The organism is Deinococcus sp. AJ005 (genome assembly GCF_009017495.1).
In the GTDB taxonomy this organism is placed as follows: domain Bacteria; phylum Deinococcota; class Deinococci; order Deinococcales; family Deinococcaceae; genus Deinococcus.
The window spans coordinates 656,204-1,105,061 of record NZ_CP044990.1; the positions used below are offsets into that span (position 1 = coordinate 656,204).

The following is a 448,858-nucleotide window of genomic DNA, read 5'->3' on the forward strand; positions in this document are numbered from 1 at the left end:
CAGCGCCGCGCCCCTGGATCGGCGCTGCGTTCGGCGATCTGCGCGGCCAGTTTCACGTCGCCGCCCATCGCGCGGGTCAGCAGGTCCTGCGCCCGCTTGCGCCAGCGCCGCGCCTGCACGGTGTCCACCACAAAGGCCAGCCGGGAGAATTCAGCCAGACTCAGAGTGGCCTCCGGCCCAGCGCCAAAGTCGCGGGCGGGTGAGGTCAGATCATGTTCGGCGGCCAGCGCGTTCCAGTCGGCAGGGGTCAGCCCCAGTTGCGTCAGGGCAGAGGAAGCGAGGAGGAATCCGTCGGCGCTGATGGGCAGCCGGACGGTGCCGAATTCGAGGGTCAGCGGGGCGTTTTGCATACATAGATTATAGCATAAATTATGTAATAAGCATAATTACAGAGGATGGCTTAGAGGGGCTGGAAGGGGCGTTCCAGGATGTGCCAGACCCCTTCTTCCCCTCTTCTTCGCAGCTTCGCAAGTCCGGCCCCCGGAGGGAGGCGACGGGATGTCCGCGCGGCCCGTTTGGCTGTGCCTCCTGGTGTCCTCTGAGGAAACAGACTGGGAATTCGATCATGCAGTTCACCGCCCCTTCTCCGTAAGCGCGACTAGACTGAACGCACAACGCCATTCCCCCAACACCGAGCTTCTCCACGCTCCAAACACCCACTTCTGGAGGTTTGCCCCATGTCCGAACCCGATCAGGTCACGCCCATTGCCCCTTCCGCCGAGCGCTTTCCCGTCCCCCAGAGCGTCCTGGCCCGCCTGCGTTCCGACCCGCAGGCAGACATCGATGCGGCGGCGGCGGACCCGGACGCCTTCTGGCTGGCGCAGGCGCGCAAGCTGGAATGGACCCGAGAACCCACCCAGGGCCTCAGCGGGCAGGCCCCGAATTTCCAGTGGTTTGCCGACGGTGAGACCAACGTGACCCTCAGCGCGCTGGACCGCCACGCGCGCGGCGAGGCGCGGACCCGCGCGGCGTTCATCTGGCTCTCGGAAACGGGTGAGGAACAGGTGCTGACTTACGGCATGCTGCATGAGCGGGTGGAACGCGCCGCCGCCGGACTGCGGGCGCTGGGCGTGGGCCTGGGCGAGCGGGTGGTGATCTACATGCCGCTGACCCCGGAAGGCTGCATTGCCATGCTGGCCTGCGCGCGGCTGGGGGCGGTGCATTCGGTGGTCTACGCGGGCCTGGGCGTGGGCGCGCTGCGGGACCGCATCACTGACGCGGGCGCGCGGGTGGTGATCACGGCGGATGTGGGGTATCGGCGCGGCAAACTGGTGGACCTGTACTCGGTGGCGGCCGAGGCCGTGGCCGATCTGCCGCAGGTGCAGCATCTGGTGTTGTGGGAGCGCATCAAGACCTTCTCGCGCGAACATGACCCGCGCACGGTGGCCTGGGAAAGCCTGTTCACGCATGGGCGGGCCGCCGCCGTACCCGTGGGGGCCGAGCATCCGCTGTACATCCTCTACACCTCCGGCAGCACGGGCAAGCCCAAGGGCGTGGTCCACACGCACGGGGGCTACGTCGTGGGCACCGCCTACCATCTGGGGGCGCTGTTCGATGTCACCGAGAGCGACGTGTTCTTCTGCACCAGCGACATCGGCTGGATCGTGGGCCACGGCTATATCGTCTACGGCCCGCTGGTAGCCGGGGCCACCGTGCTGTTCCGCGAGGGTGCGCCGGATTTCCCGGATCCCGGTATCCTGTGGCGCAGCGTCGAGAAATATGGCGTGGACGTGCTGTTCACCGCGCCCACCACCCTGCGCCTGTTCATGAAGCTGGGGGCCGAGGTGCTAGAACCCTATGACCTGAGCCGCCTGCGCGTGATCGCCTGCGCGGGCGAGGCGCTGAACCCGCAGGCGTGGCGCTGGGCGCAGCAGCATCTGGGCGGGGGACTGGGGGAAGGCGCGCACGCCATCGTCATCGATCACTGGTGGCAGACCGAACTGGGTGCGCCCACGCTGGGCAGCCACCCGCGCTGGGACGCGCGCCCCGGCTTTGTGGGCCGCCCCCTGGCCGGGGTGGTGGCCGACGTGGTGGACGAGGCAGGCAACAGCTTGCCCGACAACGTGCAGGGCCAGTTGGTCATCCGCCGCCCCTTTCCGTCCATGATGCGCGGCATCCACGGCAACCCGGAAAAGTACGCCCAGGTCTGGAGCGAGAACCCGGCGGGCTACCTGTCCGGCGATCTGGCCCTGCGGGACGCGGACGGCTGCTTCTCGATCCTGGGCCGCGCCGACGACGTGCTGAGCGTGGCCGGGCACCGCATTGGCAGCTCGGACGTGGAGGACGCCCTGGTCTCTCACCCTGCCGTGGCCGAGGCTGCCGTGATCGGCATTCCCGACGAGCTGAAGGGCCAGAGCATCGTCGCCTACGTGATCCTGCTGGCCTCCCACAGCGCACAGGCAGACAGCCCTGGCCTGCGCGCCAGCATCGGTGAGCATGTGCGGCGCGAACTGGGGCCGATTGCCACGCTGGGCCGGGTGGAAATCGTCGCCGCCCTGCCCAAGACCCGCAGCGGTAAGATCATGCGCCGCGTGCTACGTGCCCAGGCGCTGGGCGAAGACCCCGGCGACCTGACCACGTTGGAGGGCTAGCGGGAGCGTCCCCGGAGGTCTGGAGACGTGACGGGATGTCCCTCGATCTCGCTCTTTCTGTTTGTGAGCGGAGCTGCGCGGCGGCGGGGAGGGCAGGCTGTCAACAAAACTGGGCTTTGGACAGCTTCACACCACCCTCGCAGCCATAGTCGCCGTGTCACCGTCAAAGTCGGGCGAAGCCGTCTCCGCCTCCGCCGTATGAATCCGGTCCCGGCCCGCAGCCTTGGCCCCATACAGCGCGTTGTCCACCCGCGCCACCAGCCGGGTCAGGTCGTCGCCCGCGTGGCAGGCACTGACGCCGAAGCTGGCGGTCAGCAGGCCGACCTGCGGGTGGGGCGAGGCCAGCAGCCGTTGCCGCAGCGCCTCGGCCCGGCAGGTGGCCCCGGCCCCGGTTGCACCAGGGAGGATCAGCATGAATTCCTCGCCACCCCAGCGCCCCGGCGTTTCACCGTCCTGCGCTTCCTGCCGTAGCAGCCCGGCGATATGTGTCAGTGCGCTGTCTCCGGCCAGATGGCCGTGCGTATCGTTGACCAGCTTGAAATGATCGATGTCCAGCATGATCACGCTGCCGCCCTGACCGGGGACTGTCCTCTTACCAGGGACTGTCATGTCTGGAAAAGCCGCGTCCGGGTGGGCCGGGTCCAGCAGCAGTTCGAGCTGCTGGTACAGGCGGCGGCGGTTGGGCAGGCCGGTCAGGGCATCGGTCCAGGCCTCGTGTTCCAGCCGCAACTGCTTTTGGGCCAGCGCGATGAAGCTGTTCTTGTACCATGCCAGCGCGTGTAGCAGCATCAGCACCGTGCCGGTGGATAGAAAGAGCTGGAGGTCGAAGAAGGACAGCTTCAGATCGCCCTGCACCGCGCGCAGCAGCACCAGCGCCAGGGCAGCGCCGAACATGCCCAGATTCAGCAGCCCGGCGCTGCGGGTGCCGAACACCAGATACCTGAAGACCGCGTTGGTGATCAGCATCAGGAACATGTTGAGGCTGACCTGCCCTCCCACCACGCCGTAATACGCCTGAAACAGCACGAACAGCGCATTGAAGGCGATGGTGATCTTCAGCGCACCTTCCAGCGACTTGCCGCTGACGATCCGGTAGCCGGCCCACAGGCACACCAGCGCCATGACCGCGTACACCCCCAGCATGGGCACTCTGGGATCGGCACTGGACGCCTCCAGTCCCCACAGGATCAGCAGGACGGGCACACCGCAGATCAGCGCGGTCAGGGCCAGACCCTGATGCAGGGTGTGCCTGAGTTCCGCGCCAGGTTCATGGGTGACGTCGCCTGTTTCCCCGGCCGCCATGCTCACCCCGGTCCTCGGGCGCGGGCGCCGGACGCGCGCCGAATCTGAAAGTCTGGAGAACGCGGGGAACCGCATGACCTGAGCTTACGTGAGTCTGGCCCACAGTTCTGTCACAAAACCCTTTCACGCTGCCGGATTTACCTCAATTATGCAAACTCTGATTGGAAGTTGTTGAAAACACCTGGAAATCCGAGCGGGAGTCGCAGAGCTGCGACGCAGAGGAAGAGCGTCCTCATGGGCACCTGTTCATGACGAGAGCGAGCAGGAGAAAAACGGGTTCCGGACGTGGAGTGGAAGAATCGGCGCTGTTCCGATTCCTGCACGGAACAAACGGAACCCGTACCAGTCTGCGCTCATGGGTAGCGTCCCAACCGCTCCACCAGCAGGGCAAAAAAGCCGTCTGCGTCCACTCCGGTCACCACCTCCACATTCTTCGGTTGCCCGGTCACGTTCCACATGTCGGCCACCGTGCGGCCCGCGCTGGGGCCAGCGGTCAGGTCCATCTCGACGTGCATGGGCCGGGAGGTAAACAGTTCCGGGCGCAGCAGCCACGCCACGGTCATCGGATCGTGCAGCGCGCCGCCGTCCCAGCCGTAGCGCTCGCGGTGGTGTTCGGCAAAGAATTCCAGCAGCACCGCCGCGAATTCGCCCACCCGCGTGCCCAGCGTCCGGAAGGCTGCCACGCGGGCCGGGTGCGCGATGGCCTGATGCGTGACGTTCAGGCCGAACATCGTCAGCGGCACGCCGGACGTGAACACGATCTGCGCTGCGTGGGGATCGGCCAGCGCATTGAATTCGGCGGCGGGGGTCCAGTTGCCGGTGTCGGTGCTGCCGCCCATCCAGACCACCCCCTTGACCAGGGGCACGATGTCCGGCGCGAGGCGAAAGGCCAGCGCCAGATTGGTCAGCGGCCCGGTGGGCACCAGCGTGACCTCGCCGGGGCGGGCGCGCACGGTGTCGATAATGAACTGAGCGGCGTGCCCGGCCTCCGCCCCGCGCGTCGGCGTGGGCAAATCGGGGCCGTCCATGCCGCTGTCTCCGTGTACCGACTCGGCGCTGATGCGCCCCCGGACCAGCGGGCGGTCTGCTCCGGCAAAAATGGGCACGTCCTTACCGCTCAGTTCGCGCACGATCAGGGCGTTGCGGGTGGTGTGGTCCAGGCCCACGTTGCCGAACACGGTGGTCAGGCCCAGCACCTGAAACTCTGGACTGATCAGCGCCAGCAGGAAGTTGATGGCGTCGTCGTGGCCGGGATCGCCGTCCAGGATGATGGGCTGGGCAGGGGTGGGCGTGACAGGCATGGGGGGCATTGTGTCATTTGCTGATTTACACAGGGTTAACCACCCCCGGCTGGGTTAACTCATCGTAAGCTGCGCGCCATCTGTCCCACCCCGAAGTGGCTAAAATACGGTCATGAAGGGCCTGAAAGAATTTGTCGACTGGCTCCGGGAAATCCTGGGGGGCGCGCCTCAACCCCAGCCAGTCCCCATCCCTGTTCGCGTGCGCGACCGCTGACAGCACCCTCTCCACCCACCAACCTCCACACCTGCCTGTTCCGGCGGGTGTTTTTTGTGCCATCGGTGCTGGCGCGCCGGGGCGGTCCAAAAGCTACACACACTCCGGTCATCCGGGCTTTGGCCGCGCTACCATGCTGAGCGTGCCGCAGCGCGCCGAACAGGCAATGGAAGAACATGGAATGGGGGAACTCCGGGCGCTGGTGACAGGTCGCCCGGTCCCGGAAGTGCAGGGCATCGAGCGGGCCTACGTCTTCTCACGGGACGCCCACGCCGGGGTCAACCGCAAGAGCGGCGAGCCGTACATCACGCATCCGGTGGCGGTGGCGGTCATTCTGGCGCGGCTGGGCATGGACAGTGACAGCATCATGGCCGGGCTGCTGCACGACACGGTGGAAGACGTGGACGGCGTGACTTTCGAGCAGATCGAGACCCTGTTCGGGCGCGACGTGGCCCGCATCGTGGAGGGCGAGACCAAGGTCAGCAAGCTGAGCAAGCAGGGATCGCAGTCGGCAACTGTTAGTGACGCCGGGCGAGATTTGCAAGCCGAGAACCTGCGCCAGATGCTGATCGCCATGACCGACGACATCCGTATCATCGTGGTCAAGTTGGCGGACCGGCTGCACAACATGCGCACGCTGGCCTCCATGCGGCCCGACAAGCAGCAGCGCATCGCCCGTGAAACGATGGATATCTTTGCCCCGCTGGCGCACCGCCTGGGCATCGGGCAGATCAAGTGGGAGCTGGAAGACCTGAGCTTCCGCTACCTGTACCCCGACGACTTCGCCTACCTGCAAAGCCGCCTGCAAAGCCGCCAGGACGAGCGCGACGCGCTGATCGGCGAGGCGGTCACGCAACTGGACGAGGCGCTGGCCGACGATCTGGAACTGCCCGAATGGGTGGCCGACATCGACATCTCCGGGCGCAGCAAGCACCTGTGGAGCGTTCACTGCAAGATGCAGCGCGAGGGCAAGGGCCTGGAGCAGATTTTCGATCTGCTGGCGATCCGCGTGATCGTGACCCCGCGTGACCTGATCGTGCCCGAGGGCACCGACGACAAGCGCCGTGAGAAGGCCGAGGCCACCCGCGAAAAGCGCATCTGCTACCACACGGTGTCCATCGTGCACAGCATGTGGACCCCGCTGCCGGGCCGCTTCAAGGACTACATCGCCGTGCCCAAGCCCAACGGCTACCAGTCGCTGCACACCACCGTGATCAGCCAGAGCGGCCAGCCCATAGAGGTGCAGATCCGTTCGCGCCGCATGCACGAGGTGGCCGAGTTCGGCGTGGCGGCCCACTGGATGTACAAGCAGGGATCGCAACTGGCGCAGAAGGACCGCGAGAACTGGATCTCCCAGCTCCGCGAATTGCAGGACGAGATCAACGACGCCAGCGATTACATGGACGCGGTCAAGTCCGACATCCTGGGCCAGCGGGTGCGGGTGTTCACGCCGCGCGGGCTGGCGGTCAGCCTGCCGTCGGGCAGCACGACCATCGATTTCGCGTACCACATCCACAGCCGCATCGGCGAGACCACCGTGGGCGCGCGGGTCAACGGCAGCATCGTGCCGCTGGCGCACCGCCTGGGCAACGGCGACATGGTGGAGATCGTGACCAGCAAGAACGGCCACCCCAGCAAGGACTGGCTCAATTTTGCCGTGACCCGCAGCGCCCGCGCCAAGATCAGGCACCATTTCCGGCAACTGGAACGCGACGATGCCCGGCAACGCGGCCACGACATGCTGGAGCGCCATCTGCGCAAACGCCAGCTCCCGGTGCGTCAACTGATGCGGACCAAACTGCTCGAGGACGCCGCCCAGAAGCTGCTCAGCACCCGCAACCCGGATGACTTGTATTTCGCCATCAGCGCGGGCAAGCTGACGCCCTCGGCGGTGGGCCGGGTCCTGTCGCCCAGTCTGGCCAGCGAGCAGGGCACAGCTCCCACCAAACGCGGTCCCAAGCCCCGCGCGCCCGAGACCGGCGGCGTGTACGTGGAGGGCTTTACCACCGCCACCAAGCTCAGCAACTGCTGTTCCCCGATCCGGGGCGATCAGATCATGGGTTACCTGACGCGCGGACGCGGCGTCAGCATCCACCGCATCGACTGCCCCAACATGATCCGGCTGCTGAAAGTCGAACCCGAACGCTGCGTGGCCGCGAGCTGGGATGTGGGCATGCCGGGCCTGACCCTGGTGGACCTGGACGTGGTGGCCCCGGACCGTCACGGCCTGCTGGCCGACGTGCTGGGCGCGCTGAGCGCCGAGAAACGCAGCCCGCTGAAGGTGGAGGCCAACGTGGACCTGGACAACGTGGCGCACATTCTGCTGCGGCTGGGCGTGCGCGGCAACACGGACCTGGAGCAGGTGCGCGCCGCGATTGCCAGGGTGGCGGGCGTGAGCGACATCGTGCGGCTGGGCCGCAACGCCGCGCGCGGGCGCAAGAGCAGCGGGGCCAGCGCGTGAGCGGCGCGCGGGTGCTGGATATTCCCCTGGCGGCGGCGTCCGCCTCGCCACTGTTCCGCAGCGTGACGTGGGGTGTGCCTGCGCTCATCCTCGCCGTGGCGCTGATTCCCGATAGGGAAAACACACCGTTTTTGCGGGTTCTGATGACCACACTGGCGCTGTGTCTCTTTGCCCTGTTCCAGCTCGCCCGGCGCCGTCTGGCCTACACCCTGACCCCCGACGCCGTGGTGATTCAACGCGTGCTGAATCAGACCCGGTTGCCCTATGCCGGTCTGAGCGCCCGCCGGACCTCTGGCGTGCTGGGCTTCCGCACTTTCGGGACCGGGATGCCGGGGTATCTGACGGGGCACTTCACGCTGTCGGACGATGGGCAGGGGGTCAGTCGCGTGCTGGCCGCCGCTTCCGCCAGCCAGGGTGGCGTGCTGCTGCATTCCGCCGACGCCGACTACTTCCTGACCCCTGTCGATCCAGCCGCCTTTCTGGCCGAGCTGGCACGGCGCGGGGTAGGGTTGGCCGCATGACCCTCACGCTTCTGCCGGACCTGGGCGATCTGCTGAGGCTGCACCCGCAGTACAACGCCGGGACCGTGGTGGAAATCATCCGGCATCTGGGCGCATCGGAAGTGCTGTGGGCCAGCGATACGGACCCCGATCACCCGTTGCGCGACGCGTTGCCCGCTGCCCGACTACGGATTCAGGACGGCTTCACGGCGGACTGGGCGTGGGCCGACGCCGAACACGGCCAGCTCCAGGGCTTCCTGAGCCAGTACCCGCAGGGCCGCGAACGCCTGCGTGGGGCGGCGGGGGCCGAGCGTGAGTTCGCCGCGCTGGTGACGGTGCCGATGCTTCCGGCGCAGGTGGTGGGCGCGGAGGTGCTGGACGCTGCCCGCGCCTACCACGCGGCCACCCGCGCCGCGCTGGACGAGGGGCCGGGAACGCACTGGCGCGAGAAACGCCTGACGGAACTGGCGGCGAAACTGGCCGGGCAGACGGGCGTCGTGATCGTTCCGCTGGATGATGTGCCGGGGCTGCTGGACCTGCTGCCGGATTCACGCGTGCCAGACCTGACGGGCTTTGCCCCCGGCGAAACGAGCCGCCTGCGTGCCCTGGCAGACCGCGCGTGGCAACTGCGCGAGGACGACGATCTGAACGCGCTGCTGGCCGCGCTGGACCGCGAAACCGGGGACCGCGTCACGCCGGGAGCCGAACTGTCCGCTGCCGCCGCTGGAATCTATCTGGCGGTGGGCGATCTGGTGGCCGCCCGCGAGTTGCTGGAGCGCGCCGCCCACGCCCTGACCGACGATCTGCCCCGCAGCCTGACCGGCCTGACGCTGGCCCGACTTGGGCAGGTGCGCGACGCCCAGGGAGACCGTGAACTGGCCACGCGCACCTACCGCGCCGTGCTGGCCCTGAACCACGCTCCTGCCATCGCCATCGCCACAGCGGAGGCAGGGTTAAAAGAGCCGTTCAACCTGAATCTGGAAGGGTAATACAAACTCCGATTGAATCGTTTGCAAAACGCTTCAATCCAAGCGGATGCGAGAAAGAGAAGGACGGGTTCCGGGCGTGGAGTTAACAAACTAGAGCTTTTCCGATTTGTTAACGAAACAGCCGGAATCCCTACAGGGCGCAGGCCCGCCACACCTCAAAAATCGCGCCCCACCCTCACCCGACTGGGCAAGTGGTGGTGCGCGGTGAGGCGATTATGCGGCGGGCTGTTCGGTTGCGGTTTCCTCGGTCTCGGCGGCGCGGCGGCCCCGGCCTGGACGTTCAGCGGGGGCTGAGGCTTCCGGCTGAGGGGCCTGGGCAGGTGCAGGAGGATGCACAGGGGCTGCCGCCGGAGCCGCGCCGATGCGGGCCAGCGTGTCGCCGAAGGCTTTCAGCGCGTCGCCGCCCTCCAGTTCGGCCACCGCGCGGGCGTTCAGCGCGCCCAGCTCCTCGCGGGTCACGGCGTATTCGGGGGCGTCATGGCCCTTCAGCGCCTGCAAGACGCGGTAGGCGGTGGCGGCCTCGATCCTGGCCCCCTTGCCGGTGGTCACCCCGGCGTCGCTGAGCATCTCCGCGCCGATCAGGGTGATGGTCTCGCCGCTGATCAGGGTCACGCGGTCACCGCGCTCCTCCATGTGGGCCGCCAGTTGCAGCAGCCCGCGCAGGTCCAGCATCTGGTGGAAGAGGTCGAGGTGGGCCAGCATCGCCCCTGCTTTCTTGAGGGTATCCATAGGCCCATTATTATGTTTTAAGCGTAAATGTCAAGTGGTATTTATAAGGCGCTGGGTGAAAAGGCATCGGAATTCCCTGCCAGACAATAAAAAGGGGAGAGGCGGACATGCCTCCCCCTTCAAGGTTCGCGGATTAGCGCTGGGCCTGGCTGCGTCCGATCAGCGTGACCTTGACCATCAGCGGCTTGTTGCCCCGGAGGACCGTCAGGGTAATGGTGTCGCCGGGCCGGTACGTCCGCACGGCATACTGAAATTCATCGAAATTGATGATGCGCTTGCCGTTCACCTCGGTCACGATGTCGCCGGAAACGCGCTGGTCCTTGTCGTTGAGTTTCAGCGGCTGAAGGCCCGCCTTCTCTGCGGGGCTGCCCGGATTGACGCCAGTGAAGAACGCGCCCGGCGTGTCCCCCAGTTTAAGCAGCGCGCTGGCGCGCTTGAAGTCCGTGGCGTCGATGGTCAGCAGCGCGGTGTACGGCCCGTTCAGGCTGATGCCGATGATCGGCGCGTCCAGCTTTTTCCCGGCGCGAAGCTCGGCCAGCCTGGCATCGCTGGCCGTGACTGGCACCGCGAACGAGGCCGGTCCCTTCTCGCGGCTGACGCTGATGTAACTGACGATCCCGGTCAATTCGCCCCTGACGTTCAGGATCGGGCCGCCGCTGTCGCCGGGGATCAGCGGGGCGCTCATCTGGAGGGTGCCGGGCGGGAAGGTGGCGCCGCCGGGTCCAGCGTCGGCCTCCAGACCAGTCAGACGACCTGTTTTGGGTTGCAGGAAGGTGCCGCCGCCGTTGCCCACCGCCAGCACCGCGTCGCCCACGCCGGGGCGGGCGCTGGACAGCGGCACGAACGGCGTGGCCCCGGGCACCGAGACCCGCAGCAGTGCCAGATCGTCCTGATCGTCGTAGCCCACTACCTCTACTGCGTAACGCTTCTTGTCCACCGTCTGCGCGCTCAGCTTGCTGGCCCCTTCCACCACATGGTAGGCGGTCAGGGCCAGCCCATCCGCCGAGATCAGCACGGCAGAACCGATCCCGTCGGGTTCGTCGCAGGCTCCCGGCACCGTGTTGTCGCACTGCTCGATCCGCAGCGTGGCAGGCCGGACCTTGGAGAACAACGTCTTGAGGGTCTGTTTCTCGGCGTCCGTCAGCGGTTTGGGGGCGTTGATGGCGCTGGTCTGGGCAGGCTTCTGGGTCTGGAGGTTCTGGGTCTGGGCGAACTTCTGGGCGGTCAGGGGCAGGTCCTGCGCCTGACCGCCAGAGAGGGCCAGCCCACCCAGCAGCAGGCCCGACAGCAGCAGGCGGCGAAGGTTGGAGTCCCGGCCCCGGACATCCCGGCGCGGGAGACGGTCAGTCTCGGCGGTCATGGTTCATTGTGCGTGCGCCAGGGCGGTGGGTCTGTGTTGGGACTTTCCATCTGGTCTCATCTGCCCCCCAGAACGTCTGATCGCTTGCCATCAGCATGATTTAAAAGGCGGCGGGCAGGTGCTTTCTGACCCTGCCGCCCAGTCTCAGCCCTGCCCGCGCCCTTCCGCCTCGGCTGGCGCTGGGTCCGGGGCGAACAGGGCAGGGGAGGGGGACAGTCCCAGGCGTCGCTCGATCAGCGCGCCCAGCCGGGCCAGGATGCCGGGGCCGCTCCAGCCGGTCACGCAGGCGGCGGCCAGCAGCAGGGCTGGGGCCGGATCGGGGCGCAGCGTCACGGTCATCAGGGCCACCACCGTCAGCGCGGCGATTCCGGCGGCCACGGCCAGTGCCGCCACGGTGCGGGCACGCGGCGTCTGATCCTGCCCCAGCAGCCGCGCCAGTTGCGTGATGCCCCCGGCCACGAAGGCCGCCCCCAGCAGCGGGGCCAGGGTCAACAGGGAGGGGGGAATGGGAGAGCTGTCGGACATGATGACCTCCGGTGGCACGGCTGGTGGTGCTGCGGCTGAAGACGAACACGGACGCCTGATTCTGCTGGAGGCGTATCCAGGTCCGGAGTGTAATATGTCTGCGGACATATATCAAGTGGGATGGATTCCAGTTGCAGGTCCACGGGTCATTAGACTCGGTGCATGACTGGCGAACCGTCTTTGCGTGAGCTGCCTTCACTTGATCTGCCCCCACTTGAACTGGCTGCCTGGCTGGGTGCGCGGCGTGCGGCGCTGAATTTGCAGCAGGGGCAGGTCAGCGCCCGCACGCTGGACCACGGCGGGCAGGCCGGGCGCGTGACCCAGCCGTACCTGAGCCGTCTGGAACGCGGCACCCGTCCGCTGGAAGCGCTCACCCCCGCGCGTCAGGACGCCCTGCGCCGCGCGCTGGAGATCCCGGCGGGCGAGTGGGTGGCCCGCACCGGGCTGCCGCTGCTCCAGGCGGCCCCGGGCGACGACGCTCTGGAGGTGCTGGAACTGGTACGTGTGCCGGTGCGCGCCCTCGCCAGCGCCGGGCTGCCCGTGACTGAAGACCACGCCAGTGTCATTGACCATGAACTGGTGCCCGTGCGTGATCACCGCCCCGGCATGCTGGTGCTGGAGGTGGGCGGCGAGTCCATGACCACCGCTGCCGGGGGCGGCATTCGCCCGGGTGACCGCATCTACGTCGATCCTGGCGATCTGGACCTGCGCGAGGGACTGGTCTACGTGCTGCACATCTCGGGGCTGGGGCTGACCGTCAAGCGGCTCAGACGGTATGGGGGCGCGCTGTGGCTGACCAGTGACAACCCCGATCACCCGCCCGTGAAGCCGGAGGAGGTCACGGTGGTGGGCCGGGTGTACTTTCACCAGCCGCGCGGCGTGCGGTTGTAGGGGGCGTGCGGTTGCAGGGACTGGGCGCTAGAGTTTTACCCGTGTCCGAGTCGCCCCTGACCACCGTTTTCGTCTATGGCACCCTGATGCCCGGCGAGCGCAACGCCCACATCGCCACTCAGGGTGGCAGCTTCCGCACCCGCCCCGCCAGTCTGAAGGGTTACCGCCTGCTGCACCTGTGGCCGGAGGCGTATCCCGCTGTGGTTCCGGGGGATGGGGGAGACGTCGTGCGCGGATTCGCCCTGACCTATGCCCCTGCCGACTGGCCGCTGGCCCTGCCCTTTCTGGACGAGCTGGAGGGCATTGATGAGACGCCCCCCCTCTACACCCGCCAGCAGGTAGTGCTGACGCTGGATGGTGGACAAGAGGTGCCTGCCTGGGTCTACCTCTACGCCGTGGCCGAGCGCCTGAACCGCCCTGGCGTCCTCCCCGTGCCGGGCGGTGACTGGACCGCTATCCCGGACCGCACCCGCAGCAGCGAGAGTGACCGCTGAAGATCGAGATCAGGAAAGCCCCCTTCAAAACAGGAACCTGAAAACAGCGCCCATCACCCCTACCGAAACGGCAACCGAAGGCCGTCGGGCGCGAAGCGGACGGGCCGCATTCGGCATGACAGAGCAGGGCATTACACCCGGATATCGCCGCCCTCCCCCGCCGCCAATACCCATAAACTCGTGCCCCGTGCAACGCTGGCTCCCCCTGCCCCCTGGGGGAGGGGGCTGCCCTGGGGGAGGGGGCTGGGGGGTGGGGCTGCCCGAAAGCCACTGCAACTCGAAATCGCCCCGCAACCAGCCCATGCGGAGAAGCGGGCCACTGATGAAAACACGCTTCACCTCAAAGCCCAGGCCACAGAAAACCGCCGCCCCATCTTCCGGGCGGCGGCTTTCGTAAATGCGGAACTTTAGCGGACGATGCGCTGGCCACGGCGAATCTTGAGCTGATCCGTCAGGGCGATGTACTCGTCATAGTTGGTGCGCTCCAGGTACTTCAGCAGGCGGCGGCGCTGGCCGTTCATGAGCTGGAGGCCGCGCTGGCCGTGCTTGTCCTTCTTGTTCTCGGCCAGGTGCGCGCCCAGGTTGTTGATGCGGGCGCTCAGCAGGGCCACCTGAACGGCGGTGCTGCCGGTGTCTTTGTCGCTCTTGGCGTGGGCCTGGATGGTGGCTTTCTTGTCGATCATGGGTGTTGCCTCTCTTTTCTTTGTTGAAGTCTCGCGCGCAGCAGCCCCAGCAAAATCCGGCTTCACTCTTCAGAAGTCGGGCTGGACCGCTCGCGGCGGCAAAGCGGACGATACCATAACCGGACGGTCTCTGGGTTGACATCGGCACAGGCCACCCCTAAGATTGCGTTGCCTCGTTTCATCTGCGCTCGGGTGGCGGAATTGGTAGACGCGCACGCTTGAGGTGCGTGTAGCTTAGCTGTGTGGGTTCAAGTCCCATCCCGAGCACCAACATTTTCAAAGGTCAGCGCCGGATTCTCCTTGAGGGTCCGGCGCTGGCCTTTGTACTGTGAGGTGGTTTTGCCGTCCAGCAGCAGGCACAGGTGATGCTCTGTCAGGGCGTGGCCTTCGTCGTCCTGCACAGCGTCGGGCTGCGTGCCCCAGACTTGAAAGCCGTAGCGTTCGTACAGGCAGCGCGCGGCGGTCTGGGTTTCAGTCACGGAGAGATGGATGGAGGTCACGCCGTCCCAGCCCCGCGCGTGTGCCAGTCCCGCCCGCATCAGCGCGTCCGCGCAGCCCTGACCGCGTGCTGCTGGCGAAACGGACACGCCGAAGATGTTGGCCCGGTGTTTCAGCCGGGGCCGTTCCTCGCGTCCCAGACTCAGTAGACCCACCAGTTCGTTGCCCACGAACGCGCCGAAAGTCACGAACGTCGGCTGTGGCGTGAGTTGCGCGGTGATGGATTCCAAAGTTCGGCTCTCGAACTCGGCAGCCGTGGTGATAAAGGCGTTCGGGTCACTGCGGAGGGCGGCCAGCCTCACCTCGCGGTAGACGGCGGCGTCCGCCCCGGTCAGCAGGCGGATATGCGGCTCAGACACCAACGCCCGCCCCCAGGCTCACGACGTCGGTGGGGGTGGACCGCTCCCCAGCCGCCGTCCGGTCCCGCCAGTTCAGCACATGGCCATCGGCGCGCACATTGCGGATCAGGGCCAGATCGAGGTCATGGATCAGCCAGCCACTTTCATTCCAGCCGCGCTCGGCCACGATGCCGTCCTCGGGCAGGCCGTCGTCGGCGGGGGCATAGATGGCGGCGCGGCCCACGGCGTCCTCCAGGGCGTAGGACCACGGGGCGTCGGCGATCAGCGGGGCATGGACGGCGTAGCACTGGCCCTCCAGGGCGCGGGCCATGCTCCCCACCCGCACGCGGGTAAATCCGGCGCGGCTGCCCGTGAAGGACGGCACCAGGAGCAGTTCTGCGCCGCCCTCGGCCATCTGCCTGGCGGGGGCGGGGAATTCGCTGTCGTAGCAGGTGGCGACGCCGAAGCGCAGGGCCTCGCCGCCCCGCAGTTCCAGCGCGAAGACACGCACTCCCTCGCCGGGGGAAATCTGCCATTCCTCGGCCTCGAAACGGGTCATCAGCAGTTTGTCCTGCCACGCATGGCTGCCGTCCGGCGCGAAGACGTGGGCGCGGTTGACGAAGCCGCCAGCGTGTTCAGTTGGAAAGCTGCCTGCCACGATGCACACGCCGTACTGCCGCGCCAGCCGGGCGTGCAGGGCCAGGAAACCGGGCAGAAACGCCTGAAGCGCGGGCCGCATGCCCAGCACGTCATGGTGCAGTTCTGGTGGGAGCAATGCCACCAGTTCCAGCGCGGCGTATTCGGGAAAGACCAGCAGCTCTGCGCCCGCGTCCGCCGCCCCCGCCACCCAGCCGCCGATTTTTGCCTCGTAAGCCGCCCAGTCCGGCAGAAAGTCCACCCCGTAAGCCGCCGCCGCCACCCGCACCACTGTCATGGGCAGAGTTTAACCGCAGGCCGTCTCCGGGTCCGCGACGCACCTTCAATGCACGCTGTCCCACTCCTCGACAAAGTCTTCGAGCAGGTACTCCAGCTCTTCAGCCGCTGCGTCAGCGCTCTGGCCCGCTTCAATGGAGCCGAAATAGGAGTCGCGCCAGAGGGTCACGTCGGTGTACGGGCCGTCCTTGTCCAGCCAGCCTTCCAGCGCAGCGCTAAAGACCGTGCCCGACTTGGTGGTGGAGAAGGTGAAGTACAGGTTGAGCTGGGTTTTGCCGCCCACGCCATTTTCCGTTCTGCAATTGTCGGCCACGCTGATACCCGCGTCGTCCAGCACGCTGACCATATTGCCCAGCAGCTCGTCCAGGACCTCGGTATTCTCCTCGTCCTGATCCTCGAAGTCTCCAGTGATGCAGACCGTCTTGAAGGGTTTCAGGTTCGCGGCCTGATGGTTGGCCAGCGCCCCCCCGGAGACGGCGAGATACAGCGCGGCAGCGACGAGCAGTGGTCTTTTCATACCAGCCTCCACAAGGATCAGGACGTGTTCTGGTTCTCATCTTAGGCTTAAACTGGTCTGCCGCTATCCCCCGCTGGGGGCGGGCGCTACCTTGAAGCCGAGAATGGATGCCCCCACCACGCCCAGCCCCGGCCTGCCTGATCCCGTGCTGCCCGGCACCCACCGCGAACACGTCTGGTCGGCCCTGATGCGGGCGCGGGCCTGCGCCTACCCGCTGCCGCCGCACGGCCACCACCCCAACTTCACGCGGGCGCGGCAGGCGGGCCGACACCTGCTGGCCCATCCGCAGGTGTCGGGGCTGCACACGTTGATTGTCGGTCCGGACCGCGTGCTGGCCCCGCTGCGAAAGCTGGCGCTGGAGGCGGGTATCACCCTGTACGTGCCCCATCAGAAGAAGCCAGCCCAGCGGGGTCAGGTCTGGTACTGGCGGCTGAGTGACCCGGCGGGCGCACGCCTGAGCGCCATGCCGAAGGTGGGCGAGCCGGTGCTGTACGTGCCGGGTAAATCCGGGCTGGAAGACGCGCAGGCCGCCGTTCTGGGCAGCGTCGCCGTGGGGAGCGACGGCGCGCGGCTGGGCAAGGGCTTCGGCTGGGGGGCGCGTGGCCTGGGCCTGGGCCTCCCCGAACTGACCCTGGCCCACCCGCTGATGCTGAGTGGGGCGCTGCCCTGTGCCGCCGACTCGCGCGTGGCCCTGATCGGTACGCTGGACGGGGTGCTGGAGCCTTCAACCCTTTAGGTTTTCAGACCTCCTGACGGGAACCTCTCTGTCCCTGGCCCCGTACACTGCACCATGACCAAGTCGAGCAACAACAAGACCCTCGTTCCGGCGCTCATTACGGTGGCCGGGGTGGGGCTGGCCGCCGGGGCCGCGTATCTGGCCCGCCAGCGCAAGGGAGAAGTCAAGGAATTCGTGGTGTCGCGCGTGCTGGAAGCTCCCGCCGGACGCAGCAGTTACACCGATCTGGGCCAGGGTCTGGAGCGCGGCGGCATCGCGCTGGCCGGACGCGCCGCGCGGGCCGCCGACACCCCGGCGAACCGCGAGGTGCTGTCTCACATCATCGGCATTGAGTGCTGGGGCCAGAACCGCCTGCGGATGGCGCTGGGGCAGCGTTTACACGAGTCCGACAGTTACCACGCCTACCGCCCCGCGCAGGACGTGACGCTGGGCGAACTGCGAAATCTGCTGTCCCAGACCCGCTCCGGCACCGTCGATCTGGCGCGGCAACTCCACGCGAATCCGCCGGAAGACGGCGCAACCGTGAACCACAACGGCCTGGGACCCCTGACCGCCAAGGCGTGGCTGCGCTACCTGACCCAGCACGCGGACCTGGAAAGCCGCAGACTGCGCGGCGAGAAGGACACGGCCCGCCCGCAGGACGAGGTCATGCCGGAAGCCGCGCCGTCCTGAAACGGGAACAGCCGGGCAAAACACCGTTCTGACCGCATGGGCAAGACAGCGGGCCAGAGGCGGAAAATAGCCTCCGGGACGCCGGTCTACCTGCTTTGTCCTGGGTGGTGTTTTTCAATCCGCCGATTCTTCCGCCGGATGGAGCGTCTGTTGAAGGTTGAATCTGGTTGCCCGGCCACGCAGAAAACTGTAAGACTCCGCCCTCTAATCTGAGACTCAGATGATGGTGTCCAAGTGAGTGTTCTCAATTCCATACTGACGGCCATCGTGAAAGACCGGGCCAGCGACATTCATCTGCGTGCAGGCAGTGCCCCGGCGGGACGGGTCAACGGCCTGATCAAACGCTATGGCGAGGGCCGCCTGACCCCCGAACACGTCGCCGATTTTGCCCGCGAGATGATGCCGGGGACCATGTGGGAGCAGTTCGAGGCCCGCCGCGAGGCCGATTTCGCTTACGGGATCGCTGGGTTGGCCCGTTTCCGGGTCAATGCCTATTACCAGCGCGGCACGGTGGGCCTGATCATGCGCGTGATCGAGGACAAGGCCATTCCCACCTTCGAGCAACTGGGGCTGCCGCAGGGCACCTTCACCGAACTGACGCAGCACGAGCGCGGTCTGGTACTGGTGACCGGTCCCACCGGGTCGGGCAAGACCACCACGCTGGCCAGCATGATCGATTACATCAATACCCACCAACCGGTCAACATCGTGACCCTGGAAGACCCCATCGAGGTGCTGCACCGGGACCGCGCGGCCATGATCAGCCAGCGCGAACTGGGGATGGACACCCTGAGCTTCTCGGCAGGGCTGCGCGCCAGCATGCGCCAGGACCCCGACGTGATCCTGATCGGCGAGATGCGCGACAAAGAAACGGTGGAGGCAGCCCTGAGCGCCGCGCAGACCGGGCATCTGGTTTTCAGCACGCTGCACACCCAGGATGCCGTTCGCACGGTCAACCGCATCATCGATTTCTTTGCCCCGCATGAGCGCCTTCAGGTGCGTCACAGCCTCTCGGAGAGCATCGTGGGCATCGTCAGCCAGCGCCTGTTGCCGCGCCAGGGCGGGGGCCGGGTGCTGGGCATGGAAATTTTGCTGGGCACGCCCACCGTCCGCGAGTGCATTAAAGACCCTGAACGCACCGAGGAAATCAAGCAGGCCCTGCTGGAAGGCGGCGCACGCGGCATGCAGACCTTCGATCAGCATCTCGCCGTTCTGGTGCAGGACAACCACATGACCGTCGAGGACGCGATGGCCTCAGCCACCAGCCCGCATGAGCTGAAGATTCTGCTGATGCAGCATCAGTACGCGTAGGGAGGCTGACGGGAATCGTCAAACCGTTTGAACAGGGAATTCAGATGGGTTTGACACCCCTCCCCTAAACTGCTCCCATGATCATCAAGTACGGCGGCAACGCCATGAAAAACCCCCAACTGCGCCGGGCGGTGGCCGCCGAGATCGCGGCCCTGCGCGCCCAATCCCTGCCGGTGGTGGTTCACGGCGGCGGTCCCTTTATCGAGCGGGAGCTGAGTGCGCGCGGCCTGAGCAGCACCTTCAAAGGTGGGCTGCGCGTCACGCCCCCCGAACTGATGGACGTGGTGGAAATGGCGCTGTGTGCGCTGAACAAGCGTCTGAGTCAGGAGGTGGGGCAGGCGGTGGGGCTGATGGGCCGCGACAGCGAATTGCTGCGGGCCGAGGTTCTCGATCCCGAGTTGGGCCGGGTGGGGCGCGTGATGGGGGTGAATGCCGATCTCCTGCGAACCCTGCTGGGCGCTGGAATCACCCCGGTGCTGGGCTGCGTCGCTGTAGGTCCAGACGGCGAGGCCCTGAACATCAACGCCGATACGGCAGCCGGGGCGGTGGCCGGGGCACTGGGCCAGGGCGTCGTTTTTTTGACCGATGTGGATGGCGTTTACCGCGCCTATCCCGATCCTGCCAGTCTGGCCCCGCACCTGACCCGTGCCGAAGTCGAGGCAGGCGTGGCGGCAGGCTGGATCGCCGGGGGCATGATTCCCAAGGTCCGTGCCGCGCTGGACGCCCTGGAACGCGGCGCACCGTTCGCCACCATTGCCAGCGGGATGACGGCGGGGGTGCTGGCCGCCGCAGTGCGGGGTGAGGCGGGCACGCGCATCACCCCCTGACACTGATTGCGGTTGAAGTCCTCAGTTCAACTCGACTGAAAGGAGAAGCAAAAAATACGGGTTGCGTGGTCTGGAAGAACATACGGCGCTTTCCTGGATGTTCTGGAATTTAACGTAATCCGTATGAGCTGTCCCGATGGGGCAGGCTCTAACGGACCACGCTGAAAATCAGGGTGTCGCGTAGCCTGCCCGGTTCGTTCGCCGCCACCGCGTTGTTTCTGAGGGTGGCGTCCAGGGTGTATTCCAGCTTGCGGGGAATGCGGGCGCTGCGTTCGTTGGCGCTGTCGCAGCGGATCTCGATTCGGCGCAGGCCCAGCGTCTTCAGGCCGAAGGTGGTGAGTGCCCCGGCCACCTCCTGCGCGTAACCCAGGCCAGTGTGGGCGCTTGAAATCCAGTAGCCGATCTCGCCCTTCGGCACGCGCCAGTCCAGGGCGTGAAAACCGCTGCTGCCGATCAACTCCGTGCCCGCCGCGTTCCAGACCAGCAGGCGAAGTTCCTCGCGGGTGGCGTAGCGCTCGGCGGCCCCGCGCAGATTCTCGGCAGTCTCAGCCAGATCAGCCGGGTCCTGCGCCCAGACCATCCATTTCTGGAGTTCGGGCAGTGAGACCTGAACTGCCGCATGGAGCGCCGCCGCGTCCTCTGGCCGGGGATCGCGCAGCAACAGCCGGGGCGTGCGGAGTTCGCTGGGGATGTGTGGGCTGGAGGTCTGTGGCGCGGTCATGGAATGAACTCCTCCACGATGGCCAGCCGCTCCCGCAGGGTCGCTTCATCTGCGGCCACGAGGTTGACATGCCCCAGCTTGCGCCCCGCCCGCCACGCCTTGTGGTACAGATGCCGCCGCGTGCCGGGCAGCGCATCGATGCCCGCCCAGTCTGGCCCCAGACTCTGCCCATCTGGACCCTCCACCCCGATGATATTGACCATCGCGCAGGGGTGCAGGGGTCGCCAGTCGGCCAGCGGCAGCCCCAGCACGGCGCGCACCTGCGCTTCAAACTGGCTGACGCCGCCGCCGTCCTGGGTCAGGTGGCCGCTGTTGTGGACGCGTGGGGCCACCTCGTTGACCAGCAGTTCGCCGCTGGGGAGCTGAAAGAATTCCAGCGTCATCAGCCCTTCCAGCGCCCACGCCTGCGCCACCCGCCCGGCGATCTCGCGGGCCTGGGCCTCATGCGCGTCACCCTCCAGAAACAGGCTGGTCCGCAGAATGCCGTCTCTGTGGACATTCTGGGTCAGTGGTCCGAAGGCCAGCGCACCGTCCGGGCCGCGCGCCACCGCCAGACTGACCTCGCGCCCGAATTGCACCAGTCCTTCAAGCACGCAGGGAACGCGCCCCAGTTCGTCCCACGCTGACTGCAATCCCGCCGTATCCGATACGCGTGCCTGCCCCTTGCCGTCGTAGCCCAGCTCGGAGGTCTTGAGGATGCCCTGCCCGCCGACCCGCTCCAGTGCGCCGTCCAGATCGGTTCCGGTCTCGATGACCACGAACGGTGCAGTCCGCGCCCCCGCCTCCTGGAGCGCCTCTTTTTCACGGGCGCGGTGCTTGCTGCGCTCCAGCAGCCCCCGGCCCGGACGCACGGGCACGCGGCCTTCCAGCGCGGTCAACGCCTCCACCGGGACGTTCTCAAATTCCAGCGTCACGGCGTCGCACCCGGCCAGCGCGTCCAGCCCTGCCGCGTCGGTGTACGGCGCGTGCAGGTGGGTGGCGCACAGGCGTGCTGGGGCGTGCGTGTCCGGCTCCAGCACGGTTATGCGCACGCCCAGCGGCAGGGCGGCCAGCGCCAGCATCTGCGCCAGTTGCCCGCCGCCGAGGATGCCCAGATGTGGAGAGTCGGCGCTCATTCCGCGCCTGCTTCGGGGTGGCCTTCAAAAAAAGGATCGTCCAGCACGGCCTGCGTCTGCTGCGCCCGGAAGGTATCTAGTCGATTCCGAACTTCTTCATCGGTGGTGGCGAGGATGGCGGCGGCGAACAGCGCGGCATTTTTTGCCCCTGCCGTCCCGATGGCGAAGGTGGCGACGGACACACCGCCGGGCATCTGCACGATGCTCAGTAGGCTGTCGTTGCCGCTCAGGGCGCGCGATTGGACCGGAACGCCCAGCACTGGCACGCGCGTAAAGGCCGCCAGCATTCCTGGCAGGTGTGCCGCCCCGCCCGCTCCGGCGATGATGCAGCTCAGGTTCAATCTCTCCGCCCGCGCCGCATAACTGGACAGCAGGTCCGGCGTGCGGTGGGCCGACAGCACCCGGACCTCGTAGGGAATCTGGAACTGGACCAGAACCTCCAGCGCTGCCTCCATCGTGGGAAAATCGCTGCGGCTGCCCATCACCACGCCCACGCGCGGCGTCATTTCAGTTGCGGACGGTGCCTGCCTCGGGAACGATGTCTGGCTCACGCCCCGCATGCTACCCGGACGCGCTGGCCTGTGCGTTCAGGCCAGTGCGCTACTTTGGGGCCTGTGACCCGGCTGCCCGACACTGCTTTCCCTGGTACTGCTCTGCCCGATACTGTTCTGCCCGATTACGGCTGGCTGTTCTCGCGCACGCGCGCTGGCCGGGCACGGGGGCCGGGGGGCGCACGGACGCTACTGGACGCGCTCGGTTCGCCCGACACCCGCTTCCAGTCCATCCGCGTGATCGGTACCAACGGCAAGGGCAGCACCTGCGCCATGCTGGAGGCGGGACTGCTGGCCGCCGGGCTGCGCGTGGGCCGCTTCACCAGCCCGCACCTGCACGCCTACGAGGAACGCATCCGCGTGAACGGTGTCAACCTGGCCCCTGACCGAACACGCGACTTTATCGAGTGGGCCAAAATCCATGCCTCGGACGCCGCCTTCTTCGATCTGACCCTGGCGCTGGCCTGTCAGGTCTTTGCCGAAGATGGGATAGAGGTGGCCGTGATGGAAGCGGGCGTGGGCGGCAGGAGCGACGCCACCCAGACGCTGGGCAATGTCGTGGCGGTGGCGCTGACCAATGCGGACCTCGATCACACGGGGGTGCTGGGGTCCACCGTGGCCGAGATCGCCCGTGACAAGGCGGGGGCGGCCCTCCCTGGCGTTCCTTTGCTGACCACGGCTGTTGGCGAGGCACTGGACGTGGTGCGGGAGGTGGCGGGCGAGATCGGCGCACCGCTGCTGACCCCCCGGACCCATTCTGAACTCTTTGTCCTGCCCCACGCGCCCTGGCTGGAAGGCGCGCATCAGCACCTCAACGCGGCCCTGGCCGCCGCTACCCTGCGGACGCTGGGCCACGGCGACGGCATAGAGGCGGCGCTGAACGCCCGGCATCCCGTGCGCCTGGAACGCCTGAGCGTGGACGGCAAAACTGTGTTGTTGGACGGCGCACACAACCCACACGCCACCCGCGCCCTGGCCAGGGCCGTGCCCCATGCCGACGTCCTGCTGTTCGGCAATCTGGCCCGCAAGGACACCCCGGCCACGCTTGCGCCGTTGCTGCCGCTGACGGAGGTGCGGGTCTTCACGGCCACGGGCGATCTGGCCACGCCACCGCAGGAACTGGCTGATCGTTTTGGCGGCGCTGCCCTGCCTGATCCTGCCGAGGCGCTGGCTCACGCGCTGGCGCTGACCCCGGTGGGTGGCACGTTGCTGGTGGCGGGCAGCCTGTATCTGGCGGCGGACGTGCGGGGGCGGCTTGACAGGCTCTGAGTTGACAGGCTCTGAGTTGACAGGCGCTGAGAACTTGCTATACTCCGCTCTGCTCTGGATCGTTAGCTCAATTGGTAGAGCAGCTGACTCTTAATCAGCGGGTTGTAGGTTCGATTCCTACACGATCCACCACCAGAAAGCCTCGCCCAGTGCGGGGTTTTTTCAGTTCCCTGTTTTTGCGCCGACTGGCGGGCCATTGGAGAGTGTTTTGGCGGGCCGCCGGCTTCTCTGAAGGCCAGAAAACTCTGAAAATGCCTTCTGTGAAATCCGAGCGGACGCGAGGAGAAAAGAAGTCGGGTTCTGCGTATGGATTAAATCTTGGGCGCTTTCCCGAGGGTTTAAGGAATGAAGTGGAATCCGTATCAGTCTCGCAGCCCATTCGGCATCCGCTGGACGCACCTGTGCGTGGTTCGCGACGCTATTTCTGGGGCGTCATCTTCACCGTGGAGAGTGGCGCGGCGTGGAGTGGTAGATCGCTCTGCCGCTACCCTCACCCCCCTGAAGTGTGAAAACTGGGAAAAAGCTCATCCCAAACAGTCTTCTGTGCGGTTAAGATGAACCGGAGGTAAACAGGTTTGAATCACGCGTCTATCCGGGCTGCCCTGGCAGCGGCACTGGTGATGGGACTGGGACTGAGCGCCCTTTCCCTGACCCCAGTGAACATGACTTCACTTCCTGGCCCGGCCCTGGACTACAGCGGTCCCGTGGTCATCCGCAAGGGGGGCACGTACCGGGGCAACTGGCAGAGCCTGAACCCTAAAATTCCTGTGATCACCATCGCCACGCGCGAGCCGGTCATCATCGAGGATTCTTATTTGCGGGGGCGCGGGGACCTGATTCGCGGCTTCAACGTCGATCTGACCGTGCGAAACACCCACGGCTACGGCCTGAACCCCCAGGCGGATGGAGCCTATCCGGGGCGCTTCCTGGCCGTCGAATTCATCTCTAACCTGCGGGCCGAGAACAATTACCTGCAAGGCACTTCCGGGATGTACATCAACACCTTTCAGGGGGACGCGGCCAGGGGTCAGACCATCAAGATCCTGCGCAACAAGGTGCAGGATGTCGATGGCCGCTACGTGGACGGCACGGGACGCCCGACGGGCAGCCGATACAACGTGCAGGCGGTCCAGCTCAATCACGTCGTTGGCGTGCCCAACATCGAAATTGCCTGGAACGCGATGGTCAACCAGCCCGGCAAGAGTGCGCCCGAGGAAAACATCAATCTGTACGAGAGCAGTGGCACGGCCAGCAGCCCCATTCGGATTCACAACAATTATATCCACGGGGCCTACGCCGTCGATCCGCTGAAAGACAAGGCCTATTCCGGCGGCGGCATCATGCTGGGCGATGGCAGCGAGAAGGACCTGTCGGTGGTGGGCGGTTACATTGAGGTCTACCGCAACCAGATCATCAACACGTCCAATCAGGGCGTGGCCATCGCGGGCGGACACGATCAGCACGTCTGGCAGAACCGAATCCTGTCCACGGGCCGCCTGCCGGGCGGCGAGATCATTCCCACCGCGAATGTCGGCATCTACATGTGGGACATCCAGGGCGGCGCACGCCAGTCCCCACCCACCTTCTTCGGCAATTCCGTTCAGGACAACCTGATCGGCTGGACGCGCTTTCATGGCGACGGCAAGAGCTGGTACAACAACCTCTGGACCCCCAGTTGCACCAGCGCCACGCGCAGCGTCTGCCGCAACAACCGGGCCAGCGCCGTCGATGGGGACACCGAACGCGCGGAGCTGGCGCTGTGGCAGGGTAAATTGCGCGCCGCAAAGATGCTGGTCGGCCCCCAGAAACCGCTGCTCGGCCTGAAAAACTAATCGGGTAGGCAGAGGGTCGCGGCGATAGTCATTTATCTACACAACACATTCGCACAAACCCACTTTACTTTTCACAGTAGACGGGTAAAGTGTCGGGCGTGACTTGGCTCAAACCAGTAGACATTGCAGGGGACGCCCAGGCTGCGTACACCACCTTTCTGGGCGATCTGGACGCCCGCCTGAGCGATCCTGGCTGTGACCGATACGCCCTGGCGCGCGAGGTGCTGTCGCAGGCCATGTACGGGCGCAGTTACGCCGACCTGCTCAGCGACGCCCCGCTGGCCGCCCTGAACCTGGATGCCCGCAACGTGACCTTCGAGGCCGAGTCTTACCTGGCCACCGACACCGAGAAGTTCGCGGTGGTCAAGCCGCTGCTGTGGCTCTGGAAAAATCTGGACCTGACCCCCGTGGGTCAGAATCCGGTGATCGCCATTCCGCTGCGGCGCATCCTGGCTGGGCGCATCTTCAAACGGGTGGGCCGCGACTTCAAATGCTGGCAGAACGTGGAATTCAGCGTGGGCTACAACATGGAGGTCGGCAACGACGTGGTGGTCCACCGCCATGTGCTGCTGGACGACATCGGCGGCATCGAACTGCACGACAACGCCAGCATCAGCGATTACGTCAATATCTACAGCCACACCCACAGCGTGCTGGACGGCCCGGACGTGACCCTGCGCCGTACCGTGATCGGGCGCGGCGCGCGCATCACCTATCACAGTACGGTGCTGGCCGGAAGCGTGGTCAGCGACGACGCCCTGCTGGCCACCCACGCCCTGCTGCGCGGCGACATCGAGCCGCACGGCATCGCGATGGGCCTGCCCGCCCGCACCACCCGGTTGAAGTTGCGGGAATCCGGCGAGATCGGTAGCGCTGGCGTGGATTCCCGCAGCTACCCCCGCACGCCGGACCGCAAGGCCAATCCGCAGTTTCCTGAGCCTACCCCCGTCCAGACCCGCAGACTGGACGAGGACGGCACGGAGGCTCAACCCCTGGCGAAGTTGGTCGTCGGCGAACGCTGAAGCGACAGAGTCTGCTCAGGTTTCCGCAGTCTGATCGTCCACCAGCGCTTCTGCCGCCGCACCCTTGACCGCTTCCATGCCTGCTTTTGCGCTGTCCTCGCTGGCGTAGTTCTGGCTGCCGCCAATTACCTGACCATTGCCTGCCTTGAGGTTAAACCGCTTGCCGCTGGCGGTCATCTCGTACATCTTGTCGTTGGCGGCGTTCTTCTTGACCGAGGCGATGCCATTTGTGGCCGCCGCCCTGGTGGTGTAGCGCTCGCTGGTCAGCACGGTCTGGCCGTTGCCAGACACCAGATTGAACATGAACTGATCGCCGGACATCTTCAACACGAATTTCGCTGCCATAGGGATTCCTCCAGGGGGGTGAATTGTCGGTCTGTTTACTGTACATCAGGTCATGATCAGCAGCAGGGTCTGCTCTGGGGATAGGGTAAAAGCATGAGAAAGGCGGGGCTGGCTCTGGGCGTCTTGACGGTGTGCAGTTTGCTGGGCGAGTCGGGGCTGGGTCTCTCTGGTCCAGCGGTTCAACCGCCGCCCGCTGGTCTGTACGGCTGGGACTGGCAGATCGGCGCGCAGACGGCGGCCCAGGTCCGCGTTCCGTCGGGCCTCAAACTGATCGATCTGGACGGCTTCGAGACCACGGCGGCGCAGGTGGCCCAGCTTAGAAAACAGGGCCTGTACGTGGTGTGCTACATCAACGCCGGAAGTTACGAGCCGTACCGCCCGGATTCTGCGCGCTATCCGGCCCGGCTGAAACTGGGCGTGGACCCCAACTGGCAGGACGAGGCGTTCGTGGATGTGCGCGACGTCTTCCGGCCAAAGTCCGTCCTGGCCGATGTTCTGCGCGAAAGGCTGCAGATGTGCCGCAAAAAAGGCTTCCAGGCCATTGAGCCGGACAACCTCCAGAACGACGAGAACGTGCCGGGGGGCGTGATCTCTCTTCAGGATCAGGTGGATTTCTCCGGCTGGCTGGCCGACGAGGCGCACGCGCTGGGGCTGGCGATCTTCCAGAAAAACGGCCCCGATAAGGTGCTGCTGAAAGACCGAACCGGGCGGCGGCTGGCCGACAAGTTCGACGGCATCCTGAACGAGAGCTGCCACGAATTTGACGAGTGTGCGCCGCTGGCCGAGTATGTCCAGCGCGGTAAGCCTGCCCTGAACGTGGAGTATAAGCAGAAGTTGCTGAACTGCGCCGAGGCCAAGCAACTGGGTATTAACTCCATGTTCAAGGACCTGTATCTGCGTGGTGGGCGCGAGACCACTTACCGGCGCGTGGCCTGTCCAGTGAAGTAGCCCTAAAGATTCAGCCCCAGCATCAGCTCCAGATTCTGTACCGCCGCGCCGCTGGCCCCCTTGCCCAGATTGTCCAGCCGCGCCGCCAGCACCACGCGCTGTCCATCTACCGAGGCCCCATTCGCTGCCCCATTTTTTGAGCTGTAGACGAACAGTTCCAGAGCGTTGCTGCCGTTCAGGGACTGCGGATCGATGACGGCGGGATTCTCAGCTTCAGAAAAGACGCGCACAAATTTTTGCCCGGCGTAGTGGGCCGCCAGTGCGTCCCGAAGCGCATCTGCCGTCACACCCAATTCGCCCAGATGCAGCGGAATATTCACGGTCATGCCCTGCGCCCAGCCGCCCACATGCGGCGTGAAGATGGGCGTGCGCGACAACCCGCCGTAGTGCATGATCTCGGGCACATGCTTGTGGTCCAGCGTCAGGCCGTAGCTGATGAAATCGCCGCGCATGGGGTGGGCCTCGCCTTTCTCGTGGGCGTCCACCAGCGCGCGTCCGCCGCCGCTGTAGCCGCTGTAGCCCTGGATGGTCAGGGGAAAATCGCCGGGAAGCAGGCCCGCCGCCGTCAATGGGGCCAGCAGCGCAATCGCCCCGGTGCTGTAGCAGCCCGGATTGGACACCAGCCGCGCCGTGCGGATGTGCTCCGGCTGAGTGGTGTTCAATTCGGGAAAGCCGAAGACCCAGGCCGGATCGGTACGGTGGGCGGTGCTGGCGTCCAGCAGTCGTGCAGCCGGATTGGTGGTCAAGGTCAGCGCCTCGCGCGCCGCGTCGTCGTGCAGGCACAGAACGCTCAGGTCTGCCGCGTTCAGCAACTCGGCCCGCGCCCCCGCGTCCTTGCGCCGTGCCGGGTCAATGCTCAGCAACTCGATATCGATTCTGTTCTGGAGGCGGGTGCGGATTTGCAGGCCCGTGGTTCCGGCCTCGCCGTCGATGAATATTTTGGGTTTAGCCATCTTGAGTCTTCTCCTTTCGTCCCGCCTGCCACTCCCGCGCCAGCAGCCCGTACAGCGCGTCGTCCGTCCATGCTTCCCGGTGCCAGTAGCTTTCCAGCGCTGTGCCCTCGTGGCGAAAGCCTGCGCGGTTCAGCAGCGCGGCGGCGGGGGCGTTGCGCGGGTCGATGTGGGCGTAAACACGGTGCAGGGCGTGTGGGCCGAACAGTTGCGCCAGCAATAGCCCCAGCCCCTCGGACGCCAGCCCGCGTCCCTGGGCGTGGCGGGCCAGCGTGAAGCCGATCTCGGCCTGTGCGCCGTTATCAGGGATGGCCCGATTGACCGCGAAATCTCCAAGCAGTTCCCCGCTACTGGCATCCACCAGGGCCAGTTGCGTCCAGCCCGGTTGTTCTGGCGTGCGCGTGTACATTTCCTCGATCAATGCCTCAGTCTGGGCCAGCGTGTAGGGCAAAGCCCAGCCCTGGAAACACGCGATTTCTGGATCATTGCGGTAGGCCGTGAAGGCGGGGGCGTCCTCGGGGCGCAGGTGGCGGAGAACGACGCGGTGGGGGGTCATGGATAGCACCGCCGCACCAGTTCGGCTAGATCGCTCTTGGCCGGTTCTCCCGCAGCAATGCGGGCCAGCAGTTCGGCAGGCGTCAACCACCATGCCTCGCTGAAATCGGCGGGGTTGAAGTCAGGCGCGCTATCAGTCCTGATTTCGTAGACGCGCATGAAGGCGCTCAGTCCGGTTTCAAATGGGGAGAGAACGGCAATTTCTCGCCAGTCCAGTGCGTCCACATCCAGACTCAGTTCTTCCAGCGTCTCGCGCTTAAAGGCGCTGAGATAGTCCTCGCCGCGTTCCACATGGCCGCCCACGCTCATATCCAGACAGTTCGGAAACATCCGTTTGGAGGCGGTGCGGCGTGGAATCCACAATTCGCCGCGCGAGTTGGTCAGAAAGGCGTTGATAACGCGCACGGGCTGACGCTTGGCCCAGGCATTTTCCCGCGTGATCTGGCCGATGACCTGATCGTGACGGTTGACCAGATCGAGCCATTCATCCTGTTCACTCATCAGGGTCTTGCGCAGGAGTTGGAGGGTGATGCGGCCCTGCTCGTCTGTAACGAAACAGCACACGTCGTCCTCCGCGATTCCCAGCGCTTGCACCGCCTCCGCCGGAAGCGTGATGGCCCCTTCAGCGTCCACTGTGACGATTCCCGCTTGCATGTTCACACCCTAGCGTCGAACGCTCACCACCGTGGTTTCATGTCGCCCATCAGGTGGTACAGCAGCGCCTTTTGCGCGTGCAGGCGGTTCTCGGCCTGATCGAAGACGCGGCTCTTGGGGTGTTCGGTGGCTTCCGGCACGGTTTCCTCGCCGTAATGGGCGGGGAGGCAGTGCAGGAAAATGCCGTCTGGGGCCAGGGTATCCAGCATGCCCGGCGTGACCTGATATCCCTGGAAGGCGCGGCGGCGGATGTCGGCCTCGGCTTCCATGCCCATGCTGATCCATACGTCGGTGTACAGCACGTCCGCGCCCTCAATGGCGGCCAGATCGTGCGTCAGGGTAATGCGGGTGCCCTGCTGCACAGCGTCCATCAGCACGCCCGCGTTGGGTTCGTAGCCCACCGGGGTCACGATGGTCACGTCGCTGCCGGTCAGGATGCCCATGTGGATGTGGCTGTTGGCGAGGTTGTTGCCATCCCCGATATAGACCACCCGTTTGCCACGCAAGTCGGTGCCGAATTCTTCCTCGATGGTCTGGTAGTCGGCCAGCAGTTGCGCGGGGTGCAGCATGTCGCTCAGGCCGTTGATGACCGGAATGGCGGCGTGATCGGCCAGCTCGTGCAAGGTTTGCTGAAGGTAGACCCGGCCCATCACGCCGTCCACCCAGCGTTCCAGGTTGCGCGCCACGTCGGACACACGTTCGCGGGTGCCCAGGCCGATCTCGGTGTTGCTGAGGGTAATGGCGTGGCCGCCCAGTTGGTACATGCCCACGTCGAAGGTGGTGCGGGTCCGCAGGCTGGACTTCTCGAACACCAGCGCCAGACTCAGGCCCGACAGTGGTTTGACGCCGCGCCACTCGCCGCGCTTCATAGAGTGGGCGGTGTCCATCACGGCGCGCAGTTCAGAGGCCGACATGTCCAGATTGCTCAGGAAGTCGCGCCCTGCCATCACCGGAGTGGGCAGGGTCTCCGGGGTCAGCAGCGTGTTTTTATTCACCTGTGATACAGATGGTGCTTTCGTCTTCTCAGGCTTCAGTGCCTTTTTTGCGGACTTGGTGGCCTTCGTCATAGGCAAGGAGTATACGCAGAGAACGTTTAATCATGCATCCAGCGAAGGGGGACGGCCTTTTCCGGCGCGGCGTTACACTTTTGCCCACATGACCGCTTCTGCCCCCGTGCCCGCAACCCAGCCTTTGGGGACGCGCGGCCTGCTGCTGGCGCTGCTGATCACGTTGATCTGGGGCCTGAATTTCGTGGTGATCAAGTGGTCCGTGGACGACGCCCCGCCGCTGCTGGTGGCCGCCCTGCGTTTCGCGGTGGCGGCGGTTCCGGCGGTGTTTTTCGTCAGGCCTCCCGCCGTCCCCGCCCGAATTTTGTGGGGCTACGGGGTGGCGGTGGGGGTGGTGCAGTTCGGGCTGCTGTATCTGGCGATTGCGCTGGGCCTGAACGCCGGGCTGGCCTCGTTGCTGATGCAGATTCAGGCGTTCTTTACGGCGCTGCTGGCCGCCGCCTTTCTGGGCGAACGTATTCAGCCGTGGCAGGCGGCGGGCATCACGCTGGCCTTTGGGGGCATGGCGGTGATTGGGCTTCTGTCGGGCGGGGAGGTCAGCCTTCTGGGGTTGGGGCTGACGCTGGTGGCCGCGCTGGGCTGGGCGGTCAGCAACCTGCTGGTGCGGGCCTCGGGCGGCGCGAACGTCTTCTCGCTGGTGATCTGGAGCAGCCTGATCGCCCCGGTTCCGCTGACCGTCATGTCGGGCGTGGTCAGCGGCTGGGATGCGGTGGCCCGCGCGCTGTTTCACGGCGGCTGGGAGCTGTGGGCCGCCGTGCTGTATATGGGGCTGGCCAACACCGTGCTGGGCTTCGGCGTGTGGTCCCTGCTGATCCAGCGCCACGGGGCCGGGCGTGTCGCGCCGCTGTCACTATTGGTCCCCGTGTTCGGGTTGATTTCCAGCGCCATCGTCTACCACGAGGTCTTTCCGCCCGGCAAGGTGGTGGGCGCGGCGCTGATCGCCGTGGGGCTGCTGCTGCATGTGTTTGGGCGGCGGGTGTGGCCGGTCAATCGGGCAAAGTCCGCCGCGCCACATCCTTGAAGGCCAGCGTCAGCGTGGTCAGCAGCAGAACGGGCCAGACCAGTTGTTCGGGCGTGTCCAGCCACGTCCAGCGGAAAAAGCTGATCAGTTGCCCCAGATCGGCGTTCAGCGGCAGCGCCAGCAGATCTGGCGTGCGGTCATAGCTGTCTGTAAAGCCCACGCTCAGCATGGGTTGATCGTGAAAGCCCAGCGCGCCCAGTTCCATCAGCCACACGAAGACGCTGCTTAACACGGTGGCGAGGATGGCGGGCAGGCCGGGGCGCAGGTGCGGCCACAGGTGCCGGGTCAGGATATGGGCTGAAGTGCCGCCCAGTGCCAGAGCGCCCTCCACAAACGGCTCGCGCAGCACCGCCCCGGCGCGCACCGCCACCAGCCGCGCCGTCAGTAGGGCCACACCCAGCGCCAGCACCAGCCGGAAGGAGTCGCGGCCCAGCAGTAGGACCAGCGCCAGCAGCACCATCGCCTCGCCGGGCAGGGTGATGCGGGGCCGCCACGCCAGCCACAGCCCCAGTGCCAGCCCCGGCAGCAGCCCCAGCGCCAGCACGCTCAGCGACACCAGCAGCGAACGCGCCAGCCCGCGCTGAAACAGGCACACGCTGTCGCGGCCCGCGCGGTCTGTGCCCAGCGGGGCCAGGCGGCTGCCCACCCGCAGCGGCGGAATCAGCAGCTCCGGCGTGGCGTTGGCACTCGTGACTGGTCCCCGAATGATCGGACGCAACGGGCATTCGGTGCGCGGGGCCAGCAGCGCCAGCAGCAGCAGGGGAAGCAGCAGCCACCTCATCCGCCCGTTTCCTTATCGGCCCCAGCGCGCGGGCGCGGATCCAGGTGGGCAGCCAGCGCGCGGCCCACAGCGGCAAACAGCAGTGCCAGACCCAGCAACGCGGCCAGTGACGCCGAGAGCGTCTGTGCCTGAAAGGGCTGACCGTCCGCGCCCGCGAAGGTGCCCTGCAAGGCCACATAGACCTCATTGCCCACGCCGGGGAATTGCAGCAGCCCCTCGATCACCGCCAGCGACAGGGCCAGCCCCAGCACGTCCCCGGCCAGCCCCGCCGCGCGCCCAGGCAGGGCCACGCGGGCGGCCCGGCGCAACACGGCGCGCTCGCTCAGGCCCATTGCGCGGGCCACGCGGCTGTGATCGGCGGCCAGCGCTTCTCCGGTGGCGTGCTGTGTGGCAAGTGCGGCGCGAGTGGCGGCGGGCAGGGCCAGCGAGGCGACGATCAGCGTCAGCATCAGCGGGGACCACGCGGTCAGCGGAAAATCCCAGCCGCGCGGCAAGGTCACGGCCAGCCCCGCGCCCACCCCGGCCACCAGCAGCAGAAAGGGTGGAAGGCCCTCTAATACCCACAGCACGGGCCGCGCAAAACGTCCCAGCAGGGCCGCCAGCACCCATGCCAGCAATAACCCGCCCAGCAGATAGGTGCCGCTCAGCAGTGCCAGAGGCAGCACCGTTGCCAGTACGTCCGGCCTGAAAATGCCCAGCAGTTGCGCCGGGTACTCCGCCATGCGCTGCGGCAGAGGAATCTGCCGTTGCATACCCAGCAGCAGCGCGGCGTGCAGCAGCAGGAATGAGGCCAGGACGCCCAGATGACCACCCCGCCGATCCGTTCGCACAGCGCCCAGTCTAAGCCGCTCGGCTACCCTGTCTCCATGTCCCCCTGCTCCCCTCAACTGTTCGACAGCCACCTGCATACGCCGCTGTGCGGCCACGCCACGGGCACGCCCCGCGAATACGCGCAGGCCGCCCTGGACGCGGGTTTAGCGGGCCTGTGCTTCACCGATCACTGCCCGATGCCCGCGTGGTATGACGCGCCGTGGCGGATGCGCCTGGATCAGTTGCAGGAATACGTGGATGAGGTCCGCGCCGTGCAGGCTGACTTCGCCGGACGCCTGGACGTGCGGCTGGGCTTGGAGGCCGATTTTCACCCCGGCACCGAGCGTTTCGTGGAAGGGCTACTGAGCGCGCACGACTGGGATTACGTGATCGGCAGCGTGCATTACATCGGCGCGTGGGGCTTCGACAACCCGGAATTTGTGGCCGAATACGAGGCGCGTGATCTGGCGGGTCTGTATGGCGATTACTACGCGCTGATAGAAGGCGCGGCCCGCTCCGGCCTGTTCGACAGCATCGGTCATCTGGACTTGCCCAAGAAATTCGGCCACCGTGACCTCGGCGGCGCGGCGGTGTTGCGGGCGCTGGAGGCAATTGCGGAGGCAGGACTGGCCCTCGATTTCAACACGGCAGGCTGGCGCAAGCCCGTGGCCGAGGCGTATCCCTCGCCGGACTTGGTGGGTGAGGCTGTCAAGCGCGGTATCCCCTTTGTGCTGGGCAGCGACGCGCACCAGCCAGGGGAAGTGGGCTACCGGTTTGGGGATGCGGCGGCGTTGATTGCAGGGGTGGGCGGACAGGTTGTGACGTATGCGGGGCGGAAACGCTTGGTGTAAACGGCTCTCGCCCCTCCCCGGTCAAGTCATAAAGGGGTCTGCCCCAAACCTTCTGATCTCGCTCAGGCCGTCGCCTGCGCCTCCGTTTGCCCCGCCAGAAGCAGCCAGGTACTCAGCACCGAATCCGGATTCAGGCTCACCGAGTCGATGCCCTGATCCATCAACCACTGGGCCAGCGCCGGGTGATCGCTCGGCCCCTGTCCACAGATGCCGATGTACTTGCCCGCTTTTTTGGCGGCGGAAATCGCCTGCGCCATCAGCGCCAGCACCGCCGGGTCCTGCTCGTCGAACAGGTCAGCTACCAGTCCCGAGTCGCGGTCCAGTGCCAGCGTCAGTTGGGTCAGGTCATTGCTGCCAATGGAAAAGCCGTCGAACAGTTCCAGAAACTGTTCGGCCAGAATCGCGTTGCTGGGAATCTCGCACATCATGATGATCTTCAAGTCGTTCACGCCGCGTTTCAGGCCGTTCTTCTCCAGAATCTCCAGCACGGTTCTCGCCTCGCCCACCGTGCGGACGAAGGGAATCATGATCTGCACATTGGTTAGGCCCATGTCGTCGCGCACGGCCCGCATGGCGTCGCACTCCAGCGCGAAGGCGGCGGCGAAGTCGGGGCTGCGGTAGCGGCTGGCCCCCCGGAAGCCGATCATCGGGTTTTCCTCGTGCGGCTCGTAGGCCGCGCCGCCGATCAGGTGGGCGTACTCGTTGCTCTTGAAGTCGCTCAGGCGCACGATCACGGGCTTGGGGGCAAAGGCGGCGGCAATGTTGGCCACCCCTTCCATCAGCTTGTCGCGGAAGAAATCGCGCGGCGAGGCGTAGCCCTGGATGCGCTCGTCAATGGCGGCCTTCACGTCCTCCGGCACGTCCGGGTAGTCCAGCAGGGCGCGCGGGTGGACGCCGATCACGTTGGAGCAGATGAATTCCACGCGGGCCAGCCCCACGCCCTCGTTGGGCAGCGCGGCAAACGAGAAGGCGCGGTCCGGCGAGGCCACGTTCATCATGATCTTCATGGGCACGTCGGGCATGGCGTCCAGCTCAATGCGGTGAACCTTGAAGTCGCGTTTGCCCTCGTACACGTAGCCGGTGTCGCCCTCGGCGCAGGACACCGTGACGGTCTGCCCGCTTTTCAGCTCGCGCGTGGCGTTGCCGCTGCCCACCACGGCGGGAATACCCAGCTCGCGGGCAATGATCGCCGCGTGGCAGGTGCGCCCGCCCCGGTTGGTGACGATGGCGCTGGCGCGTTTCATCACCGGTTCCCAGTCGGGGTCCGTCATGTCGGCCACCAGCACATCGCCGTCCTGCACGGAACCCATCTGCGAGATGTCGCTGACCACGCGCACGGTGCCGCTGCCGATGCGGTTGCCCACGGCGCGGCCTTCCACCAGCACGGTGCCCGCGCCGCCACTCATCTCGAAGCGCTCCAGCGTGCGTCCGCTGCGGCTCTGCACGGTTTCGGGGCGGGCCTGGAGAATGTAGATCAGGCCGTCGCGCCCGTCCTTGCCCCATTCGATGTCCATCGGACGCCCGTAGTGGTCCTCAATGGCAACGCATTGCCGCGCCAGTTCGGTCAGATCGGCGTCGTTCAGGCAGAAGCTTTGCGCCTCCTCTGCGGATACATCCACGCTGTCCACCCCGCCGCCGTCCGCGTAGATCATCTTGCGGGCCTTGCTGCCCAGGGTGCGGCGCAGCACGGCCTGTTTGCCTGCTTTCAAGGCGGGCTTGTACACGAAGAACTCGTCGGGGTTGATTGCGCCCTGCACGACCAGTTCGCCCAGGCCATACGCGGCGGTGACCAGCACGGCGTCGCGGTAACCGCTCTCGGTGTCGAGGGTGAAGGCCACCCCGGACACGCCCAGATCGGTGCGGACCATGCGCTGAATCCCGGCGGACAGCGCCACTTCCGCGTGTGCAAAATTCTGGTGAACCCGGTAACTGATGGCGCGGTCATTGTAGAGAGAGGCGAAGACGAGGCGGATGTGGTGAAGCACGCTGTCTATTCCACGCACGTTCAGGAAGGTTTCCTGCTGCCCGGCAAAGCTGGCCTCGGGCAGGTCCTCGGCGGTGGCGCTGGAGCGCACGGCCACGTCGGGATCGGTGACACCGGACTCGTGGGCCATACCCTCGTAGTCGGCGCGAATCGCGTCTTCCAACTGTTTTGGTAGGGCTGCGCCCTCCACCCAGCCGCGAATTTCCTTGCCCGCAGCCGCCAGAGCCACCACGTCGTTCACGTCCAGCGCGCTCAGGCGAGCGTTGATCTTTTCCTCGATCCTGTTCTCAGTCAGAAACAACCGGAAGGCGTCGGCGGTGGTGGCAAAGCCTCCTGGCACGCGTACTCCGGCCCCGGCCAGCCCATGAATCATCTCGCCGATGGAGGCGTTCTTGCCGCCCACGGTGTCCACGTCGGTCATCCTTAGTGTCTGGAACGCGCTGGTCATCTGCATGTGTTTCTCCGTTGCTGTGGGATAGAAAGAGCGAAAAACATCTGGGTTAGTGTTGGATACCCCCACAGTTTAACGGGTTTGGGCGGGCGTAGAGTGTGTCGGGGGCAGGGACACCCCCATTGCCCCACAGCCAACGGGCCGATCTGTCACCCTGGAGGCATGACCTCGGACCCACCGCCCGCCCGTCCGGTCCTGATCGTCAGCGACCACACTGGCCTGACCGCCGACAACATTGCCCGCGCGCTGCTGGCGCATTTTCCGGGGCAGCCGCTGCGCTATATCGCCCGGCCCTTCACGGCGGATGTGGCGGCGGCGCGGGCGGTGGCGCAGGAAGTGGCGGCCCTGAGCGCGGCGGGTGAGCGCCCGATCCTCTTTACCACCGTGACCCAGCCCGAAGTCCTGGCCGAGTTGCAGGCCGCCCCTGCCCGCCTGTTCGATCTGCTAACCCCCGGTATCAACGATCTGGAGGTAGAGCTGGCGCAGACGGCGGCGCGCACGGTGGGCAACTACCACGACATGCACGACTCGGGCGCGTACCTGGGCCGCATGGAGGCGCTGGATTTTGCCCTGGCCACTGACGACGGTATCGGTGACCGGCAGTACGGGCTGGCCGACGTGATCCTGGTGGGCGTCAGCCGGGTGGGTAAGACCCCCACCAGCCTGTTTCTGGCGTTGCAGCATGGCATTCGCGCCAGCAATTACCCGCTGGCCGAGGACGATTTCGAGCGCGAGACTCTGCCCGTTCCGCTGGAAAAGCACCGCGACAAGCTGTATGGCCTGACCATCGATCCGCGCCGCCTGCACGCCATTCGCACCCAGCGCAAGGCGGGCAGCCGCTACGCCAGCCCCGAGCAGTGCGAATTCGAGGTCCGCCGTGCTGAACGCCTGTTCCAGCGCGTGGGCCTGCCGGTGCGCGACACCACCAGCACCAGCGTGGAGGAAATTGCGGCGGGGATTCTGAGCGCCTTGAGGCGACGCTGAAGCCGCGCTGAGCGGAGGGCTACCCCGCCAGATGGCCTATGTTCCCTGGCCTCCGCCGCGCCGTAAATTGAACTCAGATGACCTCTGCACCCCAACCCGCCCCCGACGGCTGGCGCACCTTCGTGTGGCTGTGGAGTTCTCAGGCCCTGAGCGTGCTGGGATCGGCGGTGGCGGGCTTCGCTTTCAACATCTACCTGACGGTCACGCGTTTTCCGCTGGCCGAGCAGAAGCCGCAACTGGCGCTGGCGCTGTCGGCCACGGCGCTGGCCTGGGGACTGGCCGCCACCCTCAGCGCGCCGCTGGCCGGAACGTGGACGGACCGCCATGACCGCCGCCGCATCATGCTGGCCGCAGACCTGCTGGGCGCGCTGCTCACTTTCAGCATTCTGGGCCTGCTGCTGCTGCCCGCCGCGCCGCTGTGGGCGCTGGTTCTCGTCTCCGGCCTGATGGGATTGGTAGGAACCTTCCACGGTTCGGCCTTCGACGCCAGTTACACCACGCTGGTGCCCAAGGATCGCCTGCCGCGCGCCAACGGCATGATGCAGACCATCTGGAGTCTGGCCGGGCTGGTGGGTCCGGCGGTGGCCGCGTTGCTGATCGGCGTACCCGCGCTGCTGCGAAAGTCTGACGCCTTGCCCGGTTGGCTCTCGGGCCTACAAAACGGCGTGCCCTTCGCCTACGCTGTGGACGGCCTGAGCTTCGTGCTGGCCGCGCTGATCCTCTCGCGCCTGCATGTTCCGTCCCCGAAAGAGGTCACGGACCGCAGCCAGCCGCGTTCCTTCAAGGAGGACATGGCCTTCGGCTGGAAGTTCATCGGCAGCCGAAAGCCGCTGCTGGCATTGCTTCTTACGTTCGCCGTCGCCAACCTGTGCGGCAGCGGACTGGGCGTGCTGGAGCCGCTGATCGTCAAGTTCGGGCTGGCCGCCGACTGGCAGAGTCGGGGCAGCACCCTGACCGCCGCGCTGGCCACCCTGACCATCACCCAGAGTGTGGGCGGTGTGCTGGGCGGCGTCCTGATCAGCGTCTGGGGCGGCCTGAAAACGCAGCGGGTGTTGGGCGTCCTGCTGCCGATGATCGTGTCTGGGCTGGCGCTGGCGGCTTTCGGCTTCAGCTCCACGGTGCTGGGGGCCAGTGCGGCGCTCTTTGTCCTGGGCCTGACCTATCCGGCCATGAACGCGCATTCGCAGAGCATCTGGCAGTCGCAGGTGCCGCCCGCCATGCAGGGGCGCGTGTTCAGCGTGCGCCGCCTGATCGCGCAGTTCACCTCGCCCCTCAGCACCGCGCTGGCCGGACTGCTGGCCGCGCGCTATGCGGGGGGCCACGTTGCCATCGTCGCGGGCCTGTTGCTGGCCGGGGTGACGGCGGCGCAACTGTTCAATCCGGTGATCCGGCGGGTGGAGGACGGCCCGAAAGTGGTGACGGAGACGGCGCAGGAAGGTGGATTCGGCGGTTGAGGGCAGCCGGGCGGGTGACCTGTCCTCAACCCCACCCTCTGAACCCTTTCACACCATCTCAGCCGCTACACTATGGGGCGTGCTGGCTGTTCGTCTGTTTGTCATGGGGCTGGGATTGTTGCTGGGGTGGCTGGCTGGGCAGGCGCTGGCCTCGGCGCAGCCCACGGACCTCAACCGGGTCAATACCCTCAGTCTGATGCTGGCGGGCAGCCTGATCGCGCTGCTGTTCGCCCCGCGCGCCGAGAAACTGCTGACTGGCAGTGTGGGCCGCTTCTCGCGCTGGTATGCGGGTCTGTCGCCGCGCACAGTGGCGGCGGCAACCTTCGGCCTGATCGTGGCCCTGCTCCTCAGCGTCCTCTTAAGCAGCCTGTTTCAGAGCCTGCCCTTTTTCAACTGGTTCTGGAACCTGCTGGTCACGGTGATTCTGGCCGTGTTCTTCGTCAATTTTGCGGTGGGCCATGCGGAGGCGTTTGGGATGCTGGCCTTTCCACAGGTGCGCCGCCGCAGTGGCAGCAAGCTGCTGGACAGCAATGTAATCATCGATGGGCGCATTCTGGAACTGGTGCGTGCTGGGTTTCTGGACGGCGAACTGGTGGTGCCGGGTTTCATCCTGCGCGAACTGCAACTGCTCTCGGACAGCGGCGACGCCCAGAAGCGCACGCGCGGCAAGCGCGGTCTGGGGCTGCTGGAAGAACTGCGTGAGCTGAAGCCCATCCGCATCGAGGACTGGGACGACGCGGCCCTGAAGAGCGTGGACGACAAGCTGATCCGGCTGGCCCGCGAAACCGGTGGCCAGATCGTGACCAACGACGGCAATCTGGGCAAGATCGCCAAGCTGCACGGCGTCACGGTCCTGAGCATCAACGAGGCGGCGGTGGCCCTCAAGCCGCAGGTACAGGCAGGCGATCTGCTGGCCGTGACCATCACCAAGGGCGGCCAGCAGTCCGGCCAGGGCGTCGGCTACCTGGAAGACGGCACGATGGTGGTGGTGGAGGACGGCCTGAAATTCCGGGGCAAGCAGACCCGCGTGCAGGTGGTGAACAATGTGCAGACCAACGTGGGCCGCATGATCTTCGCCAAGCTGGAGCGGGAAGAGGTGGTGTAGGCGCTGCGCGCCGTCAAACAGTCCAAAAGTCTAAAATTCAAACCGTCCAACTGCCAAAAGAAGGCCCACAGTTCTTTAGCAGTTAGACGGTTTGACCCTTTGACAGCTCTCTACATATCCATCCGCTGCACGCTGCTTCCCGCCACGCTCTTGGTCACCAGCAGGCGGCTGGGCAACCGCTCGGACAGGCTTTCGACATGGGTGACGATGCCCACCATGCGGCCCTGGGTGCGGAGGCTTTCCAGGGCGTTTGCCACCGCTTCCAGCGCCTGTGGGTCCAGCGTGCCGAAGCCCTCGTCCAGAAACAGTGCGCCCAGAATCTTGTTCCCGGCCAGATAGTCGCTCAGGGCAATCGCCAGCGACAGGGAGGCCAGGAATGTCTCGCCCCCGGAGAGGGTCTTGACGCCGCGTGCCTCGCCCGCATTCCACAGGTCCTGCACCATGTACTCGCCTTTTTCCAGGGCCAGACGGTAGCGCCCATCGCTGATCTCGTGCAGCAGCAGGCCCGCGCGGGTCAGCAGTTGGGCCTCGACTTCGGCCAGCAGGAATTGCTGGAATTCATTGGCCTTCAGCGAGTTGGTCAGCGTCTGCCAGGTGTCCAGGCTGCGGGCGGCGTCGGCGGCCTGGGCCTCGATCTCGGCCTTGCGCTTCAGGCGTTCGCGTCCGGCCCGTTCCTGCTCGGCCAGACTCCCGGCGCGCTCGCGGGTGGCAGACAGGGCGGCGTCGGTGGCGGTCAGGTCACGGCCCACCTGTGACAGCTCTGCCGGATCGAAGGGGGCAGCTCCCAACTGGCGTTCCAGTTCGGCCAAGCTCTCGGCCAGTTGCGCCCGCTGGGCAGCCTGGGTGCGGGCAGCCTCCTCCAGCGCGGCGATGTCGTTTTCAGGTAATGCGGCGGCTCTGGCCTGTGCAGCGTCCATGCCCAGACTGGAAAGGGCAGAATCCAGTGCTGCCTGGGCCTCCGTGGCGTCCGCCTCCCGGCCCGCCGAGGCATTTTGCGCCGCCGCCAGCGTGGCATTGGCCGCCGCCAGATCGCCCGCTGCACGGGACAGGGCCGCCCCTGCCTCCTGTACACGCTTGCGGATAGCGATCACGTCGTTGAGGAGTTGACGACGTTTCCCGGCGGGGTCCGTGCCTGCCGCGCGCACCCGTCCCGCCAGTCCAGCCAGCAGGCGCAGGGCTTCCGTCTGAGGATCGCCCGTGACCAGCGCCTCAGCCGCGCGCAGATCGGCCTCGCGCTGTCCGGTGGCCTCCTGCCAGTTGCGGTTCTCGGCCTCCTTGTCGGCCAGCCATGTCTCGCGGGCCTTCAGGGCGGCGCGCAGATCGCTGAAGCGGGTGCGGCGCTCATCCAGCGTGGCGCTCAATACCTTCACACGGTCCTGCGCCGCGCCCAGATCGGCATGTGGGGCGTCGGGCAGTTCGCGCACTTCCTGCAAACACAGCGGGCAGTCCTCGCCCACATGCAGGTGCGTGCGGTAGGAGGCCAGCCCGGAGGTGAGGCGGGCTTCCTCCAGCGCCTTTTGCGCGGCTTCCAGATCGGCCTTGGCCGTCTGACCGTCGCGTTTGACGCGTTCCAGCTCTGCCTTTTCCTGCGCTTGTGCCGTTTCCTCGGCCTTGAAGCGGGTCAGCGCTGAATTCAGGCCCAGTCGCTCGGCCTCGATCTTGACGCGCTCCTGCCGGTTCTTCTCGGCCTTTTCGGCCCCGGCGCGGGCCACCAGAAAGGCGTCCTCATCCCACTCCAGCGGCTGTGCGTGGGTGGTCTGGGGCGTGCCGCCGGAACGCTTGAGGCGGGCGGCGTCGGCCTCGGCCTCACGCAGTTTGTCGGCGCGGGCTTCCAGATCGGGGATACCTGCCTCGGCCTCCTGCGCGGAGTCCAGATTGGTCTGGGCGGCCTCGGCGGCGCGGCTGGCCTGGGTGGCGGCCCCCTGCGCTCCGGCCAGCGCGCGGGCCTCACGTTCGGCGGCAATCCGGGCACGTTCGGCGGCGTCCAGCAGCGGCAGCACTCCGGCCACCCGGCGGGCCTGCACTGCTTGCACGGCCCCGGCCTGCACCCCGGCGGCGCGGGCGTCCAGCGCGACCAGACGGCGACTGGTGTCCTCGCGTGCCTTCCAGACCTTCTCGGTCTCGCGCAACCGGGCCTGACTGTTCTGCAAGGCTTCACGGCGGTCATGCAGCGTCTCGGCATCGGCATCGGTGCGTTCGCGTTCGGCGCGCAGATTTGCCACGGCCTCGGCTGTCACGTCCGCGTATTCGTTCTCCAGCACGCTGTTCAGGCTGCCCGCGCGGTGCTTCAGCTCTTTGGCCTTGTCAGAGGCGACGCGCTGCATGGCGGCGACGTGTTCCAGCCCGGTCAGCTCGCCCAGAATGGCCTGCCGCTCTTTGCCTGTGCCGTGCAGCAGGCGGGCAAACTCGCCCTGCGGCAGCATCACGCTGCGTGTGAAGTTCTTGAAGGTCAGGCCCAGCACCGTCTGAATGCGCTCGTTGACCCCCTTGACGCCGCCGTCGCTGAGATTGGCCCAGCGCCCGTCTGCATCCTTGCGCTCGAAACGCACCTCGTTCTCGGCCTGCTTGCGGCCCTTGGTGCGCGAGGCACGGTACGTCACGCCGCCGGTCTCGAAGGTCAGGCCCACGCTCATGCCGCGTTCGCCCTGCGAGATCAGTGCGTCCAGCCCGGAGCCGCCCAGTCGCTCGGTGTAGCCGTACAACGCAAAGGTCATGGCGTCCAGCAGGCTGGATTTCCCGCTGCCCGTCGGCCCCACCAGCGCGAACAGTTCCAGATCGCCAAAGTCCAGCTCGGTGAACTGGCGGAAGGCGGTGAAGCCCTGGACTTCAAGACGGATGGGTTTCATGGGCGGCCCTGCGGGGGTCTGAGGGTCTGAAGGTTTAAGAGTCCGAATGCGGTGGAGTTGGATTGGGCGAGTTCGCTGCTGACCTGCTCCCTCACCCCAGCCCTCTCCCGCAGGGGGAGAGAGAGAAAAGCCCGTTCTGAGCAACTTTTGATGGGCAGATGGCCGTCGAAAGTCAAGTCGCCCCACGTTTTAGCGGTTAGACAGTTAGACCGCTCGACCTTTAGACCACGAGCAACGCGAGTCACGCCACTTCCTCCGCCCGCGCCGCCTCGTCCGCTTCCTTGAAGGCGGCGCGCAGATCGTCGGGCAATTCGCCGCGCCGCTCACGGTAATACTGCTCGTAGAGCTGGGTCAGGCTCAGGCCCTCGCGTTTCAATTCGGGCAGGGCGAGGTCTTCCTGATTGGCCTCCAGGTCCACCGCCAGGGTGTTGGGGGCCAGCTTCAGCACGCGGTCTTTCAGGCCGGGCAGGGCGGTTCCGGCGGGGGCGCGCACCACCACTTTTAACAGGCCGTTAAAGTCGCCCAAGGCTTTAATGCGCGCCTCCACGTTGTCCAGGTCAGCGCGAATGGTTTTCAGCTCGCGTCCACTTGCCAGCGGCAGGGCGTGAACGCGGGCGGGGCGTCCAGCCTCCACCTCCACTAAGTTGACCTGCTTTTTCTCGCCGCCCTCGCCAAAATCGAGCTGGATGATGCTACCGGGATAGCACGCCAGTGGGGCCTCCGAGATCTGCTGAGGCTTGTGAATGTGGCCCAGCGCCACGTACTGCGCGCCCGCAGGCAGTTGCAGGCCCGACAGGGTGTACTGGTTGGTCAGGTCAAATTGCAGCGTGCGCTCGGAGCCGCTGGGCACCGCGCCGTCCATCGTGGCGTGGGCCATCAGCATGTTCACGCTGTCCGCGCGGAAGCCTTCGCCCAGGCGGCGCAGAAAGAAGCCCATGCCCTCGCGGTATTTCTGCCGCCACGCCCCCGTGTCGCCGCCCATCAGGTCGGCGGCCTTCACCAGCCTCCGCTCAGACAGGTACGGCAGCGCGCCCACGGTCAGGGTCTCGCCGCCCTTCGTTTCAATACTTCGCACCATGTCCAGCGGGTTGGCCGTGGGCTGCGCCACCGCCTGAATGCCCACCCAGCCCAGCAGCCCGGTCACCGATTCCAGCCGCGCGGAGCTGTCGTGGTTGCCAGCGATGACGATACCCGGAATCCCGGCGTCACGTAGGCGCAGAAAGAAGTCGAACACGGCGGCCTCGGCGTCTGCCGAGGGGTTGCCGGTGTCGAACAGATCACCGGAGACCAGCACGGCGTCGGCCTTCTCGCTGCGGGCCAGTGCGGCAATTTCGGTCAACGCCTCGTGGATTTCGGGGGTGCGGTCATAACCACGCAGGTTGCGGCCCGCATGGAAATCAGCGGTGTGAAGTACGCGCATTGCAGAAAAATCTATCACGAGTAGGGTGGATTGCCCCAGCCCATTTCGCAGCCAGGAAGCAGTTGAAGTACACACCCAGATCATCTTCAGGATCGTGCAGCGCGTTGAACTCCTGGCTTGCCTGAACACCGTCATCACGCTGGACGAGATTTACGACGGCGTGCTGCCGTTGCAGTCCCAACCCCCACCCGGGCGCTAGACTAAATCCGTGACTGCTTTTTCGCCCCCTACCGAAGCCTTCCGCGTGACGGGCGGGGTCAACCGTGTGCGTTACCGCGCCGAGTCGGGCTTTACCGTCATGACCGCCCGCATCGTCAACGACGAGGGCGAGGACCCCGACGCCACCGTGATCGGCATGATGCCCCCGCTGGATGCCGGGGACACCTTCAGCGCCGACGTGCTGATGGAGGAACACCGCGAATACGGTTACCAGTACCGCGTGCTGAACATGGTGTTGGAAGCCGCGCCCGCTGACCTGACAGAGGCTGGGGTGGCCGCCTATCTGGAGGCCCGCGTGGGTGGCGTGGGCAAGGTGCTTGCCAAGAGAATTGCCGGGATGTTCGGCCCCGCCACCTTCGACGTGCTGGAGAACGATCCGAATAGGCTGTTACAGGTGCCGGGCGTCACGGCGTCCACGCTGCACAAGATGGTCAGCAGTTGGTCCCAGCAGGGGCTGGAGCGGCGGTTGCTGGCGGGTTTGCAGGGTCTGGGCCTGAGCATTTCGCAGGCACAGCGGGCCGTCAAACACTTCGGGGAGGCGGCGCTGGAACGCCTGACCGCCGATCTCTTCGCGTTGACCGAGGTGGAGGGCATCGGTTTTCTGACCGCCGACAAGCTGTGGGCCGCGCAGGGCGGCTTGCAGGACGATCCGCGCCGCTTGACCGCCGCCGCCGTGTATGCCCTCCAGCAAGCGGCGCAGCAGGGGGGGCACTCCTTCCTGCAGCGTCACCGGGCCGAGCGCGGCGTGGCGCATTACACCCGCGTTTCGGCGGCCCAGGCAAAACTGGCGGTGGAGACGGCGGTGGAACTGGGCCGTCTGTCGGACGATGAAGCTCCGCTGTTTGCCGAGGAAATGAACTCGGAGCACCGCAACGAGAGCCGCATTTACCTCCCGCCCACGTTACGCGCCGAGAAGAAGCTGGCCTCCCTGATCCGCACGCTGCTGGCGACGCCGCCGGGTGGGGATGAATGGACCGTGCCAGCAGGCGCGGCGCAGGATTTATCGGATGAACAGGCGCAGGTGCTGGAGCTGCTGGCCGAACACCGTCTGGTGGTGTTGACGGGCGGCCCCGGCACCGGCAAAAGCACGGCGACCCGCGCCGTGGCCGATCTGGCTGAGGGGATGGGTCTGGAAGTCGGCCTGTGCGCCCCCACCGGCAAGGCGGCGCGGCGGCTGGGCGAGGTCACCGGGCGCAGTGCCAGCACCATTCACCGTCTGCTGGGCTTCGGCCCCGCTGGCTTCCGGCACAACCATCTGGAACCCGCGCCCTATGACCTGCTGATCGTGGATGAGGTCAGCATGTGCGGCGACGGCCTGATGCTCTCGCTGCTCTCGGCAGTGGGCGCGGGCGCGCGGGTGCTGCTGGTGGGCGACACCGATCAGTTGCCCCCGGTGGACGCGGGATTGCCCCTGCTCGCGCTGACGCAGACCGCGCCCACCGTGCGGCTGGAAACGGTCTACCGTCAGGCCGCTCAGAACCCGATCATCCGCGCCGCCCATGATCTGCTGCACGGCTCCGCGCCGACATGGGGCGATCCCCGTTTGAATCTGACCGAGGCTGATCCAGACGGCGGGGCGCGGCGGGTGGCGCTGCTGGTGCGCGATCTGGGCGGGCCGACGCAGGTGCAGGTGCTGACGCCCATGCGCCGGGGACCGCTGGGCATGGAACACCTGAATTATCATCTCCAGGGCCTGTTCAATCCGGGTGAGGGCGGCATCAAAATCGCGGACGGCGAGGCTCGGGCCGGGGACATCGTGGTGCAGACCAAGAACGACTACACCAATGAAGTCTTCAACGGCACGCTGGGAACCGTGCTGAAGGCCGAGAACAACCGCCTGACGGTGGATTTCGACAACAACATCGTGGAACTGGCGGGCGCAGAACTGTTCAACGTGCAGCTGGGCTACGCGCTGACCGTTCACCGCGCGCAGGGCAGCGAGTGGCACAGCGTCCTGACCGTGCTGCACGAGGCGCACATGCCCATGCTGTCGCGCAATCTGGCCTACACCGCCCTGACCCGCGCCCGCGAGCGTTTCTTTGCCGTCGGCTCGGCCTCGGCGTGGCAGAAGGCGGCAGGGCGGCAGCGCGAAACGCGGAATACGGCGCTGCTGGAGCGGGTACGGGCGCGCTGATCTCCTTGCGGCCCTTGCATTAAGACTGACAGAGTTCTGACTTCCCCCAATCTGGGGTGAAGTTTTCGGCATTTTTCCTTCATACTGACTTCATGTCCATTACGCCCCGTTCCCCCGCCCGAACCACCGAGGGAGCCACGTTGATCGTGTCGTTGCTGTTCGTGATGCTGCTGCTGGCGGTGATCATGTCGGTCACGGCGCAGGTCACGCTGTCGTCGCGGCGCTCCAGCGTGGACCAGCAGGCGCTGCTGAGCGCGCGCTACGCCGCCGAATCCGGCGTGGCACGGGTGCAGGCGCGGCTGAAGGTGATGAAGGCTTTGCTGGACGACGCCACCATCCCGGCGATCACCCGGAATTCGGTGGTCGAGAGCCAGATCGCCGCGCTGTGCGGGCTGGCGGTTCTGCCGCCTCAGCCGCTGCCTACGCCGGCCAATCCGGTTTCCACCGTCTGCACGTTTCCGGCGGACGGCCTGCGGGATGCGGGCGGAGGGCGGGTTACTCTGCTCACCAACGCAGTCAAGGCCGCCGACTTTGCCAAAGAGGGTTTCAGGGCCACTGGTGATCAGGCGCGCGCAAAGTTCTGGGGAGAGATGTTTTCCGGCACGGCAGGCATGCAGTACGCCGGTCCAGCAGGCCAGAACGGCAGCTACGGCGTTCAGTTTGGCCTGGTGCCCACCCGGCTGGACCGTCAGCAGGGCCAGTACCGACTGTACTTTGAAGTTCCCTCGGCGCAGTCGCAGGGCGTGACCGGGTCCACCACCCAGCGGCTCAGCGCCCGCGCCACCAATGGCGGCAAGGGGGAATATTACCTGCTGATCAGCCGCGAGCCGTTCGCCAAGTTCGGCCTGTTCACCAACCGCCAGTTCCAGAGTCCACAGGCGGAGGCCGACGATACGCTGATCACCTTCACTGAACGCACGCTGTTCAGCGGCCCCGTGCATACCAATGGACGCTTCACGTTCTACAAGACGCCCACTTTCTGGGGCGAGGTCACCTCGGCAGGTTGCCCGCCGGGACCGGGGCTGATCGGTGAGGTGGCGGGAAAGCTGAATTGCTTGGTCCCCGCCGAGCCGGGCGCGCGCTTTGGCATCGCGCCGTCGCAATTCCTGACCCCGTCGCAGATGGCTGGACGAGGTCCCCCCGATAACCTTTCCACAGCAGATGCCCCCAGGGTCGGCGAGACTCAGCCGCAGTTCAAGTCGTCGGTCAAATGGGACGCCGACTTTATTCCGCTGCCCACCAACTCCCAGAACCAGCGGGCCGCCGCCCTGGGCTATGACCTCGATCCGCTGAGTGGCCAGGCCATCCCACTGCCCACTGCTGGGCTGGCCCTTAGCGGCGACGTGGATCAAATGCGGCTCTGGCGCGATGAGATCGGCGGGCAGGAGCGGCAGCGCATCAGTTACACGCAAAACGGCGCAACGGTCGAACTGTCGTATGGCCAGGACGGCACCCTGTTCATTGAGAACAATGGGGCGTGGGTTCCTGCCGGACGTGATGCCGCCGGAACTGTTGGGCCTGCGGGCGGCCCCTTCGCCACGGTCAAGCCCTTCAACGGCGTGATCTCGGTGGACGGCGGCAAGATTGCCAACCTTAACGGCGGTCCCAATGTGGCCCAGAGCGGCCCGGCGGGGGCCAGCATCGCCAGTTTCGCCGGGGTCACGGTGGCGGCCACCGGGGACGTGAACATCACCAGCAGCCTCAAATACACCGTGCCGCCTTGCGGCGGTGAGAATACCGAGACCGCCGCCGCGCGCTGTGACCAGCAAAACGCCCAGAACATCCTTGGCATCTACTCCAGTGGCAAGAAAGAAGGGAACGTGGTGACTCCGGGCAACATCAACCTGATCAGCCCCAAAAGCTGCCCGGACGGCATCGGCAACTGCCCCAATATCGGCGTCAACCCGCAAATTCATGCGGTCCTGATGGCCAGCCAGGGAGCGGTGCAGGTCCAGGGTTACAACCAGGGTTCAGCCGATAACTCACTGGGCAAGGTCAACCTGATCGGCGGGATCATTGAGGACTATTACGGCGCGTTCGGCCAGACCGATGGCCACGGCTATGGCCGCAATTTCGTCTACGATCAGCGGACCTACGACGGGTTCAGCCCCCCGTCCTTTCCCACGCAGAAAGACTGGACCGTGGTGCTGCGGCTCAAGGCGACTGATCAGGACCTCCAGAAGAACACTGGCCTGGGCATCCGCCTTCAGGGCGACGCCGTGAGTGCGGGCAAGTGAGGCCAGTGATGCGGACGCGCACTGGGCACTCTCAGGCCGGATTTACCCTGCTAGAACTGCTGGTGGTCATCGCTATTCTGGGCATCATCGCGGGGGCATTCAGCCTGTACCTGATCCGCAGCCTGCGCCAGAGCGAACTGCGCGACGCGGCCTATCAACTGGTAGGTGACCTGCGCCGAGCGCGAACTGGGGCGCAGAAATCGGGGGTGATCAACGCTGTGGCGATCACCTCCAATACCTCCGAGTATTTTTTGATTGTGGCGGGAGGGACTGGTCAGGTCCGCACGTTGCCGCACGGTGTCAAGGTTGCTCCAGTGGACACCACAATCATCCTGAACTATCAACCGCCCTTCGGCACCCTGGACACCACGGGCGTCTCGTGGAGGCTCACCAGTCCTTCCAATCCCAACCTGAATCTGTGGGTCAAGGCCATCGGCATTACGGGGAAGGTGATGGTCAGTGCAACGCAGAACTGAGTCTGGTGTGGCGGCGGGCCTGACCATCATTGAGGTGCTGGTCAGCATCGCCCTGCTGAGCGTGATCGTGCTAGTGGTTCTGACCCCCCTGACTGGCTTTTTTGGCCTGACCCGCAAAAGCAACCAGCAGGTCAGCGCCACCCAGGCGGCCCAGCGCGCGATGGAAGCCCTGCGCGGCGACTGGCTGAGTCAGAGCAATTACGATAAGAATTGCCTGACGAATCCGGCGGTTCTGGATGGTCTGAAGATCGAGATTACAGCTCTGGATGTAGATAACCAGCCCACGGGCACCCTGGGGAGACCTGGCACCTGTGGGGCGGTCATCAGTCAGCCACCGCTCAAGCGTGTGCGGATTACTCAGGTGGACCCTCAGAACAGCAATAAGCTGCTGGCCGAGCTGATTGTGGAAGTGGACCGCCGATGAAGCGCCGCGCTACAACACAGGGCCTGACCCTGATCGAACTGCTGGTGGCCATCGCGCTGGGGCTGCTTGTTCTGCTGGCCGCCACCAACCTGCTGATTTCCTCGTCCCGCAGTGCCACCGACGTGCAGGGCCGCAGCGAACTGCTGGAGGAAAGCCAGATCGCCCAGAACTACATGGCCGCGCAGATTCGGGAAGCAGTCTACGTGTTTCCAGCAGGGACGACGATCACGCTGGGAGCGACGGGATATACCTTCAAGAATCCAGTCACGAGCAATGGAACCTGGGTGGTCGGCCAAGCCGATGCGCCGATTGTGGCGTTTGTTCGCCCGCCTCAACTGCTGCCCGCAGGCGCAAACACCTGCGCCAGCGATGTCAAATACTGTTACCAGTTCTTTGCGTATTACCCGGTGCGGCGGAGCGTCTGGACTGGCTCAGGTGGGGCGACTTCCCTGAACAATCCAGGTATTGACACCAGCAACACAGACCGCTGGGTCTTGGTGGAATATCGCAGCAATTATGCCTCGGCACCCGCACTCTCCAGCCTGAATGTTTCAGGCTACAGTGCAGCCAGCGGAAGTTCGGGCCGCCTCCTCCTCGATTACGTCCAACCCCAAGCCCTGGCTCTCGCGAATACCCCACCCCTGTTCGAGGTCATCACACCGCCTGCGGGGACGCTTCAGGCCCCTGGCAACACCTCTGTCACCATCAATCTGGCCGTGTCGCGGCAGACGCGCGGGCGGGCGGTCACGGTGCCGCCGCGCAACGCCACAACCACTGGGCCGCAGAGCGTGACGCCGCTGGTGGTCACGCCGCGCAACGTGGGCAATCTGTCGCCCTGAATACCCAGGCTGGCGCGTGATACCATGAAATCCCGGAGGCCAAGCGCCCCGGTTTTTCTTTTTTGGCCCCGCTACAGAATGTGTACAGACCGCGTTCGGGGGGCAAAGCGCTTGGAGATTTGGGCATGAAATATATCTTTGTCACGGGCGGCGTGGTTAGCTCTCTAGGAAAAGGCGTGGCAAGTGCCAGCCTGGGCGCACTCTTGCGGGCGCGCGGGTACCGGGTCACAGCGGTCAAGATCGATCCGTACATCAACATCGACGCGGGCACCATGCGCCCCTACGAACACGGCGAGGTCTTCGTGACCGCTTCCGGCGCGGAAACTGATCTGGACATCGGCAACTACGAGCGCTTTTTAGATCTGGATATTCCGCCGGGTAGCAACATCACCACCGGACAGGTTTACCAGGAGGTCATCCGCAAGGAGCGCGCCGGGGATTATCTGTCGCAGACCGTGCAGGTCATCCCGCATATCACCGACGAGATTAAGAGGCGCATTAAAGTGGCCGGGGAGAACGCGGGCGCGGAGATCGTGCTGATTGAGGTGGGCGGTACGGTGGGCGACATAGAATCGTTACCCTTCCTGGAGGCCATCCGGCAGTTCCGTTTCGACGAGGGTGACGAGAACGTGCTGTACCTGCACCTGACCCTGGTGCCGTACCTGGGCACGTCCAATGAATTCAAGACCAAGCCCACGCAGCACAGCGTCGCCACCCTGCGCTCGGTGGGCATCAGCCCCGACATCGTGATGGTCCGCAGCAAGGAAAAACTGCCCAGCGAGATCACGCGCAAGATTGCGCTGTTTACCTCGGTGCGTGAGAACCGCGTCTTTAGCAGCTTCGACGTGTCGCACGTCTACGAGGTGCCGCTGGCGCTGGAGGAACAGGGGCTGGGCAAGGCGGTGGAGGATTTGCTGAAGCTGGAGCGGGTGCATCCCAATCTGGGCGTGTGGTCGAATGCCGTGCGGACCATCAAGCAGCCCACACGCGCCGTGACCATTGCGCTGGCAGGCAAGTACACGGCGATGCCCGACGCCTACCTGAGTCTGCTGGAATCGCTGACGCACGCTGGAATCGCCAACGACGCCCGCGTGAACATCAAGTGGATCAACGCCGAGGAGTTAGATAATTCCAGTGAGGAAGAGGGCGGCCTGGAAGCGCAACTGGGTGACGTGGACGGCATTCTGGTTCCCGGCGGCTTCGGCATCCGGGGCATCGAGGGCAAGATTCACGCCGCGCAGTACGCGCGCACGAACGGGGTGCCGTACCTGGGTATCTGCCTGGGCATGCAGATCGCCGTGATCGAGTACGTCCGCAACGTGGCCGGACTCCAGGGGGCCAACAGCACCGAGTTCGACGGGTATGCCCCGCACAAGGTCATCGACCTGATGCCCGAACAGGTGGAGATCGCTGGGCTGGGGGGCACCATGCGGCTGGGCGACTGGCCGATGGATCTGAAAGCTGGCACGAAGATTGCCAGTCTTTACGGCATCCCGGACGGCGGCACGGTGCGCGAACGCCACCGCCACCGCTTCGAGGTTAATCCCGCCTACACGCAGCGGTTGCAGGACGCGGGCCTGACCATCAGTGGCGTGACGCCGGGGGTGGCGGGCCGGGGCGCGGGGCTGGTAGAAAGCATCGAGATTCCGGGGCATCCGTTCTTCGTGGCCTTGCAGGCCCACCCCGAATTCAAGAGCCGTCCCATGCGCCCCAGCCCACCATTCGCGGGATTCGTGGCGGCGGCGCTGGAACGGCAGGATGCCGAACGGTCTGGCCGCCCGAGCGCAGAGTCGGAAAGTCAGCCGATGCCCAGCGCCTGAAGCGCCGCATCCACCTGCGCTTCCAGTTCTGGCAGGCCCGCGTCATTCTCGATCACAAAGTCAGCCTTTTGCCGCTTCTCAGCGGCGGGGGTCTGGCGGGCGTCTCTGGTCAGCACCTCCTCACGCGAGAACTGGCTGCGCTCCATCACGCGCGCCACGCGCAGATCCAGCGGGGCGTCCACCACCAGCACGGCGTCCATGCTGGCTTCCAGACCGCCCTCGAACAGTAGCGGCACGTCTTGCACGGTCCACCGTGCGCCGTCCGCCACAGCCTGCTGTTCCAGCACAGTCATGCGGGCGCGCACGCGGGGGTGGACAATCGCGTTCAACTCGGCCAGCCGGGCCGGATCGGCAAAGGCGACGGCGGACAGGGCCGGGCGGTCCAGCACACCGCCCCTGACCGTGCCGGGAAAGGCGGCCTCGATCCGCTCTAGCGTTTCGGGTTCCTCCGTGGCCAGCCGGGCCTGGGCGTCGGCGTCCAGCACGGTCAGGCCGCGTGCGCGCAGCAGCGCCGCCACGGTGCTTTTGCCCGCGCCGATGCTACCCGTCAGGCCCAGACGGCGGGGTGGGGGAGGGGGGGAGGCTGAATCGGTCATGGCCGTGACTATATGACTGTGGCTGAGACGAGGTGATCCCACGGGGGAGGGGGGAGCAGGCGGCCCATCAGCCCCGCGTCAAATGGATGGCGGACACTGCGGCCAGATGAAGTCCCCGCGCGTTCTACACCGCCTTTCTGCTGCTTTCCCTGTTGCTCCCCTGGCTCCAGGCACTCTCACTGGCACTTCACCCCCGCGCGCCCGGCACTCCCGTATCATGCCGGGCGTGTCCCATGACGATCAGGACGTGGTTTCGGATGGCCAGGAGGGATCGGCACAGTATGATCTGTGGAACTTACCTCACCACCACCAACCCACGGAGGTTTTTCAAGTGAATCGACGCAAGAGTATTTCTGGCCCGCTGTTCCTGGCCGCTGCACTTCTGGCCGCACCGGGCCACGCGCTGGCCCAGAACCAGACGGCGCAGCCACCCACCCCGGTCCAGACACCGCCCGCGCAGACCACGCCTGTCACGCCTGCACCTGTGGTGCCCTCGCCAACGACACCCGCCCCAGTTACGCCCGCTCCTGCCCCCACCACGCCAGCGCGCACCATTCCGGCGGCCAATTACGTGGCGCAGGGCGTGTTCAATTACGAGCAGGGCAAGTATGACGAGGCGTATGTGGCCTTCCGCGCCGCTTCCGAGCTGGACCCCAAAAATGTGGACGCCCTGCTGGGGCTGGGGCGTTCTCAGGTCAAGCTGCGTCTGTTTGGCCCGGCGCTGGACACGCTCAAGAACGCACTGGAGCTGGACGCGGTCAACCTGAATGCCTACATCTATCTGTCGCAGGCGTACGTGCAGCAGTACATCGGCTCGGGTGATCCGCAGGCTTTCGTGGGCAATCTGCCCGAGGCGCTGAAGGTACTGGACAGCGCCGAAACCATTGCCAGAGCGCAGACGGGCAAGCCGGGCGAGGTCAGCCTCAGCCGGATCTACAACGACCGGGGCTACGTGTACAAATTGCAGGGCGACGTGGGCAAGGCCATCGAGGCCTTCAAGCAGGCCAACACGCTGAACCCCGACAACAGCGTGCTGCTGTTTAACCTGGGGGACATGTACTACGCCACCGGGGACCTCAAGGCGGCGCTGGACTACCTGCAACAGGCGGTCATCGCCGATCCGCGCGATCCCTACAACCGCGCGTACTATGCCAAACTGCTGGCCCTGAACGGCGACGCGGGCGCGGCCAAGTCCGAGGCCGCCCAGGCTGCCCGTCTGGCCCCCACCAACGCCTACGCGGTGGGGCAGTACGGCGTGGTCAGCTATCTGGCTGGAGACCGCGCCACCGCCAAGACCCAGCTCACCCAGGCCGTGACCCTGGACCCGCTGCGTAACCCCGAGTTCTACTACTATCTGGGTCGCCTGAGCCTGGATGTCGGCGATCTTAAGGGTGCGCGCGACTCGTTGACCCGCGCCGCCACGCTGGGCAGCCGCACCCCCGAATACCTGTATTACCTGGGTCTCAGTTACGAGCGCGGCGCGGGCGCGGTGGCCCCGGACCGCCTGAAGGCCCGCGACAACTATGAGCGCGCCCTGCAACTCAGCCCGGCTTACAAGGCCGCGCAGGACGGTCTGGCCCGCGTGCGCTAGAGCGTCAGTCTTAAAGGGGGAGCCAGTGCCGTGTGCATGTGGCTCCCTTCTTCTGGCACGGGATGGGCCTCTGGCATGGGCTGGAGCATGTTGTTTGCTATCATTGCGTTCCACATTCCCCCTTCATCTTTTTCGCTGTCATCTCCTGGCAAGGTCAGCCGTCCTAGCCTGTGGAGAGTTCAAGATTCATTCCCCGGACCCTTCAAAAGGAGCTTTCTGATGCAGAACATCCTCTCCTCTCCCCGTTTCCTGGGCGGCCTGCTGCTGACCTGTACCCTGCTTCTGACGGCCTGCGGCGGTGGAGGAACGCCTGCCCCGGACAAGCAGGGCGGTCAGGGCGGGGGACCGGACCCCAGCCCCGCAGAGGCCCAGATGCTCCAGGCCGTGAACACGGCCCGCGCCACCGCGCGCAAATGCCAGGGCAAGGATTTTGCGGCGGCTCCTGCCCTGGCCTGGAATGGCCTGCTGGGCAAGGCTGCCCGCGCCCACGCGCAGGACATGGCGGCCCGCAACTACTTTGACCATGTTTCACCGGATGGCAGGACCATGCAGATGCGTGTCGAGGCCGCCGGTTACACCGACTGGAAGAATCTGGGCGAGAACATCGCGGCGGGCTTCAGCGACATCCAGGTCCCGGAGGCGATGACCGCCTGGCTGGCCAGTAAGACAGGCCACTGCGAAACCCTGATGGACCCAGCTCTTAAGGAAGTGGGCTTCGGTTACGCCCCCAGCACGGGTGGCGAGTACAGCGCCTACTGGGTGCAGGATTTCGGCACGCGCTGAGCGTCAGCGAGATTTCCCGTCAACTCAGCCCCGCGCTGCCCGCTGCCGCGCCACGAACGCCAGAAACTCTGCCTGCCCCAGCGTGTTGATAATCTGATCTGGCCGCAGCCCCGCCTTGCGCGCCACCGCCACGCCGAAACGGGTATCCGACAGGCCGCCGGGAACGTGGGCGTCGGTGTTGATGGCGAAGGTCAGGCGCTGACGCCAGCGCAGGGCGTCGCGCCAGTCCAGATCCAGACGGGCGGCGTTGGCGTTGATTTCCACCACCGTCCCGTTGGCCTCGCAGGCGGCCAGCACGGCTTCCAGGTCTAGCGCGTAGCCGGGGCGGCGCAGCAGCAGGCGGCCTGTGGGGTGGCCCAGAATGGTAATGAGTGGATGTGAGGCGGCCCGCACCAGCCGTTCGGTCTGCCTCGCCGGGTCCAGCGTGAACAGGCTATGGACGCTGGCGACGACGTAATCCAGTTCCAGCAGCACGTCATCCGGGTAGTCCAGCGAGCCGTCGTCCAGAATGTCGACCTCGGCCCCGGCCAGCACGGGCAGCCCCTTGGCCTGCAAAGCCCGGATTTCGGCGATGTAGGCGTGCAGACGCTCGATGCTCAGGCCGTTGGCGTAGTGCGCGGCGCGTGAATGGTCCCCGGTTCCCAGAAAGGCATGACCCAGCTTCACCGTCGCTTCCACCATGTCGCGCACCGTCGCCGCGCCGTCGGACCAGACCGAGTGGGTGTGCAGCATGCCGCGCAGATCGCCCACCGTGACCAGTTGCTCCGGCGGCGGCAGCGTCTGCCAGACCCCGTCGTGTTCCGGTTCGCGGTATTCGGCGGGGCGCAGCGGCAAGCCCAGGGTGTCGGTCACGTCCTGTTCCGTCGGCGTGGAAATCAGGGTGCCACCTTTCTTCAACCCACGTCCGCTGAGATCGAAGCCCTTCGCCTTCGCGTCTGCCCGCAGTTCCTCGCGGTACTTCGCCGGTCCGCCCATCATCAGATCGAGCGCGCCGCGTGCCCCGGCTGGCGCGTAGGCGATTTCCACTGGTACGCCGTCCACCCGGCCCGCCAGTACCGGCTTTTTTTCCACCGGGACCAGGTCTTCCACCACGCCCGCCAGCCGCGCCGACACCTCCTCAGCCGTGCCCGTCACCGTCACGCGGGCCACCCGCACGGTGTCCAGGCCGCGCCGCGCGTCGCCGGAGATATGTCCGTCCAGATCGTTCAGCCGCGCCGCCAGCGCCCCTGAAATGTCCAGCCCAGTGCTAAGGCTCTGGCGTTCCTGAGAGGCCAAAGCGAAATCCACTGCCTCCAGAATGGTGGTCGCGCTTTTTGCCCCGAACCCCTTGGTCCCCGCCACGCCGCCGCTCTGTGCGCCCTCGCGCAGTCGTTCCAGCGAGTCGAATCCGGCGTCCCACAGGGCGCGAATCTTCTTTGGCCCCAGCCCTCGCACCCGGAACAATCCCAGCACACTGGGGGGAATCTGGCTGGCGGCGTCCTCCAGCGGGCCGAAGGTGCCGGTCTGCATGTACGCGCCCAGCTCGGCGGCGATGTTCTTGCCCACCTTGGGAATGCCCGTAAAATCCTTTGCCGCCAGCTCGGACGCCTCGGCCTCCAGCCCCTCCAGACTGCGGGCCGCGCTGCGGTACGCCTGCGCACGGAAGGCTTCCTCGCCCAGTAAATCCAGCAGGTCGGCGGTGGAATTCAGGGCGTGGACAAGGGATTTGCGGGTCAGGTCAGCCACAGGGGCAGTTTAGTGCAGCCCGCCTTCCTTTTTCTCTGCCGCTTCCAGAGTGACGTTCATTCTGGGCAAAATACAGCTATGCCCCTGACGCTGCCCCAGTTGCGAAAAACAGTTGCCGAGATGGACGCCCCCGAATTACGCGGCCTGATCGAGGCGCTGTTCAAGGCCAACATCACCAACAAACGCCTGCTGACGGCCCTGCTGGAAGGCGACAGCAGCGACCTGCTCGCCAAGCTGGATAGCGAATTGCTCAAGGCCTTCCGGGACGAGGGCCGAATGCCCACCATGAAAGTCGGCGGAGCAAAAAAAGCCCTTGCTGCGTATGTGAAAGTCGCTTCGCCCATGCAGGCGCTGGACGCGGAACTGCGCTACGTGGAGGCCGGGATTCGCTGCCTGAACGCCTACGGCGACTGGCCGGAAAACAATTACAGCAGCATGGAAAAGGTCTTCGCATCTGCACTGAAGCGGGCGCGCACGCTGGACACAGACGCGGTGCCGCACAAACGCCTCGCCGCATTGGTTAAGGATGGCGACGGCTTTGGCTACGGCTTTTCTGATCAACTCCAGTGGCTCTACGACGAGTTTATGGAAGAGTTAGAAGAAGATTGAAAAAGGCGGGAAGCACAAGCCTCCCGCCCCTCTTTCAGCTTATTTGGTTCAGTCCGCGAACCGCTTCAGCACGTCCCGGCTGATCACCAGACGCTGAACCTCATCCGTGCCCTCGCCAATGCGGGTCAGGCGGTTGTCGCGCCAGAAGCGTTCTACGGGGTATTCCTTGACGTAGCCGTAGCCGCCCAGCATCTGAATGGCCTCGTCGCAGGCTTCCACGCCCACGGTGGTGGCAAACAGCTTGGCGCGGGCCACGGGCGTGGTGAAGTTTTCGCCCGCGTCCTTCAGATCGGCGGCCTTGCGAATCAGCAGGCGGGCGGCTTCCAACTTGGTGTCCATGTTCGCCAGGCGGAAGGAAATGTCCTGGTTGTACGCAATCGGCTTGCCGAACTGTTCGCGCCCCAGCGTGTACTTGGCAGCGAACTCGAAGGCGGCGCGGCCCAGACCCAGGCCCATCGCGGCGATGCCCACGCGCCCGCCGTCCAGCACCTTCATCACGTCCTTGAAGGCGTTGCCGCGCTCGCCCAGCAGGGCGTCGGCGGGCAGGTGAATGTCCTCGAAAATCAGTTGGGCGGTGTCGCTGCTTCGGAGGCCCAGCTTGTCTTCCTTGCGTCCAATGCTGAAGCCCTGAACCTCATCCCGGTTGAACACGAAGGCGCTGATGCCGTCGTTCTTGCCCTTGCCCTCGCGGGCGGCGTCGGTGCGGGCCAGGATGACGTAGGTGCCGCCCACGCTGCCCTGCGTGATGAAGTTCTTGGAGCCGTTCAGTATCCACGAGCCGTCCGTCTGCTCTACCGCCTTGGTCTGAAGCCCGCCGCTGTCGCTGCCGCTGCCCGGCTCGGTCAGTCCCCATGCGCCCAGCTTCTTGGCGCCGGCGAGGTCCGGCAGGAACTTCTGCTTTTGCTCCTCAGTCCCACCGATCAGGATGTGGCCCTGACACAGCGAATTGTGGCTGGCAACGGTCAGGCACAGCGAACCGTCCACCGCCGCGATTTCCTCGATGATCATGGCGAAGGTGGCGGTGTCCAGCGCCGAGCCGCCGTATTCCTCGGGCGTCTGCGCGCCCATGATGCCCATCTCGCCCAGTTCCTTGACGATCTGCATGGGGAATTCGCTGGTCTGGTCCCGCTCGGCAGCCCCCGGCTCCACTTTGTTCTTGAGGAAGGACTTCAGAGCGCTCACGATGGTGCGCTGATCGTCGTTCATGGGCTGGACGTTGGGGCTGATGGCGGCGGTGGTGCGTTCAAGGGTGCTGGTCATGGGTGGTACCTCCGGTTGCGGTTGACGGGTTTAAATGCTGGTTGCTGTTATTAAGCTTTGAACACTGATTTCCCTCATACCTGAAACACGCCCACCCGCAATTCGTCCTGATGCGGATTGCCTGCACAGGCGTCCAGCGCGCGGATCAGGCGGTCACGGGTGTCGTTGGGCGGAATGATCTCGTCCACCCACAGGCGGGCGGCGGCGTAACGGGGATCGAGTTCGGTGTCGTACTTGGACTTGACCTCGTCGTAGAGGCGTTTCAGTTCCTCGTCATCTGGTTCATGTCCAGCGCGTTTGAGGGCCGCGAGTTGGATGTCCATCAGCGTCTTGGCCGCCGCGTTGCCGCTCATGACAGCGTATTTGGCGCTGGGCCACGCGAAGATAAAACGTGGGCCGAAGGCCTTGCCGTTCATGGCGTAATTGCCCGCGCCAAAGCTGCCGCCCGTGATGATCGTGATCTTGGGAACCACGCTGTTGCTCACGGCGTTCACCAGCTTCGCGCCCCGGCGGATAATGCCTTCCTGCTCGGAGTCGCGGCCCACCATGAAGCCGGTCACATCGGACAGGAAGACGAGGGGAACCCCGGCCTGATTGGCGTCCAGAATGAAGCGAGCAGCCTTGTCGGCAGAGTCGCCGTAGATCACGCCTCCAACCTCAATCCGTGTCCGCAAACCCGGCTCGCCGCCCGATTTGAGCTTCTTCTTGATCACGGTGCGCTGGTTGGCGACAAAGGCCACCGGGTAGCCGCCCACCCGCGAGAAGCCGCAGACGATGGTTTCGCCGTATTCCGGCTTGAATTCATGGAACTCGCCGCCGTCGGTGATGGAAGTGATCAGATCGCGCACGTCGTAGGTCTTGCCGCTCTCAAAGCCGACAATCTCGCTCAGGTCACGCCCTGAAGCTTCCCGCACTTCCGCGCGGCGTCTGGCCCACGGTGCAACGTCGCCCTGTGCGTACAAGTCGGCCAGTGCCCGCACCCGCCGCAGCGCCGCGTCGTCGTCCGGCTCCTTATAATCCACGGTTCCGGCAATGGCGGCGTGCATGTCGGCTCCGCCCAGTTCCTCGGAGTCCACCACCTGACCAATCGCAGCGCGCACGAGGGCAGGTCCGGCCAGATACAGGCCCGAACCCTCGGTCATGATCAGGGTGTCGCACATCACCGGCAGGTACGCGCCCCCGGCCACGCAGTTACCCATGATGGCGGCGATCTGCGGAATGCCGCGCGCGCTCATGCGGGCGTTCAGGTAAAAGACGCGTCCGAAGTCATCCTGATCGGGGAAAATCTCGTCCTGCATGGGCAGGTAGACGCCCGCACTGTCCACCAGATAAATCAGCGGCAGGTGGTTTTCCAGCGCGATGGTCTGCGCCCGGATCACCTTCTTGGCCGTGATGGGAAAGAATGCGCCCGCCTTGACGGTGGCGTCGTTGGCAATGACCATCCACGGGCGGCCTGCCACGGTGCCAATGCCGGTGACCACGCCGCCGCTGGGGCAACCGCCGACATCGGTGTACATCTCCCAACCGGCGAAGGTCATCAGCTCGTCGAAGGGGGTGTTGTCGTCGGTCAGGCGGGCGATGCGTTCGCGGGCGGTCAGACGGTTCTTGTCGTGCTGGCGGGCCTGTGCCTTTGCGCCGCCGCCCGCGTGGACCTTGCTCTGATCGGCTTCGAGACGTGTCAGCGCATCAGCCCAGGCGGTATTGGCCGGGCTGGAGCTGGCGGCAGACTGCGCCGGGGCGCTGGTGTCGGTATCGGTCATCTGTGCCGGACAGTCTAACAAACGCTCGTTAGGTTGTGGGGCAAGGATGGGCACAGTCCGGGGAGTGGAGACACGTTGAGGGCGGAGCTGCCGCGCTACGCTGGGGGAGCGGAAGCCATGCATGAGCAAAGCTGAAGAGAGGAGCTACGAGGACACGCGCATATTCGTCACTCTTAAGGAAGTCAAGCGGGAACCGCGTCCAGAACAGACCGACGAGGAAATTCTGGCGTGGATGACCCACGAGATTCAGACAGATAAGCGCACCCTGGACCTGCTGGCTGAACTTTAACGGTGGCCTTTTCGGAGGGATATTTTCACCATCATCGTGGCTGGGACTTTCCAACCCCCAGCTTTATCCATGCCGCGCACGACCGCATCCAGGCGTGTTTGAGAGTGCGGCTTGAAAAGCTGTAGACAGCGCTTTCGGTGAAGATGCTTACCTCACCTTCTTCTCCAAAGCGGCGGCGATTGGCTCCACGCTGGCCCATAACCACGGGTTCAGCGACGGTAAGAAGCGCACGGCGCTGGAAGTGACGTTGCTGACATTGAAGCGTAACGCTCTTCACCCCAATCCCTCGGAATGTGAGGCGGCAACGACAATGGTTTTGACGGTGATGAGACTGCTGTCCATTGACGGTCTGCGAATCGTAGTGATGCTGTGGTGCGGCATTGATCCCATCAATGCCGAAGTCTAAAAAATCCGTGCCGACAAAAAAAGCATCTGCCTCCAGAGCTGTCGTATGGAGGCAGAGATTCACCTGTAATCGAATGATGTGGATCTATGTTTATGGTTACAAGTGACACACTGATATAAGTGAAATTGTTTTCAGACCAGGAAATCAGTTGTCGTCGCGCGTCCAGGTGATCAGATATAACATGCGGCCCCGGTCATCTTCGATCTCGACATGGTCATCTGAGATTTCGGCCACCGTATACCTGTAGCCCTCCTGAGAGGCCGCGCGGATGGCACGGTAGGTTTCAAAGCATCCGACGTTTTCCATGCCATTTGCGGTGGGTCTCAGGAGGGTGTAGGACATGTGCATAAGGTAAGAGGTTGGTTAATACAAAACACTGACAACTTGCTGAACGCGTCTGGGAGCACAAATATTTGGTGAATGTCTGATGACGCCGCCGCCAGCCTAACGGGCGTTTGGCCCGGCTTCCGCTTGTTAAACTGGAGCATGACTGTGACTGACGCGCCCGTTCCTGCCCAAGGCGAAATGACTCAGAGCGGGATGACCAGTGGTATGGGGTTTGCTCTGAATGACGATAGCCGCATGATCCTGCAACACGTCCGTGATTTCTGCCGCGCCGAGATCGCCCCTCTCGCCGCCGAGTATGACCGCAGCGGCGAGTTCCCGCACCAGCAGTTGCGCGGGCTGGCTGAGATGGGCCTGCTGGGGGCCACCGTGCCGGAAGCGTGGGGCGGCGCGGCCCTGGACAGTGTGACCTACGCCCTGTGTCTGGAAGAGATCTGCGCGGCGGATGCCAGTGTGGGCGTGATCGTCAGCGTGCAGAACGGCCTGCCCGAGCAGATGATCTTCAAGTACGGCACCGATGCCCAGCGCGAGAAGTACCTCAGACCTCTCGCCAGCGGAGAGAAGATCGGTGCGTTCTGCCTGACGGAAGCCAGCGCGGGCAGCGACGCCGCAAGCCTGCGCCTCAAGGCCACCCGTGACGGAGACGACTGGGTGCTGGACGGTGCAAAAGCCTGGATCACCAGCGGCGGTCAGGCTGAAACATATCTGGTGATGGCCCGCACAGGCGGCCCCGGCGCACGCGGCGTGAGTTGCTTTATCGTTGAGAAGGACATGGACGGCCTGAGCTTCGGCAAGCCCGAGGAAAAGCTGGGCATGCACGCTGCCCACACCACCACCGTCACCTTCGACGGCGTGCGCGTGCCGCACGAGAACATGGTGGGTGAGGAGGGCCAGGGGCTGATCGTGGCCCTCGCCAGTCTGGACGCCGGGCGGATCGGGATTGCCATGCAGGCCATCGGGATTGCCCGCGCGGCGCTGGAACATGCCAGCAAATATGCCAATGAGCGCGAGCAGTTTGGCAAGAAGCTGCGCGAGTTTGAGGGTGTGTCCTTCAAGATCGCCCGCATGGCTGCCCGCATCGAGAGTGCGCGGCTGGTGGCCCTAAAAGCCGCTTGGCTCAAGGATCAGGGCCAGCCCTACGGCAAGGAGGCCAGCATGGCCAAACTGCTGGCCTCTGAGGCGGCGGTGGACTGTGCGCGGGACGCCATCCAGATCTTTGGCGGCAACGGCTACAGCCGCGATTACCCGGTGGAACGCCTGTACCGCGACGCCAAGGTCACCGAGATCTATGAGGGTACCTCTGAAATTCAGCAATTGGTGATCAGCCGGGCCATCTTCGCGGAGCTGGAGGGCTGATGCTGGTGGCGCTGGCACTGGGGTTTACCCTCCAGACCGCGCAGGGTCAGCCATGGTCCCTGGCCGGGGTGCTGGGCAAGGAACGCATCCTGATCGTCAGCAATCCGCCCGCCGCCTATCTGGCCGAGGCGCGGCGGCAGGACGCTGAATTGCAGGTGCGGGACCTGCGCGTGGTGGCGCTGCTGCCCCCAGGTGACGCCCGCCTGAACGGCCCGCAGACGCTCATGCTGACCCTGCTGGCCGATCCGGGTGGCCAGCAGGGCGCGCAGTATGGCCCCGCCGCACTGATTGGCAAGGATACGGGCATCAAAGCGCGCTACCAGACCTTTCCGGCCCTGAATACGGTGGCCGCGCTGGTGGATACCATGCCCATGCGGCGGCAGGAGCAGCGGGTGCGGGGGCGCTAGCAGCGTAGAAGTGCAATCTAAGTAGATGCAGGGCGTTTCGCAGGTTTGAACTGGCTGTCTTTTTGTACTCCGTTTAGAGATTTCGGACCAGAAGAACAGAGTTGCGCCCTCCTGCTGAACCGCTTTCTACTAAGCTTGATGGTATGACATCCCTCCGTTCTCCGGCCCGTCGTTCCCGCCTGCCCGCGCTGGGTGTGGGTGCCCTGCTGGTCGTCGGCGCGCTGGCTGGAGCCACGGCGTACACCAGCAGCCAGACCGCCCAGACCCAGCAGACCCTGGCCCAGACGCTTGAGGCGCAACTGGAGGCCACGGGCTATGCCAAAGTCAAATCTTCCACCTATCAGCGCGGCTTGCTGAACAGCACCCAGACCATGAACGTGACGCTGGGCAAGGGAATGGAGGACGTGGCCCTGATCGTGATCAATCACATTCAGCACGGGCCATTTCCGGGTTTCCAGGCGGTGGGCAATGCCATCGTCGATACCGAGGTCCGCTTTGCTGACCCGGCGCTTCAAGCCAAGGTCGAGAAGGCGTTCGGGAACCAGAAACCCACCATCCGCACCGTCGTGGGGCTGGGCGGTGGCACCTCCACCCACCTCGACATTCCGGCTGGCACGCTGCTTGAGGAGGGCGACGTGGGAAGTTCCACGTTGAGCTGGCAGGCCATGACTGGCGACATCGAGAACGGTGGCCTGAAGTCCAGCACGCAGTTGAGCTGGCCCGAATTCAAACTCGCCTCGGAGGACGGGGTGCTGACCATCAGCGGCATGGCCCTGAACGGCAACGCCGTCAAGCAGAACGCGGACGATCCGCTGGGCGTGGGCGAGCAGATTCTGACCCTGGCGTCCGCGACTTACGGCGGTACGCCTGGTGGGGCGCAGGATGGGTTGGACCTCAAAGACCTCAAGGTCAGCAGCGTCAGCACCCTGAGCGACGGTTTTTACAGTGGCGGCGTTCAGTACAACATCGGGCAGCTTGGCTTCTCAGGGCTGGGAAGCGGGACACAGAACCTGAAGAACGTGCAGCTCCATCTGAGCCTGGGCCATCTGAGCCAGGAACCGCTGGCCCGTATGGTGACCACCCTGCAAACCCTGGGCCAGCAACTCCAGGACGATCCCGACGCGGCGGACCTGACCGAGGCGCAGAAAAAGGCCCTGACCGAGGACGCACTGGCCCTGCTGCGGGCCGGGCCGATTTTTGCCATTGATCGCCTGAGCCTCACGCAGACGGGCGGCGACATCGTGCTGACGGGCAAGGCTGAACTGCCTGGAGCCAGTGAACTGGACGCCGAAACCGCCCAGATGCTGGCGTCCAGCCCCGCGATGGCGCTGGGCATGGTCAGGGTGCAGGCGCAACTCAAGGCCGCCGAGCCTGCGCTGCGCGAGTTGCTGGGTGAGCTGTCCCCCGCCGCCGCCGCCGGGCTTGAGTCTCTGATCGAGGTGGGCTATCTGAAACGTCAGGGCAACAATCTGGTCAGCAATCTGGCTTTCGGCGGGGGCGAGGCCACGATTAACGGTCAGGCGCTGGGTGGCGGATTCTAGAGGCAAAGAGCCGCCTCCACATGTCTTGCTGGCGCAGCGGTTTGCCCGACGTATGGCGCGTGGCTGCCCGGTCCTGCCACAACTCCATGCATGCTGTCAGATCATCGGTGCGATGGGGGAGCAGAGTGGAGCAACGTCAAATCCCTTCAAAGAAGTCGCTGTCGATTTTCTTGACCAGATAGGTGCTGCGGGTAATCACGCCGACGCCGTACTGGATCATCAACTCGGCCAGGGTGTCGCCGCCGATCAGGATGATGTTGCCGATTTGCCGGGCCGTATCCGTGGCGCTTGAGCTGAAGCCTGCGGTGGTGATCAATACGCCCTTGGACGCCTTGTGATAGGTCAGGCTGCCGGAGAAGTTCCGCACTTCCTGGCTGCCCACGTTGTTGGTCCACTGTTTGGCCTGAACATAGACCTTGTCCAGTCCCAGTGGGTCTTGCTTGACCACGCCGTCAATCCCGTTGTCGCCACTGCGCCCCAGCGCTTGCCCGGCGTCGCGCACGCTGCCGCCGTAGCCCATCGCCACCAGCAGTTGCACCACCAGAATCTCAAATTGCTGCGGTGTCAGGGCGCGCACCTGGGTGAGTAGTTCGTCGGCCAGGGCGGCGCTGAGTTCGGCATACAGGGTGTCCAGTTGTTCATCCGGCGAAATGTCGGTGTGCTGAATGTCGGCAGCATTTGATTGGGGCTGGGCGGTTGGCCCACTGCGGCGGGTTTCTTTGAATGCCTGAAACTCCGGGTAAACCTTGAGATCGTTCTGTGTGATTCGGCCCGGCACGCGGCCCAGAAGTTCGCGCCCTCGCGCTGTGAGCCTCACCGTCCCGCGAACCACCGTTTCCACCACCTGCGCTTTTGCGAGGTAGGTTTTTGCCCAGCCGACCCGATTGGCAAAAGTGGCCTGTCTGCCGCTGGGAAGCATTTCCTGAAGATCAACTTCGGTGAGCTGAAATTGCTCCGCGAGTGCTGCCGATACTTCCTGCATTGAATGGGTCTGACCGTCTTGCAGGCTCTCCAGCAAGGGGCGCATCAATGTCTGGTAATCGGTAACGGTCATAGCCAACTTTAGCCGAACAAAAAGAGCCGCCTACCCCAACGGGAGACGGCTCAATTCTGAACTTTCCTCAATCAGTCCGTGTAAGCCCCCACCGCCGCGCTGCTCACCAGCTTGGCGTACTTCGCCAGCACGCCGCGCTTATAGCGGGGTTCCGGCTGCACCCACGCGCCCCGGCGGCGCTCAATCTCGGCGTCATCCACATGCAGCGTCAACTCGCAGGTTTCGGCGTTCAGCTCAATCGTGTCGCCCTCGTGAATCAGGGCAATCGGGCCGCCCACGTAGGCTTCGGGGGCGACATGGCCCACCACCAGTCCAAAGGTGCCACCCGAGAAACGCCCGTCGGTGATCAGGCCCACGCTGTCGCCCAGGCCCTTGCCGATGATGGCGGAAGTAGGGGAGAGCATCTCGCGCATGCCGGGACCGCCCTTTGGCCCCTCATAGCGGATCACCAGCACGTCGCCGGGGTTGATCTGATCGGCCATGATCGCGTGCATCGATTCTTCCTCGGACTCGAAGACGCGCGCCGGACCCGTGATCTTGATACTTTTCAGGCCACTGATCTTGGCGACACTGCCTTCTGGGGCCAGGTTGCCGCGCAGGATGGCGAGGTGGCCCTGCGTGTACAGCGGCTCGGCGTAGGGGCGGATCACGTCTTGTCCGGCATTGGGGGTGTCGCTTTCATCAGCCAGATTCTCGGCAATCGTTTTTCCCGTCACGGTCAGGCAGTCGCCATGCAGCAGGCCCTCTTTGAGCAGCATCTTCATCACGCGCGGAATGCCGCCGACCTCGTGCAGATCGGTGGCGACATATTTGCCACTGGGTTTCAGGTCACAGAAGACAGGGGTACGTTCGCGGATACGCTCGAAATCGGCCAGCGTCAGGTCGATGTCGCAGGCGTGGGCAATCGCCATCAGGTGCAGCACGGCGTTGGTGCTGCCGCCCACGGCCATGATCACGGTAATAGCGTTCTCGAAAGCCTGCTTGGTCAGGATGTCCAGCGGGCGAATATCGTTTTCGATCAGCTTCAGCAGGGCGCGGGCGCTGTCGGCGCTGGAGGTGGCCTTCTCGGCGTCCACCGCGCTCATGGTGCTGGAGAACGGCAGGCTCATGCCCATCGCTTCAAAGGCGCTGCTCATGGTGTTGGCGGTATACATGCCGCCGCACGAGCCGTTGCCGGGGCAGGCTTTCTTCTCGATCTGCGTGAACTCCTCACGGCTGATCTTGCCTGCACCGAAGGCACCCACGGCCTCGAACACGCTGACAATCGTGAGGTCCTGGCCGTTGTAATGGCCGGGCTTGATGGTGCCGCCGTACACGAAGATGGCCGGGATGTTCAGCCGCGCGATGCCGATCATGGCCCCTGGCATGTTCTTGTCGCAGCCGCCCACCACGATTACGCCGTCGTGCGACTGCCCACGAGAGACGGTTTCGATGCTGTCGGCGATCACCTCCCGGCTGACCAGACTGCACTTCATGCCCTCGGTGCCCATGCTGATGCCGTCCGACACGGTGATGGTGCCGTAGACCTGGGGCATGCCGCCGCCCTCCGTAATGGCGTCGGTGATATGCCCGGCCAGTTCGCCCAGCCCGTTGTTGCACGGCGTGATGTTGCTCTGCGCGTGCGCCACACCGATGATCGGCTTCTCGAAATCGCCGTCGGTAAAGCCCACCGCCCGCAGCATGGCCCGGTTGGGGGCGCGCTCGTCGCCCTGCGTGACATGGTGAGAGTTCCAGTTGAGCTTGGCCTTCTTGGCGGTGTCGGTCATACCCACAGGGTAGCGCTGCCGTCAGGTCAACACGCTGGGAGGCTCAGACAGGGAAGTGGAGTGGTCTGTTGAATGGCGAGAGCAAAAGCAACCCCTCAGTCTGCTTCGCAGCCAGCTCCCCTTGAGAGGAGCCGAGAAACGCGACTGGCCGGGCAATGCCGCGACTCTTGCCTCCCTTCTAAGGGGAGGTGGCCCGAAGGGCCGGACTCGTAGAGCTGCGAAGCAGAGGGGTCAAGCGGGCATGGCAACCCCAGAACCGCCTGCACACACCTCTCCAGCCCTACTCCTGACTGGTAATAAACGGCAGGTTGCGGTCATATTGCGACCTGTCCAGACCATAGCCGTACACGAAGGCGTCGGGGATGGTGAAGCCCAGGTATTCCACCGGAACCTCCACCTTGCGGCGGCTGGGTTTGCTCAGCAGGGCGGCGATCTTGATGGTGGCGGGGCCACGTCCTTCCAGATAGTGCAGCAGGTAATTCATGGTGATGCCGGTGTCCACGATGTCTTCTACCAGAATGACGTGGCGGTCACTGATCGGGAATTGCAAGTCCTTGACCAGCCGGACCTCGCCGCTGCTCTGCTTGGCGTTGCCGTAGCTGCTGGCCTGCAAGAAGTCCATGGTGCAGGGCATGTCCAGCGCGCGGACCAGATCGGCGTGGAACATGAACGCGCCGTTCAGGACGCAGATCAGGTGCGGTTCGCGGCCCGCGTAGTCCTGGCGGATGCGGGCGGCCAGCTCGGTGACGCGGGCCTGAATCTGCTCACTCGTGATCTGCACCGGGCCGGGGCCAGGAGCGAGGCTGGAAGGGGAGGGGGAGCCGGAAGCAGCACTCATATGGGCGTCAGGCTAACACGCGCCCGGCCCCGTGGGCGGCCCGCTCCCCGTATACTCCAGCGCGTGAATGGCCTGCCACTTCTTGATCTGAGCCGCGTGCCCGGCGTTCTTGGCCGCATCGTGCAGGAGCGGGCCGGGGACTACCGGGAGGCCAGCCCGGACCTCGGCTCCACGCGCCCCGCCGCCCGCCGTTTTGAAGCGGCTCTGAGCGTCTCAGGGTTGGCGTTGATTGCCGAGGTCAAACGCGCCAGCCCCAGCCAGGGCGCGATTGCTCCACTTGACCCAGCAGAAGCGGCGCGGGCCTACGAGACAGGCGGCGCGGCGGCCATCAGCGTCCTGACCGAACCCCGCCATTTCGACGGCAATCCACAGGCGCTGCACGATGTTATTGGCGCGGTGGGGTTGCCCGTGCTGCGAAAGGATTTCGTGGTCCACCCCGCCATGCTGCGCGAGGCCGCCGAGTGGAATGCCTCGGCGGCGCTGCTGATGGTCAGCGTGCTGGGCAAGGCCACGGGCGCGTACCTGGAGATGACCCACCACCTGGGTCTGGACGCGCTGGTGGAAGTCCACGACGAGGCCGAGCTGGAAGTGGCAATGCAGGCCGGGGCGCGCATCATCGGCGTGAACAACCGCGATCTGAAGACGCTGGCAATCGATCTGGCTGTCAGCCCGCGCCTGATCCGGCTGGCCCGGCAGCGCGGCTTTGCGGGCGTGCTGGTGGCGGAAAGCGGTTACCGCACCCCGCAGGAGATCGCGCAGGTTCGTGGACTGGCCGACGCCGTGCTGGTGGGCAGCAGTCTGGCGGGCAGCGGTGATCTGGAGACGGCGGCCCGTCAGCTCATGGCGCCCTGACCCGGTTGCCGACTTTCTTTACTTCAGGCATGTGCCCGTGAGGCTGTAGCCGTTGCTCCCGAAAAAAGTGGCCCACGGGGTACACTTCTCATCAGATCATGTCCAGCCCCGATACCCAGATTGTCTTTGTGGTCTCCGCCGACCGTGCCCGCGCCTCGCAGCTTGCGCCATTGCTGAAGCGGGCTTCGGTGGTGCATGTCGCCGACGCCGAAACGTTGCTGCGCGAGGCCCATGTCCAGCCGCCCGCCGTGGCGCTGCTGTACACCGATCTGCCGGGCGTGCCGCTGTCGCAGGTGCTGCCGATGCTGCGCCAGCGCGCCGAACTGGCGGGAACCCAGTGGCTGGCGGTGGGCACCCGTGGCCTGGGCGCGCTGCTGTCTGCCGGGGCCGACGCTTTAATCAGCGACAGCACCGCCCCGGACGCGCTGGCCTTACAGGTGGGCAACATGCTGGCCCGTGCGCGGCAGCATCACGATCTGCATGGCCGGGTGGCCGCCCTGCAACGCCGCAGCGACGACTGGGAACACGAGGAAAAAGTGCGGGACCAGTTGATCCACATGCTGGTGCATGACCTGAAAAACCCGATTGCCGCCGTGATGGGCCTGCTGGAAATCGTGCAGGACGATGCCCGCGTGCCCGATGACTCGCGCGAACTGCTGAAGGTGGCCCGCGACGAGACCCAGCACCTGCTGCATCTGGCGGTCAACATGCTCGATATCCGCAAGATTCAGGCGGGCAAGATGAATCTGCGCCGCGAGTTGATGTTCTCGCCGATGTTCCAGGAGGTCATGGCCCTGGCCTGCGGAGACGTGGGCAGCGGCCTGCGTGACCGCGTGATGCGTACAGACGTAGAAAGCAACCTCAGTCCGGCCAGCGCCGACCCGGAAATCCTGCGCCGGGTCATGGCCAACCTGATCAGCAATGCCATGAAGCACACCACGGGTGGGGGCCACATCGCCATCACAGTGCGTTCGGTCAAGGACGCTGTACAGATCGGCGTGCAGGACGACGGTGAAGGCATTCCCGCTGATGACATTCCCAACCTGTTCGCCGCCTTCGAGCAGTCGCGCCTGACCCTGCACGGACGCTTCGACACTGGCATGGGTCTGGCCTTCTGCAAACTGGCCGTCGAGGAACACGGCGGCCATATCGGTGTGCAGTCTGAGCGCGGCCACGGGGCGACTTTCACCTTCTCGCTGCCCCTGGCTCACGACGCCGATGACGACGATTTCGTGGAATTGTTGAACTGAGCGTCTGACGGTCTCGACTTCCTGCCTTTGTGCTGCCTTGCCCCTTTCGCAACTGTAGGCGGCGCTTCCCCATGCCAGACAAGCCCGCAGCAGTCCGGTTCCGTGTTAGTTAACAGGAACGGGCAGACATCCTCAGTTCAACCCCGGTCCTGCGCCCCAGATAGACCTGCTGGTTTTTGTCTGCTCGGGTTCATGCCGTTTTCTCTTTACCGTTTTCTCTTTACCCTGGCAAGACAGAATCCAGCGGCCACAGAGACGGCCAGGAACTGCGCCCGGCAAGCGTAAACGTGGTAAAACAGAGGGGTAACATAACCCAACGTTTCATTCGTCCACCTCTCTTTTTTTGATGCTACTCGTGCCGTTTTTCACGAGTAGTTCAGGATACGAAGAGAGCCAAGGTGGAAAAGGAGCATCGTTATCGAATACCTCAACTTCGTGATCATGTTGCTGGTGGCTGTGGGCATTGGCGTGCTGGCCGTCATTGTCAGCGCCATCCTGGGGCCAAAGAAAAGTACCCGCGCCAAGCTGATGCCCTATGAATCGGGCAACGATCCCGAGGGCGGCGTCGGCACCGGCCAGCGTTTCCCGGTGCATTTCTATCTGGTGGCGATGCTGTTTATCGTCTTCGACATCGAAACGGCCTTCTTCTACCCGCTGGCCGTGGCCTACCAGAAACTGATTCCCTTCGCCTTCTTCGAGGCCCTGACCTTTGTACTGCTGCTGCTGGTGGGCTACGTGTACGTGCTGAAAAAGCGGGTGCTGGAATGGGCCTGATGAACCAGAGGGCTTCATCTGTTCTCTCTCGCCCCACGCTGAATGTTCACCGCTATGAGATGGAGGTTTCCCCATGCCCCTGAAAGAACTGATTGACCGCGACTGGCAGGAACTAGAATCCGAAGGCATTCTGTTTTCCAGCCTGGAAAAACTGGTGGCCTGGGGCCGCAGCAACAGCCTGTGGCCCGCCACCTTCGGGCTGGCCTGCTGCGCCATTGAAATGATGAGCAGCACCAACGGGCGCAACGACATGGCCCGCTTCGGCTCGGAAGTGTTCCGCGCTTCGCCCCGGCAGGCCGACGTGATGATCGTGGCCGGACGCCTGAGCAAGAAGATGGCCCCGATCATGCGCCGCGTGTATGACCAGATGCCCGATCCCAAATGGGTGATCAGCATGGGCGCGTGCGCCAGCAGTGGCGGCATGTTCAACAACTACGCCATCGTGCAGAACGTGGACAGCGTGGTGCCAGTGGACATCTTCGTGCCGGGATGCCCGCCCCGCCCCGAAGCGCTGATCTACGCCGTGATGCAGCTCCAGAAAAAGGTGCGCGGCGAGGCTTTTGACCAGTTGGGCCACCAATTGCCGATGGTGGACGCGTGGACCCGGTGACGGGCAGAGACGACGAAAAGAAGGTCACGCCAGAGGCTGAGCGCCTGACCGGGCGCGGTGGAGGAATGCAGTCTTCCCAGTCTCAGGCCCAGGCCAAACCGCCCTCTACCGTTGTTCGCGCTGACCCACCCGCCATCATCGTCACGCCGAGTCCAGCCCCGCCTGTAGAGGTGGAAGTCACGGCCAGCGGTGCGGCAGTGGGCCGGACACCTCCACCTGCGCCCGCGCAGCCCGCAGACCCGCGCGACGTGACCGGACTGATCGCCGAACTCGGCTTGACCGAGGACGATACTGCCGAACCCACCGCCCTCGTTCCGTCCGAACGGTTGCGCGAGGTGGCCGAGTCTCTCAAGGAACGCGGCTTTATGCTGATGGACACCGTGGGCCTGGATTACCTGACCTACACCCAGCCCCGGCCCAAGCGGTTTGCTGTGCTGCACAATATCTATCACCCCTATGACCACCGCCGCCTGTTTCTGCGGGTGTGGCTGGACGACGGTGAGGTGCTGGACAGCCTGTACCCGGTCTGGAAGGCCGCCAACTACCTGGAGCGCGAGGTCTATGACCTGATGGGCGTGGACTTCATCGGGCATCCCGATATGCGTAAGGTGCTGACGCCGGACGATCTGGAAGGTCACCCTCTGCGAAAAGACTTTCCGCTGGGCGAGACCCCCACGCTGTTCCGCGACGGGCGTTTCCTTGATCCTGCCGCCTTCCGCGCGGGGGTGACCGGGCAGCAGTCGGGCCTGACGGGCTACCGGGGCGAACTGCGGCGCGGGCGCGGGGAAGACCGTCTGCCGCCCATGATGCCGGAGGGGGGACCGAAGTGATGTTTGAGCTTCTGCTTTCTGCCTCTTGCTGCCGTCAAGGAGGTTTTGCATGACCCTTAAAGACAAGGACCGCGCCACCGTCAAGGAGCGCGAAACGCTGCGTGACTTGCGGCAGGACCCCGCTTCCGGCACGCTGCCGCGCCGCCAGATGGAACCGGACCATCAGGAATCCACCATTGACGAGCGGCTGCACGGGCGCACCGGGGCGCTGCTGCACACCGAGATGATGTCGCTGAACGTGGGGCCGCAGCATCCCAGCACGCACGGTGTGTTGCGCCTCGTGGTGGACATGGACGGCGAGTACGTGGTGAAGGTCACGCCGCACATGGGTTATCTGCATACCGGGTTTGAAAAGACCTTTGAGAACCGCACCTACCAGCAGGGTGTGACCTACGCCCCGCGCACCGACTACCTGCACAGCTTCAGCCACGAGCTGTCCTACGTCCTGAGCGTGGAAAAACTGCTTCAGGCCGAGGTTCCCGAGCGCGCCACCACCATCCGCGTGATCCTGCATGAGCTGGGACGCATCCACAGTCATCTGGTGTTCGTGGGCACGGGGCTGCTGGACCTGGGTGCACTGACGCCGTTCTTCTACGCCTTCCGCGAGAAGGAGAGCTGTCAGGACCTGTTTGAAGCGGTCTGCGGCTACCGCATGAACCAGGGCTACTTCCGCGTGGGCGGCCTGTACCGCGATATTCCCGATGGCTGGCCCGCGATGGTTTCGCGCTTTCTGGTCCAGATGGAAAAAGGCGTGCAGGAGTACACCACGCTGTTTGCCAACAACCCGATCTTTCAGGACCGGGCGCGTGGGGTGGGCATCATTCCGCCCGACGTGGCGCTGGATCTGGGTCTGACTGGGCCAAACCTGCGGGCCTCCGGTGTGCCGCTGGACAACCGCAAGGACAACCCGTACTGCGGCTACGAAACCTACGATTTCAACGTCGTGACCAGCACTGACGGCGACAGCCTGGCCCGTTTCAACATGCGCCTGTGGGAGTTCGGAGAGAGCATCAAAATCATCCGGCAGGCGCTGGAGCGCTTGCGGCCCGGCCCAGTCAAGGACCCCAACCGCAAGATTTCTCTGCCGCCCCGCCAGGAGCTGGAAACCAGCATGGAAGCGGTCATCCACCACTTCAAACTGGTCACCGAGGGCTTTCACCCGCCCATCGGTGAGGTCTACGTGCCCACCGAATCGGCGCGTGGCGAAGTGGGGTATTACATCGTCAGCGACGGCGGTTCCATGCCGTACCGCGTCAAGATTCGCGCCCCCAGTTTCGTGAACCTGCAAGCCCTGGAATACGCCTGCGTGGGCGCGCAGTTCGCGGATTTGATTACCATTCTGGCGACGATTGACCCGGTGCTGGGGGACGTGGATCGGTGAGCGATTCAATTTTAAATAATGATCGCCGAGTTCGTTGGGAATACGCGCGATACGTGAGCATGATTGGAAATGAAAATATTTTAAATCACTGTACGTTATATCTCCCGGAATCCACTGTAAGTTCTGAATCCATGAGCGGCTTAATTGTAGAGATCGGAGGAAGGCGTCCGAATAAAAATGAAGCGGGACTTGACATCTTTTTGAACGACATGGGAAGTAGCGGGTGGGAAATGATAAGTGTGTCTGAAACATATGAAGTGGTGGAGAAGACCCATTCTATGGCGATTTATTTCAAGAGGCCCGTACAATGAGTTACTTCGCCGATAAACAACCCCTCGTGGCCGATATTTTCAGCCGCTATCCCGATTCGCCGCAGGGCCGCCGCTCGGCGCTGATGCCCCTGATCCGTGAAGTGCAGGACGCCGAGGGCTTCGTGAACGGGACGCATTTGGACGAGATCGCGGCCCTGTGCGGCACCACCGCCACCGAGGTCCGCAGCGTCATGAGCTTCTATTCCACGTACCACACGCTGCCTACGGGTAAGTACCACCTTCAGGTGTGCAGCACGGTGATGTGTTCGCTGGCCGGGTCCGACGAGCTGTGGGACCATCTGGTAGACACATTGGACGTGCAGCCGGGCGAGGTATCCCCCGATGGCCGGTTCAGCTTGCAAAAGGTGGAATGCCTCGGCTCGTGCGGCACCGCGCCGCTAATGCAGATCAATGACGACGGCTACTACGAGAGCGTGACGCCCAGCAAATGTGCCCGCATTCTGGACTCCCTGCGCGCCGATCTTCAGCCGCTGCCTGACAACCCGGTGCCCGTGACCGTCAACGCTGAGGGACGGCAGACACTAGCAAACGGCGAAGTCGTCGGGGCTAGCATCACCGGCCTGAGCCAGCTCCCGCCCATTTTCCCAGGAGGTGAAGCATGACCGCCGTTGCTCCAAATCCTCCCAAGCCGATTACAAGTGGTAAGGACCCGCGTTTCGCGCCCACCCTGTACGCCCATGTCGGGCAGCCGGACAGTTGGACGCTGGGCTATTACCGCCGCAATGGTGGCTATGAAGCGGTGAAACGCGCTTTTGGCATGGGTGCGGACGCCGTGATTGACGAGGTCAAGAAATCCGGCCTGCGCGGACGCGGCGGCGCGGGTTTTGCCACCGGCCTGAAGTGGTCTTTCATGCCCCTGAACGACGGCAAACCGCACTACATCATCTGCAACGCGGACGAGTCGGAGCCGGGCAGCTTCAAGGACCGCTACCTGCTCTCGGAAGACCCGCACCAACTGATTGAGGGCATGATCATCGCGGGCTATGCCATGCGCGCCAGCGTGGGCTACATCTACATCCGGGGCGAGTACGTCCACGCCGCCGAGCGCATCAACGCCGCGATTGAAGAGGCGCGGGACGCTGGACTACTGGGCCAGAACGTCATGAACAGTGGCTTTGACTTCCAGCTCCACCTTCACCGGGGCGCGGGCGCGTACATCTGCGGCGAGGAAACCGCGCTGATGAACAGCCTGGAAGGGCTGCGGGCCAATCCCCGCCTCAAGCCGCCGTTTCCCGCCGCCGCTGGTCTGTACGGGCTGCCCACCACCATCAACAACGTGGAGACCTTCTGCGCGGCCACCCAGATCCTCAAGTTCGGCGCGGAGTGGCACGCGGGCATGGGCACGGAGAAGAGCAAGGGCATGAAGCTGTTTCAGGTGTCCGGTCCGGTGGCGCGGCCCGGCGTGTACGAGTTGCCACTGGGCACCACCTTCCGCGAGCTGATCTACGACTGGGCGGGCGGCCCGCTGGAGGAAATGAAAGCCATCATCCCCGGCGGCTCCAGTTGCCCGATGCTGCGCTGGGACGACAAGACGCTGGACACGCCGATGGATTACGAGAGTATCGCGGGTGCGGGTTCCATGCTTGGTACGGGCGGCGTTACGGTCATCCCCAAGGCCGACTGCATCGTGAACGCCACCTGGAACATGGTGCGCTTTTACGGCCACGAGTCCTGTGGCAAATGCACGCCCTGTCGCGAGGGGATTTCAAGCTGGATGACCCGCATGTACGAGAAGCTGGTGCGCGGCCACGGCCAGCCCGGCGACGTGCAACTGATCCTGGATATGTCCGAGAACATCGGGGGCCGCAGCTTCTGTGCGCTGGCCGACGCCTGCCTGGGGCCGGTGCTGAGCAGCATTGAACTGTTCCGCGAGGAGTACGACTCGCTGGCTCAGTTTCAGACGCCGACTTATCCGGCGCGGAATCGGTGGAAGGACGTATGACAGCAGGAGCTGTGGATCAGGCCGCTGAATTCTGGCCTCTCATGGATTCCGCGCGGCTTGAAGCAGGTGGCAACCTTGCCCGTCAAACCGAACTTCTTGAACGGCAACTCGCAGAATTGTCGCCCGCACAGATTGAGGCTTTCCAACACTTGCTGGACGTTGAAATGGATAAGGCCAATACCTGGGAGGTCTGGGCGGCGGCGTACATCATCAACGGCGGCGCTTCCGATGATGGGTTTGACTATTTCCGGGGCTGGCTGGTGATGCAGGGCGAAGAGGTATTTAACGCTGTTTTAGCCAATATTGAATCGCTCGCCACCTACGAGGGCGCTCGCTTTGAGGAAGCCGAGTGGGAAGACGTCCTCTACCTTCCCGCCCGCGTCTTTGAGCAAAAGACTGGCCGTCATCTCGGCATCTCGCAACTGTCCAGTGAAACCCGTGGAGACGCCTGGGATGAAGACGAACTTGCAGAAAAATATCCCCGACTCTGGGCTGCCCACGAGTCGGCATGATGGGAGGTTCCTCTTGAAAGTCCAAGTAGACGGCATAGAAATTGAACTTGCCGCCGGAACGTCTGCCATTGACGCGGTGTTTGAGGCGGGCGGGGACGTGCCGTATTTCTGCGCCCACAAGTACCTGAGTCCGGTGGGCGCGTGCCGCATGTGCCTGGTGGAAACGGGTTCGCCGCGCAAGGAAAAAGACGGCTCGTTCGTGCTGGACGACGCCACGGGTCAGCCCAAAATCTTCTGGTTCCCCAAGCCGATGGCCTCCTGCACCATGCAGGCCACCGAGGGCATGCACATCAAGACCGCCCGCAGCAGCGAAGTCGTCGCCAAGGCGCAGGCCGGGATGATGGAATTCACCCTGCTCAATCACCCGCTGGACTGCCCCACCTGTGACAAGGGTGGCGCGTGCGAATTGCAGGACCGGGCCTTTGAGTACGGTTACGGCGCGTCCCGTTTCGGCTTTGACCGCCGCCATGCCGATAAGCACTATCCATTGTCTGATTTCGTGATTCTGGATCAGGAACGCTGCATTCACTGCAAACGCTGCGTGCGTTACTTTGAAGAAGTACCAGGGCAGGAAGTACTGGACTTCATAGAGCGCGGCGGACACACCTTTATTGACACCGAGGAAGGCGGGCTGCCCACTGGATTCCAGGGCAACATCACCGACATCTGCCCGGTGGGGGCGCTGTTGGACAACGTGGCCCGCTTCCGGGGGCGCAACTGGGAGTATGACCACACGCCTACCACCTGCACCCTCTGCCCAGTGGGCTGCTCTATTACTGTGGACGCCCGCAATGGCCGTCTGGAACGCATCGTGGCCCGCGAGAACCGTGAGGTCAATGAGGCGTGGATCTGCGACGCGGGCCGTTTCGGTCATGCCTTCGCCTCCGAGCGACGGCTGACCGTGCCGCTGGTGCGGGTGGACGGCGAATTGCAGGAGGCGAGCTGGGACGTGGCCATTGCCGCCATCCGCGCGGGCATGGCCCATCACAGCGTTGCCGATCTAGCCCTGTACCTGAACGCCGATAGCACCCTGGAAGAAGGCGTGGCGCTGGAAGCGCTGGCCGACGCCGTGGGCAGCGTGCATGTGGATCACTGGCCCCGCTACGAGGTGTCGCTGGACGCCATGCCAAACGGTGCGGCCACCCTGAGCGACGTGGCCACCGCCGACGCCGTGGTGGTCATCGGCGCTGATCTGGGCGAGGAAGCCCCGATTCTGGAACTCCGCATTCTGGAAATGCTGCGTGGCGGCATCCTCCCGCCGGAGTACGCGCACGGGACGGCGATTGCCGACTTACGGCTGGTGGAACGCCCGGCCCGCAAGCCGGAAAAGCTGGCCGTTATTGGGAAGGAGTCGCGGTTGTGGGCGCACGCTGGAATCCGTGCGTCCTCCAACGGACACAACGCGCTGGAACGCCTGAGCCGCCCGGATACCACTGAGCTTCAGGCGGCATTGAAGCTGCTCACCGACAGCGAAAAGGCGATCATCGTGCTGGGGGCGGACGTGCTGAACGGCGCTTCCGGCTCGTTCGCAGCGCAGTTATCCGAACTGGCAACGCGCACGGGTGCGAAGATCATGGCGATTCCTGCCGGGGCCAACAGCAAGGGCTTGGCGGCACTGAATCTAGTTCCGCGAGAAGGTGGCCTGCCGTTTGCCCGCGTGGCCGACGCTCCCGCCGTCTTTATCAGCCGCCTTGATCCAGGGGTGCGGGCGCGTGGACTGACCATCGTTCACGACTCGCACCTGACCGCCACTGCAAGGCTGGCGGACGTGGTGTTGCCCGCCGTGACCAATTACGAGAAGCGCGGCACCACCGTCAACCTGGAAGGCCGCCTGCTGGAGCTGGAACAGGCTGCCCTCAGCTCGGGCGAGGCCGCCGATCTGATCCGCACCCTGACCGCCGTGTCCGAGGCGCTGGGCGTGCGCGCCCCGGTGCGCGGCTTGAAGTCGGCGCGGGAACTGGCGGCGCAGAAGCTGGGGATCAAGCTGGGCGAGTTGCCAGAGCGCGGCGTCATTCACGCTTTCCGCACCTCGCACGTCGCCCCCACCGAACAGACGCACGTTCCGAAGCTGTGGACCGAACGTATGCAGCCCTCCATCCAGACCCTGATTCCCGCCAACCTCCAGCCGCTCCCGATGCTGGGCGCGGCCCCCGTGGGAGGGGATGACTGATGCCCGACTGGCTGATCGCCGCCCTGATTACCCTGCTCAAAGCCGTGCTGGTGGCCCTGGCGCTGCTGACGGCTTTCGCTTACATGACCCTGGTGGAACGCCGCCTGCTGGCCCGCATGCAGATTCGCTGGGGGCCGAACCGTGTGGGGCCGATGGGCCTGCTGCAACCGCTGGCCGACGCTATTAAAAGCATCTTCAAGGAAGACCTTCAGGTCACGATGGCCGACAAGCTGGTCTACACCCTCGCGCCGATTCTGGCGATTGGCATGGCGCTGACCGCGTTTGGGGGCATTCCTGCTGGCCCTGCCGGAAGTCTGTTCGGCGCTGATCCCTGGGTCTACAACCTGGACGCCGGAATCCTGGCGCTGCTGGCCCTGACCTCTATGGGTGTGTACGGCATCTTCCTGGGCGGCTGGGCGTCGGGCAGCAAATACCCGATTCTGGGCGGCCTGCGTTCCAGCGCCCAGATGATCAGCTACGAGCTGGGCATGGGCCTGAGCGTGCTGGGAACGCTGATGCTGATCGGCAGCACCAACTTCCGCGTGATCGTGGAGTGGCAGGCCCTCCAGGGCTGGACGATTCTGTTTCAGGTCTTCGCCTTTGCCCTGTTCCTGGTCAGCTCCTTTGCCGAGGTCAACCGCACCCCCTTTGACCTGCCCGAAGCCGAGCAGGAAATCGTGGCGGGCTACCTGACCGAGTACACCGCCATTAAGTGGGCGCTGTTCCAGATGGCCGAGTACGTCAACATGATGACCGCCTCTGCGCTGATGGCGACGCTGTTTTTCGGCGGCTACCGGGGGCCGGTGTTCCTGGACGGCCTGATTCCCGGCATCAGCAGTTGGCCGATCATCTGGCTGGTGGTCAAGATCGGGTTCTTCCTGTTCCTGTTCATCTGGGTGCGGGCCACGCTGCCCCGTCTGCGCTATGACCAACTGATGCGCTTCGGCTGGAAGCTGCTGCTGCCGCTGGCGCTGGGCAACACCATGCTGGTGGCCTTTTACCTGGCGTTCCTGCGGCCCTCCGGCCTGGGCCTGTGGTTCCTGGGCCTGCTGAGTCTCGCTGCGCTGCTGGGCCTGTTCGTCATGGGGGACCGCGTGCGGGGACTGTGGAGTGCGCCCGCCGTGCCCAAGGTGCCAGTCAAGACGACGCGGCCCGTGGGAGGCGATTGAGGTGGATGGCCTTGTGAGCGCACCCTTCATTTCTCAATCTCTCTTGATCTCGGCACATTCACCCACCGAAGGAGTTTCATATGGGCGTTCTTGACATTGCCAAGGGCATGGGCCTGACACTGGGCAAGCTGTTCCAGAAGCCCGTGACTGTCAGTTATCCCGAAGAGCGGGCCACCCTGCAACCGCGTTTCCGGGGGCGGCACATCCTGACCCGGCACCCCGGCACCGGCCTGGAAAAGTGCATCGGCTGCTCGCTGTGCGCCGCCGCCTGCCCGGCCTACGCCATCTACGTGGAAGCCGCCGAGAACGATCCGGCCTCACCGCACAGCCCCGGCGAGCGCTACGCCAAGGTCTACGAGATCAACATGCTGCGCTGCATCTTCTGCGGCATGTGCGAGGAAGCCTGCCCCACCGGCGCTGTGGTCATGGGCAACGAGTTTGAAATGGCCGATTACCGCTACGGCGACTTCGTGTATGCCAAGGAAGACATGCTGGTGGGCGTGACTGGATCAATCCCCCAGCGCCGCGAGGCTGCAAAGAGTGGCAAGCCCGTCCGCCTGGGTTTCCAACTGGACGGCCCGCCACGCGCCGAACTGGAGGGGGTGGAGTACAAGTGAGTTGCTTACGCAATGGTCAAACGGTCAAACGGTCAAACGGTCAAACCGCTCCTGCACTCTCTTTTGAGGTTAGACCTTTAGATGGTTTGACGGTTAGACAGGCTGCCGAAGGCGGCCCCCAATGATGATCGCCTTCATTCTCCTCGGCGCACTTACCCTCGTCGGCGGCGTCATCACCATCGCGGCGAAGAACGCGGTGCATGCGGCGCTGGGACTTGTCGGGACGCTGATCAGCGTGGCCGGGCTGTTCGCCACCCTGAACGCCTCGTTTCTGGCCGCCACGCAGGTGATCGTGTACGCCGGGGCGATCATGGTGCTGTTTCTGTTCGTGATCATGCTGCTGAACGCCAACGCGCCGATCACCGGGCGCGATCCGATTCCCTTCGTGCGCGAACTGGCGGGGCTGGGCGGCGTGGTGCTGGCGGGGTCTTTCGTCATTCTGGCCGTGTCCTACAAGGACCCGCGCCCGCTGGCCGAGGCCACGACGGCGCTGGGCGGAGGCTCGGCGTCGGTGGTAGGGGAGACCCTGCTGACCCGCTTCCTGCTGCCGTTTGAGGCGGTCAGCATTCTGCTGCTCGTCGCCATCGTGGGCGCAGTGGCGCTGGTGCAGCGGCCCGTGCCGCAGCCGGACGATGTGCCAGACAGCGAGCCGGAACTGCTGGCCCCACCTGTGGGTTCCGCAATTTCCAGGGGTGGCAACCAGCCCGCCCTGCAACACCGCAACGACGAAGGGGAGGTGCGCGCCTGATGGTTCCAACCAGTTATTACATCGCCCTGTCGGGCATTCTTTTTGCCCTGGGCATGATCGGCGTGCTGACCCGCCGCACCGCCATCATGGTTTTCCTGAGCGTGGAATTGATGCTGAATGCCTCCAACATCGCGCTGGTGGCCTTTGCCCGTTCCTGGGGTGACCTGACCGGACAGACCGCCGTGTTTATCGTGATGACCCTGGCCGCCGCAGAAGTTGCCATCGGCCTCGCCATCATCGTCGCCATCTTCCGCAAGCGCGAGACCACCAACGTGGACGATCTCGCGGCGATGAAAGGCTGAGTGGCGAGCATGTTGCCCCTTCTGTTTCTGCTGCCCCTGCTGCCCCTGATGGGCTTTGCCCTGCTGATGCTCTTCCCGCGCCTGTTCCCTGAGAAGTCGGGCGGCTGGGTGGCGACTGCTTTTATCGGCACCGCCTTCGTGATTGCCGTTGTCCGCTACCTGGGTCAGACCGACACGCCCGCGCAGGAAACGCTGTGGACGTGGCTGCCCAACATGGCGCTGAATGCCAACCTCAGCGTCGGCTTCTATCTGGATCAACTCAGCGCGCTGATGGCCCTGATCATCACGGGTATCGGCTTCCTGATTCACCTGTATTCCATTAGCTACATGTCGCATGATCCCAAGTTCACGCGCTTCTTCGCTTTCCTGAATTTCTTCGTCGCCATGATGCTGATTCTGGTGCTGGCCGACTCCTACCCACTGATGTTCGTGGGCTGGGAAGGCGTGGGCATGGCCTCTTACCTGCTGATCGGCTTCTGGTTCAGCGGGCGCGGCAGCGAGTCCAGCGATAAAGATCTGCGTGCAGTAGGCGAGAAGGAAGGCGTCAACAACTCCAATGCGGCCCGCAAGGCGTTCATCATGAACCGCATCGGGGATCTGGGCTTCATGCTGGGGATGTTCCTGCTGTACAAGCTGTACGGCACCCTCAGCATTCCCGAACTGGCGACGAGGGTGGAAGGCGTGAGCGTCGCCACCGCCGGGGTGGAGCTGGCCTGCCTGTTCCTGCTGGTGGGCGCGATTGGCAAGAGCGGTCAGTTGCCGCTCACCACCTGGCTGCCCGACGCGATGGCGGGTCCCACCCCCGTCTCCGCGCTGATCCACGCCGCCACGATGGTCACGGCGGGCGTGTACCTGATCACCCGCAGCCACTTCCTGTACGAACTGGCCCCCAACGCCTCGCTGTGGGTGGCCTGGGTGGGTGGCCTGACCGCGCTGTACGGCGCACTGGCGGCCCTGAACCAGCACGACATCAAGAAGATTCTGGCCTTCTCCACCGTCTCGCAACTGGGGTACATGTTCCTGGCGGTGGGTGTGGGCGCGTACTCGGCGGGCGTGTTCCATCTGCTGAGCCACGCCTTCTTCAAGGCGTTGCTGTTCCTGGCGGCGGGCGCGGTAATTCACGCCCTGCACGACGAACAGGACGTGCGGCGCATGGGCGGCATGCGGAAGTTCATGCCATTCACTCACATTGTTTCAGCCATTGGCGTTCTCGCCATCAGTGGTATTCCGATATGGAGCGGCTTCTTCAGTAAGGACGCGATTCTGGCCGCCGCCTTTGAAACGCAGCCCGCGCTGTACGCCATCGGCCTGATCGTGGCGCTGCTGACCGCCTTCTACATGGGCCGCTGGTATTTCCTGGTGTGGCGCGGCGAGTACCGTGGGGCCGAGGCCACGGGCGTCGTGCACCCGCACGAGGCCGACACGATTACCAAGATTCCGCTGGGCATCCTGGCGGCGGGCGCAACCCTGATCGGCTTTCTGAACATTCCCACTTTCCTGGGTGGCGGTCACGCCTTCGACACCTATCTGGGCCGCGCCATCCCGCAGGAAGCGCATGAGATTTCTGCCTCTACCGAATGGACATTGACGGTGCTGGCCGTCGTCGTCGGCGTGGCTGGTCTGGCCTGGGCCTATGCCGCGCACCGGGCCAGCAAGCTGGACAATGGTCCGCTGGGTCAGTTCAGCGCCAGTGCCCTGTATCTGGACAACGTGTATGACGGTCTGGTGGCCGCGCCCAGCAAGGCCATTGCCGGGGCGCTGGACACGGTGGACCGGGGCACGGACGGCCTGATCGGCAGCATTGCCAGCAACGCGGCGGCTCCCGGCGCACTGTTCACGATGTGGCAGAGCGGCTTCGTGCGCGCCTACGCGGTCAGCATGTTGCTGGGTACGGCGGGGATCATCGGCTACTGGGCACTGAAGATGGTGGGGAGCGGCGCGTGAGCATCACTACGTCTTTCGCCTTGACCCAAGGCTGTCAACTGATCTCTTCCTCCGGCCTGTCTCTCTTCTCACTCACCCCGGAGGCCCCCCATGTTTGATCCCCAATGGCTTCCCACCATCATGATTTTCCTGCCCCTCCTGGGCAGCCTGCTGATCTTGATCACGCCCAACCGCTGGCGCGACGAGGTGGCCGGGTTCATGGCTGCCGTCACCCTGGGCCTGGGCATGATGATCTGGTACGCGGGCGGCTCCGGGCTGCTGAGCCTGAACTGGATTCCTTCTCTCGGCATCACCTACAGCGTGGAACTGTCGGGCGTCAGTCTGGCGCTGGCGATGGTCACAGCGTTCATGTCGTTTATCGCCGTCCTATATGCGGCGCGGCGCATCCCCAATCCAGGAACGATGCTGGCGCTGATTCTGGCGATGGAAACGGGTCTGCTGGGCATCTTTGCCGCCCGTGACCTGATCCTGTTCTACGTCTTCTTTGAAGACGCGCTGCTGCCCTCGCTCCTGATGCTGGCGATTTACGGCAAGGCGCACCGGATGCGGGCACTGGTCAAGTTCGCCGCTTACACGCTGTTCGGCAGCCTGCTGATGCTCGTTTCAATCATCGGCGTGCGCTATCTGGGTGGTAGCCCGACATTCGCCCTGGTAGATCTCAAGCAGCATCTGGTGACAGGTCCGGCGCAGACGTGGCTCTACATCGGCTTCCTGACGGCGATGGCGGTCAAGCTGCCGCTGTGGCCGCTGCACGCGTGGCTGCCCGACTTTCACGAGCAGAACCACGACAGCGGGATTCCCGACGTGATGGGCACGCTGTACAAGGTGGGTGGCTACGGCCTGTTCACCTTCGCCATTCCGCTGTTCCCCGACGCCTCGCTGGAACTGCGCCCGATCCTGATGGGACTGGCCGCCTTCACGGCGCTGTATTCCGCCTGGATCGCCTTCGGGCAGAAGGACTGGAAACGCCTGCTGGCCTACGCGGGCCTCTCGCACATGGGCTTCGTGGCGCTGGGCGTGTTCAGTCTGAATGAAACCGCCGTGATCGGCGCGATGTACCTGCTGGCCTTCCAGAACCTGTACACCGGAGCGCTGTTCCTGAGCGTGGGCATGGTGCAGGAGCGCATCGGCAGCCTGGACACCCGCGTGGGCGGATTGATGACCGGGGCCGGAGCTTTGGGCGGCATGACGATGGCTCTGTGGTTCGCCTCCATTGCGGTGCCGGGCTTTGCCGGATTCATTGGTGAGTTTTCGGTGCTGCTGGGCGCGTATCAGGTGTCGCCGTGGCTGGCCTTCGTGGCGGGCCTGACTGTTATTGCCGCCGCCGCCTACGCCCTCACCGCCTTTCAGACCACCTTCTGGCAATCGCGTCCACTGGGTGGGGTGGTTGTACGTGACCTCGTGCATACCGAGTGGCTAATCCTGGGGCTGCCGCTGGCCGTCGCCATCTTCTTCGGCGTCTACAGCGCCCCGGCCCTGAACCTGATGCAACCCGCCGTGAAATCTGTTCTCGCTGCCCTGGGAGGCAACTGATATGCCTCAACTCGTCCCACCGGATGTCGCCTTTCTGCCCATGCTGCCCATTTTGCTGGTGCTGGCTGGCGCGCTCATCAGCACTTTGCTGGGTTTCTGGGTCAGCCGCCGCACGCTGACCGCTATCAACATTGTCACCGTGATCCTGTCCGGCGCGAGCATGATGTACCTGTGGAACCGGGGCCTGACTTCCTTTGCCGGAAGCTTGCAGGCCGACAACGCCGCCGTTCTGCTGGGCCTGACCATTCTGGTGGGCACCCTGATGACCCTGCTGGTGTCGCTGGATACCGCGTGGCGCGAGCGGGTGTCCTTTCCCGAATTCGACGCCATGATGATGTACGCCGTGACCGGCTGCCTGCTGATCGTCTTTTCCGGTGATCTGATCATCATGCTGATCGGGCTGGAGATCATGAGTCTGGCGGGCTATGTCCTCGCCACCTTCCAGGGTTCGCGCCGCGCCGAGGAATCGGGCCTGAAGTACTTCCTGCTGGGCGCGGTGGGCAGCGCCACCCTCATTTACGGCATTGCCTTCGTGTACGGCGCAACTGGCAGCCTCAACTACGCCGCCATTGCCGCCAAGGTGGGCAGCGTGAGCAACCTGACGCCCGACAACGCGGGCATTCTGGTGGGCGGCAGTCTGTTGCTGCTGGCGGGCTTCGGCTTCAAGATCGCCCTGGTTCCCTTTCACCAGTGGACGCCCGATGTGTACAGCGGCACGTCCACCACCACCTTCCTCTTCCTGAGTACCGTGATCAAGGTGGCCGCCTTCGCCGGAATGCTGCGCGTCTTTGGTGGCGCGCTGCACGATGCGCCCGGCTGGACCAGCGTCTTGCAGGTGCTGACGGCGGCCACGCTGATCATCGGGAACACGGCGGCGCTGCTCCAGGTCAATTTCAAGCGCATGCTGGCGTATTCCGCCGTGGCCCACACTGGTTTCCTGGCGATGTGCCTGCTGGGCACCCCCGAACTGGGCGGCGCGGCGCTGGGCTACTACCTGCTGGTCTACACCCTGATGACGGGCGCTGCCCTGGCCGTCCTGGCCGCCCTCCAGCGCACCGAGGCTGGATTTGAGATCAGTGACATGCGCGGGCTGTACTACCGCCATCCCGGCTACGCCATCGCGCTCTCGGTGTGTCTGGCGTCGCTGGCGGGTCTGCCCCCCTTCGCGGGATTCTTTGGCAAGTATCTGGCCTTCCAGGCTGCGTTCCAGAACGGCTACGTGTGGATCAGCGTGCTGGCCGCGATCACCAGTGTGGCCGCCCTGATCTATTACCTGCGTCCCGCCATGCTGATGTTCATGCCAGACCGCACCCCGGCGCGGGAATACCTGCACGGCCAGCGCTTCCCTACCACCTTTACCGTGGGGCTGGGCGTGGCGGGCATCACCGTGCTGGGCATCCTGCCGAACGTCTGGTATAGCTGGGTGGCCAATCCGGCGATCTGGCAGTTTTTAGCTGGGCGCTAGACGTTCTTCTCACTTCCCCCTGTCCCATGCGGAGAGGGGGTTTTCTTTGGTCAGATTGTTGACACTGTCTAAAGCCTCGCCGTAGGCGTTCACGCAGGAGGGGCGGTGGCCTGTCCCTAGACTGGACGGCATGCCCAATTTGAGTGAAGGTCAAGGGATTCGCTTGTGACGACAAAGGAGAGAGAGGCCATCCTCGCCATGCTGAATTCGGCGCACGTCACGGAGCCGACGCGGCGGGCGCTGCTAGAACGGCTGAATGCCCGGTATGGGCATGAGTTTTTTGATGAGGTGGAGTTCGGGCGGTTGCGAGCGCTGGCCGTGCGCCTCGTGCCCCATGACCCTGCCGAGATGGATCTGGCAGGAACAGTGGACCATCGTCTGATCGTGGGCATCGGTGACGGCTGGCGTTATGCCGACGCTCTGCCAGATGGGGAGGCGTACCGGGAACTGCTGGCCGCGTTGCCTGAAGGGTTTGAGACTCTGAATGGCGATGCTCAGGATGCCGCCATCCCCGCTGTTCAGTCCTCCCACCCGCACGCCTTTGAAGACCTGCTGGCGGAATTGACTGAGGCGTTCATGGCCCACCCGGTGACCCAGTACCGCTTCGGCTACGCGGGCTTCGCGGACGCGCCCGAGTGGCCCCACGTCGGCCCTAACGAGCTTGAGCCGAGGGAGGAAGCGTATGGCCCCCGCTAACGCATTGCCCACCGATCTGGACGTGCTGGTGATCGGTACAGGTGCGGGGGGCGCGCCGCTGCTGGCGCGGCTGGCGCAGGCTGGCCTGAAGGTGGCCGCGCTGGAAGCAGGCGTGCGTCATCCCCCCGAAGGCATCGCCACCGACGAAGTGGCGCAGTTGGGGCTGTTCTGGACGGATGAGCGGCTGTCGGCAGGTAATGATCCGGTAGGCTTCGGGCGCAACAACAGCGGGCGCGGCGTGGGCGGCAGCACCCTGCATTACACCGCCTACACACCGCGCGCCCAGCCAGACGACTTAAAACTGCGAACTGAGTTCGGGCAGGGCGAGGACTGGCCGCTGGAATTCTCTGAGCTGGAGCCGTATTACGATGAGCTGGAGTATTTCCTGGGCGTCTCCGGCCCTGAGAATTATCCGTGGGGGCCGCAGCGCAAAAGCTCCTACCGTCACCCGCCGTTGCCGCTGAACGGGGCCGCCCGATTGATGCAGAAAGCCTGCGCCGAGATCGGCATGAAGACCTCGCCCGCCGCCAACGCCGCCCTCAGCCGCCCGCAGGAGCAGGAGGGCTACGGCACGCGCCACACCTGCACCAACCGGGGCTTCTGTCAGGCGGGCTGTTCCATTGGCGCGAAGGCCAGCATGGACGTGACCTTCCTGGCACTGGCCGAATCGCTGGGCGCGCAGATCGTGGATGGCGCGCAGGTGACGGCCCTGACCATGAAAGACGGGCGCGTGACGGGCGCTGAATTCATGCGTGGACAGGAGCTTGAGCATCTCTCCGCCAAGACCGTCATCCTCGCCGCCGGAGCGGTGGAAACGCCGCGCCTGCTGCTGATGAACGGCCTCGCCAACAGCAGCGGGCAGGTGGGCCGCAACTTCATGGCGCATGTGGGGATGCAGGTCTGGGGGCAGGTAGACGATGATCTGCGCCCCTACAAGGGCATTCCCGGCGGCCTGATCAGCGAGGACACCCACCGCGTTCCTGGCCTGATCGGCGGCTACCTGCTGCAATCGCTGGGCGTGATGCCCGTGACCTACGCCACCCAGTACGCGCGCGGCACGCTGAAGTGGGGGCCAGAGCTGGTGCAGCACCTGCGGGGCTACAACCACGTCGCCGGAATCAACGTGCTGGGCGAGTGCCTGCCCTACGAACATAATTATCTGGAACTCTCCGATGAGCTGGACGGGCGCGGGCTGCCCAAGCCGCGTATTCACTTCTCCTTCGGTGAGAACGAGAAGAAGATGAATGCCCACGCCGAGGCATTGATGCGTGACTTGTGGGGCCGGATCGGCGCGCGGGACGTGTGGGCGCTGCCTCGCGCCGCGCACACGCTGGGAACGGCACGGATGGGTGCAGACCCCGAAACCAGCGTCGTTAATCCCTTTGGCCGCACGCACGACATTGAAAACCTGTGGATCTGCGACAACTCCACCTTCACTAGTTCTCTAAGCGTCAATCCCGCCCTGACCCAGATGGCCCTGAGCCTGCGAACGGCGGACGCGTTGGTTGAGGGTTTGAAGCAGGCGTGATTCAGCAAAGTCTGTAGTTGGCTTTTAGCCCCTCCCTCCTTGTGGGGGAGGTTGGGAGGGGGAACCGCAAACGCCTTCCCAGCGGTACTCGAATAACTTTCTACAAAGGAGTCCCCATGACCAATCAGAACACCAAAAACACCGCCGAACGTAAAGACCTTCAGCCCCTGCCCAAACCCAAGAAAGAGCAGGTTGGCTACGCCGTGCTGGGCATCGGCGCGCTGACCATCGACGAATTGCTGCCCGCCTTCGCCGTGGGCCAGCGTTCCAAATTGGCCGCCGTCGTCAGCGATGACCACGAGAAAGCCGTGGCAACTGCTCTCGCTTACGGTCTGACTGAGGCCGACGCCTACGACTATGACCGCTTTGAGGAACTCCAGAGCCGTGCCGATGTTCACGCCGTCTATATCGTGTTGCCCAATACCCTGCACCGCGAGTACACCGAGCGGGCCGCGAAAATCGGCAAGCATGTGCTGAGCGAGAAACCGCTGGCCGGGAATCTGGAGGACGCTGAGGCGATGGTCAGGGTCTGCGCCGAACACGGCGTCAAGCTGATGACCGCTTACCGCTGCCAGTACACCCCCCACCACTGGCGGGCGCGGGATCTGATCCAGAACGGCGAGTTGGGCAAAGTGAAGCTGATCCACTCGGTCAACGTGCAACTGGAAACAGACCCGGACCAGTGGCGGCTCAAGGACAAGCTGGCGGGCGGCGGTTCGTTGCTGGACGTGGGCCTGTACTGTCTGAACACCATCCGTTTCCTGCTGGCCGAGGAGCCGTCCGAGGTTTACGCTCAGACCTTCAGCACGCCGGATGATGAGCGTTTCGGGGAGGTGGAGGAAACCGTGGCGTGGCAGATGACCTTCCCCAGCGGCGTGATCGCCCAGTGCATCTGCTCCTACGGCGCGTCCCACACCCGTTCGCTGGACGTGTTCGGCACGGACGCCCGCCTGACACTGGACCCCGCCTTCGACTACACCGATTTGCGCCTGAAGGTGCAGACCCCGGAAACCGTCACTGAACATCTGTTGCCCGAAATGGACCAGTTCGCGCTGGAAATTGACCACTTCTCGGCCTGTATTGAGGAAGACCGCGAGCCGTTCACCCCTGGCGAGGAAGGCTTGCAGGACCAGAAAATCATGGCCGCCATCTACCAGTCGGCGCGTGAGGGCCAGCCCGTCAAGCTGGAAAAGATAGAGAAGAAGGACGCCTTCCGAGGTTCCCCGCCCAATCAGGACTTTGCCGAGCGGGCCTGAAATGACGCCTCTCGTTCTGGTTCACGGCTTCGGCACCTCGCGCCACATCTGGCGGCGGGTTCTGGAGGACGTGGAGGCGCTAGCCATTGATCTGATCGGCTTTGGCGACGCGGTGGCTCAGGGCCGGGCCGGGCAGACGGTGGAGGACATGGCGCAGGCTTTAGCGGACAGGCTGCGTGAGGCGGGCGATGGGCCGTACCGCGTTGCAGCGCATTCAATGGGTGGGAAAGTGGCCCTGCTGGTGGCCGCCCGAAATCCCGGACTTGTCTCCGAACTGTTTTTAATTGCCCCCTCGCCTCCCACGCCTGAGCCAATGGACCCGGAAGGCCGCGCCAAGCTGCGTGCTGCCCACGGGGACCGCGACGCCCTGAACGCCCAGTACCACGACATCACCGTTCAGCCCATCCCCCAACAGGATTTCGCGCAACTGGTGCAGGACGGTCTGTGCGCCAGCCGTGACGCCTGGACTGCCTGGCCGGACGTGGGCAGCCGCGAGGATATTTCCAGCCAACTGGACGGGTTGAACTTACCCATCACCGTCCTTTTCTCGGAAGATGATCCCGCTATTTCGCCCGACACCATCCGCTCGGAAGTGCTGGGGCGTTTCTTCCAGGCCAAACCGGTTGTCATTCACGGCAGCGGCCACCTGATTCCACTGGAAGACCCGCAGGCGGTTGTGACGCTGCTCGCGGCAAAGGAGAGAAGATGACCCTGAATTTTAAAGCCAGCGACTTGACCGACGGCGGCATGCACACCTTTGAAGTGGGCGATCAGAAAGTTCTCGTGACGCGTGATGGCGATGATTTTCACGCCTTTGATGCCCTCTGCCCGCACGCCGGGGCCGATCTGGGCCAGGGCGTGCGCTGCGGCTCCCGCATCGTCTGCCCGTGGCACCACGCGACATTCCATGCAGGCAATGGTTCGCTGATAGAGCCGCCCGCGCTGGAAGGGTTGAAGCAGTACAGTGTGAAGCGCGATGGCGAAAGCCTGAGTGTTGATCTGGACGAGGAAATCAAGCCTCAGACCCCAGAACCCAGCCACGAGGATCACCACACCGTCATCATCGGCGGCGGTGCGTCGGGTTTCATGGCGGCGCAGACGCTTCGGCTCGGCGGCTACGCGGGCAAAATCACCATGCTCACTGCCGAGAACCGCGCCCCCTATGACCGCACCGCGTTGAGCAAGGCATACCTGAGCGGCAAGAAACCAACCGACAAGCTGGCGCTGGGTGGGGCCGACTGGGCGAAGGAAAACAAGATTGATCTGCGCGAGGGCGTGAAGATCACGAAACTGGACCGGGAAGCCCACGAAGTCCACGTGAACGGCGACACACTCGGTTTTGATGCTGTCATCGTCGCCACTGGCGCAACGCCCAACACCCTGAGCATCCCCGGCGCTGAACTGGACGGCCAGTATCAACTCCGCTCTTTCGGCGACGCTGAGAAGTTGAAAGAGGCGGCACAGGGCAAGAATATTGTCATTATCGGCTCTAGCTTCATTGGTCTGGAAGCGGCGTCCAGCCTGATTGAAGGGGCCGCGTCGGTTACGGTTATCGGACAGGATGCCGAGATTATGAGCCGCGCCCTGACGCCCAAAGTGGGCCGCGCCATTCGCAAGCTGCATGAGGATAAGGGAGTGAAGTTTCATCTGAAGGCCGAGGTAGAGGCCATTGAAGGTTCCGGGAAAGCCGAGGCCGTGCGCCTGAAGAGCGGTGAGCGTATTGAGGCTGCTCTGATCGTGCTGGGCATCGGCGTGAAACCCAATTCCGACTTGCTGGCTGACCTCGCCAACGAGAAGGGAGCCGTCCCTGTGAACACCCATTTGCTAGCTGCGCCGAACGTCTACGCTGTGGGCGATATCGCCCTGGCCCCCACCGTGCTGGGCGAGATGCGTGTGGAACACTGGCGCGTGGCTTTGCAGGAAGGCATGACCGCCGCGCAGAGCATCCTGAAATCATCTGATCTGGAGCCGATGGATAGGCGTGTACCGTTTTTCTGGACGCAGCAGTACGGCAAGAGCCTGCGCTACGTGGGCCACGCGGAGAATCTGGACGACACCCATATCTGGGGCAACCCGGACGAGCTGAAGTTCATTGAATTCGCCTTCAAAGACGGTCAGGCGGTGGCTGCCAGCGGCATGGGCATGGATAAAGACCTCGCTGCATTTGAAGAACTGCTGTTGCTGGGGCGTGCGCCTGGGGCAATGGAAATCAGGAAAGGGGAATTCAGTCTGGTGGAGCGATTGAAGGGCTAAACAACCACAACGCCACCTCCGAGGAAGTGGCGTGTGGTGGGGGCGCGGCATGCGTCGAAACCGTGGAAATGAAGGGTGAAATGTGCGGTGTCAGCGGTGAGGCGTGCTGGGCGTACCCGGTGAAGGGGTTGACGCCGCCCCAGCGTCCCTGACTCGCCGGAGCGAGTAGTGCAGCCTTATCCCCGCTGCGAGGTAGGTTTCCGCCCGCACGGACGCGTCCCCGCCTCCACTGTGCGCCTACGCGGGCAGTTCGGTCAACCAGTTGAGCTGCTGAATCCCAGTTTCCAGTTCTCGCCGCGTTTTGGCTAGCACGTCCACTTGTTTTTGCAGGTCGCGGGCAGGCATGACGGACTGGATGCGAACCTCGCTGTTGCTGTAGCGGGTCTGGCGCTCGGAGGCGGTGGCGGCGGCGCGGCGCAACACTTGCAGGCGCAGGTCCAGCATGTCGCGGCGGGTCAGGGCGGCGGTCAGGCTCATTCCGTCCGGCAGTGTGGCACTCAGGTTGGCGCGGTGGATGCGGGGGATCAGCAGTTCCAACGCCTCCGTGACTTCCATGAACTCCTTGAGCAGTTGTTGCGGGTCTTCGCTGGGTTTTTCCCGCTCCTGCACCAGCATGTTCCTGACGATGCGTTCCTCAAGCTGGGCGGCGCGTTTCTGTAAATCTGCACGGTCAATCAGGGCCTCGGCCAGTTTCATGACGGCATGCTAAAGCGCCCGTCGCCCCGCTAAGCCACAAGGCGCACGATTTCTTGCCCTCCGCGTTGTTATGCTCAGCCTTGAAATGCCGTTTGATGCCCGCGCCCTGACCGCCCTGGATTTTCCCCGTATTCGCGACGCCCTCGCCGAGCGCAGCAGCACCTCGCTGGGCGCAGAGCGGGCGCGGAGTCTGTCGCCCTCCAATGATCCGGGCCGAATTGCCCGCGAACTGGACGAGGTGGAAGACGCCCTCTTTGGCGTCAGCCTCTCCTTGGGCGGCATTCAGGACATCCGCGAGTTGCACGCCCGTACTCAGGACGGACGCGTGCTGAGCGGCCAGGAACTGCTGACCGCCGCCTATTCCCTGGACGGCGCGATGACCGTCAAGCGCGCCATCAACGCCAATTCACGCGGGCCGCTGCGTGAGGTGGCACTGGGTCTGGGCGAACACTCGGAGCTGATCCGGCGCGTGCTGTCAGCGCTGGACCGTGAGGGCGGCGTGCGAGATGAGGCCAGCCACCGTCTACGCGATCTGCGCAAACGCATAGAGCCGTTGCGGGGGCGCATCCGCGAGAAGCTGGCCGCCACGCTGGAAAAATGGGCCGACATCCTCCAGGAAAACATTGTGACCATTCGCCGCGACCGTTACGTGCTTCCGGTGCAGGCCAGTCGCGTGGGGCAGGTGCAGGGCATCATCGTGGACGCCTCGGCGACGGGGCAGACCTATTTCGTGGAACCGGCAGCCGTCACGCAACTGAACAACGAACTCACACGCCTGATTCTGGATGAAGAGGCCGAGGTTCGCCGCATTCTGATCGAGCTGTCGGGCCTGCTGGCCGCCGACGCCGATGTGCCGATGACCCTGACCACCATAGGTGAGCTGGATCTGATCGCCTCCCGCGCCCGGCTGGCCCGCGACTGGCGACTGAATCGCCCCGAAGCCGTGACCGACGGCACCTATGATCTACGAGAAGCACGGCATCCCCTGATCGACAATCCCGTTCCCAACGACATTCAACTGGGCGACACCAAAGTTCTTCTCATCACTGGCCCCAACATGGGGGGCAAGACGGCCACCCTCAAAACGCTGGGGTTGGCCGTTCTGATGCACCAGTGTGGGCTTTACGTGGCGGCGGCCAGCGCCAAACTGCCCATCGTGTCGGACGTGCTGGTGGACATCGGGGACGAGCAGAGCATCGAGGCCAGCCTGAGTACTTTCGCCTCCCACCTCAAGCACCTGCGCTACGTGCTGCGCTTCGCCTCACCGGACACGCTGGTGCTGGTGGACGAGCTGGGCAGCGGCACCGATCCCAATGAGGGTGCGGCCCTGTCGCAGAGCATCATCGAAACGCTGCTGGCGCAGGACGCGCGCGGCATCGTGACCTCTCATCTATCGCCCCTGAAGCTGTTTGCGCTGGAAACCCCCGGCCTCAAGAACGCCAGCATGGGCTTCGATCTGGAAACACTGGCCCCCACCTACGCTCTGCAAGTGGGGCAGCCGGGCCGCAGTTACGCGCTGGCGATTGCCCAGCGCATGGGCCTGCCCGAAGATGTGCTGGAGCGGGCCACCACGTTGCTGGGAGAGGACGCCGGAATCATGGAACGGATGCTGGAAGGGCTGGAGCGCGAGCGTGCTGAGCTGGTTTCTCAACTGGACAGCACCGCCACCGCCCGCCGCGAGGCCGAGGCCGAACTGAGCCGCGTGCGGCAGGAGCGCGAATCTCTGGACATGCGCCGCAATGAAATGCTGGCCGAGGCGTCGCAGAAAGCCGAATCGCTGTACGCCGACGCCGTGGAGCGCGTCCGCACCCTCCGCGCCCGTGCGCAGGAGGACAGCGCCCGCCCCCGCGTGATGCAGGAGCTGCGCGAACTGCGTGTGGCCGCTCAGAAATCCCGCCCCGCCCCGGTGGTGCGCGAGGAACGTGGCGATCCGATCCGGGTGGGCAATGTGGTGGACGTGCCCGCCTACAACGCGGGCGGTCAGGTGCTGGAGTTGCGCGGCGACAATCTGGTGGTGCAACTGGGCGTCATGAAGGTGGGCGTCAAGAGGCGCGACGTGAGACTGCGCCCCGAGGTCAAGGAGAAGGCCCCCAAGAGCAGGGGCCTGCGCTCGGGCTTTGCGGGAACCACGCCCAGCAACTTCGCCTCCGAACTGCAATTGCGCGGGCTGGGCGTGGAGGAAGCCGTCGAGGAACTGCGGACCGCCATTCTGGAAGCCTCTGCCCTCAAGGAAACGCCGCTGCGGGTGGTTCACGGCAAGGGCCAGGGCGTGCTGCGCCGCCTGCTGCGCGAGTACCTCAAGAACGACAAGAAGGTGGAGTCCTACCACGACGCCGAACCCAACCAGGGCGGGCATGGGGTGACCGTGGTGAACGTCAAGGTCTGAATGGAGGAGGCTGGTTTTCCCCTTCTCCATCTGTGCGGAACGGGTCCAGCCGCCTGCGGAGGAGCGCCGCGAAAAGGGCGGGGAAGAGGAGGCCACCGGGCACGTCGAAAACCCATACCTCCTGCCCGGCTCTGGCGTGCTACCTTCTGCGCCGTGATGGCCCTGTGACCCTTTCATGACCGCGCATAGTCCCCCTGTCCCGCCGCCGCTAACCATGACCCTGCTGGCGGCAGGCACGGCGGCGTTTTTCACGTTGGGCGTTCTTCAGGCCATGTATGGCCCCGCCTTCACGCTGTTCCAGGAACGCTTCGGTATCTCGACGGCGGGGGTGGGCATCATCGCCAGCGCGCATTTTGTGGGGTCCGCGCTGGCCCCGCCGCTGGTGGGCATCCTGCTGATCCGCTTCAGCCTGCGCCGGGTGGTGGTGGCCGCGCTGCTGACGCTGGCGCTGGGTGCAACGTTGGTGGCGCTGGCCCCCATCTGGCCACTGGCGATTGCCGGGGCGCTGCTGGGGGGCTTTGGCGCGGGTGGCGTCAGCGGTGGCCTGAACGCGGCCTACGCCAGCATCGGTACGCGGGCCGTGAATCTGGTCAATGCGGTCTTCGGCCTGGGCAGCATCCTGTCGCCGCTGCTGGTGGCCGGAGCGGGGGACAAGCTATCTGCTCCCTTCCTGATCGTCGCCGTGTTGGGCGGTCTGACCCTCCTCAGCGCCCGCATCTGGGGGTTCCCGGCCATGCAGGAGCAGCCTTTTTCCGTCCCGTCGGGGCGGGCGCGGGCTGGGGTGCAGGTGGCCCTGTTTCTGGTGCTCATCGCGTGTTACGTGGGGTTAGAGGTGGGCTTCGGTGCGTGGGCAGGCCGTCACCTGCAAAGCCTGGGTTACGCGTCGTTTGCCGTGATTGTGGCTGGGTACTGGGGTGGCATGACCGTGGCCCGCATCCTGACCGGCATCTTCGGCGCGCGGGTGCGCCCGGAGCGGCTGGTGCTGGCCTGCGCTGGCCTGACTGTGCTGTGTGGGCTGGCCGCCACGCAGGCCGCGTTGGCTCCCGCCGCGTACATTCTGGCCGGGCTGGCGCTGGGGCCAGTGTTCGGCACCACATTGGTGTGGACCACCCGCAGCCTACCCGCCCGTCTGGTGCCGTTTCTGCTGACCTCTGGAAGCGTGGGCGGCATCGTGGCCCCCTTCCTGCTGGGCGTGCTGGCCGCGCGTTCTGGCCCTGACGTGATCCCGCTGGCCCTCGCGGCGCTGGCCGCCACGCTGGTGGTGGTGGTCTGGGGAACCCTGCGTGTCACGCGTCCGGCAGCAGCCCCGGCCTCCGTCGCATGACGCGTGGGGTTCTCTGAACCGCCGTGTCGATTGCCAGGGGCGGGGCCATATGGCACAATGCGCGCTACTTCTCACACATGCGTCCATCCCCGATCTGCACCCAGTCCCGCCGGTCCAGGCCAGCGGCGTAACGGAGGCTTCACAATGACCCAATCAACCAAGACCGTCAGATTGACCCGCGAAGGCTATGAACGGCTGCAACGCGCCCTGGATCAGGAGCAGGCCCGCCTGGCCGAGGCCACCCGCATCCTGCAAGAGCAGATGGAAACCAGCGCTGACAGTGAAGACACTGGCCTGGAAGACGCCAAGCGCGAGAAGATGAACATCGAGGCGCGCATCGACGAGCTGGAAGACACGCTGAGTCAGGCCACCGTCATCGAGGACCACGAGAACGCCGGGCGTGTGGAACTGGGGGCCATCGTGGTCCTGAACAACGAGACCAGCAAGAAGGAAACCAAGGTGATGGTGGTCAGCGCGCCCGAGGCCGCCGTGACCGGGGGCAGCTTGCCCCGCGTCAGCGAGGACAGCCCGGTGGGCAAGGAACTGATGGGCCGCAAGAAGGGCGAGGCGTTCGTGGTCAATCTGGACAACGGCAAGCAGATGAAATACAAGGTCAAGAGCATCGAGTACTGAGGGCAAGGACAGAGGGCAGATGGCGCACGATTAAGCCCTCTGCCCTCCGCCACTGTTCCTCAGCTCTCTGCCATCCCCGCCGCCACCCGATCCAGTTGCCCATTTGCATCCTCGCCTACGACGCCGCCGTGGTAAGTCACGACGGTCTGCACGTCCAGTGCGGCCATGCTGCTGACGGACTGGCCTGCCGCAACCATGTCCGGCGTCACCTGCGCTCTGGGCGGGTGAAGCTGTCCGTCGTCTGACACCAGCGCGTCCCCGGTGATCAGCGTCTTTGTGCGTTCCAGATACAGGCTCAGGTGGCCGGGGGTGTGGCCCGGCGTCATGACCACGTGCACGCCCCCGGCCAGCGGCAGCACTTCGCCGCCTTGCAAGGCGCGGTCAACTTTGACGGCCACGCGCGGCAGGCTCAGGCGGGCGCGCATCTGAGGCGGCGTTTCAGGATCGGCCAGCATCTCTGCGACGGCTTCCGGCGGCGGCATTTTCTGAGGCCATTCCTCGCCCTGAATAAACGGAGTTTCGCGCGCCGAGGCCCAGACCTGCGCGCCGCTGGCCTTCACGACGGCTTCCAGGCTGCCGATGTGGTCCAGATCGTGGTGGGTGATGATGATTTGCCTGATGTCCTTGAGGGACGCGCCGACTTCGGCCAACGCCGTCTCAATCGCGTCCTCCATGCCGGGCATTCCGGTGTCTACCAGAGTATGCCCGGCCTGAGAATCCAGAATGACGGCGGCGTTGAGGATGTTGGGGCCAGTGCCGAAGTCGGCGGTCAGTTCCAGGATCAGCAGGTCATCGTTTAATTTCATGGGCGGAGTATTGGCCCACGTCTGGGACTGGAGATGAATGCGAGGCCACAAACTCTGTTCCATCTAGAGCGGCGTTTATACTCGCCCGTATGTCTGATGTTCCCGCCTCACCCGCCCCGCAAGGCCCGCCCCGCCCCGACAACCTGCACGAGCAGACTGTCAGCCGCCTGAACAATCTGGACGCTCAGGTGGCGGCGGGCTTCGAGGCGTCGCCGTACTCGTACCCGCGCACCCACAGCACCCGCGACGTGCTGGCCGCGCATCCCGCCCCCGCCGACGCTGAAGGCAAGCTGGAAGCCGGGCAGGAATGGCCCGAGGAAACCTACGCGCTGGCTGGGCGCGTCACGCTGCTGCGGCACATGGGTAAGGCGGCTTTTGCCGATCTGACCGACGAACACGGCAGCCTGCAACTGCACCTGTCGAAGCAGGAAACCGAGAACTTCGATCCCACCAAGAAGATCGATCTGGGCGACATCATCGGCGTGTGCGGCGTGCCCTTCGTGACCCGCACCGGGCAACTGACCCTGCGCGTGACCTCGTGGCAGCCCCTGGTCAAGAGCCTGCACCCGCTGCCCAGCAAGTTTCACGGCCTTCAGGACGAGGAATTGCGCGCCCGCCGCCGCTACCTCGACCTGATGATCAACCCGGAGCGCCGCGCGGCCTTCCGCACCCGCTCGCGCGCCATCCGCTACATCCGCAACTTTCTGGACACGCGCGAGTTCATGGAGGTGGAGGGACCCACCCTGCAAGTCGTGGCGGGCGGCACCGAGGCCAAGCCGTTCAAGACCCACCACAACGCCCTGTCGCACGATTTCAGCCTGCGCATTAGCCTGGAGCTGTACCTCAAGCGGCTGCTGGTGGGCGGCTTCGAGCGCGTCTACGAGATTGGCCGCAACTACCGCAACGAGGGTATCGACCGCACCCACAACCCCGAATTCACCATGCTGGAAGCCTACTTCGCTTACGGCGACTACCAGGACATGATGCGGCTGGTAGAGGAGATGGTCTCCGGGCTGGTGCAGGAGGTCACGGGTTCCGAGAAGCTCACGTACGGGGGCAAAGAAATCAGCTTCGCGCTGCCCTTCAAGCGGCTGGATTTTGTGACCGCGCTGAAGGAAGCGGCGGGCATGGACTTTGAACCCACAGACCTCGCGAAGCTGCGCGAGTGGACCGACGCGAAGCATCCCGAACTCCGCAAGGTGCCGGATTACAAGTTGCTGGACAAGCTGTTCGGCGAGTACGTGGAAGACAACCTGATCCAACCCACCTTCGTGACCGACGTGCCGCTGGCGATCAGTCCGCTGGTCAAGGCGCACCGCAGCCGCCCCGATCTGGCCGAACGCGCCGATCTGTTCGTGGCCGGATTTGAGCTGGCCCCCATCTATTCCGAGCTGAACGACGCCTTGGAGCAACGCGCCCGTTTTGAATCCCAGAGTGCCCGCCGCGACGCCGGGGACGACGAGGCCCACGAGCAGGACGAGGACTTTCTGCTGGCGCTGGAGTACGGCATGCCGCCCGCCGCAGGCATGGGCATGGGCATGGATCGGCTGGCCATGCTGCTGACCGACTCCGACAGCATCCGTGACGTGCTGCTGTTCCCGCTGCTGCGCCCCGAAGGGCAGCCGGGTGAGGCCGAGGCAGAAACTTAAATCCTGTTGACTGGGGCCAGTCCGGGTGTGTCCCTGGGCTAGCCTTTCTCATGCACTGAACTTTCCTTCCTTCTCCAGTTCGGTGTCTGGATTCCTCTCATTGCGGTGAAGAAGAAGCCCGGTCAATTGACAAACCCTTCATGTTTGGAGCAGCATGACGGGCGTACCTGTTTTGCAGACAATCCCACCATTCGTTCACGAGGCCCCCGCATCAGACCTGCGCCGCCGCCTCCTTTTTTTCTTGGCCCCATCTTCCCCGGAGGAACACATGAGCAAAACACCTATCAAGAGAGCTTTGTTGATCGCCGCCGCCCTCGCCACCGCCAGCAGCGCCCTGGCTGCCGGAAAACTGGAAATCTTCTCATGGTGGTCCGGTGATGAGGGTCCTGCGCTGGAGGCCCTGGTCAAGCTGTACAAGGAAAAGTACCCCACCGTGGCCGTGGACAATGCCACGGTCTCGGGCGGAGCCGGAACCAACGCGCGGGCGGTCCTCAAGACCCGCATGCTGGGCGGCACCCCCCCCGACTCCTTCCAGGTTCACGCCGGACAGGAACTGATCGGCACCTGGGTGGTGGCTGGGCGCATGGAAGACCTGAGCAGCCTGTTTAAATCCGAGGGCTGGAGCAAGGCGTTCCCCGCCGATGTGCTGAAACTGATCAGCACCAAGGACGGCATCTGGAGCGTGCCCGTCAACGTTCACCGCAGCAATGTGATGTGGTACAACCCTACTAAGCTCAAGGAGTGGGGCGTCACCGTTCCCAAAACCTGGCCTGAGTTCATCACCACCTGCGCCACCCTCAAGAAGAAGGGTGTGGCCGCGCCCCTTGTGGTGGGCGAGAACTGGACCCAGCAGCACCTGTGGGAGAACGTGATGATCGGTACGCTGGGCGCACAGGGTTGGGAAAACCTGTGGGCAGGCAAGACCAAGTTCACCGATCCCAAAGTCGTGGGGGCCTTTACCACCTTCGGCAAGGTCATGGACTGCGCCAACAAGGACGCCAGCGGCCTGAGCTGGCAGCAGGCCAGTGACCGGATCGTCAGCGGGCAGAGTGCGTTCAACATCATGGGCGACTGGGCCGCCGGGTACTTCACCACCACCAAGAAACTGGCCCCCGGCACTGGCTTCGGCTGGGCCACTGCCCCTGGCACCTCCAAGACCTTCGTGATGCTGGCCGATTCTTTCGGGCTGCCCAAGGGCGTCAAGGACCGCGCCGAGGCCATGAACTGGCTCAAGCTGCTGGGCAGTAAGGCAGGCCAGGACACCTTCAACCCGCTCAAGGGCAGCATCGCTGCCCGCACCGATAGTGACCTGAGCAAGTACAACACCTATTCCAAGAGCGCGGCCACCGACTGGAAGAACAGCAAGATCGTCGGGTCCATGACCCACGGCGCAGTGGCGCCCGAAAGCTTTACCAGCGCCTTCGGGGCCGTGATTGATCAGTTCGTCTCCAGCAAGAACAGCGCCGGGGCCGCTGCCGCCGCGCAGGCGCTGGCCGTCCGCGCAGGCTTCGGCAAGTAAAGCAAGTAAAAACTATGGTTTGTAGGGTGTAGGAACGCCGACACCCCCTTGCTGGCAGGGATGAAACGCGGATCAGGTTCCATGATGATCTGCGTTTCATCTTTTCATTTTCCCCGCACCCCACAACCCAAAAAAGGAGGCCCTTCCCTGTGAAATCCCTGAGCAAAGACCGCCTGTGGGCCATTGCCGTATTAACGCCCAGCATCATTCTGATCGGCATTTTCGTGTACTACTTCATCGGGCGCACCATTTATGTCAGCCTGACCGACTGGGGCAACGATCCGGCGCAGGCGCTGGCCCTGAACCCGATTATTCGCTGGGTGGGCCTGCAAAACTACACCGAACTGTTCACCGGCTTTCTGCAAGGCCGCTTCCGGCAGGAACTGGTCAACACGCTGTTCTTCACCGTGTTTTTTATCGTGGGCTGCCTGGGCGTGGGCCTGGGGCTAGCGCTGATCCTGGACCGCAACCCCAAGGGCGAGGGGCTGTGGCGTACCATCTTCCTGTTTCCCATGAGCCTGTCGTTTATCGTGACGGGCACCATCTGGCGCTGGATGCTGCAACCGCAGGGCGGCGTGAATCAGGCCCCCACGCTGCTGGGCGGTCAGCCCTCCAGCTTCGCGTGGCTGAGCAGCAATGATTCGGTGCTGAAATTTGACTGGAACAATCTGCCGCTGATCACCGCCGCCGTGGTGGGGGCAGTGCTGATCGTGGTGGCCGTGCGTGCCGCCCGCGAGGGCCAGCGCACCCGCACGCTGGTGGCCGCCGCCTGCGCCGCACTGCTGATCCTGTGGGCGGTGTTCATCGGCCCGCGCGTCAGGCTGCTGGCCGCCCCCGAATTGCACGGCTTCAATTTCGCCATGATCGGCATCATCATCGCCGCCGTGTGGCAGATGAGCGGCTACACGATGGCGCTGTATCTGGCCGGACTGCGCGGCATTCCCGAGGAACTGCGTGAGGCCGCCAAGGTGGACGGCGCGCAGGACGCCCAGATGTACCGCTTCGTCATCTTCCCGCTGCTGTCGCCCATTACCCTCAGCGCCATGATTATCCTGGGCCACATCAGCCTCAAGATCTTTGATCTGGTGTACGCGATGGCAGGGCCGGACAATATCGCCGCCAGTGTTCCGGCGCTGAACATGTACCTGACCAGCTTCAGGCAAAACCAGTTCGCGCTGGGCGCAGCGATTGGCACCATTTTGCTGATTCTGGTGGCCTTCGTGATCGTGCCGTATCTGGCGAATCAATTTAAGACTGAGGAAGGACACTCGTGAGCGCACGCCTGGGTCTCGTGCCCTCTCTACCCCTGCTTCGGAGGCACCCATGACCGCCGTTCCCCAGTCCACCGTTTCTGCTGCCCAGGCGCGCCGGGCAGGTGGCATAGGCCGCGCGGTCACGTATCTCCTGCTCGTCGTCGCCGCCTTCTTTTTCCTCATTCCCATCTATCTGGTGTTCGCCACCGCGCTCAAAACGCCGGACTCTATTGTGCTGGCCACGGCATGGCACTGGCCCGCGCAGCTCAACTGGGCCAGCTTTTCAGAGGCTTGGGACAAGGTGGGCGGCAACATGCTCAACAGCCTGTTCCTGGCCGTGACCGCCACCATCCTCAGTGCGCTGCTGGGCAGCCTGAACGGCTACGCGCTGAGCAAATGGCGCTTCCGGGGCGCAAATACCCTGTTTGCGCTGATGCTGTTCGGCATGTTCATCCCGTATCAGGCCGTGCTGATTCCACTGTTCCAGTTCATCAAGGCGCTGGGGTTGTACGGCAGCATCTGGGGCCTGATCCTGGCGCATGTGGTGTACGGCATTCCCATCACCACGCTGATCTTCCGCAACTTTTACGCCGACGTGCCCGATGCACTGGTGGAGGCCGCCACGATTGACGGCGCAGGCTTCTGGGAAATCTATGCCCGCGTCATCTTCCCGATCAGCATTCCCGGCTTCGTGGTGGTCATCATCTGGCAGTTCACGCAGGTCTGGAACGAGTTCCTGTTCGCGGCCACCCTCACCAACACGGGGAGCCAGCCCGTGACCTACGCGCTGTCGCAACTGGCGGGCGGTCAGGCGGTGTCGTGGAACCTGCCGATGGCCGGGGCGATTCTGGCGGCGCTGCCCACCCTGCTCGTGTACATCGTGCTGGGGCGGTATTTCGTGCGCGGGCTTTTGGCGGGGAGTGTGAAGGGATGAAGGAAAAGGGCAGGCACTCTTCCCCCATCCCTGCCTCCCGCGCTATGCTTTTGCCCATGACCGTTAACCGCGCGTGGTGGTGGCCCAGTTTCGCCTGGGTCTAACGCGCTGCTGCTCTGTTTTTGCCGTGTCCGACGCGCCCAGGTGGTTTTTAGACCGCCGGGCGCTTTTTTTGGCCTTCCATCTCAAGGACAGGAGTTCCATGACCCAGACTGCTCACCCAAAACCGATGACCGCCGTGGCCGTGCAGGAGTTGAACGCCGATCTGGACACGCCCGTCAGCGCTTACCTGAAAGTCACAGACGGCGCGAAGAAACTGAGTTTCCTGCTGGAAAGCGTGGAGGGCGGCGAGCGTCAGGCCCGCTACTCGTTCATCGGCGTGGGCGAGGTGGGGCGCTTTACGCTGCGCGGACGCACTGCCACCCTGAGCGGCGTGTTGAGCCGTACGTCGGGGGCAGAGACGCTGCAAACCGACGATCCGCTGGACGTGCTGTACAGCCGCGTGTTGCGCCCCGTTGAATTGCCCGCCGAGAAATTCAATGGTCTGCCCCCCTTCTTCGGCGGCGCGGTGGGTTACGCCGCCTACGACATCATCCGCGTGTACGAGAAGTTGCCCGACAACAACCCCGACGAACTGAACATCCCCGACGCGCTGTTCATCGTCCCCGAGGGCATCGTTATTTTTGACCATCTGCGGCACAAGCTGTATGCGGTGGCTATCTCTGAAACGCAGGCGGAGGCCGAGCGCATTGTGGCCGCGCTGGAAGCCGACTTGCGCGGGCCTTTGCCGGATGTACCGGGGCGCGAGAAGGCCGAGCCAATGACCTTTTCCAGCAACTTCACGCCCCAGGGCTATCAGGCCGCCGTCAGCCGCTGCATTGAATACATCCATGCTGGAGATGTCTTTCAGGTGGTGCCGTCCCAGCGCTTCTCGGCGGATCTGACGGTGGAGCCGTTCGCGCTGTACCGGGCGCTGCGCGGCATCAATCCCAGCCCGTATCTGGGTTTCCTGAATCTGGGCGAGGTGACGCTGGTGGCGAGCAGCCCCGAAAGCCTGCTGCGGAGCGACGGCGTCAGCATCGTGACCCGCCCGATTGCTGGAACGCGCCCGCGTGGCAAGACTCCCGCCGAGGACAATGCGCTGGCCGCCGAACTGCTGGCCGACGAGAAGGAACGCGCCGAACACCTGATGCTGGTGGACCTGGGCCGCAACGACATCGGGCGGGTGGCCGAATACGGCAGCGTGACGGTGGAGGACGCCTTCACCATTGAGCGCTACAGCCACGTCATGCACATCGTCAGCGGCGTGCGCGGCAAGTTGCGCGGGGGGCAGACCCCTTTGCACGCCCTCGCCAGTGCGCTCCCGATGGGAACCGTATCCGGCGCACCCAAAATCCGCGCGATGGAAATCATCGATGAAGTGGAACCCGTGCGGCGCGGGCCGTATGGCGGCAGCTTCGGCTATATCGCTTTCGACGGCAGCCTGGACATGGCCCTGACCCTGCGGACGATGGTGATCGCGGGCGGCAGGATTCACATTCAGGCGGGGGCTGGCATCGTGGCCGACTCTGATCCGGTGGCGGAAGAAGAGGAAACGCGCAACAAAGCGGCGGCGCTGATGCGGGCGGCGGAACGGGCGGCGGCGGGATTGTGAGGGGCTGTCAGAGTCGGATGATGTGGGATAACAACCGGACGCAACTTGTCAGAGCTTTTTCTCAATCCAATACGCCTGGAGATCAGTCATGACCCACATCCTTTTAATAGATAACTACGATTCTTTCACTTACAATCTTGTCCAATACTTCGGTGAACTGGGCTGTGAATTGACCGTCTGGCGCAACGACGCCTTCACGCTTGAGGATGTGGAGAAACTCAATCCCGATGCCATCGTGGTTTCCCCAGGTCCCTGTACGCCATTGGAAGCGGGTTTGAGCGTAGATGTGATCAAAGCCTTCGCGCCGAAATATCCAATCTTAGGCGTGTGCCTAGGCCACCAGAGCATCGGTGAGGCGTTTGGGGCCACCGTTAAGCGTGCGCCGATTCCGGTGCATGGCAAGACCAGCAAAGTCGCCCATGACGGCCAGGACCTGTTTGCCGGAATTGTGGGAGACGCCAGCGTGACCCGCTACCACAGCCTGATCGTGGAGGACCTGCCGCCGGAACTCGTGGCTATAGCTTGGACAACAGATCAAACTCCAGCGGGCGAATACCGCGCCCTCATGGCCCTGCGCCACCGCGACTACCCGGTTTTCGGCGTGCAATTTCACCCCGAAAGCATTGCTACTGAGGACGGCAAAACGATGATTCGCAATTTCGTGGCCTTGGTGCGCGAGAGTCAGGCTGTGCGGGAGAGTGCGTGACCCCTCCCATTCACGCCCGGTTGATGAACGGTGAAATCCTGTCTCAGTCGGAAGCGGCGGCCTTCATGCGCGAGGTGATGGCCGGGGAGATGAGTGGTGTGCGGATGGCGGCGGCGCTGGCCGCGTTGCGTGTGCGCGGCGAGACGGCGGACGAGATCGCCGGATTTGCCCAGGCCATGCGCGAGAACGCCGTGCGCGTCAATGTCCGCCCGCGCGAGGTCTTGCTGGACGTGGTGGGCACAGGGGGCGATGGGGCGCACACCTTCAATATCAGCACCACGACGGCGTTTGTGGTGGCTGGGGCGGGTGTGCCTGTCGCCAAGCACGGCAACCGCGCCGCCAGCAGCCGCGCCGGAAGTGCGGACGTGCTGGAGGCATTGGGTGTCAATCTGGACGCCCCCCCCGAAGTGATTGAAAACGCCGTGAACACGCTGGGCGTGGGCTTTATGTTCGCCCGCAATTACCACCCGGCGCTGCGCCACGCCGCCCCTGTCCGCTCGGATCTGGCGGCCCGCACGGTCTTCAACATCCTGGGGCCGCTGAGCAACCCCGCCGGGGCCACACACCTGGTAGTGGGCGTGTTCAAGCCCGAGCTGACGCGCACGCTGGCCGAAGTGCTGCGGCTGCTGGGGGCGAAGGGGGCCACCGTGGTCTACGGCGACGGTCTGGACGAATTCACCGTCTGCGGCGTCAATACCGTCTCCGGCCTGCGGGGCGGCGAGATCATTGACCGGACCCTCCACCCGGAAGAGGTGGGGCTGGCCCTGCATCCGCGCGAATCGCTGGTGGGGGGCACGCCTGCCGAGAACGCCGAGATCACCCGCGCCCTGCTGACGGGCGGTGGCACGGAGGCTCAGCGCGATATCGTGGCCCTCAATTCCGGGGCGGCGCTGCGGACGGCAGGCCGCGTGAACAGCATCCGCGAGGGCGTGGCCCAGGCCCGCGAGGTCATGAATGCGGGCCTGGGTTGGGACGTGTTGCAGAAGTACGCGGCGCTGACGCGGTAGCCGAAAATCCCCTCTACCCTTGCGGAAGAGGGGCCTTGCGAAAGCTTGGGGGTGGCTGGTACAGCTCGGTATGAGAGGGGTCCCTTACTGTCCCTGTCCCAACGAGTAGCCCGGCTCGCCGTCAAAGGTGTACAGGTGTTCGGTTTTGATGAAATCCAGCCCTTTGTCGTGAACGCGGATCAGCAGGGCCAGCAGATCGCCGTGCTTGACCGGGGTGTCCGACTGGAAGCGGCAGCGCCAGTGATCGGATTTGAAGGTCTCGGGCAGCCCATTTGGCCAGACCTTGACGCCCCGGTTGGTGATCATCTTCAGCGGAATGTTGCGCAGTTGCGCTTCCTGCAAGATGGCGGCCAGCACCTCTGGGTCACGCCCGGAGTCGGTCCACTCAAAAAAGACGTCAGTGCCGACGAGCTGCTTGTCAATGTAGGCCGGTGTCGTGGGCTGCCGGACGGGCATTTCCTTGGCCTGTGCGTCGGCGGTAACGGCGGGCAGATGCTGCGGCATGTTGCCCAACCGCTCAATTACGGCGTCAGCAAAAGCCTGGGTTCCCAGCACCTCCTTCGTATGCGGCCCGGCGATGTCTTGGGTGTGCATGCCGTCCTCCAGCGCGCACAGCAGGGCGTTCTGAATCTTCGCGGCCACCTCGTGCTGGCCCAGATGCCCCAGCATCAACGCCGCCGCTGATATCAGTCCGCCGGGGTTGGCCGCGTCCTGCTCGGCCAGATCGGGGGCCGAGCCGTGGATGGCCTCGAACATGGCAAACGTATCGCCGATGTTGGCGCTGCCCGCCAGCCCCACCGAACCGGCCACTTCTGCCGCCACGTCCGAGATGATGTCGCCGTACAGGTTGAGGGTCACGATCACGTCGTATGCCTCGGGCCGCGCCGCCACCCGCGCCGTGCCGATGTCGATGATCTGGTGTTCGGCCAGGATGTCGGGGTATTCGGCGCTGATCTCGTCGAAGACGGTGTGGAACAGCCCGTCGCACATCTTCATAATGTTGTCTTTAGTCAGCGCCGTGACCTTTTTGCGGCCATTGGCGCGGGCGTATTCAAAGGCGTAGCGCACGATTTTCTCGCAGCCGGGGCGGGTGATCAGCTTCAGGCACTGCATCACCTCGCGGGTCTGGCGGTGTTCGATGCCCGCGTACAGGTCTTCCTCGTTCTCGCGGATGATGACCAGATTCATTTTGGGGTGGTGCGTCGGTACATACGGCGCGTAGGCGCGGCAGGGGCGCACGTTGGCGTATAGGCCCAGCGTCTTACGGAGGGTGACGTTCAGGCTCTTATACCCCCCGCCCTGCGGCGTGGTAATGGGCGCTTTGAGCATGATGCCGGTCTGCCGCAGGCTGTCCCAGGCGTCGGGCGCGAAGCCGGAGGTGTGGCCCGCCTTATACAGCGCCTCGCCCATGCGGACTTCCTGCGGGGCAATGCGTGCGCCCGCTGCCGCCAGAATCCGCAGGGTGGCCCCCATGATCTCCGGGCCGATGCCATCGCCGTACACGACAGAAACGGGAACGAGGGCAGTCTGGGTATTGGTGGTCTGGGTGTCGGCAGTCTGGGCAGGCTCTTTGAGGGCAGTCATGGCAATCTCCTGGGGTTGATGGGTTAATATACGAACTACATTTCGTATATTAGGGTTCGCATATCGGGAATGCAAGCATCCCGCCGCCCTCGCCGTCTGGAGGTCTAGCCATGTCTGCTTCACTGTCTCGGTTACACTCGGCTCAACACGCCATGACCCAGCCCCCGCCCCCGCATGAACCCTCGTGGACATTCCTGTCGAACCACAGCCGCGTGCTGCTGTGCCTGAAACGCCAGCCGGACGCCACGCTGCGTCAGGTGGCCGCTGACGTGGGCATTACCGAACGTGCCGTGCAGCGCATCGTCCGTGATCTGGAGGACGCCGGAATATTGATCCGCCAGCGCGTGGGCCGCCGCAACACCTACCAGATCGAGGCCAACCGCCCGCTGCGGCATCCGCTGGACGCGCACCGCAATGTCAACGAATTGTTGGAGCTGCTACTGGCGGGCAGACGGGATTCCGAGGATTAGCCGGGCCGCTCCCCGTCTCCTGGCACTTTATCTTCCAGTGGCCCGGCGGCGTCCACATTCAGGCGGCTCAGCGGGGCGGCGTTCTGAAGCATCCAGGCCTGAAGGGGCAAATCGCCCAGCCAGTCCTGCACGCTGGGAATGCGCCCCAGGTCTTCCAGCACATGTTGTTCGCCCACCAGCCGGGTGGGAACATGCTGGTCGTCGCTGGCGCGTTTGAAGGTAGGACCGAAGAACTGCTCGCACAGAAAGATGCCAAAACTGCTGTGCAATATGGCGCGGTGTCGGGCGTCGGCCCAGTGGCCCTTGGTCTGGTCAAACCAGCCGTGGACGGCCAGATAGTCGTCCGGCACGCCCCCAAATCGGCGGGCGCTGCTGCGGGCGTGGTGCCAGGCGTGGGCCACAGCCTTATCTCCTAAAAACCGAGCGCCTAGATGGGCAGGTGGTTGGCATACCGCCTCCCAAACAACTGCGTCACCCGGTTGAGCCGCGCCACCACCGGATCGTCACTTTCCTGAATGGTCTGCTGGGGATGCTCGCCGTCCTCATCCTCCTCTTCGTAACACAATTCCAGGCCAATAAAGGGCCGTTGCGGGGTCAGAATCAGCGCGGCCTGGGCCACCTGCCGCGTCCCGTCGTCCAGCTCTGTTTCCAGGATGTGGTACAGCCGCAGGCCACCACGTTCAATCAGCGTGTCCAGTTGCGCGTCGCTCAGGTTGGTGGGCAGCGGTTTTGCGCGGCTCACGAATCCGGGCAGGCTGGACCGCAGCACGGGGTCAAGGGTGTCAGGCCGCTCCAGCAACTCGGCCAGCCTGTAGTCGGTTTCCTCATCCAGTTGCAGATCGTCAAACGTCGCGCCGCGCATGGCCCGGCGGGTCAGGGCGCGGATGGCGAACTCGGCCTGTTCCCGCGTGGCGTACAGTCCGGCGGGATTGACGCCTTCCAGCGTGACCGTGTAGTCGTGATACCACTCGTCGGTGAACTGCGCCAGCTTATGCACCACCAGATAGGCGGGAGCCGGGGTCATGGCTCCGCTCGGCCCATCGCCCTTTCCTTCGGCGGCAGCAGCAATTTTCCTTCCAGCGGCGTACTCAGCACGATGCTGGTATCGCAGGTAAAGCCCATGCCGATCAGGTCGCCCAGCATGGTTTCCAGCGCCCCCACGTCCGGCACGGCCACCTTCAGGATGCAGGAGTTGTCGCCCGTGACGCTGTGGCACTCCAGCACGCCGTCGTGCGCCGTGGCCCAGCGCACCAGGGTGGGATCGTTGCGCCCACTGTCCTGCACGCCGATAAACGCGGTAATGGTACGCCCCAGCGGTTTGCTGGCAACGCGCACGCCGTAGCCGAGGATCACGCCCGCGTCCTCCAGCCGCCGCACGCGCTCGGTCACGGCGGGGGCCGAGAGTCCCACCCGGCGGCCCAGTTCGCGCATCGAGAGCCGCGAATCGGTCTGGAGTTCTTGCAAGATCCGGTGATCCAGCGAATCGAGAGAGCCGCCCATCTGTCGCATAACCAGAGTTTAGCACCGCAGTTGGCATATGCAAGGTCAGGCGTGTCATTTGCCAGAGAAACGGCCACCTGACCCCACCAATCTGCTGGCCTGCGCGCCTTCCAATGGTGGGGGCAAAACATGAAGAATGGAGGTCTAGCAACTCACGTTTCTCTCTCCCAGGAGGCTTCAATGTCCCACGCCCCCCTACACCCGCAGGCCACGGTCCGCAGCCAGCAGATGCTGCCCCGTGGTCACCGTGCCCCCAAATGGGCCGATGTTCCCGACGAAAAGTGGTTTGACTGGAAATGGCAGCTCAAGAACCGCATCAACTCCGTTTCCGAACTGGAAGAGGTCATCCGCCTGACCGAGAGCGAACACGCCGGGGCCAGTGCTGAGGGCATCTTCCGGCTGGACATCACGCCGTATTTCGCCTCCCTCATGGACGCCGACGATCCCACCTGCCCGGTGCGCCGTCAGGTGATTCCCACGCACCACGAGTTAGAGCCGTTCATGTCCATGATGGAAGACTCGCTGGCCGAGGACAAGCACAGCCCCGTGCCCGGCCTCGTCCACCGCTACCCGGACCGCGTGCTGATGCTGGTGACGACGCAGTGCGCCAGCTATTGCCGCTACTGCACCCGCAGCCGCATCGTGGGCGATCCCACCGAAACGTTCAATCCCGCCGAGTACGAGGCGCAACTGAACTACCTGCGGAACACGCCCCAGGTACGCGACGTATTGCTGTCGGGCGGCGATCCGCTGACCCTCGCGCCCAAGGTGCTGGGCCGCCTGCTGGCCGAACTCCGCAAGATCGAGCATATCGAGATCATCCGCATCGGCACGCGCGTTCCGGTGTTCATGCCCATGCGCGTGACCGAGGAACTGTGCGACGTGCTGGCCGAGAATCACCCGCTGTGGATGAACATTCACGTCAACCACCCCAAGGAAATCACCCCCGAGGTGGCCGACGCCTGTGATCGCCTGACCCGTGCGGGCATCCCGCTGGGCAACCAGAGCGTGCTGCTGCGCGGCATCAATGACCATCCGGTCATCATGCAGAAGCTGCTGCGCGAGCTGGTCAAGATTCGCGTGCGCCCGTACTACATCTATCAGTGTGACCTCGTTCACGGGGCGGGCCACCTGCGCACCACCGTCAGCAAGGGGCTGGAGATCATGGAAAGCCTGCGCGGGCACACCTCCGGCTACAGCATTCCCACGTATGTGGTGGACGCCCCTGGCGGCGGCGGCAAGATTCCGGTTGCGCCCAATTACGTGCTGAGCCACAGTCCCGACAAGCTGATTCTGCGGAACTTTGAGGGCTACATCGCCGCGTACACCGAACCCACCGATTACACCGGGCCGGACATGATGGTTCCCGACGACTGGGAGCGCAAAGAACCCGGTCAGAGCGGCATTTATGGCTTGATGCAGGGCGAGCGCATCTCCATTGAACCCGCCGGATTCAGCGACACGCACCACCGCCCCGGCGGGGTCAGCCACCGCCTGAACAGCCGCGAGGACAAGTGGACGGCGTATGGCGTGGGCGCACCGAACCCCGCCAGCGTCAGCGACACCTCGCCAGACGGCAAAGTGAATGTGCCGATTCCGGTGCATAGCGGGGATTGAGGGCAGAATAGCGGTATGGGAGCTTTTAATGTTTACAACCCTATTGGCCCCTGCCCAAACTGCGGCAACACGGTCAACCAGCGATTCCAATTCAAATACGGCGAATGTAATTTATACGAGTACCATATCGGCGCTGAAATTATTTGGGGTGGCAATCAGCGGGGAAAACCAAATCCTGGCTTAATCGCTCTGGATGCCTGTGGTGAGGAATGCCCGGTGTGTGATTGGGCAGAAGATCATGCCGTAATTTTCGTAGATGGTGGACGGCTTGTATGTGTTGGACCAAACAAGGCGAAATACAGTTTTTCCAAACCATACAACATCATTGAGATACGTCCCGCAAGATCACAATTTCATGTCTTTGATTACCAAAAGCCAGAGTTTCCGATCTTTGATTACGAGAAGGAGCAGGAATAATGACCACCGCCACCAAACCCCGCCAACCCATCCTCAAAACCGCCCTCCCCGGCCCCAAAACAAAAGCCATCATGGACCGCGACGCCCAGCACCTGTCCACGTCTTACGTGCGCCCCTACGCCTTCGTGCCGGACCACGGCGAGGGCGTGTGGCTCAGTGATCCCGACGGGAATACCATGCTGGATTTCTTCGCGGGCATCGCCGTATCCACTACCGGCCACGCCCACCCGCATGTGGTCAAGGCCGTGCAGGAGCAGGTCACCAAGTTCACTCACGTCTGCCTGAGCGACTACCCGCAGGAAATCACCACCAGCCTCGCCGAGCGGCTGGTCAAGCATGTGGAGCGTCCGGGCGAAAAGTGGCGCGTCTTCTTTGGCAACTCCGGCGCAGAGGCTGTGGAGGCCGCCGTCAAACTGGCCCGCAACCACACCGGACGCAGCCACATCATCTCCACGATGGGCAGCTTCCACGGGCGGACTTACGGCGCGATCACGCTGACCGGCAGCAAGACCAAGTACAAGCGCGGCTTCGGCCCGCTGCTGCCCGGCGTGTCACATGTGCCGTATCCCAACCCCTTCCGCCCGCCGCTGGGGTCCACCCCCGAAGCCTGCGGTCAGGCCGTGCTGAACCACATCCGTGAACTGTTCGTGGGCGTCATTCCTGCCGATGAAGTGGCCGCGATTATCGTGGAACCCATGCAGGGCGAGGGCGGATACATCGTGCCGCCTGCCGATTTCCTGCCCGGTTTGCGGGCGCTGTGCGACGAACACGGCATCATGCTCATTTACGACGAGGTTCAGGCCGGAATGGGCCGCACTGGGAAGATGTTCTCGTACCAGCACTTTGGCATTTACGGCGAGGTGCAGCCCGACATGATCACGGTGGCGAAGGGAATTGCTTCGGGGATGCCCATTTCCGCGCTGATGGCGAAGGAATCGGTCATGACCTGGCCTGTCGGTTCTCACGGCAGCACTTACGGCGGGAACCCGGTGGCGGCGGCGGCGGCCCACGCCACCCTGGACCTGATTGAAGGCGTGGTCAAGCACCCCGGCTGCGGCGAGAGCCTGATGAAGAATGCCGCCGACGTGGGCGCTTATCTGCTGTCCGAACTGAAGGCCATGCAGTCCGAGTTCCCCTTTCTGGGCGACGTGCGCGGCGAGGGTCTGTTCATCGGCCTGGAATTTGTCAAGCCTGACGGCAGCCCCGACGGCAAGTTGCGGGACCGTGCCAGCACCGCCATTTTCGAGCGCGGCTTGCTGAACCTGGACTGCGGCGAAGCCGTGATCCGCGTCAGCCCTCCGCTGATCCTGACCCGCGAGGACGCGGAGACCGGACTGGAAATTATGCGGGAAGCGTTGCGGGGGCTGGCCCAGACGTAAACCCCTGGTTCAGGCTGAACTGACCTGAGCCACCAGCAGATTCCACCCGTCGCTCGTAAGATGGGTGGAATCTGCTGTTTTACCTGTCCGCTGCTGGGGGCAGCACGCAAACCCCGTCCTCATCAGCGTGAACGACGTCGCCGGGCCGCACCGTTACACCCGCGAAGGTCAGCACTACATCCTGCTCGCCTACATTTGCCTTGCCGCTGCGGCGGGGATGGGCGGCCAGTGCCCGGATGCCGATGGGCATGGTTGCCAACTGCGCCGTGTCGCGCACGCAGCCGTGGATGAGGATGCCTGCCCAGCCATTCTCCACGCCCAGCCCGGCCAGTTGATCGCCCACCAGCGCGCAGTTCAGGCTGCCGCCGCCGTCCACCACCAGCACGCGGCCCTCACCCGGCGTTTCCAGCGTGGCGCGCACGGGCGTGTTGTTCTCGTACACGCGCAGGGTGAAGGCGGGACCGCTGAACCGCGCCTGCCCTCCAAAATTCTGAAACAGAGGTGCGAAGACCTGTGCTTCTGGGTGTGCATCGCACAGGTCAGAGGTGGGGGTGAAGGGGGTCATGCTGTATTGAACCCGTTGAGCAGGCGCAAAGGTGGTTACTGTTCCGGGGACGCCCCCAGCGCCGGACTGGCCGCGTGGGTGTGGGCATAGTGGATGCGCCCGTCGTGGCCGCTCAGGAAGCCGCCGTCGTAGCCGCGCCGCCACGCCATCAGTTCGGCCAGGATGCTCATGGCCACTTCCTCTGGGGCCTCCGCACCCAGGCGCAGGCCCACGGGCGCACGCAGGCGGGCCAGTTCGGCATCGCTGAAGGTCACGCCTTCGGCCTCCAGCTCGTCCAGCAGACCCTGGGCGCGGCTCAGCGGTCCCAGGACGCCCACGTAAGGTGCGCCGGAGTTCAGCGCGTGCTGCAAGCAGATGCGGTCCCGGTCCAGATGGTGGTTCATGATCAGCAGGCTGGCGCGGGCGGGCGGCGTGAACTGCCCCAATTCCTCCGGTGCGAGGTCATGCAGGATGGCCCCCGGAAAACGCCCCGGCGTCAGATACGCGCCGCGCGGGTCGATCACATGGACCTCGTAGCCCAGATCGTGCGCCCCACGCGCCAGCGGCATGGCGTCGTGGCCCGCACCGTACAGCACCAGCACGGGCGGCGGCGTGCTGATGTCAATGAAGAGAGGCATGCCGTCTGGTGCGGCCAGCGTGACGGCGCGAGGTTCCAATTGATTCAGCCGTTCCCGCGCAGCCTGAACGGCAAAGTCCCGCAGCGGGGCGGGGGAGAGGTCTCCCATCGCTTCTCCATCTGGCTTGATCAGGAGGCGGCCCTCGCCTTTCAGCGGCACAACCAGCGCGGCCAGTTCACCCTTTTCCAGTGCCCGGAGCCACGCGCCCATCACCGGGTCATCTCCATCCACCCGCTCCACGCGCACGTCCACGCTGCCGCCGCAGCCGATGCCCAGCCCCCAGGTGGCGTCCTCCGACAGATCGTAATGGGTGATGGCCGGCGTACCGCTGCGGATCACTTCCAGCGCCACCTCCACCACCTCCGCCTCCAGGCAGCCGCCCGAGAGCATGCAGACCTGCGCGCCGTCGTCCAGCACCAGCATCCGCGTGCCTTCGCGGCGGTAGGCGCTGCCCTGCACGCCCACGACGGTGGCGATAGCGGCGCGCTGGCCTCTGGCGGTGGCGGCGTTCAGTGCGTCCAGCAGGGTGCGGGTCTCGGCGGCGTTCATGCGGGTTTACCAGAAGGTGCAGCCGACTTCCCGGCCCGCCACGCGCTGAACAGCGGCAGCACGGCCAGCACAGCGCAGGTGTAGGCCAGCGCCGGGAAGCCTGCGCGGGCGATCAGGAAACCGCCCAGCAGCGTGCCCGCGCCCGCCGTGATGTAGCCCAGGCCATCGGTGACGCCCTGCACGGCGGGAAAGTGGGTCAGCGCCTTGCTGCCCGACACGAAGGCCAGATTCCAGCCCAGCCCCAGCAGGAACATGCTCAGGCCCAACGCCCCTGCGCCCGGCTGCGCGGCGGTCAGGGCTGCCGCGCACAGCAGCACCGCGCCGCCCACGTAGCCCACGCGCACGCCCAGGCGGTCAATCAGCGGCCCAGTCAGCCAGCCGAAGCCGAACATGCCCAGAATATGACCGCTGATCAGCGCGGCAATACTGGTGTGGTCCATGCCCATGTTGTGCGCCCGCAGTGGCGTGAGGCTCATCAGTGTGACCATCAGACCCTGTGCGGTGGCCAGGGCCAGCGCGGTGCTGCGAACGCCCGGCGTGCGGAACGCCTCCGAGAAACTTGGCGTCTTGCGCGTGGCCCCGGCCCCGGTTGCCGCGACGGGTTCGCGCACCGGGGTCCAGAACAGCATCAGCAGCGCGGCCACGCCCAGCAGGCTGCCGCCCACCAGCCAGCCCACGATTTCGGGCGTGGTACCGAAGGTGATGGCCAGCCGCTCGATGGGGTGAGAGAAGCCGGTCATCAGGAACGATCCCAGCACGCTCATCAGCATCAGCGCGCCCAGGGCCGTGCCGCGCCGGTTGTCGGGCACGCTCTCGGCCGCGGCGTAACGGGCCTGCTGGTAGCCGCCCTGCGCCGCGCCCATCATGGACGCGCCCACCAGAAACAGCGGCGTGAGGCCCAACTTGCCACCAAAAAAGCCCAGCACCGCGCCCAGCGTCCCCAGCGCGAAGGCCAATCCCAGCCCTAACCTGCGCCCGGAGCGCAGCATCAGCGCACCAAAAAAGCCTGCCGATAGCGCCGCCGACACGCTGATCAGCGTGCTGGGCAGGCCCGACAGGCTGCCGAAGCCCAGCGTGCCCATGATGATGCTCGCCAGGATGGTGCTGACCGTCGTGGCCCCCGTCGCCAGCGCCTGTGCGGCGTACAGCGGCACCAGACGGCCCAGTTCAATGCGGGATATTTGCTGGGGTGCGGGGGCAGCTTTACTCATGACGAGAGCTACACAGAGAGGAAGGAGCTATGGTCATCCCTCCCCCTGTGCCCGCCAGCGCTCGCCTACGGCTTCCTGAAGGTAGGTGGCGGCGTCGCCGGTATTCGCGCCGGGTGTGAAGACCCGTCCCACGCCCAGTTCCTTCAACGTGGGCAGGTCCTGATCGGGGATAATGCCGCCGCCGAAGACGATGATGTCGGTGGCGTCCTTCTCCTTGAGCAGCGCCATCACGTCGCGGAAGTAGTGCATGTGCGCCCCCGAAAGCACACTGAGGCCAATCGCGTCCACGTCCTCCTGCACGGCAGCGTTGACGATCATCTCGGCGGTCTGGCGCAGCCCCGTGTAGATCACTTCCATCCCGGCGTCGCGCAGGGCGCGGGCCACCACTTTCGCGCCCCGGTCATGGCCGTCCATGCCCGGCTTGGCGATCAGCACCCGTATCCGGCGGTCTGACATTTCTTCATTGTTGTGGTCCATACGGGCCTCCTAACGGGCGTTTGTTTTGATTCTAGGGCATTGGCTGGCGGCGGCGGTGTGGTGGACGCGGGAAGTGTGCCGTGTGCCGCGCTGCTGTCCCGCTCTGGCAGACTTTTCTTGCGGCAGGTTGTCCTGAAGTCCTGCCCCCAGTGTCAGCCCGCCTCCTGTACACTGCCCAGTTGATGATCGTGACCATTGACGGCGTGGCGGCCAGCGGCAAATCCAGCGTGTCGGGGGGCGTGGCGCGGGCGCTGGGCGTGCCGTATGTCAGCAGCGGCCTCCTGTACCGCGCTGCGACTTTGCTGGGCCTGGAGGCCGGGCTGGACCTGCATGACGCCCCCGCGTTGCTGGCCCATTTGCGAACCCATCCGTTGCGTCTGGAACCGCTGGCCGAGGGCAACCGCGTGTGGCAGGACGGGCGCGAGTTGACCGATGAACTGCACTCCACCCGCGTGGACCGGGGCGTCAGCGTGGTGGCCGTGCTGCCCGAGGTGCGGGCCTGGGTGGACGCCCAGCTCCGTGCCCTGCCGTCCCCCTTCGTGGCCGAGGGCCGGGATATGGGAACGAACGTTTTCCCTCACGCCGGGGCCAAGTTCTACCTGACGGCCAGCCCCCACATCCGCGCCGTGCGCCGTGCCCAGGAACGCCCGGAGGATGTTCCCGCCATTGAGGCCGCCCTGATCCGCCGCGACGAGCTGGACCGCGTGCAGAGTGCGCCTGCCCCCGACGCCGTGGTCATCGACACCGGCCCGCTGACCCTGGACGGCGTGATTCAGACGATTCTGGCGCAGTTGCCCGAGCAAGTGACCTCCGCTTAACCCATGCCCGGACCCGTGAAGCCTGGACCCATCCCCACGCCGCATCCCTGGCTGTATCCGGTGATCCACTGGTTCGTGGGGCGTGTCGTGGCTTACGGCGGCGGCGTGCGCGTCAGCGGGCTGCAACATCTGCCGCACGGTGGGCCAGCGGGCGGGGTCATCGTGGCGGGAACCCACGCGATGGCGCTGGACCCCTTTACCATCGGCTATGCGATTCCGCCGAAACTGCACCGCCTGCAATTCATGACCAAGCGCGATGCCTTCGAGTGGAAGATCATCGGCCCCCATGCCATCGGGCCGATATTGCGCGCCACCGGGGCCTTTCCCGTGGACCGCAGCGGGCGCGACACCCGCGCGCTGCGGCAGTCGTTGCGGGTGCTGGGGCGCGGCGGCATGGTGGGCATTTTCCCGCAGGGCACCCGCAACGGCCAGGGCCTGCACGGTGGCGCGGCGCTGCTGGCCCTCAAGGCGAAGGTGCCCATCGTCCCCGTGCGCGTGTGGCACGAGCGCCCGAAGTGGCTGCCGCGCGGCCTGCCCGGTGGGCGCTGGCAGGTGCGCTTCGGCCCCCCGTTGTATCCGCAGGGCGACAGCCTGCGCGGCCTGACCCTGCGCTGGGAAAATGCGGTGGCAGTGCTGTGATACCGATTGCGGTTGAAGTCCTAACTTCAACCCGACTGAAAGGAGAAGCAAAAAATACGGGTTGCGTGGTATGGAAGAACATACGGCGCTTTCCTGGATGTTCTGGAATTTAACGCAACCCGTAGGAGCTGGGGCCAATGGCCCTCTCCGCCTACTCCAGCACCACTGTGAACTTCTGACTCAGATACGTCTCAGTGTCAGCGGCAACGTCAGGATTCCCCAGCGCCTTCAGCACCTTTAATCGCAGTTGGTACGCTCCGGCGGGGGCCAGTTGCCCACCCGCCAGCGTGCCGTCCCAGCCCACGAAACTGAAGGCGTCGCTGTTCGGGTCCGTGTAAATGTTGGTGGCGCTGCGCCCGATGTATTCCTGTGTGAAGACCGTGCCCAGGCTTGTGCCGCCCCCGTCCAGCACCTCCAGCATCAGGCGGCGGGCCTGATGACCGAAGTGGACCAGCAGTTGCGGCGCGTCCAGCACCGTAATCTTCTGCCCGTTATCGTCGAAGACCTGCACGTCTTTGAGGGTGTAGGCGAGCGGATTGGCGAGGTTCAGCCCTTCCGGGTAGAACTCGAAGGTCCTGGGATCGTACAGCGCCGGGAAGTTTTTGAAGGTCCGGCCCCCGTCGAAACTCACGTCGCCCAGCACCGTCAGGGCCTGATAGTTGCCCACCAACCCGCTGTAGGGAATGACCATGCGGCGTCCGCTGGCGCTGCTCAGGGCGATGGCACCGCCGTATTGCCCCAGCACGGGACGGGACGGAGGCGTGATCAGCACATTCAATTCTGTTTCTCCGCCTGCCGGGACAGTGATGCGGACGCCGCCGCCGTCCACGGCTTGGCCGTTGATGGTCATGCCGATGGGCTGGGGGGGCATGATGTTGCCCAGACGGTCCAGACTCTGCGCCGCAATATTCGTTGCCGTGAACGTTTCCACCTGTGTGCCGCTATTTCGCAGCACGATCACCTTGCTGCGGGGGCCGAAGGTCTGGCTGGCCCCCAGGCTCAGTTTGGCGGGATTGGCCGTCACCGGATTGCTGGAGGCCGCCAGCACGTTGACCAGCCCCGCGCCCTGCTGCTGTACGGGGGCAGGCCCGCTCCCGTCCGGGGTGGTGCGGAAGGCCGAGTTGTTCATCAGCAGCGCCGCCATGTCCTTCGATTGGATGCCGGGCCGCGCCTCCAGCAGCAGCGCGGCAATGCCCGCCACCTGCGGCGCAGCCAGTCCCGTACCGCTGAGGACCGCGTATCCACCGGAACCCGACTTTAAAGGTGTGGTGGTGCGGACCCAGCCTCCCGGCGCGGCCAGATCGGGTTTCAGTTCCAGATCCGGCGAAACGCCGAAAGCCGAGAACGCGCTGAGGGTATTGCCGCTGGGATTGTCGAAGGTCTGCGGGTCTGTATTGAAGGTCAGCCGCGCGCCCCCCGCAATTGCGGCGTCGATCCGTGCGCCAGCGGCAGCCAGCACCGAGACGACGGGGATGTCGATGGGCCTGCTGTCGCTGGGAGTGGCCGGGGCAGCCGTCACGGAGGCAAAGCCGGGCTGGCTGTTGTAAAGCACGATGGCCTGCGCCCCGGCGTTCTGGGCGTTGATGATCTTCTCGCGGGCCGCGCAGTTGCCCAGGCGGATCAGGGTGGCCTGCCCGTTCAGGCTGCCCGCCTTGTAAGGATTCAGGCCGTCGATGGAGCAGCCGTCGTTGTCGGTGATGGGCGTGCTAGACGGCAGTTTGCCCAGGGGCAGATTCAGCCCCATGGGCGCGGTGGGCGAGCCGCTGACAGGACGGTAGCCGATGACAGCACCCCCTGTACTCAGCGTGAAGTTGCCCAGTCGCACTCGCGTGTTTTCCACCGATGCCACCGCCAGCACGTTCTCGCCCAGTGCGGGTGCGCCGACGCTGTAAGGGCCGCCTTTGCCGCTGTCCCCGGCGGCGGCACTGACCACCATGCCGCGCTTGACCAATCGGCTGGCGGCCCGCGCGGTGGGGTACTGCGGCCACTGGAACGGCACGCCCAGGCTAATGTTCAGCACCCCCATCCCGTCGGCCTGGGCGCGTTCCATCGCTGAAAGCAGGGTGGCGCTGTCGGTGGTGCCCTGGCATCCGAACACCTTGTAGATGCCCAGGCTGACGGCGGGGGCCACGCCCGCAAAGCCGCCCGCCGGATCGCTCCCGCCCAGGATGCCCGCCACGTTCGTCCCGTTGCCCTGGCAGTCGTGTGGGCTGGCGTCTGGAACAGGCTTCGAACCGGGTTGCGAGGCGTCGTAATTGTCGCCCACGAAGTCATACCCGGCAACGACGCGGCCCTGAAAGGCCGGATGACCCAGGTCCAGTCCGGTGTCGATGATGCCCACCCGCACGCCCCTGCCACTCAGCCCCAGTTGCGACTGGGCGAGGTCCGCGCCCGTCATTGCCAGAGCGCTCTGCACGTCGGGGCTGAGGGCCTGGGCGTTCAGCCCTGGTTTCGAGGTTCTGGGCGGGCTGATCTGCCTCACCGGGTATACGCCGATCACCCCTGGCAGGCGTGACAGGCGGCCCAGTTCCGCCGGGCTGGCCTCCACCGCAAAACCGTTGAACAGCGTGTGGTAGCTGGCCGTTTCCCTGTACTGAACCCCGCTGGCGCTGGCCTGTGCCCGGAAGCCAGTCTGCTGCGCGCCCAGGCTCTGGGCGTTCAGACCTGTGGGATCGTCCACCAGCTCGATGAACCATGCTGTTTTGGCGCTGGCTGCCGTGGAGGAGAGTTTGAAACCTGGCCCGGTGGCCAGACCCGGCGGCATGCCCTGACCTGGGCCGCAGGCCGCCAGCGCGGCGCTCAGGGCCAGTAGCAGGGGAGGGGTGGTCTTGAGGGACATGGCGCTGATTGTAAAGGCGTGGGATGAACCGCCAGGGTGAGCGAAGACCGGAAGCGCACGGCACACCTCTGCCGAGAGGCAACCGAAAGGGAGGGAAGCCACCCGGCCTCCCCCCCTCTTTTGTCCGACGTGTCAACTCAGGCTTAGCGTAGGACCTTGAATTTCTGGCTGGTGTAGACCTCGGTGTGGGCGGGGTTGCTCGTGTCTCCCAGAGGTTTGAGGGCGCTCAGACGCAGGCTGTAGACGCCAGCCGGAGCGTCCTTGCCGCCTGTGAGCTTGCCGTCCCAGTTGAAGGTGGTCAGGGCGTCACAGGAGGCGCTTTGCTTGGAGAGGTCGTTGGTGCAGTTGCGGGCCAGGTAGTCTTCCTTTGCAAGGGTATCGACGACTGCACCGTTCCCATCAAGCAGCTCGAAGGTCAGGGTGCGGACCTGATGTGCGAAGTTAGCAGCCAGATAGGGGGCGTCCATGACCGTGTCCTTGCTGCCGTTACTGTAGGTCACTTCTACCGGCTTGAAGGTGTAGTCCGGCATCGTGGGGGCAGCGGCACCTTCGGGGTAAAGGGCGTCGTCACCGTCGTCGACAAGCAGGGGCGCATTGTATTTCGTGCCGCCGATAATCAGGTCACCCAACGACTGCAAGCTCTGATAATCGCCCTTGAAGCCCGCGTAAGGGACAACCAGACTCGGGCTGGTGGTGCTGACCAGATTGACGTAGCCGCCGTACTGGGCCTTGTCGGGCGCAGCGGCAGGCGGGCTGACCACCACGTTCAGTTCCACCTCGCTGAAGGGCGGCACAACAACTTCCACGCCAGCATCGGCGTCCGCGCTCTTGCCATTGATGGTCATGGTGGCGTAAGTCTGATTGGGTGTGGGGGCCAGGGTGGTTCCTGCCACGGTCAGGGCCGGATAGTTAAAAGCGGTGTAGACCTCGCGGCGCGCGCCAGTATTCTTCAGCACGATCACCTTGTTGCGGGTGGTGAAGGCGGCACTCTCGCCCAGGCTGAGCTTGCTGGGGGTGGCGCTAACCGTGTTGCTGTACGCGCCGACGATGTTCACCATACCCGCACCCTGACGCTGTACGTAGTCAGGCAGACCGGTCAGGAGTGTGCCGTTGTTCAGGTACCAGCGCAATGAGGCCGTGTTCATCAGCAAGCCGCGCATGTCCTTGGGCTGGGTCTTGGGGTAAGCCTGGAGAATCAGGGCCACCGCGCCAGCAACGTGCGGCGACGCCATGCTTGTGCCGCTGAGAACCGCGTATCCGCTGCCATCGCCCGCATTCAGGGGGTAGGTGCTGTAGATGTTCCCACCAGGCGCGCCGATATCAGGCTTGAGTTCCAGCTCAGCGGACATCCCGTATGAGCTGAAGCTGCTGCTGGCATTGGCTGTGGGATTGGCGATGGTCAATTGACCACCGTCGAACGTCATGCTGACCCCTCCAGCGATCAATTCATCGATCTTTACCCCATCGATATCGCTGACAGAGACCACTGGGATGGTAATGGGTGGGTCGCCCTCAACCGTGGGACTGATGTACCCGGCGGCGTTGTTGTACAGGACCATGGCGCTGGCTCCGGCCTTCTGGGCGTTGGTGGCCTTGATGTAAAAGCTGCAAGTTCCCCGGCGGATCAGCACGGCCTTGCCAGTCAGGCTGTTGGCCGCATAGGGATCGCAGCCGTCGTTGGCAACGGTAGGGCTGCCTTTTGGTCCCTTGGTGATGGGCAGCGTCGTGCCTTTCTTCGGTGCGGGCGCGCCTGTGGCAGGGTAATAACCTATCTTGCTGCCATCCGACAGGGTGAAGGCAGCCAGGTCGACCTTGACATTATCCACCGATGCCACCGAGATCACGCTGTCGCCCATGGTGGGGCCGCCCATGCTGTACTGGCCGTCCCCGCCGCTATTCCCGGCAGAAGCGACCAGAATGACACCCTTCTTGATCATGCGGTTGCCCGCCTTGGCCAGGGGCGTCTCGGCCCAGTCGTCGAAAGCCGAACCCAGGCTCATGTTCACGACCTGCATGCCGTCCTTGACGGAACGCTCCATGGCCTCCAGGATCACGTCGTCATAGGAACTGCCCTCGCATCCGAAGACGCGGTATGCACCAAAGCTGACTTCGGGAGCCACGCCCTTGAAGCCGTTGGAGGCGACATTGCCGCCGACGATCCCGGCCACATGCGTGCCGTGGCCCGCACAGTCGTCGGGATTGTTGTCGGGGACTGGGACGTATTTGCCGTTCTTGCCGTAGTCGTCGCCCACAAAATCGTAACCAGCCACAATCCGGCCTTTGAACGCGGGGTGATCCACGTCGATCCCGGTGTCGATCACGCCGACCTTGACACCCTTGCCGGTCAGGCCCAGCTCATTCTGCGCGATGTCCGCGCCGGTCATGCCCTTGGCGTAGTACATCTCGGGGGCTGCCAGACTGTTCGGGCTGACCGTCGTCCGGGGAGCATCGACACGGCGAACCGGATAGACGCCGGTCACACCGGGCATGCGGGAAATGCGGTTGATCTCCGCCCCGGTGGCCTCCACGCTGAAGCCGTTGAACAGCGTGTCGTAGCTCTGCACCTCGGTGTACTTGATGCCCTGGGCCACGGCCTGCGCCCGGAAGCCAGTCTGCTGACCGCTCACGCTCTGCGCGGTCAGGCCAGTCGGGTCGCCCGCGAGTTCGACGAACCATTTTCCTGGAGTCTGGCTGGTGTTCCGCAGGCTGGACGGCATCTTGATGCCCTGCCGGCCGCTGCCCATGCTGGGCGTCGTGGTGGCGCTCTGTCCGCAGGCCCCGAGAACCAGCGACAGGCTGAGGAAGGCGATGGTCTTGAAGGTCCTGTTGGTCGTGTTGACTTTACTCACAGTGGTACTCCTTGGCATCGGCAGGCGTTCAGCGGCGCGTCAGCGCGATCTGGTAGGTGTTGGTGGGCTTGTCGTCCTTGGCCTTGGGATCGTCGTGGATGTCGAAACTGGTCAGGGCCACGTAATAGGTGCCTGTGGTGGGCACGTTGAAGCGGATCTCGGATTCCAGGTCTGCGCCCCCGTCATCGTCTTTTTCCAGCACCGTCTTGCCGTCGGCCAGCAGAATTTCCACGTAGGGGTCCAGCGTACTCTTGGGATCGATGCTGGTACTCTTGACCGTTAGCTTGAGCATGTCGCCCGCCGTGGCCGTGAACTTGAAGTAGTCCATGTCGCGGTCCTGACCGCCGATGAAGCCGTTGATCGGCGTACCGATGTTCAGGAGGGTGGACGCCGCCACGCTGTCGTTGGGTTCATTGGGGTCGATATCAACTTTCACAGTCGCGGTGGCTTCTGCACTGTTGCCCGCCGCGTCACTGGCCACCGCACGGTAGGTCAATGTGCTAGAGGCCGTGCCAGGCACCGTGTCGGTGACCGTATAGGGGGCCGTTGTGTCCTCATTGACCAGAGTGGTGCCCCGGTAGAAGCTGACTTTGAAGACGCCCACATTGTCGCTTGCGGTGGCCGTCAGGGTCACGGTGCCGCCGGGCTGCACGTTGCTGGGAGACGCCGTCAGGGTGACGGTGGGTTTGGTGGTGTCGCCGGACTGAGGCGTCTCCGAGCCTCCGCAGGCCGTGAGCAGCAACCCGGTCAGGGCCAGAAGTGCGAGGGGTGAGGTCCTCTTCATATGATCTCCTTGAAGCTGGACTCCAACGCGTGGGGTCCGTCAGGTGAAAGGCTGATAAGCGTCAGGTCAAGGCGGCAACCGGGCAGGCCCCTGGGGGCTTTCTCCTGGGTCTGAGGGCTTGAACCGAGATCAAGCTGTTTGTAGGACGGGGGCAAGATAGCGCGTGGTTTCCAGGTGAGCAACCCCTGCTCAGGCTCTCATCATTCGGGTCTCACGGAAAAGTCTGCCAGGAGCATGCTCACGGTGCCGATCATCCTGCCCGGAATTACGCAAACGCGCCCGAACCTGAATGACACAGGGGTTCGGGCGCGCTTTCAGAAGGAAGAAGCCTTCAGGAGAGGGGCTTTATGAAAAGCTCAGTTGGTTTTGGCGAGTTTCAACTGATACTTGTTGAAGGGGCCGCCGTCATCGCCCGTGGCGGTGGCAATGTTGTAGCTGGTCACGGCCAGATAGTAGGTGCCTGCCGCCTTGATCGTAAAGGTCACCTCGGAGTCGGAGTCGATCCGGGGGTCGCCCCGGTCATCGTTGTCGGCCAGCGTCTTGCCGTCCGGGCCGAGCAGGAAGAGGTAGGAGTCGAGCGATCCACCTAGTTGACCGGCAGCCAGGACGTCGGCCTTGATCTGGTCGCCAGCGGCGGCGGTGAACTTGAAGACGTCAAAGTCGTTGGGCGTGCCGTAGATATAGGCGGTCTGGGTGGTCTGACCGTAGGCGATGGCCTTGGCGGTGTCCAGCGAGTCGTTAGGCTCGTAGGGGTCCGCTGGATTGAAGTCCGGAGAAGCGGCCGTCAGGGTCACGTCCTTCATATCTGGATTGACCCGCGTGGAGCCGGAGGTTGCGGTCAGGCTCCCGACATAGGTTCCACGGTCGTCTTGCAAGCCGCCGGTGATGTTCAGGTCTGCTCCAGCCACGTACAGGTCGTACTCACCCGGCGCGATCTCTGCGAAGGTGGCGTTCCCCTGTGCGTCGGTGGTGGACAGGTACAGTGGAGTGGGGTCATCGGTGGCCCCGGCGCGCATGCCCTTGCCGCGCAGGATCACGTCACCTAGCACGCCGGGTTTCTGACCGCCGCTGTCGGCGTAGGTCACGTTGATCTTGACATTGGCTCCCTTGGCGGGCAGTTTGTCGCAGGTCGTCAGGGTCTTGGCGATGTTTCCGGCGTTCAGTGCGCCCCAGCCGGTGTCGCGGTCAAAGCCGGTGGGGTTGGAGCCGATGGTGTTGTTGGCTGTCGTTTCCAGCATGCGGCGCACCTGGTAAGGCGTGGCTGCCGGGCATTTCTGGTAGACCAGCGCGGCCACCCCGGCGGTGTACGGGCTGGAGAACGAGGTGCCGGAGATCAGTTCGTGCCCGCCGCCCAGCCAGGTGGGGTTGGCCAGCATGGTGTCCTGACCGGGGGCCGAGGACGAGATGTGACGGCCCATGGTCGAGAAGGTGGTCCTGCGGTTGCTGCCGTCCAGCGCGCCCGAGGCAATCACGCCGGGCAGGGCGGCGGGGTACTGGAACTCGTCGTAGTAGCTGTTGCCCATCGAGGCCACCACGGACGTGCCGTTACTCATGGCATAGTCAAAGGCGTCCTTGACCGCTCCGAAGGTGACGCCGCCGCCCCAGGAGTTGTTCAGCACTCGCGCGCCGTTGTTGGTGGCCCACACGGCCCCAAGCGCGATGTAAAACGAGGAGTAGAACTCGTTTTCGGTGGTGGCTGCCGGGTTGATCACCACGGGCATCCACTTGGCCCCTGGCGCGACGCCCACGATGCCCTTGCCGTCCTTGACTGCCACGATGCTGGACGCCACGAAGGTGCCGTGCGAGGCGAAGTTGCTGGCGGAGTCCTTGACCCATTCGGCGGCGTTCGTGTACACCTTGTTCAGTAAGGGGTTGTATGCCTTGCCCGCCCAGTTGGCGGCCAGATCGGGTTGAGAAACGTCGCCGGGATCGTCCAGCACGGCCACCACCACGCCGGTCCCGTCCAAGCCGGCGTCCCAGGCGGCCTTGGCGTTCAGGTGGCGTGGGTCCAGGGCGTACTGCGGCAGTTCATCGAAGATCTGATCGGCAGAGGCGGCCTGGGCGTTCAGGCTGGCTGCGCCCTGGACGGCAGGCGGTGTTTCGCCCGTCACGATCTGGTTGGGCTGGGCGTAACGCAGACCGGGCAAGCGGAAAGCCTGCGAGCTGACCTTCAGGCTGTCGCCGCTGACGCGCAGCAGGGCCACCCGGATCTCGGGGATCGTCGCCACCACGGTGGCGTTCAGGGTGGAGGCGGCCCGGCTCAGGCTGGCGTCGTCGGTGTAGCCCACCATTAGCTCGTTCTGGACGTACTTGAGCTTGCCGCTCTGGGCCACCGTGGCGTGTTCGCTGAGATCGGCCTTGGGCGTGGTGGCCGCCACTGAGGTGGTTCCAGGGGTCTGCTGTCCGCAGGCAGCCAGAAGGGCAGTGAGGGCCACCATGCCGAGGGTGCAGTTGAGGTTGTGCCGGGAGGGTTTGTGCATGAATGCTCCTTGGAAGCGCGGGAAAGCGCCGGAAGTAGGAATGCGCTGAAGGCGGGGCGCACCTCAGCGCTGTTCTGAGGGCGGTTCTGGTGGTCAGCTCCGGTGTTGTGAACCTGCGGTGGGCACGGCCCTAGTTCACCCGGCGCTGGCCACCCTGGCGCTTATTGCTGGCCCGTGATGAAGTCGAAGTTCTGGTTGAGGGGACGGGTGGCCGGAATGGGCTGGGTGGTGCTGCTGGGCCAGGCGTACACCGAGTAGGCGCTGACGCGGTTTCCCTCTGCGGGCAGGTACTTGTAGGCGTAGCCCGCGTACATCTGCCACTTGTAGGGGCGCAGCGATTGCAGGGCGGGAATCCCCAGTTCGGTGAGGGGGATGCTGACGCTGTGGGCAGCGCTGTCCACCGGGAGCCGCTTGGGCTTGCTCTTGTCGAGGACCCCAGCCGTATCGGTGTAGACGGTGTTCTTGGTCAGGCCCGAGGTGTAGACCAGGGTCTGGCCCACGGCAACGCCGTTGCCTGCGTCTCCGGTGCCCTCTTCCACCCGGAACAGGCCCAGGGTATTGGCCACTGCCGGATTGCCGGGCATGTTGTAGCCGTTGCCGCTATACAGGTCGCGCAGTTGCAGGTTGTAGCCCGCGCCGTCCGCGCCAATCGCCAGTTGCGGGCTGCCGATCACGAAGGTGGGGGTTAGCGACACACCCGTCGTCTCGTCGCCGGGGGCCAGCAGTTTGGGCATGAACGCGGCCAGCGGGGTGGTCTGGGTGGTGTTGCTGGCGGCGGTGTTGGCGCCGCGCGCCATGACTCGGTAGGTAAAGGTCTTGCCCACGCTCAGATCGGCGCTGTTGTCACGGTAGAAGAAGGGACGGGAGAGCTGGTTGGCCGGGCATGACGCGCTCGTGCCGCCTGCCACGGTGCCCACCTTGCTGAAGGTGGTGCCATCTGCCGAACGCTCGATGTCGAAGGCGAAGGGCGCGGCGTCGGCATTGCACCAGCGCAGTTCTACGAAGACGCCCGATCCGTTAGGGGCTGCGTCGCCTATGGGCGTAGTCGCGTCCGCGCCGGGCAGGCTGTACGGCTGGGTCCAGGAACCTTCCTGTTTGAGGGTATAGGCAATGGCGGCGGCGTTCTTGGGGGCCGTCACGGTTGCGGCAGCCTCCTTGGCCGTGTTTTTCAGGGTGATCGGCACGAGGTACAGCGAGTAGTTGTAATTGTAATCGACGACCAGAACTTCCAGATTGAGCTTCTCGCCAGCGGCGCTGCCGAAGCCCTTGATGAAGTTGGGGGTTTCGGCGCTGGGCAGGGTCACGGCCCCGGACGTGGGCGGCGTCAACAGGTCCTGCTGCGGAGTGAAGAACCATTTGCCGTCCAGCGACGATCCTGCCACGCTGCCGGAGCCGGGCGTGCGGCCCAACTGGGCGTACATCACGCGCACCGGTCCCACATGGTTGGAGTCGGCGGCCCCGGTAATTTTAAAGTCCACCGTGTCGGTGAAGGTGGTGTCTGCCAGCGGCGTTTTGCCGTCGGCGCGCGTCAGCACCAGCTTGGCCCCGTCCGTTGTGGCGCTGGTCTCGAAGGCTGGTGGCTGGATCATGCGGACCTTGACGGTCCCGTCCGTGACCACCAGACCGTGCAGATCGAATCCCGCCAGACCCGCCTTGCGTGCCTGGAGATCATAGGTTCCGGCGGGCAACTGCGGCGCATTGAACGTGCCGTCGGCCCCGCTGGTCACCGTGCTGTACGTCTTGCCGCCAGACATCACGGTGATGGTGCTGCCCGCCACCGGCGCGCCGATGTTCTGATCGACGACGATGCCCTGGATCACGCCTTTGCCCAACGGCACACTGGTCACGCTGACCGTGGCGCTGGCTTCCGCGCTGTTGCCCGCCGCGTCGCTGGCTACCGCGCGGTAGCTCAGGGTGCCGCTCGCTGCGCCGTCTACCGTGTCGGTGGCAGTGTAGGGGGCCGTGGTGTCCTCGTTGATCAGGGTGGTGCCCCGGTAGAAGCTGACCTTGAAGACCCCCACATTGTCGCTTGCGGTGGCCGTCAGGGTGACGGTGCCGCCCGGCTGCACACTGCTGGGCGAGGCCGTCAGGGTGACGGTGGGCTTGGTGGTGTCGCCGGGCTGAGGCGTCTCCGAACCTCCACAGGCCGTGAGCAGTAACCCGGTGAGGGCCAGAAGTGCGAGGGGTGAGGATCGCTTCATGTGATCTCCTTTAGACCAGTCTCTGGACGGCTTGAGTGGTCAGGTGGGTGCCTGTGGGCAGCGCAGAATGAACACAGGCCAATGAACGCGGCGGGGCGTTCGCATGAGACTGTGACGCTTGATGATCTGTATCAAGCTGTTTATGGGACGGAGGCACGATAGCGCGTGACGTTCAGGTGAGCAAGCGCTTTCAATGGTCTCATCTTTGGTCCCCTGAGAGACCCTGGCAAATGCAAAATTGATTTTACGCAAACTGTACGCATGCCAGCTTTGGCGAACCCTCGTGCGAAATGATGGGTTCATGAATAATAGGGCTGCTTCTCACCCGGACGCCGCTTATCCTGGGACCATGCGTAAGCTCCTGCCCGGTCTCCTTCTTCTTCCCCTGACGCTGGCTGCCTGCGGGCAACAGGGGGTCAAGGCCCCTGCCGACTACGCCCTGAGCGGCAGCATCGGCGGCGACTGGGGCGCGTCTCCCCGGCTGCGGCTGGCGCTGGTGGGAACTGGCGTACCGGTGGCCGTGACCAACGACAGCGCCATTGCCCAGAATGTGGTCGGCACAGGGGCGAACTCCTGGCAGTACGGCTTCGATCTGCCGAACATTCCCGGTGTGGCGGGCGTGTATCAGGTGGTGGCCTATAACGACGCCAACAACGACGCGCGCCTGAGCCTGGGCGAGACGGTGGCGCGCAACCGCCTGTGGCTGGTCTTCAGCCCGGCGGGTGGTACGTTCGGCCCCTTCGAGCTGCCCGACAACTGGCCTGGCGGTGGGACCGAACTGCTGCTCCAGATGACCGTCTCGCGCGGCTGGAACCTGTATGACCGTTCTCAAGTACTGGGAGACGGCAACCCGCGCGCCGTCACGAAGATCACGGGCTACGACATCAGCCGCTGATCCGCCTGACGGCTGCTGAAGACGATTTCGGGGCCGCAACGTCGGTCCTGACGCTTTTCTCGTGGCCGTGTGCGTCTAGCTTGGGAGCATGAAAACACCCGCTCTCCTGTTTCCACTTCTGCTCGGCGCGGCTGTTCTGAACGCGCAGGCCGGGGCGCAGTCCGCCGCCGCCCTGGCAAAGGTGGACGTGGCCGACATGGGCATCCAGAAGGCCCGCGAGAAGAAATATCCCGGCAGCGCCCTGAAGGTGCTGACCAATCTGCGTGCGGGGGCCAACTACTCGCGGCAGGTGGTGTCGTATCAATCCGGCGGCCTGAGCATCCGCGCCCTGCTGACTGTTCCCACGGGCACACCGCCAAAAGGGGGCTGGCCTGCCATCGTGTTTAACCACGGCTATGTTCCGCCGAACGTCTACCGCACCACCGAGCGCTATGTGGCGTACCAGGACGCTTTTGCCCGCGCGGGCTTCGTGACCCTCAAGAGCGATTACCGGGGCCACGGCAGCAGCCAGGGCGAGGCGCTTGGCGGCTATTACTCCCCTGGCTACACCGACGACGTGATGAACGCGCTGGGTAGCCTCAAGCGCGACGGGCGGGTCAATGCGGCGCGCATCGGCATGTGGGGGCACAGCATGGGCGGTTTCCTGACCCTGCGGGCGATGGTGATCGCTCCGGGCGATATCAAGGCCGGGGTGATTTGGGCCGGGGTGGTGGGCGATTACAACGCCATGATGACCCAGTGGAACAGTCCGGTGCCCGCCAGCATCCCGCAGGGCGTGCTGAACCTCCGCAGGACGGCGGTGGCAAAGTACGGCACGCCCGCCAGCAATCCCAAATTCTGGAATTCGCTCAGCGCCAACAGCTACCTCAAAGATCTGAAAGGCCCCCTCCAGCTTCACATCGGCACGGCGGACGAGGACGTGCCGGTGGTCTTTCATACGGCGCTGAGCAGGAACCTCAAGGCGATCGGCAAGCCGGTGCAGAGTTACGTCTATCCGGGCGACAACCACAACCTGTCCCGCAACCTGCAAACGGCCCTGAACCGCAGCGTGCAGTTCTTCAAGGATAACCTCTGAAGCCATGCGACGACTGATCAATTTTGCCGTCCTGCTGCTGGTGCTGGGCGCGGGCTACATCGCCGTGACGCAGCCGGAGAACCTGCCGTTCAGGGTGCCGTGGCAGGCGCAGACAGCCCCAACTCTGCCACAGGCGTTCCTTCCGCCCTCCGATACCACCGTGCAGACTGGCCCCCTGGGAAGGGTCACCGACGCGGCCATCGAGACCCTCGTGGCCCGCCAGTCCATCAGCATTCCGGCACTGCGGGCACGCGAGTATCTGGGCAGCAAACTCAGCGTGGTGCGGAATCTCAATCCGGGGGGCAACTACAGCCGTCAGGTGGTGTCCTATCAATCCGACGGCCTGAAGATCTTTGCTCTGCTGACCGTTCCCACGGGTACGCCGCCAAAAGGGGGCTGGCCCGCCATCGTGTTCAACCACGGCTACATTCCGCCGGACGAGTACCGTACTACCGAGCGTTACGTGGCCTACCAGGACGCCTTCGCGCGGGCGGGGTACATCACCCTCAAAAGCGATTACCGGGGCCACGGCGACTCCGAGGGCACGGCGCTGGGCGGCTACAACGATCCCGGTTACACCGTGGACGTGCTGAACGCTGCCGCCAGCCTCAAGGCGGACCAGCGTGTGAACCGGGCGCGCATGGGCCTGTGGGGGCACAGCATGGGCGGCCAACTGAGCCTGCGCGCCATGTTGGTGGACCCGGACCTGAAGGCCGCCTCGCTGTGGGCAGGGGTGATGGCCAGCTACGACATCCTGGCCACCGACTGGAATCCCCCCAGCGGCGAGCCGAAACCGATGCTGGACACCCTTAACCGCCGTTATCTGCGCGCCCTGAGTCCCAACGCCTACCTGCAGGAATTGGACGGGCGGCCCCTTCAGCTTCACCAGGGCACCGCCGACAGGGAGGTGCCCTACAGCTTTCAGAAAGACTTCGCCGCTGATCTGCGGGCTGCCCGGCAGCGGTTCACGGCCTACGAGTACCCTGGCGATAACCACAACCTGAGTGGCAATCTGCGGCTGGCCCTGGACCGCAGCGTGGCGTTTTTCAAGGAAAATCTATGAGGCGATGGCCTCTGCGTGCCGTTTTGGACGCCTAAAATGCTTCTGCTACAGCGTCCGTGAAAAAGAATTCTGGTTCTTCCCGTTTCGGATATACCCTGCCTCTTTTCGCTAAAGCGCACACGGCTAACCTCTGCCCATTGACGTGGCCCCCGTGCTGGGCTATGATTCTCGCCGTGCTGAAAAGCACCCCTTGAAAGGGCGGCGGACACACTAGAAAAAAGTGAATGCTGAAGGTGTGGCCCCATCGTCTAACGGTTAGGACACTACCCTTTCAAGGTAGCGATACGGGTTCGAATCCCGTTGGGGTCACCAACTTGAGCCTCCGCCTCGGCGGGGGTTTTTGCTTTGCATGTACGCTGTCTATCGCGGTTTTGCGGGCGCACGTTGACACCCCGCCGCGCCCTTGCTAGATTAACTGCCGCCTGTTCGGTTACGGACGCGCGGAAATGAATGGTGTGCGGGTGTAGCTCAGTTGGTTAGAGCGCACGCCTGATAAGCGTGAGGTCCCCAGTTCAAGTCTGGGCATCCGCACCAGCGAAGAGAGAACCCCGTCCAGTACGGGGTTTTTTCGTTTTTGGAAATCCAGCCCGGACACTGGAGACGCCTGCATACTGGCAGGGAGCGTAGGGCTATATGCACGGTGGGGGAGGAGAAGCCGTCTCTCACTTCTCCTCCCCCACGGTTCTATCTATTGCTGCTACCTCGGCAGCACGCTCGTTCCCATCAAATACTGATCGATAGACCGCGCCGCCTGCCGTCCCTCGCGGATGGCCCAGACCACCAGACTCTGCCCGCGCCGCATGTCCCCCGCAGCAAACACGCCGGGGAGGTTGGTGACGTAGCCGCCCTCTTCCTCAGTTCCGGCCATCGCGTTGCCGCGCGTGTCCTTGTGGATGCCGAAAGCGTCGACTACGCTGCCCATCGGACTGATGAAACCCATCGCCAGCAGCACCAGCTCTGCCGGGTGGATTTCCTCGCTGCCCTCAATTTCCTTGAGGTGGCCGTCCACCAGTTCGATGCGAACCGTTTTGACCCCAGTGAGCTTGCCGCCCTTGCCCACAAATTCCTTGGTGGCGATCGCAAATTCGCGCGTGACGCCCTCCTCGTGGCTGGAGCTGGTTCGCAGCTTGAGGGGCCAGTACGGCCAGACCAGCGGCTTGTTCTCGTGTTCGGGGGGTTGGGGCATCACCTCGAACTGGGTCACGCCCGCCGCGCCGTGGCGGTTGCTGGTGCCGACGCAATCGCTGCCCGTGTCGCCGCCGCCGATCACCACGACGTGTTTGCCGTCTGCACGCAGTTGCTTCTTGAGTTTGTCGCCCGCATTGACGCGGTTCTGGCCCGGCAGGAATTCCATCGCAAAATGCACGCCGTCCAGCTCGCGCCCTGGCACGGGCAAGTCGCGGGGCTGCTCCGCGCCGCCCGACAGCAGCACGGCATCGAATTCGGCGCGCAGCTCGTCGGGGGTCACAGTGGACTTGGCAAGGTTGGTGATGGTGCTTTTCTTGTCCCAGGCTCCCACCAGCACGCCCGTTTTGAAGGTCACGCCCTCGGCCTCCATCTGGGCCACGCGGCGGTCAATGTGGTGCTTTTCCATCTTGAAGTCGGGGATGCCGTAGCGCAGCAGGCCGCCCACACGGTCATTTTTCTCAAAGACGGTCACGGTATGTCCGGCGCGGGCCAGTTGCTGCGCCGCTGCCAGTCCCGCCGGGCCGCTGCCGATCACGGCCACCGTCTTGCCCGTCTTGACCTGCGGCGGCTGCGGCCTGACCCACCCTTCCTGCCACGCGCGCTCGATGATCGCCAGCTCGATGGATTTGATGCCCACCGGATCGTCGTTGATGTTCAGCGTGCAGGCGGCCTCACACGGTGCGGGGCAGATGCGGCCTGTGAACTCCGGGAAGTTATTGGTGCTGTGCAGCGTTTCGATGGCCGAGAGCCAGTCGTTCTCGTACACCAGATTGTTGAAATCGGGAATGATGTTGCCCACCGGACAGCCGTTGTTGCAGAACGGGATGCCGCAGTCCATGCAGCGCACCGCCTGTTTCTGGGCCGAGTCGCCCGCCAGCGGCAGTACGAATTCGGCGTAATTCTTGAGACGGGCATCGATGGGTTGGTACTTCTCTTTGACGCGGGGCTGTTCGAGAAAGCCGGTGATTTTGCTCATTAGGATGCCCTCCAAAGGGTCTGGGCTATGGAGCGTATGGAAAGAGGACGGTCTGATCTTTTTCCTCGTGGGAGAGGTGGAGTCACGCAGCATTAGGGGAGTGGACCGTTTGGTACCGAACCCGCGCCCTACTTCGTCAGCGTCCCCTGCCCGCCCTTGCGGCTCGGCCCGGCCTGCATGCTGGTCGTGTCGGCGGCCTGAACGGTTCCGGCCTCTTTCTGCGCGGCGGCCCGTTCCTTCAGCGCCCGCTGATATTCCAGTGGGAAGACCTTGACAAAGCGTTTGCGGGCGTTGTCCCAGTCGTCGAGGATGTCGCTGGCGATCACCGAACCCGTCCAGCGGTGGTGGCTCTCGATCAGGGTGCGGAGCTGGGTTTCGTCGGCCTCACCGCTGTGTAGGCTGGCGAGATCAGCACTCTGCATCTGTTCGTCGGCGGGCTGAACTTTGTGCAGGCTGACCATGCTGTGGTTGCACTTCTTCTCGAAGCTGCCATCCTCGTCATAGACGTAGGCGACGCCGCCGCTCATGCCTGCTGCGAAGTTGCGCCCGGTCTGGCCGAGGACAACCACCGTGCCGCCCGTCATGTACTCGCAGCCGTGATCGCCGGTGCCTTCCACCACGGTTTTTGCCCCGCTGAGGCGCACGGCGAAACGCTCTCCAGCCACGCCGCGCAGGAACGCCTCGCCTGCGGTTGCGCCGTACAGGGCGGTGTTGCCGGTGATGATGTTCTGGCGGGCGTCGCCCCGGAATTCGATGCTGGGGCGCACCACCACACGCCCGCCGCTCAGGCCCTTGCCCGCATAGTCGTTGGCGTCGCCGATCAGGTACAGCGTGAGACCAGGGGCCAGGAACGCGCCGAAGCTCTGGCCACCGGTGCCTTCCATCTGGATGAACACCGTCTGATCGGGCAGTCCTTCCGGGCGCACGCGGATCAGCTCGCCGGAGAGCATCGCGCCCACCGAGCGGTTGACGTTCCGCACGTCCTGAAGGAAATGCACCCGCTCGCCCTTCTCGATGGCGGGGCGGCATTTCTCGATCAGGATGCGGTCCAGCGCCCCCTCCAGCCCGTGATCCTGCGTCCCCGTGTGGCGGCGGCCCACGTCGGGCAAGTCGGCGCGGAAGAACAGGCGGCTGAAATCCAGGCCCTGCGCCTTCCAGTGATCGATCCCGGCGCGGGTGTCCAGCAGGTCAGAGCGCCCGATCAGCTCGTCAAAGCTGCGGATGCCCAGCGAGGCCATGATGGCGCGCACTTCCTCGGCCACGAAGAAGAAGTAGTTGATGACGTGTTCGGGCTTGCCGGTGAAGCGGGCGCGCAGCACCGGGTCCTGCGTCGCCACCCCTACCGGGCAGGTGTTCAGGTGGCACTTGCGCATCATGATGCAGCCCTGCACTACCAGCGGCGCGGTGGCGAAGCCGAACTCGTCCGCACCCAGCAGGGCGGCCACCACCACGTCGCGCCCGGTCTTGAGCTGTCCGTCGGTCTGCACGCGCACGCGGTCCCGCAGGCGGTTCAGCACCAGGGTCTGCTGCGTCTCGGCCAGCCCCATTTCCCAGGGCGTCCCAGCGTGCTTGATGCTGCTCCAGGGAGATGCGCCCGTGCCGCCGTCATGCCCGGCGATGACGATGTGATCGGCCTTGCACTTGGCGACGCCTGCCGCCACGGTGCCGACGCCGACTTCCGAAACCAGCTTCACAGAGATGTCGGCGCGTGGATTGACGTTTTTCAGGTCGTGGATCAGTTGCTTGAGGTCCTCGATGGAATAGATGTCGTGGTGCGGCGGCGGGCTGATCAGACCCACGCCGGGCACGCTGTGGCGCAGGTAGCCGATGTACTCGCTGACCTTGCCGCCGGGGAGCTGCCCGCCCTCACCGGGTTTCGCGCCCTGCGCCATCTTGATCTGGATTTGATCGGCGCTGCCCAGATAACCCGTGGTGACGCCGAAGCGCCCGGAGGCCACCTGCTTGATCTTGGAACGCAGCGAATCGCCGGGTTCCAGCGGGTAATCCACCTCCACGCGGCTGGCTCCCAGGATTCCGGCCAGCGTCTCGCCCTCACCAATCGCCTCGCCGCGCAACTCGCGCTCGTAGCGGGCCGGGTCCTCGCCGCCCTCCCCGGTGTTGGACTTGCCGCCAATCCGGTTCATGGCGACGGCCAGGGTGGTGTGCGCCTCGGTGGAGATGGAACCCAGCGACATCGCCCCGGTGGCAAAGCGTTTGACGATCTCGGCGGCGGATTCGACTTCCTCAATCGACACTGGCGTCGCCTCTGCCGTCTTGAATTCGAACAGGCCGCGCAGGGTCATGTGGCGCTTGCTCTGATCGTTAATAATCCGGGCGTATTCCTCGTAGGTGGACGCGGAACCGCTGCGGGTGGCGTGTTGCAGCTTGGCAATGGCGTCCGGGGTCCACATGTGTTCCTCACCGCGCACGCGCCACGCATACTCGCCGCCCGCGTCCAGCCCGCGCGCCAGCAGCGGGTCTGCGCCGAAGGCTGCCGCGTGGGTCCGCAGGGCTTCCTCGGCCACCTCGAAGATGCCGATGCCGCCGATCTGCGTGGCCGTGCCCCGGAAATACTTCTCCACGAAATCGGTTTGCAGGCCCATTGCCTCGAACAACTGCGCGCCGCAGTACGACATATAGGTGCTGACACCCATCTTGGACATGATCTTGCTCAGGCCCTTGCCGATGGCCTTGATGTAATTCCGCATGGCCTTGGCCGGGGAAATGTCGCTCAGGTTAGGCATTCCGGGAATTTCGGTATGCAGGTTGATCAGCGTTTCCAGTGCCAGATACGGGTGGATGGCCTCCGCCCCATAGCCCGCCAGCGCGGCGAAGTGATGCACCTCGCGGGCGTCCCCGGTTTCCACCACCAGCCCGACTTTCATCCGCAGGCCCGCCTTGACCAGATGGTGATGCACGCTGGAGAGCGCCAGCAGCGACGGAATCGCCACGCGCTCCCTGTCTACCCGGCGGTCACTGATGATGATGATGTTGTGGCCGCCCTCGATGGCGTCCACCGCCCACGCGTTGATCGTGGCGATCTTGGCCTCGATGCCGCGTGCGCCCCAGTCGGAGGGATAGGTGATGTCCAGCTCGTAGGCGCTGAACTTGCCGCGCGTATGTTCGCTGATGGAGCGGACGCGCGCCATGTCGTCGAAATCCAGGATGGGCTGCGCGACTTCCAGGCGCATCTGCGGGTTGACCGCGTTGATGTCCAGCAGGTTGGGGCGCGGCCCGACGAAGGACCGCAGGCTCATGACCACCGATTCGCGGATCGGGTCAATCGGGGGGTTGGTGACCTGCGCGAACAGTTGCCGGAAGTACGAGTACAGCGGCTTGCTGCGCGCCGATAGCACGGCCAGCGGCGAGTCGTTGCCCATCGAACCCAGGCCCTCCTCGCCGGATTTCGCCATCGGCCCCATCAGGAACTTGAGGTCTTCCTGGCTGTAGCCGAACGCCTGCTGTCGGTCCAGCAGCGACTCGCTGAACTGACCCACGGTGCCGGTGTCCTCGGCGTCGGCCAGCGGGACACGGGTGTTGTCCACCCACTGGCGGTACGGCTTGGCTGAAGCGTACTGGTTCTTCAGTTCGGCGTCCTCGACGATGCGCCCGGCTTCCAGGTCCACCATGAACATTTTTCCAGGCTGCAAGCGCCACTTCTTGACAATGCGGCTTTCGGGAATCGGCAGCACCCCGGACTCGGAGGCCAGGATCACCAGATCGTCGCGGGTCTGGATGTAACGCGCGGGGCGCAGGCCGTTGCGGTCGAGCATCGCGCCCACCTGCCGCCCGTCGGTAAAGACCATCGCGGCGGGGCCATCCCAGGGTTCCATTAAAGCCGCGTGGTACTCGTAAAAGGCGCGGCGGCGGTCATCGATCAGGGGGTTGTCCTCCCACGCCTCGGGAATCATCATCATGGCGGCGTGGGCCATCGGGTAGCCCGCCAGCGTCAGCAGTTCCAGCGCGTTGTCGAAGGTGGCGGTGTCGGACTCGCCCTCGAAGGACACCGGGTAGATCTTCTTGAGGTCATCGCCCAGCACGGGAGAGGACATCACGCCCTCACGCGCGCGCATCCAGTTGAAGTTGCCCTTGACGGTGTTGATCTCGCCGTTGTGGGCCACCATGCGGTAGGGGTGCGCCAGTTGCCACTCGGGAAAGGTGTTGGTAGAAAACCGCTGGTGGACGAGGGCCAGCGCTGAAATCACAGACTGATCCTGCAAGTCGAGGTAATACTCGCCCACCTGCGTCGCCAGCAGCAGGCCCTTATAAATCACCGTTCGGCACGACATGCTGGGCACGTAATATTCCGCCCCGTGTGTGAAATTCAGCGCGCGGATGGCATTGCTGGCGCGGCGGCGGATCACGTACAGCTTGCGCTCCAGCGCGTCGGGCACCAGGGTGTCTGGCCCGGCCCCGATAAAGATCTGGCGGATCACCGGTTCCTTTTCGCGCACGGTGGGACTCATGGGCATCTCGCGGTTCACCGGCACGTCGCGCCAGCCCAGCACCAACTGGCCCTCGGCGAGAACGGCCCGCTCCAGTTCCTGCTCGCAGGCCCGGCGCGAGGCGATTTCCTTGGGCAAAAAGATCATGCCCACGCCGTAATCCCCAGCGGGGGGCAGCGTCACGTTCTGCAAGGCCATCTGCGCGCGGTAGAACTCGTCGGGAATCTGGATCAGCAGGCCCGCGCCGTCGCCCATCAGCGCGTCTGCGCCCACCGCACCCCGGTGATCGAGGTTTTCCAGAATCTTGAGACCCTGCTCGATGATCGAGTGGTGCTTGAGACCCTTGATGTGTGCGACAAAACCCACCCCGCAGGCGTCGTGTTCGCGGCCCGCGTACAGACCGTGCTGCCGCGCCGCCTCGATCTCTTCACGGGAGGGGGGCCGTGAAGGAGGCACGCCCTGAGGGGAAGTTTGAGGTTGAGGCTGGCCCGGAAGGTTCCGGTCGGTGTTGTTCGGCATAGGCACGCTCCTGTTTCTGGGAATGACAGCCCACCCGCTGTGGGCGAGACTTCATGGAAATCACCATACAGTGGGGTGCATTTTCATGCAGGACGTTGTTTATAACGCGCCCGGCATACATTTGGCCTGTCGGATGTCAGGTGGAGGCCAATTCTGGCATTCTGTCTGGCAGGAATGGAAATTCTGGCCCGATTCTGAAGACGCCGAGTCGGGAATGAATTCTGTCTGGGGTCTCAGCGGCGAGGGTCCCTGGCCGCGTCTGGAGACAAATGAAGCAGGCTCTCCAGTGTTGCTGCTGGAGAGCCTGGAACCAGACCAGACTGGGCTGAGCTTTTGCTGCGGTTTTCCTTTAAGAATCAGTTCGCGGCGGGAACTGCGGCAGGCACCAGCCAGATCACGGCGCGGGCGTCGTTCAGACCCGTTAGCAGCACGCGGGGGGTGAAGTTGCCCGATTGCAGACCCAGCGCCGTGTTGTAGCGGGTCAGGCTGGTGGCGGTCAGGGTGTACAGGTTGCCGTCGGGGGCCAGGGTAATGTCGCGCAGGTCGGCCACGGACGCCACGGTGGAGGCCGCCCGGCTGGCGTTGCCGTCCCAGATCAGCAGCGGCTGGGCGTTCTGGTTGCTCAGGACGCTACTGCGCCACGCGGCCAGCAGATTCTGGCTTCCGGCGGTGCCGCTCCACAGGCGGTCAAAGCGTCGGGCACCGAAGGCGGCCAGGGCTGCGCCGTCTGGAAGACCCGTGGCCGACAGCTTCTGCACCCCGGTATCCGTGGCGGCCAGCAGACCCGCGTTGTAGGCCACCAGATCACGGATGGCGGGCGTGGGCAGGGGATCGCTGACCACGGCCACCGTGTCGCCCACGTTCTGAAGCGCGGCGCGCAGAACCTCGCTGCCGCCGCCCAGGCGCGGGCGGGCCACCACGCCCACGTCCCCGCTCACGGCCAGCCGCACGGGTGGAACATCGGTCCCTGGTGCGGGCGGCAGAAAGGTGGGCAGCGGGGCGGTCCAGATCAGGGTGCCGCCCGCGCTGTACAGCGCCAGTTGCTGCGGGCCGTTATCGCACTGGCTCAGGGTCAGCAGGCGGTCCCGCGCGGCGCTACTGGCCGTCTGGATCAGGCAGACAGGTGTGAATGGTGGTGTGACGAAGGGCTGGGGATCAGCCAGATCGCTGCTGCGGCTCTCTATCCCGGTTTTTAGCGTCAGGGCCAGCCGTTGACCGCTGGGCAGCGAGTTGAGAGTCACGCCGCCGATCACCGGGACGGTTTTATCAGCGTTGACGGGTGCGGAGCTGCTGTCGGCGTTGGGGGTCACGGTCCGCAACGTCGCGCCGCCGTCGGTGAGCAGGGCCACGCGCAGGGCCACCTGCGGTTCCTCGGTGCCGGTACAGGCCACCAGCAGGGCGGGGGTCAGGCACAGAGCGGTCAGGCGGACCAGTGATCTAGTGGGGAATTTAGTCGGGGATTTCATGGATTTGTCCTCTGGTTTGCAGGAGTGCCGCGCTGACATGTGAAGTGAAGAGGAAGACGCTGGCTCAGAAAAACTGGTGCAGGCGGTTCTTCTTTTCCTTGCCTCCCAGACTGAGCAGACTACGGCGTGCTGGGGTTCAGCAGCGGCACTTTGGCCCCGTCCGGCGTCAGATCAAACAGGGGGTACTGCGTCTGACCGGGCAGGCCCACCGACAGGCGGTAACGCCGCAGGCCCAGATCGGCCTCGGCCTGGATCGCCCAGCAGCAGCGGTCGATGGTCAGCCCGATCACCGGAGACAGCGGCGTGGGATTCTGGGGCACGCCATCGAGCCAGATAAAAGTCTGCCGCAGGCTGGCGGTGACATATGCGCCGGGCGCTTCGCCCTTGCGGCCAATGCCCAGGCTGACCCGCAGGGGACTGAGGCTCAGGTAATCGGTGGCGATGTCATCGGGATAAAGGCCGCTGCGGTTGCGGTAGTACTGCACGTTGCCCGACAGCGCCGCGCGGCTGCCGAACTGGATGTTGGCGTCCAGTTGCGCCTGGGCCAGCTCGGTGCGGAACTGGTCCAGGCCGGGGGTGTTGACGGTGGCCGACAGCGCCAGCCGCTGTCCGGGCCGGGTCACGCTCAGGCTGCCCGTGGCGGCGGGCCGGGTAAAGCCGCCGCGCACCAGATCGTAGGGGCCGCCGTAGGTCAATTGCCAGTCGTTGGCGCTGCCGTTTACCGTGCCGACGCTGAAACTCACGTTGCCGCTGTTCGGCGAGCTGCCGGGGACCGGGTTGGGGTCCACCGGGCGGTTCAGGAGCAGGTCATGTGCGGTAGACAGCCTGTAACGCGCCCGCCACGTCAGGCTGGCGTTGCCCACGACGCGCCCGGTGGGTGGGTACAGCGTCTCGCTGGCCGAGAAAGTGATGGGATTAAGAACCGCGTCACGCCCCACCGAGGCGTTGATGGTGGCCCCCACCTCGTCGATCTGGGGCAACTGAATGTCGTGGGTAGCGTAAGCGCTGATCGAGTCCGCGCGGGTGGCCCCGGTCACGGTGGCCCGCAGCGTAAAGGGCGAGTACCCATTGATGCGCGAGTAGCTGCCCGAGGCAGTCAGGGTCAGGTCCGGCGCAGGCCACGCGCTGCTGCGCCGCAGATAAGCGGGCCGGGCGGGGACGGCGGGACTGTACTCGGTGGCCTCGCGGGCGGGCTGGGCATCCACCGGGGTCAGCGTGCCGGAACCCGAATCGCCCACCGTCGCGTTGTACGAGAAGGTTTCCAGCTCCTTGGTAAAGGGCTGATAGCCCAGTTGCGCGCTCAGGCTCAGCGGCAGGCGGTTCACGTTGACGCTAAAGAGGGCGGGGGCCTGCAAGTCGGGGGCCAGGAACAGGTCGCGCTGGAGCAGCACGCCGAAACTCACGTCCTTGACCGGCACGGTACTCAGGTTCAGGGTCAGCGGGGCGCTCAGCAGGCGTCCGTTCACGGCGTCGAAGGAAAAGGGGCTGGTGCCCTCGCGCCGCAGGTAGCCCACGCCGAAGGTCACAGTGTTGGTGGTGTTGAAGCGCTGGGTGAGCTGGGCGTTCAGGTTCAGGTCCACGGTCCTGGCCCCGGTGCCGTAGTAACGCCCGGTAAAGGTGTTGCCCAGTGCCAGATCGGCATTCGTCCACGGCTGGGCGGTGTAGGCCAGGGCGTGCTGTTCCTCCAGCCGGGTGGTGGCGATGTTCTTGCCCTGTGCAGTGGCGCTGGGCGACAGCGGGTTGCTCTGGGCGCTGTAGCTGCCTGCCGTCAGGCGCGTGTCGGCGCTGAACGTTCCGTTGGTGTAGGGCTTGGGGTCCAGCACCACCTCGGCCTTGCGGTACGGCGAATAGATGCCGTCCGTCGGCTCCGGCCCGAAGCGGTTCAGGTAAGAGAATTCCGCCGAGAACAGCGGATATTCCACCTTCGCCCCAAAATCCACCCGTGTCACGCCACGTTCAGCCGCCGTCTCGCTCAGGCCGATGTCCTGGCGGGTCACGTTCAGGCGGTAGTCCAGATCGCGCACGGCTAGCGACAGCGGCACCCGGCCCGTCACGCCAAAGTTGATGTCGATGTCGTAGCCGGAGTTGGGGGTGCCGTCCGCGTTCAGGGGTTTGGGGTCCGCCAGCGTGTACAGGTTGATCCGGTCCACAAAGGGCAGCGGCGCGTACGAACGCAGGGCCACGCCCGCGCCCACGCTGGGGCTGCGGTTCTGGTAGTAGCGCAGCAGAGTGGTGCCCAGCGTGCTGCCGCCAATCGAGAACGGCAGATCGGCCTCCACCGTGTAGCCGTCCACCGAATCCTGCCCGATCAGCAGGCGGGGCTGGCGTTCGGGATCGTTCAGCGGGATCACGATCACGGGCAGGAACAGCACCGGCACGTCGGCCAGCAACAGTTGTGCGCGGTAGGCCACCAGCCGGTCACCGGGATACACGATCAATCGTTCGGCGCGGAAGGCGTAATCGTTGGGCGTGCGCCCGCACTTGGCGCAGGTGGTGAAATAGCCCCCGGTGGCGCGCAGTTGGCCCGGAATACGCTCGACTTCCTGCCCCCGGATTTCCAGATCGGCGTCGCTGATCAGCACGTCCTGCCCGGTCACCTGCTCGTCGCCCAGTTCCACCACCAGATTCTCGCCGCTGAGGTCCTGGCCGTCCTTGGCGCTCTGGTAACTGGCCGCGCCCACCAGGGTCAGCGTGCGGCGGGTGCGGTTGTATTCCACCCGTTTGGCCTTCACCACGTCGTCGTCCACACGCAGCTCCACATTTGCGCCGCTGATGACCACCAGTTCCTGTCCATCCACCTGCCGCAGTTCCAGCGTGTCCGCCGAGATGATCTTGACCGTGCGGGCCTCTGCACCGCCCAGCACGGCGGTTCCCAGGAGACCCAGGGTGAGGACGGCGTTGCGGGCCAGCTTGTGAAGGCTGCTCTTCTTCCTGGGAGTCTGGTTTTTAGGAATCTGGCGTGGCCTTTCTGGTCCCTTCCGGCTCCCGAAGCTCACTGGGCGGCCCCACTGGCTTGAGGGGCCAGGGTCTGTGCCACCAGGGGTGCTGCCGAGGGCAGGCGGAAGCTGCTTGCCAGCACTGACCCTCCCGTTCCCGGCTTGTCGGCCAGGATGCTCAGGCTGGTGCCGGGGTAATAGAAGCCCAGGATATGCAGGTGGTTCTGCCCGGCCCGCGCCAGCCCCAGCGCGCCGTACTGCGACAGGCCCACGCCATGCCCCGCGCCGCTGCCTGTCAGGACCAGTGGCCCCTGTCCACCGCTGAGGCCGCTCAGTTTGACCCGCGTGCCCGGCGCGCCCAGTGAGCGCACGAAGCCGCCCGCGTTGGCTCCCGTGATGCGGGCTGTGCCGCCATCCCCGCTGACGGTAACTTCCTCCGGCCTGCCCGACTTGCTCAGGCGGGTGATGGTCACGGCTTTCAGGCTACCGACGCGTGCGCCGTAGCGGGCGGCAACAGTTCCCACCTGTGCCGCCGTGGCCTCGATTCGCCACCCGCCGCGCGGCCCTCCCGCCGAATAGGGATCAGCCTGTGCCTGCAAGTACGGCAGCGCCGTGCCCCAGACCTCCGCGCTGGAGGCGGTAAATCCCCCGGAGTCGCTGCTGAAGTAGGTGCTGGCTGGCTTGCCAGAGAAGGCGATCACCTGGGCGCGGGTGATGGCAATGACCGTGTCCGTCGCGGCCTTCTCGGCTTTGAGTCCGGGGTAGACCTGACAGCTCTCGGTGGCGCAGGTGTCGTAGGGGGCCGCCGGGTTGATGCGGGCGGCCACATAGGTCCGCGCAATGACCGCCTGGGCGGCCAGCGCGGCGGCGGGCCACGAGGCAGGCATCTCGGCAGGCACCACCGCGCGCAGGTAATCCTCGATGCCCACCACATTCACCCCCTGCACGCCGCCGTCCTGTACGCGCAGCAGCACGCCGCCCCGGTAGGGCTTGCCCGCAATCTCCACCACGCTGCCGGGGCTGGGCGGCAGATACAGCACTGGGTTGCCCGCCCCCCGCCCGTTCAGCGTGAGCTGCCCGCCGGACACCCCCACCGTCCAGGTGGTGACCGGCGACGGCGCCACTGGTGACAGAGGTGCCGGACGCCCCAGCGGTGTGCCAGTGTCCGGCCCGGTCCCCGCCTGGGTCACGCGCACCGTCAACTGCGGGGCGGCGGCCACCAGCACCCGCACGTTCAGCGCGGTGACTGGGGCAGCGGCAGTGGGGGCCAAGGTGAGGGGAGCAGGAGCCGTGAAAACAGGGACAACCGGAGCGACGGTGGTGGCAGCGGCTGGGGTGGGCGCAGGGACCGCGGGAGCGGGGGTGGGGGCAGTGAGAGGAGGCGCAGGGACCGTGGGCGCAGGGGCAGAGGGCACAGGGACCCTGGGAGTGGGAGGTTTGACAGGTGCAGGCGCACGGGGTGCAACTGCGATAGGTGCAGCGGGAGCAGGCGCAGGAAGAGGGGGTGCGGGAGTGTGGGGCGCCGTCATAATGGGTGCGGGGATGGCGGGCGCTGGAGCAACAGGTGCTGGGGTGATTGGCGCTGGAGTGATCGGCATTGGCACAGGCACAGGGGGAACCGCAGGCGCAGTAACTCTAGGCGCAGGTACAGGCGCAGCCGCTGTAGGTGCAGCGCGGTAAACCGGGGCGCAGGAGTTCAGGACGCCAAGGGACAGCGCCGCGCCCACGCCCAGCAGCACGGGCCGCAGCCCATGCTGGGCCGTCTGACGCTGAGCCAGCCAGGAGGTCAGGACAGGAAGGGAGGACTTGGACATCGTTGAGGCCGAGTATAAACACCCTGTATGTGCGTCCCTGCCAGGACGGTGTGAGAAGCCTCCAGTTCAGGGGCGCGCGGCGCGCGGCATCATGGCGGATATGTACACTGTTTCTCCCTCTTCCGTCCCGGCCTCTGCCCCAGATCAGCCGGGTCAGGTCTGGGCGCACGTCGGTCAGCCGTTCGCGCCCCGCCCCTACGACGTGGTGGTGCTGGGCGCGGGCCGCATGGGATCGGCCTTCGCCTTTTACCTGCGGGGGCTGGCGCCCCACCTCTCCCTGTTGCTGCTAGAGGAGGGGGGCCTGCCCAACGAGGACGGCGCGACTCTGCTGGCCCCCGGCGTGTGGACCGCGCGGGGTGTGCCGAAGGACCGCAGAGCCGAGGCCGACTGGACCCGCGAGCAACTGGCAACGGCGTTTGGCGACATCAGTTTTCAGCCCCGCCCGCTGATCGAACTGTTCGCGGAGGATGGGCCAGAGCGGATGCCTGTCGCAAAGGCCCTAGCTCCCTACCCGGACGCGCTGGCGATGGTGGGCGTGACCGCGCTGCCCTTTGCACGTTTGGACGCGGACGCCGCCACCTACCGTCCCGGCGCGCTGGCCCTGTCTGCCGCCCAGACCGCCGTGAAAGCGGGTGCGGACCTGATGCTCAATGCCCGCGCCCACGCCGTCTCAGAGGGTGAGGTTGTCATCGAGCGCCTGAGCGTGACCAACACCCACCAGATCGTCGTTCACGAAACCCACCGCCTGCGCGCTGGAATGCTGGTGCTGGCGCTGGGTGCGGATGGCCCGCACGCGGCGGAACACGATCTGGGCGTCCACACCACCCACGCCCGTGCCTACCGCCAGACGCCGCGTCTGAATGTCCCCAGCACCGACGACACGCCCACCCTGCGCGCCGCTGGCCTGACCCTGCGTCCGCAGAATGGCGGCTTTACCCTGATTCCGGCGGTCCACCACCGCGATCCGCACGGCTACGTGCCCACGGGCGGTCACCTGACGGGCGTGCCCACGGGCCTGCGCCGCGAAACGCTGGAGGATCTGGTGGCGCTCATGGACGCCCTGCCACCCCTGGGGACGGAGGCGCTGGGCCTGGGCCGCAGCATCAGCGACATTCCCGGCGCATGGCTGGCGTTGCCGGGTGGACGGGCGGACGGGTTGCCCCTGCACCAGACGCTGACGGACGGCGTTCACCTGCTGCTGGGCGGCCCGCACGCCGATACGCTGGGTCTGGCGGTGGCCCACGATCTGGCGGCGGCGGTGGCTGGGGTGGGGGAGAGGCCGTGGGAGGATGGCGCCTCGGTCTGACACGCCCTTCATCCTGGCCAGACTGTGCCTGTGGGTCTAACTCCCCGTTAACATACGGGGCTAGACTACGTGCTAAGACGCCGCTCCGCACCCACGCGCCCCACAAGGAGACTTTCCATGCCCAACATCGGCCCCGCAGAACTGATCGTGATTTTACTGGTTGCCCTGGTGGTCTTTGGCCCCCGCAAACTCCCTGAACTGGGCAAGAGCCTGGGCGCGGGCCTGCGCGAGTTCCGCAAGAGTACCCAGAGCCTCAAGGACGAGCTGGATGTCGGCCTGAACGACAAGGGCGCGCAGGCGGCCCCGATTCAGACCATTCACGCCTCGGTTCCGGCCCAGTCTGTGAGCGCCGCCCCAGTCAGTGCCGCCGCCGTGACGCCGCAGGCCCAGGCTGCCGCGCCCGCCGCCGAGGTCATGGCCGAACCCGTGACCGCTGCACCTGTGACGGCAGCGGTCAATCTGGACAAAGAGAAGGAAGTTGTGCAGGGCTGAACTGCCTTCGCCAGAATTCGCCGTCCTCAGGGGCGGCTTTTTTTGCTGGGCCTCCGGTCATTTCTGCTACGCTGACCGCCGTGCTATTTCCCCTGTTTCTCATCGGTCAGCCCTGATGCTGGCCCGCGCCCGCAGCGTGGCCCTGATCGGTGTGGACGCCGTTGCCGTGGAAGTCGAGGTGGATGTCTCGCCGGGTCTGCCCGCATTCACGGTGGTGGGGCTGCCCGATCAGGCGGTCAGTGAGGCGCGTGAGCGGGTGCGGGCGGCGATTCGCAACGCGGGACTGCCTTTCCCAGCAGCCCGAATCACAGTCAATCTGGCCCCGGCGGACCTGCGAAAAGAGGGACCGCTGTATGACCTGCCCATTGCGCTGGGCGTGCTGGCGGCCCAGGACCTGTTGCCCGCGCGGGCGCTGGACGGCCTGCTCTGTGCGGGAGAACTGGCGCTGGACGGCAGCCTGCGGCCCATCGCCGGGGCAGTCAATCTGGCGCTGCTGGCCTCATCGCTGAAGCTGCCCGCCCTGCTGCCAGAAGGCAACGCGCGCGAGGCGGCGCTCATTGACGGCCTGACCGTCTACGGCGCGCGGACCCTGCTGGAGGCGGTGGCCCACCTGAGCGGACGCGCCAAACTCCCGGTCACGTCTGCCCCGGAGGCGGAAGACGACTCCGGCCTGCACCTCGATCTGGCGGACCTGAAGGGGCAGGCGGCGGCGCGGCGGGCGCTGGAAGTGTCGCTGGCTGGCGGCCATAACCTGCTGCTCGTCGGCTCTCCGGGCAGTGGCAAGACCATGCTGGCCCGCCGCGCGCCGGGGCTGCTGCCCCCGCTGACCCGTGCCGAGGCGCTGGAGGTCACGCGCATCCATTCCGCGGCGGGCGTCCTGAACCTGCGCGGTGGCCTGAGCCTGGGTGCGCCGTACCGCGCGCCTCACCACACCGTTTCGGATGCGGGATTGATCGGCGGCGGCAGCATTCCCCGGCCCGGCGAGGTCAGTCTGGCCCACAGGGGAATTTTATTTCTCGACGAGTTCCCCGAATTTAGCCGCAAGGCCCTGGAAACCCTGCGCCAGCCGCTGGAAGACGGCACGGTCACGATCAGCCGGGCGCGGGCCACGGTGGAGTATCCGGCGCGCTTTCAACTGATCGCGGCCATGAATCCATGCCCTTGTGGACATCTTGGCGATCCAGAGAAAGGCTGCACCTGCACGGCCTCCGAGCGAACGCGCTACGCCGCCAGAATCAGCGGGCCGCTGCTGGACCGCCTAGATATCGTCTGCCGCGTCCCTCGCTTGACGGTAGATGAACTGACGCGTGCGCCGGAGCCAGAAGCATCGGCCCCAGTTCGGGCACGAATCATGGCGGCGCGCAGGAGGATGATGGAACGCCAGGGAAGCCGCAACGCCGATCTAGCCGGACAGGCGCTGCGAAAATTTGCCCGGCTGGCCCCCGGCCCGGAAAACTTCATCCGTGCGGCGGCGCGGCAACTGGGCCTGACCGGGCGCGGCTTTGACCGCGTGCTGCGCGTGGCCCGCACGGTGGCGGACCTGGGCGGCGAGGCGGACGTGCGCGAGACCCATCTGGCCGAGGCCGTCACCTACAGGCCACGCGAGCTGACCTGATGGGCCTCCAGCTCAACCCGGAGCGTTTCGGCACAGAGCGCTTGAATCCAAGGCGCTCAGCTCTCGCTGGTGCCCCGGTCCCGGTCCGGCATGGGCGTGTTCACGTCATCCTCGTCGGCCAGTCCGAAGCCGCCGCGCCCAGCGTCGCCCGCGCGGGTCTCGTCGGTGGGGTCCACCGGACCGCTGCCCTCCTCAATCAGAGCCTCGGGATTGATCACGGCGGGAAAGCCAGCCGAGCCGCCTGTTCCGCCGCTCACGACGACAGGAATAAAGTCAGCCTCGTCTGCCAGATCACGTCTGGCCTCGCCCGGCACCGGGGAGTTGACACGGTTACCTTCCTCACTCTCGACTTCCTCGACGCTCTTGCCCAGCGGTTTGTCGCCGTATCGGTTATCCGTCATGCCCGCAGTCTGGGTGAGTGCAGGAACATCCGGGTGAAGCGGGCCTGCACCTTTCCTTATGTTGGTTTTCCTGACGCCCGGCGCTCCTGCTCAGCTCTCGCTGTTTTCGCTGCTTTGCCCGGCATCGGGGCCAGCCTGCGCGCGGTCCCGGCGTTCCTGCGCCATCACGCTGTCGGTCAGCAGGGTGTCCGGGCTGACCACACCGGGATTGGTGCTGGTATTGCTTTTAGAGACGGCGGGAATCACGGCCACCGTTTCCTCTTCATGGCGGACCTGCTCGCCCGGCACCGGGGAATTGACGTGGTTGCTCTCCCCGCTCTCGATGTCCTCCACGCTTTTGCCCAGGGGTTTGCTGCCGTAGCGGTCCGGGGAATCGGTCATGCGGCCAGTCTGTGGGCCGGACCAGCGCAGCGGGTGAGGTGGGAGGTGACCTGTTCTTCATCTGCTCCGCTTCCGCAGACGCCTCTGATTTCGCAGATGCCCTGCCCCCTGCTGGCTGGGGTGTCGAGAGCGCACGACCCACGGCAGGCACGCCAAGTCGGTATGCTGAGCGCCAAGTACATAGCCGAGAACCTGCAAGACAGGGCGGTTCAGCCCGGACCCACCGCCCCACCCCCGAGGAGAGAACATGACCCAGAGTGCCCAGAGTGAACGTGCCCAGACGGCCCTGAAAACCAGTGGAATCACCGACGTGCCCCTGATGTCGCTGGAACGTGAGGACGCGCTGTTCGTCCTGACGGGCGATCTGCTGATCTACCAGGACGGCGGCGGCACGCGGCGCGTGACCCTGCGTGACCTGACCCGTATCCACAGCGATCAGGCTGGGCTGCTGCGGGTGGAAACCCCCGCCGGAACGGCCCTGACCGCCAGCCTGCTGGGCTTCGACGTGGCCCAGGTCCAGACCTTCTTCAAGGGCGTGCGCAGCGCCACCGCCCGCGCCAAGGACCTGCCGGATTCGCCCACGCCCACCCCTGGCGGGGCCAAGACTTTCGGGTCCGCGCCCGCAGTAGCAGATGGGGCAGTTGCAGGTGGGGCAGTGGCAGATGGTGAGGCCAAGGCCCAGAACACCCAGGCGCACACCGATTCCGCAGCCACCGTTTCAGACGCCACGGTTCCAGAAATGGCCGGGATGCCCGCAGCTTCCGGCAGCCCGGATGCAGGCCCCCAGACCGGGGAGTCCGCGAAGGCCAGCGCCCCGGCCAGTTCTTCCCCCGACATGCAGGGTGCAGCGCCCGAGCAGGACAAGGCTCCAGAAGACAGCAAGACCCAGACTCCAGCGGCTGCCGGATCTACCCTGAGCGCTAGCCCCGCGACGGCTGGCGCGGCCACGCCTACGCTTCCCCCAACTGCGTCCTCCGAATCCACGAAGACTGGCGGCAGCGCCGAGAATCCAGTGGTCATCTCGTCGTCGAGCTTCTCGCCGAATGTCAGCAAGCCGGGGCTGGGTGCAGTGGTTGCAGCAAAAGTGGAAGCTGTCAGGTCTGACATCACCAAGCCCGGTACGGCCAAACCCGAGACATCCAAAGCCGATGTATCCAGAGTTGGCGCACCTCAGGCCGAGCTGTCCAAACCAGAACTCCGCAAGGGCCAGACCGCCGCGCCTCTCTCTGACATTCCAGCAGACCAGGCTGCCTCCAGAATCGAGCTGCCCAACCGTCCCATTCCGCGCAGCGCTGTGGCGGTTCCCGGCAACACTGCCCCCGACAGCCCGAAGCCTGAACTTCAGGCCGTTTCTGATCCCATGCCCACCGCTGCGCCGCCCGTGACCGCCCTGTCGAAGGTGGCGGCAGCCACGGCGCTGGCGCGGCAGGCGGGCACCGTGGAAGGTCTGGCCGGGCGGCTGAAGCTGCTGGGCGCGGTGCTGTTCGTGGCCGCGCTGGCGCTGGCCTTCTTCCAGTTCACGGGCGATCAGGCGCTGGCCGGAATCTGGACCCTGCTGTCGGGCGGCGTGGGCGCTATTGCGCTATTGGCGCTGGGTGAACTGTCGGCCCTGCTGGCGCTGATGGCCCGCGTGCCCGGCCCGGCGCGGACCACTGCCCATGACGGCTGAGACCCACAGCACCGGACCCCACACCGACGCCCAGCGGGACGCCCGCGAACTGCTGATCGGGGCCGTCTCCATCGCGTCCCTGTCCGGGCAGGAAGCGGAGGTGGCCGGATTTCTGCGCGACTGGATGGAGGCGCGCGGCTTCGCGGCCCAGGTGGACGGGGCGGGCAACGCCGTGGGAGCGCGCGGCAACGGTCCCTTTACCGTGGCCTTGCTGGGCCACATGGACACCGTGCCGGGCGACATTCCGGTGCGGGTGGACGGTGACGGCGTGCTGCATGGGCGCGGCAGCGTGGACGCCAAGGGTTCGCTGTGTACCTTCATGGCGGCGGTGGCGGCGCTGCCTCCGCAGGCCCTGGACCACGTCCGTTTCGTGGTGATCGGCGCAACCGAGGAAGAGGCCCCCAGCAGCCGGGGCGCGCGGCACATCCGGGAGGTGCTACACCCCGACGCCGTGCTGATCGGCGAACCCAGCGGCTGGGAAGGCCTGACGCTGGGCTACAAGGGCCGACTGGTGGCGCAGGTCCGCGCCGAAAAGGACAACTTCCACACGGCGGGAGAGGGCAGCAGCGCCGCCGACGATCTGACCGAGGCGTGGTTTCGTGTGCGTGCCTGGGCCGCAGCCAGCGCCAGTGATCAGGGTGCCGGGGGCGTGGGCATCTTCGACTCCGTGCAGGCCACCATCCAGGGCATCGGCTCAGCGGGCGACGGCCTGACCCAGCGGGCCGAGGCGACGTTCGGCCTGCGTCTGCCGCCGCGCCTCTCGCCACAGGACGCGCAGGCACAGATTCTGGAGCTGCTGGGCGATCTTGTCAGCGTGTCCGTGACCTTTGTCGGCCATGAAACCGCTGTGCGCTACCCCAAGGACAATGCCCTGACCCGTGCCATGCGTGTGGCTATTCGTGCCCACGGCGGCACCCCGGTCTTCAAGGTCAAGACGGGCACCAGCGACATGAACGTGGTGGCCGCCCACTGGCCGGTGCCCACGCTGGCCTACGGCCCCGGTGACAGCGCGCTGGACCACACCCCCGACGAACGGCTGGATCTGGCCGAATATGACCGCGCCGTGCTGATCCTGACCGACGCGCTCACGCGGCTGGCAGCCTCGGTTTCGCAGAAGAGTCATACGGACTCCGATTGAAAAGTGTTGGAAACACCTGGAAATCCGGACGGAGTGAGTGGGAGAAAAACGGGTTCCGGGCATGGAGTGAAGGAATCGGCGCTGTCCCGATTTCTGCACGAAATAGACGGAACCCGTATCAGTTATAGCAATAAAGAGAAACGGGCAAGCGCGAAATGCGCCGCAATGGCCCTCCGGGGCGTGCGCTACGCTTGCCCACATGATTCGCGTCCTGCCCCCCGAAGTCGCCCGGCTGATCGCGGCGGGCGAGGTGGTCTCGCGCCCGCTGGACGTGGTGCGCGAACTGGTGGACAACGCGCTGGACGCCGGGGCGAGCCGCATTGAGATCGAGCTGGAGGGCGGCGGCCTCTCGCTCGTGCGGGTGCGTGACAACGGGGGCGGCATCGGTGCGGACAGCGTGGAACTGGCGGCAGTGCGCCACGCCACCAGCAAGCTGGAACCCGTGGCCGGGGCGGTGGAACGCGTGACCACGCTGGGCTTCCGGGGCGAGGCGCTGTGGGCGGCGGCACAGGCCGGGGAACTGCACCTGATCACCCGCCCGGCGGGTCAGGTGGGGGCCTCGGAGGTCTGGGCGCAGGGCGAGGACGTGCGGGTGGGCCGCGCCGCTGCCCCGGCAGGCACCACGGTCATGGTGCGCGGCCTCTTTTCCCGCCTGCCTGCCCGCCTGCGGACCCAGGCTGCCCCAGCCGCCGAGGTGCGCGAGATCACCGCGCTGGTGGGCCGTTACGTGCTGCACCATTCGGGCCTGCACTGGCGGCTGAGCGTGGACGGCGATCCCAAACTCACCCACGCCCCTGCCGATCACCGGGGCGCGGTGGCGAGCGTGTACGGCCCGCTGAATGCCAACCGGGTCCTGAAAGTGGAATCGGCTGGGGACGGGGTGGGTGTCCTGGGCGTCGTCTCGCGCCCGGAGCTGACGCGGGTGCGGCGGGACCGGATGCACTTCAGTGTCAATGGGCGGCCCATCCTCGCGCCGCCAGAGCTGGAAAAGGCGGTGATCGACGGGTATGCCGAGCTGCTGCCCGCCGGGGCCGCGCCGCTTTGCGTGCTGGACATCACCGTTGCGCCGGGGGATCACAATCCCAATGTCCACCCCGCCAAGCAGGTGGTGGCCCTGGCCGATCTGAGCGGCGTGGCCGCGCGGGTGCGGGAAGCGGTGGCGGCAGCCCTGGCACAGCACCCGCTGGCCCGCGCCGCGCCTGCCCTGATCGCCCCGCCCGAACCCTCCGAATCGCCGCGAAACGGCTCTTTCCCCGAACTGACGCTGGTGGGCATCTATCAGGAGCTGTACCTGCTGGCCCAGGGCGAGGGTGACCTGTGGGTGGTGGATGCCCACGCCGCCCACGAACGCGCGCTGTACGAGCGGCTCACGCGCGAACTCCTGACGGCCCCGCCCGTGGAGCTGCCCGAGCCGGAACTGCTGCACCTGACCGCTCAGCAGTTGGCAGCGCTGGATGAACGCCACGAGGAACTGCGCGGCTGGGGCCTGGAAATCGAGGACTTCGGCGCGGGGCTGGCAAGATTGCGAACCCTGCCCGCCGCGCTGGCCGCCCTGAAAATCCCCCGCCTGCACGAGCAGATCGTAGAGGGTGCCCTGGGGGGTGGCCCCGATCCGCGCCGCGACGTGCTGGCGAATCTGGCGTGTGCGCCTGCCCTCAAGGCCGGAATGCTGGATCACGGGCGCGGTGAGCTGGTGCTGGCTGCTCTGGCCGACTGCGAACACCCGTGGGCCTGCCCCCACGGACGCCCCACCACCCTGCGCCTCTCGGAGCGCGATCTGGCGCACGCCTTCGGGCGGCGGGGAGTGCGGGACGTGGCACGGGGACGGGACGCCGAGAAGAAAGTGGTGCCGAAAGAAACCCAGCGGAATTGAGCAAAAAAGAAGGGGCGCAGTGAAAATTCACGCGCCCCTTCTCCCTCTAACATGCCCTTAAAGTGGCTGTGTCAGCCGCCGGGCCGCCCCGATATACATCCGTGTGCCGTGGTCCAGCGCGCGTTCGTCGATGTCGAATCTGGGGTGGTGGTGCGGGGCATAATCCGGGCCGCCCGCGCCGATCAGCACGAAGGTTCCGGGGGCCACCGTCATGTAGGCGCTGAAATCCTCGCTGCCCATCAATGGCTGGCCCTCGGTGACCGTCACCGTGTCGCCAAACGTTTCCTGGGCCACCTCGCGCAGAATCGCGGTGGTGGCCGCGTCGTTGATGGTGGCGCGGTAGCCGTTCTGATAGCTGAAGGTGTAGGTGGCCCCGAACGCCTCGGTGATGCCCTGCACGATCTTTTCCATGCGCTGTGGCATCAGCTTTCGCAGTTCGGGGTCAAAGGTCCGCACCGTGCCGTTCAGCGTGGCCGTGTCGGGAATGATGTTGTGGGCGGTGCCAGAGTGAATCTGGGTGACGCTCAGGACGGCGGGCACAATCGGATCGAGCTGGCGCGAGATCACGCTCTGAAAGGCCAGCACGATCTGCGCGGCGATCACCACCGGGTCCACCGTCTGGTGCGGCTGCGCGCCGTGGCCCCCTTTGCCCTGAATCACGATGTCGAAGCCGTCCGGCGAGGCCATCAGCGGCCCCTCGCGCAGCATGATCACCCCGGCAGGAATGGGACTCATGACGTGTTCGCCCATCACCACGTCCACCCCCGCCAGCGCGCCGCTGTCCACGATCTGCTGTGCGCCGCCTGGGAAATGTTCCTCGGCGTGCTGGAAGATGAACCGCACTTCGCCGCAGAGCTTCTCTGGCTGCCCCGACAGCACCTTGGCTGCGCCCAGCAGCATGGCCGTGTGCGCGTCATGGCCGCAGGCGTGCATGACGCCCTCGCGCTTGCTGGCAAACGGCAGCCCGGTTTCCTCGGTGATGGGCAGCGCGTCCATGTCGGCCCGCAGCAGGACCGTGCGCCCCGGCCCCGCCCCACCTTTCAGCGTCGCCAGCACGCTGGTGGGCGTGGGCCGCGTGACCGTCAGGTTGGGGAGTTTACTGAGCTGGCCTTCCACGAAATCGGCGGTCTCGTTCTCGTGAAACGACAGTTCCGGGTTCTCGTGCAGGTAGCGACGCCACTGGATCACCTGCTGCTGCAATGCGTAATCCTCGATGCTGGCCTGTGTGGGCTGACGGATGCTCTGGGTCATGGAAAACCTCGTGGGGTGACTCTGAGAGGCGAAGGGGTGACGTGAAAGACCATTCGCGTCACCCCACAGAACTTTAGGTGGCAGAGCTTTTTAGCGGTTTGACGGTTAGACCGTTTGACCCCTCACTTCTTGCCGTCAATCGTGATGTCCTCGAAGGGCAGCAGGCTGGACGGTCCCGGCTGCCAGCCCTTGACGTAGGTGCGGATGGCCGCCAGTGGGCGTGAATGCACGATGGGCAACCGGACGTTGGCGTCGTAGGTGATCTGGTGAATCTGGGCATAGGCCTTGGCCTGGGCTGCGCGGGTGCTGGCGGCGGCGGCAATGCGGAGCTGATCAAAGATCTTCTGGCTGCCGTAATTGTTGTCCGCCGTGGCTTCCTCGCCGTAGTAGGTGTTGTAGAAGTTATACGGGCTGGCATATGGCCCCGTCCAGCCGATCATGTACATGTCAAAACCGGGGGCCTTGTTGCGGTCATCCAGGTACTTGGCCCAGTCCTCGGTCTTCAGGGTGGCCCTGATGCCAATGGCGGCCAGATCGGCGGCCATTGCCTCGGCAATCGGCTTGGGCGTGGGGAAGTAGGGGCGGGACACCGGCATATACCACAGGTCCAGGGTGAAGCCGTTCGGGTAGCCCGCGTCGGCCAGCAGTTTCTTGGCGGCTGCCGGGTCAAATTTGTAATCGGCGGGAACGGACGGGCTGTTGGCCCACTTCAGTGCCGGGGGCAGGAAGTTGGCATCGGTCACGCCCAAATCGCCCCAGAACGCATCCACGATGGCCTTTTTGTTGATCGCCATGCTGATCGCCTGCCGCACCTTGTCGTTTTTCAGGTACTTGTTGCCCAGGTTCAGGCTCAGCATGCCCACGTTGAACGACGGCACCAGCACCGCTGCCAGGTTCTTGTCGGCCTTGATCGAGCTGAGTTGTTCGGGGTTCAGATCGGTGGTGAAGTCAATCGTTCCGGCCTTGAGTTCGTTCAGGCGGGTGCTGGGGTCTTTCAGGAAACGCAGCACCAGCGCGTCGTATTTGGCCTTGTTTCCCCAGTACGCCTTGTTTGGGATCAAGTTGATGCGGTCTCCGGTCTTCCACTCCTGCATGATGAACGGCCCAGTCCCCACCGGCAGCGCGGCGGGCGTGCCGTATTTGGTCCCGGCCTTCTTGATGGCCGCCGGGCTGGCAATGCCAAAGAAGCTGGTTGCCATCGTTTCGGGAAGCTGCGCATAGCCGCGCGTCATGGTGAAGATCACCTTGCTCTGTCCATCTGCCCGCACGCTTTTCAGGATGGTCCCGGCGTCGCCTTTAAAGCCGCCGAAGATGAACTGCCAGGAGGTAAAGGACTTGCCCAGTTCCTTTGCGCCGCCGGGGGCTGCCGGGTCCCACCAGCGGTTGACGTTGTACACCACCGCGTCGGCATTGAAGGGCGTGCCGTCGGTGAACTTGACTCCGGGCCGCAGGTAAAAGGTCCACTCGGTGGAATCGGCATTGGTGGTCCACTTGAGGGCCAGACTGGGCGAGATGTCGCTGGTGCCGTTCTTGAAGCGCACCAGGCCGTCGTAGACCATCATCTGTGGGGTGGCCGAGTTGCCGTCGGTGATGGTGCCGGAATCCAGCGAGACGGGTTCGCCGCCCGCGCCGTAGACCAGGGTGGCCGCGCTTGCCGAGGTGCCGTAAGACGCTGCGCCCAGCAGGGCCAGGGAAAGAAAAAGGGTACGCCGCATAGAAGCCTCCTGAAGCTGGAAAAAAGGGAAAGGCGTGATCGGGGCCGGGCTGGATTGTCGAAGCTGCTGTGAGGCTAGGGACTGCGGAGGACAAAGTCAAACCCGTTGCCCAGACCGCGTGTCTGCCCCGGCCTTGCCGGGGTGCTGTCAGACGCTTCTTGCTACGCTGTGGACCGGAGACTCCTGCATGCCCATTAAATTCGGAACGGACGGCTGGCGCGACATCATCGCCGATGAATTCACCTACGACAACGTGCGGCATGTGGCGCGTGCCCATGCCCAGGTTCTCAGTCAGGCAGGCGGCAGTTCGGTGGTTGTGGGCTTCGACACCCGTTTTCAGGGCGCGAATTTTGCCCGCGTGGTGGCCGAAACGATGGCCGAACAGGGGCTGGACGTGTGGCTGGCTGCCGAGTATCTGCCCACCCCAGCCCTGTCCTTTGCCGTCGTCCATCACGTTGCGGCAGGGGGTGTGATGGTCACGGCCAGCCACAACCCGCCTGCCTACAGCGGCTACAAGCTCAAGGGCAGCTACGGCGGCAGCGCCACCCCGAGCATCGTGGCCCAGGTGGAGGCCGCCCTGAACGCGCCCGAAGCCTACAGCGGCCCGCGCGGCACGGTGCGTCCCCTGGAGATCCGGCAGGCGTATTACGAGCAACTGGACCGGCAACTCGATCTGGACGTGCTGCGCGCCTACCGGGGCCGCGTCATTCACGATCCGATGGGCGGCGCGGCCTGTGGCTGGCTGACCGGGTACGCCGAACACGCCGGATTGCAGCTCGATCTGACGGAACTACACGGACGCCCCGATCCGCTGTTTCACGGCGTCAACCCGGAACCCGTGCCGCAGAGTCTGGGCGAGTTGATGGGCTTGCTGGCCGAAGAATCCGGGCCGACGCTGGGCGTGGTGACCGATGGCGACGCGGACCGGGTGGGTGCGGTCACAGCGGGGGGGCACTTCTTCAACAGCCATCAAATCTTCGCCGTGCTGACCGCGCATCTGTACCGTGTACGCGGTCTGCGCGGGCGTGTGGTCAAAACGGTGTCGGGCAGCCGCGTGATCGAGTTGCTGGCGCAGAAGCTGGGGCTGGAAGTGCTGGAAACCCCGGTGGGTTTCAAGTACATCACCGACGCTTTTCTGGAGGGGCAGGACGACGAATCGAAAGCCGTGCTGATCGGCGGCGAGGAATCCGGCGGCCTGTCCTCACGCGGGCACATCCCGGAGCGCGACGGCCTGCTGAACAGCCTGCTGATGATCGAGGCGATGGCGGCGAGTGGTAAAAGTCTGCACCAATTGTTTGCCGATATTGAGAAGGAAGTGGGCTTCCGGCATCACTATGACCGCGCCGATCTGCACCTGAGTGACCAGTTCGATAAGGCCGCGCTGCTGGCCGCTGCCCAGAACTTTAAGGAAGTGGCGGGCCATGCCGTGGAGGGCGTCAACACACGCGACGGCGTGAAGCTGACGCTGGCGGGCGGAGACTCGGCCATGTTCCGCGCTTCCGGCACCGAGCCGGTGGTGCGCGTTTATGTTGAGGCCCAGAGCGAGGCCGATCTGCGCGCCATTCTGGATGAGGCCACCCGGCGCGTGTACGGGTACGATCCGGGACATCAATCTGGCTGAACTTTCAGTCTGGCAGGCTGGACCGCAGCATCTGAAAGTTGCCGGAAAGCTGATATGTGCCCACAGCGGCGGGCAGCAGCAGCGACTCGAACTGGCCCAGTCGCCGGGTTTCTCCCCCGGCCTCCACCTGCGCCTCGCCCACAGTGACGGTCAGAACGTGGAAAGTCTGCCCGGCAGTATCGCCCGTCAGCTTGCTTCCTTTGCTGTTCAGCCGCTCCAGCAAGAAGTAGCCGCAGCGGGTCAGCTCCTGAACGGCGTCCCCGGCGGGGGGGAGGGCAGCGGCGGGCGCGGGCCAGGGGCGGGACACTTCCGCGCTCTTTTCGAGGTGCAGGGTGCGGCCAGCGGCGGCGGGCCGGTCCCAGTCGTAGATGCGGTAGGTCAGGTCGCTGGTCTGCTGGACCTCGTACAGAAAGACCCCTGGCCCCAGCGCATGCACGGTTCCGGCGGGAATCATGAAGGTGTTCCCGGCCTGAACGGGGGTGTAGGCGACGTGGTCCATGACCTTCCCGTCCAGAATCGCCTCACTCAAGTCGTCCTGAGTTGTATCTGGCTTGATGCCCGCGATGATCTGCGCGCCCGTGTCTGCCTCCAGCACCTGCCACGCCTCGGTTTTGCCCAAGTGGCCCTCGCCTTCCAGCATGCGGGCCTGTGCGTCATCGGGGTGGACCTGCACGCTCAGCCAGTCGGCGCAGTCCAGCAATTTGATCAGCAGCGGAAAGCGGGTGCTGGAAGCGCGCGTGCCCAGCAACTCTGCCGGAAACTGCTTCGTCAGTTCGGCTAGCGTCTGCCCGGCGTGGGGGCCGCCCGACACATGGTTGTCCTCGCCGATCACCCACGCCTCGCCAATGGGCTTGCTGTGGTCGCCGCCTTCCGGGATCAGCCGGGTGCCGCCCCACACGCGTTCAACCAGTTTGGATTCCAGCGGCAGGGGAGATGAGAGGGTGTGGGGCATGCCCACATCATAGAAGAGGGGCAGACCGTGATCTGGTCTGCCCCTCTTCTGATGTTGCCCAACTTACATGTGCAGCGCGCGTCCGCCTGCCGCCAGCGCCGCTTCTTTGACCACTTCGCTGAGGGTGGGGTGTGCGTGGATGGTGCGGGCCAGGTCCTCGGAGGAGCCGCCGAATTCCATGATCGCCACGGTTTCGCCAATCAGTTCCGACACGTTAGGGCCTACCATGTGGACGCCCAGCAGCTTGTCGGTGTCGGCGTCGGCCACCACTTTGACAAATCCGCGCGGATCGCCGTGGCCCAGCGCGCGTCCGTTGGCGCTGAAGGGGAACTGTCCGGTCTTGACGTTGTGGCCCGCGCCTTTTGCGGCTTTCTCGGTCAGGCCCGCCCAGGCGATTTCGGGCGAGGTATAGATCACCCAGGGAATCACGTCGTAATTGACGTGTCCGGCCTGACCCGCCAGTTGCTCGGCCAGCGCCACGCCCTCTTCCTCGGCCTTGTGGGCCAGCATCGCGCCGCCGATCACGTCACCGATGGCGTAGATACCCTTCAGGTTGGTGCGATAATGGCTGTCCACCTTGACGTAGCCGCGCTCGTCCAGCCCCAGCCCCACGGCGTCCGCGCCCAGGCCCGAGGTGTGTGGCACGCGCCCAATGGACACGATCAACTTGTCGAACTGCGCCGTGACTTCCTGCTCTTTTTCGGTGTAGGTCACGCTGACGCCCATATCAGACTGCTCCACTTTGGTGATGTTGACGCTGAAGTGGAAGTCCAGCCCCTGCTTCTTGAACTGTTTGAGGGATTCCTTGGCAACCGCATCATCGGCGGCCAGCAGGAAACCGGGCAGGGCTTCCAGAATGGTGACCTCCGCGCCCAAGCGACGCCACACGCTGCCCAGCTCCACGCCGATGACGCCCGCGCCGATCACGCCCAGTTTCTGGGGAACCTCGGTAAAGGCCAGCGCGCCGCTGTTCTCCACCACATGCCCGCCAAAGGGAGCCAGCGGCAGTTCGCGGGGGCTGCTGCCCGTCGCCACGATCACGTTCTTGGCCTTGACCTCGGTTCCGGCGGCGTCCACGATCCACTCGTCGCCGTCGGGGCGGACCAGCTTGCCCAGGCCCGAAATCGAGGTGATCTTGTTCTTCTTGAACAGGTAGGCGATGCCGCCCGTCAGCTTGTCCACCACGCCCGTCTTGCGCGACAGCATCTTGCCCAGGTCCATCTTCAGGCCGTCCACCATGATGCCGTGATCGGCCACGTCATGCGCGATCATCTCGAACTTCTCGCTGCTGTCCAGCATGGCCTTGCTGGGAATGCAGCCCACGTTCAGGCAGGTGCCGCCCAGACTGGGTTTGCCGTCCCGCGTAAAATCGTCCACGCAGGCGGTCTTGAAGCCCAACTGGGCGGCGCGAATGGCGGCCACGTACCCCGCCGGGCCGCCGCCGATGACCAACACATCATAGGAATCCATATCGCCCCTGAGCGTATCACTGCGGGCGAAAACGGATGGTGGCGCGTCCCGGCGCTGGAGTCTCTGGGCTGGAGACAGAGGCGCTGATCCGCCATATTGGGGGTCATGAACCCTGCTTTTGATCTGGACTACACGCTGGACGTCCTCGTGCGCCTACTGGACACTCCCAGCCCCACCGGATTTACGGAAGCTGCCGTTGCGCTGATCGAAAAGGAAGTGGCGGCGCTGAGACTCACGCCCACGCGAACCCGCAAGGGCGCACTGACCTGGGAAGTTCCTGGCAGCGGTGATGGACACGTCACCTTCAGCGGCCACACCGACACTCTGGGGGCGATGGTCAAGGGCATCAAGCCCAACGGGCGGTTGCTGCTGTCCATGCTGGGCGGCTACGACTGGGCCACCGTGGAAGGTGAGGACGTGCGGGTGCATACCCAGAGCGGGCGCGTGATTACGGGAACAGTGGTCAACATCCGCCAGAGTACCCACGTCCACGGTGCGGCCCTGCGTGACCTGAAGCGCGAGGCCGCCGTGATGGAAGTCCGGCTGGACGAGCGTACGGAGAGCGCGGCCGAGACTCGCACCCTGGGCATCGGCGTGGGTGATTTCGTCAGTTATGACGCTCGGCCCCGCGTGACTGCCGCCGGGTACATCAAATCCCGTCACCTGGACAACAAGGCAGCGGTGGCAATTTTCCTGGCCGTCACGAAGGAACTGGTCAAGACTCCGCCTGCCAGAACGGTGGCCTTTCACGTCACCACCTACGAGGAAGTCGGCCACGGCGCGGCCACGGGCATCCCGCCCCACACCGATGAACTGATCGCGGTGGATATGGCGGCGGTGGGAAGCGGCCAGACCAGCAGCGAACACTGCGTCACGTTGTGCGTGGCGGACAGCGGTGGTCCCTACGATCACGCACTGGGCAACCGTTTGCGGGCGGCGGCGGCCTCTGCGAACCTGGACCTGCGGGTGGATTTGTATCCCTTCTATTCCTCGGATGGCACGGCGGCGTGGCGGGCGGGTGGCGACTACCCGGTGGCGCTGATCGGCCCCGGCGTGGACGCCAGCCACTCCTACGAGCGGATGCACACCGACGCCCTGCGCGACACGACGGCGCTGATGCTGGCGTATCTGGGAAGAGAAGAATAAAACCGAACCCGGAAGATCACCGCCTGCTGGCGCTGTGGGCAGCGGTGTGCGCGGAGCATGTGCTGGACATTTTCGAGGCCCACCGTCCGCAGGACGACCGCCCCCGGAAAGCGGTGGAGGCTGTGCGGACCTGGGTGCAGGGCGATCTGGGCGTGAGCGTGGTGCGGGCTGCTGCCTTTGCCGCCCATGCGGCGGCACGTGATGCCCCGACACCTGCGGCTACCTCGGCGGCCCGCGCCGCTGGACATGCCGCTGCCACCGCGCATGTCGTGACGCACGCGCCGCACGCGGCTAGATACGCGCGGGCTGCGGCTTCGGATGTGGAGGCGGAACTCGAATGGCAACGGCAACAGCTTCCAGAGCGGCTGTGCGCCTTTGCGTTCGGCTGAGAGAGAAAAAACTCTTCAGTCGGCTTTGCAGCCAGCTCCCCTCTCTACGAGCTGTACCAGTCAAAAGGGAGCCAAGGAGCGCAGAAGATCGTGTTGGTCGAGAAATATCCTGCCTCCCTTCTGAGGGGAGGTGGCCCGAAGGGACGGAGGGGTCAAACCGCAAGCAGCCACCCCACACCTGGGTCAGCAAACTCTCTCTTCCTCAACCTGCAATGAAGCCACAGGCACATTTACATTCCCCCATTCGTCCGCGTAAGCTGGACGAGTGCTGTCCCTCCAAAAAGCGGCGAACATCCTGTCGGCCTTCAGCGCCGAGCAGCCCGAGTGGGGTGTGCGCGCTCTGGCCGCGCATCTGGGCATTCCACGCGCCACGGCGCACGCGTATCTGGCGGGCCTGACCGGGGCGGGCTTCCTGCGCCGCACCCCTGCTGGCAAGTACCGCCTGTCGTGGCATCTGGCCGAGATGGGCGCGCAACTTACGGCCTCCTTGCCGTGGTTTCCCGATGCCCGCTCATTGATCACCCGGCTGGCGCTGGAGGTGCGCTGCGTGGCCTTTCTGTGCATTCTGGAAGGTGAGGAAGTGGTGGCCGCCATCCGCGAACGCCACCCGGACGCCGATATCGATCTGCCGCTGGACATCTACCTGCCCGCCACCTCTACGGCCAGCGGCAAGATCCTGTACGCCCATGCCGATATCACACCCAAAACATTTGCCACCTGCACCCAGAGCAGCATCACCACGCTGGATGAGTGGCATACCGAGGTGGCGCGTGTTCAGCGTCTGGGCTATGCCTATAGCATCGAGGAATGGATTCCGGGGCAATGCACCCTGGGCGTGCCGTACCACTACGCAGGCGCGCTGGTGGCGGCCATCGGCGTGCAGATGAGCGCCGAACGCTACCTGCGCGAGGAAAGGACCGTGCGCGAGCGGGTGCTGGACATCGTGCGCGAGGCCGAGGGCCTGGGTTGAATGGGAGGGGGTAAGTGGGAGACTGAACCGGGTTGAAGACTGAACCGGGTCGCAAATTGTGCCCACAACCGCAGGGAAGCCGCTAAACTCGGCAGGCAGCCAAACGGGCGTTAGGGAAGGGGCAACACCCCTCACTTCTGACCCGTCACGATGAACAGGCGCAATCCATTTCAGCAGACCCGCCGCAGCAGACCCGATTGTCACGATCATAAGGAGGGGCCATGAACCCAGACGACCTGAAACAGATGCTCGATGCCCTCAAAGCCGCCGATGTCCGCGAATTCAGCCTTCAGACCGGCAGCTTTTCGCTGGACCTCAAGCGCGGCCCGCAGGCTGGAGGTGGAGGCACCTTCGCACCCAGCGCTCCCCAGGCCCAGCCCACTTTTGAAACCGCTTTTGACAGTGCGCCGACTGCCCCGGCCTCCACTTCTGCCCCAGCGTCAGAGGCCACTCCGGCTGCGCCCGCTGCCAGCGCGCCAGCAGCCTTGGCTGCCGCCAGCGGCGCACCAGTCAAAGCGCCCATCGTCGGCACCTTCTACGCCAGCAGCAGCCCGGACGCCGCGCCCTACGTCAAGGTGGGCGACACCGTGACTGCCGGGCAGATCCTGTGCATCATCGAGGCCATGAAGCTGATGAACGAGATCGAGGCCGAGGCGGGCGGCGTGGTGCGCGAGATTCTGGTCAAGAACGCCGAGCCGGTGGAATACGGCCAGACCCTGTTCCTGATCGAGTAGGAGGTTCTGGTTTTTTGCTCCTCCCTCCTTGTGGGGGAGGCTGGGAGGGGGGAAACGGGCATGGCGTGCCAGAGCTGCGTTTTGCCTCGCTCCCCGGAATTTTGAGTCAGTGATGTGAGCCAGTGATGTCAGAACCAGTAATAAAGGCGGGTTGAGACGTGTTCAAGAAAATTTTAATCGCCAACCGGGGCGAGATCGCCCTGCGGATCATCCGCACGGCCCGCGAACTGGGCGTCAAGACCGTGGTGGTCTACTCCACCGCCGACGAGAAGAGCCTGCCCGTGCTGCTGGCCGACGAGTCGGTGTGCGTCGGGCCGCCTGCCAGCAACGCCTCTTATCTGAATATCCCCAACATTCTCCAGGCGGCCATCATGACCGGCGCGGAGGGCATTCACCCCGGCTACGGTTTCATGGCCGAGAACCCCGATTTTGCCGAGATGTGCCGCGAACATGGGCTGGTGTTCATCGGCCCCACGCCCGAGAGTATGCGAGCGCTGGGCAGCAAGGCGGGCGGACGCGAGATTGCCGCCAACTCCAACGTCCCCGTCGTGCCTGGAACCGGCATTCTGCCTGATCTGGACGCGGCTGTACTGGCCGCCAAGCAGATCGGCTACCCTGTTTTGCTCAAGGCCAGCGCGGGCGGCGGCGGGCGCGGCCAGAAGGTCATCCGCACGCAGGACGAGCTGAAGAAGGGCTTCGCGCAGGCGCAGGAAGAGGCGCGTCTGTACTTCAGCGATCCCGACCTGATCATGGAAAAGTTTCTGGAAGAATTCCGGCATGTGGAAGTGCAGGTCATGGGCGACGGCACCGGCCACGTCATCCACATCGGTGAGCGCGACTGTTCCATCCAGAGGCGCAACCAGAAACTGATTGAGGAAGCGCCCAGCACCCTGCCCGACAGCTTGCGGCAGGAAATTCTGGCGGCAGGCGTGCGTCTGGCGCAGCACGTCAACTACGCCGGGGCGGGCACGCTGGAATTCATCGTGGACCGCGACGGCAACTACTACTTCATGGAGATGAACACCCGGATTCAGGTGGAACACTGCGTCTCCGAGATGATCAGCGGCCTAGATCTAGTGCGGATGCAACTGGAAATCGCCAGCGGGCATGGCCTGAACATGAAGCAGGAGGACGTGGTGCTGCGCGGTCACGCCATCGAGTGCCGCCTGAACGCCGAGGACCCCGACAAGGATTTCCGTCCGGCAGCGGGCAAGATCGACGACGTGCATTTCGCGGGTGGCCCCGGCGTGCGTGTGGACAGCCACGTTTACACCGGCTACGTGATTCCGCCGCACTACGACAGCCTGATCGGCAAGCTGATCGTGCATCACGACAACCGCGCCGAGGCAATTGCCCGCATGAAACGCGCCCTGGAAGAAACCGTGATCCAGGGGCCGAAGACCACCATTCCGCTGTACATCAAGATCATGGACAACCCGTTCTACAAACGCGGCGCGGTCATGACCAACTTTTTGAAGACGCGGATGGACATGTGAGGGTCGGCATCGCCTGATCAAAACGGTGAAAAGCACCCGCATTGGCGCGGGTGCTTTTCAATTGCTGAACCCAGTTTGAAATCGTTAGCGTCCGATTACGGCTGATCGCGCATCGGGTCCACGGTCAGCACCGGGGCTTCGGCCACGGCTTTCACGCCGACTTCGAGCAGATCGTCCTTGCCCTGTGTCAGATCACGGATCTGCTGCTCGCCCTGAGCAAAGTTCTGATCGGGGGTGATGCGGGTGGGGTACGGCGTGCCGTCGGGCTTGGCGTAGTTCAGGATGGTCAGTTGCAGCGCGCCGTCGCCGGCTTCAAAGATGCGTGTAGCGGTGTTGCCCACCCCGGCGGTGGGGTCGCCAATGACCGGGCCGCGCCCGGCGTACTGGATTTCATAGGCGAAGAATTCACTGCATGAGGCGCTGCCGCCGTCCACCAGCACGGCCAGCGGCCCGGTCCATAGTTGCGGATTCTGAACGCTGGAGGCAATGCGTCCGTCGTCCAGAATGGTTCCCCGGCTGACCAGGGTGCGTCGGTTGCCATCCACGCTGCGGGCCACACGGGTTACGCTGGGCACGAAGGCACTGACGCCGCTGTCGCACTCGTACAGGCTGCCGCCGCCGTTGCCGCGCAGGTCCACGAGCATGCCCGAGGCCCCGCGCCGCTTTGCCTGCCCCACCAGATCATGGATCTTTTGCGCCACGCCGCCGCCCGATAGGAAGGTGGGAATCCGCAGCACGGCCACCTCGCCCGACGTGCCAGTGGTGGTGGTGCTGGCCGCGCCTGCTGGTGTGCTGGCAGGCACGTAATCGATGCGCGGCAGATCGCGCGTGCTGCTCTCGCGGGAGGTCAGGGTCAGGGTCAGGCCCACGCCCCGGCGGGTCAGGCCCAGCGCGGTGGGCACGCCTTTTTCCTTGGCCGCCTTGAGGCCCGCGAAGGTATAGGGCGCGTTGTCGATGCTCAGCAGCAGGTCGCCGCGTTGTAAGCCGCCTTCCTCGGCGGCGCTACCTGGCACGACTTCGGTGACCACGCGGCTCTCGCCGTCCAACTGGGCCAGTTTGACGCCAAATTGCAGGCGGTTGCCGCCGCTCTGGCTGGCCGAGAACTCCTTGAAATCCTCGGGCGTCTGAAAGAAGGTGTGTTCGTCGCCCAGCGCCGTGACCTCGGCCTGAATCACCGGGTACGCCTTGGCCTCGGCGCAGTTGGCGGGCGAGGAACTGCACACGGCGTCCAGCCGTTTCTGGTACTCGGCGGCCAGCGCCACGCGGTCCACCGTGGACAGTCCGCCGTAATTGTCTTCCAGCAGAGAGTTGACCTGGTTAAAGACGGTCTGCGCCGGAGAGGGCACGGTCTGCGCCCCGGTGCCGCTCAGCAGCAGGGCGCTGCCCAGCATCAGCACACGTCCCGCATGTGCCAGAAGAGGGCGGCCAGATCGGAGGCTGCCGGGAGTGACACGGCGCGGAGCGGAGGAGCGCGCGGTTGGTTTCATAACTGACCCCCATTCTGCTCCGAACAGATGGGAAAATGGTGGGCTAGAATTGCTGTAAAAGTCACGAAAGCCCGCACTGGCACGTTAAAAAGCGGGAATGGCTACAGTGGCGCTAGGGGGAGCTGGGGGGGATGACCAGAGCCAGCCTCTCACCCTCAGACGATTTACGCCACGGGCTGCTGCTGGTACAGCTCTACCACGCGGCGCAGGAATTTCAGGCCCGGCTCCAAGCTGCTGGTCTGCACCCATTCGTCCAGGCGGTGGGCGTTGCCGCCCCGGTACACCCCAATGGCGACAGCAGGCAGACCGTGCGGCGCGGCGGCGTTGGCGTCGGTGCTGCTGGCCGCCGTCCGCAGGTCCGTGCGGTTTTCACGGGCGGCCTCACGGATCAGGGGCATCAGGGCCGCGCTGTGCAGGTCGCCGCCGGGACGGTCTCCCACCTGCTCGATCCGTACGGTCACGCCTGCCTCGCGCGCCGCCGCATGCAGGGCCGAAACCGCGCGGCGATCCAGTTTGCCCAGGACATCGTGGTCCAGCGAGCGCAGATCAAGGAGCAACTCGGCGCTGGCCGCAATGGAATTGACGCTGGTGCCGCCCGAGGCCACCCCCACATTCAGGGTGGTGCGCGGTGCGGGCGGCAACGGCAGGGCATACAGCGCACTGATGGCCCGCCCGAGTGCGTGCAGGGCACTGGGAGACTGATCGCCCCAGGAATGCCCACCCGGCCCCAGGAAGGTGGCCCGGTAGCGCCGCACGCCTACCCCACGCGTGACCGCAATCCCCAGATACCCGTCCACCGCGATAAACGCCCCCAACTGCTCGCGGTGCTGAGAGATCAGGTATTTGCTGCCGCGCAGGTCCCCCAGTCCTTCCTCTCCCACGTTGGCCGCCAGCCACAGCGGACGGCGCAGCAGGCCCACCTGTCCGCGCAGGTCACGCAGCAGCGCCGTCAGCACGGCCAGACTGGCGCTGTTGTCGCCCACTCCCGGCCCGATCAATCGTCCGCCGTCCTCGCGCACGGTCACGTCGGTCCCGGCCTCGAACACGGTGTCCAGATGCGAGGCCAGCAGCAGCGCCGGGCGGCCCTCGGTGCCGGGGGGCACGATGCGGGTCAGCACGTTGCCCACCGCGTCGATGTCGCAGGGATAGCCCAGTTCCCGCCACAATTCCGCGATCAACTCGGCCCGTCGTCCTTCCGCGAATGTAGGTGCAGGCGTCTGCGCGATCCGCGCCAGGTAAGCAAGAGGCATCAGGCGCAATTCTAGCGGCTGACTGTACGGGCAATAGCACGGCAGCCGACAGGGGTTTAGGCAAGGCTAATAAATTCTGCCGTGGACATTCTGCCGCCGCTACAGCGCCCGCGTCTGGAAGACCATGACCTCGCTGCCCTTTTCTAATGGGCCACCCTGAAAACTGCCCGTCACGCGCGGCGACTCGAAGCCCGCGAAGCGCAGCAGCCACTCCACCTCGTAGCGCGTGTAATAGCGCTGGGTCAGCGTGTAATGCCGCCGGGTCAGCCGCCCGCCGTCATGCGTGGTGTCCACGGAATATTCGGTGGTGATGTGCTGCCGCAACTTGTCGTGGCGCTGCACCAGAAAAATGTCGGTGCGGCCACCGTCCGGCGCGTGTAGCGTTTCGCCCTCGTGCCGCACGGTGTTGGGCTTGCCGAAGCGCGGTAGATACAGATCAAAGGCGAACTGGCCCCCCGGCTCCAGATGCGCGTGCAGGTTTTGCAGTGCCCCGAGCTGCTCGTTCGGGGTGTACAGGTGCATCAGCGCGTTGAAAGGGGCGATGATCAGGCTGAATTTCTGCTCCAACTGGAAGGTCTGCATGTTCCCCTGCACCAGCTTCAGCGGCTGCCCACCCGCCGCCCGCTCCTGCGCCCGCTCGATCATGCGCGCGCTGGGTTCCAGTCCGGTCACGTCCACGCCGCGCCGCGCCAGATACGCGGTCACACGCCCGGTTCCGGCCCCCACCTCCAGCACCGGCCCCGCCGCCCGCTCGGCCACGCCCGCGTAAAAGTGCAGGTCGTCGCGGTACAGCTCGTACTGGTGGTCATACAGGTCGGCGAAGTCGTCGTAGTTCATGGGGAAGAGGGTAGTGGGTTTTGGGAAGTCAGGCTGTCCAGCCCTCAACCCTCAGTACAGCTTGTCCAGCACCTCGTCCTTCATCACGAAGCTGTTGTCCTTCGCCGGGAATTCGCGGGCGCGGACCTCGGCGGCGTATTTCTCAATCGCTTCTCGGGAAATCTGGCCCACCTCGGCGTAGCGTTTGGCAATCTTCTTCTCCTCGCCCTCGTAGACGCCCAGCAAGTCGTGGGTGACCAGCACCTGCCCGTCGCACCCCACGCCCGCGCCGATGCCGATGGTGGGAATGGTCAGTTTCTCGCTGATCAGTTTGGCGAGGCGGGCAGGAATCACTTCCAGCACCAGGGCAAAGGCCCCTGCCGCCTCCAGTTCCTGCGCGCCTTCCAGGGTGGCGCGGGCGCTGGCGTCGTCCTTGCCCTGCACCTTCAGGCCGCCCTGCGCGGTGGCGGTCTGGGGCATCAGGCCCACATGGCCCATCACGGGGATGCCGTTGCGGGTCAGGGTCTGCACCACAGCCAGAATTTCGGGCGAGGCTCCCTCCATCTTGATCGCGTCCGCCCCGGTTTCCTGAATGACGCGCACGGCGTTTCGCATGGCGTCCTGCACCCCGGTGTGGTACGTGCCGAAGGGCAAATCCACCACCATGAACGTATCCGGCGCACCCCGCCGCACGGCGCGGGCGTGGTGGATCATGTCGGCCAGCGTGACCGGGGCGGTGGAGTCGTAGCCCAGTACCACGTTGCCCAGACTGTCGCCCACCAGGATCAGGTCCACCCCGGCGGCCTCGGCATGTTTCCCGCCGGGGTAGTCGTAGGCGGTGACCATCACCAGCGGTTGCGGCGAGGTCTGAAGTTCGGGCAGGCTGCGCTTCATGAGGGCAGGGTAGCAGGGGAGACGTGTGGCCTGCCGCTTTCTGGCCCTTCGTGCCCTGCACGCGCCTACAATGCCCTTCATGAGTGACATTCTGAGCGGCTGGACCCCGGCCCCCGCAGGCTACAAACACGTCGTCAGCGTCAGCCTGGGCAGCAGCAAGCGTAACGCCCGCGAGGAAGTTCACCTGCTGGGTCAGCCGTTCATTCTGGAACGCATCGGCACCGACGCCGACGCGAAAAAAGCCGCCGAGCTGTTTGGAGCGCTGGACGGCAAGATAGATGCCTTCGGGCTGGGCGGCGCGGATTTGTATGTCATCGCGGACGGCAAGCGCTACCTGTTCAACAACGTTAAAAAGCTGATAGCGAACGCTAAACAAACCCCCGTGTTGGACGGCAGCGGCCTCAAGAACACCCTGGAGCGCGACGCGATTGCCCAGCTTGACCCGCTACTGAACTGGCGCACCCAGAAGGTGTTGATGGTCTCTGCTGTGGACCGTTTCGGCATGGCGGAGGCGCTGGCGCAGCACGGCGCGGACATCGTGTTCGGGGACGTGGTGTTCGGGCTGGGCATTGACCGCCCGTTGCGCTCGCTGGCGGCTTTGCGGAACGTGGCGAAGCTGGTGCTGCCGGTGATCACCAAGTTGCCGCAGGACTGGTTTTACCCCACGGGCGCGAAGCAAGAAAGCAGCGTGGAGGGCAAGGGCACCAAGTATTACGCCTGGGCCGACGTGATCGCCGGGGACACCCACTATGCCAAGCGTTACGCCCCGAAACATCTGGAGGGCAAGACCATCCTGACGCAGACCATTACCGAGGCAGACCGGGACTGGATGAAGGAGCGCGGGGTGGCGCGGCTGATCACCACGACGCCGCGCATGGGCAGCCGCAACTTTGCTACCAACGTGCTGGAAGCGTTCTTCGTGGCCCTGAGTGGGAAGAAAGAGGCGCTGAGTGAGGACGAGTATCTGAAGTACATCCGGGAAGTGGGGTTCAAGCCGGAAGTGAACGAGCTTTAGAGCGGTGGGTTTACTGGGGTAGCCCCAGCTTCCTACCCCAGGGGGGCAAGTGGAGCAGGTGTTGTGCTGGGCACGAGTTTATGGGCGTTATGGGCGGGAGTTGTTGGCGGCGTTTCTGGTCGGATGCCTGACTCCGTTACGCTGCGTGAGGGCCATCCGCTTCGCGCCCGACGGCTTTCGGCTGCCTTTTGCAGTGGGGTGGGCCAGATGAGTGGATTCGGTTTGGGATGCCTGGGCTTTGCGGCTAGGATGGCTCCTATGACCAACGGTGAGCGGTTGAACTGGAGAGCTGGCGTGCTGGCCGCCGTTCTGGCGCTGTCTGCCAGTCCGGTCCTGGCGCAGACGACGCCTGTCTCGCTGCCTAAGCCTCTGTTGAGTGGCACTACCTCCGGGCTGGGCTGGGGCATCTACGCGGGTGGATTGACCAATGCTGGATTGCAGGAGGAAGGCCAGGGCCTGCGCGTCAGTGTTCCAGCAGGGGCCAGTGTGCTGGGCACGCGCTACGACGCGGTAAAAAGAACTGCTCTGCTGACCTATCGGCTGCCAAAAGGACTGGACGCCCGCAGCGCCCTGGCCTTTGCCACCAACCAACTTCAGCTCCAGGGCTTCGACATCGGGGAACGCACCTTTCCCGACGCCAGCAGCGCCCGCGCCACCCTCAGCCGCGACGCGCAGAGCATCGAAGTGCACACCACACGGCAGGCCAATGGGGATATGCAGGTGTTGTACGTGTTTGGCGGCCCTCAGCCCTGATGGCCTAGCCAGTCCTGCCACTCTGGAAACTTTACCGACGCGCGTAAAAGCTGCATCAGCGCGGTGCCGGGGCGGGTGTACCACAGGTCTGTCTCGTGGCTCTCAGGAACGTAGGCGAGGCGGCGGGTGGCGTCCTCAAGCAGATACGCGAGCAGACGCAGCGTCGCGCCACCGTCCAGCACGGCTTCCTCGCGGTAGCCGCTCAGCAGTTCGGGGGCGGCCAGCGGCCCGGCGTAGGTCAGGTCCAGCACCGGGTCACCCCAGCCCGCGTCTCCCCAGTCGATCAGCGCCGTAACCGCGCCCGTGTCCGTGACCATCAGGTTTCCCGCATGCAGATCGTTGTGCAGGAAGACCGGGGTGGGAGGTGGGGCCGCAGCCAGCAGCCGGGAGACCGTTTCCGTAGCCCAGTTGGCCTCGGTCAGCCCCAACGTTTTGCTGTCGGTCACGCGGGCCAGGGTGCGGGGCAGGTTGGGCGGGGCGATAGGATTGAGCCTGCCTTGCGGATCGGGTGCGGCGGTCACGTTCCGGTGAAGCTGGGCCAGCTCACGCCCCGCCTCCCGGTAGGCGTGCAGCAGACGCGGATCGCCCTCGGCCCAGCCGTAACTTTCCAGACTGCGGCCCGGTGCGAAGGCGTAGACGGTGACGGGCGCGTCCACCACATCCCGGTCATCGTCGAAGATCAGCAGTTCCGGCGTCCTCACCCCGGCGTGAAAGGCGGCGGGTGCGGCCACGCTCTCGGTCAGGGCGTCTTTGGCATCGCCCGGCATGGGAATGCGGAGAACTATGGGCTGGCCGTTCAGGGCCGCGCGGTAGACCCGGTTGACGATACCGACGCTGGGCAGCCGTTCCAGCCAACCTTCCACTCCATACTTCTGCGACAAGGCGGCGAGTTCGGCAGGGGTCAGGTCAGGCAGGGCGGGCATCCCCCGCAGTCTGGTCTAAATCCCTCCGCGCCGCAGCGGCCACCCGGCGGATACACTTTCCCGCATGCAATCACTGGTGGACGCGATTCGTGAACAGGGTGTGATTCTGCCCGGCGGTTTTCTCAAGGTGGACGGTCTGGTCAACCATCAACTCCTGCCGGGCCTGACGCGTGAGATGGGCGTGCGTTTCGCAGAACTGTTCGCGCCCCTGAAACCCAACAAGGTCCTGACCATCGAGGTCAGCGGCATCGCCCCCGCAATCTCTGCCGCGATGGAACTGAACGTGCCGATGGTCTATGCCCGCAAGAAAAAGCCGCTGACCATGAAGGAACCTGCTTTTACCGCGTCGTCGGTCAGCCGCACCAAGGGCGGAAACGTGGACCTGTTCATCAGCAGCGAATTCCTGGGGCCGCAGGACCGCGTGGTCATCATCGACGATTTTCTGGCCTCCGGCGGCACCCTGCGCGCCCTGACCGGGATGATCGAACTCAGCGGCGCAACCCTGCTGGGCCTGGGCTGCGTGGTGGAAAAGCAATTTGAATCTGGGCGCGAATTTCTGGCCGATCTGGGCGTGCCGATCCATACCCTCGCCAACATCGTCCGCATGAGCGAACAGGACGGGATCGAGGTGGAGGTGGGCCGCTGAACCGGCGCAAGCATGAGGCCGCCTGAACCCTGCGCTCAGTCGCCCGGTCAGGCGGTTGCCTAAGCTGGCGCCATGACCCAGCCTGATCCCCGCTCCGCCCTGATTCCAGACCAGAGTGCCCGCATCAACGTGGCAACCTACAGCACCTATCCAGAGGCCCAGCGCGCCGTGGATTACCTGAGCGACGAGAAATTCCCGGTGGAGCGCACCGCCATTATCGGTGAGGGCCTCAAGACCATCGAGCAGGTCACGGGCCGCCTGGACTGGGGCCGCGCGGCGGGCCTGGGCTTTGGGCAGGGGCTGTTTATCGGGTTGTTCGTGGGCCTGATCTTTAACCTTCTGGGGCTGGGCGGCGGCAATCTGCTGTTCTCGGTGGCCTACGGCATGGTGCTGGGCGCAATTTTTGGGCTGGTCTGGGGTGTGGTGGGATATGCCCTCAGTGGTGGGCGGCGTGATTTCACATCCATTGGTGGGATGCGCGCCGACCACTACGTGATCGTGGCCGACGCCGAGGTGGCCGAGAAAGCCAAAGCGCTGCTGGCGAATCTGCCGCCGCGCTGAGTGGGCTGAAGACTTGAATCCACCCGGCCTAACGCCCGTTTGGATAGGATGCACCCCATGACACAACCCGGTATGGAGTTGCAGGAACTGATCGCCGAGATGGAGCAGCGGCGCGGCAAGGTGGAAGCGGGCGGCGGCAAAGCGCGTCAGCAAAAGCAGCGTGACGGCGGCAAACTGACCGCCCGTGAGCGCATAGATGCCCTGCTGGACCCCGGCAGCTTTCTGGAAATGGGAACCTTTGTGGAACACCGGGGTGGACGCCTGATGCAGGGGGTGGAAGCTCCGGGCGACGGCGTGGTCACTGGCAGCGGCACCATTGATGGGCGGCAGGTCTTCGTCTTCAGTCAGGATTTCACCGTACTGGGCGGCAGCCTGGGCAAGATGAACGCTGCCAAGGTCACCAAGATCATGGATCTGGCGGCCAAAACCGGCTGTCCGGTAATTGGCCTGAACGATTCGGCTGGGGCGCGGATTCAGGAAGGGGTGGATTCGCTGAGCGGTTACGGCGAGATCTTCTACCGCAACGCGATTTACTCGGGCGCGGTGCCGCAGATCAGCGCCATCCTCGGCCCCTGTGCGGGTGGCGCGGTGTATTCCCCGGCGCTGACCGACTTCATCCTGATGAGTGGCGGCAGCAGTTACATGTTCATCACCGGGCCGGAAGTGATCAAGAGCGTGACGCGCGAGGATGTGACCCTTGACCAGCTCGGCGGCGCGGACGTGCATACCCGCAAGAGCGGCGTGGCCCACCTGGAATACGACGGCGACGAGGCGGTGTTGGCGGGAATCCGTGACCTGCTGGGCTACCTGCCCCAGAACGCCCACGAGCAGCCCCCAGTGCGCCAGACGGGCGATCCGGTGACCCGCCGCAACGACAAACTGCTGGACATCGTGCTGCCCGATCAGCGCAAGCCCTACGCCATGCACGCGGTCATTCACGAACTGGTGGACGACGGCACGTTCCTGGAAATCCAGCCGAACTGGGCCAAGAATATTCTGGTGGGCTTCGCGCGGCTGGGCGGGCAGAGCGTGGGCATCGTCGCCAACAATCCGCGCGTGATGGCCGGGACGCTGAACATTGATGCCAGCGACAAGGCCGCCCGTTTTATCCGCACCTGCGACTGCTACAACGTCCCCATTCTGACCCTGGTGGACGTGACCGGATTTTTGCCGGGCGTGGCGCAGGAACACGCCGGAATCATCCGCCACGGCGCGAAGATGCTGTACGCCTACGCCGAGGCCACCGTCCCCAAGATCACCCTGATCACGCGCAAAAGTTACGGCGGCGCGTACCTCGCCATGAACAGCCGCGACATGGGCGCGGACGTGGTGTATGCGTGGCCCACCGCCGCCGTCGCCGTGATGGGCGCGGAGGGGGCCGCCAACATCGTCTACCGCCGCGAGATCAACGCCAGCGAGAACCCGGAAGCCACCCGCGCCGAGAAAATCGCCGACTACAAGGACGCGTTTGACAACCCGTATGTGGCTGCCAGCAAGGGCTACATAGACGACGTAATTCCGATGGAAGACACCCGCCAGCGCCTGATTCTGACCTTTGCCATGCTGCGCGACAAGGCCGAGGTCAGGCCGTACCGGAAGCACGGAAATATGCCGTTGTAGTAAACGGAGGCACTCAAAATCAGGATGCGGCTCTGGAACTCGGGGCTGCGTCCTGTTCTCTGATTTGCCACAACTCTGCCAGATACCCCGTCATAAACGAACGGCCAAGATCCCTCTTTCTTTCCACTGGCACGTTCTTTTCTAATTTCAGCGTGATCCGCCTGACAGAGCGTGATCTGGACTGGGTCTAGGTTAATCGGCATGACCTCATCCGACGCCAGCAAGAAAATCCTCGTCATCATGTCCAGCGACTCCGAATTGCCTTTGCAGAATGGCAAGACGCACGCCACCGGCTTTTACCTCAATGAATTTGGCGTTCCCGCGCACCGACTGGTGGAGGCGGGCCATCACCTGACCATTGCCACGCCGCGCGGCAACCGTCCCCCGCTGGACGCGGGCAGCGACAGTAAGGACTACTTCAAGGACGAGGCAGAGTACAAGCAGATCAAGGCGTTCGTGGACGAAACCCTGTCCGGTGAGATCGTGCCGCTGGCCGACGCCGTGACCAATCTGGACGCCTTTGACGCCCTGTTCCTGCCCGGCGGCCACGCCCCCATGATTGAACTGATGCACAACCACGATCTGGGCCACGCGCTGAAGCACTTCCACGAGCGCTCGCTGCCCACTGCGCTGATCTGCCATGCACCTGTCGCATTGTTGGCCGCGCAGCCTGCCGCAGGAGCGTACCAGCGGGCGCTGGAAGCCGGGGAAACGCCCACAGCCGAGGACTTCACGTACAGCGGCTACAAGGTCACCGTCTTCAGCACACCGGAAGAAAAGGACGCCGAGGGCGGCTTTGAAGCCCCCATGCTCTACTACCCCGCCGACGCCCTGGCTGCCGCAGGCATGACCGTGCAGAACGGCGACAAATGGACCAGCAACGTGGTCCGTGACCGCGAACTGATCACGGGGCAGAACCCCATGAGCGACAAGGAATTTGTGGGCGTGTTCTTGAAGGCATTGCAGGAAACGCCAGCTAAGGGCTGAGGCTTTCCCCTTTAGCCGCCTCCCGCGCCACCTGCACGCGGACCCTGGCTGCCAGCGTGCGGTAAAACTCCGGGCGCTGGAGGTAGGCCATGTGCGGGGAGCGTCTGCCCAGCGGGAAGTCGGTGTCGTGCGCCCCTGGCACGCTGCCCTCAGCGGGGAAACTGAGCAGATCGTTCTCGCTCCAGACATTCCAGAAGTAGCCCAGATGCGGCGAGGCGGCCAGTGCGGTCCCCTCGCCGCTCTGATCATCCAGAAACAGGCCCATCGCCTTGCATGGCCCCACCTGACTGGCTGCCGCGCACCAAAGCGCCACCCGCAGGTCTGTTAATTCAGGATCGGCGGGAACAAAACTGGTCAGGGCATCGTAGATCAGTTGGCCGCCCATGCTGTGCGTCACGATCACCAGGGGTTCGTTCCGCTCCCGGCTGAGGTGCCAGGACGTCTTTAAGGCGTCCAGTACGCGGGCGGCAATGGGGCCGGGCTGCCGGGGCGTGCCGCGCAGGGTGAAGTATTCCAGCGCGTCCCCGACAAAGTAGGGAATAAAGCCCTCTAGCGGGCGGCGCAGGTCCTGCATGGCGCGGCGCACGTTCTGGTGGCGGCTCAGTCGCAGACGCTGCGGCAGGTGTGCGCCGTCCAGACCCAGGCGAGCGCGAACGGCAGACAGCGCTACCGCCCACTGAACGGCGGCTGGGACGTTGCCGATCACCGCCCGCACGCCCGTATCCTTCGCCGCTGCCCAGCACGCGTCAATCAGTTCGGGCCAGCGGTCTGCAGGGACTTCTGGGCGCAGGCCACGTTCCAGAGCGTCGGCTAGCGCGGCGGCGTTCAGTGTCAGCGGATGCTCGGGCGGGGACCATTCGGCCTGCGCGTGGTTTCCGGGTATGGGGTTGGTCCCCAAATCGCCCCAGTACACCCAACTGATGTCCACGCCCTGCGGATCGGCGGGTTGGACGCTGGGCGCAACGTGGGTTTGCAAGGCTGCCCGAACCTCGTCCCACAGCGCCCCGTGCGTCACGCGCTTGAGGGTCTCCCACTGCGGCTGATCGCCCTCGCGGATGGCGACGCCGTGGACGTAGAGGATGGACATGGGCCACTTTAGCGGGTCTGGGCTGGGTAGCTCAGCGAAGGGTGATCGTCATTTCTGTCGTGCTGGCCGTAAAACCCAGAGTTTCGTACAGGTGACGGGCTTCAGCGCTGGTGCCCAGGCTCAGGCGGGTGATTCCACGTTCACGGGCAGCGTCCAGACAAAGCTCCACCAGCCCACGCGCCAGCCCCTGCCGCCGATAATCGGGATGGGTCCAGACGTTCACAATGCGGCCCCGCCAGGGCTGGGGATCGCCGCGTGTGGGTCCCCCCATTCCAGCAGAACCAGGCCTGCGCCTGAGATAACCTCCTGGCCGTTCAGTGCGAGGAATCCCAGATGAAGTCCGCGCCGCATCGTTTCCTCTAACCATTCGGCGTAGATGGGCTGCTCGGCTGCTTCTGATGGTGGGCGATGACGGCAGCATCGGTGGGCTGAACAGGGCGAATCACGCGCTTCCTGGCGACTCCGGGTTGTGCTGGCGGTAGGCGCGCAGGGTGCCGTCCATGAAGGCCACGTACAGCGTGCCGCCAGCCGCCAGTGGGGTGGCCTGCACGCCCGTCGTCTCCTGCTGGGTCCAGCGCACGGTGCCGTCGCGCACGTCCAGCGCGCACAACTGCCCACTCTCGGAGGCCAGGAAGACCAGCCCCGCGCTGATCACTGGACTGGCAGTCACGCGGCCCGACATGCGGTGCGCCCACACGTCCTCACCGTCGTGCAGGCGCAGGGCACGCACGGTGCCGTCCCAGCCCGCCAGGATCGCCAGTCCAGAGTCGCCGGTTCCGCTGTGGGTCACGGCAGGGGAGGCCCAGACCTCGTCCTCCAGATCGTAGGTCCACAGGATCGCCTCGTCCTCGGCCAGTGCCACCCGCCCCGACGCGGCGCTGAGGGCCAGCGCGTGGACCTCGCCCTCCCAGGTGGCCACCACCAGCGTCGCCTCGCCGGAGGTACCCGGCAGCAGCGCGGGCGTGCCGTGGACCGTGCCCACCTCCACCTTCCACAGCGGGCTGCCGCTCAGGGCGTCCAGCGCGTGCAGCCAGCCGTTCTCGTCGCAGACTAGGGCTGCCCCAGCCCACACCAGCGGGCTGGCCGCCACCGGGCCGTCGGTGCGGTAGGCCCAGGCCAGCTCTCCTGTGCGGGCGTCCAGCGCGTGCAGGTGGCCGTCGCGGCTGGAGGCCAGCACCCGCCCGGCCCACAGCGTCGGTGCGCCCGTCAGTTCGGCGCGGGCCTGATGCCGCCAGACTTCCGCACCGCCCTGGAGTTCCACCCGGCGCAGGGTGCCGTCCCACGCGCCGAAAAAGATATGTCCACCCTGAAAGGCTGCCGGGGCCGTCACCTCGTCGCGGGCCGCGTAGGTGGCGAAGGGCCGCCCGGAGGCGTGGGTCAGCACCAGTTGGCCCCCGCGCGTGCCCACCGCCACCAAGTCGCCCTCGCCCACCACGGCGGCGGGCCAGGTGACCTCGCCGGGCAGCGGCACGCTCCAGACTTCTTTCAGGTTTGAAACGCGGGCCGGGCCATCGGGATGCTCCCCCGTGCGGGTGCGTCCGCCCCGGTACTGGCCGCGCGCGTGCCCGGTCCAGATGTCGCGGCGGGCCAGTGCCCACAGGTGGGCCAGCGCCTCGCCGGATTCGGGGCGGTCATCCGGCTTTTTGGACAGCAGTGCCAGCAGCACCCGCGCCACCGCGTCGGGAATGGCCGGATTCAGCTCACGCGGATCGGTGATCTTTTCGTAGACATGCTGGAACAGTACGCTCTGATCGCTGTCTCCCACGAAGGGCGGACTGCCGCAGGCCACGCGGTACAGCACCGCCCCCAGCGCGTACAGATCACTGAGCGGCCCCACGCCGATGCCCTTGGCCTGCTCCGGGGCCATGTAGGCCGGGGTTCCCAGCGTCAGCCCGCTGCGGGTGAGTTGCCGGGTGTGTTCCGACAGCGCCACCAGCCCGAAATCCATGATGCGCGGTAGCCACGCCTCGTCCAGCAGAACGTTTCCAGGGGTCAGATCACGGTGGATGATCCCGCGCGAGTGGATGAAATGCAGCGCCCGCGACGCAAACGACGCCGCCGTCAGATAACGGGCCAGCGAGGTGGGCGCGTCTTCCAGCGGCCCCAGTACGGTGATCGGGCCGCCAGTCATCAGCGGCATGGTGAAAAAAGGCCTTCCGTCACTGGGATCAAGGCCCAGATCCAGCACGGGGATCACGCCGGGATGCGTCAGGCGGGCCAGGGTGCGGACCTCGCGCAGAAAACGCTGTTTGTCTGATTCCGGCACATGGGCGTGCATCATCTTGACGGCCACGTCGCGGTCCAGCAGCGAATCGTGCGCCCGGAACACCAGCGCGCTGCCGCCCTCGCCCAGCGGGGAGCGCAGGTCATAGCGGCCCGCCAGGCGTGTTCCTACCTCCAGTGGCATATCGGGGGCAGTCTAGCGTGTGGGGGGGAGGGTCAAGGGGGCTGAGGGTCTAAAGGTCTGAACGCTAAAAATCAGTCCGCCGCCAGTTGCCCCGGCGTCAGCGGCTCGCGCAGCAGACGGGCAAAGCCCTCGGGGCCGTGTTTCTTCATCCAGCCCTGCACCAGATCACTGCCCACGGCGTAGGTAAAGATGTACGCCCGGAACTGCGGCTGCCCGATAAACCGCAGCGTCTGGCGGGCGCGCTCAGGGGTGGCCAGGGCGTATCGGCCCAGAAAGTCCAGTACCTCGGCCTCAGGCCGTTGCTCGCCGTGCAGCATCAGCGCCGCCGTGCCGCTCACATTCTTCAGCCCTTTTTGCACCCCGGTCACGTCCAGAAAGACCTGTACGTCTTTGCCGTCCAATCCTGCCAGTGTGGCCAGTTCGCCGCACAGCCAGTTATGCGCCTCGTCCTCATCCATCACGGCGTCCAGGGCGTTGGTGGCAATCCCTTCCGAGACGGCGCATTCGGGGGCGTTCATCAGTTGGAGGCTGTGTTCCAGCCAGCCGTTTCCGCGCACCAGCAGAGACTCCTTCGTTGAGTGTTCGGTGTGGTGGCCGGGATAGCCCTCGTGGGCCAGCAGATCGGGCAGCCCGGTCAGCGGCACGGGCAGATCGGTGTTGATGTCAATCCGGCTTTTCAGGTTGCCCAGCGGCCAGTTGTACCCGCCCCACGGCTTGTCCGACACCAGCGAGATGCTGAAATCCTCGCCGTCCGGCAGGCCGAAGCGCTCCTGCGTGCGCTGCCGGAGTTCGGCCAGAATTGGCCCCGCCAGCCGCAATAGATCGTCTTTAGGGACAATGACCTTCTGCCGCAACTTTTCAATACGTTCGGAGAGTGGTCCACTTCCCGGCACTGCCATTTCCAGCGCGTCCAGAGCGGCCTCCAGCTCATTTGGATCGGCACGCACCGGGTCTATGTCGTACAGCCCGCGCACTTCCTCCTCGTAGGGGATGGCCACGCCGCCGATAATGCGGGTCATGGTCTGCATGGCCGAAACTTGCACGCGCAAGAACTCGCGCCGGGCGTCATCTGGTACGGCCTGCACGTCATTCAGCATCGCCTCAGCATCGGCCTGAAGCTCGGCGGGTTCGCGCCGGGTGAGGTCTGCCCATTCCTGCGGGCCGCCGTAGCCGTCCACGAAACCCTCGGAATGTACGCCAATGGCGTGGGCCAGCCGGATGTAACGCTCTGCGATGTCCATAAAACGAAAGATAGAGGGTCAAGCGTGGGATTCTCTCGATCAGCCGTTCGCTCGCCTGTCAGTCCCCCACGAACACCGCCCGCTGATACGTGCCGTTTTCACCGACAGCGGGCAGCCCTGTCTCTGCGGCTTTCTTCAGACGCTCCAGCGCCAGCAGCACTGTTGGCCCCTCGCCATACATCTTCACGGCGTCGGTGGTGACCATGAGTTCCAGCCCGCGCCCGGATTGCACGGCCTGAAAGATGCGGCCTTCCGGGGTCTGGCGCACCGTCACCATCACCCCGGCGGGAAAACGGGCCAGTTCAACCTGCTTGGCAAAGTCCATATGCACAGCATAAATCGGGCTTCGGTCCACAAAGCGCGGGGCGCAACCCACTATTCTCGGCCCCATGACCCTGTTTGACCCCCCCGCCCCGCTGGCCGAACGCCTGCGCCCGCGCACCGTGGCCGAGGTGGTGGGCCAGACGCACCTGCTGGGACCAGGCAAACCGCTGTCGCGCGTGCTGGCCTCGGGCCGCCTGGGTTCTTTAATTCTGTGGGGGCCGCCCGGCGTGGGCAAGACGACGCTGGCGCGGCTGCTGGCCGGAGAGGTTGGCGCGCACTTCATCCCCCTGTCCGCCGTCTCTGCCGGAGTCAAGGACGTGCGCGAGGCCACCGCCGAGGCCGAACGCCTACGCGGGCGCGGTCAGAAGACCATCCTCTTTCTGGACGAGATTCACCGTTTTAACAAGGCCCAGCAGGACGCATTGCTGCCGCATGTGGAATCCGGGTTGCTCACGCTGATCGGCGCAACCACTGAGAATCCATCCTTTGAGGTCAACCCGGCCCTGCGCTCACGGGCGCGGACGCTGGTGCTGGAGGCGCTGAGTCAGGAGGAAGTGCGCGGGTTGCTGGAGCGGGCGCTGAGTGACCCGCGTGGGCTGCCGGGAATTACGGCGATGGACGAGGCGCTTGATCTCCTTTCCCGCTTGGCCGATGGGGACGCCCGCCGCGCCCTGAGTACGCTGGAAGTTGCCAGTTCTCTCGCCAACCCAGTTACCCCCGAATCCGTGACCGAGGCGTTTGGCCGCCACCTGCCGCAGATGGACAAGAACGGCGAGGACTTTTACAACCTGATCTCCGCGCTGCATAAATCGGTGCGGGCCTCGCATGTGGATGGAGCCTTGTACTGGCTGGCGCGCATGCTGGAAGGCGGCGCAGACGGGCTGTACGTGGCCCGCCGCATTGTCCGCATGGCCGCCGAGGACATCGGATTGGCGGACCCGCAGGCGCTGCGCCTGTGCATCGCCGCCCGCGACACCGCCGAGTTTCTGGGCAGCCCCGAAGGCGATCTGGCATTGGCGCAGGCCGTCGTTTATTTAGCTCTGGCCCCCAAAAGCAATAGCGTGTATATGGCCTGGAAACGTGCGTTAGATGCCGTGCGGGAAGGCGAAACGCTGCCTGTCCCCCTGCATCTTCGCAACGCCCCCACCGCCCTGATGCGGCAGCAGGGCTACGGCAAGGGATATGCCTACTATTTTGCCGATCCTGGCGGCTCCTTCGCGCAAAATTACCTGCCAGACGGCGTTCAACTTGGCCTGTACCATCCCACGGGCGAGGGCTGGGAGGCGCGGGTAGCAGAACGCTGGCGCAAGCTGCAACACGCCCACGGCGAGGATGAAGGCACGGCATCGGCTGAGGTCATTGACACCCCGCCCGCGCACGTTTAGGATGTGTGGGCCTGTGAGCGTGGTGACAGGACGTGTGGTGGGTTTAGCTCAGTTGGTTAGAGCGCCGCTCTGTGGCAGCGGAGGCCGGGGGTTCAAGTCCCCTAATCCACCCCAATTTTTTCCGGCCCACCGCCTTCACGGGTCAGGGCCGGATTTTTCTTTTAAGATGGTTGAGCAATGCGGGGATGGCGGAACTGGTAGACGCACTAGACTTAGGATCTAGTATCCGTAGGATGTGAGGGTTCAAGTCCCTTTCCTCGCACCACCAACACAGGCGGCGCGGCGGTTTTTCCCACACGGGAGGGCCGCCGCGCCGCTGTCTCTGCCATCAGATGAGGGAAGGGGCAACCGGGGTGGGTGTACGCACAGGGTCCAAACGCACTATGATGCTGGGCGGCTTGTCGCGTGCGTGCTGGTCCTGCACTTGCAGGGAGCGCAACCGACACGGCAAAAAATCAAAGCTGGAATGCGCCCCCGGCGGTGGTCCCCACTGGACCCCTGGCCGCGTGGGACAGCGAACGGGAGAAATGACGTGGCAGAACTGATCAGCAGAGAGGGCAACAAGGTGGAGTTCAGGGTTTCCGTTCCCGCCTCCGAAGTGAACCGGGCATATGACCAGGTGTGGTCCGGGCTGGCGCGCGACGTGCGCGTCCCCGGCTTCCGCCCCGGCAAGGCTCCCCGCAAGGTCATTGAGGGCCGCGTGGGCAAGGGTTACGTGGAACAGGAAGTGCGTGACCGCCTGCTCCAGGCCAACTACAGCAAGGCCGCTCAGGAGCTGAAGCTGAGTCTGGTGGACGCCAATATCGATCCCCAGGAAGTGGTCAGCGGACAGGCCTTCGAGTTCACGGTCAAGGGTGAAACCTACCCTGAAGTGAAGCTGGCCGACTGGAGCAACCTGAGCCTCAGCGCCGAGTCGCCCGAGATCACCGACGACGTGATGGAGCGCACCCTGGGCGATCTTCAGGAGCGCAACGCCACCTTCGAGGAAGCCGAGCGTGCCATCGAGGCCAGCGATCAGGTGACCGTGGAGGAACAGGGCGAGGACGGCGGTACCTACCCCATCTACCTGGACGTCGCCGAGGAGCATGTTCGCGCGGCGCTGCTGGGCAAGAGCAAGGGCGACACCGTGGAAATCACGGTCCCCGCGCACCAGCACGGCGATCACGAGCATCCTGAACACGCCGTCACAGTGGTCATCAAGGACGTGAAGGTCAAGAAGACCCAGGCACTGGACGACGACTTCGCTAAGAGCTTGAACTTCGACAACCTGGAGCGTCTGCGGACCGATCTGAAGGCCGAGCTGGAACGCCGCGCCGCGCAGGAGGGCGAAACCGCCCGCCGCGAGGAATTCGTGTCGCACCTGACCGAGAACATGGAAGCGGACATTCCCGCCGCGCTGCTGGACCGCCGCCGCGACGCCATGCTGGAAGAGATCAAGGACGATCTGGGCCGCCAGGGCGTCAAGTGGGGCGAGTACGAGAGCTTCATGCAGGAGCAGGGCAAGCTCGACGAGTTCATGGCCGATCTGTCCAAGAACGCCGAGAGCCGGGTCAAACGCGATCTGGCCCTGGAAAAGCTGGCCGAGGACCTGAAGGTGCAGGTCAGCGACGCCGAGTTCAACCAGACCATGAACGCCCTGGCGCAGGCCAACGGCATGAACCCGCAGGAACTGAGCAAGAACCTGGGGCCGGACGGCATCAACACCTACTACGCCAGCCTGATGCGCGAGAAGGGTCTCCAGCAGGCGATGGCGCAGCTCAGCAAGCCCGCGCAGGGTGAGCAGGAAGGCCAGCAGGAAGAGGCCGCTCCGGCAGAAGCTGCTCCTGAAGCAACGCAGGAAGCCAAAACCGAGGAAACGCAGCCGGAAGCCGAGCAGCCCCAGACCGAGCAGGTTGAGGGCAAGCAGACCGAGGGCGAAGGCGAGAACAAGACCGAGTAAATCAGAACCGAAAGAGGGGCGCGTCCTGCGGGGTGCGCCCCTTTTTTATTTCTCAACCGTAACTGAATACCGTCCTTCAACGCTGAACTCAATTCATTGAACGTCCGTTCAAAGAATGCTACCGTGGCGGATATGAGTGCCCCCACCGTCCGCCCCAGCATCGGCATCACCGCCCTGGGAAGTTACGCGCCCGAACGTATCGTGCCCAACGCGCATTTTGAGGCGTACATGGACACCAACGCCGATTGGATCGAATCGCGCACCGGTATCCGCGAGCGGCGTTTCGCGGCCCCCGACGAGTACACCTCCGACGTGGGCGTGGGCGCGGTACGCGACATGCTCTCGCGTGACCCGGACGCCCTCAAGGAAGTGGACGCGGTGATCTGCGCCACGGTCAGCCCGGACGCGATGATGCCGTCCACCGCTGCATTGATCGCCATGCAGGTGGGGCTGGCGGGGGCTGCCGCTTTCGATCTGTCCACTGCCTGTAGCGGCTTCGTATATGCCCTGAGCGTGGCGTCGGGCCTGATCCAGTCCGGTGTGGCGCGGCGCGTGCTGGTGGTGGGGGCCGAGGCCCTGAGCAAGATCGTGGACCAGCAGGACCGGGGCACGGCCATCCTGTTCGGAGACGGCGCGGGCGCGGCAGTGGTGGGGCCGGTGCCCGCCGGGCTGGGCTTTCAGGAGTTCATCATGGGCGCGGACGGCGCAGGCGGGTCCAGCCTGTACCTGCGATGCGCGGCCCCGCAATTGCCCGGCGGTTTTCAAATGGGCCAGTATGTGGGTATGAACGGGCGCGAGGTCTTCAAATTCGCCGTGCGCGTGCTGGGCGACAGCGGCACCAAGGTCCTGCAAAAAAGCGGCCTGACCAGTGCGGATGTGGACTGGGTGATTCCGCATCAGGCCAATGTGCGGATCATCGAGGCCGCTGTGGAGCGCTTCGGCATCCCCATGAGCAAAACCGTGGTCAATCTGGACCGCTATGGCAACACCTCCAGCGCTACGGTGCCGCTCGCACTGCACGAAGCGGTGCAGGACGGGCGCGTGCAGGACGGCCAGCAATTGCTGCTGATCGCCTTTGGCGGCGGCCTGAGCTGGGTGGCCGGGACGATGAAATGGTGGGGCGGCGCACCCAGCCTGAAGGCATCCGCCCCCGCGCTGGCCGAGGTGGGCGCTTGAGTCCCCCCAGCAGCACCAACAGAATTGCCGCCCTGTTTCCTGGTCAGGGTTCGCATTCGGTGGGGATGGGCGCTGATCTGGCCGCCGCTTTTCCGGTTGCCGAAGCCGTGTATGCCGAGGCCGAGCAAACACTGCCGGGTCTGCGCGCGTTGATCGAAACCGGACCTCTTGAGGACCTGACGATGACCGCCAACCAGCAGCCCGCCCTAGTGACCGCCAGTATTGCCGCATACCGCGCATGGCAGGCAAAGACGGGCCTGACCCCGATGGTGGCCGCCGGACATTCGCTGGGCGAATACAGCGCTCTGGTGGCTGCCGGAGTTCTGACATTGGCTGACGCTCTGACCCTGACGCGCAAGCGCGGCACGCTGATGCAGCAGGCCGTCGCTCCCGGTGACGGGGCCATGAGCGCCATCATGGGCGATCCGGCGGTGGTGGCGGAAGTTTGCGAGGGGATCACGGGCGTGCAACCCGCCAACTTCAACGCCCCCACGCAGACCGTGATCAGCGGTGAAGCTGGCGCGGTGGCCGAGGCCAGCGCCGAACTGAAGTCACGCGGCCTGAAAGCCATTCCCCTGAAAGTCAGCGCTCCGTTCCACTGTGCGCTGATGGCCCCCGCTGCGGCAGGTCTCTCGCCCGATCTGCAGGCGGCGGCTTACGGCCCCTTCGCCTTTCCGGTGCTGGCGAACGTCACGGCTGAATTGAATGACGATCCCCAGCGCGTGCCGGAGCTGCTGGAACGTCAGATCACGGGCGCGGTGCGCTGGGTGGAGACAATTGAGGCGCTGGCGGGTATGGGTGTGGACACCTTTATCGAGTTCGGCCCCGGCAAAGTGCTGAGCGGGCTGGTGGGCCGCATCGTACCAGGCGCAAAAACCTTCCAGATGGGCACGGCGGCGGATGTGGAAGCGTTCGGGCTGTGAGGGTGCTGGATGATTTGCCCTTGCTCCCTGTGGCAAGCGAGAATGGTCCACTATGAAAAGACTTGCTCTGGCGTTCCTTGTCGCTGCGGCGGCCACGTCCTGCAACCGGGAAGTCGGGTTCACGCCCACGCCCATCTCCTTCGCTGACCACCCCAGCGTCCTGCGGGGGCCGTGGAGCGGCGATACCACCGCCGGGCAGAGACTGCGTCTGCAACTGACCGCCGCCTACGACACCGCCAGCAGCTACCGGGTGACCGGAACAGGCAGTTTGGATCAGGAGCCGCTGAGTGTGACTGGGAGTGTGGCGGGCGGCTCGCTGCACAGCTATCTGCGCCCGCAGCTCACGCCCGCTCCAGAGACGGCGCAATTGACGTTGCAGCGGACAGGCAAGGCCGATCTGGAGCTGCGGTGTTACGACATCGGCGGCGACGAGGCTGGAAGCTCTTGGTTCTGGCAATGCTTCCTTCCAGACAACACGAAATCGTTCAATCTCACGAGGGAAACGTCATGACCGAACCACAACCCAACAAAGTTGCCCTCGTCACTGGCAGCAGCCGGGGCCTGGGCCGGGCGATGGCCCTGAAACTGGCCGCAGACGGCTTTGATCTTGCCGTCCACTTCGGACGTAATGCTGCGGAAGCTGAGAAGGTGGCGGAGGAAGTTCGCGCCCACGGCGTCCGTGCCGAGGTGTTCGGCGCTGATCTCGCCACGCCAGCCAACGCCGGAAAACTCGTCGAGGACGTGATCCGGAAGATGGGCGGTCTGGACGTGCTGGTCAACAATGCCGGAATCACCCGCGACGGCCTCGCCATCCGCATGAAGGACGAGGACTGGGACGCCGTGATCCAGACCAACCTGTCCAGCGCGTTTTCGGCGTGCCGGGCGGCCATCAAGCACATGATGCGTGCCCGCTCTGGGCGGATCGTCAATATTGCCAGCGTGGTGGGATTGACTGGCAATCCGGGTCAGGCCAACTACGTGGCCAGCAAGGCCGGGTTGATCGGGCTGACCAAGGCGCTGGCCAAGGAATACGGCGGGCGCGGTATTACCGTCAATGCCGTGGCCCCCGGTTTTATCGAATCCGACATGACGGCTACGCTGGCGGAAGACGTGAAAAGCGGTTATCTGGCGGGGATTCCTCTGGCCCGCCTTGGTCAGCCGGAAGAAGTCGCCGCACTGGTGGCGTTTCTAGCCTCTGATGGTGCCGGGTACATCACCGGGCAGACCATCGGCGTGGATGGCGGTTTGAATCCGCATTGAGCAACTCTGATGGGTATGTTCCCCACGCTTCGTTTGCACCCCGTTCAGGAACGTAGCCTCCCACACCCTGCCCGTGTAGACTGGGCCAGATTTCAAGGACACTTCAAGACAGGAGGAAAAAACTATGGCGACTTTTGATGACGTGAAAGATGTGATTGTGGACAAGCTGGGTGTGGACGCGGATAAGATCAACCCCGAGGCCCGTTTCGTGGAGGATCTGGGCGCAGACAGCCTGGAAACCGTCGAGCTGATCATGGGCCTGGAAGACAAGTTCGGCGTGACCATCAGCGATGAGGATGCCGAGAACATCCGCACCGTGCAGGCCGCCGTCGATTACATCGAGAGCAAGCAGTAAACGCGCCTGTTCCGGCGACGCGTCGAGCGCAGCCGGGGCAGTGAATGGGGGCGGGGCGCGGGTTATACCGTCGCCCCGGTTTCTATTGAAAAGGGAGGGGATGTATGGGCGTTTCAGGATTGAGACGGGTGGTGATCACGGGGCTGGGGCCGGTGACGCCCATCGGGATGGGGGCGGCAGCCTACGCCGAGGCGCAGCGCGCGGGCAGAAGCGGCATCGGCCCGATCACGCACTTCGACGCCACCGACACCGCCAGCAAGATCGCGGGTCAGGTGAAGGGCAGCCTGGATGAATTCATCGATCCGCGCGAGGCCCGGAAATTAGACCGCTACGTGCAACTGGCGCTGGTGGCCTCCGAACTCGCCGCGCGTGACAGTGGCCTGACCCCTGAGGAACTCAGTGGCGAACGCGTCGGCACGGTGGTGGGCAGCGGCATCGGTGGGGTCAAGACCTTCGAGGATCAGGCCGGGGTGCTGCACGAGCGGGGGCCGGGGCGTATCAGCCCGATGTTCATTCCGATGATGATCGCCAATATGGCCACCGGACACGTCGCCATGAAGTTCGGCGCGACGGGGCCAAGCAGCACCGTGGTCACCGCCTGCGCCACCGGCACGGGATCCATCGGGGATGCCGCACGCTACATCCAACTCGATCTGGCCGACGTGATGATCGCCGGCGGTACCGAGGCCGCCGTGACCGCCATCGCCGTGGGCGGATTCTCCAATATGAAGGCGCTATCCACCCGCAACGACTCGCCGGAAACCGCCAGCCGCCCCTTCAGCGCCACCCGCGACGGCTTTGTGCTGGGCGAGGGCGCGGGTATCGTGATTCTGGAAGAATACGAGAAGGCCAAAAAGCGGGGGGCCACCATCTACGCCGAAGTCGTCGGCTACGGCACCAGCGCCGATGCCCACCACATCACCATGCCCGCCCCGGAAGGACGCGGGGCACAGGTGGCGATGCGGATGGCCCTGAACACGGCGGGGGTCAACCCCGAGCAGGTGGGTTACGTCAACGCGCACGGCACCAGCACGCACTTCAATGACCTGTACGAGACGCAGGGCATCAAGCATGTGTTTGGCGATCACGCCAAGAAGCTGGCGATCAGCTCTACCAAGTCCATGACCGGACACCTGCTGGGCGCGGCGGGGGCCATCGAGGCGATTGCCGTGGCGCAGGCGCTGAAAGACGGCATCCTGCCCCCCACCATCAACCTGACCGATCCCGATCCCGCACTGGACCTAGATTACATCCCCGAGGGCGCACGGGAGCAACAGGTGGAATACGTCCTGAGCAACTCGTTTGCTTTCGGTGGTCAGAACGCGACGTTGCTGTTCAAACGGGTGTGAGGATCGTCAAACAGAATGGTCTGGAAGTCCAACGGCTCAAAAATACAGCGGTTCTTGCGGCTGATCGGTTGAGCAGTTTGACGGTTTGATCCGCCCCGCCGCCCCTTCCCTCCACAAATCCTCAAGCTGAAGACCGGGTCACTCACGTCAATCGGTGCTTTAATGCCCTGATAGTCGCCTGATAGGCCCGGTTTATCTTTTTTCAGATCAGCCTAGGGTTCTTAGAATTCCCGTCCCCAGCGAAAGGAGTCATCCCTGTGTCCCGCGCCAAAACGTCCGCCGTCCTGACTGAACCTGCTCCAGCCAGGGCCAAACGCCACCGCAAGAAGCCGGAGCCGGAAGGTCTGGGCGAAACGCGCACGCACAGTACAGTGGCAAATACCGAGAGCCGCTATCTGAACCGTGAGCTGTCCTGGCTGGCCTTCAACGAGCGGGTGCTGGCTGAGGCGCGCGACGTTCGCAACCCACCGCTGGAACGTTTGAAGTACGCGGCCATCTGCGGCAGCAACCTTGACGAGTTCTTCATGGTGCGCGTGGCGGGCATCCACCGCCAGATCGCGGCGGGGGTCAACACGCCCGGTCTGGACGGTATCACGCCGCGTGAAACGCTGGCGCTGGTCCGCGAACGCACGCAGGGCATGCTGCGCGAGATCGAGAAGACGACGCGCAAGGTGCTGAAGCTGCTGATGGACGAGGGCCTCAAGCTGGTGCGCGTGGCCGATCTGGGCAAACGCGCCCGCGCCAGCCTGCGCGAACACTATCTGGCCGAGATTCAGCCGGTACTGACGCCGCTGGTGGTGGACCCCAGCCACCCCTTTCCGTACCTGAGCAACCTCAGCCTGAATCTGGCGGTGCTGCTGCGGGGTGGTTCTGGCGACGAGACCGACTTTGCACGCGTGAAGGTGCCCGTGGGCGTGCTGCCGCGCGTGGTGGTGATTGGTGACGCCTTGCTGATGCTGGAGGACGTGATCGCCGCGCACATCAGTGAGCTGTTCAAGGGCCGTGAGGTGCTGGCCGCGCATGTCTTCCGCGTGACCCGCAACACCGATTACGAGTTCGAGGAAGAGGAGGCTGAGGACCTGCTCGCCACCATCGAGGACGGGCTGCGCCGCCGCCGCTTTGGTGCTGCCGTGCGGCTGGAAGTGGTGCGCGAGACGCCCATCAAACTCGTGACCTTCCTTCAGGAGCGCCTGAGACTGGCTGCCGAGGACATCTTCCTGCTCGAAGGCCCGCTGGGCACCGCCGATCTGATGGGTCTGCCGGTGACCCGTCCAGATCTGGCCTTTGAGGCTTTCGCCCCCGCCGTGCCTGATCTGGACGGCGACGAGGAAAACGGCATCTTCGACACCCTGCGCGGCGGCGACGTGTTGCTGCATCACCCCTACGACGGCTTTGCCAACATCCTGAACTTCATTGAGGAAGCCAGCCGGGACCCGCAGGTGCTGGCGATCAAGCAGACGCTGTACCGCACCGGGGACGATCCACGCCTGCTGGCCGCGCTGCGAACCGCCGCCGAGAACGGCAAGCAGGTGGTGGCCCTGATCGAACTCAAAGCGCGCTTTGACGAGCAGCGCAATATCAGTTGGGCGCGCAAGTTGGAACGCGCCGGGGCGCATGTGGTGTACGGCATGGCGGGCCTCAAGACCCACGCCAAGGTCACGCTGGTGGTGCGCCGGGAAGCCGAAGGGCTGCGCCGATACGCGCACATTGGGACAGGCAATTACAACCCCAAGACCGCCCGCCTGTACACCGATCTGAGCCTCCTGACCGCCGATCCCGAGATCGGTATGGACGTGGCCGAGCTGTTCAACCACCTGACCGGCTACGCCGAGGCCGATTACACCCACCTGCTGGTGGCCCCCGACACCGCCCGCACTGGCCTGGAGGCCCTGCTGGAGCGCGAGGCCGACAATGCCCGCGCGGGCCATGACGCCTGGGCACGGATCAAGGTCAATTCCCTGACCGATCCGGCCATGATCGAGGCGATGTATGGGGCGGCCAGCGCCGGAGTCCGCATTGACCTGATCATCCGGGGCGTGTGCTGCCTGCGTCCCGGCGTGCCCGGCCTGTCGGAGAGCGTCCGCGTCCGCAGTCTGCTGGGGCGCTATCTGGAACATGCCCGCGTCTACGCTTTCGGCAACGCCGGAAACGCCGAGGTCTATTTCGGCAGTGCCGACCTGATGAGCCGCAATCTGGACCGCCGCGTGGAGGTCGTTGCCCCGGTGCTGGACGACGCCCACCGTGATCAATTTCTGGACATCCTGAAGACCGAATGGACCGATCAGCGCGGCTCCTGGGAGTTGTGCCTGGACGGCGAATACGAGAAGCTGCCGGGCGATGAGAGCGCGCAGCAGATTTTCGCCTCGGCGCGGCATCCGCTCTAGGGAAGGGAATACACCCATTCGGGCGACTGGGGCACGGGTTGACCTCTTCCAAATAGCGGCTGGAATGATTACCATACGGCCACTCAAAACCTGATTGAGCTTCAGGGGCGGCGGTCTGCGTCTGTCCCCGTTCTCGCCCTCTTTTCCCAGGAGTTGCCCATGCGTTCATTGCTGCTGCCCGCCGCCCTGCTGTCCTTGACCCTGATGGCCTGTGGTCAGACCACGCCCCAGACGTCTGTTGCCGCCCCCAACGCTGCCAACGCCTACGCCCAGCGCCCGGAACTCCAGGACGCGGACAGTCAGGCGATTCTGGAGAAGTACGGCAATGATCCGGGCCTGCTGGAAGCTTTGCAGCAGGCGTATGGCGAGCGGCCCACAGACCTCAGCCTGCCCGCCGCCCCCGCCATCACTGGCCTTGATCTGGCGAGTGACCGGCTGGCCTATGTCAAGCGCACCGGCTGGGGCAGCGTGGGCAATTACAACAACCAGTACGCGGCCTACGCGGGAACGACTCGCCCTTATGCGGGCCTGGACTGGGGCCGTGACGGTTGCAGCGCCCCCGACGGTCTGGGCCTGGGCTACCGCGAGGATTTCCGGCCCGCGTGCAATGTCCACGATTTCGGTTACCGCAACCTCAAGGTCTACCAGCGCACCGACGCCAACCGCAAAACCACAGACGAGGCGTTCCACACCAACATGAACGCCATCTGCGCCGCCAAGAGCTGGTACAAGCGTCCAGCGTGCTACAGCGCGGCCTTCGCGTATTACGAGGGAGTGCGGGTGGGGGGCGCAAGCAGCTTCTAGCGCCGGAAGCAGAGAGGGGAAGGCCGCCCATGGAAACTCCGTAGGCGGCCTTCTTTAGCTCAGCCCTGCTGTGGTACGAACGGCCACGCCACGTCCCCCGCCGGATCGCTGTCCTTCAAACCGGCCCAGTCGTGTGGATAGACCTCGCGTGGGCTGAGAGAACTGTTCTCGCCGTGTGCTGAGGCGTAATCGGCAACGGCGTCGTAGGCCTCCAGAATGCTAGGAAAGCTGAACTGCGCCTTGCTCAGGGTGACGTAAGCCTCGGCGTGGGCAGGTGCCTCACGCAGGGTCAGGCCGCCCGTGGGTATCAGGGAACCGCTGTACGGCACGCAGACCTCCACCGGTCCGTCGTTGTCGGCGTTGACCTGTCCGTGGTAGATGACGAAGGGAATGCCCGCGACGGTTGCGCCTGCCTGCATGATCTGCTGGGGTAACGCCTTCAATTGCTGCTCGATGAAGCCGGGAAGTTCGTCCACGCGCAGGCGGCGGGACAGGGTGGCGATCTGTTGGGCAGGAACGTGGCGCTGCTGGACGTTGAAATGCTGGGTCATGGGGGGTTCTCCTTTGAGGGTTCGCAGGACGTAGCGGGCCAGTTCGCGCCGCTGGGTGTGCTGGATTTCAGCCTGCGTCCAGTGGCCCCGGATCAGGTCCGGCTGCTGTCCTGCTGGGGCGTCCAGCACGGCGCGGATGCTGCCGAGCGACAGGCCGAGCTGGCGCAACAGACCGATCAAGCGAGCCTGGGGCAACTGCTTGTGGGAATAATGTCGGTAGCCGTTGTCCGGGTCCACCCATTCGGGCGGCAACAGGCCCAGTTCGTCGTACAGACGCAGGGCCTTGAGACTCAGGCGGCTGGCCCCGGCAAAGGCGCTGATGGTCATGGAAGCAGTGGGGTTGGTGGGGGTCATGGCGGCTCCTCTAGAGGTGGCCCCAGCATGGGGGCTGCCCCAGGGGTCAGGTCAAACGGGCGGCCAAGCGGCTAGTCTGTGCGGCATGACGCCGCTGCTTTTAGGTCACCGGGGAACGCCACGACTGCATCAGGAGAACACCATGCGGGGCTTTCAGGCCGCGCTGGACGCTGGATTGGACGGCGTGGAAATGGACGTGCGGCGGCTGAGAGACGGTACGCTGGTCATTCACCACGATGAGCATCTCAAAGATGGGCGTGCCCTGCCGCAGATGGTGGCCGCCGATTTGCCCGAGGACGTGCCGACGCTGGAAGAACTGCTGGAGTGGGCGGCAAGAACAGGTGCGTACCTGAATGTGGAGATCAAATACGAGCGGGCGCTGCCGGATGACCGCGTGGCCCGCACGCTGGACGCCATTCGCGCGCACGGGCTGAGCAAGCGGGTGATCCTCAGCAGCTTCAATCCCCTGCTGCTGGCCGCCGCCCGCAGACATGCGCCAGAGATCGAGCGGGGCTTTCTGTACCACCGCAGCTACAAATTTGGCCCGCTGGACCTCGTGCCACTGGTGCTGCGTGGGCTGAAGGCCGCCGCCTCGCACCCGCACCACAGCATGATCGACGCGGCGCTGATGGCACAGGCGCGGGCCGGGGGCTGGCGGGTCAACACCTGGACCGTCAACAACCCCGCCGAGGTCATCCGGTTGGAAGCCCTGGGCGTATCGACACTGATCGGCGATCTGCCGGAGGTGCTGCTCGTCTCGCGCTGAGAGCAGATGAATGATCGGGCGGAGTAGCGTGATTAGCGGCAAATCTGCCCAGCGCGATAGATTCACCTCTATCCCGTGTCACACAACATTTTTCAGGCCTCGGCAATCGTCTGCGCTTGACAAGAACATGATGAGAAGGGCCTAATCTAGCGACATGAAAAAAATAATGTTGACGCTGGCCCTGCTGGGACCAGCCATCGCGCAAACCGCGCAGGCACAGACCACCGTGGAATTCTGGCACTCGTTCGGGGATGCCAAGCGCACCGGCTGGATCCAGGCCCGCGCCGATGAGTTCAACAAGGCCAACCCCGGCGTCAAGGTGGTCCCCACCTACAAGGGCAGCTACAACGACAGTCTCCAGGCCACCATTCTGGCCGCGCGTCAGGGCAAGCCACCCGCGCTGGTGCAGATTTTCGAGGTGGGCAGCCAGCTCGCCCTCGACAGCGGCGTGTTCCAGCCCGTCAGCGGCATCAAGAACGTGGATTTCAGCGATTACATCAAGCCCGTGATCAACTACTATACCGTCAACGGCAAGGTCAACAGCTTGCCCTTCAACTCCTCCTCTCCCGTCTTGTACTACAACAAGGACCTGATGAAGAAGGCGGGCCTGGACCCCAGCAAGCCGCCCACCACCTTCGACGGCCTGCTGTCGGCCTGCAAGAAGATTGAGGCCGCCAAGCTGGGCGTGACCTGCTTCGGCATGAGCCTGAACGGCTGGTTTATCGAGCAGTGGATGGCCGAGCAGGGCGCGACGCTGCTGAACAACGACAACGGGCGCAAGGGCCGCGCCACCGCCACCAACCTGGACAGCGCCGCCGCCAAGAAGATCTTTACCTTCTTCAAGACCCTCCAGGACAACAAGTACTACACCTACACCGGCAAACTGGAAGATTGGGACGGCAGCGACGCCATTTTCACCAACCAGAAGGTCGTCTTCCACATCACCTCCACCGCCGACATCGGCAACAACGGTGAGGCTGCCAAGAAGTCCGGCTTTCAGATGGGGATCGGCGTGCTGCCCATCGTGTCAGGGACCAAGCGCAACGGCGTGGTGATCGGTGGGGCCAGCGTGTGGATTCCCAAGGGCATTCCCAAGCCGCAGGCCGAGGGTGCACTGGACTTCGCGCTGTACATGACCAACACCAAGAACATGGCCGACTGGCACAAGTTGACCGGTTACTACCCGGTGCGCCAGAGCAGCATCGACCTGCTGCGTAAGCAGGGCTGGTTTACCCAGACGCCGCTGCAACTGGTGGCCTTTAACCAGCTCACCCAGACCGTCCCCAGCCCCGCCACCGCTGGCGGCCTGAACGGTGCGGCCATCCAGACCCGCAAGATCATCGAGGAAGGCGTTCAGAAGGTCCTGAGTGGCAGCTCGGTAGACGCCGCCCTGAAGGAAGCCAAGACCCGCGCAGACGCTGCGCTGGCCGAGTACAACGCCAACTTCAAATAAAGCCGGGCCACATCGCCCTTCTGAACGCTGAATCCACCGCCCACCCCGAATTCGGGGCGGGCGGTGGGTTCGGCTTTTTCTGAACAGGTCTTGGTTGCGTGCAAAGCGGTCCTTGAGCGAAGGCACACACATTAGCCCCGCTTACAGGCCAATCAAGTCTCAGCCTCTAGCTTGTCCGGCATGCGAAAAATAACCCTTTTGCTGGCCCTGATGGGACCGGCTGCATTTCAGCTCGCGCAGGCCCAGACCACCGTGGAGTTCTGGCACACTTTTGGTGATCCCAAGCGCGGCGGCTGGATTCAGGACCGCGCCGACGAATTCAACAAGGCCAACCCCGGAATTAAAGTGGTGCCTGCCTACAAGGGCAACGACAATGACCTGATCTCGGCCACCATCCTCTCGGCGCGGCAGGGCAATGCCCCGGCCATCTCACAGATTTTCGAGGGCGGCTCGCAGCTTGCCTTGGATTCGGGCGTGTTTCAGCCGGTCAGCGGCATCAAGAACGTGGATTTCAGCGACTACATCAAGCCCGTCATCAACTTCTACACGATTGGCGGCAAGGTCAACAGTCTGCCCTTCAACTCGTCCTCGCCCGTCCTGTATTACAACAAGGACCTGATGAAGAAGGCGGGGCTGGACCCCAAGAAGCCGCCCACCACCTTTAACGGTCTGCTGGCGGATTGCAAGAAGATCGAGGCGGCCAAAATTGGCGCGACGTGCTTTGGCATGAGCGTGAACGGCTGGTTCGTGGAGAACTGGATGGCCGAGCAGGGCCAGACCTTCCTGAACAACGACAACGGGCGCAGTGGACGCGCCACCGCCACCAATCTGGACAGCAAGGCAGCCAAGAACATCTTCACCTTCTTCAAAACCTTGCAGGACAATAAGTACTACAGCTACACCGGCAAGATCGAGGATTTTGACGGCTCGGACGCGATTTTTACCAATCAGAAAGTCGTCTTCCACATCACGTCCACCTCCAAGATCGGCAACAACTCCGACGGTGCGAAGCGGGCCGGGTTTGAGCTGGGCGTGGGCGTGCTGCCCATCCCAAACGGTACCAAGCGCAACGGTGTCGTTCTGGGTGGGGCCAGCCTGTGGATCGCCAAAGCCATTCCCAAGGCCAAGGCCGAGGGCGCGCTGGACTTTGCGCTGTACATGACCAACACCAAGAATATGGCGTCCTGGCACAAGCTGACCGGCTACTACCCAGTGCGCGAGAGCAGCATCAAACTGCTGCGCGGCGAGGGCTGGTTTACCAAGGCACCGCTGCAACTGGTGGCCTTTAACCAGCAGACCAACACCGTTGCCAGCCCCGCCACGGCAGGCGCGCTGACTGGCGCTGGCCCGCAGACCCGCAAGATTGTGGAAGAGGCGTGGCAGAAGGTGCTGAACGGCACCTCCGTGGACGCCGCGCTGAAGGAAGCAAAGACGCGGGCCGACGCTGCACTGGCCGAGTACAACGCCAACTTCAAATAAGCGCGCCCTGATCCTGAGCCGCCCCGCCCATTTCCGTGGCGTGGGCGGCTTTTTGGGGGTGCGGGGAGGGGACCGCAGACCGCAGGGTGACATCTCCGCTCTAAAACAGTCTAAATTAGGTCCCTCACTCCCCGACACTGTTTTGACTGTGTTCTCACACGAACCCAAGGAGGTTCCACCCTTGCTCAAGCCCGCATCCACCACCGCCAACACCGAGGCCAACGCGGTCTTCAAGGGAACGGCCATGCCCTGGCTGTTCCTGCTGCCCAGTCTGCTGATCCTGGCGGTCTTCATCTATCTGCCCGCGCTGCAAACGTTGCGGCTGGCCGCCTACAAGGCCAACCTGATTCTGGGCACCGAGCGTTTCGTGGGGATTCAGAACGTCACGGAGCTTCTGCTGAGTCCGGCCTACCGGCAGGTGGCCCTGCAAACGCTGATCTTCATGGTGCTGACCGTCAGTCTGGGGCTGCTGTTCTCGCTGGGGCTGGCGTGGCTGGCCAGCCGCCCTGTGCGTGGGTCCAAGTATTACCGCCTGCTGCTGATCTACCCCTACGCCCTGAGTCCGGCCATTGCCGGAACGCTGTGGCTGTTCATGTTCAACCCAGAAATCGGCGTGGTCAATCAGCTCCTGGGCAGCCTGTTTAATGTCAAACCGCGCTGGCTGGACGATCCCATCCTGGCTTTTGGTCTGGTGGTGGTGGCTGCGATCTGGAAGGGGCTGGCGTACAACATCGTGTTTTATCTGGCGAGCATCCAGAATCTGCCCGGCGACGTGATGCAGGCCGCCGAGATCGACGGTGCGACGCCCGCGCAGGTGTTCTGGCGGGTGGCCTTTCCGCTGCTGACGCCCATCACCTTCTTTCTGGTGTTCACCAACATCATCTCCGCGCTGTTCGATTCCTTTGCACTGACCGACATCTTGACGCGCGGCGGGCCGTACTTCCACAACGCGGGCATCACCACGTTCCTGGTGTATCAGCTTTATCAGGACGGCTTCGTGAATTTCAAGAGCGGGGTGGCCGCCGCGCAGGCCGCGCTGATGCTGGTGCTGGTGGCGTTTATCACGTTCATGCAGTTCAAGGTGGGGGAAAAGAGGGTTCACTATGGCGGTTAAGACAGATACGCTGACGCCTCAGACGGGAAAAACAGGCAAGCGCGGGCCGGGCCGTCAGGGGCCGAGCTGGCCCACCCATCTGGCGCTGATCGTGGCAGTCCTGATCATCAGCACGCCGCTGATCTTCGCGCTGATCAAGTCCACGCAAGCGTCCAGTCAGGTGATCAGCCCCAACATGCTGCCCGGAACCTCCTTCGTGGACAACCTGAGCAGCATCTGGGTGGAAGCCAAGTTGGGGCGTTACATGCTCAACAGCACCATCGTGGCGCTCAGCGTGACCACCGGGAAAACCATTCTGGCCCTGATGGCCGCGCTGGCCTTCGTGTACTTCCGCTTTCCCCTTAAGGGCGCGGCCTTCACGCTGGTCCTGCTGTCGCTGATGCTGCCCACCGAGGTGCTGATCATCGCGCTGTTCGATTTCGTCAGCCGCGATCTGAAATGGGCCAACACCTTTGCCGCCATCATCGTGCCGTTTCTGGCGAGTGCCACCGGAACGTTCCTGTTCCGGCAGCACTTCCTGAACATCCCTACCAGTCTGGCCGATGCCGCGCGCATCGACGGTTGCGGGCCGCTGCGCTACCTGACCCGCATCCTGATTCCGATGAGCTGGAACACGATTGGCGCGCTGGCCGTGATCCAGTTCGTGTACGCCTGGGACCAGTACATCTGGCCGCTGGTGATCGTGCAGCAGGACGACAAACAGGTGGTGCAGGTGGGTCTGCGCAAGCTGATTGAGGTGGGCGGGCAGACCGACTGGGGCGCGGTGATGGCCGGGGCGATCATCACCATGCTGCCGCCGCTGATCGTGTTCACGCTGTTGCAGGAGCAGTTTAGCCGGGGCTTTGCCCTGAGCGAGGACAAGTAGGCGGGAACTCTTGGAAGGCAGAAGTCACCGGGGAAAGTCTTCGGTGATTTTTTTATTGCTTTGGACAGGCTCAGTCCAGACCTAGCCGCGCCACCAATTCCTCGTCTGCCGGTTGGTAAACCTCCTCGCGGGGCGTGAGCAAAAGCTCGGGCTGGCTTAGATTTTCACGTTGCTGATGAACAAACCCAGTGATGTCCTCCACTCGTAGAAGTGCGCCTCCCTCGTCTGGTGGGCGGCCAAAGTCGGCCAGCGCACGGCCCCGCAGTCCCAGTTGCACCGCGCGTCGGGCCAGCGGGCGGCCATCAGGGGCGTGATCTGGATCCCACTGCAACCGCACATTTGAGGCGGCCACGGCAGCATGCCAAGCATCTTTGGACAGGCTAGAAGCGGTCACGGCAGACGGTACGGCGTCCCCCAACCAGCCGTCGAAGCGGGCGCAGGTCACGGTCAGCGCCAGCACGCGCTCTTGATCGGATTTGGTGGCCCAGCCGCAGCGATACATCATCCATAGAAAGTTGGGCTTGACCCAACTCATGCGCGAGAAGCTGTAGGGGCCGCCGAAGTGCCCGTGTTGGACAGCGTAATCGGCAATCGCTGGACGGTATGCCTGATAGACGACGATGGTGGGTTGGCCTTTCAGTTCGCCGCGTTGGGCCAGGATGTGGCGGCCTGTCTGCGGCCACCTCGCGGTCTGTGCAGCGTGGAGTTCGGTAGCCAGGGTCATGGCCCAGCATGTTGCCGCGCCCAGCCATCCGACAAGCGCCAGACGGCTTAGCCGCCGCGTCCGTGTGGCCGATGTGCCTGCCCGCTGCATCGCCAACAATACCCGCATGACTGAGAAACAACTTTCGCACCGCCTGTCCTATCTGCTGAGGCACGCGCCACACGAGGCGGGCCTGACCCTGCAACCCGGCGGCTGGGTGCCGCTGAAGCCGCTGCTGGCGCATCTGCATGTGACGCGCGAGGAAGTTGAGCGGGTGGTGACGGCTTCCGACAAGCAGAGGTTTGCACTGGATGGGGAACGCATCCGGGCCAATCAGGGGCACAGCGTCCAAGTTGATCTGGAGCTGACGCCGCAGACGCCACCCGCCGTGCTGTACCACGGCACGTTTCCTGGCGCGCTGACCGCCATCCGGCGCGAGGGCCTGAAGCCCATGAACCGCCATCACGTCCACCTCTCGCCGGATACGGAGACAGCCCGTAGAGTGGGAGCGCGGCGTGGGCCAGCCGTGGTTCTGACCATTCGGGCTGACCGGATGGACGCGGCGGGGCATCTGTTTTACAAGTCGGAGAACGGCGTGTGGCTGGTGGATGGGGTGCCAGCGGAGTTTCTGCTGGAGCCGTGACGGTGAGGGGAGGCTGGGTTGAGATGTTGTTCAGGCAGCCCCACCCCCCCAGCCCCCTCCCCCATATGGGCAGGGGGAGCAGCGCTGCGCCAGGCAGGAGGATTGGGCATTCTGGGTGGGAGTGGGCGGCGGCCTCCGGGTCTGATGCTGTTCTTCATGACGCTGCGTGCGGCCCGTGTGCTACGCGCCCGACGGCCTTCAGTTGCCGCTTCGGCATTGTGTTCGTGTCTCCAAACAAGATGGCTTGGCCTTTTCCCCTCTCCACTTGAGGGAGAGGGAGGGAGTCGCGTAGCGATGGAAGGGTGAGTCGCAGACCTGCTTGCAGAGGGGGCCACCAGGCAAACTTTTTTCCACCACTCCAGCAATGAGGCTTTCGGCCCATATCCCCTTCCAATTGGCCTCCTCAGCTCACCCCGTACAGCTCCCCATACTTGCCCCGCAGATATTTCAGATACGGCTCCACGGTCATGGCCTGCCCGGTGGCCCGCTCCACCAGTTCGGCGGGTTTGTACAGTCCGCCCGGCGCGTAGACGTTTTCCTTGAGCCAGCCGTGCAGGCGGCTGAAATCGGCGCGGGCGATGTCGCCTTCCAGGCCCGGATTGGCATTCTCGGCGGCGGCGTAGAATTGCGCGCTCAAGACATTGCCCAGCGTGTAGCCCTGAAAGGCCCCACCAATGCTGCCGAAATACCAGTGAACATCCTGCAAGGCGCCGTCCACGTCGCTGGGGGCGCGCAGGCCCAGATTCTGCTCGTAGGCGGCGTGCCAGGCGTCGTTCAGGTCACGCACGGCCAGCCCACCGCCCAGAAGCTGGCGCTCCAACTCGTAGCGGGTGATCACATGCAGGTTGTAGGTCAGCTCATCGGCGTCGGTGCGGATAAGAGAACGGGCCACGGTGTTGACGGCGCGGTGCATCTCGTCCTCGGACACGCCCGCGAGCTGATCGGGAAAGGCGTCGCGGAATTTGCCGAAGTAGGCGGCCCAGAAGGCGCGGCTGCGGCCCACCTGGTTTTCCCACAGCCGCGACTGACTCTCATGCACCCCAGAGCTGACGCCGCCGCCGAGGGGGGTATCCAGGTATTCCTCACTCACGCCCTGCTCGTACAGCGCATGTCCGGCTTCGTGCAAGGTGGAATACAGCGCCTCTGTGGGGTCATTTTCCTTGACGCGGGTGGTGATCCGCACGTCCTGGCCGCCCAGCCGGGTCATGAAAGGGTGGTGGGTCAGGTCCTGGCGACCCCGCTCGAAATCGTAGCCGTAGTCGCGGATCACCGACTCGCCAAATTTAAGTTGCGTGGTGCTGTCGTAATGGCGGCCCATGAAATCGGTGCGCGGAGTGCCGGCCCCGATGACCGCGTCGGCCAGCGGCACCAGCGCCTCGCGCAACTTGCTGAACACGTCGCCCACCTGCTGCGCCGTCATGCCCTCGTCGGACTGATCGATAAAGTAGTCCATCGGATCGCTGAATTCGGGAAAGTAGCTTGCCGCTTGCAGGCTGAAATCCCGCGACTTTTCCAGATACGGCACCATGCGCGCAAAGTCGTTGGCGGGGCGTGCCGTCGTCCAGGCGCTGTAGCTGTCGCCACCGTGCTGGCTCCAGGCGGCCACGAAGTCGGCGGGAAAGCGGGTGGCTTCCTCGAAGTTCTTGCGGGCCAGTGCCACCATGCGCGTCTGCGCGGGCGAGAGGTCCGTGCGGCCCTGCGCGTTGTCCAGCAACTTGCCATACCCGGCGTCGGTGGCGCGGGCGTGGGCCATGCGCGAGAGCAGCGACTGCTGGCGCGAACGGCCCGCCGACGCCCCGGCGGGCAGATAGGTACTCTGGTCCCAGCCCAGCAGCGAACCGATGCCGCCCAGATCACTCAGTTCCTGCCAGCGGGTCTTGAGGTCTTCCCACTGGGTATCGTTGGCTGAATTGGAAGTCATGGCGAGAGCGTAGCGCAGGGAGAAAGGGCCAATACCGAAAAAGCCGTCAGACCGCAGGCTAGGCCGATTGGCTTAGCCCACAGTCTTCATATTCCGCCTCTGCCCAGTGTGAGACACTTCTTCCCATGTCACAACGCATCTCTCTGGAAGCCCTGGCGGCCCTGCCCACGGTGGCGGCGCTGAACGTCTCTCACGGTGGCGATCAGGTGGCCTTTTACGCCGACTGGACCGGGCGTTTCGAGCTGTACACACTGAATCTGGAGACCCGCCAGCGCCGTCAGATCACGGACGGGCAGGCCCCCAAAGCCATCCGGGCGGGCTTCGTGTGGGCGGCGGACGACTCGCGCATCTTCCTCAGCCGCGATCACAACGGCGACGAGCGGCAGGCGCTGTTTGGTCTGAATCTGGAGTCGGGCGCGGTCAGCGCTTTGCAGCACGAAGCTCAGAGCATGGATTACACCGTGGACGCGCACCCGGACGGCGGGCGGCTACTGGTCAACAGCACGCGCGGCGGGCAGATGAACGTGCATGTCTATGACCTGTCGAAAGAGGGCGAGGACGCCTGGACCGCGCTGACCGCATTGCCCAACTCCACCCAGGCCGCCGCCTGGAGTCCCGACGGCACACGGCTGACGTTGACCACCAACGAGAGCGCAGATCTCCGCAACACCGACGGCTACGTGCTGAATGCCGATGGCTCCGGCCTGAAGCGCGTCCTGCGCGTCCGTGAGGGCAGCCAGGACAGCGTGGGCGAGTGGCACCCGGACGGAAAGCGTGTGACCGCCAGCAGCGACGCGGACGGAAACAGGCGGGTAGGTCTGCTGAACGTGGACTCGGGCGAGGTGCAGTGGCTCACTCCCGCCGATGAGCGGATCGAGGAGTCTCCCGGCAGCTTTTCGCCGGACGGGCGCTGGCTGAGCGTGATCCGCAACGTGGACAGCACCCTGACCCCCGTGCTGTACGACACGGCGACGGGCGAGGCGCGTGAGCTGAAGCTGCCGCCGGGGCTGGCCGTGGGAACCGAATTCGCGCGCGGCGGCAGCCACCTGCTGTTCAGTTACGTGACCGCCACCACCCGCCCACAGGTCTTGCTCTACAACCTCGCGGACGACACCACCGAAGTGCTGCTGGACGCCGACTACGGCGATGTGGATCCTGCCGACTTCGTGCCGGGCGAGTATGTCCACTACCCCACGGCGGACGGACTGCAAGTGCCCGCCATCCTCTACAAGCCGCGTGAGCTGGAGGACGGCAAAACCTACCCGGTCCTGATCCACGCGCACGGCGGCCCCACGGCGCAGTTCTTCCGGGGCTTCGACGCGCAGGCGCAGTTTCTGGCGGACCGGGGCTATCTGGTGCTGTGTCCCAACGTGCGCGGCAGCACCGGCTATGGCGTGACGTGGCGCGACGCCAACCTGCTGGACTGGGGTGGGCGCGATCTGGCCGATATCGCCGCTGGGGCGGAATACCTCAAATCGTTGCCGGAGGTGGATGGCGCACGCCTGGGCATCTTTGGGGGCAGCTACGGCGGGTACATGAGTTACATGGCGGTGGTCAAGCAACCCGATCTGTTCAAGGTGGGCGTGCCCATCGTGGGCATCACCGATCTGCATCAGTTGTACGAGGACAACAGCCGCGTGATGCCGCAACTGGGCTACTACTTCCGCACCATGATGGGCGATCCGGTGGAGAACGCCGCGCTGTGGCGGGACCGCAGCGCCATCACACACGCCGCCGATCTGAAGGCGCACCTGTTCATGATGCACGGCACCAATGATCCGCGCTGCCCGATCAACCAGGCCCGTGGTTTCCGCGACGCGCTGCTGGCCAGCGGGCGCGAGGAAGGCCGGGACTTTGAATACGTCGAGTTTGGTGACGAGGGTCACGGCGCGGGCGACATTGCCGGAAAGACCCGCAGTTACCGCCTGATGGCCGATTACCTGGAACGGCGGCTGTAGCACAGCGGAGCAGCCCTGGTAGCCAGAACCCTGTCCAGTCCTCTGCAAAATCGCTCATCTAATCCTGCCGGGAAGCGCCTGTAGCGCGTGATACGATCAGTGCGTTTTGACTGGGGGAGACCCCGGGAGGACGGAGTGAAGCGGAGGGGTAGAGCGTGAGGCTGTCAGAAGACATTGGAATCGATCTGGGAACGGCGACGTTTCTGATCTACACGAAAAGCCGGGGCCTGGTGTTGCAGGAACCCAGCGTGATCGCCATGACCCGCGACAGCAAGCAGGTCCGTGCGGTGGGCGAGGAAGCGTACCGCATGATCGGGCGTACCCCTGGCGGCATCGTGGCGGTGCGGCCCATCAAGGACGGCGTGATCGCCGACGAGGGCCTGACCGAGAAGATGATCACCATGTTCCTGGCGAAAGTGCAGGGCAACGCCGGGCGGCTGTTCGGCTTCAAGCCGCAGATGATGGTGGGCGTGCCCAGCAGCGTCAGCGATGTTGAACGCCGGGCGGTGCTGCGGGCGGCCCTGAACGCCGGTGCCAAGCGCGCCTTTTTGATCGAGGAACCGCTGGCGGCGGCCATCGGCGCGGGCCTCAAGATCACCGAACCGCTGGGTAGCTTGGTGGTGGACATCGGCGGCGGCAGCAGCGACGTGGCCGTGATCTCGCTGGGCGGCATCGTGGTCAGCGAGTCCATGCGTGTGGCGGGCAACGAGTTTGACGAGAGCATTATCCGCTACGTGCGCCGCAAGGAAAACGTCTTGATCGGTGAGCGCACTGCCGAGGAAATCAAGGTCAAGGTGGGCGCGGCCATGCTGCTCAACGACGCCGAGAATCTGGTGGCCGAGGTGCGTGGGCGGGATCTGATCAACGGGTTGCCCCGCACCATTAGTCTGGACAGCCGCGACGTGGTGGAGGCTCTGGCCGAACCCGTGACCCGCATCGTGGAGGGCGTCAAGCGCGTGCTGGAGATCACCCCGCCCGAACTGGTCAGCGACATCATCGACCGGGGCATCGTGATGACGGGCGGCGGCAGCCTGCTGCGCAACTTCGACGAACTGCTGCGCCAGACCACCGGCATTCCCGTTTCCGTGGCCGAGAACGCCGTGGAAGCTGTGGCTGTCGGCACCGGCATGGCGCTGGATATGCTCTCGGTGCTGGGTGACAGTCTGGTCTCCAGCGACTACTACCTGCGCCGCTAAGTAGAACGGTAAGACTTGCGGAAAGAGAATTCAGAGTCTTTTTCCGCCTACCATCTGCCTCCCCCAAGGAGTTCCCCATGCAACCCATAATGATTCAGGAGGTCATGAAGACCCTCCCACACCGCTTTCCCTTCCTGCTGGTGGACCGCGTGCTGAGCGTCGAAAATGGTGAGGTCCACGCCATCAAGAACGTGAGCGTCAACGAGCCGTTCTTCACGGGGCACTTTCCCACTGAACCGGTGATGCCCGGCGTGCTGATCATCGAGGCGCTGGCGCAGGCCAGTTTCTTCTGCATGCACGAGGCTCTGGAACCCGGCACCATCGGCTATCTGGCGGGCATCGACGGCGCACGCTTCAAGCGCAAGGTCATTCCCGGCGATACCCTGCACCTGTACGCCAAGCTGGAATTCATGCGCCGGGGCCTGGGCAAGACCACCTGCCGCGCGGAAGTGGACGGACAGGTGGCGGCAGAGGCCACGATCCTGTTCGCGGTGGGCAAGGGGTGACCCGCAGGCAGGATGCGGCGCGTGGGACGCACAATAAGTTGATGAATGTGTCCGGCATTCTGTGTCCTGTGTCGTCTGCCTGGAGTGCCCATTGACCCGCCTGACCCGCGCCGTCACCGCCGAGCTGATTCCGCCGCTGTTGGCCGGCACACTGTTGTTCACGGCGGTCCTGAGCTTCGGGTATTTCTTCATCTCCAGTCAGTGGCTGACGGGCGTTCCTGTGGGATTGATCGGACAGTGGATCGGCCTGCAAGTGCCGGACACGCTGGTCAAGGTTTTCCCGATGGGCGTGGTGCTGATGACCGTGGTGGCCTTTGGGCGCATGAGTACCGAGCGCGAGCTGGTGGCGGTGCAATCGGGGGGCATCAGCCTGGGGCGGGTGGCGCGGCCTGCCTGGGTGGTGGCCGCGCTGGTCACGGCGCTGGCCGTGTGGCTGAGCCTGTGGGTGGCCCCGCGAGCCAACGTGGAGACGCGTGGCCTGTACTGGGACGCCCTGACTGGAGCGGGCCTGTCGCAACTGGTGGGCAAGACGGTGGATCTGGGCGCGGGCCTGACCCTGTCGTTGGCCGGGTACGACACTGCCTCCCGCGAGCTGAGGGGCGTGCGGGTAGAGAAGTGGCTGCCAGACGGCCAGCGCCGCGCCACGCTGATCTTTGCCGATGTGGGGACGTTCGAGAACAACGTTCTCTCGCTACGCGGTTACAGCGTCTACACCGTGGATTATGCGGCGGCGGCGCAACTTTCCGCTGTGCCGGAAAATGATCCGGCAGCCTTCCGCGCGGCGGTACAGAACGTGTTTCCCAGCGTGGTGATCCCCGAAAAAACCAGCGATACGCTGAATGTGGATACCGGACTGTCGCGCAAGCAGACCCTGGCCACCTATGCCGACGCCATCGGGGCAGACGCGCAGGGGTGGCCGGAACTGATCACCTCATTGACGGCCCCCGGCATGAAGCCCGCCGAACGGCAGGCGGCGCGGTTGAACCTGAACCGCAAGCTGGCGCTGCCCTTCGGGAATCTGGTGCTGGCGTTGGCCGCCCTGCCCTTTGCCCTGCGCTTCGGGCGCACGCTGGGGGTCAGCCTGGGGATTGCCCTGCTGATCGCGGTGGCCTATTACCTGTTGTTTTTCGTTGGCCTGACCGTGGCGGCGGCCATGCCTGCCCTGCCGGAACTGGGCGCTTGGCTGGCAAATATCGTCTTTGCCGGGGCCGGTCTGTGGCTTCTGAGGCGAACGTGACCGACAAGAACGTGACAGACAGGGGAGAGCTGCGTGCGCTGATTCTGTCGGCCTCCTTTGGCAGCGGACATCTTCAGGCCAACGACGCGCTGGATCAGGCGCTGCGGGCGGCAGGCGTGAACCTGAGTGCCCGCCACGCCGACTTTCTGGCCTACCTGAATCCCTTCGAGCGTGCCGTGACCGCCGGAACCTATGACCTGTGGCTGCGTCATGCCCCCGCCATGTACAAGGCGTTCTACGACTGGACCGACTCCGAGACCGAGCCGAAGGCGTTGACCGGAACCTTCGGCTGGCTGGGTCTGCGCGGCATGACCCGTGACGTGCAGGAGGTGGCCCCCGAAGTCGTCGTCGGCTCGTATCCCACCACTGTGGCGCTGTCCAACACCGCCCGAAAGCGCCTGGGCGTGGACTTTCTGAATGCCCTGATCGTCACCGATTACCGCGTTCACCACCACTGGGCGCGACCCGAGGCCGAATTGCTGCTGGTGGCCACCGAGGAAGCCCGCGAGCAGATGGCCCGCTGGAAGATTCCGGCAGGCAGCGTGGAGGTCACGGGCATTCCGATTGCCGCCGAATACCGCACACTGATCGGGGCCGATAAGACTGCATTACGACTCAAACATGGTCTGGACCCTGCCCTGCCCCTGATCCTGATTTCTGGCGGTGGCACTGGAACTTACCGCGCCCTGAAACCTGTGTTGAACGAGCTATCTGGGCTGGGGCGGCGCGTGCAGGTGCTGGTGCTGGCCGGGGCCAGGGGCCGGGGCGTGCAGCGGGTGGGCGGGGCCACGGTACATCAACTGGGCCATACCGACGATTTCCCTGAACTGCTGGCCGCCTCCGATCTGGTGGTGGGCAAGGCGGGCGGCCTGACGGTGGCCGAGTCCACCACGCTGGGTATTCCCCAGGTGATTCACGAGCCGATTCCCGGACAGGAGGAACACAACGCCGACTATCTGGAACGCCACGGCGCAGCCCTGTGGGCGCGGAAACTGCATGAGGTGCGCCCCGCCGTCCTGCGCGCCCTGGACGGCGACGAGAACGCCCGCATGGGCCACTGCGCCCGCATGATCAGCGTGCCGGACGCGGCGGACCGGGTGGCGGCGGCGCTGTTGAAGAGACTGGGACGGTGAACAGAGGTGTGAACTCCTTTCCCCTCGCCGCCCTGACTGCCTACCTGATTCTTCCCGCTCTGGCCGTGCAATTCGCCAATATCGGCCTGCTGCGCGAGGGCAGCCGCAGAAAGCGTGAACTGGCGCTGACCTTCGATGACGGGCCGGACCCACTGACCACGCCTGCCGTGCTGGACGCCTTGCGAGATGTTGGGGCGCGGGCCACCTTCTTCGTCATTGCGGGCCGGGCCGAGTCGCATCCCCAACTGATCGCCCGCATGCTAGCCGAGGGACATGAAGTGGCTGCCCACGCCGAGAAACATGTCCATGCCTGGATTCGCACGCCCTGGGGTGGATTTCTGGATGTGGTGCGGGCGGTGCGGCGGGTGGCAAAAGTAGCAGGTCAGCCTGTTCAATACCACCGTCCCCCCCACGGCGCGTACACCCTGGCCACTGTGCTGGGTCAGCGTGCGGCGGGCGTGCGCGGCGTCCACTGGAGTGTGGAAGGCCAGGACTGGCAGCCCAACTTGACGCCGGAACAGGTGCGGGAGCGGTTGCTCCTTCGTGCTGGCCCCGGCTCTATCGTCGTCCTGCACGACGCCGGGCCAGGGGCGGTGAACACGGTGCCGATGCTGCCGGGCCTGTTGCGGGAGTGGAAGGCACGCGGCTATACCTTCAAAACTGTCTCTGGGTTGGAGGGGGGGACGCCCGTCGGTTCGGCGGCGCTACGGCGGCGGGCTTTTATCGCTGTGGACGGCGTGTTTGATCGGCTGGGCCGCATTCAGCCCACGGCGGGCCGGGCCGACAACCTCTTCCGCACGGGCGCTTCGGCCTTTCCGCTGGAAGGTATCAGGCTGGCCGACGGCACCCTGGTGCCGAAGGGTGCGCCGTGTGCGGAGTTTCATGTCAACAATCCCCTGATGGTGGACCTGGGGATCAACCGTCCTGCCATCCGGCAGGCGCAGCGGGATTATCTGCTGGTGGCCGACGATCTGCTGCACCGCCCGGACCTGCGGGACGCGCAGTACGTCTTCTGCCTGAGTGCCGTGTCGCCACTCATGGCCGTGATGGGCTTCGAGACGTATGACCTGCCTGCCGCCGACGCCCGCCGCCTGCAACTCTGGGCGCGTGTGATGCGCTGGGGCTTTGCGGGCGCACCGAAGGTGGCCGAGCCGAGGCTGAGCATCCTGAGCCGGGCAGCCTTCCTGGCGCAGTATGGGGACCGTGAATAGCGCGGGGCACGCAGTTTCCTGGCGGTTGATGGTGCTCTCTGCCCAGGCCAAAGCTGTGGCTGCGCTGCTCTCCCTCGTTCGGTACTCGCCAGAATTTCTACAGCATCGGTTCCCGAAGCCAGCTCGCGGTTAACCCGGCGTCGCGGCCAGAGCCACATCCTCACGCCACAGAGACAGCGCGCTGACCGCCAGGATCACGGCCAGTGGGAGCGGCACGTCGCCCAGGTCCATCCGAAAGTCCGTGCCGCTCGTGTACCCGCCGAAGCGCCCGCGCACCTCGCCCGCATAGTGGCGCAGATTAAGGTCCAGGCCATCGGTAAAGCGCCCGTAACGGCCCACCGCTGCGTCGTCTGTAAATTCCAGGCGGGCGTCTATGCCGCCCACGACGCCGCCCAGATGCAGGTGCAGTTCCCCGGCCAGAACCTCGGCGCGCAGGTCAAAGCCGCGTGTGAAGCTGCCCACCCGGCCCTCCAGTCCATCGGCGGCCAACGAAACCACGATGTCCTGCCCCGCCGTGAAGCTGCCGACGCGCCCGCTCACGCGCTGGCCGTCCCAGGTGGCGTGTAAGTCCAGGCCCTCGCTGATGTTGCCCAGGCGTCCGTGCAACGCTGTCTGTGGGGCTGTGGCCGGCATGACCGTCATGGCTGGATGTTAAACTCGGCGGTCTCTCAAAAGCCTGACGGCTGACGGCGGGTATGCTTCCCGGCATGTTTCGATTAGACGCGCAGGTGGAGTTCCTGCTGACCTGTGACCGCCTCAAGGCCGTGACGCGTACCACGCTGCTGCACAGCGGCGAGCGGGCCGAGAACAGCGCCGAGCATTCCTGGCATCTGGCGCTGATGGCCCTGACACTGGGCGAATACGCGCCGCCCGGTACGAATCTGAACCGGGTGATGGAACTGCTGGTTGTGCATGATCTGGTGGAGGTTTACGCCGGAGACATGCATTTCGATCAGTCTGAAGCCAGCAAAAAGCAGCAGGCCCAACATGAGGCAGAGGCGGCGGCGCGGCTGTTCAGGCAGCTTCCGCCGGATCAATGCGACACGTTCCGGCAAGCCTGGCAGGAGTTCGAGGCCCGCCAGAGTCCCGAAGCCCGCTTTGCGCGTGCCCTGGACGCCTTGCAGCCGATGCTCCTGACCTGGGGGACGGGCGGAATCGGCTCGGCGGCACACCCCGAATTGACCCTGGGGCGTTTGCTGGCGCTCAAGCGTCCGGCACTGGAGGATTTCCCAGAACTATGGGAGCTGGCACAGGGGACGGCGGCGCGGGCGGTGAAGGCGGGCATCATGCCTGAATAGATACGAAGAGGCAGCCTCCAGACCCTGGAAGCCGCCTCAGACTAGCTGTGTTTACAGCTCCAGCAACATGCGTGCCGGGTCTTCCAGCAGGTTCTTGATCATGACCAGGAACTGCACGGCTTCCTTGCCGTCGATGATGCGGTGATCGTAGGACAGCGCCAGATACATCATCGGCGCGATGACCACCTGACCGTTCTGCGCGATGGGCCGCTCGATGATGTTGTGCATGCCCAGAATGGCGCTCTGCGGCGCGTTGATGATCGGGGTACTCATCATGCTGCCGAACGTTCCGCCGTTGGTGATCGAGAAGGTGCCGCCGCTCATGTCTTCCATGGTCAGCTTGCCGCTGCGGGCCTTGGCCGCGTAGCCCGCAATTTCTTTCTCAATCGTCGCCAGCCCCATGCCGTCGGTATCGCGCAGGATCGGGACCACCAGACCGCGCTCGCTGGCCACCGCAATGCCGATGTCGTAGAAGCCGTGGTAGATGATGTCTTTGCCGTCGATGCTGGCATTGACCAGCGGGAAGGCTTTGAGGGCCTCGGTGGCGGCGCGCACGAACAGGCTCATGAAGCCCAGCTTGACGCCGTGCTTGGCGACAAACTGATCCTGGTACTTCTTGCGCAGGTCCATGCTGGGCTGCATGTTGACCTCGTTGAAGGTGGTCAGCAGCGCGGCGCTGTTCTGCACTTCCTTGAGGCGTTCGGCAATGCGGGCGCGGATACGGGTCATCGGAACGCGCTGTTCGGTGCGTGGGCCGCTGGGAATGATGGCTGAGGGTGCAGGCTGGGCAGGCTTTGCCGATGCTGGCGCTGCCGCCTTCTGCGGTCCCTGATCGGTGCTTCCGCCCTGTGCAGCAACAACAGCGTCCTGCTTGGTGATGTTGCCGCGCGGACCCGTGGCCGGAATCTGGCTCACGTCCAGATTGTTCTCGGTCACGACTTTGCGGACGGCGGGGGAGAGGTCTTCACGCCGCTCTGCCCCCTGGGCCGCAGGCTGGGTGCCGGTGCTGTCGGGCTGGACGGCGGTGCCGCCCGCACTCTTTTCGTCGGGAATGGGGCCGCTGGTTTCCTCTTCAGTGGCCTTCGCTGCTGGGGCGGCAGGCGCGCTGCCCGCGTCGCCCATCACGCCTAGCACTTCCTCGCTCAGCACGGTATCGCCCTCGTTCTTGGCGACGCTTTGCAGGACGCCGTCGGCCTGTGCCGTGACCTCCAGCACCACCTTGTCGGTCTCGATCTCGGCCAGCACGTCGCCGCGCTTGACCGCCTCGCCAGGTTGCTTGTGCCAGGTCAGCAGCGTGCCCTCACTGACCGATTCGGAAAAAACTGGAACTTTGATGTCCGCCATAGTGTCTGTAGTTATAGCGCCCAGGGGTTGTGACTGGGGTGGGAACGGCGGGGGTTCAGGTTTTTGCTTTCTTCGGAGACTTGGCCTTTTTCACGCCGTTCAGGGCCACGGCCTGCTGAATCAGCGCTTTGAATGCCTCCCCATCTATCGCCTCGCCCTCATGGATGTCGATGGCGCGGCGCGTGTTCCCCTCCAGGCTGGAGTTGAAGATCCGGGCCGGATCGTCCAGCGATGCACCTTTCGCAAAGGTCAGTTTGACGGCCCCCTTGTACGTCTCGCCCGTGCAGATGACGCCGTCATGTTCCCAGACGGGGGTGCCGCCCCATTTCCAGGTCTCGGTCACGTCCGGGTCGGCCTCCAGAATCAACGCCCGCATTCTGCTCAGGCTTTCGCCGCGCCAGTCGTCCAGGCCAGCGATCTTCTCCGAGATGAGTTGCGATGCCGACTGATCCGCGCTCTCTTTCTGGTCCGCGCTAACGTCTGACTTGCTCATGTTTCCCCCTCAGAGGCTGTGAATGTGCAGGCTGGAGTGCGGTCAAGGTTCTGCCAGGATGAGGCCGGAACCCGTTCCATCGTCCCGTCTTTCTGGCCTCACGTTCACCCGTTTTCCAGCCCATTCTAGTTCGCAGCCCCCATACTGTGTGCCATGCTGCGAATAGAAGCCGCCGAAATCATGATCGTCCGCCTGCCGCTGAAATTCCGGTTCGAGACCAGTTTCGGCGTGCAGACCGCCCGCACGGTGCCGCTGCTGGTGCTTCACGGTGACGGCGTACAGGGCGTTTCCGAGGGCACGATGGAAGTGGCCCCGATGTACCGCGAGGAAACGCTGGCCGGGGCGCTGGATCTGGTGCGAAACATTTTCCTGCCACGCATCCTGGGCAAGACCTTCGCCAACCCGGAAGAGCTGAACGACGCTCTGGGCGCCTTCCGGGGAAACAAGATGGCCCGCGCGATGGTGGAGATGGCCGCCTGGGACCTGTGGGCCAGAATGCTGAATGTGCCGCTGGGCACGCTGCTGGGCGGGCGCAAAACCCAGGTGGAGGTGGGCGTCAGTCTGGGCATTCAGGCCGACGAAGCCGCCACCGTGGACGCCGTGCGCCGCCATGTCGAGCAGGGCTACCGCCGGATTAAACTGAAGATCAAGCCCGGCTGGGACGAGGCTCCGGTGCGCGCCACCCGCGAGGCCTTCCCCGATATCCGCCTGACGGTGGACGCCAACAGCGCCTACACGCTGGCCGACTCGGTGCGCCTGCGGGCGCTGGACCAGTACAAGATGACCTACATCGAGCAGCCGCTGGCCTGGGACGATCTGGTGGACCATGCCACGTTGCAGAGCCGAATGCAGACCCCGCTGTGCCTGGACGAGAGCATCGCCAGCGCGGCGGATGCCCGCAAAGCCCTGGCGATTGGCGCAGGCGGCGTCATCAACCTCAAGGTGGCCCGCGTGGGAGGTCTGGCCGAAGCCCGCCGCGTGCATGACGTGGCGCAGGCGTTCGGTGCGCCCGTGTGGTGCGGCGGCATGCTGGAGGGCGGTGTGGGTCGGGCGCACAACATCCACCTGTCCACCCTGCCCAATTTCACGCTGCCGGGGGATACCTCCAGCGCCAGCCGCTACTGGGAAACCGACATCATCAACGAACCGTTGGAAGCCGTGGACGGCCTGATGCCTGTGCCGGAAGGTCCCGGAATTGGCGTGACCCTCAACCGCGACTTCATCGAGAGCGTGGCCGAGTTGACGGAGGAACACCGCCCTTGAGCGCTGTCTCCGGCCCTATTCCAGAAGCTCCGCTACCTAAACGCCCCTACGTAATCCGCGACGTGACCGATCCCTGGGCCATGCGCGGCCTGGAGGGTGTGCAGGTGGACGCCTGGGGCTACCCGGACCGCGAGGTGCTGCCCAGCAGCATGTTCCGCATCAGTTCGGTGTGCGGTGGCGTGGTGCTGGGCGCGTATGCGGCAGACGCACCTGAAGGCGGTCCGCAGCTTCCCTTTGGGCTGGCCTACGGCTTTCCGGCGCTGGTGGGTGGACAACTGTGGCACCACTCGCACCTGCTGGCGGTCCACCCGGACTGGCGCGGCAGTGGGCTGGCGGTGGCTCTTAAGTATGCGCAACGGGAGCGGGTGCTGGCGCAGGGCATACAGCGCATGACCTGGACCTTTGATCCGCTGATCGCCCGCAATGCCCGCCTGAATCTGGGCAAGCTGGGCGCCCGGGCCGTGTCTTACCATCCCGACTGGTACGCGATGGGCGACGATCCGGCCACCGCCTTTCCCGCAGACCGATTGATGATCGAATGGGACCTATCTCAGCCCCGCGCCGCCCACCCGCCCCCCGCCCCAGACGGCGAGGTGGTGCTGGCCGCCGTGCCGGAGGGCGAGGAACCGGACGCGCCGAGGTTGAATCTGAATGACCCGCAAGTGCTGGCCGAGGTTCCCCGCAAGGCGGAGCTGATGAACGAGGCGCTGCGTCTGGGCTGGCGGCTGGCGTTGCGCGAGGTGCTGGGCGAGTACATGGGGCGCGGCTACGTGGTTACGGATGTGGCCGCCGATGGCGAGCGGGTGTATTACGTGCTGACGAGAGACCCTCAAACCGCCTGACCGCAGGATGCACCGCGTCTTGACGGTTAGACATTCAGGCATCTGCTGACACACCCACGTCTAAACTGTGTTATGTTATTTACGTAAGGGAGGCTCAATTGTTACACATAGAATTTATCACCGATCTAGGCGCGCAGGTGACCGTGGATGTGGAGAGTGCCGATAAGCTGCTGGACGTGCAGCGTCAATATGGCCGTCTGGGCTGGACCAGCGGCGCAGTGCCAGGGGGCGGCTATCAGTTTCCGCTGGACAACGAGTCCGATTTCGATTGGTCCTTAATCGGGGCCAGAAAATGGACCAACCCGGAAGGCGAGGACATGGTCATTCATAGGGGACTGGCCTACCGTCGCCGCGAACTGGAAGCTGTGGACAGCCGCAAGATGAAGCTGCCTGCCGCCGTCAAGTACAGCCGGGGCGCACGCGGCACCGATCCCGAGCATGTCCGCGAAAAGGCCGACGGCGAATTCGAGTACGTGACGCTGGCGATCTTCCGGGGGGGAAAACGCCAGGACCGCTACGCCACGCCTGGAGGAGGGCGCGCACCGCAACAGGCCGCCCGTCCACCCGCGCCCCGGCCCCAGCCTGTGGCGGCGGCGCGGCCTGCCCCTGTGGCCGTGGTGGAAGACGAAACGCCGTTCTAAACATGGTGAGGCTGGCGTCTGTCAGCCTGACTTGCAATGCTGAGGGACGAGGCATCCCAATGCCAATCGCCTCCAGAAGAATCTGAAGGATGTCTCAGCGGTGTGCCCCAAAAAATGCGCCGATCTGCCGCCCGATATCTGCGTTCACATACTGGCGGTTCAGGTGCGGCCCGGTTACCGCGATGATTTCGGTCTGCGCGCCTGCCTTGCGGGCCAGCGCTGCCAGCAGCAGACCGTTCTTTTCACCGGCCACCATCCTGTCCTGCGGGCTGCTGACCACCAGCAACGGCGTTCGATTGCCCACGAAGCCGCTGAAATCATTGACTGGATCATGCCCCCGCGTGGACGCCTGACCGTAAGCCGCCGCGACGGCTCTGGTTCGGCTCCTTGACGTCCGCACTGCATTACGCAGGTTGACCCAGCCTCCCACCACAGCCACGGCACCGACGGAAAGCCCCAACGTGCGCCGGTAGGCTGTGAGCGTTGCGGGCAGGCCACCCATCGAGATACCCAGGGTATAGACCAGTCCATCGTGCTGGAAGCGGGGCAGGGCGGCGCGGTAGGCCCGCCTAAGCGTATTGAGTGCCGCCGGGCTGCCCCAGGTGTCACCCCCGCCGTCACTGCTCAGGAGCAGGGCGTAGCCCTGAACGTCGAGGGCGCTGAGCATGGCGTTGAAAGGCTCGTGGGAGCTGCCGTCGCTGGCCTGTCCGCCCCGTCCGTGCGAAACGATCACCAGGGGGCAGGCGCGTTTCCAGCACGCGGGCGGCACGATCAATTGCGAGTCTCCAGCAGCATCGGGCAGGATCAGCAAATGCCGTCCATCAGGAGTCAGCGTCCAGTCAGCCCCGCTCCATTTCTGATCGCAGCCCAGCAGAAGGCAGGCGGTCAACATGAGCGCCACGGCCCGGCACAGCTCAAACGTGGGTCTTCACCTCCACCTTTTTATCCCATTTCAACTGAAGTCCATATCAGCGTCTAGTGGGGGCAGAAGGAAGACACAGAATCTCAGCGCCAGGCTTGTTCAAAAGCGTCCGAATCCTTGCTCAGCAGTGTGCCCCAAAAAATGCGCCGATCTGCCGCCCGATATCTGCGTTCACATACTGGCGGTTCAGGTGTGGCCCCATGACTCCGATCTCTCTTGTCTGAGTGCCTACCTTGCGGGCCAGCGCCGCCAATAACAGGCCGTTTCTGGTGCCGTTGACGGCCTGATCCTGCGGACTGCTCACCACCAGCAAGGGTGTTTTCGTCCCCACGAACCTGCTGAAATCATTGACGGGATCATACCCCCGTATGGACGCTCCAGCGAATGCCGCCGCAACACTCCGGCCCCGGCTCTTGGAGGTTTGCACGGCGTCATGCAGGTTTACGCGGCCCGCCACCAGTGCTACAGCGTTGATGGGCATTCCCAGCGTGCGCCGGTATGCGGTGAGCGTCGCAGGCAGTCCCCCCATCGAAATGCCCAGGGTATAGACCCGCCCATCATGCTGAAATCGGGGAAGGGACGCTTGGTAGGCCCGGCGCAGCGTGTTCAGCGCCGCCGGGCTGCCCCAGGTTTCGCGTCCGCCATCGCTGCTTAGCAACAACACGAAGCCCTGAACGTCAATGGCGTCCAGCATCGCGTCAAATGGCTTGTGAATACTGCCGTCGCTGGCCTGCCCGCCGCGTCCGTGCGAGACGATGACCACGGGGCATTTACGCTGCCAGCACACGGGCGGCACCACCAACTGCGAGTCGCCCGCAGGATCGGGCAGGATCAGGGAACGCCGTCCATCGGGGTCCAGCTTCCAGCCCGCACTGCCCTGGGTTGGTCCTGATTGGGTTTGGGCGCTGCCCAGCGAGAGGCAAGCGGCCACTATCAGGGGAATCGACTTTGCCTTAAGCATGGGTTTTCACCTCCACCTTTTCGTCTAAGCGCAGTAGCCGCAGAGAGCTGCCCAGCACGCTGTACGCGCCCAGCACGCAGGCCAGTCCAGTCAGCCAGCCCGCCAGCACGTCGCTGGGATAGTGGACGCCCAGCACAATGCGCCCATAGCCCATCAGAAAGGCGTAGCCCGCCGACACGATCAGGACGGGCCAGCGCCAGCGGCTGTGCCAGGCCAGCAGCACGGCGAAGGTGGCCAGCGCCGCCGCCACGGTGGTGTGACCGCTGGGAAACGACGCGCCGTTCTCTGTCACCAGCCGGGGCCACAACTCCGGGCGGGCACGGGCGAAGATGAGCTTCATGGCGAAGGCGAGGGCCACCGAACTGCCTAGCCCCAGCAGCGCGAACACCGCCAGGGAGTGCCGCTGGGTGAACCACAGGGCCAGCACGATGACGATAAACACCACGCCCATTGGCAGCGGCCCGCCAAAAGTGTGCAGGAACAGGCTGATGGTCGTCAGAGCGGGCGTGGCGTGGGCATGGACCCACAGCATCACGGGCTGCTCGAAGGCGAAGCGCTGACGCTCCAGCACGTCCTCGGCGATCACGCCAATCAGGATCAGCGGCAGCAAGATGCCCAGCAGAAAGCGGATCAGGGCCACTGGGCGCAGGCGGGTCAGGGCAGGAGGCAGGTGCATGCCGCCCAGCATGCACCGCCAAGGTAAAGCGGTGGTATACCCGACGGGAGGCATGCAGCAAAAAACCACCCCGGAGGGCGGCTTTCTGGAGGTCAGGGGTTGGATGTGGGGTCAGTCGGTGCCAGTTTCACCCGCCTCGTTGTCGTTTTCTGCCCCGCTCTCGCCCGCGTCCACTGCACCCTGATACAGCACCTTACCGTTGCCCGCGTCGATGATCACTTCCTGGGTGCCGATCTCCACCTCGTAAACCAGGTAACCGTCTTCCTCGTCCAGCTTGATGCTGGTGACGGTGCCGGGAACGGCGGCCAACGCGGCGGCCCTGGCCTGGTCCAGCGTGATCTTCGCCAGCTTGAGGTACTGGGCCGATTCCTGGGCGTCCGTCATTTCCACGCCCTTCTGCTCGGCGGGAAGCAGGATGCTGCCCTTGATCATGGGTTCCTGGGTAGCGTTCTTCATCTGGGTCTGGGCCAGTGGCTGGGTCATGACAGGAGCGGTCTTGGGTGCGCTCTGGGCCAGGGCGTACCCGGCCAGGGGCAGGGCGGCAACGGCGGCAGTCATGGTGAGCAGCATGGTCCTGGTCTTGTTGTTCATGGTGGGTCTCCTTGAGAGGGGGTTTGAGCGTGAAGGCGGTCTGCCGTTCACCTGTCCCAGAGTTTGCTCGCCAGAGGTAAAGAACGCGTATAGCACGGTACATCCGGCTTATACACAAGAGATGACAAAGGATATGGACTCCCGCAACCGCTGGGGGAGTCCAGTGAACAAGCGAGGGTGTCTTCTGGAGGGCTATGGCCCGAACAAATCCGTCATTGGCCTAGCCTGCCCCGCCTCGCGCAACGCAGGCAGTCCCCAGCCGTCCTCCAGCGTCCGCAGCAGCGAGTAGTGGTTGTAGGGCTGCGCCGAGGTGACATTGCGCGGTCCGTTCTTGGTGATGACCACCGTGGCGAGTTTGCCGCCACCTCCGGTTTTGTCGCCGCCCTCCGATTCATCAAAGGTAATGACGATGGCTGAGCGGCCCGTCCAGGCGCTGGATGCCATGATCTTCTCCGTCCAGGTCTTGATGAAAGCGTTGCCTGTGCGTTGCAGGGCTGGCCCGCGCGGACAGTTCAGTGCGCCGTGCATGTCGTGGCACACGTCCGGCACGATCAGGGCGAAGTTCGGCGCTTTGCCGGAGTTCAGATCGGCGCTCAGGGCGTCCAGTTTCACGACATTCTGGCGGAGCTTAGGATTTGCGGCGATGTCGGCGGACAGCATGAAGGGGTTGTGTTTCTTGCCGTAATGGCCCGCCGCGCCGCCATCCCAGCCCACGCTGGGCAGGCCCTGAAAGTAGCCTTTCCAGCTCAGCCCGGCGCTTTCCAGTTGCAGGGCCAGATTGTCACTCTTAAAGCTCTGGCGCGGATCGTCGTTGTGGCTACCGAAGGTGGAACCGAACAGCAGCGCCACGTAATTGGGCAGGCTGGGATGCGCCACGCCTGTGTAATTCGTCGCCAGCGAATACTTTTGTGCCAGAGCGTTGAGCGTCGGCAGATTAGGATTGCCGATAGCTTCCTTGTATCCGGTGTTCTCCATGACGATCACGAAAACGTGCGAGAAGGGTGCGGGGGCCGCCGTTGCGGAGGACATCAACACCACCGCCATCAGTCCGGCCAGTTGGGACCTCATTCTCTCACCATACGCGCCCGGCGCAGTTCCACGGCCACCGGAATAAAGCTCAGTACGATCACCACGCCGATCACCAGCAGGATGTAACGGTCCAGGTTGGGAATCAGCCCGCCCAGCAAGTAGCCCAGCAGCGGCACGCTCAGCGCCCACAGCAATCCGCCCAGCACGTTGTAAGACACGAATCGCGGGTAGGACATGCCGCCCACGCCGGCCATCGTGGGGGCCACCGTACGCAGCACCGGAATGAAGCGGGCCATGATCAGGGCTTTAGTACCGTATTTGTCAAAGAAAGCGCCTGTGCGCGCCACGTATTCGGGCTTCAGCAGGCGGCTTTCCGGGCGGCTGAACACGGTGGGGCCAAAACGTCTGCCAATCGCGTAGCCCACGCTATCTCCGATCACTGCGCCCAGAAAAACAGCCAGCATAATTCCCGGCAGGTTGAGGCTGCCCGATCTGGCGAGAATCCCTGCCGTGATCAGCAGGCTGTCACCAGGCAGAAAAAACCCGGCCAGCAAGCCGGATTCAGCGAAGATCATGCCAAAGATGCCCAGGTAAGACACGCTCTGGATCAGGTGCGGAAGATCAAACATGTCCGCAGCGTAGGCAACCAAGGTATAGGGACGGTATACGCGGGCCTCAGCGCAGGGCGGCGGCGGACGCCTGAACTGCTGTGGTGGAACGGCGCAGTTGCACGATGCTCAATACCACGAACGCCGCTTCCAGAATCAGCGAGATGATCCCGGCGGGTTCGGCCCAGTTGCCAATGTCGCCCTTTGCGTTGGGTAAGCCCACGGTGCGGGTCAGGGTATAGGCGATGATGGCCCCGCCCGAAATCAAGAGGCCTAGTGTGTAGCCGTTTTTCCAGTGACTGGACAGCAGCCACGCCCCCGCCGCCGCGCATCCGGCCACCAGCAGAATGTACAGCCAGCCCAGGTAGGCGGTTTCTCCCAGCTTGTCGGGAATGTCTCGGAAGTGCATCCAGCCGATGCCAGCGAGGAGGAGTAAGCCAAACCAGTGGTCCTGTAGGTGTTTCATCGTTTCTCCCTTGTGGTGCCTTTTTAAGAAGCCGAGTCTCCTCTGATCAGCCAGAGGAAACGAGGACGAAGTGATACTTTTTCAGACACTTATGCGGTGTTCACCTCTGGGTCAATCAGGGCCACCTGATCGCGGCGGGTGACGCCTAGATAGCTCACGATGGCCAGAATCGCGGCCAGGAAGATCAAGCTGGTGACGGTGGTTCCCAGACCCAGTCCGCCGTCCACTTTGGCCTGCGAAAGAAAGTCCCCGATGGACGCTCCCAGCGGACGGGTCAGGATGTACACGATCCAGAAGGTCAGGATGCTGCCCAGTTTGAGATAAACGTGTGCCAGGGCAGCCACCGTGATCACTCCGGCGAAAAGCAGAACCGAGTTGAGGTAGCCCAGTTGCAATTTTTCGGCCAGCAGATCGCCTGTCGCCGTCCCCAGCGCGAAAGTAAACAGCACCGCCAGCCAGTAAAAGCCTTCGCGCTTGGCCGTGAAGATGCTGTGGATGGACAGCGTGCGCTCGCGCAGATACCACGTGGTAAAGGTGGCGGCCAGCGCGGCGGCGAAGATGGCACTGCTGGTCCAGAGGCTGACGCCGAAGTTGTCGGTCAGGTTATCGGTGATCAGGGTGCCCACGACGCTGATGAGCACGATGGCGAGCCAGTACACGCCCGGCACGTATTTCTTCAACCGGAATTGGACGATCAGCACGGCAATCAACAGTGCGCCCATGATCAGTGAGGTACCAGTCAGGCCCAGGTTGAGGGTGGTGTTCAGGTAATCGGCGGCGGTCTCGCCCACGGTGGTGGCCAGCACCTTGATGATCCAGAAGAAGGCGGTGACTTCCGGCACCTTGCTGATCAGGGTCCGCAGGGTGCTGTCCTGTGTGGCGGCGGCGGCGGTCATGCCTGACCTGAACGCGCAGAGAAGTGGAACAGGGCGGACGTGGTGCAGGTGCATTGATTCATCGGGAAAACCTCCTGCGCGGGGGCTGGTGCAGCGCAGAGGCAGCGTAGGTGTGGAGGGTATAGAAGCGGTATAGCGTTGACTTGCCCTTCGGTATACCGTCGCTTTACCTGTCCCCTCTAGCTTGCCCGCATGAATCCAGAAGTGCAGGCCGTGATGCTGGGCGTCGTTGAAGGAATGACCGAATTTCTACCGATTTCGTCCACTGGCCACCTGATCGTGGCCGAGCAGCTCATCGGTTACCGCGACACCGGCGAGGTCTTTACCATCGTCATTCAACTGGGCGCAATCCTGGCCGTGGTGTGGTTTTACTGGCGCGAATTGCTGGGCCAGGTCACCCGGCTGTTTCAGGGCAGCCGCCGGGCCAGGGGGTTCTGGCTCAATCTGGTGGTGGCCTCCATCCCCGCTGCCGTGATTGGCCTGGGCTTCGAGAAGGCGATCAAGGCCGCGCTGTTCTCGCCGCTAACGGTTGCCATCACCCTGATTCTGGGCGGTGTGGTGCTGTGGTTTGTAGAGGCGGCGCGCAGGGAACCCGTCCAGCACGGCGCAAGTGATGTGAAGGCCGAACCCGATCTGGACAGCGTGACCTTGCGTCAGGCCGCACTTATCGGCGTGGCTCAGGCCGTGGCCGTGATTCCCGGTGTGTCTCGCAGCGGCGCAAGTATCGTGGGCGGGTTGCTGACGGGCCTGAACCGCGTGACCGCCACCGCCTTCTCGTTCTTCATGGGCATTCCGGTGCTGGGCGGCGCGGGGCTGTACAGCCTGTACAAAGCCAGAAACGCGCTGGGCAGCATTCCGGGCGGCAGTCTGGCCCTCATTCTGGGCACGGCAGTGGCCTTCGTCACGGCGCTGATCTCGGTGGGCTGGCTCCTGAAGTATGTCTCCACCCACGACTTCCGGGGCTTCGCAGTGTACCGGGTGATCGCGGGCGCACTGATCCTGCTGCTGATCGCCACAGGCGTGATGCGGTAGAACGGTCTGTGCAAAGTCAGGTTGTCCCAGATCAGGAGGTCTTGCTCTCGGCGCGTGGCCTGAGCCGCAGCGTCGGCTCCCGGCGTCTGTGGCAGGGCGTTGATCTGGAGGTCAGGACGGGTGAGCGGCTGGCCGTCTCCGGGCCGTCGGGCGTGGGCAAGAGTCTGCTGCTGCGGGAGCTGGCGGGTCTGGACGCGCTGGAAGGTGGAGAGGTCTGGTTGCGCGGCAAACCCCAGTCCGCGTGGCCTATGCCCCGGTTTCGTGCCGAGGTGATGTACCTGCTGCAACGCCCTGCGCCCGCATCTGGCACGGTGGGCGCGCATCTGGCTGAACCATTCGGTTTCAAGATTCACGCTGGCAAAAGCTACTGCCCTGAAGAAGCGTCCCACTTGCTGCAACAACTGGGACGCCCCCCCGCCTTTCTGGATCAGGACGCCGCGCGTCTGTCCGGCGGCGAGGCGCAACTGGTGGCCCTGGTGCGGGCCTTGCTGCTGTCGCCCACGGTCCTGCTGCTGGATGAGGCGACCTCGGCGCTGGACGCGGAAACGGCAGAGGGGGTGGAGGCTGTGTTGAGAAACTGGCTGGACACTGGCCCCGCGCGGGCGCTGGTGTTCGTCAGCCATGACCGCGCGCAGCAGGAACGCTTTGCCACCCGCATTCAGCATTTATCCGGTGTTCCTGCATGAGCGTTCCCATCTCCCTGTTTCAAGTCGTGCTGGCGGCAGCGCTGATGGGCCTGAGCGTGCTGCTGTCCTGGCGGCTGCGCCTCGGCTTGGGCCGCGACATCCTGATCGCTGGAACACGGATGACCGTGCAACTGCTGCTGGTGGGCCTGATCCTGGGCTGGGTGTTTGCGCTGCGTTCTCCCTGGCCGATCCTGGGCATCGGGCTGGTCATGACCGTGCTGGCCGCGCAGGCCGCCGTGGGCCGCACGAAGGGGCGTTATCCGGGCATCTTCCTGGACGCCTTCGCCGCCATCTTCGGCAGCTCCTTTATCCTGACCGGGCTGGCCCTGAGCGGCATCCTCCAGATCAGGCCGTGGTTTGAGGCACAGTACGCGGTGCCGATCCTGGGCATGGTCCTGGGTAACACCCTGACCAGTGTGTCGCTGGCACAGGACCGTTTCACCTCTGATCTGGAGGCCAACCGCAGCGCCGTGGAGGAACGGCTGGCGCTGGGGGCAACCCGCTGGGAGGCCGCGCACGACACGGTGCAGACCGCCGTGCGGACGGGCATGGTGCCGACGCTGAACAGCATGGCGGTGATGGGGCTGGTCAGCCTGCCTGGGATGATGACCGGGCAGATCCTGGCGGGGGCGTCGCCGGGCGTGGCGGTGCGCTACCAGATCGTGATTATGTTCGTGATCGCGGCCAGTTCGGCGCTGGGCAGCCTGGGCGCGGTGTTGCTGGCCTACCGCGCATTGCTGGACCCGCGTGACCGCTTGCGGGGGGAGCGACTGGGTGGGTCCGGGCCACGCTGAAGCTCAGTATGTGCCTGCCAGTACGGGTGGCAATTCAGTGGAACGCAACGCGGCGGCCACGTCTAAGACTCCCGCACCGCACCCGGCCCGGTGCTGCGGGTCACAGCCTCCCTGCGCGAAGGGCCGGGCGCTGCGCTGAAGGATTCCTCTGACCTCTGCTGGGTTCAACTCAGGATGCTGGGCCAGCAGCAAACTGGCGGCCCCGGCCACCAGCGGCGCGGCGTAGCTGCTTCCACGCCGCTCGGAGAGGTGCTTGCCCCACCACACGTCCACCCCCTCGGCCACCGTACCGCCCGGAGCCGACAGGGCCACGGCAGCGCCCCAGTCGGAATACGGCGCGCGGTGGTCCTGGTCATCCGTCGCGGCCACAGTAATCACGCCCCGGCAGCCCCCAGGCGTGTTCTGCCACGCCGGGGCATTGGTATTGCCCGCTGCCACGACGATGACGGTGCCGTGCGCCAGAATCTCATTCACTGCGCTTTGCATAGTGGGAGCGCAGCCGGTGTGCGGCACGGACTTGAGGGTGAAAGAGGCGTTGATGACCCGCGCCGGAAAGGGATTGGACTGCACGCCAGCAACCTCTAGTCCCGCCGCCCAGCGCAGGGCGTCGATGGCCTTTCTCAGCGTGGTCTGTCCCGCCGTGTCGCTGAGCCGCACGTCCAGAATCTTTGCCCCCGGATTAACGCTGTGGACCACGCCCGCCACCGCTGTTCCGTGGGGATTGATCAGGTGGGGGGTGTGGGCAGACCCGGCGGCGAAATCGTAGCCGCTCTGGCGGCGACCATCCAGCGCAGCCTGGGGCAAGATGCCCGTATCCACGACAGCCACGGTCACAGGATGGGCAACCGTGAAACGCAGTTCGGCAGGTTCGTCAATTCGGCGCAGTACCCAATCCGACTCGGTGCGATTCACGCTCCAGACTCCAGCTCCGGCCAGCAGCGTCAACCCCATCACCCACGCGCCCAGTCTGTTCATGGTGCCAGCCTGCACGCCGGAAGTTGAGGGACGGTATAGCGGGCTAGCAAACCAGAAGCGATTCGGGCCGGGGGTCAGCGATTGGAAATGCCAGTGCCACGCTGAATGTTCCCTCCCCCCACTCCGGCACCAGTCGGGCGTCCCAGCGCCGGGCCAGCGCCGAGACCAGGGCCAGCCCCAGGCCGCTGCCGCTGACACCCTGCACGCCCGCGCCGCGCTCGAAGGGTTGCAGCAGCCGGGGCCACTGCGCCGGATCAGGTCCGAGTCCACCGCTGATGACTTGAATTTCTTGAGCAGACACTTTGAGAACGACTTCCTGCCCGCTGCCATATTTTAAGGCGTTCTCTAGCAGGTTGCGGACGGCGCGTTGCACACCCTCGCCCTCAGCCCGTACCCATGTTGGTTCCAGGTTTAGGCGAATGTGCTGGCCGCCTGCCCGCGCCATGTCCTCGCAGCTCTCGGCCACCTGGGCGGCAATTCCGGCCAGTTCCACCTCTTCCAGCTCATTGGGCGCGTCGGTGCGGGCCAGGGCCAGCAGCCCCTCGGTCAGTGCGGTCAGCGCCTCCACCCGGCCCACCATGCCCAGCAGCGCCTTGTGGTACTCGGCGGCCTCACGCGGACGCTCTAGAGTCAGATCGAGGCGGCCCCGCAGCACGGTCAGGGGTGTCCGCAGTTCGTGGGCCGCCGTGCGGGCAAAATCCTTCTCGCGCTCGATGGTTCCGGCCAGACCATCAAGCATCAGATTCACCGTGCGGGTCAGCCGGGCCATCTCATCGGTGCCGGGGGTCTGAGGCACGCGTTCGGCATAATCGCCCCGCGCGGCGATGCTCTCGGCGGTGCGGGCCACAGCGTCCACAGGTTTCAGGGCGCGGTGGGCCAGCCAGTACCCGGCCCCACAGGCCACGGCAATCATGAACACGCTGCCCACTAGCAGCAACTGGGCCAGCGTCTCCAGAAAGCCCAGGAGCGTATCGGTGGGCCGGGACACGCGCAGATACAGGTCATCCACCCGCAAGGTCAGCACCCGCCGGCTGTCCTCGGTGGAGAAGCCGGGTGTGGTCGGGTAGACACTGTCGGAGGTGTCTTCCAGCTTGCCTGCCCGCGCCAGGATGTTTCCAGTAGACGCCAGGAGTTCAATGCTGAGATCGCCGGAAGGTTTCAACTCGGAGTTGAAATCCGCCTTCTCCAATGCTTTGCCTTTCCCCTCCTCGTCTTCATGCTGATCAATGCTGGCCTGCGCCACGCTGGCGGTCTCGCGCAGGGTGGTGTCCAGCGAGGCGGTCAGCGCCCGCTCGGCGGCGTAATACACCCCTGCCCCGCCCAGCAGCACGGTCAGGGCAAACACGATGGCGTACCCCAGCATCAGCTTGAGGCGCAGGCTCAGACGGCCCAGCACCTTCTGAATGGGTGTGGGCTGAAGGAGTGTGGTCTGGCTCAATCGGCACGTCCCAGACGGTAACCCACGCCCCGCAGCGTCTCGATCAGTCCGTCCCCGGTTTTGCGGCGCAGGGTGCTGACATACACGTCGATCACCTTCGGCTCCACGCCCGTCTCGCCGCTCCACAGCCGGTCAATGATCTCATCGCGGGTAAAGGCACGGTTGCCGTTCAGGGCCAGCAGTTCCAGCAGTCCGAATTCCCGGCGGGTCAGGTCGGCGCGCACGCCCGCACGGTACAGTTCCCGTCCGCCCAGATCCATCACCCAGCCGCCCGGCAAGGGCAGCGTGTTCTGCGCGTTGCCGCTGGCCCGGCGCAATAACGCGCGCACCCGTGCCCGCAGTTCCTTGAAGGCAAACGGCTTGAGCAGGTAATCATCACCGCCCGCCTCCAGCCCTTCCACCCGGTCTTCCACGGTGCCGCGCGCCGTCAGGTAGAGGATTGGGGTGTTCAGGCCGCCTTCGCGCAACTGACGGCTCAGCACATAGCCTGCGTCGATGCCCTCGGGCAGCATCACATCCAGGATCAGCAGGCTGTAGGGAAAGAGCCGGGCCAGTTCCGCGCCCTCGTGCGCGCTGGCCGCATGGTCACACTCGTAGCCTTCCTCGCCCAGACCGTCGCGCAGCAGTTCGGCGATGTGGGGGTCATCCTCGACGATCAGAAGGCGCATGGGAGGTCCTGATCAGAGTCTTGAGTGGCGGGAGGAGTCATACCGTCCAGTGTGCTGCCTGAAGGTAAAGGGGCGGTATACCTATGGCGGCCCACAGATATCCCGGCAGGATTGGGAAGGCTGCCAGACATCCTGCCGAAAGACGCTTTATCGCTGCAGACGCCTGGGCGCGGCTGCGGGCGGGCATTCTGGTGCAGGGCCTACCGGGGCTTCAGACCACACTGGAGCCGGACTCGCGAGCGTTAGAGCAAACCCCTACCGACTGGGCCATAGGAGAAACGCCGGGCGGTGAGAACCCTGCGTCTCTCGGGGAGACGACACCAGTAGAATCCGGGCGGCGCGGGAGCCGCGTGGTGGTTGAACTGCAAGTCTGCGTCACCGGGGCACCCTCGGCCTCTGAGCCGCATCACTCTCGCCCTCTCCTCAAGAGCGCCAGCCAAGGAAGACCCTGATGACCGAATCCAACCCCCAGAATTCCGTTCTTCCCTCTGTGATGAAGCATCTGCAAGCGCTGGTGGAAGCCACTGGACCCAGCGGGTCCGAAGAAGACGTCGTGCAACTGGTGGTCAAGGCCGCCCGTCCCCACGCCGATACCATCAATGTGGACGCTTTCGGCAACGTGATTGCCGTGCGCCACGCCGCTCAGGCTGGTGCGCGGCGCTGCATCATCTCGGCGCATATGGACGAGGTGGGCTTCCGCGTCTATAAGATCGGCGCGGACGGGTTCCTGCGCCTGGAAAAGCTCGGTGGCCTGGATGACCGGATTCTCCCAGCGCAGCGCGTCTGGATTCGCACCGACAGCGGCGAGCGCTTGCTGGGCATCATCGGCACCAAAAGTGCCCATCTGCTGGGTGACGCTGACCGCGCAAACGTCGTTCCCTACGCCAGCCTGTACGTGGACATTGGTGCGCGCAGCCAGCAGGAAGTCCTCGACATGGGCGTGGCCGTCGGTGATCCGGTGGGCTTTGTCGGCAGCCTGACCGAACTGGGCCGCCAGACGGGGCGCTACACCGCACATGCCCTGGATGACCGGGCAGGCTGCGCCGTGCTGCTGACCCTGCTCGAACGCTTCCACGAGACGCCGCCGCCAGTCACGCTGGTCCTGGTGTTTTCGGTGCAGGAGGAAGTCGGCCTACGCGGCGTGTCTGCGCTGGCCCGCCACCTTCAGGCCGACGTGGCGCTGGCCCTAGACATGACCGCCGCCGACGATACGCCCGAGTTCTCCGGCCCGCATCTGCAACTGGGCGCTGGCCCCACCGTCAAGATGATGGACGCCTCGACCCAGGCGCATCCGGCCATTCGCCGGGGTCTGCTCGGCGCGGCCCGCAAACGGGGCATAGCCGTGCAGCGCGAGGTCCTCAAGGGGATCGGCACCGACGCCGGAGCCTTGCAATATCTGGGTCAGGGCGTGCCAACTGGGGCCGTTTCGGTGGTCAACCGCTACACGCACAGCCCTGTCGAGGTGCTGGACAGCCGCGATCTGGAAGGGGCCGTGGCTCTGCTGGAAGGTTTCCTGCACGATCTTCCTGACCTGGATCTGCGTTTCGTGGCGCTGGAAGAGAAGTCCTCAGACTGACCCGTTCTTTCGGCTCTCGTCACAGGCGTCAGACCGCTGCCCCGGCGTCTTGAGCGGGTCTTGACTCGTTGCCCGCGTGTTCAGACCAGACTCCACAATGCGGGAATGCGAATTCCCAGACGACTGATCCTGGCGGCGGCGGTCACGGCCATCGCCATGCGCCGCAAGTTCATCCCACCCTACGATCTGACTGGCAAGAGTGTCCTGATTACCGGGGGTTCGCGCGGTCTGGGGCTGGCGCTGGCCGCCGAGTTCCTGAAGCGTGGGGCCACTCTTACGCTGATGGCGCGCGATCCTGCCGAGCTGGAGCGTGCGGCCCAGCAACTCGGCGGGGGCAGGCGGGTGCAGACCGTGGCGGGCGACGTGACCCGTGAAGACGATCAGCGCCGCGTCCTGGCCGAGGTCACGCGCCTTCACGGCGGTCTGGACGTGCTGGTCAACAACGCAGGCCTGATTCAGAGCGGACCGCTGGCCAACATGACCGAGGCCGATTTCCGCCGGAGCATGGAGGTCAACGCCTTCGCGCCGCTGCTGCTGACCCGGCTGGCCGTGCCCGAACTGCGCCGCCGGGGCGGGCGGGTGCTGCTGGTGTCCTCGGTGGGCGGCAAGGTGGCGGTGCCGCATCTGGCCCCCTACAGTGTCAGCAAGTTCGCCCTGACGGGGATCGGGCAGGCCCTGCGCGCCGAACTGGCCGGGGACGGCATCGGCGTGACCACCGTCTGCCCCACCGTCATGCGAACGGGCAGCCCGCGACAGGCCGAGGTCAAGGGGCAGGCCCAGAAGGAATACGCGCTGTTCGCCACGGTGGACAACTTCCCGCTGATCTCGCTGGACGCCCGTGAAGCTGCCCAGCGGATGGTGGACGCCCTGGTGCGCGGCGACGCCGAAGCAATGGTGGGGGGTTCTGCCGCACTGCTCAGGTACGCCCAGGCCCTGGCCCCGCAGCTCACCGCCGATCTGCTGGCGCTGGGAACCCGTCTGTTGCCTGCCCCCACCCAGAGTGATGAGGCTGTCCTGGGCAAGGAGGCTGAAACGCCATTGACCCGCCGCAACCCCATCAAGAACGGGGCCGAGCGGGAACTCAACGAGCTGGGCGGGCAGGACGGGGGAGAGTTGGCCTGACGTTCCGGGGAGAATCTGCCTGGGGTAAGCGGGAAAACAGTCGCGCTGCCAGGGTCAGAACGTCTCCAGCACAGGGCTGTTCTCTCTGACGGATCCGCCTTTCCAGCCTGCTTTTGAGGGATGCAAGATTTTTCACGCTCCAGGAGGCTCAAGACCCTGTTTGTAAGTGTGGCGCAAGGAACAGGGGGGTATAACGGGGTGAGATGACCCACTCCTGTCCCCTGCCCCTGCTCAGCCGAGGCCAGCACCTGTGACTGCCCTGCTGCTGGCGGCTCTGTTCGTGGTGGGCCTGCTGCTGCTGGTCCGCTTCCCGGAGCGCGCCCTGAACGTCCTGGCCACCTTGCTGGGACTGGGTCTGGTGGTGACCCTGGTGTTGCTGGCACATAGCGGCGCGGCGCAGGGCAGTCCCTGGACCGCCGCGCTGGACCGGGCACAGGGCGCACTGGGCGTGCTGGCCGTGATCGTGGGCGGCAGCCTGATTTCGCTCCGTCAGTCCTCCTCCCTGCCCGCGCAGCCCGCGCGCCGCAAGGAAATCAAGATGCCCAGCGGCAAGCCCACGCGGGTCTCGCGCGCCCCTACCCTGACGCGCCGCAGCACGCTGTCGGCCACCAAGGCGGACCTCAGATTCCAGGATTACGAGGTCATGGACCGTATCGGCATCGGCGGGATGGGCAGTGTGTACCGCGCCAGGCGCAACAGCGACGGGCGCATCGTGGCCCTGAAAGTGCCGCAGGAAAAGTATCTGGCCGACGCCAAATTCGTCAAACGCTTTTACCGCGAGGCCGAAGTTCTCAAGAGATTCAACCACCCCAACATCGTGCGGGTCTACGACTACCGCATGCAGGACCCCGAGCATTACATCGCCATGGAATTCCTGGACGGTGACAGCCTGGAAGCCCTACTGGAAGACAGCACCCTGGGCTTTAACGAGTCGGTGCAGGTGATCCGTGCCCTGGCCGACGCGCTGCGCCATATCCACATGCAGAACGTGGTTCACCGCGACATCAAACCCGGCAACGTGATGATGCTCAAGAACGCCTTTCAAGGCGGCCAACTGCGTGAAGGCGGCGTCAAGCTGATGGACTTCGGTATCGCGGTGGGCAAGGTCCTGACCCGCCTGACCATGACGGGCGCGCGGGTGGGTACCCCGATCTACATGGCCCCCGAACAGGCCAAGGGCAACCGCGTGGACGCCCGCAGCGACGTGTACTCCCTGGGCCTGCTGGCCTACGAGATGGTCAGTGGCCAGACCGCCTTTCGGGGCAGTTACGAGGCTGTGGTGCATCAGCAGGTCTTCGAATCTCCCAAGCCGCCCAAGCAGGTGCGGCTGGAAGTGCCGGGCCGCCTGAACGACCTGATCCTGAACATGATCGAGAAGGACCCGGCGCAGCGTCCCACCCTGGACGAGGTGATCACCCGCATTGACGCAGGGGTTCTAAGTGATGAGGTTTTCGGCGATCCGCTGGCCCTGGCCATGAGCGTGCAAGAAAAACGCGGCACCGTGCGTCTGCTGGACCTGCACGGCAAGCTGCGTGCCAGCCTGTGCGATCAGGGCGGCAGTACGGCACAGGGCCTGCCCAGCGTGCCCAATGCCCTGGCTGGGGACGCGGAAGGCAACCTGTACGTGACCTTGCAGGAATACCGCCAGGGCAAGTCGGGCGCGCTGGTCCGCAAGCTGGACCCACAGGGCCAGGAACTGCTGTCCTTCGGCCCCTACGGCTTGGGCGAGGGTGAACTGCTGCAACCGCTGGACATCGCCTTTACCCAGGGCCACATCTACGTGTTGGACGGCGAGGCGCACCATATCGTCGTGTACAACACTGCCGGACAGTTCGTGCGCCGCTTCGGCGGGCGTGGGCAGGGTCTCGGCCGCTTCGACAAGCCGCGCCGCATGGTGGCCTCGCCGGACGGGCACCTGTACGTGCTGGACACGGGCAACAACGAGGTCCAGAAGTTTACCGCGCAGGGCGAGTACCTCAGCCGCTATGCCTTCCGGCTGGACCGCCACAGCGAGGGCCTGCGCACGCTGGAGGGCTTGGGCGTGGACCGCCACGGCGCGGTGTACATCGTGGACGGCGTGGCCCGCAAACTGCGCAAGATCGAGGCCGACGGCACCCCCGGCGTGACCTTCTCGCTGGACACCCTGGTGGGCGAACCCACCGAGGCCCCGTGGCTGATCAGTGTGGGACCGGAGGGCCAGATTTATGCCGTGCGCCAGGGCGGGCAGGTGTTGCGGACCATTTCCAGTGCGGGCGATCCCATCTCCAGCCGCGACATGTACGCCCCGGTGCAGGCCATGACGCTGCTGGACCGCCCCCACTCCGGCGTAGGCCAGCCCCAGCCCGGCAAGTCAGTGGCTGAAAGGCTCAGCCCTGCTCAGCCCGGCGAAGACAAGGCCACCTCAGCGCAACTCGGCCCTCAGGCTGCCGCCAGCCTCTGAACAGTGATGATCTGGACACTGGTCAGAGGCGCGGCTTCCCGGGCCGATCCCGTAACCTTTGTGGCCTCATCTGGCGGGGCAATTCTCTGGCGAGATGCTCTAGCATCTGAGTCACCCATGTCCTCATTGCCGCTGCTGACCCTCTACATCCGAACTGGTTGCCACCTGTGCGAGCAGGCCGAGGAGAATCTGGCGCGGCTGGAGTTCCGGGTCCAGTTGCTGGATGTGGACACGAACGCCGAATGGCGGCAGCAATATGGTGACGATGTGCCCGTGCTGGCCCTGGGCGAACAGGTGCTGGCGCGCGGCGTTCTGAGTCCGGGCCGCCTGGGCATGATCAAACTGCAATTGCTGCGCGCCGCAGAACCGCCCACCTCTGAGCGCCCCGAAGCTTGAACGACACTGGTGCAGGCAGGTCCGTTGGGAAATCCGGCTGCAATCCTGGGGAGACGGCTGGCTGGACAGATTTCGTGCGCCGACTTTCTGGTCTTCCTGGTTCAGTGGGCGACTGCCGACACTGCGCCCAGGCCATCCACCCGTGCCAGTTCAGTGTCGATGGCTGCGTCCAGCAGGCGGCGCACTGCCGGGTAAGGTTCGCTGGCGCTGGCCCCGGACGCCATGACGTGGCCGCCGCCGCCCAGTGCCACCGCGATGTTCTGCGCGCTGACCCCACCGCGTGAGCGCATCGACAGTTTGACCCGCTCCCCAAAGTCCTTGATCATCACCGCAAGGTCCGCGCCCTCAGAGTTGCGCAGCAGGCCCACGTAGGACTCGACGTCTTCCCAGGTGGCCCCGGCCCGCGTCAGCATGGCGTCGTCCACGCGGGCCAGCACCACCCGGCCATCACGCGTGAATTCCATGGTGTCCAGCACCTCGCGCAGCAGCAGGTAGTAGGCGCGCGGGTTCTGGCCCATGGAATCGTTGATCCAGCCCAGCCGCGCGCCGTGTTCCAGCAGTCGGGCGGCGCACTCGAAGGTTTCTGGTGTGACGCTGTCGAATTTGAAGCTGCCTGTGTCGGTGATCAGGCCAAGCATCAGCGGCGTGGCAATCCCCTCGGTCCAGGTGATGTCCAGTTCATCCAGCACGTCGGCCACCAGCATCACTGCCGCCGGTTTGCCCGGATCGATCAGCCCCGCCGTGGCTCGCCGCTGGTTGGTGCCGTGGTGATCAATGTTGACCACCTGACCGGAAAACTGCCGCAGGTCCGCGCCTGCCACCCGGTCCGGGTCGTTGTTGTCCACGTCCACCACCACGGCCAGCGCACCCTCCGGCCAGTCTGTGAGCGGCGTGCTGGTTTCTCCGGGTTCAGGCAGGAAACGCAGGTAGCGCGGCACGTTCATCGGGGCGATCACGGTCTTGCCCAGATCCCGTAAGGCCCGAGTCAGGCCCAGCAGACTGCCCAGGGCGTCGCCGTCTGGATTCTCATGCGAGAGAACGACCACCGGCCCGTCGTGGGCGCGCAGCAGGGCCGCGACTTGCCTGACCTCCTGCTGATACTGATGATTGTCCCCATTAGAAATCTTCACGCCTGGACTATAACGACTCCAAATTAGAGAAATGTTGAGCGCATGTGTTTTGCATGGACGGTGGTAAATGAATTCGACTAGATCGTTCCAGCCGTAGAGGATAGCGTTTCTGTCGATTATCCGGGGTGTGAAGGGTCCAGAATGATTGTGTGAGTCCAGGCGAATTTTCAAATGCCAGGTCATGCACCGCCCCTCTCACCCATTGGGATGCGTGCAGGTCTGAACAGAGTGGGGTTGTCCGTGCGCCGGGTGCGTCACAATCGCAGACGTGAATGAATCTGTTCTGCCCGCCCGCCATGTCGCCTTCGATTGGGGAGGCGTGTTTACCGTCGGCACCTTCGATGGGCGCAGCACCCAGAACGTGGCGGACCACAGCGGCGTGCCCGTCGAGCGTGTTCGGGACAGTTACTTTCGGCATGTTCGGCAACTGGAAGTGGGCGCGTGGACCCTGGATCACTTCTGGTCTGTGTTGCAGGAAGAAACTGGCGTCATACTGCCTTACGCCGACTTCGAGGCGCTGTATCTGGGCAGCATTGCCGATCACGCGCCGATGTACGCCACTCTGGCCGCCCTGCCGGAAGGCGTACGCGTGGGCCTGCTGAGCAACAACTATCCGGTGGTCAGTGACCATCTGCGTGCCGATCCTCGGTTTGCCCGTTTCGATGCGCTGGTCTTTAGCAACGAGCTGGGCCACAAGAAGCCTGCCCCCGAAGCTTTCGCGGCCCTGGAAGCGGCGATGGAATTGCCCGCTGCCCAGACCGCCTTCGTGGACGACGTGCAGGAGAACATTGACGCCGCCAACGCCGCTGGATTCCACGGCATCCTGTACCACCACGAGGCGCACGCGGCGTTCGAGCGTGAGCTGGCGCATTGGCTGAAGTCGGGCGAGACGCAAAGCTGACGCCCGGCCTTTCTCCCCGCCTCTCCTGTGGAGCTTCATAAGTTCATATGGAGAGGTTTTTTGCGCTGGGTTGATTGAGCTGTTTCCAGGCTCTGTGGGCGCATTGAGTCGAGTGGTTTACCTGCCAGGGTGGTTTACCCCACCCCATCACAGGTAAACCGCCTCTCTGGCGTGCCTGCGTCCCGCACACTGTCTTCACAGCACCACAAGGAAACACATTCTTCCCACCCAGCCACCTCTCCCAGATGGGACGGGGACCGCCTTCCATACCCCCAGGAGAACCGACATGACCCAGCCCCAGAATGGACAGCCACACAGCCCGCGCACGCCCGCCGAGATTCTGGAAAAAACATGGCAGACCGAGGACCGCTGGAAGGGGATCAAGCGTAATTACGGGGCAGAGGAAGTCGTCAAGTTGCGCGGCAGCCTGCCCATCGAGTTCACCCTGGCGCGGCACGGCGCGAACAAGCTGTGGCGCATGATGAAGGACGAGCCGTTCGTGAACGCGCTGGGCGCATTGACGGGGAATCAGGCCATGCAGCAGGTCAAGGCGGGCCTCAAGGCGATCTATCTGAGCGGCTGGCAGGTGGCCGGGGACGCCAACAACGCCGGGCAGATGTACCCCGATCAGAGCCTGTACCCCGCCTCCAGCGTGCCAGATGTCGTGAAGCGCATCAACAACACCCTGCGCCGCGCCGACCAGATTCAGACCAGCGAGGGCAGAGGCGATATCGACTACTTCGCGCCCATCGTGGCCGACGCTGAAGCAGGGTTTGGTGGTCCTCTGAACGCCTTTGAGCTGATGAAGGCCATGATTGAGGCCGGGGCGGCAGGGGTGCATTTCGAGGACCAACTGGCCTCCGAGAAGAAGTGCGGGCATCTGGGCGGCAAGGTGCTGGTGCCCACATCGCAGTTCATCCGCACGTTGAACGCCGCGCGACTCGCCGCCGACGTGAGCGGTGTCCCCACGGTCCTGATCGCCCGCACCGACGCCGACGCCGCCAACCTGCTGACCAGCGATATCGACGACAATGACAGGCCGTTCTGCACCGGGGAGCGCACCCCGGAAGGCTTTTACTTCGTCAAGCCCGGCATCGAGCAGGCCATTTCCCGCGCCCTGGCCTACGCCCCCTATGCCGACGTGATCTGGTGCGAGACCAGCGTGCCGAATCTGGAGGACGCGCGCAAATTCGCAGAGGCAGTCCACGCCGAGTTCCCCGGCAAGCTGTTGGCCTACAACTGCTCGCCCTCGTTCAACTGGAAAAAGAATCTGGACGACGAGACGATTGCCAAGTTTCAGGTGGAGCTGGGGAAGATGGGCTACAAGTTCCAGTTCATCACGCTGGCGGGGTTCCACAGCCTGAACCACGCGATGTTCGAGCTGGCACACGGTTACGCCCGCAACCAGATGGTCAGCTTCGTGGAGTTGCAGGAGAAAGAATTTGCGGCCCAGGAACGCGGTTTCACCGCAGTCAAGCACCAGCGTGAGGTGGGAACAGGTTATTTTGACGCCGTGTCTAACGCCGCCGCTGGGGGCCAGAGCAGCACCAACGCCCTGGCCGGAAGCACCGAGGCCCAGCAGTTCGGGGTGCGGGAGCTGGCAGGCGCACACGACTGAGCTTTAGCAGTTGCAATCAGAAGGGGGAGCCGAAATTCTGGCTCCCCTTTTTGCTGTACTCGTTTTACATGCTTGAAAAGAAGCGGCTCTGAGCGCGAAAATCGCTCCTCAACTCCCCTCTCTCCTCCACACCCCTTCGCGCTCCAGCACCGCGCAGCCGCCGACGTGGACGGCCATGACCGCGTCGCCATGCATTTCTACTTCCACTTCTACCTCTCCGGGGGTGCCCAGCGCGTGGCCCTGATAGATGATGCCGCAGGCCCGTCCGGCACGCATGGGCAGGCGGCCCCCGTGTGCCAACAGGGCCATCAACGCGCCGCCCGCGCTGCCAGTCACCGGGTCCTCAGGAATGCCCAGCGCCGGGGCAAAGTCGCGCGCCGCGAAACGGTTGACGCCCATCGGGGCGTAGGCGTAGACGCTGCCCACGTCCAGTGCCCCGCTGAGCAGGGCAATCCGCTCCAGATCGGGTTCCAGCGCGTCCAGAATCACCGGGTCCAGTAACGGCACGAAAACGCTCCACAGGCCCGTGCTGGCGGCGGCCAGCGGCAGACCTCTGTGGATCATGCGGGGGTCGATGCCCAGCGCCTCGGCCAGTTCGGCGCGCAGTTGGGTGGCCACAGGGCGAATTTCGTGTCGCTGCTGGCGCATCCAGACCTGATGGGGCACGCCCGCCTCGCTGATCAGTTGCAGGGGCACGCGGCCCGCCAGGGTTTCCAGCTCCAGCGCCCCGCCGCGCCAGTGTCCGGCCTGGGCCAGCATCAGCCCCAGCGCCAGCGTGGCGTGGCCGCAGAACTCCACCTCCTGCGTGGGCGTGAAGTAGCGCACCTGCACGGCTGAGCGGCCCGTGTGGGTCACAGACATGCGGGTCACGAAGACGGTTTCGGGCGCACCCAGGAAGGCGGCCAGTTCGCGCATCTCGGCCTCGCTCAGCCCGGCGGCGTCCAGCACCACGCCCGCGCGGTTGCCCTGGCCCGGCGTGCTGGTGAAGGCGCTGACCTCGCTGTAAGCGATCATGCGGATCAATTTAGCGTGCCCGGCTACGAAAAGAGGGAGATAGGTGCCAAATGGCCTGGGCAGCATGGGGTTGAGGACGCTCTGTTCTTCGTGATCCCTGGGTCACAAAAAAGCGCGGCACGCCTGGGAAGCCCTTCCCACCGCGCACCGCACCTCCTTGCTCCAGCCCTTACTTCAGGCTGGCCAGCGTCTTTTTCGCGTCATCCAGATCGCGCTTCTGCCAGAAGGTGTCGGCGGGCATGGCGATGGCCTTTTGCAGTTCGGCGGCGGCCTCGGGCTTGCGCTTCTGGAGGATCAGGGCATTGGCGTATTCGATGTGGTGGACGGCCACGTTCGGCTCCAGCGCGAACGCCTTCTCGAAGTTGGGGGCAATCTGATTCTTGTCGGCCCCGGTGGCGCGGCGGGCGATAAAGCCCTTCTCATCCAGGTTGGCGTGCCACAGGCCCAGCGCCACATAGGCTCCGGCCAGTTTGGGGTTGAGTTTAATGGCCTGATCCAGATTCTTCTTCATGTCCCCGGCCAGCCCCAGGCTTTGCAGGATGCCCGAGAACTGCGCCAGACGGCCCTGTGCGCGGGCCAGCTCGAAGTAGGCGTCGGCGTTGTTCTTGTCCTTGGCAATGGCGCTGCTGGCATAACCCTGCGCCTTCTGGAACAGCGCTTTTTTCTGGGCATCGGGCACCATTCCGGCCCCGGCGGTGGTGGCCTCGGCGGCCAGGGCCAGGCCCGCACTGGTGTTCAGGGCGGCGGCAGAGGCGGCGGCTTCCTGCCATTTGCCCGAATCGTAGAGGGCCTGGGCGGCTCCCTGGTTCTGGGCAGAGGCGGTGGGGGCCACGAGGGCGGCGGTCAGGGCGAGGGTCAGCATGGGTTTACGCATAGGGGTTCTCCAGAAGGGGCCATGTTCATGGCCGGAAAGAGGATTGGATTGAAGGCTGTGCCGAGTATACACAGCCGTGTGCCGGGTTGCTGATGTAGGCGTCAGGAACGCTGCCCTGGCCCTTTTCTGCACCGGGTCTATTTTGCGCCCGTGGGTGCTACCCTGGGAACCATCGTGGATTACAAGGCGGTGCTGGCTGATCTGCGCGCCCACCTGCCCCCGGAAGCAGGCGGCGGGGGTGTGGCGGTGCGGCGCGGCAGCCTGCGCTGGCTGGAAACCCAGATGCGGGCGCGTGGGGCCGGGGGCACGGCGGTGCGGAACATCATCTACCGCGACATCGGTACCGTGGCGGACCGGGAAATCCTGCGTGCCATCCTGACTGAGCTGGCGGCTGAGACGGGCCGTCCATTGCCCGAAACCCCGCTGGTCTCCTTATCTTCCCCTCCACCCGCTGAACTGGAACTGCTGGGCCGCAGCAAGAAGCGGGCCTACCGCCAATTCCTGGCCGGGGTGTGGGCAGGCCGCGCGCCCCGACTGATCGTGACTGGCCGGGCTGGAGCGGGCAAGACCGTGCTGCTGGACAGTCTGGACGCGGCTTTACGTGAGGGCGGACTTCCGGTCAAGCGGCTGTTTCTGTCTGGTGAGGCCAGCGAATTGCTGGGGCTTGAAGTCGCGCCTGGCACAGCCTACTCGCAGCTCGCGGCGGCGCAGATGGAGGCCGCGCGCCGTCAGCTTCCGGCGTTCGGCACGCTGCTGGTGCGCGTGACCGATGATCTGCGCTTCGCGGGTGGCCCGCCCCGCAGCGCCGACGGTTCGGTGGTGTCCCCGGCACGCTGGGCCGCCGAACACCTGCTGCGTGCCGCACCGTCAGGGCTGGCCGTGCTGCTGGCCCTGGAAAAGATTTCAGCCGATGGTCTCGGCCTGCCGCTCCCCGAGACCATCACCCTGCATCCGCCTACCCCCGCCGAGGCGCGCGGCTACCTGATGGCCCGTCTGGGCATTGCCCGTGCGGAGGCCGATTCACTGGTGGCCGAAACCGGACGCCATCTGGACCGCCTGAGTCTGCTGGTGCGCCTGCGCGGAGGCCAGACGGACGCGGACGCGCCGGACCTGCTGACAGACCCCGACATCCGGCGGCTGGCTGGGGCGACGGCGGCACTCAATCTGAGTTCAGTCCATTCTTCCGTCCTTCCCTGGCCACCCGAACTGCTGCGGGCCGCGCTGGGCACTGAATTCCGGCAATGGCCGCCCCATGCCCGCGCCCTGCTGGCCGGTTCGGACGCGCTGGGCTGGACCCCCACCCCTGCCCTGCGCACCGCCTGGAATGTGCTGGAAGCGGAAGACCGCACCGCCGCGCTGCGCCGACTGGCCGGGCTGACCTTTGAAGGGGGGCGTCCCGTTCGACTGGCCGCGCTGGCCGCCCTGAAGGACTGGGCGGCGCTGGCGGCCCACATTCACGCGCAACCCGACGACGCCCGCTGGCTGCCGCCGCTGTGGCCGTCCATCCGCCACGGCGCGGCAGGGGAGACCCGCGACGATCTGGCAGGGGCGGTGGTCCGCCACCACGCGGGCCGGGGCGACTACCATGATTCGGGGCTGCGCGACGCCCTGTTCACGCTGCTGGAGGCCACACGCCCCCCGGTGCGGGCCTGGGCGCGGGTCAAGCTGGCCGAGAGCAGCCTGGAAGCCGGGAACATGGCGGCGGCGGCAGAGCAACTGGCCCACCCGGAGGTGTCCGTCCTCCTTTCCTCCGCCCTGCCCGTGCATGACCCCTGGGCGGTCACGGCCTGCGCCGACGCGCTGCTGGTGCAGGCGGCCCTGGCCCGCTGGGCGGGTGATCTGGAGACTGCCACCCGCGCCGTCATGGACCCGCGTGCGGCAGTGGGTGGCCCCCGCGCGGGGCTGTGGCGCGGATTGATCGCCAAGGATGCCGGACGCTGGGAAGAGGCGCTGGCGGCGCTGGCCTCGGTGCCGCCTTCCAGCCCGCTGCTCTCCGCGCGTGCCCGCTATCAGGAAGGCGATCTGCGCCTGCGCCTGGGCCAGCCCGCTGCCGCACTGGCGGCCCTGCGCGACGCCGTGATCAGGCTGGAAACGGCGGGGGCCGCCCAGGAGGAACGCGCCCGCGTGCTGGCTCGCAGTGCCACCGCCCTGCGCCGCTTGGGGCTGGTGCAAGAGGCCCAGGCCACACTGAACCGCGCCCTGGCCCTGCTGCCCCCCGATCCGCGCCGCCACGCCGATGGGGTGCCCCGCGCCCGCCTGCTCTCGGAGGGGATTCCGCTGCTGCTGGCACTGGGTCGCCCGAACGACGCCCTGGCGGCCTCGGCCCAGGCGCTGGCCCTGCTGACAGGCCGCAGCGCCCGGCCCGCAGAGGTCCAGTACCGTCAGCGCCGCACCCACTACCGCGTGGCCCTGGCATACCTGACGCGCGGGCTGGGCGGCGCATATCTGCAACCTCTGCTCGGCCCGCTGCGGGATCACCCTGATTTGCAGCAGGCCCGCACGCTGCTGGACGGCCTGATTGGGGAGGCCACGTCCGGAAGTGACCGCGACAGCATCCTGCTGTTCGACATGCACCTCAGCCGCGCGCTGGCCGAACCCCACCCGGCGGCGGCGCTGGACTGCGTGGCCCGCGCCCTGGCCCTGGCCGCCCACCCCTACGAGGAGGCCCAGGCCCGCGCCATGCGCGCCGAGGTCCAGTGGCGCGCGGGCCGTCCTGCCGAGGCTCTGGCCGATCTGAACCGCGCCCACGCCCTGCTGCGCCGCGTGCAACCGGGACTGGACGACCTGCCCGATCCTGGCTTGCAGGCGCAACTGCTGACGCTGGAAGCCGCCCTGACCATCGGTGACGGCCCACAGACGATCCGTTGGCTGCGCGCCGCGCTGGCGGACCCGGCGCTGGCTCCCTTCCGCGTGGGCGTGTGGCGGGCGCTGGGGCGGGTGCTGGAAGCTGGAGGAGACGCGTGGCCTCTGCTTCATACGCTGCACGGCCCGCGCGCCGAAGCCCTGGCCCATCTGCGCCCCGGCGACGCCCTGTGGTTGCTGGAAGGGGATGGGGGCGAATCTCCACCTGGGCCGTCTCTCCCGTGAGATCGAACATCTCCTGGGTCTGCTGACGATCTGATTTTACGGCGCGGCTCAGGGCTTTCCGCGCTGCGCCGCCCGCAGATTGAAACCGCGCCCCTCACGCCTCCCACCTGCGGGGGCTTACGCTGGGGTGTGCCTTTTCACCGCTTTCCGCGTGCGCTGTTTCCGGCGTTGCTGCTCGCCCTGTCCGTGGCGGGGGCCAGCCCAGCCACCGATCTGTTCCAGTCGGCCACGCAGCAGGTTACGCGGGAGTATTACGGCTGGTCCACGGCGGATTTAAAGGCGCTGAGCGAGAAATATGACGCCCTGCTGCGCGTGCGGTGTTCGGACCAGGGTGAGGCGTGTTCCTATGCTACGGGCCGTGATGTCCTGACCGATCTGTTCAAGGAATTTGGCGACGCCCACACCAACGTCCGTGACCCGGAGGGGGCCGAGCGGCTGCGCGAGGTCACGCAGGATCTGGCAGTCCAGCGCACCGGAGCGCGGCTGGCACGCGCCGAGGGCGGCCTGCTGGTGGTCTCGATCATCCCCGGTAGCCCCGCCGAGGCCGATGGCCTGCGCGTCTTCGATCTGGTCACCACCGTCAATGGCGAGGCGGCAGGCAAACGCGGCGGCGAGAACGCGCCCATTGGCCCCAATGAATTTATCCGGCTGGAGCGGGCAGCCGAGCCTATCCGTGTGACCGTCCGGCGGCCCGCCAGCCCGGAACTGACCCTCAGCCTCAGCACCCAGCCCCTGCTTGCGCGCGACGTGCCCACGTTGTCCTGGACGGGTGTGGATGGCAAGGTAGCGGTGATCTCGTATCCCTCTTTCCTGCCCAGCGACGCCTCTCAACTGTTCCTGGCGCGGTTGAAGGAAGCGCAGGCGGCGGGAGCGCGTGAGCTGATCGTGGACCTGCGCTACAACGGCGGCGGCAGCCTGACCGAGTGTGTGGCCGCCGCCAGCGTCTTTGCCCCGGTGGAGTACAAATCCCAGACCCGCTCCAACGGCAGGCTGTCCACCTACAGCTTTACCGGTGTCAACGGCACACGCGGCAATTTCCTGAACATGAAGACCATCCCGCCCGGCAGCGCCGTCTGGAAGGGGCCAGTGGCCGTGCTGGTGGGGCCGAATACCGCCTCGTGCGCCGAGGTCTTTACCTACTACGCGCAGCGGGCCGGGGCCATCGCCGTGGGTGAGAAGACGCGCGGTGTGGGCAACAGCGGCGTGGTCTTCGATCCGCTTCCCGACGGCGGCGTGGTCTCGGTGACGGTGCTGCGTGCCTTCAACGAGAAGGGTGAGGCGTTGCCCGACACCATCACGCCCGACGTGCTGGCCCCCGGCGACATCGTGGCACTGACCGAACAGGGCCGGGATGTGACGCTGGAGGCCGCTCTGCAAGCACTGGCGGCGCAGGCGGCAAGGTGAGGATGTCTGGGAGTTTGAACATTTAAAGGCCGGAAGGCTCCAGTGGGAACTGCCTCTCGACTGAGCCGTGCAGAATGCTGGAGCGGGGATGGAGGGTATGCTCGCTCCTGTGACGGTTCATTTTCCCCCGCCCCCTTCCGAGCGGCAGATTCGACTGGCCCTCGCGGGCGTGCTGCTGACCGTGTTTCTGTGGGGCGCGAACGTGGTGGCCCTGAAAGCCGTGCTGGGGGTCCTGAACGCTGAGACCACCAACACCGCGCGTGTGCTGACGTCTGGGACGGTGCTGGTTACGCTGGCGGTGCGTGCCCACGGCTGGCCGCGCTGGGACGCCCGGACCTGGCTGACGGTGGCGGGGGTAGGGCTGCTGGGCAACACGCTGTTTCAGGCGTTCTTCCTGACCGGAATCCAGATGAACCCGGCGGGTGTGGCGGGGCTGGTCAACGGGCTGGTGCCCGTGCTGGTGCTGCCGCTGGGATTGCTCCTGGGCCAGAGCTTTACCCGCCGTCAGGGGGCAGGCGTGGCCGTGGCTTTCGCCGGGCTGCTGGGCCTGCTGGCGCTGACCCGCGTACCGGGGATGTCGGTCACGCCCACGGGATTGTTGTGGCTGCTGGCCGCCGGGGCGGTCTGGGCGCTGTACACGCTGTTTAACCGTCCGCTGTCAGTGCGGCTGGGTACACTGCCTTTCGTGGCCTTCAGTCTGGCGCTGGGCAGCATTCCCTACCTGCTGTACGCCCTGCCCCATCTGCAATTCGCGGGCTTGAAAGGCACAGGCGTGCCAGCAGCGGCGTGGCTGGGCATTGCCTTCAGTGCGCTGGGGGCCAATGTCGTTGCTTATCTGGCCTGGGCGAGTGGGGCGCAGGTGCTGGGGGCGGCCCGCACCAGCGTGTGGCAGGCACTGGCCCCAGTGATCGCCCTGACCCTCAGTGCCGCGCTGCTACATGAGCGGCTGCCCGCCAGTGTGTGGGGCATGGCTGGGGTCATTCTGGTGGGGGCGACGCTGGCCAATTGGCCAGAACCGGGCGGGGTCAGAAAGCCGCCTGTGGAGAGCGGGATTCGGGGTGACGACGAAAAATCCCCGCCCCTTCATTGAGGTAGGGGGAAAGGCTCAGTCCACGGTCAGCGCGGTCTGGCCCCGTCCAGATACACGGATAACAGTGCCCGTGCCGTGCCCTGCGGATCGGCGGGCGGCGTTCCCGTGACCAGCGGGTAGATCAGGGCCAGAAAGGCCCGCGTCAGCATCTGCGGCGGCATGTCCGTACGCAGTTCCCCGCGTGCCGAGGCCCCCTCGAACAGGGCGCTCAGGCCACCCATCCAGACCCGGCGGTACTCGTTCTCAAAGCTTTTGCGGCGTTCCGGCGAGACATGCCGCAACTCGGAGGCCAGTTGCAGGCCCACGCGCTGTTCAGGGGCGCTGTCTACCAGTTCGCTGACCAGCGTGTCCAGTTGCGCCGACAGGCCACTCTGGGCCGAGGCATGTTCGATCAGCCGCGCCAGCCCGGCCAGCGCGCCGTCCAGCATCGCCAGGAACAGCGATTCCTTATCGGCGTAGTGGTGGTACAGCGCGGGTTTGGTCACGCCCACCGCCTCGGCCACCTCGCGCATGGAGACGCCGTGGTAGCCGCTTGCCACGAACAGCCGCGCCGCCTCCTGCCCGATCCGGGTGCGGGTGGTTTCTGGGGTGGGGGCGGCGGCGGGGGGCAGTGGGACGGTCACGCCCCGCATGATACCCGGCGGTCCGGGTCAGAGGACAGGATGGATTGAGGTGGTCAGGCACGCTCCCGCGAAAGCTCCTCTTCTTCGGATATGCGCCAATCAGATGGCTTCCCTCAAGGGAGCCGGGAACGCGCTGCTGGCCGGGCAATTTTGCGTCTTGAGGGGTGGACTCGCAGAGCTGAGAAGCAAAGGGGTCAACCTAAACCCGCTGCTGTCAAGGCACTCTCAAACCAGAAAAAGGCCCGGACACTTAACGCATCCGGGTCTTCCTCAATCCGACTTCAGAACTTCAGGGGCTTAAGCCTGGGTGTCCTCGGTCTTGGTGTCGTTGCTGGTGTCAGCGGATTCGGCGTTGGCCGTTTCCGTCGTGGCAACGTCGTCCTTCTTGTCGCTGCTCAGACCGAACTGCGCGAACAGATCGGCGTACACGTCGCCCAGCTTGGTGCTGATCTTACCGCCCTGAGAGGCGTCCTTGGCGTTGTAGTTGTAGTCGGCACCGCCGCCACGTCCACCACGTCCACCGCCGCCTGCACGTCCGCCGCCGGGTGCGCCGCCGTAACGGTCACTGCGGCTCCCGCCGCCCTGGCTGACGTAATCACGCTGTCCAGCACCGCCCGCAGCGGGGGGTGCGCCTCCGCCCAGGAAGCGGCGACGGCTCAGGCTGGCGCGCTGCTCGACGGGATCGATGTTCAGGATCATGGCTTCGATTTCGTCGCCCTTCTTGAACAGGTCCGCCGGGTTGTTGACGCGCGCGGTATCGAGTTCGCTGATGTGAATCAGGCCCTCGATCCCTTCCTCAATCTCCATAAACACGCCGAAATCGGTCATGCCAGTGATCTTGCCCTTGACTGGCGTACCGGGTGGGTAGCGGTCAGGCAAGGCACTCCAGGGATCGTCGGTGGTCTGACGAATGCCCAGGCTGATGCGGCGGTCCTTGGGATCAATCCGCAGGATGACGGCTTCAACCTCGTCGCCTTCCTTCATGACCTCATTGGGATGACGCACGCGCTTGGTCCAGCTCATCTCGGAGACGTGGACCAGACCTTCCAGACCAGATTCCAGTTCCACGAAGGCCCCGAAGTTGGTGAGGTTGGTGATCTTGCCCTTGACGCGCTGGCCGACGCTGTAGCGGTCAATCGCACCTTCCCAGGGATCCTGGGTCAGCGACTTCATGGACAGGTTGATACGCTCACGGCCCTCGTCCACGTCGATGACCTGAACCTGGACCTTGTCGCCCACCGTGACCACGTCGCGGGGATGATTGAAGCGCCCGTAGGTCAGCTCGCTGCGGTGAACCAGACCATCGATGCCGCCGAGGTTGACGAATACGCCGAAATCGGTGATCTCGACCACTTCGCCCTCGAACTGCGCGCCGGGTTCCAGTTGGCCGACCGTTTCTTCACGGGCCTTGGCCTTCTGGGCTTCCATGATGGCGCGGTGGCTGATGATCACGCGGTTGCGCTTGCGGTTCAGCTCGATCAGCTTGACCATCAGCGGCTTTTCCACGTAGGGATCCAGATCGTTGACCCGGCGGGTATCGACCTGAGACGCGGGCAGGAACGCACGGATGCCCTCGACCTGGGCCACCAGACCGCCGCGCACCTTTTCCAGCACCTGGACTTCAAAGGCCTCGTCGGCCTCCTGCATCTTTTCCAGCACGCGCCAGCCCTTGTCCTGATCGGCCCGTTTCTTGCTCAGCACGATCTGGCTGTTGGCCATATCCACGCGCACCACGTACGCCTCGATCTGTTCGCCGGGCTTGTACATGGCCTGGGCCTCTTCCAGCGTCATCGGTTCATCGCCGAGCTGGTTGAGGGGAATGATGCCCTCGACCTTCGAGCCGATGTCCACGGCGATGCCTTCCTGGCCGATGAACACGATCTGGCCGTCCACGATGTCCCCGCGCGTGACGCTCTGGGGTTCCTGCGCCTCGCTGGCGAGGATGTCCTCCATGGTCATGGCCGGGTATTCGCGTTCCTCGGGAGCAACGGGGACGCTGCTCTGCTGGGGGGCGGCCTGAGCGGCTGGGGCCTGGGCTGCTGGGGCCTGCTGTTCCGGGGTCTGGGCCTCGGAAGCCTGCGCTTCAGGAGCCTGGGTCTCGGTGCTGGTGGTTTCCACGTCACTGGCGGCAGTGGTGATGTCTGCTGCCTGGGTGTCGGTGGCCGTCTCATTGCCCGCCTGGGGCTGAGTCCCGTTTTGTGTCACGGGGGTCTGGGTGTTGTCTTCCATGAACTCCTGTCCTCCTGGGCTGGCAGAACTTCGTCTGACAGCCAGCTTCTGTAAACTGCTGCCGTGCGTCCTTCGGCCTGCTTCCGCCGAAAACTTAATTCAGCGGGGGGAGACACGGGCGCTACGGCGCGGCAACGTCTATCAGTGTACCAGAGTCGGCGTGCGGGCAGCAAGCACGCTCTGAACGCGGTCCATTCATTTCTGACGGAACGCTGAAGACGGCCTCCCAGCACGCGGACACTCTTGGGCGCTTGACGCTTCCTGAACTGCCCGCTATACTTCCTGACGCCTTCCCACATGGGAGTGCCGTTCCCGCTTTTGTGCTGGGGCATCGTCTAATGGCAGGACAACAGTCTCTGACACTGTCGATCAAGGTTCGAGTCCTTGTGCCCCAACCAGAATCATTTGAAAGCCCCCGCTTCTGGCGGGGTTTTTCTTTGTCGGCTTGTCGGGTGTTGTGCCTGACACTGACCAGTACGCCGGAATTCCATCCTTCTTTCCGCATGAATGCTTTCGGCAGCGATTCCAAAGCGCCTTTCCATTACACTCGGGGGCAATGACTCAGCAGACTCCTCCGCAGTGGTACAAGAGCGCCGTCTTTTACGAGCTGTCCGTTCGCACTTTCGCGGACGGCAACGGCGACGGCAAGGGCGATTTTCCCGGCTTGACCGGCAAGCTGGATTACCTGCGGACCCTGGGCGTCGATTGCCTGTGGCTGCTGCCCTTTTACCCCAGTCCGCTGCGCGATGACGGCTATGATGTGGCCGATTACACGGGCATTCACCCGGACCTGGGAACCATCGAGGACTTCCAGTTCTTCCTGGCCGAGGCGCATTCGCGTGGGCTGCGCGTGATCGCCGATCTGGTGACCAACCACACCTCTGACGCGCATCCCTGGTTCCAGGCGGCGCGGCGCGGCCCCACCCTGCCCGACGGCAGCCCCAATGAATACCACGATTACTACGTCTGGAGCGACACCGCCACCGAGTACGCCGGGGCGCGCATCATCTTCACCGATACCGAGACCAGCAACTGGACGCGCGACGAGGTCTGCGGGCGCTACTACTGGCACCGTTTCTTCTCACACCAGCCGGACCTGAATTTCGACAATCCAAAGGTGATTGAGGAGATTCTGGACGCCGGGCGTTTCTGGCTCAACACGGGTCTGGACGGTTTCCGTGTGGACGCCGTGCCGTATCTGATCGAGCGCGAGGACACCAACTGCGAGAACCTGCCCGAGACGCACGAGATTCTGAAGAAGATGCGCCGCATGGTGGACGCCGAATACCCTGGCCGCCTGCTGCTGGCCGAGGCTAACCAGTGGCCCGAGGACGTGGCGCAGTACTTCGGCACCGAGGAAGACCCCGAGTTTCACATGTGCTTCAATTTCCCGGTGATGCCCCGCCTGTACATGAGCCTCAAAAAGGAGGACACCACCAGCATCCGCGAGATCATGGGCCGTCTGCCGGAGATTCCGTCGTTTGGGCAGTGGGCCACCTTCTTGCGCAACCATGACGAGCTAACGCTGGAGATGGTGGACGACGACGAACGCGCCTTCATGTACGCGGCGTACTCGCCTGACACGCGCATGCGGATCAACGTGGGCATCCGCCGCCGCCTGGCCCCGCTGCTGAACAACGAGCGCCGCCGCATTGAGCTACTCAACAGCGTGTTGCTGGCCCTGCCCGGCAGCCCGATCCTGTATTACGGCGACGAGATCGGCATGGGCGACGATCTGGGTCTGGCAGACCGCAACGGCGTGCGGACCCCGATGCAGTGGAACGCGGGCATCAGCGGCGGGTTTTCCACCGCCTGGCCGTCCGACTGCTTCTTCCCGCCGATCAGCGATCCGGTCTACGGCTACCAGCGCGTCAACGTGCAGTCCCAGGAGCGCGATCCGGGCAGCCTGCTCCAGTGGACCTCCCGCCAGTTGGAGGTCCGCCGCCAGCACCCGGCCTTTGCCCACGGCGATCTGAAATTCGTGGACACCGACAACGCCTCCATTCTGGCCTTTACCCGCAGCCACGACAATGAGACGCTGTTGATCGTGTGTAATTTCGGAGCCAATGCCCAGGCCACCACGCTTGATTTGAGCGAGCATGTGGGCCGCACGCCCGTGACGCTGTCTGGCGCGAGTCCCTTTCCGCCTGTGACTGAGGGACCATACACCATCATCATGGGCCGTCACGATTATTACTGGCTGCGGCTGAACTGATGTCATACGGATTCTGTCTGTAACGCTTACAAAACGGGAAAGCGCCAGTTTGCCAACTCCACGCTCGGAACCCGCCTCTCTCATTCTCTCTGTCTTGTCCAGAGCAGCGCCCATGACTGGTACAGCTCGCAGAGAGGACGCTTGGACGCCTGCTCGAATGTTCACCGTTTTTGCAAACCGGTTCAATCGGAGTCCGTATCAGTCAGGGCGGGCTGAACATCTGGTAGACGAGGGCCACAGTCTGGGTGATGAGCGTTTATTTACCCTGAGCCGCGACTTCGGACTTGTGCTGAAGCTGGCCCAGCGCCATCACATTGAACAGCCGTATGCAGTAGACCTCGCCCAGCGGCGTGTGAATGAGGGCTTTCCCGCTGATCTGGATCATTTGGCGCTGAGCTGGGCCGCCGCCGAGAACAGGTCTTCCAGGTGCCAGGTATAGACGATCTGCCCGTTTTTGATCTGGTGAATATCGATGGCCCGGAAGCTGATTTTTTTGCCATTGGGAGCCACGCCCAAAAAGTCGCTGACTGGCGTACCACTGATAACGCTGCGAACCACCACGCGGTCTCCCGAAGCGGTAATGTCCATATTTTCAACGTGCAAATCCGGCATGGTGGCGCGGAAATAGTGAATCACGGGCGTGAATCCGGCAGGGCCGAGCGCCTGACCGGGTTGCAAGGCGTCGTCCACCCAATCTTTGGTCAGGATGCGGCTGTAGACGCTGACATCTCCGGTATTGAACGGCAGATAAAACTGACGGGCCAGCACCACATTTTGCTGCGCGGCGCGGGAGTCGGCGTGAATGCTGGGCGCGGTGGGTGCGCCGCTGCCTCCCGCCGAAGCAAGGCCGGAAAAGCTCAGAACGGTCATCAGACTCAGGGCAGCTAGTTGTTTGAGAGTGGTCATGATGGGTCTCCCTTGAGAAAGAAAGTGTTGAAGAGAGGGCATTGAAAGCGGCGTTATTCGGGTGCGCCGACTGGACGAATCAAAAGTTCGTTCACATCCACATGGGCGGGCTGAGACGTGGCGTACAACACGGCGCGGGCCACGTCATCGGGTTGAAGGTTCGGCGCGGCGTTGGGGTCAGCGTCCGAAAATCCGGTGGCGACTCGGCCCGGCTCCACGAGGGTCACGCGCACGCCGCTGCCGATCAGCTCGCGGCGAATGACTTCGGCCAGTCCGGTCACGGCCCATTTGGTGGCTGAATACAGTTCGCCAGCCATCGCCACCCGCCCCAGCACCGAACCCGTGAGCAGCAAGTGGCCGCGTGATTTGATCAGTTCCGGCAAACACAGCCGCGCCGTGAAGGCCGCGCCCAGTACGTTGGTCAGCACCATTTCGCGCCACTCGTCGGGGGTGTCGCTAGTCACCAGAGACGTTGAGCCGCTGAGCAGTCCCGCGTTGGCAAAAGCCACATCCAGAGCGCCAAAATGCTGCACGGTGGCGGTGACGGCGGCGCTCATTTCGTTCCAATCCGAGACATCTGCTCCCAGACACAGCACCTGCTGCGGATCAAGGTCTTGCACCACGCTCAGCAGGCGCTCGGTGTTGCGGGCGATCAGGGCAACCCGGTGGCCCGCTTGCACCACTTGACGGGCGGTGGCGGCCCCGATGCCTGAAGATGCCCCAGTGATCAGCCAAGTGTTTGGTGGTGTGGCGCTCATCCTTGCGCTCCAAACCATGCTGCGATCTCGGTGCTGGCGGCGGCAATCGTCATCGGATCGTCGTAAAACTGAAACTGCACCTGATCGCCCAGCCAGACAAGTTTTTTATCCGTGCTGGCGATATTTTCAAAAATCTGGCGCGGAATCTGGGGGCCGCTGGCCGCACCACTGGCGTGAATCATCAGGGTGGGCAAAGTCAGTTGAGCCGCGTCAGGGCGCACATCATGGCTCCAGATCAGTTCCTCGCTCATGGCGGTCAGGCGGTTTTCCCACAGTCCTTTGTAGGCCAGCGCCACGTGCCTGCCACGGTGTTCCCACGGTAAATACCACGCGGCGATGGCCGGACTCAGCAGCAGGGCGTCGGGTGCGTTGACGACGGGGATGTATTCGGCCTCGCCGCTTTTTTCAAAGGCTTGGCGGGCGGTGCGTCCCTTCTCAATCCGCTGCTCAACCTGCTCTGGCCCGCCCAGATAGAGCGCCGCCACTTCAGGCGTCAGGTAATGTCCGGCCACCAGGGCCAGCGCCCTCACGCGGGGGTCTTGGGCGGCCTGCACCATCCAGTTGACGCCCTGACACACGCCCAGCAACGACAGCCGCTCGGCGTCAACATCACTTCGCGCTGCCAGCATCTCCAGCGCGGCCTGCACGTCTTCCACCTTGGCTGCGCCGTTCTCAAAGCGCCTTGGCCTTCCCTGACTTTCGCCGTGAAAACGCGGATCAAACACCAATGCTGCGTAGCCCGCCCGCGCCAGATTCGCCGCGTAGTGGGTGGGCGCTTGTTCCTTGACGAAGGCCACTGGGCCGAGAATCACCACGGCAGGATGCGGGCCAGCCGTCTGTGGCAAGTGCAACTGGCCGACGAGTTGAGCGCCCCGACTCTGGAACAGCACCCGCTCCATGCTCATATGACGTAACCCGTGTTGAGGTGTTTATCTGTATCGCTCAAGCAAACCTGTTTCATGTCAACAGGCTAGATGTATTTACTTTTTTAAGCCATTTCCAAATCCGCCGAGAATATGGCAAAATCCGCGAATGATCACACTCCCGACTGAAGCCGTAACCTTGCAGCGTTTCGCCGGAGCGCAGGACGTGTTTTTTGAAGTCTTTGAGGGCTTCACCTTGCTCGGTCATGAAGCGCAGGCGCGGCCCCACCGTCACGCTTACCACGAGGTGCTGTGGATTGAGAGCGGTCTCGGTCAGCACAGCGTGGACGGCGTGCGGGTCGAACTCAGCCCGCAGACCTTGAGCGTCATCACGGCGGGGCAGACGCATGAATTTCACCATGTTCAGGAAGTCAACGGGGCGCTGCTGTGCTTGGAGCCGGAGCTGTGGCGGGCCGCGCCGATCCTGAGCCACGCGCCTGCGGATTGGGCCATCTGGCGCTCAATTTGGCAGGTGCTGGGAAGTGAATATGCCCGCAGCACCCAGCATCTGCCCCACGCCCTGCGCGAGAGTCTGGCGCTGGCCCTGCGCCTCCTGGAACGCGAACAAATACCTGCCGCACCCGACAGAGCAGCGTCCAGGCTGGCCCGTTTTCAAGCCCTCCTGGAACATCACTTCCGCACCGAACATGAAGTGGCGTTTTATGCCGCCCAGCTTCATTGCACGTCAGATCAACTCAGCCGCGAGGTGCGGGTCAGTCTGGGCCACAGCGCCAAAAATGCCATTCAGCAGCGCCTGATGCTGGAAGCCCAGCGCCTGCTGCGACTCAGTTCGCTGCCTGTCGGTCAGGTGGCGGAGCGCCTCGGCTACCGCGACGTGTTCAGCTTCAGCCGCGCTTTTCGGAGTGGGGTGGGCGTTTCGCCGCAGGGGTTCCGGCGCCCACCGTCCGTTGGCACAAGCTGAAGACCCCCACACTCGCCGAACCACACAAAACAGATGGCGAGGAATTCCCCAGCCATCTGCTTTCCGTCGTCTGAAATTAAGGGTGTAATTTAAGGGTACAGCCCCCGCAAGGCCCGCGCTTCCAGCACCCGCGTGCAGGACACGATGTAGACGGCAGTCCGCAACGTCACATTGTGCTGCTCCTTCACGGCCCACAGGCTCAGGAACGCCTCAGACATGATGCGGTCCAGGCGTTTGTTGATCTCCTCCTCGGTCCAGAAGAACGAGCTGAAGTCCTGCACCCACTCGAAGTAACTGACCGTCACGCCCCCGGCGTTTGCCAGCACGTCGGGCACGATGGTTACGCCCTTCTCAGTCAGCAGATCGTCGGCGGCGGGGTTGGTGGGGCCGTTCGCGCCCTCCACGATCAGCCTGGCCTTGATCTTGTCGGCATTGGCCAGCGTGATCTGGTTTTCCAGCGCGGCAGGGATCAGCACGTCGCAGTCCACGCTCCAGAACTCGTCTTTCTGGATTTCCTCGCTGCCGGGTAGTTCGGTGATCTTGCCGGTGCGGCGCAAGTGCTCCAGCGCGGCGGCAGGGTCAATCCCGGCCTCGTTGTGGATGGTGCCGGTCACGTCCTGAATCGCCACGATCTTTGCGCCGTGATCGTGGAAGATGCGCGAGGCCGCTTCCCCCACGTTGCCAAAGCCCTGGATGGCGATTCGCGCACCTTCCAGCGGCAGCCCCAGCTTCTTCAGGGCCTCCGCACCGGTGATGAACACGCCGCGCCCGGTGGCGTCCGCACGGCCCAGCGAGCCGCCCAGCGCAATGGGCTTGCCGGTCACGACGCCCGTGGAAGTGCGGCCCACGTTCATCGAGTAGGTGTCCATGATCCATGCCATCGTCTGCGGGTTGGTGTTCACGTCGGGAGCGGGAATGTCTTTCTCCGGCCCGATGATCAGCCCGATCTCGGTGGCGTAACGGCGCGTCACACGCTCGATTTCCCCGGTGCTGTACTTGCGCGGATCAATTCTCACGCCGCCCTTACCGCCGCCGTAGGGCAGGTTGACGGCGGCGTTCTTGATGGTCATCCACGCCGACAGCGCCATCACTTCGCTTAAAGTCACGTCCTGGTGAAAGCGGATACCGCCCTTGGCCGGGCCGCGCGAGGTGTTGTGCTGCACGCGGTAGCCCTCGAAATGCGCCACGGTGCCGTCGTCCAGATGGACCGGCACGTCCACCACCAGAATACGTTTGGGCCGCTTCAGGGTTTCTACCCAGTACGCCAGCTTGCCCAGGTACGGCGTGACCCGCTCCACCTGTTCCAGATAGATCTCGTATGGCCCGATGTGGTTGGGATCGAGGTAGCTGGGAATGTCGTGCGCGCCGTATTTCTTCTGTTTGACGTGTTCGGGTTCCTGGGTGGCGGTCATGCGGAGGCTCCTTTTTTGGGGTGCGGGCTGTGGGCTGCGGGCTGTGAAAGAGGGAAATGGGAGGCGAGAGCCATGCTTATGGACACTCCGCTCATGGATACACCCCGCGCATCACTGTCGCGCCGTGTAGGCGGTTCAGGGCCACGGCGTAGGCAGCGGTCCGCAGATCGATGTCGCGGGTCCGCATGAACTCCATCACGGTGTCCACAGCGGCGTTCACGCGCTCGTCGATGGCTTCTTCGATCTCTTCTTCGGTCCAGAAGAAGTTGCTGGCGTCCTGCACCCACTCCAGGTAATTGACCACCGCGCCGCCCAGGCTGGCGACCAGATCGGGCAGCACGGTCACGCCGCGCTCCTTGAGAAAGCGCTCGGCTTCGGGCAGCACGGCGCGGTTGGTGGCTTCCACCAGATAGTTGGCGCGCACCGCGTGGGCATTGCTGGCGTTGATGGCCCCGTAGTCGTAGGCCAGCATCAGCACGTCCACGTCCAGCTCCAGCAGCTCTTCCACGGTGATGTCGGTGGCGAAGCCCTGCACGGTGCCGAACAGCTCGCGGTGCTGCGACAGGGCCTCCAGATCGAGGCCGCCACTCGCAAAGGTGGCGCCGCTCTGGTCACTGACGGCGATCACCATCGCGCCCTCGGCGGCCAGGGTCTGTGCGGCCTTGCGGCCCACGTCGCCAAAGCCGTAAACGGCGCACGGAGCGCGGTTCAGACTGCGCCCGGCCTCTTTCAGCACGCGGGCCGTGACCAGGGCAGCGCTGCGGCCCCGCGCGTCCTTGCTGGCGTAACTGCCGCCCAGCGGCAGGGGTTTGCCCACCACCATCCCATTGACCGTGGTGTCGGTGTTCTGGTTGTAGGTGTCCATGATCCAGGCCATCATCTGCGCGTCGCTGCCCACATCGGGGGCCAGGATGTCCTTGCGCGGCCCGATCAGCTCCACGATCTCGGAGGTGTAGCGGCGCACCAGTCCCTCGGTCTCGTGCGGGCTGAGGGTGGCCGGGTCCACGTCCACGCCGCCCTTCGCGCCGCCGAGGGGCAGATCGGCCACCGCCGCCTTGAGGGTCATGATCGCGGCCAGCACCTCGCATTCGTGGGCGTTCAGGCCCTCCTTGAGGCGCATGCCGCCCATGCTGGGACCGCGCGCAGTGCTGTGGACGGTACGGAAGCCCTTGAAGACCCGGACCGAACCGTCGTCCATCTGCACCGGTAGATTCATGCTCACGGTGCGCTTGGGATACTTGAAATAAGCCAGCGACTGAGCGGTGATGTCGCAGTGGGGCAGCGCCTGCTGAAGCTGTTCCATGAGGCCCTGCCAGTTGAGTCCTGATGCCCGCATGTGGGGTTCTCCTTTGTGGGGTGGGGTAAACGGTGCGATGAAGTGAACGGTGAACAGGGGTGGAACCGAAGCATAGACGCAGGTGCCAGACCGGATGTCTGGACCCTGCTTACACCGCCCGGATGGTCTGCTTTGGAGCATACACACATAGACAACGCCTAGACAACGCCCCGGTCATCACAGGACCGATTCGTGCGGTGGGTCTGGCCCAGGAAATGTTGTGCCCTCTGTTCTAACGCTGCCCATCCGCCTCGTCAAGCCGAAAACATGAGACCAGGACAAAGAAAAGGGCTGAAGCGGTTCCAGCTCCCACACCAGGGGAGACGGCGCAGAAGACCTGTCGATTGAAAGGTCAGTCTCGTTAGGTTGTCCGCTCAGGCAGGACGGTGGGGCGGATCAGCGCGCGCGCTCGATCTCGCGGCGGGTCAGATCTTCCAGTGCGTGCCGCGCTTCTGATGCCGGAAAGGCTTGCAGGGCGTCCACGGCCAGCGCGGCGCGGCGGCGGATTTCCTCGCGGGTGCGCGTGAATGCACCCGTCTCCAGCGCCAGCTCACGCACGCGGTCCACATCGCCGTCCCGCGCGGCGCGGCGTTCCAGAATGCGGCGCACCTCGGCCCCGTGTGGCCCGTCCAGCAGCAGCAGCGAAGGATAGGTGGCCTTGCCCTCGCGCAGGTCCCCGCCCACCGGTTTGCCAATCATCTCCTCGGTTCCGGCGAGGTCCAGCAAGTCGTCCTGCATCTGAAAGGCCAGACCGTACTCGCGCCCAAAGATGCACAGCGCCTCGTGGGCGCCTGCCGAAGCGCCCAGCAGCGTGGCCGGGGCGCTGGCGGCCAGCTCGGTCAGTGCCGCCGTCTTGCCGTGGATCACGGTCAGGTAATGCTGCAAATCGTATTCCTGATACGCCGCCACCTGAAATTGCAGCACCTCGCCCTCGCAGATCACGCCTGCCGTCTCGCCAAAGGCGCGGGTCAGGGCCGGGCCGCCGCTCATGCCCGAGAGCAGGGTCAGCAAGCGCGCCAGCATGAAATCGCCGCTCATCACGCTGACCACGTTGCCGAAGCGCCGGAAGGCCGACTGCTGCCCGCGTCGGGTGTCGGCGTCGTCGATCAGATCGTCGTGTAGCAGTGAGGCCGAGTGCAGCAGTTCCACGCACACCGCCAGGTCCAGCACGGCGTCCCAGCCGGGGCGGGTGGGCGAGGCCCCCAGCATCTGCGCCGAGAGCAGCGCCAGCAGAGGCCGGATGCGCTTGCCCCCCGCCGCCACCAGATCGTCACCGATCAGCTCGATAAATTCCACGCGCGAACGCAGCACCGCTTTCAGACGCGTCTCGAAAGTCGCATCGGGAACGCTCAGGGCCAGCACGCCGGTCATGGCCCACAGTATATGAGCGGATGGGGGGACAAAACGTACCGGAAGGCGCAGGGTGGACGGTCCAGACCTGCCCTGCTCGCGTTCTGTCTCTAAAGGATTGTTTCCCCCTGTCCCTCCCTTTTTCTCCCTGTACGTGGTAAAAATGCAGGTATGGAAAGCGTTGTTGCCCTCTTTCGTGAGCCGGATCAGGCCAAGGTTGTACTGGAAGCCCTGAAATCCCGTGGTTTTGAACGCGATCATCTGGGCTTTGCCCTGAGCGACGCCGTGGCTGAGGAAGAGCTGGCGCAGTCCACGGGGGTCAGCCCGGAGGAGGGCGCGCCTGCTGGATCGGCAGCCGTCATCCGGGGCGGATTGATGGGGGTGCTGGCGAGTCTGGCCCTGACGGTGCCCATCTGGCTGTTGATCCTGGTCTTCCCGGTAACCCGCATCTATCAGGAAGGCGGGCTGCTGGGCATCATGTACGGCGCGATTGGCGGCCTGACCCTGGGCGGCCTGTTCGGCGCGCTGTCGGGCAGTGACAGTGGCGACTACGTGACGCTGCTGCGCCGCATGGGCGTGCCCCCGGTGCAGGCCGAGCGCTTCAACGCGGGCATCAGCGACGGCCACGTCATCGTGATCGCCCGTGACCCCAGCACGGCCCGCGCCGACGAGGCCCTGAGCCTGATGCGTCAGCACGGGGCCATCAAGCTGGATGACGCGGCGGGCAAGGGCCGTCTCCAGAGCGAACGGATCGGCCAGGGCGGCAACTGAGCGCAGGGGTTGAGAAACAGAAGTTGAGAAGAGCGGCGGGGCGGTGGGGGAGACCCTAGCGCCCCGCCTCCTTTGCTGTGTTTTTTGGGTCCACTGTGTCTTTTGGACTCGCAGCACCACCCGCTGTCACCGCGTCCCCCGCTGGGACTGTGCCGCCTGCCAGCCGTGCCAGTTCCGCCGCGTCGCAGACCCGCACCGTGCGCCGTTCCAGCACGATCAGGCCCAGCCGGTAAAACTCGCCCAGCTTGCGACTAACGATTTCTGGCACGGTGCCCAGCAGCGCGGCCAACTCGGAATTGGTGGGCAGGGCGTGTGGCGTGGCCGCATGTTCCAGCAGGTAGGCGGCCAGCCGCTCGCCCAGTTCGCTGAAGACCAGACTGTCCAGCCGTCCCAGCAACTCGGCCTGCCGCCGCGCGAAGTAGGCGATCACCGCCTGTGCCAGTGTTGGCGTATTGAACACGGCCTGCCGCACCGCGTCCACCGGCAGGGCCAGCAGTTCGGTGGGACTCTGGAGGGCCTGCGCGTGGGCCGGGTAGACCGCCCGACTCTGGAAGGCGGCGATTCCTGCCACCAACTGTCGCGGCCCCTCCACATGCAACGTCAGTTCGCGCCGTCCGCCGCGCGCCAGCCGGTAAACCCGCACACTGCCACTGGCGACGACATACAGCGCCTCCACGGGCTGCCCAGCCTGAAACAGATGCTGTCCACGCGTCAGCCCCAGGAAGTGGCCCCGTTCGGCCAGCGGCAACAGATCGGCTTCCTGCGCGCCCTGAAAAATGGGGGCATGACGCAGGAGGGCCAGGGCGCGTTCAGGGGTCACAGGGGTCTATGCTGCCACGCTTCAGCCACCTAACAGCGTCACCAGCACCTGCCCCGGCTGAAGGGCCAGCAGACTGATGGATTCGTTGCCGTCATGGACCGCCACCTCGCCTGCCTTCAGGGTCTGCGTGGTCTGCGCCCGGACCTCGATCTCGCCCGACAGGACGGCCAGAATGGCCTGCGCACTGGGGTGGCGATGGGGCGGAATGCCCTGCCCGGTCTCCAGCGTGAACAGCAGTGACCGCCCGTGCGGGGTGACGGTCAGGACCTGTGGGGGTGCGGCGCGTTGAATATCTGTGGGTTCGGTGGTCATGATTTTTCTCCTTGTAAAGAGGCTCCAGCCAGTGCAAAGCGCTGCAATGACACCCGCATGCGCGACGCCATCACCAGTAGAGCCTGTGCTTCCGGCGGGTTGAGATGTTCGGCCAGCGCCGTTTCCCACAGCGCCAGCCAGCGGTCAAAGTGGGCTGCTTCTGCGCCAAGATTGCTGTGGGCCGGACCGGGCTGCCCCCGGTAAGCGCTGGGGCCGCCCGTGACCGCCCGCCAGAAGCCTTCCAGCCGGGCGATATGTACCGGCCACCCAGCCCCCGGAAACGGCCCGACGCGCTGCCTGAAGACTGGCCCCAGTAGTTCGTCCTTTACGACTTCGGCGTAAAAGCCCCACAGCAGCGCCCGCAGACGTTCCTCGCCAATGCGCGAGAACAGCGTGTCTCCATCGGCGGTCAGCAGCATTGGCCCAGATGAAGACGCGGTCACGCAGCCCCCACGGCGGCGACGCACAGCAGCACACTGGCTCCCAGCGTCACGTTCGTGATCCAGCCGGGCACGGTTGCGCCCGCCACCGAGGCCCGGCGGACATGCAGCGCCACCGTCCCGCCGATCAGCGCCAGCAGCAGTAACTCGGCCCACAACACTGGGACCGCACCACCCGTAAAGATCATGACCAGCGCCACCGCGCCCAGCACGGCGGTCAGCGGGCCGTTGACCCGCGCGTAATGCCGCCCCACCAGTCGGCGGTGGCTGCGGCGCACCTCCGCATCCGGGAATAGTTCGGTGAAGGCGGGGCTGACCACGAAGGTAGTGAACAGGTACATGCCCACCCACAGGCCCACCAGCAGGATGTTGAGGCCAGACAACCAGGAAAGCGGCGTCATGGCCTCAGACCCCGAAGAATTCGTAGTTACGGGCGATGAAGCTCTCCTCTCCGGCGGGCACGTCCTCCTCGGGGAAAATCGCGCTGACCGGGCAGGCGGGAACGCACGCGCCGCAGTCGATACACTCGTCGGGGTGGATCAGGTACATCTCTCCGGCGTCGTAGATGCACTCCACCGGGCAGACCTCGGTGCAAGCCTGATCCTTGGTGCCAATGCAGGGACTGGTGATGATATGGGTCATGCCTGGAGTGTGGCAGACGGCGCTGGGCAGGGCAATGACCTGGGTCAAGGGGCGTTCAAGATCGGCAGGGTCAGGGCGGGAACTTTTCCCATTCTGCTCTCGTATCATGGAACGTATGCAGACCTATCCTATGCCCCAATCGCAGGCCCGAACGGCAGAAATTGTCCGCACGTTCATGGCCCGCACGTATTCGTGGATGGCCGCCGGGCTGGCCCTGACTGCCGGAATCGCTTACCTAACCGCCCAGAACGAAGCCTTTGCCTACCAGATCATGCAGATTCGGATGCCGTTGCTGCTGGTTCAACTCGGTCTGGTGTTCGGTCTGAGCATCTTTGCCAACCGCCTGAGCAGCTCGGTAGCCGGAATGCTGTTCATCGCCTACGCAGCTCTGACCGGCCTGACCTTCAGTGCCCTGCTGTTCGTCTACAGCCCCACTGCCGTCATCAGCGCCTTTGCCACCACCGCCGGAACCTTCGGAGCCATGAGCGTGGTGGGTTACGTGATCAAAAAGGACCTCAGCGCGATGGGCCGCTTTTTCATGTTCGCCCTGATCGGCCTGATTATCGCCCTGATCGTCAATATCTTCGTCGCCAGCAGCGCCCTGAGCTTTGGTATCAGCGTCATCGGCGTGCTGCTGTTCGCGGGCCTGACGGCCTACGACACGCAGATGCTTCGCAACATGGCCCTCAGCGGCATTGAGGGCGAGCAAGCCGAACGCGCCGCCATCAACGGAGCACTGCGTCTGTATCTGGACTTCATCAATATGTTCCTGTTCATCCTGCGCCTGTTTAGCGGCAGCCGCAGCTAAACCTGAGTCGCATCAAAAGAACCGCCCCGGCACTGGCTGGGGCGGTTTTTTGATGTCTTGGGTCAGCCTTTCAGCGTTGCCGCCATCAGTTCGCGCATGGTCTCCTGGGGCCGTCCTAGCAACTCCTCCAGTGTCGGGTTGACGGGGCCAAATTCGCCCGCCCGGCTGGCAAGGTACATCCCCAGCATAAATTTTGCTGCGCCCGCCGGAATGCCCAGCTTGGCGGCCAACTCATCATCAGGGAAGGTTTCGTGCCGGATGGAACGGCTCAACACTGCCGAGGCGATGCCTGTGAGATCGGTGAAATCCAGCGCCTGTGAGCCGGTCAGCGGCGGCGTAGGACCGTCGTACTGGCCCTCGTTTGCCAGGATAGTGGCCGCCGCCCCGGCCAGATCGCCGTGCGTCGCCCACGCGATCTTGCCGTCATCGGGGGTTGCCATCACACCGCTTTCCAGCGCCAGGCCCATCATGGTGAGGGCGACGGAAGCGTAGAAGCCATTGCGAAGGGCGGTCCAGGCCAGACCAGATGCGGCCAGCATTTTCTCGGTGGCCGCATGATCCACGGCAGGCCCGAAGGCAGAGGTGGGGCTGGCGGCAATCTGACTGGTATAGACGATGCGCCGTGCGCCCACCGTGCGGGCCGCGTCAATGACCGCCGCGTGCTGCGCCAGCGGATCGCCGCCCTGTGCCCGCGCGTTGGAGGACACCAGCAGAATCTGAGTCGCGCCCTCAAAAGCGTATGGCAGGCTGGCGGGGTCACTGAAATCCCCCTGGCGCACACGCACGCCCAGCGCCTCCAGATCGGAGGCTTTCTGCGGATCGCGGACGCTGGCACCTATCCCAGCGGCAGGAATGCGGGTGACGAGTTGCGTGGCGATGGCGCGGCCCAGTTGGCCGGTGGCTCCGGTAATGATGATCATGCTTTGCTCCTTCACAAATCGCCCCACGCGGCCCAGGCCCGCAGGGTGAATGTTAACGCTGGAAACGCTAACAGAAAACCAGCGGTAGCGCAATCGGTGATAACGCCAATATGTTATCGTCGCCTCAATGCCGTCCTTAACCACCGCCACAATGGAGAGTCCCCGGAGCAGGATCATGGAAGCGGCGGCTCAGCTTCTGGCCCAGGGTGGGCGTGAAGCGGTGTCCAGCCGGGCAGTTAGCGCTGCCGCTGGGGTGCAGGCCCCCACCATTTACCGGCAGTTCGGGGATATGCAGGGGCTGCTGGACGCGGTGGCCCGCGAGACCCTGGCCCGGTATGTTGCAGAAGAGGCCACCTTTGACCCCACCGACGATCCTGCCCAGGACCTGCGGCGCGGTTGGGATATCCATGTCGCCTTCGGGCTTGCCAATCCGGCGGTCTATGGCCTGATGTACGGGAACCGAGCTGCCCTGCCTGCGACACAGGCGGCGCACGACGGTCTGGAAATCCTGCAAGGGCTGATCAACCGCGTGGCCCAGGCGGGGCGGCTGCGGGTCAGTGTGCCGCGCGCCACACAGCTCATTGCCGCAGCGGGGCAAGGCGTGACGCTGGAACTGATCGCCACGCCGCCCCAGGCGCGCGATCCCCAGCTTGCCACCGCCATGCGCGAGGCCGTGATGTCCGCCGTCCTTACGGCTCAGGCCCCTGTGGACAGTTCTGGAGAGCAGCCCGGCCCTCAGCGGGTGGCTGCCCGCGCTGTTGCCTTACAGGCGGTTCTGGCCGAAGCTCCAGATATCCTTTCTGTGGCTGAGCGGCAGCTTCTGGAGGAGTGGTTGGAAAGACTGGCAAAGGTGGAAGTGTCGTCCTGAGTTACCAAGCTCTGAAAGTCCGCAGGAGAGCGCAGCCAAAAGGTCTCGCTCTGCTCCCCGGTTTCGCTCGGCACGACAACTCTGCTGACAGATGCTCCGAAATCATTCGCCAAGACGCTTTTATTTACTTCCCGCCGCCATACATCCGAAGCAATCCTGGCAGGTCCTGCTGCAACTCGCCGCCGATCACTTCCGAATTGGTATACACGCGCACGAACTGGCCCTGAGAGTTCACCACGCTGACCTGATCGCCGTGGATGCGGGCGGCCTCGGTGGCTGTGGCCCCAGCGGCCTCGGCGTTGCCCGCGCCCTTTGCATCAGGAGTCGCCGTGTGGGCACTGTGGTCCATGACCATCGTCGGCTGCGGCTTGACGTTCGCCACAAACATGTCTCTGGCCGCCTCGTCGATGGTATCGGCCTGACCCGTCAACCCGGTAAAGGCGGGATCGAAACGGTCTAGGTAAGCACGAACCACCTTCGGGGTGTCAAAACCAGGGTCCACGGTGATGAACTGAATCTGGAGCTTTTTCTGCTGCTCTGGCTTCAGCGTTTCATAGCTGTTCTTGAGGCTCGCCAGCGTGGCCGGGCAGACATCCGGGCAGCGCACGAAGCCGTAGAAGACCAGCCGCATTCGCCCGTCGCCTTTGGCCAGCGTCGTTGCTGTGTCCTGGTCATCCACCAGTCTCAGGGCGGGCAACGTCACCGGATTGTCCAGCGCCTCACCGCCCGTCACGCTGGGGCTGGCCTGCCGCGCAAAGAGCAGTCCACCCAGAATCGCCGCAACCACCAGCAGAACGCCCGTCAACCATTTCATGCGTTCAGGCTAGGCGGTTTGCGGTGGGCGGGTGTCCCCATGACCAAAAGAGAGGCGGGAAAGCATCTCTGCCGTTCCCGCCTCTCTCTTTCCTGCTGCTCTCCAGCCCGTCTACCAGGCGTAGAAGATCGCCACGATCAGCAGCCACACCACGTCTACCAGGTGCCAGTACATGCTGGCGGGCGTGATGGAACCGTGGTTGTACTTGTCCATCTTGCCAGTCATGGCCTGGTAGTAGGGCAGGGCCACGCCGATGCCGCCGATGATGATGTGCAGACCGTGTAGGCCCACGATGATGAAGAAGCACGCCTGCCACAGGTTCTGCTTCCAGTCACTTTCCGCACCGAACAGCGAGAATTCGTAGATCTGGAACAGCATGAATGCCGCGCCCATGATCAGGGTGATGAAGAGGCCCAGGCGGAAGCGCGTGAGCTTGCCGTGGTGGTTGTCCTGCTCGGCGCGGTGCAGCACGAACGAGGAAGACACCAGGATCAGGGTGTTCAGTGCGGCCAGCCAGACGTTGGGGCGCAGGGCGGGCGGCTCGGCGTGGCCGCTGATACGCAGGTACACGTATCCGGCGATCAGCACGCCGAACAGGCCGATTTCGGAGATGATGAACCACGCCATGCCCATGAAGCCGTTGTCGTACTTGGTCAGGTGGTGGTGGGCAACAGGCACGGCGTACTCGCGCGTTCCGGCCCACTTGAACAGGCCGTACAGGAACACCGGGAAGCTGACATACAGCACCAGACTGGCAAACACGTGTCCAGCAGAGGCTTCAAAGAAGGGTTGCAGGCCACCGGTGGGCGTGTAGTTGGTAAACCAGCCGAAGCTCAGGCCGTAGCCCATCAGGAGGATACCTACAGCAGTAATGAAGGGCCAGATGCTGTCCTGGGGCAGGTGGATGGTCTTGGGGTCCACGGGCGTCAGGGTGTCGCCGTTCTTCTCCCAGTCGTACAGCGGGCGCTCGGTGGGAAAGGTGGTGGGGAACTCATGGGCGAAGTTGTACGCGGCGGGCGGGCTGGAGGAGGTCCATTCCAGCGTGTAGCCGCCCCAGGGGTTGTTCGATGCGGTGATGGGCTTTTTGAAGGTGATGTAGATGTTCCAGAACCACACTGCGCCGCCGACCAGCAGCGTCAGTGCGCCCAGCGTGGAGATGAAGTTCAGCTCGGTCCAGGCGAAGTTGCCTGCGGGGTAGGTGTAGTAGCGGCGGGGCATGCCCAGCAGACCCAGGATGTACTGGGGCAAAAAGGTCATCCACGAGCCGATCATGAACAGCCAGAAGTGCCACATACCCAGCTTCTCGTCCATGAAGCGCCCAGTCATCTTGGGCCACCAGTAGTACAGGCCCGCCATCGCCAGGAACGCCGTGCCGAACATCATCACGTTGTGGAAGTGCGCCACCACGAAGTACGACATGGTGACCTGATAATCAAAGGGAATCATCCCCAGCGCCACGCCGGTGATGCCGCCGATCAGGAAGTTGAAGATGAAGCCGATCAGCCAGTAGGTAGGGGTCTTCATGATGATGCGCCCGCCGTACAGCGTGCCGATCAGGTTGAAGATCTTGACCCCGGTGGGAATGGCGACGATCAGCGTGGCGATCATGAAGGCGATCTGCCACGATTCGGGCAGGCCCACGGCGAACATGTGGTGCGCCCACACCAGCAGCGAGACCAGCACGATGCCCAGCAGCGAGTAGACCATCACGCGGTAGCCGAACAGCGGCTTGCGCGCCATCGTCGAGGCGACTTCCGCGCCGATGCCCAGGTAAGGCAGCAGCATCACGTAGACGGCGGGGTGAGAGTAGAACCAGAAGAACTGCTGGAACATCACCGGAACGCCGCCGATGCCGGGGTTGAACATGCTCAGGCCCAGCTTGAGTTCCAGGAACGTGACCAGTGCCGCCGCCGTCAGACCGCCCAGCGAGATGAGCTGGAGGATTGAGGTGGAGAAGATGGCCCACACGAAGATGGGCATCTTCCACAGGCTCATGCCGGGGGCACGCATGTTGACAATCGTGGCCGCGAAGTTGGCACTGCCCAGCAATGAGGCGATGCCGTTGAGGGTCAGGGCCACCATCAGCACGGCCACGCCGGTCTGGTTGGCGTCCACGCTCAGCGGGTAATAGAAGGTCCAGCCGACGCCGGGTGCGCCGCCGTTGGCGAGGCCCGTGATGACCAGAATCAGGGAGAAGATGAACAGCCACACCGCGAAGGTGTTAACGCGTGGCAGCGCCACGTCCCGCACGCCCAGTTGCAGCGGCAGGAACCAGTTCCCGAAGCCGAACAGGCCAATCGGGATCAGGAAGAAGAAGATCATCAGCGCGGCGTGCAGGGTCAGCACTTGGTTGTAGGTGTTGCCCACCAGGAAGGTGTTGTCCGGCACCGCCAGTTGAATGCGGATGGCGACGGCCAGAAAGCCCGCGATGGCGAAACCGATCAGGCTGGTGAGGATGTACAGCGTGCCGATCTTTTTGTGATCGGTGGTCATCATGTAGTCCTTGAGGACTTCCCAGGCGCTGGGCCGGGCAGAGGGCGCGTGACTGGGAACCTGTTGTGGGGCCTGAATGGTCACTGGTTGCCTCCCGGTGTGGGACTAGAGGTCTTGGCAGTCTGGGCAGGGGCATTCTGAGCCGCGTCCGATGAACCGTAGACGGGCGTATCGTTCCAGTAGTTGGCCTCTTCAGGCAGCTTCAGGCTGCGCAGGTAAGCGGCCACGTCGTCGATCTCGGCGTCGGTCAGCACGCCGCCCTTGACCTTCTTGCCAGCGGCCAGGTACTCGCTGCCGTCGTAGGTGGGCATCAGGCTGCCGGGCTTGACCAGGGGGCTGTGCTTGATCCAGGCGTGCAACTCGGCCTTGGCGTCGGGGGCTTCCCAGTGTTCCGGGGTCATGGCTTCCCACATGCCCGCGCCCAGGGTGCGGCGGGTCCCGAAGAAGCTCAGGTCCGGGCCAGCCGCACCGGCAGCGGTGGTGCCCTGTACACGGTGACAGGCGGCGCAGGCCAGCGCGCCAGTGGCAGGCTTGCCTTTTATAAAGATCTCGTAGCCGCGTGCTTCGGGGCTATCTGCGACGGGTTCGGGGGCTTTGTAAGCCTTGGCAGCGGCCAGGAAGGTGTTGTACCGCTCCTGATCTAGTGCCACCACCTTGTAGCGCATGTTGGCGTGGCTGCCGCCGCACAGTTGCGAGCAGTTGCCCTGATACACGCCCGCACGGTCGGTGTCCACATTCCATGTCTTGAGGGTGGCGGGCATGGCCGCGCGCTGGCCGCCTACGTTGGGTGCCCAGAAGCCGTGGATCACGTCACCGCTGGTGATGGTCAGCGCCACGTCCTGCTTGGTGGGCATGATCAGCTCGTTGCCGTTGGCCACCGTGCCGCCCGCGTCTGCCTTGGTCTCGGGATACGAGAAGTTCCACCAGAACTGACGGCCCAGCACGTCGATCTTGGTGGACGTCTCGGCAACGGGGTTGAGGATCGCCATGCTGCGCACGGTCAGGATCGCCAGGAACATCACGATGATCACCGGCACCACCACCAGAATAATTTCCAGGCGGTTGTTGCCATGGAACTGCGCCGGCTCTGCGGTGTGCTTGTCCTCACGGAACTTGTTCACGGTAAAGAACAGTGCGTAGGACACGCCCACGAAAATAATGATCGACAGCGCGATGGCAAAGATGCTCATGAAGGCGACTTCGCGGTTGTAACCCGACGCCATGTCCCCGAAGGTGATGAGCTGCTGCGAGCCACAGCCGCTGAGGAGCGTGACGCCCAGCCCTGCCGCCAGGGCAGGCCCGAGCGTGCGCCGCAGCTTGTGATGTGAGAGCCGCCCATGTGGCGGGGGCGTCCCCTGAGACTGGCCGCTGTGACGGTGTATGGTATTCAACTTCCGCTCCTTATCCTGTGCCCTGAATCCTGTGTTCCGGCCCTGATGCTCCGGGTCCTGCCGCTGTGAGTCTTGTGGCCCATGTTCCCCTGTCCTTCAAATCCTCGGGTGTGAATCCCTGGCAGTTTAACGCCTCACGCGGCAGATTGGGCCATTTCTGCCACGCTCCCGTCTCCCCGAAAGAGGCGGGACTTACCGAACGGTCAAGCGTTGGTCCCATCTAAGCAGAAATGGGGGCGGGCAAGTGTCCTTTGCCGCGCCGCTGGGCGAGTTGCCGCGCCCGCTGTGTCCCGTACTCTTCCTTCCCGCAATCCGGGCCTCAACCCAGATGCGCGAAGACGATCCGGTCCACCGCGCCCATCACGAACAGAATGGCCAGATACAGCATCGAGTACAGGTACAGCGGCACGGCCACCCGGCGCTCGATCTTGTTGCCCGCGAACACATGCTTGTACAGCCGCCAGGAGAGAATGAGCAGCCACACGCCCAGCGCCGCTGCACTGAGGAAATAGATCACACCTACCTCGTGCAGCAGCACCGGCATCAGCGACAGCACCACCGTATAGATGGCGTACAGGCCGATCTGCGCCACAGTCAGTTTGTCGCCGTGGACCACGGGCAGCATGGGAATGCCCACCTCGCGGTACTCGTCTTTGATCATCAGCGCCAGCGCCCAGAAATGCACCGGGGTCCAGAAAAAGATGATGGCGAAGAGGAACCACGCGAACAGGTTCAGATCGCCTGTGACGGCGGCCCAGCCCACCAGGGGCGGAAAACATCCGGCGGCCCCACCAATGACGATGTTGTGCCAGGTGGTGCGCTTGAGTAGCATGGTGTAGATGACCACGTAGGTCACGAAGCCCGCCAGACTCATCCACGCGGCCAGCGGTGAACCCCAGACCCACAGCATGACGAACGACAGCACCTGCAAGGTGGTTCCGAAGATGGCCGCGTCGCGGGTGCTGATCAGGCCGCTGGTGGTGGGCCGTTTGGCCGTGCGGGCCATCTTGATGTCGATGTCGCGGTCAAGAATCATGTTGAACACGCCCGCCGACCCGGCAGACATGAACCCGGCCACGCCCACCACGATCAGCAGCCACAGCCCCGGCCAGCCCCGCGCCGCCATGAACATGGCCGTGACTGTGGTCCACAGCAGCAAGGAGATCACCTTGGGCTTGGTCAGCGACAGGTAATCGCGCCAGGTGGCCCGCGCTACGCTCCCCCGCAGTCCGGTGGTGGTCATGCGGCCACCCCTGACGGGGCCGGGCGTGAGGCCCGCAGCGCGGTCAGGGCGCGGTAACTCAGCATCACGGCGGCCAGCCACAGGGCGCAGGCCAGCAGCAGATGCACCAGTTGCATCCAGGCGGGGGCTTTCAGCGCCACGTTGGCGAATCCGGCCACCATCTGGAGGCCCAGCACGCTCCACAGCAGCACGCTCCAGCGGTCCACCTCTGGCGAGGGCCGCTCACGGCGCAGGAACAGGCCCAGCCACACCAGGAAGGCTGCGGTCAGGACCGCCAGCATGGGGTGGACGATCCGTAGGTTCTCGATCACGCCCGCGCTGGCCGCGAAGTCACGCCGCACGGTGTCGAGTGGCGTGCCGTCGGCGGGCAGGAACAGAAGATCCCCCAGCGCTGTGACCGCTCCGGCCATGCCCAGCACCAGCACCAGCCCCAGACCCGTGAAGCTCCACAGCCCGGCCAATCCCTGTCCACGCAAACGCAGGCGCGGCCCGCCGGAAGCCCACAGCGCCGTCAGCAGTAGCGCTCCCAGCAATAGGAAAGTGTTGGCAAGGTGGACGCCCTGCACGAAGCCGCGCGCCGGATCGGTACTCTGCGCGGTCAGGCCCAGGAGCACCTGTGCGCCGCCCACCAACCCTTCCAGAATGATCAGGCCCAGGCTCAGTACGGCCCCAAAGCGGGCCGGGTGGCCGGGACGCGTGACCGCGTAGGCCAGCGCCACCAGCGCAATCGCCAGCAGGCCGCTGGCCCCGCTGGTCAGGCGGTGGCTGAATTCGATCACCGTATGCAGCGTGGGGCTTTGCGGCACCACCACGCCGTTGCACAGCGGCCAGTGGTCCCCGCACCCGGCCCCGGCCCCGGTCAGGCGCACCACCGCGCCCCACAGGATCACCAGTACGTTGTAGGCCAGCGCCCCCCAGGCCAGCCGGGGCAACCACACCCCCGGCAGCGTGCGCGGGGCAGTCAGCGTTCTGCTCAAGTCCTCACCTTTCCCTTGTCGTCCGGGCGCTTTGCCGCACACAGCAGCCAGAAACCGGACGGCGAATAACAGAGCGCATTCTACCCGCGCGGCGGGGCGGCGGATTGTCCCCCGGTGGGGAATGGGCGCTAGAAAATTTGGACGTGTCCCGCGTGGAGAACTTTCCGGCCCAACCTTTCTGCTCCAGAAGTCCAGTCTCAGTTCCTAGTCCTCCTGTTCCTCCGGGCCATATCGCCCCCCGCCCCGGCCCTACACTCCCTGACGATATGGCACCAATCATCAACGAGTGGGCGGTCATCATGATCGTTCTGAGCGGGATCGCCCTGTGTACGGGCGTGTACTTCATTCGCACGGGCCGGCGCGTGCTGCACATGCGCGCCATGCTCACGGCCAGCGCGCTGGCCACCGTGTTTCTGGTGCTGTACCTGACCCGTCTGGGCCTGGGCTACGAGAAGGTCTTCACCGGGCCACCTGCATGGAAACCCGCGTATTTCGCGCTGCTGATCAGCCACATCATCCTGGCGGCAGCCAATGTGCCATTGGCACTGGTGGCGCTGTGGAATGCCTGGAACGGCCTGAAGCGTGCCGGGAATCTGGACAACATCGAGGCGCCCGCCGCCCTGCCGTTCTTTAACCGCCACCGCGCCTGGGTGCGCTGGACCGTGCCAGTGTGGCTGTACGTGGCCGTGACTGGCTGGATCATCTATCTGGTGCTGGGAAGATGGGGCGAGGTAGTCACAAGCTAACCTCCTGTCCGTAAAAAAGCGCCGCGCCATTCCGTGTAGATCGGAGATGGCGCGGCGCTTTCTATTACTTCTACTTCTATGTGTTGGCTCAGGCTTTAGGTGGAAAGGCCAGATGGCCCTCGAAGTGCCAGCCGCTGAACTTGTAGGGCTTTTTCTCGATCAGGGTGCCGCGCATGATGCCGTGCTGGGTGTTGACCTGCACATCGCAGCGGCCCTCGCCCTGACACTTCTTCTGTAACGCCTCGATATCACTTTCCAGCGTCCCGGCGGGCAGCGTCTTGCCCTCGGCGTAGATCGCCAGTTTCTTGTTCGGCTGCACCATATATTTCCCTTCGAGAATCAGCATCCCTCAAGAATACTGGATAGCGGCGAAAAAGAATGTTCCTGGGCTGAGATGGACAGGCTTGCCTGAAGGTTCTCTGAACTGGCTTCCACGGTCTAGCCCACTTGGCCCTCGTTTCTGAGGGGACAACCCGTTGTCAGATGTATTGCAACACCCGTTGCACTTTTTTAGGTGAACTGAAATCAGAGTCGGCAGAAGCACTGCACCGGATCAGTTGCGCCAAAAAGTTAAAGAAAGACCGTAGCCATGTCACTTCAGGAGTCACGCCTACACGGTTCTACACTGCGCGGGTGCGCCTCCCGCCCAATTTGCAGACCACGCCCAGTCAGGACGTGCTGCGCCTGCCCGAGTTCCGCGCCATGCTGCTGGCTGCCGTGACCAGCACGCTGGCCAGCCGCGCCGTGGCCCTGACGGTGGCCTATCAGCTTTACCAGATCACCAAAAATCCGCTGACGCTGGGCATTCTGGGGCTGGTGGAGGCGATTCCAGCCCTGAGTCTGGCGCTGTTCGGCGGTGTGGTGGCGGACCGCAACGACCGCCGCCGCATCCTGCTGATGACCATCAGCGTGGAAGTGATCTGTGCATTGCTGTTTGCACTGTATGCGCCACACGCCACCGTGGGAGGCATCATCCCGATTCTGGCGCTGATCTTTACGCTGGGCATTGCGCGCGGCTTTTCCGATCCGGCGCTGCCCGCCTTTCAGGCGCAGGTGGTGCCGCGCGAGCTGCTGCTGCGGGCCTCGGCGTGGCGTTCCAGCGCGGGGCAGGCGGCGGCCATTACAGGTCCGGCGCTGGGCGGGGTGTTGTATGCGTCGGTGGGAGCGGGGGCGGCCTACGGCGTGGCCTGTGCCCTGCTGCTGGTGTCGCTGGCCTGCGTGGCTTACGTGAAGCCCAAACCGACGCCGCGCTTCATCCCCGGCGAGCCGATCTGGCAGAGCATCAAGGAGGGGCTGGCCTTTGTGGTGCAGCGGCAGGTACTGGTGGGCAGCATGGCGCTGGACCTCTTCAGCGTGCTGTTCGGCGGCGCGGTGGCCCTGCTGCCGATCTTCGCCTCCGACATCCTGAAGGTGGGGCCGGTGGGATTAAGTGTGCTGGTGGCCGCCCCGAGTGTGGGGGCGCTGGGCGTGATGCTGTACGCCACGCGCCGCCCCCCTGGCAAGGGCGCGGGCCGCACGCTACTGGTGGCCGTGACGGGTTTCGGCGTGAGCATCATGGTTTTCGGGTTGTCGCAGAACTTCTATCTCAGCGTGGCCGCGCTGGTCGCCACCGGCCTGTTCGACGGCATCAGCATGGTGATCCGCAGCGCCACGTTGCAACTCAAAGCGCCGGATCACATGCGCGGGCGCGTGAATTCGGTCAGCGGCATGTTCATCGGCGCAAGCAACGAGCTGGGGGCCTTTGAGAGCGGCGTGGCGGCCAGTCTGCTGGGCACGGCCCGCAGCGTATGGCTGGGTGGCATCGTCACCCTGATCGTGGTGGGCGTCACGGCGTATCTGGCCCCCGAACTGCGCGCCATGAATCTGGAAGACATTGAGGATGACCTGCCCGCACATCCCACGGAGACCAGTTCCGCCGTCCTCAAACCTGTCTCGGATGCTGCGCCGCACGTTTAGGCAAAGTCAGCCTGCTTTTCCGCCCTCTGGCATCGGAATGACCGCCAGCGTGCAGCGCGAAATGCAGACCATCTTGCCGCGCTCGTCGGTAATCTCGATGTTCCAGACTTCCGTGGTGCGGCCCTGAAAGATGGGTGTTCCGGTGGCCGTGACTGTCCCGGACACAGCACTCCGCAGGTGATTGGCATTGATCTCCAGGCCCACGGCCATCATCCCGCGTTCCCGCACACTCAGGTACGCGCCCGTACTGGCCACGCTCTCGGCCAGCACCACGCTCGCGCCGCCGTGCAGGATTCCGAAGGGCTGATGCACGCGCGGTTCCACAGGCATCTGCGCCACCACTTTCGAGCCGCTGGCCTCTGTAAACGTGATGCCCAGATGTTCCACCAGCCCACGCTGGCCGCCGAGCTGTTCGAGGATGAAATCGGAGGGGGTCTGTTGAGACATGGTCTGTGGATCGGTCATGGTTGTTTCTCCTGAGCCTGTTCGGCATGAGAGCTGCGGGTGGGCCGCATCACCAGACAGGTGGTGGTGGCGGTGGCGTAGACCTTGCCCGCATCGTCGATGATCTGCGCGCTGGCGGTGGCGACCTGCCGCGACACGCTGATCACCTCGGCCACCGCGCGGACCTCGCCCATCCCCAGCCGCAGTGGACGCAGGTATTTCACCGCCAGATCCAGGGTGGTGTAGCCCACCCCGGCGGGCAGCATGGTGTGAATGGCGCAGCCCAGCGCCGAATCCAGCAGTGTGGCGTACACGCCGCCATGAACGCTGCCAATCGGGTTGTAATGGAATTCCTCGGGGCGCATTCGGAAGGTCACCCGGCCCTCCTGCACGTCTTCTTCATTCCTAATGCTGAAGCCCAGCGTCTGCCCGATGGGCGGCGGCGGGTACTCGCCCCGCACCATGCCGCGCAGGTACTCCAGCCCGCTCAGGCCGGGAACGGCCCCTGCGCCGATCAGCGGGTCCTGCCAGGAGTAGGTGCGGGCGCGCGGCGGCGGGTTGGGGTCTGTGGCCCGGGTTTCAGTCTGGAGCGCGTCGGTTGCTGTGGTGCTAAACATGCCGGGCATCATAGCCAGCCGCAGGCAGGACCGTTCCATGTCCCAGGGCATGCTGGCCCCACTTTTCTGCATGAAGGACAAAGTGCATAGGCGGTGACCGCCCCAGCCCTTATACTGCCTAGGTTATGCGGACGGTGATGGTAGGAACGCGCGGCAGCACGCTGGCGCTGGCACAGACCCACTGGGTGGTGGCCCGGCTCAAAGAGGAGTGGCCTGAAACGGATTTCCGTATTCAGACCATCACAACCAAGGGAGACCGCAACCGCGCCAGCCTGATCTCGATGGCGCAGCAGGGCGACAAGGGCTTCTGGATCAAGGAGATCGAGGACGCCCTGCTCGCCAAGCGGATCGACATTGCGGTGCATTCTCTCAAGGACCTGCCCACCAGCCAGCCCGAGGAACTGGAAGTGGCCTCCATTCCCAAGCGGGTGGACGCCCGTGATGTGCTGATTGGCAAGGAGGGCATGAAACGCCTGGCCGATCTGCCCCCCGGCGCACGCGTCGGCACCAGCAGCGTGCGGCGCAAGGCATTCCTGCAAGCCTTCCGCCCAGACCTTCAGATCGTGGGCCTGCGCGGCAACATCGATACCCGGCTGGCCGCGCTGGCCGGGGACGAATACGACGCCATCATCCTGGCCGCCGCCGGACTGATCCGCACCGAGATGCGTCACCGCATTGACGAATTCATTGAGCAGGATGTCATGCTGCCCGCCCCCGGTCAGGGCGCACTGGCCCTGGAAACCCGCGCCGACGACGACCTGACGGTGGAAGTCGCCTATGCCATCCATGACCACACCACCGATGACCGGATCACCGCTGAGCGCGAGTTCCTGGCCGGGCTGGGTGCGGGCTGCATGGCCCCGGTGGGCGCGCACGCCACGGTCAAGGGCGGCATCCTGACCCTGGAAGGCTGGGTGGCCGCGCTGGACGGTTCGCAGGTTCTGCGGGCCACCACCAGCGGCGATGTGGCCGAATGCGCCGAGCTGGGTGCAGAACTGGCCGCAGACACGCTGGGGCAGGGCGCGCAGGCGCTGGTAGACGCGGCGCACGCGCAGATTGCGTAGAGATTGGCTGCTGGTGGATCGAGGTTTTATTCGGCAGCCACGCCTCCCATCCCCCTACCCCAGAGGGGCAGGGGGAGCCAGCGTTGCACTGGGCAGAAGGATTGGGTGTTCTGGGTGAAGATGGGCGACGGTATCCTGGTCTGATGTCCTGCTTCGTCACGCTGCGTGTGGCCCGTGCGCTGCGCGCCCGACGGCCTTCGGTTGCTGTTTCGGTTTGGCGTTTCAGCGTTGCTCTGGCGGTTTGAATGTGTTGAAGATGACCTGGGTGGTCCCGGACCAGAAGCCTTAAAGAACCGTTCAACTCTCGGAGACTCAAAATGAGCTTCCACGCGCTCAAATGCGGACATGACCCCTTCCCCAATTCTCGATCTCGCGGGCCTGACGCTGGAAGTCAACCATCTGGCGCGCGGCGTGCGCTTCTACTCGCAAGTTTTGGGGCTGGAATTGACCCGCCACGATGAGGCGGCGGGCGTAGCTGAATTCGCAGTCAACCTGTACCAGACGCTGACGCTGTGGCAACCGGTCACGCGGCAGGCCAATGATGCACGGCTGGCCCCGCTGAAACCGCGCGGAGCCTCCCACATCCACTACGCCTGGCAGATCGAGCTGGAGGGTCTGGAGCCAAGCAAGGGGCTGCTGGACGCGCACGGTTTGGCCTGGGAGGAGATCAATCTGGGCACCGAGGACCGCCCGGACTGGACGCTGTACTTCTTCGATCCCTTCGGGCACGGCCTGGAATTGCGCGCCGTGGACCGGGCTGATGCGCGCCAGCCGCACTTTCCGCCCGTACCCGTTCAGCGCCCCGCCCACGCTCTGCCCGTTATGGGATTGCGCGAGGTGGCGCTGGCCTTCAGCGACTACGCCGCCATGAAGGAGCGCCTGCCCCGCGCTTACGGATTTGCCTTTGCCAAGGAGCAGGAGGACCGCGACTTCGCCCAGTTCACGCTGGGGCCGCAGCCGGAGCCAGACGGCAACGGCACGCCCCGGCGCTGGCTGTACGCCTGGGACCCGCAGGTGGGTCTGGCCGACATGCTAGGGGGCGATCACGCCCTTGTGCGCTTCTACGCCAATGTGGACGTGGTGGCGGAACTGGTCAGGGCTGCCGGGCTGCCCTGTGTTCAGGATGAAAAGGGGCTGGCCGTGCGTGATCCGGAAGGGCACGTCTTTGAGTTCGTCGCTCCCTGAAGACGCCAGCCCTGAAAGCAAAAGAAGAAGGCGGCCCATGCACGCGGGGCCGCCCTCTCTCGTTGGATTGAACTAGCGCGTCTGCGGCTGCCCGCCAGTGGGGGAATCCACTTTTACCTCTGCCGGAAACGGGGAGTCTGGCTGCTTGCGGAGGCGAATCAGCATGACGATGCACACGATGATCAGCGGAATGCTGATGACCTGCGTGTCGGTGAACAGACCGATGCCCGCCTTGTCCAGACCCTGGCTGAGGTAGCTGTTGAAGGTCAGCGGGTTCAGGCGGAAGGTTTCTTCCCATCCGGCGCGCAGGATGCTGTACCACAGCCAGAACTGCCAGAAGGTCCAGCCCGGCTTGTGCGAGCGCAGCCAGTAATAGGAGGCGACGGCCAGGATGATGCCGATGATCACGCCGTAGAGCTGCGTGAAATGCACTGGGGCGGTCATCACCATCTGGCCGCCGATGTCCTGACAGTACTTGGACAGGTCCATGTTGGGGTTGGGATTGGGCTGGCACATGCCGTTGTGAAAGGCCCGCGCGCTGTCGGGCCAGCGGTAGCCGACAGCCCAGTTCGTCACACGGCCCACTGTGTCGGTGCCGTTCATGATGTTGCCCAGCCGCCCTCCGATAATGCCGAAGGCCACCCCCGGCACGCACAGGTCTGCGTACTGGTAGAAATTGAGCTTGTAGCGCCGGGTGTAGTAGATCAGCACCAGAATGCCGCCGATCAGGCCGCCGTGGATCGAGATGCCGCCCGCCCGCAGGTTGATGATGTCCAGAATCACGCGCGGGAAGGGGATGTCTGCAAACTGGCCCCAGGAGGTCAGCACGAAGACCAGCCGCGCGCCGACCAGCCCCCAGATGATCATCCACAGGATCATGTCGCTGAAGAGGTTGACGTTCAGCCCGCGTTGCCGTGCCATGCGTGTGCCTAGCCACGCGCCTATTACGATGCCCAGCGTGATCAGCACGCCGTACCAGGCAATCGTGAAGGTACCGATTTGAAGGAATACTGGATTCATAAGTCGGCGCTAGTTTAAGCCTTTTACCGGGTGAGAAATGCCCATGCGCGCCAGCGTGCCCCCAGCAGGGCAGGCAAGTCCTCGGCTGTGGGGTATGAAAAAGCCCTCTCCGGGTGGAGAGGGTGCATTGAGTGGTCTTTGTGGGCGCAATTGTGTCTTCAGCTACAGCCCCAGCGCAGGCGACTCGTCCTCTTCGGGGGGTGGCAGGCGGAAGGCGCGCGAGAGCAGAACGCTCAGCTCGTACAGTACGTACAGCGGCACGGCCACCAGCATCATGTTGGTGGGGTCCGGTGTGGGCGTAATCACGGCGGCAGCGATCATAATCCCCACCAGCGCAAAGCGCCAGCCTTTGCGCAGCATTCCGTGGTTCACGATGCCGATGCGCGTCAGGATAATCGCCAGGATGGGCATCTCGAAGGCCAGCCCGAAAGCGACCAGAAAGGTGGTCACGGTGCCGATGTACGTGCCCAGCCCCAGAATGGGTGTGACGGCTCCGGCCAGAAAGCCCACCAGAAACGGCACCATCGTGGGCAGCACCAGCTTGTACCCGAAGGCCGCGCCGCCCAGAAACGACAGGCCCGCCCCGACGATAAACGGTACGGCCCAGCGCCGCTCGCTGGGATACAGCCCCGGCGAGATAAAGCCCCAGACCTGTCCCAGAATGAAGGGCAGCGCCAGCCCCAGCCCGGCCCAGAGGGACAGGTTCAGACTCAGCAGCAGCGGCTCGGTCAGGGTGTAGGTGACGACCTGCACCTTGCCGTCCACATACAGTTGCGAGTATTGGAGCGGCCCCTTGACCCAGTCGATCAGTTGCACGCGGTAAATGAACGCTATGGACGCGCCGATGACCAGAAAGATGACGCTGAAGACCAGACGCTTACGCAGTTCATCCAGGTGATCGAACAGCGGGGCGCTTTTTAAATCTGTGCTGGGAACGGTTTTGGGGGACATGACGTGACCTGCCCTTAGCGGCGGTTGCCCGCGCTCTCGCGTTCACGTTCGGTGGGCATCGGCGCCCCGGTCACGGGATCGATCTGGCGCGAGGACACGTCGGTGATAGGCGTGACGACGGTGGTCTCGGCGTCGGTCTTGCCAGTCTCGCGCTTGAATTCCTTGATGCCCTGGCCCAGGCCCTTGCCCAGTTGCGGCAATTTGCTGGCCCCGAAGACCAGCGCGATCACGACGACAATCAGAATGATTTCAAGGGGACCCATAAGTGTTGCTCCTTTGCGCGCCGGGCCGTGGCCGGGCGTGCCTGTGCGGTTGAAGGGGATGAAATGCCGGGGATGGAGTGGTGCATGAAACTGAACTGCTGTGAACACTGGGGCGGACGGTGAAGCGGTCTCGCTCTGTCCTGTAGATATGCGGCTGCGGGCCGGGCGGATTGCCTATTAAACCTTAATGGCGGGGCGGCGAGTGACGGTTAACGTGCAATCCGTCCTCCCGATGTTTGTCTTTAAATGCTCCAGCCGCCGTCTACTAGCAGTTCCTGCCCGGTGATGTAGGCGGCCTCGTTGGTGGCCAGAAAGGCAACCGCCGCCCCCACCTCGTTTGGCTGCCCGAAGCGGCGGGCGGGAATGCGGGCGGTCAGTTTCTCGGCGTCGGTAGGACTGCTATTCAGAGCCTTCAGACGGTCCGTGGCGGTGTACCCCGGCGCAACCGTGTTGCAGGTCACGTCATCACTCGCCACCTCCAGCGCCAGCGTCCGCAGGTAGTTGGTCACGGCAGCGCGCATGGCGTTGCTGACTGGCAGAGTGGGCGAGGGCCGCCCCACCGTCAGGCTGGTCACGGCGATGATGCGCCCCCACTTCCGCTCGCGCATTCCGGCCAGCACCGCGTTTGCCAGCCGCACAGTGCTGAGAAAGGTGGTGTCGTACCCGGCCTGCCACGCGGCCTCACTGACCTCGCTGGGCTTGCCGGGAGGCGGGCCACCCGCATTGCTGACCAGAATATCGATGTCGCCCGCCTCCTGCACCGCCGCCGAAATGCCCTCCGGGGTACTGACATCGGCCACTACCCAGCGCGCCCCGATGGCGTTTGCTGCGGTCCTGAGCGTGTCCTCGTGCCGCGCAGCAAGTGTCACCCGCGCCCCTAGCCGGATCAGGTTATGCGCCGCCGCCAGACCGATGCCCTTGCTGCCACCTGTGACCAGGGCGCGTTTTCCATCCAGCCGAAACAACGTCATGCGGGCAGGCTACACCCGGCGCGGTGTGGGGAAGGGGAGGTGCTGCGCACCGTCAACCCTTACCCTGTCTCTCATGCTTCCCCTGATCGTCGTCGCCACCCATGCCGAGGCCGAACGCCTGCTGGACCTGAATGCCCGCGTGATCGTCTCTGGAGTGGGCGTGGTGGCTGCTGCCCTGGCCACGGCACGGGCGCTGGCACAGCAGAATGCTGGACTGGTCATCAGCGCGGGTATCGGTGGGGCCTACCCAGCGTCCGGTCTGTTGCCCGGTGACCTCGCCGTCTCCTCCGGGATCGTTCAGGCGGATCTGGGCGCATGGGATGACAGTCGGTTTCTGGATTTCGAGGAACTTGGACTGTCGGTGCTGCCGGACTCACCGCACACCGGACGCTTCTCAACCTGGGCCGCCGCTCCTGAAGTTGCGCGGCGTACGGGCGCACATTTAGGTCAGATGCTGACCCTGAGCAGCGTGACGGGCAGTGTCGAGGCTGCTGCCTTTCTGGAAGAACGCTTTCCCAGCGCACTCACCGAGGGCATGGAGGGCGCTGGCATCGCCCACGCCGCCCTGCTGGCCGGGGTGCCGGTGCTGGAAGTGCGTGGCGTGAGCAACGCGGTGGGTCCCCGTGACCGCGCTTCCTGGCAGATTTCACAGGCGCTCGCCGCCACCCGAAAGGGCGTGGCGGCGGCGCTGGAAGTCTGGCTGGAATTTTAAGAGGAACGCCGGGGACTTTAGCTGTTCAGTGAGAGCTTGCCGCTGGTGGTGTTGGCCACATTGCCGGGAAAGTTGACCTTCACGTTCACGGTGGTTCCGGCAGGGGTGGCCGGATCGATGTTGATCCAGTGGCTGACCAGCACCGGGGGCGTGGGCTGCGGGTCCACGGCGCGCACCAGCACCCGCCCCTGCGCGGGCACGAACACGCACCAGCCTTCGGGGGTGGTGGTGAAGGCCCGCACGGGCAGGATGCTTTGCAAGGTCATGTCGGCGTTGGTGGCCCAGTACTCGACCAGGAGGCTGGCCTGTTCCCGCCCGATGTCGTTCTGGTCCAGATCGAGCTGAACTTCCACACTGTCGGGCATGCCCTCGACCAGATTGGTCCAGCCGGGGACGACAAAACGGTTGCTGGCGGCACTCTTGAACTGCTGGGGGTTGCTGGCATCGGTCATGCGCTTAGCCTAGCGGATTGGCTGCCCGCAGAGGGCCGGACTCATGTTCATTTCCGGTTGTCTCTTGGCTGGGATTGTCTATTCGCTGTAGGTGCGCGCGGTGCGGATCAGCGCCCGCACGGCCAGATAGCCCACCACGAAGAACAGCAGCGGCGTGACGTTCAGGGTGACCTCGGAGTCCTTTTCGGGTTGCAGGGGATTTTGCTTGCGGTACTTGATCATATTCTTCAGGGTACGACACCACAGGAGGCGGGTGTCAGCGGGTGGGGCTTAGGGAGTGTTGAGACCGGGTGTCCAGTCCTGGTGAACGCGGTCACGGCGAACAGCGCCGACTGAGAGTAAAACGACTGGCGTGACCTCTTCTTCTCCCACCATGCGCGCCCTGAGCAAACTGAAACCTGAACCCGGCCTCTGGCTGACCCGGACAAACGTGCCCGTCCCTGGCCCCAACGATCTATTGATCCGCATTAAAAAGAGCAGTATCTGCGGCACCGACGTGCATATCTACAACTGGGACGACTGGGCGCAGCGCACGGTGCCCACGCCGATGGTGGTGGGCCACGAATACGTGGGTGTGGTGGCCGGAATGGGGTCCGAGGTGAGGGGCTTCCAGATTGGTGACCGGGTCAGCGGCGAGGGGCACATCACCTGCGGGCATTGCCGCAACTGCCGCGCGGGCCGCCGCCATCTGTGCCGCAATACCCAGGGCGTGGGCGTGCAGCGTCCCGGCTCGTTCGCTGAATATCTGGTGCTGCCGGCCTTCAACGCCTTTAAGCTCCCAGACGACATCTCCGACGATCTGGCCGCCATCTTCGATCCCTTCGGCAACGCCGTTCACACCGCCCTGAAATTCGATCTGGTGGGCGAGGACGTGCTGATCACCGGCGCGGGGCCGATTGGCGTGATGGCCGCCGCTGTCGCCCGGCATGTCGGGGCGCGGAACGTGGTGATTACCGATGTCAACGAGTACCGTCTGGGTCTGGCCCGCGAGATGGGCGTGACCCGCGCCGTCAACGTGGCCCGTGAGGACCTGTGGACCGTCGCGCAGAACGAGTTGCATATGACCGAGGGCTTCGACGTGGGCCTGGAAATGAGCGGCTCTGGTGCGGCCTTCGCCCAGATGGTGAAGTTGATGAACCACGGTGGCAAGATCGCCCTGCTGGGCATCCCCGCCGGGCGTGTGGACATCGACTGGGACAGCGTGATCTTCAAGATGCTGACGGTGCAGGGCATCTATGGCCGCGAGATGTTCGAGACCTGGTACAAGATGGTGGCCCTGATCCAGTCCGGCCTCGATCTGACCCCGGTCATCACCCACCACTTCGGCATTTCTGACTTCCAGCAGGGCTTCGACGCGATGCTGGGCGGCCAGAGTGGGAAGGTCATTCTGGACTGGGAGGGCTGAGCTGGGTATGGGGCGGGATATCCCTTTTGCTGACTGGGTACAGAAATCTCCCTGGCTCCCTTTAAGGGGAGCTGGCCGCGTAGCGGACTGAGGGGTTGACCGTGGAAGCAACTCCTTCACCGTCGAATGACTTTCTCCCAGGCTTCTACAGAGGATCAGAATGACACTCGCCTCCCCGCCCACGCGCTATCCTCCGTCCATGAGCTTCAAACAGGCACGCACGCAGGTATGGTGGCCCGGCAATTGACCGGGTGACCCTTCCTTTTGTGCCGTGTAACCCACAGGCCGCGCCCGGAGAACATCCCGGCGCGGCTTTTTTGTCGCTCACTTTCTTTCTGGAGGATAGATCATGAACCCACACACGCCCAGACAACGCATCCTGACCGGAGACCGCCCTACTGGTCCGCTGCACATCGGCCACCTGGCCGGATCGCTCCGTAACCGCGTGGCCCTGCAACACGACTATGAAACCTTCGTGCTGCTGGCCGATGTGCAGGCGTTGACCGATAACTTCGAGAACCCGCAGAAGGTCCGCGACAACGTGCTGGAGGTGGCGCTGGATTATCTGGCCGTGGGACTGGACCCAGAAATCTGCACCTTCGTGATCCAGTCCCAGCTTCCCGAAATCGCCGAGCTGACGGTCTTTTACCTGAATCTGGTCACCGTCTCCCATCTGCGCCAGAACCCCACCGTCAAGGCTGAGATCGCACAGAAGGGGTACGGCGAATCGGTGCCCGCCGGATTCTTCGTCTACCCGGTGTCGCAGGCCGCCGATATCACCGCGTTCGGCGCGCATCTGGTCCCGGTGTGCGAGGACCAGTTGCCCATGATCGAGCAGACCCGCGAGATCGTGCGGCGCTTCAATCATCTGTACGCACCCGTGCTCATCGAGCCACAGGCACTGGTGGGTCAGGCCGCACGGCTACCCGGTCTGGACGGCGGCGGCAAGATGAGCAAGTCGCTGAACAACGCCATCTTCCTGTCTGACAGCGCCGATATCGTGGCCCAAAAAGTGCGTGGCATGTACACCGATCCCGGTCACCTGCGTGCTGAGGACCCCGGACGGGTGGAGGGCAACCCAGTGTTCGCCTATCTGGACGCCTTCGACACCGATCACGCGGGCCTGGAGGCCATGAAGGATCATTACCGCCGGGGTGGGCTGGGCGACGTGAAGGTCAAACGCCATTTAATTGATGTGCTGGAGGCGGCACTCGCCCCCATCCGCCAGCGCCGCGCCCACTTTGCCCTCGACATGCCGCATGTGCAGGAGGTGGTCCGTGTAGGCACGGGCAAGGGGCGTGAAGTGGCGGCTGGGACGATGAAAGCCGTGAGGGAAGCGATGGAGCTGGATTACTTCTGAGTGCGGGAACCTTCTCCCAGAACCTGCGCTGCCACCCGCACCGCCCGCGTGATCTCCTCCTGCGGCAGATAGGGGAGGAGTGGGCGGTCTTCCGGTACCGCCAGGGCCACGGCTGGGTTGGCGGGCAGGTGCAGAAAGCCACACGGCACGTCACTTAGGCCCCTCTGCGTCAGCCAGTGCCGGGCGTGGTACATCACGAAATTGCAGACGTACAGCCCCGCCGTGTTGCTGATGTGGCCGGGTATACCCGCCGCCTGCCACGCGCTGAGAATCGGGCGCAGGGGCAGTGTGGACAGGTAGGCCGGTGGCGCGTCCGCATGGGCATGGGCGGGCGCGTCGCGGTAGGTGTTGCCCGCGTTGTCTGGAATGTTGAAGTCCATGACATTCAGCGCCACCCGTTCCAGCGTGACCTGGGGACGGCCCGCCGCCAGTCCGGTCAGCAATACCGCGCTGGGCTGATGCCGCTCCAGCAACGCCTCCAGCGCCTTGCCCGCCGAGTGCGGTTCCACTGGAAGCAGGGCCGAGACGACGCGCATGTGCCCCAGCTCCAGCCCGTCCAGTGCTGCCGCCGCCCGCGCACTGGGATTGTCGGGATGCGTGTGGAACGGCTCGAATCCGGTCAGGAGCAACGTGGGCATAGCGGGATGATAGGCCCTGGCTGCCACTTGGGGGACACTTTGAGAGACAATGCCGCATGACCATCATTGCCGTCCATGCTGTCATCACCCCCAAACCCGAACACGTTGAAGACGTGCTGAGCGAGATGCTGGGCATGGTCCAGGGCAGCCGCCAGGAACCCGGTTGCCTGCGTTATGACCTGCTGCGGCAGGACGATGCCGGAACCGTGCGCCTGCATGTGCAGGAGCGCTACCGCGACATGGACGCCGTGCAGGCCCACCGCGACTCGGCGCATTACAGGGCTTATCGTGCCAAGGCCGGGGACTGGTTTCAGGAAGCCCCGGTGGTGACGGTGCTGCAAGAGGTAGACGTGGCCTGAGTTTTTCTCGGAGTCTTCGCTACCTTCGCCCCGCAGCCGCGCCGCTATGCTTGGGCGATATGCCAGAGCTGCCGGAAGTCGAGACCACGCGCCGCAAGATCGAGCCACTGTTGCGCGGGCGCGTCATTGCGAATGTCGAACACGACGCGCCGCACAAGTACCGTGACACCCATCTGGCGGTAGGAAGGCGGGTGCAGGGGCTGTCCCGGCGCGGCAAATACCTGATGCTGCAACTCGCGGCGGCTGACGCAACAGAGGCAGACCCCCACGATCTGGAATTCATCGTCCACCTGGGCATGACTGGGGGCTTTCGGCTGGAGCCGGGGGCACACACCCGCGTCACGCTGACCACCGAGGACGGCGAGCAACTGTTCTTCAATGACCCGCGCCGCTTCGGGAAAATGGCCGTGGTGCGCCCAGGTGAATACGCGGGGATGCCCACCCTGGCCGCGATGGGACCGGAACCTCTCTCGGACGATTTCACCGAGGCCGATTTCGTGAAGCTGGCGCGTGAGGCGGGCGCGGTCAAGCCGTGGCTCCTGTCCCAGAAGCCGGTCAGCGGCGTGGGCAACATTTATGCCGACGAAAGCCTGTGGCAGGCCCAGATTCACCCTGCCCAGACGCGCCTGACCTCTGCCGAGGGCAAGAAGCTCTACACGGCCATCCGCGAGGTCATGGCAAAGGCGGTGGAGGCGGGCGGCAGCAGCCTGGGCAACGGCGTGGGCAATTACCGCCAGCACGACGGCGTGAGCGGCCTCTTTCAGCTCGAACACCACGTCTACGGCAAAGGCGGTCAACCCTGCCCCCGCTGCGGCACCGACATTGCAAAGATCGTGCTGGCCCAGCGTGGAACGCATTTCTGCCCGAAGTGCCAGACGCTCAAAGAGCGGTCTACGGGTCTGAGTGTCAAAGGGTTTAAGGGCTAACCACCCCCGTCTCTTCCGCCTTTTCCTGGACTCTCAGACCCTTGGACGCGCCGCCGGGCGCTGAAGGAGCTTTCATGACCGATCTCACTTCCCTGCGAATCTCCTATACCCGCGATGCGCTGCGGCGGGCTGACCTGAAGCCTGACCCTCTGACGCAGTTCAAAGGCTGGTTCGATGCCGCACAGCAGGCCGAGTTGCCTGAACCCTACGCCCTCTCCCTGGCGACGGCAGACGCCTCGGGGCGGCCCAGCGTCCGCACGGTATTACTGCGCGGCGCGGAATCTGGTGCGTTGACCTTCTATACCAATTTCGAGTCCCACAAGGGCTACGATCTGGCTGCCAACCCGCAGGCCGAACTGCTGTTCTACTGGGCCGAACTGGAGCGGCAGGTCCGCGCATACGGCTCCATAGACCGCGTGCCGGACGCCGAGGCCGATGATTATTTCCACGTCCGCCCACGCGACAGCCAACTGGCCGCCCACGCCAGCGATCCGCAGAGTGCGCCGATTGAAAACCGTGAGGCGCTGGAGGCCAAATTTGCTGCCCTGAACGAACGTTTCCCCGAAGGCCAGCCTGTTCCTCGCCCGGACTTCTGGGGCGGCTACCGCGTGACCGTGCAGGAGTGGGAATTCTGGCAGGGCCGCCCCAACCGTATGCATGACCGCTTCCGCTACAGCAGGCAGGACGACGGCTGGCAGATCGAACGTCTGATGCCCTGAATCGGCTGCCCTCTCCCGTTCTGGATGGCCGTTAGCAAAAGCAACGCGGGAAGCAGCGAAAAGTTGCTTCCCGCGTTGCCTCTGTCTGCTTTACCCGGTCTGACCGAACTGCATCCTGAACACGAACTTGGTCACGTCCGTTTTCAGGTTGTCAATCATCTCGTTGAACATATTGGTGGCCTCGAACTTGTATTCGGTGAAGGGATCGCGCTGGCCGTAGCCGCGCAGGCCGATGCCCTGGCGCAGCACATCCATGCCGTGCAGATGTTCCTTCCAGTGCTGGTCTACCGTTTGCAGCAGCACGTAGCGCGACAGGCTGTTGAGCATGGTGGGACTCAGCTCGTCCTTGCGGGCGTCGAATCTGTCGGCCACCGCGCTCAGCAGGGCGTTCTGCGCGTCGGCGGGGGACATGGCGCGCAGACCCTCGAAGTCAAAGCCCTCCATCTGCGGCACGGCGTCCAGAATGGCGGCCTGCAAGCCCTCGATATCCCAGGAATCGGCATTGGCCTCAATGGGCAGGTAGGTGGCGAGCTGCATGTCCACGAAATCGGCGATCATGCCCTCGGTGGATTCCTCGACGGCCTCGTCTGGCCCCAGCAGCACTTCACGGCGCTGGGCGTACACGGTGTCGCGCTGCTTGCTCATCACGTTGTCGAATTCCAGCAGTTGCTTGCGCGTGCTGAAGTTGCGGTCTTCCACGCGGGCCTGTGCCTTCTCGATTGCGCCCGTGACCATCTTGGCCTCGATGGGCTGGGTGTCGTCCATACCCAGGCGGTCCATCATGGCCACCACGCGCTCGTTGGCAAACAGGCGCATCAGGTCGTCCTCGAACGACACGTAGAAGCGGCTGCTGCCAGGATCGCCCTGTCGCCCGGCGCGTCCACGCAACTGGTTGTCGATGCGGCGCGACTCGTGGCGTTCGGTGCCGATGATGTGCAGGCCGCCCACCTGCTGCACGCGCTCGTGGTCTGCCACCGTTTCCGAATGGAGCTGCTGGGCCTGCCCTATAAACTCCTCGGTCATGCCAGGAATCCGCATGCCGATTTCCACGATCTGGGGATCTTTGCGGCTCAGCGCCGTGATGAACGCCTCGACTTCCGGCACGTAGCGGCCCAGACCCAGACTCTGTTCAATGCTGGCCCCAATGATCGATTCGGCGTCGCCGCCCAGCTTGATGTCGGTGCCGCGCCCAGCCATGTTGGTGGCAATCGTGACCGTGTTGCTGCGCCCGGCCTGCGCGATGATGCTGGCCTCCTGCGCCTCGAATTTGGCATTCAGGACGCTGTGCTTCACGCCTGCCGCCGTCAGCAGTTCGCTGAGCTGCTCGCTGGTCACGATGCTGGCGGTGCCGATCAGCACTGGGCGGCCCGTGGCGTGCATCTCCTTGACCTCTTCCACCACCGCGTTGTACTTGCCCAGTTTGCTGCGGTACACCAGATCTTCCGAATCCTTGCGGATCACGTCGCGGTTGGTGGGGATCACCAGCACGTCGGAGCCGTAGATGTCCAGGAATTCCTTTTCCTCGGTCTTGGCGGTGCCGGTCATGCCGGAAAATTTGTTGTACAGGCGAAAGAAATTCTGGTAGGTGATGGTGGCCAGCGTCTGGTTCTCGTTCTCGATCTTGACGCCTTCCTTGGCCTCAATCGCTTGATGCAGGCCCTCGCCGTAGCGGCGGCCTGGCATGCTGCGCCCGGTGAACTCGTCAATGATGATGACCTCGCCCTCGGCGTTGACGATGTAATCCTTCTCGCGCTTGTACAGCTCGTGGGCGCGCACCGCCTGGGTGATCATGTGTGCCTTGTCCATATTTTCCGGGCTGAACAGGTCCGGGATGCTCAGCAGCCGCTCGATCTTGGCGATACCGCTCTCGTTCATGTGGACCTGTTTGGTCTTCTCGTCGATGGTGTAATCGCCTGTGGCCTCGGCACGTTCACCGGGGACGGCAGGCTCGCCCTTCTGGAGCCGCCGGATCAGCTTGGCGTACACGTAATACAGGTCGGTGGCCTTTTCTGCTGCCCCCGAGATGATCAGTGGCGTACGGGCCTCGTCGATCAGAATGCTGTCTACCTCATCCACGATGGCGAAGTTCAGCGGGTGTTCGGCGCGCAGGGACAGGGCCTCACGGCTCTGGGCCATGTTGTCTCGCAGGTAATCGAAGCCCAGCTCGGAGTTGGTCACGTAGGTGATATCGCAGGCGTAGGCGGCCTGCTTCTGCGCGGGTTGCAGTTCGCGGCTGGCCAGCCCCACGGTCAGGCCCAGGGTGCGGTACAGCAGTCCCATCTCGTCCGCGCCCACGCGTGCCAGATAGTCGTTGACCGTGACCAGATGGCAGCCGCGCCCTTCCAGCGAGTTCAGCGCCAGCGCCAGCGTCGCCACCAGCGTCTTGCCCTCGCCGGTCCGCATCTCCGCAATGCGGCCCTTGTGCAGGGCGTAGCCGCCGATCAGTTGCACGTCGTAATGCCGCTTGCCGATGGAGCGGCGTCCGGCCTCACGGATCAGGGCGAAGGCGGGGATGATCACATCGTCCAGGGACTCGCCTCCCTCCTGCACGCGGCGGCGCAGTTCACCGAAGGCGGCGGGAAGATCTTCCACCCCCATCATCTCTTCTTCCAGCGCGTTGACCGGCTGCACGATGGTTTTCACGATCTGCTGCACGTCGCGTTGGTTGTTATCGAATAGTTTATTGAGGACACGGAACATGACGAGCAAGTATACCGCTCCTGACCTGACCGTAGCCTCACAAGTTCACAGTGGCGCGCGTAGGCAACCTGAGCGCGCCAGACTCAGCGTTTTGTGCTGTCGCGCCCGGGCCTACCGCGCTGGGGCAAAAGCCGCCTTGCGTCAACTTCTGGTAAAGGCCAGTCCTGCCCGCCTCTGTCGGTCTTCGTGCAAATGTTAAGGGTGCAGTGGGTCACAGTGAAGCCGGAACCGGAGTCATCGGGCCGGCAAAACACCCCATCACCCACCAGGAGGGAACACCTATGTCCAACCGCAGCATCTCTAACTTTCTCAGCGTTGCAGGATTCGCGTCCATCATCGCCTCGATCATCATCTGGGCCACCCAGGGCGGCACCGACAAGACCCACGAGGAAAAGTCGCACGGCGAGCGCTTCGGCATCTTTGTGGGCCTGTGGGCACCAACGTTTTTCATCCTGTCGAACCGTTACAACACGGCGGCCCTGGAAGAAGAGAACAACTAAAACTGACCTTCGTGGACTGGCCATCTAAGCGGCGCGGTCTCTAGCGTCAGCACAGCATACGTTTCGAGCAAGACCCGTCAGTTCCAGATTCGTCTGCTGGCGGGTCTTGTCGTGGAAGGGAATTCATACGCGGGTGCAAGGATTGCAAGCAGCGTGTATGAGTAGCGACGCAGCTTGGGGTGATGGGTGTGACGTTGCCAGAACCGGTTGAGATCCATGCTGGAACCCTGTGGCTGGTTAGACCCGTGAATCGTGCGCTTCGCGGGTCAGCCGACTCGTCAGCTCCCACCCAGGCCAGGCAGCAGATCCAAAATAAAAAAGCCCCGTACTGGACGAGGCTTTTTTGTTTATGGTGGCGATGCGCGGACTTGAACCGCGGACCTAACGATTATGAGTCGTTCGCTCTAACCAGCTGAGCTACATCGCCTGGGGATTGTGCAAGAAACTTATCCAGGAAAAAAGCAGCCCCGCACAGTGGCGGGGGCTTCTTGGTGGAGCTGAGCGGGTTCGAACCGCTGACCTTCTGAATGCCATTCAGACGCGCTCCCAACTGCGCCACAGCCCCTCTTGTTGGAAATTTTCTGCTCGCCTCTTTCAAGGCTCAGCAATCTTAACAGCGCCTTTCCAGCTTGTCAACGGGCAGGGCCGCTGACCTGCCAGATGCCCTAGCCGGACGCCGTTTGCCGGGACGCCAGATTCACGTACCCCTCGATCAGGTGGATGATCACCGGGTTATGGGTGTGGACGCCGTGCGCCTGTCCCACGCCGTCCTCATCGATGAAATGGGCGATCAGGGCGGCCTCGCCGTCGCGGGCGAGCAGAAAGGCGCGCTGGCCCTCGGCGGCGACGCTGGGCAGGCCCGTCAGGTGGGTGCGGCGCAGTTCCACGCCGCGTGGGGTCAGGCGTTCCAGGTCCTGCGCGAAGCTGGTTTCTCCGGCCATGAACAGGCTGCGCCGGGCGTTCAGGGTCAGGTCCTCGCACAGGCTGCGGATAGCGGCCTCGCCGTACAGGTGATACACGGCTTCCGGGGCCGGATCGGGGGCCAGGCGCGACAGGTCCCGGTCCAGAGCGCCCAGTCGGTCATCGAAACTGCGCCGCGCGCGGGCCAGATACTCGCGGGCACTCAACGGCGCGTATTCCAGCGGGTTCTGGCCCATCTTGGCGGCCAGTCCACGGCCCTCCAGCCGTTCCAGCGTCTCGTAGATCTTGGGTCTGGGAATCCCGGCCTGCCGCGCCACACGGGCGGGGACGGCGCGGCCCAGCGCCAGCAATGCGGTATACGCGCGGGCCTCGTACTCGGTCAGGCCCAGCGCTTGCAGATGAATCACGGCGCTCATGTGCTGGTCAGCATACGGGAAAAGGGCCGCTCACGCTTGCTTTCTCAGCAGGATGCTCTTGAGGTACAGGCTCTCGGGCACGCTCAGCAGATGCGGGTGATCGGCGGGCTGGTAGGTCACGGCCACCACCTCGGCGTCGCAGTCGGCCTCGGCAGCGGCCACGCGGGCGGCGTCCAGCAGGTCATCCACCCGGATGTAATGGGCGCAGGTGCTGATCATCAGGTGGCCGCCGTTTTCCAGCATCCGCAGGGCGTGGGCCGCGCCGTCCGTGAAGATGCGTTTGGCACGCGGCACGTCGTCGCGGCGCTTGGCGAGGGTGGGGGGGTCCAGCACGGCGGCCCCGAAGGTGCGTTTCTCGCGTTCCAGGGCAGCCAGCACTTCCAGCGCGTCGCCCCAGCGCACACTCACATTGACGTTCACGCCGTTCCCGCGCGCCGCCCCTTCCAGTGCGGCCAGGGCCACCTGATCCTTGTCCACGGCCACACTTTTGGCACCCGCTTTGGCCGCGTGCAGGCTGAAGCCCCCGGTGTACGAGTACACGTCCAGAAAGCCCGCGCCGGGCCGCACCAGGGAGCGCATCAGGCGGCGGTTGTCGCGCTGGTCCAGAAAGAAGCCGGTCTTTTGCGCGTCCATTGGCGCGAAGTGCAGGGTCAGGTCATCCTCGTGAAATTCCACGCGCTCAGGCACCTCACCCCACAGCGGCCCGGCCACCATGCCCAGCCCCTCGCGGCGGCGTTCGCCCGTGTCGCTGCGCTCGTAGGCGCTGCCAGCCCCGGTGACCTCCTTGAGCGCCTTAAGGATCAGGTCACGGTGACGCTCGGCCCCCGCGTTGCGGAGCTGCACGGCCAGCACATCGCCAAACTTATCGGCCACCACTCCCGGCAGCCCATCGGCCTCGGCATAGACAGCCCGTACGGCGTTGGTGTTCAGGATGCGGCCCTCGCGGCGTTTGAGGGCGGCCTTGACGCGGGCGCGGTAGAACTTGAGATCCACTTCCTCCCGTTCCCAGGTCAGCAGGCGCAACGGCGTCGCGCCGTCTGGGTTGAAATAGCCGCGCGCAATGACCTTGCCGCCGGGGCCTTTCACGTCCACAACCTCGCCTGGCGCGATTCCGGCGTCGGCGTCGGCAATGTCGCCGGAATGTCCAAAGGGGTAGCGGCCCGCGATGCGCCGGACGGCGGCAGGCTCAAGAGTGACGGAGGCGGACTTCTTCATGGGCGTCAGGCTAGCGCGGGGAGACCGGAAGGTTATAGGGAGTTGGGAAAAGAGGGGAGGGGGGAACGCGAGTGTTGCCACGGTCTGATTACAGTGTTTTGTAAATTCTTTTGTTTCTACTCTACCCCTGCGGGACTGCACAGTTCGGAATGAGAGAGAGCGGCAGAAAGGTGAAGGAGATATGGTGCAAACAAAATATCTTGAGATTTTCAAAAAACTAAACTAGATTTATGCGAATCAAATTTCATTGAATTGGTTTTTAGAATTTACAGATTACGACATACATATTTACATTGTCTCGGCCCATAATTCGGTAATTTGTTATGCCAATTTCCATGCCAGCAAACGGAGATTTATTTGGATCTTTATATATTCGATAATATGTATAGATTTTATAAGCTCCGTTATTTGAATCACCGCTATTATTAGGTTCTTTGACATTCTTTACTGTGATGACATCATAATTTTTATCGATTGATTTGAGAAATGATGCAACAGCGTAGCGATCATTTCCAAAGGTGAAACCTTCAATAGAACCGCATGTGAAGCCCAAATAGGTCTTGATAGAAGACGCATACTTGTTCTGTACAAGCGTACGCTCATAGCCTGTTTTGCCACCCCACGGATGTGCTTCTCCAGGTACAGGCAAACTTACATTCAAAATATTAGAGCGCGTGGCTTTAGTAGCTTCAGCACTTTGAGCAAGTAGCAGCAGTCCGAGGAGCATAATGGTGTCTCTCACGGTACTACACTGTCAGCCCTCTTCTTTCTTTAATCTTACTCGTCAGTACTCAGCACCGCCAGGAACGCCTCCTGCGGCACTTCCACTGTGCCGATCTGCTTCATGCGGGCACGGCCCTTCTTCTGCTTGTTCAGCAGCTTTTTCTTACGCGAAATGTCGCCGCCGTAGCACTTGGCCAGCACGTCCTTGCGGTACGCCTTGACCGTGGCGCGGGCAATAATTTTTGCGCCAATCGTGGCCTGCACCGGCACGGGGAACATCTGGCGCGGAATCACTTCCGCCATCTTGTCCACGATCTTGCGGCCCAGCGCGTAGGCCCGGCTCTCATGAACGATCACGGCCAGCGCGTCCACGATCTCGTTGTTGACCATGATGTCCACCTTGCGCAGATCGCCGTCGCGGTAGCCCAGTTGCTCGTAGTCCATGCTGGCGTAGCCGCGCGAGATGCTCTTGAGGCGGTCATGGAAGTCGTACAGAATCTCTGCGAACGGCACCTCGTACACCAGTTCCACACGCTTGCCCAGGTAATTCATGGTGACCATTGAGCCGCGCCGGTCTTGCAGCAGGCCCATCACCGGCCCCACGTAGTCCTCGGGCAGCATCACCGAGAGCTTGATATACGGCTCCTCGACGGTTTCAATCCGGTCACGGGTCGGGAATTGCGCCGGGTTCTGGGTTTCAAAGACCTCACCGTTGGTCAGGCTGATGCGGTAGACCACGGCGGGGGCGGTGGCGATCAGGTCCAGATCGTACTCGCGTTCCAGGCGTTCCTGAATGATCTCAGCGTGCAGCAATCCCAGGAAACCGCAACGGAAGCCAAAGCCCAACGCCTCGGAGGTTTCGGGATCGAAGCTGAAAGCCGCGTCGTTGAGCTTGAGCTTCTCCAGCGCGTCGCGCAGCTTGCGGTAGTCCTCGGTGTCGGTGGGGTAAAGGCCGGAAAAGACCACGGGCTGCGCGGGCTTGAAGCCGGGGAATGCCTCGGGGGTCTTGCGCTCCCGGCCCGTCAGCGTGTCGCCCACCTGTGCGTCGGCAATGTCCTTGATCCCGGCAGCCACCCAGCCCACTGCTCCGGCCTGCAACTCCTCGCCTACCACCAGACCGGGGGTAAAGGTGCCCACCTTGTCTACCTCGAAGGATTTGCCCGCGTTCATCAGGCTGATCTGGTCCTTGGCCGTGACGGTGCCTTCCAGCACGCGCACGAACAGGATCACGCCCTGGTAGGCGTCATAAAACGAGTCGAAGACCAGCGCCTTGAGGGGAGCCGCCGGATCGCCGGAGGGCGGCGGAATGCGGGCCACCACCGCTTCCAGAATCTCGTCGATGCCGATGCCCGCCTTGGCCGAGGCGAAGACGGCGTCCTCGGCGGGAATGCCGATGACTTCCTCCAGCTCTTTGGCCGCGCCTTCCGGGTCGGCGGCGGGCAGGTCGATCTTGTTGATCACTGGCACGATTTCCAGGTTGTTGTCGATGGCCAGATACGCGTTCACGATGGTCTGCGCCTCCACCCCCTGCGAGGCGTCCACCAGCAGCAGCACGCCCTCGCAGGCAGCCAGCGAACGGGAGACCTCGTAATTGAAGTCCACATGGCCGGGCGTGTCGATCAGGTTCAGCACATACGTTTCGCCGCCCGTGCCGTCCTCCTGCATGGGGCGGGTGTATTCCAGCCGGATCGGGGTGGATTTGATGGTGATGCCGCGCTCACGCTCCAGCTCCAGCGTGTCCAGGGTCTGGTTGCGCTTGTCGCGCTCGCCCATCGCGCCCAGCCGCTCCAGAATGCGGTCTGCCAGGGTGGACTTGCCGTGATCGACGTGGGCGATGATCGAAAAATTGCGGGTTGCCGCAGGGGGTAGAGAGGAGAGGGGCTTGACGCTCATTATCCCGCAGTGTAGCCGGGCGCGGCGCAGAGGACAGCGGCGAGAAGCACAGGGCAGGAGTGCGTCACGCTGGCGTGTGAAATTATTCAAAGTAAAAAACAACATGACTTCATGAAGAAATTGCGTTTCAGTGCAGCAGAATTCGCGCCCTTGTGAGTAATACGGTGTCCAGAACCTCAGAGGGGGTGGCGCTCTCCGGCGTATCGAAAGGTATCGATTATCCGGGGAATGGATTGAATCGGACTTCGCTCAGATTTCTTTGGGCGCTCTCTGTTTATCGGGCTGTGCCACCCTCTTGGCGTTGAATGAACCCCACTTCCAGCTTGGGTGGGTAGACGGGCCGGGCCGCTGTGACATTCTGCGTGGCCCGGCCCTGGGTGTCGTCTCAGACGGTCAGCGCCACGCTGATTCCCCTCCCCTCGGCCTGGCTGCCCACAAACACCATCCAGGACCCTGGAACGAGAAGCCCCGACACGCGCGGGGCCACCTGAACACCTACACTGCCCGGTATCCATGACCGACGCCCATCCACCGAACCTCCCTGCCTTAGCGGCGGTGCAGGCAACGCGGCTTCTTATCCATCTCCAGCGTGTGACGCAGGATCTGGCCGCGCTTCGCCTGCCGGACGCCATCTTCAAGATCGTGCTGCGAGATGTTCTGGAGGCCCTGGGAGGTCTTGGTGGGACGGTCCTGTTGATCCAGGGTGAACACCTGGTCGTCGCCGCGAGACGGGGGCAGACCGATGACAGCGTCTGGCAGGACGGGAGTCTTGGAGAGCCGGGTCCCGGCATCGACGCACTGGGCACGAACACGCCGCTGTTCTTTGAACACGCTGGCACGCTGGTGGCCGCCTACCCGGCCCTCGAGGCCCGCACGGGCGGTGTGGCCGCCGTGGCGAGCGCGGTGCTGCCCCTGACAGCAGATGGCCGCCCGCTGGGCGTGATCGTGCTGGACTTCAAAGAGCCGCACGACTTCACCCCGGATGAACGGCACTTTCTGCAAACGCTGGCCGTTCACTGCGCCCTGGCCCTGGACCGCGCCCGGCTTGCCAGCAACCTGGAGAGGCAGATACAGGACCGTACCGCCGAACTCGAAGCCTTCGTGCGCTTCACCGAGGCGGCGGACGGCGAGACCGACGTGGTGGCCCTGGCCCAGCAGGCCATGGACGTCCTGACCGTGCTGTTCCCCGGCTGCACCAGTGCCTACTACGGCCTGGAAGACGGTCAGTGGCGCGTCAGGGCCTACACCAGCGATCTGGAGGCCCAGCCGGACCTTCTGGCCAGCATCAAGGCCGGCATGCCGCTGGACACCCCGGTCTTCGCCCGGCCCATGCAGACGGGTCAGCCTGTCTTCGTTGACGGCTGGGACTCCAAGAAAGAACATTTTGCCCACACCGAGGACTACCAGAGTGTCGCCACTTTTCCGCTGATGGTGGGCGGCACCATCCAGGCGATGTTCGCCCTGGGAATCAAGGACGCCCCGCGCTGGTCCGCGCACCATCAGGCGGTGTTCCGTTCGGTGGGACGCAGCCTCCGGCTGGCCCTGGAGCGCACCGAGACGGCCCGGCAACTCGCCGCCCAGAACGCCGAACTGCTGGCCCGCACGCGCGCCCTGGAAGGCTTCGCGGCCCTGACGCATGACCTGGGGCTGACCACGGACGCCAGCGTTCTGATCGAGCGGGCCATGACCCTGGTTCTCTCGTTACTGCCGCCGGGGTACGCCGCCTTCTGGCAGATCAGCGGCAAGCTGTGGCACGCCACCTCGCTGATCGGCGACGTGGGCAAGCCGGAATTGCAGACCGCCATGAACGCGGGTTTCCCGGTGGGCCAGACCCCCAGCCTGGACCTGCCCCACCAGACCCGAGAGCCGCTGTTCCAGAACCACTACGATCCCACACGCGACATCGCCCCGGAACTCGTGGAGCATCTCGCCACCGTGGCCACCCTGCCCGTGGTGGTGGGCGGCGAGGTCACTGGGATTTTCGCCGTACCCCTGTTTGGGCCACACTCATGGAACGCTGCCGATCAGGCGGTCCTGAAGACGACGGTCCACAGCCTGGGGCTGGCGTTGGAACGCGCCGAGCAGGCCCGGCAGCTCGTGGCCCAGCGTGACCTGCTGCAAGCCTCGAACGAGGAGCTGGAGGCGTTTACCTACTCGGTTTCCCATGATCTGCGGACCCCGGTACGGCATATCACCAGTTTTGGCGATCTGCTACGCCGTTCCCTGCCGGAGCCGCTGGAGGCCAGGGCAGAGCGGTATCTGGGGATCATCAGCACCGCTGCTGACAACCTGAACACGCTGATTGACGGCATGCTGGACGTCTCGCGTGCCTCACGCCAGTTGCTGAAGGCCGAACAGGTGGAACTGGACCGGGTGTTCAGTGCCGTGCGCCATGAGGTGGGCGTGGCCCTGCCGCAGCGCCAGATCGACTGGCAGGTGGGTGCGCTGCCCACCGTCACAGGGGACGCGGGGTTGCTGCGCCGGGTGGTGACGGCCCTGGTAGACAACGCGGTGAAATACACCCGTGGCCAGGACAGGGCGGTGATCGAAGTCTGGGCGGAGGACCGTGGGCAGAGCTGGACGGTGCTGGTGCGGGACAACGGCGTGGGCTTCAACCCGCAGTACGGCGACAAGCTGTTCACCATGTTCCAGCGGCTGCACCGTCAGGAGGACTTCGAGGGAGCGGCGGTCAGTCTGGCCAACGCGCGGCGCATCGTGGCCCGGCACGGCGGAATGATGACGGCGGAAGGTCAGTTGGGGGTGGGGGCCACCTTCGGCTTTACCCTGCCCAAAGCGTCTGCCTGAGCAACGCCACCTTTCAATCGGAGTCCATATGATCTGCGCTCTCCGGGACGAGGAAACCCCGAAGCTGGCCAGGGTAGACGCCCCATCATTGCCAGAATGAAGAATCCTCCGACATTAGGGGAAGATTTCTCGTCCTGCATCTGGATTGGCGACTACCGTTTGACCTTCCGCAGCGCTAGCGCCAGCGTCTTTAGAGCCTCTGCCGCGTCGCCCGGCGCGTAGCGGGCCACCTGATAGGCGCGGACCACCTCATCCAGAGCGGGGGCCAAATGGGGGCGGGCAGCGGCGGCACGGGCAGCGTAAGCGCTGGGGGTTTCGCCGGGGGCGCGGGGCAGGCCCAGACGCACGGTCAGGTCATGCAGGGCGCGGGCAGCAGGATCACGCGGGCGCGCGCCCTGCCGCAACCACCACAGCGCGGGCAGCAGCGCCAGCCCCAGCAGCAGCGGCAACACTGCCAGATACGCCGCCGAACCGACGCCGCCCAAGCCCACCCGCGAGAGCAGCGCCTGTTGTTGCCCACCGTCATAACCCACGACCAGATCGTTCCAGCGGTTTTGCAGGGCGTCCAGCCGCAGGCCCAGACGGCTCAGGGAAGTGGCGGCGGCGGCGGCCTGTGCCTGAGGCTGGGTCAGGGCGGTGGACAGCCCGGCATTCACGCGGGCGGGGGCCACCACGGCGGTGGGGTCCACGCGCTGCCAGCCCTGGCCCTGCATCCAGACCTCGGCCCAGGCGTGGGCGTCCTGCTGGCGCACGATCAGGTAGCCGCCATCGGGATTGACCTCGCCGCCCAGGTAGCCGCCGACAATCCGGGCGGGCAGTCCGGCGGCGCGCATCAGGAAAACAAAGGACTGCGCGTAGTGTTCGCAAAAGCCCTGTTTTGTGCCGAACAGGAAGGCGTCCACCCGGTCCTGCGCGGGCAGCAGCGGCGGCGAGAGGGTGTACGAGAAGCCGCCCTGGCGCAGGTAATCCAGCCCCGCCTCGATGCGCCCCTGGGGCGGCAGACCGCGCCAGCTTTCGCCCAGCACGGCAGCGCGTGGACTCTGCCCGGCGGGCAGCGACAGGTCAAATTGCAGGCGCTGTATGTTCTCGCTGACCCCCAGCCGGGCCGGGCGACTTTCCAGGGTCACGCGGCGACGGGCGCTGATCGGGCGCTGGGTCACGGCCTGAAACGCAGTGGTCAGGAATGCGCCCTGGGGAAGTTGCAGCGGGGTGTCCAGCGCCAGCAGCCAGGGATTGCCGGACGGTTCCAGCGTCAGCGTGTAATTCCAGGCCGCCCTCCCCGCCAGCGGTTCGACGCTGGCAGACGGTCCGCCGATCCGCACCTGTTTCCAGGACTGGCCGTCATAGGCTTCATAGACCGGGCCGCGCCAGTAGCGCTGATCCGGGGGGGGCAATGCGCCCGTGAAGTCGGCACGAAAGGCCACCGCGCGGTTCTGCGCCAGATTGCTGTACTCCCCGGCGCGAATCTCGTTGGACAGGCCGGTGCTGGCCCCGCCCTGAACTGGCAGTTGCCACAGTGGGCTTTCTGGGCGGGGGAACAGCACGAACAGCGTCAGCGCCAGCGGCACGGCCAGCGCCAGCAGTCCGCCGCTGCGGATCAGGTTGGCTGGCAGGTCCGCCTCATTCTCCCGGCTGCTTTCCTTGAGATCAGTGCGCGTTGGCGCGGTCCAACGCGAGGCCGCTGCCAACAACAGCGCCGCGCTGAGAACGGCGTGCAGGGCGGTCAGCGGTCCCTGCCCGTGGAAAAAGTGCGTGCTGGCGACGAACAGCCCCAGCAGCACCAGCAGGTGGCCGTCGCGCCTGCCGTGGCTCTCGGCGGTCTTGAGGGCCACCAGCAGTCCCAGCAGCGCGGTTCCAGCGGCACTGCCCAGCAGCGTGCCGTACGTGGCGTTCAGGCCCACGGCGGCCAGTCCGGCCACCACCCCCAGCAGCCAGGTGGGAATGGCAGGCAAAGGGCGCATGGACAGTGGGCGGCGCGTGCGAAATGCCCCGTATGTCAGCAGCCCCGCCACCAGTGCCGAATCCCACAGCGGCTGCCGCAGCACCCCCGGCACGAGGGTAAACGCCAGCGCCAGCAGCGTGACCCGCAAGGCGTCGGTGTCGGTGGCCGCCAGCAGCTTGAGACGGGCGGGAGGCGTGGCTGGAGGGAAGGGGGAAACACCCGCCAGCAGCGTCAGGGCGGCCAGCCGTTGCGTCTCGCCACTGCCTGCTGCCAGCGCCGCACCGGGCAGCTTGAGCGCGAAGGGCAGGCCCGCGTGGTCCATCTCCCTCACCCAGGCGGCCAGTCGGGAGAGGCGGGCCTCTGTATCCCCCCCGGAAATACCTCCAGTATCCGCCCAGTCCAGCAGACGCACCTGGCCCTGCGCGGCGTCGGTTTCTCGGGTCAGCAGGTTGCCGGTGCGGGCCACATGCCGCCAAGAAATCTGCCGGGGCGAGTCGCCGGGGGTGTAGGGACGCAGGCCAGCGAATTCCTCGTCGCCGCGCGTGCGGCTGTGGCTGCCCTCCAGACCCGGCACCGTGCGCGGGGGCGCGGGGGGCGCGTTCGTCTCCGGGGCCGGGGCGACGTTGACCGTGACTGGCAAGGGCGCAGCCAGACCCGCCGCCCACAAGCCCAGAAAATCCAGCGCGGCAGGGGCAGAGGCCGTCAGCGTCAGCGGGCCGCGTGTGCGGGCGGGAACCGGCACAGTCAGGGTGCGGACCTCTCCTGCTGCTACGCGCAGGGTCACGGTGCGGATATCGCCCGCGCTGCTTTTCAGATTGACCGTGACTGCACCCGCCACCGTTGAAGTGACCGACAGGGTGAACAGCGCTTCACCGCCAGCACTGGCTTCAATGGGCGCGCTCAGGCTCAGGCGCACCTGCCGTGCGGCGCGGGCCACCCCGGTAGAGGCCATGACCCACACGCCGCCCAGCAGAAAGGTCAGGCCGTAGCCCAGGCTCAGGCCGTAGTTGATGCAGCCCACCAGGGTCAGCGTGACCAGCAGCAGAAACGCGAGGCCAAAGCGGGTGGGCCGCAGAGAAAGCGTCGGGCCTGAAGTGCGTGGAGAGGCGAGAGGAGTTGCTGGGCGCTCTGCCTTCTGGGTCTGATCTGCGGTCATGGGACGGAGAAAGCCGACTGGTGCGAGCCTTTTTGCGCTGTCTGCCTCACGGAATCGGCGTGTCCGCCAGCATCCGGGAGATCAACCCCGCCACATCTACACCCGGACCGCGCACGGGCAGACGGTGGGCGGCCAGCGCGGGAAAAACGGCCTGCACATCCTCGGGCAGGGCCATCGGGCGGCCTGCAAGGTAGGCCCAGGCACGGGCGGCAGCCAGCAGCGCCAGCAACGCGCGCGGGCTGAGGCCGGCACCCAGCCCCGGATGCTCGCGGGTGGCGCGGGCCAGCAGTTGCAGGTAATCCAGTAGCGGCGCGGCGGCGTGAATATCGTCCACCTCACGCTGCATCTGGAGCAGGGTGGGGGCGTCCAGAACGGCCCCCAGATCACGCACGCTCTGGCTGCGGCCCCCGGTTTCCAGCAGGGTGCGCTCGGCACGCGGGTCCGGGTAGCCCAGCGTGACGGTCATCAGAAAACGGTCCAGTTGCGCCTCGGGCAGCGGCGAGGTGCCCACGAAGGCCGCCGGGTTCTGCGTGGCGATCACGAAGAAGGGATCAGGCAGGGGCCGGGTCACGCCGCCCTCGCTGACCTGCCGTTCCTCCATCGCTTCCAGCAGCGCGCCCTGGGTGCGGGGGGTGGCGCGGTTGATCTCGTCGGCCAGCAGGACCTCGCTGAAGACTGGCCCCTGATGAAAACGGAAGGCCGAATTGGGCGCGTCCCACACGCTGATGCCGGTCAGATCGGCGGGCAGCAGATCGGCGGTGAACTGCACGCGCCGGAAGTCCAGCCCGAAGGTGCGGGCCAGCGCCCCGGCCAGCGTGGTCTTGCCCACCCCCGGCTGGTCCTCGATCAGCAGGTGCCCGCGCGCCAGCAGGCAGGCCACCGCCAGCCGAATCTGCCCCGGCTTGCCCAGAATCACGCCGTCGAGCTGCGCCAGCGCGGCCTTTAAGGTCTCTGCGTGCGAGAGGGACGGGGAGGCAGGGGTCACGGCGCGCATCATTCTGAATGCAGCCTAGCGGGCGGGGTCTGACAGAACTGCGACGGAGGAGACGGGAGGACTAACGGCTCTCCCTGACCTCGACAACCCAGCTCAGCCAGTCCACTGGGACTCTGCTCTCTAGGGCACTACCACGTCTGATTGCGAACCGTCTCTGCGTCCCCTTCTCCATCCTCCCGCGTGCCCCTGCGCCGCGTCGCCCAGCGCGAGCCGATCCACGCCCCGGCCAGATCGAACAGCCAGTCGATGACGCCCGCATCGCGGCCCGGCACGAATGCCTGATGTACCTCGTCCAACGCGCCCCACCACACCGCGATCAGCAGGGCGATGTCCCGCCGCCCCGTCGCCCGGCCCAGCGTGTATGCCAGCGCAAAATACGCGGTGAAGTGGGCGATCCAGTCCAGCGGATGCACCAGCGGTGGTCCCGGCGTGTCGGCGCTGCTGCTCAGCCACCAGATCGTTCCCATGATGCCCAGAGAGATCAGCCACCACACGGCCCGGAAGCGGGAAGAGGTTGCGGGCGGCGTCAAACCCAGTCCGGGTCGCGGGGGTGTTCCACCAGTTCGATCAGCGTTCCCGCGCCCCATTTGGGATGCAGAAAGGCCACCCGCGTTCCGGCCCGGCCTGGCGTGGGTGCTTCGCTCAGGAAGCGTGCGCCCTCGCTGCGTAGACGGGTCATCTCGGCGTCCAGATCGGCCACGCGGTAGGCGGTGTGATGCAGGCCCGGTCCACGTTTCTCAAGGTAGGCGGCAATCGGGCTGTCGGGGCGGGTGGGCATCAGCAACTCGATCAGGGTCTCGCCCACCTGAAAGGCACGCACACGCACGCCCTGGGTCTGCACGTCCTCGTCCGGCCCCTCGGGGTGCAGGCCCAGCGCCAGATACGGGGCGCTTCCGGTGTCCAGATCGGGGGTGGCGACGGCGACATGATCCAAATGCGTGACAGACATCGCTTCAGCCTACGCCAGCCGCTGGTCCTGCGGAAAGGGCAGCGTTCAGGGTGCAAGCCGCCTGGGACGCCAGCCTCCCCGCTCCAGCCCAGGCCGCAGCAACAGCACCAGGGTCAGCGCGGCCAGCAGGGTCAGCAGCAGGCCCGCGTTGCCGCCGCTCAGGAAGGCCAGCGGAAGCACGCCTGCCAGGGTCAGTGGCAGCGCGAAGGGACGGCCCAATGCCAGCGTTCCCAGAGCGACTCCAGCCACAACGCCTAAAATCTCGGCCAGCCAGACGGGCAGATAGGCGGTCAGCACGCTGCCCAGCACCAGACCTACGCTCAGGCCGATCAATGCGGCGGCCAGCGGCAGGGGCAACAGGCGCAGGCGACGGGTGGCGGCCCAGGCCAGGGCGAGCAGGGCGGCCAGCAGCACGGCGACGGGCGCGGCGTGGCCCACCTTGCCCAGCGTCTCGCGCAGGTTGCCGCCCGTGAAGATGACCTGTACGTCCTGCGCGGTGATCACGTCCTGAAGCTGCCATTTCAGCGTCTGCTGTCCGCCCAGCACGCCGCGCACCTGAGAGGTAGGAAACAGCGTGTAGCGCCCAAATTTGGCGGGGCGGTCCGCGTTCACGCTCAGGTCGAACGCCTTGATCGCCTCGCGCCGCCCGCCCAGCGCGTAACTCCAACTCCGCGCCCCCTGGTTGCGGTAGGTCACGTTCACCTTCACCGTTTTCTCCGCCGCCACCTCACCCTGCCACTGGCTGCCCTCGGTCAGATCGCCCGCGCGGAATTCCTGACCGTCCACCGTCAGGCGGAAGTTGCTGAGGGTGCCGCTGCCCACCGGCAGGGGAAAGTCGAAGCGCAGGGTGGCTGCCGTCTTCAGCGGGTTGGTAAAGGTGTAATCCGCGTTGAAGACGGCGTTGTAATAAGAACCGCGCCCCCCTGCCGGATCAACGAATTTGAGGTCCGTGGTGATGGCGGTGGTGTCCACGTTGACGGGCTGCTCGGTCTGCAAGGTGACCTCGCGGGTGTAGACCAGCGTGTTGCCGCGCCGCACGAAATTCTCGCGGAAATCCCTGACCCCGGCAGAATCGGGGGAACCGAAGTACGGCAGCAGCGGTTCCAGGCCGCCCTGCACATTGATTCGCGCGAAGACTTCCGGCGGCAGACTCAGGCTGCGGGTGTAGGTGGTGTCCTGAAGCAGGGTCACGCGGGGCGCGCTCTGGACGGTCTGCCCACCGTCCGGGTCGGCGGCGTTGGCGTAGCGCGCATTCTGCTGGGTGCCCAGCCGGACATCCACCGCGCGGCGGGCCACGTCCAGCGCCAGCAGCCCGGCTCCCAGCGCCAGCGCCGCCAGCGCCCAGCGCCCCAGCGTGGCCAGGTGCGAGGCCGCCCAGCCCAGCCCGGCCTGAAAGCGGGCGCGGTCCAGCAGCCCGATCAACAGCAGGGCCAGCAGCAGCGCCGCCAGCATGATTCCGGCGGGCAGGGCCAGTCCCAGCACTCCCTCCAACGCATTTCTGAGCGATTGAACGGCGGACTGAACCATAGGCAAACCTCCGGCGACAGACAGGGATGAATGGATGGCGTGTACTCATCTGAGTAAATACCGCGTGAATGGTCCTGGCGGCGTCCATCTTTAGGTGCAGAGCGATCAAGCACAGAGATTAAGCACAGAAATCAAGCAGAGAGATCAATATGCGCTTCGGATACGTTCCCCATGTGCATGGCAGACTGCGGCCATGTCCCGCTCCATCGCTCCATCGCTGATGCCACTGCTGCATCACCACCTGGGAGGCCCGATTCTGGAGGCCACGCCCCTGAGCGGTGGGGACATCAGCGACGTGTACCGCCTCCGCACCGGGCGGGGAGATTGTGTCCTGAAGGCCAGCCGCCGCGCCCTGCCGCACCTCTTTTTTGCGGAGGCGCAGGACCTGGGCCTGCTGCGGGAAGCCGCGTTGCGCCGCCCGGCTGGACTGCTCGTGCCGGATGTCATCGCTTACGGCGACGCGCCAGGGGGCTGGCAATACCTGCTTCAAAGTTACCTGCCGCCAGTGGCTGAAACGTCGCAAGGTTATGAGGCACAGAGTCAGGAAGCGCTGGGTCGGGGGCTGGCCGCCCTGCACAGCGCCATGGTCCCCGGATTCGGCGGCACGGCGGACAACTATTTCGGAATGCTGCCGCAGTTCAATCCGCCCTTTCAGAGCGCCGCCGACTTCTTCTGGAACGCCCGCTTGCAGCCCCAGTTACGGCTGGCGCAGGAGCATCTGTCGGGGGAAGACACGGACAGGTTCGAGGCCCTACGCCAGCGGCTGCCCGGCCTGATTCCCACCGAGCCGCCCAGCCTCGTCCACGGCGATATGTGGCACGGCAATCTGCTGTACACGGCGGCGGGGCCAGCCCTGATTGATCCAGCCGCCGCCTACAGCCACCGCGAGGTTGATCTGGCGGCCATGAAGCTGTTCGGCGGCGTGCCTGAGCGGGTTTTCGACGCCTATGCCGAAGCCTTCCCGCCCGCACCTGGCTGGCAGGACCGTGCCAACTTATGGAACCTGTATCCCCTTCTGGCCCACGTCAACATGTTCGGAAGCGGATATCTGGGCCGCACCCGCGCCACACTGAACACAGTTCTAAATTTGTAAATCGATTGACTTTATAAAGTATTCAGAGGAGAATGGGAGGATGACCACGCCTTCCCTGATCCTGCCCGCCATCACCAGTGTCGGTGCAGTCACGCTGCTGACCGCCGATCTGCCGCGCCTGCAAACTTTTTACGGGAGCCTGCTGGGTCTGGGTGTCCTGGCGGAAACGGCTGAGGAGGTCACGCTGGGCGCGCACGGCACGCCGCTGCTGCGGCTGCGGGCCGCCGATTTACCCCCTGCCTCCGTCTCGCGTCCGGGGTTGTACCACACGGCATTCCTGCTGCCCACGCGGGCCGATCTGGGTCGCTGGCTGGCGCATGCCGCACAGATGGGGCTACGCATCGGCAGCGGCGATCATCTGGTCAGTGAGGCGTTCTACCTGAGCGATCCCGACGGCAACGGCATCGAGGTCTACGCGGACCGCCCGCGCGACACCTGGACCTTCGAGAACGGGCAGGTGCAGATGGATACCGTGGCGGTGGATTCAGGAGCCGTGCTGAGCAGCGCCGGATTAAATGCAGGCACCTTGGCCGACGCGCCCGCCTATGCCGGAGCGCCCGCTGGAACCGTGCTGGGCCACGTCCACCTGAAAGTCGGCAGCGCCGAACAGGCTGCCCGGTTCTACTGCGACACGCTGGGGCTGGACCTGATGGCGGACCTGGGCAGCGCCGTGTTCATGTCGTGGGGCGGGTATCACCACCACGTCGGTCTGAACGAATGGCACACAAGGGGGCAGACGGCCCCGCAGACACCCGCACTGGGGCTGGACGAGGTGGAATTCCTGACCCCTGATCTGGCGGGGCTGCGCTTTCATCTCAAAGACCAGATTGACGTGCAGGACAGCGGCGACACTCTCGGCCTGCGCGATCCCTGGGGCAACCAGATCACGGTGCGGCAGACGGCCTGAAAGCCACGCCTCGCCCCGTCAGAAAGTTGTTACTCACTGCCCATTAGCTTTGGGCATGATCCTGAAGTTCGAAAAAATGGACCGTGCCAGCGTTTCCGCCCCAGAGAGGCAGCAACTCCGCTATCAGGAGCTGGCGGCGATCCTCGGGGAGTACGGATATCTCACGGCATGGAACCCCGACACATACACCCACTTTTCCATGCGCCACGTGGGCGGCAGTGAGGAAGTTCGCGTGCGTGTCTCCGGTCGTCTGCTGCTGCGTAAAGACATGCTGGGCGGGGATCACTGGCTGGCGTTTCAGGATCAGGACCAGTGGTATCTGGCCCCGCATGACGAACTGGTCGGTGCTGTTCATGGGGTCACGCCCTATCAGACTTCCGAATCCTGGCTCAGTGGGGGCATCTACAGCTTTCCAGGGTTGTCGGGCGAAACTTCGGCTGTTTTGAAGCCGTACGTTGTGGAAGCCGGGACGTAAAGCTAAGGCGCAGTTGCTCCGCACGTCACGGCACTTGCGGCTGTTCTCGCCCGCCCCACGCTACCCCCGCCGAATCGAAGCGCAAGCCTGCCCAAACGGGTACGCTGGTGCATGAACCACTTTCTGCGGCGGACCCTGCTGCTTGGCGGCGCACTTCTGATGACCGGGGCAGGAGGCCAGACTACGGCGCCCGTCTCCCCGATCCTGGCTGGCTTTTCCCCGATGCTGATCCAGGCACCCGGCGACGATCAGGCGCAACTGCTGGGCGCAGCGGCCAGCGGGCGCTGGCTGACCGTGAAAGAGACCTTGCTGCGCCTGAAGGGAAAGGAAAAATACCTGCGCCGCAGTCTGGGCGGCCCTGCCGTGCCTGTCGTGGGGGGCAAACCCGAATCCTTCGGTGAGCCGTGCGCGGATGCCTACGCCGTATCGGTCAACCCCACCCGGACCTCTGATCAGTTTCAACTGTTCACCGCTGCGGCCCTGAACGCGCGGCCCCGGCCCGTCAATACCCTGCCCACGGGGAACGAGACCTACCGCCAGATCGTGCGCGCAGAGCTGATCAAACGCGGCATCAGGAATCCGAACGTGCAGCTCGTGGGCCTGACCCGCGCTGATCTGGACGGCGACGGCACGCAGGAAGTGATCATCGAGGCGACGTATTACATCGAACGCTCCGGCATTTTTCCGCCGTCTGTTGGGCAGCCGGGCGACTATTCCATCGTGCTGCTGCGCCATGTGGTGCGCGGGCAGGTGCTGACCCTCACGCTGGGCGCAGACGTTGCGCCGCAAACGCCCTTGAAACCCGACGACACCTTCGAGACCCGTCCGCTGGCGACTGTGATCCGGCTGGCCGGGGTCGCGGATCTGAACGGCGACGGCCAGATGGAACTGGTTCTTTTCGGGGCCTATTACGAGGGATCGTCCTACAGCGTGCAGGAGTGGACGCCTGCGCGCGGATTGACGAATACGCCGCTGGAAACGGGCTGCGGGGTCTAGCCGTCTTGAATCCTCTGCGGACGGTCTGGAAAGTTGAGGCTGGGACAGCCCCCCTCATTTAAGCTGGACGCCCCGTTACCCGGCGGACGCCTTCACCTGCCGGATCTCCACCCGGTTGCGGCCCGCGTACTTTGCAGCGTACAGCGCGTCGTCGGCGCTTTGCATCACGTCCTGGACCGCCAACGTGTCGGGATTCAACTGCGAGACCGCCGCCCCCAGGCTGATGTACGTTGCCCCGATGTTAAGGAGTGCATTGGCCTCGCCCTCGATGCTGCCCAATGTCACGCTCAAATGCCTGACCTGCAAGAAAAGTTCCAGCGCTTCTTTTCCTCTCACTGGACCCTTTCAACTGCCCGAACCACTTATGGGCGCTGGGTGCGGGACTGGGTAAAGCGGCAAGTCTTCCGTCTCCGCACTTGCTTCAGACAGCGGCTGATTGTTGTCGCGTTCAGGCCGCACTGGGAGGCAGGAGGCCCTTTTGTCCCCCTCCCTCAACGTCACTTTCCGAAAAATATAGCCCACATCTTTTCTGGGTTTCGCGTAAGGCCCACACCTTTGAATCGGCGTCTGTACCGTTTGCACCGCTCGCTATTTGCACCGCTTGTCGGGGCAGCTTTACAGCTCTGTAGGGGACGGGTTCGCCTTCCAACCCACTCTCACCGCGCTACCCTTTGCCCATGTCTGATCCCGCCGTCACCTTCCCCGCCCCAGGCCGCATCCCCTACCCCGGCGGCTGCGTGCTGGAACCCGGTCCCTACGCGCTGGATTACCTGCTCAAGTGGCCCGCCGAACTCAGCGTGAAGGGCAAGGCGTATCCCGAACAGCCCCTGTATCCGCTGATTCGCGAACTGCTGGCCGATCCGGCGGCCCACGGCCTGACCCTGCCCGAAGCCCAGGCGGCGCGGGACCGTTTTCTGGCACTGGCCGGGCAGGCGCTGGAGGCCGAGGGCGGGGATTGGCGCTGGCTGGAGCGGGAGTTTTCGCGCTGAATGTGAAGGCGCTGGATGTAAAGGCACTGGGCGGGCGGGGAGCGGCTGAGAGCGGGGGCGAACTGATGCTGGTCCCTCCACTGCCCGGTGAGGCCCTGCACGCCCGCGTGGCCCGCACCCTGCGCGACGCCATAACGGGCGGTCTGCTACCGGGGGGCACCCGACTGCCCGGTCACCGCCGTCTGGCCGGGGCGCTGGGGGTCTCGCGCAATACGCTGGTGGACGCGCTGGCGGGGCTGGAGGCCGAGGGCTATCTGCGGGTGCAGGGCCGCAGCGGCACGGTGGTGTGCGTGCCCGCCTCTTTCCCGGAAGGGACGCAGCCCCTGGATGACCTGCCGCTCAGCGCCTGGGCCACCCGCGCGCTGTCGGGCGGCGTGGACGACGCGGGAGGCGACTACGCTGTGGATTTCCGTGTGGGCCAGCCGGTGCCGGAACTGTACCCGGAGGCGGCCTGGACGGCGGCGCTGGCCCGTCAGGCGGGGCGACTGGGCAGGCGGACGCAGGAGGGGCGGCTCTCTGATCCGCTGGGACCGCTGGAGACCCGCCGCGCCCTGTCCGCTTACCTGAATGCGGCGCGTGGCGCCCGGGTCACGCCCGAGATGGTGATGCTCACGGGCGGTACGCAGTCCGCTCTGGACGCCCTGGCCCGCGTGTTTCTGGAGCCGGGGCGGGTGGCGGTGGTGGAAGACCCCACCTATCCGGGCGCACGTGCGGCGCTGGCCGCAACTGGGGCGGCGGTGGTCCCGGTGGCCGTGGATGGAGGAGGACTCCAGCCCCAGCATCTGCCCCCGCAGGCCACATTGCTGTACCTGACCCCCGGCTGCCAGTACCCCACCGGAGTGACCCTGGGGGCTGCCCGCCGCGCCGAACTGATCCTCTGGGCACGGCACGGCAATGCCTTTATTCTGGAAGACGACTACGCCGCCGACCTGCACCACACAGGCCGCCCGTTGCCCGTGATGCAGGGGCTGGCCCCGGACCGCGTGATCCTGCTGGGTAGCTTCAGCAAAAGTCTGGCCCCCGCCACCCGCAGCGGTTTTCTGGTGGCTCCGCCCCCGGTCCTGCGCGTGCTGGCCCGCACGCGCCCCCTAACGGACCGCGCCCCCGGCACGCTGGACGCCCTGGCACTGGCGGACGTGCTGGATTCTGGGGCTTACGCGCGGCATCTGCGCCGGGCGCGGCAACTGATCGCCCACCGGCATGAGGTTCTGCTGGCGGCCCTGGCCGAGTGGTTGCCTGACTGGGAGGTCCGGGGCGTGGCCTCTGGGCTGCATGTTCATGTCCGTCTCCCTGCTGGCATGAGCGAAACGCAGGCCGTGGCGGCGGCTGCGCTGCGCGGGGTGGCGCTGTCAGCCGTCGCGCCCCTCTCGGCCAGTGGCGGACAGCCTGCCGTGCTGCTGGCCTTCGCGCACCTGCCGCCCGACAACATCCGGCGCGGCGTCCGGCTGGTGGCTGCCTCCATCTGAGCGCCCCCCCCAGCAGATTCCCCCGGCGGAGTGTGACCTCCCTTTCAAAGGCGGGGGAGTTCGCGTTAGACTGCGCCGATGCGTTTGCTCGTCGTGGTGTTGTTGCTGGCCCTGGCCGCGTTGTACCTCACCTTCGGGCTGCGGGTGGGTTACGTTACCCTGACCCCCACCTACATGTTCAATGCCACGGGCGAGAACAGGTACGCCTTCCGCGTCTATGACCAGAATCAGCAAATCGGCGTGCGCGGCTCCTGCAAGGTCAGCAGCGGCACGGCCACCTTCCGCCTGAGAGACCCGAAAGGCACCCAGATCGCCGGACAGGTCTGCCCCCAGGGCAATTGGGGCCTGAATGTGCTGGGCACTGGCGACGCAGGCAACTACGAGCTGACCATCGATCTGGAGAAGTTCAGTGGCACCATCGACGTCAAGGAAGCGCGCAAGTAGAGCTGCCGGAACAAAAAAGGATCGGCAGGCCGTTTAACTGGCCTGCCGATCCTGGGTTGTGTGGCTTAGCTCTGCGCTGCGCCTTCCTGTGCGGCTTTGGCCTTGTTGATGGCCTTGGCCAGACGGCTCTTCTTGCGCGCGGCGGTGTTCTTGTGCATGGTGCTGCCCTTGGCGGCCTTGTCGATCAGGCTCTCGGCCTTGCTCTGGGCGGCGTTCAGGTCCTCACCGTTGGTGATGGCAGCCATCGCCTTTTTGGTAAAGGTCTTGATGGTGCTTTTGCGGCTGCGGTTGATCATGCGGCGCTTGAGGCTCTGGCGGTGGCGCTTCTGGGCAGATTTGTGACGTAAAGCCATGTTCGTTCTCCTTGTTCTCCCGCTGTGCGGGGCGGTCCCCCGTTGGGGAACTCGTGGCGTCCAGAGGGTCTAACCCTGCTGCACGCACCGGGGCGAGGTCACGCTGGACCGTGCCGCCGGGTTGCCTCTTTGCAAAGACAACCTCGTGACTATACGCGCTTTGGGAGTGCTGGGCAAGCCTTAAAATGGGTGGATGCGAAGCCGCCGCCCCCGCCCGCCCGAAGGCGATCAGCCCGCGCGTCCGGTGCGCCCCAAAACGCCCGAGGAACTGCGCGATGCCCTGCTGGCCTATGCCTTTCGGGCGCTGGGGGGCCGCGCACTGACCGAGGCCGAGTTGCGCGGCAAGCTGGAACGCCGCAGCGACAGCCCCGAACTGATCGAGGAGGTTGTGAAGCGCGTGCAGGAGCTGGGCTATCAGGACGATGAACAGGTGGCCCAGACTGAGGGCAAGCGGCGAGGCGTGGGCGGCTTTCGCGTACGCCAGACCCTCAAACGACGGGGCGTCAGTGAGGAGTTGATTAGTGAGACCCTGGAGGCCCGTGATCCTGACGACGAGCGTGCCGGGGCGCTGGAACTCCTGGAGCGCCGCTGGCCTGCGCTTTGCCGCAAGAAAGACCCGAGGGCCAGTGCCTACGCCTTCCTGGCCCGCCGGGGCTTCGGCGGTGAAGCCATCTGGCCCGCCATCCGCGAACTGAGCGAGCGGGCAGCACAGCAGGAACTAGTTGATAGGGAGGAGTGACGCAGCCTGCGACGTTTTGCCTTGACACCCCACAGGGCGGCGGATAAACTGCCGGACGCACTTGAAATGCTGTGCGGTCCCCCGTGACCCCCAGCGCGACAGGAGCCGTGGCGGGGCGTAGCGCAGCCTGGTAGCGCACGTCGTTCGGGACGACGGGGTCGAAGGTTCGAATCCTTTCGCCCCGACCACGCGAAGAAGGTGACCTCCCCACTGCGGGAGGTCTTCTTTTTACCCTGCCACCTCGCCCCTTCTTCTGGAGCCATCCATGCGCGTCTTTGCCATCGCCGATCTGCATCTGGCCTACGTGACCCCCAAACCGATGACGGTGTTCGGGCCGCAGTGGGCCGGGCATCCAGGGGCCATCTACGACCGCTGGAGCGAGATCGTGCGCCCCAGCGATCTGGTTTTGCTGCCCGGTGACCTGTCGTGGGCCATGCGCCTGCCCGACGCCATGACCGATCTGGCGCAGGTGGCGGAACTGCCCGGCACCAAAATCCTGCTGCGCGGCAATCACGACTACTGGTGGCCCACGCCTTCAAAGCTGCGCGCGGCGCTGCCCGCTGGAATGCTGGCGGTCCACAACGATGCTGTGCGGGTCGAGAACGTCGTGGTGTGTGGCACACGCGGCTGGAATACGCCGGGGTATCAGGCGCTGAGCGATGAGGACGAGCGTCTGCTGAACCGCGAGGCGCAGCGCCTGAGCCTCAGCGTGGAGGCGGCGGGGAAGCTGCGGCAGCCGGGCGATCACTTCCTGATGATGCTGCACTATCCGCCCGCCTCCGCTCCATACCTGCCAAATCCGCTGACTGCCGTGATTGAGGCGGCGCGGCCCGAGCTGATCGCCTACGGCCACCTGCATGGCGTGCCTGTCGAAAAATCCATGCGTCATGTGAACAGTATTCCCGCGCATCTGGTGGCGGCGGACGGCCTGAAATTCACGCCTAAGCTGCTGCTGGATACGGGGGATTAACCCGGCACCCACTCGTCGGCCAGCCACTGCGCGTGGGGGATCCCAGAAGCGAGAATGCCCTTTTTGAGTGTCGCCAGATCATAGGGAACGCGGCGGAAAGTGGGCATCCATCCACCTGAAATGCTGTCCAGCAGAAGGTATTCGGCGTAGGCCAGATTGACGTATTTCCCACCCCGTTTCTGGAAAGGCAAACCCACGCTGCCGGGGTTGAGCAGTCGCCAGCCGTCCAGACTTCGCAGCAGAGGCTGATGCGTGTGGCCGCCGATCCAGACAGCGTGCTTACCGTATTCTTCGCGTAATTCTTCGAGGCGCTTATGGTTTGTTCCAGCGTCCAGTACCTCATCGTCTTTTGCGGGGCTGCCGTGGAAACACAGCAGATCGTCCAGCGCCACCGTCGGGGCGAAGCTGCGGAGAATGTCGCGCTCGGTCCCGGTCAACTGGGCCGCGCCCCACTGGCCGATATCGTGGATTTCCTGCTCGTCGGGCAGGCCGCGTACCTGGAGGGGCTGGGGCGCTTCAAGCGCTTCCCGGTCCGCGTTGCCACGCACCACCGGGCAGCCCAGTGCAGCCACCAACTGAAGGCACTCACGCGGCCACGCACCGCCCGCCGTCACGTCTCCCAGACAGATAAGCGCGTCGGGGGAATGCACGTCCATGTCGGCCAGCGCCGCTTCCAGCGCGGGGAGATTGTCATGGACGTCGCCGTAGATTGCCAGCCGCATAAGGGCAGCATATGCAGTGACGCCACAGCAGGACTACAGTGAACCCATGACCCCCAGCACTGACCTTCCCACCCGCAAACTCCGCGACCTGAGCGTGTCCGCCCTGGGCCTGGGCTGCATGGGCATGAGCGAGTTCTACGGCGACACCGACGAGGCCGAGAACATCCGTACGCTGAACCGCGCACTGGATCTGGGCGTCACGTTCTTCGACACTGCCGACATCTACGGTCCCCACACCAACGAGGAACTGCTGGGGCGCTGGCTGACGGGCAAAGGCAAGCGGGACCGCGTGGTGCTGGCCACCAAATTCGGCATCGTGCGCGAGCCGGGCTACCCGATGCAGCGCAGCCTGTCCGGGCGGCCCGAGTATGTCCGCAAGTCCATCGAGGCCAGCCTGAAACGACTTAAAACCGATCACGTCGATCTGTACTACCTGCACCGTCTGGACCCCGAAACGCCCATCGAGGACACCGTGGGCGCGATGGGCGAGCTGGTGGAACGCGGCCTGGTGCGCTATCTGGGACTGTCGGAGGTGAACGCCGAGACCCTGCGCCGCGCCGACGCCATCCACCCGATCACTGCCCTGCAAAGCGAGTATTCGCTGTGGACACGTGACCCGGAAGACAGCGAATCTGGCGAGAGCGTGCTGGCCGCCTGCCGTGACCTGGGCGTGGGTCTGGTGCCGTACAGCCCACTGGGACGTGGTTTCCTGACCGGGCAGCTCAAATCCCCCGACGACTTCGGCCCCGACGACTTCCGCAGCACCAGCCCACGCTTTCAGGGCGAGAACTTCCAGAAAAACCTCGATCTGGTGGCCGAGGTTCAGGAGATGGCGCGCGACAAGGGTTGCACGCCCGCGCAACTGGCGCTGGCCTGGGTGCTGGCGCAGGGCCGGAATATCGTCCCCATCCCCGGTACCAAGCGCGTCAAGTATCTGGAAGAAAATCTGGGCGCGCTGGAGATCAAACTCATGCCGGACGATCTGGCGCGCATTGACGCTACATTTCCGCCTGGTGTCGCGACGGGTGGAAGGTACGCGCAGCCGCGAAGCTAGGAGAGCAGGAGGCCATTTGCACCCTGTCATACGGATTCCGTCTATCTCGCGCAGAAATCGGGACAGCGCCGATTCCTGCACTCCATGCCCGGAACCCGTTTTCCTCCCACTCACTGTCTTGTCCAGAACAGCGCCCATGAGGACGCTTGGACGCCCGTTCGGATTTCCAGGTGTTTCCAACACCTTTCAATCGAAGTCCGTATCATTCCGCCCTCTGCATTCTTTATACGCTGACCAGACCCAACCCGATGCCCCGCGCCACTGCCCCGGCGCGGCTCTGGACGCCCAGCTTGGAGTACAGCGAGGCGATGTGGAACTTGACCGTACTCTCGGACACGCCCAGATCACGCGCGGCCCGCTTGTTGCTCAGGCCCAGGGCCAGCAGGTTCAGCACGTCCAGTTCGCGCGGCGTCAGGGTGATGTCCGGGGGCTGCGGTTCCCCGGCATCATCGGGGTTTTCGAGAACGCCCACCTGATCCGGCGGCAACACTGCCAGCCCCGCCGCCGCGCCCAGTACGCCCGCCAGCAACTCGGCGGGTGTGGCGTCGGCAGGCAACGCAGCCCAGCCTCCAGATACGACTTCGAGGAGCAGCGCGGCCCAGTCCGGTGAACCCAGCGCTACCACGGCAGGTGCGTCGGCCAGTGCCTCGGGATCGGCCAGCCAGGAGTCGTCCACGAGCAGCACGTCTTCCTCTGGCTCAGGCGTGACCGGGAAGCCTGCCGAGGTTAACAGCGCCGCCAGTCCTGCGGCCATTACCGCGTTTGCCACCGCGATTCTCACGCTCGGCAGCAGGGTCAGGGGCGCGGTCATTCCCCATGCTAAGGGGGCAGGCGGCCCCTTGCTGCCGTCTGCCCTGGGCTGTGTGCCCCTGCCCATGCTCAGCGCTCGCCGACCACCAGCGTCACGTCCTGTTCCTGGCCGCCGCGCAGGATGCGGGCGCTGACGCTCTGGCCTGTGCGTTCGCGGACGCGCCACAGCAATTCTGGTGGACGGCGCACGGCTTCCCCGTCCAGCGACAGCAGCACGTCGCCCACCAGCAGTCCGGCCTGTGCGGCGGGACTTTCAGCTTCAACGCTCACGATGGTCAGGCCAACCTTGCCCCCCTGACCCCAGCGACCCTGACCGCCCCAAGGGCCGCGTTCCCAGCCTTCACGTTGCCAGCCGCCGCGTCCACGTCCACCGCCCCAGCCTTCGCGGCTCCGGCCTCCGCGTGGGCCACGGGTGGGGGTCCCGCTCTCGGATTCCCCTCCCTGTATCTGCGGAAACATGACGGGCTGGGTGGCAATGCCCAGATACCCGCGTGGCACGCGCCCGGTGCTGCCCAGTAGGTCGGCCACTTTCAGGGCACGCTTCACAGGCACGGCCAGCAACTCGCCGCGCGATACGCCCGCGTTCAGCACGCCCACCAGACCGCCGCGTGCATCCACCAGTGCCCCGCCGCTGACGCCCCGGAAGGGGGCCGCGCCGCTGGGCAGCCACCCCCTGGAGCGGCCATCCTCCGTGGGTTGCCGTTCCATCATGCCCAGGGTGGCCTGGACGCCGTGCTGTGGCCTGCCCACCGCCAGCAGCAATTCGCCCACGCGCACGCCATTGCTGGCGCTCAGGGCAGACAGATTCAGCCCCTCCACCTTCAGCAATGCCAGATCGCTGGAAGAGTCGCGGCCAGCTACGGTAGCGCTCAGTTCGCGCCCATCGTGTGTAACCACCATGACTTCGTCGCCGTGCAGCACATGGGCCACAGTCAGGATCAGGCCATCGCCGATCACCGTGCCGCTGATGGGCCGTCCGGCATGGACAGAAACGATGCTCATGGATACGGCCTCAACCGCGTCCGCCAAATTGTTCGATAAATCAGTAAAGTTCGTCATGCCCATATGGTGCGCTCCGGGCTAAAAATGCGCGCCGGGCGAATGACGGGGGCCTGACCCTGGCTGAATGGGGAGGGGTTGAAAGTTGATGGACGAAGAGGCTGGCAGCATCCGGCTATGCTTTGCCGCATGTCCCTGACCCTTTCCTTCCTGCGCGATACCTACGCCGTGTGCCAGCTTCCCGCAGACGCTGCGCCGCCTGCCTGGGCTTTTGAAGGCGAGTTCTGGAGCGTCACTCGTGCGGCGGGGGAATTGTCGGTGGTATGCCTGGAAGCGAACGTTCCAGATGGTGTAAAGGCTGAAAAGGATTGGGCGGTGCTGCGGCTGCACGGTCCCTTTGAGTTCACACTGACGGGCATCCTGGCAAGTGTGCTGGAACCGCTCAAAGTAGCGGGCATCGGCATTTTCGCCCTGTCCACCTTTGACACCGATTACGTGCTGGTATCAGAAGCGAATGCAGATGATGCGGCAGAGGCGTTACGGGCGGCGGGGCACACGGTCAGGGAGTAGCGTTCTCCTTCCACACGCGCACGTAATCCACCTTCATCACGCCGGGAAAGACCGTGCTGGCGTTTGGTGGGCCGGGCCACTGACCGCCCACTGCCAGATTCAGCAGCAGATAGAACGGCTGCTCAAAGACCCAGGTGCGGCCCGCTGGCAGATCATCTGGGGTGACGCGGTGATAGGGCACGCCGTCCAGCAGCCACACGATTTCCCGTGGCCGTTTGATGACGGCGAAGGTGTGATAGCCGTCCGAGGCGGCCCTACCCAGCGTTTTGCTCTGGCTGAGGCCCTGTGCGCCGGAATAGCCGGGACCGTGCAGGGTGCCGTAGACCGTGTTCGGCTCGCGGCCCAGCCACTCCATGATGTCGATTTCGCCGCCGTCCGGCCACTTTCCACTCTGGCCCAGACTCCAGAAAGCAGGCCAGTATCCGGCTCCGGGCGGCATCTGAATGCGCGCCTCGATCTTGCCATTCGTGAACGTCACCTTGTTTTTGGTGGTCAGCCGCGCCGAGGTGTAAGCGCACGGATCGCCGTGCCAGCAGGGCAGGTCTGCCGTGTTCTTCAGCGCCCGGATTTCCAGATGCCCCTGCCCGTCCAGACGCACGTTCGCCACGTCGCGCGTGTAGAACTGGAGTTCCTCGTTGCCCCAGCCGTTCGCGTCGGCATTGCCGTAATCGTAATTCCAGGTACGCTCCTCTGGTTGGCTGCCCGCTGCGCCACTGAATTCATGCTGCCAGATCAGCGTCCAGCGGGGGTCGGGTGGCGTGGCCGGAATGGGGAGGGCCGCGCTGGAAAGCGGCTGGGTGGCCCACGCCGCACAGGACACTGAGAGGGCGCACATCAAGCCCCAGGTCAGCGCGGGCCTGTTCGTTCTTGGGTTGTTCATGTCTCCACTTTTTCAGAAATCCTGTCCCGGAAACAGACACCCGGAAACACATAGGCCGTGTTCAACCCCCAAAGTTCTCGCATTTCAGCATGAAGCGCACCACGGAGACCAGCTCGCCCCGGTATTCCTCCAGACCGCTGGGGCCAGTTTCGGTGAAGCCCAGCCGCAGCAGCAGCGCCCGCGAACGCGCGTTGGGGGCGTGGGCCTCGGCGGTCACGGTCTGGAGTGCCAGTTCGGTAAAGGCGTGCGTCAGCGTCAGCCGCCCGGCCCGCAGGCCCAGGCCGTGGCCCCACAGCGCCCGATCCCCGATGGCGATTCCGAATTCGGCGCTGCTGTCGGTGAATCCCGCCAGATCGGTGTAGCCCACCAGCACGCCGTCTACCGTGATGCCGTGGCGCAGCAGTTCCGGCGGGGTCAGCATCAGCAGCCCTTGCCAGTGCTGACGGATGTGCGGGGCGGGCAACCCCACAGGCCAGTCGATGGCGAGACAGAACTCCTCGTCCGCGCCCCAGCGCACAGCACTTTCCTCGTCGCCGGGACGCAGGGGGCGCAGCCTCAGTTCCACAACGATTCCAGAATCTCTGCCGCTGTCCCTGCCCGTCCGTGTGCCACGCCCTCCCCGGCCCACAGGCTCAGCACGTCCGCGCGGCCTGTCTTTACCCCCGCTGCACGCATGGAGCGGGTCAGGGCGTTCTGGAACGGGTAGGGAAGAGGCTGTTGTATACCTTCTGTCACGGCGTTTCTCAGCCCCCGCGCCGTTCGCCCGCTGAAGGCACGGGTCAATACGGTGTCGCCCGTTTTCGCTGCCGCCAGCGCGGCCCGATACGGCGCGGACGTCCCGGCCTCCGTTGCCCGCAGAAACGCCGTTCCACACTGCGCGAGGCTGGCCCCAGCGTCCAGCACGGCCCGCACGTCTGCCGCCGTCATCAGGCCACCCGCCGCGATCACGGGAACGCCAATGCTCTGCGCCGTCGCACGGGTTAGCGCTAACGTGTCGGCCAGTTCATCCTCTGACCAGCCGCCCCGGTGGCCGCCCGCCGCGCCGCCCTGCACCACGATGGCGTCCACGCCGTCTGTTTCAAGCTGCCGCGCTTCTTCCAGCCCTGTCGCTGTACCTATCGTCAGAATCCCAGACGATTTCAACGCCTCCAGATGCCGCGCTTCCAGCCGCCCGAAGGTGAAGGAGAGGACGGCGGGGCAAACCTCCAGCACGGCCTCTAGCTGTAAGCCGAAGTCCGGGTCCGCCTGCGCCGTCAGCGTGGGTGTGGGCAGGCCCAGATCGGCGTGAAAGGGCACGAGTTCGGCGGTGGCCCGTGCCACCTCTGAGGCAGTCGGTGGCACGTTCGGCTGCGGCGCGAACAGATTTACGGCGAAAGGCCCCTGTGTCAGCCGCCGCACCGCTGCGCCCATTTCGGTGATCTGCGCGGGCGTCAGATACGCTGCGCCCAGGCTGCCCAGCCCGCCCGCAGTGCTGACGGCGGACACCAGTTCCGGTATGCTGATCCCGCCCGCCATCGGCGCGAGGACGATGGGCAGGCGGAGGCCGAGGCGCTGTGTGAGCGTGGGCATGGCCAGACTGTAGCCTGCCAGCATCGTGTCCGTCTTTCCCCATCCTTTCCGCGCCCTGACCGCCTACCGCCGCGCCGCCTACGCCGGGCAGCCCGCGCCCCGGCGGCAGTTCATGGGGCGCGAATCCATGCTGGAAATGCTGGCCAGGGTGGGTGAACTGCTGCCACTCGAAGAGGCCCCGGACCTGCCCTGGGCGCTGGCCGAGCGGGTGCATGACCCGGCGTATCTGGAAAGGTGGCGAAACGGAGAGGTCACGCGCGCCGAGGAACGGGCGCTGGGGTTTCCCTGGACCCCTGTCGTGGTGGAGCGCGGTCTGGGCAGCAGCGGCGCAACCCTGGCCGCCACCCGTGACGCCCTGAAGCTGGGGTTGGGCATTAATTTCGGCGGCGGCACCCACCACGCCTACGCCGATCACGCCGAGGGCTTTTCCTTCCTCAACGATGTGGTGATCAGCGCCCGGTGGCTGCTTGATACCGGGCAGGCCGCGCGCATCCTGATCCTCGATCTGGACGTGCATCAGGGCAACGGCACGGCAGCCATGCTGGCGCAGGAGGCGCGGGCACTGACAGTCAGCCTGCACGGCGCGAACAATTACCCCTTTACCAAGGAGACGGCGGGCCTGAATATCGCCCTGCCCGACGGCACCGGGGACGCGGAGTATCTGGCCGTGCTGGACTCTCAGGTTGCCCCCACCGTGGCTGCCTTTCGCCCGGATTTCGTCTTCTATCTGGCGGGGGCGGACGTGCTGGCGGGCGATCAGTTGGGCAAGCTGGCCCTCAGCGTCGGCGGTGTGCGCCAGCGGGACGAACGGGTGCTGAACTGGGCCGCCCGCGCCCGGATTCCCCTGGTGACGGTCATGGCCGGAGGGTACAACCGCGATCCGCAGCACCTGATTGCGGCGCGGCTGGGCACGCTGGAGGCGGCTCTGGGGGCGTTCAGAACTGGGTGAGGGTAGAGCGTCAGGTGGTTGAACTGTCGTTCAGAAGCGTAGTTCCAGTCCCACGCCCCCGCCAAAGCCCGAAGCCGTGCCCGTCCGCACAAAAGCCCGCCACCCGGCTGGCCCCAGCAGCGGCCCGCGCAGGCCACCCTCAGCGTAGACGCCAAAGCGGTTCACGTATTCCGCGCCCGCCGTGGCGAAGGCGTCCACCCGCGTGATCGGCACGTTGATGTCCCGGAGTGTCGCGCCTACCGCGTAACGGTTGGCGTTGGTGTTGCGCCACGCTTTCTCTGCTGCCGCCTCCACCCCCAGCGTCCCCACAATCGGTACCCGGAACACCGAAAGACCTGCGTGCAGGCCGTAGCCCTTCGTGGTGGCGTCCACCCCGGCCCAGGCCGTGGCTGCCGAGGCGCTGCAAGGAAAGGCGAGTGCGGCGGCGATGAGCAGGACACGGGAATTCATGGTGTCAGGGTAGTGGGTGGGAATGAGTGTGAGGAGCGCGCCGTTCTCACGGTGGGCCTGTCTCTGATCGTCTACCCGTTCAGCCGCACGCCTGCCACCGTTGCCAGCATGCGGAAGGTCTGGAACAGGTGATAGGCATTCTCGCTGCTCCAGCCTACCGTCACGGCGTCTACCCTCGTGATGTCGGGAATGCGGGCGCAGGCGTCGGCGCGGGCCTGGTGGTCAAACGCCATCTGGCACGGCGCGGGCCAGCGGGTGGTGTAGGGCTGGGCATTCTTGGCCGCACGCACGGCCTGTTCGGCCCCCTCGCGGATGCGTTTCTGGGCCTCGGCAGGGTGCAGGTGAATGGCGGCATAGGTACTCAGCCCCTCCTTGACCGCCACTGTGACCACCTGTTGGCCCAGTTCGGCGCTGATCTCGGCCATCGCCACGTCGTCGCCGCAGGCAAAAACCACTGGAACGTCGTAATGCCCGGCCAGCAGCGCATTGATGCCGTATTCCCCGGTGTCAATACCGCCGATTCGCACGTTGCGGATAAAGCCGTTCCAGGTGTGTGCCAGTGGGCCAAGCGGACTTCCGGCGCGGGCGTGGTAACCCACGAACAGCAGCGCGCCCACGCCGTCTTCCTGCACGCCCTGCACCATGCTCAGCGGTTTGTCGTTGCCGCTGGTAAAGCGCACCTGCTGGGGCAGCAGCTCGGGGATCAGGTTCCGCATGGTGTCGTGGCTGTCGTTGATCAGCACGTCCGTCGCGCCGCCCATGATCGCGCCCTCGGCGGCAGCGGCGGCCTCACGCGTCATGCGCTCGCGGGCCGCCTGATACTCGGTGCCGTTGACCAGCCCGCCAAATTCCGGTGGGCTGACCTGCACCCACGACGCCACCCCGCACACACCTTCCATATCCACGCTGATGACCACTTTCACAGGTGTCGCCTCATGTGGCGCAGTGTAGAGGGGTTGCGGGGTGTGGGTTGTCGGTTGTGGGAACAGAGGATGCGGTACGCGGCGCACGGGATGCGGAAAAAAAGGGGCCAGCGTTCTTTGATTACGGCGTTGCAGAGCTTTTCTCCCTTTCCGCTCGTGGGTGACTCGCAGATCTACTGAGCAGAGTGCTGGCATAAGGGGGCAGTTCAGCAGCGAACTCGCTTTCGGAAGACCGAAGCCACTCCATCTTCAGCGCTTGATGCTGTACTGGGAGCAAAGCAGGCCATTCAGGCTTTTCCCACCGCCCACAACCGACAGCCCACAACCCCGCCCACCGTGAACCGCGTCCCCGAACCATCAAAAGAGGCATGCTAGCCTCAGCCCTTATGAGCCGCGTTTCCCTGAAATCCGCCCGCGAGATCGAGGCCATGCGCCGCGCGGGGGCGCTGGTCGCCGAAACCTTCCGCGTTCTCGATCCTTTCGTCAAACCCGGCGTCACCCTGGCCGAACTGGACCGTATCGCCGAGGAACATATCCGTAAGGCCGGGGCCATTCCCGCCTACCTGGGCTACGGCCCGCGCAACAATCCTTTTCCGGCCACCATCTGCGCCAGCGTCAACGAGGTGATCTGCCACGGTATCCCCGATGGGCGCGTGCTGCTGGACGGCGACATCATCGGCGTGGACATCGGTGTGCTGATGGGCGGTGTATACGGAGATGCCTGCTTTACCTACACGGTGGGCAACGTCACACCAGAGGTTCAGGCGCTGGTGGATACCACCCGTGAATCTCTGAATGCCGGCCTGGAAGTGGTGCGCCCGAATGCCCGCACGGGCGATATCGGCCACGCCATCCAGACCCTGGCGGAAGGCCGGGGGTACGGCGTGGTGCGCGAGTACACCGGTCACGGCATCGGCAAGCGGCTGCACGAGGAACCCACCATCTACCACCACGGGGCGCGCTACACCGGCCTCAAATTGCAGCCCGGCATGGTCTTTACCATCGAGCCGATGATCAACCTGGGCCGCCCCGAGACCCGTCTGCTGGCCGACGGCTGGACCGTGATCACCGCCGACAAGCAACCCAGCGCCCAGTTTGAACACACGCTGGTGGTGACGGCGAAGGGCCATGAAATCCTGACCCTGTGACCCGGCAACCTCTGAACATCAAACCTCCCAGCCCGCCAAAGTTTCCGCGCGGCGGGTTGCGGACCCTCGCGTCGTCCGATTTAGAGGATGAATCGGTCTATCGGGGCGGCGTGATCGAGGGTCTTTCGCTGGACGCTGGCACGCTGCAAACCGTGTCTTTCGAGGGCGTCGTCTTCCGCGAGGTCAACCTGAGCGGCGTGGCGTGGAACCTCATTCGCCTCAAAGATGTGCGCTTCGAGGGTTGTGACCTGAGCGGCGCGAAATGGACCGAAGCGGCGCTGGAACGCGTGCAGTTCACCGATTGCCGCCTGACGGGCCTGCAACTGCCGGGGGCCGTGCTGCGCCACGTCCGCCTGACCCGCGCCCTGGCTCCGCTGTCTCTGTGGCCGGATGTGGAGGCAAAGCACCTGTGGCTGGAGGACTGCGATCTGACCGAAGCCGTCCTTATGGACGCCAAACTGCCCGGCGCAGTCTTCAGAAATTGCGTGCTGGGCAAGACCGAGTTTCACGGCGCGGAGATGGACGGGGCCGATCTGCGGGCCTCGGCGCTGGCGGGGGTGCGGCTGGGGCTGCGCGAACTGGTGGGTGTGACCCTCGAACCCGTCCAGCTTCTGGATCTGGCGCACCTGCTGGGCGTGCGGGTGGAAGAGTTGCCGGATCAGGTTTAGGTTCGCAGCCTCCGTTCGGGCAGGAGGATGCAGGGATGGAACGGCCCAGCAGCAGTGACGCAGCCGTTCTGTATCAGCCTGTCATCAACTGCCCGGTTCACACTATGAACATGCACCTGACCCTGCTGCCCATTTTGCTGACCTCGCTGCTGCTGGGCGCTGCGCCGCAAGCCATGGCAGGTCCGTCTACAGCAGGATTGTCTATAGCAGCAAAGGTGCCCACCATCCTGAGTTCCATTCCTGCCGAGGAGGGCATCTATGCCCAGGTCACTGCCGCGCAGCAGAACGCGGGCGTCACGGTCTTGCAACTGCGTGGTGTGCCCGGCGGCCAGCAACTTCCGCCGCTGCGCGTAGGCCAGTGGCCTGCAGGCGTTCAGGCCGGGCGTCTTGCCGGTGCCGTGCTGCGTGTCAGCGCCGAGCGGGAGCCGGATGGCGGCAGCATCTCTCTGACCCTCACGCGGGGCGGCAAGGACCGTCCGCTGTTGACCCTGCTTGCGGGTGTGCGTCCTGCCGATCCCCTGGGCCTGGGTCTCTCGTTCAAGAAGGTCACCGCCAGCAGCGTGATCCTCCAGAGTGCCGATCAGCCCGCACAACAGCGCACGGTGCGTCCGGGGGATCGGGTGACCCTGACGTCCCCGCAAGGCAAGGTCTGCGTGCAGGTATACGCCATCATGCCCGTCCGCGCCGATTTCTCAGAACGGGGTGCGCCACCGGTCATCACGGGATACCGCGTCACGCTGGGCCTGCTGACGCCGGACCCGGCCACCGACTGTGCCTGATTTCGACTATGTCTGATACGGCTTCCGATTAGAGGGTGTTGAAAAACCCATAATCCGAGCTGAGCGAAAAGGAGAAAAACGGGTGCTGGGCGTGGAGGGAACGGCACTGTTCCGATTCCTGCACGAAACAAACGGAGTCCGTATGATTCGTCGGCCCGCCACCCCCACAAGCAGCAATTGACCCCCACTTCTCGCGGGGGTCAACAGGTCAGTCTTTAAAAAATTTCAGCGCACCGTCCGCAGGAATTCCAGCAACTCTGCCGAGGGCGCCTGCTCGGTGGCGGTCTGCTGGCGGTCACTCTGGAGGGCGTCGAACAGCGGCACAGCCACCTCGTCGGCGTGATCGTCATGCATCTGTTGCGCTGTCGGGGCCGAGGTGGGCCGGGTGGCGTTCAGGGTTGTGACGCCGTTGTTGTTGCCGCTCCAGTAACGGGTAAAGGAGAGGGTCAGGTTGCCCCAGTCGTCCCAATCGCGGAGCGGGGCGGAGTAGACCGGCTTGGGATTCCCGCTGTTGTCCCTGTCGAACGTGACGTCGAACTTCACCGGCTTGGCGTCGATCACGCCGTCGAAATTCCAATCGACATCAAAGGCCCCGCGCCCCAGCCCGCCGCGCTCGTCCAGTGCATTCTCGTTCAGGACAGCGCTGGAGCCGTCCGAGTAGTCCATCTTGAAGTTGTCCGAGCATGGCCCGCCCGGCAGGTCACAGCGGTTGAATACCCCCAGCTTTTCGCGAGTCACCTTCCCGGCGTTGTAAGCCCACGGCAGCTCTGCGCCCTTCTGGTTAAAAGTCTGCGGCAGCCCGTTGAGCTGGTAGGCGTAATTCATGATGCTGAGGTAATTGGGCTTGTAGTTCGGGCCGTTCTCAAAGCCGCCATGCCGCAGCCCCAGGTTGTGTCCAAGTTCATGCATCAGGGTCGCGGCCTGAAAGTTCACCAGCAGGTTCCGGCGGTTGAGGCTCAGATCATCGAGGGCAAGGCCGTCGAAGCCAAAGTCCCCCAGCGTCACGATCAGGTCGTTGCCGTTGATCTCGGCGTACCCGCTGCTGCCCGCCTTGCCGTCTGCCTGCTGACTGTTGGCGAACAGGACATAGTGAAACAGGTTGCGCCGCAGCGCGCTCTGGTTCTTGGCCTTGATGCTGTAGATTTCAGAGCAGCCGCCAGCGGCCTGTTCCTTCGTGGGTTCGATTGTCGTACACGCCTGAAACGCGACTGCGTTGCCGCCGCCAAGGTTGTATTTGTTCCCGTACAGCGTGCCGGTATCGATATGCACTGCAATGTTGCGGGCGGCAAACACCTTGACCAGTTTGTCCAGCGCCGCCTCAAGGGGCGTGGTGGCCTGGTCCTGGGAGGGCATGTAATCTATTTCCAGGAACAGGTCGCGCACGCCCGCCCTCGCGCCCAGCGCGTAGACGTCCAGCGCCCCATACTTCATGCCCGGCGCTTCGGCCATGTCCGGGATACCGTCCAGATCGAGGTCGGCGGCCAGCGGCGCGATGTTATTGGGTCCGAAGGGCGTCAGCCAGTCGTTCGCCGTCCAGTCGGAGGCGGTGTCGGTATCGGCGAGATTCAGAGCGCGGCTCAGCGCCCTTCCATACCTGTTCTCCCCGATCTGGAGCGGCAGGGCATTGGCCCCCTTCCAGGCCCCTGGGGTCAGCGGCTGGGCGGTGTTGTCGCCGAAGCGCACCATGTCCACCGTCGCGCCCTGGCTGGTCAGTTCCACGAAGCCGCTGTCGAACCAGTTGGGAATCCAGTCGCCATCGTGGACATAAATCTGCTTGGCTTCCTTGGTAATGTTGTCGGCAAATGTGGAGACGCCCTGACCGCCGATCAGGATGTACTCGCCCGGTTCGATCATCAGGTCCGGCAGCGGGTAACTGCGGGGCTTGAGTTCGTCGTCGTAGGGGGCCACCCGCTGGCTGCTGTACGCCCGCACCTGATAGTTCTTCAGGTTGATCGCCTTGTCCGTGCCGTTGTAGACTTCCATCCACGCGGCAGAGTCGCTGAAATAACTGGTGCTGATCTCGCTGATCCGCAGGTCGCTTGTGGCCACGGTGGTGACGGGCGGTTTGGAGGGTTCGGTGACCACCGGGGGCTTCTCAGGTTCCGTAACAACAGGCGAATTCTGCTCACTGCAAGCGGCGAGAAGCAGCGACAACGTCAATGGAAGGGCCAGAATACGGGTATATTTCACGGATTCTCCTGTCTAGAAACCAGACTGTAATTAAGAAAGACGAAAAGACGACGAGTTTCGGCCAAACACAACCACAAATGTACTCCGACGAAGGATCTGCCCCTATTTCGGCTCTCCTGGTCACTGCGTTGCGGCTTGCGGCCTCACTTTACATCAAATGTTCATCTTCACAATAGCTCGGCTAGATTTGACAGAAGTGTGCCTTCCACCCTCTACAGCGGGTTGGAAGACCGGATGTCATATTTATCGAGTCCAGCACCCGTCCGGGCAATCTGGACATCATGGCGTCTATTGGCGAAATCAGTGCTGCCGCAGCCGGGCGGGCGGGGCCATCCAGAACAGCTTAAGTTCGCACACGTACAGCCAAAGCCTCGAAGCGCTCTCCCAGAAAATGCCCCTGCGTCAGCATCCGGTCTGCGGGGGCGTGGTGCTGGGCCAGTGCCCCGGCCACGCCGTCGCTGATCAGTTTCAACTGTTCGCGCAGCAGTTCTTCGGCGTCCTGGCCCCGCTCGTTCAGTCGGGTACGGGCGGTGGGAGTCAGGTTCAGGTAGGCGCGCAGGGTGGCGGGCAGATACTCGTTGCGGGCCTGCCGGATCAGGTAGGCGCTGTGGGGGTCCAGTTCCTCGGCTGGCGTGTCCTGAAGGCGGCACAGCAACGCCAGCGCGTACAGGCGGTGCGGTTCGGGCAGGCGCAGGGCCAGTTCGGCGGCGCTGTCGGGAGCCGGGGGTGAAGTGTCAGGCGTAGTGGTCTCCAGGACATCCAGACGCAGAAGCTCCAGCCGGTGGCGGTGGATCATCTGGCGGCGTAGCAGCGGAAAGGCAAACAGGCTGCCAAAGAAAAATAGGGGAACCAGAACTTCTTCCACGTTTGAAACCTCCTGTCAGTTGGGCTTCACGCTATCCGCTCGCCCTCCGCTGCGGCGTCCGTCCAAAGGCGGAGACTGGCAGGCCAGCGCAGGAGACACCCGCCGGGGGAATTGCCCACTGGACCGCCGTCGCCTAGACTCCGGGTGATTCAGTTCCTGGAGGAACCCCAGCCTTGGAAACCCTGCGCGTCTCTGCCACTTCCCGCCCCAACGCCATCGCCGGAGCCATTGCGGCCCTGCTGCGGTCCCAAGGCAGCGTGGAAATTCAGGCTATCGGCCCCGCCGCCGTCAACCAGACAGTTAAGGCGCTGGCGATTGCGCGCGGTTACCTCGTGAACGACGGTCTGGACCTGTGTGCCCAGCCGGAATTCGTCAAGCTGGACGTGCAGCACGAGGAACGCACCGCGCTGAAATTCAGTGTGCTGGCGCAACCTCTGGCGGTTCCACTGCCCATCTCCGGCGCAAAGTAGGGCCTGCTCCACGTAAATTCAGCGCCTCCCAGCTCTCATGAAACCTGAGTGGGGTACGCTAAGATATAGAGAGCGAAATCTCTGATTGAGGCTCGCTCTCTTTTTCACTTATGACTGGCCGGACCCGTTTCAGGGCCGCGCCCCACTTCCCGGAGGAAGTTCCCTATGTTTCTTGGCCCCTACACCATCCCGATCATCATCGTGTTCGTGGCATCCCTGCTGATTCAGGGTTACCTGAGCCGCACCTACAAAAAGTGGGGACAGGTCCGCAATGCCCGTGGCCTGACCGGCGCGGACGTGGCCCGCATGATGCTGGACGACGGCGGCCTGCATGACGTGAAGATCATCGCCGTTCCCGGCAACCTGACCGATCACTACGATCCTGGCAAGAAGACTGTCAACCTCAGCGAGAGCGTGTTTGGCGTCGCCAGCGTCGGCGCGATGGCGGTGGCCGCCCACGAAGTCGGCCACGCCATGCAGGACAAGGTACGGATGCCCGCGTTGGTGCTGCGCGGCAAGATGGCCGTGCCCCTGAGCCTGGGCATGAATCTGGCCCCGTGGCTGCTCTTGGCGGGCATCTTCCTGAAGCTGTCGGGCCTGCTGTGGCTGGGCGTGATCCTGTTCGGCGCGGCACTGATCTTTCATGTGGTCACGCTGCCCGTGGAATTCGATGCCAGCCGCCGGGCGCTGGTCTACCTGGACAGCCGGGGCCTGAACGGCACGGTAGAAGGCCAGGACGGAGCGAAGAACGTGCTGACCGCCGCCGCCCTGACCTATGTGGCCGGATTCGCGATGGCCCTAGTGCAATTCCTGAACATCCTGGGGATTGCCCGCAGCCGGTAGCACCAACCCACGCACAAATAGAGGCGTCCTCCAAACGGGGCCGCCTCTTTGCTTGGCTTGATTTCTTAGACGTTGAAGCCGAACATCCGCATCTGGCGTTTGCCGTCCTCGGTCATCTTGTCCGGTCCCCACGGCGGCGTCCACACGAATTCCACGTTCACGTTCGTTACGCCGTCCAGGCGGGCCACGGCCATCTCGGCGTCGGCGCGGATCAGGTCCTGCACCGGGCAGCCCACGCTGGTCAGGGTCATGGTGATGTCCACCAGACCGCCTTCCTGCACGTCCACGCCGTAGATCAGGCCCAGGTCCACCACGTTGACGGGGATCTCGGGGTCCTTGACGATCTTCAGGGCCTCACGGACCTGCTCTTCGGTGGGCAGGCCGCCCAAAGGGGCGGGGGTGGCCGTCACGTTCTGTTCGGTCTCGCTCTCCATCAGCTCGCCTCCCCTTCGGTGGGCAGGCCCGCTTCGGCCCAGGCCATCGTGCCGCCGCTCAGGTTGACCACCTTGCTATAGCCGTTCTGCATCAGGTACTCGCCCGCCTGCTTGCTGCGTGCGCCGCTGCGGCAGATCATCACCAGTTCCTTGTCCTTGGGCAGTTCCGAGAAACGGCTTTCCAGCTCACTCAGGGGCAACAGCGCCGCACCCTGGGCGTGAACCTCATCGTATTCGCTCTGCTCGCGCACGTCCACGAGCATTGCGCCGTTCTGTACGCGCTGCTGTCCTTCTTGTGGGGTCACTTCTTCCATAAGGAGCAGCATAACCGAGTCCTCTGGGCGGAATGTGCCCCTCGCCAGAAGCTGTGGCCTATCCTGCGCCTATGCCCCTGCCCGAAGGCGTGACCGTGATCGACCTGCGCCCCCCCGAACTGCGTTTTGCCCAGCCACTGGAAAAGCTGACCGCGTTGCCCGTTCTGGCTGTTTCTTTGCAGCAGATCGAGGACGGCGCGCATGGTCTGACTCCACAGACGGGGTCGCTGCTGGTGATCTGCGAACGGGGCGTGCGCTCCGGGCTGGCGGCGAAGTATCTGCGGTCCGATGGGCTGGACGCCGTTGCCTATCCGGGCGGGGTTCCGGCCCTGCTGCGAGAAGTGGGAAGCGGTTAAGTCCGGCGTCGGCTGACCCTCTACACTGACCCCCATGTCTGCTCCCACTCCCGCCCGGCCTCAAAAACTGCCCCCCGGCTTTATCTCCGCCGATGATGTGTTGCACGAACGCCTGAGTGCCCCGGAGACCCGGCGGCTGGAACTGGAATACGGCAACGCGGAATTGCTGTACGGGCTGGGCATTCTGGGCGTGGCCGGGCCGTTCGCACGCGTGACCCCCTGGGAACTGGAAGATGAGGACGGCGTGCGCCGCATCAACGCCAGCGGGTACGCCGCCACCCCCTTTGGCGAGATGCCCCCGGTGCTGACTGAGTTTCTACATCAATTTCTGGATAAGAACCGCTCAATGGGCCTGCCCCAGCAATCCAGCGCTCCGTGGCGCGCGGCGCTGGAGGCCAATCTGATTCGCCTGCTGGCCCGCGAACTGCCCAGTCACGCCGACTCCCAGGTGTTCTTCTGCTCCAGCGGCACCGAGGCGGTGGAGGGCGCGCTGAAATTTGCCAAGGCGTTTCGCCCCACCTCCAAATTCCAGATCTCGTTCGGCAGTGCCTACCACGGCAAAACCCTGGGCAGCCTGAGCCTGACGCCCAACCCTGAGTATCAGGACATCTTCCGCCCGCTGGTACCGGGTGCATTGACGGTGCCTTACGGTGATCTGGATGCGTTCAAGGCGCTGATCCGGCGTGTGGGGGCCGATAAGATCACCTGCGTGATCGTCGAACCTATTCAGGGCGAGGGTGGCGTCAACATTCCCCCACCCGGCTTTCTGAGTGGCCTGGGCGAATATTGCCGCAAACACGGCATTGTGGTCATTGCCGATGAAATCCAGACTGGGCTGGGGCGCACCGGTCACTGGTTCGAGTCGGCGGCGCAGGGGCTGGACCCCGACATCATCACCCTCGCCAAGCCGCTGGGCGGCGGGATGACGGCGGTGGGCGCGACGATTGCCCGCCACGACATCTACAAGAAAATGCTGGGCGGCCTGAGCAGCAAACGCCACAGCAACACCTTCGGCGGCGGCGCATTGTCGATGGCGGTGGGCCTGAAGTCGCTGGAATACTTGATTGAGAACGATCTGCCCGCCCGCAGCCTGGAACTGGGCCGCGTGGGGCTGGAGCGCTTGCAGGCCACCCAGCTCAAGTATCCCCGTTTGCTGCAAGAGGTGCGCGGTCAGGGTCTGTTGCTGGCGATGCAATTCCAGCCAATGCTGGGCGTGCCGCTCCCCGGCGTGTTGAAGGAACTGGTCTTTGAGGCCACGGCCCTGCTGGCCCTGCGTGAGCTGCACGAATCCGGCGTGATGGCCAACCTGAGCCTGAGCAGCAAGCGCACCGTGCGCCTAACCCCCGCGCTGGACATGCCCCGTGACGTGTTTGACACCATGCTTGACCGGGTGGACAGCTTTGCGAAGCGCCGCCCCATCTCGCGTGATCTGCTTACCGGAACGCCACCTGTCCTGATTGCCAGACTGGCGAAGTTTGCCGCAAGCAAGCCCAAGAAACGCACGCCCAGCGACGGCTGAGACCCTGGGCGTGCCAACACGAATCCAGAACACTTACATCCTGAGCATTCCTTTACGAACGTAGATTTTCTCACGTTCAGACTGTGGCTTGCGCTAATCTTCGGGCATGTGGCCATTCGGAAAAAATACAGCGGACCGTGTGAAAGACGCCTTCAAAGAGCAAGCCATGTTGAAGGATCTGGATTTGCAGGTTCAGGAGAAGGGTGGCAACGTCACCGTGATGGGGATGGTTCCTAACAGCCACTACGAAACAGTGGTCAAGGTGGTGGCCGAGGGCATCAACGGCGTCAAGTCGGTGGACACCAGTGGCCTGATCGCCCAGGAAGTGCCCCAGCAGGCCCAGGCGGAAGCCCCCCAGGATGCAGGCCCCAGCGCCTCTGCCAATACCGTGTCCTCTGGCCCAGCCAGTGTGCAGACCGAAATTGCCCCTACCTCCAGCAGCAAGCCAGCCGCCGCCTCCAGCATGGACGCGGAGATCAAGGAGATGGAGGACCGCAGCAAGATCGCCAAGGCCGTGCATCAGGCCATCCGCAACAACGGCGAGCTGAAGGACGATCCCATCGACGTGCTGCAAAGCGGCAAGAGCGTAATCCTGCGCGGCGTGGTGGACAGTGAACACGAGCAGCGTCTGGCCGAGAAGCTGGCCCGCGAAGTGGCTGGCGTGTCAGGCGTGGACATCAGCGGCCTGCGCGTGGCCGAGGGCGCCAAGGAACTGACCAAGGAAAAGGATCAGGAGACCGGCGATACGGTCTACACCGTGCAGTCCGGCGACACGCTGGGTGCAATTGCCCAGAAGTACTACGGCAACGCCGCCGAGTACAAGAAGATTGCCCACTACAACAACATCAGCAACCCCGATCTGATCAAGGTGGGTGACCAGATCAAGATTCCCGGCTGAGCACCGCTGGGTTAGGAGGCCGCCTCCGAGATGGGGCGGCTTTTCCTTTTCCCATCATTATCACGTCCTGATATCGGACACTGATAGTGAGGATGGAGGCTAGAGCTATGGATGTGAATCTTTTCAAGGGTAATCTCGATCTGATCCTGCTGAGTGTGCTGGAGCGGGAGGGCGGTTACGGGCAGGACATCGCCAAGCGCGTGGATGCGCTGACCGACGGGCAGATCAGGCTGAACGCTGGGAGCCTGTATCCGGCCCTGCACCGCCTGGAACGCGCCGGATTTCTGCAGACCCAGCATGCGCGCGGTGGGCCGCCCGTCAAGACCTACCTGCTGACCGAACTGGGCCGCACTGAATTGTTGCGCCGCCGCGAGGGATACGCTGCTTTTGACCGTGTGCTGCGGAGCCTGTGGTGAAGTCTCCCGGCGCAGTGGAGGCCTATCTGAAGCGTGCCGTCTGCCTGTTGCCGCCCCACATCCGTCAGAACGTGCGGGCTGAACTGCACGCCAACCTCTACCAGACCATGCTGGATGCTCGCACGGGGGGTCTGGTAGAGGCCGATGCCTGGGCAGCTTCACTGTGTCAGCAGGGTTCGGTGTGGTGGCTGGCCCTGAATCTGGCGCGAGTGCATACGCTGGGGCTGGGTTTGCGCGTGTTCCTCGTGGGACTGGCGCTGGGTGGGGCGGCCTACGCGGTTAGGGCAGAAGTCCACACTGTCCCCACGGCGCAGGAGGCCCGGCCATGAGCAGCCGTCTGCTGAGGCTGTGGCGTGACTGGGCCGCCCCTGTCGTCTTCGCGCTGCTGTTCACGCAGTTTGGCGCGAGTTCGGTGGGCGTGGACGGGTCCAGCATGATGCCCGCGCTGCGTCACGGCGAACGCCTGCTGCTGCCCACTGCCGAGGGCTGGGCGCACCGACTGGGGCTGGGCGAATATCACCGGGGCGACATCGTCGTGTTCAAGCCGCCGCCCGAGGCGAAGTACGAGTGGCGTGGCGATTACCGGGGAATGCCGCTGCTCTGGCGCTACCGCCCGTATCTGGTCAAGCGTGTGGTGGGCGTGCCGGGCGACACGGTCAGCATTCGCGCCGGGCAGGTCAGCGTGAACGGCCAGCCGCTGCCAGAGGCGGAAACGCATGAGTACTGGAATACCTTTTGCCCCGACACCAGTAGCTCTCTCGCCAACAGCGTCGCGGCTTCGCCCACAAGCATGGACGTGTCCAGCGTGAGGGTGCCTCCCCACCATTACTTTGTGATGGGCGACAACCGCAGCCCCGGCGGAAGTCTGGACAGCCGCGCTTTTGGCCCTGTGCGTGGGCAGGACATCTCGGCCCGTGCGATGGCCAGCGTGTGGCCGCTGGTCCGTAAGGTGATGGCCACTCCGCCCTGCGACGGCGGTCCGCAACCTGAACAGCGCGTGAAGTTTAGTGGGCAGGAGGAATGGAATCCGCGCCTGCTGTTGCCCTGAAGCCCCCGGCAACCTGTGTTTATTCCCGCTACCGACGGCACGCCGCTATGGTCCTCACCCTCCTTCCCCCTTTCGGCGGACGCCTTCCTGACACCGCCTGCCGTACCTTCGTCGCATGATAGTGCGGATGAGGCCAGAACAGATTCAGGACAGGCGGCGCGGGGGCGTGCTGTCCGATCTGCTGGACCCGCACACCTACCGCGCGGCGCTGTACATCCTGCTGGCGCTGCCAATGGGCGCGTTCACGGCGGGCCTGATCACGGGGGGTGTGGTGGGCGGCCTGCTGACCCTGGCCTTTCTGGTGGGCGCGGCTTTTTTGCTGGGTTCGCTGTGGCTGGTGGGCGGCCTGGGTGACGTGCAGCGGGCGCTGGCGGGGGTGCTAGGTGTAACCTTCGCGCCGCCGCCCCTGCTGCCCCCACACCGGGGCACGCTGGCGTGGCTGCGTGGCACGCTGGCGGACCCGATGACGTACCGGACGCTGCTGTTCCATGTGGTGCAGTTGCCGCTGGCCGTGATCTGCTGGGCGGTGCTGGCCGTGTTGCTGACGCTGACGCTACTGGGGCTGCTGTCGCCGCTGTGGCCGCTGTATCCGCAAACGTTCCCGGTGGTCTGGGGCGAGCAGACGCTGCTGCCCAGTCCGCTGGCTGTCGCCGGGTTGGTGGCGCTGGGGCTGGGCGGCCTGCTGATCTCGGCAGGGGTGCTGAACCTGATGGGCCGGATGTGGACCCGGCTGGCGGTGGCCTTGCTGTCGCGTGATCCCGGCTATGAGGCCGCCCGCCGCGAGGTGGTGGCCCTGCGACGCGCGGCAGGCCGAGTGGCCCTGGGCGACGATCTGGAGGCCACCCTGACCGATCTGACCGAACAGGCGCGGGCCGCCAGCACGGCGCTCTCGGTGGCCCTGACCGCGCCGGATGGCACGTTGCGTGCGCTGAGTGGCCCGCAGGGGCCGGGGCTATCTGGCCCGCTGGACCGCTCGCCGTCCCAGGGTGAGGCGGACGTGCGCCTGGTTCAGGGCGGCGGTGCGCTGGCCACCCTGCCCGTCACGCTGTCTGCCTCGGCGGGTGCCCTGGAGGGAGGAACCTTGCGCGCCCTGTACCCGGCAGGCGTGCGCCCCGGCGCGGATGAATTGGCCTTCCTCCTCAGCATCGCTGACCACGCCGGGACCGCGCAGCACGCCGCGCAACTGATCGAACGGGCCGGGGCGCGGGCCGGGGAGCAGGAACGTGCCCGGCTGGCCCGCGAGCTGCACGACAGCGTGGCCCAGGCGCTGTACGGCATTTCGCTGGGCGCGAAGACCGCCCGCGCCACGCTGGACCGCGATCCAGAACGCACCCGCGCCAGCCTGGACTACACCATCCGGCTGGCCGACGGCGGCGTCTCGGAGATGAAGGCCCTGCTGTTCAGCCTGCGCCCGGACGCGCTGGAGGAAGGCGGGCTGGTGGCCGCGCTGTCGCAGCACGCCCACGCGCTGGAGGCCCGCCACGGCCTGACGGTTCACGCCCGCCTGGACCACGAGCCGTCGCTGACTCCCGACGCCCAGGCCGCCGCCTACCGCGTGGCCCAGGAGGCGCTGCACAACGTCGTCAAACATGCCCGCGCGCAGAACGTCTGGCTGGCTGTGTCTCAGGACGGCCCAGCCGTGACCGTCAGCATCCGCGACGATGGGCGCGGCTTTGATCCCACGGCTGCCGGGCGCGGCACGCTGGGCCAGCGCAGCATGCGCGAGCGGGCGGCAGGGGCGGGCGGTACGCTGGAAGTCAGGAGTGCGGCGGGCGAGGGAACCGCCGTCACGCTGCGCCTTCCCGCCGCTCAACCGGTTCTCTCCAAACCCGCAGAGGTGGGGGCATGACCGTCAGCCCCGGCACCCGGCCCCTGCCCCCGGTGCTGTCGCGCATGGCGCTGGGTCTGCTGATCGCCGGGGCGGGGGCGCTGCTGACGTGGCTGGGCATAACCGTTAAACCCACGCCGGGCATGGGGGCCGAGACCACTCCGGTCAGCGTGGCACTGGACGGGCCGTTACAGGGTGATCTGGCGCGCACAGCCACCCTGAAGATCGACGGGGACCGCACCAACCTCAACCTGGGACCGCTGCCTGCCGGGAGCGCGCTGGTGGTGGGCGGACAGGTGACCCACCGCGCCCGCAATCCGGTGCAACTCCGGGCCAGCCGGGAAGGGGGGCAACTGGACTTCGGGCTGACCCTGCGGGTGCAGTCGCTGGACCGCCCCGGCGTCACCGTCGCCTCTCCCGAACCTGTGCAGCACGTCATCGACCTGAAGGCCAGCCGCAGCATTCCGCTGACCCTGAGTACCCGCACCCTCAGCGGGGATCAGGCCCTGAACCTCTCATTCCTGCGTCTGCGGGCGCTGAATGTCCGTAGCGTCAGCGGCGATCAGGTGGTCACGCTTCCGGCGCAGGCGGGCGGGCCGTTCGCGCTGGTCAGCACTTCTGGCGATATTGCCGTCACGGCTCCCGGCGGCACAGTTCCCGGCGTCGCGGCCCCCGAGGCGGTGCGTGTCAACACGGTCAGCGGCGATCTGAGGCTGAATCTGTCCGGGGTCAGAACGGGCACGCTGGGAGCTGGGACGGGCAGCGGCGGCGTGAAACTGACGCTGCCTGCTGCCTTCTCACGCGGCACGGTCACCACGGCCAGTGGTGATGTGGCGGTCACGGCCCTGGCGGGTACGCGCGGGAACCTGGACATCCGCACCCAGAGCGGCGATGTGGTGTTGCGCGCCGCCCCTGGCCTCAAACTGCGCGTGCGCTTCACGGACCGCGAAACACTCAGTCTGCCCGCCAGCATGCCGCCTGCCAGCGCCCCCGATCTGGACGTGTTTATCGACGCACCAGGGAACAACTTCAGCCTCGAACCCCTGCCCTGACCCCTCGTCCCAAAGGAGAATCATCATGTCCACCCCAACCAACTCCAACCCAGCCGTCCGCGTCCTGCTCGTCGATGACCACGCCGTCGTGCGCCAGGGCCTGCGCCTGTTTCTGGGCCTGGACCCCGACATCGAAGTCGTGGGCGAGGCAGGCAATGGCGAGGAAGCCCTGGCCGAGGCGCAGCGCCTGAAACCCGACGTGGTGGTCATGGACCTGATGATGCCCGTGATGGACGGTATTACGGCCACAAAGGCTCTGCGCCGCGCCCTGCCCGATACCGAGGTCATTGCCCTGACCAGCACGCTGGAAGAACACAAGGTCAACGGCGCAATCGAGGCCGGGGCGATTTCCTACATGCTCAAGGACGCTTCCAGTGACACGCTGGCCGACGCCATTCACGCCGCCGCACGCGGAGAGGTCCGGCTGCACCCGGAAGCCGCCCGCCGACTGGTCCGCGACTTCCGCAGCGCCGAGATGCGCGAGACCCTGACCCCCAAGGAAACCATCGTGCTGCAATTGATCGCGCGCGGCCACAGCAACCGCGACATCGCCGCCGATCAGGGGGTCAGCGAGGCCACCGTCAAAACGCATGTCTCCCGCCTGCTGAGCAAGCTGGAGCTGGAAAGCCGGACGCAGGCGGCACTGTACGCGCTCAAGCATGGAATTGCCAGTCTGGATGGGTGACCTGGTTCCGCGTAGATCAGGACGCTTTGGAAAATTGGGGAGGGCGTCTGGTGCCCTCCCTGAGCATTTACTCCAGCGTCACCAGATAGTCATACAGATCCGGCCCGCCAGCGTGCGCTTCCACTTCCGCCCCATCAAACTGCTTGCCGATGCGTTCAGCCAGCGCGTCCAGATCAGCCTGCGATTTCTGCGGGCCACCGAATACGGTGATGATCTCCTGCCCGGCGTAGGCGTCGCCCAGCATCTTCAGCACGCTGTCTTCAGGACTGCCCCCAGCCTGAACCAGCTCATCGTCCTGCAACCCGATCACGTCGCCCTCGGCAATGTCCAGCGTCTCGCCCTTTTTGGTGGTGATGTTGGTGGTGCGGCTGGCGCGGGTGACTTCAAAGGTGGTCACGGCCTGGGACGCTTCGGTCATGGCTTCCTTCAGCTCGTCGGCGGGAATGTCGGGCTGGAAGGCGAGGGCCGCGCCCATGCCCTGCCCCAGCGTGCGGGTGGGGATCACCACGGCGCGGCCTTCCATCAGTTCCATCGCCTTCTCGGCGGCCATCAGCACGTTCTTGTTGTTGGGCAGCACGATCACGCGCTCGGCGCTGACGCTGCGGACGGCGTCCACGATGTCCTGCACGCTGGGATTGGCGGTCTGCCCGCCAGACACGATGCGAGCGCCCAGACTGCGGAACAGCTTAACCAGCCCGTAGCCGTTCGCCACCGCCACCAGCCCGGAAGGCGGCAGCTCCTCCTCGGCGCGGGCGGTGGCTCCGGCCATACCCAGAATCTCGGTGTGCTGCTCGGACATGTCTTCCACTTTGGTCTTCAGCATCTTGCCGTAGCGCCCCACCGTTGCCAGCAGTCCATCTGGCTCGTTGGTGTGGATGTGGCCCTTGACATAGCCCTCCGCGCCCACCACCAGCAGGCTGTCGCCGAAGGGGCTGACCAGCTCGCGGATGTCCTCGATGGATTTGGTGGACTCGGACATCAGGAACTCGGTACAGAAGCCGAATTCCTCGTTCTCGAAACTCTGGGCGGCGTACTGGGTAATTTCGGGCGCTTCGGGCAACTCGTCGCCGCGCAACTCGGCCAGCATGCCCTGCACGATGTACAGGTAGCCCTGACCGCCGCTGTCGATGACCCCGGCCTGCTTCAGCGCAGGGAGCATCTCGGGCGTCTGGTCCAGCAGTTCCTGACCCTTGAACAGCGCATTTTCCAGCACCATGTCCACGCTGTCGCCCTTCGCGCCCTCCGCAATGCCACGCGCCACGGTCAGGATCGTGCCTTCCACGGGCTTCATCACCGCGCCGTAGCCGCTTTTCTGGGCGGCGTCGAAGGCGCGGATCAGCGTGGGGGCGTCCACCTCCTGCTTATCCTTGATCACTTCTGCAAAGCCCTTGAGCAGTTGCGAGAGGATCACGCCGCTGTTGCCGCGTGCGCCCAGCAGCGCGCCGTAGCTGATGGCGCGGGCCACCCCGGCCATGCTGCTCACGTCGGCGGTGTCCAGCTCACGGCGCACCGATTGCATGGTCAGGTGCATGTTGGTACCGGTGTCGCCGTCCGGCACGGGATAGACGTTCAGGGCGTTGACTTCCTCGCGGTACACGCCCAGCCAGTCGGTGGCGTAGCGCAGCATGCGGGCCAGATCAGCAGGCTTCAGGGTCTGGATGTGCTGGTTGGAGGTGGAATCAGGCACGCTGAACCCCCACCGCATGCACGCGGGTGGCGCTCAACTCGATTCCGGCCAGATTCTTGACGACGTGTTCCACGCGCTCGACGATATTGCGGGCCACCGTGGGAATGCTGACGCCGTAGGCCGCCACGATGTACAGGTCTGCGGTGTAGGCGTCGCTGCCCTTTTCCCTGCCGATCACCACGCCGTCGCTGACATTGGCCCGCCCCAGCACGCGGCTGATGCCCTCCTTAAGATTGGCGGGGGCCATGCCCACCACGCCGGGAATCTCGTGGGCCGTCAGCCCGATCAGGGAGGCCAGCGCCGCCTCGGAAATGTTTATAGAGCCAGTCACAGTGTCGGTCAGTATACGGGGAGGCGAGATGACGGGGAGAACCGCTTGCTTCTTGCTCTGCGGGCCAGAGAAGGCCAGATACAAGGGCGGTCAGACCTTCTCGGCCTGACCGCCCTGTCCTGAAGAATTTTAGTCGCTGGCGGTGGGGCTGCCCTCCGCCTTGTTTTTCCTGATGACGTTCGTGGCCCCCAGCATGGGAATCACTGGAATGAACAGCACCACCAGGAAGCCCGCCACGATGAACCACAGACTGGTGCCGAACATGCGGGTCATGCTGGCGGTGAAGCCGTTCTTGAGGCCGGTGGTCACCTGTTCGCCCAACGTGGTGGCCTGCTCGTCCAGCCTGCTCCTGAGTTCGGTCAGCACGGTCTGGCGGGTCTGCTGCACGGCGGCGGCTTCCTGCGCCAGGATGCCCTGCTGAACCTGCGTGGCGGTGGCCTGCGCGGCCTGCGGAGTGTTCAGTGCCTGAGTGGGCAGGTAGCGGAGCTGCGTCTTGAGGTCAGCGGGCAACTCGCTCTTGAGCAGTGCCTGACGGCCCGGCTCCCCGGTCTTCAGCAGGGCAGCCACATTGCTGGCCTGGGCTTCCAGGGTCTGGCGAACCTGGGCCTGAAGGCCGCCTTTCTCCAGAATCGCCTTCAATTCATCCGGGACCTGCGGGTTGCTGATCAGCGCCTGTGCCGCCGCCGTATCCCCGTTCAGGGCACGTTCAAGCTGAACGTACTGCGCGTCGTAGGCTTTCTTGATCTGCGCGGCGGGGCCGTCCGCACCGCCGCTGGAACGCAATGCGCCGATGTCGAAGTTCTGGGTGTCGATCTGTGCGCCGGGTACGTCGGGCAGGGCGCGTGGCAACTCGGTGTGCAGGTTGTTCAGCAGCAGCGTGCCGAAGATGGCGGCCCCGATGGTGGAGCCGATCTGCCGGAAGAACTGGCTGCTGGAGGTGGCGATGCCCAGTTGATCCTTGGACACTCCGTTCTGAATCGCCAGGGTAAACAGGCTCTGCGACGGCCCCAGCCCCAGCCCCACGATGAACATGCGCCAGCCCAGATCCAGCAGGGTGGTCTGCGCGGTGATCTGCGTCAGCAAGAAGATGCCAGCGATCAGCACGACGCTGCCGCCGATCATCCAGGGCTTGTACTGGCCGCTGCGGGCCACGAGCTGGCCGGCCACGATGCTCGACAGGATCAGGCCGCCCATCAACGGCAGAATGGAAAAACCGCTCTTGGTGGGAGAGACGCCCAGCACCGTCTGCATGAACAGTGGCAGGAACAGAATGACGCCCAGGAAGGCCATGCCCATGATGAACGACGCCAGATTGCCCAGGCTGAACATCTTATTTTTAAACAGACTCAGTGGAATGATCGCGTCAGGAGTGCGCGACTCCACAGCAATAAAGGCGATCAGACTTACGATGCTGAGCGCGAACAGGCCCAGGATGCGGGTGCTGCCCCACGGGTAGGTGGTGCCGCCCCAGGTCAGCGCCAGCAGCAGCGGAATGGTGGTCAGCAGGATCAGCGCCGCGCCCCAGTAGTCGATGCGTCCGCCGATGCGGTGCGTCAGCCGGGGCATCTTGACGATGATCAGAAACAGCGCCAGGATGCCCAGCGGCAGATTGACGTAAAAGACCCAGCGCCAGCTCAGGTTGTCGGTCAGAAAGCCGCCCACGGCGGGGCCGATCACGCTGGCGAGGCCGAAGATCGCGCCGAACAGGCCCCCGAATTTGGCACGCTCAGCAGGCTCGAACATGTCGGCCAGAATGGTGAAGGCAATCGTGAACAGCGCCGCGCCGCCCAGCCCGGCCACCGCGCGGAAGGCGATCAACTGGTTCATGCCGCCGCCCAGGAAGTTGCCCAGGAACGGCTCGCCCGCCAATCCCGACAGCGCCGAGCCGAACAGGAACAGCACGATGCCGAACACCAGAATCGGTTTGCGCCCGTACAGGTCAGAGAGTTTGCCGTAAATCGGCACCATCACCGTGCTGGCCAGCAGGTAGGCGGTGGTGACCCAGGTGTAGAGGTTGAAGCCCTTGAGGTCTTCGATGATGCGCGGCATGGCAGTGCTGACGATGGTCTGGCTCAGTGCCGCCAGCAAAAAGACCACCAGCAGGCCGATCAGCGTGATCTGCCGCTCCTGTTTGGTGAATTGCTGAGTAGATGGTTGAAGGGTGGCCTGGGTCATGCGTTCTCCTGGGAGGGTTGAGGGGATGGTGGGGCGTCGAGTTGTTCGAGCAGGGCGGTCAGGCCTTCCAACTGCTCTGGATCAATGTCGGTCAGCCGTTCGGCGGCCAGATCGAGAAAGGACTGGATTACCGTCGCCGTCAACTGTTCGCCTGCTGGCGTCAGGGTCAGGTGAATGCGGCGCGAGTCCACTGCGTCGATCTGGCGCTCGATCAGGTCCTGTTTGCATAACTGGTCCAGGTAGCGGCTGAGCAGCGTGGGCGGCATGTGCAGGGCGGCGGCCAGCGCTTTGGGGTAGCTGTGACCGCTGCGAATGCCCTGCAAGACGTTGAAGCGCGGCGAATCCAGATCGCCCTGCGCCACCAGCAGCGCGTCCAGTTCCTGTCGGAACGAGCGCCCAAAACGCCACAGCGCGCCCATGAAACGGCCCACCTGCTCTGTACTCAGGGCAGATGGTGGGGGAGAGACAGGAGGAGAGGATATCTCTGTATTCTAGGTAAACAGTTCTCTTGAGTCAACTATTCAGTTTGAGGAATGAATGCGAGATGAAGCTCTGCCTTTACCTCTGCCCGAGGGCCACAGTAAGCGGCAACAACACGAAAAAGAGGCGGGGCAAACTTGCTCCCCGCCCCGCTGATTTCGATGCCTGCTAATGCTTCAGCGTCCGGCCCGTTCCACGCGCGACACCACGCGCTCCTGCCCCAACGCTTCCAGCATCTGCGGCAGATCGGGGCTTTCCAGCGTTCCGGCGACAGCGGCGCGCACCGGGGGCATCACTTTGCCCAGTTTCAGTCCCTTTTCCTCGGCGAAGGCGTGGAACATGGCGCTGATGCTCTCCGCATCGAAACTCGGCAGGTTCTTGAGGCGGCCAGCCAGCTCCGGCAGCAGCTCCCGCGCGTTGTCGATGGCTTTCTGGGCCTTCTCGTTCACCGGGTAGTCCTCGGACCAGTAGTAGCCCGTTTTATCCAGAAAGTCGCTGAACACTTCGATACGCGGAATCAGCAGCCGGGTCACGGCGCGGAAGTAGTCGTCCAGCGGCAGCTCGGATTTGTGGGCCAGCAGGTAGTCGTGCAACCTCTTGGTCACCTCCTCCTCCCCTAGTACCTCGCGCAGATACTTGCCGTTGTACCAGCGCAGCTTGTCCTGATCGAAAACCGGGCCGCCCAGCGTCACGTCCTCCAGCCGGAAAGTGCGCTGAAACTCGTCCAGATCAAAGATTTCGGTGCCGTCCGGGTGGGTCCAGCCCATCGTCGCCAGGAAATTCAGCATGGCTTCGGGCAGATAGCCCTGATCCATGTACCACTCGACGCTGGTGGGGTTCTTGCGCTTGCTGATCTTGGATTTGTCGGCGTTTCGCAGCAGCGGCATGTGGGCGAATCTGGGGGCGTCCCAGCCGAAAGCGCGGTACAGCAGGACGTGAATGGGGGTGCTGGTGATCCATTCCTCGGCGCGCACCACGTCGGTGACGCCCATCAGGTGATCGTCCACCACGTTCGCCAGATGGTAGGTGGGGTAGCCGTCGGCCTTGAGCAGCACCTTGTCGTCGATCTCGGCGTTCTGGAAGTGGATTGGATCGCGCAGCAGATCGTTGACCACGGTTTCACCGTCGTGCGGCACCTTCAGGCGCACCACCGCCGCGTCGCCCGCTGCCACCCGCCGCGCGGCCTGTTCGGGGTTCAGATCGCGGCTGGGAACGGCGATCACCGTGCCGCTGGCCTGCGCCTTCTCGCGCAGTTCGGTCAGTTCGTCGGGCGTCTCGAAGGCGTAATAGGCGTGGCCGCCCTCCACCAGTTGCCGGGCATGCTGGCCGTACAGCTCGGTGCGCTCGGACTGGCGGTAAGGGCCGTTGGGGCCGTCCTGAAGCGGGGATTCGTCGGGGGTCAGCCCCAGCCACTGCATCATCTGAAAGATGCGCTTCTCGCTGTCGGCCACGTAACGGTTCTGGTCCGTGTCCTCGATCCGCAGGATGAATTTCCCGCCGCTCTGCCGCGCCAGAACAGAGTTGAACAGGCCGATATAGGCGGTGCCCACATGCGGGTCCCCGGTGGGACTGGGGGCGACGCGGGTCACGGTGGGCTGCGTGTTGGGCTGGAGGGAAGACATGGGCCACAGGATACGGGGCATGGGGCAGGCGTCCGCCCCTGTGCGTCCCTCAAGTGTGTTTATGATGCTCTATGAGACTGTTGCTGCCCGTGCTGACTGCTGGCCTGAGCGTTTGCGTCCTGGCCTCCTGCAACGCCTTCTCGCCCATTCCCAACGACGCGGATATTGACGTGAACGGCAGTTACACCGGGCGGCTGGTGGGGCAGAACAACGACAGCGCCGTTCTGGACATCATCATCGTGGAAAAGGACTTGGCGGTCACCGGCACGGTCAAGAGCCGTGCGACGGGCGACAGCTACACCCTGACTGGCACCCGCAGTGTGTATAAGGCCAGCCCGGTCACGCTCAACGCCACCTCCAATCTGGGGGGCGGCAGCGCCTGCCCCGGCGGGTTCACGGAGCGCTACGGCGTGCAGGTCACGTTTTACAACGTCAGCAAGTACAGCGGCGCGGGCGGCACCGGTTTCGTGAACCATGACATCTGCAAGTCCGGGCAGTGGGAGCGCACCGAACTGAACAGCGGGCAACTGGAACTGGCGCGCAAGTAGGACGGGGTCAGGTACGGCGGCAGATGCTGACCCCGCCCGCTATCCTGCCCCCATGCTCAGCGAGACAGGCACGCAGTTTTTCGGCTATTACCCCGGCACGGTGGCGCTGGTCACTGCCGAACACACCACTTCCGAACATGGCCGGGTCCGCAACGTGATGGCGGCGGGCTGGCACACCGCCCTGAGCGCCCAGCCCCCGATGTACGGCGTGCTGATCGGCAGGGAGCGGGCCACGCATGGGCTGGTGGCGGGGAGCGGCACGTTCGGGATCAACTTTCTACCCGCCTCGCACTCAAAACCGATTCAGGGGACGGGTGTGCTGTCGCTGCACGACCTACCCCAAAAGGACAAGCTGGCCCGCCTGGGCCTGCAAACCCTGCCAGACGCGCCGCTGGCCCTGGCCGACGCTTACCTGTACTACCGCTGCCGGGTGGTTCAGACCGTGCCCACCGGGGACCATGACCTGTTCGTGGGCGAGGTGCTGGAGGTTCGCCACGATCCTGCCTTCTACGATGACCGGCGGCTGTTCACGGGCGAGGCGGCGGTGTACCTGGGTCGCAGTTCGTATGTAAAAACCACGCAGGGACGCGAGGTCTACCCGCCCGAAAGTTTCGATTGAAGAGAGATTGAAGAGAGAACGCCCAGTGGCGTGGGGGCTGTTTCTCATTTGGCCCTTTTCAAGCCCACAATCCACGTTGCATAGTTAAGAAGACTGCAAAGTCGGGTGAACCGGGCCGAGCGCCTGACGCCGCCGGGGGAGCTTTTGACTGACGCACTGCATGGATTTCTGACCATTCTCGATCTGCTGGGCCTGCTGATGCTGGGCCTGTACTTTCTACAAATGCTGCTGTCGGCCACGCTGCCCCGGCCCCGGCGGCTGTATCCGGCAGACGAGGCATTGCGTTTTACCTTCGTGGTCCCCGCGCTGAACGAGGACGCGGTGATCGAGGCCACCGTCCGCAACCTGCGAGAAACGGCCCCCGACGCCCGCGTGGCCGTGATCGACGACGGCAGTGATGACCGCACGGCGGAACTGGTGGAACGGCTGGCGCGGAATGATGCGGGCGTGATCCTGCTGCGCCGCACCGCGCCGGAAGCCCGCCAGGGTAAGGGCAAGGCCATGAACTGGGCGGTGTTGATCCTGCTGCGTGACCTGCGCTCAGCGGGCGCGGACCTGCAAAAACAGGTTTTCGTGGTGGTGGACGCCGACGGGCGAGTGACCCCTGGCCTGCTGCCCGAGGCGCGGCGCGTGCTGGCCCACGCGGACGTGGTGGCCGCGCAGGCCCGCGTGCGAATCCGGCAGTCTCCCGGCAAACTGGGGCTGAAAAACGTGGTGGGCCGCATGCTGGAGCAGCAGCAGGACCTGGAATTCTTCATCACCCGCCACATTCAACTGATGCGTTCGTGGTGGCACAGCGCCGCCCTGTGCGGCAACGGGCAATTTATGCGCGCCAGCTATGTGGCCTCCATGTTCGACGCCGGGCAGACGCCCTGGCCTGACGTGCTGCTCGAAGATTTTGGCAGCGCGGTAGAGGCCCGGCTGGTCAACCCACGCCACCGACTGGTCTTTTTAGAGGAAGCGGTCACTCAGCAGGGCCTGCCCGATCTGCGCCGTTTCTCGCGCCAGCGCGCCCGCTGGACCCAGGGCACCATGCAGTGTCTGCCGTATCTGGCGCAGTTATGGCGCAAGCCCGTGCCCGTGCTGGCCCGCCTGGACCTGAGTTACTTCATTCTGGGGCCGTGGCTCAGCGGCATCATCGTGCTGTCGTTCCTGACCCAGCCGCTGCGCTGGGCGATGGGCACGCAGGGGCTGGTGCTGGACGCGAAAGTCAGCCTGATCATCACTGTCATCAACCTGATCATTCAGTTGCAGTGGGTGGCCCGTTACAGGCGCGAGAACCGTCTGTCGCTGGGCCGCACCGCCTTCACCCTCGCCAGCCTGCCCGTCTACGGGTTTGCCCTGTTCCTGAGCCTGCCGATGGCCTATCGCCACTACTTCATGGGCCGCGTGACCTGGGACAAGAGCCTGCGTCACGCCGAGCCGGGCCACACCGAACCAGGGGAGGGACAGCCGGGCGAACTGCTGACCGTGGGCCGGGGCAGCGATTAGAGGTTGGAGGAGATGAAAGGCCCTCTTCCTTCTGGAGAGGGCTTTTTTCGGTCAGGAGAAAGGGCGAGGGTGGGGAACCCGGCTCCTATTCCACCGCCTCGCCGCGCTGCAATTTCACCGCGCGCACCAGATTCTGATACATCAGGGCGCTGGTTAGCGGGCCGACGCCACCGGGCACGGGCGTCTGCGCCCGCACGGGGAGATTCGGTACAGCGTCCCCCACCATCTCGCCCCCGTCCTGCACGTTGATTCCGGCGTCGATCACGACATGATGGGATTGGACGTGTTCAGGCTTCAAAAGTCCGGCTCTGCCCACGGCCACCACCACGGCGTCCAGTGGGGCCAGCACTCCGGCCAGTTCGCGGGTGTATTCGTTGCACAGCGTCACAGTCACGCCCCGGTTGCCCAGCATAAAGGTCAGCGGGCGGCCCACCGTGCGCCCCGGCCCGATCACGGCCACCCGCAGGCCGCGCAGGTCGTCGCCCAGCACGCGCCGCAGCAGAAAGCGCACGCTGCGCGGCGTGGGCGGCAGCAACGCCTCAGATTCCCGCCCCGCCGCGATCAGGGCGAGGTTGGCGGGGGTCAGCCCCTCCACATCCTTGCGCGGCGCGATGTGCAGCAGGGCGGCATCCGCATCCAGCCCGGCGGCCAGCGGCAGCTCCAGCACGACGCCGTGAACATTTTCATCTGCCGAGAGTTCGCGTAACGCCCCTTCCAGCTCCTGCTGAGACGCCCCGGCTCCCAGTTCCCGCACGCTGAAGTCCACGCCCAGCCGCCCGGCCCGCCGCGCCTTGCTGTCCACATAGACTCGCGAAGCCTCATCGTCGGAAGCGAGGACGCTGACCATGTGCGGGCGGAAGTTCCAGTCAGACAGGGCTTCCTTAACGCCCTGGATCACCTCATCGGCCAGTGGCTTGCCAAGGAGAGAACGGGGAGATGTGCTTTTTTCACCGTCAACCATCAACCATCAACCTTCTTCATCAGTGCCGGAAGTGCCGCGAACCTGTGAAGACCATGCTCAGGCCCAATTCGTTGGCGGCGGCGATCACCTCGGGGTCACGTTTTGCGCCCCCCGGTTGCAGAATGGCGGTGACTCCAGCGCCCGCCGCCAGCCGGACCACATCGTCGAAGGGAAAGAACGCCTCGGAGGCCAGGGACGCACCGTGCGCCCGCTCGCCCGCGTTCGACACGGCGCGTTCGGCAGCCCAGATGCGGCTCACTGCCCCCGCGCCCAGGCCCACGCTGACGCCGCCGCGCGCCAGCACCACCGCGTTGCTGCGGGCGTGCTTGACCACCGCCCAGGCGAAACGCAAGTCGTTCCATTCCTCGTCGCGGGGCTGCCGCGTGGTGACCACTTCGGGGCACAGGTCATCCCACGGGCGGGTGTCGCGCTCCTGCACGGCAAATCCGCCGGACAGCGGGCGCAGGTCCAGCACGCTGACCGCTTCGGCTTTCCCGGCGATCAGCACGCGCAGATCGGGCTTTTTGGCGGCGAACCACTCCACGGCTTCCGGGGTCACGTCGGGGGCGATCAGCACTTCCAGAAAGGTGCCGCGCATGGCCTGGGCCGCGTTCAGATCGACAGTGCCGTTGACCGCCACCACGCCTCCAAAGACGCTGAGGGTGTCGGCGTCCCGCGCCAGTTCCCAGGCGGCGCGCACGTCGTTGGCCCGCGCCACGCCGCAGGGGTTGCCGTGCTTGACGGCCACGCAGACCATGCCCCCCTCTTGTGACAGCACTGCCTGCTGCCCAAGCTCCGTACACAGCGCCCAGGCGGCGTCCGCATCGGCGTAGTTGTTGAAACTCATGGGTTTTCCAGCCACCACGCGGGCGTCCATCACCGGGCCGTGTGCGCCGCCCCAGCGGTAGATCGCGCCGGGCTGATGGGGATTCTCGCCGTAACGGACCTCGGCCACTTTGGACAGATTCAGCGTCAATTCTGACGGCAGTTTGGTGGGCAGCGTGTCCGAATCGCCCTCCAGATAGGCGGTGATGGCGGCGTCGTATTCGCTGGTGTGGCGGTACGCCTTGGCGGCCAGGCGGCGGCGTTCGGTCCCGCTGACCTCGTCCTGAAGGGCCAGCTCGTAATCCGCCGGGTCCACCAGCACCAGCACGCCCGCGTGGTTCTTGGCCGCCGAGCGGATCATGGCTGGGCCGCCGATGTCGATGTTCTCGATCACCTCGGCAAAGGGTGCGCCGCGCGCCACCGTTTCGCGGAAGGGGTACAGGTTGACGCACACCAGATCGATGGTGCCAAAGCCCTGGGCCGCCAGTTCGGACAGATGCCCGTCCTCGCGCCGGGCCAGGATGCCGCCGTGGATGGCCGGGTGCAGGGTCTTGACCCGTCCGTCCAGCATCTCGGGAAAGCCGGTCACGTCGCTGACTGCCGTGACTGGCACGCCTGCCTCCTGCAAGGCCGCAAAGGTGCCCCCCGTACTCAGGAGCGTCCAGCCGCGCTCTGCCAACGCCCGCCCAAATTCCACCACGCCCGTCTTGTCGCTGACCGAAATGAGTGCCTGTCTGCCCATTGTTTACCGCCTCCGAGGAAGATCCAAGAAAAGACTTCGGACGCGCCGCGTGTGCGGCAAACGTCCGACCCAGGCGCGCGATCAAATGGAATTCGGAGCGGCTTCCCCGTGGTTGGCCCACGTTCAGCGCCAGTTGCCGTCCGCTGTGGGGGCAAGCATAGCGCAGGTGAGGCGGGGTTGCGGGGAAAGTCGTTCGGGCAGCCCCACCCCCCAGCCCCCTACCCCAGGGGGGCAGGGGGAGCTAACGTTGCACTGGGCACGAGTTTTCGGATGTGGGTGGCGGGAGAGGGCGGCGGTCTTCGGGTCTGATGCCCTGCTCCGCTCAGTGACGTGCGGCCCGTGCGCTCCGCGCCCGACGGCCTTCGGTTGCCGTTTTGGCGGGGGTGTTGGGCTTGGTGTTGACGGTTTGAATATCTTCAAGATTGGTTACGGGTTGTTGGGCCACTCGCCGACTCCCGCTTCCTCCACCTCAAGAGGGGACTCGTTTTTAAGCACGCTCCGGCTTGGAGAAAGGAAGACCAGAACGATGGGTGGGCTTTAACCCCTCACTACGCAGCGTCATCCAATAGTCGGGCGCACCTCCCGGTCCACTGGGCCTACACTGGACCGGATGACCGCCGCCCGCCGCCCGCCGCGCCACCTGCGTCTGATCCTGATGGCCGGGCTGCTGCTGCTGCTGCTGGGCACGCTGCTGATTCCGGAGGTGCGCGTCTTCATGGGACGCGGCTACGCGGCACTGACCTCCACGGACCCGGAAGTCACCCACCGTTTTGTGGACACGCTGGGCTGGGCTGGACCCGTCGCCCTGCTGGTGGCCTACGTGATCCAGGCAGTGATTCCGGTGCTGCCCTCGCTGGTGCTGACGGCGGTGACAGTGCGGGCCTACGGTTTTGTCGCGGGCTTTTTTATCGTGCTTGCTGGGGCGCTGCTGGGGGCGGCGGCGGGCTACGGTCTGGGGCGGGTGCTGGGCGAACCCATAATCCGCGCGCTGGCTGGGGAACGGGCCAGGACGCAGGCGCATACCTTCATGAACAGACACGGCGCTCAGGGCGTGCTGCTGGTGCGCCTGATGCCGGTCCTGCCCGCCGAGGTTCTGAGTCTGGTGGCGGGGGCGGCCCGTATGGGGTTTCGTCCATTTATGCTGGCCACCGCTGTGGGCGTGCTGCCGGTCACGTTGCTGGTGGTGTGGCTCAGCGAGTCGGCCCGGCGGCTGTTCTGGGGGCTGGCGATCATGTCGCTGGTGGTGGGCGGCGTGGCGCTTGCGCGCTGGTTGCTGGCGCGGCGGGCGAGCCGTGTGGAGGGTCAGGCCAAGGGACAGACAGAGGTGGACCCGGTTCAGGACGCCCAGCCCAGAACGTGAACTGTCCCAGAGCCTGAATCCCCCCGGAATCTAAAGCCCCGGCTCGGGTAAACTGCGTCCCATGCCCGTCCATGAGGCGGGGCAGGAGGACCATGACTCAGACCGATAAGGACGTGCCCGCCGCGTCCGCCTACGAACGCGCAGGCGTCAGCATCGACGCCGGACAGCGCGCCGTGGCCCTGATGAAAGACGCTGTAGCCCGCACCCACACCCCCGCCGTGCTGGGCGGCATCGGCGGCTTCGGGGGCCTGTTCAGCGCCTCGGCGTTCGCAGGCTTAAAAGACCCGGTCCTGGTGGCCTCTACCGATGGCGTGGGCACCAAGACCAAGGTGGCCGTGCGGCTGGGGCAGCCCGGCGGTCTGGGCGCGGACATCGTCAACCACTGTGTCAACGACATTCTGGTGCAAGGCGCGCGCCCGCTGTTTTTCCTCGATTACGTGGCGATGGGCAAGCTGGCCCCCGAAACCGTGGCCGCTGTCGTGACCGGCGCGGCGCAGGCTTGTGAGGCGCTGGGCGTGGCCCTGCTGGGTGGCGAGACCGCCGAGATGCCCGGCGTCTACGTGGACGGCGAACTGGATATCGTGGGCACGATTGTCGGGGTGGTGGACCGGGGGGCGCTGGTGGACGGCTCACGCATCACCGCAGGCGACACCGTCATCGCCCTGCCCAGTGTCGGCCTGCATACCAACGGTTTCTCGCTGGCTCGGCTGGCTCTGGACGGGCTGGACTGGCACGAGAACCGCGCCGATCTGGACGGGCAGACGCTGGCCGATCTGCTGCCCGTGCCGCACCGCGCGTATGTATCGGCCCACGACGCGCTCATGGAAGCGGGTGTGGACGTGCGCGGCATGGCCCACATCACGGGTGGCGGTCTGGTGGACAACCCGCCGCGTGTCTTTCCGCCGGGCGTCGGCATGAGCATCGACACTTCCTCGTGGGCTGTGCCGCCGCTGTTTGAGTTGATCGTGGAGCGGGCGCAGGTACAGCGTTCCGAAGCCTTCCGCGCCCTGAACATGGGCGTGGGCTTCCTGTTCATCGTGCCCTCCGCCGAGTCGGAGGCAGCCCTGTCTGCCCTGCGCGGCGCTGGCGAGCAGCCCTGGGTGATCGGGCAGATGGTGGCGGGCGACGGCGTGGCCTTCGACGGTAAGAAGACTTGACATCTTCCACCAGACCCCGCAGCCACAAGGGCAGGCTGGCCCCCTTTGGGTTCACGCCGCCGGACCGCCGCAGCGCCACCGAATTCTGGGTGGTTCGTCACGGCGAGAGCACCTGGAATACCGAGGGCCGCTACCAGGGGCAGGCAGACGTACCTCTCAGTCACATTGGCATCTTGCAGGCCGCCAGTCTCTCGGAACGGATGACCGGACAGCACTTCGATGCCGTCTACACCAGTGATCTGCGGCGAGCGGCCCAGACGGCGGAAGCGGTGGCCGAGCGCCTGGATGGGCCGCCCCCGGTCCAGCGTGACCCTGGCCTGCGCGAGATTGACGTGGGAGAGCTGTCCGGTCTGGTGATCGCGGATATCCGGGAGCAGTACCCCGAGTATCTGGAAGCCCTGAAGGCCGATCCCTGGGCCACCCGTCGGCCCGGCGGCGAGAGCATGGAAGACCTGTACGCCCGCAGCGGGGCGGCGTTCGAGACCCTGCGCGCCCGGCATCCCGGGGGGCGCGTGCTGGTTTTCACGCACGGCGGCGTGGTCCGCGTGGCTGTCGGTCTGGCCCTGGGCGGCGTCCCGGCCAACGCTTGGGCACGCCTGAGCGTCACCAACACCAGCATCACCCGCGTCCTGCTGGGCGAGAACAGCGGCACCCTGCTGGGCTTCAACGACGACGCGCATCTGGAAGACCTGATCGAGGCGACGGAGGCCGATGACGTGCTGGGGCAGACGCAATGACCGTTCCGGCCACGGACCTCGCCGCCCGCTACCAATCGGGCGATCTGCGCGCGCTGGCCCGCGCCGTCACGCTGGCCGAGGCCGGACTCCCCGCCGCCCGGCCCCTGCTCAAGATCGCGCGTTCGGGCGGAATCCGCTCGGTGGTGGTGGGCATCACGGGCAGCCCCGGCAGCGGCAAAAGTACGCTGACCGACGCGCTCATTTCTGTGTTGAGGGCGCAGGGCAAACGGGTGGCGGTACTGGCGGTGGACCCCAGCAGTCCGTATTCCGGCGGCGCGATTCTGGGGGACCGCATCCGCATGTTGCGCCATCACGCCGATTCCGGGGTGTTCGTGCGTTCGCTGGCCAGCCGGGGTGCGCTGGGCGGTCTGTCGGCCCGCACGATGGCGGTGCTGGCCCTGCTGGAGGGTGGAGGCTTCGACTGGATCATCCTGGAAACCGTGGGCGTGGGTCAGTCCGAGGTGGATGTGGCCGCCGCCTGTGACCACACGCTGCTGGTGGTCACCCCTGCGGGAGGCGACGGCGTGCAGGCGTTCAAGGCCGGAATCATGGAAATCGCGGACGTGATCGCTGTGAACAAATCGGACCTGCCCGGCTCGTCCCGTACGGTGCGCGAGTTGACCTCGGCGCAGGCGCTGGGCTGGCACGACGAACACACCTGGCTGGCCCCAGTCCGCAAGACCATCGCCTCGGCAGGCGAGGGTATCGAGAGTGTCGTCGAGGCCGTTCTCAAGCACCGCGCCCATCTGGGAGACGCGGGTTTGCAGGACCGCCGCCGCCTGCGCGCCGAATTCGAGGTCCGCTCGCTGGTGCAAGAGCGCCTGCTGCGCCGCGCCCGCAACGCTGGCGGTGACCTGTACGCCCGCGTGGCGCGCGGTGAACTGGACGCCGAGGCAGCGGCGGATGAGTTGCTGAGCGGGCCATGAACGCGTGAACGCCAGTTCCCTCGCCCCAGTCCTCCTCGCCTTTCTCAGCGTTCAGCGCCTGCTGGAGCTGCGGCTGGCCCGCGCCAACGAGCGCTGGGCACGCGAACACGGCGCTGTGGAATACGGACGGGAACACTACCCTCTGTTTTTCGTGCTGCACCCGGCTTGGATGCTGTCTACCTTTTTAGAGGGCCGCGCGTCCGGTCAGCGGGTGAACTGGCCTGCGCTGGCGCTCTTTCTGCTGGCCCAGCCGCTGCGGTACTGGGTCATTCGCACGCTGGGAAGGTACTGGAACACCCGAATTCTGATCGTGCCGGGTGGAGAGCGCGTCACGGGCGGTCCATTCCGCTTGCTGAAGCACCCCAATTACGCGGTGGTGGCGCTGGAACTGGCCGCCGCGCCGCTCGCCGTGGGGGCGTGGCGCACCGCTCTGGCCTTTACGCTGCTGAACGCTGCGCTGCTGCTCCTCCTCCGCATTCCGGCAGAGGAGCGGGCGCTGGCGCACTACGCCCTGACCCGGCCTGACCCGAAGTGAAGATAGGCTCAGCCCTGGCTATTCGGGATTGGGAAAACGCCTCTCCAGTTCCAGCCCTCTGGGCGTATCGGCGATCTGCAAGGCGGAGTGGACCGCCATGCCCTGCAATTCCAGGCGCGTGCGCCCCCGGAAATTGGTGCGCTCCACCACGGCGGCCACCGCGCGCACGGTCCAGCCGCGCTTGGCGGCCAGCAGCGCGACGAGCAGTTCAGGCAGGCCGTCCTGAAGCTGCCGGGTCAGGATCACAGCGGTCCTAATGTCTTCGGGCAGGGGGTCCGGTGTGGGCAGGGACCAGTGGTTCACTTCCTCATCTGGCAGTTCCGCACTTTCCGCACTGGGGTGTTCGTGTTCCGTCTCGGGCAACGCGGTCCCGTCGGGCTGGGCCACGACGACGGGTGTGCCACGCATCCGGGCCAGCCCACGCGCCATCTTTTCGGCATCTGGCAGGGCGATCACCACATCGAAGTCCGGCACGAGCAGATCGAGGTGGTCCAGCACGGCGGCGCGGTCACGCAGGCTCAGATCGCTCAGGCGGTCCTCGAACAGGGTCTCGCTGGGCAATGCCCGTGTGATCACAGCGAGAAGTGGTCGGGCCATGCCTCTAGCCTAGCGGTTTTTTCTGGTCTTGGAAGCACTCTGTTCAGAGTGACTGTTGCTGTTCAGTTGGAGTCCTGCCGGGGGCACGCTGGGGATAGGGGCTAGCCGCACCGTGAACGGCCAGGGGACTGATCCGTCTGCCCGGACGGCCTGCGCCCAGTTCAGCACGGCGCAGGGTAATCTGCGTCCCATGCAGGTCCGTGTCAGCACCCCGACTCCGGTGATCCAGCACGGCACGGCCATTGCCCTGGCTGTCACTGCGGGCCACTTCATCAACGATGCCTACGGCGCGATGCTCACGCCGCTGATGCCCGCGCTGCAAAGCAAGTACGGCGTGAGCATCGCCGCCGTCACGTTGCTGTCCAGCGTCTACAGCCTGACCAGCAGCGTGATGCAGCCCCTGCTGGGCATTCTGGGCGAGCGGCTGGACCGCCGCTACTCTGCCGCGCTGGGGCCGCTGATGACCGGGCTGGGCCTGACCCTGATGGGCTTCGTGCCGTGGTTCGGCGCGTTGATCCTGCTGGTGGCGGTGGCGGGCTTCGGCAGCGGTTTCTTTCACCCGGCGGGGGCGGCCTACGTGGCGCAGAACAGCCCGCCCAATAAGCGCGGGTTGTGGGCCAGCATCTTCAGCGCGGGCGGCACGGCGGGCATGGCGCTGGGGCCGGTCTTTGCCGGGGTAGGACTGACCAACCTGCCGTGGTTTGCGCTGATCGGCGTGGTGTTCGCGGCCATCACGTTTGCGGTCACGCCTCCGGGGACGCAGAAGGCCCGCAAGATCAAAGTGCGCGAGTACGTCCAGATCTTCAGAGGCCCGATGCAGTGGCTGTGGGGCATGGCGGTGCTGCGCTCGCTGGCCAGCATGGGCTACAACACCATGCTGCCCTTCATGCTGTACGCGCGCGGGTTCGGGCTGCGCGAGGTGGGCGTGACCCTGGCGATCTACGCTATTGCCAGCGCCATCGGCGGCATCGTGGGCGGGCGGCTGAGTGACCGCTACGGGCGCACCCCGATTCTGCGCGCCGCCATCCTGACCACCATTCCGTTTTTTGCGGTGCTGATCCTGTCCAATCCCAGTCAATGGTGGTTTTATCCGCTGACCTTCATGGTGGGGGCAGCGGTCAATGCCAGCATTCCGGTGGGCGTGGTCACCGCGCAGGAGTACGCCCCGGAGCATGTGGCGGTGGCCAGCAGCATCATGATGGGCTTTTCGTGGGGCTTCGCGGGCCTGCTGATCTTTCTGGTGGGGATGCTGGCCGACGCCACCACGCCTACCACGGCAGCGCTGGTCAGCATCAGCCTGCTGATTCCCAGCGCATTGATTGCTTACCGCCTGCCAGAGCCGGAGAAGGCAGAATTCAACTAGAGTCTGCTACTTGAGAAAGGCGAAACCGAGCGCGGGGAAACCAACCTCCCCGCGCCTTTTCAGCTCTCCCACACCAGCACCACAGCGCCCCGCGCGCCCACTTCCAGCTCCGCGCCGTCTGCCAGTTCATAAGTGCGTCCACTCAGCACATCGCGGTACGTCCCGGCCTCCACGCCAGTCATGGGCAGTAGGACAGATTCGTGGGCGCAATTCAGGGCCACATACGCGCAGCGTCCCTCATGGCAGCGGGCGTACAGAAGCGATTCCCCCTCGGCGTGTAGAACCTCAAAATCCCCGCGTTGCAGCGGGCGGCTGGCGTGGCGGGCCGCCGTCAGCCTGCGCGTCAGCTCCAGCGTCTGGGTGTCCCACTCTGAATCGTTCCAGGGAAAGGCCCGGCGGCAGTCGGGATCGGGGCCGCCATGCAGGCCAATTTCGTCGCCATAATAGATGCACGGCGCACCGGGGTAGGTCATCTGGAAGATGGTGGCGAGGCGGTAGGCCGTGGCGTCGCCGCCCACCGCCGTAATAAAACGGGCCGTGTCGTGCGAGTCCAGCAGGTTGAGCTGGGCGCTGACGATCTCGGGATGGTACATGCGGGCCACTTCGGTCATGCGGTGGGCGAAGGCGGGAGCGTCCATAGCATCCACGCGGCCTGTGCCGCTGCGCTCGTTCATGGGGTGGTCCAGCGTGCGTGCGCCGAAAAAGGCCAGACAGGGGCGGGTGAAGTGGTAGTTCATCACGGCGTCGAACTGATCGCCGCGCAGCCAACGGTGGGCGTCGCCCCAGATCTCACCCACGATGTAAGCCTCCGGGTTGACCGCCTTGACGCGGCGGCGGAACTCCTGCCAGAAGGAGTCGTCGTCGATCTCGTTGGGCACGTCCAGCCGCCAGCCGTCAATGCCGAACTGGGTCCAGTACTCGGCCACCTCCCACAGAAAGTCGCGCACGGCGGGATTGTCGGTGTTGAACTTGGGCAGCGCGCGGTTGCCCCACCACGCCGCGTACCCGGCGGGTTTTTCATCGTTGTAGGCGTGCAGCGGCCAGCCTTCGGGATGAAACCAGTCGCGATAAGCGCTGTCCTGGCCCTGTTCTAACAAGTCGTTGAACTGAAAAAAGCCCCGGCTGCTGTGGTTGAACACGCCGTCCAGCACCACCCGCATGCCGCGCCCGTGGGCCTCGTCGATCAGGGCGCGTAAGGCCGCATTGCCGCCCAGCATGGGGTCCACCTGAAAGTAGTCGTGGGTGTGATATCGGTGGTTGCTGGCCGACTGGAACACCGGGCAGAAGTAGATGGCGTTCACGCCCAGGCTCTGAATATAGTCCAGTTTCTCCAGGACGCCCCACAGGTCACCGCCCATATAGCGGTTAAACTCCGGTTTGTCGCCCCAGGTCTGCAAATTCAGCCCGTTCACCCGTCCGCTGCGGGCGAAGCGGTCCGGGAAGATCTGGTAGAACACGGCGTCCTTGACCCATTCGGGCGTGGTGGGATGGGCGGTGTCGGGGGCGGTCAGCACGGCGGTCATCTGCGCGCCAGCATAGCGGAGTAGGACTGACAAAGGTCATTCAGTACGAGGACAGGTCAGGCGTCGGGGCATTCAACTCCAGAGCCGCTCAAAGCACGGTCAGGAGCGGCACTTCCGGGAAGTCGCCGAAGTCAGCCGTGTTGAGGGTGAGCAGCGAGTGGCCGCCAATACTGGCGTGTGCGCCCACGAGAAAATCAGTCAGGATGCGCCGGGGCAGGCCGCCGCCACTTGCCTGTCTGCGTTTGCTATGAGCGGAGTGGGCCACACCAGCCCGGTTCCAGGCCATCAGGGACATCTCCGGGTCAACGCGGATTCCGAACGTTTCCAGCACGGCGTCCAGATCAGGGCGCAAACCACACAGTTCGGCATAGACTGCGCCGCAGATCAGCACGCGCCCCTGTGTTTTTAAGTGGTCAAGCGCTGCCCCCAGTTGGGGCGCGGCGGGTTCGCTATTCCATAAGGCCAGAAGAATATTAGTATCCAGAGCAGTACTCAATGTGATTCCGGCAAGCTCTCCAACACCGTGATGTTGGGATGCGGCGGGCCAGCGTCCAGAGTGGTGCGGTCTGCGGCGTCATGTCGCATGTCCTCCACGAAGCTCCGGGCGGTCTGACCTGCTGCAAGCGGCGCAGTGCCGATCATTTCCGTGAAGCTGGGCGTGTTGAGCTGGGGATACAGGACCACCACGCCGTTTTCCAGTTCAAAGCGCACCCTGTCGCCGCTGCCCACGCCCAGCCGTTCCCGAATCTCACGCGGCAACGTGACCTGTCCCTTGCTCGTGATCTTGGCGGTGACGGAAGTCATGCCGCGATTCTATTCCTTACTCACTGACCTTACTGGTCGTGCCGATCACAAACGCCCGCGCCTCGGCCTCATCCATAACCTCGCCCAGTGCCACAGCCTCGTTTAGCGTCCGCAGCACCTCGCCAATGCGGGGGCCGGGTGGAATGCCCAGCAGTGCCATCACGTCCGCGCCTGTCAACAGCGGCCTGGGAGGCGCAGGTTGCACTTCCAGCGCCTCCAGCACCCGGCCCATCGCCATGGCGTAGGCATGACGGCTGGCCTCGGAACTGCTCGGCCCACGCGCAGCTTCGCGGTCTGCCAGCATCACCCACAGCAGGTCTGGCAGCAGATCGCGGCGGCGGTGGACGAAACGCCGCGCCTCCTTTTCCCCGGCGGGCAGCGGGACCATGTGGGCCTCCACCAACCCTGCAATGTGCTTGATGTCGCCTGCGGGCAGCTTGAGGCGGGTCAGCATCTGCGTGGTCAGTGCCGCGCCCAGCTTGTCGTGACCGTAGAAATGGGTGCGTCCTGTTTCAGGATTAACTGTGTGGGAGCGGGGTTTGCCCACGTCATGCAGCAGGGCGGCCCAGCGCAGAGGCAGCGGCGCGTCCGGCAGGCGGGCCAGAAGCTGGTGCAGTGCCTCCAGCCCATGCTCGAACACGTCCAGATGGTGAAAGCCGCCCTGCGTCAACCCCATGCCCTCGCGCAATTCGGGGAGGGTCAGGGCCAGCAGTCCCAGGTCTTCGAGGCGTTTTAAGCCATGCGCGGCGTCCGGGTGCAGCAACAGGGCGTGCAACTCGTCGCGGATGCGTTCGGCAGCGGGTATCTTCAGCGTGCCGTTCGTCAGCTCCGTTGCCACCTCCCGTACCACCGCCTCAGTCTCAGGCTCCAGCTTAAAACCCAGCGTCAGCTCCAGTCGCGCCGCCCGCCACGCCCGCAATGGATCGGCCCGCATGTTGGCTGCACTGACCATTCGCAGCCGTTGCGCCTTCAGATCGGCCTGTCCACCTGCCGGGTCTAAGACCTTTTTGGCCTCTGTTACTGCCAGCGCATTCACGGTGAAATCCCGCCGCAGCAGATCGTCATTCACGTCGGTGGGCAGCGGCACGAAGTCGTGGTGCGCTTCGCCGTCCAGATGCAGCCGCCAGTACCCGCGTTCCTCATCCAGCGGGAAGGCCGAGCCGCCCAGCGTGTCGGCCATCGCCCGCGCCGCCTGCGCCGGGTCCGGTACCGCCCAGTCGTAATCCTTCGGGGCCACGCCGCGTAGCCAGTCACGCGCCGCGCCGCCCACCAGCAGACCACCAGGGGGAAAGGGGGGGAGCGGCGGGCGGCGGCGGAACATGTTGGACATGGTAAGGGTGCCGGGCCGCCGGTGTGTCTCAATTCCCCTCTTCCGACTGCCCTATACTGCCGCCGACGGGCGTGGGGAAAGCCGGTGACTGCTCTGCTTAGTGGGCACATTCCGGCACTGTCGCGCAACGGTAATTCACTTTAAGAGGTGGAAAGTCCGAACACCTGCCCTGTCCATGCCTTCAAGCTGAAGGCGTGCGGCTGACCTCTCGCGGAAAGGAGGGAACGCCCGTGCGTGGCCCCCTTTGTTTCTGGTCCAGCGCAGCGGACGATTCTACTTTCCGCCCCAATTTTCGGGGCGGTTTTTCTGTGCTTAGGGGCGGTCAAGGAGCCACCATGAAATCAATTCTGACCCTTTCTCTTGCCCTCGCCAGCCTGGCTGGAGCCACCACTTACCCGCTAACCCTGACCGACGATCTGGGGCGCAAGGTGACCCTCAAGGCCGAGCCGCAACGCATCGTGAGCATGTTGCCCAGCGACTCCGAGACGCTGTGCGCCATCGGGGCCTGCGACAAGCTGGTGGGCGTGGACGACTACAGCGACTACCCGCAGCAGGTGACCAGACTGCCGAAAATGGGCGGCCTGTACGATCCCAAGATTGAAAGCATCGTGGGGCAGCGGCCCGATCTGGTGCTGGTCAGCAAGTACGGCAAGATCGTGGAATCGCTGGCCCAGGCCGGAATCACCGTGATCGCCGTGAACCCCGAAACTTACGAAGAAGTCTTCTCCAAAACGCTGGTGCTGGGCAAGATCGTCAACCGCGAGGCGCAGGCCAAGAATCTGGTGACGCAGATGCGGCGCGACATCGCCAAAGTTGAAATCCTGACCAAGAACGCGGTCAAAAAGCCCACCGCCTACTACGAGGTGGACCCCACGCCGTACAGCATCGGCCCCAACTCATTCATGGGCGTGCTGCTGACCAAAGCGGGCGCACGCAACATCATTCCCGCTAGCATGGGCGATTTTCCCAAGGTGGACCCGGAATTTATCGTCAAGGCCAACCCGCAGTTCATCCTGGGTGTGGACGCCAAAACCGCCGCCGCCCGCCCCGGCTGGAGCAGCATGACGGCCATCAAATCCGGCAAGGCTCTGGCGCTGCCTAAAGGGCTGGACACCATTTTCTCGCGCCCTGGCCCCCGCATGCCACAGGCGCTGGCACAGATGGCGAAGATCATCCATCCGGAACTGTTCAAGTAAGGCTTTGAGGTGACACGGATTCCGTCTGTTTCGTTAACAAACCGGGAAAGCGCCAGTTTGCCAACTCCACGCCCGGAACCCGCTCTTCTCCTTCTCGCGTCCGCTCGGATTTCATCGTTTTTGCAAACGATTCAATCGGAGTTCGTATGAGAAGCGACGTGCAGCAGTCTGAGGCTCTGACCCCCGCCGCCCCGGTGGCGAAATCGCGCTGGGTCTGGCCTCGTACCTTTCTGCTGCTGCTCCTGCTGCTGTCAGCCATCGTGTTCGGCACCGGGCTGGGCAGCGTGAACATTGCGCCGGGCGAGGTGCTGGGGGCGCTGTGGCGCGGGCTTGCCAGTCAGTTCACTGGGGCGGAGCTGATCAGCAACGATGTGATCGTGTGGCAGATTCGCCTGCCGCGCGTGGTCATGGGCGTGCTGGTGGGGGCCAGCCTGTCGGTGTGCGGGGGCGCGTTTCAGGGTGTCTTCCGCAACCCGCTGGCCGATCCATACCTGCTGGGTGTGGCGAGCGGCTCGGCGCTGGGGGCGACGCTGGCGATTGTGCTGGACTGGCCGCGCGCCCTGATTCCGGTGTCGGCGCTGGTGGTGGCGCTGCTGTCCGTGGCCGTCACCCTGTCGCTGGCACGCGAGGGCCGCCGCTTTCCCCCCACCCGTCTGATTCTGGCCGGGGTGGTGGTGGGCAGTGTCCTGAGTGCGGCGACAACAGCCCTGATCCTGCGCGGCGAGGACCGCGCCCGGCAGGTGCTGGCCTATACCCTGGGCGATCTGGGCTTCAGCGGCTGGCGCGACGTGCTGACCGTGCTGCCTTACGCGGCGCTGGGCTGCGGCGTGCTGCTGCTGCTGGCCCGCGCGCTGGATACCCTGCAACTGGGTGACCTGACCGCCCGTTCGCTGGGCGTGCCGGTGGAACGGTTGCGCCTGATCGTGGTGATTGCCGCTAGTGTCGCCACGGCAGGGGCGGTGGCCTATGTAGGCATCATCGGTTTTATTGGACTGATCGTTCCACACATGGTCCGCCTCGCTTTCGGCGCAAGCCACCGCATTCTGCTGCCGCTTTCGGCTTTGCTGGGTGGCGCGCTGCTGGTCTATGCCGACTTGCTGGCCCGTACCTCGCCGCTGTCGCAGGTGGGCATTGTGACCACGCTGCTGGGCGGCCCGTTTTTCCTGTGGCTACTGCGCCGGGAGAAGGAGATATGAGGGGTCCAGAATTTTTGTCCCCTCTACCCTTATGGGAGAGGGGCCTTGCGAAGCAAGGGGGTGAGGGGGCCACCGAGCAGGCACCAGTCTCAAGCAAGTTAGCTGGGTTGTCCAACACCCTCCAAGCACACAACCTCCACGTCCACGCCGGAACCTTTCCCGCCGTGCGTGGCGTGAATGCCCGTTTTGATACTAGCACTTTCTCGGCGGTCATCGGTCCCAACGGCGCGGGCAAATCCACGCTGTTGCGGGCACTGCTGGGTCTGAATAAACCCCAATCTGGCGAGGTCTGCCTGTTCGGGCGTCCGCTGCAAAAGTGGAGCCGCCCCGAACGCTCGCGGGCGCTGGCGTATCTGGCCCAGACGGAAGGATTGCCCGATTCCACGAAGGTCCGTGACGTGGTGGCGCTGGGGCGCGGCGCAGGCGAGTGGCGCTTTGGCCTGCTGCCCACCCGCCCCTGGACCGATACTGACGAAGCGGCGGTGGACAGCGCCCTGGACCGCACCGACACCCGCCGTTTTGAAGCCCGCAAGGTGGCCGAACTCTCCGGCGGAGAGCGGCAGCGGGTGGCCCTGGCCCGCGCTCTGGCCGGAGAGCCGCGTTTCCTGCTGCTGGATGAACCCACCAACCACCTGGACCTCGCTTACGCCCTGGAAGTGATCCGTTACCTGCGCTGCGAGGTGGCGGGCGGTCTGGGCGTGGTGGCCGTGCTGCATGACCTGAATCTGGCGGCGCGGGCCGACTGGCTGCTGCTGCTGCATCAGGGGGAAGTGCTGGCGGCAGGACCGCCCGAAACCGTGCTGACGCCGGGGAACCTGCTGGCCGCGTACGGCGTCCGCGCAAGAGTGGTACGGGATGCAGACCGCCTGCTGGTCATCCCGGAGGATTAAACCGAGAGAGGTAAACACTATGGCTCCAAAGTATTTCAAAACTTCCGGTCACATCCTGGTCTGCCAGGGGCCGAACTGTCAGGTACGTGGCTCGGTGCTGTTGTACAAGGCGCTGTGGAAGCATCTGGAAAGTGCCTCGCTGGCCTATTACAAGACGGGCGGCAGCATTCGCCTGAGCGAGAGCGGTTGCCTGGGTTCGTGCAGCTATGGCCCCAGCCTGTGCGTCTACCGTCAGACGCAGGAGGGGCTGGAGGAAGGCTGGTTCGCGGCGGTGGACTTTCCGCAGGCGGCGCGGCTTGCCCAGGCCGTGCATGACGGAAGCGCGCTGCCGGAAGAGGGAAAGTACGGGCCGGAGTAGGGCAAGTGGCGGATGACAGTTGGCGTGTCAGCCCTCAAACTTGAGCGATGGAATGGACCCACCGCCCGTACCGTGACGAAAAGGATTTCCTGGCGCTGCTGGCCTTTCTGAGTGACTGCAACGCGGCGGCTCCCACTGCCGGATATATCCAGCCGGGCGACCTGGGCTGGTGGCTGGGGCAAAATGAGGTTCTGAATCCGCCGGATTGTGTTGAGATTTTTGAGGACAGCGTGGGCCGGGTGTTGGGTTTCGTCTTCAGCGATCCACCCACCTGGGCGGTAATTCAGGCGTCGCCCGGAAGTTCTGACGCCCTGCTAGACGACATGTTGACCCATTCACGCGCAAGGGCTGGGGACCCAGAGCTGACGGTCTGGACATTTGAAGGCGACGCATCTCTGATTGCTGCCCTGAAGCGTCACAGCTTCATCCGCACCGATAAACGGACAGTGCAATTCGAGTACCGGTCCGCTCAGCAGGGCCTCCCAGAGCTTCCTAAACTGCCAGTGGGCTTCTCGTTCACTGCCATTTCAGATAGTTCCCAACTCAAAACCGCACGGGTAAAGCTGCACCGGGCCGTGTGGCATCCTTCGCAGGTCACGGCGTCGGCTTACGAACATCTGCGTGCCTCGCCCGCCTACGATTTAGAACTGGACGTGGCGCTGGTGGGTTCAGATGGGCAACTCGTTGCCTACGCGCTGGGCTGGATTGATCCCAAGACCCGCACCGGTGTCATGGAACCTGTCGGCACGCATCCTGATCACCGGGGGCAGGGCCTGGGCCGCATGGTCGTTCAGGAGGTCAATCGGCGGCTGGCCGAACGCGGGGCCGAACGAATCATCATTCGCACGCCGGAATCGAACGTGGGTGCGTGCCGACTCTACGCTTCCGCCGGATTCCAGAACATCGGATATATCTATGACTACAGCCGATGACCCTGAGTTAATACCTGGCCCAACCTAAACCCGCGTCAGATCCTTCGGCAGCGGCAGGAATTCAATTTCCGGGTGCTGTTCGGCGGTGTATTCCAGATCGTATTTGCTGCGGAACAGCATCACCGGGCGGCCCTGATCGTCCTCCACATGGCGGGCGAAACGCGCCACGCTGCTGGCGTCCCCGGCCAGCCAGCGCACCAGTTGATAGCCGGTGATGTTCATTTCCACATCCACGCCGTACTCCTCCTGCAAACGGGCCTGAAAGACCTCAAATTGCAGCGGACCCACCGCGCCCAGATACGGATCACGCGCGCCGTCGGTGGGAAAGAAGGTCTGAACCACGCCTTCCTCGGCCAGTTGGGTCAGGCCCTTCATGAACGCCTTGCGCTTGCCCACGTCCTTGAGCGCCAGCGTGGCAAACGTTTCGGGCGTGAAGCGCGGGAAGCTGGGCAGCGCCACCTTGGCGTCCAGGCTGATCACATCCCCGATCTGAAAGACGCCGGGGTTAACCAGTCCCACGATGTCGCCGGGAAACGCTTCCTCCACCTTCTCGCGGTCCTGGGCAAACAGCGTGTGCGCCTGAGAAAGCCGCAGCTTGCGCCCGCTGCGGGTGTGGGTCACGTCCATGCCGCGCACGAAATGACCGCTCATCACGCGCATGAAGGCCGTACGGTCCCGGTGGTGCTTGCTCATGTTGGCCTGCAACTTGAAGATGAATCCGGCAAACGGCGCTTCGGGGTCACGCTCGCCCAGCGTCGTCTCGGTGGGGCCGGGCGGGGGCGCAAGTTCCACGAAATTGCTCAGGAAATGTTCCACGCCAAAGTTGTTCATGGCGCTGCCGAAGAACACCGGGGTCAGCTCGCCCGACAGAAAGGCCGCCGCGTCAAATTCGGGCATGGCCGCCTCAATCAGCTCCACGTCTTCCTTGAGTTTGGCGGCCAGATCAGCGCCCACCAGCCCGATCAGGCGCGGATCGTCCAGGCCCGCCGTCTGCATCGGGGCGCGGTGTTTGCCGCCGGACGTGCGCTCAAAGGCCAGCACCTGCCCGGTCTGGAGGTCATACACGCCCTTGAAATCCGGGCCGTCCCCGATAGGCCACGTCAGCGGAACCGCCGTGATCTGGAGGACGTTTTCCAGTTGCTGAAGCAGGTCAAAAGGGTCCAGCGCCGGACGGTCCATCTTGTTCACGAAGGTCAGGATCGGCGTGTGGCGGTTGCGGCACACCGCGAACAGTTTCTCGGTCTGGATCTGCACGCCGCGCGCCGCGTCCAGCACCATCAGGGCGCTGTCGGCGGCGGTCAGGGTGCGGTAGGTGTCCTCACTGAAATCCTGGTGACCGGGGGTGTCCAGCAGGTTGATGTGCCGCCCCTCGTATTCAAAGGTCAGCGCCGAGCTGGAAATGGAAATCCCGCGCTGCTGCTCGATGCTCATCCAGTCGGACTTGGTGTGCGCGCGGCCTTCCTTGGCGGTCACGGACCCCGCTTCCAGAATCGCGCCGCCGTAAAGGAGCAGCTTCTCGGTAATGGTGGTTTTCCCTGCATCGGGGTGAGAGATAATGGCAAAGGTGCGGCGGCGGGCAATTTCGGCGTCCAGCGCGGCATTATGGACCTCGGTGGGCTGTGGTGCGGCAGCCTGGGTCTCCGTCGGGTTGGGTTCGGTGGTGGTCATGGGTGGCTCCTGCGGGGGCTTGTCAAACAGCGCCGCTCGTTCTGAGAAGGGGAGGTCAAACTGGGTGTCCTCGACTCTCGCTAGGGCGGCGGAAGGAGAACAGTCATGCGCCTATTCTAGCGCGTCACCGGGGAATCCGTCTGGAGGCGGTACCCGGAAGCATCCCCTGATGGGTGCCTCCGATTCTGCCTGTATCGCTCTCACACCGGCTGCGGTATCCTGGGGATACGTTTCGGGGTTCCTCTATTCCCCTTCGGTTCAAGGCCCCGGCCACTTGCGCTTCACTGCGCCAGGAGAGTGCCAGCCCTATGTTTCCCCCAGAATCCAGTTCACCGCAGGCCACGTCCACGACCCGCAGCACGGCGCGCGGTGAGGTGGAACGCGCCCGATTGATGAGCGATGTCCGCGATCTGGTCGCCATTTTGCGCGGCCAGCCCAACGAGCTGCTGCCCTTCGAGTGGGTCAAGCATCTGGCCCCGCAAGGCGAACACAGCCTGGGGGTGCAGGCCATCGAGGTGGCCCACATCATCGGCTCGGTGGACCGGTACCGCGAATTTGACCGCCATTATCTGCCCAAGGAAAAGCATCTGGACGAGCGCTGGATCGGCGTCCGCAGCGCGCAGCTTCAGGGCAAGGAACTGCCGCCCATTCAGGTGTACAAGGTGGGAGAGTTGTACTTCGTCAAGGATGGTAATCACCGCGTTTCGGTGGCCCGCCGTCAGGGGCAGGCGTACATTGACGCGCATGTGATTGAGCTGAACGTGACCGTGCCGCCGGAGGAAAGCGACACCCTGACGGACTTGATCATCAAGGGAGAGTACGCGCAGTTTCTGCGGGCCACGGGTCTGGACGTGCTGGTGCCGGGCCACCGCGAGATTCTGTTCACCACGCCGGGGCGCTACGACAAGCTGCTGGAACACATCCGCACCCGCCAGTATTTTCTGGACCGCAAGCCGGAGCGCGCCGGACTGCCGCCCGTGACCTGGGAGGAAGCGGTGGTCAGTTGGTATGAACGACTGTACCTGCGGATCGTGGACAACCTGGACCTGCACCACGTCATGTTCCGTTTTCCGGGCCGCACCGAGGCGGACCTGTACCTATGGACCATGGACCACAGGTACTTTCTGACCCAGAAGTACGGCCATGACGTGGGCAGCGAGGAAGCCGCCCGCGACTTCGGCAAACGCCACTCGCCCCCGGCCTACAAACGCCTGGGCCAGCGCATGCAACTGCTGCTGCGGGGCAAGCTGGATTCGGCGATGTGATACGGACTCCGATTGAATCGTTTGAAAAACGATGGAAATCCGAGCGGACGCGAGGAGGAGAAGGACGGGTTCCGGGCGTGGAGTTAACGGACCGGCGCTTTCCCGGTTTGTTAACGAAACAGACGGAATCCGTATGATGTGTCGGCCCGAATTACGGCAAGCTCTTGCGCTCGCTCCAGAAGGTCTTGAGCTGGGCCACCCGGAAACCGTGCCGCTCCAGATTGCGCTGACTGCCTGAAGCAAAAGCCGTCGTGACGGTGGCGAGTTCGCAGTCTGCCGCTATGGCGCTCAGGCGACGGTGGATTAGTGCGGCCTGAGCGCCCCGCCCACGAAACTGGGGCAGGGTGGCGGCCCCAGTAAGGTAAGCCACATCATCTCGCACGCACAGGCTGGCGACGGCGGCGGGCTGTCCGTCCACGAGGGCCAGGTAACGGCGTACGTCTAGCTCCTCGTTTTCGAGAACCGCCAGAGCCTGCTGTGCCGGGTCCGTGAATCCATAGCCTGCCAGCAGCATAGCATTGAAAGCCGCCGTGTCCTCGTCCGGCGACAGTTCGCGGATCTGGATGCCTGCAAAGGTCCGGGCCGGGGGAGCCTCTGCCGCTGCGTAGAGCGTCACGCCCACGCCGATGGGTATGAATCCCCGGTCAAACAGCGCGGCCCCCAGAGTCGGCGTCAGGTGCGTCGCCCAGACACTGAGGCGAGGGGCAATCCGTTCAGACTGATATACGGACAGCACCTCGTTCAGCTCAGTCAGTCGGTCCTCGGTCAGCCTGGAGACTGTGTTGTACCAGGGCAACTCCGGCAGGGCGCGCACCATCGAGGCCCACAACCCGTCTCGCCCGAACAGGGTGATGCCATAGGGATTCCCGGCCAGATCGGAGGCCCGGCGCAGTGCGTCCCAGCCCTTCTGGCGAATTGCCGCCTCCAGGCGCTCGATCAGCGCTGGCGTGAGCGGCGGTACAGCCGTCAATCCTTGCCCGCCAGCACGTATTCCACCAGCGTGGCCACGCCCCAGCCCGTGGCCACGTCTTCCTTCGCGGCGTTTCCGGCGATGTCCAGATGTGCCCACGGACGGGTCACGAACTGTTGCAAAAACAGCGCGGCCTTGATGCTGCCCCCGGCGGGGACCATGTCGCTGTTCTTCAGATCCGCGATGGTGTTTTTGCGGTAAGACTTCAGGTACGGCTGGTGCAGCGGCAACTCCCACAGCAGTTCCCCGGCGGCCTCTGCACCTGCTTGCAAACGCGCTGCCAACGCACGGTCAGAGCTGAACAGCGCAGCCATGTCGTTGCCCAGCGCCGCCACTTTCACGCCAGTCAGGGTGGCCAGATCGACAAGTTCGGTTGCGCCCTCGTCGCAGGCCACGGCCAGGGCGTCGGCCAGGACCAGACGGCCCTCGGCGTCGGTGTTGGTCACTTCCACCGTTTTGCCGTTGGCGGCGCGGTACACGTCGCCGGGGCGCATGGCGTGGGGGCCAACCATGTTTTCGGCGGCGGCCACGTAGGCGCGGACCTCGGTGCCGTCCGGGATGCTGGCGCGCAATTCGGCCAGGGCACGCATGGCCCCCAGCACTGCGCCTGCGCCGCCCATGTCGTTTTTCATGCCGTACATGCCCGCGCCCGACTTGAGGCTGTACCCGCCCGTATCGAAGGTGATGCCCTTGCCCACCAGCGCGATGATCCGGGTGGCCTCGCCCTTCGCGGGCAGGGTCAGGCGAATGAGCCGTGGCCCCGTCACGCTGCCCGCCGCCACCGCCGCCAGCAGGCCCATACCCCGCGCCTCGATGGTGGGGCCATCCCAGACTTCCACCTCGACGCCATGCCCGGAAAGCTTCTGTGCCTCACGCGCCATCGTTGCCGGGTTCAGGTGGTTGGCCGGGGCGCTGACCAGTTCGCGGGCGAAGGTCACTCCTACCGCCATGCCCTGGATACGTGCCAGGGCAGCGGCCTCCAGCCCCTCTACCTGAAGCTGAACCTCTTCTTGCTGATTTTCCCCACCCTTGTACCGGCGGTCCTGCCAGCCTGCGGCCAGCGTTGCGGCGGCCAGCGCGGCGGCGTGATCCGTCGCAGCCACCTTCACCGTCTCTGCCTTCAATTCACGCGCCAGTTTTGCCAGGGCTGCACCCAGTTCGCGGGCGTCCTGCGCGTCTGCGGGGGCAATGGCCAGGGCCGTATCCCCATTTTCGCCGCGCGAGATCAGCCGGACCTCGCCCGCTTCCAGGCCACGGGTCAGGCGTTCGGGCCAGTCCGCGCCCGTCCCGGCGAAGGTCAGCGAGAGGGCGGGGCGCTCCAGCGAATCCACGATTTGCATGGGGGAAGTAAAGCACGGCGAGGCGCTCTCCAGGAGGCGAAGTCCTGAGCTTATGCGGATTTTGCGTTCTCACGTTTGCTGTCCTGGCCGCGCCGTAATGCCTCCGTAATGCTGCTCCTTCACTCTTGCGGGCATGGAGGAACAACATGCTGGTCCATGAGTTAATGAGCGCCCCAGTCGTCGTCGCGCCGCCCTCGCTGTCCCTGCCCGACGCGGCGCACCTGATGAAATCGCGCGGGATTCGCCGCCTTCCCGTGGTGGACGGGTCCCGGCTGGTGGGCATCGTCACCGACCGCGATCTGCGCGAGGCCCTGCCCAGCAAGGTCAGCAGCCTCTCGCCGTGGGAGGCCACCACCCGTCTGGCCGCCGTGAGCGTGCAGGACGTGATGCGCCGCAGCGTGCTGACCACCACGCCCGATGCCGACGCCCGCGACGCCGCCCACACGCTGCTGCACCACCGCGTCGGGGCGCTGCCCGTGATCGACGACGCGGGGACCGTGGTGGGCCTGCTGACCGTCAGCGACGTGCTGCGCGACTACGCCCGCCCGGCACAGACCCAGAACGGCACGGAGGCCAGACCATGACGCGGCGGCCCACAACGCAGCAGGCTCCCGAAGTCGTGAAGATCCAGGTCCGTGAAGAAGCCCTGCCCGCGCAGGAGCCGGAAACGCGCGGCCCGGCCCCCATCGGCACGCTGGTCGTGGTGGCGGTGGTGGTCCTGTCGATCATCTGGCTGTGGATGCTGGTGCTGGGCATTCAGCAGGGGCGGGCCTAGGTGTCGGCTCCGCGTCCAGCCGGCCCACGTCCGGTGAATCAGCGTCTGGACCACCACACGCTGGAAAAGTACGAGAACATCTGGTTCGGTATCGCCACCGTCATGGCGCTTTTTCTGTTCGTGACCGTGCTGGCCAGCTTCTTCAGTGGCACCTATCCGTCCTTGACCGGAGAGGGCGGCCACCACATCACGGGCGTTAAGAATGGGCGGCTGAACCCCAAAAACTTTGCGGCCACACCGTTTGCTACCCCCGGCCTGCGCCAGAACGCCGACGGCACGTATGAAGCCTTCGTGGTGGCAAAAGCCTTCCAGTTCGAGCCTGCCGTGCTGAAAGTGCCTGTCGGCAAACCCATCACCATCCATGTCACCTCGGCGGACGTGCTGCACGGCTATTTCATCGAGGGCACCAACATCAACACCACCGCCATTCCAGGGCAGGTGTCCAGCTTCACCACCACGTTTCGCCGCCCCGGCACCCTCAACGTGATCTGCAACGAGTACTGCGGGACCGGGCACCACAACATGATCAACGGCGTGAAGGTCGAGGTTCAGGAGCCGTAGGGCGCTGGGTCAAACCGTCTAAAGGTCCTAATCGTCAAACCGCTGGAAAGCCCATCCTCTGTGCCATTTAAAGGAGTCTCAACCTGTGACGACCTCACCCATCCTTTCGCCTCACGCCGCGCGCGAAACGCCCGTCATCTCGGACGCGGCGTATCTGGCGAGCCTCAAGAAAGTCACGCAGTATTACATCGTCACCGCGTTTCTGGCCCTGTTTATCGGCGTGCTGATCGGGCCGCTCCAGGCACTGAACTACGGCGGCATCAACGTCTATGACATGCCCATCATCAAGGGACTGCTCAAATCGTATTACCAGGGCCTGAGCCTGCACGGCGTCCTGAATGCGCTGGTGTTCACGCAATTTTTCATCAGCGGCTTCCTGCTGTACCTGCCCGCGCGCGATCTGGGCATGCGGATCAACATGAAGTTCGCGTGGTTCACGTACATCCTGATGACGGTGGGGCTGCTGACCGCCGCCGTGCCGCTGCTGATGAACGACGCCACGCTGCTGTACACCTTTTACCCGCCGATGGAAGGCAGCCCGGTGTTCTACATCGGCGCGGCAGTCATGGTGGGGTCCAGCCTGCTGGTGGTGGGGCAGGTCGTGCAGATGTGGATGCGCTGGAAACGGGCCAATCCGGGCCGCGTGACCCCGCTGGTGGCCTTCATGTCTGTTGCCACCTGGATGATGTGGGCGGTGGCCTCGCTGGGTCTGGTCATTGAAGTCGTGTTCCTGCTGATTCCCTGGTCGCTGGGCTGGGTGGCCGGGGTGGACCCACTGATCTCCAAGACGCTGTTCTGGTGGACCGGGCACGCCATCGTCTATTTCTGGGTGCTGCCCGCCTACATCGCGTGGTATGCCTTCCTGCCCAACCACGCCGGGGGGCGTATCGTCTCGGAGCCGCTGGTCCGACTGACCTTCGTGATGTTCCTGCTGAACTCCACGCCTGTCGGGCTGCACCACCAGTATGCGGACCCCAACATCTCGGCCACCTGGAAGACCATGCACATGTTCCTGACCTTCCTGATCGCCATTCCCAGCCTGCTGACTGCCTTCAGCGTGGCGGCCTCGCTGGAAGACGCGGCGCGGGCGCGGGGTGGGCGCGGATTGTTCGGCTGGATGCTGAAGCTGCCGTGGGGCAAACCCACCTTCAGCGCCCCGGTGCTGGCGATGGTCTCGTTCATCCTGGGCGGGGCAGGGGGCATCGTCAACGCCAGTTCCACGTTTGCGCCCGTCATCCACAACACCGCCTGGATTCCCGGCCACTTCCACATCACCGTGGGTACGGCCACCACCCTGACCTTCATGGGCATCTCGCTGTGGCTGATTCCGCACCTGACCGGCAAGCGGATGCCCAGTGTTCGTCTGGCCTCAGCGGCGGTCTGGACATGGTTTATCGGCATGATGGTCTTTGCGCTGGGGATGCACTGGGAGGGTCTGGTCGGCGTGCCGCGCCGCGCGCTGATCAGCGCCACCGCCCAGAGCGTGTACCGCGACATGCCCATCCAGATTCCGCAGATGCTGACGGCCATCAGCGGCGTGATCCTGCTGGTCAGCGCCGTGATGTATTTCTACGTGCTGTTTCGCATGCTGCTCTCCAAGCGTGTGGACGACGGTGAGGTCAGCTCCCCGATTCCCTACAGCGAGGTCATCAGCCCCGCCGGACAGAATCTGGCTGGAGCGAGTGCCCTGGTGCGTTTCACCGAACCGCTGCTGGCGCTGTGGGGCGTGGCGCTGCTGCTGGTGCTGCTGATGTACGGCCCGGTGATTGCCCGCCTGTTCGCCAACGCCGAACTCGTTCCTGGCTGGAGGCTGTACTGATGAGCGATGAAATTGGACACGAGCGTGGATTTTCAGGCCGCGAGATTACCGCCGCTGTAGTGTTCGTGGTGCTGGCCGGGGTGATCGCCTTCACCTCCTTCAACACTGGAATGGGCATGTCGGGTGGGGCAGGTGCGGGTGAGATGACGGCGGCAGTCGCCAGCGCCCCGGTGAACGGCCAGTCGCTGTACGCCAGCAACTGCGTCGGCTGCCACGGTGCGAATGCGGTGGGCGGTATCGGCCCGGCGCTGGGCGTGACCGCCGCCTGGACGCCCGCTGAATTTGCCGCAGCGGTGCTGCAAGGTCAGGCTCCGGGGGGCCGTGCCCTGGCCCCGGTGATGCCCCGTTTTGCAGAGTCGGGCTTTGGCGGCGAGACAGCCACCGACGAGCAGGTGGAGGCCATCCACTCATATGTGAAAAGCCTGCAATAGAGCGGGGCCTGGGACGGGGGCAGAGAGTGAAAGGCTCTCTGCCCCCCGCCTTATCGATACTGCTTCAGGCAAAACACGGCAGGGCTGGTCCTGGCCACCGCGTTCTCTGGAAACCGTCGGTCTTTCTCTGCTGCATTCTTGATCTGCCAGCGTGCGGGGAGGTGCCGGGCCAGTGTGTCTGGGCCAGGCGTGTGGTTGTTCGGGAAGCTGGGGCAGCCGCTTCGCCCCAAACGGATGGTCCTGGCCTTACTCTCGGAAGCATGACGACTGACAACCTTTCCAGCAGGCTTCTGGTTACGGGAGGCTGCGGCTTTATCGGCAGCAACTTCGTGCGCTACTGGCTGGGCCAGCATCCTGAAAGCCGTGTGGTGGTCTACGACAAACTGACCTATGCGGGCCGCCGGGAAAATCTGGCGGACCTGTGGGACGATCCCCGTCTCTTGCTGGTGGTGGGCGACATCGGCGATCAGGATCTGGTCCGGTCCACCTGCCAGCAGGAAAAGATTGATCTGGTCGTCAATTTTGCCGCCGAGACCCATGTGGATCAGTCGATCCTGGGACCGCTGGTCTTCACCGATACCAACGTGCGTGGCACGCATGTCTTGCTGGAAGTGGCCCGCGAGCTGGGCCTGCGCCTGCACCACATCAGCACCGATGAGGTCTACGGCCACGTCCGCGACGATCATCAGAGTATGGAGACCGATCCCCTGTTGCCACGCAGTCCTTACGCTGCCAGCAAGGCCGCCGCCGATCAACTGGTGGGGGCGTATGCCATCACCTATGGCCTGCCCGTGACCATCACGCGCGGGGCCAACAACGTGGGGCCGTACCAGTACCCCGAAAAAGCCGTGCCGCTGTTTGCCACCAACGCCATTCTGGGCGAGCCGATTCCGGTCTACGGTGACGGGTTGCACATGCGGGATTACGCCCATGTCTATGACCACTGCACGGGCATCGAAACCGTTTTGCTGCACGGCCAGATCGGTGAGGTCTACAACATCGGGACCGGACGCGAGATGACCAATCTGGACATGGTGGATATCGTGCTGGACACGCTGGGTAAGAGCCATGATCTGATCCGGCATGTCACGGATCGGCCTGGCCATGATCGGCGTTACAGCATGAACGTGGACAAACTGAAGGCTGTGGGCTGGCAGCCAAAATACGATCCGAAGGAAGCGGTGGCCGAAGCGGCGAAGTGGTATGCCGAGAATCAGACTTGGTGGGAACCCATCCGCAGCGGTGAGTTCCGCGAGTATTACGATAGGCAGTACGCCGAGCGGCTGGCCGGGTTAGAACCATGACTGCCCCGGAATCTAAACGGCGGGGCATCATCCTGGCCGGGGGCAGCGGCACGCGGCTGTATCCGGCGACGCTGGCGGTCAGCAAGCAACTGCTGCCGATTTACGACAAGCCGATGATCTATTACCCGCTGACCACCCTGATGCTGGGCGGCATCCGTGAAATCCTGGTGATCAGCACGCCCGAGGACACCCCGCGTTTCAAACAGTTGCTAGGCGACGGCACACAGTGGGGCCTGAGGCTTGAATATGCCGTGCAGCCCGAACCCGGCGGGCTGGCGCAGGCGTTTCTGATCGGCGAGGAGTTCGTGCGCGGCCATGACAGCGCCCTGATCCTGGGCGACAACATTTTTTACGGCAACGACCTGTCGGACCTGATGACCTCGGCGGGCCAGAAGACTGAGGGGGCAACGGTGTTCGCCTATCAGGTCAGTGACCCGGAGCGCTACGGTGTGGTGGAATTCGACGATGCGGGCCGCGCCCTGTCCATCGAGGAAAAGCCCGAGCGTCCCAAATCGGACTTTGCGGTGACGGGGCTGTACTTCTATGACGAGCGGGTCACGGAACTGGCGCGGCGCATCCGGCCCTCGGCGCGCGGTGAACTGGAAATCACGGACATCAATAACCTTTACCTGCAAGAGGGGCTGCTGGACGTGCGGGTGATGCGCCGGGGCTTCGCGTGGCTGGACACGGGCACGCACGAGAGCATGCTGGAGGCCAGCCTGTTTATCCAGACCATCGAACACCGCCAGGGCCTCAAGGTGGCCGCGCCCGAGGAAATCGCCTGGAGATCGGGCTGGATCAGCACCGGGATGCTGCTGGAACAGGCACACAAACTCGCCAGGAACCGCTATGGTCAGTACCTCCTCAAGCTTGCCCAGGAAACGCGGAGCCGCCCATGACTGACCTGCCTGACCGCCCCGAGCTGACCATTCCCCTGACCGCGTCCGCCCTGGCGGCCCTGACCTTCGAGACCTATCCGCCTGCGCCGCAGATTGATGGTGTGTGGGTCCAGGCCCTGAAAAAGAACCGCAGCGAGAACGGCGCATTCATGGAATACCTGCGCCTGGATGACGCGGGTGTTCAGGGCCTGCCCGGCCAGCTCACCCCGCGCCAGATCAGCGTGTCGTGGGCCGCCGCCGGACGGATCAATGCTTTTCATATTCACGTCAAGGGGGAGCAGAACGAAATCTGGTGTGTGCTGAGCGGGCGACTGGTGATCTGGCTGGTGGATTGCCGGGCGGGCAGTTCCACACAGGGCGTGAAGCGCAAGCTGGTCCTCAGCGGCGAGCAGCCCATGCTGGTGCATATTCCAAGCGGCGTGGCGCACGGTTACCAGGCAGGCGAGACAGGCGCGACATTGCTGTACACGATGGACGCGCAGTTCAATGCGAATGATCCCAACGAGGGCCGCCTGCCCTGGGACCACTTCGGGGCTGAGTTGTGGGCCGAGGATCGGGGATGAAAGTGCTGCTGACTGGGAGCGGGGGACGGCTGGGCACCGAACTGCGCGCCCTGCTGCCCGAGCTGGGAGCCGAGACCGTGGCCCCCACTTCTGCGGAAATGGACATCACCGACATCACACAGGTCGTGGCCGTGGTACGCCGTGAGCGCCCTGATGTGATTGTCCACGCGGCGGCCTACACCGACGTGGGCGGCGCAGAGCGCAACCGGGACCAGTGTTGGGCGGTCAACGTCGGCGGCACCCGCCACATGGCGCACTCAGCCAATGCTGCGGGCGCGAAGCTGGTCCAGATCAGCACAGATTACGTATTCAGCGGCGAAACTGGGAATTATAGTGAGGACGACACGCCCGGCCCAGTGGTCAATTTCTACGCCCTGAGCAAACTGGTGGCCGAGGAAGCCGCCCGCACTGCACAGCGCCACCTGATCCTGCGCACCAGCTTTCGCCCGCGCGAGTTTCAGTACTCGGTGGCCTACAGTGACGTGTTCACCGGGCAGGATTACGTGGATATCATTGCGCCGATGATTGCGCTGGCGGTGGCGCACGCGCTCCAGATCACCGATGAGGTGCTACATATTGCCACCGAGCGCAAGAGCGTCTACGAGTTGGCACGGCGGCGCAGGCCCGATGTGCTGGAGGGAACGCGCGCCGAGGCGGGGGTGACGCTGCCGGGAGACGTGAGCCTGAATACCGGGCGCTGGGGGCGTCTGCGCTGTCAACTACTCGCCGCGCCTGAAGTGCCAACCCTGCACTGAACCTAGCTGAGGAAGTGGCCCCGCACATTCCTGCGAAGCCACTCCCCTCCATCACTCGTAATTTTTGAACTACTCCACTGTCACTGATTTCGCCAAGTTGCGTGGCTTATCCACGTCCTTGCCCAGCGCCGTGGCCGTGAAGTAGGCCAGCAGTTGCATTGCCACGGCGTTCACCACCGGACTGACCATCTCGTGGGCGCGGGGCACATAGATCACGTCGTCGCCGTGGCGGGCATTCTCGGTGTCTCCGTCGCTCAGAAACAGGATGACCTTCCCGGCGCGGGCGCGCACTTCCTGCACGTTGCTGATGGTCTTTTCCAGCAGGCGGCTCTCGGTGGCGATCACGGCCACGGGGAGGTTGGAATCGATCAGCGCAATCGGGCCGTGCTTCATTTCACCGGCTGCATACGCCTCGGCGTGGATGTAGCTGATTTCCTTGAGCTTCAGCGCGCCCTCATAGGCCGTGGGGCTATTGACGCCGCGCCCCAGGAACAGATAGTCGCGGGCGTGAGCATACTTCTCAGCCACGGCCTTGATCGCCTCCACGCGCTCCGGGGCCAGCGCTTCCTCCACCAGCCGGGGCAGTTCGCGGGTGGCCTTGAGCAGTTCCGCCCCCTGTTCCTCGCTTAAAGTGCCGCGTGCCCGGCCCAGCCAGAGTGCGAGCATCACGAAGGCGCTGACCATCGAGGTGTACGCCTTGGTGCTGGCCACTCCGATTTCCGGCCCGGCGTGGATGTACAAGGTGTCGTCCAGCTCGCGGGTCATGCTGCTGCCCTTGGCATTGATCACGCCCAGCGTTTTCGCGCCGTGCTTCTTGGCCTCGCGCAGGGCTTCCAGTGTGTCAATCGTCTCGCCCGACTGGCTGACCACAATCGCCAGCGTGTTCTCGGATACCAGTGGGTTGCGGTAACGGTACTCGCTGGCCACATCCACTTCCACCGGAATGCGCGCCAGTTGCTCAATCAGGTACTCGCCCACCAGTCCGGCGTAAAAGGCGGTGCCGCAGGCGATGATGCTGATGCGCTTGAACGAGGAAGGATCGAGGTTGATGTCCAGATTGACCTCGCCCGTGTCGTCGTGCAGGCGGCCAATCAGGGTGTTGGTCAGGGCGGTGGGCTGCTCGTAGATTTCCTTGAGCATGTAGGTGTCGTACCCGCCCTTCTCGGCGGCCTCGGCGTCCCAGTCGATATGCTCGATCTCGCGCGTCTGCTCGTTGCCTTCCAGATCGGTGATGCGGAAGCCGTCGTCGTTCATGACCACCATGTCGCCGTCGTGCAGGAAGACCATCTTGCGGGTGTAGGCCAGCAGCGCAGGCACGTCCGAGGCCAGGAACATCTCGCCCTCGCCGACGCCCATCACCAGGGGGCTGACCGTGCGGGCCGCGACGATCTCGCGGTGATCGACGTGCGTGACCACGATGCCGTAAGCGCCGCGCACCTGTCCCAGCGCCGTGCGAACCGCCTCGTACAGGTCGCCGCTGTAAGCTTCCTCGATCAGGTGGGCCAGCACCTCAGAGTCGGTCTCGCTCTTGAACTCGTGGCCGCGCGACATCAGGGCCTCTTTCAGCTTCAGGTAATTCTCGATGATGCCGTTGTGGATGATGACGATCCTGCCGTCCTCGGTGGCGTGCGGGTGCGCGTTGGTGTCGTTGGGCAGCCCGTGCGTGGCCCAACGCGTGTGCCCGATGCCCAGCGTGCCGCTCAGTGGGTGGCCTTCTAACTCCGCTTCCAGGTTGGCCAGCTTGCCCGCCTTCTTCATGACCGCGATAGAGCCGCCGTCGCCAATCGCCACGCCCGCGCTGTCGTAGCCCCGGTATTCCAGCTTGGAGAGGCCCGAGATCAACACGTCCTGGGCCTGACGCCCGCCGATATAACCCACGATTCCACACATAAGAACTCCTGCCCGCCTGCTTTCACAAAAGACGGGGATGCCTGTTTGGTTTTGTGTGGCGTGTTCGGCCTTATTCCCACGTTGCCGCTGGGGTTTATCGCCGAACTTCCCGCATCTGCTTGATACAGACACGGCGGGTAGGTGTCGCCCACACCTGGAGGCATCCGCAGAACACTCGCTGACCTCCACCTCGTTTCCCACCCGCACAGTCTGGGTGGGCCTTGCGCTGCCCTGTTGGTACAAAGTCCCCCGGCATGAGAAGGGTTTGCGGATAGATCATAACACCCGCCTGCCGCCTCTGCTGAGTGTGTTGCTCAGATGACGCTAGGGGGTGGGTAATGGAGGGGAAACAGAGTCGGGAGTGAGACAGTCTGCCGTTTGTCCCCGGCTGCGCTTGCTAGGCTGTGCCTGTAAGTCTGTGCCCGTAAATCTGGGGCCTGCTGAGCAATGCCCTCCGCGCACCCCTGATCCTTCGATCTCGCCCACCTCTGCCCCAAGGAACCTCTGCCCATGCCCACCTACCTGTACAAGAACATCGACACCGGAGAAATCTACGAGTTGCGCCAGAGCATGCGCGACGACGCCTACACCGTGCACCCCGAGACGGGCGCGGCGGTCAAGCGTGTGCTGGCGCGGCCCAGCATCGCCTTTAAGGGCAGCGGCTTTTACGCCAACGATTCGCGCCCCCGCGAGAAGTCCGAGAGCAGCGGCGGCGGCGAGAGCAAGCCCGCGCCCAAAGCCGAGAGCGGCGGCAAGAGCGAAAGCAAGAGCAAGGGCGGCGGCGAGGGGTGAACGCCGCCCGCGCTATAGGCGTTGCCCTGCTGCTGAGCGCGGCGGTGGCGGGCGCGTATGTCTCGGGCCGGGTCAGCGCCCAGCGCGCCCTGGTCACGCCAGACGAGATCAACACGGTGGAGGTCACGCAGAACGCCCTGCAAGCGGTGGTACGGATCGACAACCGCCTTCAGCGCGATCAGTTGCAGCCTGGCGACGATCCCATCGAGACGGGCACCGGCTTTTTTTACAAGAAAGACCTGATCGTGACCAACTACCACGTCATCGAGTTTCAGGACTCGCTGAGTGTCACGCTGTACAACGGGCGCAAGGTGTCCGCCAAGATCGAGGGCGTCGATCCGGGCATCGACATCGCCATCCTGCGTGTGACCGGCGTGACCGCCCCCAAAACCCTGAGCTTTGGCAATAGCGCCCGCCTGATTCCGGGGCAGAAGCTGACCGCGATGGGCACGCCCCTCAAGATTCCCAACTTCGTCAGCACCGGCATCTTCAGCGTGATGGCCAGCGCGGACAACGTGCCGCGCAACGACAACCTGGGCGGCGAGATCGGCGAGTATCTGATGACCACGGCCAGCATCCAGCAGGGCAACAGCGGCGGCCCGATCCTGGATTCGCGCGGGCTGGTGGTGGGCGTGGCCGATGCCAACGCCGCGCCCAACAACCTTGTGCCCGGCGTGATCGGCATCGCCATTCCCGGTGACATCGTCAAGCAGAGTCTGGACGATCTGGAGAAGATCGGGGTTCCGCAGCGCGGCACGCTGGGGGCCACGCTGGTGAATCTGGACACCCTTCCCCCGGCCCTGCGCCAGCTCGCGGGCCTCTCCAGCTCGGAAGGCGCGCTGGTGATGGATGTGCCTGCCGGAAGCGCCGCCGCCCGCGCGGGCCTGCGCGGCAGCCTGCGCAACAGCAGCGATCAGTTGCTGGCCCCGCTGGGCGACATCATCGTGGCGGTGGACGGCGTGCGCGTGACGAACTCCTTTGACGTGACCCGGCTGGTGGCCACCAAACGCCCCGGCCAGACCGTGACCCTGCGCGTATGGCGCAACAAGAAGAGCGTGGACGTGAAGGTCACGCTGCTTAAGCGGACGCTGCAACAGACCGGGCGCTAGAGATGGAAACAGGGGAGACGGGGTGCTGGACGGCCCCGTCTTTTCTGCTGCTTCTGGCGGCGGGAAAGCTGCCCGTGTTGTCCTGGCCTGCGCGCTTCAGTTGACCGGGAACTTTCCAGTCCCACCCTCGTATCAGAGTGATATCACCCTGAGAGGAGGGAAACGGTATGAGTGAACTGAAGAAAGCCCTCGAAGCTGTTGGACCGGAAGGTGGAATCTCCACACGCAATGGCGTGGCGAGCGTGGAACGTGCCGCTTTCGGCTTGCCGGGCGTGCCGATCTTTGTGCTGTGGCTGGCGCTGGTGGCGGCGGCGGTGTGGCTGCTGGTGGCGGGACAATTCCTGCTGAGCGTGGTGCTGGGCGTCCTGCTGTTCTTCGCTGTGATCGGGTTTTTCATCGTGCAGCCCAACCAGGCCAAGGTGCTGACCCTGTTCGGGCGCTACGTGGGCACCGAGCGGCGCAACGGCATGTACTGGACCAATCCGCTCACCATTCGCAAGAACGTGTCGCTGCGAATCCGCAACTTCAACTCCGAGCGGCTGAAGGTCAACGATCTGTCGGGCAACCCCATCGAGATCGCCGCCGTGATCGTGTGGCGCGTGGTGGATTCGGCGCGGGCCACCTTTGATGTCGAGGACTACGCCGAATTCGTTGCCATCCAGTCCGAGACGGCCCTGCGCCACCTGGCCTCGCAGTATCCCTACGACAACTACGAGGAAAGTGGGATGAGCCTGCGCGGCAACGCCGACGAGGTGGCCGAGGCGCTGGGCCGCGAACTGGCTGCCCGCCTGCGCCACGCTGGGGTGGAAGTGCTGGAAGCCCGCCTGTCGCATCTGGCTTACTCGCCGGAAATCGCCGGGGCCATGCTCCAGCGCCAGCAGGCCAGCGCCATCATCGCCGCCAGAGCGCAGATCGTGCAGGGCGCGGTGGGCATGGTGCAGATGGCCCTGCGTGAGCTGGCCGAACAGAACATCGTGGAACTGGACGAGGAACGCAAGGCCCAGATGGTCAGCAATCTGCTGGTGGTCCTGACCAGCGAGCGCGGCACGCAGCCTATCGTGAACGCCGGAAGCCTGTACTAGCGCGCCCCTGTAGGCAGAGGAGGCACGCATGGCAAGGAAGAACTACCCCCTGCGAATCAGCCCCGAACTGTACGCAGCGCTGGAGCGCTGGGCCGCCGATGACCTGCGAAGCGTCAACGCCCAGATCGAGTATCTGCTGACCCAGGCGGCGCGGGAAGCGGGGCGGCTGAAGGCGGCGGCAGAACGGAAAGAGAAGCCAGACACTCAGGATTGAAGAGATTTCTCAGAAAGCCCTCTCGCTTTGAAGAGGGCTTTCTGATGCCTGCTCACCAGAGGACAGCCGTGGTGTGGGATGGACGCAACGTTCTACTCAGCGGCTCCCGTACCGCCGCTCAATCACTACCCGCCGCACGATGCGGTCCGCCAGCCCCGGTAGCAGGCTGTCCAGCAGCGCCACAGCGCGGTAAATCCCCGGCACGGTTACTTCGCGGCGCGGACGCACCAGCACCCCAGCCACGGCGCGGGCCACCACTTCCGGCCCCGGCATCGGCAGGCGGGCGCGGGCGGTCATCTCACTTTTCACAAAGCCGGGCGAGATCAGGCTGACGTCCACGCCACTGCCCAGCAGCTCTCGCCGCAGGCCGTGCGAGAAGCCGCGTATCCCGAATTTGCTGGCACTGTACATGCCGTTGGTGGCCGCCCGCCCTGCCACCGAGCCGATGTTGACGATATGCCCGCTGCCCCGCGAGCGCATTTCCGGTAGCACCAGCCGCACCAGTTCAATGGGCGCTTCCAGATTCACGCGGATCACGCGCAGCGGATCGGGATCGTCCCACCACCAGCCCTGCTCCACCGTGACCCCGGCATTGTTGATCAGCACGTCGATACGCCCGAAGTGCGCGTGGGCGGCGGCGATCAGGGCTTTGCGTGAATTGGCGTCGGTCACGTTGGTGGGGACGGCGATCACGCGTGAGCCGCTGGGATCGAGTTTGCGGGCCAGGGCGGCCAGTTGATCCTCGCGGCGGGCGGCCAGCAACAGCGCGTGCCCGCGCGCCGCCAGTTCGCGGGCCGTCGCCAGCCCGATGCCACTGGACGCGCCCGTGAGGACCACCACGCGGCGCTCGGAAGGGGATTTTGGAGTCATGGACCGGATGCTAGCGCCCTTACCGAAACCAGTTCCTCAGCCGGGCATCAGGCACAGGCGGCAGACTGTGGGCGTGAAGCTGTCCCTCCTGACGTTGCCGCTGCTGTGCGCCGCCCTGCTGAGTGTGGGGGGGCAGGCCGCCGCACCGGGCAACATTCCTGCGCTGCCGCCGGGGCAGACGGCACCCGTTCCCAGGCCTCTGGCCCCAAAGCCTCCAGCCGTCAAGCCCCCGCCAGTGCAGACACCAGCACCCCAGCCGCTTCTGGAAATCGCGCCCACAACCCCGCCCCGTTCGCAGACCGCGCCTCCGCTGGTGCCGTTGCCGGGTGCGCCTCCGTCCATCCCCACACCACCCAAACCCGTTCCAGTTCCGCCCGCCGTCTACCGGCCCGCTGACCCGCTGTTCACCCGGCAGTGGGACATGACCACGATTGGCATGCCGCAGGCGTGGGCGCTGCTGCCAGAAGTGGTGCAGAAGGGCGGTATACCCAAAGCAATTTCCGTTACGGTGGCCGTGCTGGACACCGGATTCGTTAGCTCGCCGGAATTGGCTGGGCGCGTGGTGAATGGTTACGATTTCGTGCATGATCCCGCGCGGGCCGGGGACGGCGACGGGCGTGACATAGACGCCTCCGGGGTGGGCCAGTTCGCCTATCACGGCGAGGTGGTGGCCAACATCATCGCCGCTGCGCACGACGGGCGGGGGATGGCGGGCATCAACCCGGCGGCGCGCATCGTGCAGGTGCGGGTGGCGGGCACTGACGGCCTGATCGATCCGCAGGATCTGGCCGATGGGCTGCGCTGGGCGGCGGGAATCCCAGTGCCGGGCGTTCCGGCCAATCCCAATCCAGCAAAAGTGCTGAACCTGAGTCTGTTCGCGGACTTCATTCCGCTGACCGGCTGCGACGCGCGCATCCAGAATGCGGTCAGCGCCGTGAATGCAAAGGGCGTGCTGATCGTGGTAGGGGCCGCCAACGACGGTGCGGACGCCTCCGGCTATTCGCCTGCGGGCTGCCGCAACGTGCTGACCGTGACCAGCGCCACGCAACAGGGCACGCGCCCCGATTACGCCAACTGGGGCCGCAGTGTCGCCCTCGCCGCGCCGGGAGGGGAGACTGGCCACGGCGTTCCCGTCAGCAGCCTGAGTGGGCCGGGAGGCGAGCGCAGCCCAAACGGCACCAGCATGGCTGCCCCACATGTGGCTGGAGTTGCCAGTCTCCTCCTGAGCGTGCGCCCCCGCCTGACGCCCACGCAGCTTCGCGCCCTGCTGATCCGCACCGCCACCCCGTTTCCCGGCGGGCGTTGTGACCCGGCCCCAGCCCGCACCTGTGGCAGCGGCACGCTGAATGCGGCAGCGGCGGTGCAGGAGGCACTGGCCTCCAGCCTGGGCAAATAAGCGGACAGACAGAGCGCTATGCCCCGCGACTGTTGGCCGACAACCCATGTCCCGCGTCCTGAACGCTAGGATGGGTGCATGAGGTTTCAAGCATGAACGCTCCCGTCTGGCGCGTCTGGCTGGTCACGGCGCTGGTGTGTGGCTGGGGCATCCTGACCATTCGTTTCGTGACCACCAGCAACTGGCCGCTGGCTATTGTCAGTCTGGTGCTGGCCGTTTTTAACGGTTACACGTTGTACCAGTTGACTCGCAAGGGAAAATAGGGGAGAGCCTGACAACATTAGTTTTGTGGCAAAATTTCCGAGATTAGAGATTATTTAGTTCGTAGGGTAAAAAAATTGTGAAGGAGGCAGGCCAGCCTTATGCGAGCTAAGTTTTTCTGTCCTAAATGTTTTGAAGAATTTGGCGGACCTAAGCAGGACAATACCCTTAGTGTCGCAATAAATGATATGGGAACTGAATCTGACCTGGCGATATGTTCAAGGGGTCACACTGTTGTCGTGCTTTCTAGTTCGTTCAACTATCAATTAACACTAAGCTATGCCTTCCTAGCATTTGAGAAGGGCTTCTACAGAGAAGCAACAATTGACGCGCAGGCGGCATTAGAGAATATGTATGGCGAAGTGATTCGAGCTTATGGTTTAAAGCGGCAATTTACAGATGCTGGAGTGAAATTTTCTATTAATATCAAATCGATCAGTAAGTTATCGGAGCGAAGAATCGGTGCCTTTGTTCTCATCTGCGCTTTAGAAGGTGTTTCTCCATTTATTTTGCCCGAAAAATTTATTAAAATTAGGAATAATTGTGTACATAATGGTATTAATCCTGGAAAAGATAGGGCATTTGAGTTTATAAAAGAGTGTGCTATTTTAATGTGTAGAATTAAAGACTCTAATTTAGGAAAAGATTTAGACTTAATGAAAGATATAAAAGTGGGATCAAGGTTTAGAGATCTGAATGGCAATAAATCAAATATATTAACATATATATTACATGATATACTTGATGATCGATTCATGGATTATGTTATTGGAGCATTTGGAACTCTTGAAGAATATCTGCAAATTGATAACGAGCATTTATGGGACAATGTAAGAATGGTTTGGGACGATGGATTAATTGATCGATAAAATTGCTCAGACTTTCAAATCTGGTTTTTCAGCGCAGCAGCGGCAGGCCGAAGCCGTGCGCCTGGACGCGCTCGCAGACACGCCCAAAGGCCCCCGGATCGGCCACGAAATCCAGTTCGTCACCCGGCACGCGCAGCACCGGGCAGGCGTCGAACTCCGTGATCCAGGCGTCGTACAGACGGTTCAGGCCCGCCAGATAGACGTCGGGGATGTCCTGCTCGTAACTGCGTCCGCGCAGGGCAATCCGGCGGCGCAGCGTGGGCAGGCCCGCGTCGATGTGGATCAGCAGGTCCGGCACGCGCAGGGCGGGCAAAATCCCCTCGTACAGCCCGCAGTAGGTGGCCCAGTCGCGCGCCTCCATCTGGCCGCTCTCGAACAGGTTGCGGGCAAAGATGCTGGCGTCCTCGAACACGGTGCGGTCCTGGATGACGTAGCGTGCCCCCGTCACCAGATTCAGGTGCTGCTCCAGTCGGCGCGACAGAAAGTAGATCTGCGAGTGGAACGAGTAGCGCCGCATGTCGCGGTAAAAATCTTCCAGATACGGGTTGTCGGCGTAGGGTTCGTAGACAGGCCGCAGCCCGTAGCGCTCCGAGAGCATGCGCGTCAGCGTGCTTTTCCCGCTGCCGATGTTGCCGGAGACGGCCAGGTACATCAGCTCCCTCCCCGTGTCCAGCGCAGCGTGCGGCGCATCAGTCCGCCGCCTGCCCAGCCGTCAGCGCCTCATGGACGCGGGCCAGGATCAGTTCCTCGTGTTCAGCGTTGCCCACGAAGTCGATGTCCCCGGCCTGCACGGTCAGCAGCGGGTGATCATAAGTGCGGAAATACTCGTCGTAGCGGGCGGTCAGCTCGGCCAGATACCCGGCCTGCATGTCCTGCTCGAAGGGACGGCCCCGGCGGGCAATCCGGCGCAGCAGCTCATCCGTGTCGGCGCGCAGGTAGACCACCAGATCAGGGGTGGGCAATCTGGGCGACAGGTGCGAGTACAGGTCCTTGTACAGCGCGAATTCGGCGTCCTTGAGGTTCATGGCCGCAAAGATGAAATCCTTGGCGAACAGGTAGTCGCTGACCACGTTGCCGCTGAACAGCCCTGGCTGGGCCAGCGCCGAGAGCTGCTTGAAACGCGACAGCAAAAAGAAGACCTGCACCTGAAAAGCGTAAGCGTCCGGCTGCTCATAAAAGCGGGCCAGGAAGGGGTTTTCCTCCACCACTTCCAGATTCAGTTCCGCGCCGTAGCGTGCCGAGAGCCGCCGGGACAGGCTCGTTTTTCCCACCCCGATGGGGCCTTCAATCACCAAGTACATAAACAGCAGGGAGCATAGCGCGCCCTGCCGGAGGGGAAGGGGCAGGGTGGGGCTTGACTTGACCGGACTTGACCGGGTGCGGGCCGTGCCGGGCGATTAAACTGTGGTCATGTCCCGCAAACCTGCCCGCCTGTCCTTCGAGCTGGCCCTGCAACTGCGCCTGCTCTCAGCGGCGGGGGCGCTGCTGATTTTCACGCTGCTGTGGGCCGGGTTCATCTATCCCAGCCTGATCACCCTGCCCGCCCTGCTGGTCACGCCCGCCCTCTTTGTGCTGCTGGCCGCCGTCGTCAGTCCGCAGTTCGTGGAGACTCGCCCGTGGCTCAGAACCTATCTGCTGCTCAGCGTGGGCCTGAGCGTGGTGTGTTGGGTGTTCATTCTGGTCTGGTTTTCACGGAACTAGGCAGGGCTACAGGCAGTCGGCGCGCTGTTCCAGGCAGAAGCTTCGTCAGTCCCGCGCGCCCTCAATCACCGCGCCGGGGGCCAGTGCGCCGTACATCAGCAGGCTGAACCGGTCCTGCCAGTCGCGCAGCACCTCGCGCTGATCGCGGTGGCCGCCGTGCAGCAGGGCCAGCAGGCAGGCGTCCACCAGCAGGGCACTCAGCGTGGCGACATTCACGTCCGGGCGCAGGCGGCCCTGGGCCTGCATGGCCAGCAGCACGGGTTCTACCAGCGCGCCCAGCGTCAATGCCGTCTTGAGGCCGTCGACGGGAGCGAGGCGGGCCGGGAACGACAGCGGAGATTTCGGCTGTGTGTCGCCCGATTGAGGCCCTGCGCCCAGCACCGCCTGCCCCACCGCGCCCACCAGATGGCGGTAGCGCACGCCCAGATCGGCCATGCGGGCCATCACCTTGTCCCAGACCAGTTGCGGGTTGGCCCCGGCATGCAGGCGTTCCAGGGCGTCGTCACGGCTGGCCTGCACGGCCTTGTCGAAGTGGGCCAGCAGCATATGCACTTTGCTGGGAAAGTATCGGTACAGATTGGTGCGGCTCACAAAGGCCGCGCGGGCGATGTCCTGGGCACTGGTGGCCTCCAGACCGCTGCGGGCGAACAGCTCGAAGGCGGCGCGGGCGATGCGGTCACGCCGGGCCTCGTCCTGCTCCTGTCGGTCCACCTTCATGGGGCAATGATACTGCGCCAGGCGGTTTCAGAATGGTCTGGTCAGCCGCTCTGTCCCGGGTCAGATCTTAACTGTGCTGGGGTATTCCCCTTTTCCTGCTCGGTCCACTGTCGCCCTCCACCATACCCCCAGCGTGGGTGTAGGCGCTATGAAGACTTCGCCGGACAACACCGGGCGGGGCGGGCTAGAGTGAGGAGGACCGGAAGGCCACTTTTCACCCTTCCGGGCAAAGGATGGGTGAAAGCTGTGCATATCTACAAACTGTCTGGCCGGAACGTCGACGTCACGGACGCCATGCGCGACTACGTCGAGGAAAAGCTCACGCGACTGGACCGCTACAGCGAATCCATTACCGACGCGCGGGTCACGCTGACAGTAAGGGATGTCCGGGACTCCACGCGCCGCAACCGCGTGGAGGTGCAGCTCAACGTTCCCCACGGCATCATCCGTGCCGAGGAACACCACGCCGACATGTACGCCGCCATCGACAAGGCCAGCGACGTGCTGGAGCGTCAGCTCCGCAAATTCAAGACCCGTTATATGAAGGCGCGCCATGAGGCCGCACCGACGCCTGCCCCCGGTCCTGCCGAGGCGGACGTGAACGCCGGAATGGACGATGTGGGCGAATTCAAACCCGAGATCGTGCGCCAGAAGCGTTTTGACCTGCGCCCCATGAGCGCAGAGGACGCTGTGGTGCAGATGGAAGCGCTGGGCCATGACTTCTACGTGTTTTCCAACATGACCTCTGGCCTGACCGGGGTGGTCTACCGCCGCAAGGACGGGCACTACGGGCTGATCGAACCGAGCAACTGAACTTTGTGAAAGCTGACTGAAACTGGCGCTGGGGTCCGGGCCGCTGCCTGGGCCTCACTTCTTGCTCACGATTGGGACATTCTGTGCTGGGCCTCTGCTATTCTGCGGCGTTGTGATCGTCTATGTGATCAATCCAGGAACCAGCGGGATCAAGCTCGCCTGTGCCAGCATCGCCCCGAGTCTGAATTCTGCGCTGCCGGGGCAGTTGCAGTTGGCTCTGACCCGTGCCGAGTTGACACTGGACGCCCCGCCCGCGGCGGCAGACTTGCCAATGCTGTCGTCGGAGATTCAGAAGCTGACCGCTGGCTGGCCCGCCCCGGACGCCATCGTCGGGCGCGGCGGATTGATCGGGCGGGTGGCGGCGGGGACCTACCGCGTCACACCGGAGATGGCTGAATTTGCCGTGCAGGGCGAGGGCGCGTATTATCCGCCCAATCTGGGCGGCCCACTGGCCCTGGCGCTGGCCGGGGAATACGGCGTGCCTGCTTTCGTGGTGGACCCCCAGAGCGTGGACGAACTGCTGCCAGAGGCGCGTGAAACCGGAGTGAAGGGCCTGCGCCGTCACGCCCAGTTTCACGCCCTGAACGTGCGCGTGGTGGCCCGCCGCGCCGCCCACGATGTGGGCAAGAGACTCCAGGAGGCCCGCATCGTGGTGGCGCATCTGGGGGCCACCACCAGCGTGACCGCTTTCGAGAAGGGCCGCGCGGTGGACACCACCGGGACGGGCACAGATGGCGGCCCGCTGGGCGCGGTGCAAAGTGGCCCGCTGCCCGCCCGTATGCTACTGAAACTGGCCCGAGAGGAGGGCGAGGCAGCCGCCTTGCGTCAATTGTCCGGCGCGGGCGGATTCCTGTCGCTGGCGGGCAGTTCAAACCTCAAGGATCTGGAGGCCCGGCTGGTCAGCGATCCCGCCGTGCAGGCCGCCGCCGCCGCCTTCGTGCATCAGGTGTGCAAGGCGCTGGGCGAGCAGACCGGCGCACTGACAGGCCGCCCCGACGCGCTGGTGATCACGGGCGGCATTGCCCGCTGGGACGAACTGGTAGACCGCATCGAGCGCCGGGTGGCCTGGATTGCTCCGGTGCTGGTCATTCCCGGCGAACTGGAAGTGGAAGCTCTGGCCGAGGGCGCAGGCCGCGTGTTGCTGGGTCTGGACGCGGCCCGCGAATGGCGGCACCCACAGGCCGTGGCCCCGGAGCTTTAAGCCCTATGCCCCGCCGCCGTCCCGTCCGTTCCGCCGCGTCCGAGCCGATTCGCGCCACCAGCATGTGGCGTGTGGATCAGGTGTTCCTGGCGCGCAAAGGGATGCGGGTGGAGGTCACGTCCTCGCTGGTCAACGATCACGGCGGCCTGCGAAACCTGAGCGTGACCGCGCCCACCGACGATCCGCACGAGGCCGTGCGCCACGCCGCGCGTTTTATTGCAGGCAAGGGCAATGTCAGCGGCGCGCGGCAGGCCCGCGTGCGCTGGACCCGTGAGCAGGCCACCACCGAGCAGGACGCATTGATCCGGGACCGCCTGCTGGAAGACGAATTCCTGGACGAGTTCGAGGAAACGCTGGCGGCGGTGCGTGATCAGCAGCGGTAAAAGTGGAGCGCTACAGCTTTAGCCCCAGGAGTAGAGAACCGCTGGCCTCCCGCGCCAGTTCCTGAAAGCCCAGGTGACGGTAGAAACCGATGGCGCGCGTGTTGCTGCCGCCCACGCCCAGATGGACGCCGGGGGAACCCGCTTCTCTGAGAGCCATAAAGAGCCGTTCCAGCATGCGCCGCCCATTGCCGCCGCCTTGCCCGCGCGGCAGAAGATCGATGTGCAGGTGCGAGGGATAGGCGTCCAAGATGCTCTGCGGGGCTGTATTCGGGCGGTGGATCAGGCGGGCGAGGCGTTCGTCCGGGGTGCGCTTGGCAGCGGGAATGTCGGTGGGATCGGCGTACTGGGCGCGGAGGTCCGGCCACCACTCGCGCTCCAGCGTCGCCTCAAACTCGCGCGTGTTGAGTGCGCCGATGACGTAGCCGCAGACGCCCTTCTCATCCTCCAGCACGAAGGCGAAGGCGGGTGCGTAAGCCAGATACGGCGCGGCATAGATGTGGCCTACCAGCATCGGATCGCGGTAGATGTGGGTGGCATCCGCGCCGCTGTCCGCCGTTTCCAGGCAGATGCGGTACAGCGCGTCGTGGTCACTGGGCCGGGCGTGGCGAATGGTGAACATGTGGGCATTCAAGCAGATTGAAGCCGTACATGCGGCCTGTTGCGAGGACCTAAAATAAACCATGACCATTACCACCGAGGCCGAACTGGAAGGCATGAAACGCGCAGGATTCGTGGTGGCCGAGACGCTCCGCACGCTCAAAGCCGCCATTGAACCCGGCGTGACCCCCGCCGAACTTGATGCCCTGGCGGGACAGGTCTTCAGGCAGTACGGGGCCAGCTCTGCCCCGCGCATGACCTACGACGCGCCTGTCAATGTCTTTATCAGCGTCAACGACGACATCGTTCATGGCCTTCCCACGTCGCGCCCATTGGCCGCCGGGGACGTGGTGAGCATTGATGTCACGCCGTTCGTGGATGGCTATATTGCGGACGCTGCGGTGACGGTGGCCGTTCCCCCCGCTTCACCTGTTGCCATGCGTCTGATCGAATGCACCGAGGCCGCGCTTGAAGCGGCCCTGTCCGCCGCGAAGGCGGGCCATCCGGTCAACGCCATCGGGCGGGCTGTGGAAAACGAGGTGAAACGCCGGGGCTTCACGGTGCTGCGGGAACTGTTCGGGCATGGGGTGGGCCGCGCCATCCACGAGGAACCCAACGTGCCGAACTATTACCGTCCGGCAGACCGGAAGAAGCTGCACGAGGGTCTGGTCATTGCCATTGAGCCGATGGTGTCCACGGGCCGCTCCCACCGGGTCAAAACTTTGCGTGACGGCTGGACCCTCAGCACCACCGATGGCGGGCTGGCCGCGCATTTTGAACATACGGTCATGATCACTGGGGGCAAGCCGTTGATTCTGACGGCCTGAGCCTCTTCAGCCCTGGAAAAAGATGGCCCCCCGCTCAATGCTCCAGCCGGATGCGCGGGAGCCGTTTGTCCAGCCACTCCGGCAGCCACCAGTTCCACTTTCCAGCCAGCTTAAGGAAGGCGGGCACCAGAATCAGGCGCACCAGGGTGGCGTCCAGGGCCACCGCCACCGCCAGGCCCAGGCCGATGCTCTTGGTGGCCACCACGCGCCCGAACATGAAGGCCACGAACACGATAAACATGATCACGGCGGCGCTGGTGATGATGCGGGCGGTGTGGCCCACGGCCAGCACCACGGCCTCGTCGTTGCTGGCCCCGTTCAGGTATTCCTCCTGCACGCGCGAGAGCAAAAAGATCTCGTAATCCATGCTCAGGCCGAACATTACGGCAAACAGCAGCACGGGCAGCGAGGCGTCCAGCACGCCCACGTCGGCGGGGATGCCCAGCGGCGCGGCCAGAAAGCCGTCCTGCACGATCAGCGTGACCACACCCACCGCCGCGCCCACCGTCAGGGCATTCATCACGATGCTTTTCAGGGGAATCAGCAGGCTGCGGAAGGCCACCATCAGCAGCAGGAAGGTGCCGGTAAAGACCACCGCGATCACCCCCGGCAACGTGCCGATGATTGCGCGGCTGAACTCTTCGCCGCCCACGGGTGCGCCGCCCAGCAGATAGACGTAGCCGCTGGCGTCCAGAGACTGACGCACACGTTTTTCAAAGGCGGCGATGTCCTGGGCACGCAGGGTATCCATCGGCACCACCGTCACCCGCAGCAACTCGCGGTCTGCGCTGAATGATCGTCGGGTCAGCAAGCTCAGCGCCTCCAGACCGCCCGTCCCTGCCCCGGCCAGATCGGCAGAGGTCAGGAAGGGGCTGATGACGGCCTTCACGTCTGGAAGGGCACGCAGATCGTTCACCACCTTCTGGAACCTGTCCCGGTCTGCCGGGGTGTACTTCTGCCCCTTCAAATCCAGAATCACTTCAAACTGGCTGAGCAAGCCGCCCGCGCCCAGTTCGCGCACGTCCCCGAGGGCGTCGCGGCTGGGCACGCCGGGGACCAGCCCCCACGCGCCCGCGTAGCCGGTTTTCAGGCCCAGGGCAGGAATCGCCAGCGTCAGCAGAAAGGCGGTGGTCAGCAGTACCCCCAGCACGGGGCGGGCGGTGACGCGGCGGGCGAACGCGGTCCACGCCGCCGACGCCGCGCCACTCTGCGCCCAGGTCACTTTCAGCAGGCGCGGGCTGTTGACCCGTTCGCCCAGCAGCGCCAGCAACGCGGGGAGCGCCGTCAGGCTCGCCAGCACGGTCAGGATCACTGCCAGCACGCCGCCGATGCCGATGCTGCGGACAAAGGCCACCGGGGGCAGGATCAGCCCCGCCATCGCGATGCCCACGGTCATGCCGCTGAAGGCCACGCTGCGGCCCGCCGTCATCACGGTGCGGGCGGCGGCTGTTCGGCTGTCCGGCTCACGCTTCAATTCTTCGCGGAAGCGGTTGACCATCAGTAGGGCGTAGTCGATGCCCGCGCCCAGGCCCAGCATGGTAATCACGCTCTGGGCGAAGGTGCTGACGGGCATCAGGAAGGTCAGGCCGTACAGCGCCGCCATCGCCACGGAGATGCTCAGCAGGCCCACCGCCAGCGGGAGTCCAGTGGCCACCAGCGCCCCGAACACCAGCAGCAGCAGCCCGCCGATCAGGGGCAGTGCCGTGAACTCGCTGCGCTTGGTGTCGGACTCGGCGAACTCGGTGAAGTCGTCGGCAATCGCCTGCCCGCCCGTCACGCGGATGCTCAGCGCCTCGCTCTGGACGCCGCGCACGTACTGGCGCACCGCCGACAGCGCCTCGGTGCCCCCCTCCTGCAACGGAATCTGGGCCACGGTCAGGGCCAGCACGCCGTCCGCCGCCCGTGTGGGAACGGGGCCGCCCGTGGTGGCCGGAACGACGCGCGACACGCCCGCTACCTTTTCCAGACCATCCACGAACGCCCCGTAGTTTTTCTGCCCTTCCGGCGTATTCAGCGGCGGGTTGCTGCGCGTGACCAGAATGGCGGTGTTGGTGTCCCGCTCGCCAAAGCGTTCGCGCAGCAGCGCGGAAACCGTGTTGGCCTCCGAATTGGTCAGCCCCCCTGCCGGATCGGCATTCAACGCTGCCGGGGCGCGGGCGGCCAGCGGCAGGCTCAGTGCGGCGGCGATGATCCACACCGCCAGCACCGCCCAGGGGTGTCGGGACGCGAGACGGGCCAGGAATTGCACGCCCTGGACTGTAGCGGCTCCAGACCGGGGCGTGTGGGTGGAGGCAGGCCGTTTGATGCCCGGATGGACGCTCGGGCCGAAAGATCGCGCCGCCATCTGCTACCCTCCGCAAATGTCTTCTCCCGCTTCCGTTCTTCCCCGCCTGCGTCTGCGCGTGACCCTGGCGGCGGAAGGTTACGTGCGTGCCGGGCATCCCTGGGTCTACGAATCCAGCGTGCGTGAGCAGAACCGAGACGGCGAGGCCGGGGAACTGGCGGTGATCTATGACCGCCGGGACCGCTTTCTGGCGATTGGCCTGTATGACCCGTTTTCGCCCCTGCGCCTGCGCGTGCTGCACGCCGGGCCGCCCGTCACGCTGGACGACGCATGGTGGGCCGCCCATCTGGATCAGGCTTTGCAGAAGCGTGGGGCGCTGGCCGACGCCTCAGACACCGACGGCTACCGCGTCCTCAACGGCGAGTCCGATGGTTTCGGCGGTCTGGTGGTGGACCGTTACGCCCAGGTCTTGGTCCTCAAGATCTACACAGCGGCATGGTTCCCGCATCTGGACCGCATTCAGGGATTGCTGGCCGAACGCTTCCCTGACTCTGCAATGGTTCTGCGCCTCAGTCGCAATATTCAGAGCATCGCGGCAGAGGAGGGGCTGTCTGACGGTCAGATCCTGACGGGCGATTTGCCGGAAAATCCAGTCGTTTTCTACGAATCCGGTCTGGCCTTTGAAGCCGATGTGTTGCGTGGTCAGAAAACCGGATTCTTCCTGGACCAGCGCGAGAATCGGCGGCGGGTGGAGGGGCTGGCGAAGGACAGGCGGGTGCTGAATGCCTTCTCCTTCTCGGGCGGCTTCTCGCTGTACGCAGCACGGGGCGGCGCAACCGAAGTCGTCAGTCTGGATATCAGCGCCCACGCATTGGCCGGGGCCGAAAATAACTTCGCCTTGAATCCGGGACTGACCACGCCGCATGAAACTGTGCAGGCGGATGTTTTTGACTGGCTTGCCAGAACCCGCCGCACTTTTGATCTGATTATTCTGGACCCCCCCTCGCTGGCCCGCCGCGAAACCGAGCGGACCGGGGCCATTCGCGCCTACGCCAAACTGGCTGCCGACGGCATGGCCCGATTGGCTCCCGGCGGCATCCTTCTCAGCGCCTCGTGTTCGGCCCACGTCAGCGCAGATGAATTCTGGGACGCTGTGCGCGGCGCGGCCCAGGCCAGTGGCAGAACATGGAAGGAGCTGGGCACGAGCCGTCACGCCCCGGACCACCACGCGACGTTTGCCGAAGCCGAGTATTTGAAGGCGATTTATCTGGAGATGGGGTGAGCCACTAAACTGATCTATGGCCTACGAGGTGAGCTTTCAGCCCTCCTACGATCAGTTTGTGCTTTATGACCCTCATGCCCCACCTAACCCTGAAGAGGCTCCGCTCTGGGATTCTCCCGCAGAGCAAAACGGGTTGCTGAGTATTCGGAATACCCAGCTCGCAGTCTCTTGCTGGGATGAGCGTGATTGGACCGTCACATTATTCGTCGGCATTGAGGTCTTCCCAGGTCCTCCCTCGCCACCACTGGGCGAATGGCCGTTTCACGTTGAGGCTGCTCTGACGGTTGCCTCCGGCGTCCTCGCTGTTGGCGACATCATGCTTATGGAAACTCCAGCTCTTTGCGTCCCTGTACCATCTGGCCGGGTCCGCCTGCGGATTGCAGGACAGCCAAACCCTGAAAGTGGTCAGAGATACGTGATTCAGGTCTGGCCTGAAAGCTGACCTCCGCCCATCCTTGGCATCCTCCCATCTGCTAAACTCCCTGCCATGAAGACCGTGTGTTGCCCCCGATTGCGGTAAAGCAGCGTTCCGTCTGCCGTCCGCGCCCCGACTTTGCTGTTGAGGCGCGGCTTTTTATTGCCTTCACCACCCTCAAGGAGTTCTCTATGACCGCCCACCCCCAACCTGACCAGAACATCATCCTGTACGACACCATGCAGCGCCAGAAAGTCCCGTTCGTCCCTACCACGCCGGGTCATGTGGGCATGTACCTGTGCGGTCCCACCGTCTACAGCGACGCGCACCTGGGCCATGCCAGGAAGGAAGTGGCCTTCGACGTGATCCGCCGCGCCTTCATGCACTTCGGCTACGCGGTGCGCTACGTGGCGAACATCACCGACGTGGGCCACCTGCAAGACGACAGCGACGACGGCGAGGACAAGATCGCCAAACGCGCCGCGCTGGAACGCCTGGAGCCGATGGAAGTGGCCGACAAGTATTTCTGGTCCTTCATGGACGATATGGCCGCCCTGAACATCCTGCGCCCCAGCATCAATCCGCGCGCCACCGGGCACATTACCGAGCAGATCGCGCTGATCGAGGAACTGATTGAACGCGGCCACGCCTACGAATCCGGCGGTAGCGTCTACTTCGACGTGCGGAGCTGGCCTGACTACGGCAAGCTGTCGGGCCGCAAGCTGGACGATCAAGACGTTGGCACGCGCGAGGCCGTGCGCGGCGAAAAGCACGACGCCCGCGACTTCGCCCTGTGGAAGAACGCCGAGGGCGGCCACCTGATGCGCTGGCCCTCGCCGTGGGGCATCGGTTTTCCCGGCTGGCACATTGAATGCAGCGCCATGAGCCTCAAGTATCTGGGCGAGGGCTTTGACATCCACGGCGGCGGCCTGGACCTGGAATTCCCCCACCACGAGGCCGAGATCGCGCAGGCCGAGGCGGCGGGTCACGCCTTCGCGCGCTACTGGATGCACAACAACATGCTGACCATCGGCGGCGAGAAGATGAGCAAGAGCAAGGGCAATTTCACCACCATTGCCGACGTCCTTTCGCGCCATGACCCGATGGTGGTGCGCTTTCTGCTGGTGTCCAGTCATTACCGCTCCATCACCGAATTTTCCGACGCGGCCTTTGAATCCGCGAAGAATGGCTACCGCCGCCTGAGCGAGAGCCTGCATGAGATAGAGCGCCGTCTGGGTGACGCGCCGGACGGGGGAGACGCTGCGCTGGACCGCAAAATTGAGACGCATGTGCAGGCGTTTGAAGCCGCCATGCGCGACGACTTCAACACGCCCAAAGCGGTGGCCGCACTCTTCGGTCTGAGCGGCGACATGAACTCCGCGCTGGCGGTGGGCAGGGTTGGGCGGGTCACGCTTGAGCGGGCACGGGACGCTTTCCGCACACTGGGCGGCGACGTGCTGGGTCTGTTTGCCGGGGGCAGCGCGGCGCAGGAGGACAACTCGGAGGTGGTCGGCACGCTGATGGAGCTGGTTCTGAAGGCCCGGCAGAATTACCGCCTGAACAAGCAGTACGCCGAATCCGACGAGCTGCGCGACACGCTGACCCAGGTGGGCGTGACTGTCGAGGACACCAAGGATGGCCCGCGCTGGCGGCGCTGAACAGCAGGGCATAATTCGCAGGTCTCTCCGCCAGTTTTAGAATTCGCGTGTCAGGAAAATGTGAGAGCGCGGAACTAGAGTTGATCCTGAGAGGTGCAACACACCCCTCATCCTTCCCTCCCTTGGACACGTCACCCCCCCCGGCGTGTCCTAACTTTTTGCCGTGCTGTGCCGACAGTCAGGCTGGCGCAGACCTTGGCGATGCAGGCCCCGGCGAAGGTGAACACCCGCCCACCTTTCGGCTCACGCGCAGCGCCGTTCCCGGAGTACACTCGCCCTATGTTGCCCCCGCTGGTCAAGCAGGTTCTCGATAATTTCAACTTCGACATCGATCCAGGGCTGAGCCGGGATGAGAATGTGGATGAGGTCATCAAGAGCGCGGCGCTGCTGTCGGGCGCGGTGGCCATCGAGCCGATTCCCTTCGCGGACATTCTGGTGATTACCCCGGTGCAGGCCAAGATGGTGCTGCACATCGGCAAGATCTACGGCTTCGATATTTCTCCCGAGCGGGCGCTGGAGATCGTGCGGGAGCTGGGCGTGACCATCGCTTACGGCATGGCGGCGCGTCAGTTGATGCGCGGTCTGGCGAAACTGGCGCTGCCGGTGATCGGCGGCATTATCACTGCGCCCGCCGTTTATGGCTGGACATTCGCGCTGGGCCGGGTGGCGCAGAGCTACTTTGAGCGCAAACAACTGGGCCTGCCCGACAGCCGCAGGGAACAGGTCAAGGTGATTCAGGAGGCCAAGCAGCAGTCCCGCAAGGTGCTGCCCAACGCCCAGGATTTCACCGATCTGGCCAGCGAACTGCGCCGCCGCGCTGACGAGAAGAACAAGAGCCAGGGTGGACCGAACGGAATGAACTGAAAATGGGGTTTAAAGACGCGGTGGGGGCGTGACCTCCGCCGTTTTTTTCTGTTCTACAAAGGCGGTACTCACTCCCTGGGCCACAGGAAAACCCGCCCGTCACCCAGGATCAGCTTCACGGTGGCTGGCCCCTCTCCTGGATCATGGATGACACAGCTTGCGGTTTCGGGTGGCGGATCGCCCACGCCGCTCTCGAAGCCGCTGACGCTCCGGCACGGTCCGCTGGCGTCCTGCTGGCCGTCGCCGATCACGTCAGCGGCAAGGGCCACCTGACGCACGTATTCCTCGAAACGCACCGGATCAGAGGCCATCAGACGCTGTGCCTCGGTCTGACGCGATGTTTCGGCAATCTGGCGCTGGCGTTCGGTCCCGGCCTCGCGGATGGCGGAAACAGCCCACAATGCCCCCAGCGATAGCACCATCAACACCAACGCGGGCCACAGGCGGCGAACAGACCGGATCACGCCCCCATCCTAACGAAACCGCTACTGTTGAGGGCGTGAAGCGCAAAACCTTTGACCTCCGGCCCTGGGCGCGGGTCACGCAGTCCACCCAGACGGCGCTGGCCGTGCCAGGGTACGTGATCGTGGATTTCACGGCCCAGACCGTGATTCGCCCGCTGGAAGTGTCCAGATCAGGATCAATCCTGCGCCACCTGATCCTTGACGACGGCTACCGCTGGATTCGCTGTCATCCCACTGGCGCGGGCGAAGGTGTCATGGGCGCGGCCCTGACCGTCCAGATGAACGCGGCGGGCCAGCCCGTGCAATTTTACGTGGATATCCACGGCGGCGAGGGCGTGGACGAGGACGGCCTGCCGTGGCACGATGACCTGTACCTGGACGTGGTGGGTGATCCCAATGAAACGGCGCGCTGGACGGTGGCCGCCACCGAGATTATCGACGCCGATGAACTGGACGAGGCGGTAGAGGCTGGGCTGGTCACGCCGGAACTGGCCGCGCGGACCTGGGACCATGCCCACCAGATCGAGGCGGAACTGCGGGCCGGAACATACGCCCCCGTGGACGTGCTGCGGCGCTATGTGGAAGACCCGTATACTTGAGCGCCGCTCTACTATTGCCCTGTGAGACGCAAGGGAACAGACCATCAAGCTTGGCATCAGGTGGCCCACAGTGAGCAGACAGTTACGGCCCTACCCGGCGGCACCATCGTCGATTTTCGCGTGCTGGAGATGAACACGCCTCTGATTGGCATGCTGCTGGGGCAATCGCTGACGGTGATGGACACTGGTTACCGCTGGATTTCTTATATTCCAGAGGGAACCAAACATGCCTTGCTGGTGATGTTGGACACTTCGGGGAGTCCACTTCAGCTTTATGTCGATGTGGGCGAGAGGACCGGCGTGGGCGAGGGTGGGCTGCCGTGGATTGACGATCTTTACTTGGATGTCACGGCCAACTGCGCTGTTCTGCCAGATGGACGGTGGCGCGTGATGGACACGGAAATCATTGATCAGGACGAGCTGGAGACGGCCCTGCTGAATGGCAAGATCACGCAGGCACAATTTGATCTGGCCTGGACCGAGGCGCGAAAGATCGATGATGCTCTACAAAATAATCACTTTGAACCCGTCGAGATCGTGCGGCAGTAGCTGCATGACCCTTATACTTGAACTCAGTTCAAAATCCCGCCCCAACCCGGAGGTTCACCCATGACCCAGCCCACGCTGCAATCCCCCCTGCCCCCGCAAGCTGTCCAGGCGGTCAAGGCCGCCCTGCACAACATTCCCATGAACGCCACCGTGGGCGTGACCATCACCGATGTCGGTGTGGGCTGGGCCACCGGGGAGTGCCCCGATACGCCCCCTTTTCAGAACCATCTGGGGACCATCCACGCCGGGGCGCAGTTCCTGCTGGCCGAGGCCGTCAGCGGGGCAGCGTTTGGTGGGGCCTTCGCCGCTCATTTTGCCAGCGCGGTGCCCCTGATCGAACGGTTGGATACCCATTACGTGGGCCGGGCACGCGGCGGTCTGACCGCCAGAGCCGAGGCCCGCGCTGCGGAACTGCCCGCTGCCCTGGAAGCCTATAAAACAGAGGGCAAGGCGCGTCTGGTGATCGATGTCAGCGTCCGTGACGGCGACAACAAAGAAGTGATGCGGGCGGTGGCGCACTGGTATCTGCGTTCGATGGCGACATTGCGGAGCAAATAAAACTGTTCCGCGCTATCGGAAAGCGGAGAGGCCGACAGCTCTGAAACCCGTGCGAATGAAACAGTAAAAAAGCCTCCCGATCTGACGTGGAGGCTGGTCTGTCCCGGTTCCGCAGCTTCTAAAAACCCATGCGGCCCTGCATCACCTCTTCCAGGCTGGGCAGGCGCACCAGCCCGCGCCAGTAGGCCCGGATCGTTTCCAGCACATGCATGTATTCCTGGTAATTGCCCGGCTTGACCACGTACCCGCTGACCTGCCCCTCGTAGGCGCGGTGGATGTCGCTGGGATGCTCGGAGGTGGACAGGACCAGCACCGGAATGGAGCGCACTTCAGGCAGGGACTTGACGCGCTCCAGAAACTCGTGACCGTTCATGATCGGCATGTTCAGGTCCAGCACGATCAGATGGGGCCGGGGGCCGGGGGCTGGCTCGCACAGGTAGTCGAGGGCTTCCCGGCCGTTCTGGACGTGATGCACCGTGATTTCCTGATCCTGCTCGGAAAGCATGTCCTGGAAGAGCAGGGCGTCGGCCAGCTCGTCCTCGACCAGCAGCAGATGAAAGGGTGGGGAACTCACGAAAATAGATTAATAATCGGATGAGGGGCCAATCGTTATCCAGTTGACAATCCTGCGTCCCAGAAAGAAAAAATTAAGATCAGATGGGAGAAGGGTAACCCCGGCGCGGGTGTTACCCTGAAGGCCATGTTGCCGGAATCGCCGCCCGAACGTTTTGCCGTGGCGGCTTTTGATGCTTTGCTTGCCCATATCGCTATCGTCGATGCGGACGGTGTGATCGTCGCCGTCAACCACGCCTGGACCGCCTTCGCGCGCAGCAACGGCGGGATGGGCAACGATGTGGGTCTCAACTATCTGTCCATCTGCGACGGGGCGCAGGGCCAGGACGGTCAGGACGCCCGCGCCACCGCACAGGGCATCCGCGCGGTGATGGCCGGGGAGCAGCAGGTGTTTGAACTGGAATATCCCTGCCACACGCCCACTGAGCAGCGTTATTACTTGGCCCGCGTGACCCGGTTCACGCAGGACGGCGCGCACTACGCGCTGGTGGCCCACGAGGACATCACCCGCCGCAAGCTGGCCGAGCTGGAGGTCACGGCGCTGAACGCCGGGCTGGAACGGCGGGTCCAGGAGCGCACCGAGGCGCTGGAAGCCAGTGAGGCGGCCCTGCAACGCCTGAACGGCGAACTGATGGACCGCAACGAGGAACTCTCGCAGTTCGTCTACGTGGCCAGCCACGACTTGCAGGAACCGCTGCGGACGCTGGGGGCCTACGCCGATATTCTGCGCCAGCGCTACCGGGGCAAGCAGCTCGACGAACGCGCCGACATCTACCTGGGCCACATCACCGAGCAGGTGGGGCGCGCCCGCAGGCTGGTCCGCGACGTGCTGGCCCTGTCCACCGTCAGCGAGGAAGCCCCCCGTGAGGCCACCGATCTGGGCGAACTGTGCCGCGATGTGCAGGCCGAACTGAACTGGCCCCCGGACGCCGAATTACAGGTGGCCGCAGTCCCGCCCGTGTGGGCCAACCCGCCCCAGATGCGCCAGTTGCTGGGCAACCTGCTGGGCAACGCCCTGAAGTTCCACGCGGAGAGCCAGTTGCGGGTGGAATTGAATGGGGAACCGGACGGCGATCTGATTCACCTCACCCTGCGCGACAACGGCATCGGCATTGCGCCGGAGTACGCCGACAAGGTTTTTGGAATGTTCCAGCGCCTGCACGGGCGCACGCCCACCGGGGGCAACGGCATCGGGCTGGCCGTGTGCCGCCGTATCGTGGAAAAGCACGGCGGGCGCATCTGGATCGAGGCCGCGCCGGGCGGCGGGACCGCCGTGCATTTCACGCTGCCCAATGTTCAGGACACGGGAAATCAGGATGCCGGAACTCAGGACACGCGAACTCAGGTCACTGGGATTTGAAGACATGAAAAAGCCCTCTCCATTGTTCGTGGGAGAGGGCTTTTTCAAGGGTCTTTTCTAGCTGAACAGCGTGCTGACACTCGCCCCGGTGTGGATGTTGGCAATCGCGCTGGCAAACAGCGGGGCCACGTCCAGCACGGCCAGTTTGCCACCCGCCGCCTCGATCTTTTCTGGCGAGACGTACACGGTGTTGCAACTGGCCACCTGGGTCACGTCCAGGCCCGCGATGCGCTGGATGGCCGGGCCACTGTAGACACCATGCGTGACGGCCACGTACACGTCCCTGGCCCCCATGCTGCGGGCGATGTTGACCGTTTCCACCAGACTCCCAGCGGTGCTGATCTCATCGTCTACGATGAAGACGGTCTTGCCGTCCACCTCACCGATCAGGGCGCGTGGCACCACCTCGGTATCGGACACGCGCTCCTTGTCGATCATCGCCAGCCCACAGTCCAGCAGGCGCGCAATGCTGCTGGCCCGCTTGATGCTGCCCGCGTCGGGGGCCAGGACCACGCCGTCGTGGGCATTGTCGACGCAGCCCCGGAAGTGTTCGGACAGCACGAGGTCCGCCGAAAGGTGATCGACGGGCACCTTGAAAAAGCCGTGGACCTGCGGGCTGTGCAGGGTCATGGTCAGCACCCGGTCCGCGCCCGCCGCCTGGATCAGATCGGCCACCAGACGGCCCGCGATGGAAATACGGGGGCTGTCTTTCTTATCGCTGCGGGCGTAGCTGTAATACGGGATCACGGCGGTCACACGGCCCGCGCTGGCACTCTTGGCGGCGTCGATCATCAGCATCAATTCCATGATCGAGTCGCTGACCGGATTGCTGAAGGACTGCACGATGAACACGTCCGCCTCGCGCAGCGACTGCTCGTAATGCACGATCAGGTTGTCGTTGGTGAATTTCTCGGTGATGCTGTGGCCCAGCGTCACCCCCAGGTGTTCGCAGATGGCCAGCGCCAGTGGGCGGTTGCTCTGGCCGGAAAAGACCATCAGGGGCGAGCGGCGACTTTCCAGCAGGGCAGTGGACAGGCGTGACGGGACAGGCAAGGGAACATCCTCCGGGGATTGAGGTTTGGGCTACAGGAATGTGGCCTACAGGGAACGGCTCTGGGTCGCCCGAAGCATACCTGCCCGGCAGGTGTGGTGTCAGGGGAGTGTGATGTCTCCAGAGGGGAGACAGTCGGGAGAGGACACGGCGTCCGGCTGATTTGGACGGCAATCCTGCCGCAGTGCAGGCACGGCGCAGGCCCAGTACAGGCACTACCATGCGCCCATGACCCTGGACGCCCTGATCGTCGGCGCTGGCCCCAACGGCCTCTCGGCGGCCCTGACGCTGGCCCGCGCCGGACTGCGCGTGCAGGTGCTGGAAGCCCACGACACGGTGGGCGGCGGAATGCGGAGCCTGCCGCTGACTCTGCCCGGCTTTGTGCACGATTACGGCAGCGCCATTCACCCGCTGGCCGCCGCCAGCCCCGCGTTTCGCAGGTGGCCGCTGCACGCTTTTGGCCTGGACTGGGTGCAGCCCGGCGCGCCTGTCGCTCATCCGCTGGGAGTCGGCTCGGTCACGCTGGAGCGCAGTCTGGAGGCCACCGCCGAGGCACTGGGCGCAGACGGCCCCACCTGGACACGCCTGATGCAACCCCTCTTGAACGACTGGGAGGGCCTGCTGCACGACATCCTGCGCCCGCTGCCGCGTGTGCCGTCGCATTTTTTCACGTTGGCGCAGTTTGGCATTCGCGGGCTGCCGCCTGCCGGGGCGCTGGGCAAACTGCTGTTTCGCACCCCGGAGGCCCGCGCGTTGTGGGGCGGGTTGGCCGCGCACACCGTACTGCCGTTCTCGGCCCCCGGCACCTCGGCCATGACGCTGGTGCTGGCGCTGCTGGCCCACGCGGTGGGCTGGCCCTTCCCGCGCGGCGGGGCGCAGGCCATTCCCGACGCCATGCGGGCGTATCTGGAATTCCTGGGTGGAGAAGTCTTCACGGGCGTTCAGGTCAATTCCGCCGCCGATCTGCCCCCCGCCCGCGTGACGCTGGTGGACAGCAGCCCCGGCATGTTGCTGAAGCTGCTGGGTGACCGCGCCCCCGCCGCCTACCGCGCCGCGCTGGAACGCTACCGCTACGGCCCCGGCATCCAGAAGCTGGACTATGCCCTGAGTGGCCCGGTGCCCTGGACAGACCCGCGCGTGGCCCGCGCCGCCACCGTGCATCTGGGCGGCACGCTGGACGAGGTGGCCCGCTCGGAAGCTGCCGCCCCCACCCACGTCTCGCCGCGTCCCTACGTGCTGGCCGCGCAGCACACCCTGTTCGACTCCAGCCGCGCCCCCGCCGGGCAGCACACCTTCTGGGCCTATTCGCACGTCCCCAACGGCAGCGATGAGGACGTTCAGGACCGCATGGAAGACCAGATCGAGCGTTACGCCCCCGGCTTCCGTGACCTCGTGCTGGCCCGCCACCGCACCACCGCGCCCATGCTCCAGGCATACAGCCCGGTTTTTGGTGGCGGCGACGTGAACGGCGGTAAGGGTGATCTGTGGGGGCTGTTGGCCCGCCCGGTGCTGACTTCTACCCCCTACCGCACCCCGGTTAAGGGCTTTTACCTGTGTTCCAGCAGCACACCACCCGGCGGCGGCATTCACGGCATGGCGGGCTACCACGCCGCGCTAGCCGCGTTGAAAGACGAATTCAGGATTCAGGACTCGGAGGATTGAGGGCAGTTCATCAGCCGGGTTCCTAACTCCTGCCAGATGAGCCTCAGCGCGCGAACAGCAGAGGCGATACCCCGATCAACTGGATGATCAGGGCGGGTAGCAGCGGCAGCAGCGTGCCCATGACCGCCTGAATGGGCTTGTCGGTCAACTGGCGCATAGCGGCGTATACGAAGCCAAACTGCGCCGCCGTCCCCAGCAGCGTGACCACCACCAGTGCAAATCCGGCGGAGGTCTGGAAGGTCTGGGCCAGGGCAGCCCGCTCCAGCACGCGGGGATCGCTGCCCAGCCCAGCAATGCTGGCTGCGTCGGGCAGAAAGGTGGCGGCGGGGGTCAGCAGCGTGACCACGATCACCAGTAGGTACAGCGGGGCCATCAGCGCGAAGCTGGCCCCGTAGACCTCGGCGGCGCGGCCCTTGAACCCGGCCCCCACCCGGCCAAAGCCCCACATCAGTACGAAGATGAAAATGCTCAGGAAGGTGGTGCCCAGCACGTTGACCGCGTAGGTGGCGAAATTGGGGGCTGCCGTCTCACTGTTGGCCGCCGCGAAAGCCGCTGCGTGGCGCACCAGCAGGGTGTAGGCCAGTCCGCCCAGCAGCCCGGCCACGCCCGCCACCCAGATGTAGCGCCACCACACCAAGTCAACCTCCTGCAACTGGCGCACAAAACTGCGCGGGCTGACCAGCAGCGTGGCGGGCGTCGGCGGGTCGGGCAGGGGAGCTGGGGCGGATTTGCGCGGCGGGGATAGCCGGGGGGCGGTCTTACTGGCGTTGGAGTTGTTGGGCTTGGATTTGCGGGGAGAGGCCATAAACCCCGCCATGCTAGCGGCTGGGGCCAGGGACAGAAGGCGGGATCAGAACAGCGCGCCCCTCAGATCGGTAAACCACAGGCTGACCTGCGGGAAGGTCAGGGCCACTGCCACTATGCCAAACAGCACGATGACTACATAAGCAAGGCTGAGCCACGGGCCGGGGGCGCTACGCTCCTGCACGTCAGGCCTGGGCGTCAGCCACAGATGTAACACCACCATCACCACGCCACCGAAGAAGAGCGCGCCTAGCCCCAGTGGGATTTTCAGCGCCGGGTTGCTCAGCAGTTCGCCAGCCTGCGCGGGATCGCCCAGATTCTTTCCGGCCAGGAACGCGCCCAGGCCCACCGCGAGCGTGTTGTTGAGCGCGTGGACGATCACGCTGTTCCACAGGCTGCCGCTGTGCTGCACCAGCCGCGCCAGCACGTAGGCCAGCGGCAGAATCCCAGCAATACTGGCCGGAACGCCGTGCGCCACCGAGAACGCGAAGGTGGAGGTCAGCGCCGCCACCGTGAAGCCCGCCGCCCGTTCGTGGCCGCGCATCAGCAGGCCCCGGAAAGCGACTTCCTCGGCAAAGGGGATCAGCAGGCCCGCCGCCAGCAGCAGCGCCCACACGTCCGGCCCGCTGCTCAGAAACTGCGGCACTGAATCTGCCGCGCTGGGGAAGAAGGTGAGGTACGCCAGAGCAAAGGCGCGGGAGGCCAGAAATGCCAGCGCGAAGGCCGCCAGCGCCAGCCCCCAGGACGGCGGCGTGCGCCAGCGGGTGTCTGCGGCCAGCGCCCGCACGGTGGGCCGGAAGAAGATGAACGCCGCCGCCACCACCACCGCGAACGAGCCGAGCAGCGCCGTTCCCAGCGGGACACGCTGGGCGATCAGCAACGCCGAGACCACGTTCTGGATGATCAGCAGGCCCAGTGCGGCGCGGTTGCCGTCCACCGCCCGGATCCCCGCAGGAGGTGTGGGTGCGTGCGTCTCGTCGGGCCAGGGCTGGGGCGTGGTGGGAGAATCCGGCGCGGTCATGGTTCAGAGGGTACTGCGCCGCCCACGGGACACGCCTCCGCTGAATGGGGGAGGTTTCTTGAGGGTTGGGGCCTGGGTCACTGGCAAATTCTGGAGTTCGCTTTACGCAGTCAAAACCCCAATCGCCCCCGCCAGCGCCTCATCCCCGGTCTGGTGGTGCAACACGAAGCGCACCGAGTCCGGCCCCAACGCACTGGTCAGCACGCCCTGTTCAGCCCATTTAGCCACGTGTTCGGCAGCGTTGGGCAGCGTGGCGTAAATGATGTTGGTCTGCACGGCGGCGAGGTTCACATCAAAACCCGCGTTTGCCAGGGCATCGGCCAGTTGGCGGGTCCGGCGGTGGTCTTCCTTCAGAAGTGCGGGGCCGTCGCGCAGGGCCACCAAGGCGGCTGCGGCCAGAACCCCGGCTTGACGCATCCCGCCGCCCAGCATCTTGCGGTAGCGGTGCGCCTGTTGCATGGCGGCGGCACTGCCCACCAGCACGCTGCCCACGGGTGCGCCCAGCCCTTTGCTCAGGCACACGCTAACAGTGTGGAAGTGCTTCGTGATCTCGGACACCGGCACGTCCAGCGCCGCCGCCGCATTGAAGACCCGTGCGCCATCCAGATGCAGGGGAAGACCCTCGGCATCGGCCACCGCGCGAATCTGTTCAATCACCTTCAGGGGAATAACAGTTCCGCCCGCCTTGTTGTGGGTGTTTTCCAGACTGATCAGGCCGGTGGGCGACTGGTGGATGCTATGACGCACCGCCAGCCGCACCTGTTCGGGGTCTGGTACGCCCAGCGGTGCGGGCACGAAGCGCGGCACCACGCCAGAAAAGGCCGCCATCATGCCCAGTTCCCACTCATAGATGTGGCTGCCCTCGGCGCAGACGACTTCCTCACCCCGGCGGGTGTGCAGGGCAATCGCCACCTGATTGGTCATGCTGCCGGACGGCATGAACAGGCCCGCCTCGTGTCCGGTCAAGCGGGCAACTTCGGCTTGTAACTCGTTGACAGTAGGGTCCTCGCCGTACACGTCGTCGCCCACCGCCGCCGACGCCATCGCGGCGCGCATTTCGGGGGTGGGCGTGGTGACGGTATCAGAGCGGAGATCGGCAATTGGGTGGGACATGGGGAGGATGGTACGCCAGCGCGGCTCAGCCTGCTGCCATCTCCGCCCTTCTTTCCTCAATAATCTTCTTAGCCAGATGGTCCGGCACGTCCTGATACCCGTGCGGCTTGACGGAAAAGGCCCCTCGGTCCCCAGTCAATGAGCGCAGATCGGCGCTGTAATTCTGCAACTCCGCCTGCGGCACTACGGCGCTGATAGTAATCACCGTGCCGCCCGTGTCCATGCCCTGCACGCGGGCGCGGCGCGTTTGCAAGTCGCTGATCAGGTCGCCCGTAAAAGAGGCTGGCGCACGAACTTTCAGCAGCACGGCAGGTTCTAGCAGGCCGGGCCGGGCGTTCGCCAGCGCGTTCTTGAGGGCCTGACCGCCCGCCATGCGAAAGGCGATGTCCGAACTGTCCACATCGTGATAGCTGCCGTCCAGTACGGTCACCCGCACGTCTTGCAGCGGGTAGCCCGCCAGACTGCCCTTGATCATGGCCTCCTGCACGCCCTTCTCTATGCTGGGGATGTATTTGCCGGGAATCGCGCCGCCCACCACCGCACTCCTGAATTCAAAATCCTCGCCGGGTTCAATGCGAATGGTGCAATCGCCGTACTGTCCGTGGCCGCCGCTCTGTTTCTTGTGCTTGCCCTGCGCCTCGGCAGCGGCGTGGATGGTCTCGCGGTATGGAATCTGCGGCGTGGTGGTGGTCACGGTCACGCCCTGTGCGGCCAGTTTCTCGGCGGCGATGGTCAGGTGCATGTCGCCCATGCCGCTCAGCAGTTGCTCCCCGGTCTGCGGATCACGCCGGAAGTGCAGGGTGGGGTCTTCTTCCATCAGGCGGGTCAGCGCCGCGCCCAGCTTGTCCTCGTCCTGACGTGTGGCGGGATGTAAAGCGACGGTGTGTGCCGGATCGGGCAGCCACAGCGCGTCGTACTGGATCGGGTTGGCAGGATCGGCCAGCGTGTCCCCGGCGTGCAAGTCGGTCAATTTGGTCAGCACGCCGATCATCCCAGCGCTCAGCTCCGGCACCTCGGTCAATTCCTTGCCGTTGATCAGATAGAGGTGGGCAGGTTTCAGCTCGGTATGGTCACGCGAGGTATTGACTACGGTGTCGCCGGGCTTGAGGGTGCCGCTGTAGACCCGGATATACGCCAGTTTGCCCACGAAGGGATCAATACTGACGCGCCACACGCGGGCGCTGAAGGGGGCGTCGGGCGTCGGCTCGCGGTTCTGGCCGTCCTGCCCGGTGGTGGGGCCACGTTCGCGGGCACTGCGGAGGCCCGTGACCAGCAGATCCAGCAGTTGCGGAATGCCAACGCCTGTGGTGGCGCTGACCGGAATCACCGGATACAGCGTTCCCGCGTGAACCGCCCGCAGGAGGGCGGCGTGCAATTCCTCGGTGCCGATCTTCTCGCCTTCCAGAAAGCGTTCCATCAACGCATCGTCGGATTCAATGATGGCGTCGGTCAGGCTGCCTTGGGCTTCCTTCAACACCGAGCGCATATCGGAGGGAACCTCGCCGTCTCCGCTCACTTCCCCAGTCAGGACGTTGACCACGCCCCGGAACTCTGGCCCCTCTCCAATCGGCAGGTACAGCGGCGCGACATTGCCCGGCAGGCTGGAGCGCAGATCAGCCAGCACGGCGGAGAAGTTGGCGCGCTCCCGGTCCATCTTGTTCACGGCAATCAGGCGCGGCATGTTGAAGCGGTCTGCTGTGGCCCACACGCGCTCGGTGCCCACCTCCACGCCGCTCACGCTGCTGACCACCATCAACGTGGCGTCAGAGGCACGGATGCCCCCGCGAATCTCGCGCACGAAGTCGGCGTAACCAGGGGTGTCCAGCACGGTGATATCGGTGCCGCCGTGGTTCAGGCGCACCACTCCGGTGGTGATGGAAAAGCCGTGGGCCTTCTCGGCGTCGGTGTGGTCGCTCTGGGTGGTGCCGTCCTCTACTTTGCCAGGACGTGAAATGGCCCCACTGTGGTGCAGCAGGGCTTCGCAGAGCGTGGTTTTCCCAGCGCCGCTGTGCGCGGCGAGACTCACAATACGAACGGGCATTCTTGAACCACCGATCCTTTTTAGTCAAAAAGAGGGGGCGGGGCGAACGGCTTCCGGCGCGGACTGATTTTGGTGGACCCACTGTACACCTGATTCAGCGCGTGCGACACACTGCCCAGGCCAACTGCACACCTCTGCGCCATTTCCGCTATGTTCCTCCGGCGGTGGCCGCCCTAAACTCTCCACAGACCGTGATGATTTGAATGCCCCCGCGCCCCTAAGCGGTTCGGGGTTTTCAGGCGGGATGTAACTCTTTAACGGGACGCACCCCACCCTCGTTTTTTCTGGCCAGTTTTTCCGTATTCTGTACCGGTTGTCCGCCCCGCCTCTCATCAGGGCGCTGCATCTCTACGATGCCGGGTGGAAAGGAAGGCAAACCATGACCGACACCAGCCAGAGCAACGAATTTATTATCACCACCGCCATCGACTACGCCAACGGTGAGCCGCACATCGGCCACGTCTACGAGAAGATTCTGGGGGATGCCATCGCGCGCTATCAGCGGCTGGCGGGGCGCGACGTAACGTTTGTGATGGGCACCGACGAACACGGCGAGAAGATCAGCAAGGCCGCCGCCAAAGCCGGGGTCACGCCGCAAGAACTGGTAGACGATCTGAGCGACCGCGCCTTCCGGGGCCTATGGGATCAACTGGAAATCAGCTACGACGCCTTTATCCGCACCACCGATGCCAAGCACAAGAAGTTCGTGCAGGGTGTCTTGCAGCGCGTGTACGACGCTGGGGATATCTACTTTGCCGAGTATGAGGGGCTGTATTCGGTGGGCGCGGAACGCTACGTGACCGACAAGGAACTGGTGGAGGGCGCGGACGGTGTACGCCGCTATCCCGGTGATCCCCAGCCGCCCGAACTGAGGCGCGAGGCCAATTACTTTTTCAAGATGGAGAAGTATCAGGACTGGCTGCTGGAGACTCTCAAGACCAACCCGACGCTCATTCAACCCGCCGGATACCGCAATGAGGTGCTGGAAATGCTCTCCGAGCCGATTGGCCCGCTCAGTATCAGCCGCCCGAAAAGCCGCGTGCCGTGGGGCATCGAGCTGCCGTGGGACGCCGATCACGTCACCTACGTGTGGTTCGACGCGCTGCTGTCCTACCTGACCCCCTTCGTGGCCAGTGGGCGTGATCCGGCGACGGTCAGCGGATTGGCGTGGCACGTCATCGGCAAGGATATCCTCAAGCCGCATGCGGTCTTCTGGCCCACCATGCTGAAGGCGGCGGGCTATCCGCTGTACCGCAAACTGGTGGTCCACAGCCACATCCTGGCCGAGGATGGGCGCAAGATGGGCAAAAGCCTGGGCAACGCGATCAACCCGCAGCAACTGGTGAATGACTTCCCGGTGGACGCCATCCGTTACACCTTGTTGCGCGAGGCGTCGCTGGGCGCGGACAGCCCCTACGGCGAGGGCATTCTGGTGTCGCGCCTGAACAGCGATCTGGCGAACGATCTGGGCAACCTGCTGTCGCGCACGGTCAGCATGATTCACAAGTACAGAGGTGGCGTGCTGCCCGCCGCGCACGAGCCGAACGAGCGCGAGCGCGAGATAGAGGCGGCGGCGCTGGCCCTGCCGGGTCAGATTCTGGCCCTCGTGGATGACCTCAAGATCAATATGGCGATTGAGGCGGCCATGAACTTCGTGCGTGACCTGAACCGCTACATCGCTGAGAGTGCGCCGTGGAATCTGGCGAAGTCCGACGAAACCGCCCGCCGTCTGGACACGGTGCTTTATACGGCTGCCGAGGGGTTGCGCGTCGCCTCGGTGTGTCTGGAAGCGGTGATTCCCGGCAAGGCCCGCGAACTGCGGGCGCAACTGGGCCTGAGTGGACAGACCTACGCCCTAGCGGGAGCCTGGGGCCTGATTCCAGCCGGAACGCGCGTGCCGGGCGGCCCCATCCTCTTCCCGAAGCCGGAGCAGGAGGAAGGCAAGGAGAAGTCGGTCAAGCCGCAGAAGCCCATCCAGAAGGAGAAGAAAGTCGTGCCCCAGATCGTAGAACCCATCGCGCCCGTCGCCAGTGCCACCCCCGCCGAAACCGAAGCCCTGATCTCCATTGACGACTTCGCCCGTATCGACTTGCGCGTGGCCGAGGTCATCGCCTGCGAGGCGGTGGCAAAGGCCGACAAACTGCTCAAGCTGACGGTGAAAATGGGCGACGAAACGCGCACGGTGGTCAGCGGCATCCGCAAGTGGTATGAGCCGGAAGCGCTGGTGGGCCGCAAGGTGATTCTGGTGGCGAACCTGAAGCCCGCCAAGTTGCGCGGCATTGAATCCCAGGGCATGATCCTGGCCGCCGAGGACGATGCGGGCAATCTGGATCTGGTGGGACTGGGGCTGGATTTGCCGAGCGGGACGAAGGTTCGCTGAGAAAAAATCTCAACAAAAAGCTGCCGGAGGCGAATTGACCTCCGGCAGCTCTGGTTTTGGATGGACGCTTATGGAATCAGGTAGGTGACCACCAGACTGGGCTTGTCGGTGGCGCTGTCGCCCGATCTCAGGTAAGCGATGTCGGCGTTGCCGTCCCCATCGGTCAGCTTGGCGAAGCGCAGGCGGTACTGCGAGCGGACGCGGCTGTTGGTTCGGTCATCCTTGAGGGCACTCAGGACAGACTTGGTGTAGTTGCCGAGAGTGGGGCTGCTGATGATGTCACCCTGGTTGCTGTACACCGTAGGATCGAAGTCGGCGGCGGTCAGTGAGGTGCCGTAATTCACATGATCCAGCATCAAATCGCTGGCCCCCACATCCAGGTCGGTATACGGACTGCCAGCCACCGCGTACTGGTTGACGGTCAGGTTCGCGGCCAGAATGTTGGCGCTGGTCAGGGCAGCGGGTAGGCCAGCCAGGTCGAAGCTCAGATAGCTGCGGTAGGTGGCATTTCCAACTGTGGCGCTGTCGCCGATATACAGGGAGCCGTCGTTGGTCACCACCTCTCCGTCTGAACGCACCCGGCCATCCAGCGCTGGCGTGCTGCTCAGGGTCGTGGTGATCTGCTTGAAAGTCTTAAAGTTGCTGTTAGTGGCGGGCAGGGCATTGCCCGCGATGTCTGTGGCCGTGGTGCTGAGGCTGAAGCTGTACGTCTTCCCCAGAGCGGTGTAGGCGAGGTCCGCATTGGGATTGATGGTGAGCGCCGTACCGCCAGCGTTCCAGCTAAAAGTCACACTCGCGGCGGGCAGATCGGTGGACTGGTAGGCCGCCTGCGTGGCCGCCTGATTCATTTTCTCACTGAAGGTCACCACGATATTGGCGTCCTTGGCAACCCCGGTGGCCCCACTGGCAGGCGTGATGGACACGACGCTGGGCGCGGTGGTATCTGCTGGGTCTGGTGTGGGGGTTCCTCCACCTCCGCAGGCGGCGAGGCTCAGGGCAGTGGTCAGCAGCAAAGCAATATTCAGTGGTTTCATGGTCTTTTCCTCCTGGGCGCCGGAAGCTCTGCCAACCGCTGGCCGAGTGCCTTTCCTTCGCATGGACCCACCTTAAAAAACGCACCGTGACCGGACCATGATCAACTGTGATCAGGATGGACTTGCGCCATGATCAGGCAGCCCACCATGCGTTCCGCCTGACCGTTCATGCCCGCAGTTCACGCCAGCCCGAGTAGACTGGGCCGTATGCCGTTTATCGTGGTTTCGGGATTGTCAGGCAGTGGCAAGAGTACGGTTCTGCGCACGCTGGAGGACGCGGGCTTCTTTACCACCGACAACCTGCCGCCCGAGCTGTGGGGGGCCATGCACGATCTGGCCGAGGCGCGCGGCCTCAAGCGGGTGGCCATCAGCACCGACGCGCGCACCCGCGATTTCCTGGGGGCGCTGGAATCCAGTTACATGCGGCTGTCACGCCGCCGTGAGGACCTGCGGGTACTGTTTCTGGAGGCCACGGCGGACGTGCTGCTCAAGCGTTACAACCTGACCCGCCGCGAACACCCGCTGGGCGATATGCTGATGGTGGATTTTGCCCGCGAGCGTGAACTGCTTGCGCCACTGCGCTCGATTGCCGACACGGTGATCGACACCACCGATCTGAGTGCCAAGGAACTGGCCGAGCGGGTGCTGGGGCTGTACCGCCTGGAACGCGATTTTCACCTGCGGCTGGTGTCCTTCGGCTTCAAGCATTCGCCGCCGCGCGACGTGGATCTGGTGCTGGACGTGCGGACCCTGCCCAATCCTTTCTATGACCCGGAGCTGCGGCCCCGCACAGGTCTTGAAAAGGACGTGGCCGACTACGTGTTCCAGAACGAGGACGCGCAGGCGTTCTACGCCGAATTGCGCGGCTTCGTCCGCACCGCCGCCGAACGGGCGAAGGCCAGCGGGCGGCATGGATACACAGTTGGCATCGGCTGCACGGGCGGGCAGCACCGCGCCGTGGCTGTGACGGACCGGCTGGCAGGTGACCTGAAAGACCTGAACGTGGAGGTGGCCGATCACCGCGATATGAAGCTGGAGGCGGGCTGAGATGGGGAGGCGGCGATGAGTGATCCGCCCCTGCTGGACGACCAACGGCTGGGCGAGCGGTCTCCAGCCACTCTGGGCCGGGCCAGTGCCGTGCGGCGGCGGGCGGTGCGGGGTGGGCAGTACGCCAGCCGCCGCGCCCGCGTGTGGCTCGCGCCGGGTATGGGCGTCAAGCGCTGGTTGATCCTGTTCATGGTCTGCACGCTGGTGGGGGCGGTGGGTTTCCTCCATTTCACCTGGACCGGGCCGCTGCATTTCGTCGCCACCCGCTGGATTCTGTACCTGAATACGCTGACCGATCCAGGACTGGTGCCGCTGCATGTCACCGGTATGGTGGTCATGGCACTGGCACTGATCGGGGCGTTTTTCAGCATCGCCATGCTCAACCGTTCCATCCTGCGCGGCACGGGTACAGTTCCTGGCACGGCGCTGGACCTGATCTACGAGCGGCGCAACCTGTCACGCGGCCCCCGGATCGTGGCAGTGGGCGGAGGCACGGGTCTGTCCAACCTGCTGAGTGGCCTGCGTGCCTATACCGCTCATACCACCGCCATCGTGACCGTTTCCGACAACGGCGGCAGCAGCGGACGTCTGCGCGAATCGCTGGACATGATCGCCCCCGGTGACCTGACCGACTGCTACGCGGCCCTCAGCGACAGCCCGGTGATGGCGCGGCTGCTCCTGCACCGCTTCACGCGCGGCGACGGCCTCAAGGGCCACACCTTCGGCAATTTGATGCTGGCCACCCTCAGCGAGGAGGAAGGCGGGCTTGCGGTGGCCATGAAGGACATCCACGAGGTACTGCGGATTCGCGGACAGGTCTTTCCGGCCACCACCGCGCCCGCCACCCTGGTGGCCCACCTGGAGGACGGCGGCGTGATCCGGGGCGAGAGCCAGTTTGCCGAATCGGTGGGTCACGCGCGCATCCGGCAGGTCAGCCTCGATCCGCCGGATCTGCCCGCGCTGCCCCCAGTGCTGGATGCCATCCGCGACGCCGAGCAACTGGTGCTGGGGCCGGGAAGCCTGTTTACCAGTATCATTCCCGCTCTGCTGGTCCCCGAAATTGCCCGCGCCGTGCGCGAATCGGTGGCTCCCCTGATCTACGTATCCAGCCTGATGACTGAACCCGGCGAGACCGATGGCCTGAGCCTGGAAGACCACGTGCGCGCCATCACCCGCCACCTGGGCCGCACCCCCGATTGCGTGCTGGTCAACAACGCCAGCCTGCCCCCCGAAGTCGTGCAGCGCTACGCGGAGGCGGGCGCGCATCTGCTCAACCTGGATGGGGCCAGCCGTGACCTGAGCGACTGTGCCGTGGTGCTGCCGCTGTTGCAACCCGGACAGGCCCGCCATGATCCGGTGGCGCTGGCCCAGGCACTATTGACCCAGACCCCACGTCGCCGCTTCCAGAACTGACTCCATCAGAGACCGGCCTGCATCAGAGGCGGCGCTGAACTAGAGGCAGCCCTCATCCGCCGTCTCACTGACTGTTACGCTGGGCAGCATGACAGCGCTGCAAGACACGGCAATGGGAATCCGCGAGATGGGCGTGCGGGCAAAAGCGGCGGGCCGGGTGCTGCGTTCCCTGCCCACAGCGCGCAAGGTAGAGGCGTTGCGCGCCATCGCTGCCGAACTGCGTGCCCGTGAAGACGGAATCGTGCGGGCCAACGCCCAGGATGTGCTGGCCGCGCAGGAAGCTGGTCTGCCCGAACACATGATCGCCCGCCTGCGTCTGGACGCCGCCGCGCTGAGAACGGTGGCCGCCGATGTGGAGGCCGTCTCGCGGCTGCCCGATCCGGTGGGGGAGACCACGGGGGCGCAGACCCAGCCCAGCGGGATTCAGGTCTCACAGAGGCGAGTGCCGCTGGGCGTGCTGGGGGTCATCTACGAATCGCGTCCCAACGTCACCGTGGATGTGGCTGCATTGGCGCTGATGAGTGGTAACGCAGTGATCCTGCGCGGCGGCAAGGAAACCGTTCACAGCAACGCGGCCCTGGAAGAGGCGATTCGCGCGGCTCTGAAAGCCCAGAACCTCCCTACCGACGCCGTGCAGGTCATCCACGATCCGGCCCGCGAGCGCATGCGCGAACTCCTGCGCCTGGACGATCTGGTGGACGCCATCATCCCGCGCGGCGGGGCCGGGCTGCACCGCTACTGTGTCGAGAACGCTACCGTCCCCGTGATCGTGGGCGGCATCGGCGTGGTTCATATCTATCTGGACGCCAGCTTCACCCGTGACCCGGCAGACGTGAGGCGGGCTGCCGAGATTATCGTGAATGCCAAAGTTCAGAAGCCCAGCGCCTGCAATGCTCTGGACACATTGTTGATTGATCGGGACGCTCTGGCTGCCTTGCCCGACATCGCCCGCGCGTTGCTGGAAAACGGCGTGGAAGTGCGCGCCGATGCCGAGGCGTGGAGCGCGTTGCAGAACGCGGGGATCGCCGTGATGCCTGCTACCGATACCGACTACGGCACCGAATTCCTGGCCTTGACCGTCAGCCTCAAAGTCGTATCTGGACTGGAGGAAGCGCTGGACTTCATTGCCACCCACGGCAACCACACCGACGTGATTTTGACACGCGACGACGCGCAGGCCGAGCGTTTTATTCAGGACGTGGACAGTGCCGCCGTGATTGTCAACGCCAGCCCCCGTTTCAATGACGGCGGGCAACTGGGATTGGGCGCGGAAGTCGCCATCAGCACGCAGAAGCTGCACGCGCGGGGGCCGATGGGCTTGAGGGAACTGACCACGACGAAATGGGTGGTGGTGGGGGAAGGGCAGGGCAGGAGCTAGATCAGAAGAAGAGGGAAACAGTTTTAACTCTGCTTCCCCTTTTCGTTGATCGCTTCAGACGCCCAGCGGTACATCCACCCCAAGCTCGGCCAGCACGGTGCGGATCGCCTGCGCGTCGATTCCGGCGCGGGCGTGGACGCTCTCGGTGGTGGCGTGATCCTGGAACTCATCGGGGATGCCCAATGTCCGTACGGGAACGCTCAGGCCCATGCTGTTCAACGCCTCCAGCACGGCGCTGCCGAAGCCGCCCACCAGCGTGTTGTCTTCCACGGTGATGATCGTGCGGGCGCTCCCGGCCAGTTCGCGCAGCATATTCAGGTCCAGCGGCTTGACGAAACGGGCGTTGACCACGCCGACACCCGGCAGATCGCCTGCCGCTGCCTGCGCGTATTCCAACGCCTTGCCGCCTGCCAGGATCACGGCGTCCGAGCCGTCCTTGACGCGCTCCCAGGTCCCCCATTCCAGCTCGGGCCAAGTTCCTTCCGGCACCCTGGCAGTGTTGCCACGGGGGTAACGGATGGCGAAGGGGCCGGCGTGTTCCTGCGCGTATTTCAACATGCCGCGTAACTCGTTCGCGTCTTTGGGCAGGCCGATCCGAACGTTGGGAATGCTGCGCAGGTAGCTCAGATCGAACACGCCGTTGTGCGTCGAACCGTCTGCCCCCACGATCCCGGCGCGATCAATGGCGAAGGTGACGTTCAGATTTTCAATCGCCACGTCGTGCAGCACCTGATCGTAGGCGCGTTGCAGGAAGGTGGAATAGATTGCCACGATGGGCCGCAGGCCCTGCAAGGCCATCCCAGCGGCGGTGGTCACGGCCACGTCCTCGGCGATGCCTACATCCAGATAACGGTGCGGGTGCACCTTGCTGTAGCCCACCAGCCCGCTGCCCTCGCGCATGGCGGGGGTGATCACGAAGGTGCGCGGATCGCGTTTGGCCAGTTCGGTCACGGCGTCGCCAAATGCGGCGCTCCACGAGTACGCGTTACTGGCCTTGAAATCCCCGGTGTCCGGGTCAAATTTGCCGGGTCCATGCCAGTAGATCGGGTCCGCCTCGGCGTAGCTCAGGCCCTTGCCCTTGCGGGTCACGACATGCAGGATCGTGGGGCCGTCCAGATCCACCAGCCGTTCCATCAGCCAGACCAGTTCCTGAACGTTGTGGCCGTCCACCGGGCCGACATAACGCACGCCCATCATGGCAAAGGGGTTGACGCTGGCCGGATCGAAGAAGTGGCGGGTGCTGCTCTTGGCGCGGCTCATGAAGTCGGCCAGCGGCTTGCTCAGGGACTGCACGGCTTTCTTCCCGGCCCCCTCGCCTTCCTGAAACCACTTCTGGACTTGCAGGCCGCGCATGAATTTATTGATCGCCCCCACATTCTCGGAAATGCTCATCTCATTGTCGTTCAGGACGATCAGCATCTTACGGCGCAGATCGCCGATGGTGTTCAGGGCGGCCAGTGCCATGCCGCCGGTCAACGAACCGTCACCAATCACGGCGGCCACCTTGTAATCCTGGCCCAGCGCGTCGCGCGCCATCGCCATGCCCAGCGCGTTGGCGAGACTGGTGCTGGCGTGGCCCACCGTGATCGCGTCATGCTCGGACTCGCTGACCTTGGTGAAGCCGCTCAGGCCGCCTTCCTTTTTGACGGTGGCCATCTGATCGCGCCGTCCGGTCAACATCTTGTGGGCGTACGCCTGATGGCCCACGTCGAAGAGAATCCGGTCACGCGGGCTGTTCAGCACGTAATGCAGCGCCACGATCAGATCGGTGGCCCCCAGCGAGGACGCCAGATGCAGCCCGCCCACCGAGCAGACCCGCACGATCTCGTCGCGCAGTTCCTGGCTCAGCGCGGGCAACTGATCACGCGAGAGCTTCTTGAGGTCATCAGGGCCGTAAATCCGGTCCAGCAGCGGTGTGAGCCTGTGGTCAAGATCCATCCCGTCAGCCTTCTTCATGTCGCTCATCAGCGGCCTCCCTTGAAATTGCGTCCCACCAGCAGTAAGCCTTCGGGGGTGCGGACCTCGCCCACATACGGCGTGAACCACAGTTGTTGCGTGGCTGGAAACAGGCCGCCCACCGTGTCACTGACCTGCCGGGTGACCACCCACACCTCGAACTTTCCGGCGGGCGTGTCCTGCTGCCGCTTTTCCTGCACTGTATAGCTGTAATTCAGCGTGCCCTGCGCCTGCACCTTGCCGTCGTCCCCGCTGATGGCGATGTTGCTCACGCCCTGCCACGTCAGGCCCACCTTCCAGGCACTTTCCGCCGGGTATTCCAGCCACGGCGGGTCCAGCCGCACGTTCACGCCGGGTTTTCTCAGTCCCAGCAACTTGACACCGTCTGCCGAGAAGGTCCGGTACCACGTCTGGTCTGCGCCGCGCCCGGTCAGTTGCAGCGCCTGCACGGTCTGGTTGGCATAGATGCTCGGCCCCAGCGCCCGCAGCACGTAGGGCACGGCGGAAGTCGGCTCACCTTCGGGCAGGTAGGACCACGCCAGCCCGGCCTGACTGGGATAAAAGGACACCGTACTGACGGGCGTGCTGGTCTGCACCGTGGGGCCGGGGCCGCCTGTGCTGGGCGTGCAGGCGCTCAGGCCCAGCAGCAGGGCTGGAACAAGCGCGAGAAAGGGGGTGGGGCGCATATTCCCCAGAGTAACGTGACGCATTGACCGCATTCTGTCAGTTAAGAGCAAGTCACGCGTCCTGCTTTTGGGTGATGGAATGGGGGAATGGTGTCTAGGACGGTGGGGAAGGGGGATTTCTAAGGGTGGGTTTATGGATTTGAACGGATGAAGACTAAATTTTGTTGCTTTTCTGCAAATTGCAGCGCCGACAGAGAAGCTGCAAATTATTCTCGGTACTCGCGCCGCCCAGGCTATGGGGAATCACATGGTCATATTCCAGATAATTGTTATCTGCACACTGAACGCATTTTCCCTGATCCCGCTGCCACACGGCGATTTTGATGTTCTGTGGAATGCTGCGGCTTGCCCGTTCAGTCTGCGGCATCAGTAAAAGCCGCTTATGTAGCCGAACTAAAGCGTCCAGAGTGGCACTTAAAATAAGAGGCTTAGAGACATGGTGGTAGGTGCCGCTGCCCTTCTTGACCGATAGCTCAAGATTCACGCCGTCTGAGCGTTCCTCAATCCGAAGAATCTTCCCATACTGGACGTTCCAGCCGCCTTCCCCTGCACCGCCGATAAAGTAAATCTGACGGTTGGTCACCACCGCACGTCCAACGATGTCGCGGCTGCGGGTGGCGGTGACATGCCGGAAAGTGGCAGGAACTTCCAAGTGGGCCACTTCGCCTGCGTCCAGAAGAACTGTCGTCTGAACTGCGGGTAGGTGGCCTTCACGGATGCTGGTGGCGGCGCGCAAATCCACAAGTTCGCTTTGAAGGGGGGCCAGCAAGCCCGGCGGAATGCAGAGCAAACGCGCCAGATCCCTAAAATCAATTTCCTCCTGCGAGCTGATGATTCCGTCCGAATAGGCGAGGGTGAGTGTCCGCTCCATCAGGCGCAGAGCGTCGGTCCTCACAAAATCAAGGGCCGTTTTGGCATCCAGTTCTTCTCGCAAAACGGTTTGCTGTAGGTCCTGCCATTCATGATGTTCCATGACGCCGTCCGCGCAGGCTGCCAGAAAGCGCGTGCGGAAACGCCCCAGCGCCTCCTGAGCCTTGTGGGCGCAATCGCGGCACAGGCCCTCGCTGTTCAGCTTGAGCGGCGCGAAGAGACTTCCCCGCTTGCCGCAGTTCTGGCAGGCGTGGGCATCAGCGGCGGGACGTGGCGGGGCCGATTGCAGGGGTTCCCAGGCAGCAAGCAGCGGCGTGAAAGATTTGTCGGGTGTCTGGCTTGCCGTGTGGTCAGGATGGGCGGATTGATCAGGCTGCAGAAGAGGCATTTCTTCCTGAGCCACAACCTCGCCACCCATCAACTCTAGCAATGCTTGCAAACCGCCGGAAAAGCCCTGGCCCACGCCCGTGACCCGCCACTTTCCCTGGTAGCGGTAGACCTCCAGCAGAATCAGCGCCCGCTCGCTCTGAAACATCTGCCCTTCCACATTGAAATGCACACTGTCGCCACGCTCATCCATCAGGCTGGCCGTGCCACGCCGAAGGGCGGAAAACGGCTGCTCATCGGTGGTGGCCACGAAGACAAGGCGATGTATGCCAAGTGGCAACCGTGCTAGATCGACCTGAAACGAATGCTCTGAGGGGTTGAGTGTGATGGCCTGTTCAGGACTGGCTTTCTGGTTGTAAAAGATGAAATAGCGATCATCCGTCAGTTGCCGGGATTCGTTCAGGCCAAATACGCTGAGATCAGCGGTTTCCATGCCGGGCAAATGCGCCCGCAGGGTGAGCTGCGGCTGGGCAGTCAGTCCGTCGAGTGTGAGCCTTTGCCCGCGCTGAAGCTGCTGGATCATCTGTGGACTTTAGCGTGAAGGTTGACCGAGACGCCAAATTCTCAGAATGAGGGGCCGCAGGCTTCAAGCCCCGGCCCCTTTTTTCCTGCTCCGCTCAGATCAGGCTGAGCTGATCCCCATCGGCAATATGGGTGAGGTGTTCGGGCAATCCGCGCGGGTGGTCCATCACAATCTGCTCGGCCTTGTACGACGAGCGGACCAGCGGCCCCGACACGATTTCCAGGAAGCCCAGTTTCATGCCTTCCTCGCGGATCTCATTGAATTCGGCGGGAGTCACGTAACGCTCCACGGCCAGATGGTGCATGGTGGGGCGCAGGTACTGCCCGAAGGTCAGCACGTCCACGCCCGCCGCGCGGCAGTCGATCATGGTCTGCATAATTTCCTCGCGGGTTTCGCCCAGGCCCAGCATCACGGATGTTTTGGTGATCACGTCCGGGCGGGCGCGTTTGGCATGGGCCAGCACGGCGAGGGTCTGGTCATAGTCGGCGCGGATGTCACGGACCGGGTGGGTCAGGCGGCGCACCGTTTCGATGTTCTGGGCATAGGTGTCCACGCCACTGTCAAGCACCAGATCGACGCAGTGGGTGTTGCCGCTGAAATCGGGGGTCAGGGCTTCCACACGGGTTTCGGGATTCAACTTTTTAATGGCCGCCACCGTCTTGGCAAAGTGGTACGCGCCGCCATCCGGCAGGTCGTCACGGTCTACCGAGGTCAGCACGACGTACTTCAGGCCCATCAGCGCCACGCTCTCTGCCACACCCTGCGGCTCGTCTAGGTCCAGCTTACCCATCGGGTTGCCAGTATCCACGGCGCAGAAGCGGCAGCCGCGCGTGCAGATATGCCCCATCAGCATGAAGGTGGCGGTGCCGCGTGACCAGCACTCGCCGATGTTGGGGCACATGGCTTCCTCGCAGACCGTGTGCAGGCGGTGTTCCTTGACGATCTTGCGGACCTCGCCGAACACCTGTCCGGTGGGGATGGTGACCTTCAGCCAGTCAGGCTTCTTCTCGCGCACGGGCACGCTGTCTTTGCGGTAGATGCCATTCTTAATGAACTTGGGTTCTTTATGGTCAGTCTGTTTCTGTTCGGTCTGCGTCATGTCAGCTCCCCGCCCCGGCAAGTTCCGGCAGCGTCCAGTCGTAGGTTTCAAAGGTGGTGGTGAAGGCGTCGGAAAGTGCTTTGCGGGCGCTGTCCATGTCAGGACTCTGGCCCAGACCGCGCAGTTCGTATTCACGTTCCACGCTGGTCATCTGTGTACCGCTCAGGCCACACGGTACGATCAATTCAAAATGCTGGAGGTTGGTGGTCACGTTCAGCGCCAGCCCGTGCAGAGCGACGTTCTTCTGCACCGCCACCCCGAAGGAGGCGATTTTCTGATCGTAGCTGAGGCCGTTGACCTCACGCGGATCGACGTACACGCCCGCGTAGCCGGGGTTGGGGCGGGCGTCGGGCAGACCCAGAGCATCCAGGGCCAGGATGGTGGAGGCCTCCAGCAGGCGCAGGAAATCCTGCACGCGCCGGCCCACCGGGAAGATCGCGTAGGCCACCAGTTGACCGGGGCCGTGGTAGGTCACGTCACCGCCGCGCTCGACTTCCAGCACCTCAATGCCCTGCGCTTCCAGATACTCGCGCGTCACGATGATGTTGGTTCCCTCGCGCGCCTTGCGGCCCAGCGTCAGCACGGGCGGGTGTTCCACCAGCAGCAGCGCGGGTCTGCCCCCTGCCGCCACCCGCGCGTGGTGTTCTTTCTGCAAGGCCCAGGCGTCGCGGTACGGCACGCGGCCCAGGTCTATGGTGTCGAATGTGGGGGCCTTCATACCCAGAATTGTACGCCCGGCCTTTCCACATTCACCGTGTCCTGCGCCAAATTACGCCCCGGATTGACCACGCCCCCTGGTGAATCTGCGCCCTCAGGCTGGTTATGTCGCGTTCTGGAGTGTCCGGCCTGTCAGGACGTAATATCCAGGTCATGCCCGAACTCGTCTCTCCTTCCAGCCATTACCAGCAAAGTTTCATTCAAGCCGTGCGTGAGGCACAGGCCGCAGGGAGTGGTCTGGGCGACACCCTGAACTGGGACGTTACGCAAATGGAAGCCGACTTCGAGAGCGTGCTTGCCGATCTGCGCCGCTACGAGCCGGGCCACGAACTGCCGGAAGGCTTCGTGCACTCCGAACACCTCTGGCTGGTGGAGGGCGACGTTTACCTGGGCCGCGCCAGCCTGCGCCACACCCTCACCCCACGCCTGCGCGAATTTGGCGGCCATATCGGCTACGAAATCCGCCCCTCGGTGCGGCGGCAGGGCCACGGCAGCACCATCCTGCGCCTGACGCTGGAGCGGGCGCGTGGGCTGGGCCTGGACCGCGTTTTGATCACCTGTGACACCGATAATCTCGGCTCACGTGGGGTGATCGAGGGCAATGGCGGCGTGCTGGAGGGGGAATTCGTGCTGGCATCCCATCCAAAGCCGATACGCCGCTACTGGATTACGCTCTAGGAAGGCTCCGTCTGTTCTTTCGGCACGTCTTTCTGCAACTCGTCAGCCCTGTCCTGCATGTCGTGGGCCAGCCGGTTCAGGGCCTGCGCCTGTTCCTCCTCGGACGCGCCGGTCCTGCCCATGTTCTCTGCCACGGCCCCGCCGATCTGGGTCAGGGCCTCCACCTGTTCGGGCGCAGCGTCGTCCAGTTCGCCGATGCGCTCGACGATGTCCGCGCCTGCCTCGGCCAGAGCAGTGGCCTCGTGGGCGGCGCTGAAGCGCTGAATCTCGTCGATGCGGCGCTGGTGTTCGTTCAGCACCTCCTCAAGCTGTCCGGCCTGTTCCAGCGTCTGCGCCTGCGCCCGCGCCGCGTCCATAATGGCGCTCAGCGCCCCCAACTGCTCGCCCACCCGCCGCTGGATCAGCCTGAGCCTGGATACGTTCAGCTCGTCCACCGGGGTCCGCGCCACGTCTTCCAGGGCCAGACTCATCAACTGTTCCAGGGCCTGCGCCGCCGTGATCTGTTCCTGGCTGCTCTGTACGATGTCCAGCAGCGCCTGGGTCTGCCCGCCGCGCTCGTGGGGGGTGGCCCCCAGCGGCAGCGTGCGAATCTGCTCGGTGGTCAGGTGGATGACCTCGCGCAGCGCGTCGGTTGCTGCCAGCCCCTGCTGCCCGGTGCGGATGATGTCTTCCAGGGTGCTGCTCTGCGCCCAGCCTGCCGCGCCGACATGTTCGCGGGCGCGCACTTCCGAGACCCGGCGGCGCTGGCTGTGGGTGGCGTGCTGGGCGTCAGCCAGCAAGCCGTCGCGCTTTTCCTGGCCTGTATTCATGGCTGGACCGGTCCCGGACGCGCCGGGGTGTCGTGAAAACAGGGCTTAAAAGGTGCAATGTGGCTCACACTCCGCATCCTCGCCTGTTTCGGCCCCAGCGAAGGTGAGCCGCACACCGCTTGCCGACCCCGGCTGGCGTCGCGTATACTCCCAAGGCCCGGCCCGGCTGTCAGCGTGCAGCCGCGCCCGCATCTGGTGAAAGAACGTCTCTGCCAGTCCCCTTTTTTCCTGACAAGAGGGCTGGACAGTGGGGCGGTCCGCTGACCAAAGGAGCCAAGCATGAGCAACATCAAAGTGAACCGTGGCGCGATCCTGCGCGCCGTCGAACAGCCGCACATCAAGACCGACCACCCCGAGTTCCGCCCCGGCGATACCGTGCGCGTGGAAACCAAAGTGGTGGAAGGCAACCGCACCCGCAACCAGGCGTTTGAAGGCGTGGTCATCGCCTTGAACGGCTCGGGCAGCCGCAAGAGCTTCACCGTCCGCAAGATCTCGTTCGGTGAGGGCGTGGAGCGCGTGTTCCCCTTCAGCAGCCCGCTGCTGGCCAAGGTCACCGTGCTGGAGCGCGGCAAGGTCCGCCGCGCCAAGCTGTACTACCTGCGCGATCTGCGTGGCAAGGCCGCCCGTATCAAGAGCGACCGCAGCCGCGTGATGAAGGACGCCGAGGTCAGCAAGGCCGCCAGGGCCAGCAAGCAGGCTGCCGATCAGGCCGCCGCCTCCCAGGCTGCCGAAGCTGCTGCTGCGCCCGCCGCGCAGACCGAAGCCGCCCCCGAAACCCAGGGCGAATAAACCCCGGAATTCAGGATAAGCCGCCCGCCCTTTGTGGTGGGCGGTTTTTTTGTGGCTTGGCGTTCAGGTCCGCGTGTACCGGCCCTGACCCTCACTCCTTTTACAGGGGCAAGGAGGGCTGCGCGGCTCTACCTGGGAATCAAGTCGCCCACATCCACCTGCGGCAGGGACGGTCCCAGCGTGACGAACCGCTCGGCGCGGGGTTCGTTCGTCTCGCCGTAGATGCCGTTGCTGTCGCGGTCCCGGCCCCCGACGACGCTGAAATTGCCGTCTCCCAGATAGGCGCTGAAGTTGCCCAGGGCGTCCATGGGGGGCTGAAAGACCAGCCCGCGCGAATCCTGAAGGCGCAGGCCCAGCGTGTCGCTGATGGCGGGCGCACCCAGCGCGGCGGCGGCGTTGATCATGCCGGAGCCGAACAGCGGATCGTGCCCGGTTGCGCCCAGATCGGTGGCGGTGGCGTTCAGGCGGGTCAGGGTGGAGGCGGCGTCGTTCGTCACGCCCTTGCTCAGCAGCAGTGCGGCCAGTGCCGCGACTTGCGGGGCGGCCTGACTGGTCCCGGCCTCGGCCTCGTACTCGGGCTGCCCTTTGGCGTAATCCCAACCCGTGGACAGGACCAGATCCTGAAAAGGCTGGCCGTTGAAGACGCCGCCGTTGAAGGTGCCGGGGTCCAGGCTGGGATCGGTGCCGCCCGGCGCGCTGAGTTGCACGGCGGCGTAGGCGCTGCTGTAGACCGCGTGTTTGGGTGCGCTGCCGCCCGAGAGGGTTACGCTGCCCACCGCCACCGCCGCCGGGCAGGCCGCTGGATAATACGGTGTGGTGTTATACCCGTTGCCCGCCGCCGCGATCACCAGCGATCCGGCGTCGCGGGCGTCCTGGACGGCCTCGCACATGGGGCGGGCGGTGTCGGCGCTGACCTGTGCCCCCAGGCTCAGGTTGATCACGGCGGCCCGCTGTGGATTGGTTAGTGTTTTTCCGGCCAGCGTGATTGGCAGGCCAGCGGCGTAGCGCACGGCCAGGGCCACGTCGGCAATGGCGGCGTCGCCCGCCACGTCGATCACCCGCAGAGGCAGCACCTTCACATTGGCCCGCCGCACTGCGCCCACCACGCCGGTCAGGCTGCACCCCACGCAGGACGGCGTGTTCTGGCCCCAGCGGGCCGCGATGATTCCGGTCACATGGGTGCCGTGGCTGCCCGTGCTGCGGGTCCGGTCCCCCGGATCGGTGGGATCGTTGTCTGTGCCGTCGCCGTCACCATTGTTGGGATCGGTCAGCAGGTCCAGCGCGCCCTCGCCCGGTTTCCAGAGGGTACCTTCCAGATCGGGGTGGTCATAACGCACGCCGCTGTCCAGCACGGCCACCGTCACGGGCCGCGAGTACGCGCCGCCCTCCATGTCGCGCCACACGGCGGGATAGCCCAGCAGCCGGAAAGGCCATTGTAGCGCGGCGTACTGGTCCGTGGGTTCCAGCGGCTGCGCCAGCGGGGGCTGAGGAAGAGTCTGAGCGTGCAACAGGGCGTTGGGAACGGCGTATTCCACCCGTGGATCGGCCCGCAGGAGTCGCAGGGCTACTTCCACATCCTCCACCTGCAACGCGGCGGTGTCCGTGGACAGCGGGCGGCTAGAGGTCACGCTCAGGGCGGCGGCCCGCAGGGTTTGCCCGGCGCGCTCGCTGACGCTGCCTGATCCTCTGACGCTTGCTGCCCCGTCCACATCCCGGTATTTGACGATGATGCCGCGCGCCTGCCCTGCCCCCGACTGAGGGGCTGTGGGTCCAGTGACTGTTCGCAGGTCCTGCCCCTGCGCCGCAGTTTCCTCGCTCAGGCGGCCTTTCAGGACGTACTGATCGGCCTTGACGTTCCAGGTGGCGGTGCCGCGCTGCGCCTCGCCGTCACCGATCTTCCACTCGATCCTGATCTGGCCCGTCAGTGCCGCCTGATCCGCCGCCAGCGGTGTGGCCACGCCCCGGTCTGCGCTGACCTGAACCTTCACGTTTCCCTGCCCGGAGGTGGGTGAGACCTGAAGCCAAGCGGGTTTGCCCGTCACGGTCCAGGTGCCGCTGAACGGCTGCGTGGCCTGCGCGTCCCGCTGTATGCCCAGATTCAGTGACTGGTCTGTCAGGGGCAGCGGCGCGGAGGGAGTGCAGGCCGCCAGCATGCAAGTCAGGACCAGCCCCAGCAGCAGGGAAGAGGGCGACAGGGTGGGCTGGGAGAGACGGGCCATCGTTGCCCAGCATGCCGTATCGCGGTGGGGCCTGTGTGAACGGGCGCGGTCCGTAGCGGGGGAGGGAGGCGGGGGGAGGCCGCACAGGTCCGGCGGGGGTCTGGCAAAATCCCCCTCCAGCACAGCACAATGGGCGGGTGCCCAGCGGACGTGTCCACAACCTGATCAATATCGCGGCCTACAGCGTTCTGTCGGCAGCGGCCCTGATCCTTAGCCGACAGGAATTGCTGACCATCACCCCGGTACAGGCGCTGAATTTCACGGTGGCCTTCGCCGCTGGAACCTTTCTGCTGTCGCCGGACCTGGATCTGGCCGACGGCCATGTGGACAGCAAACGCTACTGGGGACTGCTGGGCTTCGTGTGGGTGCCGTATGGCAAGCTGTTCCGGCACCGGGGCCTGTCCCATAGCTGGGTGATCGGGCCGCTGACCCGTCTGGCTTACCTGGCGCTGCTGATCACGCTGATCGTGGGCGTGCTGCGCTACGCCATGCCCACGCTGACACTGCCCACCATCCCGCAGCCGATCAGCCTGAAATTCATCCTGCCGCTGGCACTGGGCTATTTCCTCAGCCAGTGGCTGCACCTGATCGCCGACGGCATCCGCCCCGATCACGGCTTCCGGCAGGGCGCAAAGAGGCTGAAGATGCCGCGCTCGCGGGCGCGGACCAGAAGTCGCAGGGCCTGAAGTCCTGGGCAACCCTCTTATACGGATTCCGTCTGTTTCGTTAACAAACTGGGAAAGCGCCAGTTTGCCAACTCCACGCCCGGAACCCGCTTTGGTCCTTCTCGCATCCGCTCGGATTTCCATCGTTCTGCAAACGATTCAATCGGAGTCCGTATTACTCGATTTGCAGCAGTTCCCGGTGCGCCAGCCCGCGCCCACTTGCCACCTGCCACGCTCCCCGCGCGTCGCCGCGTTCCACCCGCGCCATGAACCCCGCATCGGCGGCCAGCGTGGTCAGCAGCCAGAAATCGCCCCAGACCTCCAGACCCCACTGCGCCTGCATGGCTTTGGACGCCGCCACCCAGACCGGCTCCGAGAGATGTTCCAGCGGCGCGATGAAATGCCACTCGCCGTCCGTGCCGGGGGTGCGGGCCACCTCGCGGTGATACTCGCGTTTCTCGCGGTTGCTCATGGCTTCCCAGGTGCCTTCCGCGCAGTAGTGGGCCGGAAAGGCGCTGAAGGTGTCGCGGCAGCGGGTGGGGCGGGCCTCGTACTGGGTGCAGGCTCCAGTTTCGCGGTCCAGCAGCGGGCAGAAGCCCACCTCCTGACGGTGACGCTGCACGTACTGGGCATCATCTTTCGCGGTCCTCGCGTTCTGGAGGGCGGCGTGGGCGTGCGCTTCCATGGCTTCTGCCTGTGCGGCGTCAATGGCGCGGGCGGTGATGATCGCCTCGGCCAGCGACACCCGGATGGGCATGTTGCAGCACTGGAAGCACCCCGCCCCGCAGAAGATCTTGCCTCCGCGCGCCGCGTAGCCCGCCTGCCATTTGTCGGCCTGCCGCCCGTAGCGGTCATAGGCCCGTTGCACGGGGGCTGTGACCGGATCGGTGGCCGAACCATTGGAGGGTGAAGGGGCGCGCGTCATGCGGCGCAGCCTACCGTGCCACCGCGTGCAGGATGGAGAGGTGGGTGGGATTGACGCTCAGGTTCTGGCCCGTTCGCGTAGGGCGTCGGCGTAGAACAGTGTGGTCTGGTACATGCGGAGCCTACCGGCGGCATACAGCGCGTCAAATTCCGCCCGGCCCACATACCGCGTCTCGGCAATCTCATGGGCGAAAACGGGCTGGAGCGTCTGTCCCGGTAGCGGTTCGGCCAGCCAGACGTGCCGCAGGATAAATACACCGTCTGGAAAGCGGCCCAGGTACGCGCCCAGAAAACGGGTCAGCGTCACGCGCAGGCCAGTCTCCTCGAACGCCTCGCGCATGGCGGCGGCTTCGGGATTCTCGCCATCCTCCACACTGCCGCTGGGGATGTGCCAGAGGCCCGCCTTTTCCATCTGGCCTGCCGTACCAAGCTCACGCACCAGCAGAATATCGCCGCCCGCGTTCAGAACAACCACCCCGGCGGCTTTCAGTTCCACTTCGACGTGCGTGTTCTCGTCGTGCTGGACAGCTTCTACTAGTTCTGCCAGCCGTTGCGCTCGCGCAGGTCCGTGATGTGGGCGACGTGGTGCCGCCCGTGCCACGCGTACAGCGCCAGCAGCGAGTCCAGCGTATAGGTGCGGCCCTGCGCGGGGTGCGTCCACGGGCGGCTCCAGTCGGTCCCGGTCACGCCTTCCAACACAGCTATCAAGCGGCTATGCAGGGCGTCCACCAGCGTCAGACTGACCTCCGGCGGCAACTGATGGTCCGGCAAGTCGGCCCAGCGGTCTTCCTCGTAGGGCTTGATGACGGGGTTTTCCTCGGTCAGCGCCAGCTTGACGCGGATAAAGGCGTTCATGTGACTTTCCGCGACGTGGTGGACCACCTGCTGCACGGTCCAGCCGCCCTCGCGGTAGGGGGTGTCCAGTTGTGTGTTGCTCAGCCCGGCGACGGCGGCGCGCAATTCGCCCGGCAGGCGGCGCAGATGCTCAAGCGCCTCCTGTCGCTCAGGCGCGCTCAGTTCCAGCGGCGTGGGCATTGGCCCCAGGGGATAACGGGCATCGGCACTCACTCGCTTTCCTCCTTGCGGGTCCAGCGGTTGGCGTCGCGGGTTTCCACCTTGTCCATCATGCGGGCAAAACCGCGCTCCAGGCTGATGCCACGCTCATTGGCCATGCAGATCATCACGAACAGCAGGTCCGCCAGTTCCAGCTCTAGGTCGCCCGCGTCCTCACCGGGCTTGGGCGTCTTGCCGTTCTCGTGGGCGATCACGCGGGCCACCTCGCCCGCTTCCTCGGACAGGCGGGCCATCAGCAGCAGCGGCGGAAAGTACCCCTCCTTAAACTGCGAGACATACGCGTCCACACGGGCGCTGGCATCGGAAAAGGTCAGGGCATCGGAGCTGGGCTGGGACATGCCCGCAGGCTAGCGCCTGAGTAGAGCGGAGTAGAAACAGACGGAGCAGATCAAAAAAAGCCCCTCTCCACTGCGGAGAGGGACCAGGATCAGGGTTCTTTAGCGGATGTACAGGAAGGTTTCCTGCACGTCGCGGTCACCCACGGCGTAGGGGTCCAGGTAGGCGGTGGTGGTGGAATTCCAGCGGTTGCTGTCGTAGCTGCCGCTCAGCACGATGGCGGTGGTGGGGCGCACGCGGGTGAAGATGGCACGCACGCGCTGAATGCCGCGCGGCTCGGCCAGGTTGTACATCACGCCGTCCTCGGGACGCGGGAAGAAGGTGGTCCCAGCGTTGACGTAGACGTTCTGGGCCAGCACGCTGGCGTAGCCGTTGCTTTGCAGGGCGATCAGGGTCACGTAGCCGGGCGTGCGGGCGCTGAACTGAAAGCGCACGGCCTCGCCCACGCCGTAGGTGCTGCCCTCGCCCCGGTCAGGCCGCAGGCCGGTGATCAGGTTGCTGCGCTGGGGCTGAATCTGAACATTGGCGTTGGCATCGGGCCGAACGGTGACGGTACAGGCGCTGAGACCCAGGGCCAGCGCGCCGAACAGAAAGAATGTACGCATACCCGGCAGCATAAGCGCTGAGGCTGACGGGAACCTGAGAGAGAAGCCTACCTTACATTTCAGATTCGTCAGATTCAGGGGAAGGTTGGCCTCGGCAGGTTGCTGAGCGGTGCTGAGATACCGCCTCTGCTGACGGTTGCCCCGCCCGCCGCTGGCATAGCATGACGCATGTTTCGCGCCCTGCGCTCGCTGGCCCTGCTGTTGTCTTTGGCTGTTCCCCTCGCCGTGTCCGCTGCTCTGGCCCAGGGGCAGGAGGTATTGCCGGTGGCCACCCAGCCCAGCACCATCAATCAGTCCAGCGCCACGGGACCGGCGGCCACGCCGAATGCCCCAGCGACGCTGGGCAACCCGGCGGGCGGCGGCTACAGCACCAACCGCTTTTTTGAGGACCTGAAGGCGGGCCGGGTGGCCTCGGTGCGGCTGGACAGCGCCGGAAACGCCAGCGTGACCTTCCTTGCCGGGTCCGGCACCTCGCAGGCGGTGCGCTCGCTGGTGGTGCCGCCCGACGGCGCGACGCTGGAGAAGATCCGCGCGGCCAACGTGCCGCTGCGGGTGGTGGCGGGCGGCTCGCCCTTCGGCTGGGTCACGCAGGTGCTGCCGCTGGTCCTGACCGCCCTGATCATCGTGGTCCTGTGGCGCAGCATGCGCGGTGCGGGCGGCGGTGGCGGCAACGCGGCCAGCAACTTCGGCAAATCGAAGGCCGCCGTGATCGCCGAGGGCCAGATCAAGACCAACTTCACCGATGTTGCGGGCTGCGACGAGGCCAAGCAGGACCTCCAGGAAGTCGTCGATTTCCTTCGCCAGCCCGAGAAGTACCATCAGCTCGGCGCACGTATTCCCCACGGCGTTCTGCTTGTCGGCCCTCCCGGCTCCGGGAAGACACTCTTAGCTAAAGCTGTCGCTGGGGAAGCCAAAGTTCCGTACTTCTCCATCAGCGGCTCTGACTTCGTGGAAATGTTCGTCGGCGTTGGGGCTGCCCGCGTGCGTGACCTGTTCGAGCAGGCCCGCAAGAGTGCGCCGTGCATCGTCTTCATCGACGAGATTGACGCTGTAGGCAGAAAGCGCGGCGTTTCGATGCAGGGCGGCAATGATGAGCGCGAACAGACCCTCAACCAGTTGCTGGTGGAGATGGACGGCTTCGGGAGTGGGCAGGAAGTGATCATTCTGGCGGCCACCAACCGCCCGGATGTGCTGGACGCAGCGCTGCTGCGTCCGGGACGCTTTGACCGTCAGGTAGTGGTCGACGCCCCGGATGTGCGCGGACGCGAACATATCCTCAAGATTCATGCCCGCAAGAAGCCGTTGGACGTGAGCGTGGACCTGAGCGTCATCGCGCGGCGCACGGCGGGCATGGTGGGCGCAGACCTTGAAAACCTGTTGAACGAGGCGGCATTGCTGGCCGCCAGAGAGGGCCGGAACCGTATCACTGCCAGAGATGTGGATGAGGCCAGAGACCGGGTACTGATGGGACCCGAGCGGCGCAGCATGGTGGTGCGGGAGGCAGACCGCAAGGTCACGGCCTATCACGAAGTTGGGCACGCGCTGGCCGCGCAATTGTTGCCGCACGCCAACCGCGTCAACAAACTGACCGTGGTGCCGCGTGGGCGAGCCGCAGGCTTCATGATGCCCGACGCCGATGACCGCCTGCATGTCACGCGCCCCGCGCTGGAAGACATGATCGCCGTGGCGCTGGCGGGCCGCGCCGCCGAAGAAGTCATCTACGGCGAGGTCACCACTGGGGCGCAGAACGACTTCCAGCAGGCCACCAACATTGCCCGCCGGATGGTCACCGAATGGGGCATGAGTGACCGCATCGGCAAGGTGGCGCTGGCCAGCGATCAGGCGGGCTATCTGGGCGGCGGCTCACAGATGCAGCCCATGTCCGAATCCACTGCCCAGGAAATCGACGAGGAGGTGCGCGCCCTGATTGACGCCGCCTATGGGCGCGTGCTGACCCTGGTGCGCGAGCATCTGGCCGCCGTCCACGAAATCGTGCGGGTGTTGCTGGTCCGCGAAACACTCTACGGCGAGGAATTCTCCACCCTGCTGGCGGGTGGGCAGTTGACCGAGACCGTGCCCGTCAGCCTGGGTAAGACTGCCAGTCTGGCGTGACCGTGGGGCCAGGAACAGGCTGGGCTGCTGGACGCCCCAGGTAATACCCCTGCCCGTAATCGCTGCCCAGGGCGGTGATCAGGGCCAGTTCGCCGGGCGTTTCGATGCCCTCGGCCACCACCTCGATGCCCAGAGCGTGGGCGTAGGTGATCAGCGCCTGCACCAGCGGGACGCGGGGATCGTCGGCGTGCAGGCCCTGCACCAACGCGCGGTCCAGCTTGACCACGTCCGGCTGAAGTTCGCTCAGGTAGGCCAGACTGGTGTGTCCGGCCCCCAGATCGTCCAGGGCCACCCGCGCACCCTCTGCGCGGTAGCGTTCCAGAATGCGGCGCAGCAGGGCCAGATCGGGGAACGCCTCGCTCTCGGTCACTTCAAAGACGAGGCGGGAGAAATCCGCGCCCACCTGACGGCAGGCCTCGAAGGTGGTCTGAAGGCAGATGTCAGGGTTGTACACCACGCTGGGCGAGAAATTGATAAACAGCCGCTGGCCCGGTGGCAGCGTCGGATAGACCTGCATGATGGCGTGCCTGCGGGCGTGGGCATCGAAGGCGCGGGCCTGTCCGTGGGCGGCGGCGGCCAGCAGCAGGGTATCTGCACCAAGTTGCTCCCCATTCCACCGGGCGCGCACCAGCGCCTCATGACCATGAACCTGCATATTGTGCAGGCGCACGATGGGCTGCACCATGAAATGGATCTGCTGGGCAGCCCCGGCAAACCAGGGGGTGTTCAGGCGGCGCAGCCACTGCTCCAGCGGCGCGATCTGCCAGGGGTCCGGCCCGCCGCCCTGCCACGGCGTGGCCAGCAGTTCATGCCGCTCGGAGACTGAGAAGCTGTCCAGCAGTGCATTCAGATCGGCCAAGTTCTCGGGCAGGACCACCAGCGTCTGTCCGTGGGTCTGGTAGGTCAGGTGGTGGGCCTCCAGCGCCAGCCACAGCTTGCGCTGGACATGGGCAGAGGCGCTGTGCAGCGCGAGCCGGTCCGGTTGACCCAGGGCTGTGGGAGACAGGGTCTGGCAATCGCAGACCCCCAGCGAGGATGAGGAGGGAAGGTCAGGACCCATGAAACAGTTTTAGCAGCAGGACTCTGACAAACACATCATTCACGGATGTTCTGCGGGTCAGAACTGGCCGTCAGGATGGGGCCATCAGTCCTCGTCCTCCGGGTCACGGCTCTCGCTGGGCTTGATGGGGGACTGGGTGCGGTTCTGCTCTTTCAGGTCCGGCCCGCTGCTATCGCGGGTCAGCCTGATCTCGATGGGTGCGCCGCCAAAATTCAGGCTGCGCTGTGGGAAGGGAATCTCTATGCCGGCCTGATCCATGGCAATTTTAATCCGGCGGTTGAATTCGCGGCCCACCGCGTACTGGCTCTTGGGCAACACCTTGAACAGGGCGCGCAGGGTCACGCCGTCGGCAGCCAGTTGCGTGACGCCCTGAATGTCGGGTTCCTCCAGAAAGAATTTCTTCCACTCCTGATCGTTGTAAATCTCGTCGCTGACGGCCTTCAGCACCCGCAATGCATCGTTGATGTTGGCCGCGTAGGTCACGTCCACTGTGGCAACCACCCGGCTCCAGTCCTTGCTGCTCACACTGACGGTGTTGATCTGGCCGTTGGGGATCAGGTGAACCGTGCCGTCCAGGGCGCGCAGGGCGGTCAGGCGCAGGTTGAGCGTCTCTACGTTGCCGCTGAGGAGGCCATTGTTGACGCTGATCACGTCGCCCACGCCGTACTGATCTTCCAGCAGAATAAAAAAGCCGGTGAAGACGTCCTTGATCAGGCTTTGCGCCCCGAAGCCGACTGCCAGCCCCAGCACCGAGACCCCGGCCAGCAGACTGGTGGCATTCACGCCCAGCGCCTGAAGGCCCGCGATCAGGCTGATGATGATGATGGTGACCTTGAGGGTGCTTTCCACCACGCCTTTGAGGGTCTGTACGCGCACATTGCGGCGGTTGAATTCGTCGTCTTCGGCCACGATGCGCTGGCTGAAGGTGCCGACCATTCGCCACGCGATCAGTGCGAGTGCCACGATCACCACGGCCTGTCCGGCGGTGTTGCGGAAGCCCTCGGCGATGCTCTGGCCCAGCCCGAACAGCACCGGAACATCCGGCAGGTAGATCTTGTAGGTGGCGTAGGCGACGTAGCCCACCACGACCACGGCCAGCCACAGCCACTTGAGGGCCAGCAGCATGCGCGCGCCGACCTGCCCACGCAGGGTTCGCAGCAGAATGCGCCCGAAACGGTGGACGGCGTAGGAAATGACCAGCGCAATCGCCAGCCACAGCCACACGCTGGGTTTGGAAAGTTGAACGAGCAGGATATCCAGCATAGCGGGCCAGTCTCTCACAAAGTGTCTGACGCCGGAATGACAGCCTGATGGGAACTTAAGGGGAGGGGCAGGCTGCCGTGCGTGCAAATGCTCCAGACTCGCCCAGATGCTGAAAGGGACTCCCATCGCTGCTAGCGAGTCTTTTCCTCTTCTCGCTCCATTCAGATTTGTTTGCCCCCATTGTAAGTTCCTACCAACTGTCCGCCCCGCCGCATGCGCCGCTGCCCCCGGCCCACTAGACTGCCCGGCATGTCTCCCGAACCCAGCAAACCAGACGCCAAAAAGCCAGATGTCAATAAGACAGACAAGCCCATTTCCCCCAATGACCGCGCCCGCCTGGACCCGGTGTTCATGCAGGTGGTGCTGGACGTGCAGGCGCAGGTACAACAGACCCAGCCCGCGCAGGCTGGCAATCTGGCCGCCATGTTCCACAAGGAGACGATGGGCGACGCCCTCCAGGGTCTGGCCATGCTGATCGCGGGCTGGAACCAGAACCGTATCGACGGCGCGGGCCTGGGCCGGACCGTCAAATCCCTGCGCGCCCTGGACCTGCCAGAACTGGGTGATCGGATGGAAAAGCTGCGCCAGATCGACGAGGGCTAGGCGGGGTGGGGGAAAGGGAAGGTGACGGATTCGGCTGGAGGGTTGCCCTGCCCGTTTAATCCCTCTGCTTTGCGGCTCTGCAAGTCCCCTTCTTCGGAGGACCTCCTCTTAGAAGGGAGGTAAGGGTTGCGGAATTGCTGTGCCACTTGCGTCTCTCGGCTCGCTTTGAGGGGGAGATAAGGGATTTGCCCTGCTACTCAGCAAACATCTCCCTCTCGCATCACGGCCTCTTGCGCCTTGCCCGGAAGGTCACGAGATCGGCGTACATGCGGGTTCTGGCCCACGCACCGTTCCAGAAACCGCGTTTCTTTTCCTTCAGCACCTGTCCCACATTCGGCAGTTCTATGTAATCCCAGCGTGCCCCGGTGTCTTTCAGGTACGCAGTGATGGCCGGTTCGGGCCAGCGTTCCTCGCCCAGATGGGGGACGGCCAGCAGCAGGGCGCGGCGGCAGACCCGCTGACCGCTCAGGTTTGGTGTCAGTTTGTTGCCCCAGTCGGTCACGAAGCCGCCGCCCTCGAAGACCCCGATGCTCATGTCCAGTCTGCCGTCCAGCACGGGCCGCAGCATCCGCTCCAGGTGATCCAGCGTCAGGCCGGTCAGATCGGCGTCCAGCATGATGATGAACTCGGCGTCCGTGGCGTCCAGCGCCGCGCGCAGGGCCGCGCCCTTGCCGACATTCTCACTCAGCTCAACCACTCTGGCCCCTGCCGCGCGGGCCACCGCCGCCGTGTCGTCGTCACTGCCGTCGGAGGCCACCACCACGTCTGGCGTCAATTCCAGCGCCACGCGTACCACCTCCGCCACCGTTTCGCTCTCGTTGTAGGCAGGAATGACAGTCGCCACGGACGGGGCTTTGGGGGTCTGCGCGTCCGGCATGTCATGCATGGTACTTCGGAGGCGAGTCGGCTCTGACAGATGGGGCCAGAGTGTGAAGGCTCCGTCTGCCCTAAACTCCCATGTTATGGACCTCAAGGCACAACTCAAAACGGCGGTGGAAGACGCGGCGCACCTCCTGGGCGCGTCGGGCATAGACGCCGCCATTCAGGAAACCCCGGCAGGCAAGGCAGGCGACTACGGCACCCCCGCCGCCTTCCTGATCGCCAAATCCGTCGGCGGCAATCCCGCGCAGATCGCCGCGCAACTCGCCCAGACCGTCAAGCTCCCCGAAGGCATCAAGAAGGTGGAGGCGGCGGGACCGTTCCTCAATTTCTTTGTGGATGTGGGCGCGTTCGTGCGCGGTGTGGTGGAAAAGCCCTTCGAGATGCCACGTCTGAGTGGCAAGGTGGTCATCGAACACACCTCCGTCAACCCCAACAAGGAATTGCATGTGGGCCACCTGCGAAACGTTGTGCTGGGCGACAGCATGGCCCGTATCTTCCGCGCCGCCGGGCAGACCGTGGAAGTGCAGAATTACATCGACGATACGGGCAGGCAGGCCGCCGAATCTATCTTCGCGGTGGGTCATTATGGCCTGAAGTGGGACGGCGTGCAGAAGTACGACCACTGGCTGGGCGAGGGTTATGTGCGCCTCAATGCCGATCCTGCCAAGCCCGAACTGGAACCCGGCATCAGCGCCATCATTCACCGTCTGGAAGCCGGGGAACTGCGCGCGGAAGTGGAAAAGGTCGTCCACGCCCACCTGGATACCTGCTTTCGCCTGGGCGCACGCTACGACCTGCTGGCCTGGGAATCGGACGTGGTGGGCAGCGGCTTTCTGGGACACGGCCTGAACATCCTGGAGGGCAGCCCCTTTACCAGTCACCCCACCGAAGGCAAATTCGCCGGAGCGTTCGTGATGGACGTGTCGGCGTTCATGCCCAATCTGGAAGAATCCAACGTCGTGCTGCGCCGCAGTGACGGAACCGCCATGTACGTCGCCAAGGATGTGGGCTACCAGTTCTGGAAGTTCGGGCTGTTCGAGGGCATGAAATTCAAGCCCTTTGCCACCGATCCCGAGGGCCAGACCGTCTGGACGAGTGCGCCTGATGGCCAGCCTGACACCGAGAAGCGTTTCGGCCATGCCGATGAAGTTATCAACGTGATCGACTCGCGCCAGGACCACCCGCAGAAGATCGTCAAGGCGTCGCTGGGCGTGGCCGAACAACCAGAGAAAGAGGAGCGCAGCATTCACCTGTCCTACGCCTTCGTGACGCTGGAGGGCCAGACCATCAGCGGACGTAAGGGCGTAACCGTCAGCGCAGACGCGGCAATGGACGAGGCGCAGAAGCGGGCGTTGACCGAACTGGCGAAGGTCAACCCCGAACTCTCACAGCGTGACGATGCCGGAGAGATTGCCCGCCGCATCGGTCTGGGCGCGATCCGCTTCGCTATGCTCAAGGCCGAGCCGACGCGCAAGATCGACTTCCGCTGGGAGCAGGCGCTGGCCCTGAACGGCGATACCGCCCCATATATTCAGTACGCTGCCGTCCGCGCCGCCAACATTCTCCGCAAGGGGCAGGAAGCCGGATTTGCGATAGACGGCACCGGGGCCGACTGGGACATGGTTCCGGACATCGATCTGACCCTGGCCAAGCAGGTGGCCAAGTTGCCCCAGATCGTCGCCCAGAGCGTGCGTGCCCACTCGCCGCATGTGGTGGCCCAGTACGCGCTGGACCTCGCCACGTCGTTTAACGCGTGGTACAACGCCAAGGATAAGAAAGGCAAGCCCGCCACCAACGTCCTGCAATCCGAGGAGGGGCTGCGTGAGGCGCGTCTGGCACTCGTCGCCCGTCTGCGTCAGGCGTTCGAGGAAACGCTGGACCTGATCGGCATCGAGATTCCGGCAGCGATGTGAAAGGCAGAACATCTGAAGGCTACTCTTCCGGCTTTCAGATGTTCTGCCTTCTGGACTTCCTCTTACTTGACGGCCTTTGCCGCCACCCGTCCTTCGAGCCGCTTGTAAAAGCCCACCAATTTCTGTGCCATGTCCGGGGTGAAGCGGTTGCCGCCCAGGTGGGGGCCGGTCAAGGACACGAACTCGCTGGTCCCCAGGGCAGCGTGCGGGTACAGGCGTTCGCCGTTGGTCAGGGCCGGAACGGTGCCGTCGTTGACGCTGGCAGCCACGAAAAGCGGCAGGTACGGCGCTTTGAAGGTCTGCATCAGTGGGTCCAGCCCTGGCGGCGGCTCGCTCTGCGTGCCGTAAGCCACGCTGATCTCCTTGCGGCGGGCCGGCGAGGCGCTCCAGGCCACCCGCAGGTCTGTCCAGGCGTCTATCAAAGCCACGCCGCTCACCCGGTAGGGGCCGCCGGGCAGGGCGCTGCGCAGCGCCATCAGGCCGCCCATGCTCAGGCCCAGGGCGTAGGTGTGGCCATTCCAGGAAAAGCGCTTGAGAGCCGCCGCGTGGACCTGCCCCACTTCCTTCAGGGCACTCGGGCTGCCCCAGGTGGTCAGGCCGCCGTCTCCACTGAGCAGCACGGCAAAATGTGAATCCAGCAGGGCGTCGATCAGCACCCGGAAGCTTTCGCTGTCGCGCAGGCGGGCCGCGCTCTGGTTGCGCGGGTGCGAGACCACCACCAGCGGGCAGGGCAGGTAGGTGCAACTGTCGGGAATACGCAGCAGCGATTCACGCCCCGCAGGACCCAGCGGCAGCCAGTCCACCGGCTGCACCCCGCTGTTGGACGGCAGGGTGCCCGGCGGGAACGCGGACGAGAAACCGGCTCCGGTAGCGGTTCCGGTGCCCGTCGCGGTTCCGGCAGGGTGGGTGCCGGGCGGAAAGTAGGAGGGGACGCTGGCCCTTGCCCCCGAAAGAACAGACAGGGCCACAAAGGCCATCAAAGAAAGTAACCGACTCACAACGTTGCCGACTGTAGCGCGCCTGACCTGACGCCGGACTGACACGGTGTGACGGCACGGTCTGGCAAACATGGTGTGGCAAACAAGGTGTGGTGGGAGCCTGCTGGCCACCCCTGCTCAGCGGCCAAAGAGAAGCCTACTCAGGCGGGTCTCTACCAGCAGCAGCGCCAGGATAGCGGGTAGCAGCAGGGACACCAGGAAATAGCCCACGATGGTCAGCGCGAAGACCAGCGGGTCGCCGCCTGGCGCGTGCATGGTTTCCAGCGTTTGCAGGATGGCCGGGTGGATCAGGTAGATCTGGAGGCTGAACATGCCGATGATGCCCAGGGCCACCCGCCACGCCCCGGCGAAGCGTTGCAGGCTGTAGGCCACCCCCAGCACGATCAGGGCCATCAGGGTGGTGTAGGCCCAGCTCAGGCTGGAATACACCATTGGCACCACTGGTTCGCCCCGCACGTAGGCCAGCGCCTGCGGCAGGTATAGCGCGTAGACTAGGGCCGCCCCAGCGATCAGAAACACCCGGTTCCTGCGCCACCACGCCGGGAATTCGTCCAGGCGTGCGCCCACCGCCGCGCCCACCGTGACTGGCAGCATGTACCACAGCACCGTGCTGGCCGGAAAGGGCAGCCGCAGAACTTCGCGGTTGAGGACATAGACGCCCAGTTGCAGCGCCGCGCCGATCAGCAGGGCCAGCACAATGGGCGGTCTGCGGCGGGCCAGCGGCAGCAGCAGCGGGATCACCAGATACACTTCCAGTGCCACCAGCAGGAAATACAGGTGGTAACTGGCCTTGCCGTATTGCAGGTAGAACAGCCACTTGTCGGGATCGGTCAACGTCGATGCCGGGCGCTGTCCGGTCCACACGTACCACGCGATGTACAGCCCAGACCACAGCAGGTAAGGCCATGCCCCACGTGTGACCCGCCGGAAGAAATAGCGCCCCGGCCTGAAGTTTTTCAGCAGACTGCGGGTCAGCACCACCGCCGACAGGAAAACGAAGGCAGGCACGGCAAAATGCAGCGTGCGGTTGATCAGTTGCAGCAGCAGGAAGCTCAGCGTATCGGGCACCGCGTAGCGCAGCGCCAGACCGGAAGTGTGGTGGGCCACCACTTCCAGAATAGTGAGTCCCCGGAACAGGTCGATGGCCGTCAGCTTGTGCGGTGTTCCGCCCGTCGTGGTGGATTCGGCTTCCGACGGAGGGACAAGCTCCTCAAAATCGAGGTCGAATTCAAGACCTTCCGGTGGGCGCGGTAAAGGCTGCGGCTCCGGCTCGGCAGGGAGGGGGAAACGAATCTGGGTCATATGAAATCACGCGTGTGCTGAACGCAGTCTAGAGGATTTGCTGGACGCGTCGGCGTTCCGGTGGGGTCATCCACAAGGCCCCGCCTCAGCCTCGCCCACGCACCTCAAAGCCCGCTCCGCGCAGAATTCCCGTCGCAGTTGCTACCGCCTCGGCGGATTCCAGCCCCAGGCGCAGTGCCCCGCCTTCTTCCCGGATCGCCAGCACCTCGATGTCCTTGATGTTCACCCCTGCTGCGCCCAGCGTCTGGGTCACGATGCCGATCTGGTTGGGTTTGTCCGGCACGGCCACCACCAGATCGTATTTCTGCGGCAGCAGGCTGCGGCGCACCACGGGCAGGCTGTCGCGGGTACGCTTGCCTTCGTGGGCGGCGGCCAGCAGTTCCTCCGGTTCCTCCAGATCGGCCTCAAGTCGGTCTAGCTGATACCGGAAGCGCCGGAGCGCTTCGCGTAGCGCTGCCTTGTTTTCCACCACCATGTCGCGGCTCATGCGCGGATCGCCGCTGGCCACGCGGGTCAGGTCGCGGAAGCCCCCGGCAGCCAGCAGACTCAGGCGTTCGTCGCGGGCCACCATGTGCGTGAGCGCCAGACTGGCCAGATACGGCAGGTGGCTGACGGTGGCCACCAGCGCGTCATGCGCGTCGGGCGGCATCACCACCGGGGCGGCCCCCAGCCCCTCCACCAGCGTGCGGGCGCGGCTCAGGGCGGTCAGCGGGGTCTGATCGGTGGGGGTCAGCACCCACACGGCGTTTTCCAGCAGCGCCGCGTTGGCGTGGGTGACCCCACCGCGTTCGCTGCCCGCCATCGGGTGCCCGGCCACGAAGTTGCGGACCTTCAGCCGCTCCATCTCGGCGGCAATTCCGCCCTTAACGCTGCCCACGTCGGTCACCAGCGCAGCCGGGTTCAGGAAGGGGGCCAGCTCGTTGGCCAGCGGAATCAGGGCGCGCATGGGGGCGGCCAGAATTACTAGATCGGCGTCGCGCAGCCACTCGCCCGCCGTGGGCCGTATCTCGTCTACCAGCCCCAGCGCCTCAGCCTCGCGCAGCACGTCCATGCTGGCGTCCATGCCGATCACATGGCGGGCCAGAAAGCGCTGGCGCAGGCCCATCGCCACGCTGCCGCCGATGAGTCCCACTCCAGCCACCACTGCCGTCCCAAACAGCGGTGCGGGGGTCACGGGCGCGTTGGAAGGATGCGGCTCGGTTCTGTCCAGCTCTGGCATGACCGGGAGGCTAGCACGGGGGCGGTGGGGCGGTTTTGGAGAAGTGCAGGCTTGGTGTGGGTGGCCTTCTGCCGTTACGAGGTTGCGTCAGTCCCCGCCCACGCTTGCTACGCGTCATGGTGAATGGGGTAGATGTACGAGGGAGTGCTTCGCCCGCCACCCCCCTCTGCTAGCGCAGCTCTACGAGTCCCGGCCTCGCCCGCATGGGGGAGGAGCAAAAAGCCGAGCGTCCTTCCTTGCCCTATTCAATACCCGCAACACCCAACGAAACAGCACCCGAAGGCCGTCGGGCGCGAAGCGGACGGGCCGCATTCAGCGTGACGAAGCGGGGCATCAGAACCGGATACTGCCGCCCCTTGCCGCCTCCAAAGTCCGAGAACCCCTGCCCAGTGCAACGCTAGCTCCCCCTGCCCCCTACCCCAGGGGGCAGGGGGGGTGGGGCTGCCCGAACGATACTTCGGCCCAGAATCCAGCCGTCATCCAGCTTCCCCGTATCAACTGCAACGTATCAACTGCAACTTTCAGCGCACGCGCCCGAGGGCCTGCGCCTCTATGCTGCCCGCATGAGCGTCCCTCCCGCAATCATCGAAACCCATGAACTCCGCAAGGTTTATAAAGGCCGCGCCGTGGTGGACGGCCTGAATCTGCACGTGCTGCCCGGCGAGGTCTTCGGCTTCCTGGGACCGAACGGCGCGGGCAAAAGCACCACGGTCAAGATGCTGCTGGGGCTGGTGCTGCCTACGGGCGGTGAGGTGCGCGTGCTGGGCGGCTCTCCCGCCGATCCTGCCGTGCGCGCCCGCCTGGGCTTTCTGCCCGAACAGTTCCGCTTTCAGACGTGGATGACCGCCGAGGAATTTCTGAACTTTCACGGACGGTTGGCCGGAATGAAGGCCGATGAACTGCGCGTCCGCGTTCCACAGGTGCTGAAAACCGTGGGCTTGGGCGGGCGCGGCGGCGAGTCGCTGGGAGGTTACAGCAAGGGCATGCTGCAACGCTGTGGGCTGGCGGGGGCGATCCTGGCGCGGCCCGAATTGGTCTTTTTAGACGAGCCGACGAGCGCCCTGGACCCGATTGGCCGGGTGGAAGTGCGCGAGATCATTGAGGGATTGCGGGCCAATGGCGTGGCTGTCTTCCTCAACTCCCACCTGTTGTCGGAGGTGGAACAGGTCTGTGACCGCGTGGCCTTCGTCAAGGAGGGCCGGGTCCTCCAGCAGGGCAGCATGCAGGAACTGATGGGCGGCGTGATTCCGGTGGGTATCCGGGTGGACGTCATCAAGCCTGGGTTGCTGGAGGCGCTGGCCCGATTGGGCGAGGTTCGCCATACCGACACCCAGACCCCCGGACGCGCCGAGATCGAGCTGTGGCTGCAACACGGGGACGCTGTGCCTGCGGTGGCCGACGCCATCCACGCTAGCGGTGCACGCCTGTACGCCCTGACCCCGCGCCGCCCGGACCTGGAAACGATGTTCCTGGAGCTGATCGAAGACCGCCCGGCGCCCGCCTCTACCCCTGCCCCGGAGGCCGTCCGTGCGTAACGCCCTGCTCATTGCCGAACTCTCTCTGCGCGAGGCCGTCCGCAAGCGGCTGGTCAGCGTGCTGCTGGTCCTCAGTGTGCTGTTTATCGGCTTTTACCTGTACGGCATTTACCGCCTGGAAATGAATCTGGACGAGCGGGCCGTGAACGCCGGGCTGGACGGGCGCAGCACCACGGGGCTATCTAACGTGCCCGTGATGTACTCGGCCATGTTCGGCATGTATCTGGTGTATTTCCTGGGCGCGCTGATGTCGGTGCTGTCCACCGTGGGCGCAGTCAGCGGCGACGTCGAGAACGGCGTGATGCAGAGCGTGATCGCCCGCCCGATCAGCCGCGCGCAACTGGTGCTGGGGCGCTGGATCGGCTTCACGGTGGTCAATGTGGTGTACGTGGCCCTGCTGGGAACGTCACTGCTCATCGGTGTGTACGCCATTACCGGCTACCTGCCCCCGGCCCCAGCCCCGGCCCTGGGCTTGATTCTGCTCTCGGTCACGCTGCTCACCGGATTGACGGTACTGGGCAGCACGCTGTTTACCACCCTCGCCAACGGCATCGGCGTGTTCGTGCTGTATGGCGCGGGCTTCACCGGGGGCATCCTCAGTGCCATTGGTACTCTCTCGGACACGCCGATCCTGACCACGCTGGGGCGCGTCGCCAACACGGTCATGCCCACCAACGCGCTGTGGCTGGGGGCCAGTTACCTGTTACAGCCTGCAAGCCTACTGGAGATCAGCAAGGCGGCGCGCGGGGCCAACCCCTTCTTCGCCTCGGACCCGATTCCGGTAGCGCTGGTCCTGTGGTCCGCCGTGCTGGCCGCGCTGGCCGTGGCGGCGGCCATGTGGCGTTTCAGTCGGCGCGATCTGTAGCTGGGGGAGACTCTGTCTCTACCCCCTGCCCCAACGGCCAAGAGAGTCTAGGGTGGAGGAAACGTTCAGCAGTGAACCCGCCCTGAGATCTATTTGGACGGGTTCCAACGCCCAAAGATCTCTGCGCCTGGGACTCTATTCCCCCAGATACCGCCTCAATTCGTCAATGTTGTGGCTCGTGCCGATCAACACCAGTTTGTCGTGGGGGCGCAGCTCGTCCTCGGCGCGGGGGGTGACCTCGATCTTGCCCGCGCGGCTGATGGCGATGATCTGCACGCCAAAACGCCCGGTCAGGTTCAGGTCGCGCAGGCTGCCCTTCAGGCGCTCGTTGGCCTCGATTTCCACGATGGCGTGGTCGCCGCCCAGGTCCAGCGTGTCCACGATGTTGGGCGTGGCGATCTGGCGGGCCAGCCGCACACCCATATCGTGTTCGGGCCGGATCACCAGATCGGCGCCTATGCGCTCCAGCACGCGCCGCGCCATCTCATCTACCGCTTTAGTGACCACGTAAGACGCGCCCAGGCTCTTGGCGTTCATGGTGGCCAGGATGTTGGCCTGCACGTCGGTGCCGATGGCCACCACCACCACGTCGAAGTCGCCCACGCCAATTGAGCGCAGCGCCCGCTCGTCGCTGGCGTCCACGATCGCCGCGTGCGTCACCAGATTCATGACCCGTTCCACGTTTTCCTCATTGTGGTCCACCGCCACGACTTCGTGGCCCATCTCGTAGAGGGTGGTGGCGACGGCGGTGCCGAAACGGCCCAGGCCGATCACGAGGCATTGTTTGGTCTTCATGGGATGGGGGGTTTCCTTTGGGGTGGTGGGGATTTGATGGTGCGTTGGAGAGGTCTAAGAGTCAAAGGGAAAAAGGTGAGCAGTTCTTAGACCCTTGACCCTTTGACGGCCCCGCCGGGGCCACATCACCCCACCAGAATATCCCGCTCCGGCGGATATTTGATGTTGCGCTTCTGGGTGCTGCGCAGGCTGAAGGCCACGGCAAAGGTCAGCGGGCCAATCCGGCCCAGGTACATCAGCGCGGTCAGGATCAGCAGGCCCGGATCGTTGAGCAGGTGGGTGGTGTTCATGCTCAGGCCCACGGTGGCGGCGGCGCTGACCGTCTCGAACAGCAGGTGTGTGAAGCCCAGCTTGGGGTTGGTAGCCAGCAGCAGAAAGAACGCTCCGGCCACCAGCAGCGTGTAGAGCGTCGTGATGCTCCCGGCCCGCACCACGTTCTCGTTCAGCACCCGCCGCTGAAAGACGATCAGCTCGCCGCGCCCGCGCACCATGTTCCAGGCGCTGCCCACCAGAATGGCGAAGGTGCTGGTCTTGATACCCCCCCCGGTGGAGCCGCTGTTTGCGCCGATGAACATCAGCCCGATAATGGCGAAGATGCTGGCGGTGTTCATGCTCTCGATATCCACGGTAGAAAAGCCTGCCGAGCGCGGCGTCACGCTCTGGAAGAACGCGGCCAGAAATTTTCCCGGTGTGGATAGCGCTCCCAGCGTTTTGGTGTTCTGCCATTCCAGCAGCAAAACCACCAGCGTGCCCAGCGCCAGCAACACGCCCGTGGTCAGCACGGTCAGGCGGCTGTAGACCAGCAGGCGGTTCTTGCGGGGGTTGATCAGGTGCGAGACATAATTGAGTTGCACCAGAAAGCCCAGTCCGCCCAGAATCACCAGCGCGCTGATGGTCAGGCTGACCAGAGGGTCACTGGCATACGGGGCCATCCCGCCCGCCAGCACCACGAAGCCCCCGTTGTTGTAGGCACTGACCGCGTGAAACACCGCCTGATACAATCCCTCGCCCAGCCCGTACTGCGGCACGAAGCGCAGGGACAGCAGCACCGTGCCCACCAGTTCGGTGACCAGCGTGTAGGTTAGGATCGCCCGCAACAGCGGCAGCACGCCACCCACGCTTAGAGCGTTCAGTTGCGCCACCAGTCCCTGCCGCTCGCTGAAATTCAGCCGCCTGCCCGTCAAAAAGGCGAACAGCGTGCCGAAGGTCAGGATGCCCAGCCCGCCGATCTGCACCAGAACGATGATGATGACCTGTCCCAGCCGCGTGAACGCCTCGCCAGTATCGGCCACCACCAGCCCGGTGATGCAGATGGCGCTGGTGGCTGTGAACAGCAGCTCCACGCTGTCCAGAGCTGTGGCCCCGGCCCGCTGAACGCCCGGCAGATGCAGCAGCCCCGTACCGATCAGGATGCCCGCTGCGTAGACCAGCGCCAGCAGTTGCGCGGGCGTGAGGCGGGCACTCAGGGCGCGGCGGGGCAGGGCGGCGGGGCGACGGTTCACAGGAGAGGGCAGTCTAAGGGGCCAGGGGTGGGGGGTCAAACAGGAACGATGTCAAACCGTCTGAGGGTCTCACCGTCTAACCACACAGAGGCGAGCGTGGGTGTCTCTCCTTTCCCACAACCCACTGACACTCACCCGATCAGAATGTCGTTCTCTGCCGGGTAGCGCACCAGCGTCCGCGAGTCCGGGCGGCTGAAGGCGACGGCGACGGTCAGCGGACCGATGCGTCCCAGGAACATCAGAAAGATCAGCACGACTTCCTGATTGGAGTTCAGTAGCGGGGTGGTGTTCATGCTGAGGCCCACGGTGGCAAAGGCGCTGATCGTCTCAAAGAACAGTTGCACGAACTTCACCTCCGGGTTGGTGTTCAGCAGCAGCATCAGTAAAAAGCCCAGGTTGACCAGCCCCAGGCTCAGCAGGCCCACCGTCATGGCCCGTAGAATCGTGGTGGTGCCGATGCGCCGCCTGAATAGCGTGGTGTCGTGCCGCCCGCGCACCATGCCCCATGCCGAGGCCATCATCACGTAAAAGGTGGTGGTCTTGATGCCGCCCCCCGTGGAGCCGGGATTGGCCCCGATAAACATCAGCAGGATGGTGAAAAAGAGGGTGCCGTAGTGCATGGTGCTGTAATCCAGTGTGTTGAATCCGGCGGTACGCGGCGTGACGCCCTGGAACAACGCGGCCAGCAACCTGTCGCCCAGCGGCAGCGTGCCCAGCGTGGCCGGGTTATTCCATTCCAGCACGGCAAAGCTGACGGTGCCGATCACCAGCAGCGCCGCCATCATGGTCAGCGACAGTTTGCTGTTGGAGTTCAAGCGGTTGCGGCGGCGGTCCCGCAGGTAGGCCAGCACGTTCAGTTGCACCAGAAAGCCCATGCCGCCCAGCACGATCAGCAGCGGAATGATCAGGTTGATGATCGGGTTGGTCACGAAGCCGGTCAGGCCGGTGGAATACAGGCTGAAGCCCGCGTTGTTGAAGGCGCTGACCGCGTGGAACAGCGAGAAGTACAGCCCGCGCCCCAGCCCTTCCTCCGGCACGAAGACCGTGGACAGCAGCACGGTCCCGGCCAGTTCCACCAGCACCGAACTCAGGACAATCGTGCGGACCAGCTTGACCACGCCGCCCAGTTCGACGG

At 64.8% G+C, this 448,858-nt stretch carries 422 protein-coding genes, 10 tRNA genes and 1 riboswitch (2 of these 433 cut by a window edge); of the genes, 238 read left to right on the forward strand and 194 right to left on the reverse strand.

Features of this window, described 5'->3' with window-relative positions:
• Window positions 1–350, reverse strand: partial view of a DNA damage response protein DdrC gene (gene ddrC, locus DAAJ005_RS05095; RefSeq protein ID WP_151846171.1) — the start only. The gene continues 352 nt to the left of window position 1, outside the view; only the first 350 of its 702 coding nucleotides appear in the window; it begins with the start codon at window positions 348–350; its stop codon lies beyond the left edge, outside the window.
• A gap of 327 nt (window positions 351–677) precedes the next feature.
• Between ddrC and DAAJ005_RS05100 the strand changes: the two genes are divergently transcribed.
• Window positions 678–2,591, forward strand: a complete 1,914-nt coding sequence (locus DAAJ005_RS05100; RefSeq protein ID WP_151846172.1) for an acetate--CoA ligase — start codon at window positions 678–680, stop codon at window positions 2,589–2,591.
• Between the two features lie 126 nt (window positions 2,592–2,717).
• Here the strand turns inward: DAAJ005_RS05100 and DAAJ005_RS05105 are convergent, their stop codons facing one another.
• Together DAAJ005_RS05105 and DAAJ005_RS05110 are read right to left on the reverse strand one after the other, a co-directional pair.
• Window positions 2,718–3,893, reverse strand: a complete 1,176-nt coding sequence (locus DAAJ005_RS05105; RefSeq protein WP_192930872.1) for a GGDEF domain-containing protein — start codon at window positions 3,891–3,893, stop codon at window positions 2,718–2,720.
• Window positions 3,894–4,246: 353 nt separating this feature from the next.
• Entirely contained in the window at window positions 4,247–5,194 is a 948-nt protein-coding gene (locus tag DAAJ005_RS05110) for a nucleoside hydrolase (protein ID WP_226342582.1), read from the reverse strand.
• Between the two features lie 395 nt (window positions 5,195–5,589).
• Between DAAJ005_RS05110 and DAAJ005_RS05115 the strand changes: the two genes are divergently transcribed.
• The 3 genes from DAAJ005_RS05115 to DAAJ005_RS05125 are packed head-to-tail and all read left to right on the forward strand — an operon-like array spanning window position 5,590 to window position 9,358.
• A complete protein-coding gene (locus DAAJ005_RS05115; RefSeq protein ID WP_151848400.1) occupies window positions 5,590–7,869 on the forward strand; it encodes a bifunctional (p)ppGpp synthetase/guanosine-3',5'-bis(diphosphate) 3'-pyrophosphohydrolase in 2,280 nt (759 codons plus the stop codon).
• Complete coding sequence (locus DAAJ005_RS05120; RefSeq protein WP_151846175.1) at window positions 7,866–8,390, forward strand: PH domain-containing protein; 525 nt, start codon at window positions 7,866–7,868, stop codon at window positions 8,388–8,390. The genes DAAJ005_RS05115 and DAAJ005_RS05120 overlap by 4 nt, the downstream gene beginning before the upstream one ends.
• Window positions 8,387–9,358: a hypothetical protein gene (locus DAAJ005_RS05125; RefSeq protein WP_151846176.1), complete on the forward strand. Its 972-nt coding sequence runs from the start codon at window positions 8,387–8,389 to the stop codon at window positions 9,356–9,358. Before DAAJ005_RS05120 ends, DAAJ005_RS05125 begins: the two co-directional genes overlap by 4 nt.
• A 213-nt stretch (window positions 9,359–9,571) precedes the next feature.
• Here DAAJ005_RS05125 and DAAJ005_RS05130 read toward each other — a convergent pair whose 3' ends face one another.
• The 3 genes from DAAJ005_RS05130 to DAAJ005_RS05140 all read right to left on the reverse strand — a co-directional run bounded on the left by DAAJ005_RS05130 (window position 9,572) and on the right by DAAJ005_RS05140 (window position 11,972).
• Window positions 9,572–10,087 carry a multidrug DMT transporter gene (locus DAAJ005_RS05130; RefSeq protein WP_151846177.1) on the reverse strand — a complete coding sequence of 172 codons (516 nt, stop codon included), beginning with the start codon at window positions 10,085–10,087 and terminating at the stop codon, window positions 9,572–9,574.
• A gap of 133 nt (window positions 10,088–10,220) precedes the next feature.
• Window positions 10,221–11,447, reverse strand: coding sequence for a S1C family serine protease (locus DAAJ005_RS05135; RefSeq protein WP_151846178.1), 1,227 nt, complete (start codon window positions 11,445–11,447; stop codon window positions 10,221–10,223).
• Between the two features lie 144 nt (window positions 11,448–11,591).
• Complete coding sequence (locus DAAJ005_RS05140) at window positions 11,592–11,972, reverse strand: hypothetical protein (protein WP_151846179.1); 381 nt, start codon at window positions 11,970–11,972, stop codon at window positions 11,592–11,594.
• 162 nt (window positions 11,973–12,134) lie between these two features.
• Here DAAJ005_RS05140 and DAAJ005_RS05145 point away from each other — a divergent pair, with 162 nt between their 5' ends.
• Both DAAJ005_RS05145 and DAAJ005_RS05150 read left to right on the forward strand, forming a co-directional pair.
• The gene (locus tag DAAJ005_RS05145; protein ID WP_151846180.1) at window positions 12,135–12,863 is read left to right on the forward strand and encodes a S24 family peptidase; all 729 of its coding nucleotides are present in this window, start codon (window positions 12,135–12,137) and stop codon (window positions 12,861–12,863) included.
• A gap of 41 nt (window positions 12,864–12,904) precedes the next feature.
• Window positions 12,905–13,357, forward strand: coding sequence for a gamma-glutamylcyclotransferase family protein (locus tag DAAJ005_RS05150; protein WP_226342583.1), 453 nt, complete (start codon window positions 12,905–12,907; stop codon window positions 13,355–13,357).
• 407 nt (window positions 13,358–13,764) lie between these two features.
• Here DAAJ005_RS05150 and rpsO read toward each other — a convergent pair whose 3' ends face one another.
• A complete protein-coding gene (gene rpsO, locus DAAJ005_RS05155) occupies window positions 13,765–14,040 on the reverse strand; it encodes a 30S ribosomal protein S15 (protein WP_075837046.1) in 276 nt (91 codons plus the stop codon).
• A 186-nt stretch (window positions 14,041–14,226) separates the two neighbouring features.
• On the opposite strand from rpsO, the gene DAAJ005_RS05160 reads away from it, so the two are divergent.
• A tRNA-Leu gene (locus DAAJ005_RS05160) sits at window positions 14,227–14,310 on the forward strand.
• On the opposite strand, the gene DAAJ005_RS05165 is transcribed toward DAAJ005_RS05160, so the two are convergent.
• Genes DAAJ005_RS05165 through DAAJ005_RS05175 form a run of 3 tightly spaced genes read right to left on the reverse strand, consistent with a single transcriptional unit; the run spans window position 14,289 to window position 16,326 of the window.
• Window positions 14,289–14,897 carry a GNAT family N-acetyltransferase gene (locus DAAJ005_RS05165; protein ID WP_151846181.1) on the reverse strand — a complete coding sequence of 203 codons (609 nt, stop codon included), beginning with the start codon at window positions 14,895–14,897 and terminating at the stop codon, window positions 14,289–14,291. The genes DAAJ005_RS05160 and DAAJ005_RS05165 overlap by 22 nt on opposite strands.
• Complete coding sequence (locus DAAJ005_RS05170) at window positions 14,890–15,810, reverse strand: carbon-nitrogen hydrolase family protein (protein WP_151846182.1); 921 nt, start codon at window positions 15,808–15,810, stop codon at window positions 14,890–14,892. Before DAAJ005_RS05170 ends, DAAJ005_RS05165 begins: the two co-directional genes overlap by 8 nt.
• Window positions 15,811–15,855: 45 nt before the next feature.
• On the reverse strand, window positions 15,856–16,326 hold the full coding sequence (locus tag DAAJ005_RS05175) for a hypothetical protein (protein WP_151846183.1): 471 nt from the start codon (window positions 16,324–16,326) through the stop codon (window positions 15,856–15,858).
• Between the two features lie 103 nt (window positions 16,327–16,429).
• Here DAAJ005_RS05175 and DAAJ005_RS05180 point away from each other — a divergent pair, with 103 nt between their 5' ends.
• From DAAJ005_RS05180 to argB, 4 genes are all read left to right on the forward strand, one after another.
• Window positions 16,430–17,062 (forward strand): 5-formyltetrahydrofolate cyclo-ligase, encoded by a 633-nt coding sequence (locus DAAJ005_RS05180; RefSeq protein ID WP_151846184.1) that lies wholly within the window; start codon window positions 16,430–16,432, stop codon window positions 17,060–17,062.
• A 54-nt stretch (window positions 17,063–17,116) separates the two neighbouring features.
• Entirely contained in the window at window positions 17,117–17,734 is a 618-nt protein-coding gene (locus DAAJ005_RS05185; RefSeq protein WP_151846185.1) for a DinB family protein, read from the forward strand.
• Window positions 17,735–17,968: 234 nt separating this feature from the next.
• Window positions 17,969–19,045, forward strand: a complete 1,077-nt coding sequence (locus tag DAAJ005_RS05190; RefSeq protein WP_151846186.1) for a PilT/PilU family type 4a pilus ATPase — start codon at window positions 17,969–17,971, stop codon at window positions 19,043–19,045.
• 77 nt (window positions 19,046–19,122) lie between these two features.
• Window positions 19,123–19,872, forward strand: a complete 750-nt coding sequence (argB, locus tag DAAJ005_RS05195; protein ID WP_151846187.1) for an acetylglutamate kinase — start codon at window positions 19,123–19,125, stop codon at window positions 19,870–19,872.
• Between the two features lie 148 nt (window positions 19,873–20,020).
• Here the strand turns inward: argB and DAAJ005_RS05200 are convergent, their stop codons facing one another.
• From DAAJ005_RS05200 to purE, 3 genes are read right to left on the reverse strand one after another with little or no spacing between them, the layout of a single operon-like run.
• Window positions 20,021–20,593 carry a GNAT family N-acetyltransferase gene (locus DAAJ005_RS05200; protein ID WP_151846188.1) on the reverse strand — a complete coding sequence of 191 codons (573 nt, stop codon included), beginning with the start codon at window positions 20,591–20,593 and terminating at the stop codon, window positions 20,021–20,023.
• A complete protein-coding gene (purK, locus tag DAAJ005_RS05205) occupies window positions 20,590–21,708 on the reverse strand; it encodes a 5-(carboxyamino)imidazole ribonucleotide synthase (protein WP_151846189.1) in 1,119 nt (372 codons plus the stop codon). Before purK ends, DAAJ005_RS05200 begins: the two co-directional genes overlap by 4 nt.
• On the reverse strand, window positions 21,705–22,190 hold the full coding sequence (gene purE / locus DAAJ005_RS05210; protein ID WP_192930928.1) for a 5-(carboxyamino)imidazole ribonucleotide mutase: 486 nt from the start codon (window positions 22,188–22,190) through the stop codon (window positions 21,705–21,707). The genes purK and purE overlap by 4 nt, the downstream gene beginning before the upstream one ends.
• Before the next feature lie 141 nt (window positions 22,191–22,331).
• Here purE and DAAJ005_RS05215 point away from each other — a divergent pair, with 141 nt between their 5' ends.
• From DAAJ005_RS05215 to DAAJ005_RS05230, 4 genes are all read left to right on the forward strand, one after another.
• Window positions 22,332–23,528 (forward strand): glutamate ligase domain-containing protein, encoded by a 1,197-nt coding sequence (locus DAAJ005_RS05215; RefSeq protein ID WP_370519817.1) that lies wholly within the window; start codon window positions 22,332–22,334, stop codon window positions 23,526–23,528.
• Window positions 23,529–23,584: 56 nt separating this feature from the next.
• Window positions 23,585–23,660: transfer RNA gene (locus DAAJ005_RS05220), tRNA-Lys, on the forward strand.
• A gap of 443 nt (window positions 23,661–24,103) precedes the next feature.
• The gene (locus DAAJ005_RS05225) at window positions 24,104–25,360 is read left to right on the forward strand and encodes a hypothetical protein (RefSeq protein ID WP_151846190.1); all 1,257 of its coding nucleotides are present in this window, start codon (window positions 24,104–24,106) and stop codon (window positions 25,358–25,360) included.
• 98 nt (window positions 25,361–25,458) lie between these two features.
• The gene (locus DAAJ005_RS05230; protein ID WP_192930873.1) at window positions 25,459–26,382 is read left to right on the forward strand and encodes an acyltransferase; all 924 of its coding nucleotides are present in this window, start codon (window positions 25,459–25,461) and stop codon (window positions 26,380–26,382) included.
• A 15-nt stretch (window positions 26,383–26,397) separates the two neighbouring features.
• Here the strand turns inward: DAAJ005_RS05230 and DAAJ005_RS05235 are convergent, their stop codons facing one another.
• Entirely contained in the window at window positions 26,398–26,727 is a 330-nt protein-coding gene (locus tag DAAJ005_RS05235) for a YegP family protein (RefSeq protein WP_151846191.1), read from the reverse strand.
• Window positions 26,728–26,820: 93 nt separating this feature from the next.
• Between DAAJ005_RS05235 and DAAJ005_RS05240 the strand changes: the two genes are divergently transcribed.
• The gene (locus DAAJ005_RS05240) at window positions 26,821–27,675 is read left to right on the forward strand and encodes an endo alpha-1,4 polygalactosaminidase (protein ID WP_151846192.1); all 855 of its coding nucleotides are present in this window, start codon (window positions 26,821–26,823) and stop codon (window positions 27,673–27,675) included.
• Between the two features lie 2 nt (window positions 27,676–27,677).
• Here DAAJ005_RS05240 and argC read toward each other — a convergent pair whose 3' ends face one another.
• Genes argC through argF form a run of 4 tightly spaced genes read right to left on the reverse strand, consistent with a single transcriptional unit; the run spans window position 27,678 to window position 30,901 of the window.
• A complete protein-coding gene (gene argC, locus DAAJ005_RS05245) occupies window positions 27,678–28,628 on the reverse strand; it encodes an N-acetyl-gamma-glutamyl-phosphate reductase (RefSeq protein ID WP_151846193.1) in 951 nt (316 codons plus the stop codon).
• Window positions 28,621–29,181, reverse strand: coding sequence for a GNAT family N-acetyltransferase (locus DAAJ005_RS05250; protein WP_226342585.1), 561 nt, complete (start codon window positions 29,179–29,181; stop codon window positions 28,621–28,623). The genes argC and DAAJ005_RS05250 overlap by 8 nt, the downstream gene beginning before the upstream one ends.
• Window positions 29,178–29,834, reverse strand: a complete 657-nt coding sequence (locus DAAJ005_RS05255; RefSeq protein ID WP_304523500.1) for an NUDIX domain-containing protein — start codon at window positions 29,832–29,834, stop codon at window positions 29,178–29,180. The genes DAAJ005_RS05250 and DAAJ005_RS05255 overlap by 4 nt, the downstream gene beginning before the upstream one ends.
• 23 nt (window positions 29,835–29,857) lie before the next feature.
• Window positions 29,858–30,901: an ornithine carbamoyltransferase gene (gene argF / locus DAAJ005_RS05260; protein WP_151846195.1), complete on the reverse strand. Its 1,044-nt coding sequence runs from the start codon at window positions 30,899–30,901 to the stop codon at window positions 29,858–29,860.
• Window positions 30,902–30,989: 88 nt separating this feature from the next.
• Between argF and DAAJ005_RS05265 the strand changes: the two genes are divergently transcribed.
• Entirely contained in the window at window positions 30,990–31,922 is a 933-nt protein-coding gene (locus tag DAAJ005_RS05265; protein ID WP_151846196.1) for an EamA family transporter, read from the forward strand.
• Here DAAJ005_RS05265 and DAAJ005_RS18875 read toward each other — a convergent pair.
• Together DAAJ005_RS18875 and DAAJ005_RS05275 are read right to left on the reverse strand one after the other, a co-directional pair.
• Window positions 31,888–32,703, reverse strand: a complete 816-nt coding sequence (locus tag DAAJ005_RS18875; protein ID WP_192930874.1) for a hypothetical protein — start codon at window positions 32,701–32,703, stop codon at window positions 31,888–31,890. The two genes, DAAJ005_RS05265 and DAAJ005_RS18875, sit on opposite strands and share 35 nt — an antisense overlap.
• The gene (locus DAAJ005_RS05275) at window positions 32,700–33,533 is read right to left on the reverse strand and encodes an ABC transporter permease subunit (RefSeq protein ID WP_192930875.1); all 834 of its coding nucleotides are present in this window, start codon (window positions 33,531–33,533) and stop codon (window positions 32,700–32,702) included. Before DAAJ005_RS05275 ends, DAAJ005_RS18875 begins: the two co-directional genes overlap by 4 nt.
• A gap of 36 nt (window positions 33,534–33,569) precedes the next feature.
• Between DAAJ005_RS05275 and DAAJ005_RS05280 the strand changes: the two genes are divergently transcribed.
• Complete coding sequence (locus DAAJ005_RS05280; protein WP_151846198.1) at window positions 33,570–34,364, forward strand: histidinol-phosphatase HisJ family protein; 795 nt, start codon at window positions 33,570–33,572, stop codon at window positions 34,362–34,364.
• 62 nt (window positions 34,365–34,426) lie between these two features.
• Here the strand turns inward: DAAJ005_RS05280 and ppsA are convergent, their stop codons facing one another.
• Window positions 34,427–36,802: a phosphoenolpyruvate synthase gene (ppsA, locus tag DAAJ005_RS05285; protein ID WP_151846199.1), complete on the reverse strand. Its 2,376-nt coding sequence runs from the start codon at window positions 36,800–36,802 to the stop codon at window positions 34,427–34,429.
• A gap of 159 nt (window positions 36,803–36,961) precedes the next feature.
• Here ppsA and ppsR point away from each other — a divergent pair, with 159 nt between their 5' ends.
• From ppsR to DAAJ005_RS05300, 3 genes are all read left to right on the forward strand, one after another.
• A complete protein-coding gene (gene ppsR / locus DAAJ005_RS05290; RefSeq protein ID WP_151846200.1) occupies window positions 36,962–37,783 on the forward strand; it encodes a pyruvate, phosphate dikinase/phosphoenolpyruvate synthase regulator in 822 nt (273 codons plus the stop codon).
• A gap of 77 nt (window positions 37,784–37,860) precedes the next feature.
• A complete protein-coding gene (locus tag DAAJ005_RS05295) occupies window positions 37,861–39,237 on the forward strand; it encodes an MFS transporter (protein ID WP_151846201.1) in 1,377 nt (458 codons plus the stop codon).
• Between the two features lie 79 nt (window positions 39,238–39,316).
• Window positions 39,317–40,342, forward strand: coding sequence for a PIN/TRAM domain-containing protein (locus DAAJ005_RS05300; protein WP_151846202.1), 1,026 nt, complete (start codon window positions 39,317–39,319; stop codon window positions 40,340–40,342).
• A gap of 110 nt (window positions 40,343–40,452) precedes the next feature.
• On the opposite strand, the gene DAAJ005_RS05305 is transcribed toward DAAJ005_RS05300, so the two are convergent.
• Complete coding sequence (locus tag DAAJ005_RS05305; protein WP_151846203.1) at window positions 40,453–43,188, reverse strand: AAA family ATPase; 2,736 nt, start codon at window positions 43,186–43,188, stop codon at window positions 40,453–40,455.
• 241 nt (window positions 43,189–43,429) lie between these two features.
• The gene (locus DAAJ005_RS05310; protein WP_192930876.1) at window positions 43,430–44,608 is read right to left on the reverse strand and encodes an exonuclease SbcCD subunit D; all 1,179 of its coding nucleotides are present in this window, start codon (window positions 44,606–44,608) and stop codon (window positions 43,430–43,432) included.
• Between the two features lie 208 nt (window positions 44,609–44,816).
• Here DAAJ005_RS05310 and DAAJ005_RS05315 point away from each other — a divergent pair, with 208 nt between their 5' ends.
• The 6 genes from DAAJ005_RS05315 to DAAJ005_RS05340 all read left to right on the forward strand — a co-directional run bounded on the left by DAAJ005_RS05315 (window position 44,817) and on the right by DAAJ005_RS05340 (window position 52,757).
• A complete protein-coding gene (locus DAAJ005_RS05315; RefSeq protein WP_151846205.1) occupies window positions 44,817–46,961 on the forward strand; it encodes an ATP-dependent RecD-like DNA helicase in 2,145 nt (714 codons plus the stop codon).
• Between the two features lie 92 nt (window positions 46,962–47,053).
• Window positions 47,054–49,198, forward strand: a complete 2,145-nt coding sequence (locus DAAJ005_RS05320) for a DUF4900 domain-containing protein (RefSeq protein WP_151846206.1) — start codon at window positions 47,054–47,056, stop codon at window positions 49,196–49,198.
• Window positions 49,199–49,206: 8 nt separating this feature from the next.
• Complete coding sequence (locus DAAJ005_RS19365) at window positions 49,207–49,674, forward strand: prepilin-type N-terminal cleavage/methylation domain-containing protein (protein WP_151846207.1); 468 nt, start codon at window positions 49,207–49,209, stop codon at window positions 49,672–49,674.
• Complete coding sequence (locus DAAJ005_RS05330; RefSeq protein ID WP_151846208.1) at window positions 49,658–50,098, forward strand: hypothetical protein; 441 nt, start codon at window positions 49,658–49,660, stop codon at window positions 50,096–50,098. Before DAAJ005_RS19365 ends, DAAJ005_RS05330 begins: the two co-directional genes overlap by 17 nt.
• On the forward strand, window positions 50,095–50,937 hold the full coding sequence (locus DAAJ005_RS05335; protein ID WP_151846209.1) for a PilW family protein: 843 nt from the start codon (window positions 50,095–50,097) through the stop codon (window positions 50,935–50,937). The genes DAAJ005_RS05330 and DAAJ005_RS05335 overlap by 4 nt, the downstream gene beginning before the upstream one ends.
• A 125-nt stretch (window positions 50,938–51,062) precedes the next feature.
• Complete coding sequence (locus DAAJ005_RS05340) at window positions 51,063–52,757, forward strand: CTP synthase (protein ID WP_151846210.1); 1,695 nt, start codon at window positions 51,063–51,065, stop codon at window positions 52,755–52,757.
• On the opposite strand, the gene coaE is transcribed toward DAAJ005_RS05340, so the two are convergent.
• A complete protein-coding gene (coaE, locus tag DAAJ005_RS05345) occupies window positions 52,736–53,353 on the reverse strand; it encodes a dephospho-CoA kinase (RefSeq protein WP_151846211.1) in 618 nt (205 codons plus the stop codon). The two genes, DAAJ005_RS05340 and coaE, sit on opposite strands and share 22 nt — an antisense overlap.
• 331 nt (window positions 53,354–53,684) lie before the next feature.
• On the opposite strand from coaE, the gene DAAJ005_RS05350 reads away from it, so the two are divergent.
• The gene (locus DAAJ005_RS05350) at window positions 53,685–54,944 is read left to right on the forward strand and encodes a tetratricopeptide repeat protein (protein ID WP_226342586.1); all 1,260 of its coding nucleotides are present in this window, start codon (window positions 53,685–53,687) and stop codon (window positions 54,942–54,944) included.
• A gap of 219 nt (window positions 54,945–55,163) precedes the next feature.
• A complete protein-coding gene (locus DAAJ005_RS05355) occupies window positions 55,164–55,727 on the forward strand; it encodes a CAP domain-containing protein (protein ID WP_151846213.1) in 564 nt (187 codons plus the stop codon).
• A gap of 24 nt (window positions 55,728–55,751) precedes the next feature.
• Here DAAJ005_RS05355 and DAAJ005_RS05360 read toward each other — a convergent pair whose 3' ends face one another.
• Entirely contained in the window at window positions 55,752–57,452 is a 1,701-nt protein-coding gene (locus tag DAAJ005_RS05360) for a DNA polymerase/3'-5' exonuclease PolX (protein WP_151846214.1), read from the reverse strand.
• 78 nt (window positions 57,453–57,530) lie between these two features.
• Here DAAJ005_RS05360 and DAAJ005_RS05365 point away from each other — a divergent pair, with 78 nt between their 5' ends.
• Entirely contained in the window at window positions 57,531–58,061 is a 531-nt protein-coding gene (locus DAAJ005_RS05365; RefSeq protein ID WP_151846215.1) for a hypothetical protein, read from the forward strand.
• Between the two features lie 48 nt (window positions 58,062–58,109).
• On the opposite strand, the gene DAAJ005_RS05370 is transcribed toward DAAJ005_RS05365, so the two are convergent.
• On the reverse strand, window positions 58,110–59,321 hold the full coding sequence (locus DAAJ005_RS05370) for an acyl-CoA dehydrogenase family protein (protein ID WP_151846216.1): 1,212 nt from the start codon (window positions 59,319–59,321) through the stop codon (window positions 58,110–58,112).
• 74 nt (window positions 59,322–59,395) lie between these two features.
• Window positions 59,396–61,081 carry an acyl-CoA carboxylase subunit beta gene (locus DAAJ005_RS05375; RefSeq protein WP_151846217.1) on the reverse strand — a complete coding sequence of 562 codons (1,686 nt, stop codon included), beginning with the start codon at window positions 61,079–61,081 and terminating at the stop codon, window positions 59,396–59,398.
• Window positions 61,082–61,202: 121 nt separating this feature from the next.
• On the opposite strand from DAAJ005_RS05375, the gene DAAJ005_RS18880 reads away from it, so the two are divergent.
• Window positions 61,203–61,370, forward strand: coding sequence for a hypothetical protein (locus tag DAAJ005_RS18880; protein ID WP_192930877.1), 168 nt, complete (start codon window positions 61,203–61,205; stop codon window positions 61,368–61,370).
• A 550-nt stretch (window positions 61,371–61,920) separates the two neighbouring features.
• Here the strand turns inward: DAAJ005_RS18880 and DAAJ005_RS05385 are convergent.
• Window positions 61,921–62,118, reverse strand: a complete 198-nt coding sequence (locus DAAJ005_RS05385; RefSeq protein ID WP_151846218.1) for a hypothetical protein — start codon at window positions 62,116–62,118, stop codon at window positions 61,921–61,923.
• Window positions 62,119–62,328: 210 nt separating this feature from the next.
• Between DAAJ005_RS05385 and DAAJ005_RS05390 the strand changes: the two genes are divergently transcribed.
• From DAAJ005_RS05390 to DAAJ005_RS05400, 3 genes are all read left to right on the forward strand, one after another.
• Complete coding sequence (locus DAAJ005_RS05390) at window positions 62,329–63,477, forward strand: acyl-CoA dehydrogenase (protein WP_192930929.1); 1,149 nt, start codon at window positions 62,329–62,331, stop codon at window positions 63,475–63,477.
• Window positions 63,477–63,884, forward strand: coding sequence for a DUF4174 domain-containing protein (locus DAAJ005_RS05395; protein ID WP_151846219.1), 408 nt, complete (start codon window positions 63,477–63,479; stop codon window positions 63,882–63,884). Before DAAJ005_RS05390 ends, DAAJ005_RS05395 begins: the two co-directional genes overlap by 1 nt.
• A gap of 143 nt (window positions 63,885–64,027) precedes the next feature.
• Complete coding sequence (locus tag DAAJ005_RS05400; protein WP_151846220.1) at window positions 64,028–65,425, forward strand: YdgA family protein; 1,398 nt, start codon at window positions 64,028–64,030, stop codon at window positions 65,423–65,425.
• A 136-nt stretch (window positions 65,426–65,561) separates the two neighbouring features.
• On the opposite strand, the gene DAAJ005_RS05405 is transcribed toward DAAJ005_RS05400, so the two are convergent.
• The 3 genes from DAAJ005_RS05405 to hpt form a co-directional block, all read right to left on the reverse strand.
• A complete protein-coding gene (locus DAAJ005_RS05405; RefSeq protein WP_151846221.1) occupies window positions 65,562–66,479 on the reverse strand; it encodes a restriction endonuclease in 918 nt (305 codons plus the stop codon).
• Window positions 66,480–66,550: 71 nt separating this feature from the next.
• Window positions 66,551–68,245: a dihydroxy-acid dehydratase gene (gene ilvD, locus DAAJ005_RS05410; protein ID WP_151846222.1), complete on the reverse strand. Its 1,695-nt coding sequence runs from the start codon at window positions 68,243–68,245 to the stop codon at window positions 66,551–66,553.
• A 280-nt stretch (window positions 68,246–68,525) separates the two neighbouring features.
• Window positions 68,526–69,083, reverse strand: a complete 558-nt coding sequence (gene hpt / locus DAAJ005_RS05415; RefSeq protein WP_151846223.1) for a hypoxanthine phosphoribosyltransferase — start codon at window positions 69,081–69,083, stop codon at window positions 68,526–68,528.
• Between the two features lie 63 nt (window positions 69,084–69,146).
• Between hpt and trpC the strand changes: the two genes are divergently transcribed.
• From trpC to DAAJ005_RS05530, 23 genes are all read left to right on the forward strand, one after another.
• Window positions 69,147–69,935 carry an indole-3-glycerol phosphate synthase TrpC gene (gene trpC / locus DAAJ005_RS05420; protein WP_226342587.1) on the forward strand — a complete coding sequence of 263 codons (789 nt, stop codon included), beginning with the start codon at window positions 69,147–69,149 and terminating at the stop codon, window positions 69,933–69,935.
• 98 nt (window positions 69,936–70,033) lie between these two features.
• The gene (locus DAAJ005_RS05425) at window positions 70,034–71,185 is read left to right on the forward strand and encodes a HAMP domain-containing sensor histidine kinase (protein ID WP_151846225.1); all 1,152 of its coding nucleotides are present in this window, start codon (window positions 70,034–70,036) and stop codon (window positions 71,183–71,185) included.
• A 441-nt stretch (window positions 71,186–71,626) separates the two neighbouring features.
• Complete coding sequence (locus DAAJ005_RS05430; protein ID WP_151846226.1) at window positions 71,627–71,959, forward strand: NADH-quinone oxidoreductase subunit A; 333 nt, start codon at window positions 71,627–71,629, stop codon at window positions 71,957–71,959.
• A gap of 73 nt (window positions 71,960–72,032) precedes the next feature.
• Window positions 72,033–72,569 (forward strand): NADH-quinone oxidoreductase subunit B family protein, encoded by a 537-nt coding sequence (locus tag DAAJ005_RS05435; protein ID WP_029474828.1) that lies wholly within the window; start codon window positions 72,033–72,035, stop codon window positions 72,567–72,569.
• Window positions 72,570–72,934: 365 nt separating this feature from the next.
• Window positions 72,935–73,399 carry an NADH-quinone oxidoreductase subunit C gene (locus DAAJ005_RS05440; RefSeq protein WP_255448059.1) on the forward strand — a complete coding sequence of 155 codons (465 nt, stop codon included), beginning with the start codon at window positions 72,935–72,937 and terminating at the stop codon, window positions 73,397–73,399.
• 148 nt (window positions 73,400–73,547) lie between these two features.
• Window positions 73,548–74,780 carry an NADH dehydrogenase (quinone) subunit D gene (gene nuoD, locus DAAJ005_RS05445; RefSeq protein WP_151848408.1) on the forward strand — a complete coding sequence of 411 codons (1,233 nt, stop codon included), beginning with the start codon at window positions 73,548–73,550 and terminating at the stop codon, window positions 74,778–74,780.
• Window positions 74,777–75,091 (forward strand): hypothetical protein, encoded by a 315-nt coding sequence (locus tag DAAJ005_RS05450; protein ID WP_151846227.1) that lies wholly within the window; start codon window positions 74,777–74,779, stop codon window positions 75,089–75,091. Before nuoD ends, DAAJ005_RS05450 begins: the two co-directional genes overlap by 4 nt.
• On the forward strand, window positions 75,088–75,714 hold the full coding sequence (nuoE, locus tag DAAJ005_RS05455) for an NADH-quinone oxidoreductase subunit NuoE (protein ID WP_151846228.1): 627 nt from the start codon (window positions 75,088–75,090) through the stop codon (window positions 75,712–75,714). Before DAAJ005_RS05450 ends, nuoE begins: the two co-directional genes overlap by 4 nt.
• Window positions 75,711–77,054: an NADH-quinone oxidoreductase subunit NuoF gene (gene nuoF, locus DAAJ005_RS05460; protein WP_151846229.1), complete on the forward strand. Its 1,344-nt coding sequence runs from the start codon at window positions 75,711–75,713 to the stop codon at window positions 77,052–77,054. The genes nuoE and nuoF overlap by 4 nt, the downstream gene beginning before the upstream one ends.
• An 11-nt stretch (window positions 77,055–77,065) precedes the next feature.
• A complete protein-coding gene (locus tag DAAJ005_RS05465; RefSeq protein ID WP_192930878.1) occupies window positions 77,066–77,566 on the forward strand; it encodes a DUF4240 domain-containing protein in 501 nt (166 codons plus the stop codon).
• A gap of 13 nt (window positions 77,567–77,579) precedes the next feature.
• Window positions 77,580–79,736, forward strand: a complete 2,157-nt coding sequence (nuoG, locus tag DAAJ005_RS05470; protein WP_151846231.1) for an NADH-quinone oxidoreductase subunit NuoG — start codon at window positions 77,580–77,582, stop codon at window positions 79,734–79,736.
• Window positions 79,736–80,905, forward strand: coding sequence for an NADH-quinone oxidoreductase subunit NuoH (gene nuoH / locus DAAJ005_RS05475; RefSeq protein ID WP_075836990.1), 1,170 nt, complete (start codon window positions 79,736–79,738; stop codon window positions 80,903–80,905). Before nuoG ends, nuoH begins: the two co-directional genes overlap by 1 nt.
• A gap of 80 nt (window positions 80,906–80,985) precedes the next feature.
• Entirely contained in the window at window positions 80,986–81,522 is a 537-nt protein-coding gene (nuoI, locus tag DAAJ005_RS05480) for an NADH-quinone oxidoreductase subunit NuoI (RefSeq protein ID WP_029483046.1), read from the forward strand.
• Between the two features lie 121 nt (window positions 81,523–81,643).
• Window positions 81,644–82,270 (forward strand): NADH-quinone oxidoreductase subunit J, encoded by a 627-nt coding sequence (locus DAAJ005_RS05485; protein ID WP_151846232.1) that lies wholly within the window; start codon window positions 81,644–81,646, stop codon window positions 82,268–82,270.
• Complete coding sequence (gene nuoK, locus DAAJ005_RS05490) at window positions 82,270–82,572, forward strand: NADH-quinone oxidoreductase subunit NuoK (RefSeq protein ID WP_151846233.1); 303 nt, start codon at window positions 82,270–82,272, stop codon at window positions 82,570–82,572. The genes DAAJ005_RS05485 and nuoK overlap by 1 nt, the downstream gene beginning before the upstream one ends.
• 9 nt (window positions 82,573–82,581) lie before the next feature.
• Entirely contained in the window at window positions 82,582–84,516 is a 1,935-nt protein-coding gene (gene nuoL / locus DAAJ005_RS05495; protein WP_151846234.1) for an NADH-quinone oxidoreductase subunit L, read from the forward strand.
• 90 nt (window positions 84,517–84,606) lie between these two features.
• Complete coding sequence (locus DAAJ005_RS05500) at window positions 84,607–86,049, forward strand: NADH-quinone oxidoreductase subunit M (RefSeq protein WP_151846235.1); 1,443 nt, start codon at window positions 84,607–84,609, stop codon at window positions 86,047–86,049.
• Between the two features lies 1 nt (window position 86,050).
• Window positions 86,051–87,514 (forward strand): NADH-quinone oxidoreductase subunit N, encoded by a 1,464-nt coding sequence (locus DAAJ005_RS05505; protein ID WP_151846236.1) that lies wholly within the window; start codon window positions 86,051–86,053, stop codon window positions 87,512–87,514.
• Window positions 87,515–87,679: 165 nt separating this feature from the next.
• Complete coding sequence (locus DAAJ005_RS05510) at window positions 87,680–88,210, forward strand: gluconate 2-dehydrogenase subunit 3 family protein (RefSeq protein ID WP_151846237.1); 531 nt, start codon at window positions 87,680–87,682, stop codon at window positions 88,208–88,210.
• Window positions 88,197–89,738 carry a GMC family oxidoreductase gene (locus tag DAAJ005_RS05515; protein WP_151846238.1) on the forward strand — a complete coding sequence of 514 codons (1,542 nt, stop codon included), beginning with the start codon at window positions 88,197–88,199 and terminating at the stop codon, window positions 89,736–89,738. Before DAAJ005_RS05510 ends, DAAJ005_RS05515 begins: the two co-directional genes overlap by 14 nt.
• Before the next feature lie 116 nt (window positions 89,739–89,854).
• A complete protein-coding gene (locus DAAJ005_RS05520) occupies window positions 89,855–90,994 on the forward strand; it encodes a Gfo/Idh/MocA family protein (RefSeq protein WP_151846239.1) in 1,140 nt (379 codons plus the stop codon).
• Window position 90,995: 1 nt separating this feature from the next.
• Window positions 90,996–91,703, forward strand: a complete 708-nt coding sequence (locus DAAJ005_RS05525) for an alpha/beta fold hydrolase (RefSeq protein ID WP_151846240.1) — start codon at window positions 90,996–90,998, stop codon at window positions 91,701–91,703.
• Window positions 91,700–93,247: an FAD-dependent oxidoreductase gene (locus tag DAAJ005_RS05530; RefSeq protein ID WP_151846241.1), complete on the forward strand. Its 1,548-nt coding sequence runs from the start codon at window positions 91,700–91,702 to the stop codon at window positions 93,245–93,247. The genes DAAJ005_RS05525 and DAAJ005_RS05530 overlap by 4 nt, the downstream gene beginning before the upstream one ends.
• A 237-nt stretch (window positions 93,248–93,484) precedes the next feature.
• Here DAAJ005_RS05530 and DAAJ005_RS05535 read toward each other — a convergent pair whose 3' ends face one another.
• Window positions 93,485–93,943 carry a DIP1984 family protein gene (locus tag DAAJ005_RS05535; protein ID WP_151846242.1) on the reverse strand — a complete coding sequence of 153 codons (459 nt, stop codon included), beginning with the start codon at window positions 93,941–93,943 and terminating at the stop codon, window positions 93,485–93,487.
• A gap of 85 nt (window positions 93,944–94,028) precedes the next feature.
• On the opposite strand from DAAJ005_RS05535, the gene DAAJ005_RS05540 reads away from it, so the two are divergent.
• From DAAJ005_RS05540 to DAAJ005_RS05550, 3 genes are all read left to right on the forward strand, one after another.
• The gene (locus tag DAAJ005_RS05540; RefSeq protein ID WP_192930879.1) at window positions 94,029–96,329 is read left to right on the forward strand and encodes an endonuclease MutS2; all 2,301 of its coding nucleotides are present in this window, start codon (window positions 94,029–94,031) and stop codon (window positions 96,327–96,329) included.
• Between the two features lie 175 nt (window positions 96,330–96,504).
• Window positions 96,505–97,653 carry a sugar MFS transporter gene (locus DAAJ005_RS05545; RefSeq protein ID WP_151846244.1) on the forward strand — a complete coding sequence of 383 codons (1,149 nt, stop codon included), beginning with the start codon at window positions 96,505–96,507 and terminating at the stop codon, window positions 97,651–97,653.
• A gap of 144 nt (window positions 97,654–97,797) precedes the next feature.
• Window positions 97,798–98,286, forward strand: coding sequence for a GreA/GreB family elongation factor (locus DAAJ005_RS05550; protein ID WP_151846245.1), 489 nt, complete (start codon window positions 97,798–97,800; stop codon window positions 98,284–98,286).
• Window positions 98,287–98,345: 59 nt separating this feature from the next.
• On the opposite strand, the gene DAAJ005_RS05555 is transcribed toward DAAJ005_RS05550, so the two are convergent.
• Window positions 98,346–99,092 (reverse strand): MBL fold metallo-hydrolase, encoded by a 747-nt coding sequence (locus tag DAAJ005_RS05555; RefSeq protein WP_151846246.1) that lies wholly within the window; start codon window positions 99,090–99,092, stop codon window positions 98,346–98,348.
• 89 nt (window positions 99,093–99,181) lie between these two features.
• On the opposite strand from DAAJ005_RS05555, the gene lysS reads away from it, so the two are divergent.
• The 7 genes from lysS (at window position 99,182) to trpD (ending at window position 107,814) form a co-directional block, all read left to right on the forward strand.
• Window positions 99,182–100,741: a lysine--tRNA ligase gene (lysS, locus tag DAAJ005_RS05560; protein ID WP_151846247.1), complete on the forward strand. Its 1,560-nt coding sequence runs from the start codon at window positions 99,182–99,184 to the stop codon at window positions 100,739–100,741.
• A gap of 268 nt (window positions 100,742–101,009) precedes the next feature.
• On the forward strand, window positions 101,010–102,260 hold the full coding sequence (locus DAAJ005_RS05565; protein WP_151846248.1) for an ABC transporter substrate-binding protein: 1,251 nt from the start codon (window positions 101,010–101,012) through the stop codon (window positions 102,258–102,260).
• A gap of 149 nt (window positions 102,261–102,409) precedes the next feature.
• Complete coding sequence (locus DAAJ005_RS05570; RefSeq protein WP_151846249.1) at window positions 102,410–103,534, forward strand: carbohydrate ABC transporter permease; 1,125 nt, start codon at window positions 102,410–102,412, stop codon at window positions 103,532–103,534.
• A gap of 49 nt (window positions 103,535–103,583) precedes the next feature.
• Entirely contained in the window at window positions 103,584–104,447 is an 864-nt protein-coding gene (locus tag DAAJ005_RS05575; protein ID WP_151846250.1) for a carbohydrate ABC transporter permease, read from the forward strand.
• A 202-nt stretch (window positions 104,448–104,649) separates the two neighbouring features.
• Complete coding sequence (gene trpE / locus DAAJ005_RS05580) at window positions 104,650–106,101, forward strand: anthranilate synthase component I (RefSeq protein WP_151846251.1); 1,452 nt, start codon at window positions 104,650–104,652, stop codon at window positions 106,099–106,101.
• A gap of 88 nt (window positions 106,102–106,189) precedes the next feature.
• On the forward strand, window positions 106,190–106,807 hold the full coding sequence (locus DAAJ005_RS05585; protein WP_151846252.1) for an aminodeoxychorismate/anthranilate synthase component II: 618 nt from the start codon (window positions 106,190–106,192) through the stop codon (window positions 106,805–106,807).
• Window positions 106,808–106,830: 23 nt separating this feature from the next.
• The gene (trpD, locus tag DAAJ005_RS05590; protein ID WP_151848409.1) at window positions 106,831–107,814 is read left to right on the forward strand and encodes an anthranilate phosphoribosyltransferase; all 984 of its coding nucleotides are present in this window, start codon (window positions 106,831–106,833) and stop codon (window positions 107,812–107,814) included.
• Between the two features lie 84 nt (window positions 107,815–107,898).
• Here the strand turns inward: trpD and DAAJ005_RS05595 are convergent, their stop codons facing one another.
• Entirely contained in the window at window positions 107,899–109,398 is a 1,500-nt protein-coding gene (locus DAAJ005_RS05595; protein ID WP_151846253.1) for an NADP-dependent isocitrate dehydrogenase, read from the reverse strand.
• A 152-nt stretch (window positions 109,399–109,550) separates the two neighbouring features.
• On the opposite strand from DAAJ005_RS05595, the gene DAAJ005_RS05600 reads away from it, so the two are divergent.
• The gene (locus tag DAAJ005_RS05600; RefSeq protein ID WP_151846254.1) at window positions 109,551–109,868 is read left to right on the forward strand and encodes a winged helix-turn-helix domain-containing protein; all 318 of its coding nucleotides are present in this window, start codon (window positions 109,551–109,553) and stop codon (window positions 109,866–109,868) included.
• On the opposite strand, the gene DAAJ005_RS05605 is transcribed toward DAAJ005_RS05600, so the two are convergent.
• The 3 genes from DAAJ005_RS05605 to DAAJ005_RS05615 are packed head-to-tail and all read right to left on the reverse strand — an operon-like array spanning window position 109,865 to window position 111,377.
• Window positions 109,865–110,269 (reverse strand): hypothetical protein, encoded by a 405-nt coding sequence (locus tag DAAJ005_RS05605; protein WP_151846255.1) that lies wholly within the window; start codon window positions 110,267–110,269, stop codon window positions 109,865–109,867. The genes DAAJ005_RS05600 and DAAJ005_RS05605 overlap by 4 nt on opposite strands.
• 26 nt (window positions 110,270–110,295) lie before the next feature.
• The gene (locus tag DAAJ005_RS05610) at window positions 110,296–110,892 is read right to left on the reverse strand and encodes a hypothetical protein (protein WP_151846256.1); all 597 of its coding nucleotides are present in this window, start codon (window positions 110,890–110,892) and stop codon (window positions 110,296–110,298) included.
• Complete coding sequence (locus DAAJ005_RS05615; protein WP_075830010.1) at window positions 110,889–111,377, reverse strand: Lrp/AsnC family transcriptional regulator; 489 nt, start codon at window positions 111,375–111,377, stop codon at window positions 110,889–110,891. The genes DAAJ005_RS05610 and DAAJ005_RS05615 overlap by 4 nt, the downstream gene beginning before the upstream one ends.
• A gap of 171 nt (window positions 111,378–111,548) precedes the next feature.
• Between DAAJ005_RS05615 and DAAJ005_RS05620 the strand changes: the two genes are divergently transcribed.
• The 3 genes from DAAJ005_RS05620 to DAAJ005_RS05630 are packed head-to-tail and all read left to right on the forward strand — an operon-like array spanning window position 111,549 to window position 114,781.
• Window positions 111,549–112,985, forward strand: a complete 1,437-nt coding sequence (locus DAAJ005_RS05620) for a KamA family radical SAM protein (RefSeq protein ID WP_151846257.1) — start codon at window positions 111,549–111,551, stop codon at window positions 112,983–112,985.
• Window positions 112,986–113,000: 15 nt separating this feature from the next.
• Entirely contained in the window at window positions 113,001–113,402 is a 402-nt protein-coding gene (locus tag DAAJ005_RS05625; protein WP_151846258.1) for a hypothetical protein, read from the forward strand.
• Window positions 113,402–114,781 carry an acetyl ornithine aminotransferase family protein gene (locus tag DAAJ005_RS05630; RefSeq protein WP_151846259.1) on the forward strand — a complete coding sequence of 460 codons (1,380 nt, stop codon included), beginning with the start codon at window positions 113,402–113,404 and terminating at the stop codon, window positions 114,779–114,781. Before DAAJ005_RS05625 ends, DAAJ005_RS05630 begins: the two co-directional genes overlap by 1 nt.
• Window positions 114,782–114,860: 79 nt before the next feature.
• Here the strand turns inward: DAAJ005_RS05630 and rraA are convergent, their stop codons facing one another.
• From rraA to DAAJ005_RS05650, 4 genes are read right to left on the reverse strand one after another with little or no spacing between them, the layout of a single operon-like run.
• Entirely contained in the window at window positions 114,861–115,346 is a 486-nt protein-coding gene (gene rraA / locus DAAJ005_RS05635; protein WP_151846260.1) for a ribonuclease E activity regulator RraA, read from the reverse strand.
• Between the two features lie 35 nt (window positions 115,347–115,381).
• Complete coding sequence (locus tag DAAJ005_RS05640) at window positions 115,382–116,512, reverse strand: XdhC family protein (protein WP_151846261.1); 1,131 nt, start codon at window positions 116,510–116,512, stop codon at window positions 115,382–115,384.
• A complete protein-coding gene (locus tag DAAJ005_RS05645) occupies window positions 116,509–117,723 on the reverse strand; it encodes an MFS transporter (protein WP_151846262.1) in 1,215 nt (404 codons plus the stop codon). Before DAAJ005_RS05645 ends, DAAJ005_RS05640 begins: the two co-directional genes overlap by 4 nt.
• A 33-nt stretch (window positions 117,724–117,756) precedes the next feature.
• Window positions 117,757–118,179, reverse strand: coding sequence for a cobalamin B12-binding domain-containing protein (locus DAAJ005_RS05650; RefSeq protein WP_151848410.1), 423 nt, complete (start codon window positions 118,177–118,179; stop codon window positions 117,757–117,759).
• Window positions 118,180–118,382: 203 nt separating this feature from the next.
• On the opposite strand from DAAJ005_RS05650, the gene cmk reads away from it, so the two are divergent.
• Both cmk and DAAJ005_RS05660 read left to right on the forward strand, forming a co-directional pair.
• The gene (gene cmk, locus DAAJ005_RS05655) at window positions 118,383–119,018 is read left to right on the forward strand and encodes a (d)CMP kinase (protein WP_151846263.1); all 636 of its coding nucleotides are present in this window, start codon (window positions 118,383–118,385) and stop codon (window positions 119,016–119,018) included.
• 3 nt (window positions 119,019–119,021) lie between these two features.
• The gene (locus DAAJ005_RS05660) at window positions 119,022–119,657 is read left to right on the forward strand and encodes a 1-acyl-sn-glycerol-3-phosphate acyltransferase (RefSeq protein ID WP_151846264.1); all 636 of its coding nucleotides are present in this window, start codon (window positions 119,022–119,024) and stop codon (window positions 119,655–119,657) included.
• Window positions 119,658–119,808: 151 nt separating this feature from the next.
• Here DAAJ005_RS05660 and DAAJ005_RS05665 read toward each other — a convergent pair whose 3' ends face one another.
• The 5 genes from DAAJ005_RS05665 to DAAJ005_RS05685 form a co-directional block, all read right to left on the reverse strand.
• Complete coding sequence (locus tag DAAJ005_RS05665) at window positions 119,809–122,496, reverse strand: S8 family serine peptidase (protein ID WP_151846265.1); 2,688 nt, start codon at window positions 122,494–122,496, stop codon at window positions 119,809–119,811.
• Window positions 122,497–122,639: 143 nt separating this feature from the next.
• A complete protein-coding gene (locus tag DAAJ005_RS19370; RefSeq protein ID WP_304523504.1) occupies window positions 122,640–125,345 on the reverse strand; it encodes a S8 family serine peptidase in 2,706 nt (901 codons plus the stop codon).
• A 28-nt stretch (window positions 125,346–125,373) separates the two neighbouring features.
• Window positions 125,374–126,129, reverse strand: coding sequence for an Ig-like domain-containing protein (locus DAAJ005_RS05675; RefSeq protein WP_151846266.1), 756 nt, complete (start codon window positions 126,127–126,129; stop codon window positions 125,374–125,376).
• Window positions 126,130–126,485: 356 nt separating this feature from the next.
• Entirely contained in the window at window positions 126,486–128,609 is a 2,124-nt protein-coding gene (locus DAAJ005_RS05680) for a S8 family serine peptidase (protein WP_151846267.1), read from the reverse strand.
• 161 nt (window positions 128,610–128,770) lie between these two features.
• Window positions 128,771–130,810 (reverse strand): carboxypeptidase regulatory-like domain-containing protein, encoded by a 2,040-nt coding sequence (locus tag DAAJ005_RS05685; RefSeq protein ID WP_151846268.1) that lies wholly within the window; start codon window positions 130,808–130,810, stop codon window positions 128,771–128,773.
• A 349-nt stretch (window positions 130,811–131,159) separates the two neighbouring features.
• Between DAAJ005_RS05685 and DAAJ005_RS05690 the strand changes: the two genes are divergently transcribed.
• The 5 genes from DAAJ005_RS05690 to DAAJ005_RS05710 all read left to right on the forward strand — a co-directional run bounded on the left by DAAJ005_RS05690 (window position 131,160) and on the right by DAAJ005_RS05710 (window position 134,377).
• Window positions 131,160–131,705 carry a hypothetical protein gene (locus DAAJ005_RS05690; protein WP_151846269.1) on the forward strand — a complete coding sequence of 182 codons (546 nt, stop codon included), beginning with the start codon at window positions 131,160–131,162 and terminating at the stop codon, window positions 131,703–131,705.
• Window positions 131,706–131,793: 88 nt separating this feature from the next.
• Entirely contained in the window at window positions 131,794–132,780 is a 987-nt protein-coding gene (locus DAAJ005_RS05695) for a S9 family peptidase (RefSeq protein WP_151846270.1), read from the forward strand.
• Between the two features lie 4 nt (window positions 132,781–132,784).
• A complete protein-coding gene (locus DAAJ005_RS05700; protein ID WP_151846271.1) occupies window positions 132,785–133,843 on the forward strand; it encodes a S9 family peptidase in 1,059 nt (352 codons plus the stop codon).
• Between the two features lie 237 nt (window positions 133,844–134,080).
• Window positions 134,081–134,155 (forward strand) — tRNA-Glu (locus tag DAAJ005_RS05705).
• Window positions 134,156–134,300: 145 nt separating this feature from the next.
• Window positions 134,301–134,377: transfer RNA gene (locus tag DAAJ005_RS05710), tRNA-Ile, on the forward strand.
• Between the two features lie 163 nt (window positions 134,378–134,540).
• On the opposite strand, the gene DAAJ005_RS05715 is transcribed toward DAAJ005_RS05710, so the two are convergent.
• The 5 genes from DAAJ005_RS05715 to DAAJ005_RS05735 all read right to left on the reverse strand — a co-directional run bounded on the left by DAAJ005_RS05715 (window position 134,541) and on the right by DAAJ005_RS05735 (window position 146,644).
• Entirely contained in the window at window positions 134,541–136,007 is a 1,467-nt protein-coding gene (locus DAAJ005_RS05715) for a glutamate synthase subunit beta (protein ID WP_151846272.1), read from the reverse strand.
• 128 nt (window positions 136,008–136,135) lie between these two features.
• Entirely contained in the window at window positions 136,136–140,971 is a 4,836-nt protein-coding gene (locus DAAJ005_RS05720; protein WP_151846273.1) for a glutamate synthase-related protein, read from the reverse strand.
• Between the two features lie 356 nt (window positions 140,972–141,327).
• Window positions 141,328–142,437 carry a hypothetical protein gene (locus tag DAAJ005_RS05725; protein ID WP_151846274.1) on the reverse strand — a complete coding sequence of 370 codons (1,110 nt, stop codon included), beginning with the start codon at window positions 142,435–142,437 and terminating at the stop codon, window positions 141,328–141,330.
• A 119-nt stretch (window positions 142,438–142,556) separates the two neighbouring features.
• Window positions 142,557–145,433, reverse strand: a complete 2,877-nt coding sequence (locus tag DAAJ005_RS05730) for a hypothetical protein (RefSeq protein WP_226342588.1) — start codon at window positions 145,431–145,433, stop codon at window positions 142,557–142,559.
• A complete protein-coding gene (locus DAAJ005_RS05735) occupies window positions 145,430–146,644 on the reverse strand; it encodes a SpoIID/LytB domain-containing protein (protein ID WP_226342589.1) in 1,215 nt (404 codons plus the stop codon). The genes DAAJ005_RS05730 and DAAJ005_RS05735 overlap by 4 nt, the downstream gene beginning before the upstream one ends.
• A gap of 643 nt (window positions 146,645–147,287) precedes the next feature.
• Here DAAJ005_RS05735 and DAAJ005_RS05740 point away from each other — a divergent pair.
• From DAAJ005_RS05740 to DAAJ005_RS05750, 3 genes are all read left to right on the forward strand, one after another.
• On the forward strand, window positions 147,288–148,493 hold the full coding sequence (locus DAAJ005_RS05740; protein WP_151846275.1) for an FAD-dependent oxidoreductase: 1,206 nt from the start codon (window positions 147,288–147,290) through the stop codon (window positions 148,491–148,493).
• A gap of 117 nt (window positions 148,494–148,610) precedes the next feature.
• Entirely contained in the window at window positions 148,611–148,985 is a 375-nt protein-coding gene (locus DAAJ005_RS19275; RefSeq protein ID WP_151846276.1) for a twin-arginine translocase TatA/TatE family subunit, read from the forward strand.
• 115 nt (window positions 148,986–149,100) lie between these two features.
• A complete protein-coding gene (locus DAAJ005_RS05750) occupies window positions 149,101–150,600 on the forward strand; it encodes a YifB family Mg chelatase-like AAA ATPase (RefSeq protein WP_151846277.1) in 1,500 nt (499 codons plus the stop codon).
• A gap of 56 nt (window positions 150,601–150,656) precedes the next feature.
• On the opposite strand, the gene DAAJ005_RS05755 is transcribed toward DAAJ005_RS05750, so the two are convergent.
• Entirely contained in the window at window positions 150,657–151,001 is a 345-nt protein-coding gene (locus DAAJ005_RS05755) for a hypothetical protein (protein WP_151846278.1), read from the reverse strand.
• A 90-nt stretch (window positions 151,002–151,091) separates the two neighbouring features.
• Complete coding sequence (locus DAAJ005_RS05760) at window positions 151,092–151,382, reverse strand: hypothetical protein (RefSeq protein WP_151846279.1); 291 nt, start codon at window positions 151,380–151,382, stop codon at window positions 151,092–151,094.
• Between the two features lie 247 nt (window positions 151,383–151,629).
• Between DAAJ005_RS05760 and DAAJ005_RS05765 the strand changes: the two genes are divergently transcribed.
• The 3 genes from DAAJ005_RS05765 to mutL all read left to right on the forward strand — a co-directional run bounded on the left by DAAJ005_RS05765 (window position 151,630) and on the right by mutL (window position 156,062).
• Window positions 151,630–153,051, forward strand: a complete 1,422-nt coding sequence (locus tag DAAJ005_RS05765; protein ID WP_151846280.1) for a hypothetical protein — start codon at window positions 151,630–151,632, stop codon at window positions 153,049–153,051.
• Window positions 153,041–154,189, forward strand: a complete 1,149-nt coding sequence (locus DAAJ005_RS05770; RefSeq protein WP_151846281.1) for a [LysW]-lysine hydrolase — start codon at window positions 153,041–153,043, stop codon at window positions 154,187–154,189. The genes DAAJ005_RS05765 and DAAJ005_RS05770 overlap by 11 nt, the downstream gene beginning before the upstream one ends.
• Before the next feature lie 199 nt (window positions 154,190–154,388).
• Window positions 154,389–156,062 carry a DNA mismatch repair endonuclease MutL gene (mutL, locus tag DAAJ005_RS05775; protein ID WP_151846282.1) on the forward strand — a complete coding sequence of 558 codons (1,674 nt, stop codon included), beginning with the start codon at window positions 154,389–154,391 and terminating at the stop codon, window positions 156,060–156,062.
• Window positions 156,063–156,119: 57 nt separating this feature from the next.
• Here mutL and DAAJ005_RS05780 read toward each other — a convergent pair whose 3' ends face one another.
• Both DAAJ005_RS05780 and DAAJ005_RS05785 read right to left on the reverse strand, forming a co-directional pair.
• Window positions 156,120–157,313 (reverse strand): M20 family metallopeptidase, encoded by a 1,194-nt coding sequence (locus DAAJ005_RS05780; protein WP_151846283.1) that lies wholly within the window; start codon window positions 157,311–157,313, stop codon window positions 156,120–156,122.
• Between the two features lie 122 nt (window positions 157,314–157,435).
• Entirely contained in the window at window positions 157,436–159,028 is a 1,593-nt protein-coding gene (locus DAAJ005_RS05785; protein WP_151846284.1) for an ABC transporter substrate-binding protein, read from the reverse strand.
• A 187-nt stretch (window positions 159,029–159,215) separates the two neighbouring features.
• Here DAAJ005_RS05785 and DAAJ005_RS05790 point away from each other — a divergent pair, with 187 nt between their 5' ends.
• The gene (locus DAAJ005_RS05790) at window positions 159,216–160,649 is read left to right on the forward strand and encodes a phosphoglucomutase/phosphomannomutase family protein (protein WP_151846285.1); all 1,434 of its coding nucleotides are present in this window, start codon (window positions 159,216–159,218) and stop codon (window positions 160,647–160,649) included.
• Window positions 160,650–160,653: 4 nt separating this feature from the next.
• Here the strand turns inward: DAAJ005_RS05790 and DAAJ005_RS05795 are convergent, their stop codons facing one another.
• Both DAAJ005_RS05795 and lpdA read right to left on the reverse strand, forming a co-directional pair.
• A complete protein-coding gene (locus DAAJ005_RS05795) occupies window positions 160,654–161,601 on the reverse strand; it encodes a type I phosphomannose isomerase catalytic subunit (protein WP_151846286.1) in 948 nt (315 codons plus the stop codon).
• Window positions 161,602–161,664: 63 nt separating this feature from the next.
• Window positions 161,665–163,071: a dihydrolipoyl dehydrogenase gene (lpdA, locus tag DAAJ005_RS05800; protein WP_151846287.1), complete on the reverse strand. Its 1,407-nt coding sequence runs from the start codon at window positions 163,069–163,071 to the stop codon at window positions 161,665–161,667.
• A gap of 105 nt (window positions 163,072–163,176) precedes the next feature.
• Between lpdA and DAAJ005_RS05805 the strand changes: the two genes are divergently transcribed.
• The 5 genes from DAAJ005_RS05805 (at window position 163,177) to accC (ending at window position 167,806) form a co-directional block, all read left to right on the forward strand.
• Window positions 163,177–164,217: a M42 family metallopeptidase gene (locus DAAJ005_RS05805; protein ID WP_151846288.1), complete on the forward strand. Its 1,041-nt coding sequence runs from the start codon at window positions 163,177–163,179 to the stop codon at window positions 164,215–164,217.
• Window positions 164,214–164,606 (forward strand): putative immunity protein, encoded by a 393-nt coding sequence (locus DAAJ005_RS05810; protein ID WP_151848414.1) that lies wholly within the window; start codon window positions 164,214–164,216, stop codon window positions 164,604–164,606. The genes DAAJ005_RS05805 and DAAJ005_RS05810 overlap by 4 nt, the downstream gene beginning before the upstream one ends.
• 265 nt (window positions 164,607–164,871) lie before the next feature.
• Window positions 164,872–165,576 carry an IclR family transcriptional regulator gene (locus DAAJ005_RS05815; protein WP_075834497.1) on the forward strand — a complete coding sequence of 235 codons (705 nt, stop codon included), beginning with the start codon at window positions 164,872–164,874 and terminating at the stop codon, window positions 165,574–165,576.
• 221 nt (window positions 165,577–165,797) lie between these two features.
• Complete coding sequence (gene accB / locus DAAJ005_RS05820; RefSeq protein WP_151846289.1) at window positions 165,798–166,310, forward strand: acetyl-CoA carboxylase biotin carboxyl carrier protein; 513 nt, start codon at window positions 165,798–165,800, stop codon at window positions 166,308–166,310.
• A gap of 158 nt (window positions 166,311–166,468) precedes the next feature.
• Window positions 166,469–167,806, forward strand: a complete 1,338-nt coding sequence (gene accC / locus DAAJ005_RS05825) for an acetyl-CoA carboxylase biotin carboxylase subunit (protein ID WP_151846290.1) — start codon at window positions 166,469–166,471, stop codon at window positions 167,804–167,806.
• A 95-nt stretch (window positions 167,807–167,901) separates the two neighbouring features.
• Here accC and DAAJ005_RS05830 read toward each other — a convergent pair whose 3' ends face one another.
• From DAAJ005_RS05830 to panB, 4 genes are all read right to left on the reverse strand, one after another.
• Complete coding sequence (locus DAAJ005_RS05830; RefSeq protein WP_151846291.1) at window positions 167,902–169,293, reverse strand: S41 family peptidase; 1,392 nt, start codon at window positions 169,291–169,293, stop codon at window positions 167,902–167,904.
• 164 nt (window positions 169,294–169,457) lie between these two features.
• On the reverse strand, window positions 169,458–170,543 hold the full coding sequence (locus tag DAAJ005_RS05835) for a M20/M25/M40 family metallo-hydrolase (protein WP_075834504.1): 1,086 nt from the start codon (window positions 170,541–170,543) through the stop codon (window positions 169,458–169,460).
• A 99-nt stretch (window positions 170,544–170,642) separates the two neighbouring features.
• Window positions 170,643–171,380 carry a trans-aconitate 2-methyltransferase gene (locus DAAJ005_RS05840; RefSeq protein ID WP_151846292.1) on the reverse strand — a complete coding sequence of 246 codons (738 nt, stop codon included), beginning with the start codon at window positions 171,378–171,380 and terminating at the stop codon, window positions 170,643–170,645.
• A gap of 51 nt (window positions 171,381–171,431) precedes the next feature.
• Window positions 171,432–172,253, reverse strand: a complete 822-nt coding sequence (gene panB / locus DAAJ005_RS05845) for a 3-methyl-2-oxobutanoate hydroxymethyltransferase (protein ID WP_151846293.1) — start codon at window positions 172,251–172,253, stop codon at window positions 171,432–171,434.
• A gap of 79 nt (window positions 172,254–172,332) precedes the next feature.
• On the opposite strand from panB, the gene DAAJ005_RS05850 reads away from it, so the two are divergent.
• Both DAAJ005_RS05850 and DAAJ005_RS05855 read left to right on the forward strand, forming a co-directional pair.
• Window positions 172,333–173,268: a quinate 5-dehydrogenase gene (locus DAAJ005_RS05850; RefSeq protein WP_192930881.1), complete on the forward strand. Its 936-nt coding sequence runs from the start codon at window positions 172,333–172,335 to the stop codon at window positions 173,266–173,268.
• A gap of 258 nt (window positions 173,269–173,526) precedes the next feature.
• On the forward strand, window positions 173,527–174,021 hold the full coding sequence (locus tag DAAJ005_RS05855; protein WP_151846294.1) for a hypothetical protein: 495 nt from the start codon (window positions 173,527–173,529) through the stop codon (window positions 174,019–174,021).
• Here the strand turns inward: DAAJ005_RS05855 and DAAJ005_RS05860 are convergent.
• Window positions 174,012–174,944 carry a phosphotransferase family protein gene (locus DAAJ005_RS05860; RefSeq protein WP_151846295.1) on the reverse strand — a complete coding sequence of 311 codons (933 nt, stop codon included), beginning with the start codon at window positions 174,942–174,944 and terminating at the stop codon, window positions 174,012–174,014. The two genes, DAAJ005_RS05855 and DAAJ005_RS05860, sit on opposite strands and share 10 nt — an antisense overlap.
• Before the next feature lie 64 nt (window positions 174,945–175,008).
• Here DAAJ005_RS05860 and xpt point away from each other — a divergent pair, with 64 nt between their 5' ends.
• The 4 genes from xpt (at window position 175,009) to DAAJ005_RS05880 (ending at window position 178,758) form a co-directional block, all read left to right on the forward strand.
• A complete protein-coding gene (gene xpt, locus DAAJ005_RS05865) occupies window positions 175,009–175,590 on the forward strand; it encodes a xanthine phosphoribosyltransferase (RefSeq protein WP_151846296.1) in 582 nt (193 codons plus the stop codon).
• Window positions 175,591–175,662: 72 nt separating this feature from the next.
• A complete protein-coding gene (locus DAAJ005_RS05870; protein WP_151846297.1) occupies window positions 175,663–176,151 on the forward strand; it encodes a general stress protein in 489 nt (162 codons plus the stop codon).
• A 57-nt stretch (window positions 176,152–176,208) separates the two neighbouring features.
• Window positions 176,209–177,771, forward strand: coding sequence for an acyl-CoA carboxylase subunit beta (locus DAAJ005_RS05875; protein WP_151846298.1), 1,563 nt, complete (start codon window positions 176,209–176,211; stop codon window positions 177,769–177,771).
• A 201-nt stretch (window positions 177,772–177,972) separates the two neighbouring features.
• Window positions 177,973–178,758: a type 1 glutamine amidotransferase domain-containing protein gene (locus DAAJ005_RS05880; protein ID WP_151846299.1), complete on the forward strand. Its 786-nt coding sequence runs from the start codon at window positions 177,973–177,975 to the stop codon at window positions 178,756–178,758.
• Here the strand turns inward: DAAJ005_RS05880 and DAAJ005_RS18885 are convergent.
• The 5 genes from DAAJ005_RS18885 to DAAJ005_RS05905 all read right to left on the reverse strand — a co-directional run bounded on the left by DAAJ005_RS18885 (window position 178,748) and on the right by DAAJ005_RS05905 (window position 183,818).
• Window positions 178,748–179,845 carry a hypothetical protein gene (locus DAAJ005_RS18885; RefSeq protein ID WP_192930882.1) on the reverse strand — a complete coding sequence of 366 codons (1,098 nt, stop codon included), beginning with the start codon at window positions 179,843–179,845 and terminating at the stop codon, window positions 178,748–178,750. The two genes, DAAJ005_RS05880 and DAAJ005_RS18885, sit on opposite strands and share 11 nt — an antisense overlap.
• A 31-nt stretch (window positions 179,846–179,876) precedes the next feature.
• Window positions 179,877–180,116 carry a GNAT family N-acetyltransferase gene (locus tag DAAJ005_RS05890; protein WP_226342591.1) on the reverse strand — a complete coding sequence of 80 codons (240 nt, stop codon included), beginning with the start codon at window positions 180,114–180,116 and terminating at the stop codon, window positions 179,877–179,879.
• Between the two features lie 171 nt (window positions 180,117–180,287).
• Complete coding sequence (locus tag DAAJ005_RS05895; protein WP_151846300.1) at window positions 180,288–182,252, reverse strand: serine/threonine-protein kinase; 1,965 nt, start codon at window positions 182,250–182,252, stop codon at window positions 180,288–180,290.
• Window positions 182,253–182,323: 71 nt separating this feature from the next.
• The gene (locus tag DAAJ005_RS05900; protein WP_151846301.1) at window positions 182,324–183,493 is read right to left on the reverse strand and encodes a hypothetical protein; all 1,170 of its coding nucleotides are present in this window, start codon (window positions 183,491–183,493) and stop codon (window positions 182,324–182,326) included.
• 58 nt (window positions 183,494–183,551) lie between these two features.
• Complete coding sequence (locus tag DAAJ005_RS05905; RefSeq protein WP_151846302.1) at window positions 183,552–183,818, reverse strand: hypothetical protein; 267 nt, start codon at window positions 183,816–183,818, stop codon at window positions 183,552–183,554.
• A gap of 64 nt (window positions 183,819–183,882) precedes the next feature.
• On the opposite strand from DAAJ005_RS05905, the gene DAAJ005_RS05910 reads away from it, so the two are divergent.
• The 12 genes from DAAJ005_RS05910 to DAAJ005_RS05965 all read left to right on the forward strand — a co-directional run bounded on the left by DAAJ005_RS05910 (window position 183,883) and on the right by DAAJ005_RS05965 (window position 195,392).
• Window positions 183,883–185,202, forward strand: a complete 1,320-nt coding sequence (locus DAAJ005_RS05910) for a replication-associated recombination protein A (protein WP_151846303.1) — start codon at window positions 183,883–183,885, stop codon at window positions 185,200–185,202.
• A gap of 37 nt (window positions 185,203–185,239) precedes the next feature.
• Window positions 185,240–185,316: transfer RNA gene (locus DAAJ005_RS05915), tRNA-His, on the forward strand.
• Between the two features lie 65 nt (window positions 185,317–185,381).
• Window positions 185,382–185,467: transfer RNA gene (locus tag DAAJ005_RS05920), tRNA-Leu, on the forward strand.
• Between the two features lie 267 nt (window positions 185,468–185,734).
• Window positions 185,735–187,141: a trigger factor gene (gene tig / locus DAAJ005_RS05925; protein ID WP_151846304.1), complete on the forward strand. Its 1,407-nt coding sequence runs from the start codon at window positions 185,735–185,737 to the stop codon at window positions 187,139–187,141.
• A 132-nt stretch (window positions 187,142–187,273) separates the two neighbouring features.
• Window positions 187,274–188,317 carry a beta-ketoacyl-ACP synthase III gene (locus tag DAAJ005_RS05930; RefSeq protein WP_151846305.1) on the forward strand — a complete coding sequence of 348 codons (1,044 nt, stop codon included), beginning with the start codon at window positions 187,274–187,276 and terminating at the stop codon, window positions 188,315–188,317.
• Between the two features lie 65 nt (window positions 188,318–188,382).
• Window positions 188,383–189,240, forward strand: coding sequence for an ACP S-malonyltransferase (gene fabD / locus DAAJ005_RS05935; RefSeq protein WP_255448060.1), 858 nt, complete (start codon window positions 188,383–188,385; stop codon window positions 189,238–189,240).
• 52 nt (window positions 189,241–189,292) lie between these two features.
• A complete protein-coding gene (locus DAAJ005_RS05940) occupies window positions 189,293–189,751 on the forward strand; it encodes a hypothetical protein (RefSeq protein ID WP_151846307.1) in 459 nt (152 codons plus the stop codon).
• A complete protein-coding gene (gene fabG / locus DAAJ005_RS05945) occupies window positions 189,748–190,500 on the forward strand; it encodes a 3-oxoacyl-[acyl-carrier-protein] reductase (protein ID WP_151846308.1) in 753 nt (250 codons plus the stop codon). Before DAAJ005_RS05940 ends, fabG begins: the two co-directional genes overlap by 4 nt.
• A 124-nt stretch (window positions 190,501–190,624) precedes the next feature.
• The gene (acpP, locus tag DAAJ005_RS05950; RefSeq protein ID WP_029481524.1) at window positions 190,625–190,855 is read left to right on the forward strand and encodes an acyl carrier protein; all 231 of its coding nucleotides are present in this window, start codon (window positions 190,625–190,627) and stop codon (window positions 190,853–190,855) included.
• A 104-nt stretch (window positions 190,856–190,959) separates the two neighbouring features.
• Window positions 190,960–192,204: a beta-ketoacyl-ACP synthase II gene (gene fabF / locus DAAJ005_RS05955; protein ID WP_151846309.1), complete on the forward strand. Its 1,245-nt coding sequence runs from the start codon at window positions 190,960–190,962 to the stop codon at window positions 192,202–192,204.
• Window positions 192,205–192,461: 257 nt separating this feature from the next.
• Window positions 192,462–194,588, forward strand: a complete 2,127-nt coding sequence (ppk1, locus tag DAAJ005_RS05960) for a polyphosphate kinase 1 (protein WP_370519773.1) — start codon at window positions 192,462–192,464, stop codon at window positions 194,586–194,588.
• 159 nt (window positions 194,589–194,747) lie between these two features.
• Window positions 194,748–195,392: a phospholipase A2 gene (locus DAAJ005_RS05965; RefSeq protein ID WP_151846310.1), complete on the forward strand. Its 645-nt coding sequence runs from the start codon at window positions 194,748–194,750 to the stop codon at window positions 195,390–195,392.
• Window positions 195,393–195,451: 59 nt separating this feature from the next.
• On the opposite strand, the gene DAAJ005_RS05970 is transcribed toward DAAJ005_RS05965, so the two are convergent.
• On the reverse strand, window positions 195,452–196,297 hold the full coding sequence (locus DAAJ005_RS05970; RefSeq protein WP_151846311.1) for a MerR family transcriptional regulator: 846 nt from the start codon (window positions 196,295–196,297) through the stop codon (window positions 195,452–195,454).
• An 85-nt stretch (window positions 196,298–196,382) separates the two neighbouring features.
• Between DAAJ005_RS05970 and DAAJ005_RS05975 the strand changes: the two genes are divergently transcribed.
• From DAAJ005_RS05975 to DAAJ005_RS05995, 5 genes are all read left to right on the forward strand, one after another.
• Window positions 196,383–197,063 carry a glycerophosphodiester phosphodiesterase gene (locus DAAJ005_RS05975; protein ID WP_151846312.1) on the forward strand — a complete coding sequence of 227 codons (681 nt, stop codon included), beginning with the start codon at window positions 196,383–196,385 and terminating at the stop codon, window positions 197,061–197,063.
• Between the two features lie 154 nt (window positions 197,064–197,217).
• Window positions 197,218–198,516 (forward strand): ABC transporter substrate-binding protein, encoded by a 1,299-nt coding sequence (locus DAAJ005_RS05980; RefSeq protein WP_151846313.1) that lies wholly within the window; start codon window positions 197,218–197,220, stop codon window positions 198,514–198,516.
• Between the two features lie 180 nt (window positions 198,517–198,696).
• Window positions 198,697–199,995, forward strand: a complete 1,299-nt coding sequence (locus tag DAAJ005_RS05985) for an ABC transporter substrate-binding protein (protein WP_151846314.1) — start codon at window positions 198,697–198,699, stop codon at window positions 199,993–199,995.
• Window positions 199,996–200,176: 181 nt separating this feature from the next.
• The gene (locus tag DAAJ005_RS05990) at window positions 200,177–201,109 is read left to right on the forward strand and encodes a carbohydrate ABC transporter permease (protein WP_226342593.1); all 933 of its coding nucleotides are present in this window, start codon (window positions 200,177–200,179) and stop codon (window positions 201,107–201,109) included.
• Complete coding sequence (locus DAAJ005_RS05995) at window positions 201,099–201,974, forward strand: carbohydrate ABC transporter permease (protein ID WP_151846315.1); 876 nt, start codon at window positions 201,099–201,101, stop codon at window positions 201,972–201,974. Before DAAJ005_RS05990 ends, DAAJ005_RS05995 begins: the two co-directional genes overlap by 11 nt.
• 70 nt (window positions 201,975–202,044) lie before the next feature.
• Here the strand turns inward: DAAJ005_RS05995 and DAAJ005_RS06000 are convergent, their stop codons facing one another.
• Window positions 202,045–202,698 (reverse strand): DUF4291 family protein, encoded by a 654-nt coding sequence (locus DAAJ005_RS06000; protein WP_151846316.1) that lies wholly within the window; start codon window positions 202,696–202,698, stop codon window positions 202,045–202,047.
• A gap of 106 nt (window positions 202,699–202,804) precedes the next feature.
• Between DAAJ005_RS06000 and DAAJ005_RS06005 the strand changes: the two genes are divergently transcribed.
• The gene (locus DAAJ005_RS06005) at window positions 202,805–203,320 is read left to right on the forward strand and encodes an RNA 2'-phosphotransferase (RefSeq protein ID WP_151848419.1); all 516 of its coding nucleotides are present in this window, start codon (window positions 202,805–202,807) and stop codon (window positions 203,318–203,320) included.
• A gap of 403 nt (window positions 203,321–203,723) precedes the next feature.
• On the opposite strand, the gene DAAJ005_RS06010 is transcribed toward DAAJ005_RS06005, so the two are convergent.
• The gene (locus DAAJ005_RS06010) at window positions 203,724–205,241 is read right to left on the reverse strand and encodes a carboxypeptidase M32 (protein WP_151846317.1); all 1,518 of its coding nucleotides are present in this window, start codon (window positions 205,239–205,241) and stop codon (window positions 203,724–203,726) included.
• 125 nt (window positions 205,242–205,366) lie between these two features.
• Here DAAJ005_RS06010 and DAAJ005_RS06015 point away from each other — a divergent pair, with 125 nt between their 5' ends.
• From DAAJ005_RS06015 to DAAJ005_RS06040, 6 genes are all read left to right on the forward strand, one after another.
• Entirely contained in the window at window positions 205,367–207,199 is a 1,833-nt protein-coding gene (locus DAAJ005_RS06015) for a S9 family peptidase (protein WP_151846318.1), read from the forward strand.
• Between the two features lie 155 nt (window positions 207,200–207,354).
• On the forward strand, window positions 207,355–208,395 hold the full coding sequence (locus DAAJ005_RS06020; RefSeq protein WP_151846319.1) for a rod shape-determining protein: 1,041 nt from the start codon (window positions 207,355–207,357) through the stop codon (window positions 208,393–208,395).
• A gap of 77 nt (window positions 208,396–208,472) precedes the next feature.
• Window positions 208,473–208,901 carry a 3-hydroxyacyl-ACP dehydratase FabZ gene (gene fabZ / locus DAAJ005_RS06025; RefSeq protein ID WP_151846320.1) on the forward strand — a complete coding sequence of 143 codons (429 nt, stop codon included), beginning with the start codon at window positions 208,473–208,475 and terminating at the stop codon, window positions 208,899–208,901.
• A 91-nt stretch (window positions 208,902–208,992) separates the two neighbouring features.
• Window positions 208,993–210,138, forward strand: a complete 1,146-nt coding sequence (locus DAAJ005_RS06030) for an LptF/LptG family permease (RefSeq protein ID WP_192930883.1) — start codon at window positions 208,993–208,995, stop codon at window positions 210,136–210,138.
• The gene (locus DAAJ005_RS06035; protein WP_226342594.1) at window positions 210,135–211,271 is read left to right on the forward strand and encodes a glycosyltransferase; all 1,137 of its coding nucleotides are present in this window, start codon (window positions 210,135–210,137) and stop codon (window positions 211,269–211,271) included. Before DAAJ005_RS06030 ends, DAAJ005_RS06035 begins: the two co-directional genes overlap by 4 nt.
• 8 nt (window positions 211,272–211,279) lie before the next feature.
• Window positions 211,280–212,482, forward strand: coding sequence for a polysaccharide deacetylase family protein (locus tag DAAJ005_RS06040; protein ID WP_151846322.1), 1,203 nt, complete (start codon window positions 211,280–211,282; stop codon window positions 212,480–212,482).
• Between the two features lie 129 nt (window positions 212,483–212,611).
• Here DAAJ005_RS06040 and DAAJ005_RS06045 read toward each other — a convergent pair whose 3' ends face one another.
• Window positions 212,612–213,124: a hypothetical protein gene (locus tag DAAJ005_RS06045; protein ID WP_151846323.1), complete on the reverse strand. Its 513-nt coding sequence runs from the start codon at window positions 213,122–213,124 to the stop codon at window positions 212,612–212,614.
• A gap of 65 nt (window positions 213,125–213,189) precedes the next feature.
• Here DAAJ005_RS06045 and DAAJ005_RS06050 point away from each other — a divergent pair, with 65 nt between their 5' ends.
• Complete coding sequence (locus DAAJ005_RS06050; protein ID WP_151846324.1) at window positions 213,190–213,780, forward strand: HD family hydrolase; 591 nt, start codon at window positions 213,190–213,192, stop codon at window positions 213,778–213,780.
• A 51-nt stretch (window positions 213,781–213,831) separates the two neighbouring features.
• Here DAAJ005_RS06050 and odhB read toward each other — a convergent pair whose 3' ends face one another.
• A complete protein-coding gene (odhB, locus tag DAAJ005_RS06055) occupies window positions 213,832–215,124 on the reverse strand; it encodes a 2-oxoglutarate dehydrogenase complex dihydrolipoyllysine-residue succinyltransferase (protein ID WP_151846325.1) in 1,293 nt (430 codons plus the stop codon).
• A 55-nt stretch (window positions 215,125–215,179) separates the two neighbouring features.
• Window positions 215,180–215,617, reverse strand: coding sequence for a DUF1801 domain-containing protein (locus DAAJ005_RS06060; protein WP_151846326.1), 438 nt, complete (start codon window positions 215,615–215,617; stop codon window positions 215,180–215,182).
• 153 nt (window positions 215,618–215,770) lie between these two features.
• Here DAAJ005_RS06060 and menC point away from each other — a divergent pair, with 153 nt between their 5' ends.
• The 3 genes from menC (at window position 215,771) to DAAJ005_RS06075 (ending at window position 218,363) form a co-directional block, all read left to right on the forward strand.
• A complete protein-coding gene (menC, locus tag DAAJ005_RS06065; RefSeq protein ID WP_151846327.1) occupies window positions 215,771–216,880 on the forward strand; it encodes an o-succinylbenzoate synthase in 1,110 nt (369 codons plus the stop codon).
• A gap of 80 nt (window positions 216,881–216,960) precedes the next feature.
• Entirely contained in the window at window positions 216,961–217,722 is a 762-nt protein-coding gene (locus tag DAAJ005_RS06070) for an acyl-CoA acyltransferase (RefSeq protein ID WP_075830759.1), read from the forward strand.
• 98 nt (window positions 217,723–217,820) lie between these two features.
• Window positions 217,821–218,363, forward strand: a complete 543-nt coding sequence (locus DAAJ005_RS06075; protein ID WP_192930884.1) for a single-stranded DNA-binding protein — start codon at window positions 217,821–217,823, stop codon at window positions 218,361–218,363.
• A gap of 94 nt (window positions 218,364–218,457) precedes the next feature.
• Here DAAJ005_RS06075 and DAAJ005_RS06080 read toward each other — a convergent pair whose 3' ends face one another.
• The 8 genes from DAAJ005_RS06080 to DAAJ005_RS06115 all read right to left on the reverse strand — a co-directional run bounded on the left by DAAJ005_RS06080 (window position 218,458) and on the right by DAAJ005_RS06115 (window position 224,512).
• Window positions 218,458–219,252 (reverse strand): S9 family peptidase, encoded by a 795-nt coding sequence (locus DAAJ005_RS06080; protein ID WP_192930885.1) that lies wholly within the window; start codon window positions 219,250–219,252, stop codon window positions 218,458–218,460.
• 154 nt (window positions 219,253–219,406) lie between these two features.
• Complete coding sequence (locus DAAJ005_RS06085; RefSeq protein ID WP_151846330.1) at window positions 219,407–220,246, reverse strand: hypothetical protein; 840 nt, start codon at window positions 220,244–220,246, stop codon at window positions 219,407–219,409.
• Entirely contained in the window at window positions 220,239–220,922 is a 684-nt protein-coding gene (locus DAAJ005_RS06090; RefSeq protein WP_151846331.1) for a phosphatase PAP2 family protein, read from the reverse strand. The genes DAAJ005_RS06085 and DAAJ005_RS06090 overlap by 8 nt, the downstream gene beginning before the upstream one ends.
• 111 nt (window positions 220,923–221,033) lie before the next feature.
• Window positions 221,034–221,513 (reverse strand): PepSY domain-containing protein, encoded by a 480-nt coding sequence (locus DAAJ005_RS06095; protein ID WP_151846332.1) that lies wholly within the window; start codon window positions 221,511–221,513, stop codon window positions 221,034–221,036.
• A 192-nt stretch (window positions 221,514–221,705) separates the two neighbouring features.
• Entirely contained in the window at window positions 221,706–222,581 is an 876-nt protein-coding gene (locus tag DAAJ005_RS06100; RefSeq protein ID WP_151846333.1) for an alkaline phosphatase family protein, read from the reverse strand.
• Window positions 222,578–223,171, reverse strand: a complete 594-nt coding sequence (locus DAAJ005_RS06105; protein ID WP_151846334.1) for a DedA family protein — start codon at window positions 223,169–223,171, stop codon at window positions 222,578–222,580. Before DAAJ005_RS06105 ends, DAAJ005_RS06100 begins: the two co-directional genes overlap by 4 nt.
• A gap of 46 nt (window positions 223,172–223,217) precedes the next feature.
• Window positions 223,218–223,616, reverse strand: coding sequence for a hypothetical protein (locus DAAJ005_RS06110; RefSeq protein ID WP_151846335.1), 399 nt, complete (start codon window positions 223,614–223,616; stop codon window positions 223,218–223,220).
• A gap of 89 nt (window positions 223,617–223,705) precedes the next feature.
• Window positions 223,706–224,512 (reverse strand): hypothetical protein, encoded by an 807-nt coding sequence (locus tag DAAJ005_RS06115; RefSeq protein WP_151846336.1) that lies wholly within the window; start codon window positions 224,510–224,512, stop codon window positions 223,706–223,708.
• A gap of 192 nt (window positions 224,513–224,704) precedes the next feature.
• On the opposite strand from DAAJ005_RS06115, the gene DAAJ005_RS06120 reads away from it, so the two are divergent.
• Genes DAAJ005_RS06120 through fetB form a run of 3 tightly spaced genes read left to right on the forward strand, consistent with a single transcriptional unit; the run spans window position 224,705 to window position 227,024 of the window.
• Complete coding sequence (locus DAAJ005_RS06120) at window positions 224,705–225,544, forward strand: undecaprenyl-diphosphate phosphatase (RefSeq protein WP_151846337.1); 840 nt, start codon at window positions 224,705–224,707, stop codon at window positions 225,542–225,544.
• A gap of 8 nt (window positions 225,545–225,552) precedes the next feature.
• On the forward strand, window positions 225,553–226,230 hold the full coding sequence (locus DAAJ005_RS06125) for an ATP-binding cassette domain-containing protein (RefSeq protein ID WP_151846338.1): 678 nt from the start codon (window positions 225,553–225,555) through the stop codon (window positions 226,228–226,230).
• Complete coding sequence (gene fetB, locus DAAJ005_RS06130; protein ID WP_151846339.1) at window positions 226,227–227,024, forward strand: iron export ABC transporter permease subunit FetB; 798 nt, start codon at window positions 226,227–226,229, stop codon at window positions 227,022–227,024. Before DAAJ005_RS06125 ends, fetB begins: the two co-directional genes overlap by 4 nt.
• A 3-nt stretch (window positions 227,025–227,027) precedes the next feature.
• On the opposite strand, the gene DAAJ005_RS06135 is transcribed toward fetB, so the two are convergent.
• From DAAJ005_RS06135 to DAAJ005_RS06145, 3 genes are read right to left on the reverse strand one after another with little or no spacing between them, the layout of a single operon-like run.
• Window positions 227,028–227,999, reverse strand: a complete 972-nt coding sequence (locus tag DAAJ005_RS06135; RefSeq protein ID WP_151846340.1) for a S8 family serine peptidase — start codon at window positions 227,997–227,999, stop codon at window positions 227,028–227,030.
• 43 nt (window positions 228,000–228,042) lie between these two features.
• Window positions 228,043–229,437 carry an ATP-binding protein gene (locus tag DAAJ005_RS06140; protein ID WP_226342595.1) on the reverse strand — a complete coding sequence of 465 codons (1,395 nt, stop codon included), beginning with the start codon at window positions 229,435–229,437 and terminating at the stop codon, window positions 228,043–228,045.
• Entirely contained in the window at window positions 229,434–230,105 is a 672-nt protein-coding gene (locus DAAJ005_RS06145; protein ID WP_151846341.1) for a response regulator transcription factor, read from the reverse strand. Before DAAJ005_RS06145 ends, DAAJ005_RS06140 begins: the two co-directional genes overlap by 4 nt.
• 451 nt (window positions 230,106–230,556) lie before the next feature.
• Between DAAJ005_RS06145 and DAAJ005_RS06150 the strand changes: the two genes are divergently transcribed.
• The 4 genes from DAAJ005_RS06150 to DAAJ005_RS06165 all read left to right on the forward strand — a co-directional run bounded on the left by DAAJ005_RS06150 (window position 230,557) and on the right by DAAJ005_RS06165 (window position 235,639).
• A complete protein-coding gene (locus DAAJ005_RS06150) occupies window positions 230,557–231,681 on the forward strand; it encodes a M42 family metallopeptidase (RefSeq protein ID WP_151846342.1) in 1,125 nt (374 codons plus the stop codon).
• 105 nt (window positions 231,682–231,786) lie between these two features.
• Window positions 231,787–232,803, forward strand: a complete 1,017-nt coding sequence (locus tag DAAJ005_RS06155; RefSeq protein ID WP_151846343.1) for an SDR family oxidoreductase — start codon at window positions 231,787–231,789, stop codon at window positions 232,801–232,803.
• Between the two features lie 250 nt (window positions 232,804–233,053).
• Window positions 233,054–235,243, forward strand: coding sequence for a protein kinase (locus tag DAAJ005_RS06160; protein ID WP_151846344.1), 2,190 nt, complete (start codon window positions 233,054–233,056; stop codon window positions 235,241–235,243).
• Between the two features lie 117 nt (window positions 235,244–235,360).
• On the forward strand, window positions 235,361–235,639 hold the full coding sequence (locus DAAJ005_RS06165) for a glutaredoxin family protein (RefSeq protein WP_151846345.1): 279 nt from the start codon (window positions 235,361–235,363) through the stop codon (window positions 235,637–235,639).
• Between the two features lie 101 nt (window positions 235,640–235,740).
• On the opposite strand, the gene DAAJ005_RS06170 is transcribed toward DAAJ005_RS06165, so the two are convergent.
• The gene (locus DAAJ005_RS06170; protein WP_226342596.1) at window positions 235,741–236,769 is read right to left on the reverse strand and encodes a bifunctional oligoribonuclease/PAP phosphatase NrnA; all 1,029 of its coding nucleotides are present in this window, start codon (window positions 236,767–236,769) and stop codon (window positions 235,741–235,743) included.
• Window positions 236,770–237,037: 268 nt separating this feature from the next.
• Here DAAJ005_RS06170 and DAAJ005_RS06175 point away from each other — a divergent pair, with 268 nt between their 5' ends.
• A complete protein-coding gene (locus DAAJ005_RS06175) occupies window positions 237,038–237,670 on the forward strand; it encodes an HAD family phosphatase (protein WP_151846347.1) in 633 nt (210 codons plus the stop codon).
• Window positions 237,671–237,956: 286 nt separating this feature from the next.
• The gene (aceA, locus tag DAAJ005_RS06180) at window positions 237,957–239,288 is read left to right on the forward strand and encodes an isocitrate lyase (RefSeq protein WP_151846348.1); all 1,332 of its coding nucleotides are present in this window, start codon (window positions 237,957–237,959) and stop codon (window positions 239,286–239,288) included.
• A 108-nt stretch (window positions 239,289–239,396) separates the two neighbouring features.
• Here the strand turns inward: aceA and DAAJ005_RS06185 are convergent, their stop codons facing one another.
• Together DAAJ005_RS06185 and DAAJ005_RS06190 are read right to left on the reverse strand one after the other, a co-directional pair.
• Window positions 239,397–240,302 carry a PhzF family phenazine biosynthesis isomerase gene (locus DAAJ005_RS06185; RefSeq protein WP_151846349.1) on the reverse strand — a complete coding sequence of 302 codons (906 nt, stop codon included), beginning with the start codon at window positions 240,300–240,302 and terminating at the stop codon, window positions 239,397–239,399.
• 169 nt (window positions 240,303–240,471) lie between these two features.
• Complete coding sequence (locus tag DAAJ005_RS06190; RefSeq protein WP_151846350.1) at window positions 240,472–241,176, reverse strand: hypothetical protein; 705 nt, start codon at window positions 241,174–241,176, stop codon at window positions 240,472–240,474.
• 150 nt (window positions 241,177–241,326) lie between these two features.
• On the opposite strand from DAAJ005_RS06190, the gene DAAJ005_RS06195 reads away from it, so the two are divergent.
• The 3 genes from DAAJ005_RS06195 to DAAJ005_RS06205 all read left to right on the forward strand — a co-directional run bounded on the left by DAAJ005_RS06195 (window position 241,327) and on the right by DAAJ005_RS06205 (window position 246,757).
• Window positions 241,327–244,263 (forward strand): tetratricopeptide repeat protein, encoded by a 2,937-nt coding sequence (locus tag DAAJ005_RS06195; protein WP_226342597.1) that lies wholly within the window; start codon window positions 241,327–241,329, stop codon window positions 244,261–244,263.
• A 129-nt stretch (window positions 244,264–244,392) separates the two neighbouring features.
• A complete protein-coding gene (locus DAAJ005_RS06200) occupies window positions 244,393–245,667 on the forward strand; it encodes a S41 family peptidase (RefSeq protein WP_226342598.1) in 1,275 nt (424 codons plus the stop codon).
• Window positions 245,668–245,764: 97 nt separating this feature from the next.
• On the forward strand, window positions 245,765–246,757 hold the full coding sequence (locus tag DAAJ005_RS06205; RefSeq protein WP_226342599.1) for a DMT family transporter: 993 nt from the start codon (window positions 245,765–245,767) through the stop codon (window positions 246,755–246,757).
• Between the two features lie 26 nt (window positions 246,758–246,783).
• On the opposite strand, the gene DAAJ005_RS06210 is transcribed toward DAAJ005_RS06205, so the two are convergent.
• Window positions 246,784–247,380: a TetR/AcrR family transcriptional regulator gene (locus DAAJ005_RS06210; protein ID WP_370519776.1), complete on the reverse strand. Its 597-nt coding sequence runs from the start codon at window positions 247,378–247,380 to the stop codon at window positions 246,784–246,786.
• Between the two features lie 297 nt (window positions 247,381–247,677).
• Window positions 247,678–249,609, reverse strand: coding sequence for a 30S ribosomal protein S1 (locus tag DAAJ005_RS06215; RefSeq protein WP_151846352.1), 1,932 nt, complete (start codon window positions 249,607–249,609; stop codon window positions 247,678–247,680).
• A 324-nt stretch (window positions 249,610–249,933) separates the two neighbouring features.
• On the opposite strand from DAAJ005_RS06215, the gene DAAJ005_RS06220 reads away from it, so the two are divergent.
• Window positions 249,934–250,007 (forward strand) — tRNA-Gln (locus DAAJ005_RS06220).
• A gap of 158 nt (window positions 250,008–250,165) precedes the next feature.
• The gene (gene treS, locus DAAJ005_RS06225; RefSeq protein WP_151846353.1) at window positions 250,166–251,824 is read left to right on the forward strand and encodes a maltose alpha-D-glucosyltransferase; all 1,659 of its coding nucleotides are present in this window, start codon (window positions 250,166–250,168) and stop codon (window positions 251,822–251,824) included.
• 256 nt (window positions 251,825–252,080) lie between these two features.
• Here treS and DAAJ005_RS19280 read toward each other — a convergent pair whose 3' ends face one another.
• Genes DAAJ005_RS19280 through DAAJ005_RS06240 form a run of 4 tightly spaced genes read right to left on the reverse strand, consistent with a single transcriptional unit; the run spans window position 252,081 to window position 254,393 of the window.
• Entirely contained in the window at window positions 252,081–252,209 is a 129-nt protein-coding gene (locus tag DAAJ005_RS19280) for a hypothetical protein (RefSeq protein WP_255448051.1), read from the reverse strand.
• Window positions 252,206–252,730, reverse strand: a complete 525-nt coding sequence (locus tag DAAJ005_RS06230) for an ester cyclase (protein WP_226342600.1) — start codon at window positions 252,728–252,730, stop codon at window positions 252,206–252,208. Before DAAJ005_RS06230 ends, DAAJ005_RS19280 begins: the two co-directional genes overlap by 4 nt.
• A gap of 53 nt (window positions 252,731–252,783) precedes the next feature.
• Window positions 252,784–253,488, reverse strand: a complete 705-nt coding sequence (locus DAAJ005_RS06235) for an SDR family oxidoreductase (RefSeq protein ID WP_151846354.1) — start codon at window positions 253,486–253,488, stop codon at window positions 252,784–252,786.
• Window positions 253,485–254,393, reverse strand: a complete 909-nt coding sequence (locus DAAJ005_RS06240; protein WP_151846355.1) for an alpha/beta hydrolase — start codon at window positions 254,391–254,393, stop codon at window positions 253,485–253,487. The genes DAAJ005_RS06235 and DAAJ005_RS06240 overlap by 4 nt, the downstream gene beginning before the upstream one ends.
• 127 nt (window positions 254,394–254,520) lie before the next feature.
• On the opposite strand from DAAJ005_RS06240, the gene DAAJ005_RS06245 reads away from it, so the two are divergent.
• Complete coding sequence (locus DAAJ005_RS06245; protein WP_151846356.1) at window positions 254,521–255,333, forward strand: AraC family transcriptional regulator; 813 nt, start codon at window positions 254,521–254,523, stop codon at window positions 255,331–255,333.
• An 89-nt stretch (window positions 255,334–255,422) separates the two neighbouring features.
• On the opposite strand, the gene DAAJ005_RS06250 is transcribed toward DAAJ005_RS06245, so the two are convergent.
• From DAAJ005_RS06250 to DAAJ005_RS06260, 3 genes are all read right to left on the reverse strand, one after another.
• Entirely contained in the window at window positions 255,423–256,745 is a 1,323-nt protein-coding gene (locus tag DAAJ005_RS06250) for a Glu/Leu/Phe/Val dehydrogenase (RefSeq protein ID WP_151846357.1), read from the reverse strand.
• 91 nt (window positions 256,746–256,836) lie between these two features.
• On the reverse strand, window positions 256,837–258,081 hold the full coding sequence (locus DAAJ005_RS06255; protein WP_151846358.1) for a Glu/Leu/Phe/Val dehydrogenase: 1,245 nt from the start codon (window positions 258,079–258,081) through the stop codon (window positions 256,837–256,839).
• A 396-nt stretch (window positions 258,082–258,477) separates the two neighbouring features.
• On the reverse strand, window positions 258,478–259,452 hold the full coding sequence (locus DAAJ005_RS06260) for a polyprenyl synthetase family protein (protein ID WP_151846359.1): 975 nt from the start codon (window positions 259,450–259,452) through the stop codon (window positions 258,478–258,480).
• 150 nt (window positions 259,453–259,602) lie between these two features.
• Here DAAJ005_RS06260 and DAAJ005_RS06265 point away from each other — a divergent pair, with 150 nt between their 5' ends.
• Window positions 259,603–260,202, forward strand: coding sequence for a hypothetical protein (locus tag DAAJ005_RS06265; RefSeq protein WP_151846360.1), 600 nt, complete (start codon window positions 259,603–259,605; stop codon window positions 260,200–260,202).
• Between the two features lie 55 nt (window positions 260,203–260,257).
• Here the strand turns inward: DAAJ005_RS06265 and DAAJ005_RS06270 are convergent, their stop codons facing one another.
• The 5 genes from DAAJ005_RS06270 to DAAJ005_RS06290 are packed head-to-tail and all read right to left on the reverse strand — an operon-like array spanning window position 260,258 to window position 262,416.
• On the reverse strand, window positions 260,258–261,022 hold the full coding sequence (locus DAAJ005_RS06270; protein ID WP_151846361.1) for a Crp/Fnr family transcriptional regulator: 765 nt from the start codon (window positions 261,020–261,022) through the stop codon (window positions 260,258–260,260).
• Between the two features lie 21 nt (window positions 261,023–261,043).
• Window positions 261,044–261,334 (reverse strand): cupin domain-containing protein, encoded by a 291-nt coding sequence (locus DAAJ005_RS06275; RefSeq protein WP_151846362.1) that lies wholly within the window; start codon window positions 261,332–261,334, stop codon window positions 261,044–261,046.
• Window positions 261,331–261,777: a group III truncated hemoglobin gene (locus DAAJ005_RS06280; RefSeq protein WP_226342601.1), complete on the reverse strand. Its 447-nt coding sequence runs from the start codon at window positions 261,775–261,777 to the stop codon at window positions 261,331–261,333. Before DAAJ005_RS06280 ends, DAAJ005_RS06275 begins: the two co-directional genes overlap by 4 nt.
• Window positions 261,774–262,175 carry a hypothetical protein gene (locus tag DAAJ005_RS06285; protein WP_151846363.1) on the reverse strand — a complete coding sequence of 134 codons (402 nt, stop codon included), beginning with the start codon at window positions 262,173–262,175 and terminating at the stop codon, window positions 261,774–261,776. Before DAAJ005_RS06285 ends, DAAJ005_RS06280 begins: the two co-directional genes overlap by 4 nt.
• A gap of 4 nt (window positions 262,176–262,179) precedes the next feature.
• On the reverse strand, window positions 262,180–262,416 hold the full coding sequence (locus tag DAAJ005_RS06290) for a ferredoxin family protein (RefSeq protein WP_075835483.1): 237 nt from the start codon (window positions 262,414–262,416) through the stop codon (window positions 262,180–262,182).
• A 115-nt stretch (window positions 262,417–262,531) separates the two neighbouring features.
• Here DAAJ005_RS06290 and DAAJ005_RS06295 point away from each other — a divergent pair, with 115 nt between their 5' ends.
• On the forward strand, window positions 262,532–263,224 hold the full coding sequence (locus tag DAAJ005_RS06295; protein ID WP_151846364.1) for a Bax inhibitor-1/YccA family protein: 693 nt from the start codon (window positions 262,532–262,534) through the stop codon (window positions 263,222–263,224).
• Window positions 263,225–263,286: 62 nt separating this feature from the next.
• Here the strand turns inward: DAAJ005_RS06295 and DAAJ005_RS06300 are convergent, their stop codons facing one another.
• Window positions 263,287–264,144, reverse strand: a complete 858-nt coding sequence (locus DAAJ005_RS06300; RefSeq protein ID WP_151846365.1) for an SDR family oxidoreductase — start codon at window positions 264,142–264,144, stop codon at window positions 263,287–263,289.
• A 175-nt stretch (window positions 264,145–264,319) separates the two neighbouring features.
• Between DAAJ005_RS06300 and DAAJ005_RS06305 the strand changes: the two genes are divergently transcribed.
• The gene (locus DAAJ005_RS06305) at window positions 264,320–265,012 is read left to right on the forward strand and encodes a TetR/AcrR family transcriptional regulator (protein WP_226342602.1); all 693 of its coding nucleotides are present in this window, start codon (window positions 264,320–264,322) and stop codon (window positions 265,010–265,012) included.
• A 124-nt stretch (window positions 265,013–265,136) separates the two neighbouring features.
• Here the strand turns inward: DAAJ005_RS06305 and DAAJ005_RS06310 are convergent, their stop codons facing one another.
• The 5 genes from DAAJ005_RS06310 to DAAJ005_RS06330 form a co-directional block, all read right to left on the reverse strand.
• A complete protein-coding gene (locus tag DAAJ005_RS06310) occupies window positions 265,137–265,826 on the reverse strand; it encodes an SCO family protein (protein WP_151846366.1) in 690 nt (229 codons plus the stop codon).
• Between the two features lie 111 nt (window positions 265,827–265,937).
• Window positions 265,938–268,403 carry a cbb3-type cytochrome c oxidase subunit I gene (locus DAAJ005_RS06315; protein WP_151846367.1) on the reverse strand — a complete coding sequence of 822 codons (2,466 nt, stop codon included), beginning with the start codon at window positions 268,401–268,403 and terminating at the stop codon, window positions 265,938–265,940.
• Window positions 268,400–269,710, reverse strand: coding sequence for a cytochrome c oxidase subunit II (gene coxB / locus DAAJ005_RS06320; protein WP_370519779.1), 1,311 nt, complete (start codon window positions 269,708–269,710; stop codon window positions 268,400–268,402). The genes DAAJ005_RS06315 and coxB overlap by 4 nt, the downstream gene beginning before the upstream one ends.
• Before the next feature lie 319 nt (window positions 269,711–270,029).
• Entirely contained in the window at window positions 270,030–270,953 is a 924-nt protein-coding gene (locus DAAJ005_RS06325; protein ID WP_151846368.1) for a heme o synthase, read from the reverse strand.
• Window positions 270,950–271,930 carry a COX15/CtaA family protein gene (locus DAAJ005_RS06330; RefSeq protein ID WP_192930886.1) on the reverse strand — a complete coding sequence of 327 codons (981 nt, stop codon included), beginning with the start codon at window positions 271,928–271,930 and terminating at the stop codon, window positions 270,950–270,952. The genes DAAJ005_RS06325 and DAAJ005_RS06330 overlap by 4 nt, the downstream gene beginning before the upstream one ends.
• Before the next feature lie 266 nt (window positions 271,931–272,196).
• Between DAAJ005_RS06330 and DAAJ005_RS06335 the strand changes: the two genes are divergently transcribed.
• Window positions 272,197–272,676: a DUF420 domain-containing protein gene (locus DAAJ005_RS06335; protein WP_151846370.1), complete on the forward strand. Its 480-nt coding sequence runs from the start codon at window positions 272,197–272,199 to the stop codon at window positions 272,674–272,676.
• An 88-nt stretch (window positions 272,677–272,764) separates the two neighbouring features.
• Here DAAJ005_RS06335 and DAAJ005_RS06340 read toward each other — a convergent pair whose 3' ends face one another.
• A complete protein-coding gene (locus DAAJ005_RS06340; protein ID WP_151846371.1) occupies window positions 272,765–273,022 on the reverse strand; it encodes a hypothetical protein in 258 nt (85 codons plus the stop codon).
• A gap of 287 nt (window positions 273,023–273,309) precedes the next feature.
• Between DAAJ005_RS06340 and DAAJ005_RS06345 the strand changes: the two genes are divergently transcribed.
• Window positions 273,310–274,632 carry an MFS transporter gene (locus tag DAAJ005_RS06345; RefSeq protein ID WP_226342603.1) on the forward strand — a complete coding sequence of 441 codons (1,323 nt, stop codon included), beginning with the start codon at window positions 273,310–273,312 and terminating at the stop codon, window positions 274,630–274,632.
• A 6-nt stretch (window positions 274,633–274,638) separates the two neighbouring features.
• Here the strand turns inward: DAAJ005_RS06345 and DAAJ005_RS06350 are convergent, their stop codons facing one another.
• Entirely contained in the window at window positions 274,639–275,097 is a 459-nt protein-coding gene (locus tag DAAJ005_RS06350) for a hotdog fold thioesterase (protein ID WP_226342604.1), read from the reverse strand.
• Window positions 275,094–275,693, reverse strand: a complete 600-nt coding sequence (locus DAAJ005_RS06355) for a PaaI family thioesterase (RefSeq protein ID WP_151846372.1) — start codon at window positions 275,691–275,693, stop codon at window positions 275,094–275,096. Before DAAJ005_RS06355 ends, DAAJ005_RS06350 begins: the two co-directional genes overlap by 4 nt.
• 125 nt (window positions 275,694–275,818) lie before the next feature.
• Between DAAJ005_RS06355 and hemC the strand changes: the two genes are divergently transcribed.
• Window positions 275,819–276,757, forward strand: a complete 939-nt coding sequence (hemC, locus tag DAAJ005_RS06360) for a hydroxymethylbilane synthase (RefSeq protein WP_151846373.1) — start codon at window positions 275,819–275,821, stop codon at window positions 276,755–276,757.
• Window positions 276,758–277,102: 345 nt separating this feature from the next.
• The gene (locus DAAJ005_RS06365) at window positions 277,103–277,942 is read left to right on the forward strand and encodes a VOC family protein (RefSeq protein WP_151846374.1); all 840 of its coding nucleotides are present in this window, start codon (window positions 277,103–277,105) and stop codon (window positions 277,940–277,942) included.
• A 72-nt stretch (window positions 277,943–278,014) separates the two neighbouring features.
• Here DAAJ005_RS06365 and lgt read toward each other — a convergent pair whose 3' ends face one another.
• The 4 genes from lgt to DAAJ005_RS06385 form a co-directional block, all read right to left on the reverse strand.
• A complete protein-coding gene (lgt, locus tag DAAJ005_RS06370) occupies window positions 278,015–278,962 on the reverse strand; it encodes a prolipoprotein diacylglyceryl transferase (RefSeq protein WP_151846375.1) in 948 nt (315 codons plus the stop codon).
• 162 nt (window positions 278,963–279,124) lie between these two features.
• On the reverse strand, window positions 279,125–279,913 hold the full coding sequence (gene tatC / locus DAAJ005_RS06375) for a twin-arginine translocase subunit TatC (RefSeq protein WP_151846376.1): 789 nt from the start codon (window positions 279,911–279,913) through the stop codon (window positions 279,125–279,127).
• 14 nt (window positions 279,914–279,927) lie between these two features.
• Window positions 279,928–280,176 (reverse strand): twin-arginine translocase TatA/TatE family subunit, encoded by a 249-nt coding sequence (locus tag DAAJ005_RS06380; RefSeq protein WP_151846377.1) that lies wholly within the window; start codon window positions 280,174–280,176, stop codon window positions 279,928–279,930.
• Window positions 280,177–280,418: 242 nt separating this feature from the next.
• Window positions 280,419–281,147 carry an SDR family oxidoreductase gene (locus DAAJ005_RS06385; RefSeq protein ID WP_151846378.1) on the reverse strand — a complete coding sequence of 243 codons (729 nt, stop codon included), beginning with the start codon at window positions 281,145–281,147 and terminating at the stop codon, window positions 280,419–280,421.
• Window positions 281,148–281,220: 73 nt separating this feature from the next.
• Here DAAJ005_RS06385 and mqnB point away from each other — a divergent pair, with 73 nt between their 5' ends.
• Window positions 281,221–281,859 (forward strand): futalosine hydrolase, encoded by a 639-nt coding sequence (mqnB, locus tag DAAJ005_RS06390; RefSeq protein WP_151846379.1) that lies wholly within the window; start codon window positions 281,221–281,223, stop codon window positions 281,857–281,859.
• Between the two features lie 17 nt (window positions 281,860–281,876).
• On the opposite strand, the gene DAAJ005_RS06395 is transcribed toward mqnB, so the two are convergent.
• Window positions 281,877–282,311, reverse strand: coding sequence for a uracil-DNA glycosylase (locus DAAJ005_RS06395; RefSeq protein ID WP_151846380.1), 435 nt, complete (start codon window positions 282,309–282,311; stop codon window positions 281,877–281,879).
• A gap of 78 nt (window positions 282,312–282,389) precedes the next feature.
• Window positions 282,390–282,533, reverse strand: coding sequence for a hypothetical protein (locus DAAJ005_RS18890; protein ID WP_192930887.1), 144 nt, complete (start codon window positions 282,531–282,533; stop codon window positions 282,390–282,392).
• Window positions 282,534–282,684: 151 nt separating this feature from the next.
• Between DAAJ005_RS18890 and tdh the strand changes: the two genes are divergently transcribed.
• Entirely contained in the window at window positions 282,685–283,716 is a 1,032-nt protein-coding gene (tdh, locus tag DAAJ005_RS06400; RefSeq protein WP_151848431.1) for an L-threonine 3-dehydrogenase, read from the forward strand.
• Between the two features lie 349 nt (window positions 283,717–284,065).
• Complete coding sequence (gene trpS, locus DAAJ005_RS06405; protein WP_151846381.1) at window positions 284,066–285,076, forward strand: tryptophan--tRNA ligase; 1,011 nt, start codon at window positions 284,066–284,068, stop codon at window positions 285,074–285,076.
• On the opposite strand, the gene DAAJ005_RS06410 is transcribed toward trpS, so the two are convergent.
• Window positions 285,067–285,714 carry a pyroglutamyl-peptidase I gene (locus tag DAAJ005_RS06410; protein WP_151846382.1) on the reverse strand — a complete coding sequence of 216 codons (648 nt, stop codon included), beginning with the start codon at window positions 285,712–285,714 and terminating at the stop codon, window positions 285,067–285,069. The two genes, trpS and DAAJ005_RS06410, sit on opposite strands and share 10 nt — an antisense overlap.
• A 56-nt stretch (window positions 285,715–285,770) precedes the next feature.
• Here DAAJ005_RS06410 and DAAJ005_RS06415 point away from each other — a divergent pair, with 56 nt between their 5' ends.
• The 3 genes from DAAJ005_RS06415 to pdxH all read left to right on the forward strand — a co-directional run bounded on the left by DAAJ005_RS06415 (window position 285,771) and on the right by pdxH (window position 287,718).
• Window positions 285,771–286,073, forward strand: a complete 303-nt coding sequence (locus tag DAAJ005_RS06415; protein ID WP_151846383.1) for a putative quinol monooxygenase — start codon at window positions 285,771–285,773, stop codon at window positions 286,071–286,073.
• A gap of 59 nt (window positions 286,074–286,132) precedes the next feature.
• Complete coding sequence (locus tag DAAJ005_RS06420) at window positions 286,133–286,999, forward strand: DNA-formamidopyrimidine glycosylase (protein ID WP_151846384.1); 867 nt, start codon at window positions 286,133–286,135, stop codon at window positions 286,997–286,999.
• 74 nt (window positions 287,000–287,073) lie between these two features.
• Window positions 287,074–287,718: a pyridoxamine 5'-phosphate oxidase gene (gene pdxH / locus DAAJ005_RS06425; protein WP_151846385.1), complete on the forward strand. Its 645-nt coding sequence runs from the start codon at window positions 287,074–287,076 to the stop codon at window positions 287,716–287,718.
• Between the two features lie 90 nt (window positions 287,719–287,808).
• Here the strand turns inward: pdxH and secA are convergent, their stop codons facing one another.
• Window positions 287,809–290,418 (reverse strand): preprotein translocase subunit SecA, encoded by a 2,610-nt coding sequence (secA, locus tag DAAJ005_RS06430; RefSeq protein ID WP_151846386.1) that lies wholly within the window; start codon window positions 290,416–290,418, stop codon window positions 287,809–287,811.
• A gap of 281 nt (window positions 290,419–290,699) precedes the next feature.
• On the opposite strand from secA, the gene DAAJ005_RS06435 reads away from it, so the two are divergent.
• Complete coding sequence (locus DAAJ005_RS06435; RefSeq protein WP_029480574.1) at window positions 290,700–290,918, forward strand: hypothetical protein; 219 nt, start codon at window positions 290,700–290,702, stop codon at window positions 290,916–290,918.
• Between the two features lie 350 nt (window positions 290,919–291,268).
• Here DAAJ005_RS06435 and DAAJ005_RS06440 read toward each other — a convergent pair.
• The 6 genes from DAAJ005_RS06440 to lepA form a co-directional block, all read right to left on the reverse strand.
• Window positions 291,269–291,345 (reverse strand) — tRNA-Met (locus DAAJ005_RS06440).
• A gap of 62 nt (window positions 291,346–291,407) precedes the next feature.
• Window positions 291,408–291,483: transfer RNA gene (locus tag DAAJ005_RS06445), tRNA-Ala, on the reverse strand.
• A gap of 100 nt (window positions 291,484–291,583) precedes the next feature.
• On the reverse strand, window positions 291,584–292,255 hold the full coding sequence (locus DAAJ005_RS06450) for a TrmB family transcriptional regulator (protein ID WP_151846387.1): 672 nt from the start codon (window positions 292,253–292,255) through the stop codon (window positions 291,584–291,586).
• A 30-nt stretch (window positions 292,256–292,285) separates the two neighbouring features.
• A complete protein-coding gene (locus DAAJ005_RS06455; RefSeq protein WP_151846388.1) occupies window positions 292,286–293,470 on the reverse strand; it encodes a class I SAM-dependent rRNA methyltransferase in 1,185 nt (394 codons plus the stop codon).
• A 259-nt stretch (window positions 293,471–293,729) separates the two neighbouring features.
• The gene (locus DAAJ005_RS06460; RefSeq protein WP_151846389.1) at window positions 293,730–294,212 is read right to left on the reverse strand and encodes a hypothetical protein; all 483 of its coding nucleotides are present in this window, start codon (window positions 294,210–294,212) and stop codon (window positions 293,730–293,732) included.
• Window positions 294,213–294,247: 35 nt separating this feature from the next.
• Window positions 294,248–296,086, reverse strand: a complete 1,839-nt coding sequence (gene lepA, locus DAAJ005_RS06465) for a translation elongation factor 4 (RefSeq protein ID WP_151846390.1) — start codon at window positions 296,084–296,086, stop codon at window positions 294,248–294,250.
• Between the two features lie 513 nt (window positions 296,087–296,599).
• Here lepA and DAAJ005_RS06470 point away from each other — a divergent pair.
• Complete coding sequence (locus DAAJ005_RS06470; RefSeq protein WP_151846391.1) at window positions 296,600–298,891, forward strand: GAF domain-containing protein; 2,292 nt, start codon at window positions 296,600–296,602, stop codon at window positions 298,889–298,891.
• A gap of 152 nt (window positions 298,892–299,043) precedes the next feature.
• On the opposite strand, the gene DAAJ005_RS06475 is transcribed toward DAAJ005_RS06470, so the two are convergent.
• The 5 genes from DAAJ005_RS06475 to DAAJ005_RS06495 all read right to left on the reverse strand — a co-directional run bounded on the left by DAAJ005_RS06475 (window position 299,044) and on the right by DAAJ005_RS06495 (window position 305,459).
• A complete protein-coding gene (locus tag DAAJ005_RS06475) occupies window positions 299,044–301,989 on the reverse strand; it encodes a transglutaminaseTgpA domain-containing protein (RefSeq protein ID WP_151846392.1) in 2,946 nt (981 codons plus the stop codon).
• A 46-nt stretch (window positions 301,990–302,035) separates the two neighbouring features.
• Window positions 302,036–302,974: an AAA family ATPase gene (locus DAAJ005_RS06480; RefSeq protein ID WP_370519782.1), complete on the reverse strand. Its 939-nt coding sequence runs from the start codon at window positions 302,972–302,974 to the stop codon at window positions 302,036–302,038.
• Window positions 302,975–303,111: 137 nt separating this feature from the next.
• Window positions 303,112–303,513 (reverse strand): VanZ family protein, encoded by a 402-nt coding sequence (locus tag DAAJ005_RS06485; RefSeq protein ID WP_370519783.1) that lies wholly within the window; start codon window positions 303,511–303,513, stop codon window positions 303,112–303,114.
• Window positions 303,510–303,932: a methylmalonyl-CoA epimerase gene (mce, locus tag DAAJ005_RS06490; RefSeq protein WP_151846395.1), complete on the reverse strand. Its 423-nt coding sequence runs from the start codon at window positions 303,930–303,932 to the stop codon at window positions 303,510–303,512. The genes DAAJ005_RS06485 and mce overlap by 4 nt, the downstream gene beginning before the upstream one ends.
• 45 nt (window positions 303,933–303,977) lie before the next feature.
• Window positions 303,978–305,459 carry a hypothetical protein gene (locus tag DAAJ005_RS06495; protein ID WP_151846396.1) on the reverse strand — a complete coding sequence of 494 codons (1,482 nt, stop codon included), beginning with the start codon at window positions 305,457–305,459 and terminating at the stop codon, window positions 303,978–303,980.
• A 193-nt stretch (window positions 305,460–305,652) separates the two neighbouring features.
• Here DAAJ005_RS06495 and DAAJ005_RS06500 point away from each other — a divergent pair, with 193 nt between their 5' ends.
• From DAAJ005_RS06500 to DAAJ005_RS06515, 4 genes are all read left to right on the forward strand, one after another.
• Entirely contained in the window at window positions 305,653–306,552 is a 900-nt protein-coding gene (locus tag DAAJ005_RS06500) for a fructosamine kinase family protein (RefSeq protein ID WP_151846397.1), read from the forward strand.
• A gap of 40 nt (window positions 306,553–306,592) precedes the next feature.
• Window positions 306,593–307,459, forward strand: coding sequence for a VOC family protein (locus tag DAAJ005_RS06505; protein WP_151846398.1), 867 nt, complete (start codon window positions 306,593–306,595; stop codon window positions 307,457–307,459).
• A 55-nt stretch (window positions 307,460–307,514) separates the two neighbouring features.
• Window positions 307,515–307,934 carry a hypothetical protein gene (locus DAAJ005_RS06510; RefSeq protein WP_151846399.1) on the forward strand — a complete coding sequence of 140 codons (420 nt, stop codon included), beginning with the start codon at window positions 307,515–307,517 and terminating at the stop codon, window positions 307,932–307,934.
• A 111-nt stretch (window positions 307,935–308,045) separates the two neighbouring features.
• Entirely contained in the window at window positions 308,046–308,930 is an 885-nt protein-coding gene (locus tag DAAJ005_RS06515; RefSeq protein WP_151846400.1) for a hypothetical protein, read from the forward strand.
• Window positions 308,931–309,005: 75 nt separating this feature from the next.
• Here the strand turns inward: DAAJ005_RS06515 and DAAJ005_RS06520 are convergent, their stop codons facing one another.
• Window positions 309,006–309,221, reverse strand: a complete 216-nt coding sequence (locus DAAJ005_RS06520; RefSeq protein ID WP_192930888.1) for a diguanylate cyclase — start codon at window positions 309,219–309,221, stop codon at window positions 309,006–309,008.
• Window positions 309,222–309,607: 386 nt separating this feature from the next.
• Here DAAJ005_RS06520 and DAAJ005_RS06525 point away from each other — a divergent pair, with 386 nt between their 5' ends.
• The 3 genes from DAAJ005_RS06525 to DAAJ005_RS06535 all read left to right on the forward strand — a co-directional run bounded on the left by DAAJ005_RS06525 (window position 309,608) and on the right by DAAJ005_RS06535 (window position 311,829).
• On the forward strand, window positions 309,608–309,919 hold the full coding sequence (locus DAAJ005_RS06525; RefSeq protein WP_151846402.1) for a hypothetical protein: 312 nt from the start codon (window positions 309,608–309,610) through the stop codon (window positions 309,917–309,919).
• 65 nt (window positions 309,920–309,984) lie between these two features.
• The gene (locus tag DAAJ005_RS06530) at window positions 309,985–311,385 is read left to right on the forward strand and encodes a PLP-dependent aminotransferase family protein (RefSeq protein ID WP_151846403.1); all 1,401 of its coding nucleotides are present in this window, start codon (window positions 309,985–309,987) and stop codon (window positions 311,383–311,385) included.
• Window positions 311,386–311,463: 78 nt separating this feature from the next.
• A complete protein-coding gene (locus tag DAAJ005_RS06535) occupies window positions 311,464–311,829 on the forward strand; it encodes a hypothetical protein (RefSeq protein WP_151846404.1) in 366 nt (121 codons plus the stop codon).
• A gap of 65 nt (window positions 311,830–311,894) precedes the next feature.
• Here the strand turns inward: DAAJ005_RS06535 and rpsT are convergent, their stop codons facing one another.
• Window positions 311,895–312,182, reverse strand: coding sequence for a 30S ribosomal protein S20 (gene rpsT, locus DAAJ005_RS06540; RefSeq protein ID WP_075836198.1), 288 nt, complete (start codon window positions 312,180–312,182; stop codon window positions 311,895–311,897).
• Between the two features lie 193 nt (window positions 312,183–312,375).
• On the opposite strand from rpsT, the gene DAAJ005_RS06545 reads away from it, so the two are divergent.
• The 3 genes from DAAJ005_RS06545 to DAAJ005_RS06555 all read left to right on the forward strand — a co-directional run bounded on the left by DAAJ005_RS06545 (window position 312,376) and on the right by DAAJ005_RS06555 (window position 313,891).
• Window positions 312,376–312,921 (forward strand): RecX family transcriptional regulator, encoded by a 546-nt coding sequence (locus tag DAAJ005_RS06545; protein WP_151846405.1) that lies wholly within the window; start codon window positions 312,376–312,378, stop codon window positions 312,919–312,921.
• A 111-nt stretch (window positions 312,922–313,032) separates the two neighbouring features.
• Window positions 313,033–313,109, forward strand: a tRNA-Pro gene (locus tag DAAJ005_RS06550).
• A 77-nt stretch (window positions 313,110–313,186) separates the two neighbouring features.
• The gene (locus DAAJ005_RS06555; protein WP_151846406.1) at window positions 313,187–313,891 is read left to right on the forward strand and encodes a metallophosphoesterase; all 705 of its coding nucleotides are present in this window, start codon (window positions 313,187–313,189) and stop codon (window positions 313,889–313,891) included.
• Here DAAJ005_RS06555 and DAAJ005_RS06560 read toward each other — a convergent pair.
• Entirely contained in the window at window positions 313,888–314,613 is a 726-nt protein-coding gene (locus tag DAAJ005_RS06560) for a metallophosphoesterase (protein WP_151846407.1), read from the reverse strand. The two genes, DAAJ005_RS06555 and DAAJ005_RS06560, sit on opposite strands and share 4 nt — an antisense overlap.
• A gap of 46 nt (window positions 314,614–314,659) precedes the next feature.
• On the opposite strand from DAAJ005_RS06560, the gene DAAJ005_RS06565 reads away from it, so the two are divergent.
• Window positions 314,660–315,667 (forward strand): aldo/keto reductase, encoded by a 1,008-nt coding sequence (locus DAAJ005_RS06565; protein WP_151846408.1) that lies wholly within the window; start codon window positions 314,660–314,662, stop codon window positions 315,665–315,667.
• A gap of 223 nt (window positions 315,668–315,890) precedes the next feature.
• Here the strand turns inward: DAAJ005_RS06565 and DAAJ005_RS06570 are convergent, their stop codons facing one another.
• The gene (locus DAAJ005_RS06570) at window positions 315,891–316,478 is read right to left on the reverse strand and encodes a response regulator transcription factor (protein ID WP_151846409.1); all 588 of its coding nucleotides are present in this window, start codon (window positions 316,476–316,478) and stop codon (window positions 315,891–315,893) included.
• Between the two features lie 68 nt (window positions 316,479–316,546).
• On the reverse strand, window positions 316,547–317,536 hold the full coding sequence (locus DAAJ005_RS06575) for a S1C family serine protease (RefSeq protein WP_226342605.1): 990 nt from the start codon (window positions 317,534–317,536) through the stop codon (window positions 316,547–316,549).
• Window positions 317,537–317,665: 129 nt separating this feature from the next.
• On the opposite strand from DAAJ005_RS06575, the gene DAAJ005_RS06580 reads away from it, so the two are divergent.
• Window positions 317,666–318,046: an ACT domain-containing protein gene (locus tag DAAJ005_RS06580; protein WP_151846411.1), complete on the forward strand. Its 381-nt coding sequence runs from the start codon at window positions 317,666–317,668 to the stop codon at window positions 318,044–318,046.
• On the opposite strand, the gene DAAJ005_RS06585 is transcribed toward DAAJ005_RS06580, so the two are convergent.
• The 3 genes from DAAJ005_RS06585 to DAAJ005_RS06595 all read right to left on the reverse strand — a co-directional run bounded on the left by DAAJ005_RS06585 (window position 318,036) and on the right by DAAJ005_RS06595 (window position 320,495).
• Window positions 318,036–318,926: a family 16 glycosylhydrolase gene (locus DAAJ005_RS06585; RefSeq protein WP_151846412.1), complete on the reverse strand. Its 891-nt coding sequence runs from the start codon at window positions 318,924–318,926 to the stop codon at window positions 318,036–318,038. The two genes, DAAJ005_RS06580 and DAAJ005_RS06585, sit on opposite strands and share 11 nt — an antisense overlap.
• Before the next feature lie 61 nt (window positions 318,927–318,987).
• Window positions 318,988–319,491 carry a GNAT family N-acetyltransferase gene (locus tag DAAJ005_RS06590; protein WP_151846413.1) on the reverse strand — a complete coding sequence of 168 codons (504 nt, stop codon included), beginning with the start codon at window positions 319,489–319,491 and terminating at the stop codon, window positions 318,988–318,990.
• A complete protein-coding gene (locus DAAJ005_RS06595; protein WP_151846414.1) occupies window positions 319,482–320,495 on the reverse strand; it encodes a nitronate monooxygenase family protein in 1,014 nt (337 codons plus the stop codon). Before DAAJ005_RS06595 ends, DAAJ005_RS06590 begins: the two co-directional genes overlap by 10 nt.
• Before the next feature lie 25 nt (window positions 320,496–320,520).
• Between DAAJ005_RS06595 and DAAJ005_RS06600 the strand changes: the two genes are divergently transcribed.
• On the forward strand, window positions 320,521–321,444 hold the full coding sequence (locus tag DAAJ005_RS06600) for a histone deacetylase (protein ID WP_226342606.1): 924 nt from the start codon (window positions 320,521–320,523) through the stop codon (window positions 321,442–321,444).
• Window positions 321,445–321,474: 30 nt separating this feature from the next.
• Here the strand turns inward: DAAJ005_RS06600 and DAAJ005_RS06605 are convergent, their stop codons facing one another.
• Together DAAJ005_RS06605 and DAAJ005_RS06610 are read right to left on the reverse strand one after the other, a co-directional pair.
• Window positions 321,475–321,894 (reverse strand): hypothetical protein, encoded by a 420-nt coding sequence (locus DAAJ005_RS06605; RefSeq protein WP_151846415.1) that lies wholly within the window; start codon window positions 321,892–321,894, stop codon window positions 321,475–321,477.
• Between the two features lie 71 nt (window positions 321,895–321,965).
• Window positions 321,966–322,817 carry a M55 family metallopeptidase gene (locus tag DAAJ005_RS06610; protein ID WP_151846416.1) on the reverse strand — a complete coding sequence of 284 codons (852 nt, stop codon included), beginning with the start codon at window positions 322,815–322,817 and terminating at the stop codon, window positions 321,966–321,968.
• 386 nt (window positions 322,818–323,203) lie between these two features.
• Here DAAJ005_RS06610 and map (DAAJ005_RS06615) point away from each other — a divergent pair, with 386 nt between their 5' ends.
• From map (DAAJ005_RS06615) to DAAJ005_RS06625, 3 genes are read left to right on the forward strand one after another with little or no spacing between them, the layout of a single operon-like run.
• On the forward strand, window positions 323,204–323,965 hold the full coding sequence (map, locus tag DAAJ005_RS06615; RefSeq protein ID WP_192930889.1) for a type I methionyl aminopeptidase: 762 nt from the start codon (window positions 323,204–323,206) through the stop codon (window positions 323,963–323,965).
• Window positions 323,962–324,633: a pentapeptide repeat-containing protein gene (locus DAAJ005_RS06620; protein ID WP_151846418.1), complete on the forward strand. Its 672-nt coding sequence runs from the start codon at window positions 323,962–323,964 to the stop codon at window positions 324,631–324,633. Before map (DAAJ005_RS06615) ends, DAAJ005_RS06620 begins: the two co-directional genes overlap by 4 nt.
• A 35-nt stretch (window positions 324,634–324,668) precedes the next feature.
• Window positions 324,669–325,412 (forward strand): hypothetical protein, encoded by a 744-nt coding sequence (locus tag DAAJ005_RS06625; protein WP_151846419.1) that lies wholly within the window; start codon window positions 324,669–324,671, stop codon window positions 325,410–325,412.
• Window positions 325,413–325,637: 225 nt separating this feature from the next.
• Here the strand turns inward: DAAJ005_RS06625 and DAAJ005_RS06630 are convergent, their stop codons facing one another.
• Both DAAJ005_RS06630 and DAAJ005_RS06635 read right to left on the reverse strand, forming a co-directional pair.
• Complete coding sequence (locus tag DAAJ005_RS06630) at window positions 325,638–327,602, reverse strand: lamin tail domain-containing protein (protein WP_151846420.1); 1,965 nt, start codon at window positions 327,600–327,602, stop codon at window positions 325,638–325,640.
• 343 nt (window positions 327,603–327,945) lie between these two features.
• Complete coding sequence (locus DAAJ005_RS06635) at window positions 327,946–328,467, reverse strand: hypothetical protein (protein ID WP_151846421.1); 522 nt, start codon at window positions 328,465–328,467, stop codon at window positions 327,946–327,948.
• Window positions 328,468–328,640: 173 nt separating this feature from the next.
• Here DAAJ005_RS06635 and DAAJ005_RS06640 point away from each other — a divergent pair, with 173 nt between their 5' ends.
• Together DAAJ005_RS06640 and DAAJ005_RS06645 are read left to right on the forward strand one after the other, a co-directional pair.
• Window positions 328,641–328,937 (forward strand): stage V sporulation protein S, encoded by a 297-nt coding sequence (locus DAAJ005_RS06640; RefSeq protein WP_151846422.1) that lies wholly within the window; start codon window positions 328,641–328,643, stop codon window positions 328,935–328,937.
• A 165-nt stretch (window positions 328,938–329,102) separates the two neighbouring features.
• The gene (locus tag DAAJ005_RS06645) at window positions 329,103–329,780 is read left to right on the forward strand and encodes a zinc metallopeptidase (RefSeq protein ID WP_151846423.1); all 678 of its coding nucleotides are present in this window, start codon (window positions 329,103–329,105) and stop codon (window positions 329,778–329,780) included.
• A gap of 65 nt (window positions 329,781–329,845) precedes the next feature.
• On the opposite strand, the gene DAAJ005_RS06650 is transcribed toward DAAJ005_RS06645, so the two are convergent.
• Entirely contained in the window at window positions 329,846–330,214 is a 369-nt protein-coding gene (locus DAAJ005_RS06650) for a metal-sulfur cluster assembly factor (protein ID WP_151846424.1), read from the reverse strand.
• Window positions 330,214–330,528 carry a rhodanese-like domain-containing protein gene (locus DAAJ005_RS06655; protein ID WP_226342607.1) on the reverse strand — a complete coding sequence of 105 codons (315 nt, stop codon included), beginning with the start codon at window positions 330,526–330,528 and terminating at the stop codon, window positions 330,214–330,216. Before DAAJ005_RS06655 ends, DAAJ005_RS06650 begins: the two co-directional genes overlap by 1 nt.
• Window positions 330,529–330,599: 71 nt before the next feature.
• On the opposite strand from DAAJ005_RS06655, the gene DAAJ005_RS06660 reads away from it, so the two are divergent.
• The 9 genes from DAAJ005_RS06660 (at window position 330,600) to DAAJ005_RS06700 (ending at window position 338,330) form a co-directional block, all read left to right on the forward strand.
• A complete protein-coding gene (locus tag DAAJ005_RS06660; RefSeq protein WP_151846426.1) occupies window positions 330,600–330,884 on the forward strand; it encodes a rhodanese-like domain-containing protein in 285 nt (94 codons plus the stop codon).
• 34 nt (window positions 330,885–330,918) lie between these two features.
• The gene (locus DAAJ005_RS06665) at window positions 330,919–332,403 is read left to right on the forward strand and encodes an aspartate aminotransferase family protein (RefSeq protein WP_151846427.1); all 1,485 of its coding nucleotides are present in this window, start codon (window positions 330,919–330,921) and stop codon (window positions 332,401–332,403) included.
• Window positions 332,404–332,509: 106 nt separating this feature from the next.
• The gene (locus DAAJ005_RS06670; RefSeq protein ID WP_151846428.1) at window positions 332,510–333,301 is read left to right on the forward strand and encodes a LysM peptidoglycan-binding domain-containing protein; all 792 of its coding nucleotides are present in this window, start codon (window positions 332,510–332,512) and stop codon (window positions 333,299–333,301) included.
• Between the two features lie 107 nt (window positions 333,302–333,408).
• A complete protein-coding gene (locus tag DAAJ005_RS06675; RefSeq protein ID WP_151846429.1) occupies window positions 333,409–333,717 on the forward strand; it encodes a PadR family transcriptional regulator in 309 nt (102 codons plus the stop codon).
• Complete coding sequence (locus DAAJ005_RS06680; protein ID WP_151846430.1) at window positions 333,711–334,046, forward strand: hypothetical protein; 336 nt, start codon at window positions 333,711–333,713, stop codon at window positions 334,044–334,046. Before DAAJ005_RS06675 ends, DAAJ005_RS06680 begins: the two co-directional genes overlap by 7 nt.
• Window positions 334,043–334,765, forward strand: coding sequence for a signal peptidase I (gene lepB / locus DAAJ005_RS06685; RefSeq protein WP_151846431.1), 723 nt, complete (start codon window positions 334,043–334,045; stop codon window positions 334,763–334,765). The genes DAAJ005_RS06680 and lepB overlap by 4 nt, the downstream gene beginning before the upstream one ends.
• 127 nt (window positions 334,766–334,892) lie before the next feature.
• Window positions 334,893–336,614 carry a sensor histidine kinase gene (locus DAAJ005_RS06690; protein ID WP_226342608.1) on the forward strand — a complete coding sequence of 574 codons (1,722 nt, stop codon included), beginning with the start codon at window positions 334,893–334,895 and terminating at the stop codon, window positions 336,612–336,614.
• On the forward strand, window positions 336,611–337,645 hold the full coding sequence (locus DAAJ005_RS06695; RefSeq protein WP_151846433.1) for a DUF4097 family beta strand repeat-containing protein: 1,035 nt from the start codon (window positions 336,611–336,613) through the stop codon (window positions 337,643–337,645). Before DAAJ005_RS06690 ends, DAAJ005_RS06695 begins: the two co-directional genes overlap by 4 nt.
• Before the next feature lie 25 nt (window positions 337,646–337,670).
• Window positions 337,671–338,330, forward strand: coding sequence for a response regulator transcription factor (locus tag DAAJ005_RS06700; RefSeq protein WP_151846434.1), 660 nt, complete (start codon window positions 337,671–337,673; stop codon window positions 338,328–338,330).
• Window positions 338,331–338,397: 67 nt separating this feature from the next.
• Here DAAJ005_RS06700 and DAAJ005_RS06705 read toward each other — a convergent pair whose 3' ends face one another.
• From DAAJ005_RS06705 to gltX, 5 genes are all read right to left on the reverse strand, one after another.
• Entirely contained in the window at window positions 338,398–339,957 is a 1,560-nt protein-coding gene (locus DAAJ005_RS06705; RefSeq protein ID WP_192930932.1) for a DAK2 domain-containing protein, read from the reverse strand.
• A gap of 52 nt (window positions 339,958–340,009) precedes the next feature.
• A complete protein-coding gene (locus tag DAAJ005_RS06710) occupies window positions 340,010–340,348 on the reverse strand; it encodes an Asp23/Gls24 family envelope stress response protein (RefSeq protein WP_151846436.1) in 339 nt (112 codons plus the stop codon).
• 129 nt (window positions 340,349–340,477) lie between these two features.
• Window positions 340,478–342,523, reverse strand: coding sequence for an MDR family MFS transporter (locus DAAJ005_RS06715; protein ID WP_151846437.1), 2,046 nt, complete (start codon window positions 342,521–342,523; stop codon window positions 340,478–340,480).
• The gene (locus DAAJ005_RS06720; protein WP_151846438.1) at window positions 342,520–342,942 is read right to left on the reverse strand and encodes a MarR family winged helix-turn-helix transcriptional regulator; all 423 of its coding nucleotides are present in this window, start codon (window positions 342,940–342,942) and stop codon (window positions 342,520–342,522) included. Before DAAJ005_RS06720 ends, DAAJ005_RS06715 begins: the two co-directional genes overlap by 4 nt.
• Window positions 342,943–343,179: 237 nt before the next feature.
• The gene (gene gltX, locus DAAJ005_RS06725) at window positions 343,180–344,625 is read right to left on the reverse strand and encodes a glutamate--tRNA ligase (protein WP_192930890.1); all 1,446 of its coding nucleotides are present in this window, start codon (window positions 344,623–344,625) and stop codon (window positions 343,180–343,182) included.
• Between the two features lie 71 nt (window positions 344,626–344,696).
• Here gltX and DAAJ005_RS06730 point away from each other — a divergent pair, with 71 nt between their 5' ends.
• The 3 genes from DAAJ005_RS06730 to DAAJ005_RS06740 all read left to right on the forward strand — a co-directional run bounded on the left by DAAJ005_RS06730 (window position 344,697) and on the right by DAAJ005_RS06740 (window position 347,283).
• Complete coding sequence (locus DAAJ005_RS06730; protein WP_151846440.1) at window positions 344,697–345,173, forward strand: hypothetical protein; 477 nt, start codon at window positions 344,697–344,699, stop codon at window positions 345,171–345,173.
• 52 nt (window positions 345,174–345,225) lie between these two features.
• Window positions 345,226–345,792, forward strand: coding sequence for a flavin reductase family protein (locus DAAJ005_RS06735; RefSeq protein WP_151846441.1), 567 nt, complete (start codon window positions 345,226–345,228; stop codon window positions 345,790–345,792).
• A 144-nt stretch (window positions 345,793–345,936) separates the two neighbouring features.
• Window positions 345,937–347,283, forward strand: coding sequence for a glycosyltransferase (locus DAAJ005_RS06740; protein WP_226342609.1), 1,347 nt, complete (start codon window positions 345,937–345,939; stop codon window positions 347,281–347,283).
• An 85-nt stretch (window positions 347,284–347,368) separates the two neighbouring features.
• On the opposite strand, the gene DAAJ005_RS06745 is transcribed toward DAAJ005_RS06740, so the two are convergent.
• A complete protein-coding gene (locus tag DAAJ005_RS06745) occupies window positions 347,369–348,244 on the reverse strand; it encodes a bifunctional 5,10-methylenetetrahydrofolate dehydrogenase/5,10-methenyltetrahydrofolate cyclohydrolase (RefSeq protein ID WP_151846442.1) in 876 nt (291 codons plus the stop codon).
• A 19-nt stretch (window positions 348,245–348,263) separates the two neighbouring features.
• On the reverse strand, window positions 348,264–349,811 hold the full coding sequence (purH, locus tag DAAJ005_RS06750) for a bifunctional phosphoribosylaminoimidazolecarboxamide formyltransferase/IMP cyclohydrolase (protein WP_151846443.1): 1,548 nt from the start codon (window positions 349,809–349,811) through the stop codon (window positions 348,264–348,266).
• Between the two features lie 610 nt (window positions 349,812–350,421).
• Here purH and DAAJ005_RS06755 point away from each other — a divergent pair.
• The 5 genes from DAAJ005_RS06755 (at window position 350,422) to DAAJ005_RS06775 (ending at window position 354,526) form a co-directional block, all read left to right on the forward strand.
• The gene (locus DAAJ005_RS06755; protein WP_151846444.1) at window positions 350,422–351,171 is read left to right on the forward strand and encodes a TVP38/TMEM64 family protein; all 750 of its coding nucleotides are present in this window, start codon (window positions 350,422–350,424) and stop codon (window positions 351,169–351,171) included.
• A gap of 92 nt (window positions 351,172–351,263) precedes the next feature.
• Window positions 351,264–352,328, forward strand: coding sequence for a phosphoribosylformylglycinamidine cyclo-ligase (gene purM / locus DAAJ005_RS06760; RefSeq protein WP_151846445.1), 1,065 nt, complete (start codon window positions 351,264–351,266; stop codon window positions 352,326–352,328).
• Window positions 352,325–353,065, forward strand: a complete 741-nt coding sequence (locus DAAJ005_RS06765) for a histidine phosphatase family protein (RefSeq protein WP_151846446.1) — start codon at window positions 352,325–352,327, stop codon at window positions 353,063–353,065. Before purM ends, DAAJ005_RS06765 begins: the two co-directional genes overlap by 4 nt.
• Window positions 353,062–353,991, forward strand: a complete 930-nt coding sequence (gene meaB, locus DAAJ005_RS06770; protein WP_151846447.1) for a methylmalonyl Co-A mutase-associated GTPase MeaB — start codon at window positions 353,062–353,064, stop codon at window positions 353,989–353,991. The genes DAAJ005_RS06765 and meaB overlap by 4 nt, the downstream gene beginning before the upstream one ends.
• 4 nt (window positions 353,992–353,995) lie before the next feature.
• The gene (locus DAAJ005_RS06775; protein ID WP_151846448.1) at window positions 353,996–354,526 is read left to right on the forward strand and encodes an isoprenylcysteine carboxyl methyltransferase family protein; all 531 of its coding nucleotides are present in this window, start codon (window positions 353,996–353,998) and stop codon (window positions 354,524–354,526) included.
• An 18-nt stretch (window positions 354,527–354,544) separates the two neighbouring features.
• Here the strand turns inward: DAAJ005_RS06775 and DAAJ005_RS06780 are convergent, their stop codons facing one another.
• Entirely contained in the window at window positions 354,545–355,123 is a 579-nt protein-coding gene (locus DAAJ005_RS06780) for a hypothetical protein (protein WP_151846449.1), read from the reverse strand.
• Between the two features lie 190 nt (window positions 355,124–355,313).
• Between DAAJ005_RS06780 and DAAJ005_RS06785 the strand changes: the two genes are divergently transcribed.
• On the forward strand, window positions 355,314–356,486 hold the full coding sequence (locus tag DAAJ005_RS06785; protein ID WP_151846450.1) for an MFS transporter: 1,173 nt from the start codon (window positions 355,314–355,316) through the stop codon (window positions 356,484–356,486).
• A gap of 59 nt (window positions 356,487–356,545) precedes the next feature.
• On the opposite strand, the gene DAAJ005_RS06790 is transcribed toward DAAJ005_RS06785, so the two are convergent.
• The 4 genes from DAAJ005_RS06790 to DAAJ005_RS06805 form a co-directional block, all read right to left on the reverse strand.
• Window positions 356,546–358,009 carry a glycoside hydrolase family 13 protein gene (locus DAAJ005_RS06790; RefSeq protein WP_151846451.1) on the reverse strand — a complete coding sequence of 488 codons (1,464 nt, stop codon included), beginning with the start codon at window positions 358,007–358,009 and terminating at the stop codon, window positions 356,546–356,548.
• Between the two features lie 88 nt (window positions 358,010–358,097).
• Entirely contained in the window at window positions 358,098–358,505 is a 408-nt protein-coding gene (locus DAAJ005_RS06795) for a type II toxin-antitoxin system VapC family toxin (protein ID WP_151846452.1), read from the reverse strand.
• Window positions 358,502–358,813 (reverse strand): AbrB/MazE/SpoVT family DNA-binding domain-containing protein, encoded by a 312-nt coding sequence (locus DAAJ005_RS06800; protein ID WP_151846453.1) that lies wholly within the window; start codon window positions 358,811–358,813, stop codon window positions 358,502–358,504. The genes DAAJ005_RS06795 and DAAJ005_RS06800 overlap by 4 nt, the downstream gene beginning before the upstream one ends.
• A gap of 16 nt (window positions 358,814–358,829) precedes the next feature.
• On the reverse strand, window positions 358,830–360,134 hold the full coding sequence (locus DAAJ005_RS06805) for a CCA tRNA nucleotidyltransferase (RefSeq protein ID WP_151846454.1): 1,305 nt from the start codon (window positions 360,132–360,134) through the stop codon (window positions 358,830–358,832).
• 36 nt (window positions 360,135–360,170) lie between these two features.
• Window positions 360,171–360,330: riboswitch (cobalamin riboswitch) on the forward strand.
• A 148-nt stretch (window positions 360,331–360,478) separates the two neighbouring features.
• Here DAAJ005_RS06805 and DAAJ005_RS06810 point away from each other — a divergent pair.
• The 5 genes from DAAJ005_RS06810 (at window position 360,479) to DAAJ005_RS06830 (ending at window position 364,715) form a co-directional block, all read left to right on the forward strand.
• Window positions 360,479–361,339, forward strand: a complete 861-nt coding sequence (locus DAAJ005_RS06810) for an ABC transporter substrate-binding protein (RefSeq protein ID WP_151846455.1) — start codon at window positions 360,479–360,481, stop codon at window positions 361,337–361,339.
• A 146-nt stretch (window positions 361,340–361,485) separates the two neighbouring features.
• The gene (locus tag DAAJ005_RS06815; protein ID WP_151846456.1) at window positions 361,486–362,535 is read left to right on the forward strand and encodes an iron ABC transporter permease; all 1,050 of its coding nucleotides are present in this window, start codon (window positions 361,486–361,488) and stop codon (window positions 362,533–362,535) included.
• A 164-nt stretch (window positions 362,536–362,699) separates the two neighbouring features.
• Window positions 362,700–363,425: an ABC transporter ATP-binding protein gene (locus DAAJ005_RS06820; RefSeq protein WP_226342683.1), complete on the forward strand. Its 726-nt coding sequence runs from the start codon at window positions 362,700–362,702 to the stop codon at window positions 363,423–363,425.
• A 19-nt stretch (window positions 363,426–363,444) separates the two neighbouring features.
• The gene (locus DAAJ005_RS06825) at window positions 363,445–363,783 is read left to right on the forward strand and encodes a (2Fe-2S) ferredoxin domain-containing protein (RefSeq protein WP_151846458.1); all 339 of its coding nucleotides are present in this window, start codon (window positions 363,445–363,447) and stop codon (window positions 363,781–363,783) included.
• A 47-nt stretch (window positions 363,784–363,830) separates the two neighbouring features.
• Entirely contained in the window at window positions 363,831–364,715 is an 885-nt protein-coding gene (locus tag DAAJ005_RS06830) for a GNAT family N-acetyltransferase (protein WP_151846459.1), read from the forward strand.
• Window positions 364,716–364,739: 24 nt separating this feature from the next.
• Here the strand turns inward: DAAJ005_RS06830 and DAAJ005_RS06835 are convergent, their stop codons facing one another.
• Window positions 364,740–366,383 carry a peptide chain release factor 3 gene (locus DAAJ005_RS06835; RefSeq protein WP_226342610.1) on the reverse strand — a complete coding sequence of 548 codons (1,644 nt, stop codon included), beginning with the start codon at window positions 366,381–366,383 and terminating at the stop codon, window positions 364,740–364,742.
• A 308-nt stretch (window positions 366,384–366,691) separates the two neighbouring features.
• Here DAAJ005_RS06835 and DAAJ005_RS06840 point away from each other — a divergent pair, with 308 nt between their 5' ends.
• Window positions 366,692–367,648 carry a transcriptional regulator gene (locus DAAJ005_RS06840; protein WP_151846460.1) on the forward strand — a complete coding sequence of 319 codons (957 nt, stop codon included), beginning with the start codon at window positions 366,692–366,694 and terminating at the stop codon, window positions 367,646–367,648.
• 151 nt (window positions 367,649–367,799) lie between these two features.
• Here the strand turns inward: DAAJ005_RS06840 and DAAJ005_RS06845 are convergent, their stop codons facing one another.
• Window positions 367,800–368,618: a GNAT family N-acetyltransferase gene (locus DAAJ005_RS06845; protein ID WP_151846461.1), complete on the reverse strand. Its 819-nt coding sequence runs from the start codon at window positions 368,616–368,618 to the stop codon at window positions 367,800–367,802.
• The gene (locus DAAJ005_RS06850; RefSeq protein ID WP_151846462.1) at window positions 368,615–369,958 is read right to left on the reverse strand and encodes a leucyl aminopeptidase family protein; all 1,344 of its coding nucleotides are present in this window, start codon (window positions 369,956–369,958) and stop codon (window positions 368,615–368,617) included. The genes DAAJ005_RS06845 and DAAJ005_RS06850 overlap by 4 nt, the downstream gene beginning before the upstream one ends.
• 146 nt (window positions 369,959–370,104) lie before the next feature.
• Here DAAJ005_RS06850 and DAAJ005_RS06855 point away from each other — a divergent pair, with 146 nt between their 5' ends.
• The 9 genes from DAAJ005_RS06855 to DAAJ005_RS06895 all read left to right on the forward strand — a co-directional run bounded on the left by DAAJ005_RS06855 (window position 370,105) and on the right by DAAJ005_RS06895 (window position 377,065).
• Window positions 370,105–370,542: a CBS domain-containing protein gene (locus DAAJ005_RS06855; protein ID WP_226342611.1), complete on the forward strand. Its 438-nt coding sequence runs from the start codon at window positions 370,105–370,107 to the stop codon at window positions 370,540–370,542.
• Window positions 370,539–370,733, forward strand: coding sequence for a hypothetical protein (locus DAAJ005_RS06860; RefSeq protein ID WP_151846463.1), 195 nt, complete (start codon window positions 370,539–370,541; stop codon window positions 370,731–370,733). Before DAAJ005_RS06855 ends, DAAJ005_RS06860 begins: the two co-directional genes overlap by 4 nt.
• A 33-nt stretch (window positions 370,734–370,766) precedes the next feature.
• Window positions 370,767–371,294 (forward strand): cytochrome c oxidase subunit II, encoded by a 528-nt coding sequence (locus tag DAAJ005_RS06865; RefSeq protein WP_226342612.1) that lies wholly within the window; start codon window positions 370,767–370,769, stop codon window positions 371,292–371,294.
• Between the two features lie 85 nt (window positions 371,295–371,379).
• Window positions 371,380–373,113 (forward strand): b(o/a)3-type cytochrome-c oxidase subunit 1, encoded by a 1,734-nt coding sequence (locus tag DAAJ005_RS06870; protein WP_226342613.1) that lies wholly within the window; start codon window positions 371,380–371,382, stop codon window positions 373,111–373,113.
• On the forward strand, window positions 373,113–373,544 hold the full coding sequence (locus tag DAAJ005_RS06875; protein ID WP_226342614.1) for a cytochrome c: 432 nt from the start codon (window positions 373,113–373,115) through the stop codon (window positions 373,542–373,544). Before DAAJ005_RS06870 ends, DAAJ005_RS06875 begins: the two co-directional genes overlap by 1 nt.
• A 260-nt stretch (window positions 373,545–373,804) precedes the next feature.
• Window positions 373,805–374,848, forward strand: coding sequence for a dTDP-glucose 4,6-dehydratase (gene rfbB, locus DAAJ005_RS06880; protein ID WP_151846465.1), 1,044 nt, complete (start codon window positions 373,805–373,807; stop codon window positions 374,846–374,848).
• The gene (gene rfbA, locus DAAJ005_RS06885; protein ID WP_151846466.1) at window positions 374,845–375,747 is read left to right on the forward strand and encodes a glucose-1-phosphate thymidylyltransferase RfbA; all 903 of its coding nucleotides are present in this window, start codon (window positions 374,845–374,847) and stop codon (window positions 375,745–375,747) included. The genes rfbB and rfbA overlap by 4 nt, the downstream gene beginning before the upstream one ends.
• Entirely contained in the window at window positions 375,744–376,310 is a 567-nt protein-coding gene (locus DAAJ005_RS06890; protein ID WP_151846467.1) for a dTDP-4-dehydrorhamnose 3,5-epimerase family protein, read from the forward strand. The genes rfbA and DAAJ005_RS06890 overlap by 4 nt, the downstream gene beginning before the upstream one ends.
• Window positions 376,307–377,065 carry an NAD(P)-dependent oxidoreductase gene (locus tag DAAJ005_RS06895; RefSeq protein ID WP_151846468.1) on the forward strand — a complete coding sequence of 253 codons (759 nt, stop codon included), beginning with the start codon at window positions 376,307–376,309 and terminating at the stop codon, window positions 377,063–377,065. The genes DAAJ005_RS06890 and DAAJ005_RS06895 overlap by 4 nt, the downstream gene beginning before the upstream one ends.
• A 69-nt stretch (window positions 377,066–377,134) precedes the next feature.
• Here DAAJ005_RS06895 and glmS read toward each other — a convergent pair whose 3' ends face one another.
• A complete protein-coding gene (glmS, locus tag DAAJ005_RS06900) occupies window positions 377,135–378,955 on the reverse strand; it encodes a glutamine--fructose-6-phosphate transaminase (isomerizing) (protein ID WP_151846469.1) in 1,821 nt (606 codons plus the stop codon).
• Between the two features lie 510 nt (window positions 378,956–379,465).
• Here glmS and DAAJ005_RS19430 point away from each other — a divergent pair.
• The 4 genes from DAAJ005_RS19430 (at window position 379,466) to DAAJ005_RS06920 (ending at window position 382,152) form a co-directional block, all read left to right on the forward strand.
• A complete protein-coding gene (locus DAAJ005_RS19430) occupies window positions 379,466–379,747 on the forward strand; it encodes an FmdB family transcriptional regulator (protein WP_370519785.1) in 282 nt (93 codons plus the stop codon).
• Window positions 379,744–380,856, forward strand: coding sequence for a S1C family serine protease (locus DAAJ005_RS06910; RefSeq protein WP_151846470.1), 1,113 nt, complete (start codon window positions 379,744–379,746; stop codon window positions 380,854–380,856). The genes DAAJ005_RS19430 and DAAJ005_RS06910 overlap by 4 nt, the downstream gene beginning before the upstream one ends.
• Before the next feature lie 167 nt (window positions 380,857–381,023).
• Window positions 381,024–381,938 (forward strand): SPFH domain-containing protein, encoded by a 915-nt coding sequence (locus DAAJ005_RS06915; protein ID WP_151846471.1) that lies wholly within the window; start codon window positions 381,024–381,026, stop codon window positions 381,936–381,938.
• Window positions 381,939–381,966: 28 nt separating this feature from the next.
• Complete coding sequence (locus DAAJ005_RS06920; RefSeq protein ID WP_151846472.1) at window positions 381,967–382,152, forward strand: hypothetical protein; 186 nt, start codon at window positions 381,967–381,969, stop codon at window positions 382,150–382,152.
• A gap of 96 nt (window positions 382,153–382,248) precedes the next feature.
• Here the strand turns inward: DAAJ005_RS06920 and DAAJ005_RS06925 are convergent, their stop codons facing one another.
• Entirely contained in the window at window positions 382,249–383,022 is a 774-nt protein-coding gene (locus DAAJ005_RS06925) for an SDR family oxidoreductase (protein ID WP_151846473.1), read from the reverse strand.
• 79 nt (window positions 383,023–383,101) lie between these two features.
• Here DAAJ005_RS06925 and DAAJ005_RS06930 point away from each other — a divergent pair, with 79 nt between their 5' ends.
• The 3 genes from DAAJ005_RS06930 (at window position 383,102) to DAAJ005_RS06935 (ending at window position 385,548) form a co-directional block, all read left to right on the forward strand.
• A complete protein-coding gene (locus tag DAAJ005_RS06930) occupies window positions 383,102–384,418 on the forward strand; it encodes a S8 family serine peptidase (protein WP_370519818.1) in 1,317 nt (438 codons plus the stop codon).
• 92 nt (window positions 384,419–384,510) lie between these two features.
• A complete protein-coding gene (locus DAAJ005_RS18895; RefSeq protein ID WP_192930891.1) occupies window positions 384,511–384,681 on the forward strand; it encodes a hypothetical protein in 171 nt (56 codons plus the stop codon).
• A gap of 99 nt (window positions 384,682–384,780) precedes the next feature.
• Window positions 384,781–385,548: a hypothetical protein gene (locus DAAJ005_RS06935; RefSeq protein WP_151846474.1), complete on the forward strand. Its 768-nt coding sequence runs from the start codon at window positions 384,781–384,783 to the stop codon at window positions 385,546–385,548.
• Window positions 385,549–385,576: 28 nt separating this feature from the next.
• On the opposite strand, the gene DAAJ005_RS06940 is transcribed toward DAAJ005_RS06935, so the two are convergent.
• Together DAAJ005_RS06940 and DAAJ005_RS06945 are read right to left on the reverse strand one after the other, a co-directional pair.
• Entirely contained in the window at window positions 385,577–386,200 is a 624-nt protein-coding gene (locus tag DAAJ005_RS06940) for a deoxynucleoside kinase (protein WP_151846475.1), read from the reverse strand.
• Window positions 386,201–386,237: 37 nt separating this feature from the next.
• Entirely contained in the window at window positions 386,238–386,849 is a 612-nt protein-coding gene (locus DAAJ005_RS06945; RefSeq protein ID WP_151846476.1) for a deoxynucleoside kinase, read from the reverse strand.
• 109 nt (window positions 386,850–386,958) lie between these two features.
• Between DAAJ005_RS06945 and DAAJ005_RS06950 the strand changes: the two genes are divergently transcribed.
• The gene (locus tag DAAJ005_RS06950) at window positions 386,959–387,249 is read left to right on the forward strand and encodes a hypothetical protein (protein ID WP_151846477.1); all 291 of its coding nucleotides are present in this window, start codon (window positions 386,959–386,961) and stop codon (window positions 387,247–387,249) included.
• 45 nt (window positions 387,250–387,294) lie between these two features.
• On the opposite strand, the gene DAAJ005_RS06955 is transcribed toward DAAJ005_RS06950, so the two are convergent.
• Window positions 387,295–387,966 carry a helix-turn-helix domain-containing protein gene (locus DAAJ005_RS06955; RefSeq protein WP_151846478.1) on the reverse strand — a complete coding sequence of 224 codons (672 nt, stop codon included), beginning with the start codon at window positions 387,964–387,966 and terminating at the stop codon, window positions 387,295–387,297.
• 246 nt (window positions 387,967–388,212) lie between these two features.
• On the opposite strand from DAAJ005_RS06955, the gene hpf reads away from it, so the two are divergent.
• The 3 genes from hpf (at window position 388,213) to DAAJ005_RS06970 (ending at window position 390,363) form a co-directional block, all read left to right on the forward strand.
• Window positions 388,213–388,779, forward strand: a complete 567-nt coding sequence (hpf, locus tag DAAJ005_RS06960) for a ribosome hibernation-promoting factor, HPF/YfiA family (RefSeq protein WP_151848439.1) — start codon at window positions 388,213–388,215, stop codon at window positions 388,777–388,779.
• Window positions 388,780–388,891: 112 nt separating this feature from the next.
• Window positions 388,892–389,980, forward strand: a complete 1,089-nt coding sequence (locus DAAJ005_RS06965; RefSeq protein WP_151846479.1) for a butyrate kinase — start codon at window positions 388,892–388,894, stop codon at window positions 389,978–389,980.
• A 5-nt stretch (window positions 389,981–389,985) separates the two neighbouring features.
• Window positions 389,986–390,363 carry a hypothetical protein gene (locus DAAJ005_RS06970; protein ID WP_151846480.1) on the forward strand — a complete coding sequence of 126 codons (378 nt, stop codon included), beginning with the start codon at window positions 389,986–389,988 and terminating at the stop codon, window positions 390,361–390,363.
• 10 nt (window positions 390,364–390,373) lie between these two features.
• On the opposite strand, the gene DAAJ005_RS06975 is transcribed toward DAAJ005_RS06970, so the two are convergent.
• Window positions 390,374–390,982, reverse strand: coding sequence for an N-acetyltransferase (locus tag DAAJ005_RS06975; protein ID WP_151846481.1), 609 nt, complete (start codon window positions 390,980–390,982; stop codon window positions 390,374–390,376).
• 61 nt (window positions 390,983–391,043) lie between these two features.
• Between DAAJ005_RS06975 and map (DAAJ005_RS06980) the strand changes: the two genes are divergently transcribed.
• Window positions 391,044–391,787, forward strand: a complete 744-nt coding sequence (gene map, locus DAAJ005_RS06980; protein WP_151846482.1) for a type I methionyl aminopeptidase — start codon at window positions 391,044–391,046, stop codon at window positions 391,785–391,787.
• 34 nt (window positions 391,788–391,821) lie between these two features.
• Here map (DAAJ005_RS06980) and DAAJ005_RS06985 read toward each other — a convergent pair whose 3' ends face one another.
• Complete coding sequence (locus DAAJ005_RS06985; RefSeq protein WP_192930892.1) at window positions 391,822–394,035, reverse strand: MMPL family transporter; 2,214 nt, start codon at window positions 394,033–394,035, stop codon at window positions 391,822–391,824.
• 112 nt (window positions 394,036–394,147) lie between these two features.
• Here DAAJ005_RS06985 and DAAJ005_RS06990 point away from each other — a divergent pair, with 112 nt between their 5' ends.
• From DAAJ005_RS06990 to DAAJ005_RS07005, 4 genes are all read left to right on the forward strand, one after another.
• Window positions 394,148–395,353 (forward strand): 23S rRNA (cytosine(2499)-C(5))-methyltransferase, encoded by a 1,206-nt coding sequence (locus DAAJ005_RS06990; RefSeq protein ID WP_151846484.1) that lies wholly within the window; start codon window positions 394,148–394,150, stop codon window positions 395,351–395,353.
• A gap of 16 nt (window positions 395,354–395,369) precedes the next feature.
• The gene (locus tag DAAJ005_RS06995; protein WP_151846485.1) at window positions 395,370–395,795 is read left to right on the forward strand and encodes a hypothetical protein; all 426 of its coding nucleotides are present in this window, start codon (window positions 395,370–395,372) and stop codon (window positions 395,793–395,795) included.
• A gap of 164 nt (window positions 395,796–395,959) precedes the next feature.
• Complete coding sequence (cysS, locus tag DAAJ005_RS07000; RefSeq protein WP_151846486.1) at window positions 395,960–397,426, forward strand: cysteine--tRNA ligase; 1,467 nt, start codon at window positions 395,960–395,962, stop codon at window positions 397,424–397,426.
• 279 nt (window positions 397,427–397,705) lie between these two features.
• Window positions 397,706–398,290, forward strand: coding sequence for a YcjF family protein (locus DAAJ005_RS07005; RefSeq protein WP_192930893.1), 585 nt, complete (start codon window positions 397,706–397,708; stop codon window positions 398,288–398,290).
• A gap of 68 nt (window positions 398,291–398,358) precedes the next feature.
• Here DAAJ005_RS07005 and DAAJ005_RS07010 read toward each other — a convergent pair whose 3' ends face one another.
• Window positions 398,359–398,754 carry a hypothetical protein gene (locus tag DAAJ005_RS07010; protein WP_151846487.1) on the reverse strand — a complete coding sequence of 132 codons (396 nt, stop codon included), beginning with the start codon at window positions 398,752–398,754 and terminating at the stop codon, window positions 398,359–398,361.
• Between the two features lie 35 nt (window positions 398,755–398,789).
• Between DAAJ005_RS07010 and DAAJ005_RS07015 the strand changes: the two genes are divergently transcribed.
• From DAAJ005_RS07015 to DAAJ005_RS07025, 3 genes are read left to right on the forward strand one after another with little or no spacing between them, the layout of a single operon-like run.
• Window positions 398,790–399,353 (forward strand): DUF402 domain-containing protein, encoded by a 564-nt coding sequence (locus DAAJ005_RS07015; protein ID WP_151846488.1) that lies wholly within the window; start codon window positions 398,790–398,792, stop codon window positions 399,351–399,353.
• Between the two features lie 21 nt (window positions 399,354–399,374).
• On the forward strand, window positions 399,375–399,902 hold the full coding sequence (locus DAAJ005_RS07020; RefSeq protein WP_226342616.1) for a DUF402 domain-containing protein: 528 nt from the start codon (window positions 399,375–399,377) through the stop codon (window positions 399,900–399,902).
• A gap of 60 nt (window positions 399,903–399,962) precedes the next feature.
• Window positions 399,963–400,460 carry a PaaI family thioesterase gene (locus tag DAAJ005_RS07025; protein ID WP_151846489.1) on the forward strand — a complete coding sequence of 166 codons (498 nt, stop codon included), beginning with the start codon at window positions 399,963–399,965 and terminating at the stop codon, window positions 400,458–400,460.
• 118 nt (window positions 400,461–400,578) lie between these two features.
• Here DAAJ005_RS07025 and DAAJ005_RS07030 read toward each other — a convergent pair whose 3' ends face one another.
• Entirely contained in the window at window positions 400,579–401,034 is a 456-nt protein-coding gene (locus tag DAAJ005_RS07030) for a response regulator (RefSeq protein WP_151846490.1), read from the reverse strand.
• 126 nt (window positions 401,035–401,160) lie between these two features.
• Between DAAJ005_RS07030 and DAAJ005_RS07035 the strand changes: the two genes are divergently transcribed.
• Window positions 401,161–402,393: an ATP-binding protein gene (locus tag DAAJ005_RS07035; protein ID WP_151846491.1), complete on the forward strand. Its 1,233-nt coding sequence runs from the start codon at window positions 401,161–401,163 to the stop codon at window positions 402,391–402,393.
• Between the two features lie 57 nt (window positions 402,394–402,450).
• On the opposite strand, the gene DAAJ005_RS07040 is transcribed toward DAAJ005_RS07035, so the two are convergent.
• A complete protein-coding gene (locus tag DAAJ005_RS07040) occupies window positions 402,451–403,389 on the reverse strand; it encodes a ribose-phosphate pyrophosphokinase (protein ID WP_151848442.1) in 939 nt (312 codons plus the stop codon).
• A gap of 283 nt (window positions 403,390–403,672) precedes the next feature.
• On the opposite strand from DAAJ005_RS07040, the gene DAAJ005_RS07045 reads away from it, so the two are divergent.
• Window positions 403,673–405,106, forward strand: coding sequence for an NAD(P)/FAD-dependent oxidoreductase (locus tag DAAJ005_RS07045; protein ID WP_151846492.1), 1,434 nt, complete (start codon window positions 403,673–403,675; stop codon window positions 405,104–405,106).
• Window positions 405,107–405,149: 43 nt separating this feature from the next.
• Here the strand turns inward: DAAJ005_RS07045 and DAAJ005_RS07050 are convergent, their stop codons facing one another.
• The 4 genes from DAAJ005_RS07050 to DAAJ005_RS07065 form a co-directional block, all read right to left on the reverse strand.
• Entirely contained in the window at window positions 405,150–405,911 is a 762-nt protein-coding gene (locus DAAJ005_RS07050) for a hypothetical protein (RefSeq protein ID WP_151846493.1), read from the reverse strand.
• Window positions 405,912–405,956: 45 nt separating this feature from the next.
• Window positions 405,957–406,931 carry a CPBP family intramembrane glutamic endopeptidase gene (locus DAAJ005_RS07055; protein WP_151846494.1) on the reverse strand — a complete coding sequence of 325 codons (975 nt, stop codon included), beginning with the start codon at window positions 406,929–406,931 and terminating at the stop codon, window positions 405,957–405,959.
• Window positions 406,932–407,033: 102 nt separating this feature from the next.
• The gene (locus tag DAAJ005_RS07060; protein WP_151846495.1) at window positions 407,034–408,044 is read right to left on the reverse strand and encodes a low specificity L-threonine aldolase; all 1,011 of its coding nucleotides are present in this window, start codon (window positions 408,042–408,044) and stop codon (window positions 407,034–407,036) included.
• 25 nt (window positions 408,045–408,069) lie between these two features.
• Window positions 408,070–410,085 (reverse strand): translation factor GTPase family protein, encoded by a 2,016-nt coding sequence (locus tag DAAJ005_RS07065; protein WP_151846496.1) that lies wholly within the window; start codon window positions 410,083–410,085, stop codon window positions 408,070–408,072.
• Window positions 410,086–410,464: 379 nt separating this feature from the next.
• Here DAAJ005_RS07065 and metG point away from each other — a divergent pair, with 379 nt between their 5' ends.
• Complete coding sequence (metG, locus tag DAAJ005_RS07070; RefSeq protein WP_151846497.1) at window positions 410,465–412,465, forward strand: methionine--tRNA ligase; 2,001 nt, start codon at window positions 410,465–410,467, stop codon at window positions 412,463–412,465.
• A gap of 68 nt (window positions 412,466–412,533) precedes the next feature.
• On the opposite strand, the gene DAAJ005_RS07075 is transcribed toward metG, so the two are convergent.
• A complete protein-coding gene (locus DAAJ005_RS07075) occupies window positions 412,534–413,499 on the reverse strand; it encodes an Ig-like domain-containing protein (RefSeq protein ID WP_192930894.1) in 966 nt (321 codons plus the stop codon).
• Between the two features lie 207 nt (window positions 413,500–413,706).
• Between DAAJ005_RS07075 and rapZ the strand changes: the two genes are divergently transcribed.
• The 3 genes from rapZ to DAAJ005_RS07090 all read left to right on the forward strand — a co-directional run bounded on the left by rapZ (window position 413,707) and on the right by DAAJ005_RS07090 (window position 417,337).
• The gene (gene rapZ, locus DAAJ005_RS07080; RefSeq protein ID WP_151846499.1) at window positions 413,707–414,546 is read left to right on the forward strand and encodes an RNase adapter RapZ; all 840 of its coding nucleotides are present in this window, start codon (window positions 413,707–413,709) and stop codon (window positions 414,544–414,546) included.
• 15 nt (window positions 414,547–414,561) lie between these two features.
• Window positions 414,562–415,959 carry a uridine diphosphate-N-acetylglucosamine-binding protein YvcK gene (gene yvcK / locus DAAJ005_RS07085; protein WP_226342617.1) on the forward strand — a complete coding sequence of 466 codons (1,398 nt, stop codon included), beginning with the start codon at window positions 414,562–414,564 and terminating at the stop codon, window positions 415,957–415,959.
• 88 nt (window positions 415,960–416,047) lie between these two features.
• Window positions 416,048–417,337 (forward strand): glutamate-5-semialdehyde dehydrogenase, encoded by a 1,290-nt coding sequence (locus tag DAAJ005_RS07090; protein ID WP_226342618.1) that lies wholly within the window; start codon window positions 416,048–416,050, stop codon window positions 417,335–417,337.
• A 54-nt stretch (window positions 417,338–417,391) separates the two neighbouring features.
• Here the strand turns inward: DAAJ005_RS07090 and dxs are convergent, their stop codons facing one another.
• The 5 genes from dxs to lipB form a co-directional block, all read right to left on the reverse strand.
• Entirely contained in the window at window positions 417,392–419,293 is a 1,902-nt protein-coding gene (gene dxs / locus DAAJ005_RS07095; protein WP_226342684.1) for a 1-deoxy-D-xylulose-5-phosphate synthase, read from the reverse strand.
• A gap of 8 nt (window positions 419,294–419,301) precedes the next feature.
• Window positions 419,302–419,979, reverse strand: coding sequence for a hypothetical protein (locus DAAJ005_RS07100; RefSeq protein WP_151846501.1), 678 nt, complete (start codon window positions 419,977–419,979; stop codon window positions 419,302–419,304).
• Between the two features lie 154 nt (window positions 419,980–420,133).
• Window positions 420,134–421,759, reverse strand: coding sequence for a TerD family protein (locus DAAJ005_RS07105; RefSeq protein WP_151846502.1), 1,626 nt, complete (start codon window positions 421,757–421,759; stop codon window positions 420,134–420,136).
• Between the two features lie 94 nt (window positions 421,760–421,853).
• Complete coding sequence (gene lipA / locus DAAJ005_RS07110) at window positions 421,854–422,858, reverse strand: lipoyl synthase (RefSeq protein WP_151846503.1); 1,005 nt, start codon at window positions 422,856–422,858, stop codon at window positions 421,854–421,856.
• 1 nt (window position 422,859) lies between these two features.
• Window positions 422,860–423,576 (reverse strand): lipoyl(octanoyl) transferase LipB, encoded by a 717-nt coding sequence (lipB, locus tag DAAJ005_RS07115; RefSeq protein WP_151846504.1) that lies wholly within the window; start codon window positions 423,574–423,576, stop codon window positions 422,860–422,862.
• Between the two features lie 152 nt (window positions 423,577–423,728).
• On the opposite strand from lipB, the gene DAAJ005_RS07120 reads away from it, so the two are divergent.
• On the forward strand, window positions 423,729–424,253 hold the full coding sequence (locus DAAJ005_RS07120) for a GNAT family N-acetyltransferase (RefSeq protein WP_151846505.1): 525 nt from the start codon (window positions 423,729–423,731) through the stop codon (window positions 424,251–424,253).
• Here DAAJ005_RS07120 and DAAJ005_RS07125 read toward each other — a convergent pair.
• Entirely contained in the window at window positions 424,250–425,062 is an 813-nt protein-coding gene (locus DAAJ005_RS07125; protein WP_151846506.1) for a hypothetical protein, read from the reverse strand. The two genes, DAAJ005_RS07120 and DAAJ005_RS07125, sit on opposite strands and share 4 nt — an antisense overlap.
• A gap of 279 nt (window positions 425,063–425,341) precedes the next feature.
• Here DAAJ005_RS07125 and rplS point away from each other — a divergent pair, with 279 nt between their 5' ends.
• The gene (gene rplS / locus DAAJ005_RS07130; RefSeq protein WP_151846507.1) at window positions 425,342–425,851 is read left to right on the forward strand and encodes a 50S ribosomal protein L19; all 510 of its coding nucleotides are present in this window, start codon (window positions 425,342–425,344) and stop codon (window positions 425,849–425,851) included.
• 128 nt (window positions 425,852–425,979) lie between these two features.
• Here the strand turns inward: rplS and DAAJ005_RS07135 are convergent, their stop codons facing one another.
• A complete protein-coding gene (locus DAAJ005_RS07135) occupies window positions 425,980–428,070 on the reverse strand; it encodes a S8 family serine peptidase (protein ID WP_151846508.1) in 2,091 nt (696 codons plus the stop codon).
• A gap of 137 nt (window positions 428,071–428,207) precedes the next feature.
• On the opposite strand from DAAJ005_RS07135, the gene DAAJ005_RS07140 reads away from it, so the two are divergent.
• Window positions 428,208–428,756, forward strand: a complete 549-nt coding sequence (locus tag DAAJ005_RS07140; RefSeq protein WP_151846509.1) for a metal-binding protein — start codon at window positions 428,208–428,210, stop codon at window positions 428,754–428,756.
• A 154-nt stretch (window positions 428,757–428,910) separates the two neighbouring features.
• On the opposite strand, the gene DAAJ005_RS07145 is transcribed toward DAAJ005_RS07140, so the two are convergent.
• The 5 genes from DAAJ005_RS07145 to DAAJ005_RS07165 form a co-directional block, all read right to left on the reverse strand.
• On the reverse strand, window positions 428,911–429,660 hold the full coding sequence (locus DAAJ005_RS07145; RefSeq protein ID WP_151846510.1) for a YkgJ family cysteine cluster protein: 750 nt from the start codon (window positions 429,658–429,660) through the stop codon (window positions 428,911–428,913).
• A 57-nt stretch (window positions 429,661–429,717) separates the two neighbouring features.
• Window positions 429,718–430,155, reverse strand: a complete 438-nt coding sequence (locus DAAJ005_RS07150) for a Nudix hydrolase (protein ID WP_226342619.1) — start codon at window positions 430,153–430,155, stop codon at window positions 429,718–429,720.
• A 38-nt stretch (window positions 430,156–430,193) separates the two neighbouring features.
• A complete protein-coding gene (locus DAAJ005_RS07155; RefSeq protein WP_151848446.1) occupies window positions 430,194–430,694 on the reverse strand; it encodes a YfiT family bacillithiol transferase in 501 nt (166 codons plus the stop codon).
• Window positions 430,695–430,723: 29 nt separating this feature from the next.
• Entirely contained in the window at window positions 430,724–431,071 is a 348-nt protein-coding gene (locus DAAJ005_RS07160) for a nucleotide pyrophosphohydrolase (protein ID WP_151846511.1), read from the reverse strand.
• A 99-nt stretch (window positions 431,072–431,170) separates the two neighbouring features.
• Window positions 431,171–431,674, reverse strand: coding sequence for a DUF4384 domain-containing protein (locus DAAJ005_RS07165; RefSeq protein ID WP_151846512.1), 504 nt, complete (start codon window positions 431,672–431,674; stop codon window positions 431,171–431,173).
• 168 nt (window positions 431,675–431,842) lie between these two features.
• Here DAAJ005_RS07165 and ftsH point away from each other — a divergent pair, with 168 nt between their 5' ends.
• The gene (ftsH, locus tag DAAJ005_RS07170; protein ID WP_151846513.1) at window positions 431,843–433,786 is read left to right on the forward strand and encodes an ATP-dependent zinc metalloprotease FtsH; all 1,944 of its coding nucleotides are present in this window, start codon (window positions 431,843–431,845) and stop codon (window positions 433,784–433,786) included.
• Here ftsH and DAAJ005_RS07175 read toward each other — a convergent pair.
• Together DAAJ005_RS07175 and DAAJ005_RS07180 are read right to left on the reverse strand one after the other, a co-directional pair.
• Complete coding sequence (locus DAAJ005_RS07175; protein WP_226342621.1) at window positions 433,755–434,846, reverse strand: EAL domain-containing protein; 1,092 nt, start codon at window positions 434,844–434,846, stop codon at window positions 433,755–433,757. The genes ftsH and DAAJ005_RS07175 overlap by 32 nt on opposite strands.
• A gap of 84 nt (window positions 434,847–434,930) precedes the next feature.
• Window positions 434,931–436,109, reverse strand: a complete 1,179-nt coding sequence (locus DAAJ005_RS07180) for a mechanosensitive ion channel family protein (RefSeq protein ID WP_151846514.1) — start codon at window positions 436,107–436,109, stop codon at window positions 434,931–434,933.
• Between the two features lie 249 nt (window positions 436,110–436,358).
• On the opposite strand from DAAJ005_RS07180, the gene DAAJ005_RS07185 reads away from it, so the two are divergent.
• Window positions 436,359–436,712 (forward strand): hypothetical protein, encoded by a 354-nt coding sequence (locus DAAJ005_RS07185; protein WP_151846515.1) that lies wholly within the window; start codon window positions 436,359–436,361, stop codon window positions 436,710–436,712.
• A 220-nt stretch (window positions 436,713–436,932) separates the two neighbouring features.
• Here the strand turns inward: DAAJ005_RS07185 and DAAJ005_RS07190 are convergent, their stop codons facing one another.
• Window positions 436,933–437,589, reverse strand: coding sequence for a glycosyltransferase family 2 protein (locus tag DAAJ005_RS07190; RefSeq protein WP_151846516.1), 657 nt, complete (start codon window positions 437,587–437,589; stop codon window positions 436,933–436,935).
• 85 nt (window positions 437,590–437,674) lie between these two features.
• Between DAAJ005_RS07190 and DAAJ005_RS07195 the strand changes: the two genes are divergently transcribed.
• Window positions 437,675–439,507 (forward strand): arginine--tRNA ligase, encoded by a 1,833-nt coding sequence (locus DAAJ005_RS07195; protein WP_151846517.1) that lies wholly within the window; start codon window positions 437,675–437,677, stop codon window positions 439,505–439,507.
• A 62-nt stretch (window positions 439,508–439,569) separates the two neighbouring features.
• Here DAAJ005_RS07195 and DAAJ005_RS07200 read toward each other — a convergent pair whose 3' ends face one another.
• The 3 genes from DAAJ005_RS07200 to DAAJ005_RS07210 form a co-directional block, all read right to left on the reverse strand.
• Window positions 439,570–440,475, reverse strand: coding sequence for a S9 family peptidase (locus DAAJ005_RS07200; protein ID WP_226342622.1), 906 nt, complete (start codon window positions 440,473–440,475; stop codon window positions 439,570–439,572).
• Window positions 440,476–440,622: 147 nt separating this feature from the next.
• A complete protein-coding gene (locus DAAJ005_RS07205; RefSeq protein ID WP_151846518.1) occupies window positions 440,623–441,807 on the reverse strand; it encodes an acyltransferase in 1,185 nt (394 codons plus the stop codon).
• An 85-nt stretch (window positions 441,808–441,892) separates the two neighbouring features.
• Window positions 441,893–443,026 (reverse strand): prephenate dehydrogenase, encoded by a 1,134-nt coding sequence (locus DAAJ005_RS07210; protein ID WP_151846519.1) that lies wholly within the window; start codon window positions 443,024–443,026, stop codon window positions 441,893–441,895.
• A 563-nt stretch (window positions 443,027–443,589) separates the two neighbouring features.
• On the opposite strand from DAAJ005_RS07210, the gene DAAJ005_RS07215 reads away from it, so the two are divergent.
• Both DAAJ005_RS07215 and DAAJ005_RS07220 read left to right on the forward strand, forming a co-directional pair.
• The gene (locus DAAJ005_RS07215; protein WP_151846520.1) at window positions 443,590–444,561 is read left to right on the forward strand and encodes an ABC transporter ATP-binding protein; all 972 of its coding nucleotides are present in this window, start codon (window positions 443,590–443,592) and stop codon (window positions 444,559–444,561) included.
• Entirely contained in the window at window positions 444,554–445,426 is an 873-nt protein-coding gene (locus DAAJ005_RS07220; protein ID WP_151846521.1) for an ABC transporter permease, read from the forward strand. Before DAAJ005_RS07215 ends, DAAJ005_RS07220 begins: the two co-directional genes overlap by 8 nt.
• A gap of 135 nt (window positions 445,427–445,561) precedes the next feature.
• Here DAAJ005_RS07220 and DAAJ005_RS07225 read toward each other — a convergent pair whose 3' ends face one another.
• From DAAJ005_RS07225 to DAAJ005_RS07235, 3 genes are all read right to left on the reverse strand, one after another.
• Complete coding sequence (locus tag DAAJ005_RS07225; protein WP_075830279.1) at window positions 445,562–446,221, reverse strand: TrkA family potassium uptake protein; 660 nt, start codon at window positions 446,219–446,221, stop codon at window positions 445,562–445,564.
• Between the two features lie 125 nt (window positions 446,222–446,346).
• Window positions 446,347–447,723, reverse strand: coding sequence for a TrkH family potassium uptake protein (locus DAAJ005_RS07230; protein ID WP_151846522.1), 1,377 nt, complete (start codon window positions 447,721–447,723; stop codon window positions 446,347–446,349).
• A 131-nt stretch (window positions 447,724–447,854) separates the two neighbouring features.
• Window positions 447,855–448,858, reverse strand: the 3' portion of a protein-coding gene (locus tag DAAJ005_RS07235) for a TrkH family potassium uptake protein (RefSeq protein ID WP_151846523.1). 406 nt of this gene lie beyond the right edge of the window; only the last 1,004 of its 1,410 coding nucleotides appear in the window; its start codon lies beyond the right edge, outside the window; the stop codon is at window positions 447,855–447,857.

Bases quoted from the DNA above. Each gene is read 5' to 3' on its own strand.
- DAAJ005_RS06780 (WP_151846449.1), bottom strand. From the start codon at position 355,123: ATGGCCCGACCACTTCTCGCTGTGATCACACGGGCATTGCCCAGCGAG.
- DAAJ005_RS06895 (WP_151846468.1), top strand. From the start codon at position 376,307: ATGAAAGTGCTGCTGACTGGGAGCGGGGGACGGCTGGGCACCGAACTG.
- lgt (WP_151846375.1), bottom strand. From the start codon at position 278,962: ATGAATCCAGTATTCCTTCAAATCGGTACCTTCACGATTGCCTGGTAC.
- DAAJ005_RS05610 (WP_151846256.1), bottom strand. From the start codon at position 110,892: ATGACCCCGGCTCCCGCCTATCTGGTGGTGCATAAGCTGGCGCAGTTC.
- DAAJ005_RS06240 (WP_151846355.1), bottom strand. From the start codon at position 254,393: ATGAGCATGGAGCGGGTGCTGTTCCAGAGTCGGGGCGCTCAACTCGTC.
- DAAJ005_RS06060 (WP_151846326.1), bottom strand. From the start codon at position 215,617: ATGAGCAAGTCAGACGTTAGCGCGGACCAGAAAGAGAGCGCGGATCAG.
- DAAJ005_RS06000 (WP_151846316.1), bottom strand. From the start codon at position 202,698: ATGACCCTGGCTACCGAACTCCACGCTGCACAGACCGCGAGGTGGCCG.
- DAAJ005_RS05110 (WP_226342582.1), bottom strand. From the start codon at position 5,194: ATGCCTGTCACGCCCACCCCTGCCCAGCCCATCATCCTGGACGGCGAT.
- DAAJ005_RS06095 (WP_151846332.1), bottom strand. From the start codon at position 221,513: ATGAACAACAAGACCAGGACCATGCTGCTCACCATGACTGCCGCCGTT.
- DAAJ005_RS05660 (WP_151846264.1), top strand. From the start codon at position 119,022: ATGCCCGGACCCGTGAAGCCTGGACCCATCCCCACGCCGCATCCCTGG.
- DAAJ005_RS06155 (WP_151846343.1), top strand. From the start codon at position 231,787: ATGCGAATTCCCAGACGACTGATCCTGGCGGCGGCGGTCACGGCCATC.
- DAAJ005_RS06660 (WP_151846426.1), top strand. From the start codon at position 330,600: ATGCCCCTGCCCGAAGGCGTGACCGTGATCGACCTGCGCCCCCCCGAA.
- DAAJ005_RS05255 (WP_304523500.1), bottom strand. From the start codon at position 29,834: ATGCAAGCGGGAATCGTCACAGTGGACGCTGAAGGGGCCATCACGCTT.
- DAAJ005_RS06495 (WP_151846396.1), bottom strand. From the start codon at position 305,459: ATGGTTCAGTCCGCCGTTCAATCGCTCAGAAATGCGTTGGAGGGAGTG.
- meaB (WP_151846447.1), top strand. From the start codon at position 353,062: ATGACCGTTCCGGCCACGGACCTCGCCGCCCGCTACCAATCGGGCGAT.
- DAAJ005_RS05650 (WP_151848410.1), bottom strand. From the start codon at position 118,179: ATGTCAGACCGCCGGATACGGGTGCTGATCGCCAAGCCGGGCATGGAC.
- DAAJ005_RS06230 (WP_226342600.1), bottom strand. From the start codon at position 252,730: ATGACCACTCTCAAACAACTAGCTGCCCTGAGTCTGATGACCGTTCTG.
- hpt (WP_151846223.1), bottom strand. From the start codon at position 69,083: ATGAGTGCTGCTTCCGGCTCCCCCTCCCCTTCCAGCCTCGCTCCTGGC.
- fabG (WP_151846308.1), top strand. From the start codon at position 189,748: ATGACCGAACCACAACCCAACAAAGTTGCCCTCGTCACTGGCAGCAGC.
- DAAJ005_RS05535 (WP_151846242.1), bottom strand. From the start codon at position 93,943: ATGAAACTGGCCGAGGCCCTGATTGACCGTGCAGATTTACAGAAACGC.
- DAAJ005_RS06665 (WP_151846427.1), top strand. From the start codon at position 330,919: ATGTCTGCTCCCACTCCCGCCCGGCCTCAAAAACTGCCCCCCGGCTTT.
- purE (WP_192930928.1), bottom strand. From the start codon at position 22,190: ATGGGCAGCCGCAGCGATTTTCCCACGATGGAGGCAGCGCTGGAGGTT.
- DAAJ005_RS06555 (WP_151846406.1), top strand. From the start codon at position 313,187: ATGCGCGTCTTTGCCATCGCCGATCTGCATCTGGCCTACGTGACCCCC.
- DAAJ005_RS06690 (WP_226342608.1), top strand. From the start codon at position 334,893: ATGAGGCCAGAACAGATTCAGGACAGGCGGCGCGGGGGCGTGCTGTCC.
- DAAJ005_RS06505 (WP_151846398.1), top strand. From the start codon at position 306,593: ATGACCACGCCTTCCCTGATCCTGCCCGCCATCACCAGTGTCGGTGCA.
- DAAJ005_RS05905 (WP_151846302.1), bottom strand. From the start codon at position 183,818: ATGGACTTTGCCAAGCAGGTTGAACTGGCCCGTTTTCCCGCCGGGGTG.
- DAAJ005_RS05860 (WP_151846295.1), bottom strand. From the start codon at position 174,944: ATGCCCGCCCTGCCTGACCTGACCCCTGCCGAACTCGCCGCCTTGTCG.
- DAAJ005_RS07075 (WP_192930894.1), bottom strand. From the start codon at position 413,499: ATGAAACCACTGAATATTGCTTTGCTGCTGACCACTGCCCTGAGCCTC.
- tdh (WP_151848431.1), top strand. From the start codon at position 282,685: ATGCGCGCCCTGAGCAAACTGAAACCTGAACCCGGCCTCTGGCTGACC.
- DAAJ005_RS05595 (WP_151846253.1), bottom strand. From the start codon at position 109,398: ATGACTGCCCTCAAAGAGCCTGCCCAGACTGCCGACACCCAGACCACC.
- DAAJ005_RS07055 (WP_151846494.1), bottom strand. From the start codon at position 406,931: ATGACCGCGCCGGATTCTCCCACCACGCCCCAGCCCTGGCCCGACGAG.
- DAAJ005_RS06340 (WP_151846371.1), bottom strand. From the start codon at position 273,022: ATGCTGATTCTCGAAGGGAAATATATGGTGCAGCCGAACAAGAAACTG.
- argC (WP_151846193.1), bottom strand. From the start codon at position 28,628: ATGGCTAAACCCAAAATATTCATCGACGGCGAGGCCGGAACCACGGGC.
- DAAJ005_RS06925 (WP_151846473.1), bottom strand. From the start codon at position 383,022: ATGACTCCAAAATCCCCTTCCGAGCGCCGCGTGGTGGTCCTCACGGGC.
- DAAJ005_RS06100 (WP_151846333.1), bottom strand. From the start codon at position 222,581: ATGAGGTCCCAACTGGCCGGACTGATGGCGGTGGTGTTGATGTCCTCC.
- DAAJ005_RS05830 (WP_151846291.1), bottom strand. From the start codon at position 169,293: ATGAAACCAACCGCGCGCTCCTCCGCTCCGCGCCGTGTCACTCCCGGC.
- DAAJ005_RS06300 (WP_151846365.1), bottom strand. From the start codon at position 264,144: ATGATCATCATTACCGGAGCCACCGGCCAACTGGGCCGCGCCATCGCC.
- DAAJ005_RS05430 (WP_151846226.1), top strand. From the start codon at position 71,627: ATGTTGCTGGTGGCTGTGGGCATTGGCGTGCTGGCCGTCATTGTCAGC.
- DAAJ005_RS07135 (WP_151846508.1), bottom strand. From the start codon at position 428,070: ATGGCCCGTCTCTCCCAGCCCACCCTGTCGCCCTCTTCCCTGCTGCTG.
- DAAJ005_RS06070 (WP_075830759.1), top strand. From the start codon at position 216,961: ATGCGCGGCCTGGAGGGTGTGCAGGTGGACGCCTGGGGCTACCCGGAC.
- DAAJ005_RS06450 (WP_151846387.1), bottom strand. From the start codon at position 292,255: ATGAGCGCCGTGATTCATCTGCAAGCGCTGGGCCTGACCGAGTACGAG.
- rapZ (WP_151846499.1), top strand. From the start codon at position 413,707: ATGCCGTTTATCGTGGTTTCGGGATTGTCAGGCAGTGGCAAGAGTACG.
- DAAJ005_RS05805 (WP_151846288.1), top strand. From the start codon at position 163,177: ATGAACCCTGCTTTTGATCTGGACTACACGCTGGACGTCCTCGTGCGC.
- DAAJ005_RS06245 (WP_151846356.1), top strand. From the start codon at position 254,521: ATGATCACACTCCCGACTGAAGCCGTAACCTTGCAGCGTTTCGCCGGA.
- DAAJ005_RS19275 (WP_151846276.1), top strand. From the start codon at position 148,611: ATGCCCAACATCGGCCCCGCAGAACTGATCGTGATTTTACTGGTTGCC.
- argF (WP_151846195.1), bottom strand. From the start codon at position 30,901: ATGACGAAGGCCACCAAGTCCGCAAAAAAGGCACTGAAGCCTGAGAAG.
- lipA (WP_151846503.1), bottom strand. From the start codon at position 422,858: ATGACGCAGACCGAACAGAAACAGACTGACCATAAAGAACCCAAGTTC.
- map (WP_151846482.1), top strand. From the start codon at position 391,044: ATGACCATTACCACCGAGGCCGAACTGGAAGGCATGAAACGCGCAGGA.
- DAAJ005_RS19430 (WP_370519785.1), top strand. From the start codon at position 379,466: ATGCCCACCTACCTGTACAAGAACATCGACACCGGAGAAATCTACGAG.
- DAAJ005_RS06525 (WP_151846402.1), top strand. From the start codon at position 309,608: ATGTCTGATCCCGCCGTCACCTTCCCCGCCCCAGGCCGCATCCCCTAC.
- DAAJ005_RS06935 (WP_151846474.1), top strand. From the start codon at position 384,781: ATGCGAGCTAAGTTTTTCTGTCCTAAATGTTTTGAAGAATTTGGCGGA.
- ppsA (WP_151846199.1), bottom strand. From the start codon at position 36,802: ATGCAGATGACCAGCGCGTTCCAGACACTAAGGATGACCGACGTGGAC.
- DAAJ005_RS06755 (WP_151846444.1), top strand. From the start codon at position 350,422: ATGACCGCCGCCCGCCGCCCGCCGCGCCACCTGCGTCTGATCCTGATG.
- DAAJ005_RS07045 (WP_151846492.1), top strand. From the start codon at position 403,673: ATGACCCTGGACGCCCTGATCGTCGGCGCTGGCCCCAACGGCCTCTCG.
- DAAJ005_RS06145 (WP_151846341.1), bottom strand. From the start codon at position 230,105: ATGCGCCTTCTGATCGTCGAGGATGACCCCCACATCGCCGAACTGCTG.
- DAAJ005_RS06700 (WP_151846434.1), top strand. From the start codon at position 337,671: ATGTCCACCCCAACCAACTCCAACCCAGCCGTCCGCGTCCTGCTCGTC.
- lepA (WP_151846390.1), bottom strand. From the start codon at position 296,086: ATGAGCGTCAAGCCCCTCTCCTCTCTACCCCCTGCGGCAACCCGCAAT.
- glmS (WP_151846469.1), bottom strand. From the start codon at position 378,955: ATGTGTGGAATCGTGGGTTATATCGGCGGGCGTCAGGCCCAGGACGTG.
- purK (WP_151846189.1), bottom strand. From the start codon at position 21,708: ATGAGCGCCGACTCTCCACATCTGGGCATCCTCGGCGGCGGGCAACTG.
- DAAJ005_RS06875 (WP_226342614.1), top strand. From the start codon at position 373,113: ATGAGCGATGAAATTGGACACGAGCGTGGATTTTCAGGCCGCGAGATT.
- DAAJ005_RS07090 (WP_226342618.1), top strand. From the start codon at position 416,048: ATGACAGCGCTGCAAGACACGGCAATGGGAATCCGCGAGATGGGCGTG.
- DAAJ005_RS05185 (WP_151846185.1), top strand. From the start codon at position 17,117: ATGACCAAGTCGAGCAACAACAAGACCCTCGTTCCGGCGCTCATTACG.
- nuoD (WP_151848408.1), top strand. From the start codon at position 73,548: ATGGAACCGGACCATCAGGAATCCACCATTGACGAGCGGCTGCACGGG.
- DAAJ005_RS05105 (WP_192930872.1), bottom strand. From the start codon at position 3,893: ATGGCGGCCGGGGAAACAGGCGACGTCACCCATGAACCTGGCGCGGAA.
- DAAJ005_RS05890 (WP_226342591.1), bottom strand. From the start codon at position 180,116: ATGGGGGGACCCACACGCGGCGATCCCCAGCCCTGGCGGGGCCGCATT.
- DAAJ005_RS05400 (WP_151846220.1), top strand. From the start codon at position 64,028: ATGACATCCCTCCGTTCTCCGGCCCGTCGTTCCCGCCTGCCCGCGCTG.
- DAAJ005_RS05875 (WP_151846298.1), top strand. From the start codon at position 176,209: ATGACACAACCCGGTATGGAGTTGCAGGAACTGATCGCCGAGATGGAG.
- DAAJ005_RS05720 (WP_151846273.1), bottom strand. From the start codon at position 140,971: ATGCCGAACAACACCGACCGGAACCTTCCGGGCCAGCCTCAACCTCAA.
- DAAJ005_RS05895 (WP_151846300.1), bottom strand. From the start codon at position 182,252: ATGCCACTGGAGGTAGGAACACGCCTGGCGGGCCGCTATGACCTGCGC.
- DAAJ005_RS18885 (WP_192930882.1), bottom strand. From the start codon at position 179,845: ATGTCCATCCTCTACGTCCACGGCGTCGCCATCCGCGAGGGCGATCAG.
- aceA (WP_151846348.1), top strand. From the start codon at position 237,957: ATGACCCAGCCCCAGAATGGACAGCCACACAGCCCGCGCACGCCCGCC.
- DAAJ005_RS05250 (WP_226342585.1), bottom strand. From the start codon at position 29,181: ATGACCCCCCACCGCGTCGTTCTCCGCCACCTGCGCCCCGAGGACGCC.
- DAAJ005_RS06350 (WP_226342604.1), bottom strand. From the start codon at position 275,097: ATGACCGATCCACAGACCATGTCTCAACAGACCCCCTCCGATTTCATC.
- rfbB (WP_151846465.1), top strand. From the start codon at position 373,805: ATGACGACTGACAACCTTTCCAGCAGGCTTCTGGTTACGGGAGGCTGC.
- DAAJ005_RS06470 (WP_151846391.1), top strand. From the start codon at position 296,600: ATGACCGACGCCCATCCACCGAACCTCCCTGCCTTAGCGGCGGTGCAG.
- DAAJ005_RS05305 (WP_151846203.1), bottom strand. From the start codon at position 43,188: ATGAAACCCATCCGTCTTGAAGTCCAGGGCTTCACCGCCTTCCGCCAG.
- DAAJ005_RS05485 (WP_151846232.1), top strand. From the start codon at position 81,644: ATGATGATCGCCTTCATTCTCCTCGGCGCACTTACCCTCGTCGGCGGC.
- DAAJ005_RS06365 (WP_151846374.1), top strand. From the start codon at position 277,103: ATGACCCCTTCCCCAATTCTCGATCTCGCGGGCCTGACGCTGGAAGTC.
- pdxH (WP_151846385.1), top strand. From the start codon at position 287,074: ATGACCGATCTCACTTCCCTGCGAATCTCCTATACCCGCGATGCGCTG.
- cmk (WP_151846263.1), top strand. From the start codon at position 118,383: ATGATCGTGACCATTGACGGCGTGGCGGCCAGCGGCAAATCCAGCGTG.
- DAAJ005_RS07190 (WP_151846516.1), bottom strand. From the start codon at position 437,589: ATGCCGGACGCGCAGACCCCCAAAGCCCCGTCCGTGGCGACTGTCATT.
- DAAJ005_RS06120 (WP_151846337.1), top strand. From the start codon at position 224,705: ATGAATCCAGAAGTGCAGGCCGTGATGCTGGGCGTCGTTGAAGGAATG.
- panB (WP_151846293.1), bottom strand. From the start codon at position 172,253: ATGAAGCGCAGCCTGCCCGAACTTCAGACCTCGCCGCAACCGCTGGTG.
- DAAJ005_RS06810 (WP_151846455.1), top strand. From the start codon at position 360,479: ATGAAATCAATTCTGACCCTTTCTCTTGCCCTCGCCAGCCTGGCTGGA.
- DAAJ005_RS06515 (WP_151846400.1), top strand. From the start codon at position 308,046: ATGAACCACTTTCTGCGGCGGACCCTGCTGCTTGGCGGCGCACTTCTG.
- DAAJ005_RS05995 (WP_151846315.1), top strand. From the start codon at position 201,099: ATGGCGGTTAAGACAGATACGCTGACGCCTCAGACGGGAAAAACAGGC.
- DAAJ005_RS06605 (WP_151846415.1), bottom strand. From the start codon at position 321,894: ATGAATTCCCGTGTCCTGCTCATCGCCGCCGCACTCGCCTTTCCTTGC.
- DAAJ005_RS06355 (WP_151846372.1), bottom strand. From the start codon at position 275,693: ATGTTTAGCACCACAGCAACCGACGCGCTCCAGACTGAAACCCGGGCC.
- DAAJ005_RS05855 (WP_151846294.1), top strand. From the start codon at position 173,527: ATGACCAACGGTGAGCGGTTGAACTGGAGAGCTGGCGTGCTGGCCGCC.
- DAAJ005_RS05370 (WP_151846216.1), bottom strand. From the start codon at position 59,321: ATGACCAGCACCCTTGAACGCACCACCGCCGCCATCAGCCCCAACGTC.
- DAAJ005_RS05340 (WP_151846210.1), top strand. From the start codon at position 51,063: ATGAAATATATCTTTGTCACGGGCGGCGTGGTTAGCTCTCTAGGAAAA.
- trpE (WP_151846251.1), top strand. From the start codon at position 104,650: ATGACCCAGACTGCTCACCCAAAACCGATGACCGCCGTGGCCGTGCAG.
- nuoE (WP_151846228.1), top strand. From the start codon at position 75,088: ATGAGTTACTTCGCCGATAAACAACCCCTCGTGGCCGATATTTTCAGC.
- DAAJ005_RS06380 (WP_151846377.1), bottom strand. From the start codon at position 280,176: ATGGGTCCCCTTGAAATCATTCTGATTGTCGTCGTGATCGCGCTGGTC.
- DAAJ005_RS06275 (WP_151846362.1), bottom strand. From the start codon at position 261,334: ATGACCACCGAACCCACAGATATTCAACGCGCCGCACCCCCACAGGTC.
- DAAJ005_RS06990 (WP_151846484.1), top strand. From the start codon at position 394,148: ATGTCTTCTCCCGCTTCCGTTCTTCCCCGCCTGCGTCTGCGCGTGACC.
- DAAJ005_RS06135 (WP_151846340.1), bottom strand. From the start codon at position 227,999: ATGAACAGACTGGGCGCGTGGGTGATGGGGTTGACGCTGCTGGCCGGA.
- DAAJ005_RS07120 (WP_151846505.1), top strand. From the start codon at position 423,729: ATGCCCGAACTCGTCTCTCCTTCCAGCCATTACCAGCAAAGTTTCATT.
- DAAJ005_RS06255 (WP_151846358.1), bottom strand. From the start codon at position 258,081: ATGCGGGCATCAGGACTCAACTGGCAGGGCCTCATGGAACAGCTTCAG.
- DAAJ005_RS05265 (WP_151846196.1), top strand. From the start codon at position 30,990: ATGACCGCTTCTGCCCCCGTGCCCGCAACCCAGCCTTTGGGGACGCGC.
- DAAJ005_RS07040 (WP_151848442.1), bottom strand. From the start codon at position 403,389: ATGGTCTTTTCCGGCCAGAGCAACCGCCCACTGGCGCTGGCCATCTGC.
- DAAJ005_RS05630 (WP_151846259.1), top strand. From the start codon at position 113,402: ATGACCACCGCCACCAAACCCCGCCAACCCATCCTCAAAACCGCCCTC.
- lipB (WP_151846504.1), bottom strand. From the start codon at position 423,576: ATGAAGGCCCCCACATTCGACACCATAGACCTGGGCCGCGTGCCGTAC.
- DAAJ005_RS05755 (WP_151846278.1), bottom strand. From the start codon at position 151,001: ATGACGGATAACCGATACGGCGACAAACCGCTGGGCAAGAGCGTCGAG.
- DAAJ005_RS05180 (WP_151846184.1), top strand. From the start codon at position 16,430: ATGGATGCCCCCACCACGCCCAGCCCCGGCCTGCCTGATCCCGTGCTG.
- DAAJ005_RS07160 (WP_151846511.1), bottom strand. From the start codon at position 431,071: ATGTCCCAGCCCAGCTCCGATGCCCTGACCTTTTCCGATGCCAGCGCC.
- DAAJ005_RS06575 (WP_226342605.1), bottom strand. From the start codon at position 317,536: ATGACGAACTTTACTGATTTATCGAACAATTTGGCGGACGCGGTTGAG.
- cysS (WP_151846486.1), top strand. From the start codon at position 395,960: ATGACCGCCCACCCCCAACCTGACCAGAACATCATCCTGTACGACACC.
- mutL (WP_151846282.1), top strand. From the start codon at position 154,389: ATGATTCGCGTCCTGCCCCCCGAAGTCGCCCGGCTGATCGCGGCGGGC.
- DAAJ005_RS06085 (WP_151846330.1), bottom strand. From the start codon at position 220,246: ATGCTTAAGGCAAAGTCGATTCCCCTGATAGTGGCCGCTTGCCTCTCG.
- DAAJ005_RS05310 (WP_192930876.1), bottom strand. From the start codon at position 44,608: ATGCGCGTACTTCACACCGCTGATTTCCATGCGGGCCGCAACCTGCGT.
- DAAJ005_RS06305 (WP_226342602.1), top strand. From the start codon at position 264,320: ATGGAAGCGGCGGCTCAGCTTCTGGCCCAGGGTGGGCGTGAAGCGGTG.
- DAAJ005_RS05870 (WP_151846297.1), top strand. From the start codon at position 175,663: ATGACCCAGCCTGATCCCCGCTCCGCCCTGATTCCAGACCAGAGTGCC.
- DAAJ005_RS05140 (WP_151846179.1), bottom strand. From the start codon at position 11,972: ATGTCCGACAGCTCTCCCATTCCCCCCTCCCTGTTGACCCTGGCCCCG.
- metG (WP_151846497.1), top strand. From the start codon at position 410,465: ATGACCGACACCAGCCAGAGCAACGAATTTATTATCACCACCGCCATC.
- DAAJ005_RS06475 (WP_151846392.1), bottom strand. From the start codon at position 301,989: ATGACCGCAGATCAGACCCAGAAGGCAGAGCGCCCAGCAACTCCTCTC.
- DAAJ005_RS05765 (WP_151846280.1), top strand. From the start codon at position 151,630: ATGACCCAGAGTGCCCAGAGTGAACGTGCCCAGACGGCCCTGAAAACC.
- DAAJ005_RS06115 (WP_151846336.1), bottom strand. From the start codon at position 224,512: ATGACCGCCGCCGCCGCCACACAGGACAGCACCCTGCGGACCCTGATC.
- DAAJ005_RS05550 (WP_151846245.1), top strand. From the start codon at position 97,798: ATGACCCAATCAACCAAGACCGTCAGATTGACCCGCGAAGGCTATGAA.
- DAAJ005_RS18875 (WP_192930874.1), bottom strand. From the start codon at position 32,703: ATGAGGTGGCTGCTGCTTCCCCTGCTGCTGCTGGCGCTGCTGGCCCCG.
- DAAJ005_RS05695 (WP_151846270.1), top strand. From the start codon at position 131,794: ATGAAAACACCCGCTCTCCTGTTTCCACTTCTGCTCGGCGCGGCTGTT.
- DAAJ005_RS06215 (WP_151846352.1), bottom strand. From the start codon at position 249,609: ATGGAAGACAACACCCAGACCCCCGTGACACAAAACGGGACTCAGCCC.
- DAAJ005_RS05540 (WP_192930879.1), top strand. From the start codon at position 94,029: ATGCCGTTTGATGCCCGCGCCCTGACCGCCCTGGATTTTCCCCGTATT.
- DAAJ005_RS05615 (WP_075830010.1), bottom strand. From the start codon at position 111,377: ATGCGACAGATGGGCGGCTCTCTCGATTCGCTGGATCACCGGATCTTG.
- acpP (WP_029481524.1), top strand. From the start codon at position 190,625: ATGGCGACTTTTGATGACGTGAAAGATGTGATTGTGGACAAGCTGGGT.
- DAAJ005_RS06435 (WP_029480574.1), top strand. From the start codon at position 290,700: ATGTCCAACCGCAGCATCTCTAACTTTCTCAGCGTTGCAGGATTCGCG.
- DAAJ005_RS07205 (WP_151846518.1), bottom strand. From the start codon at position 441,807: ATGACCCAGATTCGTTTCCCCCTCCCTGCCGAGCCGGAGCCGCAGCCT.
- DAAJ005_RS06835 (WP_226342610.1), bottom strand. From the start codon at position 366,383: ATGACCACCACCGAACCCAACCCGACGGAGACCCAGGCTGCCGCACCA.
- DAAJ005_RS06530 (WP_151846403.1), top strand. From the start codon at position 309,985: ATGCTGGTCCCTCCACTGCCCGGTGAGGCCCTGCACGCCCGCGTGGCC.
- odhB (WP_151846325.1), bottom strand. From the start codon at position 215,124: ATGGCGGACATCAAAGTTCCAGTTTTTTCCGAATCGGTCAGTGAGGGC.
- DAAJ005_RS05880 (WP_151846299.1), top strand. From the start codon at position 177,973: ATGACCTCATCCGACGCCAGCAAGAAAATCCTCGTCATCATGTCCAGC.
- fabF (WP_151846309.1), top strand. From the start codon at position 190,960: ATGGGCGTTTCAGGATTGAGACGGGTGGTGATCACGGGGCTGGGGCCG.
- DAAJ005_RS07225 (WP_075830279.1), bottom strand. From the start codon at position 446,221: ATGAAGACCAAACAATGCCTCGTGATCGGCCTGGGCCGTTTCGGCACC.
- DAAJ005_RS07125 (WP_151846506.1), bottom strand. From the start codon at position 425,062: ATGAATACAGGCCAGGAAAAGCGCGACGGCTTGCTGGCTGACGCCCAG.
- DAAJ005_RS06260 (WP_151846359.1), bottom strand. From the start codon at position 259,452: ATGACCGGCGTGCTGGCCCTGAGCGTTCCCGATGCGACTTTCGAGACG.
- DAAJ005_RS06510 (WP_151846399.1), top strand. From the start codon at position 307,515: ATGATCCTGAAGTTCGAAAAAATGGACCGTGCCAGCGTTTCCGCCCCA.
- DAAJ005_RS06310 (WP_151846366.1), bottom strand. From the start codon at position 265,826: ATGAAATGGTTGACGGGCGTTCTGCTGGTGGTTGCGGCGATTCTGGGT.
- DAAJ005_RS05375 (WP_151846217.1), bottom strand. From the start codon at position 61,081: ATGACCGATACCGACACCAGCGCCCCGGCGCAGTCTGCCGCCAGCTCC.
- ppsR (WP_151846200.1), top strand. From the start codon at position 36,962: ATGACCTCGGACCCACCGCCCGCCCGTCCGGTCCTGATCGTCAGCGAC.
- DAAJ005_RS19365 (WP_151846207.1), top strand. From the start codon at position 49,207: ATGCGGACGCGCACTGGGCACTCTCAGGCCGGATTTACCCTGCTAGAA.
- nuoF (WP_151846229.1), top strand. From the start codon at position 75,711: ATGACCGCCGTTGCTCCAAATCCTCCCAAGCCGATTACAAGTGGTAAG.
- DAAJ005_RS05980 (WP_151846313.1), top strand. From the start codon at position 197,218: ATGAAAAAAATAATGTTGACGCTGGCCCTGCTGGGACCAGCCATCGCG.
- DAAJ005_RS07065 (WP_151846496.1), bottom strand. From the start codon at position 410,085: ATGCCCGTTCGTATTGTGAGTCTCGCCGCGCACAGCGGCGCTGGGAAA.
- DAAJ005_RS06805 (WP_151846454.1), bottom strand. From the start codon at position 360,134: ATGTTCCGCCGCCGCCCGCCGCTCCCCCCCTTTCCCCCTGGTGGTCTG.
- DAAJ005_RS06560 (WP_151846407.1), bottom strand. From the start codon at position 314,613: ATGCGGCTGGCAATCTACGGCGACGTCCATGACAATCTCCCCGCGCTG.
- DAAJ005_RS05770 (WP_151846281.1), top strand. From the start codon at position 153,041: ATGACGGCTGAGACCCACAGCACCGGACCCCACACCGACGCCCAGCGG.
- DAAJ005_RS06045 (WP_151846323.1), bottom strand. From the start codon at position 213,124: ATGACGGTCATGCCGGCCACAGCCCCACAGACAGCGTTGCACGGACGC.
- mce (WP_151846395.1), bottom strand. From the start codon at position 303,932: ATGTCTGTCACGCATTTGGATCATGTCGCCGTCGCCACCCCCGATCTG.
- DAAJ005_RS05385 (WP_151846218.1), bottom strand. From the start codon at position 62,118: ATGTCCTACACCCTCCTGAGACCCACCGCAAATGGCATGGAAAACGTC.
- menC (WP_151846327.1), top strand. From the start codon at position 215,771: ATGCTGCGAATAGAAGCCGCCGAAATCATGATCGTCCGCCTGCCGCTG.
- DAAJ005_RS18895 (WP_192930891.1), top strand. From the start codon at position 384,511: ATGAACGCTCCCGTCTGGCGCGTCTGGCTGGTCACGGCGCTGGTGTGT.
- DAAJ005_RS06005 (WP_151848419.1), top strand. From the start codon at position 202,805: ATGACTGAGAAACAACTTTCGCACCGCCTGTCCTATCTGCTGAGGCAC.
- DAAJ005_RS05760 (WP_151846279.1), bottom strand. From the start codon at position 151,382: ATGACCGATTCCCCGGACCGCTACGGCAGCAAACCCCTGGGCAAAAGC.
- DAAJ005_RS06890 (WP_151846467.1), top strand. From the start codon at position 375,744: ATGACTGACCTGCCTGACCGCCCCGAGCTGACCATTCCCCTGACCGCG.
- gltX (WP_192930890.1), bottom strand. From the start codon at position 344,625: ATGTCTTCCCTCCAGCCCAACACGCAGCCCACCGTGACCCGCGTCGCC.
- DAAJ005_RS05520 (WP_151846239.1), top strand. From the start codon at position 89,855: ATGACCAATCAGAACACCAAAAACACCGCCGAACGTAAAGACCTTCAG.
- DAAJ005_RS06385 (WP_151846378.1), bottom strand. From the start codon at position 281,147: ATGACGTTGTTTCGGCTGGATGGAAAACGCGCCCTGGTCACAGGTGGC.
- DAAJ005_RS05555 (WP_151846246.1), bottom strand. From the start codon at position 99,092: ATGAAATTAAACGATGACCTGCTGATCCTGGAACTGACCGCCGACTTC.
- rpsO (WP_075837046.1), bottom strand. From the start codon at position 14,040: ATGATCGACAAGAAAGCCACCATCCAGGCCCACGCCAAGAGCGACAAA.
- DAAJ005_RS06395 (WP_151846380.1), bottom strand. From the start codon at position 282,311: ATGACCGATGCCAGCAACCCCCAGCAGTTCAAGAGTGCCGCCAGCAAC.
- DAAJ005_RS06670 (WP_151846428.1), top strand. From the start codon at position 332,510: ATGTGGCCATTCGGAAAAAATACAGCGGACCGTGTGAAAGACGCCTTC.
- DAAJ005_RS05295 (WP_151846201.1), top strand. From the start codon at position 37,861: ATGACCTCTGCACCCCAACCCGCCCCCGACGGCTGGCGCACCTTCGTG.
- DAAJ005_RS06265 (WP_151846360.1), top strand. From the start codon at position 259,603: ATGGAAAGCGTTGTTGCCCTCTTTCGTGAGCCGGATCAGGCCAAGGTT.
- rpsT (WP_075836198.1), bottom strand. From the start codon at position 312,182: ATGGCTTTACGTCACAAATCTGCCCAGAAGCGCCACCGCCAGAGCCTC.
- DAAJ005_RS05115 (WP_151848400.1), top strand. From the start codon at position 5,590: ATGGGGGAACTCCGGGCGCTGGTGACAGGTCGCCCGGTCCCGGAAGTG.
- DAAJ005_RS05970 (WP_151846311.1), bottom strand. From the start codon at position 196,297: ATGACCCCCACCAACCCCACTGCTTCCATGACCATCAGCGCCTTTGCC.
- DAAJ005_RS05280 (WP_151846198.1), top strand. From the start codon at position 33,570: ATGTCCCCCTGCTCCCCTCAACTGTTCGACAGCCACCTGCATACGCCG.
- DAAJ005_RS05240 (WP_151846192.1), top strand. From the start codon at position 26,821: ATGAGAAAGGCGGGGCTGGCTCTGGGCGTCTTGACGGTGTGCAGTTTG.
- DAAJ005_RS06840 (WP_151846460.1), top strand. From the start codon at position 366,692: ATGTTTCCCCCAGAATCCAGTTCACCGCAGGCCACGTCCACGACCCGC.
- DAAJ005_RS06335 (WP_151846370.1), top strand. From the start codon at position 272,197: ATGGCACCAATCATCAACGAGTGGGCGGTCATCATGATCGTTCTGAGC.
- DAAJ005_RS05530 (WP_151846241.1), top strand. From the start codon at position 91,700: ATGACCCTGAATTTTAAAGCCAGCGACTTGACCGACGGCGGCATGCAC.
- treS (WP_151846353.1), top strand. From the start codon at position 250,166: ATGACTCAGCAGACTCCTCCGCAGTGGTACAAGAGCGCCGTCTTTTAC.
- DAAJ005_RS06580 (WP_151846411.1), top strand. From the start codon at position 317,666: ATGTCCCTGACCCTTTCCTTCCTGCGCGATACCTACGCCGTGTGCCAG.
- hemC (WP_151846373.1), top strand. From the start codon at position 275,819: ATGCGGACGGTGATGGTAGGAACGCGCGGCAGCACGCTGGCGCTGGCA.
- mqnB (WP_151846379.1), top strand. From the start codon at position 281,221: ATGCTTCCCCTGATCGTCGTCGCCACCCATGCCGAGGCCGAACGCCTG.
- DAAJ005_RS05975 (WP_151846312.1), top strand. From the start codon at position 196,383: ATGACGCCGCTGCTTTTAGGTCACCGGGGAACGCCACGACTGCATCAG.
- DAAJ005_RS05585 (WP_151846252.1), top strand. From the start codon at position 106,190: ATGACCCACATCCTTTTAATAGATAACTACGATTCTTTCACTTACAAT.
- DAAJ005_RS05440 (WP_255448059.1), top strand. From the start codon at position 72,935: ATGCTGATGGACACCGTGGGCCTGGATTACCTGACCTACACCCAGCCC.
- DAAJ005_RS06325 (WP_151846368.1), bottom strand. From the start codon at position 270,953: ATGACCACCACCGGACTGCGGGGGAGCGTAGCGCGGGCCACCTGGCGC.
- DAAJ005_RS05200 (WP_151846188.1), bottom strand. From the start codon at position 20,593: ATGACCGCGCCACAGACCTCCAGCCCACACATCCCCAGCGAACTCCGC.
- purM (WP_151846445.1), top strand. From the start codon at position 351,264: ATGACTCAGACCGATAAGGACGTGCCCGCCGCGTCCGCCTACGAACGC.
- DAAJ005_RS06855 (WP_226342611.1), top strand. From the start codon at position 370,105: ATGCTGGTCCATGAGTTAATGAGCGCCCCAGTCGTCGTCGCGCCGCCC.
- DAAJ005_RS06800 (WP_151846453.1), bottom strand. From the start codon at position 358,813: ATGACTTCCGTCACCGCCAAGATCACGAGCAAGGGACAGGTCACGTTG.
- DAAJ005_RS05500 (WP_151846235.1), top strand. From the start codon at position 84,607: ATGTTTGATCCCCAATGGCTTCCCACCATCATGATTTTCCTGCCCCTC.
- DAAJ005_RS06535 (WP_151846404.1), top strand. From the start codon at position 311,464: ATGCGTTTGCTCGTCGTGGTGTTGTTGCTGGCCCTGGCCGCGTTGTAC.
- rfbA (WP_151846466.1), top strand. From the start codon at position 374,845: ATGACTGCCCCGGAATCTAAACGGCGGGGCATCATCCTGGCCGGGGGC.
- DAAJ005_RS05680 (WP_151846267.1), bottom strand. From the start codon at position 128,609: ATGCACAAACCCTCCCGGCACAACCTCAACTGCACCCTCGGCATGGTG.
- DAAJ005_RS05840 (WP_151846292.1), bottom strand. From the start codon at position 171,380: ATGAACTACGACGACTTCGCCGACCTGTATGACCACCAGTACGAGCTG.
- DAAJ005_RS06825 (WP_151846458.1), top strand. From the start codon at position 363,445: ATGGCTCCAAAGTATTTCAAAACTTCCGGTCACATCCTGGTCTGCCAG.
- DAAJ005_RS06950 (WP_151846477.1), top strand. From the start codon at position 386,959: ATGTCCCGCAAACCTGCCCGCCTGTCCTTCGAGCTGGCCCTGCAACTG.
- DAAJ005_RS06720 (WP_151846438.1), bottom strand. From the start codon at position 342,942: ATGGGCGCGCTGTGGCGTTTTGGGCGCTCGTTCCGACAGGAACTGGAC.
- DAAJ005_RS05910 (WP_151846303.1), top strand. From the start codon at position 183,883: ATGACCCTGTTTGACCCCCCCGCCCCGCTGGCCGAACGCCTGCGCCCG.
- DAAJ005_RS06500 (WP_151846397.1), top strand. From the start codon at position 305,653: ATGTCCCGCTCCATCGCTCCATCGCTGATGCCACTGCTGCATCACCAC.
- DAAJ005_RS05525 (WP_151846240.1), top strand. From the start codon at position 90,996: ATGACGCCTCTCGTTCTGGTTCACGGCTTCGGCACCTCGCGCCACATC.
- ftsH (WP_151846513.1), top strand. From the start codon at position 431,843: ATGTTTCGCGCCCTGCGCTCGCTGGCCCTGCTGTTGTCTTTGGCTGTT.
- trpD (WP_151848409.1), top strand. From the start codon at position 106,831: ATGAACGGTGAAATCCTGTCTCAGTCGGAAGCGGCGGCCTTCATGCGC.
- DAAJ005_RS06940 (WP_151846475.1), bottom strand. From the start codon at position 386,200: ATGTACCTGGCCGTCTCCGGCAACATCGGCAGCGGGAAAAGCACGCTG.
- DAAJ005_RS06010 (WP_151846317.1), bottom strand. From the start codon at position 205,241: ATGACTTCCAATTCAGCCAACGATACCCAGTGGGAAGACCTCAAGACC.
- DAAJ005_RS05780 (WP_151846283.1), bottom strand. From the start codon at position 157,313: ATGACCCAGAGCATCCGTCAGCCCACACAGGCCAGCATCGAGGATTAC.
- DAAJ005_RS06945 (WP_151846476.1), bottom strand. From the start codon at position 386,849: ATGTACTTGGTGATTGAAGGCCCCATCGGGGTGGGAAAAACGAGCCTG.
- DAAJ005_RS05620 (WP_151846257.1), top strand. From the start codon at position 111,549: ATGTCCCACGCCCCCCTACACCCGCAGGCCACGGTCCGCAGCCAGCAG.
- DAAJ005_RS05395 (WP_151846219.1), top strand. From the start codon at position 63,477: ATGCTGGTGGCGCTGGCACTGGGGTTTACCCTCCAGACCGCGCAGGGT.
- rraA (WP_151846260.1), bottom strand. From the start codon at position 115,346: ATGACCCCCTTCACCCCCACCTCTGACCTGTGCGATGCACACCCAGAA.
- purH (WP_151846443.1), bottom strand. From the start codon at position 349,811: ATGGGCAGACAGGCACTCATTTCGGTCAGCGACAAGACGGGCGTGGTG.
- yvcK (WP_226342617.1), top strand. From the start codon at position 414,562: ATGAGTGATCCGCCCCTGCTGGACGACCAACGGCTGGGCGAGCGGTCT.
- DAAJ005_RS06705 (WP_192930932.1), bottom strand. From the start codon at position 339,957: ATGCTGCGCTACGCCACCGACTGGCTGGGCGTGTACCGCGAGGAAGTC.
- DAAJ005_RS06955 (WP_151846478.1), bottom strand. From the start codon at position 387,966: ATGAAGGTGGACCGACAGGAGCAGGACGAGGCCCGGCGTGACCGCATC.
- DAAJ005_RS05425 (WP_151846225.1), top strand. From the start codon at position 70,034: ATGTCCAGCCCCGATACCCAGATTGTCTTTGTGGTCTCCGCCGACCGT.
- coaE (WP_151846211.1), bottom strand. From the start codon at position 53,353: ATGACCGATTCAGCCTCCCCCCCTCCCCCACCCCGCCGTCTGGGCCTG.
- DAAJ005_RS05750 (WP_151846277.1), top strand. From the start codon at position 149,101: ATGCTGGCCCGCGCCCGCAGCGTGGCCCTGATCGGTGTGGACGCCGTT.
- DAAJ005_RS07215 (WP_151846520.1), top strand. From the start codon at position 443,590: ATGAGCGTCCCTCCCGCAATCATCGAAACCCATGAACTCCGCAAGGTT.
- DAAJ005_RS05725 (WP_151846274.1), bottom strand. From the start codon at position 142,437: ATGAAATCCCCGACTAAATTCCCCACTAGATCACTGGTCCGCCTGACC.
- DAAJ005_RS06675 (WP_151846429.1), top strand. From the start codon at position 333,409: ATGGATGTGAATCTTTTCAAGGGTAATCTCGATCTGATCCTGCTGAGT.
- DAAJ005_RS07155 (WP_151848446.1), bottom strand. From the start codon at position 430,694: ATGCCCACGCCGCTGGAACTGAGCGCGCCTGAGCGACAGGAGGCGCTT.
- DAAJ005_RS06645 (WP_151846423.1), top strand. From the start codon at position 329,103: ATGTTTCTTGGCCCCTACACCATCCCGATCATCATCGTGTTCGTGGCA.
- DAAJ005_RS06185 (WP_151846349.1), bottom strand. From the start codon at position 240,302: ATGATCGCTTACAGCGAGGTCAGCGCCTTCACCAGCACGCCGGGCCAG.
- DAAJ005_RS05785 (WP_151846284.1), bottom strand. From the start codon at position 159,028: ATGCGGCGTACCCTTTTTCTTTCCCTGGCCCTGCTGGGCGCAGCGTCT.
- ilvD (WP_151846222.1), bottom strand. From the start codon at position 68,245: ATGACCGACACCGCCAAGAAGGCCAAGCTCAACTGGAACTCTCACCAT.
- argB (WP_151846187.1), top strand. From the start codon at position 19,123: ATGATCATCAAGTACGGCGGCAACGCCATGAAAAACCCCCAACTGCGC.
- DAAJ005_RS05235 (WP_151846191.1), bottom strand. From the start codon at position 26,727: ATGGCAGCGAAATTCGTGTTGAAGATGTCCGGCGATCAGTTCATGTTC.
- DAAJ005_RS06570 (WP_151846409.1), bottom strand. From the start codon at position 316,478: ATGACCGCGCCCCTGACCCTGCTGCCGAGCGTGAGAATCGCGGTGGCA.
- DAAJ005_RS06625 (WP_151846419.1), top strand. From the start codon at position 324,669: ATGGAACGGCCCAGCAGCAGTGACGCAGCCGTTCTGTATCAGCCTGTC.
- DAAJ005_RS05795 (WP_151846286.1), bottom strand. From the start codon at position 161,601: ATGCCCCACACCCTCTCATCTCCCCTGCCGCTGGAATCCAAACTGGTT.
- DAAJ005_RS06655 (WP_226342607.1), bottom strand. From the start codon at position 330,528: ATGGAAGAAGTGACCCCACAAGAAGGACAGCAGCGCGTACAGAACGGC.
- DAAJ005_RS05565 (WP_151846248.1), top strand. From the start codon at position 101,010: ATGAGCAAAACACCTATCAAGAGAGCTTTGTTGATCGCCGCCGCCCTC.
- DAAJ005_RS05690 (WP_151846269.1), top strand. From the start codon at position 131,160: ATGCGTAAGCTCCTGCCCGGTCTCCTTCTTCTTCCCCTGACGCTGGCT.
- DAAJ005_RS06830 (WP_151846459.1), top strand. From the start codon at position 363,831: ATGGAATGGACCCACCGCCCGTACCGTGACGAAAAGGATTTCCTGGCG.
- DAAJ005_RS06850 (WP_151846462.1), bottom strand. From the start codon at position 369,958: ATGCAAATCGTGGATTCGCTGGAGCGCCCCGCCCTCTCGCTGACCTTC.
- DAAJ005_RS06015 (WP_151846318.1), top strand. From the start codon at position 205,367: ATGTCACAACGCATCTCTCTGGAAGCCCTGGCGGCCCTGCCCACGGTG.
- fabZ (WP_151846320.1), top strand. From the start codon at position 208,473: ATGCAACCCATAATGATTCAGGAGGTCATGAAGACCCTCCCACACCGC.
- nuoH (WP_075836990.1), top strand. From the start codon at position 79,736: ATGCCCGACTGGCTGATCGCCGCCCTGATTACCCTGCTCAAAGCCGTG.
- DAAJ005_RS05600 (WP_151846254.1), top strand. From the start codon at position 109,551: ATGACCCAGCCCCCGCCCCCGCATGAACCCTCGTGGACATTCCTGTCG.
- DAAJ005_RS07060 (WP_151846495.1), bottom strand. From the start codon at position 408,044: ATGTCCCACCCAATTGCCGATCTCCGCTCTGATACCGTCACCACGCCC.
- DAAJ005_RS06165 (WP_151846345.1), top strand. From the start codon at position 235,361: ATGTCCTCATTGCCGCTGCTGACCCTCTACATCCGAACTGGTTGCCAC.
- DAAJ005_RS06050 (WP_151846324.1), top strand. From the start codon at position 213,190: ATGTTTCGATTAGACGCGCAGGTGGAGTTCCTGCTGACCTGTGACCGC.
- DAAJ005_RS05665 (WP_151846265.1), bottom strand. From the start codon at position 122,496: ATGTCCCTCAAGACCACCCCTCCCCTGCTACTGGCCCTGAGCGCCGCG.
- DAAJ005_RS07165 (WP_151846512.1), bottom strand. From the start codon at position 431,674: ATGCGTACATTCTTTCTGTTCGGCGCGCTGGCCCTGGGTCTCAGCGCC.
- DAAJ005_RS05740 (WP_151846275.1), top strand. From the start codon at position 147,288: ATGTACACTGTTTCTCCCTCTTCCGTCCCGGCCTCTGCCCCAGATCAG.
- lpdA (WP_151846287.1), bottom strand. From the start codon at position 163,071: ATGGATTCCTATGATGTGTTGGTCATCGGCGGCGGCCCGGCGGGGTAC.
- DAAJ005_RS06970 (WP_151846480.1), top strand. From the start codon at position 389,986: ATGCCCCGCCGCCGTCCCGTCCGTTCCGCCGCGTCCGAGCCGATTCGC.
- DAAJ005_RS06290 (WP_075835483.1), bottom strand. From the start codon at position 262,416: ATGACCCATATCATCACCAGTCCCTGCATTGGCACCAAGGATCAGGCT.
- DAAJ005_RS06595 (WP_151846414.1), bottom strand. From the start codon at position 320,495: ATGCCCACGCTCACACAGCGCCTCGGCCTCCGCCTGCCCATCGTCCTC.
- DAAJ005_RS06785 (WP_151846450.1), top strand. From the start codon at position 355,314: ATGCAGGTCCGTGTCAGCACCCCGACTCCGGTGATCCAGCACGGCACG.
- DAAJ005_RS05170 (WP_151846182.1), bottom strand. From the start codon at position 15,810: ATGACAGTGGTGCGGGTGGCGGCGGCGGCTTACGGGGTGGACTTTCTG.
- DAAJ005_RS05145 (WP_151846180.1), top strand. From the start codon at position 12,135: ATGACTGGCGAACCGTCTTTGCGTGAGCTGCCTTCACTTGATCTGCCC.
- DAAJ005_RS06205 (WP_226342599.1), top strand. From the start codon at position 245,765: ATGCTCGCTCCTGTGACGGTTCATTTTCCCCCGCCCCCTTCCGAGCGG.
- DAAJ005_RS07100 (WP_151846501.1), bottom strand. From the start codon at position 419,979: ATGCGCCCCACCCCCTTTCTCGCGCTTGTTCCAGCCCTGCTGCTGGGC.
- DAAJ005_RS07050 (WP_151846493.1), bottom strand. From the start codon at position 405,911: ATGGCCTCTCCCCGCAAATCCAAGCCCAACAACTCCAACGCCAGTAAG.
- DAAJ005_RS05355 (WP_151846213.1), top strand. From the start codon at position 55,164: ATGCAGAACATCCTCTCCTCTCCCCGTTTCCTGGGCGGCCTGCTGCTG.
- DAAJ005_RS06110 (WP_151846335.1), bottom strand. From the start codon at position 223,616: ATGAAACACCTACAGGACCACTGGTTTGGCTTACTCCTCCTCGCTGGC.
- DAAJ005_RS06790 (WP_151846451.1), bottom strand. From the start codon at position 358,009: ATGACCGCCGTGCTGACCGCCCCCGACACCGCCCATCCCACCACGCCC.
- secA (WP_151846386.1), bottom strand. From the start codon at position 290,418: ATGTTCCGTGTCCTCAATAAACTATTCGATAACAACCAACGCGACGTG.
- DAAJ005_RS07195 (WP_151846517.1), top strand. From the start codon at position 437,675: ATGGACCTCAAGGCACAACTCAAAACGGCGGTGGAAGACGCGGCGCAC.
- DAAJ005_RS05405 (WP_151846221.1), bottom strand. From the start codon at position 66,479: ATGACCGTTACCGATTACCAGACATTGATGCGCCCCTTGCTGGAGAGC.
- DAAJ005_RS06250 (WP_151846357.1), bottom strand. From the start codon at position 256,745: ATGACCGCCACCCAGGAACCCGAACACGTCAAACAGAAGAAATACGGC.
- DAAJ005_RS06920 (WP_151846472.1), top strand. From the start codon at position 381,967: ATGGCAAGGAAGAACTACCCCCTGCGAATCAGCCCCGAACTGTACGCA.
- DAAJ005_RS05320 (WP_151846206.1), top strand. From the start codon at position 47,054: ATGTCCATTACGCCCCGTTCCCCCGCCCGAACCACCGAGGGAGCCACG.
- trpS (WP_151846381.1), top strand. From the start codon at position 284,066: ATGAACCCACACACGCCCAGACAACGCATCCTGACCGGAGACCGCCCT.
- lepB (WP_151846431.1), top strand. From the start codon at position 334,043: ATGAGCAGCCGTCTGCTGAGGCTGTGGCGTGACTGGGCCGCCCCTGTC.
- DAAJ005_RS05640 (WP_151846261.1), bottom strand. From the start codon at position 116,512: ATGAACGCCGCCGAGACCCGCACCCTGCTGGACGCACTGAACGCCGCC.
- DAAJ005_RS06995 (WP_151846485.1), top strand. From the start codon at position 395,370: ATGGCCTACGAGGTGAGCTTTCAGCCCTCCTACGATCAGTTTGTGCTT.
- xpt (WP_151846296.1), top strand. From the start codon at position 175,009: ATGCAATCACTGGTGGACGCGATTCGTGAACAGGGTGTGATTCTGCCC.
- DAAJ005_RS05965 (WP_151846310.1), top strand. From the start codon at position 194,748: ATGCGTTCATTGCTGCTGCCCGCCGCCCTGCTGTCCTTGACCCTGATG.
- DAAJ005_RS07145 (WP_151846510.1), bottom strand. From the start codon at position 429,660: ATGACGCGCGCCCCTTCACCCTCCAATGGTTCGGCCACCGATCCGGTC.
- DAAJ005_RS05515 (WP_151846238.1), top strand. From the start codon at position 88,197: ATGGCCCCCGCTAACGCATTGCCCACCGATCTGGACGTGCTGGTGATC.
- map (WP_192930889.1), top strand. From the start codon at position 323,204: ATGAGCCGCGTTTCCCTGAAATCCGCCCGCGAGATCGAGGCCATGCGC.
- DAAJ005_RS06585 (WP_151846412.1), bottom strand. From the start codon at position 318,926: ATGAACAACCCAAGAACGAACAGGCCCGCGCTGACCTGGGGCTTGATG.
- DAAJ005_RS06695 (WP_151846433.1), top strand. From the start codon at position 336,611: ATGACCGTCAGCCCCGGCACCCGGCCCCTGCCCCCGGTGCTGTCGCGC.
- DAAJ005_RS06545 (WP_151846405.1), top strand. From the start codon at position 312,376: ATGCGAAGCCGCCGCCCCCGCCCGCCCGAAGGCGATCAGCCCGCGCGT.
- DAAJ005_RS06565 (WP_151846408.1), top strand. From the start codon at position 314,660: ATGACCCCCAGCACTGACCTTCCCACCCGCAAACTCCGCGACCTGAGC.
- DAAJ005_RS06860 (WP_151846463.1), top strand. From the start codon at position 370,539: ATGACGCGGCGGCCCACAACGCAGCAGGCTCCCGAAGTCGTGAAGATC.
- dxs (WP_226342684.1), bottom strand. From the start codon at position 419,293: ATGAAGAAGGCTGACGGGATGGATCTTGACCACAGGCTCACACCGCTG.
- nuoL (WP_151846234.1), top strand. From the start codon at position 82,582: ATGTTGCCCCTTCTGTTTCTGCTGCCCCTGCTGCCCCTGATGGGCTTT.
- DAAJ005_RS06295 (WP_151846364.1), top strand. From the start codon at position 262,532: ATGCAGACCTATCCTATGCCCCAATCGCAGGCCCGAACGGCAGAAATT.
- accB (WP_151846289.1), top strand. From the start codon at position 165,798: ATGAACCCAGACGACCTGAAACAGATGCTCGATGCCCTCAAAGCCGCC.
- DAAJ005_RS07105 (WP_151846502.1), bottom strand. From the start codon at position 421,759: ATGATCCAGCAGCTTCAGCGCGGGCAAAGGCTCACACTCGACGGACTG.
- DAAJ005_RS06455 (WP_151846388.1), bottom strand. From the start codon at position 293,470: ATGAAGAAGTCCGCCTCCGTCACTCTTGAGCCTGCCGCCGTCCGGCGC.
- DAAJ005_RS07210 (WP_151846519.1), bottom strand. From the start codon at position 443,026: ATGCCAGAGCTGGACAGAACCGAGCCGCATCCTTCCAACGCGCCCGTG.
- DAAJ005_RS05930 (WP_151846305.1), top strand. From the start codon at position 187,274: ATGAGTGCCCCCACCGTCCGCCCCAGCATCGGCATCACCGCCCTGGGA.
- DAAJ005_RS07035 (WP_151846491.1), top strand. From the start codon at position 401,161: ATGTTGCCGGAATCGCCGCCCGAACGTTTTGCCGTGGCGGCTTTTGAT.
- DAAJ005_RS05335 (WP_151846209.1), top strand. From the start codon at position 50,095: ATGAAGCGCCGCGCTACAACACAGGGCCTGACCCTGATCGAACTGCTG.
- DAAJ005_RS05505 (WP_151846236.1), top strand. From the start codon at position 86,051: ATGCCTCAACTCGTCCCACCGGATGTCGCCTTTCTGCCCATGCTGCCC.
- DAAJ005_RS05790 (WP_151846285.1), top strand. From the start codon at position 159,216: ATGCCCATTAAATTCGGAACGGACGGCTGGCGCGACATCATCGCCGAT.
- nuoI (WP_029483046.1), top strand. From the start codon at position 80,986: ATGGGCGTTCTTGACATTGCCAAGGGCATGGGCCTGACACTGGGCAAG.
- DAAJ005_RS06150 (WP_151846342.1), top strand. From the start codon at position 230,557: ATGACCGAATCCAACCCCCAGAATTCCGTTCTTCCCTCTGTGATGAAG.
- nuoK (WP_151846233.1), top strand. From the start codon at position 82,270: ATGGTTCCAACCAGTTATTACATCGCCCTGTCGGGCATTCTTTTTGCC.
- DAAJ005_RS07175 (WP_226342621.1), bottom strand. From the start codon at position 434,846: ATGGGTCCTGACCTTCCCTCCTCATCCTCGCTGGGGGTCTGCGATTGC.
- DAAJ005_RS06190 (WP_151846350.1), bottom strand. From the start codon at position 241,176: ATGCGTAAACCCATGCTGACCCTCGCCCTGACCGCCGCCCTCGTGGCC.
- DAAJ005_RS05575 (WP_151846250.1), top strand. From the start codon at position 103,584: ATGACCGCCGTTCCCCAGTCCACCGTTTCTGCTGCCCAGGCGCGCCGG.
- DAAJ005_RS05625 (WP_151846258.1), top strand. From the start codon at position 113,001: ATGGGAGCTTTTAATGTTTACAACCCTATTGGCCCCTGCCCAAACTGC.
- DAAJ005_RS06090 (WP_151846331.1), bottom strand. From the start codon at position 220,922: ATGCACCTGCCTCCTGCCCTGACCCGCCTGCGCCCAGTGGCCCTGATC.
- DAAJ005_RS18880 (WP_192930877.1), top strand. From the start codon at position 61,203: ATGAGCAAAGCTGAAGAGAGGAGCTACGAGGACACGCGCATATTCGTC.
- fabD (WP_255448060.1), top strand. From the start codon at position 188,383: ATGGGCGCTGATCTGGCCGCCGCTTTTCCGGTTGCCGAAGCCGTGTAT.
- DAAJ005_RS05125 (WP_151846176.1), top strand. From the start codon at position 8,387: ATGACCCTCACGCTTCTGCCGGACCTGGGCGATCTGCTGAGGCTGCAC.
- DAAJ005_RS06410 (WP_151846382.1), bottom strand. From the start codon at position 285,714: ATGCCCACGTTGCTCCTGACCGGATTCGAGCCGTTCCACACGCATCCC.
- tatC (WP_151846376.1), bottom strand. From the start codon at position 279,913: ATGTCCCCCAAAACCGTTCCCAGCACAGATTTAAAAAGCGCCCCGCTG.
- DAAJ005_RS07005 (WP_192930893.1), top strand. From the start codon at position 397,706: ATGTTGCCCCCGCTGGTCAAGCAGGTTCTCGATAATTTCAACTTCGAC.
- DAAJ005_RS05135 (WP_151846178.1), bottom strand. From the start codon at position 11,447: ATGACCGCCGAGACTGACCGTCTCCCGCGCCGGGATGTCCGGGGCCGG.
- DAAJ005_RS05365 (WP_151846215.1), top strand. From the start codon at position 57,531: ATGCCCCTGACGCTGCCCCAGTTGCGAAAAACAGTTGCCGAGATGGAC.
- DAAJ005_RS05835 (WP_075834504.1), bottom strand. From the start codon at position 170,543: ATGCCTCTTGCTTACCTGGCGCGGATCGCGCAGACGCCTGCACCTACA.
- DAAJ005_RS05850 (WP_192930881.1), top strand. From the start codon at position 172,333: ATGAGTGACATTCTGAGCGGCTGGACCCCGGCCCCCGCAGGCTACAAA.
- DAAJ005_RS06650 (WP_151846424.1), bottom strand. From the start codon at position 330,214: ATGGAGAGCGAGACCGAACAGAACGTGACGGCCACCCCCGCCCCTTTG.
- DAAJ005_RS05390 (WP_192930929.1), top strand. From the start codon at position 62,329: ATGGGGTTTGCTCTGAATGACGATAGCCGCATGATCCTGCAACACGTC.
- DAAJ005_RS06915 (WP_151846471.1), top strand. From the start codon at position 381,024: ATGAGTGAACTGAAGAAAGCCCTCGAAGCTGTTGGACCGGAAGGTGGA.
- DAAJ005_RS05675 (WP_151846266.1), bottom strand. From the start codon at position 126,129: ATGAAGAGGACCTCACCCCTCGCACTTCTGGCCCTGACCGGGTTGCTG.
- DAAJ005_RS05130 (WP_151846177.1), bottom strand. From the start codon at position 10,087: ATGGATACCCTCAAGAAAGCAGGGGCGATGCTGGCCCACCTCGACCTC.
- DAAJ005_RS07180 (WP_151846514.1), bottom strand. From the start codon at position 436,109: ATGCTGGATATCCTGCTCGTTCAACTTTCCAAACCCAGCGTGTGGCTG.
- DAAJ005_RS06420 (WP_151846384.1), top strand. From the start codon at position 286,133: ATGCCAGAGCTGCCGGAAGTCGAGACCACGCGCCGCAAGATCGAGCCA.
- DAAJ005_RS06975 (WP_151846481.1), bottom strand. From the start codon at position 390,982: ATGTTCACCATTCGCCACGCCCGGCCCAGTGACCACGACGCGCTGTAC.
- DAAJ005_RS05100 (WP_151846172.1), top strand. From the start codon at position 678: ATGTCCGAACCCGATCAGGTCACGCCCATTGCCCCTTCCGCCGAGCGC.
- DAAJ005_RS05685 (WP_151846268.1), bottom strand. From the start codon at position 130,810: ATGAAGCGATCCTCACCCCTCGCACTTCTGGCCCTCACCGGGTTACTG.
- DAAJ005_RS06730 (WP_151846440.1), top strand. From the start codon at position 344,697: ATGAGACTGTTGCTGCCCGTGCTGACTGCTGGCCTGAGCGTTTGCGTC.
- DAAJ005_RS06715 (WP_151846437.1), bottom strand. From the start codon at position 342,523: ATGACCCAGGCCACCCTTCAACCATCTACTCAGCAATTCACCAAACAG.
- DAAJ005_RS07185 (WP_151846515.1), top strand. From the start codon at position 436,359: ATGTCTCCCGAACCCAGCAAACCAGACGCCAAAAAGCCAGATGTCAAT.
- DAAJ005_RS05435 (WP_029474828.1), top strand. From the start codon at position 72,033: ATGCCCCTGAAAGAACTGATTGACCGCGACTGGCAGGAACTAGAATCC.
- DAAJ005_RS05545 (WP_151846244.1), top strand. From the start codon at position 96,505: ATGACCGCGCATAGTCCCCCTGTCCCGCCGCCGCTAACCATGACCCTG.
- DAAJ005_RS06105 (WP_151846334.1), bottom strand. From the start codon at position 223,171: ATGTTTGATCTTCCGCACCTGATCCAGAGCGTGTCTTACCTGGGCATC.
- DAAJ005_RS06235 (WP_151846354.1), bottom strand. From the start codon at position 253,488: ATGAGCGCCACACCACCAAACACTTGGCTGATCACTGGGGCATCTTCA.
- DAAJ005_RS05700 (WP_151846271.1), top strand. From the start codon at position 132,785: ATGCGACGACTGATCAATTTTGCCGTCCTGCTGCTGGTGCTGGGCGCG.
- lysS (WP_151846247.1), top strand. From the start codon at position 99,182: ATGTCTGATGTTCCCGCCTCACCCGCCCCGCAAGGCCCGCCCCGCCCC.
- DAAJ005_RS05715 (WP_151846272.1), bottom strand. From the start codon at position 136,007: ATGAGCAAAATCACCGGCTTTCTCGAACAGCCCCGCGTCAAAGAGAAG.
- DAAJ005_RS18890 (WP_192930887.1), bottom strand. From the start codon at position 282,533: ATGATCAAGTACCGCAAGCAAAATCCCCTGCAACCCGAAAAGGACTCC.
- DAAJ005_RS06815 (WP_151846456.1), top strand. From the start codon at position 361,486: ATGAGAAGCGACGTGCAGCAGTCTGAGGCTCTGACCCCCGCCGCCCCG.
- DAAJ005_RS19280 (WP_255448051.1), bottom strand. From the start codon at position 252,209: ATGATCCAGATCAGCGGGAAAGCCCTCATTCACACGCCGCTGGGCGAG.
- DAAJ005_RS05900 (WP_151846301.1), bottom strand. From the start codon at position 183,493: ATGGACATCGCAGAGCGTTACATCCGGCTGGCCCACGCCATTGGCGTA.
- DAAJ005_RS05175 (WP_151846183.1), bottom strand. From the start codon at position 16,326: ATGAAAAGACCACTGCTCGTCGCTGCCGCGCTGTATCTCGCCGTCTCC.
- DAAJ005_RS05645 (WP_151846262.1), bottom strand. From the start codon at position 117,723: ATGAGTAAAGCTGCCCCCGCACCCCAGCAAATATCCCGCATTGAACTG.
- DAAJ005_RS05940 (WP_151846307.1), top strand. From the start codon at position 189,293: ATGAAAAGACTTGCTCTGGCGTTCCTTGTCGCTGCGGCGGCCACGTCC.
- DAAJ005_RS06415 (WP_151846383.1), top strand. From the start codon at position 285,771: ATGACCATCATTGCCGTCCATGCTGTCATCACCCCCAAACCCGAACAC.
- DAAJ005_RS06735 (WP_151846441.1), top strand. From the start codon at position 345,226: ATGCTCAGCGAGACAGGCACGCAGTTTTTCGGCTATTACCCCGGCACG.
- DAAJ005_RS05985 (WP_151846314.1), top strand. From the start codon at position 198,697: ATGCGAAAAATAACCCTTTTGCTGGCCCTGATGGGACCGGCTGCATTT.
- fetB (WP_151846339.1), top strand. From the start codon at position 226,227: ATGAGCGTTCCCATCTCCCTGTTTCAAGTCGTGCTGGCGGCAGCGCTG.
- DAAJ005_RS06285 (WP_151846363.1), bottom strand. From the start codon at position 262,175: ATGACGCCGCTTTCCTGGTTGTCTGGCCTCAACATCCTGCTGGTGGGC.
- rplS (WP_151846507.1), top strand. From the start codon at position 425,342: ATGAGCAACATCAAAGTGAACCGTGGCGCGATCCTGCGCGCCGTCGAA.
- DAAJ005_RS06745 (WP_151846442.1), bottom strand. From the start codon at position 348,244: ATGGTTGACGGTGAAAAAAGCACATCTCCCCGTTCTCTCCTTGGCAAG.
- DAAJ005_RS07025 (WP_151846489.1), top strand. From the start codon at position 399,963: ATGACCCAGCCCACGCTGCAATCCCCCCTGCCCCCGCAAGCTGTCCAG.